This is a genomic window from Oscillatoria nigro-viridis PCC 7112, from assembly GCF_000317475.1.
Classification (GTDB): domain Bacteria; phylum Cyanobacteriota; class Cyanobacteriia; order Cyanobacteriales; family Microcoleaceae; genus Microcoleus; species Microcoleus nigroviridis.
In genome coordinates this window covers 4,493,410-4,954,782 of sequence record NC_019729.1, presented here as the reverse complement: position 1 = coordinate 4,954,782, position 461,373 = coordinate 4,493,410, and the positions used below count along the sequence as shown (strand labels likewise).

The 461,373-nt window shown below is 45.6% G+C and carries 398 protein-coding genes, 3 tRNA genes, 5 pseudogenes, 2 CRISPR repeat arrays and 1 riboswitch (2 of these 409 cut by a window edge); of the genes and pseudogenes, 193 read left to right on the top strand and 213 right to left on the bottom strand.

Annotated elements, in window-relative coordinates; all coding sequences use genetic code 11:
* The 4 genes from OSC7112_RS20790 to OSC7112_RS40015 all read left to right on the top strand — a co-directional run.
* Positions 1 to 327: the 3' portion of a FecCD family ABC transporter permease gene (locus OSC7112_RS20790; RefSeq protein WP_015177751.1), read on the top strand. Its footprint begins 672 nt before the window's first position; the window shows 327 of its 999 coding nt (coding positions 673-999); its start codon lies off the left edge, out of view; it ends in the stop codon at positions 325 to 327.
* 182 nt (positions 328 to 509) lie between these two features.
* A complete protein-coding gene (locus tag OSC7112_RS20785; protein ID WP_015177750.1) occupies positions 510 to 1,295 on the top strand; it encodes an ABC transporter ATP-binding protein in 786 nt (261 codons plus the stop codon).
* A 215-nt stretch (positions 1,296 to 1,510) separates the two neighbouring features.
* Entirely contained in the window at positions 1,511 to 2,416 is a 906-nt protein-coding gene (locus tag OSC7112_RS20780) for an ABC transporter substrate-binding protein (RefSeq protein ID WP_015177749.1), read from the top strand.
* 68 nt (positions 2,417 to 2,484) lie between these two features.
* On the top strand, positions 2,485 to 2,679 hold the full coding sequence (locus OSC7112_RS40015) for a hypothetical protein (protein WP_190274242.1): 195 nt from the start codon (positions 2,485 to 2,487) through the stop codon (positions 2,677 to 2,679).
* Between the two features lie 132 nt (positions 2,680 to 2,811).
* Here the strand turns inward: OSC7112_RS40015 and OSC7112_RS20775 are convergent, their stop codons facing one another.
* A complete protein-coding gene (locus tag OSC7112_RS20775) occupies positions 2,812 to 3,168 on the bottom strand; it encodes a hypothetical protein (RefSeq protein ID WP_015177748.1) in 357 nt (118 codons plus the stop codon).
* 325 nt (positions 3,169 to 3,493) lie between these two features.
* Between OSC7112_RS20775 and OSC7112_RS20770 the strand changes: the two genes are divergently transcribed.
* The 3 genes from OSC7112_RS20770 to OSC7112_RS20760 all read left to right on the top strand — a co-directional run bounded on the left by OSC7112_RS20770 (position 3,494) and on the right by OSC7112_RS20760 (position 5,862).
* Positions 3,494 to 4,222: a response regulator gene (locus tag OSC7112_RS20770; protein WP_015177747.1), complete on the top strand. Its 729-nt coding sequence runs from the start codon at positions 3,494 to 3,496 to the stop codon at positions 4,220 to 4,222.
* Between the two features lie 9 nt (positions 4,223 to 4,231).
* Complete coding sequence (locus tag OSC7112_RS20765; protein WP_015177746.1) at positions 4,232 to 4,840, top strand: adenylate/guanylate cyclase domain-containing protein; 609 nt, start codon at positions 4,232 to 4,234, stop codon at positions 4,838 to 4,840.
* 86 nt (positions 4,841 to 4,926) lie between these two features.
* Positions 4,927 to 5,862, top strand: coding sequence for a spermidine synthase (locus OSC7112_RS20760; protein ID WP_015177745.1), 936 nt, complete (start codon positions 4,927 to 4,929; stop codon positions 5,860 to 5,862).
* 211 nt (positions 5,863 to 6,073) lie between these two features.
* Here OSC7112_RS20760 and ccmS read toward each other — a convergent pair whose 3' ends face one another.
* From ccmS to OSC7112_RS20735, 5 genes are all read right to left on the bottom strand, one after another.
* The gene (gene ccmS, locus OSC7112_RS20755; RefSeq protein WP_015177744.1) at positions 6,074 to 6,505 is read right to left on the bottom strand and encodes a beta-carboxysome assembly chaperone CcmS; all 432 of its coding nucleotides are present in this window, start codon (positions 6,503 to 6,505) and stop codon (positions 6,074 to 6,076) included.
* 273 nt (positions 6,506 to 6,778) lie between these two features.
* Complete coding sequence (locus tag OSC7112_RS20750; protein WP_015177743.1) at positions 6,779 to 8,560, bottom strand: ABC transporter ATP-binding protein; 1,782 nt, start codon at positions 8,558 to 8,560, stop codon at positions 6,779 to 6,781.
* Between the two features lie 228 nt (positions 8,561 to 8,788).
* The gene (locus OSC7112_RS20745) at positions 8,789 to 10,303 is read right to left on the bottom strand and encodes an RtcB family protein (protein ID WP_015177742.1); all 1,515 of its coding nucleotides are present in this window, start codon (positions 10,301 to 10,303) and stop codon (positions 8,789 to 8,791) included.
* 519 nt (positions 10,304 to 10,822) lie between these two features.
* Positions 10,823 to 12,658, bottom strand: a complete 1,836-nt coding sequence (locus OSC7112_RS20740) for an APC family permease (RefSeq protein ID WP_015177741.1) — start codon at positions 12,656 to 12,658, stop codon at positions 10,823 to 10,825.
* A gap of 67 nt (positions 12,659 to 12,725) precedes the next feature.
* Positions 12,726 to 13,565: a prephenate/arogenate dehydrogenase gene (locus OSC7112_RS20735; RefSeq protein WP_015177740.1), complete on the bottom strand. Its 840-nt coding sequence runs from the start codon at positions 13,563 to 13,565 to the stop codon at positions 12,726 to 12,728.
* A 38-nt stretch (positions 13,566 to 13,603) separates the two neighbouring features.
* Here OSC7112_RS20735 and OSC7112_RS20730 point away from each other — a divergent pair, with 38 nt between their 5' ends.
* From OSC7112_RS20730 to OSC7112_RS20690, 9 genes are all read left to right on the top strand, one after another.
* Positions 13,604 to 15,166: a pentapeptide repeat-containing protein gene (locus tag OSC7112_RS20730; RefSeq protein WP_015177739.1), complete on the top strand. Its 1,563-nt coding sequence runs from the start codon at positions 13,604 to 13,606 to the stop codon at positions 15,164 to 15,166.
* A gap of 282 nt (positions 15,167 to 15,448) precedes the next feature.
* Complete coding sequence (locus tag OSC7112_RS20725; protein ID WP_015177738.1) at positions 15,449 to 17,011, top strand: pentapeptide repeat-containing protein; 1,563 nt, start codon at positions 15,449 to 15,451, stop codon at positions 17,009 to 17,011.
* Positions 17,012 to 17,089: 78 nt separating this feature from the next.
* On the top strand, positions 17,090 to 18,652 hold the full coding sequence (locus tag OSC7112_RS20720) for a pentapeptide repeat-containing protein (protein ID WP_015177737.1): 1,563 nt from the start codon (positions 17,090 to 17,092) through the stop codon (positions 18,650 to 18,652).
* Positions 18,653 to 19,169: 517 nt separating this feature from the next.
* Entirely contained in the window at positions 19,170 to 20,678 is a 1,509-nt protein-coding gene (locus OSC7112_RS20715; protein WP_015177736.1) for a helicase C-terminal domain-containing protein, read from the top strand.
* A gap of 65 nt (positions 20,679 to 20,743) precedes the next feature.
* Positions 20,744 to 20,956, top strand: a complete 213-nt coding sequence (locus OSC7112_RS20710) for a DUF2839 domain-containing protein (RefSeq protein ID WP_015177735.1) — start codon at positions 20,744 to 20,746, stop codon at positions 20,954 to 20,956.
* 125 nt (positions 20,957 to 21,081) lie between these two features.
* Positions 21,082 to 21,153: transfer RNA gene (locus OSC7112_RS20705), tRNA-Val, on the top strand.
* Positions 21,154 to 21,280: 127 nt separating this feature from the next.
* A complete protein-coding gene (locus OSC7112_RS20700; RefSeq protein WP_015177734.1) occupies positions 21,281 to 22,081 on the top strand; it encodes a TIGR04255 family protein in 801 nt (266 codons plus the stop codon).
* A gap of 4 nt (positions 22,082 to 22,085) precedes the next feature.
* Complete coding sequence (locus tag OSC7112_RS20695) at positions 22,086 to 22,490, top strand: hypothetical protein (protein WP_015177733.1); 405 nt, start codon at positions 22,086 to 22,088, stop codon at positions 22,488 to 22,490.
* 6 nt (positions 22,491 to 22,496) lie between these two features.
* Complete coding sequence (locus OSC7112_RS20690) at positions 22,497 to 23,090, top strand: hypothetical protein (protein WP_015177732.1); 594 nt, start codon at positions 22,497 to 22,499, stop codon at positions 23,088 to 23,090.
* A gap of 57 nt (positions 23,091 to 23,147) precedes the next feature.
* On the opposite strand, the gene OSC7112_RS20685 is transcribed toward OSC7112_RS20690, so the two are convergent.
* The 3 genes from OSC7112_RS20685 to OSC7112_RS40010 all read right to left on the bottom strand — a co-directional run bounded on the left by OSC7112_RS20685 (position 23,148) and on the right by OSC7112_RS40010 (position 24,048).
* Positions 23,148 to 23,354, bottom strand: coding sequence for a type II toxin-antitoxin system HicB family antitoxin (locus OSC7112_RS20685; protein WP_015177731.1), 207 nt, complete (start codon positions 23,352 to 23,354; stop codon positions 23,148 to 23,150).
* A 53-nt stretch (positions 23,355 to 23,407) separates the two neighbouring features.
* Positions 23,408 to 23,788 carry a hypothetical protein gene (locus OSC7112_RS20680; protein ID WP_041622657.1) on the bottom strand — a complete coding sequence of 127 codons (381 nt, stop codon included), beginning with the start codon at positions 23,786 to 23,788 and terminating at the stop codon, positions 23,408 to 23,410.
* Between the two features lie 119 nt (positions 23,789 to 23,907).
* Positions 23,908 to 24,048 carry a hypothetical protein gene (locus OSC7112_RS40010; RefSeq protein WP_190274241.1) on the bottom strand — a complete coding sequence of 47 codons (141 nt, stop codon included), beginning with the start codon at positions 24,046 to 24,048 and terminating at the stop codon, positions 23,908 to 23,910.
* A gap of 45 nt (positions 24,049 to 24,093) precedes the next feature.
* Between OSC7112_RS40010 and OSC7112_RS20675 the strand changes: the two genes are divergently transcribed.
* Together OSC7112_RS20675 and OSC7112_RS20670 are read left to right on the top strand one after the other, a co-directional pair.
* A complete protein-coding gene (locus tag OSC7112_RS20675) occupies positions 24,094 to 25,035 on the top strand; it encodes a nucleotidyltransferase domain-containing protein (protein WP_015177730.1) in 942 nt (313 codons plus the stop codon).
* Between the two features lie 122 nt (positions 25,036 to 25,157).
* Positions 25,158 to 25,919, top strand: a complete 762-nt coding sequence (locus OSC7112_RS20670) for a nucleotidyltransferase domain-containing protein (RefSeq protein ID WP_015177729.1) — start codon at positions 25,158 to 25,160, stop codon at positions 25,917 to 25,919.
* 183 nt (positions 25,920 to 26,102) lie between these two features.
* Here the strand turns inward: OSC7112_RS20670 and OSC7112_RS20665 are convergent, their stop codons facing one another.
* The 3 genes from OSC7112_RS20665 to cobJ form a co-directional block, all read right to left on the bottom strand.
* On the bottom strand, positions 26,103 to 26,888 hold the full coding sequence (locus OSC7112_RS20665; RefSeq protein WP_015177728.1) for a DUF8692 domain-containing protein: 786 nt from the start codon (positions 26,886 to 26,888) through the stop codon (positions 26,103 to 26,105).
* 402 nt (positions 26,889 to 27,290) lie between these two features.
* Complete coding sequence (locus tag OSC7112_RS20660; RefSeq protein ID WP_015177727.1) at positions 27,291 to 28,502, bottom strand: RNA-guided endonuclease InsQ/TnpB family protein; 1,212 nt, start codon at positions 28,500 to 28,502, stop codon at positions 27,291 to 27,293.
* Between the two features lie 321 nt (positions 28,503 to 28,823).
* Positions 28,824 to 30,620 (bottom strand): precorrin-3B C(17)-methyltransferase, encoded by a 1,797-nt coding sequence (cobJ, locus tag OSC7112_RS20655; protein WP_015177726.1) that lies wholly within the window; start codon positions 30,618 to 30,620, stop codon positions 28,824 to 28,826.
* Positions 30,621 to 30,838: 218 nt separating this feature from the next.
* On the opposite strand from cobJ, the gene bchH reads away from it, so the two are divergent.
* Positions 30,839 to 34,723, top strand: a complete 3,885-nt coding sequence (gene bchH / locus OSC7112_RS20650) for a magnesium chelatase subunit H (RefSeq protein ID WP_015177725.1) — start codon at positions 30,839 to 30,841, stop codon at positions 34,721 to 34,723.
* Between the two features lie 223 nt (positions 34,724 to 34,946).
* A complete protein-coding gene (locus tag OSC7112_RS20645) occupies positions 34,947 to 35,465 on the top strand; it encodes a hypothetical protein (RefSeq protein WP_041622656.1) in 519 nt (172 codons plus the stop codon).
* Positions 35,466 to 35,541: 76 nt separating this feature from the next.
* Here the strand turns inward: OSC7112_RS20645 and OSC7112_RS20640 are convergent, their stop codons facing one another.
* The gene (locus OSC7112_RS20640; protein ID WP_015177723.1) at positions 35,542 to 36,198 is read right to left on the bottom strand and encodes a COP23 domain-containing protein; all 657 of its coding nucleotides are present in this window, start codon (positions 36,196 to 36,198) and stop codon (positions 35,542 to 35,544) included.
* A gap of 529 nt (positions 36,199 to 36,727) precedes the next feature.
* Here OSC7112_RS20640 and OSC7112_RS20635 point away from each other — a divergent pair.
* From OSC7112_RS20635 to OSC7112_RS20625, 3 genes are all read left to right on the top strand, one after another.
* Positions 36,728 to 38,413 carry a potassium channel family protein gene (locus OSC7112_RS20635; protein ID WP_015177722.1) on the top strand — a complete coding sequence of 562 codons (1,686 nt, stop codon included), beginning with the start codon at positions 36,728 to 36,730 and terminating at the stop codon, positions 38,411 to 38,413.
* A gap of 169 nt (positions 38,414 to 38,582) precedes the next feature.
* Positions 38,583 to 40,442: an N-acetylmuramoyl-L-alanine amidase family protein gene (locus OSC7112_RS20630; protein WP_015177721.1), complete on the top strand. Its 1,860-nt coding sequence runs from the start codon at positions 38,583 to 38,585 to the stop codon at positions 40,440 to 40,442.
* Positions 40,443 to 40,523: 81 nt separating this feature from the next.
* Complete coding sequence (locus OSC7112_RS20625) at positions 40,524 to 40,919, top strand: SH3 domain-containing protein (RefSeq protein ID WP_015177720.1); 396 nt, start codon at positions 40,524 to 40,526, stop codon at positions 40,917 to 40,919.
* 316 nt (positions 40,920 to 41,235) lie between these two features.
* Here OSC7112_RS20625 and OSC7112_RS20620 read toward each other — a convergent pair whose 3' ends face one another.
* The gene (locus OSC7112_RS20620; RefSeq protein WP_015177718.1) at positions 41,236 to 41,796 is read right to left on the bottom strand and encodes a Uma2 family endonuclease; all 561 of its coding nucleotides are present in this window, start codon (positions 41,794 to 41,796) and stop codon (positions 41,236 to 41,238) included.
* A gap of 78 nt (positions 41,797 to 41,874) precedes the next feature.
* Positions 41,875 to 42,852: a metallophosphoesterase gene (locus tag OSC7112_RS20615; RefSeq protein WP_015177717.1), complete on the bottom strand. Its 978-nt coding sequence runs from the start codon at positions 42,850 to 42,852 to the stop codon at positions 41,875 to 41,877.
* A gap of 64 nt (positions 42,853 to 42,916) precedes the next feature.
* On the opposite strand from OSC7112_RS20615, the gene OSC7112_RS20610 reads away from it, so the two are divergent.
* Complete coding sequence (locus OSC7112_RS20610; RefSeq protein WP_015177716.1) at positions 42,917 to 44,134, top strand: CapA family protein; 1,218 nt, start codon at positions 42,917 to 42,919, stop codon at positions 44,132 to 44,134.
* A gap of 121 nt (positions 44,135 to 44,255) precedes the next feature.
* Here the strand turns inward: OSC7112_RS20610 and OSC7112_RS40005 are convergent, their stop codons facing one another.
* Positions 44,256 to 45,035: a calcium-binding protein gene (locus OSC7112_RS40005; protein ID WP_015177715.1), complete on the bottom strand. Its 780-nt coding sequence runs from the start codon at positions 45,033 to 45,035 to the stop codon at positions 44,256 to 44,258.
* Between the two features lie 122 nt (positions 45,036 to 45,157).
* Positions 45,158 to 45,313 (bottom strand): hypothetical protein, encoded by a 156-nt coding sequence (locus OSC7112_RS41165; protein WP_263053626.1) that lies wholly within the window; start codon positions 45,311 to 45,313, stop codon positions 45,158 to 45,160.
* A 65-nt stretch (positions 45,314 to 45,378) separates the two neighbouring features.
* Between OSC7112_RS41165 and OSC7112_RS40000 the strand changes: the two genes are divergently transcribed.
* Positions 45,379 to 45,684 (top strand): hypothetical protein, encoded by a 306-nt coding sequence (locus tag OSC7112_RS40000; protein ID WP_041622655.1) that lies wholly within the window; start codon positions 45,379 to 45,381, stop codon positions 45,682 to 45,684.
* 123 nt (positions 45,685 to 45,807) lie between these two features.
* On the opposite strand, the gene OSC7112_RS20595 is transcribed toward OSC7112_RS40000, so the two are convergent.
* Positions 45,808 to 46,131 carry a hypothetical protein gene (locus OSC7112_RS20595; RefSeq protein ID WP_015177714.1) on the bottom strand — a complete coding sequence of 108 codons (324 nt, stop codon included), beginning with the start codon at positions 46,129 to 46,131 and terminating at the stop codon, positions 45,808 to 45,810.
* A gap of 4 nt (positions 46,132 to 46,135) precedes the next feature.
* On the opposite strand from OSC7112_RS20595, the gene OSC7112_RS20590 reads away from it, so the two are divergent.
* Positions 46,136 to 46,756 (top strand): prepilin-type N-terminal cleavage/methylation domain-containing protein, encoded by a 621-nt coding sequence (locus OSC7112_RS20590; protein ID WP_015177713.1) that lies wholly within the window; start codon positions 46,136 to 46,138, stop codon positions 46,754 to 46,756.
* Between the two features lie 456 nt (positions 46,757 to 47,212).
* Here the strand turns inward: OSC7112_RS20590 and OSC7112_RS20585 are convergent, their stop codons facing one another.
* Both OSC7112_RS20585 and OSC7112_RS20580 read right to left on the bottom strand, forming a co-directional pair.
* Positions 47,213 to 49,138, bottom strand: coding sequence for a peptidoglycan D,D-transpeptidase FtsI family protein (locus OSC7112_RS20585; protein WP_015177712.1), 1,926 nt, complete (start codon positions 49,136 to 49,138; stop codon positions 47,213 to 47,215).
* 294 nt (positions 49,139 to 49,432) lie between these two features.
* Positions 49,433 to 50,008: a hypothetical protein gene (locus tag OSC7112_RS20580; RefSeq protein WP_015177711.1), complete on the bottom strand. Its 576-nt coding sequence runs from the start codon at positions 50,006 to 50,008 to the stop codon at positions 49,433 to 49,435.
* 337 nt (positions 50,009 to 50,345) lie between these two features.
* Between OSC7112_RS20580 and OSC7112_RS20575 the strand changes: the two genes are divergently transcribed.
* From OSC7112_RS20575 to glgB, 3 genes are all read left to right on the top strand, one after another.
* Positions 50,346 to 50,576, top strand: coding sequence for a hypothetical protein (locus tag OSC7112_RS20575; protein WP_015177710.1), 231 nt, complete (start codon positions 50,346 to 50,348; stop codon positions 50,574 to 50,576).
* Positions 50,577 to 50,789: 213 nt separating this feature from the next.
* Positions 50,790 to 51,068: a hypothetical protein gene (locus tag OSC7112_RS41160; RefSeq protein WP_223300655.1), complete on the top strand. Its 279-nt coding sequence runs from the start codon at positions 50,790 to 50,792 to the stop codon at positions 51,066 to 51,068.
* A gap of 713 nt (positions 51,069 to 51,781) precedes the next feature.
* Positions 51,782 to 54,076, top strand: a complete 2,295-nt coding sequence (gene glgB / locus OSC7112_RS20565) for a 1,4-alpha-glucan branching enzyme (protein WP_015177709.1) — start codon at positions 51,782 to 51,784, stop codon at positions 54,074 to 54,076.
* A 468-nt stretch (positions 54,077 to 54,544) separates the two neighbouring features.
* On the opposite strand, the gene OSC7112_RS20560 is transcribed toward glgB, so the two are convergent.
* Together OSC7112_RS20560 and hpsJ-B are read right to left on the bottom strand one after the other, a co-directional pair.
* Positions 54,545 to 55,462, bottom strand: coding sequence for a glycosyltransferase family 2 protein (locus OSC7112_RS20560; protein ID WP_015177708.1), 918 nt, complete (start codon positions 55,460 to 55,462; stop codon positions 54,545 to 54,547).
* Between the two features lie 86 nt (positions 55,463 to 55,548).
* Complete coding sequence (hpsJ-B, locus tag OSC7112_RS20555) at positions 55,549 to 56,379, bottom strand: hormogonium polysaccharide biosynthesis protein HpsJ (RefSeq protein ID WP_015177707.1); 831 nt, start codon at positions 56,377 to 56,379, stop codon at positions 55,549 to 55,551.
* A gap of 796 nt (positions 56,380 to 57,175) precedes the next feature.
* On the opposite strand from hpsJ-B, the gene rfaE2 reads away from it, so the two are divergent.
* The 9 genes from rfaE2 (at position 57,176) to OSC7112_RS20505 (ending at position 67,227) form a co-directional block, all read left to right on the top strand.
* Positions 57,176 to 57,670: a D-glycero-beta-D-manno-heptose 1-phosphate adenylyltransferase gene (rfaE2, locus tag OSC7112_RS20545; protein WP_041623319.1), complete on the top strand. Its 495-nt coding sequence runs from the start codon at positions 57,176 to 57,178 to the stop codon at positions 57,668 to 57,670.
* A gap of 142 nt (positions 57,671 to 57,812) precedes the next feature.
* Complete coding sequence (locus OSC7112_RS20540) at positions 57,813 to 58,682, top strand: STAS domain-containing protein (RefSeq protein WP_015177705.1); 870 nt, start codon at positions 57,813 to 57,815, stop codon at positions 58,680 to 58,682.
* Between the two features lie 55 nt (positions 58,683 to 58,737).
* Positions 58,738 to 59,142, top strand: coding sequence for an STAS domain-containing protein (locus OSC7112_RS20535; RefSeq protein WP_015177704.1), 405 nt, complete (start codon positions 58,738 to 58,740; stop codon positions 59,140 to 59,142).
* A 372-nt stretch (positions 59,143 to 59,514) separates the two neighbouring features.
* Complete coding sequence (locus OSC7112_RS20530; protein ID WP_041622653.1) at positions 59,515 to 60,156, top strand: IS607 family transposase; 642 nt, start codon at positions 59,515 to 59,517, stop codon at positions 60,154 to 60,156.
* Complete coding sequence (locus OSC7112_RS41865) at positions 60,086 to 61,195, top strand: RNA-guided endonuclease InsQ/TnpB family protein (protein ID WP_263053537.1); 1,110 nt, start codon at positions 60,086 to 60,088, stop codon at positions 61,193 to 61,195. Before OSC7112_RS20530 ends, OSC7112_RS41865 begins: the two co-directional genes overlap by 71 nt.
* Before the next feature lie 228 nt (positions 61,196 to 61,423).
* Positions 61,424 to 61,822 carry an anti-sigma regulatory factor gene (locus OSC7112_RS20520; RefSeq protein ID WP_015177703.1) on the top strand — a complete coding sequence of 133 codons (399 nt, stop codon included), beginning with the start codon at positions 61,424 to 61,426 and terminating at the stop codon, positions 61,820 to 61,822.
* 607 nt (positions 61,823 to 62,429) lie between these two features.
* Positions 62,430 to 63,449 carry an ATP-binding SpoIIE family protein phosphatase gene (locus OSC7112_RS20515; RefSeq protein WP_015177702.1) on the top strand — a complete coding sequence of 340 codons (1,020 nt, stop codon included), beginning with the start codon at positions 62,430 to 62,432 and terminating at the stop codon, positions 63,447 to 63,449.
* On the top strand, positions 63,446 to 65,029 hold the full coding sequence (locus OSC7112_RS20510; protein WP_015177701.1) for an ATP-binding protein: 1,584 nt from the start codon (positions 63,446 to 63,448) through the stop codon (positions 65,027 to 65,029). The genes OSC7112_RS20515 and OSC7112_RS20510 overlap by 4 nt, the downstream gene beginning before the upstream one ends.
* Positions 65,030 to 65,754: 725 nt before the next feature.
* Positions 65,755 to 67,227, top strand: coding sequence for an MBOAT family O-acyltransferase (locus tag OSC7112_RS20505; protein ID WP_015177700.1), 1,473 nt, complete (start codon positions 65,755 to 65,757; stop codon positions 67,225 to 67,227).
* Positions 67,228 to 67,643: 416 nt separating this feature from the next.
* Here OSC7112_RS20505 and OSC7112_RS20500 read toward each other — a convergent pair whose 3' ends face one another.
* Positions 67,644 to 68,468: a sulfurtransferase gene (locus OSC7112_RS20500; protein ID WP_015177699.1), complete on the bottom strand. Its 825-nt coding sequence runs from the start codon at positions 68,466 to 68,468 to the stop codon at positions 67,644 to 67,646.
* Between the two features lie 25 nt (positions 68,469 to 68,493).
* Positions 68,494 to 69,504, bottom strand: coding sequence for a hypothetical protein (locus OSC7112_RS39995; RefSeq protein WP_015177698.1), 1,011 nt, complete (start codon positions 69,502 to 69,504; stop codon positions 68,494 to 68,496).
* A gap of 478 nt (positions 69,505 to 69,982) precedes the next feature.
* Between OSC7112_RS39995 and glmU the strand changes: the two genes are divergently transcribed.
* Positions 69,983 to 71,371, top strand: coding sequence for a bifunctional UDP-N-acetylglucosamine diphosphorylase/glucosamine-1-phosphate N-acetyltransferase GlmU (gene glmU, locus OSC7112_RS20490; protein WP_015177697.1), 1,389 nt, complete (start codon positions 69,983 to 69,985; stop codon positions 71,369 to 71,371).
* Positions 71,372 to 71,551: 180 nt separating this feature from the next.
* On the opposite strand, the gene OSC7112_RS20485 is transcribed toward glmU, so the two are convergent.
* Entirely contained in the window at positions 71,552 to 72,295 is a 744-nt protein-coding gene (locus OSC7112_RS20485; RefSeq protein ID WP_015177696.1) for a hypothetical protein, read from the bottom strand.
* Positions 72,296 to 73,079: 784 nt separating this feature from the next.
* Between OSC7112_RS20485 and OSC7112_RS39990 the strand changes: the two genes are divergently transcribed.
* Positions 73,080 to 73,253 carry a hypothetical protein gene (locus OSC7112_RS39990; protein ID WP_015177695.1) on the top strand — a complete coding sequence of 58 codons (174 nt, stop codon included), beginning with the start codon at positions 73,080 to 73,082 and terminating at the stop codon, positions 73,251 to 73,253.
* A 472-nt stretch (positions 73,254 to 73,725) separates the two neighbouring features.
* On the opposite strand, the gene OSC7112_RS20475 is transcribed toward OSC7112_RS39990, so the two are convergent.
* Positions 73,726 to 74,661 (bottom strand): isoaspartyl peptidase/L-asparaginase, encoded by a 936-nt coding sequence (locus OSC7112_RS20475; protein WP_015177694.1) that lies wholly within the window; start codon positions 74,659 to 74,661, stop codon positions 73,726 to 73,728.
* A 72-nt stretch (positions 74,662 to 74,733) separates the two neighbouring features.
* Entirely contained in the window at positions 74,734 to 74,889 is a 156-nt protein-coding gene (locus OSC7112_RS35990; RefSeq protein ID WP_006631540.1) for a DUF2256 domain-containing protein, read from the bottom strand.
* A gap of 162 nt (positions 74,890 to 75,051) precedes the next feature.
* Between OSC7112_RS35990 and OSC7112_RS20470 the strand changes: the two genes are divergently transcribed.
* The 3 genes from OSC7112_RS20470 (at position 75,052) to OSC7112_RS20460 (ending at position 78,189) form a co-directional block, all read left to right on the top strand.
* Positions 75,052 to 75,840 (top strand): RNA methyltransferase, encoded by a 789-nt coding sequence (locus OSC7112_RS20470; protein ID WP_015177693.1) that lies wholly within the window; start codon positions 75,052 to 75,054, stop codon positions 75,838 to 75,840.
* Positions 75,841 to 76,102: 262 nt separating this feature from the next.
* Positions 76,103 to 77,728: a serine hydrolase gene (locus OSC7112_RS20465; protein ID WP_015177692.1), complete on the top strand. Its 1,626-nt coding sequence runs from the start codon at positions 76,103 to 76,105 to the stop codon at positions 77,726 to 77,728.
* Between the two features lie 65 nt (positions 77,729 to 77,793).
* Positions 77,794 to 78,189: a hypothetical protein gene (locus OSC7112_RS20460; RefSeq protein WP_015177691.1), complete on the top strand. Its 396-nt coding sequence runs from the start codon at positions 77,794 to 77,796 to the stop codon at positions 78,187 to 78,189.
* A 133-nt stretch (positions 78,190 to 78,322) separates the two neighbouring features.
* Positions 78,323 to 81,340: a CRISPR direct-repeat array (repeat unit 37 nt; unit sequence GTTTCAATCCCTGATAGGGGTTTAGGTTGATTCCGGC).
* A 137-nt stretch (positions 81,341 to 81,477) separates the two neighbouring features.
* Here OSC7112_RS20460 and OSC7112_RS41860 read toward each other — a convergent pair.
* The 5 genes from OSC7112_RS41860 to OSC7112_RS20430 form a co-directional block, all read right to left on the bottom strand.
* Positions 81,478 to 81,606, bottom strand: coding sequence for a hypothetical protein (locus tag OSC7112_RS41860; RefSeq protein WP_263053536.1), 129 nt, complete (start codon positions 81,604 to 81,606; stop codon positions 81,478 to 81,480).
* Between the two features lie 144 nt (positions 81,607 to 81,750).
* A complete protein-coding gene (gene obgE / locus OSC7112_RS20450; protein WP_015177690.1) occupies positions 81,751 to 82,791 on the bottom strand; it encodes a GTPase ObgE in 1,041 nt (346 codons plus the stop codon).
* A gap of 547 nt (positions 82,792 to 83,338) precedes the next feature.
* The gene (locus OSC7112_RS20445; RefSeq protein ID WP_015177689.1) at positions 83,339 to 84,232 is read right to left on the bottom strand and encodes a Mo-dependent nitrogenase C-terminal domain-containing protein; all 894 of its coding nucleotides are present in this window, start codon (positions 84,230 to 84,232) and stop codon (positions 83,339 to 83,341) included.
* A gap of 416 nt (positions 84,233 to 84,648) precedes the next feature.
* A complete protein-coding gene (locus tag OSC7112_RS20440) occupies positions 84,649 to 85,722 on the bottom strand; it encodes a class I SAM-dependent methyltransferase (RefSeq protein ID WP_015177688.1) in 1,074 nt (357 codons plus the stop codon).
* 712 nt (positions 85,723 to 86,434) lie between these two features.
* The gene (locus OSC7112_RS20430; protein WP_263053625.1) at positions 86,435 to 86,746 is read right to left on the bottom strand and encodes a 30S ribosomal protein PSRP-3; all 312 of its coding nucleotides are present in this window, start codon (positions 86,744 to 86,746) and stop codon (positions 86,435 to 86,437) included.
* A gap of 176 nt (positions 86,747 to 86,922) precedes the next feature.
* Between OSC7112_RS20430 and OSC7112_RS20425 the strand changes: the two genes are divergently transcribed.
* Together OSC7112_RS20425 and OSC7112_RS20420 are read left to right on the top strand one after the other, a co-directional pair.
* Positions 86,923 to 87,723: a TIGR01548 family HAD-type hydrolase gene (locus tag OSC7112_RS20425; RefSeq protein WP_015177685.1), complete on the top strand. Its 801-nt coding sequence runs from the start codon at positions 86,923 to 86,925 to the stop codon at positions 87,721 to 87,723.
* A 359-nt stretch (positions 87,724 to 88,082) separates the two neighbouring features.
* On the top strand, positions 88,083 to 88,319 hold the full coding sequence (locus OSC7112_RS20420) for a hypothetical protein (protein WP_015177684.1): 237 nt from the start codon (positions 88,083 to 88,085) through the stop codon (positions 88,317 to 88,319).
* A 306-nt stretch (positions 88,320 to 88,625) separates the two neighbouring features.
* On the opposite strand, the gene OSC7112_RS20415 is transcribed toward OSC7112_RS20420, so the two are convergent.
* A complete protein-coding gene (locus OSC7112_RS20415) occupies positions 88,626 to 89,444 on the bottom strand; it encodes a tetratricopeptide repeat protein (protein WP_015177683.1) in 819 nt (272 codons plus the stop codon).
* 228 nt (positions 89,445 to 89,672) lie between these two features.
* On the opposite strand from OSC7112_RS20415, the gene OSC7112_RS20410 reads away from it, so the two are divergent.
* The gene (locus OSC7112_RS20410; protein WP_015177682.1) at positions 89,673 to 90,419 is read left to right on the top strand and encodes a cobalt-precorrin-6A reductase; all 747 of its coding nucleotides are present in this window, start codon (positions 89,673 to 89,675) and stop codon (positions 90,417 to 90,419) included.
* A gap of 709 nt (positions 90,420 to 91,128) precedes the next feature.
* Here OSC7112_RS20410 and OSC7112_RS20405 read toward each other — a convergent pair.
* The 7 genes from OSC7112_RS20405 to OSC7112_RS39985 form a co-directional block, all read right to left on the bottom strand.
* Positions 91,129 to 91,767, bottom strand: coding sequence for a Uma2 family endonuclease (locus tag OSC7112_RS20405; protein ID WP_015177681.1), 639 nt, complete (start codon positions 91,765 to 91,767; stop codon positions 91,129 to 91,131).
* A gap of 111 nt (positions 91,768 to 91,878) precedes the next feature.
* On the bottom strand, positions 91,879 to 92,487 hold the full coding sequence (locus tag OSC7112_RS20400) for a GspH/FimT family pseudopilin (protein WP_015177680.1): 609 nt from the start codon (positions 92,485 to 92,487) through the stop codon (positions 91,879 to 91,881).
* A 58-nt stretch (positions 92,488 to 92,545) separates the two neighbouring features.
* A complete protein-coding gene (gene hpsC / locus OSC7112_RS20395) occupies positions 92,546 to 93,586 on the bottom strand; it encodes a hormogonium polysaccharide secretion pseudopilin HpsC (RefSeq protein ID WP_015177679.1) in 1,041 nt (346 codons plus the stop codon).
* Between the two features lie 64 nt (positions 93,587 to 93,650).
* The gene (gene hpsB, locus OSC7112_RS20390; protein ID WP_015177678.1) at positions 93,651 to 94,307 is read right to left on the bottom strand and encodes a hormogonium polysaccharide secretion pseudopilin HpsB; all 657 of its coding nucleotides are present in this window, start codon (positions 94,305 to 94,307) and stop codon (positions 93,651 to 93,653) included.
* 55 nt (positions 94,308 to 94,362) lie between these two features.
* Positions 94,363 to 99,594: a hormogonium polysaccharide biosynthesis protein HpsA gene (gene hpsA, locus OSC7112_RS20385; RefSeq protein WP_015177677.1), complete on the bottom strand. Its 5,232-nt coding sequence runs from the start codon at positions 99,592 to 99,594 to the stop codon at positions 94,363 to 94,365.
* On the bottom strand, positions 99,587 to 99,811 hold the full coding sequence (locus OSC7112_RS20380) for a hypothetical protein (protein WP_041622650.1): 225 nt from the start codon (positions 99,809 to 99,811) through the stop codon (positions 99,587 to 99,589). Before OSC7112_RS20380 ends, hpsA begins: the two co-directional genes overlap by 8 nt.
* A 33-nt stretch (positions 99,812 to 99,844) precedes the next feature.
* Positions 99,845 to 100,021: a hypothetical protein gene (locus tag OSC7112_RS39985; protein WP_190274240.1), complete on the bottom strand. Its 177-nt coding sequence runs from the start codon at positions 100,019 to 100,021 to the stop codon at positions 99,845 to 99,847.
* A gap of 596 nt (positions 100,022 to 100,617) precedes the next feature.
* Here OSC7112_RS39985 and OSC7112_RS20375 point away from each other — a divergent pair.
* Positions 100,618 to 101,382 (top strand): sulfotransferase domain-containing protein, encoded by a 765-nt coding sequence (locus OSC7112_RS20375; protein WP_041622649.1) that lies wholly within the window; start codon positions 100,618 to 100,620, stop codon positions 101,380 to 101,382.
* 577 nt (positions 101,383 to 101,959) lie between these two features.
* Here OSC7112_RS20375 and OSC7112_RS20370 read toward each other — a convergent pair.
* From OSC7112_RS20370 to OSC7112_RS20345, 6 genes are all read right to left on the bottom strand, one after another.
* Positions 101,960 to 102,367, bottom strand: a complete 408-nt coding sequence (locus OSC7112_RS20370; protein WP_015177675.1) for a hypothetical protein — start codon at positions 102,365 to 102,367, stop codon at positions 101,960 to 101,962.
* Complete coding sequence (locus OSC7112_RS39980) at positions 102,357 to 102,572, bottom strand: hypothetical protein (RefSeq protein WP_015177674.1); 216 nt, start codon at positions 102,570 to 102,572, stop codon at positions 102,357 to 102,359. The genes OSC7112_RS20370 and OSC7112_RS39980 overlap by 11 nt, the downstream gene beginning before the upstream one ends.
* A 52-nt stretch (positions 102,573 to 102,624) precedes the next feature.
* Entirely contained in the window at positions 102,625 to 102,771 is a 147-nt protein-coding gene (locus OSC7112_RS39975; protein WP_015177673.1) for a hypothetical protein, read from the bottom strand.
* Entirely contained in the window at positions 102,771 to 102,986 is a 216-nt protein-coding gene (locus OSC7112_RS20360) for a plasmid partition protein ParG (RefSeq protein ID WP_015177672.1), read from the bottom strand. The genes OSC7112_RS39975 and OSC7112_RS20360 overlap by 1 nt, the downstream gene beginning before the upstream one ends.
* Positions 102,987 to 103,762: 776 nt before the next feature.
* Positions 103,763 to 104,890 (bottom strand): RNA-guided endonuclease InsQ/TnpB family protein, encoded by a 1,128-nt coding sequence (locus OSC7112_RS20350; RefSeq protein WP_041622580.1) that lies wholly within the window; start codon positions 104,888 to 104,890, stop codon positions 103,763 to 103,765.
* Positions 104,890 to 105,531, bottom strand: a complete 642-nt coding sequence (locus OSC7112_RS20345) for an IS607 family transposase (protein WP_015177359.1) — start codon at positions 105,529 to 105,531, stop codon at positions 104,890 to 104,892. Before OSC7112_RS20345 ends, OSC7112_RS20350 begins: the two co-directional genes overlap by 1 nt.
* Before the next feature lie 71 nt (positions 105,532 to 105,602).
* Here OSC7112_RS20345 and aroF point away from each other — a divergent pair, with 71 nt between their 5' ends.
* Together aroF and OSC7112_RS20335 are read left to right on the top strand one after the other, a co-directional pair.
* Positions 105,603 to 106,439 (top strand): 3-deoxy-7-phosphoheptulonate synthase, encoded by an 837-nt coding sequence (gene aroF, locus OSC7112_RS20340; protein WP_041622646.1) that lies wholly within the window; start codon positions 105,603 to 105,605, stop codon positions 106,437 to 106,439.
* Between the two features lie 147 nt (positions 106,440 to 106,586).
* Entirely contained in the window at positions 106,587 to 106,787 is a 201-nt protein-coding gene (locus tag OSC7112_RS20335) for a heavy-metal-associated domain-containing protein (protein WP_015177671.1), read from the top strand.
* A 2-nt stretch (positions 106,788 to 106,789) separates the two neighbouring features.
* Here OSC7112_RS20335 and OSC7112_RS20330 read toward each other — a convergent pair whose 3' ends face one another.
* Positions 106,790 to 107,197, bottom strand: a complete 408-nt coding sequence (locus OSC7112_RS20330; RefSeq protein ID WP_041623315.1) for an ArsR/SmtB family transcription factor — start codon at positions 107,195 to 107,197, stop codon at positions 106,790 to 106,792.
* Between the two features lie 148 nt (positions 107,198 to 107,345).
* Between OSC7112_RS20330 and OSC7112_RS35985 the strand changes: the two genes are divergently transcribed.
* Complete coding sequence (locus OSC7112_RS35985) at positions 107,346 to 107,513, top strand: metallothionein (RefSeq protein WP_015177669.1); 168 nt, start codon at positions 107,346 to 107,348, stop codon at positions 107,511 to 107,513.
* Positions 107,514 to 107,802: 289 nt separating this feature from the next.
* Positions 107,803 to 108,063 (top strand): DUF7219 family protein, encoded by a 261-nt coding sequence (locus tag OSC7112_RS20325; RefSeq protein WP_006631574.1) that lies wholly within the window; start codon positions 107,803 to 107,805, stop codon positions 108,061 to 108,063.
* Between the two features lie 116 nt (positions 108,064 to 108,179).
* Here OSC7112_RS20325 and OSC7112_RS20320 read toward each other — a convergent pair whose 3' ends face one another.
* Positions 108,180 to 109,280 carry a metal ABC transporter solute-binding protein, Zn/Mn family gene (locus OSC7112_RS20320; protein WP_015177668.1) on the bottom strand — a complete coding sequence of 367 codons (1,101 nt, stop codon included), beginning with the start codon at positions 109,278 to 109,280 and terminating at the stop codon, positions 108,180 to 108,182.
* A 66-nt stretch (positions 109,281 to 109,346) separates the two neighbouring features.
* Between OSC7112_RS20320 and OSC7112_RS20315 the strand changes: the two genes are divergently transcribed.
* A complete protein-coding gene (locus OSC7112_RS20315; RefSeq protein WP_015177667.1) occupies positions 109,347 to 110,066 on the top strand; it encodes a metal ABC transporter ATP-binding protein in 720 nt (239 codons plus the stop codon).
* Between the two features lie 288 nt (positions 110,067 to 110,354).
* Positions 110,355 to 111,191 (top strand): metal ABC transporter permease, encoded by an 837-nt coding sequence (locus OSC7112_RS20310; RefSeq protein WP_015177666.1) that lies wholly within the window; start codon positions 110,355 to 110,357, stop codon positions 111,189 to 111,191.
* A gap of 304 nt (positions 111,192 to 111,495) precedes the next feature.
* On the opposite strand, the gene OSC7112_RS20305 is transcribed toward OSC7112_RS20310, so the two are convergent.
* The 5 genes from OSC7112_RS20305 to OSC7112_RS20285 all read right to left on the bottom strand — a co-directional run bounded on the left by OSC7112_RS20305 (position 111,496) and on the right by OSC7112_RS20285 (position 116,642).
* Positions 111,496 to 112,176, bottom strand: coding sequence for a CADD family putative folate metabolism protein (locus OSC7112_RS20305; protein WP_015177665.1), 681 nt, complete (start codon positions 112,174 to 112,176; stop codon positions 111,496 to 111,498).
* A 156-nt stretch (positions 112,177 to 112,332) separates the two neighbouring features.
* Positions 112,333 to 113,388: a WD40 repeat domain-containing protein gene (locus tag OSC7112_RS20300; protein WP_015177664.1), complete on the bottom strand. Its 1,056-nt coding sequence runs from the start codon at positions 113,386 to 113,388 to the stop codon at positions 112,333 to 112,335.
* A 391-nt stretch (positions 113,389 to 113,779) separates the two neighbouring features.
* Entirely contained in the window at positions 113,780 to 114,751 is a 972-nt protein-coding gene (locus tag OSC7112_RS20295) for a CobW family GTP-binding protein (protein ID WP_015177663.1), read from the bottom strand.
* Positions 114,752 to 114,932: 181 nt separating this feature from the next.
* Positions 114,933 to 115,967, bottom strand: coding sequence for a cobalamin biosynthesis protein CobW (gene cobW, locus OSC7112_RS20290; RefSeq protein ID WP_015177662.1), 1,035 nt, complete (start codon positions 115,965 to 115,967; stop codon positions 114,933 to 114,935).
* Positions 115,968 to 116,231: 264 nt separating this feature from the next.
* Complete coding sequence (locus tag OSC7112_RS20285) at positions 116,232 to 116,642, bottom strand: DUF1636 family protein (protein WP_317623912.1); 411 nt, start codon at positions 116,640 to 116,642, stop codon at positions 116,232 to 116,234.
* Between the two features lie 22 nt (positions 116,643 to 116,664).
* A riboswitch (cobalamin riboswitch) is annotated at positions 116,665 to 116,811 on the bottom strand.
* A 331-nt stretch (positions 116,812 to 117,142) separates the two neighbouring features.
* Between OSC7112_RS20285 and OSC7112_RS20280 the strand changes: the two genes are divergently transcribed.
* Both OSC7112_RS20280 and OSC7112_RS20275 read left to right on the top strand, forming a co-directional pair.
* Positions 117,143 to 119,191, top strand: coding sequence for a serine/threonine protein kinase (locus OSC7112_RS20280; RefSeq protein WP_015177660.1), 2,049 nt, complete (start codon positions 117,143 to 117,145; stop codon positions 119,189 to 119,191).
* An 84-nt stretch (positions 119,192 to 119,275) separates the two neighbouring features.
* Positions 119,276 to 120,550: a serine/threonine protein kinase gene (locus tag OSC7112_RS20275; RefSeq protein ID WP_015177659.1), complete on the top strand. Its 1,275-nt coding sequence runs from the start codon at positions 119,276 to 119,278 to the stop codon at positions 120,548 to 120,550.
* On the opposite strand, the gene OSC7112_RS20270 is transcribed toward OSC7112_RS20275, so the two are convergent.
* From OSC7112_RS20270 to cynS, 3 genes are all read right to left on the bottom strand, one after another.
* On the bottom strand, positions 120,542 to 121,132 hold the full coding sequence (locus tag OSC7112_RS20270; RefSeq protein ID WP_015177658.1) for a type IV pilin-like G/H family protein: 591 nt from the start codon (positions 121,130 to 121,132) through the stop codon (positions 120,542 to 120,544). The genes OSC7112_RS20275 and OSC7112_RS20270 overlap by 9 nt on opposite strands.
* Before the next feature lie 55 nt (positions 121,133 to 121,187).
* Entirely contained in the window at positions 121,188 to 122,570 is a 1,383-nt protein-coding gene (gene clpX / locus OSC7112_RS20265; RefSeq protein WP_015177657.1) for an ATP-dependent protease ATP-binding subunit ClpX, read from the bottom strand.
* Between the two features lie 359 nt (positions 122,571 to 122,929).
* Entirely contained in the window at positions 122,930 to 123,373 is a 444-nt protein-coding gene (gene cynS, locus OSC7112_RS20260; protein ID WP_015177656.1) for a cyanase, read from the bottom strand.
* Positions 123,374 to 123,819: 446 nt separating this feature from the next.
* Here cynS and OSC7112_RS20255 point away from each other — a divergent pair, with 446 nt between their 5' ends.
* From OSC7112_RS20255 to OSC7112_RS20240, 4 genes are all read left to right on the top strand, one after another.
* Entirely contained in the window at positions 123,820 to 124,164 is a 345-nt protein-coding gene (locus tag OSC7112_RS20255) for a slr1659 superfamily regulator (RefSeq protein WP_015177655.1), read from the top strand.
* A gap of 147 nt (positions 124,165 to 124,311) precedes the next feature.
* Positions 124,312 to 126,450 carry a PAS domain-containing sensor histidine kinase gene (locus OSC7112_RS20250; RefSeq protein ID WP_015177654.1) on the top strand — a complete coding sequence of 713 codons (2,139 nt, stop codon included), beginning with the start codon at positions 124,312 to 124,314 and terminating at the stop codon, positions 126,448 to 126,450.
* Between the two features lie 544 nt (positions 126,451 to 126,994).
* Positions 126,995 to 127,270: a hypothetical protein gene (locus OSC7112_RS20245; RefSeq protein ID WP_015177653.1), complete on the top strand. Its 276-nt coding sequence runs from the start codon at positions 126,995 to 126,997 to the stop codon at positions 127,268 to 127,270.
* A 129-nt stretch (positions 127,271 to 127,399) separates the two neighbouring features.
* Entirely contained in the window at positions 127,400 to 129,985 is a 2,586-nt protein-coding gene (locus OSC7112_RS20240; protein WP_015177652.1) for a PAS domain S-box protein, read from the top strand.
* Between the two features lie 93 nt (positions 129,986 to 130,078).
* On the opposite strand, the gene OSC7112_RS20235 is transcribed toward OSC7112_RS20240, so the two are convergent.
* The 4 genes from OSC7112_RS20235 to OSC7112_RS20220 all read right to left on the bottom strand — a co-directional run bounded on the left by OSC7112_RS20235 (position 130,079) and on the right by OSC7112_RS20220 (position 133,778).
* Positions 130,079 to 130,540, bottom strand: coding sequence for a VOC family protein (locus OSC7112_RS20235; RefSeq protein ID WP_015177651.1), 462 nt, complete (start codon positions 130,538 to 130,540; stop codon positions 130,079 to 130,081).
* A gap of 488 nt (positions 130,541 to 131,028) precedes the next feature.
* Complete coding sequence (locus OSC7112_RS20230; RefSeq protein ID WP_015177649.1) at positions 131,029 to 131,514, bottom strand: glutathione peroxidase; 486 nt, start codon at positions 131,512 to 131,514, stop codon at positions 131,029 to 131,031.
* Between the two features lie 288 nt (positions 131,515 to 131,802).
* Entirely contained in the window at positions 131,803 to 132,696 is an 894-nt protein-coding gene (locus tag OSC7112_RS20225) for a YsnF/AvaK domain-containing protein (protein WP_015177648.1), read from the bottom strand.
* A 221-nt stretch (positions 132,697 to 132,917) separates the two neighbouring features.
* Positions 132,918 to 133,778 carry a DUF2382 domain-containing protein gene (locus tag OSC7112_RS20220; RefSeq protein ID WP_015177647.1) on the bottom strand — a complete coding sequence of 287 codons (861 nt, stop codon included), beginning with the start codon at positions 133,776 to 133,778 and terminating at the stop codon, positions 132,918 to 132,920.
* Between the two features lie 646 nt (positions 133,779 to 134,424).
* On the opposite strand from OSC7112_RS20220, the pseudogene OSC7112_RS37200 reads away from it, so the two are divergent.
* Together OSC7112_RS37200 and OSC7112_RS20205 are read left to right on the top strand one after the other, a co-directional pair.
* A pseudogene (locus tag OSC7112_RS37200) lies at positions 134,425 to 134,649 on the top strand (IS4/Tn5 family transposase DNA-binding protein); the annotation flags it as partial.
* 392 nt (positions 134,650 to 135,041) lie between these two features.
* A complete protein-coding gene (locus tag OSC7112_RS20205; protein ID WP_150111567.1) occupies positions 135,042 to 135,224 on the top strand; it encodes a hypothetical protein in 183 nt (60 codons plus the stop codon).
* A 69-nt stretch (positions 135,225 to 135,293) separates the two neighbouring features.
* Here OSC7112_RS20205 and OSC7112_RS20200 read toward each other — a convergent pair whose 3' ends face one another.
* Positions 135,294 to 136,427, bottom strand: a complete 1,134-nt coding sequence (locus OSC7112_RS20200) for a succinylglutamate desuccinylase/aspartoacylase family protein (protein ID WP_015177645.1) — start codon at positions 136,425 to 136,427, stop codon at positions 135,294 to 135,296.
* A 231-nt stretch (positions 136,428 to 136,658) separates the two neighbouring features.
* Here OSC7112_RS20200 and OSC7112_RS20195 point away from each other — a divergent pair, with 231 nt between their 5' ends.
* From OSC7112_RS20195 to OSC7112_RS20160, 8 genes are all read left to right on the top strand, one after another.
* Positions 136,659 to 139,397, top strand: a complete 2,739-nt coding sequence (locus OSC7112_RS20195; protein ID WP_015177644.1) for a DEAD/DEAH box helicase — start codon at positions 136,659 to 136,661, stop codon at positions 139,395 to 139,397.
* Positions 139,398 to 139,743: 346 nt separating this feature from the next.
* Positions 139,744 to 142,512 carry a family 10 glycosylhydrolase gene (locus tag OSC7112_RS20190; RefSeq protein WP_015177643.1) on the top strand — a complete coding sequence of 923 codons (2,769 nt, stop codon included), beginning with the start codon at positions 139,744 to 139,746 and terminating at the stop codon, positions 142,510 to 142,512.
* 797 nt (positions 142,513 to 143,309) lie between these two features.
* Positions 143,310 to 147,257, top strand: a complete 3,948-nt coding sequence (locus OSC7112_RS20185; protein WP_015177642.1) for a PAS domain S-box protein — start codon at positions 143,310 to 143,312, stop codon at positions 147,255 to 147,257.
* A gap of 7 nt (positions 147,258 to 147,264) precedes the next feature.
* Positions 147,265 to 148,689, top strand: coding sequence for a hybrid sensor histidine kinase/response regulator (locus OSC7112_RS20180; protein ID WP_015177641.1), 1,425 nt, complete (start codon positions 147,265 to 147,267; stop codon positions 148,687 to 148,689).
* A 218-nt stretch (positions 148,690 to 148,907) separates the two neighbouring features.
* Complete coding sequence (locus tag OSC7112_RS20175; RefSeq protein ID WP_015177640.1) at positions 148,908 to 149,300, top strand: response regulator; 393 nt, start codon at positions 148,908 to 148,910, stop codon at positions 149,298 to 149,300.
* Positions 149,297 to 151,867, top strand: coding sequence for a response regulator (locus OSC7112_RS20170; RefSeq protein ID WP_015177639.1), 2,571 nt, complete (start codon positions 149,297 to 149,299; stop codon positions 151,865 to 151,867). The genes OSC7112_RS20175 and OSC7112_RS20170 overlap by 4 nt, the downstream gene beginning before the upstream one ends.
* Positions 151,842 to 153,500, top strand: coding sequence for an adenylate/guanylate cyclase domain-containing protein (locus OSC7112_RS20165; protein WP_015177638.1), 1,659 nt, complete (start codon positions 151,842 to 151,844; stop codon positions 153,498 to 153,500). Before OSC7112_RS20170 ends, OSC7112_RS20165 begins: the two co-directional genes overlap by 26 nt.
* Positions 153,501 to 153,567: 67 nt before the next feature.
* Positions 153,568 to 154,083 (top strand): DUF1499 domain-containing protein, encoded by a 516-nt coding sequence (locus OSC7112_RS20160; RefSeq protein WP_015177637.1) that lies wholly within the window; start codon positions 153,568 to 153,570, stop codon positions 154,081 to 154,083.
* A 256-nt stretch (positions 154,084 to 154,339) separates the two neighbouring features.
* Here the strand turns inward: OSC7112_RS20160 and OSC7112_RS20155 are convergent, their stop codons facing one another.
* From OSC7112_RS20155 to ltrA, 3 genes are all read right to left on the bottom strand, one after another.
* A complete protein-coding gene (locus OSC7112_RS20155; RefSeq protein WP_015177636.1) occupies positions 154,340 to 157,087 on the bottom strand; it encodes a phosphodiester glycosidase family protein in 2,748 nt (915 codons plus the stop codon).
* Positions 157,088 to 157,200: 113 nt separating this feature from the next.
* Complete coding sequence (locus tag OSC7112_RS20150) at positions 157,201 to 162,693, bottom strand: trifunctional serine/threonine-protein kinase/ATP-binding protein/sensor histidine kinase (protein WP_015177635.1); 5,493 nt, start codon at positions 162,691 to 162,693, stop codon at positions 157,201 to 157,203.
* 491 nt (positions 162,694 to 163,184) lie between these two features.
* Entirely contained in the window at positions 163,185 to 164,843 is a 1,659-nt protein-coding gene (gene ltrA / locus OSC7112_RS20145) for a group II intron reverse transcriptase/maturase (RefSeq protein ID WP_015177634.1), read from the bottom strand.
* Positions 164,844 to 166,166: 1,323 nt separating this feature from the next.
* Here ltrA and OSC7112_RS20140 point away from each other — a divergent pair.
* Both OSC7112_RS20140 and OSC7112_RS20135 read left to right on the top strand, forming a co-directional pair.
* Positions 166,167 to 166,697, top strand: coding sequence for a peptidoglycan-binding domain-containing protein (locus OSC7112_RS20140; RefSeq protein WP_015177632.1), 531 nt, complete (start codon positions 166,167 to 166,169; stop codon positions 166,695 to 166,697).
* Between the two features lie 232 nt (positions 166,698 to 166,929).
* Positions 166,930 to 168,051: a patatin-like phospholipase family protein gene (locus OSC7112_RS20135; RefSeq protein WP_015177631.1), complete on the top strand. Its 1,122-nt coding sequence runs from the start codon at positions 166,930 to 166,932 to the stop codon at positions 168,049 to 168,051.
* 50 nt (positions 168,052 to 168,101) lie between these two features.
* On the opposite strand, the gene OSC7112_RS39970 is transcribed toward OSC7112_RS20135, so the two are convergent.
* Positions 168,102 to 168,248, bottom strand: a complete 147-nt coding sequence (locus OSC7112_RS39970) for a hypothetical protein (RefSeq protein WP_190274239.1) — start codon at positions 168,246 to 168,248, stop codon at positions 168,102 to 168,104.
* A 203-nt stretch (positions 168,249 to 168,451) separates the two neighbouring features.
* Positions 168,452 to 170,842, bottom strand: a complete 2,391-nt coding sequence (locus tag OSC7112_RS20125) for a S8 family serine peptidase (RefSeq protein WP_015177630.1) — start codon at positions 170,840 to 170,842, stop codon at positions 168,452 to 168,454.
* A gap of 170 nt (positions 170,843 to 171,012) precedes the next feature.
* On the opposite strand from OSC7112_RS20125, the gene OSC7112_RS39965 reads away from it, so the two are divergent.
* Positions 171,013 to 171,162: a hypothetical protein gene (locus OSC7112_RS39965; protein ID WP_190274238.1), complete on the top strand. Its 150-nt coding sequence runs from the start codon at positions 171,013 to 171,015 to the stop codon at positions 171,160 to 171,162.
* A 170-nt stretch (positions 171,163 to 171,332) separates the two neighbouring features.
* Here the strand turns inward: OSC7112_RS39965 and OSC7112_RS20120 are convergent, their stop codons facing one another.
* Positions 171,333 to 173,039: a pentapeptide repeat-containing protein gene (locus OSC7112_RS20120; RefSeq protein WP_015177629.1), complete on the bottom strand. Its 1,707-nt coding sequence runs from the start codon at positions 173,037 to 173,039 to the stop codon at positions 171,333 to 171,335.
* A gap of 439 nt (positions 173,040 to 173,478) precedes the next feature.
* Positions 173,479 to 173,895 (bottom strand): hypothetical protein, encoded by a 417-nt coding sequence (locus tag OSC7112_RS20115; RefSeq protein ID WP_015177628.1) that lies wholly within the window; start codon positions 173,893 to 173,895, stop codon positions 173,479 to 173,481.
* 50 nt (positions 173,896 to 173,945) lie between these two features.
* Between OSC7112_RS20115 and OSC7112_RS39960 the strand changes: the two genes are divergently transcribed.
* The 3 genes from OSC7112_RS39960 to OSC7112_RS20105 are packed head-to-tail and all read left to right on the top strand — an operon-like array spanning position 173,946 to position 176,138.
* A complete protein-coding gene (locus OSC7112_RS39960) occupies positions 173,946 to 174,101 on the top strand; it encodes a hypothetical protein (RefSeq protein ID WP_190274237.1) in 156 nt (51 codons plus the stop codon).
* Between the two features lie 49 nt (positions 174,102 to 174,150).
* A complete protein-coding gene (locus OSC7112_RS20110) occupies positions 174,151 to 175,920 on the top strand; it encodes a S8 family peptidase (protein ID WP_015177627.1) in 1,770 nt (589 codons plus the stop codon).
* Entirely contained in the window at positions 175,917 to 176,138 is a 222-nt protein-coding gene (locus tag OSC7112_RS20105; RefSeq protein WP_015177626.1) for a hypothetical protein, read from the top strand. Before OSC7112_RS20110 ends, OSC7112_RS20105 begins: the two co-directional genes overlap by 4 nt.
* Positions 176,139 to 176,850: 712 nt before the next feature.
* Here OSC7112_RS20105 and OSC7112_RS20095 read toward each other — a convergent pair.
* Together OSC7112_RS20095 and OSC7112_RS20090 are read right to left on the bottom strand one after the other, a co-directional pair.
* Positions 176,851 to 177,639, bottom strand: coding sequence for an SDR family oxidoreductase (locus OSC7112_RS20095; protein WP_015177625.1), 789 nt, complete (start codon positions 177,637 to 177,639; stop codon positions 176,851 to 176,853).
* 313 nt (positions 177,640 to 177,952) lie between these two features.
* The gene (locus tag OSC7112_RS20090; RefSeq protein WP_041622641.1) at positions 177,953 to 178,879 is read right to left on the bottom strand and encodes a nuclear transport factor 2 family protein; all 927 of its coding nucleotides are present in this window, start codon (positions 178,877 to 178,879) and stop codon (positions 177,953 to 177,955) included.
* 3 nt (positions 178,880 to 178,882) lie between these two features.
* Between OSC7112_RS20090 and OSC7112_RS39955 the strand changes: the two genes are divergently transcribed.
* Together OSC7112_RS39955 and murG are read left to right on the top strand one after the other, a co-directional pair.
* A complete protein-coding gene (locus OSC7112_RS39955; RefSeq protein ID WP_190274236.1) occupies positions 178,883 to 179,020 on the top strand; it encodes a hypothetical protein in 138 nt (45 codons plus the stop codon).
* A gap of 44 nt (positions 179,021 to 179,064) precedes the next feature.
* Positions 179,065 to 180,156, top strand: coding sequence for an undecaprenyldiphospho-muramoylpentapeptide beta-N-acetylglucosaminyltransferase (gene murG, locus OSC7112_RS20085; RefSeq protein WP_015177623.1), 1,092 nt, complete (start codon positions 179,065 to 179,067; stop codon positions 180,154 to 180,156).
* A 38-nt stretch (positions 180,157 to 180,194) separates the two neighbouring features.
* Here the strand turns inward: murG and OSC7112_RS20080 are convergent, their stop codons facing one another.
* From OSC7112_RS20080 to OSC7112_RS20045, 9 genes and pseudogenes are all read right to left on the bottom strand, one after another.
* Positions 180,195 to 180,608: a hypothetical protein gene (locus OSC7112_RS20080; protein WP_015177622.1), complete on the bottom strand. Its 414-nt coding sequence runs from the start codon at positions 180,606 to 180,608 to the stop codon at positions 180,195 to 180,197.
* Positions 180,592 to 181,041 carry a Panacea domain-containing protein gene (locus OSC7112_RS20075; protein WP_015177621.1) on the bottom strand — a complete coding sequence of 150 codons (450 nt, stop codon included), beginning with the start codon at positions 181,039 to 181,041 and terminating at the stop codon, positions 180,592 to 180,594. Before OSC7112_RS20075 ends, OSC7112_RS20080 begins: the two co-directional genes overlap by 17 nt.
* Positions 181,042 to 181,190: 149 nt before the next feature.
* Positions 181,191 to 181,787 (bottom strand): urease accessory protein UreG, encoded by a 597-nt coding sequence (gene ureG / locus OSC7112_RS20070; protein ID WP_015177620.1) that lies wholly within the window; start codon positions 181,785 to 181,787, stop codon positions 181,191 to 181,193.
* Between the two features lie 162 nt (positions 181,788 to 181,949).
* Positions 181,950 to 182,150, bottom strand: coding sequence for a hypothetical protein (locus OSC7112_RS42430; RefSeq protein ID WP_041622640.1), 201 nt, complete (start codon positions 182,148 to 182,150; stop codon positions 181,950 to 181,952).
* A pseudogene (locus OSC7112_RS42590) lies at positions 182,147 to 182,245 on the bottom strand (urease accessory protein UreF); the annotation flags it as partial. The pseudogene OSC7112_RS42590 and the gene OSC7112_RS42430, both read right to left, overlap by 4 nt.
* Before the next feature lie 98 nt (positions 182,246 to 182,343).
* Positions 182,344 to 183,057: an urease accessory protein UreF gene (locus tag OSC7112_RS20060; protein WP_015177619.1), complete on the bottom strand. Its 714-nt coding sequence runs from the start codon at positions 183,055 to 183,057 to the stop codon at positions 182,344 to 182,346.
* Positions 183,058 to 183,207: 150 nt separating this feature from the next.
* Positions 183,208 to 183,645, bottom strand: a complete 438-nt coding sequence (gene ureE / locus OSC7112_RS20055) for an urease accessory protein UreE (protein WP_015177618.1) — start codon at positions 183,643 to 183,645, stop codon at positions 183,208 to 183,210.
* A 418-nt stretch (positions 183,646 to 184,063) separates the two neighbouring features.
* Entirely contained in the window at positions 184,064 to 184,555 is a 492-nt protein-coding gene (locus OSC7112_RS20050; RefSeq protein ID WP_015177617.1) for a DUF4168 domain-containing protein, read from the bottom strand.
* Between the two features lie 570 nt (positions 184,556 to 185,125).
* A complete protein-coding gene (locus tag OSC7112_RS20045; protein WP_015177616.1) occupies positions 185,126 to 185,383 on the bottom strand; it encodes a hypothetical protein in 258 nt (85 codons plus the stop codon).
* A 235-nt stretch (positions 185,384 to 185,618) separates the two neighbouring features.
* Here OSC7112_RS20045 and OSC7112_RS20035 point away from each other — a divergent pair, with 235 nt between their 5' ends.
* Entirely contained in the window at positions 185,619 to 186,140 is a 522-nt protein-coding gene (locus tag OSC7112_RS20035; protein ID WP_317623911.1) for a DoxX family protein, read from the top strand.
* Positions 186,137 to 186,652, top strand: a complete 516-nt coding sequence (locus tag OSC7112_RS20030) for a DUF4385 domain-containing protein (protein WP_015177614.1) — start codon at positions 186,137 to 186,139, stop codon at positions 186,650 to 186,652. The genes OSC7112_RS20035 and OSC7112_RS20030 overlap by 4 nt, the downstream gene beginning before the upstream one ends.
* 101 nt (positions 186,653 to 186,753) lie before the next feature.
* Here the strand turns inward: OSC7112_RS20030 and OSC7112_RS20025 are convergent, their stop codons facing one another.
* The 5 genes from OSC7112_RS20025 to OSC7112_RS20010 form a co-directional block, all read right to left on the bottom strand.
* A complete protein-coding gene (locus tag OSC7112_RS20025; RefSeq protein ID WP_041622638.1) occupies positions 186,754 to 187,221 on the bottom strand; it encodes a regulatory protein RecX in 468 nt (155 codons plus the stop codon).
* 90 nt (positions 187,222 to 187,311) lie between these two features.
* Complete coding sequence (locus OSC7112_RS20020) at positions 187,312 to 187,722, bottom strand: AbrB/MazE/SpoVT family DNA-binding domain-containing protein (RefSeq protein ID WP_015177612.1); 411 nt, start codon at positions 187,720 to 187,722, stop codon at positions 187,312 to 187,314.
* Between the two features lie 1,559 nt (positions 187,723 to 189,281).
* Positions 189,282 to 189,434 (bottom strand): hypothetical protein, encoded by a 153-nt coding sequence (locus tag OSC7112_RS39950; protein WP_015177611.1) that lies wholly within the window; start codon positions 189,432 to 189,434, stop codon positions 189,282 to 189,284.
* Positions 189,435 to 189,455: 21 nt separating this feature from the next.
* Positions 189,456 to 191,156 (bottom strand): CHAT domain-containing protein, encoded by a 1,701-nt coding sequence (locus OSC7112_RS20015; protein WP_015177610.1) that lies wholly within the window; start codon positions 191,154 to 191,156, stop codon positions 189,456 to 189,458.
* Between the two features lie 4 nt (positions 191,157 to 191,160).
* Complete coding sequence (locus tag OSC7112_RS20010; protein ID WP_015177609.1) at positions 191,161 to 191,415, bottom strand: hypothetical protein; 255 nt, start codon at positions 191,413 to 191,415, stop codon at positions 191,161 to 191,163.
* A gap of 1,416 nt (positions 191,416 to 192,831) precedes the next feature.
* Between OSC7112_RS20010 and OSC7112_RS20005 the strand changes: the two genes are divergently transcribed.
* Positions 192,832 to 198,192, top strand: coding sequence for a cadherin-like domain-containing protein (locus OSC7112_RS20005; protein ID WP_015177608.1), 5,361 nt, complete (start codon positions 192,832 to 192,834; stop codon positions 198,190 to 198,192).
* A 997-nt stretch (positions 198,193 to 199,189) separates the two neighbouring features.
* A protein-coding gene (locus OSC7112_RS19995; protein ID WP_150111564.1) for an ISKra4-like element ISOni2 family transposase occupies positions 199,190 to 200,256 on the top strand; the annotation gives its coding sequence in 2 pieces (ribosomal slippage) (positions 199,190 to 199,358 and positions 199,358 to 200,256; 1,068 coding nt in all).
* Here the strand turns inward: OSC7112_RS19995 and OSC7112_RS19990 are convergent.
* From OSC7112_RS19990 to OSC7112_RS19980, 3 genes are all read right to left on the bottom strand, one after another.
* Positions 200,241 to 200,711 (bottom strand): Uma2 family endonuclease, encoded by a 471-nt coding sequence (locus OSC7112_RS19990; RefSeq protein WP_051041530.1) that lies wholly within the window; start codon positions 200,709 to 200,711, stop codon positions 200,241 to 200,243. The genes OSC7112_RS19995 and OSC7112_RS19990 overlap by 16 nt on opposite strands.
* A 171-nt stretch (positions 200,712 to 200,882) precedes the next feature.
* Positions 200,883 to 201,542 (bottom strand): response regulator, encoded by a 660-nt coding sequence (locus OSC7112_RS19985; RefSeq protein WP_015177605.1) that lies wholly within the window; start codon positions 201,540 to 201,542, stop codon positions 200,883 to 200,885.
* 117 nt (positions 201,543 to 201,659) lie between these two features.
* A complete protein-coding gene (locus OSC7112_RS19980) occupies positions 201,660 to 202,862 on the bottom strand; it encodes a sensor histidine kinase (RefSeq protein WP_015177604.1) in 1,203 nt (400 codons plus the stop codon).
* A 358-nt stretch (positions 202,863 to 203,220) separates the two neighbouring features.
* Here OSC7112_RS19980 and OSC7112_RS38405 point away from each other — a divergent pair, with 358 nt between their 5' ends.
* On the top strand, positions 203,221 to 204,585 hold the full coding sequence (locus tag OSC7112_RS38405; protein ID WP_015177603.1) for a calcium-binding protein: 1,365 nt from the start codon (positions 203,221 to 203,223) through the stop codon (positions 204,583 to 204,585).
* Positions 204,586 to 205,252: 667 nt separating this feature from the next.
* Here OSC7112_RS38405 and OSC7112_RS19970 read toward each other — a convergent pair.
* From OSC7112_RS19970 to OSC7112_RS19960, 3 genes are all read right to left on the bottom strand, one after another.
* Positions 205,253 to 206,866 carry a family 10 glycosylhydrolase gene (locus tag OSC7112_RS19970; RefSeq protein WP_015177602.1) on the bottom strand — a complete coding sequence of 538 codons (1,614 nt, stop codon included), beginning with the start codon at positions 206,864 to 206,866 and terminating at the stop codon, positions 205,253 to 205,255.
* 316 nt (positions 206,867 to 207,182) lie between these two features.
* On the bottom strand, positions 207,183 to 207,464 hold the full coding sequence (locus tag OSC7112_RS19965; RefSeq protein WP_006634284.1) for a type II toxin-antitoxin system RelE/ParE family toxin: 282 nt from the start codon (positions 207,462 to 207,464) through the stop codon (positions 207,183 to 207,185).
* Positions 207,454 to 207,696, bottom strand: a complete 243-nt coding sequence (locus tag OSC7112_RS19960; protein ID WP_015177601.1) for a CopG family ribbon-helix-helix protein — start codon at positions 207,694 to 207,696, stop codon at positions 207,454 to 207,456. The genes OSC7112_RS19965 and OSC7112_RS19960 overlap by 11 nt, the downstream gene beginning before the upstream one ends.
* Positions 207,697 to 207,827: 131 nt before the next feature.
* Here OSC7112_RS19960 and OSC7112_RS19955 point away from each other — a divergent pair, with 131 nt between their 5' ends.
* Positions 207,828 to 209,891 carry an Eco57I restriction-modification methylase domain-containing protein gene (locus OSC7112_RS19955; RefSeq protein ID WP_015177600.1) on the top strand — a complete coding sequence of 688 codons (2,064 nt, stop codon included), beginning with the start codon at positions 207,828 to 207,830 and terminating at the stop codon, positions 209,889 to 209,891.
* Positions 209,892 to 210,025: 134 nt separating this feature from the next.
* Positions 210,026 to 211,390, top strand: coding sequence for an MFS transporter (locus OSC7112_RS19950; RefSeq protein WP_015177599.1), 1,365 nt, complete (start codon positions 210,026 to 210,028; stop codon positions 211,388 to 211,390).
* A gap of 208 nt (positions 211,391 to 211,598) precedes the next feature.
* Here the strand turns inward: OSC7112_RS19950 and OSC7112_RS19945 are convergent, their stop codons facing one another.
* Positions 211,599 to 212,954: a Tle-like phospholipase domain-containing protein gene (locus tag OSC7112_RS19945; protein WP_015177598.1), complete on the bottom strand. Its 1,356-nt coding sequence runs from the start codon at positions 212,952 to 212,954 to the stop codon at positions 211,599 to 211,601.
* A gap of 216 nt (positions 212,955 to 213,170) precedes the next feature.
* The gene (locus OSC7112_RS19940; RefSeq protein WP_015177597.1) at positions 213,171 to 214,532 is read right to left on the bottom strand and encodes an alpha/beta hydrolase family protein; all 1,362 of its coding nucleotides are present in this window, start codon (positions 214,530 to 214,532) and stop codon (positions 213,171 to 213,173) included.
* Between the two features lie 136 nt (positions 214,533 to 214,668).
* Here OSC7112_RS19940 and OSC7112_RS19935 point away from each other — a divergent pair, with 136 nt between their 5' ends.
* The 4 genes and pseudogenes from OSC7112_RS19935 to OSC7112_RS42585 all read left to right on the top strand — a co-directional run bounded on the left by OSC7112_RS19935 (position 214,669) and on the right by OSC7112_RS42585 (position 217,453).
* Positions 214,669 to 214,878, top strand: coding sequence for a DUF8624 family small hydrophobic protein (locus OSC7112_RS19935; protein ID WP_015177596.1), 210 nt, complete (start codon positions 214,669 to 214,671; stop codon positions 214,876 to 214,878).
* A complete protein-coding gene (locus tag OSC7112_RS19930; RefSeq protein WP_015177595.1) occupies positions 214,878 to 215,414 on the top strand; it encodes a GNAT family N-acetyltransferase in 537 nt (178 codons plus the stop codon). The genes OSC7112_RS19935 and OSC7112_RS19930 overlap by 1 nt, the downstream gene beginning before the upstream one ends.
* A gap of 337 nt (positions 215,415 to 215,751) precedes the next feature.
* A complete protein-coding gene (locus tag OSC7112_RS19925; protein WP_015177594.1) occupies positions 215,752 to 216,498 on the top strand; it encodes a HEAT repeat domain-containing protein in 747 nt (248 codons plus the stop codon).
* A 41-nt stretch (positions 216,499 to 216,539) separates the two neighbouring features.
* Positions 216,540 to 217,453, top strand: a pseudogene (locus OSC7112_RS42585) (Rpn family recombination-promoting nuclease/putative transposase).
* 111 nt (positions 217,454 to 217,564) lie between these two features.
* Here OSC7112_RS42585 and OSC7112_RS19915 read toward each other — a convergent pair.
* The 8 genes from OSC7112_RS19915 to OSC7112_RS19885 all read right to left on the bottom strand — a co-directional run bounded on the left by OSC7112_RS19915 (position 217,565) and on the right by OSC7112_RS19885 (position 222,527).
* Positions 217,565 to 218,338, bottom strand: coding sequence for a class II aldolase/adducin family protein (locus OSC7112_RS19915; RefSeq protein ID WP_015177593.1), 774 nt, complete (start codon positions 218,336 to 218,338; stop codon positions 217,565 to 217,567).
* A gap of 60 nt (positions 218,339 to 218,398) precedes the next feature.
* A complete protein-coding gene (locus OSC7112_RS19910) occupies positions 218,399 to 219,136 on the bottom strand; it encodes a VOC family protein (RefSeq protein WP_015177592.1) in 738 nt (245 codons plus the stop codon).
* Positions 219,137 to 219,245: 109 nt separating this feature from the next.
* The gene (locus OSC7112_RS19905) at positions 219,246 to 220,529 is read right to left on the bottom strand and encodes a BaiN/RdsA family NAD(P)/FAD-dependent oxidoreductase (RefSeq protein ID WP_015177591.1); all 1,284 of its coding nucleotides are present in this window, start codon (positions 220,527 to 220,529) and stop codon (positions 219,246 to 219,248) included.
* A gap of 12 nt (positions 220,530 to 220,541) precedes the next feature.
* Positions 220,542 to 220,700: a rubredoxin gene (gene rd, locus OSC7112_RS19900; RefSeq protein WP_015177590.1), complete on the bottom strand. Its 159-nt coding sequence runs from the start codon at positions 220,698 to 220,700 to the stop codon at positions 220,542 to 220,544.
* Between the two features lie 224 nt (positions 220,701 to 220,924).
* Positions 220,925 to 221,692, bottom strand: coding sequence for a ChaB family protein (locus tag OSC7112_RS19895; protein ID WP_015177589.1), 768 nt, complete (start codon positions 221,690 to 221,692; stop codon positions 220,925 to 220,927).
* Positions 221,689 to 221,817: a hypothetical protein gene (locus tag OSC7112_RS41850; protein WP_263053535.1), complete on the bottom strand. Its 129-nt coding sequence runs from the start codon at positions 221,815 to 221,817 to the stop codon at positions 221,689 to 221,691. The genes OSC7112_RS19895 and OSC7112_RS41850 overlap by 4 nt, the downstream gene beginning before the upstream one ends.
* A gap of 48 nt (positions 221,818 to 221,865) precedes the next feature.
* Positions 221,866 to 222,237 carry a DUF5615 family PIN-like protein gene (locus OSC7112_RS19890; protein ID WP_015177588.1) on the bottom strand — a complete coding sequence of 124 codons (372 nt, stop codon included), beginning with the start codon at positions 222,235 to 222,237 and terminating at the stop codon, positions 221,866 to 221,868.
* A complete protein-coding gene (locus tag OSC7112_RS19885; RefSeq protein WP_015177587.1) occupies positions 222,234 to 222,527 on the bottom strand; it encodes a DUF433 domain-containing protein in 294 nt (97 codons plus the stop codon). The genes OSC7112_RS19890 and OSC7112_RS19885 overlap by 4 nt, the downstream gene beginning before the upstream one ends.
* Before the next feature lie 79 nt (positions 222,528 to 222,606).
* Here OSC7112_RS19885 and OSC7112_RS19880 point away from each other — a divergent pair, with 79 nt between their 5' ends.
* The 5 genes from OSC7112_RS19880 to OSC7112_RS37185 all read left to right on the top strand — a co-directional run bounded on the left by OSC7112_RS19880 (position 222,607) and on the right by OSC7112_RS37185 (position 227,068).
* Positions 222,607 to 223,296, top strand: a complete 690-nt coding sequence (locus OSC7112_RS19880; protein ID WP_015177586.1) for a polysaccharide deacetylase family protein — start codon at positions 222,607 to 222,609, stop codon at positions 223,294 to 223,296.
* Positions 223,297 to 223,300: 4 nt separating this feature from the next.
* Positions 223,301 to 224,287 carry a DUF6263 family protein gene (locus OSC7112_RS19875; protein ID WP_015177585.1) on the top strand — a complete coding sequence of 329 codons (987 nt, stop codon included), beginning with the start codon at positions 223,301 to 223,303 and terminating at the stop codon, positions 224,285 to 224,287.
* 266 nt (positions 224,288 to 224,553) lie between these two features.
* Entirely contained in the window at positions 224,554 to 226,035 is a 1,482-nt protein-coding gene (locus tag OSC7112_RS19870) for an S-layer homology domain-containing protein (protein WP_015177584.1), read from the top strand.
* Between the two features lie 161 nt (positions 226,036 to 226,196).
* Positions 226,197 to 226,556, top strand: a complete 360-nt coding sequence (locus OSC7112_RS41145) for an IS630 transposase-related protein (RefSeq protein ID WP_041622479.1) — start codon at positions 226,197 to 226,199, stop codon at positions 226,554 to 226,556.
* Complete coding sequence (locus tag OSC7112_RS37185) at positions 226,457 to 227,068, top strand: transposase (RefSeq protein ID WP_223300650.1); 612 nt, start codon at positions 226,457 to 226,459, stop codon at positions 227,066 to 227,068. Before OSC7112_RS41145 ends, OSC7112_RS37185 begins: the two co-directional genes overlap by 100 nt.
* Before the next feature lie 245 nt (positions 227,069 to 227,313).
* On the opposite strand, the gene OSC7112_RS19855 is transcribed toward OSC7112_RS37185, so the two are convergent.
* The 4 genes from OSC7112_RS19855 to OSC7112_RS19840 all read right to left on the bottom strand — a co-directional run bounded on the left by OSC7112_RS19855 (position 227,314) and on the right by OSC7112_RS19840 (position 232,473).
* Positions 227,314 to 229,005 carry an IS1634 family transposase gene (locus tag OSC7112_RS19855; RefSeq protein ID WP_150111640.1) on the bottom strand — a complete coding sequence of 564 codons (1,692 nt, stop codon included), beginning with the start codon at positions 229,003 to 229,005 and terminating at the stop codon, positions 227,314 to 227,316.
* 452 nt (positions 229,006 to 229,457) lie between these two features.
* On the bottom strand, positions 229,458 to 230,708 hold the full coding sequence (locus OSC7112_RS19850) for a sulfotransferase family protein (RefSeq protein ID WP_015177583.1): 1,251 nt from the start codon (positions 230,706 to 230,708) through the stop codon (positions 229,458 to 229,460).
* Positions 230,705 to 231,556: a hypothetical protein gene (locus OSC7112_RS19845; protein WP_015177582.1), complete on the bottom strand. Its 852-nt coding sequence runs from the start codon at positions 231,554 to 231,556 to the stop codon at positions 230,705 to 230,707. The genes OSC7112_RS19850 and OSC7112_RS19845 overlap by 4 nt, the downstream gene beginning before the upstream one ends.
* A 254-nt stretch (positions 231,557 to 231,810) precedes the next feature.
* Entirely contained in the window at positions 231,811 to 232,473 is a 663-nt protein-coding gene (locus OSC7112_RS19840; protein WP_015177581.1) for a hypothetical protein, read from the bottom strand.
* 204 nt (positions 232,474 to 232,677) lie between these two features.
* Between OSC7112_RS19840 and OSC7112_RS19835 the strand changes: the two genes are divergently transcribed.
* Both OSC7112_RS19835 and OSC7112_RS19830 read left to right on the top strand, forming a co-directional pair.
* Complete coding sequence (locus tag OSC7112_RS19835) at positions 232,678 to 233,352, top strand: acetoacetate decarboxylase family protein (protein WP_015177580.1); 675 nt, start codon at positions 232,678 to 232,680, stop codon at positions 233,350 to 233,352.
* A 37-nt stretch (positions 233,353 to 233,389) separates the two neighbouring features.
* A complete protein-coding gene (locus OSC7112_RS19830) occupies positions 233,390 to 233,821 on the top strand; it encodes a VOC family protein (RefSeq protein WP_015177579.1) in 432 nt (143 codons plus the stop codon).
* Between the two features lie 444 nt (positions 233,822 to 234,265).
* Here the strand turns inward: OSC7112_RS19830 and OSC7112_RS19825 are convergent, their stop codons facing one another.
* Complete coding sequence (locus OSC7112_RS19825) at positions 234,266 to 234,742, bottom strand: orange carotenoid protein N-terminal domain-containing protein (RefSeq protein ID WP_015177578.1); 477 nt, start codon at positions 234,740 to 234,742, stop codon at positions 234,266 to 234,268.
* 288 nt (positions 234,743 to 235,030) lie between these two features.
* On the opposite strand from OSC7112_RS19825, the gene OSC7112_RS19820 reads away from it, so the two are divergent.
* A complete protein-coding gene (locus tag OSC7112_RS19820; protein WP_015177577.1) occupies positions 235,031 to 235,618 on the top strand; it encodes a Uma2 family endonuclease in 588 nt (195 codons plus the stop codon).
* A gap of 86 nt (positions 235,619 to 235,704) precedes the next feature.
* Here OSC7112_RS19820 and OSC7112_RS19815 read toward each other — a convergent pair whose 3' ends face one another.
* From OSC7112_RS19815 to OSC7112_RS19800, 4 genes are all read right to left on the bottom strand, one after another.
* Positions 235,705 to 238,833, bottom strand: a complete 3,129-nt coding sequence (locus OSC7112_RS19815; RefSeq protein ID WP_015177576.1) for a hypothetical protein — start codon at positions 238,831 to 238,833, stop codon at positions 235,705 to 235,707.
* A gap of 455 nt (positions 238,834 to 239,288) precedes the next feature.
* Positions 239,289 to 239,507: a hypothetical protein gene (locus OSC7112_RS19810; RefSeq protein ID WP_015177575.1), complete on the bottom strand. Its 219-nt coding sequence runs from the start codon at positions 239,505 to 239,507 to the stop codon at positions 239,289 to 239,291.
* A gap of 84 nt (positions 239,508 to 239,591) precedes the next feature.
* Positions 239,592 to 240,536: a hypothetical protein gene (locus OSC7112_RS19805; protein WP_015177574.1), complete on the bottom strand. Its 945-nt coding sequence runs from the start codon at positions 240,534 to 240,536 to the stop codon at positions 239,592 to 239,594.
* A gap of 52 nt (positions 240,537 to 240,588) precedes the next feature.
* Positions 240,589 to 240,903: a hypothetical protein gene (locus tag OSC7112_RS19800; RefSeq protein ID WP_015177573.1), complete on the bottom strand. Its 315-nt coding sequence runs from the start codon at positions 240,901 to 240,903 to the stop codon at positions 240,589 to 240,591.
* Between the two features lie 85 nt (positions 240,904 to 240,988).
* On the opposite strand from OSC7112_RS19800, the gene proS reads away from it, so the two are divergent.
* From proS to OSC7112_RS19785, 3 genes are all read left to right on the top strand, one after another.
* A complete protein-coding gene (proS, locus tag OSC7112_RS19795) occupies positions 240,989 to 242,794 on the top strand; it encodes a proline--tRNA ligase (RefSeq protein WP_015177572.1) in 1,806 nt (601 codons plus the stop codon).
* A 356-nt stretch (positions 242,795 to 243,150) separates the two neighbouring features.
* Entirely contained in the window at positions 243,151 to 246,123 is a 2,973-nt protein-coding gene (locus OSC7112_RS19790; RefSeq protein ID WP_015177571.1) for an adenylate/guanylate cyclase domain-containing protein, read from the top strand.
* Positions 246,124 to 246,269: 146 nt separating this feature from the next.
* Entirely contained in the window at positions 246,270 to 248,339 is a 2,070-nt protein-coding gene (locus OSC7112_RS19785) for an adenylate/guanylate cyclase domain-containing protein (RefSeq protein ID WP_015177570.1), read from the top strand.
* Positions 248,340 to 248,417: 78 nt separating this feature from the next.
* Here the strand turns inward: OSC7112_RS19785 and rpmB are convergent, their stop codons facing one another.
* The 6 genes from rpmB to rppA all read right to left on the bottom strand — a co-directional run bounded on the left by rpmB (position 248,418) and on the right by rppA (position 253,906).
* Complete coding sequence (gene rpmB, locus OSC7112_RS19780; protein ID WP_015177569.1) at positions 248,418 to 248,654, bottom strand: 50S ribosomal protein L28; 237 nt, start codon at positions 248,652 to 248,654, stop codon at positions 248,418 to 248,420.
* 172 nt (positions 248,655 to 248,826) lie between these two features.
* Positions 248,827 to 250,815: a molecular chaperone HtpG gene (gene htpG / locus OSC7112_RS19775; protein WP_015177568.1), complete on the bottom strand. Its 1,989-nt coding sequence runs from the start codon at positions 250,813 to 250,815 to the stop codon at positions 248,827 to 248,829.
* A gap of 388 nt (positions 250,816 to 251,203) precedes the next feature.
* Positions 251,204 to 252,535, bottom strand: coding sequence for a two-component system sensor histidine kinase RppB (gene rppB, locus OSC7112_RS19770; RefSeq protein WP_015177567.1), 1,332 nt, complete (start codon positions 252,533 to 252,535; stop codon positions 251,204 to 251,206).
* 20 nt (positions 252,536 to 252,555) lie between these two features.
* Positions 252,556 to 252,903: a type II toxin-antitoxin system PemK/MazF family toxin gene (locus OSC7112_RS19765; protein ID WP_015177566.1), complete on the bottom strand. Its 348-nt coding sequence runs from the start codon at positions 252,901 to 252,903 to the stop codon at positions 252,556 to 252,558.
* Complete coding sequence (locus OSC7112_RS19760) at positions 252,900 to 253,130, bottom strand: hypothetical protein (RefSeq protein ID WP_223300653.1); 231 nt, start codon at positions 253,128 to 253,130, stop codon at positions 252,900 to 252,902. Before OSC7112_RS19760 ends, OSC7112_RS19765 begins: the two co-directional genes overlap by 4 nt.
* Positions 253,131 to 253,216: 86 nt before the next feature.
* On the bottom strand, positions 253,217 to 253,906 hold the full coding sequence (gene rppA / locus OSC7112_RS19755) for a two-component system response regulator RppA (protein ID WP_015177564.1): 690 nt from the start codon (positions 253,904 to 253,906) through the stop codon (positions 253,217 to 253,219).
* A 369-nt stretch (positions 253,907 to 254,275) separates the two neighbouring features.
* Here rppA and OSC7112_RS19750 point away from each other — a divergent pair, with 369 nt between their 5' ends.
* The 3 genes from OSC7112_RS19750 to OSC7112_RS19740 all read left to right on the top strand — a co-directional run bounded on the left by OSC7112_RS19750 (position 254,276) and on the right by OSC7112_RS19740 (position 257,690).
* A complete protein-coding gene (locus OSC7112_RS19750) occupies positions 254,276 to 255,280 on the top strand; it encodes a multicopper oxidase domain-containing protein (RefSeq protein WP_015177563.1) in 1,005 nt (334 codons plus the stop codon).
* Between the two features lie 160 nt (positions 255,281 to 255,440).
* Positions 255,441 to 256,658: a ComEA family DNA-binding protein gene (locus OSC7112_RS19745; protein ID WP_015177562.1), complete on the top strand. Its 1,218-nt coding sequence runs from the start codon at positions 255,441 to 255,443 to the stop codon at positions 256,656 to 256,658.
* 87 nt (positions 256,659 to 256,745) lie between these two features.
* Entirely contained in the window at positions 256,746 to 257,690 is a 945-nt protein-coding gene (locus OSC7112_RS19740) for an FTR1 family iron permease (protein ID WP_041622636.1), read from the top strand.
* Positions 257,691 to 257,863: 173 nt separating this feature from the next.
* On the opposite strand, the gene OSC7112_RS19735 is transcribed toward OSC7112_RS19740, so the two are convergent.
* Positions 257,864 to 258,334, bottom strand: a complete 471-nt coding sequence (locus OSC7112_RS19735) for a DUF2808 domain-containing protein (protein ID WP_015177560.1) — start codon at positions 258,332 to 258,334, stop codon at positions 257,864 to 257,866.
* Positions 258,335 to 258,562: 228 nt separating this feature from the next.
* Positions 258,563 to 259,042, bottom strand: coding sequence for a hypothetical protein (locus OSC7112_RS19730; RefSeq protein WP_015177559.1), 480 nt, complete (start codon positions 259,040 to 259,042; stop codon positions 258,563 to 258,565).
* Positions 259,043 to 259,464: 422 nt separating this feature from the next.
* Here OSC7112_RS19730 and OSC7112_RS19725 point away from each other — a divergent pair, with 422 nt between their 5' ends.
* Together OSC7112_RS19725 and OSC7112_RS19720 are read left to right on the top strand one after the other, a co-directional pair.
* On the top strand, positions 259,465 to 261,372 hold the full coding sequence (locus tag OSC7112_RS19725; protein ID WP_015177558.1) for a sensor histidine kinase: 1,908 nt from the start codon (positions 259,465 to 259,467) through the stop codon (positions 261,370 to 261,372).
* Between the two features lie 125 nt (positions 261,373 to 261,497).
* A complete protein-coding gene (locus tag OSC7112_RS19720) occupies positions 261,498 to 262,253 on the top strand; it encodes a COG4705 family protein (protein ID WP_041622634.1) in 756 nt (251 codons plus the stop codon).
* 198 nt (positions 262,254 to 262,451) lie between these two features.
* Here OSC7112_RS19720 and OSC7112_RS19715 read toward each other — a convergent pair whose 3' ends face one another.
* The 4 genes from OSC7112_RS19715 to OSC7112_RS19700 all read right to left on the bottom strand — a co-directional run bounded on the left by OSC7112_RS19715 (position 262,452) and on the right by OSC7112_RS19700 (position 267,903).
* Positions 262,452 to 263,135: a phosphatase PAP2 family protein gene (locus tag OSC7112_RS19715; RefSeq protein WP_015177556.1), complete on the bottom strand. Its 684-nt coding sequence runs from the start codon at positions 263,133 to 263,135 to the stop codon at positions 262,452 to 262,454.
* A gap of 129 nt (positions 263,136 to 263,264) precedes the next feature.
* The gene (locus OSC7112_RS19710; RefSeq protein ID WP_015177555.1) at positions 263,265 to 263,858 is read right to left on the bottom strand and encodes a sensor histidine kinase; all 594 of its coding nucleotides are present in this window, start codon (positions 263,856 to 263,858) and stop codon (positions 263,265 to 263,267) included.
* An 85-nt stretch (positions 263,859 to 263,943) separates the two neighbouring features.
* Entirely contained in the window at positions 263,944 to 264,621 is a 678-nt protein-coding gene (locus OSC7112_RS19705; protein ID WP_015177554.1) for a response regulator transcription factor, read from the bottom strand.
* 162 nt (positions 264,622 to 264,783) lie between these two features.
* A complete protein-coding gene (locus tag OSC7112_RS19700; protein WP_015177553.1) occupies positions 264,784 to 267,903 on the bottom strand; it encodes an efflux RND transporter permease subunit in 3,120 nt (1,039 codons plus the stop codon).
* Between the two features lie 473 nt (positions 267,904 to 268,376).
* Here OSC7112_RS19700 and OSC7112_RS19695 point away from each other — a divergent pair, with 473 nt between their 5' ends.
* Both OSC7112_RS19695 and OSC7112_RS19690 read left to right on the top strand, forming a co-directional pair.
* Positions 268,377 to 268,520: a hypothetical protein gene (locus OSC7112_RS19695; RefSeq protein ID WP_015177552.1), complete on the top strand. Its 144-nt coding sequence runs from the start codon at positions 268,377 to 268,379 to the stop codon at positions 268,518 to 268,520.
* A 346-nt stretch (positions 268,521 to 268,866) separates the two neighbouring features.
* A pseudogene (locus tag OSC7112_RS19690) lies at positions 268,867 to 269,199 on the top strand (MerR family DNA-binding protein); the annotation flags it as partial.
* Between the two features lie 6 nt (positions 269,200 to 269,205).
* Here OSC7112_RS19690 and OSC7112_RS19685 read toward each other — a convergent pair.
* The gene (locus OSC7112_RS19685; protein WP_015177551.1) at positions 269,206 to 272,331 is read right to left on the bottom strand and encodes an efflux RND transporter permease subunit; all 3,126 of its coding nucleotides are present in this window, start codon (positions 272,329 to 272,331) and stop codon (positions 269,206 to 269,208) included.
* Positions 272,332 to 272,537: 206 nt separating this feature from the next.
* Between OSC7112_RS19685 and OSC7112_RS19680 the strand changes: the two genes are divergently transcribed.
* Genes OSC7112_RS19680 through OSC7112_RS19670 form a run of 3 tightly spaced genes read left to right on the top strand, consistent with a single transcriptional unit; the run spans position 272,538 to position 274,101 of the window.
* Positions 272,538 to 273,275: a TIGR04255 family protein gene (locus OSC7112_RS19680; RefSeq protein ID WP_041623300.1), complete on the top strand. Its 738-nt coding sequence runs from the start codon at positions 272,538 to 272,540 to the stop codon at positions 273,273 to 273,275.
* Positions 273,275 to 273,568: a hypothetical protein gene (locus tag OSC7112_RS19675; protein WP_015177549.1), complete on the top strand. Its 294-nt coding sequence runs from the start codon at positions 273,275 to 273,277 to the stop codon at positions 273,566 to 273,568. The genes OSC7112_RS19680 and OSC7112_RS19675 overlap by 1 nt, the downstream gene beginning before the upstream one ends.
* Positions 273,565 to 274,101, top strand: coding sequence for a hypothetical protein (locus tag OSC7112_RS19670; protein WP_015177548.1), 537 nt, complete (start codon positions 273,565 to 273,567; stop codon positions 274,099 to 274,101). Before OSC7112_RS19675 ends, OSC7112_RS19670 begins: the two co-directional genes overlap by 4 nt.
* Before the next feature lie 42 nt (positions 274,102 to 274,143).
* On the opposite strand, the gene OSC7112_RS19665 is transcribed toward OSC7112_RS19670, so the two are convergent.
* The 3 genes from OSC7112_RS19665 to OSC7112_RS19655 form a co-directional block, all read right to left on the bottom strand.
* Positions 274,144 to 276,099, bottom strand: coding sequence for an efflux RND transporter periplasmic adaptor subunit (locus tag OSC7112_RS19665; RefSeq protein WP_223300652.1), 1,956 nt, complete (start codon positions 276,097 to 276,099; stop codon positions 274,144 to 274,146).
* Positions 276,100 to 276,292: 193 nt separating this feature from the next.
* Entirely contained in the window at positions 276,293 to 276,475 is a 183-nt protein-coding gene (locus tag OSC7112_RS19660; RefSeq protein WP_223300651.1) for a hypothetical protein, read from the bottom strand.
* A gap of 481 nt (positions 276,476 to 276,956) precedes the next feature.
* Positions 276,957 to 277,688: a DUF305 domain-containing protein gene (locus OSC7112_RS19655; RefSeq protein ID WP_015177545.1), complete on the bottom strand. Its 732-nt coding sequence runs from the start codon at positions 277,686 to 277,688 to the stop codon at positions 276,957 to 276,959.
* 318 nt (positions 277,689 to 278,006) lie between these two features.
* Between OSC7112_RS19655 and OSC7112_RS19650 the strand changes: the two genes are divergently transcribed.
* The 4 genes from OSC7112_RS19650 (at position 278,007) to gloA (ending at position 281,835) form a co-directional block, all read left to right on the top strand.
* Entirely contained in the window at positions 278,007 to 278,207 is a 201-nt protein-coding gene (locus OSC7112_RS19650; protein ID WP_015177544.1) for a heavy-metal-associated domain-containing protein, read from the top strand.
* A 301-nt stretch (positions 278,208 to 278,508) separates the two neighbouring features.
* Positions 278,509 to 280,764: a heavy metal translocating P-type ATPase gene (locus OSC7112_RS19645; protein ID WP_015177543.1), complete on the top strand. Its 2,256-nt coding sequence runs from the start codon at positions 278,509 to 278,511 to the stop codon at positions 280,762 to 280,764.
* A 19-nt stretch (positions 280,765 to 280,783) separates the two neighbouring features.
* Complete coding sequence (locus tag OSC7112_RS19640; protein WP_015177542.1) at positions 280,784 to 281,296, top strand: cupredoxin domain-containing protein; 513 nt, start codon at positions 280,784 to 280,786, stop codon at positions 281,294 to 281,296.
* Between the two features lie 110 nt (positions 281,297 to 281,406).
* Entirely contained in the window at positions 281,407 to 281,835 is a 429-nt protein-coding gene (gloA, locus tag OSC7112_RS19635) for a lactoylglutathione lyase (RefSeq protein WP_015177541.1), read from the top strand.
* Between the two features lie 94 nt (positions 281,836 to 281,929).
* Here gloA and OSC7112_RS19630 read toward each other — a convergent pair whose 3' ends face one another.
* The 3 genes from OSC7112_RS19630 to OSC7112_RS19615 all read right to left on the bottom strand — a co-directional run bounded on the left by OSC7112_RS19630 (position 281,930) and on the right by OSC7112_RS19615 (position 286,389).
* The gene (locus OSC7112_RS19630; protein ID WP_015177540.1) at positions 281,930 to 283,702 is read right to left on the bottom strand and encodes a hypothetical protein; all 1,773 of its coding nucleotides are present in this window, start codon (positions 283,700 to 283,702) and stop codon (positions 281,930 to 281,932) included.
* A 276-nt stretch (positions 283,703 to 283,978) separates the two neighbouring features.
* Positions 283,979 to 284,968 (bottom strand): SGNH/GDSL hydrolase family protein, encoded by a 990-nt coding sequence (locus OSC7112_RS19620; protein ID WP_015177539.1) that lies wholly within the window; start codon positions 284,966 to 284,968, stop codon positions 283,979 to 283,981.
* A 5-nt stretch (positions 284,969 to 284,973) separates the two neighbouring features.
* Positions 284,974 to 286,389, bottom strand: coding sequence for an MBOAT family O-acyltransferase (locus OSC7112_RS19615; RefSeq protein WP_015177538.1), 1,416 nt, complete (start codon positions 286,387 to 286,389; stop codon positions 284,974 to 284,976).
* Between the two features lie 275 nt (positions 286,390 to 286,664).
* Between OSC7112_RS19615 and OSC7112_RS19610 the strand changes: the two genes are divergently transcribed.
* Positions 286,665 to 289,616, top strand: a complete 2,952-nt coding sequence (locus OSC7112_RS19610; protein WP_015177536.1) for an ATP-dependent Clp protease ATP-binding subunit — start codon at positions 286,665 to 286,667, stop codon at positions 289,614 to 289,616.
* 319 nt (positions 289,617 to 289,935) lie between these two features.
* Here the strand turns inward: OSC7112_RS19610 and OSC7112_RS19605 are convergent, their stop codons facing one another.
* Together OSC7112_RS19605 and OSC7112_RS39945 are read right to left on the bottom strand one after the other, a co-directional pair.
* Positions 289,936 to 290,166 carry a photosystem II protein, Psb35-related gene (locus OSC7112_RS19605; RefSeq protein WP_015177535.1) on the bottom strand — a complete coding sequence of 77 codons (231 nt, stop codon included), beginning with the start codon at positions 290,164 to 290,166 and terminating at the stop codon, positions 289,936 to 289,938.
* A 65-nt stretch (positions 290,167 to 290,231) separates the two neighbouring features.
* A complete protein-coding gene (locus OSC7112_RS39945) occupies positions 290,232 to 290,405 on the bottom strand; it encodes a hypothetical protein (protein WP_190274235.1) in 174 nt (57 codons plus the stop codon).
* A 452-nt stretch (positions 290,406 to 290,857) separates the two neighbouring features.
* Between OSC7112_RS39945 and treS the strand changes: the two genes are divergently transcribed.
* The gene (gene treS, locus OSC7112_RS19595) at positions 290,858 to 294,238 is read left to right on the top strand and encodes a maltose alpha-D-glucosyltransferase (RefSeq protein WP_041622631.1); all 3,381 of its coding nucleotides are present in this window, start codon (positions 290,858 to 290,860) and stop codon (positions 294,236 to 294,238) included.
* Between the two features lie 204 nt (positions 294,239 to 294,442).
* Here treS and OSC7112_RS19590 read toward each other — a convergent pair whose 3' ends face one another.
* On the bottom strand, positions 294,443 to 294,763 hold the full coding sequence (locus OSC7112_RS19590; protein ID WP_015177532.1) for a 2Fe-2S iron-sulfur cluster-binding protein: 321 nt from the start codon (positions 294,761 to 294,763) through the stop codon (positions 294,443 to 294,445).
* A gap of 174 nt (positions 294,764 to 294,937) precedes the next feature.
* A complete protein-coding gene (locus OSC7112_RS19585; protein WP_015177531.1) occupies positions 294,938 to 295,585 on the bottom strand; it encodes an RNA polymerase sigma factor in 648 nt (215 codons plus the stop codon).
* Positions 295,586 to 296,257: 672 nt separating this feature from the next.
* Between OSC7112_RS19585 and OSC7112_RS19580 the strand changes: the two genes are divergently transcribed.
* Positions 296,258 to 297,949, top strand: a complete 1,692-nt coding sequence (locus OSC7112_RS19580) for an IS1634 family transposase (protein ID WP_150111640.1) — start codon at positions 296,258 to 296,260, stop codon at positions 297,947 to 297,949.
* A 457-nt stretch (positions 297,950 to 298,406) separates the two neighbouring features.
* On the opposite strand, the gene OSC7112_RS19575 is transcribed toward OSC7112_RS19580, so the two are convergent.
* Both OSC7112_RS19575 and OSC7112_RS19570 read right to left on the bottom strand, forming a co-directional pair.
* Positions 298,407 to 302,093 carry an oxoprolinase family protein gene (locus OSC7112_RS19575; RefSeq protein ID WP_015177529.1) on the bottom strand — a complete coding sequence of 1,229 codons (3,687 nt, stop codon included), beginning with the start codon at positions 302,091 to 302,093 and terminating at the stop codon, positions 298,407 to 298,409.
* 186 nt (positions 302,094 to 302,279) lie between these two features.
* A complete protein-coding gene (locus OSC7112_RS19570; protein WP_015177528.1) occupies positions 302,280 to 303,149 on the bottom strand; it encodes a M20/M25/M40 family metallo-hydrolase in 870 nt (289 codons plus the stop codon).
* 47 nt (positions 303,150 to 303,196) lie between these two features.
* On the opposite strand from OSC7112_RS19570, the gene OSC7112_RS19565 reads away from it, so the two are divergent.
* From OSC7112_RS19565 to OSC7112_RS19550, 4 genes are read left to right on the top strand one after another with little or no spacing between them, the layout of a single operon-like run.
* Positions 303,197 to 304,369 (top strand): AAA family ATPase, encoded by a 1,173-nt coding sequence (locus tag OSC7112_RS19565; RefSeq protein WP_015177527.1) that lies wholly within the window; start codon positions 303,197 to 303,199, stop codon positions 304,367 to 304,369.
* Between the two features lies 1 nt (position 304,370).
* Positions 304,371 to 305,042 carry a hypothetical protein gene (locus OSC7112_RS19560; protein ID WP_015177526.1) on the top strand — a complete coding sequence of 224 codons (672 nt, stop codon included), beginning with the start codon at positions 304,371 to 304,373 and terminating at the stop codon, positions 305,040 to 305,042.
* A 51-nt stretch (positions 305,043 to 305,093) separates the two neighbouring features.
* Positions 305,094 to 305,393 carry a hypothetical protein gene (locus tag OSC7112_RS19555; protein WP_015177525.1) on the top strand — a complete coding sequence of 100 codons (300 nt, stop codon included), beginning with the start codon at positions 305,094 to 305,096 and terminating at the stop codon, positions 305,391 to 305,393.
* Positions 305,390 to 305,809: a type II toxin-antitoxin system VapC family toxin gene (locus OSC7112_RS19550; RefSeq protein WP_015177524.1), complete on the top strand. Its 420-nt coding sequence runs from the start codon at positions 305,390 to 305,392 to the stop codon at positions 305,807 to 305,809. The genes OSC7112_RS19555 and OSC7112_RS19550 overlap by 4 nt, the downstream gene beginning before the upstream one ends.
* Before the next feature lie 13 nt (positions 305,810 to 305,822).
* Here OSC7112_RS19550 and OSC7112_RS19545 read toward each other — a convergent pair whose 3' ends face one another.
* Positions 305,823 to 306,896, bottom strand: coding sequence for a DMT family transporter (locus tag OSC7112_RS19545; protein ID WP_015177523.1), 1,074 nt, complete (start codon positions 306,894 to 306,896; stop codon positions 305,823 to 305,825).
* A 274-nt stretch (positions 306,897 to 307,170) separates the two neighbouring features.
* On the opposite strand from OSC7112_RS19545, the gene sppA (OSC7112_RS19540) reads away from it, so the two are divergent.
* The 3 genes from sppA (OSC7112_RS19540) (at position 307,171) to OSC7112_RS38395 (ending at position 309,036) form a co-directional block, all read left to right on the top strand.
* Positions 307,171 to 307,989, top strand: coding sequence for a signal peptide peptidase SppA (gene sppA / locus OSC7112_RS19540; RefSeq protein ID WP_015177522.1), 819 nt, complete (start codon positions 307,171 to 307,173; stop codon positions 307,987 to 307,989).
* Positions 307,990 to 308,127: 138 nt separating this feature from the next.
* A complete protein-coding gene (gene aroH / locus OSC7112_RS19535; RefSeq protein ID WP_015177521.1) occupies positions 308,128 to 308,535 on the top strand; it encodes a chorismate mutase in 408 nt (135 codons plus the stop codon).
* 321 nt (positions 308,536 to 308,856) lie between these two features.
* Entirely contained in the window at positions 308,857 to 309,036 is a 180-nt protein-coding gene (locus OSC7112_RS38395) for a hypothetical protein (RefSeq protein ID WP_150111563.1), read from the top strand.
* 17 nt (positions 309,037 to 309,053) lie between these two features.
* Positions 309,054 to 310,120: a CRISPR direct-repeat array (repeat unit 36 nt; unit sequence GTCTCCTTTACCACTTCCCCGAGAGGGGATTGAAAC).
* Between the two features lie 364 nt (positions 310,121 to 310,484).
* On the opposite strand, the gene crtR is transcribed toward OSC7112_RS38395, so the two are convergent.
* Positions 310,485 to 311,375 (bottom strand): beta-carotene hydroxylase, encoded by an 891-nt coding sequence (crtR, locus tag OSC7112_RS19530; protein WP_015177520.1) that lies wholly within the window; start codon positions 311,373 to 311,375, stop codon positions 310,485 to 310,487.
* 432 nt (positions 311,376 to 311,807) lie between these two features.
* On the opposite strand from crtR, the gene pyk reads away from it, so the two are divergent.
* Together pyk and OSC7112_RS19520 are read left to right on the top strand one after the other, a co-directional pair.
* Positions 311,808 to 313,595, top strand: a complete 1,788-nt coding sequence (gene pyk, locus OSC7112_RS19525; protein WP_015177519.1) for a pyruvate kinase — start codon at positions 311,808 to 311,810, stop codon at positions 313,593 to 313,595.
* Between the two features lie 94 nt (positions 313,596 to 313,689).
* Positions 313,690 to 313,761, top strand: a tRNA-Thr gene (locus OSC7112_RS19520).
* A 462-nt stretch (positions 313,762 to 314,223) separates the two neighbouring features.
* Here the strand turns inward: OSC7112_RS19520 and OSC7112_RS19510 are convergent.
* From OSC7112_RS19510 to OSC7112_RS19485, 6 genes are all read right to left on the bottom strand, one after another.
* Positions 314,224 to 315,282 (bottom strand): potassium channel family protein, encoded by a 1,059-nt coding sequence (locus tag OSC7112_RS19510; protein ID WP_015177518.1) that lies wholly within the window; start codon positions 315,280 to 315,282, stop codon positions 314,224 to 314,226.
* Between the two features lie 420 nt (positions 315,283 to 315,702).
* Positions 315,703 to 318,516 carry an AAA-like domain-containing protein gene (locus OSC7112_RS19505; RefSeq protein ID WP_041622629.1) on the bottom strand — a complete coding sequence of 938 codons (2,814 nt, stop codon included), beginning with the start codon at positions 318,514 to 318,516 and terminating at the stop codon, positions 315,703 to 315,705.
* A 19-nt stretch (positions 318,517 to 318,535) separates the two neighbouring features.
* On the bottom strand, positions 318,536 to 319,051 hold the full coding sequence (locus OSC7112_RS19500) for a type IV pilin-like G/H family protein (protein WP_015177516.1): 516 nt from the start codon (positions 319,049 to 319,051) through the stop codon (positions 318,536 to 318,538).
* Positions 319,052 to 319,158: 107 nt separating this feature from the next.
* Positions 319,159 to 319,680 (bottom strand): type IV pilin-like G/H family protein, encoded by a 522-nt coding sequence (locus OSC7112_RS19495; protein ID WP_015177515.1) that lies wholly within the window; start codon positions 319,678 to 319,680, stop codon positions 319,159 to 319,161.
* A gap of 116 nt (positions 319,681 to 319,796) precedes the next feature.
* Complete coding sequence (locus OSC7112_RS19490; RefSeq protein WP_015177514.1) at positions 319,797 to 320,357, bottom strand: paraslipin; 561 nt, start codon at positions 320,355 to 320,357, stop codon at positions 319,797 to 319,799.
* A 127-nt stretch (positions 320,358 to 320,484) separates the two neighbouring features.
* A complete protein-coding gene (locus tag OSC7112_RS19485) occupies positions 320,485 to 321,030 on the bottom strand; it encodes an NfeD family protein (protein WP_015177513.1) in 546 nt (181 codons plus the stop codon).
* A gap of 175 nt (positions 321,031 to 321,205) precedes the next feature.
* Here OSC7112_RS19485 and OSC7112_RS19480 point away from each other — a divergent pair, with 175 nt between their 5' ends.
* On the top strand, positions 321,206 to 322,981 hold the full coding sequence (locus tag OSC7112_RS19480) for an AAA-like domain-containing protein (protein WP_015177512.1): 1,776 nt from the start codon (positions 321,206 to 321,208) through the stop codon (positions 322,979 to 322,981).
* Between the two features lie 513 nt (positions 322,982 to 323,494).
* Complete coding sequence (locus tag OSC7112_RS19475) at positions 323,495 to 324,598, top strand: iron-containing redox enzyme family protein (RefSeq protein WP_015177510.1); 1,104 nt, start codon at positions 323,495 to 323,497, stop codon at positions 324,596 to 324,598.
* A gap of 208 nt (positions 324,599 to 324,806) precedes the next feature.
* On the opposite strand, the gene OSC7112_RS19470 is transcribed toward OSC7112_RS19475, so the two are convergent.
* Positions 324,807 to 325,526, bottom strand: a complete 720-nt coding sequence (locus OSC7112_RS19470) for a methyltransferase (RefSeq protein ID WP_015177509.1) — start codon at positions 325,524 to 325,526, stop codon at positions 324,807 to 324,809.
* 260 nt (positions 325,527 to 325,786) lie between these two features.
* Here OSC7112_RS19470 and OSC7112_RS19465 point away from each other — a divergent pair, with 260 nt between their 5' ends.
* Positions 325,787 to 326,419 (top strand): hypothetical protein, encoded by a 633-nt coding sequence (locus OSC7112_RS19465; protein WP_015177508.1) that lies wholly within the window; start codon positions 325,787 to 325,789, stop codon positions 326,417 to 326,419.
* Positions 326,420 to 326,474: 55 nt separating this feature from the next.
* Entirely contained in the window at positions 326,475 to 326,642 is a 168-nt protein-coding gene (locus OSC7112_RS39940) for a hypothetical protein (RefSeq protein ID WP_015177507.1), read from the top strand.
* 3 nt (positions 326,643 to 326,645) lie between these two features.
* Here OSC7112_RS39940 and OSC7112_RS35965 read toward each other — a convergent pair.
* Positions 326,646 to 326,837 (bottom strand): annotated as a pseudogene (locus OSC7112_RS35965) (ChaB family protein); the annotation flags it as partial.
* A gap of 251 nt (positions 326,838 to 327,088) precedes the next feature.
* Entirely contained in the window at positions 327,089 to 327,568 is a 480-nt protein-coding gene (locus OSC7112_RS19460) for a YqhA family protein (protein WP_015177506.1), read from the bottom strand.
* Positions 327,569 to 328,429: 861 nt separating this feature from the next.
* Here OSC7112_RS19460 and OSC7112_RS19455 point away from each other — a divergent pair.
* From OSC7112_RS19455 to OSC7112_RS19440, 4 genes are all read left to right on the top strand, one after another.
* Complete coding sequence (locus tag OSC7112_RS19455) at positions 328,430 to 329,416, top strand: hypothetical protein (RefSeq protein ID WP_051041529.1); 987 nt, start codon at positions 328,430 to 328,432, stop codon at positions 329,414 to 329,416.
* 38 nt (positions 329,417 to 329,454) lie between these two features.
* The gene (locus OSC7112_RS41140) at positions 329,455 to 329,814 is read left to right on the top strand and encodes an IS630 transposase-related protein (RefSeq protein ID WP_041622479.1); all 360 of its coding nucleotides are present in this window, start codon (positions 329,455 to 329,457) and stop codon (positions 329,812 to 329,814) included.
* Entirely contained in the window at positions 329,715 to 330,326 is a 612-nt protein-coding gene (locus OSC7112_RS37180) for a transposase (protein WP_223300650.1), read from the top strand. The genes OSC7112_RS41140 and OSC7112_RS37180 overlap by 100 nt, the downstream gene beginning before the upstream one ends.
* Before the next feature lie 195 nt (positions 330,327 to 330,521).
* Positions 330,522 to 331,280: a DUF4142 domain-containing protein gene (locus OSC7112_RS19440; protein ID WP_015177505.1), complete on the top strand. Its 759-nt coding sequence runs from the start codon at positions 330,522 to 330,524 to the stop codon at positions 331,278 to 331,280.
* A 463-nt stretch (positions 331,281 to 331,743) separates the two neighbouring features.
* On the opposite strand, the gene OSC7112_RS19435 is transcribed toward OSC7112_RS19440, so the two are convergent.
* A complete protein-coding gene (locus OSC7112_RS19435; protein WP_015177504.1) occupies positions 331,744 to 332,112 on the bottom strand; it encodes a Lin0512 family protein in 369 nt (122 codons plus the stop codon).
* A gap of 285 nt (positions 332,113 to 332,397) precedes the next feature.
* On the opposite strand from OSC7112_RS19435, the gene OSC7112_RS19430 reads away from it, so the two are divergent.
* Complete coding sequence (locus OSC7112_RS19430; RefSeq protein WP_015177503.1) at positions 332,398 to 333,312, top strand: branched-chain amino acid transaminase; 915 nt, start codon at positions 332,398 to 332,400, stop codon at positions 333,310 to 333,312.
* A 178-nt stretch (positions 333,313 to 333,490) separates the two neighbouring features.
* Positions 333,491 to 333,775 carry a tetratricopeptide repeat protein gene (locus OSC7112_RS19425; protein ID WP_015177502.1) on the top strand — a complete coding sequence of 95 codons (285 nt, stop codon included), beginning with the start codon at positions 333,491 to 333,493 and terminating at the stop codon, positions 333,773 to 333,775.
* Positions 333,776 to 333,797: 22 nt separating this feature from the next.
* Here the strand turns inward: OSC7112_RS19425 and fghA are convergent, their stop codons facing one another.
* Positions 333,798 to 334,652, bottom strand: coding sequence for an S-formylglutathione hydrolase (gene fghA / locus OSC7112_RS19420; RefSeq protein WP_015177501.1), 855 nt, complete (start codon positions 334,650 to 334,652; stop codon positions 333,798 to 333,800).
* A 197-nt stretch (positions 334,653 to 334,849) separates the two neighbouring features.
* Positions 334,850 to 335,959 (bottom strand): S-(hydroxymethyl)glutathione dehydrogenase/class III alcohol dehydrogenase, encoded by a 1,110-nt coding sequence (locus OSC7112_RS19415; protein ID WP_015177500.1) that lies wholly within the window; start codon positions 335,957 to 335,959, stop codon positions 334,850 to 334,852.
* A gap of 78 nt (positions 335,960 to 336,037) precedes the next feature.
* Here OSC7112_RS19415 and OSC7112_RS19410 point away from each other — a divergent pair, with 78 nt between their 5' ends.
* The 4 genes from OSC7112_RS19410 (at position 336,038) to OSC7112_RS41845 (ending at position 340,407) form a co-directional block, all read left to right on the top strand.
* A complete protein-coding gene (locus tag OSC7112_RS19410; protein WP_015177499.1) occupies positions 336,038 to 336,721 on the top strand; it encodes an SDR family oxidoreductase in 684 nt (227 codons plus the stop codon).
* A 146-nt stretch (positions 336,722 to 336,867) separates the two neighbouring features.
* A complete protein-coding gene (gene fni, locus OSC7112_RS19405) occupies positions 336,868 to 337,917 on the top strand; it encodes a type 2 isopentenyl-diphosphate Delta-isomerase (protein WP_015177498.1) in 1,050 nt (349 codons plus the stop codon).
* 269 nt (positions 337,918 to 338,186) lie between these two features.
* The gene (gene sppA, locus OSC7112_RS19400) at positions 338,187 to 340,007 is read left to right on the top strand and encodes a signal peptide peptidase SppA (protein ID WP_015177497.1); all 1,821 of its coding nucleotides are present in this window, start codon (positions 338,187 to 338,189) and stop codon (positions 340,005 to 340,007) included.
* A gap of 265 nt (positions 340,008 to 340,272) precedes the next feature.
* Positions 340,273 to 340,407: a hypothetical protein gene (locus tag OSC7112_RS41845; RefSeq protein ID WP_263053534.1), complete on the top strand. Its 135-nt coding sequence runs from the start codon at positions 340,273 to 340,275 to the stop codon at positions 340,405 to 340,407.
* 94 nt (positions 340,408 to 340,501) lie between these two features.
* Here the strand turns inward: OSC7112_RS41845 and OSC7112_RS19395 are convergent, their stop codons facing one another.
* Positions 340,502 to 340,771 carry a GlsB/YeaQ/YmgE family stress response membrane protein gene (locus OSC7112_RS19395; protein ID WP_015177496.1) on the bottom strand — a complete coding sequence of 90 codons (270 nt, stop codon included), beginning with the start codon at positions 340,769 to 340,771 and terminating at the stop codon, positions 340,502 to 340,504.
* Between the two features lie 299 nt (positions 340,772 to 341,070).
* On the opposite strand from OSC7112_RS19395, the gene OSC7112_RS19390 reads away from it, so the two are divergent.
* The gene (locus OSC7112_RS19390) at positions 341,071 to 342,258 is read left to right on the top strand and encodes a tetratricopeptide repeat protein (RefSeq protein WP_015177495.1); all 1,188 of its coding nucleotides are present in this window, start codon (positions 341,071 to 341,073) and stop codon (positions 342,256 to 342,258) included.
* Between the two features lie 134 nt (positions 342,259 to 342,392).
* Here OSC7112_RS19390 and OSC7112_RS19385 read toward each other — a convergent pair whose 3' ends face one another.
* On the bottom strand, positions 342,393 to 343,103 hold the full coding sequence (locus tag OSC7112_RS19385; RefSeq protein WP_015177494.1) for a carbonic anhydrase: 711 nt from the start codon (positions 343,101 to 343,103) through the stop codon (positions 342,393 to 342,395).
* 234 nt (positions 343,104 to 343,337) lie between these two features.
* On the opposite strand from OSC7112_RS19385, the gene OSC7112_RS19380 reads away from it, so the two are divergent.
* A complete protein-coding gene (locus OSC7112_RS19380) occupies positions 343,338 to 344,153 on the top strand; it encodes an MOSC domain-containing protein (RefSeq protein WP_015177493.1) in 816 nt (271 codons plus the stop codon).
* Between the two features lie 7 nt (positions 344,154 to 344,160).
* Here OSC7112_RS19380 and ylqF read toward each other — a convergent pair whose 3' ends face one another.
* Together ylqF and OSC7112_RS19370 are read right to left on the bottom strand one after the other, a co-directional pair.
* The gene (gene ylqF / locus OSC7112_RS19375; RefSeq protein ID WP_015177492.1) at positions 344,161 to 345,027 is read right to left on the bottom strand and encodes a ribosome biogenesis GTPase YlqF; all 867 of its coding nucleotides are present in this window, start codon (positions 345,025 to 345,027) and stop codon (positions 344,161 to 344,163) included.
* Between the two features lie 298 nt (positions 345,028 to 345,325).
* Positions 345,326 to 345,739, bottom strand: coding sequence for a universal stress protein (locus OSC7112_RS19370; protein ID WP_015177491.1), 414 nt, complete (start codon positions 345,737 to 345,739; stop codon positions 345,326 to 345,328).
* Between the two features lie 183 nt (positions 345,740 to 345,922).
* Between OSC7112_RS19370 and OSC7112_RS19365 the strand changes: the two genes are divergently transcribed.
* Entirely contained in the window at positions 345,923 to 347,122 is a 1,200-nt protein-coding gene (locus OSC7112_RS19365) for a phosphoglycerate kinase (RefSeq protein ID WP_015177490.1), read from the top strand.
* Between the two features lie 76 nt (positions 347,123 to 347,198).
* On the opposite strand, the gene OSC7112_RS19360 is transcribed toward OSC7112_RS19365, so the two are convergent.
* Positions 347,199 to 348,602, bottom strand: coding sequence for an RNA-guided endonuclease InsQ/TnpB family protein (locus tag OSC7112_RS19360; RefSeq protein ID WP_015175270.1), 1,404 nt, complete (start codon positions 348,600 to 348,602; stop codon positions 347,199 to 347,201).
* Between the two features lie 45 nt (positions 348,603 to 348,647).
* Here OSC7112_RS19360 and tnpA point away from each other — a divergent pair, with 45 nt between their 5' ends.
* Together tnpA and OSC7112_RS19350 are read left to right on the top strand one after the other, a co-directional pair.
* The gene (tnpA, locus tag OSC7112_RS19355; protein ID WP_015175269.1) at positions 348,648 to 349,061 is read left to right on the top strand and encodes an IS200/IS605 family transposase; all 414 of its coding nucleotides are present in this window, start codon (positions 348,648 to 348,650) and stop codon (positions 349,059 to 349,061) included.
* A gap of 286 nt (positions 349,062 to 349,347) precedes the next feature.
* On the top strand, positions 349,348 to 350,064 hold the full coding sequence (locus OSC7112_RS19350) for a pentapeptide repeat-containing protein (protein WP_015177489.1): 717 nt from the start codon (positions 349,348 to 349,350) through the stop codon (positions 350,062 to 350,064).
* 208 nt (positions 350,065 to 350,272) lie between these two features.
* Here OSC7112_RS19350 and OSC7112_RS19345 read toward each other — a convergent pair whose 3' ends face one another.
* From OSC7112_RS19345 to OSC7112_RS19330, 4 genes are all read right to left on the bottom strand, one after another.
* Complete coding sequence (locus tag OSC7112_RS19345; protein ID WP_015177488.1) at positions 350,273 to 350,938, bottom strand: response regulator; 666 nt, start codon at positions 350,936 to 350,938, stop codon at positions 350,273 to 350,275.
* Between the two features lie 322 nt (positions 350,939 to 351,260).
* Positions 351,261 to 352,595: an EAL domain-containing response regulator gene (locus tag OSC7112_RS19340; RefSeq protein ID WP_015177487.1), complete on the bottom strand. Its 1,335-nt coding sequence runs from the start codon at positions 352,593 to 352,595 to the stop codon at positions 351,261 to 351,263.
* A gap of 575 nt (positions 352,596 to 353,170) precedes the next feature.
* Entirely contained in the window at positions 353,171 to 353,440 is a 270-nt protein-coding gene (locus tag OSC7112_RS19335; protein WP_015177486.1) for a hypothetical protein, read from the bottom strand.
* Positions 353,441 to 353,663: 223 nt separating this feature from the next.
* Positions 353,664 to 355,568, bottom strand: a complete 1,905-nt coding sequence (locus OSC7112_RS19330; protein ID WP_015177485.1) for a serine/threonine-protein kinase — start codon at positions 355,566 to 355,568, stop codon at positions 353,664 to 353,666.
* Between the two features lie 304 nt (positions 355,569 to 355,872).
* Between OSC7112_RS19330 and OSC7112_RS19325 the strand changes: the two genes are divergently transcribed.
* From OSC7112_RS19325 to OSC7112_RS19315, 3 genes are all read left to right on the top strand, one after another.
* Positions 355,873 to 357,426: a phenylacetate--CoA ligase family protein gene (locus tag OSC7112_RS19325; protein WP_015177484.1), complete on the top strand. Its 1,554-nt coding sequence runs from the start codon at positions 355,873 to 355,875 to the stop codon at positions 357,424 to 357,426.
* 85 nt (positions 357,427 to 357,511) lie between these two features.
* Entirely contained in the window at positions 357,512 to 357,928 is a 417-nt protein-coding gene (locus OSC7112_RS19320) for a XisH family protein (protein WP_015177483.1), read from the top strand.
* The gene (locus OSC7112_RS19315; RefSeq protein WP_015177482.1) at positions 357,916 to 358,251 is read left to right on the top strand and encodes a XisI protein; all 336 of its coding nucleotides are present in this window, start codon (positions 357,916 to 357,918) and stop codon (positions 358,249 to 358,251) included. The genes OSC7112_RS19320 and OSC7112_RS19315 overlap by 13 nt, the downstream gene beginning before the upstream one ends.
* Positions 358,252 to 358,292: 41 nt before the next feature.
* Here the strand turns inward: OSC7112_RS19315 and OSC7112_RS19310 are convergent, their stop codons facing one another.
* Positions 358,293 to 359,024, bottom strand: coding sequence for a Uma2 family endonuclease (locus OSC7112_RS19310; RefSeq protein WP_015177481.1), 732 nt, complete (start codon positions 359,022 to 359,024; stop codon positions 358,293 to 358,295).
* A gap of 289 nt (positions 359,025 to 359,313) precedes the next feature.
* Positions 359,314 to 360,402: a ParB N-terminal domain-containing protein gene (locus tag OSC7112_RS19305; protein WP_015177480.1), complete on the bottom strand. Its 1,089-nt coding sequence runs from the start codon at positions 360,400 to 360,402 to the stop codon at positions 359,314 to 359,316.
* A 169-nt stretch (positions 360,403 to 360,571) separates the two neighbouring features.
* On the opposite strand from OSC7112_RS19305, the gene OSC7112_RS19300 reads away from it, so the two are divergent.
* Positions 360,572 to 360,808, top strand: coding sequence for a hypothetical protein (locus tag OSC7112_RS19300; protein ID WP_041622628.1), 237 nt, complete (start codon positions 360,572 to 360,574; stop codon positions 360,806 to 360,808).
* A 44-nt stretch (positions 360,809 to 360,852) separates the two neighbouring features.
* On the opposite strand, the gene OSC7112_RS19295 is transcribed toward OSC7112_RS19300, so the two are convergent.
* The 4 genes from OSC7112_RS19295 to OSC7112_RS19280 form a co-directional block, all read right to left on the bottom strand.
* Complete coding sequence (locus OSC7112_RS19295; RefSeq protein ID WP_015177479.1) at positions 360,853 to 361,782, bottom strand: ParB N-terminal domain-containing protein; 930 nt, start codon at positions 361,780 to 361,782, stop codon at positions 360,853 to 360,855.
* On the bottom strand, positions 361,782 to 363,284 hold the full coding sequence (locus OSC7112_RS19290) for an AAA family ATPase (RefSeq protein WP_015177478.1): 1,503 nt from the start codon (positions 363,282 to 363,284) through the stop codon (positions 361,782 to 361,784). The genes OSC7112_RS19295 and OSC7112_RS19290 overlap by 1 nt, the downstream gene beginning before the upstream one ends.
* Positions 363,285 to 363,466: 182 nt before the next feature.
* Positions 363,467 to 364,519, bottom strand: coding sequence for a fatty acid desaturase (locus OSC7112_RS19285; protein ID WP_015177477.1), 1,053 nt, complete (start codon positions 364,517 to 364,519; stop codon positions 363,467 to 363,469).
* A gap of 244 nt (positions 364,520 to 364,763) precedes the next feature.
* Entirely contained in the window at positions 364,764 to 365,027 is a 264-nt protein-coding gene (locus OSC7112_RS19280) for a hypothetical protein (protein WP_223300649.1), read from the bottom strand.
* A 138-nt stretch (positions 365,028 to 365,165) separates the two neighbouring features.
* On the opposite strand from OSC7112_RS19280, the gene thrC reads away from it, so the two are divergent.
* The 4 genes from thrC to OSC7112_RS19260 all read left to right on the top strand — a co-directional run bounded on the left by thrC (position 365,166) and on the right by OSC7112_RS19260 (position 370,874).
* Positions 365,166 to 366,290, top strand: coding sequence for a threonine synthase (thrC, locus tag OSC7112_RS19275; protein WP_015177475.1), 1,125 nt, complete (start codon positions 365,166 to 365,168; stop codon positions 366,288 to 366,290).
* 645 nt (positions 366,291 to 366,935) lie between these two features.
* Complete coding sequence (gene purU / locus OSC7112_RS19270; protein ID WP_015177474.1) at positions 366,936 to 367,790, top strand: formyltetrahydrofolate deformylase; 855 nt, start codon at positions 366,936 to 366,938, stop codon at positions 367,788 to 367,790.
* A 612-nt stretch (positions 367,791 to 368,402) separates the two neighbouring features.
* Positions 368,403 to 369,038: a TetR/AcrR family transcriptional regulator gene (locus tag OSC7112_RS19265; protein ID WP_015177473.1), complete on the top strand. Its 636-nt coding sequence runs from the start codon at positions 368,403 to 368,405 to the stop codon at positions 369,036 to 369,038.
* 111 nt (positions 369,039 to 369,149) lie between these two features.
* A complete protein-coding gene (locus tag OSC7112_RS19260; RefSeq protein ID WP_015177472.1) occupies positions 369,150 to 370,874 on the top strand; it encodes a DHA2 family efflux MFS transporter permease subunit in 1,725 nt (574 codons plus the stop codon).
* Positions 370,875 to 371,074: 200 nt separating this feature from the next.
* Here the strand turns inward: OSC7112_RS19260 and OSC7112_RS19255 are convergent, their stop codons facing one another.
* Both OSC7112_RS19255 and OSC7112_RS19250 read right to left on the bottom strand, forming a co-directional pair.
* Positions 371,075 to 372,061, bottom strand: a complete 987-nt coding sequence (locus OSC7112_RS19255) for a mechanosensitive ion channel family protein (protein ID WP_015177471.1) — start codon at positions 372,059 to 372,061, stop codon at positions 371,075 to 371,077.
* Between the two features lie 415 nt (positions 372,062 to 372,476).
* Positions 372,477 to 373,109, bottom strand: coding sequence for a hypothetical protein (locus OSC7112_RS19250; protein ID WP_015177470.1), 633 nt, complete (start codon positions 373,107 to 373,109; stop codon positions 372,477 to 372,479).
* Positions 373,110 to 373,257: 148 nt separating this feature from the next.
* Between OSC7112_RS19250 and OSC7112_RS19245 the strand changes: the two genes are divergently transcribed.
* Entirely contained in the window at positions 373,258 to 374,283 is a 1,026-nt protein-coding gene (locus OSC7112_RS19245) for a YihY/virulence factor BrkB family protein (RefSeq protein ID WP_015177469.1), read from the top strand.
* A gap of 231 nt (positions 374,284 to 374,514) precedes the next feature.
* Positions 374,515 to 375,177, top strand: coding sequence for a hypothetical protein (locus OSC7112_RS19235; protein ID WP_015177467.1), 663 nt, complete (start codon positions 374,515 to 374,517; stop codon positions 375,175 to 375,177).
* Positions 375,178 to 375,268: 91 nt separating this feature from the next.
* Here the strand turns inward: OSC7112_RS19235 and OSC7112_RS19230 are convergent, their stop codons facing one another.
* The 4 genes from OSC7112_RS19230 to OSC7112_RS19220 form a co-directional block, all read right to left on the bottom strand.
* Positions 375,269 to 375,754 carry an MAE_28990/MAE_18760 family HEPN-like nuclease gene (locus tag OSC7112_RS19230; protein WP_223300648.1) on the bottom strand — a complete coding sequence of 162 codons (486 nt, stop codon included), beginning with the start codon at positions 375,752 to 375,754 and terminating at the stop codon, positions 375,269 to 375,271.
* A gap of 6 nt (positions 375,755 to 375,760) precedes the next feature.
* Positions 375,761 to 375,961, bottom strand: coding sequence for an MAE_28990/MAE_18760 family HEPN-like nuclease (locus OSC7112_RS41135; protein ID WP_223300647.1), 201 nt, complete (start codon positions 375,959 to 375,961; stop codon positions 375,761 to 375,763).
* 112 nt (positions 375,962 to 376,073) lie between these two features.
* Complete coding sequence (locus OSC7112_RS19225) at positions 376,074 to 376,607, bottom strand: DUF262 domain-containing protein (protein WP_015177466.1); 534 nt, start codon at positions 376,605 to 376,607, stop codon at positions 376,074 to 376,076.
* A gap of 228 nt (positions 376,608 to 376,835) precedes the next feature.
* Positions 376,836 to 377,069, bottom strand: coding sequence for a hypothetical protein (locus OSC7112_RS19220; RefSeq protein WP_015177465.1), 234 nt, complete (start codon positions 377,067 to 377,069; stop codon positions 376,836 to 376,838).
* A 205-nt stretch (positions 377,070 to 377,274) separates the two neighbouring features.
* Between OSC7112_RS19220 and OSC7112_RS35960 the strand changes: the two genes are divergently transcribed.
* Positions 377,275 to 377,451: a ribbon-helix-helix domain-containing protein gene (locus OSC7112_RS35960; RefSeq protein ID WP_071883997.1), complete on the top strand. Its 177-nt coding sequence runs from the start codon at positions 377,275 to 377,277 to the stop codon at positions 377,449 to 377,451.
* 53 nt (positions 377,452 to 377,504) lie between these two features.
* Positions 377,505 to 377,681: a ribbon-helix-helix domain-containing protein gene (locus OSC7112_RS19215; RefSeq protein ID WP_071884035.1), complete on the top strand. Its 177-nt coding sequence runs from the start codon at positions 377,505 to 377,507 to the stop codon at positions 377,679 to 377,681.
* 117 nt (positions 377,682 to 377,798) lie between these two features.
* Here OSC7112_RS19215 and clpB read toward each other — a convergent pair whose 3' ends face one another.
* Complete coding sequence (gene clpB, locus OSC7112_RS19210) at positions 377,799 to 380,414, bottom strand: ATP-dependent chaperone ClpB (protein ID WP_015177462.1); 2,616 nt, start codon at positions 380,412 to 380,414, stop codon at positions 377,799 to 377,801.
* A gap of 410 nt (positions 380,415 to 380,824) precedes the next feature.
* On the opposite strand from clpB, the gene OSC7112_RS19205 reads away from it, so the two are divergent.
* Entirely contained in the window at positions 380,825 to 381,517 is a 693-nt protein-coding gene (locus OSC7112_RS19205; RefSeq protein WP_015177461.1) for a DUF2259 domain-containing protein, read from the top strand.
* A gap of 568 nt (positions 381,518 to 382,085) precedes the next feature.
* Here OSC7112_RS19205 and OSC7112_RS19200 read toward each other — a convergent pair.
* The 5 genes from OSC7112_RS19200 to polA all read right to left on the bottom strand — a co-directional run bounded on the left by OSC7112_RS19200 (position 382,086) and on the right by polA (position 390,242).
* Complete coding sequence (locus tag OSC7112_RS19200) at positions 382,086 to 383,801, bottom strand: sensor histidine kinase (protein WP_015177460.1); 1,716 nt, start codon at positions 383,799 to 383,801, stop codon at positions 382,086 to 382,088.
* A 259-nt stretch (positions 383,802 to 384,060) separates the two neighbouring features.
* The gene (locus OSC7112_RS19195; RefSeq protein WP_015177459.1) at positions 384,061 to 384,582 is read right to left on the bottom strand and encodes a hypothetical protein; all 522 of its coding nucleotides are present in this window, start codon (positions 384,580 to 384,582) and stop codon (positions 384,061 to 384,063) included.
* Between the two features lie 236 nt (positions 384,583 to 384,818).
* Positions 384,819 to 386,048: an RNA-guided endonuclease InsQ/TnpB family protein gene (locus OSC7112_RS19190; protein ID WP_015177458.1), complete on the bottom strand. Its 1,230-nt coding sequence runs from the start codon at positions 386,046 to 386,048 to the stop codon at positions 384,819 to 384,821.
* A gap of 553 nt (positions 386,049 to 386,601) precedes the next feature.
* Positions 386,602 to 387,174 (bottom strand): thermonuclease family protein, encoded by a 573-nt coding sequence (locus tag OSC7112_RS19185; protein WP_015177457.1) that lies wholly within the window; start codon positions 387,172 to 387,174, stop codon positions 386,602 to 386,604.
* A gap of 11 nt (positions 387,175 to 387,185) precedes the next feature.
* Entirely contained in the window at positions 387,186 to 390,242 is a 3,057-nt protein-coding gene (gene polA / locus OSC7112_RS19180) for a DNA polymerase I (RefSeq protein WP_015177456.1), read from the bottom strand.
* A gap of 158 nt (positions 390,243 to 390,400) precedes the next feature.
* On the opposite strand from polA, the gene OSC7112_RS19175 reads away from it, so the two are divergent.
* The 3 genes from OSC7112_RS19175 to OSC7112_RS19165 all read left to right on the top strand — a co-directional run bounded on the left by OSC7112_RS19175 (position 390,401) and on the right by OSC7112_RS19165 (position 392,396).
* Positions 390,401 to 390,667: an SPOR domain-containing protein gene (locus tag OSC7112_RS19175; protein WP_015177455.1), complete on the top strand. Its 267-nt coding sequence runs from the start codon at positions 390,401 to 390,403 to the stop codon at positions 390,665 to 390,667.
* Positions 390,668 to 390,853: 186 nt separating this feature from the next.
* Complete coding sequence (locus OSC7112_RS19170) at positions 390,854 to 391,120, top strand: hypothetical protein (protein ID WP_015177454.1); 267 nt, start codon at positions 390,854 to 390,856, stop codon at positions 391,118 to 391,120.
* A gap of 616 nt (positions 391,121 to 391,736) precedes the next feature.
* A complete protein-coding gene (locus OSC7112_RS19165; protein ID WP_015177453.1) occupies positions 391,737 to 392,396 on the top strand; it encodes a response regulator transcription factor in 660 nt (219 codons plus the stop codon).
* Between the two features lie 23 nt (positions 392,397 to 392,419).
* On the opposite strand, the gene OSC7112_RS19160 is transcribed toward OSC7112_RS19165, so the two are convergent.
* Positions 392,420 to 394,297 carry a sensor histidine kinase gene (locus OSC7112_RS19160; protein WP_041622624.1) on the bottom strand — a complete coding sequence of 626 codons (1,878 nt, stop codon included), beginning with the start codon at positions 394,295 to 394,297 and terminating at the stop codon, positions 392,420 to 392,422.
* A gap of 479 nt (positions 394,298 to 394,776) precedes the next feature.
* Between OSC7112_RS19160 and OSC7112_RS41840 the strand changes: the two genes are divergently transcribed.
* Both OSC7112_RS41840 and OSC7112_RS19150 read left to right on the top strand, forming a co-directional pair.
* Positions 394,777 to 394,902 (top strand): hypothetical protein, encoded by a 126-nt coding sequence (locus tag OSC7112_RS41840; RefSeq protein WP_263053533.1) that lies wholly within the window; start codon positions 394,777 to 394,779, stop codon positions 394,900 to 394,902.
* Positions 394,903 to 395,143: 241 nt separating this feature from the next.
* Positions 395,144 to 396,610, top strand: a complete 1,467-nt coding sequence (locus OSC7112_RS19150) for a J domain-containing protein (RefSeq protein WP_015177450.1) — start codon at positions 395,144 to 395,146, stop codon at positions 396,608 to 396,610.
* A gap of 47 nt (positions 396,611 to 396,657) precedes the next feature.
* Here the strand turns inward: OSC7112_RS19150 and OSC7112_RS19145 are convergent, their stop codons facing one another.
* The 3 genes from OSC7112_RS19145 to OSC7112_RS19135 form a co-directional block, all read right to left on the bottom strand.
* A complete protein-coding gene (locus OSC7112_RS19145; protein WP_015177449.1) occupies positions 396,658 to 398,358 on the bottom strand; it encodes a putative bifunctional diguanylate cyclase/phosphodiesterase in 1,701 nt (566 codons plus the stop codon).
* Positions 398,358 to 400,730, bottom strand: a complete 2,373-nt coding sequence (locus OSC7112_RS19140; RefSeq protein ID WP_015177448.1) for a PAS domain S-box protein — start codon at positions 400,728 to 400,730, stop codon at positions 398,358 to 398,360. The genes OSC7112_RS19145 and OSC7112_RS19140 overlap by 1 nt, the downstream gene beginning before the upstream one ends.
* Before the next feature lie 686 nt (positions 400,731 to 401,416).
* Positions 401,417 to 402,613: a WD40 repeat domain-containing protein gene (locus OSC7112_RS19135; protein ID WP_015177447.1), complete on the bottom strand. Its 1,197-nt coding sequence runs from the start codon at positions 402,611 to 402,613 to the stop codon at positions 401,417 to 401,419.
* Positions 402,614 to 402,910: 297 nt separating this feature from the next.
* On the opposite strand from OSC7112_RS19135, the gene OSC7112_RS19130 reads away from it, so the two are divergent.
* Genes OSC7112_RS19130 through OSC7112_RS19120 form a run of 3 tightly spaced genes read left to right on the top strand, consistent with a single transcriptional unit; the run spans position 402,911 to position 404,400 of the window.
* The gene (locus OSC7112_RS19130) at positions 402,911 to 403,285 is read left to right on the top strand and encodes a DUF1257 domain-containing protein (RefSeq protein ID WP_015177446.1); all 375 of its coding nucleotides are present in this window, start codon (positions 402,911 to 402,913) and stop codon (positions 403,283 to 403,285) included.
* Between the two features lie 46 nt (positions 403,286 to 403,331).
* Complete coding sequence (locus OSC7112_RS19125; protein WP_015177445.1) at positions 403,332 to 404,192, top strand: DUF6920 family protein; 861 nt, start codon at positions 403,332 to 403,334, stop codon at positions 404,190 to 404,192.
* Positions 404,176 to 404,400 carry a hypothetical protein gene (locus tag OSC7112_RS19120; protein WP_015177444.1) on the top strand — a complete coding sequence of 75 codons (225 nt, stop codon included), beginning with the start codon at positions 404,176 to 404,178 and terminating at the stop codon, positions 404,398 to 404,400. The genes OSC7112_RS19125 and OSC7112_RS19120 overlap by 17 nt, the downstream gene beginning before the upstream one ends.
* Here the strand turns inward: OSC7112_RS19120 and OSC7112_RS19115 are convergent.
* From OSC7112_RS19115 to OSC7112_RS19105, 4 genes are read right to left on the bottom strand one after another with little or no spacing between them, the layout of a single operon-like run.
* Entirely contained in the window at positions 404,388 to 404,735 is a 348-nt protein-coding gene (locus OSC7112_RS19115) for a type II toxin-antitoxin system PemK/MazF family toxin (protein ID WP_015177443.1), read from the bottom strand. The two genes, OSC7112_RS19120 and OSC7112_RS19115, sit on opposite strands and share 13 nt — an antisense overlap.
* Entirely contained in the window at positions 404,735 to 404,941 is a 207-nt protein-coding gene (locus tag OSC7112_RS19110) for a hypothetical protein (RefSeq protein ID WP_015177442.1), read from the bottom strand. The genes OSC7112_RS19115 and OSC7112_RS19110 overlap by 1 nt, the downstream gene beginning before the upstream one ends.
* A 23-nt stretch (positions 404,942 to 404,964) precedes the next feature.
* Positions 404,965 to 405,120 carry a type II toxin-antitoxin system HicB family antitoxin gene (locus OSC7112_RS35955; RefSeq protein ID WP_015177441.1) on the bottom strand — a complete coding sequence of 52 codons (156 nt, stop codon included), beginning with the start codon at positions 405,118 to 405,120 and terminating at the stop codon, positions 404,965 to 404,967.
* A 53-nt stretch (positions 405,121 to 405,173) separates the two neighbouring features.
* Complete coding sequence (locus OSC7112_RS19105; RefSeq protein WP_015177440.1) at positions 405,174 to 405,686, bottom strand: helix-turn-helix domain-containing protein; 513 nt, start codon at positions 405,684 to 405,686, stop codon at positions 405,174 to 405,176.
* Positions 405,687 to 405,973: 287 nt separating this feature from the next.
* Here OSC7112_RS19105 and OSC7112_RS19100 point away from each other — a divergent pair, with 287 nt between their 5' ends.
* From OSC7112_RS19100 to OSC7112_RS19090, 3 genes are all read left to right on the top strand, one after another.
* Entirely contained in the window at positions 405,974 to 406,462 is a 489-nt protein-coding gene (locus OSC7112_RS19100) for a hypothetical protein (protein WP_015177439.1), read from the top strand.
* 64 nt (positions 406,463 to 406,526) lie between these two features.
* Entirely contained in the window at positions 406,527 to 406,826 is a 300-nt protein-coding gene (locus OSC7112_RS19095) for a hypothetical protein (RefSeq protein ID WP_015177438.1), read from the top strand.
* A gap of 232 nt (positions 406,827 to 407,058) precedes the next feature.
* Positions 407,059 to 407,940, top strand: a complete 882-nt coding sequence (locus tag OSC7112_RS19090) for a hypothetical protein (protein ID WP_015177437.1) — start codon at positions 407,059 to 407,061, stop codon at positions 407,938 to 407,940.
* A gap of 256 nt (positions 407,941 to 408,196) precedes the next feature.
* On the opposite strand, the gene OSC7112_RS19085 is transcribed toward OSC7112_RS19090, so the two are convergent.
* Together OSC7112_RS19085 and OSC7112_RS19080 are read right to left on the bottom strand one after the other, a co-directional pair.
* Positions 408,197 to 408,805, bottom strand: a complete 609-nt coding sequence (locus OSC7112_RS19085; protein ID WP_015177436.1) for a Uma2 family endonuclease — start codon at positions 408,803 to 408,805, stop codon at positions 408,197 to 408,199.
* A gap of 5 nt (positions 408,806 to 408,810) precedes the next feature.
* The gene (locus OSC7112_RS19080) at positions 408,811 to 409,083 is read right to left on the bottom strand and encodes a helix-turn-helix domain-containing protein (RefSeq protein ID WP_041622622.1); all 273 of its coding nucleotides are present in this window, start codon (positions 409,081 to 409,083) and stop codon (positions 408,811 to 408,813) included.
* A gap of 124 nt (positions 409,084 to 409,207) precedes the next feature.
* Here OSC7112_RS19080 and OSC7112_RS19075 point away from each other — a divergent pair, with 124 nt between their 5' ends.
* From OSC7112_RS19075 to OSC7112_RS19060, 5 genes are all read left to right on the top strand, one after another.
* Positions 409,208 to 409,453: a hypothetical protein gene (locus tag OSC7112_RS19075; RefSeq protein WP_015177434.1), complete on the top strand. Its 246-nt coding sequence runs from the start codon at positions 409,208 to 409,210 to the stop codon at positions 409,451 to 409,453.
* Entirely contained in the window at positions 409,435 to 409,632 is a 198-nt protein-coding gene (locus OSC7112_RS38385) for a hypothetical protein (RefSeq protein WP_150111561.1), read from the top strand. Before OSC7112_RS19075 ends, OSC7112_RS38385 begins: the two co-directional genes overlap by 19 nt.
* Before the next feature lie 41 nt (positions 409,633 to 409,673).
* The gene (locus tag OSC7112_RS19070) at positions 409,674 to 409,874 is read left to right on the top strand and encodes a hypothetical protein (protein WP_015177433.1); all 201 of its coding nucleotides are present in this window, start codon (positions 409,674 to 409,676) and stop codon (positions 409,872 to 409,874) included.
* A gap of 86 nt (positions 409,875 to 409,960) precedes the next feature.
* Complete coding sequence (locus tag OSC7112_RS19065) at positions 409,961 to 410,296, top strand: DUF433 domain-containing protein (RefSeq protein WP_015177432.1); 336 nt, start codon at positions 409,961 to 409,963, stop codon at positions 410,294 to 410,296.
* Positions 410,293 to 410,640 (top strand): DUF5615 family PIN-like protein, encoded by a 348-nt coding sequence (locus OSC7112_RS19060; protein ID WP_015177431.1) that lies wholly within the window; start codon positions 410,293 to 410,295, stop codon positions 410,638 to 410,640. Before OSC7112_RS19065 ends, OSC7112_RS19060 begins: the two co-directional genes overlap by 4 nt.
* Before the next feature lie 191 nt (positions 410,641 to 410,831).
* Here the strand turns inward: OSC7112_RS19060 and OSC7112_RS19055 are convergent, their stop codons facing one another.
* The 4 genes from OSC7112_RS19055 to OSC7112_RS19040 form a co-directional block, all read right to left on the bottom strand.
* A complete protein-coding gene (locus OSC7112_RS19055) occupies positions 410,832 to 412,040 on the bottom strand; it encodes a hypothetical protein (protein WP_015177430.1) in 1,209 nt (402 codons plus the stop codon).
* Positions 412,041 to 412,073: 33 nt separating this feature from the next.
* Positions 412,074 to 413,606, bottom strand: coding sequence for a threonine ammonia-lyase, biosynthetic (gene ilvA / locus OSC7112_RS19050; protein ID WP_263053624.1), 1,533 nt, complete (start codon positions 413,604 to 413,606; stop codon positions 412,074 to 412,076).
* A gap of 83 nt (positions 413,607 to 413,689) precedes the next feature.
* Positions 413,690 to 414,751 (bottom strand): MAE_28990/MAE_18760 family HEPN-like nuclease, encoded by a 1,062-nt coding sequence (locus OSC7112_RS19045; RefSeq protein WP_015177428.1) that lies wholly within the window; start codon positions 414,749 to 414,751, stop codon positions 413,690 to 413,692.
* A gap of 6 nt (positions 414,752 to 414,757) precedes the next feature.
* A complete protein-coding gene (locus OSC7112_RS19040; RefSeq protein WP_015177427.1) occupies positions 414,758 to 415,930 on the bottom strand; it encodes a DUF262 domain-containing protein in 1,173 nt (390 codons plus the stop codon).
* Positions 415,931 to 416,236: 306 nt separating this feature from the next.
* Between OSC7112_RS19040 and OSC7112_RS19035 the strand changes: the two genes are divergently transcribed.
* On the top strand, positions 416,237 to 416,791 hold the full coding sequence (locus OSC7112_RS19035; RefSeq protein ID WP_015177426.1) for a GNAT family N-acetyltransferase: 555 nt from the start codon (positions 416,237 to 416,239) through the stop codon (positions 416,789 to 416,791).
* Between the two features lie 91 nt (positions 416,792 to 416,882).
* Here OSC7112_RS19035 and OSC7112_RS19030 read toward each other — a convergent pair whose 3' ends face one another.
* The 6 genes from OSC7112_RS19030 to OSC7112_RS19005 form a co-directional block, all read right to left on the bottom strand.
* On the bottom strand, positions 416,883 to 417,452 hold the full coding sequence (locus OSC7112_RS19030) for an Alr1449 family protein (RefSeq protein ID WP_015177425.1): 570 nt from the start codon (positions 417,450 to 417,452) through the stop codon (positions 416,883 to 416,885).
* Positions 417,453 to 417,640: 188 nt separating this feature from the next.
* On the bottom strand, positions 417,641 to 418,498 hold the full coding sequence (locus tag OSC7112_RS19025) for an HIT family protein (protein ID WP_015177424.1): 858 nt from the start codon (positions 418,496 to 418,498) through the stop codon (positions 417,641 to 417,643).
* Between the two features lie 28 nt (positions 418,499 to 418,526).
* The gene (locus OSC7112_RS19020) at positions 418,527 to 419,132 is read right to left on the bottom strand and encodes a hypothetical protein (RefSeq protein WP_015177423.1); all 606 of its coding nucleotides are present in this window, start codon (positions 419,130 to 419,132) and stop codon (positions 418,527 to 418,529) included.
* Positions 419,133 to 419,247: 115 nt separating this feature from the next.
* A complete protein-coding gene (locus OSC7112_RS19015) occupies positions 419,248 to 420,879 on the bottom strand; it encodes an Hsp70 family protein (RefSeq protein ID WP_015177422.1) in 1,632 nt (543 codons plus the stop codon).
* A gap of 121 nt (positions 420,880 to 421,000) precedes the next feature.
* Positions 421,001 to 421,783: a nucleotide exchange factor GrpE gene (locus OSC7112_RS19010; protein ID WP_015177421.1), complete on the bottom strand. Its 783-nt coding sequence runs from the start codon at positions 421,781 to 421,783 to the stop codon at positions 421,001 to 421,003.
* A gap of 11 nt (positions 421,784 to 421,794) precedes the next feature.
* A complete protein-coding gene (locus tag OSC7112_RS19005; RefSeq protein ID WP_015177420.1) occupies positions 421,795 to 422,007 on the bottom strand; it encodes a DUF2997 domain-containing protein in 213 nt (70 codons plus the stop codon).
* An 82-nt stretch (positions 422,008 to 422,089) separates the two neighbouring features.
* Between OSC7112_RS19005 and OSC7112_RS19000 the strand changes: the two genes are divergently transcribed.
* Both OSC7112_RS19000 and OSC7112_RS18995 read left to right on the top strand, forming a co-directional pair.
* On the top strand, positions 422,090 to 423,112 hold the full coding sequence (locus tag OSC7112_RS19000) for a threonine aldolase family protein (RefSeq protein ID WP_015177419.1): 1,023 nt from the start codon (positions 422,090 to 422,092) through the stop codon (positions 423,110 to 423,112).
* Positions 423,113 to 423,219: 107 nt separating this feature from the next.
* Positions 423,220 to 423,507 (top strand): hypothetical protein, encoded by a 288-nt coding sequence (locus OSC7112_RS18995; protein ID WP_015177418.1) that lies wholly within the window; start codon positions 423,220 to 423,222, stop codon positions 423,505 to 423,507.
* A 317-nt stretch (positions 423,508 to 423,824) separates the two neighbouring features.
* On the opposite strand, the gene OSC7112_RS18985 is transcribed toward OSC7112_RS18995, so the two are convergent.
* Together OSC7112_RS18985 and OSC7112_RS18980 are read right to left on the bottom strand one after the other, a co-directional pair.
* Positions 423,825 to 424,223: a DUF4112 domain-containing protein gene (locus OSC7112_RS18985; protein WP_015177416.1), complete on the bottom strand. Its 399-nt coding sequence runs from the start codon at positions 424,221 to 424,223 to the stop codon at positions 423,825 to 423,827.
* A gap of 70 nt (positions 424,224 to 424,293) precedes the next feature.
* Positions 424,294 to 424,632 carry a winged helix-turn-helix transcriptional regulator gene (locus OSC7112_RS18980; RefSeq protein WP_015177415.1) on the bottom strand — a complete coding sequence of 113 codons (339 nt, stop codon included), beginning with the start codon at positions 424,630 to 424,632 and terminating at the stop codon, positions 424,294 to 424,296.
* Between the two features lie 222 nt (positions 424,633 to 424,854).
* Between OSC7112_RS18980 and OSC7112_RS18975 the strand changes: the two genes are divergently transcribed.
* The 4 genes from OSC7112_RS18975 to OSC7112_RS18960 all read left to right on the top strand — a co-directional run bounded on the left by OSC7112_RS18975 (position 424,855) and on the right by OSC7112_RS18960 (position 428,470).
* Entirely contained in the window at positions 424,855 to 425,553 is a 699-nt protein-coding gene (locus OSC7112_RS18975; protein WP_015177414.1) for a pirin family protein, read from the top strand.
* A gap of 147 nt (positions 425,554 to 425,700) precedes the next feature.
* A complete protein-coding gene (locus tag OSC7112_RS18970) occupies positions 425,701 to 425,907 on the top strand; it encodes a hypothetical protein (protein WP_015177413.1) in 207 nt (68 codons plus the stop codon).
* A 161-nt stretch (positions 425,908 to 426,068) separates the two neighbouring features.
* Positions 426,069 to 427,712 carry a WD40 domain-containing protein gene (locus OSC7112_RS18965; RefSeq protein ID WP_015177412.1) on the top strand — a complete coding sequence of 548 codons (1,644 nt, stop codon included), beginning with the start codon at positions 426,069 to 426,071 and terminating at the stop codon, positions 427,710 to 427,712.
* Positions 427,713 to 427,825: 113 nt separating this feature from the next.
* The gene (locus OSC7112_RS18960; RefSeq protein ID WP_015177411.1) at positions 427,826 to 428,470 is read left to right on the top strand and encodes a Uma2 family endonuclease; all 645 of its coding nucleotides are present in this window, start codon (positions 427,826 to 427,828) and stop codon (positions 428,468 to 428,470) included.
* Between the two features lie 73 nt (positions 428,471 to 428,543).
* Here the strand turns inward: OSC7112_RS18960 and OSC7112_RS18955 are convergent, their stop codons facing one another.
* Positions 428,544 to 428,741, bottom strand: a complete 198-nt coding sequence (locus tag OSC7112_RS18955; RefSeq protein WP_015177410.1) for a helix-turn-helix transcriptional regulator — start codon at positions 428,739 to 428,741, stop codon at positions 428,544 to 428,546.
* Between the two features lie 154 nt (positions 428,742 to 428,895).
* Here OSC7112_RS18955 and OSC7112_RS18950 point away from each other — a divergent pair, with 154 nt between their 5' ends.
* The 10 genes from OSC7112_RS18950 (at position 428,896) to OSC7112_RS18905 (ending at position 441,807) form a co-directional block, all read left to right on the top strand.
* Positions 428,896 to 429,123, top strand: a complete 228-nt coding sequence (locus OSC7112_RS18950; RefSeq protein WP_015177409.1) for a hypothetical protein — start codon at positions 428,896 to 428,898, stop codon at positions 429,121 to 429,123.
* A 373-nt stretch (positions 429,124 to 429,496) separates the two neighbouring features.
* Entirely contained in the window at positions 429,497 to 432,397 is a 2,901-nt protein-coding gene (locus OSC7112_RS42580) for an ATP-binding cassette domain-containing protein (RefSeq protein ID WP_015177408.1), read from the top strand.
* Between the two features lie 40 nt (positions 432,398 to 432,437).
* Positions 432,438 to 433,238, top strand: a complete 801-nt coding sequence (locus tag OSC7112_RS18940; RefSeq protein WP_015177407.1) for an ABC transporter permease — start codon at positions 432,438 to 432,440, stop codon at positions 433,236 to 433,238.
* Between the two features lie 116 nt (positions 433,239 to 433,354).
* Positions 433,355 to 434,257, top strand: coding sequence for an Rpn family recombination-promoting nuclease/putative transposase (locus tag OSC7112_RS18935; protein WP_015177406.1), 903 nt, complete (start codon positions 433,355 to 433,357; stop codon positions 434,255 to 434,257).
* Positions 434,258 to 434,301: 44 nt separating this feature from the next.
* Positions 434,302 to 436,311 carry a GldG family protein gene (locus OSC7112_RS18930; RefSeq protein WP_015177405.1) on the top strand — a complete coding sequence of 670 codons (2,010 nt, stop codon included), beginning with the start codon at positions 434,302 to 434,304 and terminating at the stop codon, positions 436,309 to 436,311.
* 133 nt (positions 436,312 to 436,444) lie between these two features.
* Positions 436,445 to 437,083: a DUF4340 domain-containing protein gene (locus tag OSC7112_RS18925; RefSeq protein ID WP_015177404.1), complete on the top strand. Its 639-nt coding sequence runs from the start codon at positions 436,445 to 436,447 to the stop codon at positions 437,081 to 437,083.
* Between the two features lie 257 nt (positions 437,084 to 437,340).
* Positions 437,341 to 438,471, top strand: coding sequence for an ABC transporter ATP-binding protein (locus tag OSC7112_RS18920; protein WP_015177403.1), 1,131 nt, complete (start codon positions 437,341 to 437,343; stop codon positions 438,469 to 438,471).
* 172 nt (positions 438,472 to 438,643) lie between these two features.
* Complete coding sequence (locus OSC7112_RS18915; RefSeq protein WP_015177402.1) at positions 438,644 to 439,774, top strand: ABC transporter substrate-binding protein; 1,131 nt, start codon at positions 438,644 to 438,646, stop codon at positions 439,772 to 439,774.
* Positions 439,775 to 439,916: 142 nt separating this feature from the next.
* On the top strand, positions 439,917 to 440,828 hold the full coding sequence (locus tag OSC7112_RS18910) for an ABC transporter permease (RefSeq protein WP_015177401.1): 912 nt from the start codon (positions 439,917 to 439,919) through the stop codon (positions 440,826 to 440,828).
* Positions 440,829 to 440,961: 133 nt separating this feature from the next.
* Positions 440,962 to 441,807, top strand: coding sequence for an ABC transporter permease (locus OSC7112_RS18905; RefSeq protein ID WP_015177400.1), 846 nt, complete (start codon positions 440,962 to 440,964; stop codon positions 441,805 to 441,807).
* A gap of 110 nt (positions 441,808 to 441,917) precedes the next feature.
* Here the strand turns inward: OSC7112_RS18905 and OSC7112_RS18900 are convergent, their stop codons facing one another.
* A complete protein-coding gene (locus tag OSC7112_RS18900; RefSeq protein WP_015177399.1) occupies positions 441,918 to 442,733 on the bottom strand; it encodes an acyl-CoA desaturase in 816 nt (271 codons plus the stop codon).
* Positions 442,734 to 443,093: 360 nt separating this feature from the next.
* On the bottom strand, positions 443,094 to 443,906 hold the full coding sequence (locus OSC7112_RS18895) for an acyl-CoA desaturase (RefSeq protein ID WP_015177398.1): 813 nt from the start codon (positions 443,904 to 443,906) through the stop codon (positions 443,094 to 443,096).
* Positions 443,907 to 443,986: 80 nt separating this feature from the next.
* Here OSC7112_RS18895 and OSC7112_RS18890 point away from each other — a divergent pair, with 80 nt between their 5' ends.
* Positions 443,987 to 445,219, top strand: a complete 1,233-nt coding sequence (locus OSC7112_RS18890; RefSeq protein ID WP_015177397.1) for a methionine gamma-lyase family protein — start codon at positions 443,987 to 443,989, stop codon at positions 445,217 to 445,219.
* A 210-nt stretch (positions 445,220 to 445,429) separates the two neighbouring features.
* On the opposite strand, the gene OSC7112_RS18885 is transcribed toward OSC7112_RS18890, so the two are convergent.
* On the bottom strand, positions 445,430 to 446,062 hold the full coding sequence (locus tag OSC7112_RS18885) for a Vat family streptogramin A O-acetyltransferase (protein ID WP_015177396.1): 633 nt from the start codon (positions 446,060 to 446,062) through the stop codon (positions 445,430 to 445,432).
* A 330-nt stretch (positions 446,063 to 446,392) separates the two neighbouring features.
* On the opposite strand from OSC7112_RS18885, the gene OSC7112_RS18880 reads away from it, so the two are divergent.
* Positions 446,393 to 446,854 carry a GNAT family N-acetyltransferase gene (locus OSC7112_RS18880; RefSeq protein ID WP_015177395.1) on the top strand — a complete coding sequence of 154 codons (462 nt, stop codon included), beginning with the start codon at positions 446,393 to 446,395 and terminating at the stop codon, positions 446,852 to 446,854.
* Positions 446,855 to 446,904: 50 nt separating this feature from the next.
* Positions 446,905 to 447,276 (top strand): DUF2237 family protein, encoded by a 372-nt coding sequence (locus OSC7112_RS18875; RefSeq protein WP_015177394.1) that lies wholly within the window; start codon positions 446,905 to 446,907, stop codon positions 447,274 to 447,276.
* Positions 447,277 to 447,395: 119 nt separating this feature from the next.
* Here OSC7112_RS18875 and OSC7112_RS18870 read toward each other — a convergent pair whose 3' ends face one another.
* From OSC7112_RS18870 to OSC7112_RS41120, 12 genes are all read right to left on the bottom strand, one after another.
* A complete protein-coding gene (locus OSC7112_RS18870; protein WP_015177393.1) occupies positions 447,396 to 448,211 on the bottom strand; it encodes a leucine-rich repeat domain-containing protein in 816 nt (271 codons plus the stop codon).
* 35 nt (positions 448,212 to 448,246) lie between these two features.
* Positions 448,247 to 449,035 (bottom strand): leucine-rich repeat domain-containing protein, encoded by a 789-nt coding sequence (locus tag OSC7112_RS18865; RefSeq protein ID WP_041622619.1) that lies wholly within the window; start codon positions 449,033 to 449,035, stop codon positions 448,247 to 448,249.
* Between the two features lie 210 nt (positions 449,036 to 449,245).
* Positions 449,246 to 450,280 carry a M28 family peptidase gene (locus OSC7112_RS18860; protein ID WP_015177391.1) on the bottom strand — a complete coding sequence of 345 codons (1,035 nt, stop codon included), beginning with the start codon at positions 450,278 to 450,280 and terminating at the stop codon, positions 449,246 to 449,248.
* A 98-nt stretch (positions 450,281 to 450,378) separates the two neighbouring features.
* Positions 450,379 to 451,581, bottom strand: coding sequence for a Coenzyme F420 hydrogenase/dehydrogenase, beta subunit C-terminal domain (locus tag OSC7112_RS18855; protein ID WP_015177390.1), 1,203 nt, complete (start codon positions 451,579 to 451,581; stop codon positions 450,379 to 450,381).
* A 185-nt stretch (positions 451,582 to 451,766) separates the two neighbouring features.
* Entirely contained in the window at positions 451,767 to 453,293 is a 1,527-nt protein-coding gene (locus tag OSC7112_RS18850) for a slipin family protein (protein ID WP_041623280.1), read from the bottom strand.
* A gap of 474 nt (positions 453,294 to 453,767) precedes the next feature.
* Positions 453,768 to 453,838: transfer RNA gene (locus OSC7112_RS18845), tRNA-Ile, on the bottom strand.
* 188 nt (positions 453,839 to 454,026) lie between these two features.
* Positions 454,027 to 455,091, bottom strand: coding sequence for a reverse transcriptase family protein (locus OSC7112_RS18840; RefSeq protein ID WP_015177388.1), 1,065 nt, complete (start codon positions 455,089 to 455,091; stop codon positions 454,027 to 454,029).
* 172 nt (positions 455,092 to 455,263) lie between these two features.
* A complete protein-coding gene (locus tag OSC7112_RS18835; protein ID WP_015177387.1) occupies positions 455,264 to 455,449 on the bottom strand; it encodes a hypothetical protein in 186 nt (61 codons plus the stop codon).
* 508 nt (positions 455,450 to 455,957) lie between these two features.
* Positions 455,958 to 457,442: a DEAD/DEAH box helicase gene (locus OSC7112_RS18820; protein WP_015177386.1), complete on the bottom strand. Its 1,485-nt coding sequence runs from the start codon at positions 457,440 to 457,442 to the stop codon at positions 455,958 to 455,960.
* A gap of 1,035 nt (positions 457,443 to 458,477) precedes the next feature.
* Positions 458,478 to 459,800 (bottom strand): 30S ribosomal protein S12 methylthiotransferase RimO, encoded by a 1,323-nt coding sequence (gene rimO, locus OSC7112_RS18815; protein ID WP_015177385.1) that lies wholly within the window; start codon positions 459,798 to 459,800, stop codon positions 458,478 to 458,480.
* A gap of 387 nt (positions 459,801 to 460,187) precedes the next feature.
* Positions 460,188 to 460,808, bottom strand: coding sequence for an RNA-guided endonuclease InsQ/TnpB family protein (locus tag OSC7112_RS41125; protein ID WP_263053623.1), 621 nt, complete (start codon positions 460,806 to 460,808; stop codon positions 460,188 to 460,190).
* A gap of 22 nt (positions 460,809 to 460,830) precedes the next feature.
* Positions 460,831 to 461,373 carry the 3' portion of an RNA-guided endonuclease InsQ/TnpB family protein gene (locus tag OSC7112_RS41120; protein ID WP_223300645.1) on the bottom strand. The gene runs 219 nt beyond the window's last position, so 543 of the gene's 762 nt are visible here — the last part of the coding sequence; the start codon falls outside the window, past its right edge; the stop codon is at positions 460,831 to 460,833.

The window sequence follows — 461,373 nt, the reverse complement described above, 5'->3', positions numbered from 1 at the left end:
GACGATTTAGCTGTTGGTTTGGGGGTTTCGCTGGTACGATCGCGCTTATTGATTGGTGGTGTTGCTACTTTGCTAGCTGCGAGTGCTGTCAGCATCGGCGGATTGATTGGTTTTGTGGGATTGGTTGTGCCTCACGGGGTGCGTTTGTTGGTTGGTAACGATTATCGGTTTGTATTGCCGCTGAGTGCGATCGGCGGTGCTTGGGTGTTGACTTTTGCTGATTTTTTGGCTCGTTTGGGTGCCGTAGAATTGCCTGTGGGTACGGTTACGGCTTTGTTGGGTTCTCCCCTGTTTGTCTGGCTGCTTTATCGGCGTTCTAGTTATTAGTCATCAGTCATCAGTCATTAGTTATTAGTCATTAGTTATTAGTCATCAGTCATCAGTCATGAGTCATTTAAGTTCTTCAGTCCTCGGAAGCGAGGACTTTAGCTTTGAGGCAGGGGTTTAAACCCCTGCCGGATCGTCGGTTTGACGTTTTACCAATTACCCATTACCATTACCAAAATATAATGTCTTTAGAAATTCAAAATTTAACTGGTGGTTACGGCGAAGTTGCGATCGCCCACAACATCACTTTATCTTTACAACCTGGTGAGTGGTTGAGTCTCATCGGTGCTAACGGTTCTGGTAAGTCTACTTTCTTGAAATTAGTTAGCCGCATCCTCACTCCGCAGCAAGGAAGTGTGTTGCTTGATGGCAAAGCAATTCATACTCAACCTGCTGCTGTTGTCGCTCAAAAATTAGCGATTTTGCCGCAGCAGCAAACAGTGCCAGAAGGTTTGACGGTAAGGCAATTAGTTAGTTTGGGGCGTTCTCCTCATCAGGGTTGGTGGCAGTGGGAATTGAGCAAGGAAGATGCGGAAAAGGTGGAGGTTGCGATCGGTCAAACTGGGATTGAGGAATTTCGCGATCGCCCCGTCGAACAACTCTCAGGAGGCGAACGCCAGCGCGCTTTCCTCGCCTTAGCTTTGGCTCAAAATCCGCAAGTTTTGCTATTAGATGAACCTACTACTTATTTAGATATTTGCTATCAGTTGCAATTGTTAGAGTTGCTTAATCAACTCAATCAAGAACACAACTTGACGATTATTACAGTGCTGCACGAAATTAATTTAGCTGCTAGGTACAGTTCGCGAATTGCTATGTTAAATAAAGGGGAACTTTTTTGTGTAGGAACTCCCGCACAAGTTTTAAATCCTGATAATTTAGCTCAGATTTTTGGAGTAGAAGCTATTATTTTAGAAACTTCTGTAGGCTTGCAGATTTGTGCGATCGCCCCTGTCTCCCAAATTTAGTATATTCATACTTCGTGTAATAATCCTGGACGCATGGGCCAGAAACCGGGTTTTTGAGGAAAATACGTCGTTGTAGCCCGCAGATTCCCTAAAAACCCGGTTTCTTTGGACAGCAGACTATTGATATTTAAATCGTTAAGCGCTAAAGTGCGATCGAACTTCCCGTCAATTCTATCTCAACCTGGTCTAAACTCGCTGTAACTCCAGCCTAAACTATGTACAAAACTTTGTTTTATCGTACCGCTATCCTGCTGCTGAGTTTAGCATTTGCCGCTTGCTCCGCCGCCACTTCACCCCAAATTCAGCAATCAACTCCTGCTGGTTCGCCAGTTAATCAACCACAAACAACTAACAGCGAATCAGTACAAAAAGTTGTAGCTTTAACACCTTTAACAGCCGATATTATCCATCAACTCGACCCAACCAAACTTGTAGGAATTCCCGGCAGCAAATTAGTCAGCAGCAACCCCAAGTTTACAGGAATTACCGCAGTCACTGGCGAACGAACCCCTCCCAATTTGGAAAAAATCATTGCATTGAAACCGAATTTAGTGGTAGGTGCGTCGGGATTTCACGACCAAACAATGCAAAAATTGCAACAGCTAGGAATTAAAACTTTACTCACTCAAGTTGATAGCTGGAAATCTTTAGAAGAGTTAACAACAAATTTAGCTAAATCCCTCAATACAAATCCCGAACCTCTATTAAAACGCTACCAAACATTTTTAGCAGACATCCCGAATCAAAGCCCCGCCACTTTAGTTTTGGTAAGCAGACAACCGATTTTATCGCCCAATCAAAGCAGTTGGGCTGGAGATTTGCTGGGTAAGTTTAACGTAAAAAATGTCGCAGCCCAATTGCAAGGAGATAGCCCCGTGCGAGGCTACGTAACGCTTTCAGCGGAAAAGGTTTTAGAGGCTAATCCCGAAGTAATCATTATAGTCGATCGGGGAGAAGGAATTTTAGACCAATTTAAATCTGATTCATTTTGGAATCAACTAACAGCCACAAAAAATAATCGAGTTTACGTTTTTGACTACTACGGATTGGTCAACCCAGGCAGTATCGAAAAAATTGAGGAAGCAACTGCTCAACTTAAACAAGTTCTCGCTAAAAAGTAGAAACCCGATTTTGAGAGATATAAAATCTCTAGAAACCCTGGAACAAATTGACTACAATTTCTTTAAAAGTGAGAAAGCTAAAGCCACTCAAAAAGCGCGCAGCGATCGGAAACCAGGTTTTTGAGACTGATATCAAATCCGTTGGCATCGTCCTGTATTCATCTCTCTCTTCCCTTTCTCTGTATCCTCTGTGTTCTCTGCGGTTTAATCATTCCGATACAACCGGAATGGATATGACTCCCAATGCTGTTCGATCGATCTGATATCTTGCACCATTGTCAGCAACAGACCCGACGGGCTGTTCCACAAAAGATAAATTTTCTCGCGGAACGGGCCGTCGGGGCTGTTTATAAAAGGCTAATTGAGAATATTGCAACATATGAGATCGATCGCCCTTACACCGGTAAAAGCGGCACACCGCGCAACTGGCGCAGGGAATTGATACAAACCGGGCAGTCGCAGCCAAACATCGCCACGGCGGCATCGCTTTCTTCTTCCGTAAAATCGAGCATCGCCGTCTGTTCGTCAGCAGGGCGCTGCCAACTGATTTTTGGTTGAGAATTAGCAGCGGTTTTGGCGGGGAGGCGCACGCAACTCAGACGCTGAGTGTGAGGCGATCGCACGCAGCGGGGCGAATCAGCCGATTGGCTTGGTGTTTCGCCAATTTGAGCGGGATTTGCGATCGCGCTTAAAGACATCACAGATCCAAACAGCGTCGGACTTACCAATAAAGTGAGGAGCAATCGATTCATTTGTCGTCCTTAAGAACTTCAACGTACACAGTAGCCGATTATCTGTTGCAATTCAACAAGGTTTTCGTCCGATATCAGTACGAGTTGCCGTTATTAAGGCTTAAAAGCCCAATATTTGCCGCCCAAACCTTCAACAATTATCCGCGTATTAGCAACCAGCATTTTCTGATAAGTATCACCATCGCTCCCGATTTTAAGATTTGTTGCAATTTGAGGAAATTTAGATTGCCAGTGATAGCAAATTCACCCAAGGCGGGTAAACTGATGTCAGCAAGGACAACTCGAAGCAGCGAACAAGTTTACCTCAAAAACCAGGTGGGGAGTGATGAGTACAGTTTTGGTGGTGGAGGATTCCCGCAGCCAGCGGGAGTGCATTTCACATCAGTTGAGATGCAGCGGATTAAATGTAATTCAGGCATCTGACGGTGTGGAAGCGCTGGATAAAATTGAGAAAAATTGCCCCGATTTAGTATTATTAGATGTCATAATGCCCCGTATGGACGGCTACGGCGTTTGCCGTTTAATTAAAGCTAATCCCGAAACTCGGAATATACCGATCGTATTTTTAACAGGGAAGGGACAGCAGTTAAGTTTATTTTCGAGGGCGATCGATCGCGCCGAGGCTTATGTTAGCAAACCTTGGCAGCCGAGGGAACTTTTGGCAACGATCAAAAAAGTTTTGCTCAATGCCAATATTAAGTTCGATCGAGCTTCAGCCGACGCTTGGACAGAATACGGAATTTTAAACTTAAGTACAGTCGAACTGTATCAAAGCCACGCCGATGCTTGGACAAAATACAGCGCCCAAATTATTAAATTGTACGATGCCAGCTTAGCAGCTTTCCAGCAAGCTTTGGCAATCGAACCGAGTCACTCGAATGCAAACCAGTATCGCAACCGAGTCCAGACAATCCGGGAAATTTTGATAAAAAAATTAGAGCAAACTAAACCTTGCAAAGTCTGCGATTATTATTACGGTAAGGATGGCATCACTTGTGCGGTGCATCCTGCGGGTCGCCCTCAAGAACTGTGTCGCGATTGGGAATTAAATTAAATAAATTCAATGAAAACAAATAACCGCGCCTACTTGGAAAAGTTGCTGCAAGAAAGAAACGAACATCCCGAAAGAATGGCTGAAATTGATGAAAAAATTAATGCCACTTTCCGCAAAGAGTACGCAATTTTAGTAATGGATATGTCGGGATTTTCGCGCACGACAGTCCGCTACGGAATCATTCATTTTTTGGCAATGATTCATCGGATGCACGGAGTTGTCAAACCGATAATTTCAGAATGCAGCGGTACTGTAGTTAAGGAGGAAGCCGATAATATTTTTGCAGTTTTTCCCGATGTAAAATCAGCGGTGGAAGCTGCGATCGACTCTTTGAAACAAACGGCGGCTGTCAACACGACACTGCCGCCGGAAATGGACATTCACCTCTGCATTGGTATTGGTTGCGGCGATGTTTTGATGCTGGAAGGAGAGGATATGTACGGATCGGAATTTAATCTAGCATCCAAGCTGGGAGAGGATTTGGCGGAACGGGGAGAGATTTTGCTCACCTCAGCAGCCTTTGAAAATTTGGAAGGTGACAAGCAAGATTGGCAAAGAGTGGATTTTTCGATTTCTGGTTTGGAGTTGGTGGCATATAAACGGATACTGTCTGCTTAATTTATGTATATCGGCGATTAAAATCGCATTTACACAAACTATCGTCCGCCTGCGCCGACTAACAAATAAGTGGGATTTGGTATTAAATGATTGACGATCGCCAAAATTGGCAACGTATGAATTTAGCTGCCCTTCAACAGCGGCTGGCTTGGCTGCAGCAACAGCCAGACAAAGTTATTTTTTGCAAAGAGTCTGGTGTTCACTATGTTGCAGTCACAAAAGAGCGATCGTACATTAAGCTATCTTTAGTAGAAAAAGTAAATCAGCACACAGATTTACTGCAATCTGTTTTCGATTTCAACAATCCTTTACATCTAGTGTCTGAATATACTCAGGCGATGATGTTGGGTTTAGTCTGGCAAAACCAACCTCAAAAAATCTACATAGCTGGATTTGGCGGCGGCAGAATTCCCTTAGTTTTGCACCACTATTTGCCGGAAACTGTTATAGAATGTGCGGATGTCGATCCGATCGCGATCGAAGCAGCTACACAGTGTTTTGGGGTAAGATTGGACGATCGGCTGACTGTAACAATTCAAGACGGCAGAGAGTATCTGGAACAGCAAAAACCAGATAATCAGTACGATATCATCATGACCGACGTATTTTTTGGCAACGGCTACTTTCCGCACAGGCTGGCCACCAAAGAATTTTATCAACTCTGCGAAAAACGCTTGTCAAGTGAGGGAGTTGTGCTGGTAAATCTGCTGCAAAGAGATGAGTTTTATGCGGAAAAAATCAAGACTTTTCAAAGCGTGTTTTCTCAGGTGTGCGTGTGTCCGTGGAAGGACATTAACAGCGTTTTGATTGGTACTAACAGCGCTATTTTAGAGAAAGACGAGATTGTTGCTAGGGCAAAATATTTGCAAGATGGCCATCAATTTTCATTTCCATTAACAGACAGATCGCGGGAAGTAAAATTAGGTACAGAATTGGCAGAAGCTGTAGCTAATTTAGACAAAGCTCAAATTTTGCATGACGATTCGCCTCCCGCTGGTTATTTTGATTGCTGGTTATTCTGATATTGATATTTAAAATAATATCAAATCCGGTAGCATGATAATTAATATTACCCACAGCCAGGACACAACAGTGCGGTTTCCCTAGACCAAAATCATCAATCTTCCTCAATCAGAGATACAACCATCGCCCGATTAATTGTAGGGAAACGGCACTACTGTCTCCTGACTGTAGGTAATATCAATTCCGATGCCACCGGATTTGATATAAGTCCTATTTCATACATTCAACCATCTGCTGTTCCAGCCTCGCCAACAATGTATCAACATCTGTTGCAGCTTCCTCAAAACAAACGGGAGGTTCAGGCTTAGGTTCAAACAAAATTAACTTGATTTGACCTTCGCCGATCGCCAAAATCGCCACTTCTGTCTCAGGTTTGTGAGCATTCAACACACCTACAACTTCCTGAATGTGACTTTTTACTTGACGGTTCAACTCCTCAACCGCCTCTTTCTTACAATACACAAAACGCGCAGTTTCTGCAATATCAATTGCCAAAATCTCCTCGCTTTCTTCTCCCCTTTCCAGAAATAGTCCCCAAGCCAAAGCAGCCAATTCATGTTGATTAGCTTTCACGAATTTATCTAATTTGCGACTCCAGCTATTTTCGTTGGGTTTGGACTCAGGGCTATCAAATAGAAACATTTTCTCTTCTTGTTTGTATAAACTAATATTTTACAGTCAGCAGTCAGTAGTCAGTTGGCCATATCATGTCTAGTTGATTCGCGATCGGATAAATTTCGCTCTCGTAGGGGCGGGTTTTACCAACAATCTACCTGTCAAACTAATTATCTCATAAACCCGCCCCGCCCAGATACTTATGATGCTATCAGACATGATATTCCCAATGCCCAATGCCCAATTCCCAATTCCCAATTCCCAATTCCCAATTCCCAATTACCCAAAACCGCTGCGTTTCTATCTTATACCAGATTGCACGCGCCAGAGCGCCGCATAAATTCCGTCCTGTTCGATCAGTTGTTCGTGCTGCCCCGATTCTACCACCAGCCCCTCTTCCATGACACAAATGCAATCGGCATTGCGGACAGTAGAAAGACGGTGGGCGATCGCAATTGTAGTGCGATTCTTGGTAATTCGTTCGAGCGATCGCTGAATTGCCGCCTCAGTCTCGTTATCCACCGCTGAAGTAGCTTCGTCAAGAATCAAAATCGGCGGATTCTTCAAAACAGCCCGTGCAATTGCAATTCGCTGCCGTTGCCCCCCCGACAATTTTTGACCGCGTTCCCCTACAATAGTGTTGTAACCGTCCGGCAATTGGGCTATAAACTCGTGAGCCTCCGCAATTTTAGCAGCATTTACTATCTCTCGAGTGCTTGCCTCAAAACTGCCGTAAGCAATATTTTCGGCCACCGTACCGTGAAACAAAAACACATCTTGACTCACCAATCCGATCGCTCTCCGCAAATCTTTTAAATTCAGGTTATTTAATTCTATACCGTCTAGATAAATATTGCCGTGCTGTACCTCGTACATCCTCAAGATTAGCTTCACCAGGGTACTCTTTCCCGAACCAGTAGCCCCAACAATCGCAGTAGTTTTTCCCGCCGGCAGAGTCAGGGAAAAATACTGCAAAATAGGTTTTCTTTGATTGTAAGAAAAGGTAACATTTTTAAATACCAACTCACCCTTAATCGAACTAACCGGCCGCCGAATATCACCCGTGTGAATTGCGATCGGAGTATCCAACAAATTCATCACCCGATTAGTAGAAGCCATGGCGCGCTGGTATTGATCCAGAGTATCTCCCAGGCGAGTCAGCGGCCACAGCAACCGCTGGGTCAAAAACACCAAAACGCTGTAAGTTCCCACAGACAACCGGCCCGCCACCACCTCCAAACCGCCCAGAAATAGTGTTGCAATAAACCCCAAGAAAATCACAACCCGAATCAGCGGAATAAAAGCAGCCGAAAGTACGATCGCCCGTCGGTTGCTTTCGCGGTAAGCTTGGCTTTGTGTTTCGATGCGCCCAATTTCATAATCTTCGGAAGTAAAACTTTTAATAGTAGTAATTCCCATCAAATTATTCGACAGTTGTCCGTTGAGAAAACTCACCTTTTCCCGCACATCAGCATAGAGAGGAGCGAGGCGATTTTGAAAGGCGACCGAGCCCCAAATAATAAAAGGTATCGGCAGCATTGACAGCCCAGCAACCAGAGGAGATGCAGCAAAAAAAGCCGCGCCAATCACAACAACCGTTGTCATTACCTGAATTATCTCATTAGCGCCGTCGTCCAAAAAACGTTCGAGTTGATTGATATCATCATTCAGAATAGAAATCAAACCGCCAGTGCTGCGTTCTTCAAAATAAGCTAATTCTAATTCCTGCAAATGGCTGTAAGCTTCCAGACGCAAATCGTGTTCGATATCCTGAGCCAAATTGCGCCACAAATAATCGTAGGCATATTCAAAAACAGATTCCAAAGTCCAAACAACCGCGCTCAAAAGAGTGATAATTGCCAGTTGCCAAAAGACATCTTTTATGCCCCACTGAGCGAGGATAGAATCTTGCTGTTTCACCACCACATCAACGGCCATACCGATTAATGCTGGCGGCGCTAAATCAAAGAATTTATTCAGCAGCGAACAGATACTTGCCAGCCAAGCTTTCAGGCGGTAGCGGCGGCCGTACTTCAGCAGCCGCTTTAGGGGATGGACAGGTTTTGATGGATTTGGTGACAATTGAGGATTGGGGGTAATTGGGCAATTTTTAGATTTTGTACTTGCTCTCACAGTTTGAGAAACGGGCAAGATGCCCGTTCCACAACTCAGAAATTGTCTTTGAGAACCGGCTTCGAGCCTGTTTCAAACGGGCAAGATGCCCGTTCCACAACTCAGAAATTGTCTTTGAGAACCGGCTTCGAGCCTGATTTAGACACCAGTTATTGAGAACGGAGAAATAGCCCCAGGCTACGCTTTAAATGTTAACACTGGCTTCAGTTTAGCGACTGCACCAACTATTTGCGCCTCAACCTGAACGTCAATTACTGGTTGAATTGGCTTGTAAGCGGCGGGTGCTTCTTCGATTCTGCGTTCTTCGCGCAAGGTAATGCAATCTACGCCGATTAATCCCAAAGTGGAGTCAGTTTTGTCAACACCTTTGCGACTCATATCGAAGCGCGATCGCGCCCTTCCTGCACCGTGAGAAGCCGATCGCAAAAATCGATCGTTTCCCTTACCAATTAGCAAATAAGACGGCGCGCCCATCGAACCGGGTACAATTACAGGCTGGCCCGTATGTGCCGGACAAGCGCCTTTGCGAGTCACCCAGCCGGCACCTTCAGCTAAGGTAATATTGTGAGGCAAATCGTATACTAAGGGAGCTTCGACATCGCCGAAAACTTGCCGCAAACGCAAGCGCAGAAGTTCAGCTAGCAGTAAGCGGTTGATAAAACCGTAATTAGCAGCGGTTGCTTCCGCTTGCAGGTAGCTGCTCACAAGTTCGGGATTTGCTGCGACAGACAGCGGAAAAAGCCTGGATTTAGGATGTTTCAGGGTTGTAGCCCAGGCTTCGCAAGCTCGATCGCGCCACATTCCGCCGATGTATTTGCCGACATTCCGCGAACCGGAGTGAATCATGAAAGCGATTTGTCCCGATCGAACTCCCCAAGTATAAGCCGTAGCCTTGTCCACCACTTCGTCAACCACTTGAATTTCGACAAAGTGATTGCCGCCGCCAATGGTACCTAAGCCGCCATCCCTGACTAAGCCGTCGTTTGGGACTAATTCTGCGGGGGCCCATTTGACATCGCCATTCATGGAACCGCCGAGGAAAGTGCGCTCGCACTCTGTCGCCAACTGCTCGAAATCCGAATTGGCAGTGCTGCCGGTTGCCTTGTCCCGCAAAGCATCCAGCCATCCGGGAATCCCGTGTTGGAACATCGCGCGAGCAGTTTTTGCAGTCATGCTGACATCGCGAGTACCGAAAAAATAATCGCCTTTGAGCAATTCTACAAATCGATCGCGCTGACTGAGGAATTGTTCGATCGACAAATCCGCAACGTGTAACCGCATCCCGCAGTTAATATCCGAACCGGTAGCCGCCGGAATCACCATTCCTGCTGTTTCTACAATAGAGCCGATCGCCACTCCCGCATCCCCCGGATGGAAATCTGGAGTAGCGCAAGCGCGGCAAACGCAGCCGCCTTGAGGGTGTCGAACATTCGCCAAATTTGCTAACTGTTTGAGCGCCTTTGCTTCCACAGGAAAATCCTCTGGGAGCAAAACTTCTGCTGTTGTGGCACTGGCATCTTGCCAGTGTTCATGCAAAGAACTATTGAGTTCTCTTGTGGCACTGGCATCTTGCCAGTGTTCATGCAGAGAACTATTGAGAGAAATAGAGTAGACTTTATTGTCGTAACTAACATCAAGACCTTGCCGAGACAAAGCTCGCAAAAGCCTGTTCAAGTTTTTTGGCTGCTGCATAAATAGTCTGATGCGGGTTGCATAGCAACCCCCAAAAGTTGAAGAGATTTTTTAGGGAACAAAAGACTTGGGTTCAGCAGCCGCAATCTTTTTTAAGATCAGTTGAAAGGCAACTTTTCTAACGACTAAATTTCTAACATATCATTTTTGATATGTCAATCCTTTCATTAAATTTTTAATAAATATATAGCGGTTCTTAAGAAAGTGAGGTAAGCTGTTCACCATTTAAATTTTCGAGGCTATCTAAGCCTGTAAAGGGTTTCAGCCTCTGAAGCACCCAGTTTAAATGCTAAAAAGCTTATGCTCTATGCCCTATGTCAGATCGTACCTCATGTTACGCTCGAAAGGCTATATATGACTTACCAAACGGTGTCAGAAACCGGGTTTCTGCCTAGCAAAATCGCATCCAAACCCAAGATTTTGCGAAGAAACCGGGTTTCTTGAGCCAGCGCGTCCGACCGCATTCCAGTCTTAATTGCGAAGAAGTAGGGGCAATCCCCCGTGGTTGCCCATCCCCCCTTAAAGAAAATATCTAACCGTTGTTACAACCCGACTTTTTTTAGCCCGCAAAGCCGCTTTCAAAAAGAAAGCAGTTTGATTGTGCAGCAGTCCCTCCCACCAATTTCGCGTTACAAAAGCCGGAATGATCAGCGTTAAATATACTCCCGGTCGCTGCTCTTCAAACAAAGTCAAAAAGTGTGTCAAAGGCGAACCAACAGAACGGTAAGGCGAGTCCAGAATTTCCAAAGGAATGTCTGACTGCAAATCTTTCCAAGCTAATTGTAATTTTTCTCGATCGGTCAAACCAATATCCACGTGAACTGCCACAACTTCATCAGCAATTAAACGAGCGTAATCGAGGGCCTCGAAAGTTCCCCGGTGCAACTGCCCGACTAACACCACTGCCGGATGTGTCACCGTCTTAACTCTAGGTCTGCGAAGATAAGACCTCGGTTCTATTCCCTGAATGCTCAACCGAGCCGCGACATACCGATAGTGTCGGTGAATAGCTAAAAATAGACTGACTACGATCGGAATAGTTACTACGACAACCCAAGCTCCCAAAAGGAATTTTGTAGCGAGAATTACAGCTAAAACTCCTGTTGTTGCCACTGCACCAATACCGTTCATCACAGCACTAACTTGCCAACCTTTACCTCGTTCCTTAAACCAGTGAATTACCATTCCCGATTGGGAGAGAGTAAAAGAAGTGAAAACTCCAACCGCATACAGGGGAAGCACCGCACTTGTATTGCCTCGAAAGATGATAATTAAAAGAGCAGCGCAGAAGCTGAGCAGATTAATGCCATTAGAATAAACCAGGCGATCGCCCAACAGCGACAACTGCCTGGGCAAAAAACCGTCCCGCGCCAAAAAATAACAAAGTCGCGGAAAATCAGCATAACTCGTATTCGCCGCCAACAGCAAAATTAACAGAGTCGCTGCCTGCAAATAGTAATAAAATATACCGACACCAAAAATCTGTTTTCCCAATACAGAAAGGAGCGTTTCATGTTCTGTAGGAATCACCTGATAAATATGAGCCAAGTAACTAATCCCCAAAAACATCGCTCCCAAAATTCCCCCCATATAGCTCAAAGTCAGGCGCGCATTTTTCCATTCAGGAGGCTTAAAAGCCAACACCCCGTCTGATATGGCTTCAACTCCTGTCAGGGCTGTACAGCCCGCCGCAAACGCCCGCGCCAGCAGAAATAATCCCAAAGGTTCCTTAGCTGGAATATTTTGTAAAGTCGGCATAACCTGACCTGTTGCCTGTTGGAATAAACCGCAGCCAATCAAAACAAAAATGCCAACGAGAAACGCATAGGTGGGAACCATAAATATATTGCCAGATTCCCGCAATCCCCTGAGATTGGCAAACATGATGAGGACAATAAAAAATAAGCACAGTTCAACTGTGTAGGGGTGCAGCGAGGGAACTGCAGAAGTCAAAGCCGCAACGCCAGCCGAAATACTGACTGTTACGGTGAGGATGTAATCAATCATCAGCGAAGCTGCCGCGATCAAACCAGGATAAATACCTAAATTTTCTCGCGCCACAAGGTAAGCGCCACCGCCTTTGGGGTACGCTTTAATTGTCTGTCGGTAAGACAGCGCCACGATCGCCAACAGTAAAATAATAATTCCAGAAATAGGCAGCGATAAACTCAAACTACTACTCCCCGCTAGTAACAGTACCAGCAGAGTTTCTTGAGTAGCGTAGGCAACAGACGAAAGTGCATCGGAAGCCAGAACAGCTAGTCCAGTAGCGTTGCTCAGCCGTTCGTGAACAGATGCGCTAGTCGGAAGAGATTCACCCAGTAAAAATCGCTTGACTCGAGAATAAGCGTACATGGAAACTCAATATATAGGCGTCCACAAATCATAATCTAGACGGGAACCGTTTTAAGTAATTTTTGGATCACAATTTGTAATTCTGTCTCGCTTGTTGAGTCAGCTTCAGCTTGTGTTCGATAGCTTGCCAATTTTCGTCTTCGATATCGCTGATGAACCCGTCGAGACAGTCGCGGTAAATAGAGAGCGATCGCAACAATTCCTCTCGATTGTACTTTGCCACCATCACTCCCAGCTCGGGATTGCCGCCCCCAACCCGGCTCGTATCCCGAAAACCCGAACTCGCCAAATTTTGGGCTAAATTAACAATATCCCGATCGCCCTCAAGATCGCAGGCCGCCACCAGCGTCGCGCTCGCCATGAGCGGCAAATGAGAAATCCAAGCCACAGCTCGATCGTGCTCGATCGGGCCACATCGGTAAACTTTAGCACCCAGCAACCGCGCAATTTCCTCAACCTTATCCACCGCACGCGGCGGCGTCTGGGCAGTCGGCGTCACCACGTAAGGCCGGCCCACAAACAAATCCGGCACCGCCGCCTCAATCCCGCTTTCAGCAGTCCCCGCCATCGGGTGTCCCCCCACAAAGTTCGGCCACAGAGGAGATACAGCCTGCACTATGGGTGTTTTTACGGAACCGACATCGGTTACAATAGTATCAGGGGAAAGATAGGGCACCAACTCTCGGACGATCGGCTCGATCGACAAGAGCGGCGTGCAAATAAAAACCACATCGGCTGCTGCCATTAGAGACAGGTTTATGCTGGCTTCATTGACAACACCGCGAGCTTGCGCCCGAGAGCAAGTCTGCTGCCGACTCGAAACCCCAAAAACATTAAACCCGCGCGATCGCAAATCCAGCCCGATCGAGCCGCCAATTAAACCCAGTCCTACAATACCGATATTCATAGCAATAAAATGGGGATATTTGATACGGTGCCGCCCCCATGACAGTCGAGGAACTCCTGAAAAAATATGCCGCCGGAGAAAGAAACTTTGCCGGAATCAACCTGACTGAGGCCAACCTCAGCGGCGTCAACTTGAGCGGAGCCAACCTCAAGGGTGCGAATCTGAGTGTAGCAAACCTGAGCGGAGCCAACCTCAGCAAAACCAACCTCACAGGTGCCAAACTCAACATCGCCAGACTCAGCGGCGCCCATCTAGGCGGCGCCGACCTCACCGACGCCGACCTCAACGTCGCCTACCTAGTCCGAGTTGACCTCAAAAAAGCCATACTCATAGGAGCGAAACTGATCAGAGCCGAGCTCATTCGAGCCGAACTAAGCGGCGCCAACCTCAGCGGCGCCAACCTCAGCGGCGCCACCCTCACCGAAGCCACCCTTCGAGGAGCCAATCTCGCTCAAGCCAACCTTCGAGGCGCTCACCTCAGCGGCGCGTGCTTGACAGAAGCCAACCTCGAACAAGCCAACCTGCAAGGAGCCGACCTCAGCCGAGCCGATCTCAGCGGCGCCGACTTGCGAGGCACAGAACTGAGACAAGCCAACCTCACTCAAGCCGTACTCAGCGGAGCCGACCTCAGCGGCGTCAATTTGCGCTGGGCCATCCTCAGCGGCTGCAATCTTCGCTGGGCCGACCTCAGCGAAGCCAAATTGAGCGGGGCCGACCTCAGCCGAGCCGACCTCTGCCACGCCAACTTGCTCAATGCCAGTTTAGTTCACGCCGACCTGTCAAATGCCTATCTCATCCGCGCCGACTGGATTGGAGCCGACTTAACCGGAGCCACCTTAACCGGAGCCAAACTCCACGCAGTTTCGCGGCTCGGCATCAAAACCGAAGGCATGACCTGCAAGTGGGTCGATCTCAGCCCCAACGGCGACCACAGCCAAATTTACTGGTTGAACTCGGGAGGAACCCACGAATTTTTTCACGAAACCTTGCCCACAGTTCGGATCGTGATTGACTCGCCCTTAGACCAAGGCGCTCATTTTGCACTAGCTGCAACTTATTACCAAATTGCCCAACAATACCCGAGTTTAAGTCAGCCTCCCACGATCGAAGTTAGCTCCAGGCGCACCGTACTCGCGTTTAAAATGGACAGCGACGATAAATTATTTGCCACCGCTTACGTTGCCATCATTCCTTTTAACGACGCTGCCACCACTCAAAAAAACCTAATAGCTTTGATGAAAATGATTCAATCCCACGATGCAGGCAAACTTAACGTCAAAGAATCTAAACACGTCCAGTTATGCAGCAAAGCTCTCAACCAAGCTATCAGCAAAGTAGACCAAATTAAAATTTCCAGTTCTTTTCCAAAAATCGGCGAAAGCATTAATTTCTTTCAAATTCCTACACAGATGCTCTTAATTAATTCCCGCGACCAAAGAGTCAGCGTATATCACCACCCCGCCTTCGGCAAGCGTTTGATTAAAAAATACGAGCCAAGTAACTCAACATCGGGTAAGTTAGCCGAAAGTACAAAATTAGCTCAAGCTAATATCACTAGCATTTTGGATTTTATAAAAGGCTTCCACAATATAGATGTTTAGGCATATTGCATCAAGTTACAAAAAATGCTGATCGGGACTTAGACAAATTTGGAGCTAAAATCAGGCTCTATCCCTCTCTGGCAAAGCGATTTAGCTCGATGGGGGTAAACGCGGTTCAAACCCAGTCACAGACAGAAAAATCATAAGTTTACCTTAAACTCTTCCTGTAACTAGATTTGAGCCTGTTTTCCCGCCTTATTTTGTCTAAGTCCCGTTATTCTAGTTTAAAGGTTGGCACAACAAAGCTTTGTTCTAGCTAACACATCAGGGAAATTGAAAAGCATGGATGCCGAAGAACTCATCACCAAATATGCAGCAGGAGAAAGAGACTTTCCTGCCATCCTCCTTTGCGAGGCAAATCTCAGCAGGATCGATCTCAGCGGGGCTAATTTCAGTGAGGCAATCTTGAGCCTCACCAACATGAGCGGCACCAATCTGTCAAACGCCAACATGAGAAAAGCCAAACTCAATGTTGCCAGACTCAGCGGTGCCAGTCTCAACAAAGCCAACCTCAGCGGCGCTATCCTCAACGTGGCTAACTTGATTCGAGCCGACCTCAGCGAAGCCCAACTCGTCGAAGCTACAATGATCAGATCCGAACTGATCCGAGCCAACCTCAGCAGTGCCAACTTGAGCGGTGCAAACCTCAGCGAAGCAGATTTGAGAGAGGCAAGCCTCAGAGAAGCCAATCTAGAGCAAGCCGACCTCAGCGGGGCTCACCTCAGAGGCGCTTCCCTAACAGCGGCCAACTTGGAACGGGCCAACTTGCACAGAGCCGACCTCAGCAGGGCAGACTTGCGAGGAGTCAACCTCTGCAATGCCGAACTCAGACAAGCTAATCTTTCTCAGGCCAACCTCAGCGGCGCTGACTTGCGAGGCGCTAATCTCCGCTGGGCTGACCTCAGCGGGGCGAACCTGACCGGCGCTGACCTCGACGAAGCGAGATTGAGCGGGGCAAACTTGTACGGGGCAAATTTGAGCAATGTCAATCTGTTGAACGCTACTCTGGTACACGCGGATTTGACTCAAGCGAATTTGATTCACGCTGATTGGGTGGGCGCCGATTTGACGGGGGCGGCCCTGACGGGGGCAAAAATTTACGCGGTGTCTAGGTTTGATGTGAAAGCAGATGACATTACCTGCGATTGGGTTGACCTCAGCCCTAACGGCGATCGCAGCCACATTCAGCGCTTTACCCCAGAAGAATCTCAAAGGTTTTTCAATGCTACACCGCCGACTGTTCAAATTATTGTCGATCGACCCCTCGACCCGGATGCTAACTTTGTCCTGGCAGCTACCTACCGCCAAATTGCCCGTCAATACCCTGCTTTGAACCATCCTCCCAGTATCGAAGTTAATTCCCGACGCACAATCATATCATTTAAAATTGAACAGGACGAGCAACTATTTCCCACCGCTTTCGTTGCGATTATTCCCTTTAGCGATGCAGCATTTACTCAAAAAAATTTGATTACTCTGATCAAGATGATTCAACCTCAAAGTGGTAATAACCTGGGCGTCAGAGTCTCAAATATGGTAGTGCAATTAAACGTAGCCCTGACCAAAACAATGAGAAAAATAGGGGAAATGAAAATTCAGCCGATTCGCCTCGATCGCGAACCGATGTCAAGTTTTTTCCAATCGCCTACCCAAACTGTACTGGCTAACTCCAGCGCCGAAACTTTGATGATTCACTATCACCCAGATTTTGGCAGAAACTTGACAAATTTGCCCGGAGTCAACAAAACGTCTATCAGTCCTGCAATTAAAGCCCAAAGATTTACCACCCCGCCGCTAAATACGGTCATTGAGTTTGTCAAAAGCTTTTATCAGCTCGGTGAGTAAATACTATAAATTAATCTGATATCATTTCTATTCATGCCCTATAAAAGTTAGCTAATTGCCATTTCATTAAAAAAAAAAATGGAAGCTGAAGAACTGCTCAAACGATTTGCACTCGTCAAGAGATACACAGAAGGCGACAGAGATTTCACAGGAATCGACCTGAATGAAGCTAATCTCAGCCGCATCAACCTCAGCCAATCAATTTTAAGGCGGGCTAGCTTATTTGTCACCAACCTCAGCGGCGCTAACTTGAGCGACGCTAACTTGAGCGAAGCTAACCTGAATGTGGCTAGGCTCAGCAGTACCAATCTCTCGCGGGCAATCTTAAACGGGGCTACTCTCAACGTAGCAAACTTAGTGAGAGCCGATTTAAGTGCAGCTCAATTAATCCGAGCATCCCTGATTAGAAGCGAATTAGTCCGCTGCGAACTCAGCAACGCTAACTTCAGCGGCGCAAACCTGACTGAAGCAGATTTAAGAGAGGTAAAACTGACGGAAGCTAACCTTTGCGGTGCTAATCTTTCCGGTGCAAATCTCAGAGGTGCTTCGGCTGCTTCAGCTAACTTTCAAGAAGCTAACTTGCACGGCGCGGATTTGACGAAAGCAGAACTTAGCGGCGTCAATTTGAGCAATGCCGATATGAGACAAGCTTCTTTGCAACAGGTGAATCTCAGCAGTGCCAATTTGAGCGGAGCTAACCTCAAATGGGCTGATTTGACGGGAGCTAACCTCAACGGCGCCGATCTGAGCTGTGCTAAATTGAGCGGAGCTAACCTTCACGGAGCAGATTTAAGAAATACTAATTTAGGAAGTGCTAGTTTCGTTCACGCTGATTTGACAGAAACAAATTTGATTAATGCAGATTGGGTGGGCGCTGATTTGAGGGGAGCAACTTTAACAGGAGCAAAACTGTATTTGGTTCCTCGATGCGGCATCATAGCAGATGATATTACTTGCCAGTGGGTTGACCTCAGCCCCGCAGGCGATCGCACTCAGATTCAACAATTTAATTCGCCGTCAGAATCGAGAAAATTTTTAAATCACACGCCTGGGTTAGTGCAAATTGTGGTTGACGCACTTTTAGACTACTCAGCAAACAGCACTTTAGCAACAGCTTACAGCGAAATAGCTCGGCATTACCGGGCAATGAATTTTCCTCCTAATATTGAAGTCGGCTACCGCCGGACAACTCTAACTTTTAGATTTGAGAGCGACGAGCATTTATTGCCAGCAGCTTTTTTAGCGATTCTTCCTTTTAAGGATGCTGTCCAAACTCAGAGAAATATTATGCTGATCGGCAAAAATATCGAAAATCAAAATTTGGAGGATCGACGAATATTGCAGTTGCGTAAAGCATTGAGTACAGCTACAAATAAGTTAAATGAGTTGATGAATTTAATCTCTAATATATCACGAGTGAGTCAGCCAACAAAGTTTTTTGAGTCACCTACCCAAACTATTTTAATTAGTTCGGGACAGGAGAGTTTGATGGTGAATTCTCACGGGAATTTTGGGAAGGGAGGTGCAACTAATCAGGAGACTAAATTCTGTTTGCCTCTCGGTCAAAAAGTAGTTGATTTTCTGGCCAGTTTTGATTATAAGGAATACCCTGAAAACCCCGTGACTTCAGTCCGGGAATGAAAGGGCGTTGCAGGATTTATCCTGCCTGTTCTCTTTACCTCAATCCTGAATCTAAAATCCAATCTTTTTAATTCAAAAAACTTTCTTAAAAAGTTGGACAAGACGGGACAATATGGTAGGCTAAGACAGTCAAGGTTAAACTCCTTTGTCCGAAGTGAAACAGTTAAGACACACTTTTAGGCATGAACTGGGGGACAAAGTGCGGCGAAAACACTCTAAACGGCCGAAACCGAAAATGTAGGTTTCAATCCAGCAAACATAAACTTGTCTACTGGGAATTGTTAAGTAGGGTAGGGCATACCCAAACTCTAGATAAATATTCTAGTACGCTTTTGGAGATAGATCCCAAGAGAGTGTTTCTGAATTGGACTCGTCAATTGGTGGTACTCCACGGTTGAAAAGTTTAAGTATTGCCGTGAGGACAGAACATTTTAAGGTCAGTCGCTGAATTAAGAATCCCCTCGGCTTCAGCCAGGGGAGTGTCAAGTTGAGTGAGAAATGTCAATTTTAAAACCGATTGATTGAGGTAGAAGTCCACAATTCATTGCTCCGCTTCCTGCGATCGAACTCCGAGCCGCACTGGCCCCACCATTTAACGATGGCGCGGCTCGTGGCGCGGGCTTTGCGCTTGGGGCGCAGCGCTCTGATCCAAACGGGGCTTCCCGCTGGAGCTTACCGACAGCGGTATCGAGTCAGCTATTTGATGCCGATTTTGATGTGGCCGGAACCTGTGATTTTAGTCGCGCCGAAAGCGCTGCTGGAACATTTGCAGGCGGTGGAAATTCCGCGCTTGCAAGAGTGGCTGCAAACTGATAAGTCGATCGAGATTTATTCGGATAAGGCCGCTGGACGAGGATTGATGCTAGCAGATCCCGAGTCTTGGCTGGCGGCTCGCTTGGCGGTGGATTCGCAACTTCACAGCAATATTCCGACAATTATCGACGGTGTGGATGACTTGGAAGTTTGGACGCGGCAGCAATTGACGGCGTGTTTGCAACCTGCTGACTGGAATGATTTAATGCAATCTCAGCCTTTGGAAGCCGATGCCATCCTCCAAGGGCGGGTAATGCTAACGCGGGCTTTCTTTCGGCATCCGGCGAAACCAGAGGAGTGCTATTTGCTGGAAACGGCAGAGCAAAAGATATTGGAGGGGCTCTTTGAAAGGATCGAGCCAAATTCGCTGATTCCGGCTGCTTGGAGCAATTTTTGGCAGCGGTGGGAAGCAAACGGAAAACTGCGGTGGGCGGAAATTAATCGGGAGGCTGGCTCATTTTCTTTGTACTGCGCGCCGGTGCAGGTGGCTGAGGTATTGGGCAAAATTTGGGAGGATCAGCCGGTGGTGTTGATTGGTGGGGCGGTTGATTTGGAACCGAAGGCTCCGATTTTCCGGCAAATGATGGGACTGCCAGAATTGACGAGCGTTAAGTTTTCGCCCGATCGACAAAGCGAATTAATTCAACTGTACATTCCCAACTGGCTGCCGCTGCCAAATACGCCGGAATTTCAGGGAGTTTTAATTGAAGAAATTCGGACTTTGCTGTTGATGAGCGCGTCGGTGGCGGGTTTAACGGTGCTGATTGTTGGTGATGTACCGCTGAAGGCAAGGCTGGCGGCAATTTTGGCTGCTGAGTTCGGTTCTCGGGTGCAGGTAGAAAAGACTGATGTGGGGGAGAATGCGATTTTGGTGACGGGGTGGGAGTTTTGGCGGGAACATCAGGGGGAATTGAGCGCGCCTCACTTGCTGGCGATCGCCACTTTGCCGCTACCTTCTTTGGAAAATCCTTTGGTGACGGCGCGTGTGGCTTACTATAAGGAGCGGCGCAAGGATTGGTTTCGGTTGTATTTGCTGCCGGCGGCGCTGAATGAGTTGCAGCGGGCGATCGCGCCGGTGCGAGAACGTCAAGGGGTGGTGGCGATTTTCGACAGCAGGGTGATTCACCGCAGTTACGGAAAGCAGGTTTTAGGGGCTTTGAGTCCTTTTGCGAGGATTGATTATTTGGATACGACTTGGCTGACCCAGGCTTGAGATGACCTGTTGACTTATAATTTGTTTAGGTATCCAGTTGAAATCTAATTTAGCAGACAAAGATTATGGGTGAAGCTAAGCGTCGCAAAGAGTCGATCGGCGACGAATACGGTAAAGAAGAGCGCATCGTTCCCTGGCTGCCAATCACAAAAACCCAAAGCGAAGATTTTGTGAAGTGGACAAGTCGCGGAAGCTGGATCGGGATTAGTCTTTTGGTGGCTTGGTGGGTGGTAGTGCGATTTGTCGGCCCAGCGGCAGGTTGGTGGCAGGTTAACTGATGCCTGACTCGACAAATGCCTCTATTCTGGGCATTGTGTCGAGTTTAACTCCGAAACCAGCGGCTGAATTTTTAGGAAAAATTTAGTTGCAAATTTGGACTTAGTATGGTATCTTAGTTATCTGCGGGCAATTAGCACAGTGGTAGCGCACTTCCTTCACACGGAAGGGGTCACAGGTTCAAATCCTGTATTGCCCATATTTTTAAGTTGTAAAATTTGATTGGGAAAAGGCGATGGCATCTATCCTGAATGTAATTCTGTTTGGAAGTAAGTTAAGCTAGAGTAATAGACGCTCTTCAAATTGGTAATGGATACTTTGAAAAAATGAAGCTCCCAAACTATGAAAGAGTAATTTATGAGGACAGCCCCCTAATTGAGGTTATTGCTCAACTTAGATTTCCCACTATCCTGAAAATTGCCAGCCAACAGCCTGTAGACTTTCAAGATAGTATAAGGTTTGAATACCCAATTTTTGAAACTTCTAGAAATTTGCAGATCCCGGTTGAGCTATCTAATCTTTTAACCCAATTCACCTCTAATTTTACCAGTGACTTGACTTCAATTGACTTGACTTATCAATTTAAGTCAGAAGACTTGAGTTGCCAGATATCTTTAGACAAAAACTCTATAACGCTTGCTACGACAAAGTATGAAAGATATGAAAATTTTATTTATAAATTTAAACGCGCTGTAGAACTTTTTGAACAAATATATAATCCCTCTTTTTATTCACGAACAGGACTAAGATATCGTGATTTAATTATTAGGTCAAAACTAAATCTCAAAGACAAAGAGTGGCATGAATTAATACCGCAACATATTGCTTCTGAACTGTATACACCAGAAGTAGCAGATTCAATTCAAAACTTTGTTAAAAATTTACAGCTAAAAACTGAATTCGGTCAAGTTAATTTTAATCATGGACTTGTTAACGTTAGGGACACAGAAAGAGGTATAGATGAAACAGCTTATTTATTAGATACTGATTTTTTTACTGAGGATAAAGTAGAAAGGAGTGAAAATGCCTGGAAAATACTCGATAACTACAACCATACAGCCAGAAATCTCTTCCGCTGGGGTATCACGGAAGAGTTGCACAGAGCAATGCGACCTCAACCAATATAATCTTATGCACGTAACAACTGGTGGTACTCAAAGCAAAAATATAATTGGACAAAGGTATGAAGTTTTACCCACTCCTGCTCAGACGCAGTATCGGCACACTTTAGCATCTGGTACTCCTAGCTTAAAAATCGAAGTTTCCATCGAATCACCTATTAGTGGTGAATGGTTTGGTCAATTCAATCAAAACACGATCGCTTGGGTTAAGTGCTTAACGCTACTCAATCTGCTTTTTACTAACACTCCAGAAGGATTGGAAGAAGCATCTGAAGTGCTTGAACGCATGGTGGAATATTATAGTGACTGTCGGTCTGATTTAGGACAAACTACCTTACCTCAAGAATTAGGATTACTTACTGGTAGCGTATTACCTAGCGAAGTCAGACCACCTTTAGTCCTAGATTTTGAGTAGCTAACCATGCGTAAACCTTGGATTTACAGAGCCTCGAATGACAAAGAGGCTCTTAGACAAGGGGAAATTCTGACTGGACTTATACAGATTAAACCTGTTCCAAGTGAATCTTCTCCAGACCTCGATAAAACTCAGTTTAAACCTATTGTTCATCCTTATGCAATTATTGTCACTCAAAACTGTGATTTAGATTGGGACTATAGCGCTAGGCAAAATCGAGATAAGCCTAATAAGTTATTAAATTCTGTACTTTGTTGTCAAGTACATACAGCTCAAGAAATTCGCTCCGACAAAACAGTCCAGCTCAATTCAGCCGATTGGAATTTAGTAAAATCTAATCGTTATCAACAGTACCATTTTTTGGAAAAAATACCTCTAGAACGTGAATCATGTCAGGAAGGCATACCAGAATTAACAGTGGATTTTAAAAAAATTTTTGCGATAGATGCTGATTTCTTATACCATCAAATAAATAATAATTTTGCTAAACGACGTGCTGTGCTTGAAAGTCCATATTTAGAAGACTTTTCACATCGTTATCATGACTTTCATGGGCGTGTAGCACTTCCTGCACAACATGAAAGTGAAAAGGGGGTATAAGGGGAAAATTAAGCGGGAGAAAAACGGACGGGAAATAAAAAGGAATTGGTGTTTAGCTTAAGCTTCAACATATTCGCAAATAGAGACAGGTTCGGGAATAGGAAAAGCATCCTCTTGTAGTCCTTCAAGATGAAATGCGATCGCCTCTTTAATTAAATTTCTCACCTCTTCTAAACTTTCAGCCACAGCTACACATCCCGGTAAATCTGGAACATACGCACCATAGCTAGTTTTACCTTTTTCAATTACCACAGCATAACGCATTAATCTTCCTCTTCTAGTTGAGTTTGCCGCAAAACACTTTTAAGCTTAATTAGCTAACAGTAGGGTGCGTCAGGGGAAATTCTTAGTTTGTTGTCGTCACATTCTGCCCTGACGCACCCTACAACTTGTTGAGCCTCGTCCCCGCACCAGATAGATATTCCCACGACCGGTTCCCAGTGAAATTCTAATTCTGGAGAGTTTCCTAGCTGAGCAAGTGCTCGGTAGAAAGTTGATTTTGGTATGTTAAAATACTCGTAAAATTCGCGTGGTTTCGGGATATTTAGCTTCTGGCCATTTGCGCTATAGATTTTGGTGATGGTGTAAATAAAGCCTGCCGCCGTCAATAAACGGTGCTCATATAATCTGATTGCATCTTCCAAGGAAATGCGATCGTATTGCTGTTGTTCGGGTAATTTGAAATGTGGTACGATCATCTTAATCAAAAAAATAATTTACTGATGGCGACCGTTGGTAGCGGTCGTTTTTTTAGGCTGCTTGAGAAGATTCTAACACTTAAGCCTTTCGCGACAACTTGCAGCACCTGAAATCAACACTAAGTTGCTGCGATCGCACAAGGCCAATTTTTTAAGACAAAAACTGGGCTTTCTGTCGTAATCGTAACTAATTTGCTAGATTTGATGTCACCTATGCCCAAACGAGCGATCGCCCAAAACTCCCCTTCTATACTACACATATGCTACATTAAGATTGTAGCTCGTGCCCCGCAGGAGGTTTCCTCATGGCAAATGCCAATCTTCCTCAAAATTTCAACTTAATCATCCCCGCAGGAACCCAAATTGTCACCAAAATCGAGGTCAAAAACCCCGCAGGCGCTCAATCTTGGAAACCGGGATTAGTAGGCGTCATCGTTCAATCGCCTACGGACAATTCCCACGCATATTTAGTTAAACTCCCAGACGGAACAGAAGTTAGTCTGCGGCGGCACGAACTCAGTATCCGCAAGCAGTTTCAGAGCGAAGGATTGCAGTCAGGAGGAGATTTTCTTGCAGAATACAACCTCTATGATTCTGTAATTTACCGCTGCATTCTTGGTTCGAGAGCCTACGGTCTTGATAACGAGCAATCCGATACAGACAGACGCGGGATTTACCTGCCACCGGCAATACTTCATTGGTCGCTTTACGGCATCCCAGAACAATTGGAAAACAAGGAAAATCAGGAATGCTATTGGGAACTGCAAAAGTTTCTGGTTTTGGCACTAAAAGCTAATCCAAATGTGCTAGAATGTTTGTACACGCCCTTAGTAGAAACACTTTCTCCTGTAGCAAAAGAATTGCTGGAAATTAAGGAAATCTTTCTTTCTCAATTGGTTTATCAAACTTACAATAGCTACGTTTTATCTCAATTTAAAAAGATGGAGCAAGACCTCCGCAATACCGGGGAAATTCGTTGGAAGCACGCGATGCACTTAATTCGCTTGCTGCTGTCAGGAATTACGGTGCTCAAGGAGGGGTTTGTGCCTGTTCGGGTGCAGGATTATCGATCGCAATTGCTATCTATCCGCAACCAAGAAATATCCTGGGATGAGGTGAATCGCTGGCGGTTGAGTTTGCACGGTGAGTTCGATCGCGCTTTTGCTGCAACTAAGCTGCCAGAACGTCCTAATTACGAGAAAGCGAATCTGTTTTTGATTGAAGCGCGTAGAGGTGCGATCGGCTAAAAGGGGCGGGTTTACGAGATCGTTAATTTGAGACATTTATAGTTGGTAAAACCCGCCCCTACAGGTATTTGCGATTGTTTAACCGGAATTTAAATTAGCATTGATAAAATGTTGTTGAAAAAATGACAGAATACATCTCGAATCTCGCCCAAATTATCTCAGTTCGACCTTACCCGCTGCTATTTGCGACTGTCAGCGGTTCGCACTTATACGGCTTTCCTTCCGCAGATTCTGACTTCGACTTGCGGGGAGTACACATTTTGCAGCTACCCAAAGTAATTGGACTGATTTCAGGAGAAGAAACCATCGAAGTTTCTGAAGTTCGGGATGGAATGCAACTCGATTTAGTAACTCACGACATCAAGAAATTTTTTGAGTTGCTGTTGAAGCGCAACGGCTACGTGCTAGAACAACTGTATTCGCCGCTCATAGTTTACACTACAAAGGAACACGAGGAATTAAAAAATATCGCCTCTAACTGCATTACCAAGCACCACAGCCACCACTATCTCGGTTTTGCTAAAACTCAATGGAAATTGTTTGAGAAAGAACACCCGCGTCGGGTTAAGCCGCTGCTGTACGTTTACCGGGTGTTGCTGGCTGGGATTCACTTGATGCAAACGGGGGAAGTCGAGGCGAACTTGGTGAAACTTAACGATAAATTCCAGTTGTCGTATATTCCCGATTTGATCGATCGCAAGCTGGCTGGGGAGGAAAAATCAGTGCTGGAAGATACAGATATTGAATTTTATCAGCAAGAGCGCGATCGGCTAATTAATATATTAGAAGATGCAAGTTTTACAAGTCATTTGCCGTCAAATCCTAATGCAAAGGTTGCTCTTAACGATTTTCTGGTAAAGGCGAGGATGTCATCTGTGAACTAAGCTGTTCCACGCCTAATTAGTCGTTTAGTGCAGCAAGCAGCCTACATATTAGTCCTTTGGTGCACCGCCGATCGCAGAACCTCCAGTCGAGGACGCATCAGTAGAAAAGAAACCGGGTTTTTTCTCCCGATCAAAGGCCATAATGCAGTATTTTCATGTCCCTTAAACCCGGTTTTAAGTGATTCACCTTAATAGATTTGTGTTGGCTGGTTCGCTAAGGTCAGATAGGCCGATATTTTGATGCTCGGTAACTTGTGTGTTTTTTCCTGGTATGTAAATATTCCAACTTACCCCGCCTAAATATGTCTTGATATATGACATCAAGGCGTGGATAAATACAACGATGCCCAGCATTTCTAATAACTCTTCAATGCTCGCTACTATCAGGTAGGGTACACTCTCCATTCCCATGGTAGAAAATAGGTATCCCCCTGGAATTTCCATCCCGATTGCTCCTGCAATATAAAGAGCGCAGGCTGCAACAAATAACTTTCTTGTGCTAACAGGAAGGTGGAACACAAACTTACTGTAGGATAAGAGAAATATCACTACCAGAAGACCAAACGGCACAATCCAAGTAAAATAAAGAAATCCCGATCCATTTAGCAGGCTTCGCGTCGGATCTATAAACTTTTCGTGCAATTGACCAGCTTCATCTAATGATAAATATAGAAATATGAATGATAAAATTTTCCAGTGATTCTTGTAGCGATCGCTATCCAAATTTTTCGCATAGGCGATCGCACCCAGCAAGAGAGAACTAAACAGCAATGCCAAAAATGAGTAGAAGGTGGGAAGGTTCCGCTCGGCATCAACGTTAAATACCTTTGCCAAGTACTCTCTCAACGGGTAATCTGGCAAGTAGTACAGACTTATCTGACTTAAGAAAGAGAGTACAGCTAGACAGGTAACCACTCGAAGCAAAAATTGGGTTACAGCCCCAGGAGCTAAAGGAATGTGGAATTTCATATTTTTCTAACCGTTCTCTTAAGCTTTGTTTAAGGGAATCTTATCAAAAGAAAAAACAAATTCGGTCTACCCAAAGACATAGAAGACTCCTGCGGGTGAGGGTGCTCTTTCTTGTAATCGTAAGATTATCGTAGGGTTAAGGAATTTAGCAGACCTCGATCGCCCTTAATTTTATTGTGGCTATATAAAAAATATTTGTTTTCTGAGATGTAAATTATAGAGATCCAAAAATGAAGCTGAAATCCTTAGTACGGTTGAATCGATATCTAAATTCGATCGATGTCTGCAAGAAAAACTCGGCTTCAGGAAGCCGATAACCCTCAGTACCGAGGATTTATGCAATCAAAGGCGATCGCATCTCAATCTCAGTAACCGCTATCAGATGAATTGACACTCTCCTGGCTAAAGCCGAGGAGATTCTTGATTCGCAGAATCGACTTGCCGATGCAGAATTACTTCAACATCGGTAGCGGTCAATTCTCCACAAGCGTTCGGATCTAAGATCCAAGTTCCGACGTGCCCCGCCGTACTCAATCCCCGACTCAGGATATTTTTAGCTGCGTTCCAGTCACGATCTAATACGCATCCACACCGACAAGCGTGGGTTCGCGTTGAGAGACTTTTCTTAACAATTGTTCCGCAACTAGAGCATTCTTGACTTGTTCCGTTAGCTGGCACAGCAATCGTAATTCTTCCGAATACTTTGCCAAAATATTCCAGCCAAATTCGGAACATATACCAAGAAGCGTCGTTAATCGATTTTGCCAGACAGTGATTCTTCACCATATTTTTAATCCTCAAATCTTCGTAGACTACACAGTCGTTAGACTGGATGACGCATCTTGCCAACTTCACGGCAAAATCTTTACGCTGTCTGCTTATTTTGAGGTGGCGCTTTCCTAGAATCGCTCTAGCTTTTTTTCTGTTTTGCGAACCCTTGACTCGTTTTGAAATTCGTTTTTGGGCTTTCTTCAACCTGCGTTCTCCCTTGCGGAGGAAACGCGGGTTATCAACTGCAACGCCATGAGAATCCGTGTAGAACTCTTTGAGTCCCACGTCTAATCCGATGGTCTTTCCGGTAACTTCAATTTCTTCAGAACGGTCAACTTGCACGCAAAGCTGCACGTAATATCCATCTGCTCGCCTTACCAAGCGTACTCGTTTGATTTGACTGCGCTGGTAGAAATGCAAGTCGCGGGTTCCTTTTAATTTAAGTTTGCCGATTCCTTTTTTATCGGTAAAAGTGATTGATTTCCGGTCATCTGCCAGACGCCAGCCCGTAGTTTTGTATTCGACGGAGCGGTTGTGTTTCTGGAATTGCGGGAATCCTTTTTTTCCTGGGACTTTCTTTTTACAGTTGTCGTAGAATCGGGAGATTGCCGACCACGCTCTTTCTGAGCTAGATTGTCGAGCCATGCTGTTCAATTCGTCGCAAAACGGAAATTCCTTAGCTAAAACAGCGCTATACTTGTTCAATGCGTATTTATCAACTTTTTCGTTGTCCATCCAAAACCGCAGTGCTTTGTTTCGGATGAACTGCACTGTTCTAATTGCTTCGTCTACAGCGTCAAATTGCTGTTTTTTCCCGTATGCCTTGAACTCAAAAACTAACATGACTTCGACCTCATCACGATAGTCTTATGCTACCAGAGTCGGCTTAATATCCCTCTAGTTGTTCACAAAGATTTACATGGTTTTACTTGACAGCGCCATCCTGAGAGTTCAGAAAATAGACTGGGAGGCTAAAGCCTCTTTGTCCCTTTCATCCCCGGACTAAAGTCGCGGGGTTTTCAGGGTATTATTTATAACAGCCCGATCGATCGATTCGCCGCCATTTGTTAACTTAGACTCCCCCCAGCGATCTCAAAATATCTCTTTGTCAAAGTCAATTAGCTTTGAGTCAATTGCTGATTTCCGAAGTTTTTGCTGCTTTACTTATTTTTCGTACCTGCGCGGCGTGTAAACCCAAACATCTCCATATTTGCGGGGAATAATCCGAGTTTGACTCGAACCGACAATCACTAAAGTTCTCATGTCTGCGTCTTGCGGCTGGAATTCGCCGAGGGTGCAAACCCGCACAGATTGACCGGGCCTGCCGAGGTTTCGTCCTAGTATGACGGGGGTTTTAGCATCGCGACTTTGCAACAAAATCTCGATCGCCCTGGAGAGTTGCCACATCCGCTGTTTCGAGATCGGATTGTAAAATGCGATCGCGAAATCTGCGATCGCAGCGGCCGAAATCCGCTGTTCTATGACCTCCCAGGGCTTGAGAATATCCGAAAGCGAAATCGCGCAAAAATCGTGTCCGAGGGGTGCTCCGATCGCAGCAGCGGCCGCCTGCATGGCTGAAATGCCCGGTGCTACCCGAATATCGATGCCTTGCCATTCGGGTTTGGCATCAAAGTCGATCGCCTCAAACACCGCTGCAGCCATCGCAAAAATACCCGGATCTCCCGACGAAACCACGGCGACAGATTTGCCTGATGCTGCTAAATCTAGGGCAAAACGGGCGCGATCGATCTCTTCGCGGTTGTCGGAATCGTGCCGCTTTTGCCCTTCCCGCAGGGTTCCGGCTAAGTCGAGATAAAATTTGTAACCCACCCAATCCGTGGCTTCGCGCAAAATTTCCTTAACCTCCGGGGACATCCAGGGCGCGCCTCCAGGGCCGGTACCGACGATCGCCAGTTTGCCGCGGCTAACTCCGATCGCGCTAGCATCTAGGGGTTCGGCTGCCAGGGCGATCGCGCAATTCAGTGCGTTTGGGCGATCGCGTTCGATTAACTGACTGTTTGCACCCGCTGCTGTCAGGGCAATTTGTGCGGCCTGATTTTCGATTAATTCAATTGAGTCTAATTCGACAAGTTCGGAGAGATTGAAAAAGCGGACGGGGACTTTGAAATATTGTGAAACTGCTTCAAGTGCCGGATTTCCCATCTCCTCTTTTAATGCAAAAAATCCCGCAACAGAAGCTGCTGCTAAACCTGCATTTTCCAAGACTTGCTGCACTAATGAAACCGCTATTTCCGGCTCAATATTCGATAGCTTTGCGAGTGCAACTGCCACAATTTGCGGATGGTAAACTAAACAATCGGGCGTTGGCGCAATTGCTTTTTCGGTGACGCGGATGGTCAATTTTGGGTCGGGGGCGATCCTCTGCGTTGGCGTAGCCCCCGTAGGGGCGGGCTTTGCTAACGGCAAATTGCTCTCGGAAAGCCAGCTTGCAGCCCCTTCTAGGCGTACTTTTTCCCCGGCGAGCAAATTTGAAATAAAAGTCTTCGCGTCCTCTGGATTCGCCAAAGAATAGCCTTGGGGAGGACTCAACAGCGCGGTGCGAAACCGGATATCTCCGGTTGTGGTAATTGCAGGCTGTACGCCTAGGGCTGCTGCAATCTCTCTGGCCAAATCATTAACGCCGTGCAAACCGCCCAGCAGCGGTACGACGGCGCTTCCGTCTTCTGCGACGGCTAAAACTGGGGGTTCGGCGCGTTTGTCTGACAGCAGCGGGGCGAGGGTACGGATGATAATTCCGGCGGCGCAGATGGCGATGATTGGGGTTTGTGTTGCGAATAATTCCCGCAATGTTTCGCCGAAGTTGCTAAAGTTGATGTCTGTGTCGTTGGTGCGATCGATTAAACCGTAAATCTGGGAACCGGGGAAATGTGCGGAGATTTTTTTGGCGATCGGCAGGCTGTTTTGACCTAAGATAACTATGGCGGGAGGAAGTCGAACCATTTTAGATTTTAGATTTTAGATTTTAGATTTTATGAGAGTTGCGACGGAAATTAGGAATTAATAATTGATAATTGGTAATGTAGGGGCGGGTTCGCCAAGGTCTGCAATACAACACCAGAAATCTACTAAACCCGCCCCACCCCCACCGAGGATGCTATCTAATATAATATAACCTAATTAAAACAGGCTACAATCAATAAATATTTCGAGGTCGGGCTGTGAAACGCATTGTCTTAATTGCAGGGTTTGAATCTTTTAATGCTGATTTGTACCGCAAAGCTGCCGAGTTGGCTGTTTCTGGCTGTCAGGGATTGGAAGTACGGGTTTTTAGCGATCGCGCCCTCGCAGATGAACCTGACGCTGTGGCAGCCGCCCTCTTGAATGCTGATGTGTTTTTTGGGAGTTTGCTGTTTGATTACGATGCGGTAATGTGGCTGCGGGAAAGGGTGCAACATATCCCTATTCGCCTGGTTTTTGAGTCGGCTTTGGAATTGATGAGTCTTACTCAAATTGGCGCTTTTAAAATTGGCGACAAACCGAAGGGAATGCCGAAGCCTGTTAAGTTTATTCTGGATAAGTTCAGCAACGGGCGAGAAGAAGATAAGCTGGCTGGTTATATCAGTTTTTTGAAGGTGGGGCCGAAGTTATTAAAGTATGTGCCGGTGCAAAAAGTGCAGGATTTGCGAAACTGGCTGATTATTTACGGTTACTGGAATGCGGGCGGTGCGGATAATGTTGTCTCGATGTTTTGGATTATTGCCGAAAAGTATTTGGGGCTGAAGGTTGCAGAAATTCCGCCGCCTGTGGAAACTCCCAATATGGGTTTATTGCATCCCGATTATAATGGTTATTTTGAATCGCCCCGGCAATATTTGGATTGGTATCTCGGTAATCAAAGTGCTAGGGGCGGGCAAGATGCCCGTTCCACAAAAGAGGCTAGACATCTGGATAGAAAGGGTTATAACAGGCAAGATGCCCGTTCCACAATTTTTGGAACCAATTGGTTCCAAAATTTCAATCAAGTAAAATCTCCTGTTGTGGGCATCTTGCTTTACCGCAAGCACGTTATCACCAAGCAGCCTTATATTCCTCAATTGATTCGCTATTTTGAAGATGCGGGAATTGTGCCTTTGCCGATTTTTATCAATGGGGTTGAAGGCCATGTGGCTGTGCGGGATTGGATGACGACTGCTGATGAAACTGCGCGCCGGAAACAAGGCAATATTGAAACTCTTTCGCTTTCTAAAGATGCTGTGGAAGTTGATGCGATTGTTTCTACTATTGGCTTTCCTTTGGTTGGCGGGCCTGCTGGTTCGATGGAGGGTGGAAGGCAGGTGGAAGTTGCTAAGGGGATTTTAACTGCTAAAAATGTACCTTATTTTGTGTCCGCACCTCTACTGATTCAGGATATCCATTCTTGGACTCGTCAGGGGATTGGAGGTTTGCAAAGTGTGGTATTGTATGCTTTGCCGGAGTTGGATGGCGCGATCGATCCTGTTCCCCTGGGCGGTTTGGTGGGTGAGGATATTTATCTGGTTCCCGATCGCGCGAAACGCCTGACAAGTAGAATTAACAATTGGGTGAAACTGCGCCAAACTCCGCCATCTGAAAGGAAAATTGCGATTATTCTCTACGGGTTTCCTCCCGGTTATGGTGCGGCGGGTACGGCGGCTTTATTAAATGTACCGAAATCGCTGCTAAATTTCCTGCACAAACTTCAAGCAGCAGGTTATACAGTTGGAGAAATTCCGGCTGACGGTGACGAGTTAATTCGCAGGGTGAAAGAGGCGGATGATGCTGCAACCGCAGATGGGGGCGGATTAACGCGGATGAACGCAGATAAGGAGGGAATTTACGGCAATACTGTTAATGTTAAAAAGCTGGAGAAATGGCTGGGCTATCTGTTAACAAGTCGTATTGAAAAACAGTGGAAATCTTTAACGGGTACTGGGATTAAGACAGACGGCGACGAGTTCCAAATTGGTGGCATTCAACTGGGCAATGTTTGGATAGGTTTGCAGCCGCCGCTGGGAATTTCGGGCGATCCGATGCGCTTAATGTTCGATCGCGATTTGACGCCTCACCCTCAATATGCTGCTTTTTACAAGTGGCTGCAAAATGATTTGCAAGCTGATGCTGTGGTTCACTTCGGAATGCACGGCACTGTGGAATGGTTGCCGGGATCTCCTCTAGGAAATACTGGCTATTCTTGGTCGGATATTTTGTTGGGAAGTTTGCCGAATCTTTATATCTATGCTGCCAACAATCCCTCGGAATCGATGTTGGCAAAACGTCGCGGCTACGGTGTTATAATTTCTCACAACGTGCCGCCCTACGGTCGCGCTGGTTTGTACAAGGAATTGATGGCTTTGCGGGATTTGATTGCGGAATATCGGGAAGATACTGCAAAGAATTATGTGCTGAAAGAGGCTATTTGCAAGAAGGTTTTAGATAGCGGTTTGGAGGCTGATTGTCCGTTTGAGGATGCTCGCAAGTTGGGGATTGCTTTTAGTTTTGAAAATGTGGGAATGTTCAGTGCTGATGCTTTTAACCGCTATCTTGTGAAGCTATACGAGTATTTGCAGGTGGTGGAATCTCGCTTGTTTTCTTCTGGTTTGCACGTTCTCGGGGAACCGCCTAATTCTGAGGAAATGACCTCTTATCTTGAGGCTTATTTTGGGGAGAGGTTATCACAGGAACAGGTGCGGGAACTGGTTTTTGAAGAAAATGAACCGCAGAGGCGCAGAGGGCGCAGAGAGGGAGAGGGAGAGGGGTTTGGTGAGGTTTTTGAGGAGGGCTTGCTAGTTAGGGATTTGTTGTTGCAAACGACGGATGAGTTGACTAATCTTTTGCGGGGTTTGAATGGGGAATATATTCTGCCGGCACCGGGCGGGGATTTGTTGCGGGATGGGGCTGGGGTGTTGCCAACTGGTCGGAATATTCATGCTTTAGACCCTTATCGGATGCCTTCTCCAGCGGCTTATGAAAGGGGCCGCGAAATTGCTCGGAAAATTATTGAGAAGCACGTTAAAGAACAGGGTAAATATCCTGAGACTGTGGCGGTGATGCTGTGGGGTTTGGATGCGATTAAAACGCGGGGTGAATCTATTGGAATTCTGCTAGAATTGGTGGGTGCTGAACCTCTAAAAGAAGGTACTGGACGAATTGTTCGCTATGAGTTAAAACCGTTAGCTGATGTCGGTCATCCCCGGATTGATGTGTTGGGAAATCTTTCGGGTATTTTCCGGGATAGCTTTGTGAATATTATTGAATTGTTGGATGATTTGTTTGTGCGGGCGGCGGAGGCTGATGAACCGGAGTCGGAGAATTTTATTCGCAAACACGCTTTAACTTTGCAGGCAAAAGGTGTGCAGAATTATTCGGCAAGGTTGTTTTCTAATCCGGCTGGGGATTTTGGTTCTTTGGTTAACGATAGGGTTGTTGATGGTAGTTGGGAATCGGGGGATGAGTTGGGGAAAACTTGGGAAAGTCGCAATGTTTTTAGTTACGGGAGGAAGGATAAGGGGGAAGCGAGGCCGGAGGTTTTGACTCAGTTGTTGCAAGGGTGCGATCGCATAATTCAAGAAATTGATTCTGTGGAATACGGTTTGACTGATATTCAAGAGTATTATGCGAATACTGGCGGTTTGAAGAAAGCCGCAGAAAAGCAGCGCGGCAAAAAGGTTAACACGAGTTTTGTAGAAAGTTTTTCTCAGGATACAACTCCGCGCAATTTAGAAGATTTGCTGCGCTTGGAATATCGAACTAAGTTGCTAAATCCTAAGTGGGCTAACGCGATGGCAAATCAAGGTTCGGGCGGCGCTTATGAAATTTCGCAGCGGATGACGGCGTTAATTGGTTGGGGCGGAACGGCTGATTTTACTGATAGTTGGGTGTACGATCAGGCGGCTGATACTTATGCTTTAGATGAAGAGATGGCGAAGAAGTTGCGGGAGGCTAATCCTGAAGCTTTTCGCAATATTGTCGGCAGAATGTTGGAGGCTAACGGGCGTGGTTTGTGGCAGCCGGATGCGGATAAGTTACAGCAGTTGCGAGAGTTGTATGAGTTGACAGATGAGAAGATTGAAGGGGTGACAGTGTAGTTTTTTTAGTCTAAATATTAACTGGTTCCTAGGCTATGCCTGGGAACCGATATCCAGAGGCTCTGCCTCGCCAGCTTCCATGAAAATTGGAGGCAGAGCCTCCGGATCTGCGTTACCAGGCAGATCCTGGTAACGAGTATAACGAGTAGAAAACCAGTAAAAGTACGGTAGATATCCCAGGAATGCTGTGAGAGTATATAACTGTTATGGTTGGAGTGCATTTATGAAGACGAAAAACCCAAAAGCGGTAACATTGGCTTCCCTCTTAGCGATGGCAACTTTGTCATCTATTTTGATGCCTGTTGCCACTGCGAAGAATTTTTCAAGTGAAGTCAAACCATTGCATCTGGAAAATCGATTGAGTCAGGCAGTTTTGCCAAAAATTAATGGATATTGGAACCTTCAGGTTCGTATTAATGGTTTTACACAACCAGGATTATCTAATGAAAGGGATTATTTAATTATTACCTCTCTTAATCAAAATGAAAGTAAGTTAACGGGAAATTTCATTGCTGCAAGTAGCAACGCCTGCAAACAGGCGCAAATATCTGGTACAGTTCAAAATAACCAAGTTAATTGGGTAATCAATTACACTGGCTCGTGCTGTAAAAATGCTCAAATGAGGTTTGAAGGTGTCCGCCGTTCTGCTGAGGTTATTGAAGGAAAATTAACCCCTGTTGGCACTCCATCTAACTGTAGTTTGTGGTTTGCAGATGTCACAGCAACCAAGAGACGAGACTAAAATTGGAGGCATAGCCTCCGGATCGGTGTTACCAGGCAGAGCCTGGTAACGAGTAGATAACGAGTAGAATTGGAGATTAAATACCTCGATCGCCCTGCGGTTTTGCTACAGGAACTGACGGTTTCTTGTTTGGAGAATTAAAAGCTCGATCGACCATATCTCCAAAGGGAACAAACTGCGGTGCAGATGATTGAGTTCCTGTTCTGAACGTTGTAACTGGCCCACCGCCGTCTTGGGCAAAATTAATCAATCTCGTTAAAGCATCACCGGGATTTTTAGCATTTCGCTTGTCTAGGGTGAACAGCAGATTTTGAGAGTTGCAGCGCCCCCGTCCGTTCACGTAACAAACTACGGGCAAGTTATTAACAATTCCTGTTGTTAACTGCAAGTTGCTTAATCTTCCGCCATTCTGGGCAACAGCTTTGGTCAATCTATTGGAAACAATTTGACAGCGCTGCCAAGGTGTATATTCGCGGCCGAACTCGGTAGATTTCCACAGAATCATCGGATCGGTCGTGACATTTCCGCGTCGCGCAATTGTAACAAAATTTCGACCGGAAGTAACGCACTGAAATGTTGTTCTAGTGCTATTCCAGTTGCTCGTTGGAGCTGCTTGCACTTGGCTTGCCAAGGCGACAGTACCGGCGAAAACTAAAGCGGATGCTAATAAGGGTGCAGTCAATTTCATAATAACTCCTGCCACTAAGGCAGCTAAATTTATGTAGGAAGTCATAGTTTTAGGGACAGGGCAGTATCTATTGGTGTCAATTTAAGGTTAAACCGGTAGTCCGCCAGGGAATGAATTCCCTGCCTCAAAGCGAAAGTCCTCTAAAGAGGACTGAGAAAAAGACTGTTAAACTCATTAGTCCTATGCAAGAGGACTTTCGCTATTAGGCAGGGGTTTTAACCCCTGCCGGACTAGGAGTTATACCTTAAGTTGTGACTAATAGGCAGTGTCGTGTCCCTACCTATTCAAATTCTGCAGGTTGGCTGTCGCACCCGGATATTTTTCAAATATTAAATCAGGTTAGTTGCACCTCACGTCTGTAGGTACATGGCAGTGTGGTGTGTTTATTTCAAAACTTGGGAACGCGGCTTTAGGGAAACTTGTGCCGCCGTGTCCTTGTTTCAAAACTTCCAGGCCACGGCGGCACAAGTTTCCTAGATAGTCTTTTTAGCTACATTCTGCAAAGCCAGGAGAGTCAACAATGGTAAGTAAAACTACAAGGACAGCTCCGAAATTGGCTGGCAAATAACTTTTTATGAAACCTCGAATCATTGTTGGCGGGTTGGGCCACACGGGACACAAGATTTTTTGTTTGTTGAGACAGCAAGGAGCGATTGTGGTTGGTATTAGCGATCGCCCAATTCGCGGCGAAACTTCTGATGTGGTTGTCGGCAATTTGCAAGCAGCTTCTACCTTGTTGGCGGCTGGCATTCAAAACGCTCACACTTTAGTAATTGCAGGAGACGATGATGCTGTAAATTTGGCAATTTTGATGCAAGCGAGGATTCTCAATCCTCAGATTCGCATCATCAACAGATTGTTCAATACTAGCTTGGGCGACAGAATTGACCACACTTTGCCCGATCACACTTCCATGAGCGTTTCATCATTGGCTGCTCCGGTTTTTGCGTTTGCGGCTCTCGGAAATCAGGCTATCGGACAGTTGCGTTTGTTCGATCGCACTTGGCCGATTCACGAAGAATATATCGATGAAACACATCCTTGGAAAAATCGAAAACTGAGCGATTTGTGGGAAGATCGATCGCGAATGTTGATTTATTATCTGCCGGCTGCTAACAAAACTGATTTAGTATCGGCGGTGCTTGCCGATCGGCAGTGTCAGCAGGGCGATCGGCTAATTGTTGCCACTCAGCCGACTATCCACAGCCCCCAAAAAACTTTAACTCAAAAACTGCTAAAAACATTAACTAGGCTGCACAGATTTCAGCAGCACAGCCAAGCAGCAGTAATTGTTGTACTGACGCTGCTGGCCATGATTGCCGTTGCTACTGCCACCTATATTTGTGTTGACGAGCATATCTCAATTGTCGATTCTCTGTATTTTTCAGTAGGGATGATTACCGGAGCCGGAGGCCATGAAAAAGTTGCCGAACAAGCTCCCGAAAGCATTAAACTATTTACAGTTGTCATGATGTTAGTTGGAGCCGGCATCATCGGTATCTGCTACGCACTGCTCAACGATTATGTATTGGGAACTCGCTTTACCGAATATTGGGATGTGGCGCGAGTTCCGCAGCGCAATCATTACATTATCTGCGGACTCGGAGGAATAGGTATCCAAATTGCTAAAGAACTGCACACTAACGGTTACGATATTGTGGCGATCGAGCAAGATCCAAACTGCCGATTTCTGAACACGGCTCGCTCAATGAAAATTCCGGTCATTCAGGGAAGTGCCAGTTTACCCGCAACTTTGGAAGCTGCTAATGTTAAGCAAGCTGCAGCACTTTTGGCGGTAACTAGCAGCGATATGTCTAATGTCGAAATTGCCTTGAGCGCTAAAGGATTGGCACCAAAACTATCAGTGATTGTCCGCAATCAAGACCCACATTTTGCTTTGATGGTGCAGCAAGTTTTTGAGTTTGAAGGAGTTTTGAACCCGACGGAATTGGCTGCTCCTGCTTTCGCGGCGGCGGCGATTGGAGGCCGAATTTTGGGCAACGGAATGACTGCTGACAGTCTGTGGGTTTGCTTGGCCACATTGATTACGCCAAACCATCCTTTCTGCGGCCACCGCATTCAAGATGCTGCTAAGTCTGCGGATTTTGTGCCTCTGTATGTGGAAACTAATTGTCAAACTCTCCACGGCTGGGATTTACTGAATTGCTGTTTGAGTACGGGGGATGTTTTGTATTTGACGATGCCGGCGAATCGGTTGGAGCAACTGTGGAGAACGACCTCGGAATTAATTAAAACTTAATGGTTTGACGCGGGAATTTATGTTGCCGATCGCTCAATTGCAACTACAAACCTGATAAAATGGGCTCGGTCTAGTAAATAAGACTTACGACTAATCCTCAGAAATCCGGTTTCTGAGGGCAAGTTCTAGTATAAATAATCAACAGACTCTCAATTAGTTGCGATTTAGAATGAGAAAATTTTTAGGATTAGTTGTGTTTGGGATGATCGTGGCGATCGCCTCTGTAGCTGTCGCCGCTCAACCTTTGTTTCTCGCTTATCCTCCCGCAAACCACAAAACTACAGCCGATCGCATCTTTTTAATCGGTACAGCGCCCGCACCGGGACAAGTATCGGTAAATGGCAACCAAATTTCGCGCACCGCAGCCGGCCATTTCGCCCCGACTTTTCCGCTGCAACTCGGCGAAAATGTCTTTACCTTGCGTTACGAAAATCAGGAAGTCAAAATTAAGGTGACGCGCGAGTCGAATCAGCCGGAAGCCCCTGTAGGATTGGCTTTTGCTAAAGATTCCCTGACGCCGAAAGTCGATGTGGCGAGTTTGCCGGGGGAATATATTTGCTTTGGGGCGATCGCACCTGCGAATGCTCAAGTTTCGGTAAAATTGGCGGGCATTACTATTCCTTTAAAAGCGCGATCGCAAGTCGAACTACCCGACAATAAATCTGTACTATTAGGTGAAAACTCCCCGATCAAAAAAGGCGGCAGCCAACAGTATCAAGGCTGCGGGAAGACGCCCCCCAACCCCCCCTTGCTAAGGGGGGGCAATGAGTCTAATGCCGCCTTAGCAAGGGGGGGTAATGAGTCTAACTCCTCCCTACCCAAAGGAGAAAAAATTGATTTAGGAGTGCCTGTATTTGAGCTAACAATGAACGATCGAACTATCAGCCAACAAGGTACTGGCAAAATTTCTATTCTTTCTCCGGCTGACTTAGAAATAGCCGAAGTAACAGCAGATCCTGGTGTCGCCAGAACCGGGGCGAGTACAGATTTTTCTCGAATGACACCGCTGCCGAAGGGAACGCGAGCAACAATTATCGGGCGCGAGGGAGAATGGCTCAGACTCGATTACGGTGCTTGGATTAAAGCCTCGGAAGTGCGAATTGTCCAGGATTCAGTGCCTGTGCGATCGATTATTCGCAGTGCCAGTTCGCGTCAAGTTTCCGGCTGGACAGAGGTGTTATTTCCCTTAGAAATACCCGTCCCAGTCACCGTGCAGGAAGGAGAACGCACTTTCACTTTAACCCTGTACAATACTACCGCTCAAACTGACATTATTCGCCTCTCTGATGACCCGGTAATTTCGCGTTTGGAATGGCAACAAATCGCGCCACTGCAAGTACAATACACTTTTAATCTCAAATCTGCCCAGCAGTGGGGCTATAAATTGAGATACGAGGGTACAACTTTAGTGCTGTCTTTAAAAAACCCGCCGGTGAATACAAGCATGATGCCTGTGTCGCAAGCAAAGCCGCTGTCGGGAATTAAGATTCTCATCGATCCTGGACACGGCGGGCCGGAGGATTCAGGTGCTGTGAGTCCAGTGGGAATTAGGGAAAAAACAGTAGCTTTAACAGTGTCGAAATTGGTGCAACAGGAATTGGTAAATCGAGGCGCGAATGTGGTAATGACGCGGGTAGAAGATGTCGATTTGGATTTGCCGCCGAGGGTGGAAATGATTCAAAAAGAAGAACCTGCGATCGCAATTTCAATTCACTACAATGCTTTGCCGGATAACGGCGACGCCATTAAGACTAAAGGCGTCGCCGCTTTCTGGTTTCACCCGCAAGCGCACAGTTTGGCAATGTTTTTGCACAATTATTTAGTTGCCAAGTTGAACCGTCCGAGCTATGGTGTATTCTGGAACAACTTAGCCATGACTCGTCCAGCAGTGGCTCCATCTGTTTTAATGGAATTGGGATTTCTGATCAATCCCGAAGAGTTTGAATGGATTTTGAATCCGACAGAACAGAAGAAATTAGCTGAGGCGATCGCCCAAGGTGTTACCGAATGGTTTGCCTCAGTCAAATAACAGTTAGTAGTAAGCACTGAAGCCCGTCTCAAAAAAATCATAGTCAGGACTTCAGTTCAGCCAATTCAAGGAAATGAAATAATGCTAATTTTTACTCAATCAAAAGCCTTTTTTATTGCAGCCGTCGTTGCAAGTTTTAGCTTCTCACTTTACAGCTTTCCTGTTTTCGGCAAGCAGCAAAGCCTTGCTCCCGCAAAAGCAGAAGCTTTAAAAAAGCAAACTCAATGCTCGTTTATTACAGGTGAAGGTGGCGCTGTTAACATTCGCAAAGGCCCAGGCAATAAATACCCGGTTGTTGCTAAATTGAAAAGGGGAGACGGAGTTAGGGCTGTCAGCAGACAAGGTAATTGGGTGAAAATTGCGGCTAGATTTTCTGGTAATCCTCCTAATGAAACTTTGACAATCCTTGACGGTTGGGTGAACAATCAATTTATTAATGGCTGTTCCGAAGACCAATTTGACAGGTGGCGAAAATAGGGAATTTCGTAGGGGCGGATTTTACAGACAATATATAACGAGTACAAACAATCTATATAAACCCGCCCCCACACCACCAATAACCTACATAAACCTTGATTTGTATCGCAGGATAAAAACATATATGGGGATTTACCGTTGGGTGGGGGCGGGTTTACTATATTGTCGATTATTAACAATTAGTGTCTGTGAAACCCGCCCCTACGATCGGCGGTTGAAACCGCAACTACACTTGCCTTGCGTCCGCGCAACGCGAGACTTTAAAGAAAAGGAGATTTAAAATCGGATGTGATGTAAAAAAGACGATCGCCCTGATTCATTGTTGCATTCTCAACCAGCTAAACACCTGTTCGGCGGTGATATTCAGGGGAATCATTTCGGGAACAGGAACGACATCGCTACCTTCGCAGAATTGCGGTTGTTGGTTGGGTAAAAACGCTAAAATCGATCGATCGTCTGGATCGATTAGCCACCCCAACTGACAATTATGTTGAAGACAGTGAAGAATTTTTCTAGTTACGCGATTTGAGCTTTGTTGTGGCGACAGGATTTCGATCGCCCAATACGGTGCAATTAGCACATCATCCAACGGTTCACCGCTCTCATCAAATTCAATTTGTTCCCACAATAGTACCGCAATATCTGGAACAATCGATCGACCGCCAAAGGTACACCGCAACTCTGGAAAAGCATAAGCTATCTTGGGAGTTTGCGTCACCTGATTAATTTCGTTGCAGGTTCTTAATTGCAATAGGCTGTGCTTTGTTTTCGGCATAGGTTTTTGGATAATCTCGCCCTCAATGTATTCGCTAGCCGGTTTAGTTTCTGGCAGTTTCAGAAATTGTTCAAGAGTAAGGCGCTCAGTTGCGATCGTCATAAATAAATTCCTCAATTCTACCTATCTTCAGTGTAATCCAAAAAATATCTATTTTGCATAAAATTTGTGTTACCTCGCCTAATTTTCCGGAACAATTTGCTGCTTAAATTCAAACAAATTAGGATTTTTGGGGTCATAAAAAGCCCGCAACCAATGCACGTTTGGAGAACCAAAAGTTTCAACTCTAGTAAAATTTTTCATTCTAGGTAATTGAGTCTCATCGGTAAAATGGGGTAAAGGTTTATCGATGCGGAAATAGTGAGTATCGCCGTGGACGAATACAACCTGCCCAGGGAAATTGCCTGTTTCTGTTTCCAGAGTTGCGATAAAATCGTTGTAGCCGCTTCTTCTTTTGTCCGTCGGATCGAATTCAAATCCCGGATTTGCCTGTGCAACTAACACAATTCCTTTGCTGTTGCTGCGTTTGGCTAAAGCAAAAGATTCTTCGATCCAGGCTAAGTTAGCCCAATTGCGATCGGCATATTCTGCATCTGCTTCGGGAGTGCGGCCAAAATTGTTGTTGCTTCCCGGCATATTAATCGCCAAAAACACAACTCCATGATAAATCCAGCGAACATTTTCGCGGAATTTAGCAAACTGCGGGTTTTCGCTTTGACGGGTGAGAGTTAAGGTGCGCTTTCCCAAACTTTGATTACCGTTGCTAAATATTTCCCGCAGTTTAGCGAGTCTTTCTACTGGATCGTAACTGCCGTTATTTGAACGGTGGCAATCCGTCCATTCATTATCGCCATAGGCAAGAATAAACGGCATCTCAAAATTGTCAAATAACTGCTTGCGGCTGACAAAAGTTGCATCATCGCAGACGCTAGAACCGTTTTTAATGTCGCCGTCGTGGACTACAAACGCTGCGGGCGATCGATTGATATCTGCAATCAAATTCGGAAATTTTGCTTCTTGTTCGGCACTGTAGGGCAAATCGCCAATCAAGGCAAATTCAAAAGGTCTATTGACCGAAGTTTGAGCGTAAGTTAAAACGCCAAAACCCGTAATTGCTACAAAAACAATAAAGGCAAGAATTAGATAGTTATTTTTCATTTTTTTTATCCGTAACTAAATTAGTTATGATACCATATAAGCCGACAAATCACTCTCAAAAATCATGAATTTTCGTCGGTTGCTCTCGGTAATTGCCATGCTTTCGATCGCAGGCTGCAATATCCAAACGCCACAAACCAACACACAGCCGACAGAAAGTCGTAGCTTGCGGGGCGGGACGCCATCGCCAATTGCAACCCCTGTTTCCGCCGAACCAAAGTCTGAGATCGAAGAAGCAAAACTAATTGCTGTCGGCGACATTATGATGCACAGTACCCAAACGCGATCGGGCTACGACGCAAAAAAGCAAACATACAATTTTGACAGTTTCTTCGCACCAGTTAAAAGTATCCTGTCAACAGGCGATTGGGTCATCGGAAATCTCGAAACACCTTTAGCGGGGGAAGATGCGGGCGGATATACGGGATATCCGCTATTTAACGCACCGGCTCAATTAGCGGATGCTGCTAAAAAAGCCGGATTTAATATATTGACAACCGCGAACAATCATGCTTTAGACCGGGGAGAAAAAGGGGTAATTAGGACGATCGCTAATCTGCGCGATCGTAAAATTGCTTCCACAGGAACAGCCGAATCGAAAGCTGCGAGCGATCGTACTTTAATCAGCACTAAAAACAACATTTCACTAGCCCTGCTAGCCTACACCTACGGCACAAACGGCATTCCCGTACCCAAAGGCAAAGATTACTTAGTTTCCCTAATTGACGAAAAAAAGATAATCAAAGATATTGCCAAAGCCCGCAAACAAGGAGCAGATATTATCGCAATTTCCCTGCATTTTGGCAACGAATATCAGCGACAGCCAAACACCCAACAAAAACAATTAGTGGAAAACCTATTAAAAGCCGGTGCAGATATCATTCTGGGCAGCCATCCCCACGTCGTCCAACCTTACAAAATTTTTAAATTCTCCGGCAAAAATGGGAAAACCCGCAAAGCTGTAGCAATTTATTCAATGGGAAACTTCATTTCCGGTCAGAATAAAAAATATACAGACCTAGGCGTAATTTTTCAAGTAAATATTCGCAAAATCTTTCCCGAAAAAACAACAGAAATTACAGAGGTAAAAACACATCCTACTTGGGTGCAAAGCTACAGCTTGAACAACAAATTAAACTACCGCGTTTTGCCCCTAGCAAAAACTGTCACCGATAAAAAAGATCCGCTATTAGCAACTTCAGAGTATCCGGTTCTCACAAGAGATTTGCAGGATATGAACAATCATCTTAATTCTTTAAATAAACCTCAAGATAAAAAGTAATCCCTCCCTTAAGCAGGGGGGAACTTGATAGCAATCTATCTAGGTTTTAGGTTTGAGGTTTTAGCTGAGATGCTTAGTCTATTCCACCTACCACCTACCACTTCTTTTTGAGAAGTGCCGCCTACACGTAAGTGAACAAACCTAGAGCGCTCTGAGTTAAAAATCTGTCCTGCAAAACGGCAATTAGTTCGTAATTTGAATTTTCTTCGCGGTAAATAGCAGTGCCAGAAATTCCCTGAATCGGAGAGCCATCTAAAATGTAGTCAGACGCACTTCCTTGCAGTTGAATTGTGTCTGCAAAGGGCAAATAATCAGTAATTAATGCGTAGTCAGCATCGCCGTCAACATTGTAGAAAGCCTGACCGGGCGCGCCGAGAACGAAGGTATCCAATCCTGTCCCGCCCACCAGCGTATCTGCATCAATTTCCGGCCCGTAACCGTAAGCAATTATTCGGTCATTTCCGCTACCGCCGTCTAAATAGTCGCTGCCATCGCGACCTACGCCACTATCAGTTAGGATGTCGTTTCCATCGCCGCCGTAAAGAGAATCATTTCCCGTCCCGCCGATGAGAAAATCATCTCCAAACTCGCCGTCTAATTTATCGTTTCCGCTACCTCCAATTAGGATGTCATCCGCATACCCGCCCCGCAGTTCGTCGTTACCGCTACCGCCATTTAATTGGTCGTATCCATAGCCGCCGTCTAGAAAGTCATCGCCATTTTCACCAAATAGTTGGTCGTCGCCAAAACCCCCATAGAGTGTATCGTCATCTTCGCCACCGTACAGAAAGTCGTTTCCGCCCAAGCCTACTAGAGAATCATCCCCTGCTAAGCCGTAGATGACATCATTTTCTGTAGTGCCTTTCAAGCTGTCTGCTTCTTCAGTTCCAGTGATAACCATTGTTTTAGTTCCTTAAATTGCTAGTCGCAAGCGCAAATCGTGCGAGCGAAATTTCCCTCAAAGTGGGATTGCACAATCTCAGAGGACGATCGCTCTCCCTTAATCACTTATATCTACTTTAACTATTTTAAAAATTTTCTACCAGTCGCTTGTTTGAGTGACACTAATTTTAGGGAACTCAACTGCTGAATTAGGCAATCTATCGCCCCTTCCACATCAGCAACCTGCTCAACATCGGGAATCTGTGGCGGCTGCACCATCACCACCGGAATTCCCAGTTCTCTAACCGCAACAACTTTAGCATAATTAGCATCGGCGTCGCTGTTTTTGCTAACAATTTTATATGGGATATTCTAATACTAATTGCCGCTCGTATTCCAATGTAAAAAGCCCCCTTGCTAATAACAATTTACCGTTAGGAACAGGAGTATTTAGTGCAGGAGGATCGATCGCCCGCATCAAAAACCAAATAGTCACTGATGTAGGGTGCGTCAGGGAAAACGATATTACCCGAAATCAGGGCAAGGCAGTGCCGTTTCCCTACAAATCGGGCGATCGTTACATCCGATCGCGCGATCGCCCGGAACTGCGCCAGATTCTGATGGATTTCTTCTGTATAATTCTCGCAGTTAGGACAAACTATTCTTGATGCTAAAACACCAGCGTAGAAAGTAAATTAGTCCCTCAATTTGATGACAAGTTTCCAGCTTGACTCCAAGCAAGTCTAATCGATAGTCTAAATGAAAATTCATCACTCTAACTGTATTGATTGCTATATTTTACGCCATAAACTCAGGAGAGTCTTTCCTTCTGCCTCCTGCCTCAAAACTGCAACTTCTAGCTTGGCTGCTTTCATTGAGATTTTCCCTACATACCTTCGGGATCTGATGCGATCGGGCGATCGACACAATTGCTGTAGGGAAACCGCACTACCCTTTCCTGACTGCTGTTTCCTTACCCGCAGTTTTTTTAAAGTCGCATAAATTTTCAGTAAATACCGATCTACACACTCCCCAAACCCAAAGTTAAAATATACCCAATAAAAAATAGCTCCTCCTAGCTGTTTTTTTGGCAAGCTAAATATCAGGGAGTGCATCTACGTGTCAATAAATAAAACGCTCAAAGGCAGAGCCACTACACCTGCCGCAGGTTTTACAATGATTGAGCTATTGATAATTATTTTAATCATAGGAATATTTTGTGCGATCGTCGCCCCCTCTTGGCTAATGTTTATCAACAACCACCGTTTAAAGGTATCAGTCGATCGAGCTTATTGGGCAATGGCACTTGCCCGCAGCAACGCCAAACGCGACAAAATTTCATGGCAAGCCAGCTTCAAACAAGTAGGAGAAAACGTACAAGTAGCAGTCCATCCAGCCGACATTCCCCCAGCCCAAATACCAGCCAGTCAATGGAAAAACCTAGAACCGCAAATTCAAATAGATACAGATGAAACAACAGTGCTCCAAGTAAATGAAAACAACGAGCAAAAAGAAAACGGCACAATCCGGCGAGTCATGTTCAACCACCGAGGTTGCCCCGTATCTCGAAGCGATCACGACTGCACGCTAACGAGTATCAGAGCAAAAGGAACCCTCACCCTATATCATCCCAATTTAAAAAACAGTCAACGCTGCATCATCATCTCTACTCTCCTAGGACATAAGCGCACCTCCAACAGACAATCAAAACCCAACGACAACAAAAGATATTGTTACTGACAGCGCGATCGATTATTTTGGGGTAGGGAAACGGCATTGCCGTGTCCTCCATCGCCTTGTTGTCGATGGGTTATATCATGTCCGATCGAGTGACCGCGATTAAAAGGGCGGGTTTTTGAGATTGTCAATTATGGGCCATTGGTAACAAGTTAAGCTAAGAAAGCATTTGTCAACCAGCAATTATGCTCAACATTTACTCGGATTTTGGGCATAAAACTGAGATTTGGGCGATCGTGCGATCGTGCCGAGGGTGATATTTATACTTACTCCCCCTCAAATCGTGAATTTTCCACTGCTAAAAAAGCAGTTTTTTTGAGTAATATGACTGATTGACAAATGCAATTAAGTCTTAACTTCTCACCAATGCACAAAGATTGAATTTTCTCGTGGAACGGGCCGGAAAGCCTGTTCATAAAAAGCTTATTGAGAATAGTGCCACATCTCAGATACAATCAACTACTTCTTACTCGGCGCAATCTTCTCAATAGAAATCAACGCCTCCATCACCGACTCCACAATCGGCGCCGCCACCGTACCCCCCGAACCGTCCTTCGGCTCATCAATCACCGCCAAAACCACATACCGAGGAGCCTCCACAGGCATGATCCCCACAAAGCTAGTAATAATCGCCTTGTCAGAATAACCCCCACCAGCATTAGCTTTTTGAGCCGTGCCCGTTTTTCCTGCAATCCGATACCCAGGAATTTGTGCAGCTTTCCCCGTACCACCATCAACCACAGTTTCCATCATTTCTAACACCTGCTTAGTAGTTTCCGGCGAAAAAACCTGCTTGGGAACCGGCCTCGGAAGCTTCCAATAAGCTTCACCGTTCCTATCAAAAAGTCCCCGCACAACGTGAGGAGTCACCAACTTGCCACCGTTAGCCAAAGCGCCGTTAAGCTGCACCAACTGTATCGGAGTAATCGAAAAACCTTGCCCAAAAGCCGTAGTAGCAACTTCCACCGGAGAGTTAATAAATTGCTCTCGATTTTTAAGCTGACTGGTTACTTCAAAAGGCAAATCTGTTCCCGCAGTTTGTCCGAGTCCGAGTTTTTCTAAAGCTTGATAGTAAAGAGAAGCTTTCATACTTCTCATTACGTGCACCATCCCGACATTGCTAGAATGTTTCAAAATCTCAGTAACAGTGGAAGGACCCCGCGCCCCTGCTTGTTTGTAATCGGAATTTTGGATAGTCCAGCCATCCATGTAAATCCGACCTTCGTCCTTAAACACAGTATTAGGTTTCACCGCACCCGCTTCCATAGCGATCGCCACATTAATCGCTTTAAAAGTCGAACCAGGCTCATAAACATCAGTTACAGCCCAATTTTTATAGCGCGACAAATCGAAATTAAAATATTGATTCGGGTCATAAGAAGGTTCCGCTACAACTGACAGCAATTCCCCGTTACGGGCATCCATCACAATCACCGTGCCCCGCTTCGCATCGTGTTGCTTCATTTTTTCCTTGAGGGCAATTCGGGCAGCCCGCTGCAAGCGACTGTCGATCGTCAATTGCAATTTCAAGTCATCAAGCTGCACAAATCCCGCCGTCAGCCGATCGGGAACCCAATTCCCATTGCTCGACCTGCTAAACTGAATCGACGGCATCGATCGTTCCAACAAATTCTGCTGGCTGTATTCCACCCCGGCTTGTCCCTTCCGTTCTCCGTCCACATAACCGAGGATATCCGCCGCCAACTCCTGCTGCGGGTAAAAACGCTGCTGCTGCCGCAGCAACTCCAAGCCATCGACCAGACTGTCTTTAATTTGCATCTGAGCGATGCGATCGGCAACCTCTTGAGGCAGAGACTCTGCAATTGTAATACCGCTTTCAGCAAGATTAAACCTGCGTATCAGTTCAGCTTCCGACGTAGTGCCCGGACTCCGTTCGATCGCCAGCATCGGAGCCAATTTAGCAGCAATTTCCGCCTTCGAGTGGTTAAACAACTTCGGGTGAGCGTAGAGCGTGTACACCTGTCTGTCGATCGCCAAAACATTCCCTGCGCGGTCAATTATCGGGCGTCTCGGTACAAACGGCTTGGTTTTGAGAGTTTGCTGCTGCTCGGCCTGTTTACGCAGCGCCGGAGCTCGCGTCACCTGCAAATAAAACAAATTCACAGCCAGCCCCAGCCCCCCCAGCATCAACACCGCCCAGACTGCCCACAAACGGAACTTGCTGCGCTTTAAACGCTCCCCCGGTCGCCCCCAAGATGCAGCCGTCTGTTGTGGCGATCGCCCGAAACTGCCCGAAGATCTAGGTTTGGCTGGTTTTTCCCACCCTGTACGCGCTGCGAAGCTATCGGGTAGGGAATCGCCCGCCTGTTTTGGGCGTTTGACATTCGGCGATCTGTAGCGGTCAAAACGGGGGTCGTAGCTCATGGCATTAAAAATTCAATAGCAAGTTAGAGCGTTTTAGAATTTATAATTTATAATTTATATTTTGAAAAATAAATTTTGCGACTGGGGAATGAGCAGTCCCTATCAGGGTGTGGATCGGACCTACAGTTGCATTCTGTTTTTTGAAGCGGTCTTAATTATTGTTAATCTGTAACTTTCGGTTAGAAGCAGAAAATCGATCGCGACTTGCAAAAAAGTCAAACAGGAAATTAGAGCCTCGGACACTCAGGCCCTCGGACACTCAGGCCCTCGGGCGCTCTACGCTTTGACCAAGGTTTAATAGCCCAGCGGTGTTTCCACACCGGCTCGATGCTCGAGAGCGGGCTCAGAATTTGGTGCCGCAACGGGCGATCGGGTTTCAGGGGCCGGCTGCAAGAAAATCGTATCCCCAGGATTCTGCGGAGCCAAACCGGTTTCGGGATTTTGGGCTTCTTTAGCAAGTTGGTGTTTCAAGACTTCGCTAGAAGCGCTCAATTGCTGTTCCCGGAGGCGCAGAGTTTCCAGTTTTTGATACTCCTGACTCCAGCGCTGCTCGCCGTAAACTGTCAAGCCGTAGAGACTCAGAGCACCGCCCAAAAGCATAACTGCTACCACTGAGGAGGCGCGCTGTGCCTGCAGGAGCGATCGCAACCACACTGGCTGCTGCTGGCGATCGGGCAGGACTTTGATAACCGATGCGGACGACCGAGCAATCGCCTGTTCGTCGGCTGGCGAGTAGTTGGGCAATACCGGCCCTGTCTTCGCCCGCCTAGCTCGCGCAATAGAAGTAACTTTGCTTTTGGCTGCGCCAGCAGCGGGCTTGCGGGTCGATCGGGAGCGGGGAGAATCCGGGGATCTGATAGCAGCGGTCATAGAGTTCACCAATACGTAAAGTGGGGTAGCTTCAGCTTGATTGAGGTTAAGAGTTTTTTGTCTCCCCGATCGCCAGTGGTGGCCATCTGCGTTCGATCGGTTATCCTTACCAAGGATACCTCACAAGCCAACCAACCCATCCTACCACTGGTCTCTTTGACTTCAGGATTTGCCAAAAAAAAGAAATCTTTGCTGGTTAGCGATAATCTATGTGAAATTTATTGATAAATGCAGTATTGTAATCAACGAGCGAATCGTTGAGCTATTCGTGCCAGCATTGTTTCTCAAGTAAACTATTCCCTTCCTTGCGATGGGTCTTCAATGTTAAGGAGTTTTTATGAACAAGGGATTAATTCGTTTGACTTTGGTAGTGGGCTTGGCAGCAGCCCTCGGCGCCTGCGGAGGTGAAGGTGGCGGCGGCGGTGGCGCTAGCCCGACTCCGGGCGGCACTACTACTACTCCTCCTGTTTCTGCTCCACCAGCAACTAAGGAAACTCCAAAGGCTACTCCAGGGGCTGAAAAGTCTCCTGCTGGTGGAACTACTACTCCATCTCCTAAAAAGCCCTAACTAGGGCTATCCCGGAGTATGTGCCCAACGAGCCTAGCCTGCGGGTGAAAAATGGTTTGCTCCTCGCATTTTTCAATCTCATCGGTCTAGGTCTCAAGTTGGGTGTTAGTGATTGTCTGATGCTTTTACTACTAAAGTTCAGTACGTCCCCTTACAGCAGCAAAGTCCGATGATTCGCTGCGTTACCAGAGCATTCCCTTTCAAGTAGAAAATTTGACTCCCGGCCTGCACGTTTTGAAACTCAACCCTGTGACAGGATGTTTGAGGAAATGGCCAGTGCTGCTGCCTCAACTCGAAGGTCAACCGGAGGCGATCGCAGACTCGACGCAAATTTTGCACTCGATCGAGTCTCGCTTGCCTTCCCCGCCGCTGTTCCCACAGACGAGAGGAAAGCAAGCTGAGGCTTGGATGCTCGAAGACTGGCTCGATGAAAGGAGTGGCATTGCTACTCGATTTGTTGACTACGAGTTTCGCACCGGTGCGGGCAAGTAAATCGACCCGTCTGTGTTGAGCCACTTTAGTGGTTCAATTGGCGCCTGGTCAGTTCGGTATTAAGCCTGCCTCGGCAAAACTCGCTTCAGTTGCGCCTGAGTGCTGCTTTAAACCTATTGCATCGTCGCTGGTAGGATGGTGCTAGTTGGGTAGGCGATGCCTTGAGCATGGCAGATATTGCTTGCTGCTGTCACCATGCTGAGTCCTTTAGCTTTGATTCCTCAATACCGAGTTAAGTATGCTTAGCTGTTTGAGAGTATTGCCCAAATTCACTAGCTTTGCGGGCAAACCCAGCCTCCGGGATGTGAAAGTCTACCGATCGGGCGATCCTCCCTGCCTGAACATTCCAGGTAAACTATTAACTGCTCCCCAACACTTACAGGGTTGACCCTCCGGCAGCGGCCAATCGACAATAGTTTGAAAAATTCAAGTATCACATATTAAATAATAAGTCAAGGATATTTGAGAAAAAATATAAATTTTTCAATTTGTTTTAATATTTCTATACTTAGATGTTAGCAGTAAAACCCCAGCTCGGCGGCCGGCAAGGCAACAGCCTGCTGTGTGCACAAGGGCGCGCGCTGGATCTGTAGCAGGCAAGATCGTGCTAATCAGTGGTAGGATCAGCGATCAAAAATGTATCGAAATGTAAAGTGCAGCGCCGCTCTAGGTTTTGAAAGCCATTTAGTTAAAAGATTGAGGTAAGTAGTTTTATGCCCGCGACCGTCCCCTTTGAACAGATTGACCGAATTGTTTGGAATCAGCACCACGATCCATTTGAAGTGCTAGGCCCTCACGCGATCGAAGAAAATGGCAAAAAAGTCTGGGCCGTCCGAGCTTATCTGCCGAATGCGGATGCGGTATCAGTAGTTTTGCCGGAGGCCAGGGCCGAATACGCGATGAAATCAGAGCATCACCCTCACTTTTTTGAATGTACGATCGACACCCCAGAACTAGCAAACTATCAATTGCGGGTCAAAGAAGGGGAACACGAGCGCTTCATCTACGATCCCTACGCCTTTCGATCGCCCAAACTCACAGAATTCGACCAGCACCTATTTTCAGAAGGCAATCACCACCGCATTTATGAAAAACTCGGGGCGCACCTCACCGAGGTAGGCGGCATCACAGGAGTATATTTTGCCGTTTGGGCTCCGAATGCCCGAAATGTGTCAGTTTTAGGAGATTTCAACTATTGGGACGGCCGCAAACATCAAATGCGGAAATCGCAAAACGGCATCTGGGAATTATTTATTCCGGGACTATCCGTGGGAACTTCCTACAAATACGAAGTGAAAAACCAAGACGGACATCCCTACGAAAAGTCCGATCCTTACGGTTTCCAGCAAGAAGTGCGGCCGAAAACAGCATCAATTGTCACCGACTTAGACACCTACACTTGGCACGACAGCGCTTGGATCGATAAGCGGCGGCACACGGACCCACTGACGCAGCCGATTTCCGTTTACGAATGCCACATCGGTTCTTGGCTGCACGCCGCTACTGACGAACCCGCCGTGCTACCAAATGGGGAAATAGAACCCCCCGTGCAGGTTTCGGAACTCAATCCCGGGGCGCGCTTTCTGACTTACCGGGAATTAGCCGATCGGCTGATACCCTACGTCAAAGATTTGGGATTCACTCACATCGAAATGCTGCCGATCGCCGAACATCCTTTCGACGGTTCTTGGGGCTATCAAGTAACCGGCTATTTCGCCCCAACTTCCCGCTACGGCAAACCTGAAGATTTCATGTATTTTGTTGACCAGTGCCACGCCAACGGCATTGGCGTACTGGTGGACTGGGTACCGGGACATTTCCCCAAAGACGGCCACGGCTTGGCTTTCTTTGACGGAACTCACTTGTACGAACACGCCGACTCCCGCAAGGGCGAACACAAAGAGTGGGGAACCCTAGTATTTAACTACGGCCGCAACGAAGTGCGGAATTTCCTAGTATCAAACGCTCTGTTCTGGTTTGACAAGTACCACATCGACGGGATTCGCGTAGATGCCGTAGCCTCGATGCTTTATTTGGATTACTGCCGCGAACCCGGAGAATGGCTGACCAACCAGTACGGGGGCCGGGAAAATATCGAGGCTGCTGATTTTCTGCGTCAGGCGAATCACGTCATTTTTAGCTATTTCCCAGGTGCGCTGTCGATCGCCGAAGAATCTACCTCTTGGCCGATGGTATCTTGGCCGACCTATGTAGGGGGTTTGGGCTTCAACCTGAAGTGGAACATGGGTTGGATGCACGATATGCTCGACTATTACCACATGGACCCGTGGTTCCGCCAGTTCCACCAGAACAACGTAACTTTCAGTATGTGGTACAACCACAGCGAGAATTTCATGCTGGCTTTGTCCCACGATGAGGTAGTCCACGGCAAAGCCCACATCATCGGGAAAATGCCAGGGGACGAATGGCAAAAGTTTGCAAACGTGCGGTGTTTGTTTACTTTTATGTTTGCTCATCCCGGAAAGAAAACGATCTTTATGGGGATGGAGTTCGGCCAGTGGCAAGAGTGGAACGTTTGGGGAGATTTGGAGTGGCGTTTGCTGCAATTCGAGCCGCATCAAAAGTTGAAGCTGTTTTTTAAGGATTTGAACAATCTGTACCGCAGCGAAACGGCACTTTACAGTCAAGATTTTGCTGAGGATGGGTTTGAGTGGATTGATTGCAGCGACAACCGGCACAGTGTCGTGGCCTTTGTGCGCCGAGAGAAGGATGGCGACGAGTTTGTGGTGACGGTGTGCAATTTTACGCCCCAGCCGCACTCTCACTATCGCGTAGGAGTGCCGGAACCCGGTTTCTATACGGAGTTGTTTAACAGCGACGCGCGGGAATACGGCGGTAGCAATATGGGGAATTTGGGGGGCAAGTGGACTGATGAGTGGTGGTTCCACAACAGTGCTTATTCGATCGACTTGTGTTTGCCACCTTTGGGGGTGTTGATTTTAAAGCTCGATCGGGCAAAAACAACAGCAAAATCTCAAGAGTTTTAAGTTGTGAGTCGTGAGACTTTTGAGTTAAGAAGAATCAAAACTTTATTAAACCTAAAAATTTGAGGGTATTCAGAAACCCGGTTTCTCTAAGAAATCGGGTTTTTTTTGTTTTGTTGTGGTGGTGAATATCTGGACTGGGTGACAAACCCGTCAAAAGACCTACTGATGGCGGAGCGTTGCATAATAGCGGGATGATTTTGATTTTTTTTTAGGTGCGATCGTGCTCCAAAAGGCGTGTATTTTCACAGCAGGCGGGACGCCTGACCCCTACTCCCCACAAGAATCATCCTCCAATTGTGCCAAGCCGAATTAATGATAATTAGGTGCAATAAACTACCATTTTTTCAGATGTGTATCATGGCTATGTTCTTGATTAGATGTATGTTCTGAAGGGGTTGTCATCTTCTTTTTTAAGTGGTATTAATTACCAATGCCAATTTTTAATACCCAACTTTTAATTATCAATTTTTAATTTCGAGTATCGGAAGCGCCAAGATTATAAGAAACTTTTGACGGCTCAACTGTTACTACTTCCGAAATAGATTGTTCTGCCACTGCCTCTAAAGTTGGCAGTGGTAGATGCTTCATTTCCCAAACTTTCAGCAAAATTAGATATTCATAAAAAGCTTGCAGCGTGCACCAAGCCAATCCCGCTTGACCGTCAAGAAATCCGCCGAGTAAAATATACATATAGAAAAAGCGCACCACAGGCCGCAAAGGCAAGCGCAAAGAAAAATCTTTCAAAGCGCGGCGCCTTTCCACCTCCGACGCGCCAAACAATAAATCCCACCAATTTACTTGACCCGCTTCTAATTGACGGAGAGTTTCAGCCGCCTCGTCAGTCGAGTAGCGGTTGTGCTTTTCAATCCAGCGCGAAAGACCTTTGCTGCAAGTATAGTGAGGGTAAGTTTCCTTCAAAAAGTGAGTAGGCCCGTTGCAGACTTCCCGTTCAGTGTGACCGTAGTCAGTAAACCACACTCGGTCTTTGCGAAAGAGACGCATTTGATAGCGGGGATATTGAGTGCTGCGGCGAATCCAGCGCTCCATAAATATTACTTTTTCAGCTACGTAATAGCCGATATATTCTTGACTTTCGATCGCCTTTAAGCATTCAGCAAACAGTGCAGGCGTCATCCGCTCGTCAGCTTCGAGGATGTAAACCCATTCGTACTTGCACGGGACTTCTTGGAGCATCCAAGTCCGCTGGCGTCCGTGAGTTTCAAAGCGGTGCTGCACTGTTTGCACGGCATAGTTCTGAACAATCTCAAGGGTGCGATCGGTGCTGAAAGAATCAACTACAATGATATCGTCACAAAGCAGTGCCGATTCAATGCAAGCGGCGATATCAATCTCTTCGTTGTAAGTCAGAATATAAATTGAGAACATTCCCAGCTTTCAGTAAGGGCAAACTATTGGGTAAACAAACTATTTTTCAGGGATGTCTCGACCAGCGCGATCCCTGCCAGCGCCGGTCAATTTTTGCGGCGGCCGAACCGCAGAATTCCCATACTTCTCAATCCCGTCCAACCAACAGTAATGTAGCCGATCGCTAACAGCAAACTGGTGATTCCCGTCTGCAAACTCGAATTTCTCGATCGAGTTCTTAACTCTTTCTCTTTTTGTTGCTTGCGGGTGCGAATCTCGTTGCGAGCTTGAGTGGGAAGTGCTTGAGCTTGCTGTTCCAGGAATTTGTCGAGGGCTTTCGGGTCATTTTTCGACTCCTGAAGCACAGCTTTCAATTCCTTGGGAACCTCTGGACTCTTGAGTGCTTGTTGCAGCTTCCCGTTGTCTTCCAGCAGCGCCCCTATCTGGGTGCGGCGCTGGCTTTTGAGCTGTTCTACCTGAGCTTTAAATTGAGGGCTTTTAAGTTGTGCCTCAAGTTGACCTTCCGCTTGTCCCGCTTCTGTCTCGACTTGAGCCAGAGCATCCTTGAGTTCCAAACGAGTATTGTTGAGGTGAACGGGAACCAGAGATAGGTAAACTAGACCTAACAAGCTGGAAATCAACAGCGCCCAGAAGCGCAAGTCCAGCCAAACCTTGCGTCGCTCAATAGAGACTCCACTGCTGCTGTCCACCCAAAAGCCAGTCATCAGGAGGGCGATACCGATCAAAGGAATAATGCCCTTGTCAACTATCTGAGTTGCAGCAGTCAACTGCCAGCCTCGATTCAGAAGGTCTGAAGTTTCTCCCGGCAGCGACAGAACAATGCAGTCAAGCAAAGCAGAGAGAATCAAGATAATCCCGACTACTTTGAGAGTTCGAGCAGCTACTGAAGAAAATTGACGGCTATTACTTGCTTTCATAATTCGTGTTAGATAATTCTACACCGTGAGATTCAAGGGGGTAGTTGAGTGGATTGTGTTGAACGAGTTAAGCTATTTTCCACCAAAATAGCTGCTTCGGGTACCGAACTCGACTTTCCTGTTGGTTTTCACAGGCTGCGGTTGCGACCCAAAAGGTCGAATTTCTGTACAGCTATCTAGAGTTGGACACAGGAGGCTGTGCGCTTCTGGGTTGGCTGTAAAGCTTGGTCAAGATTGCGCCCAGAAACTGCAGCAAGCAACTGCTGGCTTCTTCTATAGTCTGACGAATCCAGCGTAAAGATGAGCTCTGCACGCTTGGGTTCGGTGCTTTTAACTAGCTTTCGCTCGCGCGGCGGTGTCAGAAATAATAGACACAGGAGGAGCGCGTTTTGTTGGGTTTTACCCCCTAGGGCTCCCACTACCCGATCGCCTGCCCGAGGCGGTGGAACTAAATCCCTTGTCTTATAGTAATTGATATAAGAGAGGGCGGGAATAAATAATTGTTTTCCAACCTTTTTAGCCTCCAATTACCAACAGCAGGATACGGCCGTCACAGATAGACGAGTAGCTGTTTTTTTGTTGGCAATTATGTTTTTCAGCTCGGCTTCGCCGTCGGTAATTTTTACTTATCCATTCTTCGTTCAAGCTTACCAATTACTAATTAATAGTTACTCACAAGCAATAATTAATTAGTGGCAGATTGACTGATTGATTATTTAATAGCACAAGTGCAAAATATCACATTATTTGGTAGGATAATTTTGAGCGCTGTTCAAATTGGGTGGTAATGACTGCAATGATTTCTGATGTTTACAGGTTGAGAGAACTTGAAAGATCGATCGCATCCGATCCGGACAAGTGGCGTCCGATCGTGTTTACTAACGGGTGCTTCGATATCCTGCACTGCGGTCACGTCCGCTATTTGCAGGCGGCAAAAAATTTGGGGCGATCGCTTGTGGTGGGCTTGAATAGCGACGCCAGCGTGCAAGCTATCAAACCGCAGCAGCCGGGATTGCCACCCCGCCCGATCGTACCGGAAAATCAGCGAGCCGAAGTGTTAGCAGCCCTCAAACCGGTAGACGCCGTAGTAATTTTTTCCGAAATTACAGCAACTAAACTGATAAATATCCTGAAGCCTGATATATACGTTAAAGGAGGCGACTATCAAGTCGAAACTCTGCCGGAAGCACCGGCCGTTATCGCCGGAGGTGGCAAGATTTCCTTGATCGAAATAGAAGTTCCGAGTTCTACCAGTGCGATCGTCAAACGCATTTTACAATTCGGTACTTAACCCTCGATCGCAAACAGCAAACAGTGAGCTAAACTCAGAAGTTGCCCCATCAAAAAACACGCTTGGTGCGCGCGTGCGAAGCTATCCCGTAGAGAATCGCTCGTACAACTTCATCCCAATTGCTAAGCAGGAGATAATTTTAATGGAACTCACAAGCAATAACACGATCGCGGAAATCATACAAAGACACAAAGCAGAGTTACTAGCAGACTGGCTCAAAGAACTGCAAAATACCGGGCTGCGGCGGGACGACTTGATGAGAGCCAAAGAATTGCGCTCCGAGTGTCAAGAGTTCCTGCAATTGCTCCACATTGCAGTGGGGCACGGTAACTTTAGCGACATCCAGACACCCGAATGGGAAAATATGCGGGTGCTGCTAGCAGAAGTTTCGCGATCGCGCGTTCAGAGAGGCTTTACTCCCTCAGAGATAGCGAGTTTCATTTTATGCTTCAAAAAGCCATTGTTCGATCGGCTTTGTCACGAACTCACACAAAACCGCGACGCACTTGTCGAACAACTTTGGCTTTCCACCAGTTTATTAGACCAGCTTGGCCTTTGGGTGACAGAAATTTTTCTCAAAGCTCGCGAAGAAGTCATCGAACGCCAGCAGCAAGAAATGCTCGAATTGTCAACACCCGTCGTCAAACTTTGGCAAGGCATTCTCGCTTTACCCATGATCGGGACTCTCGACAGTGCCCGCACTCAAATAGTCATGGAAACTCTGTTGCAGGAAATCATGGAAACCGGCTCAGAATTTGCGATTTTAGACATTACAGGCGTGCCGACTGTTGACACTTTAGTTGCTCAACATTTATTAAAAACTGTAGCCGCCGCCCGTTTAATGGGTACTGAGTGCATCATCAGCGGCATTCGCCCGCAAATAGCTCAAACCATAGTTCACTTGGGAGTGGACTTGCAGGATATTCTCACCAAAGCTACTTTAGCAGATGCTTTTAAAGTTGCGTTGCAGCGCCAAGGTTTAACTATAAAAAATCTTAAAGAGGAAAGATAAACATATTGCAGTCAGACAGGAAAAGTCAAGTAAAACTTAACAAATAGGTGAATCTGTGGAACGAATACCGATTCTTCAAATGGGAGAATTTTTGCTAGTAACGATTCAAGTAGATATGCACGATCGCTTAGCAATGACGCTGCAAGATGACCTGACGAGCCGCATAGTCAAAACAGGCGTCAAAGGTGTTTTAATAGAAATTTCTTCCCTCGAAATTGTGGATTCTTTTATCGGTCGCATTATCAACAATATCGCTAGTATGTCGCGAATTTTAGATGCGGAGACAGTTGTGGTCGGGATGCAGCCAGCGGTTGCTATTACGCTCGTTGAGTTGGGGCTTTCCCTGACAGGAGTTCGCACAGCTTTAAGCGTTGAAAAGGGCATGATTTTGCTGCGAAAATCCTTGGGTTTGTCTCCTGACGAGCAAGCGGAAGCAGTCGATAAATTGTCCCATGACTGAGGCACAGGCAGTCAAGAAACCTGATTTGTTTGTAGATACATTGTTGACAAACTAAAGATTTCTTAGGAGAGGGCTTACGCACTCAAGGGGGTTATATCAATTCCGGTAACACTCCTGACGATCGGGAGTGGGGAGTCGTCCGTGGGGGAATGTGGAATTGCACGACCTTGACTCGATCATTCCGATGCAACCGGAAACGATATTAAATCAAGGGTTTGAGATTCCTGCACGATGTTTTATTTTGAGAGAAAATCGTAGTAAGTGCGTCCAGGACTATTAGGAGTAATCCCTAGGACGAGTTTTTCTTAGACATTTCCGTAAAAGCCTCGACAATCGCTCTAGGATGGAGTGATTCACACAGAAAAACTCAATATGTCCAAATATGTACCACCAAGAATCGCTGTTCAACGACTTGGAGTATGTTCAAAAACCCTTGAGCGGTGGGAAAAAGAAGGGAAAATCAAAGCCTACAGAACACCGTCAGGACAGCGACGGTACGACTGCGACTCAATTGTCGATATTCCATCTACTAAATCAACCATCCTCTACGCCAGAGTTAGCAGTCGAAGTCAAAAAGCCGACCTTCCACGACAGACTGACTTTCTTCTGTCTCGCTACCCCGGATGTGAAATCATCCAAGACATCGGGAGCGGCCTCAATTTCAAAAGGAAAGGTCTTATCGCCCTACTGGAACACATTTACACAGGCGACATCGGAATGGTTGTCATTGCCTCAAAAGATAGGCTGTGCCGATTCGGGTTCGATCTTATCTCATGGTTTGCGGAGCGGGGCGGGTGTAAAATTCTGGTTCTCAACAATAACTCACTTAGTCCAGAAAGAAAAAGGGTTCAAGACATACTCGCCATCATCCACGTCTTCAGTTGCCGACTCTACGGACTCAAAAAGTACAAAAAGCAAATCATTGAAGACTCTGACCTACCGAGTGTACCCAAAGGGGGAGACCAAGAAAATCTGGCTACTGAGGATTCACGCCAATCGAAAAGTCTACAATAACGCGATAGCTTACCTCAATCAACATCAAGGAAAATTTACCTACTACACAGTGGACAAAAAGACCAATCAGCCAGTATTAAAGACTTCAGGCAAGCAAGCATTTCGGAGTTTTTGTAAAACCTTGGACTACCAGATAATCCCTGAGTGGTGCAAAGAGCTAGGAATAGCTCACGGGTTAGATAACGCACTCTTTGAGGCTTACACAGCTTGGAAGAAAACCGACAAGCAGCCCGCTCAAACAGGTAAAAGAAAAAAGGCAAAAATCAATCCTTTAGTCGGATTGAAGTTAGCTCGATTCCGAGCGGTCCGCGACCAAAAACAGACAATTCAGTTCGCTCCTGGCGACTACAAGAATGGTCATCTAATGGCTAATGCTAGTAAAGTTTTAGAGAAGCCTCTTTGGACTGGACAAGATTTTTGCTTGACTAACTACAACAAAGCCGTAGAAGTTACCTACAACAAAGGGCGTTGGTTTGTAAATATGCCTGTAGAGATGGACGTTCCAGAACCAAAGAATGGTGGTAAGACCATCGCACTTGACCCCGGACTGCGCTGTTTCTTGACCGGGTTTGATGGCAATTATTTCACTGAATTCGGTAAATACGACTTTGGGAGAATCGCTAGGATATGTCAACATTTAGACAAAATGCAGTCAAAGCTTAGCCAATTAAAAGGTGGTGAGTTTTCCCGATTGCGTTACCGACTAAGACAGGCGATGGAAAAAGTTAGGACTAAAATCAAGAACTTGCGTTCGGAAATTCACAAGCAAGTGGGAAGCTACTTGGCACGCAATTACGATGTCATTTACTTGCCAACTTTTGAAACTTCTCAGATGGTGGCAAAAGCTACTCGCCAGCTCAATTCTAAGTCAGCGAGAGCAATGATGACTTGGGCATTCTATCAATTCTCCCAAACCTTAGAACATCTCTGTAATCGTTACGGTTCGAGATTGGTTAGGGTAACTGAAGAATACACTTCTAAAACTTGTACAAAATGCGGTCATATTCATAAAAAATTGGGCGGTTCTAAAGTCTTTTGATGCCCCAATTGTGGTTGTGAAATACCCCGTGACTTTAATGGTGCTTTGGGAATTTTTCTCAAAGCTTTGTGGGATACCACCATACTCTCAGACGTGTCTGATGAGTGTGCTATATTCAGATTTTCGCCGATTGTCGGGGATTGTCTGAATTAAAAGTATCAGAAACTAAGTTGATGAGTGTAAGTCCTATATTTTGGGGAGAAGTTCTATTTTGGTACAATAGCCGCCATGTCAAAACGTGAGACACTAGAAATCCGATCGTCATCCGATATAGTCCACGTCCGACAGCAAGTGCGAACTTGGGCTGTAGCAATGGGATTCGGTTTAGTAGACCAAACGAAAATCGTTACCGCAGCCAGCGAACTCGCCCGCAATACTGTAGAGTACGGCAAAGGGGGAACTGTAACTCTCGAAACGCTGCAATTAGGCACCCGCAAAGGGCTGAGGCTGATATTTGAAGACAAGGGCCCGGGAATTCCAGACATCGAATTGGCAATGACTGACGGTTATACTTCTAATCACGGTTTGGGTTTGGGGCTCAGTGGTTCCAAGCGGTTGATGCACGAATTTGAGATTGTTTCCAAAGTGGGTAAGGGGACTAAAATTGCGATCGTCCGCTGGCGGTGAGCAAGTATTGACACTCTCCGACCTGAAGGTACGGAGATTCTTGAGAAACTTTAACACTCTTAAAGGTGCTGTCAAGACACCTCTAGACGTTCAAAACAACTACCTTTCGGTGTTGCAATTACGCTTACTTTTTGTATGCTTTCGTTCGCACTTTTCAACACGCTTGCCAGTTCGGTACGCTCACTATCCTGCGTTGCTTGGCTGTGCCTTAGTCTTTCTCAGACGATGAACGCTGAGGGTGTCTTACTGCCGGGAATCTCACCGTACTAGGAATAGTTCATCACGTAGTTGATACGCCTACTTGTTCGGCATTGCTCAATTATTATAACACAGACTCGTAGCCTAAAGGCTACAAGTGCGTTTCATACCCTGCGGGAAAGACCGGGGTTCTCACGCGACGCGCTATAGGATTTGAGAGTTGAGATTTTAGATTAAAGCATTGGGAATGACTGATGACTATCGGGGTTTGGAGCTTGCGTATAGTTGCATTCTTTTTTAAATTGGTATAAAAAGCAACCACAAAAGCCAAGAAGTGATTCTGGGAATGCCAGCCCATACCCGGAGAGGGTTGGCGTGTGGAGGATTTCATGATGAGAGCTGATAAAAAATGATAGATGCCGTAGCCCTGCCCGTAACAGAAGAAAGTCAAGTGGGAGAAGCGCGCCGAATCGCAGTCGCCCTCGCGACCGCAGTTGGATTTAACGAGACCGATCGCGGTAAAGTGGCAATTGTTACCACCGAAGCAGCAAAAAACCTGGTCAAGCACGCCCGCGAAGGAGAACTTTTGCTGCGAACATTCAAAACAGCGGCAGGATATAGCATTGAAATAGTAGCGCTCGATAGGGGGCAGGGAATGGCAAATGTCGCGCTGTGTATGCGGGACGGTTTTTCTACAGCGGGAAGCCCTGGAACTGGACTGGGGGCAATTAAACGCCTCTCTACTTTTTTTGATATTCATTCTGTACCGAAACTGGGGACAGCCTTATTAGCGCGGCTGGAACCGACCCAAAATAGCCGGGAAGCATCCCAAAACAGCAATTACTTAGAATTAGGGGTTATCCACTTACCGAAAGCAGGAGAGCAAATTTGCGGGGATTCCTGGGCTGCGGAAAATCACCTTGACAAAAACCTGATTTTAGTTGCAGACGGGCTCGGCTACGGGGATTTGGCGGAGGAAGCGTCTGGCGAAGCAGTGCGGGTATTTGAGGAAAACGCCAAACTCGGGCCGAAAGCAATTTTAGAGAAGGCGCACGCTGCTTTAAAAAATACCAGAGGAGCGGCTGCGGCGATCGCCCAAATCGATCGTACCCAACAAACAGTTTGTTTTGCCGGAATTGGCAACATCAGCGGTGTAGTTGTCACAGATAACCAAAGCCGCAGCATGGTTTCCTACAACGGCACAGTTGGACATATGATGCGAAAAGTAGCAGAATTTGTCTATCCTTGGTCGCAGCAGTCCCTACTCATCATGCACTCCGACGGTTTGGCGGCGCAGTGGAATTTAAACCGCTATCCGGGTTTAGCCTCCAGACATCCTGCTTTAATCGCAGCCGTGCTCTACCGGGACTTCAAACGCACTCGCGATGACATGACAGTTATAGTAGCCAAGGTAAGAGAAGCAGCGTGAGTTACCCAATCCTGACGACGGAAGTCCGTTTTGAACAAGACATCGTACAAGTACGCCAAAGAGCTCGCCAAATTGCCGCATGGCTGGGATTCGATTCCCAAGTACAAACCCGCATCGCCACAGCAGTTTCCGAAATTGCCCGCAATGCTTTCAAATATGCAGGCGGCGGCAAAGTAGAATTCATTGTGGAAGGGGAATCGCCCCAAATTTTTCGGACTCGGATTTCCGACACGGGGCCGGGAATTGCTGATTTAGCGACTGTGTTAAGCCCCAATTTTCGATCGCAAACAGGCGCGGGACTCGGTTTAGCAGCAGCTAAACGGTTGATGGACGAAGTGCAAATCGACTCTCGGCCCGATCGCGGAACGGCTGTACAATTAATTAAACAGTTTTCCAAACATATGCCGGCGCTGAGTGCGATCGAACTAAATCAATTAGTTGACAAACTAGCGCGCCAAATTCCCGAAGATCCCTATGCTGAAATTCAGCAGCAAAATCAAGAATTACTGCGTACTTTAGACGAACTCCGCCAGCGTCAAGAAGAACTCGTACAATTAAATCAACAACTAGAAGATACCAATCGCGGAGTCCTGGCACTTTACGCTGAATTGAACGATAAGGCCGAATCTCTCCGGCGAGAGGGCGAACTCAAAACCAGCTTTCTCTCCAATATGAGCCACGAGTTTCGCACTCCGCTAACGGCAATTATGAGCCTTTCGGAAATATTGTTAAATCGCCTCGACGGAGAACTTTCATCCGAACAGGAAAAGCAAGTAAATTACATTTACAAAGCCGCCGAGTCTCTCGCAGAACTTGTCAACGACTCATTAGATTTAGCAAAAGTGGAAGCCGGAAAACTAACTGTTCGTTTGGCTGATTTTGAAGTCGAAGATTTGTTCAGCGCCCTGCGAGGAATGATGCGCCCCCTGCTTCCACCAAACTCTGCCGTTTCTCTAATTTTTGAAGATCCTCTCGAACTTCCAATCCTCACAACCGACGAGGGAAAAGTTTCTCAGATTTTGCGAAATCTGGTTTCTAATGCCCTCAAATTTACCGAAGCAGGTGAAGTTAGAGTTGCTGCGGAAATAGGAGATGAGGGAACAGTTACTTTTTCAGTAGCAGATACGGGCATCGGCATTCCCCCAGCCGACCAAAGGCGGATTTTTGAAGAATTTGTCCAAATAGAAAATCCCTTGCAGAAGGGCGTCAAAGGCACGGGATTGGGATTGTCTCTGTGCAAAAAACTGGCGGAATTTCTAGGGGGAAGCATTGAAATCACAAGTTCGCCCGGAGTGGGTTCGACTTTTTTTGTCACGCTGCCGATTCTGTATCCTGGAGAGGAAGAAAACCCTTTGGATATGTCCGCTGCTAAGGGAGATGAAATACCGCTGGCAAGCGCAAATTCTCGTAGCTTGCGGGGTTCCGGGCGATCGCCAGCGGCGGATTCAGCAGCAAAAGTTTTGATTGGGGAGGATGAAGATAGTTTTTCGGTATTTGCTGAAAAACTTGCTGGCAGAAAGTCATTGTACTGCGATATAAACCCCCACCGTGCTGCAAATTTGCGATCGGCGGCTCTTTGAGCAACCGATCGCAATTTTTATCGACATTACGATACCCGATCTGACCGAATTTGAGGTTTTTCAAGGGTTGAAATGCGATCGAACTACTTGTCAAATACCTGCTATCGTGATGAATTCAAAACATTTTGGGTTACATCACTTTTTTGCTGTGCGGGATGCTAAGGCTGCACGATAAAAAATATTATTCCGATGCGAAGGGAAACGATATCAGGAATTGTAGCTTTTGAGGAATGAAGTCCGATGCTGCGAACATAACCCTCTTCTGTAACTTTCGGTAGAGATTATTATCCTAATCCTATTCTAATTAAAGTAGGGTGCGTCGCCGCCAGAATTCTGATTATTTACGACTATCAATGAGCGACGCACCCTACCGCTATACTCTCGCCCGAAGTGACAAAAGAGAGATAATTATATTTTTTTCCACAGAATTTTATATTCTTCGTAAGAGAGCTAATTTAGAGCAGGCAAGATTTATTTGATTTGCAACAGAATTTAACCTTTGTGCTGTAAAATATAGCAGTTCTCAGTGGCCGACTATATAGTAGGGACTTACCGAGAGCCTGTTTTCGTGTAGGCGATCGGCTAAAATCCCTGATAAATCTCGTTCTTAGCAAAGTCTCGATTAATAAAAACAATGCAACAGCAGGCCCGCAACCCCAACCCATACAACATAAGCCCTTCCCAAATCTAAAATCTAAAATCTCAAATCTAAAATCTAAAATGGTATGACTTTCATCTCCCTTCAATATGCCCTGTTTCTGTTAGTTTTGTTCGCAGCTTACTGGTTGGTTCCGCTGCAGTGGTGGCGGCTGTTCATCATGTTGGCGGGTAGTTTAATATTTTACGCTTCGCTGCAAATTTGGTACATTCCTCTGCTGTTAGTCGGTGCTTTGTTTAATTATTACTTGGCGATGGCGATTGGGGAACCTCTGGATTGGCGGATTGCTAATGAATCTTGGAACCGCCGCCGTTTGTTGCTGCTGTGGATAGGCATCTGCCTGAATGTGTTGCTGCTTCTGGGCTTTAAGTATGTGCCTTTTTTATTGAGTTCGATCGGCACTTTGTTCAATTGGCATTTAGCTATCGACGGTGCTGGCTGGGTGAAAAGTCACGTCATCGCACCCCTGGGATTGAGTTTCTTTTGCTTTGAGTGCATTGCTTATTTGATTGACGTGTACCGAGGCGCGCCTGCTGCTACTTCGCTGCTGCACTTTGCTGCTTACAAGTTGTTTTTCGCGAAACTGATTTCCGGCCCGATTACTCGGTATCACAACTTGATCTATCAACTGAAAACCCAGCAATTTCCGACGCCCGATCGCATTTCTGAGGGACTTTGGACGATCGCCTTCGGTGCAGTAAAAAAAGGTCTTTTCGCAGATAACTTGGGAATTTATGTCGATTTAAGTTTTACCAACTTGCAGCGGGCGGGTAGCGAGGATTTGTGGCTGGCTATTTTTGCTTACGGGCTGCAACTTTATCTCGATTTTAGCGGCTATGTTGATATGGCGCGCGGTACTGCTTTGCTGCTGGGTTGGTATTTGCCGCCAAATTTTGATTTTCCTTATTTTAGTGCCAGCATAGCTGATTTTTGGCGACGCTGGCACATGACTTTAGGCGATTGGCTACGCAATTATTTGTATTTTCCTTTGGGGGGTTCGCGAGTCGGTTTGTGGCGCACTTGTCTCAATTTGTCGATCGTCATGTTAATTGCGGGAATTTGGCACGGGGCAGCTTGGGGATTTATTGTGTGGGGGGGTTTACACGGTTTAGCTTTGGCGGTTCACAGGCTGACTGATGTGCTGTTTAAGCGGTGGCGGATCGAGTTTTTGTGGGAAAATCCGATCGGTATTGCGATCGGTTGGCTGTTGACTCAGGCGATGGTTTTTGGTAGTTGGATATTTTTCCGCCTTCCCGATTTAAAGGATTCTGGATGGGCGATTTCGCATTTGTGGGGACACACTGCTGACGTGCAGTTTGCTGAGAAAGTTTATGTAGAAGCTTTGGGTTTGGAAAGAGTGCATTTAACTTGGATGTTGGTGGCTTTGGCTGCAGCGATGCTGGGGAATTATGCGTTGAGTCGGGGTTTGAAATTGGAGTTAAATTGGCCGCTGAAATTGGTGTTAGTGCCGCTTTGTTTGTATGCGGTTTGGGTGTTGGCTCCCGAAGGGGGTTTGCCTTATATTTATTTTGATTTTTAGGGTATTATTTAATTCGCCGTAAGGTGCACAGCGCGCACCTTACAACTACATTGATGTGCGCCGAAACTGACATCTTGCACCATTGTCCATTAGCCTTTTCTTGAGAAGGGTGCAAGATGCCAGTCGAAATGATTACCCGCTACCTATTGGTGTCAACTTAAGCTTTTAGTCCGCCCGTCCTCCCGCTGACCCAACAGTCCGCCAGGGAATAAATTCCCTGTCTCATAGCTAAAGTCCTCTCAAAGAGGACTGAAGAACTCATTAGTCCTCAAAGCGAGGACTTTCGCTTTGAGGCTCTTGTTTCAACGGCCGCCGGACTGAGGGTTTAACGTTAAGTTGACAGGAATGCCGGCTACCATACAACTTACAGTCAACAGTCAACAGTCAACAGTCCACAATCATCTCGCTCCTGCACCCTACAACTGATAAGAACACCAGTCACTCCAGCTACCGACATAAAGTTTAGCATCGGGAATTCCGGCGATTTCTAAAGACAGTAAATTAACGCAAGCCGTCACCCCGGAACCGCAATAAACAATAATTTCTTCAGCTTTTTCTAATTCTGTCCACCGCTGTTTTTGTTCGGATGCCGATCGCACTTTTCCAGTTTCATCCGTCACCCCTTGCCAAGGATAGTTAACCGCACCCGGAATGTGACCTGCAATGGGGTCGATCGGCTCCCGCAAACCTTCATATCTCTCGCTTTCTCGCGAATCAACCAAAACTTGTCCCGGCAAGTCTTTACGCTCTTTTACCGCCTCAATATCTACCGCCAAATCCTGCTGCAAGCGAGCAATAAATTTACCCTCGCGGGGGTCTGGCAAAATACTTGTTACCGGATAGCCCGCCGCTTTCCATGCGCTGAAACCGCCGTCTAACACAGCCACTTTGCTGTGTCCCATATATCGCAGCAGCCACCACAAACGAGCTGCAAAGGCCAGCCGCGAATCGTCATAGGCGACGACTAAAGTTTCAGGTGAATTAATGCCGATCGCGCTCAATTTATCAGCTAATTCTTCAATATTTGGCAGCGGATGTCTACCGCCGTGTTTGCCGACTGAACTGGCGAGATCGCGGTTTAAATCTAAATAGGAAGCTCCCGGAATGTGACTTTCTTGATATTGTTTTTGTCCCAATTCCGGGTCGGCCAGGGAAAAACGACAGTCAATGATTACAACTTGCGGATTGTCGGTATGGGTGGCCAACCATTCAGGAGAAACGATTAAAGTGTTGTCAGTCATAATTCTTCAAATCTATAGTTTAACATTATCTAGAAGGAGATTTTTTCTCTGGTTCTTCTTTTTTGTCGGAAGGAGATTTCTTAGAAGTTGCTTTCTCAGAAGCTCTATTTTCAGAATTGGATTTTTTAGGAGTTGCTTTTTCCGAAGTTTCTTTGGGCGAATTGGATTTTTTAGGAGTTGATTTTTCCGAAGGTAATTTTTCGGCTGGTGCGGGAGTTGGAGTTGGCAGAGGGGGAGTTACTGCGGCTTCTTGAGCGTAAAGCAGATATTTCTGATACTCGATTACTTTTGCTTGAGCTAGTTGATGGTTGGGGCTAGACACTGGTACTCTTCTCATTAATGAGACGGCTTCTTGCCAACGATCGGTAACTATCGTCCAATCTTCCTTGGTTTTTGCCACTCGCCCCAATTCTGCTGCTTTGAGCGCGCTGTTAACGGCTTCTCGAAAAGTATCTGGAGCAGTATCCGGTGGAGTTGCTAAATTTGCTGTTTCATCGGTATTATTCCCCGCATTTGCTGTCGGCTGGTTCAAAATTTTACCGACAAACGCCACCACCGCGATCGCCAACATACCCGTTACTAGCCCGACTACAATGAAAGTCGATCGCAGTCGGTTCTCAAATGCAGCAAGTTCCGGCGGTTTTTCCTGCTCAAAATTGTTCTCCATGCGATCGTCCATATTAGCAACAGCAGTATTTGGTACAGCTTCTCCTGCAAAGCTCTGTTGTTCAAAATTGCTGTTTTCCAAACTAAACTCTTGACTCCAAGCAGCAGCAATCTGACCGCTTTCTCGGCCCTCAACCTTCACTTTGCGAATCGAATCCGGCTGCAAATTCGTCAGCTCGGTGCGAACAAAATCAACTAAGGTATTTTCTATGGGTACCTGCTCGGCCTCAAGAATTACATCCAAACAGTCGCCGTCGAGATTTGCCGAGGCCGTGATGCCTTCAGATTGCAACTGGCTGTTTAGCCAAGATGCGATCGCAGTGGCGAGATTTCCCTGCTTGGCAAGTTCCTGAAAATTAAGCTCTGTCATAGCTGGACACCTGATAATGCAGAAGGTAGAAGGCAGAAGGAATGAACAAGTCAGAAATAGTTTTTTAAAGTTGAAAACAACCTAACTGAAATTCAACAAATAGTATAATGTATCGTGGCAAATCCCAGCCCTAAGATGCAAATTATCACTCTCGCTCCCCCTCCGAGCCCTTGGGAAAAGACTCGCAGTCCTTACTCCCAAACGAACTCAGGTTTGTAATGAGGAATGCAAGTTTTTTCGACCGGCCGCCAAATACTGCTGCTGCAACCAGGTTTTTGATACCGGGCGCGCCAGTCGAGATGTTGCAAGCATCGCGCCTACAACCAGCATCCGTCTGGAAAAAACCTCGATCGCGCGGATGCGAGATGAGAAAGTTTAGATGAAAAATTTGTGCGATCGCAGTGCCATCGGCGGACAGCGAGTGATATCATCATTTAGTCAATATTCAAGTTTTTATAGCAAATAACTCGATCTCACAATGGTAGCAATAGCAATTTTAGCGGCTGGACGCGGCACGCGCATGAAATCTGACTTGCCTAAAGTTCTACACGAATTGGGCGGTCGATCGCTAGTGGAGCGAGTCCTCCAAAGTTGTCAAGAAATTCAAATTACCAGGCGGCTTGTCATCGTCGGTTATCGAGGCGAACTCGTTAAAGAATCCCTGATTCGAGGTCAAGAAAAATCAGGGAAAAATCCTCAATCTCCTCCCCTAGAATTTGTCGAACAAACCGAACAATTGGGGACAGGTCATGCCATCCAACAATTGCTGCCTCACTTAGAGGGATTTAAAGGAGACTTGCTCGTCTTAAATGGGGATGTACCTTTGCTGAGGGCAGAAACTATCAAACAATTGATTGCCATTCACCAACAGCACCAAAACTCTGCTACTTTATTGACAGCTAATTTGCCTAATCCCCAAGGCTACGGGCGAGTATTTACCGACAGTCAAAACTTAGTCGAGCAAATTGTCGAAGACCGGGACTGCACACAAGCTCAAAAGCAAAATCACCGCATTAATGCAGGTGTTTACTGCTTTCACTGGCCGGATTTAGAGAAAATTTTGCCAGAATTGAAGGCAGATAATGACCAAAAAGAATATTATCTAACTGATACGGTAAATTTCCTCAGTCCGGTGATGGCGGTGGATGTGGAAGATTATCAAGAAATATTGGGAATTAACGATCGCAAACATTTAGCTACAGCTTGCGATATTTTGCAAACGCGGATCAAGGACAAGTGGATGACGGCGGGAGTGACGCTGCTAGATCCCAACAGCATCACCATCGACGATACCGTAGAGTTGCAGCCGGATGTGGTAATTGAACCGCAAACTCACTTGCGGGGAAACACTTCGATCGCCTCTGGGAGTCGCATCGGCCCCGGCAGTTTGATCGAAAACAGTCAGATTGCGGAAAATGTGACTGTGCTTTATTCGGTGGTTTCTGACAGTATGGTTGCTGAAAATTCGCGAATTGGCCCTTACGCACACTTGCGGGGACACGCAGAAGTTGGGGCGAACTGCCGCATCGGCAATTTTGTAGAATTGAAAAATACTCAACTAGGCGATCGAACTAATGTTGCTCACTTGTCTTATTTAGGCGACGCGACTTTGGGAGAAAAAGTCAACATCGGTGCTGGGACAATTACAGCGAATTATGACGGAAAAAACAAGCACAAAACTCAAATAGGCGATCGGAGTAAAACGGGTTCTAACAGCGTGCTGGTTGCACCGATAACTTTGGGGGAAAATGTTACTGTAGCGGCGGGTTCTGTGGTGACAGAAGATGTGCCGAATGACGGTTTAGTAATTGCCCGTTCCCGGCAAGTTGTCAAACCAGGTTGGAAGTTGAAAGAACCTAAAAAATGAACGATTGTTCGCTTTTTAGATGATGAGTTTCCACCCGCGAGTTTCGCACTTGATACCAAAGAAACCGGGTTTTTATAACGGAAGCGATGGCACTCTAGAAGAGATTTTGGTGAAAAACCCGGTTTCTGCGTAAGTCCGCAACCTTGAGAAATCGGGTTAATCGCGATCGGCTATTTTTGGTTATTTTTGCTGGTGCAGATAGTTGTTAATCGCTTTGGCGATTTTTGCTTGCTGGTATGGGTTCATCGTGCGGGGTAGGGAGATGCGAGAACCTCCACAAGCTAACAGTCTGACTTCGTACCAAATGTCATTACCCCGATCTTCTGTGCGATCGACTTCCACGCCATAAATCTCGCACAGAGAGTATTGAATTACTGTACTTGCCAACAAACCCCGCTGTTTAACAGTCAAGGTGTTTAAAGTTTCATCGAAGCTGTAGGTTTCATTATTTCTCAAGACGATCGCTGCGATTCCTGTGAGCAAAAATATGCCTCCTGTCCATCCCAACCAGCGCTCATCTTGGCTTAAGCGCAGCAATCGATTTTTTGCATTTTTAACAAAAAAATTGATGTCAGAAGCAACAGCATCTTGGGTTCCCCAATTAGGGGAGTTAGCAGTGAAAGGAACATTGCCAACAGAAGTCAAAAGTACAACTCTGGTTTTATAGCCGCATCTTTCAACTTTAGCTCCCCGCAAAGAAGCAAGCTCAATTTCTTTGATATTCGACCCCAGTAAATTCGATCGCACAATCTGGCACTTTCCTTGTTTTGCCTGCAATCGCTGGCAGCTCAGACTTGCTGCATGATAGTCAAAAGTCAGCGATATCAGTCCAAATATCATGAATAAACAACTAGGGAACCAAAAATCAAATATACTTTGAGTCTGAATGATTAATTCACTTGCTGTTTGCTTGATTATTTTCATTTATCTCACCTTTTTATTCCAAAAATGAGGCTACAGATCGACTTCCTGACCCGGATGAGCCGAATTATTAACTTATATATTATTTGAAGTCGTCCTTTGCCATGACCCCTTTTATTTTGTTAATAGATTAGCACTAAAATGTCTGGCCGACAATCAAGGTCGCGAGTTTACCAGTGGCTGAGTTTAAGATAGCTTTCCGTTATTTAAAGTAGATGAATCTTAAAAATATATTAATTATGTTATGGGAATGAAACGTTAGCTTCGCCCTCCGTAGGAATGCAATCACCCAGGTGAGTATAGGTTTACATTTTGTTACACTATCGGGTTTATGTGCGCCTACCTAATTATCGTTAAGCTAATCGGCATTTAAATTACATGGTCAGTCGATTTGAGATTTGAGATTTGAGATTTGAGATTTACCCCACAGATAAATCTGGAAGCTTGAACTAGGGTCGAAAATTTTGATCTTTCCACGACAGGAGTACGTGGCACGGTATCCGTTTTTGGGCTGGGTCAAATAAACTTTCACTCTTGTGGGGAGTAGTGGTTGGGCCCGAAAGCCCGCCCTCAACACAAAATTTAAATGCACAACAGCTTAGTTATGGATTTGGGCGATTCCCTAGGGGAAAGCTAGAGTTCACGGATTTGCAGGGCAAATACATGGGAGCATCTCCATGAAAGCAGCCCTCCGCTAGAAATTGGAGTTTTGAGGAAAGAGTCAGAAGGAAAGAGTCAGAATGAAGGAACCAGAAGCAGTGTTTTTACAAATATGAGATGCTCCCCAATGCAACTGCCCGAAGAAAGAAATCGTGCATTGAAACAGAAGCGTCTGGCAGAACAAAAACAGAAAATTGTTAGTGGCACAGAGCAAATTGCTCAGGGAAAAGTAACTAATGGTGAATCAAGTGTTCCTAAATTGCCTGAAAAAAATCGCTCAATTTCTGAGTCTAAGGAATGAGGAAATGGCATTGCAGTTTCCCTAGCCCAAAAGAATCAATCTTTTTCGATGAAAGATGTAAGCATTGCCAGAGTAATTCTAGGAAAACGGCACGGCGCCGTGTCCTGATTGTGGGTAATAAGCTGTCGCGCATTTAAATTGTATATTCAGGGCGGGCGGGACACCCCACAAAACTTTAATTTTTTTTTGACAGACAATTTAAATGCCGCAACAGCTTATCCTGTCCGGTCGATGCCCTCCGCTTCGCTTCGCCCGAAATCAGGTGGCGGCGGATAAACCTGCCAATATCTGCCAACAATCTCCAATCTCAAAAAACCGCCCGGCCGGGATATTACGGTCAATCGATCGGACGAGATATAATATCAATTATGATGCGATTAAATTTGATATAAAACTAACGCGGAGCGAGATACCCGACTTTTTGAACAAGTCGGGTATCTCGCTCCGCAGACTGACAATTTCTAGATCCTTTTTAAGCAATAAAAATTAACGTTCCCTTGCTCATTTCCAAAGTATCGCCCATTTCCATACCGTTGTGAAAAGCACCCAAAATCACCTCGCTAGTTTTGCCGAAAGCGATCGCCCCGCTAGCATCAATTCCAATTGCGCCAAAATCCCGTTGACGTTCGTCAGCTTCAGTAAAAGAACGCTCAAAAGCAGCTTTCAAACTCAAACCATCCGTTACCCGAATCACAATTCGCGCTGCCAAACACTCGTCCATAATGTGCTCGCCAATCCCGGTACAGCTTACCGCCGCACTTTGGGCCGCGTAATTTCCCGCCGGCATCGCCGAGTCGCTAACCCGCCCGATGCGCTCAAAACCCTTGCCACCAGTCGAAGTCCCAGCAGCCAAGCGTCCGTGCACATCCAAAGCTACGACTCCGATCGTACCCATACCGGCCGGTTCGGCAACCACGTCAGCCATTGCTTTGCTAAAATTGCCTTGGCGTTCCTGCATCCACTCGTGCAAGCGCAAATCCGTCATCGGATCGTAAATCGGCAATTGAAGTTCTCGCAGCAATTCCGCCGAACCAAAATCAGAGAGAACTCGATCGTCCGAATGCTGCAAAAATTGAGCAAGTTCGATCGGATGTTGAACGCGAGAAACATTAATCGCCCCGCTGAAACGCTGCATCAAACCGTCCATCAGCGAAGCACTCATCCGAATTTGACCGTCCGACTGCACTACAGAACCAGTACCGGCATTGAATCGCGGGTCATCTTCCAATAATTGGCAGCCCCGCACCACTGCATCTACGGCACTTGCGCCGTCTTTCAGCAGCGGATAAACTTCCTCCAAAACATCGTAAAGCGATTTCCGCACCGCCTCAATTCCGCCTTTACTGTGTAGAGAACTGCCGGCACCGCCGTGAATAACTAGCTTTGGTTGCACTTGTTGCGATGCCATAATTTATAACCTAATAACCTAAAATTTTTCCTTTGCAATCTTAGCTTTGTTCGAGCAACTTGCCCTAAATTCTTAATCTTGAGCCGCCAAACGGCGGCGGCGACAACGTTCGGAACAGTATTTTACCTCATCCCAGCAGTCCGCCCATTTTTTGCGCCAAGTAAAAGGTCGATCGCACACCGGGCACATTTTTGTCGGCAAATCAGATTTCGATCGTTGCTTAGCCATGCTAATTTGGAAAGTACATTACTAACTCACATTTTGTACCATTTTTATGAACAGGCTTTTCGGCCTGTTCCACAAGATTCAATTTGTTGTCGAACAGGCCGAAAAGCCTGTTGCTGAGGAAACGAAACCAACCAATTTCAGCTAAAAATCTCCCCAAATTAAATGCTCGAAACGGCCGGCGCCAACATCCGAATAGTCTTAGTCGAACCTGCAGGCCCATTGAATGTCGGTTCTGTTGCCCGCGTCATGAAAAATATGGGTTTGCACCAATTAGTTTTGGTAAATCCCCAATGCGATCATTTAGGGGAAGAAGCCCGACTGATGGCTGTTCGCGCCGCCGACATATTGGAAACGGCTAAAGTAGTCGAGAGTTTGCCCGCTGCTTTGGTTGGGTGCGTCAGAGCGATCGCAACTACAGGAGATGATAGTCGATCGTTGCCAACACAACTAGAAGAACCCGCAGAGGCTTTGCCTTGGCTCCTAGAAGCCCCCAGCGCCCTCATTTTCGGCCGAGAAGACTGCGGCTTGACCAATGCCGAATTAAACCGCGCTCAACGCCTGATCCGCATTCCCACCAGCGATGCCTACACTTCCCTAAATCTCGCGCAAGCCGTCGCTATCTGCTGTTACGAACTATACAAGTCAGTTGTCAGTTGTCAGTTGTCAGTTGTCAGCGGCCAGAAGGAATCGGCTCCCTTGGAACATTTAGAGGGATATTACCGGCAACTAGAAACGCTGTTACTCAAAATAGGATATTTGCAGCAGCACACAGCAGCAAGCCGGATGGAAAAATTTCGGCGTTTGTACAACAGGGCCTATCCGACAGTGGATGAAGTCGCCATGCTGCGGGGCGTCCTCCGCCAAACAGAATGGGCAATCAAAACTTACCCGCGAGAGACAAATTCTGATACTCTGGATGGGGCGTTACCGGAAAATCAAACGGATAGCTAGCAGAAATGCTGATAATTGGGGATGTGAGATTGAGGATTTTTTTCACAGAGAACTTTCCTGCACCCACTTGTCACTTTCGTAACAGGGTTTCTTGACTAAAAACCTAAGCTTTGCGATAATTTGCGAGCAATAAACCCGGTTGCTGATACCATGCAGCGTCTGGGGTAAATCTAAAATCTAAAATCTAAAATCTAAAATTGATTGGCTGGCAAGCTGAAAAATCTTAAACTTGAACTTTACATTAGTGATGAAGGAGTAAGACGTGGCAGAGCGGTTTCCCAAAGGATCGATATTATCGGTGATATCCTCGTCGATATCCTCTCCCAACTCCGGCTCAAAGCAGCCTAAGTCCGGCAAAGCAAGTCAGTCTGGCAACTCGGGCCGCCGCCGTCCTCCCCAACCGCAAAACGGCAATTCAGAAATTCGATCGCCCGAACCTGCGACTTTGCCACTGCAACAGGGTCGCGGCAGCAGAATTGGAGCCAATTCTCCCACATCTTCGGAAGAATTTACTACACAAGACTTTTTATCCGATCCCCGATCGGCAATTAACCCCAGAAAACCCAGAACCAGCAAAACTCCGCAGTCGAAGACTCGCCAACCGCGCAAAAAAGGTCTCGCTGCTGTCGATATGTTCGAGTTTCCGGACCCGACTCTGGAGCGGGAAAATGTGAGTTCGATCGCCAGCAATCCCAACAGCCAGCTCCCAACTGCCACTCCCCCTGCAACCCGTGGAAGTCGTCCCAGTTCCCCCCCAGTTCGCATTCCAGACACGGTAATCCCCCCAGATGCCAAAAAACCCCCCGTGCCTCAACCGCGCCCGCAAGCGAGTCAGAGACCGGGCAAACGACCGGCACCTCGAAGCGTGCCGCCGTTGGTGTACGCTACTCGCTTGCTGATTTTGGGAGTTGGGATGGCGGTGATTTGCGGTACGCTGCTGTCGGTGGTAAATGCCGTCAGTCGAGCATCCACTGTAGCGCCAGAAGAACAAACCACCGCAGGGCAGAAAAACCCAGCCGATAGCGCATCTGCGGCATCCGCAACCCCAGAAGTGCTGCAACTCAATCAAGAATTAGGAGCTTTGAAAACGCAAGTTCAGGTTTTAGCAACAGAAAATCCTAGTTTGACAGCCGGAATATTTCTAGTCGATTTAGATACTGGAAGCTACCTAAATTTTAATGGCGATACTGCTTTTGCTTCAGCTAGCACAATTAAAGTGCCAATTTTAGTAGCTTTTTTCCAAGCAGTAGATGAGGGCAAAGTGCAGTTAGATCAGATGCTGACGCTGAAGCCCGAACACATTGTCGGCGGTTCTGGGGAGATGCAAGACGACTCTCCGGGTAAGAAGTATTCGGCTTTGGAAGTTGCCCAAAAGATGATTGTTGTCAGCGACAATACGGCAACAAATATGATGATTGAGTTGTTGGGAGGTGCTGAGGTTTTGAATCAGCATTTTGCAAATTGGGGTTTGAGTACCACAGTTCTGCGTAATAAGTTGCCCGATTTGGAGGGAACTAATACTACCAGTCCGAAGGATTTGATTAATATCATAGCCCAGGTCGATCGGGGTAATTTGGTATCGGTGAAATCGCGCGATCGCATTTTGCAAATCATGCGCCAAACTAGAAATGATTCTTTGCTGCCGAAAGGTTTAGGCGAAGGTTCAGTTATTGCTCACAAAACCGGCAACATTAATACAATGCTTGCGGATGCGGGGATGGTGGATTTGCCGAACGGTAAGCGTTATTTGGTGGCGGTGATGGTGAAGCATCCGCCGGAAACCGAGAAGCCAGCTCAAGCATTGATTCGGGAGATTTCTCGAATGAGTTACCGCTATTTGAACGGTGGGGAAACCCCAGCCGATTCACAAGTGAAAATTAAAAATTGAAAATTCAACCGGGTTTTTTCGGGCAAGTGTTGTAGACTTTATCAAACTATAAATCAGTTTGTATTATGAAACTATACATTCGACTTGCTTGTCTGGTAGCGCTCTCAACTTTAGCTGTGGGAGTCTCCCCCGCCTCGAGCAATCCTGCTCCTGAATATCAGACCGACGGCGTGACAGTGATTAACAATAATATCCAACTCAATCGGGCAAAAAACTTAGCCCGTCAAGCAGCAGAAGTTGCCAACGGGGGTTTAGGCAACTATCGAGCTGAAGCTTCTATGCACGGTACTTCTAAGGAATCGCCGTTTGTTGACAATGGCGATGGAACTTGGACTTTTACTTTTAAGGGTTACAAGCCTGGTTCGTCTGTCTATACTGTAGAAACTGTTGTTACGGTTTCCCAAGATGGCAGAATCAGAGTTGATTACAACGGGCGAATTCGCAACTCAAACCCACTTTAACAATACTTCCGACTTACTCACCTGTGCTCAGAAATCGGGTTTTTCACGAAATACTTTGTTACAGCCCCAGAAACCGTAAAAAACCCGGTTTCTTGGTGTTGATGCGTCCAGGACTTCCTGAATACTTCCGAAAGTTTCAATCCCTGATAGGAATTTACGTTGATTCCGGCGCTCGCTGGCGGGCTTCATTGTCAATCGCAAGGAGTTTCAATCCCTGATAGGGATTTAGGTTAATTTCGGCGATTTAGGAATGCTACGGGAATCACTGATATACAGGTTTCAATCCCTGATAGGGATTTAGGTTGATTTCGGCGAAGCCTGTTCTGATGAGACTTCATCAGCAATTACTGGTTTCAATCCCTGATAGGGGTTTAGGTTGATTTCGGCAAACGTATTTGCAACTCTGGCAAAACTACGGACAAGTTTCAATCCCTGATAGGGGTTTAGGTTGATTCCGGCGATTAGCAAGGAAGTTGAATTGTATTTGTCGATGTGTGGTTTCAATCCCTGATAGGGGTTTAGGTTGATTCCGGCCCCTAATCCCTTCGATAGAACTGAGAATCCACCTGTTTCAATCCCTGATAGGGGTTTAGGTTGATTCCGGCTGAAAACCGAAAGGGCGGGGAATAACCCCAAACAGGATAAGTTTCAATCCCTGATAGGGGTTTAGGTTGATTCCGGCGTGGATTGAGAGAAGCTGGAAGGTTAACAATTTTCGTTTCAATCCCTGATAGGGGTTTAGGTTGATTCCGGCAGACAGTACGGCAATAAGCTCAACGCACTCAAGAAAGTTTCAATCCCTGATAGGGGTTTAGGTTGATTCCGGCGATCGCCCGCTGACGAACAAATCGAAGTTGTGGAGTTTCAATCCCTGATAGGGGTTTAGGTTGATTCCGGCCTGCTTCCCGTGGGGTAAATCGAATTGCGGGCGATCGGTAGTTTCAATCCCTGATAGGGGTTTAGGTTGATTCCGGCTAACAGGTTCCGGCGGCGTTTCCTTTTTAAGTTCTTCTGTTTCAATCCCTGATAGGGGTTTAGGTTGATTCCGGCTCGACTTGTTGAAAATAACGGAAACCGAGATATAGAGTTTCAATCCCTGATAGGGGTTTAGGTTGATTCCGGCTAATCGGATTTGTTCACTCTCTAAAAATCATCTTGTTTCAATCCCTGATAGGGGTTTAGGTTGATTCCGGCTAATAAGATCGGTCGCTATTTGTTCCGGCTGCTGATGTTTCAATCCCTGATAGGGGTTTAGGTTGATTCCGGCGTTCCTTTAAGATTGGAAGCCGGAAAGCTTGGCTTGTTTCAATCCCTGATAGGGGTTTAGGTTGATTCCGGCACTAGCAGACCGACTAGTACACCGACGATTAGCGTTTCAATCCCTGATAGGGGTTTAGGTTGATTCCGGCTTGTGGTGGCGGTGGTATTCAAGGAGTTACTTGTAGTATTGGGTTTCAATCCCTGATAGGGGTTTAGGTTGATTCCGGCAGTCCAAATCATCCGTCAATCAATCGATTTGTGTTTCAATCCCTGATAGGGGTTTAGGTTGATTCCGGCAACAATCACGATTCTTTGATATATCGTACATAAGTTTCAATCCCTGATAGGGGTTTAGGTTGATTCCGGCACAGGAGAGTCAAGATTCCTGGGGCAGAAAACTAGTTTCAATCCCTGATAGGGGTTTAGGTTGATTCCGGCACAGGAGAGTCAAGCCACAAGGAGACAAAGTAAGTTTCAATCCCTGATAGGGGTTTAGGTTGATTCCGGCAAGGGTGCAAGGTACTTTGACAAAGCTAATCAGAGTTTCAATCCCTGATAGGGGTTTAGGTTGATTCCGGCTAGGGGAGAGATTATTCTCGCTCCCATAAATCCGAACGTTTCAATCCCTGATAGGGGTTTAGGTTGATTCCGGCACAACTTTTTGTCAAATGTGCGATCGTTTTTGTAAGTTTCAATCCCTGATAGGGGTTTAGGTTGATTCCGGCTATTTGGTCTGATAAATTGCGGAATGACCAACTAATATTTAAAGTTTCAATCCCTGATAGGGGTTTAGGTTGATTCCGGCTTAGCCCCGATGGGGTTCATGGTTACTCTGAGAGTTTTAGTTTCAATCCCTGATAGGGGTTTAGGTTGATTCCGGCGATAAATTGCGGAATGACCAACTAATATTTAAAGTTTCAATCCCTGATAGGGGTTTAGGTTGATTCCGGCAAGCAACCAGAATCCCAGGCGAACAATAAAGGTGAAGTTTCAATCCCTGATAGGGGTTTAGGTTGATTCCGGCTCATCTACATCGTCCAATTGTTCGTAGCTAATCGGTTTCAATCCCTGATAGGGGTTTAGGTTGATTCCGGCCAGGGTGAGAGGCGTAGATTCCCCGGACACCAAAGAGTTTCAATCCCTGATAGGGGTTTAGGTTGATTCCGGCACAATGTCCCGCCTAATAAGGCAGCCATCGTGAGTTTCAATCCCTGATAGGGGTTTAGGTTGATTCCGGCCTGATTTGCTCGGTAAATTGCTTTTAAAGATTTCTCGTTTCAATCCCTGATAGGGGTTTAGGTTGATTCCGGCTCTCGCAAATGTACAATCACACGAGAAAGGCGTTTCAATCCCTGATAGGGGTTTAGGTTGATTCCGGCGGAACCGCCCGACGATGACGAGGAAAGGGAGTTGTTTCAATCCCTGATAGGGGTTTAGGTTGATTCCGGCTGAGAGGAGCAATGTAAAATGCCTAGCGCCCCCTTGTTTCAATCCCTGATAGGGGTTTAGGTTGATTCCGGCGAATCCAACCGCGCTCGCGGTATCCGAAAGCGAACCGGTCAAAGTTTCAATCCCTGATAGGGGTTTAGGTTGATTCCGGCATAAAAATTATTCACTTGCAGCAGCCGCATTAGCTCTGTTTCAATCCCTGATAGGGGTTTAGGTTGATTCCGGCTTGATGCTGCTGTTAATTTGATGTTGCGCGATTTTAGGTTTCAATCCCTGATAGGGGTTTAGGTTGATTCCGGCAAAGAAAGGAGCCATAAGCGCCCAAGGCTGTTCCAGTTTCAATCCCTGATAGGGGTTTAGGTTGATTCCGGCTCACGCTAGCTCTCGTTCTCAGCGTCACGCTCCGTTTCAATCCCTGATAGGGGTTTAGGTTGATTCCGGCCGCCCGTGCCAGAAGCATTACAGTATGTAGTTTTCAAGGTACAGTTCCGTCAAGCATCCAAAAAATATCATTTCAGCCACCGCCCTGTCAAGAGACAAAATTTTCAACAACCATCAAAGCTATACACAGCAATTATTTCAGCGTTTCCGTGAATCGATTTTTTCAGCGTTGAGGCTCAAACCCTTGCCACACAAGCCATACAGCCGAAAGATTTGACCGAGAATTTCAAAGGTGGTATCCGCCACGCGATCGATCCGTGGAATCAATCCCAAATCTCAAATCGAAAATCCTCAAGAAAGAGCATTTATCCGTGGGGTCAATCTAAAATCTAAAATCTCAAATCTAAAATCGATTGACCTCCTCAAAAAAACACCTACCGATTCACGGAAATTGCAGGAACCGGAAAGCGATTAAACACTCGCGACTGCTAACTGTTCCGCCGCCTCTTTTTCGTTCATCTCGTCGAGTTTTTGCCAAACTTGCTGCATCAATTCATCCAATCCAAGTCTACTAACGGCGGAAATCAACAAAACAGGAGCGCCACTAATTTCTTTAAGTCGGCTGATTAAATTAGCGATTTCTTCGCTTTCGAGATCGATCGCATCTACCTTATTAAAAGCCAAAATCTGCGGTTTATCGGCTAAACCACGCCTGTAAGCCTTTAATTCTTCCTGAATTGTGACGTAATTGGCGATCGGATCTTCATCGGTAATATCGATCAGATGCAGCAGCAACCGAGTTCGTTCAATGTGCCGCAAAAACTCGTAACCCAAACCCGCGCCTTCGTGCGCCCCTTCAATCAATCCCGGAATATCAGCAAAAACAGTACCGTCGCCGGTCGGTTTTCTGACTACGCCCAAATTCGGGACTAAAGTTGTAAACGGATAATCTGCTATCTTGGGGCGCGCCGCAGACAAAGCTGAAATTAAGGTGGATTTGCCAGCATTAGGCATCCCGAGAATTCCGACTTCAGCTAATAGCTTCAATTCCAAACGCAAAAATTTGTGTTCTCCTTCTTTTCCCGGCATCGCATAATCTGGAGCGCGGTTGGAATTAGTCAGAAAACACTTGTTTCCCAAACCGCCTTTGCCGCCTTTTGCCACGCAAAAAGTCTGTCCGGGCGTTACTAAATCTGCTAAGATTGCCTGAGTTTCCGCGTCGTAAACTACTGTACCGCAGGGAACTTCGATCGTGCGATCGTCCCCGGAAGCCCCCGTCATATTCTTCGGCGCGCCGCGCTTCCCGTCTTCGGCTTTAAAAATCCGGTTGTACTGAAAATCCAGCAGCGTTTGCAGGCTTTCCACCGCTACCATAAACACAGAACCGCCCCGCCCGCCGGTGCCACCGCTGGGCCCGCCCGCCGGTACATACTTTTCTCTGCGAAAAGCTACCATACCGTCGCCGCCTTTGCCGGCTGCGACTTGAATATCTGCTCGATCGATAAATTGCATATTTTAGTCAGTAGTCAATTGTCAGTTGTCATCGATCAATTGTCAGTTGTCATCGGTCAATTGTCAGTAGTTATTATGATACCCGATCCAAGTACCATATTTCTCTTTTTCTTTAGTCCGAGTCGGCGGACGACAGCCAAGTTTAGTCGCGATTTACACTGGTCGTAAAATTATAATTATACCAATTTTTAAAAGTAGTGGAGAGCGATAGATTGTACGCGAGCATTTTTAGAGAAACGGCACTGCCGTCTCCGGCTCCTCAATCTGCGATTTTTAATAATTTGTATCAGCTTGAGGATAGTACCAAAACTTTTTTTGAAGTAGTATTATCAAAGCAGATTTGATATTAGCAATACTTACCCACAAAAACTGAATAAACCGGGTTTTTCTACTGGCTTTTTCTACTAGCGGGGATGGGTGTAACGATGTTTTGTCCTAGAAAAACCCGGTTTTTGCATTGGGGACTAATTAGTAGTCATTGGTTAATAGTTACAGTCATGAATCCCAGATTTCACAAGAATGAAAACTGACTAATGACTGCTGACTGCTAACAATAGGACGATACATCTTCCTTACATTCATCTGCCAAATAGCAGAGAGCTCGAAAGCGCATCCCGACTAACTGTTCGTAAAGCGGGTTAATCTGGCACATCGCCGGAATGTGGACGATTTTGTGACCAAATAACACGACATCTCGCTCAAACGGACACTGGGGCGGAATAATTTTACAGACAAAGTGTGCCAATTTTGGGTCGTGAATTTCCCAGCCGTCAAGCCAGTCTTTGACGGGTTGCAGGACATTTTTGTGGTGAGGTTTAGGTAGCCGAGATGAAAGCGGTGTTCCGGCGGCGGGGACGACATTCGCATCAAAGACTATTTGGCTGCTGGGCCCCTGCGGATTGCACTTGCTGTCTTCGATGGTGTGTCGCAGAGCTTCGATCGCGTCTACATTGTGTCCCAAGGCTGTGCAAAACTTAGAGATTACCTCGTCTTCGCTGAGCGAGTAGGTACCGTCTGCCAAAGCTACCATGACTGCTGTCCTCAAAAAATCCTCGCCTTTGGCGGTGTCTTTTCCTAACACAGCGGCTAATTCCTCTGGGGCAATAGGTTCAAAACCCTCTTCAAAAGATACCGGGTGTAGTTCATCCTGAGTTAGATTTGCAATCATTTTTTGCTCGTCTTCGTCAAAGTTGCCGTCGGCCCAAGCAATTGTCAGCAATCCCCGCAGCCAAGCAGTAATCTCTTCATTGGTGCAGGAAGATTTAGCGTTACTCATTAGCATTTCCACTTGGATGTACCAGTCAATTTGTTCGTTTACAGCGGATTCAATATTCCCCTCCCAATAATTTTTACTGGTTTTGTGGTCGATGGATGATCTATTTGTGGAAGGTTTGTGCCCGAAGATTGCCCCAAACGCTTGTAGTGGACGTGTTAAAAGCATATTTGTTTCTCAGCAGCATCGCTGACTAGCGAGCTAATCTATTGGCTACTCCTATTCCCTAAAAAGTCATCTATCGGGAGGAATAGGTTTGTTGAATTCATCTTAATTCTAGTTGCACTCACGGAGATGGCGATCGAATTTTATGCAAGGTCGATTGCCATTAGCCACCCTATTTTTCGCAAGAAATAAAGGGTTGGCAAGCGTCGGATCTAATCAGACACTGGGTTTGTCACCCAGGGGCGATCGAACTTCGCTGTCTTTACATTTTAATATATATTTTTGTAAATCTTTGTGTCCAGGCTGGACAATATTAACAGCAAGCCGGATTTAAGCTGTTGAAATAAAAATATCTGAGGAAACTGTTATGCCTGTTAACAGTTGTGATTGCTGTGTCCGCCTAGAAATGACAAAAATTTTTAACTTCGGCGGCACAAAATCCAGCGCAATTCCATTGGCGGGCGTGCGTTTGCCATCGGGAAGACATCTCGACCGGTGGCCCAACTGGAAAACCAGGGCGTCGGCGGCCAGGCTCCTTCCGGCAGGTGGTGGCGTTCGTATTCAAACACCAATTCGTCTGATATTTGGACTAAGGGCAACCCTTCCATTGCGGTGGCGAGTTCTTGGGGCGTAAATAAAGTAGACCAGGAGAGTTGGGCAACTTGTCGCACCAGGGCATCTGGCTGGTAGTCGCCGACGGTTAAAAACGTGCTGAACAGCAACAGACCTCCGGGAGACAGGGAATCGCACATTTTAGCGAGGAAAAGCCGTACTTGATCGCTGTCTCGAAAATGTGAGATGACTTCGGCGGCAACTGCCAACTGGTAGCGGGCCGGTTTCATCCGCATTAAGGGGTCGAGCACGTCGCCTTCAGTCACTGTGACGGGAAGGTTTTCGGCTGTTACTGCCGCTTTCAATTGTTCTGCAAAAGCGGGAGTTAGTTCGATCGCATCCACAGAATAGCCCAATCTCGCCAGGGGCAAGGTATTGCGGCCGGTACCGGCCCCCACGTCCAATATCCGCACTCGATCGGGCGTGCCCAATTTAGCAGCCGTTGTCATCAATTTTGCATCTGGATGAGAACCGAAAAGCGGAGGTTCTCTGGTGTCTACCCAGCTTTTGTACTGTTCTCCAACTGTTGAGGTAGTAACAATCACTTTGCAAGCTAAACCGGTTTGCGGCGGCTGCACTGATTCGTATTGCAGGATCAGCATCGATGCTGTGGAGGTGCGGTAGCCTTGTTCTAACTTGGTGGCTAAAAGCTTGCTGAGCTCGTCTCTGCGGTCTTCTGGCAGGGGTCTGTCGAGAGTGCTAAATAGCTTTTCTATGGACTTGAGATAGTGGCTTAGCATTCCCGGTATGCAGGGAAAGACTAATTCTCCGCGAGCGTTTATGCGAGTATTAATTTTGTAGAGGATAGCTTGCTGGAGAATGTCGGGATTTACTACCAGCGGTAGCTTTTCGGTCTGGTCGATCGTACTTTCGGCGCCCATAAATTCCGCGAAGAGGTGATTAGCTGTTAGCTGTTAGCTGTTAGTTATTTGTTATTTGTTATTTGTTATAGCAATCCTCGCATCATTTGCATAATTATTGTAGGGGCAATCCCACGCCCGGTTGCCCGATAGATAGGGGGTAGGCACGGGGGCACTACCCCTACAAATTTATCTGAATCATTTAGGATTGCTATATTTGTTATAACTCACATCTTGCACCCTTTTCAAGAACAGGCTTTTCGGCCTGTTCCACACCGAGTAGATTTTCTGCTTGTGGAACGGGCCGAAAAGCCCGTTCAAAAGGCTTATTGACAAGGGTATATTTCAGTTATAACTTACATCTTGCATCCTTTTCAATAACAGGCTTTTCGGCCTGTTCCACAAAGAGGGAATTTTCTCGCTTCACAGGCCGAAAAGCCTGTTCGTAAAAAGCTATAAGCAGCGCGTCAAACCACTTTTCGCGTAAGTATTAATTATCAAAAAAATGCCGATTTTAGAGCTTTATTTTCAATAAATCTCAAATCGACCGAGCCCAAAACGCGAGTAGGTTCCCAAATCGGAGTTACTATCGAGATAATCTGTAGCGCATTCATATTGTACGTTTCACGGCGAGGTGGAAAAAGCGTCAAATCCTCTCGCCTTCTCCCCTCTCTCTCCTTCCCCTCGTCAGCCATAACAGGCAATGTATGTGGGTAGCAAATTAAAGCTGGGCTTAGTTGCTGCCGGTAAAAGTAACTTGGGGGAATTTTGACTGAGCTTCAGTCATCGGGCGCCGTCTGCCTTCCTCTTGCCAGTAGTTGATTACTTCTGTGGCTTGGTTGAGGATTTCGACGCGATCGTTGTCAGCAATCCAGTGTTTGGCTTCGAGTTCGTTTTTGAGGTCTTCCCACGCATCTTTGCGGGGCCAGAAAAAGTAGGATGTCAGCGGGCTAGTTCCTTTGCCGACAACTTGGTCAACGGCGAGGGCAACATTCTCTTCTAGCCAGAGAACTTTTAAGATGAACTTGGACAAGCAAACCTCCAGGGTTCCGATCGAACTTGTTAAAAATTTCTACAATCGCTAAGCGTAGCACACTTGTTCGATAATTGGTCATAGGCCATGAAAAGTTTTGTGGCGCGGCTGCTTTTAGCGCTACTCAGGGGCTGGGAACAGATAAAATTTGGGTTCTCACCCGCCCTAGGTACAAGGATGGTTAAGTTGTGAACAGAGTTATTGTAGTTTTTGACATTGACGGTGTGGTGCGGGATGTTTCGGGTTCTTACCGGCGGGCGATCGCCGATGCGGTGGAACATTTCACGGCGGGTGCTTTTCGTCCGAATTCTCTCGATATCGACTCTCTGAAGTCGGAGGGAGTGTGGAATAATGACTGGCAGGCGTCTTTCGAGTTAGTTTGCCGTTATTTTGAGGGGATTGGGCGATCGAGAAACCAACTCGCTCTCAACTATGACGAATTAGTGGCTTTTTTCCAAAGTCGCTATCGCGGGCCCGATGAGAAAAATTGGACTGGTTACATTTGTACCGAACCGCTGTTGTTAAGTCCGGCTTACCTGGAAAATTTAACGGTTGGGGGGATTGTTTGGGGCTTTTTTAGCGGGGCGATGCGGGATGAAGCTGCTTATGTTTTGTCAGGGAAACTGAGTTTAAATTCCCCGGTGTTGGTGGCGATGGAAGATGCACCGGGAAAACCCGATCCGGCTGGACTTTTCGCGGCAATTGAACAGTTGGAAAACCTGCACGGTTTAGAAAAAAATTTGCCCGTGATTTATGCGGGAGATACTGTTGCGGATATTTACACGGTTGGGAAGGCGCGGGAAGTGCAACCAAATCGGGTTTGGCTGGGGGCGGGAATTTTGCCGCCTCATGTTTTGGATGATGCTGTGCGCTGCGAGGCTTATGCTGCGGTGCTGGAAAATGCGGGTGCAGCAGCGGTTTTCAGGAATGTCGAGGAGTTGACGGCTGCGCGGATTTGGGAATTAGTTCTGTTGACGGTTGACTGTTGACGGTTGACGGTTGACGGTTGACGGTTGACTGATCACAATCTAAAATCTAAAATCTAAAATCGATTGACTGTTGACGGGCGGGTCAAAACAATGAAAATTGCGCTCCTGATTTGTTGGCAGCTTGATTCGACTTTGTGCCTGACGATGAAGCGCGGATTTGATATCATTCCGGCAGCAGGTTGGAATTGATATTATTGACCAACAAATGTAATTTTGTTAAATAATTTTGCACCTTATTCTATTGACAAGTAAATGTAGTTTTGTTACATTTATTTGTCAATTTTTGCATCTTTGAGTTGACAATATCTGCTGCGGCGGCTTAGTACAGAGTAGAGGTCAAGTTCTAGGAGAATGCAACTATGTTAGTTTCGCGATCGAGTGATAAACAACCTACGCCGGAAGAAACTCGGCAACTAGAAAAGCTCCAAGTCCAAATCGAGCGAGCTGTTGCTGACGGCAAGATATCTAAGCAAGAAATGGAAGACATCAATAGAGCGATTTGGGCTGACGGAAAAGTTACTGTTGAAGAACTGGAAATGTACAGAATGTTGGTGACAGATAGGATTGTTTCTGGAGATGTGGAATACGAGTTTTGAGAATAAAGAAGTTTTGGCAACGAGCGGTGTACTGGTGAATATTGAGGAAAGAAGAAACAGGTAAGAAGAGTTAGAATTGTTCTTCAATAGTTTATTTCTTGCTATAGCAATCCTTGCAGGAGTCGTAAACTTTTTACTCCACCCCAACCCTCCCCTTATCAAGAGGAGGGAGTAAGAAATTCACAAATGATGCGAGGATTGCTATATATCTTCGGGTGACATTTGGCAATTATTTGGAGCATCCCTTTTAGGAACTATACCCGACAATCATGGGGATGCTCGCAATTTTTCATTGGTGTTGTGAGATTATTTCAAATGCAAAAATTTGTCTAATGCACTGACTGCAAGTGGCGGCCAGCGGCGGTTGTGGGCAACCCAATCGAGGTCTTTGTAGCGGGAGTCGAGGCCGATGGCTGCTACCCAATTGCTCTCAGCTTCGCCGCGCTTTCCTGCTTCCCAAAGACAGGCGCTGAGGGCGGCTCTCATGTCGGCAAATTGAGGGTATCTGCGGACGATGTTTTTCATGTTGCGAATTGCTTCTTTGGTTTGCCCGTTTTGATAAAGTGCGAGGGCGTGGTTGGCGCGGGCAAAGGCGTATTCGGGGGCTAGTTCAAAGGCTTTGCTGTAGTCGGCAATTGCTTGTTCCCATTGTCCTAAACCTGCTTCGGCGTTGCCTCGGTTGTTGTAGGCGGCTGGATCTTGGGAGTCTAATTCTAGTACGTGATTGTAGTCGGCGATCGCCTCTGACCAGCGTCCTAAACCTTCTAAGGCGGTGCCGCGGTTTAGGTATGGATCGGGGGCGTCGGGAGCTAGTTCGATCGCTCTTTCGTAGTCGGAAATAGCTGCTTGCAGTTTGTTTTGGCTGACTCTAGAATTGCCTCGGTTGCTCCAAGCGGCTGCTTGTGAGGGAAATTTGTCAATGATTTGAGTCCAAAAAGTTTCAGCGGCGGGGAATTGGCCTTCATTTGTAGCTTCAAAAGCTTTTTGAACGAGTTCTTCCAATTCCTGTTGAGGATCGGCGATATCTGTTGGTTGTACTTGTGCGGCAACGGGCGCGATATTTCCCAACCAAACTAACCCGGTTACAATTAATACTGTAAAAAATGTGAAAAGTGAGCGAATCATCGTTGTTGGTCGTTTAAACTTTACTAAGCATATTATTAACCGAATTTGCCGGGGTTGCTTGGATAAGTTATACCAATTTTTTATGAGGTTGCATAGAATCCGATCCCCCCTAGCCCCCCTTGATAAGGGGGGGACAAGATTCTTCTCAAAGTCCCCCAACAATCAGGGGGATTTAGGGGGATCGAGATATGTGCAACTTCACATTAAATTGGTATTAGGACTAATTTTATGAAAAAACGGTTGCTAATTTTGGGGGGGACGGGGGATGCTGCTGAACTGGCGGCAAGAGCGTCTCAAATCGCTGAAATTGAGGTGGTATCTTCGCTAGCAGGGCGCACTCAACAGCCTTTTACCCCAAAAACGGGTACGGTGCGAATTGGGGGGTTTGGTGGGGCGGCTGGGCTGGCAGCTTTTTTGGTCGATCGCCCGATCGACTTGTTGATTGATGCTACTCATCCGTTTGCGGCTCGGATTTCTGCTAATGCTGCTGTTGCTGCTGCGGAATGCAATGTGCCCTATTTGATGCTGGTGCGTCCCGCTTGGGAGAGGGTGGAGGGCGATCGCTGGATTGAAGTTGCGGGCCACTCGGAGGCTGCAAGGGCTTTATTAGGGCAGTCTCGGCGGGTGTTTCTGACGATTGGCAGGCAGGAATTGGCTGCTTTTGCGGGTTTGGATGCTATTTGGTTTTTGATGCGGGCGATCGATCCTCCGGCACTAAATACTCCTATTCCTAACGGTAAGTTGTTATTAGCAAGGGGGCCTTTTTCTTTGGAAGAGGAGCGCCAATTACTATTAGAATATCAGATCGATACTATTGTTAGCAAAAACAGCGGCGGCGGTGCTACTTATGCGAAAATTGTGGCGGCTAGGGAACTGGGAATTCCGGTGGTGATGGTGCAGCGGCCGCCGATTGCCGATGTTGAGCAGGTTGCTGATGTTGAAGGGGCGATCGCTTGGTTAGTTAAGCAGTTATGAGTCAATAGGGTTCAGTTAAGCTCGATCCCCCCTAGCCCCCTTTAAAAAGGGGGGGACAAGAACTTACTCTTGCGTCCCCCTTCTTAAGGGGGATTTAGGGGGATCTCCGAGGAATAAGTAGGGGCGGGTTAACCAACAATATCTGCCAACAATCTCCAATCTCAAAAACCCGCCCTTTTAATCGTTCGATCGGACATAACATGATATTATATCCGATCGATTACCCCTAAGCTGTCGCGCATTTAAATTGTATATTCAGGGCGGGCTCATAGGCCCACCCCACAAGACGGGGAATTGTTTTTTAACAGACAATTTAAATGTAGAACAGCTTTATATCATGTCCGGTCGATCGACCATAATATCCGGTCGGGGCGGGTTTATTGGATTTGGGATTTGTGTTGAATATCAGGGTGAACCCGCCCCTACAAGAATCACGATCGATTGACCAAGAATTTCAAAGGTGGTACCCGCCACGCGATCGATCCGTGGAATCAATCCAAAATCGAAAATCGAAAATCCTCAAGAAAGAGCATTTATCTCGCGCAAGTCAATCTAAAATCTAAAATCGAAAATCTAAAATCGATTGACGGGACAGGATCTAATACGGTAGGGGCGGTTTCACGAACAATATCTGCCAATAATTGACACTCTCCAAAACCCGCCCTTTTAATCGCTTTGGTTTCCCTACAGCAATTTTGTCATCGCCCCGCTAAATTTGCGCTTTTACCCAAGATCGAAAGGCTTTCATGGCGACGTTTCTGCCGGCTGTTTTGCTTTGTTCTAAATACTGGGGGATGAGCTCGGTGATGGGGAAGTTGGGAAACTGGAGACTGCGATCGCCCTGTATGTATTTTCCATCTTGCAGTACGCTGATTTGCAGGTGGCGGCCGTTGTAGCGCCACAATTCGGGAACTCCTAATGCCTCGTAGTTGTTGAACTGAGTGCGGGAGGTGAGGTCGATTTCTATGGCTAAATCGGGAGGTGGGTCTGTTTCTAAGTCGATGCGGCTTTTGCCTCTGACTGCGGCTTCGTTTTGAATGTAGAAACAGGTATCTGGTTCTACTCCTTGAGCCATTTTTTGATTTTTGAATGTGGTGGAACCTAGAGACCAAAATTCTCGGTCTAATTCTTCAAGGAGAATTTTTACTAAGTCGCCAATATTTTCTTTGCCAATTTCGTGTTCGGGTAGGGGAACCATGATTTCTAATGTTCCTTTGCTGTAGGAAAGTCTGGATGCGCGACTTTCTCCCAATTCTGTTAGTAGGGTTTCAAACATTGGCCAGGTGATGTCTTTTAGTAATAGTTGATTTCCTGGCTGGATGATTATTTGTTTTAGTTCTAGCTGCATATTTTGACTGTTTTAATAGGATTTGAAATATAAAATAACTTATGTTAATATACTTTAGCAATTCTGCATTTATGCGGAATTGATGCTATGGATTAAAAAATATCTAGGGGGCTACTTGCAACCCTTTCCTGTTGAGGTATCGAATGTCCCTTCATCTGTTCTCATTCCTCCTAGAATAGTGTCCACAATTACACACTGTTTTGTACCGCCGCGAGATGGAGCAACGGTGACATAAAATGGAGTTATACCTGTGGTGAGATTGCCTTGGTAATCAAAAACGATCGAGTTTGGAGGCGTGGTAGGAGCAGCAGGTGTATTAACGGTAAGCGCAATGGTTTGGGGTTTAATTTCGCCTCCGGCATTTAACTGCTGGGTAATATTATTGATCGTAACTGTTGGCGGATCAATAGCGGGACTAGCATTAGGATTATAACTGAATGTAACTGTGACATCGCGCTTAGTTCGTTTTGCTTCGCTTTGTGCAAGGCGTAATGATTGGAGAACCCGATCGTTGACAGTGCGAACTCTTTGTCTGTTGATGAATGCCTCCCAGCTTGGAGCGGCGATCGAGCTGAATATACCTATGATTAACGCTATCACGAGCACTTCTAGAAGGGTGAATCCTCCATCATCTTTTCTGGATGCAGTTTTGTTGAAATTATGGCTGGGCTTGGCAGCCGAGTTATGCAAAAGTTTTAATAATATGGGTGGGGTTTTCATGGTATTCTCCTATTGTTTATCGGCGGGCGGCGATTCGGAAATGTGTTTCAGAAATCCGTTATTTTCCTAACCCACCTAAACCTTGTACTTGCACGGTTGCTGTTGGGAAATATGCCGATTTCGTGGCCTCATAATCAGCATCAGTTTGAATGCGGCGCAGGCTGTTTCCTCTGAGCGTCACTCTGGCTATGTTTTTAGATGTATCAACACAAGCGTAAAAGCTGTGGTTTGAGCTGTCCGTTATTAGTAAATTGTTTGCATTGAATGTTGCTGGTGGTGGTGGTGGTGTTACGGAAAGAAGAGTTTGACACTGAGTTCCGGTTGGTATTGGAACATTAGTGCTACTGTAGTGGATGTAATTAACCAATACTTGAGGATCGGGAAAATTGGCTCCCATCGTCACATTTACTGTGGGCTTATTAAAGTCAAAGTCTTTATTAAAGGCTTCACTGCCTTTTTGAGCATCACTTAAATCTGCCGCATCGTAATAAGGTTTTGTAGCATCTATTGTGTAGGGGTTTCTAACTGGCTCCCTAATTTCATAGCGAGCAATACGAGTAGGACAATTGCCTCCTGAAGGCTGACACCAAATAGAGTTAGGAGCAGTATCTCTAATCTGGTAGTAGGCCACTAATGATAGTACATAAGTGTCGTTGCACTCACTACCGTTAGGTGGGCAAGCGCTTGGTGTTTTTGCAGTAACAGCCGAATTAATAGGAACAGCATTTTTAATTAGCTGTCGCTTCCAGAATACTAAAATTGGAGTACCTGTGGTATTTGTAGGAGCCGGAGGAAGTTGAGTCGCGGGGTTAATAGCAGTGATTCCTGCCTGATCGTAAATATAAATAGCTTGACTCAAATCTTGGGCGATGAAATCAACGGCTGCCTGAAGGTCTTGCTCGGTATTTGACTTGACTTGTTCCCTCCTGTCGGTATTGAGCATATCGACTACAAAACCGAGCATCGGCGTAATGATTAAAAACGCCATAATTGCTCCGACTAATAGCTCGACAAGAGTCATCCCCTTTTCTGTTTGAGCTGGCCCTGAGCGGTTTCGCTGGTACTGAGTTTTTAGAAGCAACCTGAGTAAAGTTTTCATTTTGACTGTTTCCTTTGTCCAATGGGGGGAGCGATTTTAAATTTAATAACGGGGACTTTGATTATTACTGACATGGGCCGTCATTAATGCGAGTACACAAACTGTTGTAAGCACCTTCTCTATCGCTAGCACCTATTTCTGTTCTCATTTCTACCAAAGGCGCTCGGAGATTTCCCAGCCCTGCGCTAGTAACTCCTTGCTGTACTTGTCGGTTTTGATCGGCTTGAATTTTCTGAGTTGTTAGTGCACCCACGCCACTAGCAAAAGAACTTGCCCTGTAAACCCGAACAATTAAGCTGTAACCTGTTTTTGCCGGATTTGTAGCGGGTAAGTTGTTAAAGTAGTAACCCTGAACTACAAAGTCTTGATTGCTGCCAGCGGTGCAGATTTGATCTCCATCTTTGTCTATGCAGTAAAGAGCGTTGATGTTGCCGGGAGCGGGGTTTTCCTCTAATTTGGCGGTTGTGGACGTTGCAGGAAACCCGTTAGCACCTTGTTTAAGCGCCTCAGACCTGAGCGCCTCAATATAGGTTTGGGCGGCTTGAGTAGCCATTTCTATCCGTTTGGCTTGTACGCGAGTTGCTACTGAGAAAGCCATCACGGGGGCGATCGCAATCATCAGCACCGAAACTACAATCATCGCTACCAATGACTCGATAATCGTGTAGCCGGCTTCTTGAGACTTCTGTAAACTACTGTGTGGCTGTTGGCGTTTTATCATAGTAAGCACTCCGCATTTGGAACTCAGGAATGTGAGGGTTTAAAGGTCAGGGAAGTTAAAGACAGCCTGCTGGTTTAGCGCCGTCATTGACAGCATATATTCCAGATGGCTTGCGATCTATATCATTCAATTTTTCAGCGCACATTAAAGTTTTTACCCAATCATCATTCCGGCTGACTTCTCTGAAGTATTCGTCAGGTTTTTTCTGAGAAGCAGGGAGAGTGAATTTTTGGGCAAACAAGTCAGGCGGCTGTGAAAGCAAACCTACATCAAATCCCCATTCCCTCGTGGGTGGTACGAAATAGCCGATCGTACCAACCCCGGTTTCTATTTTGTAAGGGAAAGACGGGTAGGTTGTGTCGTAGTCGAATAGCTTGGCCTTGAATAAAGAACCACCAGCAGGATCGTTAATAACAGATAGGTAGGGAGCAGTTGCGTAAGAACTGCGCTTGAATTGGATAAACGAACCTGCGATCGAGTGAGTTAAGCCTTTCCAATTTTCCATAAAGCGCGGTAAGTTTTGCATACCACCATTGGTGTCGCCCAGGGTGGAAGAGATAGCCCGAGAAGGAACGTCATTGGAGGCGACTATGAGGTTAAACTCCGTCGTTCGTGCTTTTTGTACCCATCGCGTTACGTCGTTGGCGTTTTGGGCGTTGGTTAGGGGAGGACTTGCAATATTTGTTGCCTGAATCTGCAAAGTCGGTCTTAGCTGTGGCTGCTCAACTGTATTAGGAAATCCGCCACTAACTGTTGGTAATTTGGCGTAAAACAGGGGGTTGGTAATACCATCGTCCCTTCCTCCCGTTGGAGTGGCTGGAGTGGTGGTTGTCGCATACCAAAGAGAATTTGCTACCGCTGTAGGCGTCGTACCAGAGGCTGTAGTTATGGGAGTTCCGCCGTCCACAGGGACAGAAGATGATGGCGCACCACCATAGAAAGCTACTGCAGTACCATTAATTCCCAGTGCCACAGGGATAGTGCCATTAAAAACCAGCCTATTTTTTTTGTTAGTACCTGAGATGTTTCGCACAAAAGCTACGCGACGGGGATATCGTCTATCTGCTGGATCGATCGCTGGTTTAGCTGTTGTACCTGACAAAAGTTGCCCGACAGGTGTAGTTGCTGGGACAATGCTTGCTTTTTCTCTTTGATCAATAGGAGTAGATGGATCAAATTCCCCAAGAGTACCAGTATCAATGCCAACCACCCAGTCATCAGGCCCGCAAGCTGAAACAGGCAACTTCCGGCAGATTTCCATTACATATTCTGGAAAATTAGTCCGTCGCTGAACTGGCGTAACGAAATTGTTGAAGTATGAACTGTTAGGAGCAGCACCTGTGGTAGTGCTGTAGTTTGTGTCTGTTGGTGTAACGCTAGTCCCCGCGCTTTGCCCGAACTTTTCTTGGTTGAGAATGTCAAAAGCAGCACCGCTACTCAAACCGTTAGTGACGTAGTTGTTAGCACCGAAACCGTTAATCCTGCGAGCTGCTTTAGCCGTTACCTCCGTCTCTTTAACGCCCGTATCGTTCGTAGTCCCATTTCCATTGAGGTCAAAGCCGAAGTCAGCTTCATTAGCTGCATCAATAGTTGTATCAACAGGAGGAATGCCATCGCCATCGAAGTCATAGCCTACGATCGTGGTACCTGCATTATTTCTCAGGTCAAAATCTCCGTGATTGCGGACACCGTACCGGAAGCCATCCTGTAAATTACCTGACACTGGCTCAGAGAGTAGGGTAATCGCATCGGAGAGCACTGTTGCCGCTCGCCAATTATCGCTGCCAGCGCATTTGCCAGGGTATCGGGGATCGCCGAGGCGACAAGCAAAATTGGGATCTAGGTTGGCAGCCGGGCGGCCGTAGAAATCGCTGGGAGTCCAACTAAAAGCCCCTGTAAATTCCCTCTTTGTGTGTTTGTTAAATTCGCCTTGGATGTACACCGGCAGGTTAGAAGTCAACAGCAGACCTTTCTCTTTCAGTACGTCTGTCACCGTGCTTACAGTTGTCGGGCGGCCCAAGCTAGATCCGTTAATCAGCATAATTCCGTGGGGGCGGCGACTGGGGTCTAGCCGAGAATCTGTTGAGCTGCTTAGCTGGCTGCGGGTTGTATCAATGCCAGTGCCCAGACTATTCGGAGTACGATCGCTGCGATCGGGTGCTGCATCATCACGGCTGGCGTAAATTAGGCCACTGTAAGGCAGCATATACTCTGGGTTAAGGGTGTTGATGACGGGCACTCGCTTGTAGGCGATCGAATTTTTGTTCCTGAGCTTATTGATATCTAATTGCGTGACCCGGATTTCGAGGGGTTGCCTCTCGGCTAGGGGATTGTCGTATTGTCCGGTTAGCTTTGCGCTCTGAGTGGAAGCCATCAAGCCGCTACCGCCGGAAGATGCCAAAGGACTGCTGAGGCTATAAGTCTCGTCCACTGCTGTAGCTGGGTCGTCCTTGTCGATCGCCTTAACTTCCCTAGGATTGAGAAAAGCAACTTCTCGAATTGTCCCGTGATCCAGATAGGTAGTAGAAATGTCCGCAGTCGGATTAGCCAAAATTTTAAAAGAGCAAAGAGTAGAGTCGATCGCAGCTTTTTCCGACAAGCTGCGTTCCCCGTCAGCCTTCTGCAAAGCCTTCCTTAAGTTCTCGTTAACAAACCGACCATCGGGGAAAACGAGACTGGCTTGGTAGTTCAAGCGTTGCTCTGGTGTTCCTGCAGCCAGCGGCAGCAGAGTCGATGCGTCAGTCAGGAGAGCTGTTGTCAGAGTTACACCCGGTGGTCTGGTGGCAGGAGGGCCGTACACGATGCCGTTGTTGGATTTACCATTGGTGTCGCTTCCCAATGGCAAGCCTGGACGGTTGAGACTGGAATCAAATGTAGTTGTACCTTTGCGGTATCGGTAGCTCGGATCGTAATAGCTGCTGACACAAGCCAGCGGGGTATCAGCTAATTTAGCACTTTGATCGCTTGTGTTGTCGGCGTAGTGATAGATCGCACTTGCGCGCATCCGCAAGTCGCCCTTAGCATACTGGCGAGTATTGGGATCAATAGTGCCGGTCAATACTGGTGCCGGAATTCGGGGCAAATCGTTCCAAATAGCAGCCGTCAAATCAGTCCAACCGACAGCACCAGCAGCAGGATTATTGTTATAAACCTCAGAATTCGGGCCCGGTGACATCGGCATAGAGTCGGGCCAAACAACAGGGAACTTTTCTACAGCAGTAGTTGCCGGGTTGTCGTAGAACTCCGATACTGCATTCGCAGCAGGGTTGAAGACTTTGGGAGGTGGCAGAAAAGAGTTAGTGCGCTCGTAAACACCCGCACCCGTAATTACCCGCAATCCGCCAATGCCATCAACTGCTGTTTGAGGTGCTTGGGCTGCACTCTTTTCCCAGAAGCCGTCCCTCTCTGCTCCCCCTACATCAGCGAACTGCTTGACTTGGGGTTCTCGGTAGCGTTGGCCCCCATCCAGCCAATTAACTCCCGTTAATGTGTCTCTTCCTTCCTCACCTTCACCCACAAATTTGGGAGTGTCCAAATCGGTTCTCCACCTCAGTGCTGGTAGATTGTTCCCTACTACTATGCGATCGCCTAACTCTGATTCTTTATTATCTTCCTCTACCTTTTCGGGGCTGTTGGCTTTGAGCCTGACACTTGTTGTATCGAGTTTAGTGTTGGTGTCCAAAGGCATAACCCAGGCATCCACCGGTCGCAGTTCCTCTCCTGTTCCGCCGAAGGGAGATGTAGTCACCACTTTTGTTGTAGGGTTAACAAAGCCAGCCAATGCGTCTCCAGTGGCCGGCACTTCTGCAAAAGGCACTTTCCGTGTCCGCAATCTAAAGTAAGATTCCAGGTTCTCTCGGCGAATCTCCTCTTGACGATCGGCGCTGGGAGCAGTGGGGTCGGTTTCTTCTTGAACTTGTGTGGCAATGGCATTTTTAACTTCCTGCGGATCGGAAGCAGGGGCATTTTTTTCCTGTTCGGAAACTAACAGACCGATGCGATCGGAATAAGCCTTGTTATTGTACATGACCCCCAAAGCACCATCTTTGTAGGCTACAGATTGGTCGGCGCCCCCTTTAATTGCTTTTGTGGTGACTGGATCGGTAGCCTCTTTCCCAAATAGATGAACTGCTATGTCTTTGCCAGTGTTGCCACTACTTCCCGACCAGCCGTTAACCACATTACCACTAACGACTATTTTACTATTTTCTAGGTCGTAGAAACACGATTCTCTGCTGCTAACGAGATAGAACGCCACCGGCCCGTCGCCCGTGGTGGTAACCATAAAATTACTGTTAGTAAATATCCGTCCGTTTAGACGCAGCGCCGGGCCGGGAGATACTTCTAAATCATCTTCATAAACCACCGCATTATTTTGTAGTGGAATGCGTTTTTGGTCTTGTTGGTACTCCAAAGCTGAGAAACTTGGAGATCCTTTAAATATTTCGTATTTGTCTGGTGTAGCTACTCCCGTAATATTAGTGATCGGCACGTTCACTGTGTAGACAAAGAAGCTTTTTTTGAGTACGCCCTCTGCTTTGTACCAGTCCGAACTGCCTACTAAACTAGCGCTAGTACCTGCTGCGGCCTTGCAGATGGCGTTGGTAGAACCTTGGGATACCGACATAGGAGGGGTTCTGGCTTCTAAACTCTTTCTAGAGCGATTAAACTCTCCTGTGTTCAGATCGCGAGGTGGGCTGCGAAAAAATACCCCGTATAGAGTGTAGGTATCAAATTTCCCATTGTTGTCAGTATCTACAGGGAACCTCCAAGCGGTATTTATCCTCTCGCTTTGATTGATGTTAGTTATATCTGCAGGGGGAGGATTAGGAACTCCATTATTATCAAGATCAAACTTGATCTGTAGAACATCCTCATCTCCAAATTTAAAGCGATCTGAATCCAGCGCTTGGTAAACGCTCAAGTCTGATGGTGTATCAAGTGTTCCGCTTCCTTGAGGGGATAAGGCATACTGAATTTTTGCTTTCGCCCGATCGAGCGCGGGAGTCGCGGCCGCCAGCACCTGCTGGTTCACGCGCACGTTGCGCGCCGTATTCGCCCGATCGAACGATCGCAGCGTAATCGCCACAGTCAGCAAAATCACTACCAGCAACACCATCGTCACCGTCGGCAGCACAAACCCCGCCACCGGCAGTCTCGCCCTCCGGCCCATAGCCATCAGGGTTTGCAGCATTGCTCTCATCAGCCGCTTCGCCCCGGATCTGGTAACACCAGCAATCCGCCGCAGCAGGGATACGATAACTTTGGATAATTTGCTCTTAAACATTGACGCCTTCCTGAATAATTTCAGAGATGGTATTGCTGGTAGTTACTGCTCGACAGTACAATCCCATCTTTACATTGTTCCCATTTTTGGCAACTTGCATATCAGCCTCTTGCACAAACTTAAATCTGTACTTTGGCTGAAAAATAAAACCCACAAACCCGCCACCAAAATCGCCGCCGATAATAATATATTTCTCAGCGAAATATTTGGCCTGCAAGGATGAGAGTTCCCTAACTCTACTCTAATCGAGTTAAATTGAAATGTCAGCGGTCAGAGCGAGAGTTAATTCGATCGCCCAAAAACAGCAATCGCGATCGTATACCGTGTATTTCCCAGCCCGCCCAAGCAGGCATTGTTTGTCTAGGCTCGGTTTCAACCACCGGCATCTAGAATGTAGAGTAGGCGATCCAGTGGTTAAGCCTGTCAATCGATTTTAGATTTTAGATTTTAGATTTTAGATTTTAGATTAAAGAATTGAAGGATTGACCCCACGGATAAATTGGGGGCTTGTATCCTGGATGCTTGATTGTCAAAGTGCGAGATCAACTCTTGCACCATTGTCAATCAGCCTTTTAGGGGCGGGCTCTCCGGCCCACCCCCTACTCCCCACAAGAAAATTGAACTTTTGTAAAACAGGCCGGACAGCCTGTTCTTCAAAATAGTGCAAGATGTCAGCGCGATCGACTTTTCGTTTTGCGCCCCAGCCCGCCGGGGTTTAAACCCCGGCGGACTATCGGTACAAATGCCAAATCCGAAACACTGTCAGTACAAGTGCAAAAAATCAACCTACCACTTTTCATTTTGCGCCCAACCCGTCGGGGGTTAAAAACCCCCGTCTCATAGTTAAAGTCCTCGCTATGAGGACTAATCAAATATTAAGATATTAGATAAATAAATACATCTTCAGTCCTTTTCAAAGGACTTGCGCTATGAGACGGGGGTTTAAACCCCCGGCGGACTATCGGTACAAAGGCCAAATCCGAAACACTGTCAGTACAAGTGAAAAAAATCAACCTACAACCCATGAAACAAACTCCCAAACCCCCAGACTTCATCATCATCGGCGCCCAAAAAGGCGGCACAACATCTCTGTACAATTACTTAATCCAACATCCCCAAATCGCCCCCGCCGCCCAAAAAGAAATCCATTACTTCGACTTCAACTTCGACAAAAGCCCAGACTGGTACTGTTCCCAATTTCCCCAGCCCCAAACAGGCGAAAATCTAGTAACCGGAGAAGCCAGCCCCTACTACATCTGTCACCCCCAAGTTCCGCAACGAATCCACGATTTATTTCCCAAAGTTAAAATAATCGCCCTCCTGAGAAACCCAGTAGAACGCGCAATCTCCCACTATTATTACTATATAAAAATAGGCTACGAATCCCTATCATTAGAAAGTGCGATCGCCTCCGAACCCAAAAGACTCAAAGGCGAAATAGAAAAACTCCAAGCCGACCCAAACTACTACAGTTACGAACACCAACACCACAGTTATCTAACCCGCGGCATTTACGCCGATCAACTCCCAGCGTGGATGAAACTTTTTCCCAAATCACAACTTTTAATCCTCAAAAGCGAAGACTTGTATACCAATACCTTCGGCACATACAACAGCGTCTTAGAATTTCTAGAATTGCCGCCGCACCAACTACAAACCTACGAAAAATACAACGCCACCGAATATCCGCCCATCAGCGATACAGTATACGAGCAATTGAGAGCATATTTTCGATCGCACAACCAAAGACTGGCCGAATTGTGCGATCGAGACTTCGGCTGGGACTAATCATTTTGGGAATTGTCGGGGCGGGTTTTACCAACAATATCTAACAAATACAAACCCTCTAAATAAACCCGCCCCTGGGACTAATCATTTTGGGAATTGTCGGGGCGAGTTTTACCAACAATATCTAACAAATACAAACCATCTAAATAAACCCGCCCCCACCCCACCAATAACCTACATGAACCTTGATTTCCTCGCAAAACGAGGTCGATTTACCGTTGGGTGGGGGCGGGTTTACGAGATTGTGGATTATTGACGATGATTGTTTGTGAAACCCGCCCCTACAAATCTTTTTCTCAAAATAGAAACCCAACATTTTCGCTACAATTTTCCTTAACTGAACCGTATTGGTTTATAGCCAAGACCATATCCCCTTGCATCCCCCTTAAGAAGAATCTTTGGGCACGGCACCGTCTCCTCCAACCCCATCGGGCGATCGAATATCCGTAGTGTGCAAAAGTTAAAGATTTTTGAGCCACGTAGTTGCCAAGAGAGCGCTCTTTCATAGATATTAAGTAAGAGCGCTTAAGCGCAACTACGTACCTTTTTTGTGCCAGTTGCGCTCAGGACTAAAATATTAAGCAGCGGCCGTAGCATTTGCTTCCAAAGGCTCGATTTCCTCCGGCGTAGCGTGACGGCGCGGATCGTTAAAGCTGCGTGCCGCTAGCCAGTTAGGATTTTGCGCCGCCTCGCAACCAATCACATAAAGCGAAGATTCGTTAAAAGCAGCCCAGAGAGCATCACAAGCCTGTTTATCCATCAGTGAATCGGCGATCGGGCGATCGTGAATCAAAGCAAATAAATCAAACTCATTTCGTTGTGGATTCCACTGATATTGCAAAGTAGGAGCATAACCCATTTCGATCAATTTTGCGATCGCGCGATCGGGCGTATATCCGTCCAAATGCACCCGATTGAGATAGATAGACACTTGGACATACTCATCTCTGGCAGGTAGCAGTCGGTAATTCGAGTTAGTCATCATTATTGGTCTCCGTGCAGTAGTAATAAGAGCGGCCTGCAATATCGGGGCGTTTTTCAGCCTTCATTTTTTGCTGAGCACATCGTCGCTTAGCATAAAGGTCTTTTTCAATTTCAGTCTCGCCGGGGGCATAAAAAGGACGGTGAGGAAGCAGTTCGGCTTCTAAATCCTCCCAAGATTTCTCTGGGTTATCTGAATCTCTCAGCATTTGTCCCTCGCGGTTTGTTCGAGGATGCCGTTTATTCGATATAGTCGATCGGTCATTCGATTTTAGATTTTGGATTTTGGATTTTGGATTGACTTGCGCGAGATAAATTCGGGGGATGCAAGGATTTTCGATTTTCGATTTGGGATTGATTCCACGGATCGATCGCGTGGCGGGTACCACCTTTGAAATTCTTGGTCATCAGTCTGTTTCCTCAGTTTTGGCGATCGTCTTGACCCGCTGGGGCTTTGGCTCTAAAACGGGTTCGTTTTCCTGTAACCAAGTTTCGATGTACTCCAACAGAACCTCATTCATGCTGAGGCTACGCATGGCGCAAGATGCTTTGAACTTGGCTCTTGTCTCTTCAGGTAGATAGATTTTTACGGACACAGTTTTACTTGCAGTCAAAGTTTCCATATCGCTATATCGATTTGTCTATGTGTCTAGCCTGACACACAGGCGCGCGATCGGATAGGGCTACTTGTCGATATAAGGACTTATGGACTTGTCCCTATATCGATAGAATAACAGACATAGCCAAAAAACGACAACCACGCCGAGTTAAACGCCATTGCCGTTTCCATACATTTTGCAAAAAAATGCTTGACATTCCTACCACTCTGTGCTAGGTTATCGAATAGTATTGTGTTTAATCCACAAATCGCAGCACTTCACCTATGTTCACAGCGAAGTTCACAGCCAACAGCTATTTTTATTTTTGGTGCAGCCAAGTTCGCCCGGAGTGAATTGGTAATTCACTGTGAACATCCAGGCGAACCGCAGATTAACACCTGCGGTTTTGTTTTTTCTACTTCTTTTCCCAACAACCAATCGAGCACAAGCGAAAACACCGATGACATTATTCAGTAACTGGCACAACAGCTTTTATTTTTGGCCCAACAAGAGTTCTGGGTAAATTGTCGCGCTGTCTTTTCGCACCAACCCGGAACTCCTAAAAGTTCCGGGTTTTTTGTTTTCAACCACCCACTTAAATTTCCCGGAGAATTCCCTCATGTTAGAAGCCAAACTCGCAACCAAATCTCATCCGCTCTATAAAACTTACCCAAAGCTACCCATTGCTCGAAAGTTTTGGACTTTAGTGTTTACTTCCTGTTTCAGCGTAGTCTCAGAATGACTTCTAAGGGTTTGCCTACTCCACAGGCAATCTCGGTAGAGCTTACCGTTTGACTTACTTAATCTGAGCGAATCGGAATGTGAATTCCTTCAAACCATCGCTCAATGTTTTTAGCTGCGTTCAAGTCTCTGTCCTCTGTATGACCGCAATCAGGACATACATAGACTCGATTCTTTAATGGCATTTTGTGGCGGTGATTCCTACAATTTGAACAGATTTGAGAACTAGGAAAGAAGCGGTCAACTAAAATCAACTGACTAGAAAATTTCTCAGTTTTATATTCAAGTTGTCGCTTAAATTCGTACATTCCACAATCGGCAATCGCACCCGCCAATTTGTGATTTTTCAAAAATGCTTTGACGTTCAAATTCTCAATTTTAATCACGCTGTGGTTTTTAGCGAGATGATTGGTGAGTTTATGAATAGCATCTTTGCGGATGAATGAAATTCTAGAATGCAGTTTTGCCAGCTTTCTAACTGCCTTAGTTCTGTTCTTTGAGCCTTTAACTTTGCGACTAACAGAGCGCTGCAATCGCTTCATTTTCTTACTCATTTTGCGGTAAGCTTTGGGGTTAGCAAAAACCTTTCCGTCACTGGTGACAGCTAATTCCTTAATACCAATATCAACACCAATAGAGGGGCGATTTAGAGGTATTGGTGGCTGTTCAATCTCATACTTGATGGCTATGAACCATTTGTCGGCAGTGCGACTAATTACGCAATTATGAGTAGCCGTAATGGGGAGAGGTTCGTGCAATCGCACCCAACCAATTTTAGGGAGTTTAACTCGCTTACCATCATTGCTGATACCAGGTTTTGCTTTAGTGCCTTGCTCAAGATAAAAACTGTCTTTAGACTTGCCTTTCTTCTTGAATCTAGGCTGTTTAGAGACTTTTTTGAAGCATCTATCCCATGCCGTCCTTACCTCTGCCAGAGCCTGTTGTGGACTTGCTTTGGAGCTTTGATAATACCAGGGATTAGCTGGTTTAATCTCAGCGACTAGACGTTTGTGCAAGTCAATAGCAGAGGGAATTTTGATTGTTTTATCAGCCTCTCTAAGTTGTAAAGCTTCCTGAATAATAGCATTGCCAAAATTGTAAGCGTGTCTGGCTACTCCACAGTGTTGACGGAATAGAGTCACCTGTCTATTGTTAGGTTTTAATTCCGTCTTGAAACTGAGTAGCATTATTTTACGTCCTCCACTGCTTTAGCTATACCATCAATCAGTTTTTTGTTTTTGTGACTTCTAGCGCCATAAAGTCTAGCGCTAAAAACCTGAATTAATTCAATCATATCTTGAACTAATTCCTGTTCAAAACTCAATTCATCCGGCGATTTATTGACTATTACTACCTCGCATTCAAATTCCTCACACATTGCGAAAACTAACTCGGAACCAAACCTTAGAAGCCTGTCTTTGTGAGTAACAACAAGTCTGCCAACCTCACCGGACATGATTCGTTTGAGTAGTTTTGTCAGTCCTTTTTTCTTGTAATTAAGTCCAGAGCCTAAGTCTTGAATTGTTTCAAATTGCCAGCCATTGGCAGCGCTAAACGATTCCAAAACAGCAGCTTGACGCTTTAAATCTTCTTTTTGGTCATGACTAGAAACTCTGGCATAGTTGATAGTGATTCGATCGTCTGCCTGGTTTAAGTCTCTGGGAGTAATTCGCTTGATATCGGTAAGGTAGAAGCGTCTCTGTCCCGTGGGAGAGCGCTCAAACTTAATCTTGCCTGCATCAGTCCAGCGTCTCAGCGTCTTTGTCGAAATACCAAGCTCCTTAGCCGCTTCCCCGATTGAGAGTGTCACGTCTGATTGAGTCTCCAAAGTTGCTTACCTCTAATACTACAACTCAATAGTTACCCAATCCGGGAAGAATGTCAATACCTGTCTAAGAAATCTATTTCAGCGCCTCACCCGAACACCAGACAATTGTCCAACTCTCAGAAACAGTCTCAGTCGGCGGCCAAGAATTACTAATCATCGGCGGCCCCTGTACCGTCGAAAGTTCCGCACAAATGGAAACAGTCGCCCGCCAACTATCCGCCACATCCGTGCAAGCTTTGCGGGGCGGAGTCTACAAACCCCGCACATCTCCCTATGCTTTCCAAGGCATGGGCATTGAGGGACTCGAAATTTTAGCCGATGTCAGCCGGCGTTACGGTTTGCCCGTCGTGACAGAGGTAATGTCGATCGCCCAAATCGAGCCAGTTGTCACCTATGCTGATATGCTGCAACTAGGCAGTCGGAATATGCAAAACTTCGAGTTGCTAAAGGCGATCGGTCAAGCCGGAAAACCAGTCCTGCTAAAACGCGGCTTGTCAGCCACAATCGAAGAATTTGTGATGGCCGCCGAATACATTCTCAGTCACGGAAATCCTCATGTAGTTCTGTGCGAAAGAGGCATCCGCAGCTTCGACAATTACACCCGAAACGTATTAGATTTAGGTGCAGTCGCAGCGCTAAAACAGTTAACTCATTTGCCAGTAATAGTAGACCCTTCTCACGCCGTAGGCAAGCGAGAATTAGTCGCACCACTAGCCAAAGCAGCGGTTGCTTGCGGTGCAGACGGATTAATTATTGAATGTCACCCGCAACCGGAAAAATCCGTTTCTGACGCGCGGCAAGCTCTTTCTTTACCAGATATGGTTGATTTAGTTGCGAGTTTGCGGCCTGTAGCCGCCGCCGTTGGGCGGTGCATACCAGATACTAAGTCATTAGTCATCAGTCATTAGTCATCAGTTATTAATTATTAGTCTGCGCCGGAAGAGTTACTTTTTGTAGCGTCAGAATTTATTCTGGCGCACTTTTGCTTGGAAAGCGAAATTAGATTAAAATAAAAGCACAATCAATACTGTCATCTACAATATTTGGCTTTTATTATGGCACTGGTACTTAAAGTTCCGTCGATCGTCTGTTCTGGCTGCGGTGATACAATTACCAAAGCCATCCAAACTGTTGAATCCGATGCTTCTGTCAATGTGGATATAACGGCTAAGACTGTTACGGTGGAAGCCAAAGCTTCTGATGAGTCAATCAAACAAGCTGTGGTCGCTACGGGCCACACCATCCAAGGAGAATAATATTAGGTTTCGTCTAAGTGTTCGGCGACTGCTTGGTAAAGTTCAAAAACGTGGCGATCGAGTAAACTATAAAAAACTTGTCTCCCAACCTTGCGGTAACTTACCAAACGCATCGCCCGCAATGCCCGCAACTGGTGCGATACTGCTGACTCGCTCATACTCAACGCCGCAGCCAAGTCACAAACGCACAGTTCTTGTTTTGCCAAAACCGACAGCAGCCGCAGGCGATTCGCATCTCCCAAAAGACTGAAAAACTCAGCCATCCGCTGCGCTTTTGCGGTGTTGAGAACCTGTGTTTGGATGTCCCCGGCCCGCAAGCTGTCAACTAGGTGCGGTCGATCGCACATTGGTGTATCGTTTTGTTCGTGAGGCTGAGTTATCGCTCCATTAACAGCAGAGTTGGGTGACATCTTTTCCCGGCTAGTTTTAATTCTCATTTTCATTTTAGTGCGATCGGCAAACCTTTTGTAACAAAACTTTTACATTTCCTTGACTTATACATGAATATATGTTCAGATTTTAGTAAAGACAAACAACCCCACCAGGAGAATCTCAAGTATGACTACCGCCACCCAAACCAAATGTGCCTGTCCTTCATGTTCGTGCGTTGTCAACGTCAGCGAAGCCATTGAAAAAGACGGCAAACAATACTGTTCCAGTGCTTGCGCTGACGGCCACCCCAACGGCCAAGGCTGCGGTCACACCGGCTGCGAGTGCCACAAATAAATATTTGGCTTCAGAAAAGGTTAATCAACAACTGCCAAATATATCTAAAGGGAGATGCGAACCGCGCATTTCCCATTTTTTTTGCTTTTAGGTTAAAGAAAAGTTAAAATAAAGCTAACTTAAGGTTAAGACTGCATTAATAGACTAAATACAGAGCGAAAAAGCACAATTGCTACTTACGCAATACAATAGAAGCAAGTTAGCGCCGCGATAGTGAGTACAAATAGTGCTATTAACAGCAGAGACCGAACCAAAAGTTGAAAACCAAAAGTTAAATTAGGAGGGGGCAATGAAAGAGCGGGAAGATTTTTTACATCCTCGCAATCGCTACTACGGTGATTTCACGCCAGAAAACTTGGCGTTTAATGCCAATTTGCAGGAGTTTGCTCAAAAAATAACTTATATTTGCTCGCTAGAAACAGGGGGGAAAATTAGCGCTGAGAAAGCCTATAAAGATATTAAGATGCTTTGGAAAGACTTAAAATCCTCTAAGAAGCAATTGGGAATTGGCCAAAAACCCCCCAGTACCGAGGAGCAAAATTCACCTTAAGGCCATCGCAGCAAACGCAGCGTTTCCAATCGAAAACCCCTGCGATTGCGAGCGCTGTGTTTTGCTGCGTACCCAGCAAATGTAAGGTGCTTGTTAGTAGGCGAACTTTAGAAAGTCTAGGGTTTGGGATTTGGTGCAGTTTCTCCTGCAAACGAAGTACAATTGCCGCCGAGGCCAGAAATAATCGCGCAAGTATTAGTTTTCAGCATTCCCTGATATGTATCAGCACCGGTGCCGGGGCCGCCCAACTCGTCGCTGTAAAGCTTTTTGTCCGAAATTTCGACATTTGCCTCCCTCGCCACAGTCTCCATCAACTTCGGATTAGTTGTAGTTTCGGCAAAAATTGTCGGCACTCCTGCAGTCTTAATTTCTGAGGACAATTCGGCAATTCTTGCGGCGGTGGGCTGTTCCTCTGTCGTCACGCCCTGCAAAGCTCCAGCCATCTCCAAACCGTAAGCATCGGCATAGTAACTCAGAGCATCGTGAGTTGTTACTAACTTCCGTTTTTGGGCTGGAATAGTCGCAATTTGAGCTTTGATCCAAGTATCTATTTTTTGCAACTCATCTGTTAAGCTTGCTGCATTTTTTGTATAAAGTTGAGCATTGGCGGGGGAAACTTTTATCAATTCATCCCGAATTGTTTCTACCATACGGATGCCATTTTGAGGGTTATGCCAAACGTGAGGGTCAGGGACTTTTTCGCCTTCTGCATGGGGTTGGTTTTCCCCTTTCTCTTCGCCGTGCTCGTGCTCGTCTTTGCCCATCAGCGGTTTGGGAACGGCGAGTTCGTGTACGGCGATTTTGGGTGCGGAATTACTGCTAGATTCAATTAACTTAATGATGCTGGGTTCGTGGTTGTAGCCGCCGTATAAAATCAGATTTGCTGTTTCAATCGCTTTGCGGTCTTCCGGCTTGGTTTGGTAGGCGTGGGGGTCGTCTCCCGGCTTAATTAGACAGGTGGTGTCGATCGAACTTTGAGCGATTTCTTTAGTTATGTCGCAGATAACGCCAGTCGTGGCGACGACTTTGGGCAAGTTGGCGGCCCGACTGGCTTGAGTTTGAGTGGCGGCGGGACTCTCTGGCGCCCGATTGCTGGCGTTCTGTCCTCCACTGCAGCCAACCAGCCCGCAGCCAATTGCCAAAACAGCCGCACCGCACAATCTGCCAGTTTTTCCAGCCCAGTTCTTTAACATTTTCACCTTTGGAACGATAATCATTATTGCTTTTTCGAGTTATCCTATTGTAGTAGGTACGAACAAGAATCGTTCTCAAAAGTTTGAATTATGTTAGAAGTGCAAGACTTAGCTGTCAATTATCGAGGAATCTCGGCCCTCAACAGCGTGAATTTCCATTTAGAATCGGGGCAATTAACCGGTGTGTTCGGCCCCAACGGCGCGGGGAAAAGCACGATGGTGAAAGCGATGCTGGGATTGATCCCGGGCTGTCGGGGTTTGGTCAAATATCAGGGACGGCTGCTGAAGGAACAGTTGTCGCGGGTGGCTTACGTGCCGCAGCGATCGCAAATTGACTGGGATTATCCGATTACGGTGTGGAATGCGGTAATGATGGCGCGAACCGTCCAGACTGGTTGGTTTCGCAGTCCCTCGAAGCAGTCGCAAGAATTGGTGAAAGCTGCTTTGCTGCGGGTGGGAATGTGGGATTTGCGCGATCGGCAAATTGGCGAACTGTCTGGCGGACAGCAGCAGCGGATTTTCTTAGCAAGGTCGATCGCCCAACAAGCCGATTTATTCTTCTTCGACGAACCTTTTAACGCGATCGACAAAGCAACAGAAGAGATTATTTTCAATATTTTTGCCGAACTAAAAGCCCAAAATAAAACATTGCTAGTAATCAGCCACGATTTAGGCGAAACTTTAAAACAGTACGACAATTTATTGTTGCTCAACAAGCAGTTAATTGCGACTGGTTCCTGCCGAGAAGTTCTCACCGCAGCCAATATTCAAAAAGCCTATGGATACGATTTAAGTTTAGTTTCAGCGTAAGCCAAAAAAGATTTATCTTTAAAATTGATAGTGGCACGGGCGTCCCGCCTGTGCAGTTGAAGGTGGCACGGGCGTCCCGCCTGTGCAGTTGAAGGTGGCACGGGCGTCCCGCCTGTGCAGTTGAAGGTGGCACGGGCGTCCCGCCTGTGCAGTTGAAGGTGGCACGGGCGTCCCGCCTGTGCAGTTGAAGGTGGCACGGGCGTCCCGCCTGTGCAGTTGAAGGTGGCACGGGCGTCCCGCCTGTGAAATTGATAGTAGTTTAAAAAATCCCCTTATTAATGTAATTCAATGTTAAACCTACTAATTGAGCCGCTAAAATTCGAGTTCATGCGAAATGCGATCGGCGTCGGCGTTTTGCTAGGAATTCTCTGCGCCGTTGTTGGCTCCTACTTAATTGTACAACAAATGGGAATGATGGTTGACATGATTGCCCATTCAGTATTAGCAGGATTGCCTGTGGCTTTTTATTTAGGTTTCAATATTTCGATCGGCGCGTTTATATCGGGAATTATCAGCGCCGTGATTATGGCGTGGATTCAATCACAATCGCGCCTCAAAATTGATGCCGTCATGGCATTAATTCTAGCTACATTTTTAGCAATTAGCATCACCTTGATTAGCCTGTTACGGACAACCAAATTAGACTTAGACGGGTTTTTGTTTGGGAATATCTTGTCAGTTGCACCTGCTGACGTGCAGCAGACTTTTGTCATTACTTTGATAATTTTGGCGATGGTTAAAATGTTTTATAAAGAACTGCTATTTTATACTTTTGACCCGCTGGGGGCGCAAGCATCCGGTTTGCCTGTAAACTGGATTTATTTCGGAATGATTTCGGCGATTACGTTGACGATTGTGGCGAGTTTGCAAACTGTGGGAGCGCTGTTAGTAATTTCTCTATTAATCGGGCCGGGAATAACGGCGTATTTGTTGGTAAAAGAGCTACATTTAATGATGGGATTAGGAGCCATTTTTGGGATGACAGCTAGCGTGAGTGGTATGTATCTCAGCTATTATTTAAATATGCCATCGGGTGCGGCAATTGTATTAGTTGTTTTTGGGTTATTTTTAGTAGCTTTGCTGTTCAGTCCCACTCAAGGGATTTTGACAAGAAAGAGAGGATAACACTCTTGGATGCACACACTCTACTTGTTGTGGGTTTTTTACGCTTGCTTAGGCAAAAAGTTCCCCGTAGCGAGACAGCATTGCCCAAGGAGCGTCAACTTAAGGTACAAGCCATAGTCCGGCAGGGGTTTCAGTCCGGCAGGGGTTGAAACCCCTGCCTCAAAGCGAAAGTCCTCGCTATGAGGACTGATGAGTTTTTCAGTCCTCATAGCGAGGACTTTCGCTATTAGCCAGGGACTTCAGTCTCTGGCGGGCTTTCGGATTAAGCTGAAACTCCTTTTATGCGTTCGTTTTTTACGCTTACTTACTTAGCTTGACAATAAGCTTCGTAAACACCGTCAAGCAGTAAATTGAGAGCAAAAGTTGCTTTCTCAGCAGCTAACAGCGCTTCTTGTTTTGCTTCTTCAGTTTGGCAAAGATCTAACAGCGCTTCGCAGGTGGCTTGCGAGTGGAACTCGTCGGCTTTTTCGTGCACTTTAAAGAAAGACAAAGCAGCTTCTGAATGGATGCCGTAAAATTCCTTCAAACCAGCAATTTTGGTTGTAGAAACTTCGGGGATTTGCGCTTCGTAAGCGTAAAGGGCGGCTAAACCTTTGACGGGGGATTCGCTGCGCGCTAAGTCTTTGAGAATGCGAACGGATTCGCTGGTTTTTTCTAAGTGTTCGCGATCGATAACTGCATTTCTGTCTAAACCCAAACCTTCGGCAAAGCGCAGCCACAGTTCGGGGTGATTGGCAGCGCCTCTCTCTTCTTCTATCAGGTTTTCGAGGAGCATTTGACGAATTTTGATGTCGTCACAGGCGGCGTGCGTAGCGCTGACATAGGTGGGGAAGTTGTGGACTTGCAGATAGTATTCTTTGGCGTACTCTTGCAGCATTGCCAGATCGAGTTTACCTTCGTTCCACATTTGGTAGAACGGGTGTTTCAGCAGGTGGTTTTGGTCGAGAATAGTGTTGAGTTGTTCGAGAAATTGCTGTTGGGTCATAATTGTCGATCGCCTTTGAGGATAGTACAGCCACTAAAATGGTATTGTAATTTAGCATTTTGTCAAGACCAAGTTTTCAATTGTTTATGTTTTCGTCAAACAGGCGCGCCCGTTATGCGAACTTAGCGCCCCCCGAAATCTTTGCCGCCCGTAGATTTATGACCAAACCAGAAATTCGCCTCCACAGCCGCCAGCGGCGAGAAACTGGCCTTCGGGATGCCATGCGAGACAGGAAAAACCGCCCTCTGCACCTTTGAGAATTTGCAGCAATTGTTCTGCTTCGTACCACAAACAAACTTGACCGTCTGCGGCGGCAGAAGCTAATAAAAATGTGCTAGGTTGAAAGGCGATCGCATTTACCACATTTTCATGTACTTCTAACGCCCAAGAATCCCAACCGACTCTTTCATCAGCGTCTCTTTCCCACACTGAAATGCCTTCCGAACTCGCCGCAGCTAACAACGGCGCACCCAAAGAATTAGTTTTATCCGACCAAGCTAACTGCCGAACTTTCCCCGGAAAACCCTGCATTACCCACGGTTCAAAATTGCCCCATTCATTAACAATGAGAGTATTGTCCATATTGCCGCAAGCTAAATATTCCCCTTGTGGCGACCAAGCAATTGCACCAGTTGCAGAAGGTACTGATAAAATTTCCGGGTCTTCGTCCCAGTCTTCCCCATGCCAAACTTTGACGCCTTTATAGCCGCTAACTGCCAGATATTGAACCATCGGATGCCATGCTAAATCGAGGATAGATGATGAGTCGAAATTCAGCGTTACTTCAACAACATTATCCTCAACATTCCAGACTTGAACGTAGCGGCCCATACTGAAAGCTAACTGGTTGCAGTTGGGACTCCAAGCTAACTTATCCACCCAGACGCGCTGGTTGTCCAAATCAGCAATTAATTCCCCAGAATTAACGCGCCAAATTCGCACTTTTCCATCTTGTCCGCCAGCAGCTAGGAATTGACTGTCGCGGGAAAAAGACAAGCAATCGGCTGATTTACCCGTAGCACTTTGTAGCGTTTGCAAGGACAATTCATTAACTACCCCTACTTTCGCCAGCATCACTTCGCCCGCAGCAGAACAGACTCCTAAAGTTGTGCCGTCCGGCGACCAAGTAACAGCAGTTACGTAGTCAGACAGCATTTCTTTAGCGTGAAATTGCAGAGTTAGTTCACTTTTATTTGTCTTTTCGTTACCCATATTTATTGAATCTGAGATGTTGTACTCTTCTTAAGAACGGGCAAGATGCCCGTTCCACAAGAGATGAATTTTCTTTGTGTGGAACAGGCATCTTGCCTGTTCCGTTCCACAAGAGATGAATTTTCTTTGTGTGGAACAGGCATCTTGCCTGTTCCGTTCCACAAGAGATGAATTTTATTCTTGTGGAACAGGCATCTTGCCTGTTCCGTTCCACAAGAGATGAATTTTATTCTTGTGGAACAGGCATCTTGCCTGTTCCGTTTCAATGAATTTTCTTTGTGTGGAACAGGCATCTTGCCTGTTCCGTTCCACAAGAGATGAATTTTATTCTTGTGGAACAGGCATCTTGCCTGTTCCTAAAAAACTTATTAAAAATGCTTCAAGATGTCAGTTAAACCAGGCATTTACGGAAATCCTCTCGCAATTGATTTTCGTTTAAATTGCGACCGATAAATACAAGCTCGTTTTTCGGAGTTTCTGTAGCTTTCCAAGATCGATCCTGCCTGCCATCAAACACCATGTGTACTCCTTGAAAAACAAATCGCTTGTTGTCTCCGGCGACATTCAAAATGCCTTTTGTACGAAAGATATTCGGCCCTTGAGTTCGCAACAATTCCTCAATCCAATCGCTAAATTTGTTGCCGTCAATAGCACCGGATTCTACTATTGCTACCGAAGTAACAGTTTCGTCGTGTTCGTGATCGTGCTCGCCCAAAAAGTCGGGCTCGATTTCTAATGCCCGGTTCAAATCAAATGCTTTGACGCCCAACAAAGCATCCATTTGTAATTCAGCGTTGCGGGTGCGGTGAATTTTTGCCATTGCATTCATGGCGCGAATTCGCTTTTCTAATTCTGCCAATTCTTCCTCAGTCACTAAATCAGTTTTGTTGAGCAAAACTACATCGGCAAATGCAATTTGTTCTTGAGCTTCGTCTGCGTCCCAGTGCTGCCAGATGTGCTTGGCATCGACTACGGTGACAACTGCGTCTAGCAGCAATTTTTCCCGCATATCTTCGTCTACAAAAAAGGTTTGAATTACGGGTGCGGGGTCGGCTAAACCTGTTGTTTCGATGACTATGTGGTCGAATTTGTCTCGCCGCTTCATCAAGTTGCCGATAATCCGAATTAAATCGCCTCGGACTGTACAGCAAATGCAGCCGTTGTTCATCTCGAAAATTTCTTCGTCGGCATCAATTATCAGTTGGTTGTCGATGCCTACTTCGCCGAATTCGTTGACGATGACTGCAACTTTTTTGCCGTGTTCCTGTGTTAAAATGCGGTTCAGTAGCGTAGTTTTGCCTGCGCCGAGATAACCCGTGAGAACGGTAACAGGAACTGATTCGATCGCCCCAGCAGTCACCATACTTGACCTCGATTATTGTACAATGATAACCATTATCGCTATTTTATACCAAACTTGCTGGCAGCGGTCACAATATTAAATAATGTTAATAAATTGTTCGTGAGAGCTTGGAGGAGCGAGTTTGCCAATAATATTTGCTGCAATTCAAAATATCGATAAACCCGCCCCTCTCAGATGACAATTAATTGTTAATCATAGCTGCAATTTGCTCTCGTTCTAGCTCTCGACCGATCAGCACTAATTTGGTTTGGCGGAGTTCGGAAGGTTGCCAAGGACGATCGTAAAAATATTCTATGCGCGAACCCACACCTTGCAACACCATCCTCATCGGTTTCTTGGGAACCGCCACAAACCCTTTAATCCGATAAATTTCCTCCTGCTGCATCAAGGATTGCAGTTTTTTGACCAAAGCTTCAGGTTCAAATTCGCGATCGGCAATAAAGTAAGTCGAGTTAATATCATCATCGTGCTCGTGTTCCTCCTCAGTGTCGTGGTGACTCGGGCGAGACTCCAAATCATCCTCAACCGCAGCATTAAATCCCATGAGCACATCGGGGTTAATTTCGCCACCTTTGCAAGGCACTATTTTCACACTCGGACGCAACTCTTGCTGCAACCAGCTTTGGACTTTCTGGTGAGTTTCCGCATCTACGCGATCGACCTTCGTTAAAAGTACCATATCGGCACAGGCTAACTGGTCTTCAAACAATTCCTCGATCGGAGTTTCGTGATCTAAACTAGAATCAGCCTGCCGCTGTGCCGTCAAAGCATCGATATCGCCCACAAAAGTACCGCTAGCAACAGCTTCGCAATCGACAACCGCAACAACACCGTCTACAGTAGCACCGGTGCGAATTTCCGGCCAGCGAAAAGCTTGAATCAAAGGTTTAGGAAGTGCCAGGCCAGAAGTCTCAATTAAGATACAATCAACTTGTTCTCTGCGCTTCAACAATTCCTGCATAGTCGGCAAGAATTCCTCTTGAACAGTGCAGCAAAGACAACCATTTGTTAGTTCTACAATATTGCTGCTAACATTTTCTTCTTCGTCGCAAACTTGGCAATCGCGCAGCAGTTCTCCATCAATTCCAATTTCGCCAAATTCGTTAACCAGAACAGCAATGCGGCGGCCTTGATTATTTTGCAATAAGTGGCGAATTAAGGTAGTTTTGCCGCTACCGAGAAAACCAGTGATGACAGTAACAGGAATTTTGTGCATTGATAATTTAGTTGTTGTAGTGTGATTGAATATCTTTCAATTTTTGGTCAGGCAATTGCGGACATAAAACTCGTTAAACCGACAGTCCGGCAGGGGTTTAAACCCCTGCCTCAAAGCGAAAGTCCTCTTGCATAGGACTAATGAGTTTAAAATTTTTATTCTCAGTCCTCTTTAGAGGACTTTCGCTATTAGCCAGGGACTTAAGTCCCTGGCGGATTGGTGGCTTTAGTTATTGCCGATGGGCCAAGCCTGGAAGGAAAGAGCTTAACTTCCCAGCGGTGGAATCTTTGCTAAAACGCCTTTTTTTAGAGCTTGAGGACGCTCAGACCAAGGCAACAAACCGTCCGGTTTAGCATAGTATTGACCCGCGCATTCGAGTACAGCCTCGACGCTTTCCGACTCATTTGCTGGTAAATCGCCAAACAGATAAGTGTACTTTCCAACAGCAGCAAAAGACACCGCACAAGAGTGACTGCAAGCACTCATGCACTCAACCTCTTGAATCTCAAATTGATCGGAAAACTCCCAATTTTTAGCGAGTTGCGACAAATTTTCCATGAATTGTTGACCGCCGCTTTTGCCTTCGCGCTTGCCGTTTTTCCAAACACTAGCGCAAGCAGTGCAAACAAATAGACTGTGCTTGGTGCGTACAGCCGTGTTAATTCCATCCATCATCCGTACCTCGCAGATGCGTTCAAAAGTGAGTTAGATATCGGCGGGCATTCTGACTTTAGAAACCACAAGGGTTTCATTACAGTTGCGGGACAGCGCCGGACTTGCACCGAACTTTCCCCGTTTCCTCTAACGGCTGCTCCCCGCTAGAACCGATCGCGAAATCACATCATACCGCACTTGCCGCCTTTTTGGAAAAAAGTTATGTTGGTAATGTCGATTCATCAAAAAAAAATAACTCTTTGTGGAACAGGCATCTTGCCTGTTGCTGACAGGATAGAAACCCATCCCAAAAAACATAACTCTTTGTGGAACAGGCATCTTGCCTGTTCCTGACAGGATATAACCCCACAAAAAAAATAACTCTTTGTGGAACAGGCATCTTGCCTGTTGCTGACAGGATAGAAACCCATCCCAAAAAACATAACTTTTTGTGGAACAGGCAAGATGCCTGTTAATGACGGGCTAGAATCCCCTCCCACAATAAAATTACTACAAACTATATGAACGCATTCTCCGATTTTTCCACTCAGGGCTATCAGATTGAAAAAGAACTCGGACACAACAGTCTCGGCGGCCGAGTTACATACTTAGCGAAAAATACAAATACTCAAAAATTAGTTGTAATTAAGCAATTTCAATTTGCCCAATTAGGTGCTAGCTGGGCAGAATACGAAGCTTACGAACAAGAAATTAAAGTTTTGCAAAAACTGGATTTCCCGGGCATTCCCCGCTATCTCGATTCTTTTCAAACTGACAGCGGTTTCTGCATGGTGCAGGAATACAAAAATGCCGAATCTGCTGTCGCGCGGACTTTTTCGCCGCCGGATATCAAGCAAATTGCGATCGCAACTTTAGAGATTTTAGTTGACCTGCAAGCTCAGAAACCGCCGATAATTCACCGCGACATTAAGCCAGAAAACTTGTTAATAGATGACGAACTCAATGTTTATTTAGTAGACTTCGGTTTTGCTAGGCTAGGAGGTGGAAATATCGCGGCTAGCAGCGTCGTCAAAGGCACGATGGGATTCATGCCACCGGAACAAATGTTCAACCGAAAATTAACAAAAGCATCCGACCTTTACGGCTTGGGGATAACGCTGATTTGCTTGTTAACTGGTACGAAATCTGCGGATGTCGGTAATTTAGTTGATGCCAATTATGGCATTCATTTTCGGCATTTAGTACCGCCGTTGCAGCAGGGTTGGATGAACTGGCTGGACAGGATGGTAGCGCCGAGAATTCAAGATAGATATCAGTCGGCGGCTGATGCTTTAGCTGCACTAGAATCTTTGGATGTCAGCAGCTTGCCGAAAGTAAGAATGGAGCGCGAGTGCATTCAATTCACCGCCACAGAATATGGAAAAATCTTAACAGGGACGATTGCCATTAGCAACCCAATTCCCGATACAATACTTTGTGGCAGGTGGGAAGTCGCGCCGCATCCGAACGATCCGCCCCACACGCCCTACGACCACTCTTGGATCTCCTTTGAACCGCAGGCATTTGAAAGCAATAATATCGAGTGCAAAATCGCAGTCGATACGAGCAAATTGCTGGCAAGTCAAACTTACAACCGCCAAATCATCTTGCGCGCAAATTCTGAACCCGAAACTCATACAAGAGAATTGCAAGTCACCACATCTGCCCTGCCCGTACCGCAAATAACTAATGGTTTGTCCGCACGCAGGCTGACTTTTATGTGCTGTTTTATTTTGGCAAGTTTTACGTGCTGTTTTATCTTACCAGACTTAATACTTCACTTGTATGCGACTGGTAATTTCGGCGATATCGAGTCTAGTAGCTTTTTTACTTCTTGGGGTACTACTATCATACTTGCGAGCTTTTTTACAAGTGGATTTTTGGGATTTTCAGTCGCTGAAATAGCGATAGCAGCTAGATCGAAAAAACACGATTTTAATTGGTTTAGAGCCTTGTGGGGAGGGATAATAGGAGTGATTTTGTCTGTTACGCTCGCCTTCTTAAGAAGTATTGCTTTCGATATCGCGAAGGACACAATCGGTTATCAATTAATGTTTTTTGTGTTTGCTGGGACTGCGAGCTTTCCGATCGCAGTAACTTTACTTGGAGCTTTTATACTAGGAAGTATTATGAATGTTACGCTCGCAGGAATGAGTATGGTAATTTTACTATTTTTATTGTATTTTTATTGGGGAGTATTCGGAGTTTTATTAAGCATAATATTCATCTGGATTATAGCTTGGGCAACCCTGATTTATAAGGTAGTTAATTATATATTTAACACTCTGATTGACGAGCAGATAGCCAGAAAAACTCTTGAAGAAGATGCTGCAAAAATAGCTTTTCTTACTGCCGGGTTTTGTACGAGCTTGGGAATAGCATTTCAACTGTTTTTAAAATGGGGGACTCAATTAGAATGGGTTGAACCAGTCGAAATACTACTTGTAGGAGGAACGATACTGGCATCTTTAGCCGTTACTGCAATTCCGCTAATTGACCTGATTGTTTTTAAACCAAAAAGAATTATTGCCAAGTATCGCAAATCTCAACCCAATTTAATCAAACCGTAAAAACTTGTTCGTAGTAAGGACGGAAGTCCTTACTACAAGCTTTTTCAGGACTTCCGTCCTTACTACAAACCTTACAACTTACCTATGAATGCTTTTCCTGACTTTTCCAACTACGGCTATCAAATAACTCGCGAACTCGGACACAATCGCGCAGGCGGCCGCGTTACCTATCTCGCTACCGAAATTAATACAAAACGTTCGGTTGTTGTCAAACAATTTCAATTTGCCCGCACCGGCGCTAATTGGTCAGAATATCAAGCTTACGAAAAAGAAATTCAAATTTTGCGAGAACTCGACCATCCCAGCATTCCCCGCTATTTAGATTCCTTCCAAACCGCCTCGGGTTTCTGCATGGTGCAAGAATACAAAAATGCTCCTTCTTTGGCAAATTCTGGCCGCTGGAATCCCGAACAAATCAAGCAAATTGCTATCTCGGTTTTAGAAATCCTCAAATACCTGCAAAACCGCGTTCCGCCAGTCATCCACAGAGATTTAAAACCGGAAAATATCTTGGTGGACGATCGCCTGAATGTCAGCCTTGTCGATTTCGGATTTGCTAGAATCGGCGGGGGAGAAGTGGCCGCCAGCAGCGTTGTTAAAGGCACTTTGGGCTTTATGCCGCCAGAACAAATGTTCAACCGCCAGCTAACTGTTGCATCGGATTTATACAGTCTAGGCGCAACGCTAATTTGCTTGCTAATCGGCATCAATTCTACTGAAATTGGCAGCTTGATGGACGATACCGGGCGGATTAATTTTAAACATCGGTTGCCACAGCTAACTCCAGAATTTCTTGACTGGCTGCAAAAAATGGTGGAACCTAATTTCAAACACCGCTATCCTTCCGCAGATGCGGCATTAAATGCTTTGATTCCCCTGGAAGTAGTTCAGCAGCATAACAACTTAAAACTGGTATTGATATCAGTCGGAGTATTAACAGCAATTTCTGCTATTTTTATTCCGCTTTTTTGGAAATCTCCCGAACCTCAAACAGTAGTAGATATCAAACGAGTAATCAACTCAGCAAATTTGAAACCTAAGACTCAAGTAATGTTAACTGACGAATTAGAATCAACGAAACTTAGGGATGTTTGGTCTTTGAAGCAAAACAAAAAAGTCTATTTTGCTGTAAGTGCTGCTAACTTGCCAGAAGGAGAATATAGAAGTTATTGTAAGGTTGTCAACCCTCAAAGAGTATTAGCAGCCCAAAGTCAATCTTATTTAAAAACGACGGGCGATCGATTAAATACTTGGTGTTGGTACAATTTTAAACAAGATGACAAGCCGGGAAATTGGAAGTTTGAATTTTACTTGGACGGTGAAAGAGTGGCGCAAAATAGTTTCAAGGTCTTACCTTAAGATAGTTGTTCCGGGCTGGCAGTGAATTTCTTGCCCGTCAAAAGTTGGCGGATTCCAAGTTTCTGCATAACTTGCATTAATTCGATCGCTCTCGCAAATTGCCGCAATAGTTGTTATCATATTGCTACCCTTTTCTTTAAAAGCAAATACTGCGCCAGTGTAGGATTTTCCGATACTCATATCATTAGGTTTGCCGATCGCGATCGCGCTTTCAAATTGTGCTGGTTGGCGGTGATTGTGCAAAGTTTGAACCGGGCCCATTGATGAGACAATCGTGTAATTATTGTCATCGGTGTGTTCTTTAAGTCCTATAGCCAGTTGGGTAATGTTATCGCTAAATTTACCGTACTCTGCATAGTAAGCTTGCTGCGCTCTATTGATGCTATTAATATATTGTATGGCTTCTGAGGATTGCGGATCTCTGGAGATAAAAAATTGATTGAGTTTAAAATCGTAAAATGACGCCATGATGCCAGCCAAAACCGCGCTGTAAATTGCAATCCTCGGCAGCAAACTGGATACTGGCAATCTCGATTTTTTACTGGCTTTAGCTACATTGACTGACATTTTTTTAACTGTCATAAAGTAAATTTGCCAAGCTTGCAGGGTGCGCCACAAGCACCCTACAGATTACAAATTATGCAGTTTCGTGCTGTTTGTGCCATGCGGGATGCCACAGCAATTCAGCAGTCGATCGCTTCTCGACCATTTCAGGAGTAATCTTACAGTGAGCCACATCCTTGCGAGAAGGCAACTCGTACATCACATCTAGCATTAACTCCTCTAAAATGCTGCGGAGAGCTCTCGCGCCGGTTTTGCGGCGGTAGGCCTCCTGGGCGATCGCCCGTAGCGCTTCCGGCTGAAATTCCAACTCCACGCTGTCCATCTTCAACAGCTTTTGATACTGCTTCACCAGCGCATTCCGGGGCTCAGTCAATATCTGCATCAAAGCTGCTTCATCCAGCGGCGAAATCACCGTCACCACCGGTATCCGCCCGACAAACTCAGGAATCAAACCAAACTTGACTAAATCCTCCGGCTGTACCTGCTGCAAAATATCAGCGGCCCGCTTGTCTTTCGCCGGCAAAGTCGAGTTGCTGTCGCTTTCTGTTGGCTGAATAAAGCCCAAGGATTTTTTACCCAAACGCTGTTCAACTATTTTTTCCAAACCGACAAAAGCACCGCCACAAATAAATAGAATTTTGCTAGTGTCAACTTGAATAAAATCTTGGTAAGGATGTTTGCGGCCGCCTTGCGGGGGAACATTAACCACTGTTCCTTCCAACATTTTTAGCAGCGCTTGCTGCACTCCTTCTCCCGATACATCTCTAGTGATCGAAGTGTTTTCGCTTTTGCGAGCAATCTTGTCAATTTCATCAATATAAATAATGCCCCGCTGCGCCGATTCCACATCAAAATCGGACATTTGCAACAGCCGCAGCAAGATATTTTCTACATCGTCCCCGACATATCCAGCTTCTGTCAGCGTCGTCGCATCCGCTACAGCAAAAGGGACTTCGAGCATTTGCGCCAAACTTTGCGCTAACAAAGTTTTACCGCAACCTGTGGGGCCCACTAGCATGATGTTGGATTTTTGCAGTTCTACATCGCTGTCGGGGGAAGACTTGTCGCTATCTTTAGCTTGATCGACGCTCAAGCGCTTGTAGTGGTTGTAAACTGCTACAGAAAGGACTTTTTTTGCTGAGTGCTGGCCGATGACGTGGTTGTCTAAATGCTGCTTGATTTCTGTCGGTTTTGGAATTTGACCTAAAACAATTTTCGATTTATTCGATCGACCCTGGCGCCGCGTTCCTTGTCCCTGAGACTCTCGCACCTCTGATTGGGGAATCTGTTGACCAATTGTTTTGCTGGAGTCAAAGAACTCCTCCTCTAAAATTTCATTGCACAGTTCCACGCATTCATCGCAAATGTAGACGCCGGGCCCAGCTATTAACTTGCGGACGTACTCTTGCGACTTGCCGCAAAAGGAGCATCTGAGATGGGAGTCATATTTTGACATATTTGCCTCTTAATTTACGGTTGCGGTTGCTTGTTTCGACTGGGGAAGTTGCCGCGCGATCGACCTTAGCTTTGCCCTAGAAAGGTTTCCCGATCGGACACCCAAGCCAGTCAGTCGATTTGAGATTTTAGATTTTAGATTTTAGATTTACTCCACAGATGAGTTTTGGAGCTGAACTAGGGTCTAAAATTTGGGGAGCTGCACGACTTAAGTCGGGGGCTTGTCTCCGTTTTTTGGCGGATTCCAGCTTCGCGATCTCTATTTCTAAGTTAACACTTTTGAGGCTTTAGTCATTAGTCATGAGTGATTCGAGCCAATTTGAATTTTTAATTTTCACTTAAAAGTAAAGCCGCCCGGGCTTACCATTTTTTGTATTCCAAAAATTTTCCCGACATAATTATTTTCACTCGATCGCCTTTTGGGTCTGCTTCTTTCTCGACATCCAAAGTAAAGTCGATCGCGCTCATAATCCCGTCACCAAATTTTTCGTGAATCACTGCTTTGAGTGGCATCCCGTAAACCTGCATAATTTCATAAAAACGATACATCAGGGGGTCAACCGGCACCGACTCCTCCAAAGAACCTTTTAACGGAGGTTCACAGAGAACCGCACCCGTCTCGCTATCTAGTCCCAAAGCCGAGACAATTTTCTCGGCTTCATCTTCTGATGCAGTAGCTTGACGGTAAATAACCGCGGCAATCCAAACTTCGTCGCGCCCCAAAACTTTTTCTAAATCTGCAAAACTAATTCCCTTAGCTTTTTTAGCCGCCAAAAGCTTTTCTGTAATTCCTGAAATTGCCATTAAATATTCTCCCCTTCATTTCAGTGTCAGATGTGCAATATCTCTCACATTTTGGTGATTTTGTCAATACTGACTTGAGAAAAACAATCGAATTGATAGCTCGGAACTTCAGCAAAAGCTGGTCTCGTCAAGCCCCACAACTCATACAATTTGAGATTTGAGATTTGAGATGTTAGATTGGCAATGACTGATGACTACAAGGGTTGAGAGCTAGTCAACAGTTGCATTCTTTTTTCCAACTGGTATCACAACTGATAAATCCTCAAATAACTCCTAACTGCCCTGCGGGAATGGTACAGTTGGCAGTATATGTAATAAAAGTTACACGCGCAAAGACCTTCGGCATTCGGCAAACGGCTGAGTCTCGATCGTGCTAGCCTGAAGCTCAATCCTCGCTCGCGCAGCCAAAGCCCCTTTACCACTCAAAACCGGCAACTGACAAAAGTATGGAGATTCAGACCAAAGATTACACGGTCCAGTACGATCGCGCTACGCAAACAGTCACCTGTAGCGGCTCGTTCCGACTCAGCCAGGTGGAAGAATACGCGCCGATCGTCGATCTGCTCAACGAAGTGGCTGACTCCTGCCCAAACACGGTTACTCTAGACTTGCGAAAGCTAGAATTTTTAAATAGTTCTGGAATTAATATTTTCTCAAAATTTGCGATCGAAGTGCGCCAGCAAAAAAATATTCAAATGGCCATCAAAGGTTCTAAACAGATCCCCTGGCAGATCAAATCCCTGAAAAACTTGCAGCGGCTGATGCCTTCCTTGCACTTAGAATTGGAATAGTAGCGAAAAAGGTAAACAGGAATCCCCGGCTAAGTCCGGGAACCAGGATGAGGGTGGCTGAAGTTAATCGGAATAAGTCATAGTTAAACTAGCACAAAACCCTAAAAAACTTCAGAACAGACTAAAAATTACCAATTTTCAATTGCTATGCAGGAAGAACCATCGACAGAACAGCTACTTTTCGACGTTCAGCGGCTGAGTGCGGAACTTGAAAACTTGAAGCGCGAAAAGGTTGACCTAGAACTTTTGCTGGAGACTACCACCGAACATTCAGATACGATGGAAGCTCACTTGCTCAGCAAAGCTCAGTTGGCGCTGCGTTCAAGCGAAGAGCAGTTTCGGGCGATCGCCTCGGCAACTCCCGTGCCGATATTAGTTTCTCGCCTCTGTGACGGCTTAATTATGTATGCGAACGCTCAATTGGCTTCTCTCCTGAACATACCCCTAGAAAAATTGATCGGCTGCACCACTCCAGACTTTTACTTCAACCCCGCCGATCGCCCAAAGGTACTTGAGGCACTTGCTAAAGAGGGATACCTCCAAAACTACGAACTCCACTGCAAAAAATCAGACGGCACCGCTTTCTGGGCGATGATCTCGGTTCAGTCGCTGGTGTTTAACGGGCAGCAGACGGCATTGTGCGCCTTGTACGACCTCACCCAGCGCAAGGAAGCAGAACAAACCCTCCAAGAGAGCGAAAAGCGTCTCCGCCGCCAGAGTTTGGCTTTGTTGCAGCTAGGTCGCCAGAGGACTCTCAACAGCGGTGCGCTGAATGTGGGAATTCGCGAAATTACCGAGGCGGCAGCCCGCACTTTGGATGTGGAAAAAGTCAGCGTCTGGCTTTACAACCACGGAAGATTTGGAAATCGCTACCCGAACGAGCCCCAGCTAAATTTTACGGAGAGAGTGCTCGCCCACAACCAAACAGAGCCACTCGATACAGAGGCCGCTGCCCCAGAGCAACACGAGGGGGTTAATCATTCTAAGTTTAAAATCCCCAACCTCAAATTAGTCTGTCTCGACTTGTACGATCGCACCCAGGAGAATCATTTGAGCCGGGAGTCCATATCGGCAAGCGATTTAAATTTATCAAATTTAGATGTCGAAGGCGACGCGCGGGGCGAAAATTTGCGATCGGAGAATGGTTTAGAACCTACGACCAAGACTCAAAAATCTCTACAAACAAATTTGTCTCGCTCATCTTCCCTAGCCGAACCTTCCGGTGTGCTGCCAAATGCCAGCAAGCCCAATTCATCCATATTAAATGTAGCAATTAGGCTCGGCGGGCAGATCGTGGGCATCCTCTCTCTCGAACATATCGGCGCGCCCCGCCAGTGGGCTCTGGAGGAGCGCACCTTCGCCGATTCTTTGGCAAATTTGGTAGCGCTGGCGATCGAAGGATTTGAGCGCCAGCGGGCCCAGGAAGCACTCTCCAAAGCCAAAGCGCAGCTAGAAATGACCGTCGATCAGCGCACCGCTCAACTCACCGCCGCCAATAAACTGCTCCGCATCGAAATTGCCGAGCGCAAAAGAGCCGAAATAGCCTTGCAAGAAGCCTTACACAAAGCTGAAGCAGCTTCGAGAGCTAAAAGCACTTTTTTAGCCAATATGAGCCACGAGCTGCGGACGCCGCTCAACGCGATTATCGGTTACAGCGAAATGCTACAAGAAGAAGCACGGGAATCGGGACTCGAAGACATCATTCCCGATACCCAAAAAATTTATAACGCCGGCAAGCACTTGCTAACTTTAATTAACGATATTCTAGACCTTTCTAAGATAGAAGCCGGTCGGATGGAGCTTTATTTAGAAAAATTTGACCTCAGTAATTTAATAGAAGAAGTCGTTGCAACTTTGCACCCTTTGGTCGAAAAAAATCACAATGAATTGCAAGTTTCTTGCTCAGAAAATTTGGGAGTGATGTATGCAGATTTGACTAAAGTCCGGCAAATTCTGTTCAATTTGCTCTCTAATGCCCTGAAGTTTACCGAAGGTGGAACGGTGCTGTTGAGCGCGACTCGCGAACCAGCAGGCGACAGCGATTGGGTTTATTTGCAGGTATCTGATACGGGGATTGGAATGTCGGCAGAACAGCAGCAGGGTTTGTTTGAACCTTTTATTCAAGGGGACGCTTCGACTACTCGCAAGTACGGCGGCACAGGTTTAGGATTGGCCATTAGCCGCTTGTTTTGCCAGATGATGGGCGGCGATATCACTGTTGAGAGTCAGTTGGATGTTGGCTCTACTTTTACTGTTCATTTAAAGGCAAAAGTTGATATTAGTTAGAAGCAAGTTGGGCAACTAGCAATGTAGGGGATTTAAGGGATTTAACGGGTGGGGGTTTTGCCAGGAATCCTGTACGGGATTTAACGGATTTAACGGATGCCAAAAGATGGAATAATTTCCCAATTCCTAATTCCCCCATTACCGATTACCCATTACCAATTACCCATTACCTTTTTAATTGTGACACCGATCGCGATCGACCTCTGTTGTCGATCACACAGTAGCATTTTTTTTCAGCCTAGAATACCTATATTATTCCAAGATTGTCCTGCCGGCACGATCGGGCGCCTCGCTGCATTTACAAATCCCACCTCAACCTAAATAAGCGGGTGGGGGGTTGCTTCCAGAAAGGCAATTTGGTAAAAGTAATGCTATGGTCGCGAACCAGTAGAAGGCAAAAGTTAAAAGGAATTCAGGAATTCTCAAAAGTCTCTGGACGCAGAAACACAATTCTGCTTTTTGCCTTCATACTGCTGCTACTGCCGAGATAGCATTGCTGCTGAAAGCAATGCACAATTTCTCTGAATCAAAGGAGTGCATCTACATGATTAAACCTTGCAGTCAACCGCTAAAAATAAATCCTTTTACCTGTTATCGCGATCCGGCTACAGGCAGGTGGACTACTGTAGTTACAAGTGTTCCAAACACTTGCGAAACAGACTCTAGTTTAACAGCAGAAGCCGAAGGCGAAAACGAAGGTAAAGCAGAAACGATCCTTTCTGCTGCGCCTGCTGTCTCGCTGCCGAAAAAAGTCCTTTCTTTCTCCGTGCCTCAGTTTAAACACCGTGCCAAAAAATCTGCTGTTAGTGTCAGCAGGTAGCTATCGCAGGGGTCTAATCTAGTTTCCACGGTTAGTCCCCGACGATCGCCCAATAAAAAAACGAACTTATCCATAGCCTAAACTGCCAAAAAGCGATATACTGGCAGCAAACTTTCTCCTTCAATATCCGTGAAGTATTTGCTCGATGGCTGCCTCCACTTTGTATGGACAGACCGACCAATTCGCCAGCGGGGAACAGTAATCATTGCTATTCCCATGATTTTGCTGTTTGGTTCGCTCGTAGCAATTGCAGCCCTCCGGGATAGTGCCCTACAGATAAGAAAGCGAGCAGATACTAATAAGGCAATACTTCAGGAAACTAACCGCTTGATAACCCTGGTGGTAGATGCGGAAACGAGCGTTAGGGGTTATGGGTTGACAAAGCGCCGCGAATTTCTCTCACCCTACTTAGAAGCCAAGAAGAGTTTGCCTCCGCTGCTGGCTAAACTCCAAGTATTGGTTCAAGAAAGCAAACTGCAACCTCAGGGATTTGAAGAAATTAAAAAAAGTACCGAACAGCAAATAAATTTATTGCAAAACACTTTGAATAAGCTGGACAGTTCGGGAACAAGGATGCAGTCGCCGGAAATAATTCAGGTGTTTGCTCGAGGCAAATTAAACATGGATAAGCTGCGCGCAAAAATTAATGCCTTTTCTGATGCCGTCGAAGCCTACCAGAAAAGTGTAGATCGGCAAGTAGGGCAGTTGGTAGATTTCATTAATTTTGTGCAATTTGCGGGTTTGCTTTCCGGCTGTTTGGGTGCAGGGGCTTCCTGGTATTTATTTGATAGTTTAGAGAAGGAATTGAGGAAGCGGGAAGCTGGCTTGGAAGAAAGTAAAAGCCGGATTCAAGCTGTGGTAGACAATGCGGCTGACGGTATTATTACTTTGGACGCACGGGGAAATATTGAGTCTTTTAATAGGGCAGCAGAAAAGATTTTTGGCGAGAAAGCCGATCGAATAATTGGCTCTAACTTGCGGGGGCTGATCGCTCAACCGCAGCCGCACAGCAGCGTGGGGGATTATTCGGTCGAATATTTTGTGTTACATCCAGATACTACCCTGAAGACTTACCAGCAAGAAACAGTTGGACTTCGACAGGACGGAACGAAGTTTCCGATGGAGTTAGCTGTCAGCGAAATGCGTCTGGCAAATCAACACTTGTTTATTGCGATTTGCCGCGATGCCAGAGGACGAAAACAAGCCGAGGAAACTCTGCGAAAGCAAGCACAAATTCTGGATTTGGCCAACGATACGATCGCGGTACTAGACTTGAATGGGGCAATTTCTTATTGGAATTTGGGGGCGAAGTGGCTCTACGGGTGGCGGAAGTCGCAAGCAATAGGAAAAAATATTCACCAGCTTTTACAAACAGAATGGATCCAACCTTTTGAGGTAATTCAAAAAGTATTTTTAGAGAAGGGTTCTTGGCAAGGAGAACTGGTGCGAACTAAGAAAGACGGCACAAAAATAACGGTGGCAAGCCGGTGGACTTTGCAGTACGACGATCGAGATCGGCCAGTCGCTATTTTGGAAATCAGCAACGATATTAGCGATCGCAAACGCTCAGAAATTGCTTTAGCCCAAAGCGCGCAGCGGTTTCGCGCTACTTTTGAGCAGGCGGCAGTCGGCATGGTTCAAGCGACTGTGGAAGGCAAATTTCTGTTAGTCAATCAAAAACTTTGCGAAATTTTGGGCTACAGCCGGCAAGAATTGCTGGAGAAAAGATTTCAGGAGATTACTTGGCATGGAGATTTGGCAAGCGAACTGGAACTTTTGCGCCAATTGTTAGCAGCAGAAATTGAAAATTTCTCTCTGGAAAAGCGCTACATCCGCAAAGACGGAGAGTTGGTGTGGGCAAACTTGACGGTTTCGCTGCTGCGAGAACAAGATGGCAGTCAATTTCTGATGAGTGTGGTTGAAGATATTAGGGATCGCAAACAAGCAGAGGAATCGCTGCGGTTGCGCGCTGAAGAATTGAGGTGGACAGCCCAAAATCTGGCTCAAACGACGAATGTTTTAAGAAAGCGGAATCAAGAATTAGACCAGTTTGCTTATGTAGTTTCTCACGATTTGAAAGCGCCGCTCAGGGCGATCGCCAATCTCAGCAGTTGGATAGAAGAAGACCTCAGCGAGTCGATGACAGAGGATACTCTGCACCAAATGAACCTGCTGCGCGGCAGAGTTCACAGGATGGAAGCTTTGATTGAAGGACTGCTGCAATATTCCCGCGTCGGACGGATTCAAGTGCCTTCAGAAATGGTAAAAGTTGAGAATTTATTAGCCGAAATTATTGATTCGTTGGCGCCGCCGTATGGATTTGAGGTGAAAGTTGAACCGGGAATGCCAACTTTTGTGACAGAAAGATTGCTGTTGCAGCAGGTTTTTTCTAATTTAATTAGCAACGCAATTAAGCACAACCGATCTGAATCGGGTCATTTAAAAATCTCGGTTAAAGAGTTAGATGATTTTTACGAGTTTTCTGTAGAGGATGACGGGCCGGGGATTGCTCCTCAATATCACGATAAAGTTTTTGTAATTTTTCAGACCTTGGAAGCTCGCGATAAAGTTGAAAATACTGGGATTGGTTTGTCGCTGGTGAAAAAAATTGTCGAAGGTCAAGGGGGCAGTATTTCCCTAGAATCTGCCGAAGGTGAGGGAGCAACTTTTCGGTTTACTTGGCCGAAGCAATCTATTAGCCAAGACGGAAAATAAAACAACTCTCAAGGTAGGATGTTTGCGGAACACCGCGATCGAAAGAGTAAATGTAGGGTGCAGGCAGACTACCGAGAACCCGATAGCGACTGTTTAAACTGCATCACAACGGATTTCGATGATAAATCCATCAGGATCGTAAAAGTAAATGCCGCGCCCTGTAGCGCGAGTGACGGGGCCGCTATCGATCGCAATTTGATTTGACTTTAGCACTTCCAGAGCGCGATCGAACAAATCCGGATCGATATCGAAGGCTAAGTGGTTGGCGCGGGTAAAAGCTTTCTCCGGGTCTGGGTTTGGCGGTTCTAAGTCGGGCTGCCAAAATAAGTCAATAACAGTACCGTCTGGGGTAACGAAATTAGCGACTTTACCAGCGGCCACCATTTCTGTTAAACTTGCGGGAATTTCTGCACCTGTTAGTTCGTGCAGCCCGAGAATTGTACCGTAGAAGTGACGGGAAGCTTTCATATCCCGCACGTTTAAAGCGATATGGTGAACGCGGCGCAAATTCCCCGGCGCGAGGGCAATTTTGACGTTGTTTTCGGTAGTTTGCATGATTGTCAATTCCGAATGTTAAAATTGAAAGCAGTTTGATTGATTCAGATCGTCTGCTGTAAAATAAGCATTTTCAGTGGGCAATCAGGGCTAGAACCCTCCGATTTCTAGGAGGACTTCAGACCTCACTACAAAGACTTTAATTCGGGTCGTGCGATCGCATCTCATATCGATTAGTATTATTTTTCTTTAGGAAACGATGCCATACCTACAAATAGCATGACCAGACCACCTGCCAGAATTGCTAAGGCAAGTAAACCTACCACTAAATCTAATCCCGATGTATTTTCCATTAAATTAAACCGTTCTCCAATTAAATACAATCATCGGTATTCGTTCAGGGTTGAGTGCTTGCCAACAATGGGGAAGATAGAAAAAAAATAGCTTTCAACTTATTGAAAAAAAAGCTGATTAATTTCTTCCCTCTTCCCTAAACATCCATCCGTTAAATCCGTTAAGTCCTGTACACTGCTTAGTTGCCGAACTTCTTATTTTGCCAATTCTCGCTCGATAGCAGCAATCAGTTCGGGCGAATCGGGGCCAACACTGCTGCGGAATCTAGCAACCACTTCACCCTGTTTGCTAACTAAGAATTTCTCAAAATTCCACGAAACCTCACCCTTGGGATCGACTGCATTCGTAAGTTTAGCGTACAGCGGGTGCTGCTGAGTACCTTTAGCGCGTACTTTGTCAAATAATTCAAAGGTGACGCCGTATTTTGTAGTACAGAAATTGACGATTTCTGGATTACTTCCGGGTTCTTGAGCTCCGAAGTCGTTGCAGGGAAATCCTAAAACCCGGAGTCCAGCCGCGCTGTACTTCTGGCTCAATTCTTCGAGTCCTTTGTATTGAGGCGTATAGCCACATTTGGAAGCTACATTAACTATCAAGAGTACCTTGCCAGCGTACTCTCCTAGCTGCTTGTCTTCGCCTGCGATCGTTGTTACTTTAATGTCGGAGATTGTGCTGGGCATTTTCAAATACTTTTAAATTTGACCACCACAATTTTACCGCAAGTCGGTACAATTTTGTCTAGAGGTCGATCGCTAAAAATTTAAATATCCCGGTCGGGGCGGGCTTACGGATCTCGCGCTTGTATTATAGATATTGGTGAACCCGCCCCTACCAAAATTACGGTTAATTCCGAACCCGATCTTAGTAGATGGCGGTGAACTTCCTCCCCAGCACGACTCGCCACAGTCCACTCTTAGATTTAAGTTTCTCGCTAATAGCTAAAATCTGCACCGAAAAGGACGAATATTTTAACTCTCAGGGTGGTGTTCCGTCATCCATTTTTGGTAAGTATCCTCAAGTTGCTTGTCTTCCAGAACGAGTTCGAGGCGGACTTTAACGCAACCGTGGCGGGGTTGAGAGGCGATCGAATTTAAGATTTTGCTAGCTTTCTGCACAGAGGTAAATTCAGCCTTAACTGTCGGTTCTTGGCGATCGGTCTTAATCTCCGTCAAATCTATACCGGTGATGTTTCCCTCGCCTAAATCTATTTCTGCCAACACCTTGGGATCGTCGCCGACTTGTTCGACAATCAGCTTTTCCCACTGGATGGGTACTTGTACCATCCGAGTTTCAATTTCTTTACGCACTATGACTTCGCCGACTTTGCGCTTGCTGCGATCGATCACCAATCGTTCTTCTAACAGGCGAATTACTTCTCGATCGACAATATCGAAGTTTTCCTCATCCCGATCTATCTCCAAATTTGCATCTGTGCGATCGGCATCTGTTAGATTTGACATAACTGTTGAGGGATTTGTTAACTCACTGTTGCTAAATTCACTATGCGGTTCAGAGGCATTTTCTAAATACGTATCCCAGTCATTTTCCGAAACTACCGGCAGCATATCGACTTGAGACGAATTAATAGTTACAAACAGCACTTTTTGGTGATAATCGACTTTTTTTAGCAGCTTAACACTTAATAAAAAAATGCGGGTGTTTTCGCTGCCTAGCCCGGCCACGACAAAGTTTAACTGACCGTTAGCATCAAAATAGACATCTTTAACTTTGCCTACTAAGTGACCTTGGTTGTCTTTGACGGTAAAACTTTTTAGCTTAGTTCTGACTTTTTCAGGCACCCGGTTGAGACGGGTTATTGATTTGGCAGTTGCTATCTTTTCTGCTGATGCTTGACCGTTCATTTTTTAAACTTTCCTGCTTGGGGACTTTTATTATGAATTGGTAAGGGGAAATTGGTAAAGGCGGGGAAAGTGCATAAAGGTTGCCAAAACCAGACAAGTTTTGTACCCCCGCCGCCGCTCACATAGGAATTGCGCGATCGCCACAAATCAAATCAAACCTGGGCAGTGACAGAATTATGTCATTAAGGCGCAATTCCTACGCAATACCTGTTGCGGTTGGTTTAGATCTTTGGATTTTTATTATCTACAACCGCAGTTCCATCAGTCTTAACGTCTAATTCTTCACGACGCAAGGTTTCTTCGCCCTCAACCGTGCTGCGAACAACTTCTTTTCTGACGTTGACTTCTTCCCGGACGAAAGCTTCCTTGTGAATGTCGGCCGTTTCTTCGTAGACTTCTATGCGTGCAACTTCCCCTGATTGGAAGTCAGCGTCACCGACTGAAACTACTCGACCCGCTTCTACCGGGGTTACTCGATCGATTACGACTCGTTCTTTTTCAATGGGTACTGAAGCTCGCGCTGTTTCAGTTTCCACGCGCTTGCCAACTGCTACTTCACCTGTTTTTGCGCGCTGTTTGTTGGCAATCAAGCGTTCTTCATAAAGCTTGAGATTTTGGTGCTGCTGTTCGTTGGTGTCGTAGAGGGGGCGGTCCATATCGTAGCTGTAGCTGCTGCGATCGTAGCTAGCAGGAGTTGCAGTGCTGACAGCGGCAGTTTCTTGATTGCGGTAAACGCCTCTTACCTGTTCTTCGCGATCGTAATCTACTGATTCTAATTCATTGTAAGCCGGCAATTGTTCTGCTTGAGCTTTGCTGCGAAGGCCTGTTGCGTAGACGCGACGGGCTCCGTAGTCGAAGCGAGCTGAGCCGATTGGCAACAATACTTTTTTGCCAAAAATCCAAATACCGGTATCAATTACCAGATAGCGGAAACGACCAGTGTCATCAACCAAAGCATCATAAACCGTGCCTACTTTTTCATCAGAGTCGCCCGCATAAACATCAAATCCCTTGATGTCGTCTCCAGCAAATATTTCTTCCTGATAGTTAGGATAAAAGTCTGCTAATTTTTGAAGTGCCATGTGTTTTTTCCTCTTTGCTCTACTTAAATTAATAGTAGAAATTAATTCGTTCAGTTCCCTCTCCCTAAAGTCAGAAGTGTATAATTTAGGGTGTTTAATACTATAGGAATACTACGGCATCTCTTCTTTTGTGCTAGCGCGCTCAGCTATTTTAAAGATTGTAAAACTCTACAATCGTCAATCTTATAACAAGTATTAAAACTCAAAGCCAACCGTAGGGACAAGGCATTGCTGTGTCCTACTCCCCCTGCGGGATACTCCTTTTCCTTTGCGGTGTGCCTACTGTTAATAATTGTTAACTAGGGGGTGAAAAATCAACATTCCATAGTAATATCCCAATATCAAAGCCCGTCATCTTGCAGAACAAAGCAGGGCTGTTTCATTCTCAGGGAAATCATCGTTTTGTAGGAGTAGCGCCAAGAATGCCTACCCCCTCCACGGACGAGGGAATCGGTGTTTCAAATATCGGAGCTCTTCACGAGGGTTTGCCCCTAGGTCGAATGAAACCGCCCTTGCTAAGCTATGCTCGATCAACATTTTTCTTAACAAGAAAGTTGACAAAAATCAACATCTGTGCAGTTGAACGCTGCGGCGATCGCCCAGAAATCAGGTTAAAACGATCGATCGATAGGTAAGGCAAGAATTAGAAAAAACTCAATTGCCAGATGTAAGAAGAACAAAGAGATTTATGAAAATTGTCTCTAACTTGAGCGAGCAACAAACCTCCAGTGTAGCTCAAGCTAGTGGTACATGGACAGAAACTAAAGCTACTAATGATTTCTGGGATTCACCATACATAAAACCAGCTCAGCTTAGGAGAGGACACGTAGATGCGACGCTTTCAAAAATCAAAAATCATCAAATTATCTGAGCAATACAACATACAACCGAATTAAATTACACTACGCATAAAACCATCAAAGGAGTCGGATATCTTGATAGTAAATATGCTCAGGGATTGAAATTGCATTCTAATTTGGCAGCAACAACACAGGGGCTACCATTAGGAATTATCGACCAATAGGTGTGGGCACAAGTGAGATGCTCCCAGAAAGATGTTTATAAAGCATAAGCTGTTCTACATTTAAATTGTCTGTTAAAAAACAATTCCCCGTCTTGTGGGGTGTCCCGCCCGCCCTGAATCTACAATTTAAATGCGCGACAGCTTAGTGCTAAGGGGGGGAGTAGAAGTTTTTGTAATCCCAAATCCCGAATCGAGCGGCTTGTTTGTATGTGATGATAACGGGATATTCCCCGCGAAATTTGCAGGATCGAGACCCGTTTTTGGCTGTGTTGCAAAATGATGAGGTTCCTGTGCGCGATCGCACTTCTGCGATTCCTAAACCGGTAGCCACAGTTATCGATCGCGCTTTAATTGACAATCCTGAAATTTATTATAAAAGTGCAGCCGAATTTAAACAAGCCCTATTCAATAGTATATCGTAATTTATGGTTCGACTACCAAGAGGTTTTCAGAAACCAGGTTTCTTGAAGAAACCCGGTTTCTCGGTATTTTCAATCTGCCATCACCGACAACACATACTCTCCTTGATTTACTGACTGATTGGTCGAAACATCAAAAATGAAAACATCCGACTCAGCACAAACATCAACCAAACTGGGAAATTCCCCATTCTTATTAAAGCTGAGAATTTGATAAAGCCGATCGCCCTTTTTGACATAACTCCCCAATTGCACTCGATTTTGAATCATCCCCCCCGCCGGCGCGTAGTATTTGATCGCGGAATTCTTGGGGGTAAAAATAACTTGATGCGCCGCAGTTTCCGGCAGAGGAAATCCATCGATTTTCAATAAACCCTTACTGGCTAAGTAATTTTTGATGCCCCGCAAGCCATTCGCCACCGACTGGGGATTCATTTCCATCCCCGAACCTAATTCTAAAGTCCAAGCTTCTATGTCAAATTCGATCGCACTTCCCAACTGGGCCAAAACCTTCTCCAGCGCCAGCCAAGGCTTGAGAAACGCCTCGTCAAAAGCATCGCCGTCGTACTCGTCCATCAAGATTGCGCGATCGAGCAAAAAAGCTTTCGCACTATCCTCGCGGGAACTAAAACAGTAAAGGTAATCTAAACTTTGATTCGTAGAACTGTGCAAATCGAGCACGTAGTCAGCATCCAAACACAAAGATTGTAGCTGATATCGGTAAAGTTCGCTGTAGGGGCGGCAACTAGGAGCGTTAATTTTTGCCAACTCTTTCGCAAAACTCAAAGCAATCGCTTTTCTGTAATTAACTTTGACAGTATCGGCATCGAGATGGAGGTGAGACTTAGCAAAACCCAGAATATCTTCACCTTGCTTTTCAAAATCCCAGAAAATCCGGTTCCAATTTACCCCATCATAAAGATTGTAGCGACCAGGGGAAAAATGGTGCGATCGCTGACTGACACCCACAGGATTGCAAACCGGAACCAGCCAAATTTCCCCGATTAACTGGCTGCTGTCTAAAGACATTAAAAACTCAATTAATTGGTAAATCACCGCATTACCGCTAATCTCAGCGCCGTGGAGGTTAGATTGGAGATAAGCTTTTTTGCCGGGAATCGCACCTTGGAACTGATAGACTTGCAGTGAAAGCCGATCGCCCGAAGCAAGCTGCACCACAGGAATAGTCGAAATAACAGGAATCATAGATAAGGAAACTTGGGGAATGGGGAATGGGAATGGGAATGGGGAATTGGGCATGGGGCAGGGGTCAAACAGGTAACTGGTAATTGGTAATTGTTACTAATGACTAATGACTAATGACTAATGACTTCATAGCCGATTTGCTGACGAAGGTCTAAAATCAATACAGTCCTCTGCTGACTTGCTTTTAGCAAGATTTCAGCATACTTACCCTCAAACCTGATAATAATCCTTGTGCCAGACACTGCCCAGAACCGCCCAGAGCTGGATCTGAAGACCATATTTCCATTCGAGCTAGATAACTTTCAGAGAGAGGCGATCGCCGCCCTCGATGCAGGTAAATCGGTTGTCGTGTGCGCTCCCACAGGCTCTGGGAAAACGTTAATCGGGGAATACGCCATCCATCAAGCACTTTCCAGGGGGCGGCGCGTCTTCTACACCACTCCCCTCAAAGCTCTCTCCAACCAAAAGCTGCGCGACTTCCGCAGTCAATTTGGAGACGACAACGTAGGTTTGCTCACCGGCGACATCTCCGTCAATAGAGATGCGCCGATTTTGGTGATGACTACCGAAATATTTCGGAATATGCTCTACGGTACGCCGATCGGAGAAGTCGGTACTTCCCTCACCGGAGTCGAAACCGTGGTACTCGACGAGTGTCACTACATGAACGATCGCCAGCGCGGTACCGTCTGGGAAGAATCCATCATCTACTGTTCGAGCGAAATTCAACTCCTCGCCCTCTCAGCAACCGTTGCCAATAGCGAGCAACTCACAGACTGGATTAACAAAGTCCACGGGCCCACAGAGCTCGTCTACTCAGACTTTCGGCCAGTACCGCTGCAATTCCACTTCGCCAACCAAAAAGGGATATTTCCCCTGCTAGACGAGACCGGCAAAAGAGCGAATGTCCGGTTAGTCCCCAAAAAGAAGCAGCAAAAAGTAGAAAGAGGCAGCATCCCCACTCCGAGTTTGACCGATGTTTTGGCCCGGTTGGACGATCGAGATATGCTACCAGCAATTTACTTCATCTTCAGCCGTCGCGGGTGCGACCAAGCAGTCGCAGAAGTCGGCAATTTCTCCCTGGTTAACGAAGCCGAAACAGCCGAACTCAAACGCATCATTGACGATTTTTTACAGCGAAACCCAGAAGCAGAACGCTTCGGTCAAAAAGAAGCACTTTTAAAAGGCATCGCCGCCCACCACGCAGGCATTTTGCCCGCTTGGAAAGGTTTAGTAGAAGAACTCTTTGGCAGAGGTTTGATTAAAGTCGTATTTGCCACCGAAACCCTAGCAGCCGGCATTAATATGCCCGCCCGCACCACAGTCATTTCCACCCTGTCCAAGCGCACCGACAAGGGACACCGACTGCTAAACGCTTCAGAATTCCTGCAAATGGCCGGTCGGGCGGGTCGGCGGGGCATGGACAAGCTGGGGCACGTGGTCGCAGTTCAGACGCGCTTTGAAGGCGCAAAAGAAGCATCTTATTTGGCAACAGCCAAAGCCGACCCCCTCGCCAGTCAGTTTACGCCCAGCTACGGCATGGTGCTGAATTTGCTGCAAACTCACACTCTCGACGAAGCTCAAGAGTTGGTAGAGCGGAGTTTCGGTCAATACCTGTCTACCTTGTACTTGCAGCCGCAGCAAGCAGAATTAGACCGGCTGCAAACAGAATTGGCGGTGCTCGAAGAGTCCCTGGCGGGGGGAGGAAATGTCTCTACCCTGGAAAAAGAACTCGCCCATTACGAAAAATTGCAGGCAAGACTCAAAGAAGAGAAACGTTTGCTGAAAACTTTATTGCAGCAAGCTGAAGAAGCCAGATTTAAGGAAATGTCCGTAGCTGTGGCTTTTGCAGTGCTCGGCACGGTTCTGAGTCTCAAAGGCAAGCACGTTCCGACAGCCAAAAGATCGCACACAACTCCCGTACCCGCCGTACTGGTTGCCAAAACCCCAGGTTCCGGCCAAGCACCAAATTTGGTGTGCTTGGGCAAAGATAACCGCTGGTATGTCGTCGCCATTAGCGATGTCGCTACCCTGCACGCCGAATTACCCCGCTTGAGCGTTGCAGATACCTTGAACCCGCCGCCGGAAATGCCCCTGAGACTAGGCCAGTGCCGCTTGGGAACTGAAGAAACTGCTTCAATTGCTGGATCGATCCCACAATTGCCGACACCGGAACCGAGCCCAGAGGCGATCGAGCAACAGCACAAAATCGCAGCCCTAGAAGCTAAGCTAGAAATTCACCCGGTTCTAGAATGGGGCAATCCCGGTACTTTGCTCAAACGCCAGCGCCGCCGGGAAGAATTGAAAAAAGAAATCCGCAAAAGCGAACAAGAGTTAGAAAAGCAGCGAGCTCGCTACTGGGAGCAATTTCTCAACTTAATCGACATCTTGCTGAATTTTGGCTGCTTGGAAAGAGTAGTTTCGGCACATGGAAACCGAGATGACTCCTCCGACAGGTTGGTGCCGACAATCTTGGGTCAAGCTTGCGCCGCCATTCGCGGCGATAACGAACTGTGGCTGGGTTTGTCCCTGATGTCTGCCGAGTTTGACGAACTCGACCCCCACCACCTCGCTGCTGCTTGCGCGGCCTTAGTTACAGAAGTTTCCAGGCCCGACAGTTGGACTCACTACTCGCTGTCGCCAGAAGTTTTGGCACCTTTGGACAATCTGCAAAAAGGGCTGCGCCGCCGGTTGTTTCAAGTGCAGTACCGTCACGAAGCTGCAATCCCGATTTGGCTGGAACGGGAATTAGTGACTTTGGTCGAACAGTGGGCTCTGGGTGTTGAATGGCTGGAACTGATTAGCCATACGAGTTTGGATGAAGGGGATGTGGTGCGGATTTTGCGCCGGACTTTGGATTTCTTGTCTCAGATTCCTCATGTTCCTCATGTTTCCGATTCTTTGCGGAGGAATGCTTGTCGGGCGATGCAGTTAATCGATAGATTCCCGGTGAATGAAGCTGCAACTTAGAAAAGAGTTGACAGTTGGCTGTTGGCTGTTGACAGTTGGCTGTTGACAGTTGACTGTTGGCTGTTGACTGTTGGCTGTTGACTGTTGGCTGTCCGGCATCTAAATTGTATTTTTGGTTTTTCAACGCAAATGCACCCAGGTTTTAATCTAAAATCGTTTCCGGTGGCCTCGGTATTGTTCAAATGCCCAAACAGTCAAACAGTCAACAGTCATGAGGAATAGACCATGATTTAAATCTAAAATCCCCAATCTAAAATCTAAAATCTAAAATCTAAAATCGATCGATCGCTCTTAATTGTTATTGAATTTTTCTTGAGCGGTGCGCTGGGTAATTCTCATATTTATCATGCAACAAATCAAAAAGCCCGATCAACTGCCTGATGCCTGCTCCCAGGTTCAAAAAATTCGCTTTTTCACTTTCTTGCAAAGAGTCTTAATTGGAACTCTAGCGAGTACATTACTCAATCTCTTCATCCTATTTCCCTCTCCGAGTTTCGCAGAAGTAGTTCTGGGCGTTGTTCGCAGTTCCGAGAATTCTCCCGACTGGGTAAAGATTACCACGCGCCTCTGGGAAAGCGGCATTGCTTACAAACCGATCAATCTCGAACAAATCAAAAATACGGCGGATTTAGCAGGCGTTAACGTGCTGTTTTTGCCCAACATTGAAACTTTGAGTCCGGCACAAATTAAAGTTTTAGAAGCTTGGGCTTCCCAGGGCGGCCGCTTGATTGCTTCGGGTCCCGTCGGCCGCAGTTCCCCGGCCTTGGTGCGCCAATCTTTGCGATCGCTCCTCGGGGCCTATTGGGCTTTTCCGTTAACCCAACCGGCGACCCCGCAACCGCGCAGCCGCTGTCGGGATCTGGCTTGCACTACTTCTAGCAGTTGGGTGCCAGCAGAACAAAAAAATGCCTCAGTCCAAGGCGGTGTCTTGATTCCGGCTGATGCGAACAGTCAAACTATTGCTACTTGGAAAGATAGTTCCGGTTCCTCCGCCGCCATCGCCACCGATCGCGCTACCTATCTCGGCTGGCGCTGGGGTAGCGACGGTTCGGGAAATGTAGATAAGGCTTGGCTGCAAGCCTCGATCGCCCGCTGGGGAGGCACAATCGCTTCTGGGCCCTCCGCGCCTCCCACTAATGCCGCGACCCCACTGCCAACTCCCCCCTCAAGAGTCACTATAAACAGCCCTAGTTTGCCGCGTACTACCCCGCTGAGCCGACTTTCTCCCTCGGGTGCGCTGCCCGATCCAGTACCTGCAACTTTTACAGACCCTTCCGATCAATCGGCGCCGGCGGGTTTGGACGTGCAGGCAAATTCCAATAAGCCGATCGTCAGCATTGAAGCGTACTTGATGCGCCAAGAACTCACCAACCTCCTCGGCCGGTTTGAAAGCGCCCTGACAGCATCTAATTCAGCCAATACCGCCATCAATCTCAATGCTGCTACCTCCCCTCAACTGGTGGCGGCAGAACAGGGCGGAGGCGGCCCGGCAACCAGCCGCCCCCCTGTTCTACAAGCGATTAGGGTACGGGCGATCGCCCAAGCGCGGCAGGTTTTGCAAACTTTCGACCAACTCCTGCAACAGCAAAACTACGCGGAGGCGAGATCGCAGTGGGTGGAAGCGCGGCAGTTGCTGTGGGAAAATTACCCGAAGGAAGGACAGCGGGTTGGGGCGGAAATTCGGGCGGTTTGGCTCGATCGCGGGACGATCGTCGCAGCGCGATCCGAACAAGGTTTGGCTGCAGTGTTCGATCGGCTCGCCGCCGCCGGTATCAACACCGTTTTCTTTGAAACTTTGAATGCCGGATATACGATTTATCCCAGTCAAGTTGCACCGCAACAAAATCCCCTGACTGTTGGCTGGGACCCGCTGGCATCTGCGGTTAAATTAGCTCACGAGCGAGGCATAGAACTGCACGCTTGGGTTTGGGTTTTTGCCACAGGAAATAAGCGCCACAATACTTTAATTGGCAAGCCTAGTTCTTATCCAGGGCCGGTGCTTTCCGCCCATCCTGATTGGGCAAATATTGACAATAAAGGGCGCACGCAAAATCCTAACGACGGTAAGTTTTATCTCGATCCGGCGAACCCGGAAGCGCGGAATTATTTGCTGCGGATTGTCAGCGAAATTGCCAATAACTACAAAGTTGATGGAGTGCAATTAGACTATATTCGCTATCCTTTTCAAGATGACAATGCGAATTTTACTTACGGTTACGGTATTGCGGGGAGGCAGCAATTTAAGCAGTTGACTGGTGCAGATCCGGTGAATATTTCGCCGAGATCGGGCAGTTTGTGGCGGCAGTGGGTTGAGTTTAAAACCAATCAAATTAATACTTTTGTAGCTGAAGTTTCTCAGCTTTTGCGGCAGAATTATCCGCGCACAATTCTGTCGGTGGCGGTGTTTCCGCACCCGGAAAGTCAGCGGATTTACAAAATTCAGCAAAATTGGGAAGTTTGGGCTCGTCAAGGCATTGTAGATTTGATTGTGCCGATGACTTATGCTTTGGATACGAACCGACTTCAGCGCATCACCGAACCGTTGGTAAAGGAACAAACGATCGGTTCGGCTTTGATTTCTCCCTCGGTTAAGTTGTTGACTCTCCCGGAAGTTGTGGCGATCGACCAAATTCAAGCTTTGCGCGATTTGCCGACTGGGGGCTATGCTATTTTTGCGGTGGAAAGTATCAGCAGCGGGATGCAGGGGTTTTTTAACCGCACTCAAGCCCCGCCGGTGCGTTCCACTTCTGCTGCGGAGCCGATTCCTTACCGACAGCCGTTTGCGGCGGCGGCTTCGCGGTATACTGCTCTCAAGCAGGAATGGAGTTTTTTGTTGGCTAACAATCAGTTGCGGGTGTCGGAATCTGAACTGAAAGTTTTGCAAAGTCGATCGGATGAATTGGCGCAAGCTTTGAGCAAGTTGGCGGCAAATCCTTCTACGGAAAGTTTAGCAACTGCTAAAAGATTGTTGGGGAGTTTTCAATCTCAATTTCAATCTTCGATGCGCTTGCATTCTGCCGAAAATAGCTATCAGGTGCAAACTTGGCAAAATCGTTTGGAGAGTTTGGATATGCTTTTACGTTACGGCGAAAGGATGGAGTTGAATCGCAGGTAAATGCAGGTTTTTGGGGTGTGTGCTGCTGTGGATAGTGCGATCGTGCTAACATTTGGGCGATCGTACTCTCATTAAAAAAACTTACGCACGTACTAAGATTTTCTGTCGTGGCGAACCTAGGGAAGCAATCTCAAACCCTTGATTTAACGCCCTTGAGTGCGTAAGCCCCGATTAAGTTAGTTCGCGATGCCAGGGGTAATCCTCACCTTGGTTTTTTCACAGCAATACTTCGTTCGAGCCCGCAGATGAGCGTAAAAAACCCGGTGCTCGAGCGAAGCCGAAACCCGCTGTCTTCGGTCGGAGTGCGATCGCGAACTGTAAGTTTGTAAGTAGGTCATCGCAAAACAACCATAGTATCTTATCAGGGAGGGTTTAGTTAAGATCCGCGATCGAAGCGAGTAGATGAGTCCTCTCACCCGCCCGAACCATGTAATGTTTATTTGCACTCACATCTTGCACCATTCTCAAGAACGGGCTCTCCGGCCCGTTCCACAAAAGATAATTTTTCTCGCTTCACAGGCATCTTGCGAACGGCATCTTGCCCGTTCCACAAAAGATAATTTTTCTCGCTTCACAGGCCGAAAAGCCTGTTCCTAAAAGGCTAATTGAGAATAGTGCAAGATATAAGTTTGCACCTACTTAGTGAGGACGGAAGTCCTCAAAACTCTTAAAGGTCCAGTTCAAACAATTTGACGATGAGTGATTAACCGGATTTTATATTCCTCGCTCGTCTCTCGCTCCAAGATTTTAACATCTCCTAATTTCAACTGCCCATTTAAATTACTTTTAGGATGAATATGTTTCCTAAACCCCTCAATCGTTTGGCTACAAAAATTATCGGCAAAGTTCCATTACAAACGGTGCTCGTGGTTCCTTTTTTAGTGCAAATTGTCGGCACGGTAGGAGTTGTAGGTTGGCTATCTTTCCAAAACGGTCAGCGGGCAGTCAACGATGTTGCCGCTCAGTTGCGGGGAGAAATTAGCGATCGCATCAAAGACCGCATGGAACATTATATGTCAATTCCCCACATTGTCAATCACCTGAACCTTCAAGCGATCAAATTGGGACAGTTGAACCTAGAAGACAAGCAAAAACTCGAACATCATTTCCTCGAGCAAATTCAATATTTTGATTCTATCAGCATCATTTACACAGGCAAAGAAAATGGAGAACATTCGGGAGCAATCCGCACTAAAGATGGGACTTTGATATCGGCTGCTGACAGCTCTACTGGCAATAAATTAGCTCGATATACTGCGGACTCTCAGGGAAACCGCGTTCAATTAGTGCAAATTTCACCCAATATTTACGACCCGCGAACTCGCCCTTGGTACATCGCTGCCGCTGCGAAAAAAAAACCTATTTGGACTCCAATTTATACAGATTTTTTGACTAGAGAACTGGCAATTACTGCTGCTTTGCCTATCTACGACGACGCTGGCAAATTGTTAGGAGTAGCTGGCAGCGATTTGCTGTTTTCCCGCATCAAAGAATTTCTCGTTAGCCTGAAAATTGGCAAATCAGGACAAACTTTTGTCATGGAGCGATCGGGGATGTTAATTGCTACTTCAACGGCGAGTCCAGAATTCGTGGTGGAAGGTAAAGAAATAAGGCGCATTAAAGCTTCAGAAAGCGAGAATCCGGTAATTCGCCAAACTGCACAGCATTTAGATAAATCCTACGATAGCTTAGCTAAAATCACTAATTCTCAACAACTTACTTTTGATGTTGATGGCAAGCGAAATTTTATTCAGGTAGCTCCTTTTAAAGACGATCGAGGGTTGGATTGGCTGATTGTAGTAGTTGTGCCAGAGTCTGACTTTATGGAGCAAATTAACCTCAACACCCGCACGACTTTTTTACTGTCGCTTGCAGCATTGATGGGGGCGACAATTCTGGGCATTCTTACTGCTAAATGGGTAGTTCAGCCGATTTTAAGATTGAATGCGGCGGCGAAAGCTTTGGCGCGGAATGAATGGGATACAAAGCTCACTCTGAATCGCGAAGATGAACTCGGAGAACTTGCCACTGCTTTTAACAGCATGGCCGAGCAATTGCAGCATTCATTTAATTCTCTGTCGGAAAGCGAAAGCCGAGTAAAACAATTTTTTAATGCAGTACCGCTAGGGATTTTTATTGCAGAACCGAACGGTCAACCTCACTACATTAATCCTACCGGAGAGCAACTTTTATCTCAAGGAATTGTACCAGCAGATTCCGAAACTTTACGTCAAGCCTACCGAGTTTATTTAGCTGGCACTCAGGAAATTTACCCGGCGGAACGCGACCCAATTTTAAATGCTTTGCAGGGTAAAAGTGTAACTGTTGATGACATTGAAATCTCTGCGACTGACAAAACTATCCCCCTGCAAGTTTGGGGAACTCCTATTTATGACGCTCAAGGAAATATTATCTACGCGATGTGCGCTTTTCAAGATATTACAGAACGCAAACAAGCGGAAAAGGTATTAAAGGAATACAACGACAATTTAGCAGTGCAAGTTGCAGAACGTACCGCCGATCTTGCCAAGGCAAAAGAAAAGTTTTCTAAAGCTTTTCGTTTAAGTCCTAATGCGATTACCCTGACTAGAATTAGCGATGGTCGCCACATAGAAGCCAATGAGAGCTTTTGTCGGATGATGGGGTACAGTCACGAAGAAATTATTGGAAAAACAGCGGTGCAGCTCAATTTTTGGGCGAGTTTGGGAGAGCGCGATCGCATGATTCAAATGTTAAAAAATAAGACGGCAATTCACAATTATGAGCTGAGGTTTCGCAATAAAAATGGTACAGAAAGAACGGCACTGCTGTCTATAGAAACCATCGATATTGAGGGAGAAGCTTGTTTTTTGTCGATTTCTAGCGATATTACCGAGCGGCAAAAAGCAGAAACTGCCCTGCGGGAAGCAGAAGAAAAGTACCGCAACATTTATGAAAATGCTTTGAATGGAATTTTTCAAACTGCTATTGACGGGAAATACATCAGCGCTAACCCCGCTTTAGCTAACATCTACGGTTACGACTCGCCTGCAGATTTAATAGCAGCACAGCCGAATTTCAATAACCAGCTTTACGTGAAACCCAACCGCCGCGACGAATTTGCAGCGCTGATGAACGAGTACGGGATACTATCAAACTTTGAATCGGAAATTTACCGCAAAGATGGCAGCATAATCTGGATTTCTGAAAATTGTCGCGCTGTCTGCGATGAAGCAGGAAATCTACTTTACTACGAAGGTTTTATTAAAGACATTACTGATAACAAACAAGCGGAAATCAAAATGCAGCAGGCGAAAGAAGCGGCCGAAGCAGCAAACAAAGCGAAGAGTACCTTTCTAGCGAATATGAGCCACGAATTGCGATCGCCCCTGAACGCGATCATCGGCTTTGCTCAAGTCATGATCCGCAGTAAAACTCTGTCTCCTGAAAATCAAGAAGATGTTGCAATTATCCTGCGGAGTGGCGAACATTTACTGGCTTTAATTAACCAAGTTTTAGACTTGTCAAAAATCGAAGCCGGACGCACGACGATTAATGAAAAAAACTTCGATTTGTACCAACTCATCGACGATTTAGAAGATATGTTTGCTCTCAAAGCTGAGCAAAAAGGTTTGCAATTAATCTTCGATAGAGACGCAGAAGTTCCCCATTACATTTGTACGGATGAAGTTAAATTGCGGCAAGTCTTAATTAATTTGCTCAATAATGCAATTAAATTTACTTCTGAAGGGGGAGTGTCGATGCAAGTCAAAGGAGGAAGGCGGAATATACATAATAAAAACAGCACTGACCAATTGCCCGGCCGCTACTGGCTGCATTTTGAAGTTCAAGATACTGGTACAGGCATTGCTGCTGAGGAAATCCATCAGTTGTTTGAAGCATTCGTGCAGACGAAAACAGGTAAAGATTCTCAAGAAGGAACTGGTTTAGGTTTAGCTATTAGCCGCCAGTTCGTGCAATTAATGGGAGGTGAAATTACGGTTAGCAGCGAGATCGGCAAGGGTGCAGTATTTCAGTTTGACATCCAAGTTAATCTGGTTGAAGCTACTGATATTGAAAGCAAAAAAACTCAACGTCGAGTTGTTGCCCTCGAACCGAATCAGCCGAGTTATCGCTTGCTAATTGTGGACGACAAACCTTTGAACCGCCAACTGTTAGTAAAACTTCTCAGTCCACTCGGATTTGAGTTGAGAGAAGCGAATAACGGTAAAGAAGCGGTTGATATTTTTATGGAGTGGGAACCGCATCTGATTTGGATGGACATGAGAATGCCCGTCATGGACGGCTACGAGGCAACGAAACAGATTAAAACTACAACTGGCGGGCAAGCAACGGCGATTGTGGCCCTAACGGCTAGCGTTTTGGAGGAAGAACGGGCGGTGATTCTTTCGGCGGGTTGCGATGATTTTATGCGGAAACCGTTCCGCGAGGAGGATATCTTTGTGGCAATGGGAAAGCATTTAGGAGTACGCTATATTTATGAATATCCAACCGCAGTAAGTGCCGCAGGTGTAGAGGATTCAAGTCAGGAGGTGCTGACACCGGAGGCTTTCGCCTCTGTTTCTCCCGACTGGATAGCCGAATTTAAGCAAAGTATTTTGAGTGTGGACATGGAGGCGATCGCCAGTTCGATCGCACAAATCGGCACTGTCAATCCCTCTCTTGCGGGCAAGCTTCAAGATTGCATTAATAATTTTGAATATGACAGAATTTTGAACATAATCGATCTCAGCGAGAAACAGTAAATACCCGATGACTTCAACTTTACCTAAAACCAATCGAGCTAATATTTTAGTAGTGGACGATACGCCAGAAAACCTGCGGTTGCTGGCCGGAATTTTGAGCGAAAAAGGCTATCAAGTTCGCCCGGTTCCCAACGGCAAGCTAGCATTGTCTGCTGCTCAAAAAATACCCCCGGATCTAGTGCTGCTGGATATTATGATGCCGGAAATGGACGGCTATCAAGTTTGCCAGCAACTCAAAGCTTCTGAAATTACAAAAGACATTCCTGTTATTTTTATTAGTGCAATCAATGACGTGCTGGATAAAGTTAAAGCTTTTGCAGTTGGCGGAGTTGATTTTATTACTAAACCGTTTCAGGTTGAAGAAGTTTTAGCACGGATAGAAACTCATTTAAAAATTTGTTCACTGCAACAAACTTTGCAAGAAAAAAATCAAGATTTAGCAACGGCGATCCACCAACTGCAAGCCACCCAAGAGCATTTGATTCAATCGGAAAAAATGGCAGCCCTGGGACAACTGATTGCCGGCATTGCCCACGAAATCAATACTCCCCTGGGCATTATAGGTTCTTCTATTAATAATATAGCTAATTTTTCAGACGATTTTTTAGAGAAATTTCCTCAAATTTATCAAGAACTTTCTGACGAAAGCAAAGCTTATTTTTTAGCTTTACTGTACAGAGCAACCCATCAAAAAGTTTTATTCACTAGCAGAGAAAAACGCAAATTCAAGCAGCAGTTGACGGGAGATTTGATGGCAGAATCTGTTGAAAATTCCGAGGAAATTGCGGATACTTTAGTTGACATGGAAATCTACGATAAAATAGAAGAGTTCTTGCCGCTTTTCAAATCGCCGGATTGGGAAGTAGTTTTAAATAGTGCTTACCAGTTTGCGAGCTTTAAAAAAAGTATTAGCCTGATCCAAAGAGCAACAGCGAAGTCTGGGAAAGTAGTATTTGCCTTAAAAACCTACGCTCATTTTGATAGCAAACCAGAAAAAGTCCAGGCGAACTTGCACGATGGCATTGAAACGGTGTTAACCCTTTATCAAAATCAACTGAAACACGGTATAGAAGTAGTGAAAAATTATGGAGATTTACCCGAAATTATGTGCTATCCCGATGACTTAAATCAAGTTTGGACGAATCTCGTTCATAATGCCCTGCAAGCAATGGATTATAAAGGTATTTTGACGATTGAAACTCGGCAGCAAGAGGCAAATATTTTTCTCAAGTTTACTGATAACGGTAAAGGTATTCCCTCAGAAGTTATTCCCAAAATTTTTCAGCCCTTTTTTACGACTAAATCTGCGGGCGAAGGTAGCGGTTTGGGATTGGATATTGTCAGAAAAATTGTGGAAAAACACGAAGGTACAATTGCTGTAGATTCTGTACCGGGGCAGACAACTTTTACAGTCTCGCTACCAATTTATTAAACAAAACTTACCTGCCGGGGGCTGATTCCCGGTGACACTCGTTGCTGTCTCGCTGACAAATACAAGATTTATTACAATAAACCGGGTCGATCTGTTGATCTTCGGAAGTCCTATTAAAATAAGATAGGGGACAGATATCCTGCATCCTTGCCCGAAATCAATAATGCAAAAGCCAGTCATGTCAGTAAACCTACTAAAATTTAAGCAGAGAGGAAAAGATGAATAAGCCTATAATTCTTTGCGTTGATGATGAACCCGATATCTTGAATACTCTCAAGATGCAGCTAAAGAAGGAATTTAAAAATGATTACTTTTATGAATTAGCTGAAAGTGGTGATGAAGCTTTAGATTTACTGGAGGACTTTCAAGAAAAAGCTCAGGTGATTGTGGTTGTTTCTGATTGGCTGATGCCGGGAATTAAAGGTGACGAACTTTTAATTAAAGTTCACCAAAAGTATCCTACAATTATTAAAGTGATGTTGACTGGACAAGCGGATGCAGCGGCTGTTCAGCGGGCAGTAGAAGAAGCAGATTTATACTGTTGTTTGTACAAACCCTGGCAAAGCAAAGACTTAATAGAGACTATAAAATCTGGGCTGGCTAAGTTATGAAAAAACCTGTGATTGTTTGTATTGATGATGAACCTGATGTTTTGAATAGTTTAAAGATTGAACTGAAAAAGGCGATCGGCGATCGGTGTATAATTGAAACCGCTGAAGGGGGGGCTGATGCTTTAGAGTTGCTGGCAGATTTGCAGGCAGATGAATACGAGATTGCTTTGGTGCTTTCCGATTATATCATGCCGGATATTAAAGGGGATGAACTGCTCAGAAAAATTCACGAAAGCTCGCCGGAGACGCTTACGATTATGCTAACGGGGCAAGCAGATTTGGAAGCCCTGAGTAATGCTATTAAGTATGCTAAATTGTACCGTTATATTCCTAAACCTTGGCAAAATGAAGACTTAAAATTAACGGTAGTAGAAGCTGTTCACAGTTATTTGCAAGATCAAAAGTTAACAGATGAAATTCATAAGCGCCAAGAAGTAAACGAGGAGTTAAAGCTAGTAAATGAGGCGCTGTCTGCGAGTGAAAGCCGCCTGAGCCAATTTTTAGAAGCTTTGCCAGTGGGGGTATCTGTTTATCATCCCGACGGCTCGATCGCCTATTTCAACCAGGCTGCGCGGGATTTGCTGGGTGCAGACACTATCCCGGAAAGCACTGCGGAACAATTAGCTGCTACTTATCAACTTTATGTTGCCAATACTGATGAGCTGTACCCGCCGGATAATCTGCCAATTTTGCGCGCACTGAAAGGAGAATCTGTCAAGGTTGACGATGTAGAAATCCGTCAAGATGGCAAAAGAATTGCGATCGAGATCAATACCACGCCGATTTTTGACGCTAGCGGAAATATTGTTTATGCGATCGCAGCTTTTCAAGATATTAGCGATCGCAAACAAGCCGAAAAAATACTAGCAGATTACCACCACACCTTAGAAGCCCAAATTGACGAACGCACAGAACAACTGCAACAAGCCGCATTAGCTGCTGAAGCAGCAAACAAAGCTAAAAGCACGTTTATTGCCAATATGAGCCACGAGTTACGCACCCCTCTCAATTCTATACTCGGCTTTGCACAAATCATGGAACCCAGCCCGGATCTTACTGTCGAAAACCGAGAAAATATGAGAATTATTCGCCGTAGTGGCGAACACTTGCTGACCTTGATCAATGAAGTCTTAGATTTGTCAAAAATCGAAGCGGGGCGGATGACACTCAACCCGAAAAACTTCGACCTCTACCGCTTGCTTGACGATTTGCAAGATATGTTTCAACTGCGGGTACATAATGAAGAATTGCAGTTGCATTTCCAGCGCGATGCTGACGTTCCTCAGTACGTGCGAACCGATGATATTAAACTGCGGCAAGTGCTGATTAATCTTCTGAGTAATGCGATTAAGTTTACCCAAACAGGCGAAATCATCTTAAGAGTTATAAAGTTAGAAAAATCGGGATTTCTGGATTTATTGGATAGTCCTAAAGCTTGCTTCGATACCACAAGAAGTATTCGGGATTTTTCGAGAACTAGCAGTGATTTTGCAAAGGTTGAATGCAGCGATGAGGCTGAGGATTCAACTGTGCCGGATTTTTTCCTTCTCTTTGAAATTGAAGATACAGGAGTTGGCATTGCTTCCGAAGAATTGGGCAATATTTTTAAGGCTTTTGTGCAAACAGCTTCCGGTCAAAAAATTCAGAAAGGCACGGGTTTAGGATTGAAGATCAGCCGTCAATTTGTCCGCCTGATGGGAGGAGAAATTGTCGTAGAAAGTCAACTGGAACTCGGCACCACTTTTAAATTTGAAATTCCTGTCGGTGCGGTTTATGCTGCCGATATTCCAGATCCGCAACTTAACCGCGAAGTTAGTGGGTTGGAACCCAATCAACCGTGCTATCGGATTTTAATTGTGGACGATCGCGAAGACAACCGCCAACTTTTAGTCAAAATGCTTTCTCCTTTAGGTTTCGGGGTGGAACAAGCCACCAACGGCCAGGAAGCCATAGAATTATGGGAAAATTGGCATCCGCACTTAATTTTGATGGATGTGCGAATGCCGGTGATGGACGGCTACGAAGCTACTAAACAAATTAAGGCCAGAATAAAGCAGAGAGAGCAAGAGCAGCAAGAAAAAGAGGAAATGAATCTGGACGAGCCCGAATCCCCGATTCCGAAGATTATTGCTTTGACAGCTAGTACAATTGAAGGGAGACAAGCGTTTGCTTTATTGGTCGGCTGCGACGATTTTATTAGCAAACCTTTCCGCAAAACAGATATATTTGATACCATCAACAAACATTTGGGGGTGAAGTATCTCTACTCTAACTCAACGGACTTTATCTCAATAGGCGATCGAAATAATTTATCTAGCTCGCTCCCTAATGCTGCGCTTGCTTATTTACCTACACTTCCCGCAGAATGGATAGACAACATGAAGCAGGTAATCCGCAGTGCTGATTTTGACTTAATTGTCAGGACAATCGACGAAATAAGGGATCCTCATCCTGAATTGGCGGAAATCCTCCAGGGTCATCTGGATAATTTTGATTACCAGAAAATTCTCAATTTAATTGCCGAGGCGGAGGAATCAGATAATGCAGATGAAGGCGGAACAAACTGAAAACTATCAAGCAGATATTTTAGTAGTTGACGATACGCCAGATAATCTGCGTTTGTTGATTAGAATTTTGCAAAAAAATGGCTATAAAGTTCGACCTGTTACTAATGGTTTTTCGGCGTTAGATGCTATTCAATCTAGCGCACCAGATTTGATTTTACTCGATATTATGATGCCGGATATTGACGGCTACGAACTATGTAAAAAATTAAAAGCACAATCGCAATTTAAGGAAATTCCCATCATTTTTCTCAGCGCGCTAGAAGAAGGAATAAATAAAGCCAAAGCTTTTGAAGTTGGTGGAGCGGATTATATCACCAAACCTTTTCAAGTGAAAGAAGTGTTGGCGCGAGTGAGCAATCAACTTACTGTGCGTTTATTGCAAATGCAATTGCAAGAAAAAAATCAAAAATTGACCGCTCAAAATATCCAGTTGCACCAAGAAATTGCTGAACGCCACCAGGTGGAAATGGAAACAAGATTGCTGCTGCAGGCCACTCAAGCTATTAGCAAATCTGAGGATTTTGAGTCGGCTATAGATGTGATTTTAGGTTTAATTTGCAAAACTATTGAATGGAATCTGGGCGAAGCTTGGATTCCTTGCAGTGATGGCTTTTTAAAATGCGCTACAGGCAGGTACGTCAGTGACTTGAGTTTTGCCCAATTCCGACAAACAAGTTGGCAGTTAATTTTTGCTCCCGGTGTGGGACTCCCAGGTAGGATTGGGCAGTCGCAGCAGTCTGAATGGATCGAGGATGTTTCTACTGCACCGGAACAAGTTTTTTCACGAGCGGAAATTGCGCGGAGTGTGGGATTGAAAGCGGCTTTTGGGGTGCCAATTTTGGCGGACAACCAAGTGTTAGCTATTTTGATTTTTTATCGCGAAAAAGTTCTGAAATGTCAGCCGCGCTTGTTGGAATTAGTGAGCGCCGTTGCTACGCAGCTCGGTTCGTTGATTCAGCGAAAACAAGCTGAAGCAGCGCTGAAAGTGCAGCAAGGGCAAACAGAGAAATTGCTGCTGAATATTTTACCGAAACCTATTGCGGATCGCTTGCAAAAAGAGCAAAAGTTGATAGCGGATCATTTTGATGAGGTGAGCGTCTTGTTTGCTGATTTGGTTGGTTTTACAGAGTTTTCGGCTCACAAAAGTCCGACGCAGTTGGTAGAAATTTTGAACGGGATTTTCTCGGAGTTCGATAGGTTGTCTGAATTGCACGGGTTGGAAAAGATTAAGACGATTGGGGATGCTTACATGGTGGTTGGGGGTTTGCCGACGCCGCGGGAGGATCACTCGGAGGCGATCGCACTTTTAGCTTTGGAGATGCAGGCAGCTTTGAGGAGGTTTAATGCCAAAATGGGAGAAAATTTTCAATTGAGGCTCGGAATTCACAGCGGTTCGGTGGTGGCTGGAATTATTGGGATTAGTAAATTTAGCTATGATTTGTGGGGGGATACTGTTAATGTTGCTTCACGCATGGAGTCGAACGGATTGCCTGGTAAAATTCAAGTGACGGCGGCGACTTACGAGCGTTTGAAAGAGCAGTTTGTTTTGGAAGAACGGGGTCATATCCCGATTAAAGGTAAAGGAAGAATGCTGACTTACTGGTTAATTGAAGAACAAAAGAAATCTTTTTAAAATTTTGAGGTAATTTCAATTAATATGAAAGGTAGACCGCATTTATAGTTTCAGGAGGGCTAATCCTTTGCGAACAGTTGAAACAAAATCGCCGACAGCATGGAAAAGAGTCCTGGTTATTTTAATATCACTGCTAGCAGTAGCGGTACTGTCGATCGCTACTTTTATCGCTATACCTGGAGAAAAAACCATGTTTGCTGGAACCAGACCTGCCAATATCGGGATTCAGTCAGGAAAACTCGCAGCGTGCCCGAGTTCCCCCAACTGCGTCAGCAGCTTCAGTCAAGATGCCGAACACAAAATTGAGCCTTTGGCCTACACTTCGTCCCAGAGTGAAGCGATGGTAAAGCTCAAAGGGGCGATCGAGTCCTATGGAAAAACTAAAATTATCACGGCAACTGATAATTACCTCTATGCGGAGTTCACCAGCGCTTTGATGGGGTTTGTTGATGACGTTGAATTTTTGGTAGATGATAGCGCAAAAGTCATCCACGTGCGATCGGCTTCGCGTCTGGGACAGTCGGATTTGGGAGTTAACCGCAGTCGCATAGAAGCTATCAGAACTCAATTCAATCAACTCTGAACTTAAAATTTCTAGCTTTCCTGAAGCCCCTCTCCTGCCCAACCCCCCCTTGCTAAGGCAGGGCTGTTTCATTCTCTTGTAGGGGCAGCCCCCCTCGCTTTTCCCAATCCCACCAAATGCCTAACAAATCCTGGATGGGCCGGGTCGGCATTCAGGGCACGACGCGTACAAAAGGCTGGTTTTCCTGAGAATGAAACCGCCCTGCTTGCTAAGGGGGGGATAAGAGTTTTTTGAGTTTGTTCCGTAGTGGTACGGTTTATGGTTGAATGAAAATACCGATCGCATTATGAACGCTCGCAGCAGTTGACGGAGGTCGATCGAGCAAACTACCTCCCAAATACAAACTCGTCGAACTTCCGCCATCCAAATTTAAAGCCTCCACAGCACCCATTTGCTGCAATATCTGCGCGAGTTCTGCGAAATTTGGCCCCGCCCCGCCCGCGCGATTGTGCACCGCTACAATCAGCAAATTCCCCGCAGCAGTTCGCCCGATCGCACTTCTAATTGCTGTCTGTCGAACATAGGCATCGCTAAACCCTTCCGCCTTCGCATCCAAAACCACTCGACTGTTTTGTACCAAGACCGGCCCGCCGCCGAGAATGTATGGAAAACGGTTGAAATCAGCAGGAAAAGTGTTAGTTTCCAGACGCAATAAAGTGCCGGGTGTGAATTGAGGGGCGATCGACAAATCCGAACGCAAAGCCAAAACATAACCGTTAGCTGGAATGGGAAAAGTTGTTGTTCCCGCCGCACCTCCGGGGGATTGGCTGACAACTAGATCGCCCGCAACAGTCACAACTATTTCATTGCCAGACAGCGGAGTATAAGTTGTTCCCCAATCAGAATTGTAGCGACCGATTCCCGATTGCACGTAGGCACTATTGAGATGAGAAACAGGCAAAAATTGATTTGCCGGAGTTATCAAAGTTTCTTGCAAAGTCAAACGATCGATCGCAAATTCGCCCCGATCGTTCCAGGCGATCGCCCCCCGATTCAAAATCGGGCCGGAAAGCCATTTATTGTCCCGCCGAATAGCGCCTAAAGCTAAGCGATTAATTCGATTGAAAAAACCTGCATTAATCGCCGCAGCGGCACCAGACACTTCTGCTGTTTGCAATAAAGGTGCAGTGCCTCGATCGGCAGGCGGATTGCTGAGAATTGGTCGAATTTTTATACCGGATTGACGCGGATTAACTTCTAACCAAACTACCGGAAAACGAGCAGTTCCTAAATTCTGATACTGCTGCCGCCACTGCACACCGGGAGCCCAAACAATGTTTTTTTCTACTAACGAATCTGGCCGAATGTCGATCGCTAATCGATTGGGATTTCCCAAGCTGAAAACTTGCGGCCGCCAACCTAAAGGAATCCTTACTTTGACTTTGGTTTGAGCGCCGTCAGGTTCGACTTTTAGTGATAGCAATTGTTGGCTGGTTGAAAAAGTCTGCTGAATTATGGCGGGTGCGACTTGGGCATCGATCGCGATCGACCATTCTTGACCGGCGATCGGCTGTAATGGCGTTATTTGCAGCGGGAGAGCCGGTTTCGTCGGGTCGTCTGGTGTTTCGAGGTTTGGCGCTGTGCGGAGGTTTGGCAGTGGGATAGCGGGCTTTGTGGGGTCGTCCGGGGGGTTGGGTGTCGGCGTCGGCGACGGGATTGGTTTATTGACAAAGTTAACTTGCCAAGGGGCGGGGCGATCGAGATCTACAACAATGCGATCGCCAGATTCTATTTCTGCTTGCCGAATTCCAGTAACACTTGCAGTTTGAGAAGTAATTTTTAGAATATTCCCATCAGCAGATATCTCCCAGCCCGCAAGTCGAGCAAAATCGGTAACATCTAAGTAACGATACGGGCCTGTTGCCCGCGCTGCTAAGCTTTGAACACCGGTTAAAGATACCGAAAACCACTGCACCGGTTGTTTGGTACTGTCGGCGCTGCTAAGCAAATCCACTCCCGCACTTTGCATCAATCCAACGTCAGCAATCCAAGTTCGGAAATCTGCAGAAGTGCTGTTTGCCGGCTGCTGAGTCCAACTTAGGGGAAGAAGGCGACCGTTTAGAGACACTTGGCTGCCTTGTCTAACTCTCGAAGATGGCGGTAAAGATTGAGCCAAAAGCCTATATTCCGACAGGGAATGAATTCCCTGTCTCATAGCTGAAGTCCTCTCAAGAGGACTATATGTCAATATTTCAGTCGGTTTTAACCGACTTTCGCTATCAGCCAGGGAATTCATTCCCTGGCGGGCTCTCGAAGCATGAATCAAATGCTGAGTCCAACTTAGGGGGAGAATGCGGTCGTTTAGAGACACTTGGCCGCCTTGTCTAATTATCGAAGAAGGCGGTAGGGATTGAGCCAAAAGCCTATATTCCGACAGGGGTTGAATTCCCTGTCTCATAGTTAAAGTTTTCTCAAGAGAACTATCGGTCAATATTTCAGTCGGTTTTAACCGACTTTCGCTATCAGCCAGGGAATTCATTCCCTGGCGGGTTCTCGAAGCATGAATCAAATGCTGAGTCCAACTTAGGGGGAGAATGCGGTCGTTTAGAGACACTTGGCCGCCTTGTCTAATTATCGAAGAAGGCGGTACAGATTGAGCCAAAAGCCTATATTCCGACAGGGGTTGAATTCCCTGTCTCATAGTTAAAGTTTTCTCAAGAGAACTATCGGTCAATATTTCAGTCGGTTTTAACTGAGATGTTGCACCATTCTCAATAAGTCTTTTATGAACAGGCAAGATGCCTGTTCCACAAAGAGTGAATTTTCTCACTTCACAGGCATCTTGCCCGTTCTTGACAATGGTGCAAGATATCAGTTTTAACCGACTTTCGCTATCAGCCAGGGAATTCATTCCCTGGCTGGAGCTCGAAGCATCAATCAGCTCAGCCCTCTCCCCCTGTTGTGCTCTTCCGGGTTGATTCCAGAGCAAAGACGGGGCGATCGCCAGTACGGGTAAAATCGAGACTGACAATATTAGACGCCAATAGAAAAAATTACGTTTCACAGCTTACAACTCACAATTTCATTCCTAAACGTATGGGATATAGAAACCGGGAATATCCCTATGTTTCTTATTACTAAACGGCGCTAATTGCGCTAAAGCCTAGCACGAACTGCTCACGCCGGAATAGAAATCACAAACTCCGAACCATGCCCCAAAGAGGAATTCACGGCTAACGTACCTCCATGTTTTTCCACAACAATTTGGCGGGCAATAGACAATCCCAATCCGGTTCCTTGACCCACAGCCTTGGTCGTGAATAAGTGGTTAAAGATGTTTTCCTTGACTTCGTTCGACATCCCCACTCCATTATCCTTAATCCGAATCACAACCTGATTGTTGGATTCGCTCAGAGCAGTTTGAAGCGTGATTTGATTGGGTAGGGCTTTAATTTCCTTAAAACTGCGCCCCTTATTTGACTCCTCCAGAGCGTCAATGGCATTAGCCAGTACATTCATAAATACCTGGTTTAACTGTCCGGGAAAGCATTTGACTGGGGGTAAGTTACCATACTCTCTCACAACTTCAATGGCAGGGCGGAACTCGCTGGCTTTTAAACGGTGCTTGAGAATTAGCAGAGTGCTTTCGAGTCCGTCGTGAATATTGAAAGAAACAGGTCGATCGCTATCTGCCCTGGAAAACGTTCTCAAACTCGTACTGATATTGCGGATGCGCTCGACTCCCTCCTGCATCGAGCCAATTAATTTGGGCAAATCTTCTCGCAAATACTCCAAGTCTATATCCTCAATTTCTGATTCTATTTCCACTCCGGGATTGGGAAATTTTTCTTGATACAAATCGATCAAATTGAATAAATCCCCCACGTATTCTTGAGCCGGTTGCAAGTTGCCGGCGATAAAGCCTACGGGATTGTTAATTTCGTGGGCTACCCCTGCGACTAAATTTCCCAGAGCAGACATCTTCTCACCCTGCACCAATTGCAGTTGCATCTGTTTGAGATCCTGGATAGACTGCTCCAGTTTTTGGGCATATTCCTGGGATTGTTGATAAAGCTTTTGAGATTGCTGATACAAGCCCGCGTTTTCCAGCGAGATAGCAGCTTGCGAGCAGAGGATGTTGAGGAGGGCGACGCGATCGCCAGTGAATGCCCCCGTCGTCAGATTATTTTCCAAATACAGAATTGCCATCATTTTGCCTTGATGGGTAATCGGAGTACATAGGATGCTCTTAGGTTGGTGCTGCTTGATATAGGGGTCAGCAGCAAATATTAATTCAGTCTTGACATCATCGAAAACTAGGGTTTTCTGGGTGCGTTTGACGTAATTAATGACAGTCTGGGGAATTGATTCGCTCTCCTCGATCCCAATAGTTTCTTGCAAAAGACAGCCTTGGCGATCGCTACAGTGGATGGCGATTGTCCAGTTGTCCTCTTCTTTCAAAATCAATACTCCTGTTTGAGCGCCTGCATTCTGAATCGCTACTTCCATCAGGGTAGTGAGCAATTGTTCCAGCTTAATTTCGCTAGACAAAGCTTGATAAGCTTTGATAACAGTTGGTAAATCTATTACTGTGGTACTCGTACTGCCAGCAATTGTTTGGCGATGACTAGAAATCAATGAAGTCTCATTGGAGGTAGTACCTTCCTCCAACGAACCAGCTTTCTCCTGTTTGAAGATAGGAGCCAGAAGTTCGGGATAGCGTTGTTCTAGAGCGTCGATTTTTGCTTTCGCTCCCCAACGAGCATAAGCATAGTAAGCATCTATTAGATATACCTGGGCAACTTTTTCTTTCCCCCATACCAAGTAGAATTTAGCAGCCAATTCATTCGCCAGAGCTGCTTCGTTGAGATAATCGTTTTCTTTAGCAAGAAAAATGGCGCGATCGTAACTCTCCATCGCCTGCACATTTTCACCCAGCACTCGGAACAGTTCGGCTTCCACTAGGTAACATTTGTGAGAGAAATTCATGGGGGCGTGATGTGCCCATTTATGAAGGGTTTCCTGGTTGTTTTTCACTTTTTGCAGATGTTCTTGTTTCTCTTCCGATGAACCCAGCTCGGTACAAACTCCCAGCCGTGCTAGAGAGTCATAAAAGTAGAACATCGGCACATTGAGCATACCCGTCACCGCGTCTAAATACTGTTCGGCTTGCCGAGCATTTTCTAAAGCTTGCTCGGTTTCTCCAAACAGGTAACACACAAGCAGTTTATGGAAGTACAAATAGTGGAGTCCGTTGCGATCGTTTGCTTGGATGTGAAATGGGAGCATTGTTTGTTCATTGTAGGCATCTCCCACAAATTGACAGGGATTTTCCGATCGCCCCAGCAGATTTAATAAAGCCTGATGAACGATTTGAGTATAATTTAACGCTGCTTCTTGTTTAAATTGAACCAACGCCTTGCAGTAGGTCGCTACCTCCTCTTCGAGTCCGGCAATTTCCCGACCGATTAAATATGAATATTGAGAGATTTCTTTGGCTGAATATCCTAATTCTAGCTCTCCCGTTTCCAGCCCTATCGCGTAACCCTCTTTTAAAATAGGGATGGTTTCTTTAACATGATGTTTGCCATGTATGATGTGAACGCCGACTGTATAATATACTTTTGTTTTGAGGTAATTAGCATTAAATAAATCAACAATATTTAACGCCAATTGCCCAAATTCAAACCCTGTTTCAATGTCTTGAAGTACACCGCTTAATACCAATCCATACAACCCGTAAGCAAAAGCAGATAAGGGAGCATTCCCATAACTAACCGACAAATGAACCATTTCCACAATAACCAGTGGCAGGAGAAGTGGAGCCGTGATGTAGGCTGGAGAAACTAAAGCTGATAAAATTCGCAAGGCTGCTTGCTTTTGGAGATTTTCCATTTCTGGCAAATCAATAAAGTCCGCAATTTTTTTGCCAGCAAAAAGTGACGCGGTTTGTTCTAGTCCCTGCTGAATATCTGCCGGAGTTGGATTTTCGGGAAAGCAGATTCCCAAGAGTTTGAGAACTGCTAACCCCATTTCAACGGCTTGTTTGGGTTTGACTTGCGCCGTACAAGCAGAAAGCTCTATTTCATACACTTTCACCTTATCCAGCAGCGTTCTGGCATTGTGCAGGACTAAATCAGCTAATTCCTCCATGTCCTGAAAATCATAGCTCAGGTATGCAGTTTCTGCCGCTAATACGTGCAGTTCCAGGGCTGTTTCATAGTGAGTGTGCCAGCTATCGGGAGCTAGGATTTGCCTGCCAAAACTTAAATATTTGCGTGCCGCAACATAAGCAGTAGCAGTCTTCGCCTTGCGTCCCGCGATTAAATTCAACTCAGCCAGTTGGTAACGCTCTGTTGGCTCGGTAATTAAATCAACACCATAATTCAACTGGTTGACTATATTAAAAATTTTCTCTTCCCTTTCTGTTGTTGGAGTATTAATCAACAAAAGTTGACCAATATTGAGGTGAGTGGATTGTTTCTGGGATTCGGGAATCAAAACGTAAGCTGCTTGCTGTACGCGATCGTGCATAAATTTGTAATAACAGGAGTCTGCATTCTGAAACCACGAGTCAGAAGTATTGCTTTCTGTTTCTGAATTCTGATTGCCGAATTCAAACTCCTCTGAAGTAAAAAATTTATAAATTTCCGTTAGTGGGAGAATCAACCCTGCTTGCAAAGCCGGCCACAAGTTGGCGGCCGTATCCGAAGAAGATTTTTCACAAACTACCGCCAGCGTTGCTATATCGAATTCGTTACCAATGCAGGCAGCTAACTTTAAAACTTCTTGCGTCTGGATTGGCAACTTTTGCAATTGAATCGCCATGAACTCGACAACATCATCCGTTAGTGCTAAGGTTCGCACTCTCGCGATATCGCACTGCCAATACCGAGCCTCAAAATTAAACGTAATTAGCCCATCTTCATGCAAAGATTTGAGAAATTGCGTGCTGAAAAATGGATTGCCTTGGGTTTTTTGATCTACCAGTTCTGTTAATGGCATAGCCAAGGCTTTAGAACAAGCTAAGGTATCGGCAATCAAACTATTCAAATTGACGCAATCGAGCGGCGCGAGGGTAATGGTGTTTACAGTAGCTCCCGTTTGTTGGATTTCGGATAATGTCACCACCAAAGGGTTTACGGGACTGACTTCGTTATCTCGATACGCTCCTATTAAAAAGAGATACCGCCGATCGCGATCGCTCGTCAGAAGTTGAATCAAGTTCAATGAGGCTGAGTCGGCCCATTGCAAGTCGTCTAAGAAAATGACGAGGGGATGTTCTTTGGTTGTGAAGAGTTGAATGAAGTTCTCGAGTAACCGATTGAAGCGATTTTGGGCAGCACTGCCCGAAAGTTCTGGTGCCGGGGGTTGCTCTCCGATAATCCGTTCTAGTTCGGGAATTACCTCAACAATTACCTGAGCATTCTCGCCCAACGCTGCCAGGATTTGAGTCTTCCACTGCTCAACTTTAGCATCTGTTTCGCTCAACAATTGACCCATTAAATCGCGAAAAGCTTGTACAAAAGCTGAGAAGGGTTGGCTGCGTCCAAATTGGTCGAATTTGCCTTTGATGAAGTAGCCTCTAGCTGCGACAATCGGTTTGTGAACTTCGTTGACGACGGCGGTTTTGCCAATACCTGAGAAGCCAGCCACCAGCATCATTTCCGCGCTTCCGGCACTCACGCGATCGAAGGCTGCCAGTAGGGAGAATACTTCGTTCTCTCTACCATATAATTTTTCGGGAATGATGAAGCGATCGCACAAATCTCGCTGCCCTAGTTTAAAAGAGGCGATTTCTCCAGTTTTTTGCCACTGGTACAAACAAGTTTCCAAATCAAACTTGAGTCCGATCGCACTTTGATACCTATCTTCAGCATTCTTCGCCATCAGTTTGCTAACAATTTCAGACAGCACCAATGGAACGCTTTTGTTGAGGTGATGGACTGGAATAGGCTGCTGGGCAAGGTGACAGTGTACTAACTCTATCGGATCTTCGCTTTGGAAAGGCAACTGTCTCGTCAGCAGTTCGTAGAATGTAACTCCCAGAGAGTAGAAATCCGTGCGGTAGTCAATGCCTCGGTTCATTCGCCCAGTTTGTTCGGGAGATATGTAAGGTAAAGTGCCTTCTAGAAGGTTGGGATTTTGAATTTCTTGGGTTTCGCGCGGCAACAGGGAAGCGATGCTGAAGTCAATCAGCTTCACTTCTTTGCTGACAGGGTTAATTAAAATGTTGGCGGGTTTGAGGTCTTTATGGATGACGTGGTGGCGGTAAAGTCCGTCGAGCGAGTTGGCAATTTGAATTGCAATGGGAAGAAACTCGTTAACGGGCAACCCTTCCAGGGGTTCGTTGCTGGCGAACACCAAACTAGCGAGGTAGCTACTTAAGGAAATTCCGCCAAAGTCTTCCATTACCAGAGCATAGTGGTTGTGGTAAGTCTCCAGGCTGTATGCCTTGACAGTACCGGGGAGCTCTAAGTTTTTAGTAATGACAAACTGATTGCGGAAGTGCACCAGTTCGTGGAAGCGGGGAAAGTCATTTCGCAGCACTTTGATCGCTACGGGCTGCCGATCTGAAGACCGACGGCCACGATAAACTAGAGTTCGATTGCCTGCGTATATTTGCTCGTTAATCTGATATCCTCGAAAAATATTTGTTATGCTAGCCATATCTACGTATTCCTACTGCTTCTGTCAAGCCTGAAGCTTTTTAGAGTTACTATCTACTATTTTCGCTCTCTCGGCCGTGCTATTGATTAACTTTACTTAGTTTAATCTACTTTGCAGCTAAAATTATCAAAACGTCATTTAAAAAACAAGACTTAATATTTTAGGTAAGAGATATTGATACTGGAGTTGAGACCAAGTAGAAAATGAAGGAGGCTAACTCTGATTAAATGAAAGCAGTTCATTGAAGTGTAATTTAATCAGCCAATTAATAGGAGAAAAATATGGTTAAAAGTCTTAACCTAGCTCAGTCAATTAACGATGGTATCAGTTCCGTTTCGGGATTAAATTGCTGTCGTGTCTAATCATGCTCTGCTCTAGTTTGTGTACTCTGAACACCGAGCGACCAATTAGTCGGGTAAGGTTCGAGGGTCGCCCCTTTCCCCTCCCCTAAGAACCGGACATGAGACTTTCGCACTCATCCGGCTCAAGCCTTATTTCAAGCGAGATTTAACTTGGGTTTTATGTACCTGCTTGTGACACGGTTTGTGTAGGTGCTGAAGGTTTTCCACGTCGTCTGTTCCACCTCCAGCAACAGGCACTATATGATGGGTTTCGATTTCTTCCCCCTTGAATAAGGGTTCGCCACATTCTGGGCACTTCCAGTCTTGGTTATCTGCTATCGTATAAAGCTTAGAGCCTTTATTGAAGCGAGTTTTTCCAAGCTTCTGGTGGCGTTTGTCCCAATATTCCTTTAGCGAGGGGTCATCGGGGCTGGCGTCACCCTTAACCTTTATATGGCGTTCGATGGGAGTAGATGCAATTGAGTATAGGGCAAGTTCTTTGTCTTTACCCCTTCGGTCGCTTGTAGTACAAGCGAACACCCAGTTGTTGCCTTTAATGGTTTTGAAGTAACGCTTCCGAACCCATCTCTTGTTTTTGTTGGGGTGTCTACGCTTTGCCCAACGCCAAAGGTATTGCCACAATCTATAGGAGATGTAGCCGAAGGTTTCCTTGCTCACTACCCCTTTGTAGTAGTTGGCAAAACCTCTGAGAATTGGATTGAGCTTTTTGATTAAGACTTCCTGTTCTACACCATTTAAGTTTCTAACTTCTTCTCCCAACCGCTTGCAGAAGATTAACACCTTCTTTTTGGACGGCTTAATTAGGAGTTTTCCATCGTAGTGCCGGGAGTTGAACCCCAGGAAATCAAACCCATCTTCCAATGACGTGATTACCGTCTTCTCAGCGCTTAACTCAAGACCTCGTTCTGATATCCATGCTTGTATCAGGGTTTGAGCAGTTTCAAGACTGTGTTTGTCTTTAGCCGTGACAATAAAGTCATCAGCATATCGAACCACGCCAAGTTTCGGGTTGGTGGCTTTTATAAAGGTTTCTAAGCCATGCAAACCGATATTGGCAAGTAGCGGCGAAATCACGCCGCCCTGTGGTGTGCCTTGTTCCGTGGGGTGTAATTTCCCTTGGAACACAAACCCTGCTTTTAACCATCCTTGGATGAGTTCTCTCTTGGGAAAGTTGCCCATCAGGTTCAGGATGGATTCATGGGCGATGTTGTCGAAGAATCCCTTGATGTCAGCCTCTAGAACCCATTTGTGTCCGCCTGCTTTGTTGAACCCTACTTTGTTAAAGCATTGCTCAATGGCATCTTGACAACTTCTTCCCGGTCGGAATCCGTATGAGTGTTGCTCGAATACGGCTTCCCATTCAGGCTCTAGTGAATTCTTTACTATTGCCTGTTCGATTCTGTCACGCACGGTCGGGATTCCGAGCGGTCGTTTCTTTCCGTTGGGCTTTGGTATCTCCACCCTTAGAGTTGGTTTGGGGTTGCCCCCATTCCAATCGTTTACCAGAATCACCCGCTGCTCTGGAGTATTGATTACTTCTTTATCAATGCCTGCCGTTGCTTTACCTTGATTGGTCTGGGTGATACGTCGAACTGACAGCAGCAAGTTTGCGTAGCTTCGTAACATCAACTTCTGCAAGCTCCGTAGCTTACGGAAGTCACCAAGTTTTCTCGCACGAAAGATTCTCTGGCGCAGGTTTCTAACTAGCTTGATAACTTTTATCCAGTTGATTTGGTTCCAGTTTTCAAGTCGTTTCTTTAGTCCGTTTGTTGTCAATAATGACACCATCTAACTTGTCCTTGGATTCGATTCCTTTAACTGAGTTTCTTTCGTATAAGACCCAAAAGAAGTCTGCTTTCCTTTCGGTCAGAAGTGATATTTCAACCCCTATCTGGTTCATTACAAACCAGCATTCGCTTTTTCTTCTATCCTTTACCCAACAGAGTGTTCCGTCTTTGTTACCTCAGACCTACTAGGAGTAATCGACCTCTCGTAGACTCTGTAGGGTTTATCCTGTTGTATCGCTTAGTTTTCTAACTTCCGTTAGGTGCTATCTTTTCTGCGGTGGAGATGCGTGTTCACACGATTTATGAAACACCGAATCATAAATCCTATCCACTTACCTTTTTGGTTAGAGCCTGTCAGCCTTATTTGGCTCTTTGTAGGATGACGCAGTTTTAGTGATAGTTCACTTACGTTCACCATTGGAAATTTCCCTCTTGCTCCTCACCAGCTTAGGCTGCTAGTTTCGGCTACGTTCGTGGTCTGCACTCCGACTTTTTCGTTACCTACTCAGTCGTGACCAGACTCTAGCGAGTCTCTTTACGTGAGGGTAGTGGGTGTGAATCCACTAGGAGAGTGGTTCTCCTTACTAAACGACCAGTTCAGGTCGCGCCGGTCTGTCCTACCCGATCTGAGGGGGTTCCGCTGCTCGTCTAGCCTACAAAAGGGTTCGACTTCCCCTTGACTCTCAGTTCGTTTTTCTTCGTTCCCTCGGTGAGATTGTTCGCCCCTTTAGGTGTAGCCAATTTAACTACTGGATTCCCTAGACTCTTAGCGCTGTCCGCCCAAGACTCGGCGGGAATAATCTCCAGTAAAGTCTGGGTTGGTAGTCTGAGCCCCGCTTCCTAATAAGTTACTTTTTTAGGCTCAGTTTCACCATTGGAGCTTCCCATTAACGCCAGTGTCACCTCACAATAGATATCTGATTGCCTCCAGTTAAGAGCTTCACCCTCCAAGAATCGAGCTTGGTCAGTGTGAGCAGATAGGGAGTCATACCTGAGTCTGGCAGAAGGGACTTGCACCCTTATCAGACCGAGAGTTCAGCCTTGTGGCTGGAAGGGTTATGTACGGACTTTCACCCCCGATTCACTCTTCAACGAATCGCACTAGACGTTTAGGCATAACTTGTCTTCGTTGCACTCTTAACATTCTTTTAGTATATCATTCCGGCGCTGGCGGAAGAGATATTAACAGTTAACACTGGGACTAACTCAAATGAGTGACACTCAAATGAGTGACACTCGAAAAAGTGACTGTCAATCCACAAATTCCACCAGTTATACCTGAAATATCACAGACCAAAACTTAAATGTTGATAGGAACCACATTATGTACACCGAAGAAAGAAGCTTGAACAATGAAACTATGGCTCTCGTCGCCGATACTACTGCTCAATCAACTATTGCACTTGCTGAAACCACTGGAGTAAACAAACCGACTTTACAAATCGGTTCAACAGGTCAAGCTGTCAAGGAACTACAACAGCTTCTATATCATTGGGCATATTATTTCGGGCCGATTGACGGTATTTTCGGCGTCCAAGTTCAAAACGCAGTCAAAGGCTATCAACACCGCGTCTTCTTACAAGAAGATGGGATTGTCGGCCCTCTCACTTGGGAAGCACTATACTCTGGTGCACCTGTGAATATGCCGGTAGTCATGAAGGGCAGTTCTGGTAATGCTGTTAAAATTGTTCAGAATGTCTTGAAAATCAATGGATACTATTTCGGCTCCATTGACGGATTATTCGGGCCGATGACAGATGTAGCAGTGCGACAATTGCAAATTAGCATGGCTTTACCGCAAGATGGAATTGTCGGCTACAGAACTTGGCACGCCCTCAGCAAGTTACCGCACTAATGACGGGTTGGATTAATATCAATTCCGGTTGCAATAGCAAAATAATTGTTGACTGTTGACTGTTGACTCGGAGTCGAAAAACTGAATGATTTACTGTTGATTGTTGACTCAATTTTATGATTCCGATGCAACCGGAAACCAGATGATGACCTTGGGTGTTGATATTTTGATGCTGTAGAAGTTTGTTTCATTTATGTTTGCCATTTAAGCAATATCTAAAGGAGTACGTGTGATGGGTACTAAATTCAAGAGAAGAATTCTCTCAATTGATGGTGGGGGTATTCGGGGTATTATTCCTGCGATCGTTCTCAACTACATTGAAGAGCGCACAGGAAAACGCATAGCAACAATGTTTGATTTTATTGCCGGTACTTCAACCGGAGGAATTTTAGCACTGGGTTTAACTAAACGGAATGGCTCGACTACGTTGCCCCTGAGCGAAGTCGAAGGGGTCACCAACCACCCAGACTCTAGCATCAATCATCAGCCCAAGTATACATCTGCCGAACTTTTAAATTTCTATCGCAAAGATGGAAAAAAGATTTTTAGTGAGTACATACCAGGTTCTTTTGATGATTTGCTACAACCCAAGCACAACCCACAAGGTAGGCAAGAAGTTTTAAAGGATATTCTAGGTGAAGCTAAGGTTGAAGACGCATTACGAGAAATTTTCATCACGAGCTACGATCTCGAACTGAGAGAACCAATTTTTTTTACAAGCAATCCGCAAGCAGAGGAAACCGAGAGTCTTAATAGCCGCAAAATATGTAAGGGATTCAAAATGGTTGAGGCAGCAATGGCAACTTCTGCTGCACCGACATTCTTTCCACCCTACCAACTCCCAACGGTACATCATACCGCAGAGGGATATTACGCTTTGATAGACGGCGGAATTTTTGCAAATAATCCTTCCTCACTTGCAATGATGGAGGCGATGATTTCTTACAATAGAAATACTGGTGAAGAACTACACCGTAAGGATACCCTTGTTGTTTCTTTGGGGACTGGCTCACTAACTAAGAAATACAAGTATAAAGACGTAAAAAATTGGGGACAAATCAAATGGGTACTTCCCTTACTTAACGTTGTTCTAGATGGTCAAAGCGAATCTGTTGCGTATCAGCTCGATCAGCTCATGGTGACTGAAGGAGAGAACAGAAACTACTACCGTTTTCAAGTTCCATTGAGTAGCGAGAACGATCGCGATCACATGGACAATGCAAGTCCCAGTAATATTGAGTACCTAGAGGGCCTCGGTAACAGACTGATTGAAGAGCGTCAGCAAAGTTTGGATAAGTTGTGTAAGCTTTTGAAGGAGGACACTGAACTATATTCTAATTTACCGCACAGTTAAATTGATATACGGTTGGAAGATTTTTAATGGGGGTAAGACTTTGTGTGTATTCATTCCCACAAAACAGCAACGCTTCCCCGATTACCGAACAACGATCGCACTCCGAAGCCGTTTTCTCCCACCTGAGCAAATGTTCCCGAAAATTCGGGAGTTGTGCCAATGTTGCGATCGCTTGCAGTTTCCGACGAGCAAGTCAATGCCTTAGCCGGCTGCAGGCTGCACAGCCAAGATTGGCAAACAAAAACAATACCCCAGTTTCTCCAACAGTCCTCGACGCCAAGCCTCTGCACAAGCCCGTGAAATGTAGCGGCAATCCCCCGTGGTTGCCGCGTCTGCGGTGATGTTGCGTCCAGGATTGTCCGAGAAACCGGGGTTCAAGAAATTTCCCAACAGTTCTTAATTATGTCTCGCGAACTTCCGAGGTAATTCCTTCAGCTTTTGCTGTTGCCGTCAAAAATTCCAAAATTTGGTCAGGAGTTAAGTTTGGATTAGCCTGAAGCATTAGAGCAACTACACCTGCAACATAGGGAGCAGCCATAGACGTTCCGTTCAATATGCCATAACCATCTACGTTTCTCGGCGTAATCGGAACTGTAGATAAGACTTCATAGCCCGGAGCAACCACAAAATTTGTTGTTATCGAACCAGCAGGATTGGAAAAAATTGTTACCTGTTTACCTGGAGTTGTGACTGCTCCGACAGCTACTCCCAAATTGTCGAAAGCATAAAATGCTGGAAAAGTCGGTTCGCTTGGGTTGAGTTTATCCCTGTCATTTCCCGCTGACATTACCACAAAAACCCCGGCTCCCTTGGCATCTTCTAGGGCTTTCCGTACTTCGTTATTGAGGAACTCTAGTCCGCCCAAACTCATGTTAATCACATCTGCGCCATTGTTTACCGCATAGCGGATGCCGTCAACGAGATTTGAAACAGATACATCTCCAAAACTTCCGACCCTAACCGGCATAATCTGAGCCTCATAAGCCACCCCACTCATTTCCAGCCCATTCATTTCCAGCGTGTTATTGAGAGGAGTGATGTCAATTCCATTTCTTTGGGCCCCTATGATTCCTGCTACATGAGTTCCGTGAAACCCACGCTGATCGTTTGACTCTGGGGAGGGATTGGCATCGCCATCCACAAAATCCCACCCATTTACATCATCACTAACTCCATTGAGATCGTCATCAATACCATTCCCCGGAATTTCATTAGGATTCCGCCAGATATTGCTCGTTAAATCGGGATGACTCAAGTCAACGCCACTATCAAGTACCGCAACCACAACACCTTTACCCGTGTATCCTGCTTTCCAGGCTGGGGCAACATTTAGCAGATTTAAGTCCCCTATATTATTGAACTTAGCTGCACTGGTGAGCGGGTCAGCAGCATCCAACTGCTGTTTATCAGTGGCAGCCGCAACGGCCGCTGCTGCATCCACCAGCCCGTAGCCGAACAAATTGTTGAAATTATCTGTTGTCGGTGCAGCTAAGATGCTGAGGTTGTAGCGCGTGTTGCCTGCAAAAGAATTGACTCCGAGATAATAAGTACCTGCTGACAAACCTCTAAAGAAAATTTCCTCTGGATTGTTGCCTTGCTGTTGAGGAACGCCAAGAATTTCACCAAAATCAACCTTATTGTTGTTATTAACATCCTGAAACAGCACTAAATCTGCATCTGTACTTGGATATATTCCCCGCAAGTTGACTTGAAGGTTGCTGGGCTGTGGGAGATCAAATTTGTAGAGTTTCGCAGGTTGTTTTTCCTCAACAAAGTCGTCCAACGAGCCCTGGATTCTGGTGCTGAATGTGCCAATAGGAATAGCTTGGTTCAGCTCGAACTGAATTGGCTGGACATTGATATCCAGGTTGTAGTCTGTGTTAGCTCCCCGAACAGCTTGTTGAACGAAGACAAAGTATCTGCTGGGTACAGAAAAGCGACTTTCAATGACTTCTGACTGAGTTCCAGGATTGCGGGAGGCAGAGACAGAGACGATTTCCTCTGGACTCAGTTGACCATCGAGATTAGCATCCCTCACCAAGAATAAATTAGCGTCCCCATTCAAACCGCTGAGTTGCAATTGAATACTGCTCGGTGTGTTAGTAGTAGTAAAAGTGTAAATATCTCGTAAGTCGTCTTCACCTACGAAGTCCTTGAGCGACTGAATTGGATTTTTCAGGACATCGAGATTTATTGGTCTGTTAAGGTTGTCATCTAAGACGAAATCGGCAGGGGCAAAACGAGCCCGGAGTTCTGCTGGCGAAACGTTGGCTACCTGTCCCAAGATCCTGTTATTAGCTTTAATCTTAATTAAAGTTCCCCCTGCCCAGGGTTCTAGATTTAGGTCAGCTTCGCTGAGGTTGTCAGTTAATCCAATCCCGTCAAATCTAGGGTCGAAGTCAGCGATCCAATCTACTGCTGCTGCATTTAGATCTGTTCGGAGTACAAACGTATCATTGCCACTACCACCAACTAGCGTGTCTCCATCCAAGTCGCCAGCCAAAATGTCATCGCCCTCATCACCTCTAAGTAGGTCGCTGCCTTGACCTGCCCGCAACAAGTCATTTCCTTGACCTCCGATGAGGGCATCGTTACCGACATACCCGAACAGCCAATCATCACCGCCACCGCCATCTATCAATTCTGGAGAGACCGAACCAATCACAATATCATTACCTTCTAAAGCCCGCAGTCCTCTGGTGAAGGGATTTAAAAGTCCTGGGGTTAGCCTGAAGTAATCAGAATTGGGAGTTAGATCGAAAAAGTTACCGTCATTGCTGGAAATATTCACAACAAGATGCTCCTGGTCAGATTAACAAATATATTTTAATAATGAAAAAAAAACGATCGTGAAATTGCAACGTTTTTTAACAATACAGGACTTACGCAACTGGCACCCTAAAATTTAATTTTAGGGTGGGTCAGATAAATTGCTGGAACGGTTATTGAGGGTTTCGATATTTGAGGCACCTTACTAATTATGACAATCGCGTTACTCCTGCAATAGTCAAAGAAGATTATGTTCCTTTTCCTGGCTCGATCGAGCTGGCGATCGCCAGCCTGGTGATTTCGGGACTAGGGAATATGTTGTCAATACAACAGAATGTATAGGAGCTAACACAAAAGCGTTGCTTAATCAAGGTATGATAAAAATAAGTGAAAAATCCCGAAGCTTTGTGTGTAAAGGTTTATATGAGTTGCATATTTAGCCTTTCATACCGTAAATCAGCAACTCCCAGAAACAGCGCGAACATCTCCCAGTACCGATCGCACATATCGATTTATTCCGATAAAAGGGCGATCGCATACCGCACCGCTTCCCCCATCATCGAACCGCGAACGCGATCGGACGCCGTTTTCTCCCACGCGAGCAACTGTTCCCGAAACACCGGGTCTTGCTTGGCCCGCTGCACGATCGCCTGACTGATGACTTTCTTTTGAATCTGCTCTGTCGGGATACCTTGCTGCTTCAAATAATCCAACAGCCGCTGCACGCTTTCGGCGAATTTATCCGGCGTCTGAGACATCAAAATAAACGAAATTTGGCGCACCATCCGCTGGTATATTTCCTGTTTTCTGAGCAATATTTCCTTGTGAATTGGCTCCGCAGGCTCCACACTGTTACTAGGAACAGCCAAGTCGAGCAAACTCAAAATTTCAGCATCCTTGGCTAAAACCTTTTCCAACATATCTGGATAAAGCTCCAAAATGCGATCGCCCAAAATCTTGCCGTTCACCAAACGGTTCGCGCTCAGCCGCAGTAAATTTTGTTCTCCGGCAGACTCAAAAAATTGAACGTTGAATTTGAGTTCCCGGCTTTCCAACTCCACCCGACGCAGCGTAAAAACCAAAGCCTCCCAATTAGGAGATTCATCAAAAAACACCTTGACAATAGAACAGTCCTCTTGATGCTGCCGCCCCAATTCCCCCGACTCAAAATCGCGATCGACCGGAAAGCGATTTGCCGCAAATTTCGCAGTATAATCAAACTCAGTAAAAACATAGCTGCAGTCAACTCTCGACAGATCGACATCTTGAACTTGCCAATTTTGAATGCAGCAACCCGTAAGCTGCGCCCCCTCCAAATTCGTCCGAATCAAACGGCACTCAATCAAACAAGCTGCTCTTAAATCCGCCTCACCCAACATCGCATCCATCAAATAAGCGCCACTCAAATCAGCTTTCCGCAAATCAGCACTTCGCAAATTAGCTTCGCTCAAATCAGCTCGCAGTAAATACACTCCTTGGAGGTTAGCTCGCAGCAAAAGTGCCTTCTGAAAACTCGCTTTCAATAAATAAGAACCCGCCAGATTAGCTCGACTCAAATCAGCGTTATCCAGTACCGCCTCAGTTAAATCCGCCCCCGCCAGCACAGCTCGGTGCAAGTCAGCGCCCGCCAGATTTGCCGATCGCATTTGAGCGCCATTCAAGTCAGCTTCAATCAAATTTACACCGAGTAAAATTGCCGATCGCAAATTCGCTTCCACCAAATGCGCTTCCCGCAAATTAGCACCCGTTAAATTAGCACCAACAAGACTGGCGCGGTTGAGATTCGCCTCCATCAATTCCGCCGCCATCAACTTCGCGCCGTCGAGTTTAGCGCCAGCCAAATTAATTTGGTCAGATTTAACTCTTTGAAGATTAGCACCGCCCAAATCCGCTTCGGGGAACGCGGCCCAATTGAGCTCTGCGGCTTCCAAACAAGCAAGGCGCAAATCCGCTTTAGCAAGATTTGCCCCGCTCAAATTTGCCCCGCTCAGATTCGCCCCAGCCAGCCCCGCACTGCGGAGATCCGCGCGCCGCAAACAAGCCCCTATCAACTTGGCATTGCTCAAAAAAGACCAGCTCAAATTAGCACCGGTCAAGTTAGCACCAGTGAGGTCTATTTCTCGCAGGTTAACACCGCTTAAACTAGCGCCGCTGAGGTCAATGTGACCAAAGTTGCGCTCTCCCTGTTGATAGCGCTGTAAAAATTCTTGTGTTTGCATTCCGCAGATTGGGGGGCTGGCAATTGAGCTATTTTAGGACGCGCTGGTCAATCGATTTGAGATTTGAGATTTTAGATTTGAAGCATTGACCCCACAGATAAATTCGGCGGCTCCTTTATCGGATACAGGTTTTTTATTTCTGGGTCCTGAGTCTGCTTTCGGAATGAATCCGGGGGCTTGTATCCTGGATGCTTGATTGTCAATAACTTTAACTGTAAGGTACGCACGGAACACGAGCGGGCTAGGCACGGGGACACAACCTCTACTACTTACTGCAAGAACTCATGTCCTCCGGGCGATCCGCGGGTACTTTACCCCTATAGATAGCAGCTCAAAGGATTTGTTGCATAAGTTCTATTCCTACTACCAGTTTTACAGACTTTTGTAACTTCAAGTAGCCGAGTTCATATCTGATACGCTGCCCAGCCGGAGAGTGTTTTTACCTAAAGCGCTGCAATTCTTGCTGCAAGTGTTTTCCCCATTTAGTCGCTAGAGAAATTTCTGTAAAAGGAACCTGCACCGCAGCAGCATCTTTCAACAAAAATTCGAGGGCGATCGGACTTCCAGAACTCGGCGGCGACTCTAAATCAACTGCCTGAGAGTTGACTAACAACCGCAGCGACTGCACGTCTTTTAAAGAAAAAGTTTGCAAATTCACAGGCCCGCTGCGAGTAGGTTTTCCCCAAGTTAAACTGTCTTCTTGCTGACCGAGTACAGCATAAATATCGTACTTGGCTACTGCGAATTGTTCTGCCCAGACGCGATAGGCTTCCAGCTTTTGATACTCGTTCCATCCAGCCCAAGCTAGAGAAATAAAAATTGCCAGCAGCGGCAGCCACATTAAACCTCTTTCCATGCAATAACCTTGTTGAAAATACTCGCTTGTTCTGTTTCTCATCTTCTCTAATGATACAATTCATTGAACTACTAAAACTTGCTCTGCAATTTAAACTAGGAATTAGAGCAATTTTCGATCGCTCAACAGCCACCGCCGAAAACTACCAAACCCCCGCGTGCGAGATCCCCACAAGTCGCAGCAAGGAAAACTGGCGCTGGCGGTGAAAATTGGGTTATTGTGGTGAACAAGCCTTCCCTAAACGGACGATCGGCCATGAAAAAGTTTTTCCTTCTGTGCTTATTTTTAATCGGGCTCGGCTGGGCGATTTCTAATTTCCCAGGACTTGCTACTCAAGGCACTTACGACTCGATTGTGCTTGATTTCCGCGAAGATTTGGGTGCTGCTGAGATTGCAAAAGAAGTAAATGCGATCGCCCAACAGTACCAAGTCGCACCGCAACTCAACAGCGAATTCTCAGCGGGCGACAATGTATATGTAGTTAAGGGCGATCGCACTTTGCTAAACGCCCTGAGAAAATCAAATTTGGCTAAAGATACCGAATACATTGAACCCAACTACGTCTACAGCGCTTTCGAGATTCCCAACGACCCCATGTATACCAAGCAGTGGAATCTCCGCAGCATCAATGTAGAATCTGCCTGGAACGAAACCAAAGGCAGCGGCACAACAGTAGCGATAATTGACACGGGCATTAGTCCCGTCGCTGACTTAAAAGAAACCAAATTTGTACCGGGCTACGACTTTGTAAACGATCGCGCCGAAGCCTACGATGACAACGGCCACGGTACTCACGTCGCAGGTACTGTCGCCCAATCAACTAACAACAATTATGGCGTCGCAGGCATCGCCTACGAAGCAGCTTTAATGCCGCTAAAAGTGTTAGGCGGCAGCGGTGGCGGCACGGTTTCCGACATCGCCGAAGCGATTAAATTTGCTGCTGACAACGGCGCAGATGTCATCAACATGAGTCTCGGCGGCGGTGGCGAAAGTCAGTTAATGGAAGAGGCGATCGACTACGCCCACTCCAAAGGCGTTGTCATCATCGCAGCCGCCGGCAACTCCGGCGAGAGTTCCGCTTCCTATCCCGCCCGCTATCCCCACGTCATCGGCGTTTCCGCCCTCGGCCCCGACGACGAAAAAGCCCCTTACTCCAATTTCGGCGCGGGAGTTGACATTTCAGCCCCCGGCGGTTCTGAAATGGGCAAAATCCTGCAAAGTACGATCGACCCGGAAACCGGCGCCGAAGTATTTGAAGGCTACCAAGGCACTAGCATGGCTTCTCCCCACGTTGCAGCCGTTGCAGCCCTTGTCAAGGCTTCCGGCATCACAGAACCAGACGCGATTCGCAGCGTACTTTTGCAGTCCTCGCGAAATGTCGCTGAAGATCCGTTAAACCATTTTGGTTCGGGACACCTCGACGCAGCCGCAGCAGTTCAGCTAGCCCAGCGCGGACAAATCAACTTCCGCGATTTCTTCCGCTGGCTGCGCGATAACGGCTATCTCAACCCCCGCTTTTGGATTGACGGCGGTGCAGTCGCCCTGTTGCCTAAAATTGCCATGGTGCTCGGTTCTTACCTGCTGGCTTTCTTTTTGCGGAATTATTTTCCGTTCCAGTGGACTTGGGGCTTTTCCGGCGGCTTGATGGCTGGTAGTTCTGGGTTCTTTTTCCTGCGGAACTTGTTTGTATTTGACTTGCCGCAGTGGCCGATGCGGGTGATGGGCAGTTCTATTCCCGAACTCGGCGGTGCAATTAATGGCAGCAGTATGCTGAATCCCTTTTTTGCTAGCGTTTTGATTCCTGGGATTTTGATTGCTTTGCTGTTGGGACATCAACAGTGGAAGTGGATCGCGATCGCCATTTCGATCGGTTTTGCCAGCAGTTTAGCGGTGAATGCTTTTGTGTCTCCCGCAGTCTGGGGATTGGGCACTGGTGTGCTAGCACAAACATTTTTGATTGTCAATGCTTTTCTGTGTTTCGGACTGGCACGTTTAGCGATTAAAACAGAGGTGCGATCGGCATGAGTATTACTGTCAAAGGTGAAATTGAACGCAAAGGATTAGGCCCGGGCACTTGGGCTTTGGTTGGCGAAGATGGGGAAACTTACGAACTTAAGGATGCTCCTTCTGACTTGAAAAAAGCTGGTTTGAAAGTCAGTGTTAAAGGTGAAGTCCGCAAGGATGTGATGACTTTTGCTATGATCGGCCCGGTGCTTGAGGTGCAGTCTTTTGAGGCGATTTAGCCTAATTGGTTAATCCAGCTTTCGAGAAAAAAAACCCCGGCCAAAATTGGCTGGGGTTTATTAATCAGGGTGCATCTTTATTTACTTTCCAGTGGCTAGCACGATGTTCGGGACAAAGTTGATTTTTGACCGCAGATGTACGCAGATTAACGCGGATAATTCTTGATTTATTGAAATTTTGTGGTTTTGGCTGCAATACGAAAAAAAAACCCGGCCAAAATTGGTCGGGAGTTAATTAATCAGGGTGCATCTACTAATTTAGTCTCCGGTTGGAGGTGTACCTGTTCCGGAAAGTTTGGGAAATTTTGGGAAAATTTGCGGTTTGGGGTGCGATCGCCAAAAAAAACCCCCAAACCAGAATTGGCGGGGAGTTAATTAATCAGGGTGCATCTACCAATTAAGCTTCCTGAGAATTCGAGCGCCATCCGGACAACCTCAAACTTTATTCAGCATCACCGTCGATACCGCAAAAAAAACCCCACCAAAATTGGTCGGGAGTTATTTAATCAGGGTGCATCTACTAATTTAGTCTCCCGTCTCACAGCACCTCTTTCAGGACACTTTGGCAGAATTTTGGAGAATGTGTGGCGAGGGCGGGCGATCGCCAAAAAAAACCCGGCCAAAATTGGTCGGGAGTTATTTAATCAGGGTGCATCTACCAATTAAGCTTCCTGAGAATTCGAGCGCCATCCGGACACTTACCACTAAAAACTCACAACTCTTTTCGGTGGACCAGAGTTGCACTAGCTTGGTCTGTCGGAACTAGCAAGACTTCGCTAATATTGACGTGGGGCGATCGCGTCGCGCAAAAATACACGACATCGGCCACATCGTCCGCAGTCAGAGGTGTCAATCCTTTATAGACATTTTTTGCTTTTTCTGAATCGCCGTGAAACCGGACATTGCTAAATTCTGTTTCCACCAAACCAGGCTCTATCTCTGTCACCCGCACTGCTGTTCCCAAAAGGTCTTGTTTCAACCCTTCAGAAATAGCTCTCACTGCTGCTTTGGAAGCGCAATAAACATTGCCTTTCGGATAAGTTTGGCGGCCGGCTATTGAGCCGATATTCACTACGTGGCCGCGGCCTCGGCTTACCATTCCCGGCACGATCGAGCGAGTCATGTACAGCAAGCCTTTAACATTGGTATCAATCATTTCTTCCCAATCTTGAAAGCTGCCTTCGTGCAGTTTGTCTAAACCGCGGCTCAATCCCGCATTGTTAATTAGAATATCGATGTTTTTCCAGGCATCGGGAAGCGCAGCTATCGCCGATTCAACTTGCGGGCGATCGCGCACGTCCAATTCTAGCAAATAAATCTCGTTCGCCGACGCGATGGATTTTGTTTCTACAAGTTCGTTTGCCAGTCGATCGAGTTTTTCAAGGCGGCGGGCTGCTAAAATTAGTTTGGCTCCACCTTTGGCGAATATCTTGGCACAGCCCGCTCCGATACCGCTACTCGCACCTGTAATGAAAACAATTTGATTTTGGATAGAAATCATACCATTTTAGATTTTAGATTTTAGATTTTAGATTGAGGAATTGGGAATAACTAATGAGATAAAGGTTGGGATATTTCATACTGTCCCTTCAACATAATTCTTGTAGTGACGAGTTTAGGGAATTCAGTCATTTCTCTTTAATATTTTCTTGAACCCGCCACTACTAAAATTACCCAAATAATACCATCCCCTAAAAAATGCAACTGTAGACCCGCGCTCCAAACATTTAATTCATAAGTTATTCCCCATCTAAAATCTAAAATCTAAAATCTAAAATCTAAAATGGTATAACCCATAACACCTATTTTATTACTTACTTGACAACCCGCAATCGCACACTAACTGTTGCAATTCCACCTTGTCGCATCAAAACTGCTGAAACCCACCGATTTTCGGGCGTAGCCGGAGCTTTACCTACTTTAAAAATTCCCCCGGAATTTAGCAACTCCAGCTCGACTTCTGAAGGATTAAAAAAGGTTTTTTCGGTAATGGGTTCCTCCAAAACAGTCCCTATTAAAATATCATCGCCGATCGGCTCTCGAACAATGGCATCAAAATGGTACTCTTGGCCCACCTTAACTTGCTCCGGAAAATTCACTTGAATTGTGGGAGGATTTTGGCCGGAACTAAGCTGAGTTTGTTCGGCTAAAATCTCTTGCTTAACTATTTTTTCACCTTCAAAGCGCTGCTGAGAACGGATGGTAGCTTTGAGATTTAATTCTCTGCCATCCTTTTTTTGAGTGCCTGCAATTGTAGTTACGGTTTCTGCGACGATCGCGCTACCTTCGGTTTTCCAAGATTTGATCTCGGTGCGGTAATTTAAACTCGGATATCGATCCCAGAGTTGGGTGAGGGCTTTTGCCATGCTTTGGCTGTTTAAGCCGTCAGAATGAGTGAAATTCGGGCTGTAAAATGCCATCACTGCTTTGACATCGCGCCGGTTGGCCGCTGCGTCAATTTCTGTTAGCACTTTTGTGAGTGGGGCAGGCGCATTTGCAGGGGTTTGGGCGATCGTTTGGGGAGTCGCCGCGATCGCACCGATCGCTTTTGCCGCACCTTGATGCAGCACGCCAGCACTTACCACTGTTAAACATAACAACATTTGAGCGATCGACTGCCCGCAGTTAAAGCCAAAAACGATCGCCCGTTGGCGCAGCCCCCGAATAGGATCGGCTTTTTCGTCCCGACGGCTGGAAAAATACTGAGATGCACTTGGCATTAAATTCAAAAAATTACGCATTAGATGATAATTTGGTTATTTGTCAGGATTCGCGGCGCGGGCAAGTGTTCGCCTGCAACGAAAACTGACAACGGAAGGACGGACACGGCACAATCTAATTTTAGATTGCTGATTGAAAATTGGCTGAAACTGCCGGAATAATAAGCATAATAATCTAAAACCTCAAATATAAAATCGCTCGACCTGTGGAAGTTCTAAAAGAAACAAATACCTTGACAAAAGCCCCCCTCCGGTTGTTGGTTGCAGCTAGCGGCACCGGAGGACATTTATTTCCCGCGATCGCCACCGCTAGTCAGTTGAACGACTGTCAGATCGAATGGCTGGGAGTCCCAGACCGCATGGAAACCGAGTTAGTTTCATCCCTTTACCCCCTCCACACGATCGCCGTTGAAGGCTTTCAGCAGCGATTTGGACTCGGTACAGTGCGAATTTTGAGCAGACTCGCCGGCTCGATCGTTCAGGTGCGGAAGTTGCTCAAAGCGGGAAATTTTCAGGGAGTTTTTACTACCGGCGGTTACATCGCAGCACCTGCAATTCTAGCGGCCCGTTCTTTGGGTTTGCCGGTGATTCTCCACGAATCTAATGCCATTCCCGGGAAGGTGACGCGGTGGTTTAGTCCTTTGTGCACTGCTGTGGCGATCGGATTTGAAGCTGCAGCCCAGCATTTACCCCGCGCCAAAACGGTGGTTGCCGGTACGCCCGTGCGATCGCAATTCCTGACTCGCCAACCTCTAAATTTGCCAATTCCTGACAGCGTACCTGTAATTTTAGTTATGGGCGGATCTCAAGGTGCTGTCTCCGTCAATCAGTTAGTGCGGCAGTGTGCTCCGGCTTGGTTTGATGCCGGTGCTTGGGTAGTTCACCTGACAGGAAATAATGACCCGGATGCCGAGAGTTTGAAACACGAACAATATTTGTCGATGCCATTTTACGACAATGTGGCGAGCTTGTTGCAGCGAGCAAATTTAGCAATTAGTCGATCGGGCGCCAGTGCCCTGACAGAATTAGCAGTGACGGGAGTACCTTCTATTTTAATTCCTTTTCCTCACGCGGCTGACGACCACCAAAGATTTAATGCGGAAGTATTTGCCGCATCCGGCGCCGCCGTGGTATTCCGTCAAAGCGAACTGACAGCAGAGGTATTGCAAAGCAAAGTGCTGTATTTGTTAAAAGATTCCGAATATTTGGCAAAAATGTCTCAAGCTGCTCTTCAATTAGCGGTGACAGACAGTACAGAACGTTTGGCAAATTTGGTCAGGGAATTGGTGGTGCGGTAGCGAAAATTGGACACCGCCACTAATTTAACGAGTTCTTTTTAATGAGGGTAAAGCGTAAAACCCCTGTCCAACCAAATAACATAAAACACAGCCCCATCCCGATAACCAACCATCGGAGCCTTCCCGAAAAACCGAAAAGCAATAAAATTTACATCATCCTTAAGATGGCTGGGAATAGGTGCTCTAATGGAACTTCGGGCTATCTTCTCGTAGCCCAATCCGTGACGGGTACAAGCATTAATCTCACTCCAGGTAAGCTGATTTAATTTGTAGAGCGTATCTGCAAAAGCAGCCTTTTCATCTTTTGTGCATTGAGAAAGAGAGTAATCTTTATTCATGTATCGCAAAGAAAATAGAGGTGACTGCTGCTCTGGCGGTACATCAACAGTTTCTCTAAGTGAGAGCCTTTTCCCTTTTTCTTGGCGTTGATTTGCCTTAAGATGCTTCTTCACAATTGAGTTGAGTCTTGAAGTATTCCTTCAGGGATTGATGAGTGATTTTACCGCTATTTTGAGCTGCAAATTTCCAGGGTTCTTCTTCCTGTGTCATTTTGCCTAACTTCCATGCAGCAAACTGTCCAAACACAGAATAAACTTCATCAAGCAGGCTCTTAGTTTCTTCGTCGTAAATCGAAAAGTCTATATCTTCAGGACATGGAATTGCACCAGCACCATACTTTTTATAGTAACGGTACAAGTCAGGAACAACCGGCCCGTGAGTCCATGCTTCTATCGCTTCAGGAAATAGCGGTTCATCGTACAAAGCTAAATGAAACCCTTGAGCATAGTAAACCAACTTCTGAAGCTTGAGATTAGATATCAGATCGCCAGCATCTTCACTTGCCTGAGCCAAAAAGTATTTGGCTGCATCATAACAACTCAGCATAACTTACTTGGTAGTCATTAAACGGCAAAACTAGAACGAGATTTTTTTGACACTCCCGCGACTCAAGCAGACTATATTTGTCTGGAGAGGTTTTCACGGTTAATTGCGAGCCGTGTCACTTTATTTACGTTATACCATGTTTTCTCCATCTATGCAATATTCAACTTAACAAAGTTAACTACCGATTCTAATCCTTCCTTTATCTTCAAGTTAGTAAAAACAAAAGGTTTTTCCCCCCGCATTTTTTTCGCGTCCCGTTCCATCACGCCCAAATCTGCTCCCACCAAAGGCGCGAGATCTATTTTATTAATCACTAATAAATCTGATTTAGTAATTCCTGGCCCGCCTTTGCGCGGAATTTTATCGCCCGCCGCGACATCGATTACGTAAATTGTTAAATCTACTAACTCCGGGCTAAACGTTGCGGCCAAATTATCGCCGCCGCTTTCGACAAATACTAAATCTAAATCCGTGAATTTGTGTTCTAACTCTTCTATCGCTACTAAGTTAATGGAAGCATCTTCGCGGATGGCTGTGTGGGGACAGCCTCCTGTTTCTACGCCCAAAATTCGATCGCTCTCTAAAGCTTGACTCCGAACCAAAAACTGTGCATCTTCCTGAGTATAGATATCATTAGTAACAACCGCAATCTGGTACTGCTGCCGCAGCGACTTGCACAAAGCATCAAGTAAAGCAGTTTTTCCCGAACCAACCGGCCCAGCAATTCCTATACGAAAAGCACCCATAGCGATTTTAGATTTTAGATTTTAGATTTTAGATTGTCTGATTTTTAACTGCGAAATAACCGAGTTGTAGTTGTAGGGTGCGTCAGACGGAGTTATGGAACGATTATCGAGGCTTTGGGGTTCTGACGCACCTTACTAATTAGATTTTGGATTGAGGGATTTTTAACTGCGAAACAATCGAGTGTACTGAGTTTCGTGCGCCATGCTAGCCAGTCCCAATCCCGAACTGCAACTGCCAAGGTCATCATCTTCTAATTGTAAAACTTCTCGCGCCGTATAGCGATTTTCGATTTTCGATTTTCGATTTTCGATTGTCTGATTTTGGATTTGGGATTGAGGGATTTGGGATTGTCTGATTTTCAACTCCTAAACAACCGAGTGTACTGAGTTTCGTGGGCCATGCTAGCCAGTCCCAATCCCCAACTGCAACTGCCAAGGTCATCATCTTCTAATTGTAAAACTTCTCGCGCCGTATAGCGATTTTCGATTTTCGATTTTCGATTTTCGATTGTCTGATTTTGGATTTGGGATTGAGGGATTTGGGATTGTCTGATTTTTAACTGCGAAACAATCGAGTGTACTGAGTTTCGTGCGCCATGCTAGCCAGTCCTAATCCCCAACTGCAACTGCCAAGGTCATCATCTTCTAATTGTAAAACTTCTCGCGCCGTGCAACTAATTTGCGATTGCAAATCTAACAGTAACTGTTGACCGGATGTTTGACCGAGGGGAATCAGTTTCACGCCCGCACTCGCCAAATTTGCAGCCCAACTGTACAAATATCCTAACACGGCCGCTTCCTCTTCAATCTGCCAGTTGGCGGCGGCAATGCCAAAGCCGATCGCAAAATTGCACTGATTGCTGCCAAATTCCACCAAATCTTTTACACTTGTTGTTAACCCAGAAGCAACTGGCGATTCCCTGCCGGATAGCTTCGCTTCACGCAAATCCAGCAGCAACCTGACCAAAGTCCGCCCCATTTGCCAACTTTGCAAGCGCAACTCTTCTGTTTCCTTAGCAGCAGTCGCCCAAGCATTCCAGTAATTCAAAGCCGTCAAATCCCCCATCTGTGCCGCCCTCAAAGCCCTTACCACCACAGCGGCTTCTACTCTAACAGCCCCGAATTGCAGCGAATTTTCTAACCAATTCCTCAAAGTAATCTCGCTGTCGATCGCACCGGTTTCTACCAGACTTTCGATTCCCTCAGAATAACTATAAGCTCCGACAGGTGCAAAAGCTAGCTGCAACAAAGATAAAAGTTGATTGTTCACTGTTGACTGTTGACTGTTGACTGTTGACTGTTGACTGTTGACTGTTGACTTCTTCTTTGTTGAATGACCGAAACCAATTTGGTCATAAGCCTCGGATTCATCGGTGTGAGTAAATCTAAAATCTAAAATCTAAAATCTAAAATCTAAAATCTAATGGCTGTGCCCGTAAGCCCCCGTTTCCGGCTGAAACGGCACAATTTCCTCTGTTACTTCCAAACCCATTTTTTCTAGCATTCCCTGCAAAACTGAGTCGGGAGAAAGTCTTAAATAATTATCGGCAATTTCTAAAGCTACGTGGCGGTTTCCTAAATGATAAGCCGCCCGCATCAGTAGCAGCGGACTTGATGCCCGCGCTGTCAGCACCAGTTCGGGTTTTGCACTTACCAGTACCAAACAACTACCGTCTTCTGACTGCAATAAATCTCGATCGCGCAGTACCGTACCTCTGGGCAAACTCAGGTGCAGCCTTTCCCCCGTCTCCGTCTCGAATCGGTGGCGGCTGCGAGTGCGATCGTCGGCTGTCATCGGTAAAGTAAAGCTGACAACAGCATCGGGATTTGCTGGTAAATGTTTTGTGAATGTTAGCATTTTTATATTCTATTCCTCAGAGCAATTCACTGCTCATCTAGTTTTTGAGGAATATTTTTTTATAGCCGAAGGAATAAGGAAGACTGAAGTTCCAATCTTCAGCTCATGTTTCAGAAATTAAAAACGTCTTAATCGCCTTGGCGATCGCTATATCTGATTGCGATTTACAGCCAGTTGAAAAATATTCATCTCTCTGACCGCTCCCGTTCTGGCTTTATTACCAAATTTATGTTATTTTGTCAAGCACTTTATTGCAGACGATCGCGCTTTTTTCTAAAATTTTTGCATATCGTCCAGTAACTTAAACAATTGAAATCTCCAATAATTCTTGTAGGGTAGGCATCCTGCCTGCCCAAGACTTGCTTTTCTGGAGAAGTCTAATAGAACGGGAGAGGAAGAAAGACTCAAACCCTCAAGCTTATTTATTGCCCGCTTGTTGCAGTCGCAGGAGCTCGGCTTGAATTTGCTGTTTGATTGCCGGATTCGCTTGCTGGAGCAAAGTGATCTGGTTGAAGCGACTAACTGTCAAACCATTGGTTTCGATAATTTTTTTAGCTTGATCGCAGTAATTTACCACTATACCGCGAACATTTCCAGACAGCCTGTTGATTTGGCTAGTTTCGTTGCACACCACCCGCGGCACCGAGCCTCCTGCTATTCCTTTAATTTCTTGAGAGGCTCCCAGCCGTTTGGGTTCTATAGCCAACACAGCGCGAGCGTAGCTAGTAATTTCCTCGCTGCTAATTTCTTGAGCTTGGGCTGCTGCTCCGAAAACGAGGTTTGGGGATTGTCTGTACAAACCGGGCGCCCATCCGCTAGCTAAAGCTGCGGCAGAAATGATGCCGAGCAACAGCGATTGTCGCAGCATCCGGTTAATGCCAAATTTAGAGGTGTTTAGTGAGGTGTTCATGGTCGTCGGTGATTGATTGCGTGTAGATAAAAATGACACAGCCCTTGGAGGCTCAATATTTTTGAATAATGTGGTGGCTAAAAAGTTCCTGCCTAGGAGTGACTATTTTGAATTCCAGCAGGATGCTTTGAGAGTTGCTACGACGATCGACTTTTTAGCAAATTCGATAATTTCATTCTAACATCTGTGGAAAGTTGACAAAAGTCAAACTTTAGATGGTAATTTTAATTACGGAGCGTTCCCGAATTGCCTCTCCCAATAATTCTCAAAGCGCAAATATTAAATAATCATAAAAGTTCTTGACAAATTACTCGCCTTAATTAGTCCAATCAAGGTACGCGCTAGCAAAGCTATCTTCCCGCAAGGGTTCCCGTTCCCCGTAGGGTAGGGTAGGGAAGCGGCTCGAAGGCTAGGTCAATCGATTGCGCGATTTGAGATTTTAGATTAAAGAATTGAAGCATTGACAAGGCCCTAAAACGGATACGCTGCCACGTACTCCTGTCGTGGAAAGATAAAAATTTTAGACTCTTGTTCAAGATCCCAGATTTATCTGTGGGGTAAATCTAAAATCTAAAATCTAAAATCTAAAATCGACTGACTTGCGCGAGATAAATTCTGGGGTTCCTTTATCGGATACAGGTTTTTTATTTCTGGACGGATGAATCCGGGGGCTTGTGTCCTGGATGCTTGATTGTCAAATTTAGCAGCAATCGCACTCATCAATTGCGGCGAAGATTTATTTAATGTTAAGCGGTGGTGCATTTGTCGATCGAGAAAATCCCCCACTGGTTTGGCTGCTGACGAAGCCAGAGCCGGAACAAAAATCATGTTTTACTACCCGAAGATAGAGACAGCAAAAGTGCACTAGACAGTAAAATCGTGTTATCAAAATGCACGCTAGCTGTTTTTGGCAGTCAACGCCCAGACCTTCGATTCCAGTTCTCGCTTCCTCCAGTTTGGGGCTGTGAAAACTTGTCTGGGAGTTACCCAGAAACCTGCTTTTTCTACGACATAAAATCGTTACAGCCACCAGCAAGAGCAGACAAACCCGGAAATCTGGAATTTGTGGAGCTCAATTTTCTTGTTATCTCGATCGCAGATAGCGAATTTTGGCAAGCATTATCGCAGCAAGTTAACAATTATTAATTACCGATTGCCCGTGAAAAGTCAAAAAGAAATTTGGCGAGTTATTCTCGCAGTAGCTATCAGTATTGTAGGCGTGCTGCACTTTGCAGTGCCCGCACCTTTTATCCGAATCGTGCCGCCCCAGCTTCCTTACCCGGAAGCCTTAGTTTATATCAGCGGTTTTTTCGAGATTTTGGGCGGAATTGGGCTGTTAGTTCCTCCTGTCAGCAGGGCGGCGGCGTGGGGATTAATTGCCTTGTTTATTGCCGTGTTTCCAGCTAATATCAATCAAGCCGTCAACAACATTCCGATAGAAGGGATTCCTCACAACCAATTACTGTATTGGTTCAGGCTGCCTTTTCAAGCTGTCTTGATTGCTTGGGCCTGGGTTTACACTCAACCAGACGAAGGTAAACCCCGGGCTTCTATAGTGCCAGATAGAACAGAAAACGCCCGATGAAGCAGTTCGACTACCATGCGGATTTTAAGAACATCGACTTTCGACAGCACCCGGAACTTTATCGGGTAGGGAAAGGAGAACAGGGAGTGCTGTTGGTTGAACCCTACAAAGGAGAAATTCTGCCTTTCTGGAGATTTAAGACTCCTGAAATTGCCAGGGAGTCCAGCAGCAAAATTTACTCCTTGTTTTTAGAGTATCTCGATCGCGAAGATTTTGTGGGAGCCGACATGGCCCGCAAGTTCTTGCAGATGGGGTATACTCGATCGCGTCGCTACGCCAACCACAAAAGCGGCCGAAAATACCAGCAAAACCCTCAGAAGCTGAAGTCTGTTGCAGAGCAAAGCGCCGCTCGAAAAGATATTTTGCCGCTACAAGCAGATCCGGTGAAAGCAGAATCCGCGGCCATTTTTCAAGAGAAATGGATGCTGGCCAAAATCAACGAGAAATATCTCGAGCTTTTAGCCAGACACCGGCAGATGTACGAATCTTATTTAGTCAACGCTGAGGATTGACATAAATTTACAAAAACTCAGGACTTACACTTTAGCCATGTCGGCAGCAGTGTAGTTGTGCTTGCCTATCTGGGCCGCACATATTTGCGTGGCCCTACTATTTACTCGTCATCTTCTTCTGTTTGCCACTGCCGCCAAATTTCAAAGGCATTAAAGCCCCTGTATTGCAGGTAATTCAAGACTTTGCCCTTGGTTTTCGGATCTGCTTTACCCCAAGTATCGATCTTGTATTTCCGCATGACTTTGGCTTTTAATTCGGCCAGTTTTTCTGCTTCGGAGTCCTGATTTTCGGCAGTTTCTTCTTCCCAGACTTGCTCGAACAAATCGTTGGTAATTCCTTTTTGCAGGCACTTGCGCTTGATGGCCGACTTCCCGTATTTGCCTGCGGCAGAGGCGATCGAGTTTGCCACCAAGCGAGTGTCGGACTGATAGCCGCGGTCTTGAATTTGCGCGATCGCCTCCAATATTTCCTCATTGCCAAAACCTTTCTCTTGCCCCTTTTTGCGAAGTTCAGAGGCACTGTAGTCTTTGCGGGACAAGAGAAAATAGAAATAGTCAAGACAGCTCATCAGTTCAATCGAAGGGTGGCGCGCAAATACTCGTGTAGCGAATGCCAAATCCAGTCGCCTTGCTATCGGCTGACTGCATCCCCATCGCCTCTATTCTTCTGTATCCTCCTCTTCATCATCCAATTCCACATCCGGTCTGTCCACATCGATCTGAATCAAGCGAATGTGCTTGTATCCGAGCTTAATTTCAAACTCGTCTCCCGGCTTTAATCCCATTTCTTGGGTATAATTTGCCCCGATCACGATCGAACCATTCTTGTGAACGCTAGCTCGATAACTCGCTTCTCGCCCGCGTCCGTCTGCTTTAGACTTCTCTAGCTCAATGCCCTTAGCAGCTAACACTGCATCGTAAAACTCAGCCAGATTAATCCGGGTTTCTCCACTTTTGCTGACAGTGAAGTAGCCGCAAAGCTTTGCAAGTTCTCTGCGCGGCAAATCACTGCCTTTGATTTTTTGAAGCAGACCTTTTCCTGTTAAGGGTGCTGTAGCTGTTTCTGCCATTGACCGTACCTCGCTTATTGGACTTTACTTATATCAATTACAACACATTAGATTAACTTTGTTTCACTGTCAATACTAAGAATTCTGAATATTAAGATTCTGGATAAATTTCTGCGGCCTCAAGACCGGGGGTGCAAGTAAGGATGCTCGAAGGGCGACAATAATTGCTCCTCGCGGCCCAAATCCTTGTGTAAGCCTCTCTTGCGATCGCGCGGGGAATTCTTGTCGCAAATTAAATGCTTTACTTTTTTACAGTAAAGTCTGTTCCCTGCATTCACCAATCCCCGATCGAGTCTATGGTCAAGGTAAAAACAAGACAGCCATGAATCGAAATACCTAGAGCGCGGCCGCTGTAAATTTGCCGAAAGCATTTACCGGCACGGGTTAACTTTTACCTCAACAAGGGAAGGCAGCACTTGTTCAAGGGTGCCCCTGCCAGCTACTTGCAAAACCAGTTTACAAAAAGAATCCAACTCAAGGCAAGCTCCAAACCCTTATGGAATAAGTCATTCCCAATTCTTCAATCTCAAATCTCAAATCTCAAATCTCAAAGGGTATAAACCCTATTATTGGGGCTGCAAATCCCCTCAAAACCCCAAATCCCAACGAGCAATCTTCTATTAAGGTGTTGGGCATATAACTTGCACAGAACGCAGTCTGGGGAGGGCAATCAGGTAAAAATTGAAGGGAATTTCACCTCTTCGTTGAACGGGTTTAAGCTAAAAGCCCACTCAATGGGCGCGGCGGCAGAAACATCGGGCAGCCACTAAGAGGGGAATAGTTTCGATCGGGCGAGATTGCTTGGCGACTCTTAACACTTCGCCAGGAATCAGTAGATTTCTAGGGGGAACTCGGGAAAATCTTCCTCCTCCGGCCCCAAGCCAGAGAATTTGAGGTTATTTCCACAGGGGAATTGAAAAAGACCGAGTTAAATGCACAACAGCTTAAATGTTTGATGCACTACAAATTAGCAGCGGTTCCCGACATCGAGTTTCGATGGAAATGTATTGGTTTCCACTCGTGGGCTGTAAACTGCCATACTCTCAAAATTTATGCACCAACTGGAGGGGCGCGTCAATCGATTTTAGATTTTAGATTTTAGATTTTAGATTGAAGCCTTGACCCCACGGATAAATACGTTCGGCTCTTTATCGGATACAGGTTTTTATTTCTGGACGGATGAATCCGGGGGCTTGTATCCTGGATGCTTGATTGTCAAACTCACAGCCGCTCCCATAATTAATTATTGTGAAATAGAGCAACCGCCTTGACGGTAAGGACGTTTTTAATTGTTACAACTCTTGCTTTTATTGTCTTGTGCCGAATAACGAATGCTCCGGCTGCCGAATGACTCGGCCCAAAAACGGATACCACCCCCCGACAACTGTCGTTTACCGATCAAAATTTTAGACCCTTGTTCAAGCTGCCAGATTCATCTGTGGAGTAAATCTAAAATATAAAATCTAAAATTAACTGACGAATACTGCATCAAGCAGTCTCGGACTTGCTCTCTCGACGAGAAACCCGGTTTCTTCCTCGATGCTTGGTTGCGCTGGTGCTTATTTGGGGTAGAAACCGGCTCGATCGAGGTAAGTCCGAGATTCGATCGAGCAGTATACTTTCGATCGCTTTGCCAGCGGCAGCCGATCGCGAATGACCAGCAAAAACCTCACCCAGTGTGGAGCCAGCCCAAGAGGGTCTAAATTGAGCATTGCAGTAGTGGGCGATCGCTTTTAGTGACGTTGTTGCAGGTAATTTTGCGACAGGGGAGTCCGTACCGCCGGCAGTAACTCTTCTGGTTTCGTTCCTCGCTGGTGCGAGTACCGCCACCCAAAAAAGCCAGCACTCAAAGCAACGGGCAATAAGCAAAGTATTAGGGCGACAGATTTTTTCAACCCCGGTTTTTTTAACGGTTTCTGAGTCGCTGCAGCGGCGCGAGTTGCTTGGATCGCCGAACACTCAGAATGAGGAATAGAGGACGGCGAAGCCGTCGGTGAGTTCGGTGAATTAGCAGCATCGGGTCGATCGTTCTGGTGAACCCAATCCCTGCGATCTTTTAATTGGTCGGGAAAGTATTCCCAGACTTCGCCGTCAGAACTGTCTGACTCATGCGATCGATTGGCTGGGATTGGGGGGTATGGGGCGATCGCCGAAACCGAAGACGGAGCCTTCCATTCTGTACCCCCCAGCGCCGGTTGCGTTCCCGACCCGATTATGTGCACCATAGAACCGGATGTGGCACTGTGGGCTGGGCCGCCGGTCAAATAGCCGTCAAAGTCCGGGTGCTGGTAGAGAATCGGCAAAGCCCAGTATAGCTGGTGAGAACCGTAGGCAGAAATTAGCCCAGCTCTTGCCCGGCTCAGGCTGAGATCGACTGGATAGCCTTGATTGAGATTGCGGTAAAACAACCGCGTCAGAGTTAGGGCTACATCGTCGGGGATGCTTTCTGCCATTGCTAGCACTGCCGGAATGCCCCGCTTCACTAGAGCTTCGGTTAAGTTCCGTTCCGCGCTGTCGTCCGCGAGGTCTGAGGGGTCGCCGTAGGCGCCGCGGCAGGAGTTGAACACGGCCATCTGAATACCGTTGTTAACGAGCAATCCAGCTAAGTCGTCGCCACTGAGGGTTTCGGTTAAGCCGGTGCGGCTGCTGACTAGGTAGAGTTCGCCACCTCTGGAACCTAAGTTGCTGTGGCCTGCGTAGTGCAGGACTTGGTAGTGTCCTTGTTCTAGGGCTTGGGTAAGTTGTTCTCGATCGGGCTGTTCGAGAATAGTCAGTTGAATTTCCGGGGAATGGGGGCTGTTTTTGAGAGGATTACCGGTGCGGTTTTGGAGTTCTTGTTGCAGGTGGAGCACTTCTCGCTTGAGCTGCAAGCTGTCTCGATCGCTCGGAGAGGCGATCGCCATTAAAATTTTTAGCGGCCCGCTACTTGGCAGTATCCGGGTTTGTTTGAATAAACTTGTACCTGGTTGGTAGCGAGAAAACACGACATCGGTGCCGGTTGCCAAAGGGCGATCGCCCGCGTGCAGAACTTCCCACGGCAGCCGCGGCAAGCGCCGGCCTTTGAGGCCGAGTCGCAGTTGCAGCACTTCTCGGCGGTGCTGGGCGATGCCTTGAGCGCAAGTCCAGCTATCGCGCAAGTTTCCTTGAAACAGCCCGCTGTATAATTGTTGCCCTAGGGCTACTAAATTCGGCGCACAGTTGTTTCCCGAACGGGAGAGGCCGCGACCGGCCAAACTGCTTCCGTGTACTGCTTTTCCCTGGAGCAAGCCCACCAGCGGGTCGTTCATCAGTTGAGCAGACAGTGCAAGCCATTCGTCGATCGGCCAGCGGACTTGTTGTTCGGCTAAGGGTACACCGGGTGCAACCCTTTCTGTCCGCACTAGATATTCGTCGTCCCCAACTGGGGTGACTGAGAGTTGAAATTCCTGGCTCACCGCTTTAGCGCCCTCCCGCCTTAATTCTGAATTTGCCTGCGTTTTTGCGGCTAGCAATAGCGATCGGCAAAATAATTTTTACTGTTCCAATCAAAGTTTCTGAATGCGCTTCCCCCGATCGGGCGATCGCTGGGGTGATATATATTTGTTCAAACACTTTGAGGATATAAAAGTTGTACTTTAATAACAGTTTATTAGTTTTGATTGCCCTGTGGCTCGGTGAAAGCCTAATTTTCTCCAATCTTGCTATCTTTAACATTTTGCACCTCTACCGCAGACCCCTTTAGATTCGTCCTGAACTTGAGTTTCTCATTGCTGAGTAAAGTTAAATTGGAGGCACTTTACCAGGCGGATCTCTAGTTCTTATTAAAATTACTTCGGCTCTCGCCAACCGGTTTCAGGGCAATATCGCAGGGAAAGTTGAGTATTTTATTTTTTTTTTCGATCCGTCGATCGGTCTTTACCGCTTATCCTCTACCACCAACCCCCCATGTGTAATCTTGATTTTGTGTCAATTAATTAATTGGTCAGCCCCGGGTTCTCATCCGTAAGCCCTGGGCCCTCATGCTTAAGACCTCAGTGGCGATCGGTAATCGATAGTCGATCGTCGATAATTGCTAATAAATTATTGCTAATTTACCGCTTTTATGATATAGAAAACTTTGAATTTAACTCTCTTAATCTAGTTAAAGTTAAGCAGTAAAAATAAACGTAAGCAGCCAAGAACTCTCAACAATACAACGGCAACCAAATTATTCCGGTACTCTCCAGAAACCATTATTTTGGGCATCTAGAGGATTACGCCTCATCAAGCCGGTTTCTCGGAGAATTATTGGATTTGGTAGCGAAGCCTCTACAAAGCAACAGGGTTTCGCAGCCTCGCCGCGGGTCGTGCCCGCTCAAAATGCCGATCGAGCTTGCAACTGTCACCAAAAACGACTCCTGCGTGCATACTACTTTTTAGCAAATTTGGCAATCTGTCTTGAGATAGATATATTTTTGCAGAACTCTTAGTATTAATCCGAAAAAAAACAAATTCTCAGTTCGCGAGGTTTCCTCGAATCGAGAGAAAATTGTGCAACTAAAAATTAGAACAAATATTTGCCTGGGCGAATTATCTAAATTTCTAATTACTCATCGGGAACTAAAATTAGGAGAGTGCTGTCGTTTAGGAAAGAGATTCAAATCCTAAGTCAGGGAAGGATTTGTCAAAGCTGGGAGTGTTACAAAACTTCAATACACCCAGCCTAGATCGGAAAAAAAGCAAGGGTAGAATTTGGGGGATACAGGTTTTGGGTAGTTATTTAGGAGTTGTCAGTTGCGAGTTAAATTGAGCTAATTCACTGTAGAAGTTACGTAGAGAATCTACAATCAGGGGCCCTGCGGCGCAGCTTACTGTAGAAATTACGGAGAACATCTCAAATGCTCGGCGCTTCGGCGCAGTAATTACAGTGTAGGTTGCATATCAATTAATTTTGGTACGCAATTGCCGAATATAAAACTCGCAACAGAGCGAAAAAAACCTTGCGGTTGAAGTGGCATCTATAAGAGTAAAGATGAGGAAACCAGCTCCTCTAGCAGGCGAAAGCATGAAGTTAAAAAAAATCTTCTGCAGCCTCCTGTTTGCTGATAAATTGATTCTAAGAATCTTACCATTTTTTGGGAAATATCAACAATGGAACCAGACGTAACAACGTTTTTAGAAGAAGAAGGACAGGGAACACTTTTTCTCGCTCAAAATGAAACACAAAATCCTGTGGGGGATTTAGGCAAAAACAGCCCTCCAAATTCCGCTCCGGACTTAGCCAAGGTAATTCAGGTAGCGCTCACCGAAAACACCGCCGACATTAACGCCTTATTTCCGGATCGGTCTAACGGTGCATCCAAAACAGGTGCTGCTGATAACAGCTCAATAGCTCAATTTAACGGCATACCCGAAGAAGGTGCGGGCAAGGATGATGGCAGCGGCATCGATCGCCGCCGAACCCTATTCGGTACTGATGACGATGACGTAATTGTCGCCACCGGCGATAACGAGGAGATATACGGCAAAAAAGGCAAGGACAAAATCAAAGGGAACCCTGGCAAAAAAAATAAAATCTACGGCGGTAAAGGTGACGACGATTGCGATGGCGGCGATGACGACGATGAAATAAAGGGCGATCGCGATAAAGACAAGGTTAAGGGTGGCAAAGGCAACGACACCATTAACGGCGGTAAAGACGAGGACAGCCTTTTTGGCGGTACTGGCAACGACATCTGCAAAGGCGATGACGGCGATGACTGGGTGCACGGCAACGAAGGAGATGATGACGTTGACGGCGGCGCCGGCAACGATAGCATCTACGGCGGCAAAGGTGACGACAAATGCGAGGGTGGCGAAGGCAACGATACCGTCAGGGGTGACACAGGCAAGGACAACGTTAGCGGCGGCGACGGCAACGATACCGTTAACGGCGGCAAAGATAACGATACCGTGATCGGCGGTGCCGGCAGCGACAACTGTGCAGGCGACGACGGCGACGACAGCGTTAGCGGCGGCATCGGCGACGATACCGTGATCGGCGGTGCCGGCAGCGACAACTGTGCAGGCGACGACGGCGACGACAGCGTTAGCGGCGGCACCGGCGACGATACCGTGATCGGCGGTGCCGGCAGCGACAACTGTGCAGGCGACGACGGCGACGACAGCGTTAGCGGCGGCATCGGCGACGATACCGTGATCGGCGGTGCCGGCAGCGACAACTGTGCAGGCGACGACGGCGACGACAGCGTTAGCGGCGGTGCCGGCGACGATACCGTGATGGGGGGTGGCGGCGACGATACCCTCGTTACTGGCGACGGCAATGATATGGCAGACGGCGGCCAGGGCGACGACAGCGTTGTTGGCGGCGGCGATGGCAACGATACGCTGATGGGCGGCGATGGCAACGATACGCTGATGGGCGGAACTGGCAACCATACCTGTATCGGCGGTGCTGGAAATGACGTTTATGTCGTGAGTAACAGTACCTCTGGGGCAACTGCAGTCATCGCTGACTTCGAAGACAAGCTGGACAAGTTTCTACTGTTTGGCGACTTGAACTTTAGCAGCTTGACTTTTATACAAGTCGGTGGCAATACCGAAATTCGGGTCAATAACTTCGCGCTGGCGCTATTGTTGAATGTCAACGCAACGCTTATCGATGCTGGGGACTTTTTGGGAGTTAATGGTCAAACTCCAACTCCAACTCCAACTCCAACTCCAACTCCAACTCCGAACCCGATTTTTAACCCTCCGCGAGCGGAAGTTAATAAGACCCTGACTGCTGGTTCCAGCGGCGGCGAGCAAACTATTACTCCTGAGTTATTGCGGTTTGTCGATGCCGAACAAGGTCCCAGCAACACAGTCTTTAAGCTAACCGACCTGCCCGATGCTAAAACCGGCCAACTATTCTTTAAGGGAGTCGCCGTAACACAAGTCGGTTTTACCTTCACTCAAGCAGACATTAACGCAGGCTCGTTAACTTTCAAAGCGGCAGTAGGTTTTATCGGTGCGCTTAGTTTTGGTTTTGAAGTTAGCAACGGCAAAAACGCTCTCACCAACCAGCGTTTTAGCTTGAATGTCGAGCGAAATGTCTTTAAGTTTGGTGGCACCACACAATCTCAAGTTATTGTCGGTTCTGCGACGCTGGATAACGACATCGAAGGCAGCGATGGTGACGATAACATTACAGGCGGTAAGCTCAAAGACAAAATCATCGGTGGCTTGGGCAAGGACACAATTAAAGGCGGCGATGGCGATAACGAGATCGACAGCGGCGATGACGATGACGATATCGAAGTCGGCCTAGGCAAAAACAAAATAAAAGCAGGCAAAGGCAACGACAAAATTAAAGCCGGCGATGGCGATAACGAGATCGACGGTGGCGATGATGATGACGAGATCGAAGTCGGTAAAGGCAAAAACAAAATAAAAGGAGGCTTGGGCAACGACACAATTAAAGGCGGCGATGATGATGACGAGATCGAAGGTGGTCTAGGAACCAATATTCTCAGTGGAGGTGCTGGAAAGGATCGCTTTATTTACCAGACTTCCCGCCAAGAGATTCAAACAGTTGCAGAAGCTGACTTGATTACTGACTTTAATGTCAATGACGATGTTTTAGAGCTTTCTACGGCAGCTTTTGGTAATCTCAGTGTTTCTAGCTTGACCCGACTGGAGATTACTGCTACTTCTGCTGTTGGGTCGATCGGCAGCGCTAACTTGCTCGACTTCAGCGCGGACATCACTGTTAACAGCATCACGTCTTTGCAAGCGCGGTTTTTAGCTTTGGGTGGCAACCTAGACGCGCCTACTTTCTGTCAGTTTACAGATGCCGCTACGGGCCGTTCCGTACTGGTATTTTCTGTTGGGGCGCGCTTTGAAATTGTCACCAGTTTCTCACTCAACATTCGCCTGCAAGTCAGTAACTTTGTCTTCACAGGCACGCCACTAAATGTTCCTGTCGGTACTGCCGGCCCTGACAATGTGGATTTCGGCACTTATCCGGCTGCAGTTAATTACGATGGTTTAGCAGGCGATGACAAGATTGTCGGCAGCAACTTTAACGATACCCTCAAGGGCGGCGACGGCAACGATACCATCACCGGCGGCCTCGGTTTGGATGTCATAAGCGGTGGCAGTGGTGCGGATCTGTTTGTTTACAGGACAACTAAAGAAGGCGGCGATAAAATTGCCGACTTTAAGTCTGGAACTGACAAATTCGAGTTTAGTGCCAGCGCTTTCGGGAATTTGACGACGACTAACTTTGACGGTGTTAGCGGTTCAACTCCGGACATTACTGGCAAAGAGTTAGTGATTTTCACTCAGGGCAGTTATGCCTCTTTGCAAGAGGCACAAGCTAAAGCCCTGGGCAATTCTACAACTGCTGGTTTCTTCGCCTTTACGAATGCGTCGAACGAAACGGTGTTGTATTTTGACTCGAACGGTACGGTGGCCGGTGGTTCTACCTTGATTGCGAATCTGGGTACGGCTGCTAGCAATCTGGGAACGGCGGACTTTGTATTTACAGGTACGATCGCATCTCCTGATAGTGGTACTACTACCAACTCAGGCAGCGTTGTTGATTTAACTGCTGCTGGGAACACTTATCCGAGCGACTTTAACAATTTCGGTTCAGGTGCTGGCGGTTACAACTTCACTACTCCTGTCTTGTTTACCGGAGATGCGAAGGCTAACAGCGTCACTGGTACTGAGTTTGCTGACATCCTCAGCGGCGGTTCGGGTGCAGATGTTCTGACTGGCGGTGCTGGTGCGGATCTGTTTGTTTACAAAGCAGCAGGTGAAGGCGGCGATACAATTACCGACTTTACTGTTGGGGCAGACAAATTCCAGTTTGTCAGCAGTGCTTTCGGGAATTTGACGACGACTAACTTTGACGGTGTTAGCGGTTCAACTCCGGACATTACAGGCAAAGAGTTAGTGATTTTCACTCAGGGCAGTTATGCCTCTTTGCAAGAGGCACAAGCTAAAGCCCTGGGCAATTCTACAACTGCTGGTTTCTTCGCCTTTACGAATGCGTCGAACGAGACTGTGTTGTATTTTGACTCGAACGGTACGGTGGCCGGTGGTTCTACCTTGATTGCGAATCTGGGTACGGCTGCTAGCAATCTGGGAACGGCGGACTTTGTATTTACAGGTACGATCGCCTCTTCTCCCACTGGTACTACTACCAACTCAGGCAGCGTTGCCGATTTAACTGCTGCTGGGAACACTTTCCCAAGCGACTTTAACAATTTCGGTTCAGGTGCTGGCGGTTACAACTTCACTACTCCTGTCTTGTTTACCGGAGATGCGAAGGCTAACAGCGTCACTGGTACTGAGTTTGCTGACATCCTCAGCGGCGGTTCGGGTGCAGATGTTCTGACTGGCGGTGCTGGTGCGGATCTGTTTGTTTACAAAGCAGCAGGTGAAGGCGGCGATACAATTACCGACTTTACTGTTGGGGCAGACAAATTCGAGTTTAGCGCGAGCGCTTTCGGGAATTTGACGACGACTAACTTTGACGGTGTTAGCGGTTCAACTCCGGACATTACTGGCAAAGAGTTAGTGATTTTCACTCAGGGCAGTTATGCTTCTTTGGAACAGGCACAAGCTACAGCCCTGGGCAATTCTACAACTGCTGGTTTCTTCGCCTTTACGAATGCGTCGAACGAGACTGTGTTGTATTTTGACTCGAACGGTACGGTGGCCGGTGGTTCTACCTTGATTGCGAATCTGGGTACGGCTGCTAGCAATCTGGGAACGGCGGACTTTGTATTTACAGGTACGATCGCCTCTTCTCCCACTGGTACTACTACCAACTCAGGCAGCGTTGCCGATTTAACTGCTGCTGGGAACACTTTCCCCGTCGCCTTTAACAATTTCGGTTCAGGTGCTGGCGGTTACAACTTCACTACTCCTGTCTTGTTTACCGGAGATGCGAGTGCTAACAGCGTCACTGGTACTGAGTTTGCTGACATCCTCAGCGGCGGTTCTGGTGCCGACATTTTCGACGGCGGTTTGGGTAACGACAGCATTTCCGGCGACGATGGTAATGACAGCCTCTTCGGCGGTGGCGGTAGCGATACTCTCAACGGCGGCATCGGGAATGACACTTTAATCGGTGGTGTGGGAACCAATGTTCTCAACGGCGGTGCTGGTTTGGATGTGTTTGTGTTCACCGGAACTACTGCTGACGGCGGGGATATAATTACCAATTACAGCATTGCTGATGATGTAATTAACCTCGACAAAACTGGTTTTGCAGCCTTTACGACCGGCTCTGGGCCTTTGGGTTCGAGTTTCTACGCTTACAGCAGCACAGTGTCTGATGTAACTGTGTTTGAAGCAACTTTAACCGGGCCGTCCATCATGGCTATCTACGACAGTTTGTCTGCGTCTACCAAGCTGTATTACGATAGCAACGGTTCTACGGTTGGTGGTAACAGTTTGTTTGCCACTGTCGATGTCAATTTGGGAGTTTCCGGTAATTCTGAATTGTTCTTGTTCTAAACGGCAAGAATCCTAATCGGGATATCGGTACGGTTAGGGACACAGCAATGCTGTGTCCCTACAATACAGAGGTAAGGACATAGTATTACTGTGTCCTTTTTTTTGGTAATTGTTAAACACTTTAGTTGCTATTTTTTGGGTAGGGGAACGGCAATGCCGTGTCCTCTTTTGCTTTGTTGTCGATGGTTGGAGTCGATCGCACTCGCGACGGCAATTTCACCATCCAATCCGGTTTATTTTACCCGTTATATCCATTCCGGTTGTATCGGAATGATTAAACCGCAGAGAACACAGAGGATACAGAGAAAGGGAAGAGAGAGATGAATACAGGACGATGCCAACGGATTTGATATTACCCAAAATCAGGACACTGCGCCGTGCCCTTGGACTACAATTAATCGGGCGGTGGTTAAGTTTGTATTCATTAATCCCTCTCCTGTGCAAGTACAAACGCCCCTTGATTTTTTGATAGTAAATTGTCCTAAATTTGATTTTATTCAGCAGCTTTTATAACCATTAAGCGCAACCGCTAATGATAATTATTCATTACTGGATTTGAGACTAAGACAGAATAAAGAAGTGCATTAATGTAAATTGAATGCAATCAAAAATAACAATCAAAAACATCAGATTAAGGAGAGTTTTTGTCGGGTTTATCGTAGGAGCCAACCCTTTTTAGACCACGGGATATCGAATTATACGTCGTCGTTTACGTCCAGAAATCCAACCAGGAGATTTACCTCGAAGTTTGGGAGGTTGATACAGGCGTTTTCAATTTGATACCAGAGGGGGCAACATTGCCTGAATTGCGATATTGAAAGCGGGAAATTCGATCGGTGAAATGCTCGCAGTTTCCGCAAGAATTACTTCGCTTTGATAGCAATTTTCAGTTGGTTCTCGAAAAACGTGCAGGGTGCATCTCACTTTGGCGAATATGTCACCAAAGGGTTAAAATGGAAAAGCTAGTAAAATTGCCCAAAAATATGAGGTAAAGAAAATGACACCCTCAGACCAAGAACAGCTAAAAGTCTACTTAAAAGCGGCAGCAGAAATTCTTTACAGAAATACAGCTCCAAGCGAGTTAGAAAGCTTTGATAGCATAGAAAAGTCTCTCCGTCAGAAAATGCTAGAAGAAGTGGGACCAGAACTAGGTAACTTTTTTTTTCAGCAGTATCAGGAATTCAAACAGGAAAACCCAGAAAAATAAAATCAATAGTCGGTTCGCTCGAAATTACCGACAATCAAGCGAAATATTTTGGATTGAAAGCGTATAGTCAATTCAGTCCAATGATGGAAAAATGCTGTCTTTTAATTAGTGCCAACGAATCTTATCAAATGGCAGAAAAAGATTTAGAGATTTTCACCGGAATCAAAGTCTCTCATAGTACATTACAAAGATTAGTCAAACGACAAGAATTTGAATTACCTACATCTAAACAAGGAGTTCAAGAAATTACATTAGATGGCGGGAAAGTCAGGCTACGCAACGACACCAAAGGCGAGGGTTGTTACTGGAAAGACTATAAAGCCATTTGTTTAGATAATGTTTATTCGGGAGCATCTTTTCAAAATAATCAAAATTTAATTGATTGGACTAATAGCCAAAAATTGCGACATCCTATGTATTGCCTAGGAGACGGTCATGCGGGAATTTGGAAAATATTTCAAGAAATAGGAGATACTGAACAAAGACAAGAAATCTTAGATTGGTATCATCTGAAAGAAAATCTTTACAAGGTAGGAGGTTCGCTAAAACGTTTGAAATTAGCAGAAAATATGTTGTGGCAAGGTAAAATAGATGAAGTTATCAATCTATTTAAAGAGATGAAAAAACAAGCATTTAAAACATTTTGTAATTATTTAGAGACTCATCGCTGCCGAATAGTCAACTACCAATACTATAAAGAAGAATCCATAAGTTCGATAGGTTCTGGAACAGTTGAATCAATCATTAAACGAATTGGGTTTAGGGTAAAAATATCAGGAGCGCAATGGAAGATTGAGAGCGTTCCCTCTATCCTTTCTCTTCGCTGTGCTTATCTCAACGGTCAACTTTCAATTTGATGTATTTGCCAAAGTGAGATGCACCCAACGTGCAGTTGTCGATCGCCCACATTTAGCACCCAATAATCGGCAATTCCCGATCGCCCGTAAGCTTTGGCTTTAATTTCGCGATCGAAAGTTAAGCTGCTGTCTGCCACTTCGATAATTAGATATACTTCTGAGGGAGTCGGATGGTGAGTCGCATAGTCAAAAGGATCGATTCTGACTACGGCGATATCCGGTTCGGGTTCGGAATTGTCATCAAGGGCGATCGGATCTTGAGTATAGACAGCAGCCTGGTTTTCGAGAAGTTCGCGCAACAGTGTCGCCCTGCGTCTAGTAGCAGAAGTATGGGCAGTTCCTTTCGCACTCATTTTGATAATATTTCCTAAAATTAATTCACCTCGCTCCTCTGGGTGAAAAAATCCCATCTCTCCCAGCATCTGATATTTTTTAACTGTCCATTTGCGGAGCATAAAAAGGGGCTTCTGTTATCAGCATAGTTTCACCAAAAATATCGCAATTACATCTAAGATAATTTGATTGTAGCTGAGGTAAAGTATGCAGCGGTAATCTGATCGGGATTGTGCAGCCTCTCTCTGCGATCTCTGCGCCCTCTGCGGTTAATAAAAAAAAAATAAAGTGATTCAGGTTTCGATCGCAGAATGGGCATAAATTGCCAACTGCGATCGATTTCGCAAGTTTAACCGATTCAGTAAATGAGTGACATGAGTCTTCACTGTTCCCTCAGAAATAAACAACTGCTGGGCAATATCTCGGTTGGCTAAACCTTTACCAATCAACCGCAATACCTCTTGTTCGCGCGGGGTTAATTGTGCCAGTGCAGGGAGTTTCGAGAGTTGAGTAGTAGGTGTTGGAGTCGTAGGTGCTGCACAAAATCCTGTTATTAGCTTATCCATTAAACCAGGAGCCAGTTGAGTATAACCCGATTGCACCAAACGAATTGCTTGTGCTAACTCTTCCGATGGCATATCTTTCAACAAATAGCCCTTGGCTCCGGCTCGCATCGCATCAACAATGTATCCATCGTCATCAAAAGTAGTTAAAACCAAGACACTCGTGTTGGGAAATGACTGACAGATCAGGCGAGTTGCTTCTCTACCATCCATCACGGGCATTTTTAAATCCATTAATACAACATCGGGTTGGAGAGCTTCGACTTGCTCTATGGCAGCTTTACCGTTGTGGGCAATTCCAATCACTTCTAAATCTGATTCTAGGCTTAACATAGCCTTGAGCCCTTGGCAGATAAGCTGCTGATCGTCAACTAACAACAGACGAATCATGGGATATTCCTAAAATGTATTATCCCATGATAGTTCTTAATTACACCGACAAAGAAAAAACGCCAAAAGAGGTTACGTTAATTTTACACTTTGTTACATGAAGTAATTTATTTTCGCCTACCTACTTAACGGCAGGCTAACATCGATTCTACACCCCGCTCCGGGTGATGTTTCCAGGTGAAACTCTCCGTTGAGAGAAGCAATTCGCTCTTGCATCCCTCGCAATCCAAACCCGCCAGTACCACTTTCTAATTGGAACCCCCGCCCGTTATCTTCAAGAGTCAAAAGCACTCGATCGCACGTTGTTTGCAATTGCAGGCGAACCTCGGTAGCTTGGGCGTATTTGCAAATGTTGGTCAACGCTTCTTGCACGATGCGATACAGCGTTTTGACAACTTGAGGTGGTAACACAACTTCCACGCAAATGCTGCTGGTAACAGTGACACCCGTAATCTGGCGAAAGTCTTCCATCAGCGAGGCAATCCCCTGTTCCAAGGGTTCTTCTGCCTCTGCGTCTGCTCTTAGCGCATTTACCGATTGTCGAACTTCTTTCATCGCCACCTTACCGAGTCGCTGGGCTTGTTCCAAAAACGGTTGTGCCTCTATGGGGTCATGTTGCCAGAGTTTCATGGCGGTTTGCAGTTGAATGTTGAGCGAAGTCAAGGCGTGACCCAGGGAATCGTGAATCTCTCTTGCAATGCGATTGCGTTCCTGAACCGCTGCTAAATCTTCTATTTGCAGGGCATATTCCCGTAGCTGTGCGTGGGCTTGCGATAGTTGTTCCTGGGTTCTGCGTTCTGCTAGTAAGGTACTGACCAACTGCGACACGAAAAATAGCCCCAATCCAAACATCAACAATTCTGCCGTCTGGTGCATCCAAATTTGCTGTTGCTCGACATTAGGCAACATTAGGGGTATCACTCTTTGAAGATACTGAACTTGATGAAACATATACATTACCAGCGACAGACCTGCCACAATCCATCGACCGGGGGATGCAAATAAAAAACAACTGCGAATTAAGACGATTAAATACAGGGTCGGTAGGATATGCAGATATCCCAAGGTAGTTCCGTAGAAGATCAGACCCATTTCGATCGCCGTATAGAGATAGCGAAACGAAGTTTTGCCCGCAGGTAAGATCCATCCCATCAAGCCCAGGGAGATCAGGATCAGAATGTGCTGTACGGGAAGACTTTGACGCTGCCACGCTTCGATGGCGGCCATCACTCCACAACTGCCTAACATGATCCATTCGGTGTACAGCAGAAAGCGAAATGGTTGAGGTTGGGTTTTTAGTAGGGATGCGATCGCAGTCATGGCAGGGGCCTCCAGTAGTTCTGGCTCTCAAATATTCCCCAAAAATACTGCAAGTCAGAGTGAATGTCGATAAAACTCGGCAATTTTCTAACTTTCGCTGATGCCACCCCTGGGAACTATGACTAAAGTTATAGCCGATCGGGATAGGAAGCGCGAACATCGGACTCGGCAGTGATGGGCGATCGCAACTTTTGGCAGATGAGGGGGCGATCGAGAATATCTATTTCGTTGATGTCAGATCGAGACGTTTTTCAGATGTGTTGAACCGAGTTGATTTCCTAAGATTGTGACATAGCAAACCAAAGCAAACTGTTTTGATTTGCCTCAATAATTCACTTAATATCTAGGAGCAACGAACATGGCTGTAATTAATGGAACCAACGGCAACGACAATCTTAACGGTACTGCTGCGAGCGATACCCTGCGGGGATTAGACGGAAACGATAATCTGTTTGGCGGTTTTTTTGGGGACGATCTTCTGGATGGTGGAAACGGAAACGATACAGCGACCTATCTGGGATTTGGCAATAACATAAATGCTTCCTTAGAGACGAACAAAGCAACTTTTTTTGGAGGTAGCGGGACTTTCATCGGTATTGAAAACTTAATTGGCGGTAACAATCAAGATGTCTTAACTGGCAACGGTTTTGACAATCTGATCGATGGTAGTTTTAGCAATGACGACATCTCGGGCCGGGCAGGGAACGATCGCCTAATTGGTGGAGCCGGATTCGATACTTTAAAGGGAGAACTAGGAAACGATAACCTGCGAGGTGGCAACGATACGGATCTGCTAGACGGTGGCGATGGGGCAGATTTCCTAGCTGGCGACAAGGGCAACGATACGATGATCGGTGGCAGCGGAGACGACGCATTTGAATGGGTGGATGGCGACGGCAGCGATCTGATTCAAGGCGACGGCGGTCGCGATAACTTGTTATTCAACGGTTCGATCGCGCAAGGGGATAATATTGATCTCACCCAATCGGGCTTGAACATTGTATTGCAGCGCACCAATCTCGTCCCCGTAACCTTAACAACCACAGGCATAGAGAGTTTCAATGCAATTAACGGTGGCGGTGGCGATGATGTGTTAAATGTCCGCAATCTAGGCGCGACAAGCGGTGTCGAATTTATCCAATTCACGGGGGGAGAAGGCAACGATCGCCTGAATACAACTAATGTATCAGCGAACATCAATGCTAGTGGTGGTAACGGAAATGATATTCTCGTAAGCAGTAACGGGAACGACGAGCTATTTGGTAATGGAGGAAGTGACGTTCTTTCCGGGGGTGACGGGAGCGATCGAATTACAGGTGCCGAAAGAGGAGGAGGCAAGGGTGAAATTGATGTGCTAATTGGCGGTGCAGGAGCAGATACTTTTGTGCTCGGAGAGATCGGGCAAATTAATTATGATGATGGCAACGGCTTGTTAGACAATGCTGCGGACATTTTCAATGGTAACATTGGCATTGATGGTCTGAGCGATTTTGCCCGCATCTTAGACTTTAGAATCGGTGAGGATGTCATTCAACTCGGTGGGTCGAGCAATAGCTACGTGCTCAGAACCGTCCCCAATTCCCTGCAAGGAGGGAGTGCAGCTCAAGATGTGGGAATTTTCAAGAACAATGGATTTGCACAGCCCCTTGAGTTGATCGGGCTCGTTCAAGATGCACCCTCTGGTCTAAATATCAACAATTCAGCGCAATTTAAATTCAGCTAGTTTTCAGGCGATCGCACTGCTTTAAGTTTGAATCGAGTACGGTGTTGTGTGGCACAAAAAACACACAACACCGTTTGGCGATCGACCCAAACATTGCCCGCAGTTTAATATTGGGGGAATACAAGAAACGCCAGCCGTTGTGGCTTGAGATTTAAGATATTGTCAGCTCGATCGGGCGCTATAAGATAGGTTGCGGTAATAGTTTCAGCCTAACTTGTTTTCATGCTGTCAGCTTAATGCGTTTTCTCGCAGTCCGGGGTTTAAACCCCTGCCTCATAGCTTAAGGAATGAGAATTAAATAACTTACAATGCGTGATGGTTCTTGTGGGATGGGCGTCCCGCCCGTCCAGAAAGGGCGGGCTATAAGCCCAACCCCTACTCCCCACTTTCAAGAGTGTAAATTATTTAATTCGCGATCCTTAGAATGCGTGATGGTTCTTGTGGGATGGGCGTCCCGCCCGTCCAGAAAGGGCGGGCTATAAGCCCAACCCTACTTCCCACTTTCAAGAGTGTAAATTATTTAATTCGCATCCTAAGTCGGTTAAAACCGACTGCAATTATTAGAATTATTATTTCAATGAATGTTATAAATTGATGATTTATGAATTAGTAAGGTACGCCATAAGCACCTTACTAACCCTGGGGTATTTCCGGCTAAGCTGACACGCTACAAGCTAGCGAAATTCACTTTTGTGACTTCACCTGCGGCAACATTAACTGTTTGTTGAATTTGACTTCCGTCAACTTTCAACTGATAAGAACCGGGTGAAAGCTCGATCGCCCCAAACCATCCTTTACCATCGGCGCGCAGTTGACGCACCTTGCCAGCAGCATCGATCGACTGCAATGTCAAGCTAGCACCGTCGCAAGTTTGAGCGCACCGCTGCAAATTTCCGGCGATCGCACCTGTAGTCGGTCGCGACTTCCAAGGCATATCGGGAACGGCTGCTGCTGTCGCCCACACAGGCTGAGTTTCATAGGTTTTGCCGGTCGCAGCATCAACGTATTGACTCGGCACAGAAAGCGCGGTGTAAAACAAATCGTTGCTTTGGGGAACGTATTTCCAAGGCTGGCGGGGCAAATCACCGCTACCGCCCGATCGCAGTTCCACATTCGTGTACACGTTGCTGCTAGCGTAGGAATAGAGAACCGTACCTGCGACGTGATTTCCTTTCGCAGAGGGCTGTTCGGCGCGACGAATCTGGCCTAGAGTGTCTTCGATGTAGTTGAGGTAATTGCCGGGGCCGATCGCAATTTGGCGGTTGTACTGGTGGTCTTTGGCGTACTCGATCCAGTGGTCATAAGCGAGTTTTTGCGATGGTTTGTACTCCCGCTGGTAAGTCATCGGCATCGCCATGTCTAAGATCCCTTCTTCCAGCCAAGCGCGCCAATCCTGCAATACTTCTTTGTAAGGCTGCGTTTGATACCATCCTGCCTCGTTTTTCGGGCCGTCTCCCCAGGCGATCGTGGCGGCGGTAATTTTAACGCGCGGTTTGATTGCAAGGCTTTCTACATACAGCTTCCGCACTAAATTTGTCACCTGATCGCGCCGCCACTGCATCCAGGCGGGATCGCTGGGTGCGGGTTTGCCCGATCGACCTGTTTGCTGATTGAAACGGGCGATCGCAGTCGGATTGTAGCCCCAAGTCGGTCCGCCGTAGCGCACGTAATCCAACTGTACGCCGTCCACATCGTAGCGCTTCAGCAAGTCCAAATAGACGGAAACAGTATAATCTACGGCGTCTGGATGGCCGGGATCGAGGAAACCGGGTGATTCCCCACCGTAAGTCAGCATCGCCCAATTGTTGATTCCCGGCGCATTGGGCCCGTGTTGTTGCCAAACGTGACCGGCGGGAAGTTTGGTGCCGGAAACCACCGGCAGCGTCACCATCCAAGCGTATACTTCAATGCCTGCGGCGTGGGCTTTGTCAATCAAATCTTGCAGGGGATCGAAACCGGGGGGAACGTTGGGATCGAGGGTGCGGGGTTCGATCGCGCTGGTGTAAAAAGCATCGCCACGGCGGCGGACTTGGGCGACGATGGCGTTGGCATTTGCCCGCTGCGCGTCTGCGATCAATTTTGTGACTTCTTGAGGGGTTTTGAAGCCGGGGTTGAAGGCGTCCACCCAGAATGCCCGAAATTCGGCGGTTTGGGTTTGCGGGGGCATAGTTGCGCTAGCGCGGGATGGGAAGTTGGAGAACCAACCAGGAGTCAGCAGAAAACTAATTGTTAAGCCGATCAGGAACAAGCTTGACAAAAAGAATGTTTTGGTCTTTCGCATGAGAAGTGTGTGAGAGAGCGTTTAACAGTCCTTTACGGACTTTTGGTTTGAGCGTCCGCTTGACATTTTCGCACAATGGTACATTAAGTGGGCAAATAAGTAAAATCGGTATTGTAAAACACACCCTTGCAGAAAAAGTCGATCGGGCCTCTTACACCCTTCTCGGTATAAAATTATCTTTTTCTTTCTTCTTCTTTTTTCTTCCTTCGTGACAAGATCACTTACGCGCGGCTTCGCCTAACGCACCTCGAAGCGGTTCAATAATACTAATCCTATTTTGGCGAAAATACACTAAAAGTGCGATCGGCAGCATCACCTAATTTTCTGGATACTTTCTTGAACTGTGAAGGATACGAAGAATTTCTACGTTTTCTTCTTTTACTCGATAGATGATGAGATAAGAGGTATTGGAAATGACAAGTTCTCTAGTAGCTTCTACGCGACCAACTCTACCCATAAAAGGAAATTCGGCGAGTTGACCTACAGCACTCTGAATCCTTAAAATTAATTGCCTTGCTGCCTCTGGATCGTCTTTGACAATATATGCGTGAGCCTGTTCTAGATTTCGCAAAGCTTGTCGCAGCCACTTAATTTTCATTGGTCAATTTGACAAAAACTGCTTTGACTTCATCATCGCTGGCAAAGTCTCCAGCTTCGGCCTCGGCAACGCCTTTATTAATCTCATCAAGCAGCCATTGATAGATGTCCAGGTAAGAAGCGATCGCTTCGTTCAAAACATAAGTTAAATCCCGATCCGTGACATTGGCGATCGCCTTCAGCGCCTCTTTTTTTTCGCTATCAAGGAGAAATGTAAAACTTTCTTGACTCATGGCTGCCCTTTGCTGTTATGGGAAGAGAGTAAACTGGTACTATGATAGCGTAGAGATTCCTATTTTGGCGAAAATAAACTGAACTCGCGATTCCCTACGGGATAGCTGCGCTTCACATACTTTTTGAACAAATGATAGCACCGCAATTTCAAACCCTAGCCCTTCCGGGTAACAGCTACTCAACTGCAAGCAATTTACTCGATCGAGTAGATGGCTGGCGCCAAGAAGCAACCCGAAAGTTGCAGCAAAGCCAGAGGGGAGAAAAGGGACAATTTTTAACACCTTCCTCAGTCGCAAGTTTGATGGCGGGAATGTTTGAATTTAACCGTCCCGATATATCGCTTTTAGATGCCGGTGCAGGAATTGGTTCCCTGTTAGCAGCCGTTGTTTGCGAACTTTGCCAGCGCCCAAACAAACCTCGCAGCCTGCACGTTACAGCTTATGAAATTGACCTTATTTTGATTGAATACCTCAAGCAAACTTTAGAATTGTGCAGTATTGAATGTCAGCATTTTGGGATATCTTTTACCTGTGAGGTTCGCGCAATTGATTTTATTCAAGACAGCGCCGATATGTTGCAGCCCAATCTATTTACACAGCCAGTAAAACGGGAATTTACCCATGCAATTATCAATCCTCCCTATGCCAAAATAGACGCGAAATCTCAAGCCCGAACCTTGCTGCGTTCTATAGGACTAGAAACCAGCAATCTCTACGCTGGCTTCACAGTTGCTGCCGCTCACCTGCTCAAACCCAACGGTGAATTAGTGTCGATTACTCCCCGCAGCTTTTGCAACGGTTTATACTTTCGAGATTTCCGCAAAGTATTCCTTCAAATGATGGCTTTACGCCAAGTACATATCTTTGAATCCCGACAGTTGCCATTTCGCGATGATGCGGTGCTGCAAGAAACTATTATTGTGCGCGCCACCAAACAAATAGAACAGCCAGATACTGTACTAATTACCTCAAGCAGCAGCGCGGGCGACGACCTGGTTTTGTCTCACCAACTGCCCTATACTGCCCTAATTAATCCCCAAGATTCCGAGCAATTTATTCGGATTTTACCGGATTCTGTCAGCCAGAAAGTAGTCGAGCAAATGGCTCAATTTACTTGCACTATAGAGGAATTAGGCTTAACAGTTTCCACCGGAAAAGTTGTAGATTTTCGTGTTCGCTGTGACTTGCGGCTAAAACCTGAGAACGGTACAGTTCCGCTGATTTATCCCGCACACTTCTCGGCTGGCGGTGTTGAATATCCCACAGCAACGAGAAAGCATCAAGCTTTAGCTGTCACGGAAAAAACTGCTGCACTCCTCGTACCTAACGAACATTATGTTTTGAGCAAGCGCTTCTCGTCAAAGGAAGAGAAAAAGCGAATTGTTGCTGTTGTCTGGGATGCCACTAAAATTAATAGTTCTAGCGTGGGTTTTGAGAACCATTTGAATTACTTTCACCAACAGGGACGCGGATTAGACCTCACCCTGGCGCGGGGATTGGCCGTTTATCTAAATTCTAGTTTGGTAGATGCGTTTTTTCGACTGTTCAACGGACACACTCAAGTTAATGCTACGGATTTACGCACTTTGAAGTATCCTAATGTAGAGCAATTACTTTTACTTGGTAGTGAAATTGGAGACATATTTCCTACACAGCGGGAGCTCGATCGACTTGTCGAGACACAACTACTTAACCCGACAAATCCGTTAGAAAATAGCCCAATGACAATCAAGAACCGTATTGATGAATCTCTAGAAATACTTGCAGCGCTGGGTTTTCCAAAAGGTCAGCTTAACGAACGTTCTGCCTTAACCCTTCTGGCTTTGCTTGACCTCAAGCCAAAGGATGCTTGGGAATCTGCGAAATCTCCACTTTTGGGAATCACGCCAATTATGGAATTTATGGAGCAGCAATATGGTAAAAAGTATGCGCCCAATACGCGGGAAACTGTGCGGCGCCAGACGGTGCATCTGTTTCTAGATGCAGGTTTAATTGTTGTTAATCCTGACAGTCCCGAACGTCCGGCGAATAGTCCAAAAACTGCATATCAGATAGAAGAAAGTGCTTTAGAACTGCTGCGAACTTATGACACTTCTGACTGGGACAAGAATGTTCGGGCTTACCTCCTTTATTTGAAAGGAGAAAATCTTTTGCAGGCTTATTCCAAAAATGAAAATATTTGTGAGTCTGAATGATGGTAAAATGCACTATTTATATGGCTGCCGCTGGCATCGGAATGACATATACTGTGATGCAAGCGGTTTAATTGACCGGAATTGTCGATCGCACTCAGTAAATCAAATAAGTAACTAGGTAAAATATCTCTGCAATGGAAAAAAAGCATAACGCTGGATTGTGGGTATCAGTATTGTACTTCGCTCAAGGTCTGCCTTACACCGTCGTTAATTTAATGTCGGTGATTTTTTTGAAAGGTATGGGAACCAGCAACGAAATCATCGGATTGACAAGTCTGTTGTCTTTTCCCTGGGTTTTAAAAGGTTTGTGGGGGCCAGTTGTTGATTTGTATTCCACCAAACGCAAATGGATTTTAACAACTGAAATCATTTGTGCTTTTCTGTTTGCTTTCCTAGCTTTTGGCGTATTAACGCCGGCACCGATTATTATATCGCTTGTTATCTTTACGGCGATCGCCTTTGTCTCAGCTACTCACGACATCGCCATTGACGGATTTTATTTAAACACTCTCAATAAAGACCAGCAAGCCTTGTTTGTCGGGGTTCGGAACACGGCTTATAGAGGTGCTGTCATTGCGGGTAGCGGTGTATTGGTGTTCTTAGCCGGGAAACTGGCCGAACAGCATTTAGTCACCGGAAATACAGGCGACATCAAAACATATCAAAACATTCCGCTGTCACTTTTCGGTTCGGATTTTAGCGTGTCTGCGCTTAACTACGGATGGGCGACAGCCTTTGGTATTTGTGCGATTATGTTTGTGCTGATATATCTCTTTCAGCGGTGGTATCTTCCCTATCCTCGAAATTACGATCTGGAATCCGACACCCCTCAACAAACAACCAGCTTTATCGAAGCATTTAAAACATATTTTCAGCAAGATAAAATAGGTTGGATTGTGGCTTACGTCTTGATTTTTCGCTTGGGAGATGCCTTGACGTTTAAAATGGCTCCTCCATTTTTAATGGATAAAGTTGAGAAAGGAGGATTAGCAGTTTCTACGTCGGATATGGGCTTATTATCCGGTACTTTAGGGGTAATGTTTCTCTTAATTGGAGGGTTGCTGGGCGGTTATTTGATTGCGAAACAAGGATTGAAAAAATGGATGTGGCCGACGGCTATTCTGCAAAATTCGACTAACGTGCTGTATTGGCTGTTGGCAATCAATCAGCCGGGGATTGAATGGGCTTATGCTGTAAACTCGATCGAGCAATTTACTTACGGACTTGGCGTAGCTGCCTATACAGTGTTCTTGATGCGGACTGTCCGCCCTGAATACGAAGCATCTCACTATGCAATTACAACTGCTTTTATGGCGGCAGGAGTGCTGATTCCGGGCGTTTTCAGCGGCTACTTGCAGGCGAATCTCGGCTATCAAAATTATTTTTTGATGAGCGCGCTGGCTGTGATTCCCGGTATGCTGACCATTTTCTTTCTGCCCCTAGAAGATGAGAAAAAATTAGCATCCATGCCCAGGCCTGGACTGGACGATTTCGATTAATATCAAGTCGGGTCGCTATAACTATAAGATTCGGACGGGTCGGGTTTACCAATGTCTGCACTACTTTTTCGAGATTTCGGTCAACCCGCCCCTGCAAGAATATGGATGTTTTTAATCACTAACTGGTATAAACTGTGCGTGCCTTCATAAGATAAAATAAGGACACAACATTGTTGTGTCCCTACCGAAGATCTGTATTGCCAGCCAACTAAATCGCAATAAAATCAGTGGCTGTTAGCGGACTACTTAAAATGCCAGGAATACTGGCAAGAACTTGGCCATTACGGGCAATTTCAATCGTCGTTGAAAAATCTCCTTCAGTAACTCTCACTTGGTTGAAGGTCAAACCTCCGCTCAAACCGATTAAATCTTGGCCCTTTTGAAAGTCTACAAGTGTATCTGTACCGCCAACCCCTAACACAAATATGTCGCGTCCAGCGCCACCGATTAAGAGATCTGAACCCGCCGCGCCAATGAGCGTATCGTCCCCGTCTCCACCGTTCAAATTGTCATCGCCTTTGCCACCTAATAACTGGTCGTTGCCGGCGCCACCGCTGATAATATCGTTGCCTTTGTTGCCGCTGAGAGTGTCGTTTCCCCCATTGCCAGTGATAATATCGTCGCCTGCAAAACCCGATGCTGTATTGTTGGCATTGTCGCCTACTAAATTATTAATTTGGGAGAGATCGAGAGCAGTTTTCATTGCCACAAGATTTCCTAAAGAGGAGCTTCCCGGAGCGGTTCTTAATTGTTCTACACTGCTGCGCGATTCCAGCGATGTTGCCAAGGCAGGCAGTGTAAAGTCTAAGCCAGCTAACAGTTCTAAATAATCTGAATCTGTGAAAGTGAAATCCGGGCGGTTCAACTGGTCTACAGAGATTTCGGCCTGAGTTAAGCCGGGAGGAGGAGCAGTTAACAAACCGCTTTGGGTGTGCTTGTCCAAGACAAGTAGCGGGTTGATAATCGGGTCAGTAAATGTTTGAAGAACTACTTTTCCCGGTAGAAAAGCTTCTCCTCCCAAACTCACAAAATCTCCGCTAACTATGTAGTGAGTTACATTTTTTCCGGCCCCGGCTTTCTGCTTGAATGTATTGACTGTACTCTGAGCGACTCCGGGAGAATTGAAGGTGACAACATCTCCGATCGCAGATGTGAATTCTGTTGCGGCTAGTTGCGTTATGGCGCCGCCCAAGCTGTGCCCGAGAAGGTCTGGTGGCAAGCGGCGCGGGTTTTTTGCTGTATCTTGACTGATTTGTGTCAGCCAATTTCCTAATGCTTGTTTGTTGGCTTCAAATTGGTTGAAACCGACGCCGCGCTTGTCTGCGTTGGCAAGATCGTCTGTGGGCGAGTCGGTGCCGCGAAATACCAAAACAGGCGGTTTGTCTGGGGTGGTGGAAATTAAGCCGATCGCGTGAAATCCAGTTCCGGGATCGTCAAAGGTGCGATCGATTTTGTAGCCAGCAGCGGTCAAACCCGTTTGAACTAAAGTTTGAGACTGGGGCTTGTCATCTATGTAAGCAAGTTGCTTGGCTATAGTTTCGTAAGCGGCGGGGGAGGAGGGCATATTTTTTTATTTCCTGTCGTTAGATTGGGAATTAGTGTTTAAGCTACTTAATTAATTTTACTGTAAACTCCGGTTGTTAACCATATTAATTGGTCATTTTTAGTGTTTTTTTAATGGCAAATTTAGGAAAAATTTTTTAATACAAAAAAACACTCTAGCTACAAAAACCACCCCGGTTTCGCGCCACCAAAACTACAATTTTTTATAGCCATCAAGCTATACAAAATCTACCCGCGTAATATCGCTGGCAACTACGCCTCTGAGAGTAGCAAGAATTTCCCCAGTAATCGGGATAGTAATTAAAGCTCCGTCACCACCTTGGGTTACTCTAATTTGAGGAAAAGTTAGACCCCGCGACAGTGTAATTAAATCTTGACTATCTTGAAAATCTACAATTACATCTGCTCCGCCACCGGGTTCCAATACAAAGCGATCGCGCCCCGCACCACCAATTAAAAAATCGTTGCCAAACTCGCCGGAAATCAAATCGTTTCCGTCGCCACCGTCCAAATAATCGTTATCTCTGCCGCCGTACAAGAAGTCGTCGCCAGCACCACCGATGATGCTGTCATTACCTCGATTGCCTCTGAGAGTATCGTTACCGCGATTGCCGATAACTGTATCCTCTCCAGGGCCGCCAGTAGCAGTATTGTTGCGATCGTCCCCTGATAAATAATTCGGCTGTAATGGAGCTAAGCCGAATTGCATTTGTCTGATTAACTGCACGAAAGAAAATTCTGGTGCTGTTCTCACACTCTCAGCACCGCCTCTGGTTCTGATGGCTACTGACACATTGGGCAGGGCCAAATTCATCGCAGCGATAAACTCGTTAAAATCTGAATCGTTGTTATAAGCAAATTCGGGACTGTTTAATTGTTCTACGGAAATTTGCCTCTGCAAAAAACCCACGGGCGGAGTAGTTAACAAATTTTCAGTTCGATGTTTCGCCAAAACAGTTAAGGGATTAATACTGGGGTCTGTAAAACTTTGGACAAATACTTTACCCGGAATAAATGCTTCGCCAAACAAGCTGACTATATCTCCGCTGACAATGTAGTGAGTGACATTTTTTTTGCCGACTCTGCCGAGATTTCTCCGAAAAGTGTTGAATGTACTCGCTGATACTCCCGGAGAGTTGAAAGTAAAGATATCCCCGGTCAGAGATGTGTATTCGGTTGCTACAATTTGAGCGACTGCTCCGCCCCAACTGTGTCCGATGACATCGGGCAATAATTTGTTGGGGTTTTTACCTGTATTTTGACCGATTTCTGCGAGCCAATTTTTGATATTATCTTTGTTTTTTTCAAATTCAGGTAAACCAATGTCCCGCGAGTCGGAAAAGATAGCGTCGCCGTCGATGAAATCTGTACCTTTAAATACCAGGGCTGGCGGGTTTTCGGGATTGGATGAACCGAACCCGATCGCATAAAAGTTGGTTTCTGGGTCGTCGAATATGCGATCGATATAGTAGCCGTTAGTATCGAGGAAACGCGAAACTTCATTTGCCGCGCTAGGCTTTTGATTCAAAAAAACAATTGATTTAGCCAGAGCTTCATAAACAGCAGGCGAGGCACTCATAATATTAGATTTTCTGTTTGTTGGTATTTGCGATCGCTCTATTCTCGAGCTAATTGTCCAATGGCAGCCATTATAGCTGACAAGATTTGTATGGTAGACTTGATAATATCAACTCAAGAATCAAGTTTTTGCGGTTATGGCTATCATTCGTCAATACATTGCTCCATTAATAGCGATATTAGTATTTTTCCTGGCTCTGGTAGCAGTCAGCGCTCGCATTTTTTTGCCGGCTGACATGGCTGCCCCGGCACCGATTGAGGAACCGATCCCCCAAAAGCAAGCGGCAGTAGTGAATCCAATTTTCTTGGGGCTAAATTATTCCGCTTTCGGTGTCCGCGCTCGCTGATGTCCGCTCAACTAATACCGGGCTACTGGCTGCGCTCGGGATCGGGAGTCGATCGGGCAAAACTGGTAAAGTTTATGCACCGGACATACCGAGAGCTTTACCCCGATGCCGAATTGGGACATTTGGCTCAAACTGTCGAGCAGTATTTTTCTAACCAGACGCCGGTTTGGTGGGTAGAGTGCCATAAAAACACCCAAGAAGAGGCAGAAATTTTGCCGGCGCTTCCCTCGCAGCACCTCAATCCCCAATCTCAAGCCCAAAATCTGACATCGGTTGTCGGATGTTTGTGGTTGGGAAATGCGATCGACCAAACCACCGGAGAACGCTATGCTCACATTTTTTTGCTGTACGTAGCACCGGAACATCGCCGTCTAGGAGTCGGTGCAGCTTTAGTTATTCATGCTGAAAATTGGGCGCGGGAAAGGGGCGATCGGCAAATTGGTTTGCAAGTATTTCTGAGCAATCAGCCTGCGGTGAATCTCTATCAAAAATTAGGCTATCAAAGTCATTCCGTCTCGATGCTCAAGTCTCTTTGAAATATAAATTCAACGGGTTTGGAATCAGGACTAAAGTCCTGATTCATCCAAATTATGAGGACTTCAGCCCTCACTACAAACTTAGGTGACAGCAGAGATATTCGTTTGTAGTAAGGATTTTAGTCCTGATTCATCCCAATTATGAGGACTTCAGCCCTCACTACAAACTTAGGTGACAGCAATTATGAGGACTGAAGTCCTCGCTACCAATTTAGGTGACAGCAGAGGTATTTGTTTGTAGTAAGGTACTGCGCGCGCACCCTATAATTATTGACTGCTGACTGCTGACTGCTGACTGAGTTGCTTAGGAGCATCCTCTGTGCGGTAAAGTTTTTTTATGAACAATAACGACTACTCCAACGCCCTTGATACTGATACGGAACTGGAAAGCCCTTTGGATCAATTTGACGAATCCGAACCCCCGCTGCCAGATCCCGAGGAAATGCTGCCTTTGCTGGAATCCCCGGAACCTCAGCACCGGATGATGGCGGCGCGGGCTTTTTGCGAACTGCAGGACGATCGAGCAATTTCGCATTTAATTAATTTATTGAGAGACGGTTGCCCCTTGGTGCGGGTAAGCGCGGCTTATGCGTTGGGGCGAAATCCGAGTCCGGATGCTGTGGAACCGCTGATTCTTCAGCTTAACCGCGACTGGAACGGTTACGTTCGCAAAGGCGTAGTTTGGGCCTTGGGAAATTGCAGGGATCAGCGCGCTTTGCCGTCTTTAATTGATGCTCTGAAAACTGATATTTCGGCGGTGCGTTTGTGGGCGGCGAGTTCTCTGGGTCAGATGGCAAAAGTTGGTTACTCTGTGGTGATTGCGGCGATTCCGCCGTTGATTGAAGCGCTGCGGGGAGATGCTGTGTCTGCTGTGCGAAGTAATTCCGCTTGGGCGATCGGGCAACTGGCGCGCGAATTGCCGAATAATATAGTGTACGCTGGGGCGATCGACGGTTTGATTGAAGCTTTAGAAGAAGATGAAGATATGGGCGTCAGGGAAGATGCTAAATCTTCACTTTTGCGAGTTGGCGACCCGCGCGGATTGCAGATAATTGAAGATTTAGAAATGGAAGGACTTTTGTGATATAAGTACCACAATTAAAGACCAATTACTAATTAGAAATTATGAATTTCATAAATCCTAAGACAGAATTTGGTTTCAAAAAAATCTTTGCTTCGCCCCAGAGCAAAGACATTTTGATTAGCTTCCTCAATGCGATGCTCTATGACGCGCAGCCAACCATTGAAGACTTAGAAATTATTGACCCTTACGCCGCGCCGAGCGTTACTGGATTAAAAGACACTTACCTGGATGTTAAAGCCAAAATTACAGGCAACAAAACTGTGATTATCGAAATGCAGGTAATAAATGTAGAAGCTTTTACTAAACGGGTAGTTTACAATGCCGCCAAAACCTACGCAACTCAACTCAAACCTAGGGAAGGAGACTCGAAATTAAATCCTCTGATTGCTTTAACAATTACAGATTTTATTTTGTTTGAAAATACCGAAAAATTTCTCACCCATTTTGTCTTTAAAGAACTAGAAGAAAACTTCGAGTATTATAACAGAGAGATCGAATTAGTGTTTGTCGAACTGCCCAAATTTAACCAAGAAATGGAACAAATCGAAAATCTAATTCAAAGCTGGATTTACTTTATCAAAAATGCTCCCTATTAGATGAAATTCCCGAAAAATTTGCATCAATTCCCGAAATTCAAACAGCTTTTTCCATCGCCAGCCGCAGTAATTTAACCCTTAAGGAATTAGAGGAATTGGAAAAGCGGGAAATGTTTTTTGAAGACCAACGCGGTGCTGTTATTAAAGGGATGCAAGAAGGTCGCCAAGAAGGCATAATTGAGGGGCAAACAGCTTTAATCCTCCGTCTACTCGCGCGGCGCACTGGCGAAATCTCACCAGAAACTAAAACTCGCATTCGGCAGTTATCTCTCGAACAATTACAGGATTTAGGAGAAATTTTGTTAGATTTTACCAGTCAAGAGGATTTGATAGCTTGGTTGGAATCGGCTTCAGCATGAATTTATAACTTTTGCACTCCTGATACTAAATCAGGCTTTAATACCCCCTTCATTCTTTATTCGCCGCAGGCGGACTGTGTTTGTGTAATAGCGGTTGAAACCGCCGAGTTTCTAATCTAATAAGTCGGGTTCCCGGCGCACTATCATGTCATAAAGCGGTTGAAAGCTAAACCATCCCATGCGGTGAGACCCTACTTGCTGCTGTGTCAAACGGGCACATTCTGGCTTGATGATAATTGGTTTTCCCGCTGCTTCGGCCATTAACTGCGCTTGACAAGAACGTTCCATTGCAATAAACCACCAAGCCGCTTCATCTACTGTTTGACCTACTGTTAACAGTCCGTGATTTTGTAAGATAATGGCTTTTTTCTCACCTAAAGTTTTGGCGATGCGTTTAGCTTCTTCGATTTCCAAAACAACTCCGGTGTAATCGTCAAATAAAGCTTGGTCTTCATAAAAAGAACAAGAATCTTGCGTCAGCGGGTCAAGCAGGCGGCCCAAACTCGACCAACTTTTGCCGTAGGGAGAATGAGCGTGGGCTGCTGCGATTACGTCGGGGCGGGCGCTGTGCACTTGGGAATGAATGGCAAATGCTGCTTCGTTTACGGGTTTATTTCCTTCAACTACTTCGCCTTTGTGGTTGACTAAAATTAGGTCGCTGACTCGAATTAAACTAAAGTGCATTCCAAAAGAATTAACCCAGAAATGGTCGAGGTGTTCGGGGTCGCGGACGGTGATGTGTCCGGCAATTCCTTCGCTGAATCCGAAGCGGGCAAATAATCGGAATGCGGCGGCTAAACGCTGTTTGCGGTGGCGGCGTTCTTCTTCAATTGAGTTGAATGTTGGGGGTTGAATTGTAACTTTGGGGATTTTTAATGCGACCATATATTTTATTTTGTAATGGAATGGGTAATTGCTAATTGTGGGGCAGTCATCTTGCCTGCCCTACTGACTGGCGACTTCACTAAGCCGCAAACCTGCGATGTTTTTGCAGTCAAAGGTGGCGTTGTTGCCGGGGCGACGTTCTATTAATTCGAGAATTTGTCCGGCGGGGTTTTGCAGAAACCACTGGGTTAATGAGCCGGAGTTTAGAGGATGCTCTGATAGGGGTTTAAAGTTTTTATTTTGCCATATTTTAGCAGCCTTCTGCACGTTTTCAACTCGAATCGCGACGTGGTGAACTGCTTCTAATCCTCTTGCTTGCTGGAAGCGGTCTGTTTTGTCGCCCGGTGCGTGGGGGGCATCTAATACTACTAACCCACCGGCTGGCATTAATAAGGTCATTAAATGCAGCCACAAGTCGGAGGGAACATTAATGTTTTCCGCACAAAAGTTGAGCGGGAATAAGTCTGGGCCTTCGACTGTTTTGGCACCGAAGGGGTAAAAAGATTCGGCGTAGTTTTCGAGTTCGGTGCGGCTGGGAAATGTGATGACAAAGTGGTCGATCGCAACTTGTTCGTCGTACAGGTGTGTTTCAAACGTCCAGGCTGTTAAAAATTCGGGAGTGATAAATTTGGGGTTGAGTTGCAGCAAGCCATTTTTTTCGATGAAAGGTGAGTCAAAATGGCTGTCAGTGTGGTTCGGGAATTTTAAGGTTTTCAGCTTAAAGTTTTTCATGTGTTTGACCCCGATGTTGAAGGAGGCAAAACTGCGAATTTCTTCTACAGGCTCAACAGCATTCACATTTTGTGCCTCTTAATTCAAAAATAACACAAAATTTAATACAGGCAAGCAGAAGGCCCGATCGCAAGTCCCAAACCTTTACACAGCAAATATTCCCCAATCTAAAATCTCAAATCTCAAATCTAAAATCGGATGGTTTGCCGATCGCGTTTCCGGCCAACCACGCCGTAGTCCAGGCACTTTGGAAGTTGAAACCGCCCGTCACGCCGTCGATATCCAAGATTTCGCCCGCAAAGAAAAGTCCGGGACAGCGGCGGCTTTCCATTGTCTTAAAATCGACTTCTTTGAGGTTGACACCGCCGCAGGTGACGAATTCTTCTTTAAATGCGCCTTTTCCGGCAATCTGATATTCCCCTTGAACGAGTTCTTGCAGGAGGCGATCGAGGGTTTTGTTAGATAAGTCAGCCCAGCGTTTTTGCTCGTCAATGCCGATCGAACTTGTCAAGCGTTCCCAGAGGCGGCGCGGCACCGGAAACGGACAGCTAGAAACAATCAAGCGGTGCGACAACTGCGACTTAACCGCTAGCAGTTGCTGCCGCAAAACTTCCGCATTGTACTGGGGAAGCCAATTAATCAGCACAGAAGTTTTATAATGGCGATCGTGCAAAAATCTCGCACCCCAAGCCGAAAGTTTGAGTACAGCAGGCCCGCTTAAACCCCAGTGAGTAATTAGCAAAGGCCCGCTTTGTTCTAATTTAGCTCCCGGCAATTTCACCTTAGCATTAGGAACAGAAATTCCCGCTAAATCTTTGATTCGGCTGTCGGAAATATTAAAAGTAAATAGAGAAGGAACGGGCAGTTCTACAGTATTACCTAACTCTTTTGCCCACTTATAACCCGACGGATTGCTGCCTGTAGCGAGCAGAATGCGATCGCACTTAAAACTCTCCCCCGACTTCAACTCAATTTCAAACCTAGGGGCGGTGTCCCCGTGTTCGCCCTCTGCGGTGTTGACCGTTAGTTTCTTTACTGAAACTACTGCATCGCCGGTGCGAATTTTCACGCCTGCATCCTCAGCAGCCCGGATCAAACAGTTAACAATTGTCCCCGAATCGTCTGTAATCGGAAACATTCGCCCGTCTTCTTCTGTTTTCAACTTCACACCGTGACTGGCAAACCATTCTACTGTATCGCGGGGTTGAAATCGAGTAAAAGCACCGCGCAGAGCTTTTCCACCTCTGGGGTAATTCTGCACTAAAACACCGGGGTCAAAACAAGCGTGAGTCACATTGCAGCGCCCGCCGCCAGAGATGCGAACTTTTGCCAGGAGTTGCCGGCCAGCTTCTAGTAAAGTGACGCGGGCCTGCGGGTAGGTTTTGGCACAGGTAATTGCACTAAAAAAACCCGCTGCACCGCCGCCGATGACTGTAATTTTGAGGATTCGATCGGACAAATTTTTTCTCGCTTATTCTGGTTCAAAATCGGATTTTACCGCCCCGCAAGTGGGACAAACCCAATCGTCGGGGATATCTTCAAAGGCAGTACCGGGAGCTATGCCTCCGTCGGGGTCGCCTACTTCTGGATCGTAGACGTAATTGCAAACTGTACAAACGTATTTTTGCATTTGCTTAACTCAATTTTCAATTGTAAGCCTATAGATTGTACTTGACAACGCAACCTAATGCAATACCACTTTCAAACAGTAATGAGACTTTCGATAATTCCCAAGTCTTTACGAATTAAGTTTTGCACCATCTTCAAATCTAAAATCTAAAATCGTCAAAGCCTCCAGAATCACAGTTCTAGAGGCTAGATGGTATTTTTTATTAGTTTGCTGCGATTGGAAGACTAGACTTTTGCTAAAGGCTTAGTCCAAACGCCATTTTCATCTTCTTCGTACTGCTGGTGAATAATGTTCCAAGCGGTGTGTTCGGCTTGTATCGAGTCATTGCTTTCGTCAAATGCGGCGTTGTAGGATTCCATAAAGGTTTTTTGAGCGGCTTCCGACAGGTGCGATCGCACTTCTGGAGACAAATCTGCCGGACTGTTGCAGCGACCTTTGACGGCGCGCGGCAGCGTCATCTCGCTAACTGAAATTTCTTCGCCACCTGCACTTTCTAGCAAGAGTTGAAATTCGCCCGATTTATCTGCGGGAACTTCTGCCATCACGAGAAATTCGCCTGCTTCAACGCGGGTTTGATAGATAGTTGCTTTGTCTTCGGGCATTCCCAAAGCGACCAAAGCGGAAACTAGACCCGCACCGGCCGAACCTGCGATCGCGCCGCTAGCTGCACCCAACAGTACCGCACCCAGCGGGCCCGCCGATACTACTGCACCGACAAAGGGAATAAACAGCACGCCGACGCCTGTTAGCAAACCCAAAAAAGAACCGAATAAGGAACCAAAAATTGCCCCGCTTCGCAGACCGCCTAAAATCACATCTTTTTTAGTAAGAAAGCCGGCAATTCTAGTTTTAGACTGAAAGTTTTTTCCCATGACTGAGATGTGGTCGCGGGAAACTCCGCGATCCAGCAACCGCCGAATTACGCCGTCTAATTGTTCTTCTTCCTTAAATACGGCTGAAACTGTGCGTTCGGCTAGGTATTCCTCTGTCATTGTTCCTCCTTGATGGTTTTTAGATTAATTGTGCTGGTTTTCAGTATATGAGGACACCGCAGGGCGATCGCATCGACCGCGAGATAGAGGTTGATGCGATCGGATATAGTTTGAGGATCTATCAAAAGAGTTAAGCAATTTTTTAAGGGCGATCGCTCATCTTTTACATACAGTTATTTATCTCTGATATAAGCCCCCAAATATTCGAGTTTATTTATCATTTCTTCTGCTGACTTAGCAGCCATTAAATTCAATATTCCTCGCATTTGCTCCCCCACAGAGTAACGCTGTTGCTGTGCAAGAATGATTCCTGCATGATTTCTATTTTTAGCTATAAATTGACTGTGCAAACTGCTGAAATCTCTCCTATTAAAGCTGTAAATGACTCGCCCTTGCTCAGTTGCCCAAATTAGCTGTTCTTCATCTACATAGCTGATTCTGTTAGCTTCTGAGGTAGTCAATACATCTATTCCAGAATTTCGCAGAGCCAATATCAGAGCTTGTTTCTGAATATCTTCATCGAGATACAAACGAATCTGACTCACGATACCTTACCTACCATATATTCTGCTTCCAAGCGCTCCCACTCAGCGTTTTCTGCTGCTATATCCGCGTCAATTTGGTCTTTGTTTGCATAATAGTAGGCTAATGCACCATAAATTTGTGCTAAAGTCAAGTGCGGTTTTTCATCAATGATTTGTTCTGGAGTCAGCCCAGCATTGAAATCAATAGCAATATTTTCTACGGTAATTCGAGTTTCGGCGATGCGGGGACGGCCGCCGCAAGTTCCTGGAGTGCGGACAATTAGCGTTCCTATATCAACGGCAGTTGTCATATTTACCTCGATTGAGTTAACTTTAGTTTATTGTAACGCAGCTTCATTTCTACCCGATCGCGCTAAACAACATTAACCAATGCCACTAGCACCCCTGTTTCCTGTCGTTCATCCCATCCTCAAATCTGCTTTTCCCAGATGTCTGTGGACGGGAGATATCAACAGCCGAGAAATTGCCCTCACATTTGACGACGGGCCGCACCGTCAGCACACACCTCAACTGTTAAAAATTTTAGATAAATACGGCATCAAAGCTAGTTTTTTCTGGCTGGGTTTTTGCGTGGACAGGCATCCAGAAACGGCTAAAGAAGTGTACGATCGCGGACACTGGATCGGTCTCCACGGCTATCAGCATATATCGTTTCCCAAACTCAAAACCCACGAACTAAAACAAAGTTTAGAAGACACGCAAAAAGCAATTGCCAAAGCTTGCGATTTAGATCCAAAATTAATCCTGGACGTGCGCCCGCCCAACGGCATTTTTACGCCGCGAACATTAGAGTTATTGCAACAGTGGGAATATCGCCCCGTAATGTGGAGTGTCGTCCCGGAAGATTGGGTGCGGCCGGGGGTTAGGAAAGTTATGAGTCGCGTCGTGCAGCAAACTGAAAACGGATCGATTATTGTACTGCACGATGGCTATTGCGGCGGCGAAGAGGTTGCAGCTTCTGCTGATAAAATAATTCCATTGCTTTTGTATAAAGGTTACAAATTCGTGACAGTCGATCGGCTTTGGGAACAGGCAAACATTCCGATAACACGAAATTAAGTTAATGAAAAAAACACTGTTGATTACATCTGTTTGTTTGGCGAGCGCCGGATGGGCTATCGAGCTTTCTCCTGCTTCCCTCAGTGCTGAAACTTCACTTTTAGTGCAGCAGCCAACCCGTGGCGTATCCGCGCCTGCCCCCAACTCGAAAACCCCGCAAGTGGAATTGCTAAATCCGGGAGTGGAACCCCGACAGCAACTGCGTTTAAAGCCAGCTATCGATGTCAAAGAAACAACTGTGATGACCGTAAAAATGGATATGGAAATATCCGCATCCGGCCGGTCTTCGCCTGGGGCTAAAATTCCAGTATCGGTGATGACTTTCGAGACCAAAGTCACTAAAATTGATCCCAACGGCGATATTCACTACGAGTTTGCTTATACTAACTCAGATATAGCCGGCGATACTGGAAATACCCAGCCCGCCGCCCTAGATGCCATGCGTTCTGCACTCAAAAACATCGTGGGAGTGAAAGGCTCTTTCATCATGGACAATCGCGGTTTTCATAAAGGAGGTGACATTATTTTGCCCGAAGGAGCTGACAACAACGTCAAACAAATGGTTCGACAAATGTCTAAATCTCTAGAGCAAATTGCCTCGCCGCTGCCTGCTGAAGCAGTCGGAAAAGGAGCAAAATGGCGCGTTTCTTCTTCCTCTGATTTCAGCGGCATTAATGTGAATGACATTTCTACCTATGAATTGGCTAGCTGGCAAGATGGAGTTGCCTCCCTGAATGTAAGTATAGAGCAGCAAGCAAACCCTCAAAATATTACCGATCCCCAACTGCCTCCGGGAACTACCTTAACCCTAAAATCTTTTGCTTCTCAGGGTCGGGGAGCAGCCACAATGCGCTTGGATAGATTAATGCCTTTTCGGTCTACTGCGTCTGTTAGTTCAAATAGCGAAATGAGTGCTAAAACTGCTGGCAGTTCTGAAGAATTAACAATCACAACAAAAATGGTGATGGAGATAACTTTCGAGTCGAAGTAAGCTTTATTATACCAACTCGAAAAATAAGGGGCATGGCATTGCCGTGTCCTTAGTTGTCGGTAAATTTTTAAGAACTGGTATTAAATCGGGTTAATATACCTGATATAGCAATCGTTGCAGGAGTCGTAAATTTTTTATTCCACCCCAACCCTCCCCTTAGTAAGGGGAGGGAGTAAGAAATTCACAAGTGACGCGAGCGTTGCTATATAAAGTATAAAGTTTCCGAAAGTTTCGATCGCCAATTTGTAAGTAGAGGAGTCTGTTATATGGTTCGATCGCACAGATGGCAAGCTATCATCGCTTTGGCGATAGCTTTAGGGATAATCATCGGGAATTTGGTGTTTCCGGGCCGGAATGTAGCGCCGGCATTTGCTCAAGCCAAATTTCAGGATGTTAAAGATCATTGGGCGCAAGCTTGCATAGAGGAGTTAGCACAGAAAAAAATCATCAGTGGCTACTACGAAGACGGCACTTTTCGCCCGAATCGTCCCGTCAGCCGCGCTGAGTTTGCGGCAATGGTTCGCATGGCTTTTCCCGATGCCAAAACTGTCCGCGCTCCGATCGACTTTGCAGATATTCCTACAAATTACTGGGGTTTTAAAGCAATTCGAGAAGCTTATCAGACGGGTTTTATGTCTGGATACAGTGGCAGTATCTTTAACCCCACTTTGAATATTACCCGCTGGCAGGCTTTGGTAGCTTTAACCAGCGGCTTGAAATATACACCTGCGGGGTCGGCGGCTGAGATTTTGGATGCGACTTTTGAAGATGCGCGGGATATTCCCGAACTGGCCAGAAGTGCGATCGCCGCCGCCGCAGAAAAACAACTTGTGGTGAATTATCCGGCTGTTAAACAGCTAGAACCTACTCGGAATGCTACTCGCGCCGAAGTAGCAAGTTTTTTCTGTCAGGCGATCGCCAAACCCGGTCAAACTGCCTTAGTTCCTGCCCAATATATCGCCCAAGTTCCGCCCAATATCGGCCCGCCGAGAACAACAGAAATCTCCGAAGCGGGGAAAGTTCGAGCGGAAGTTTCTTTCGTAAAAGAAGCAGAAAATGCTAAAAATCTCCGCATCAAAATTATCCGCGACGGTAAAACTTTATTGGAAGAACCAGTGCTGATTCCGACTCGTTCTCTAGTAGATAACCCCGATCGAAGAGCCAGCGAAGAAGTATCAGAAGGACGTTTTTTATCCCTGCTAATTCGCGATTTGGACGGCGACAAGGAACCGGAAGTGCTGGCAGATTTAGTGTCAATCAAAAGCGGCGTCCGCTGCTGCAATTATTCGTTTATTTACCGCTACGATTCCGACGCTAACAAATACACTCATATCAAGCATTTCTGGGGCAATGTGAGTTACGAAATTGTCGATTTTGGCAAAAATGATATCCCAGAGTTTAAGAGTCAGGACGGCAGATTTTCCGAGGCTTTTACAAATTATGCTGATTCTCGCTTTCCGCTGCAAATTTGGCAGTACCGCCAAGGTAAAATGCAAGATGTTAGCAAACAGTATCCGGTGGAAGTATACACGAATTCTGCTGAGCTTTGGCTGGAATCTAACAAGCGTCTGAGTGAAGATAGGGAGGTGAAAGGGGTGTTGGCGGCCTTCATGGCGAGCAAGTATGTCATGGGCCAGGAGGCGGAAGGTTGGCAGTTGTTGGACAGAGTTTATCAAGGGCGCGATCGCACTCAATTCTTTGGGAAGTTGCGGGAGTTTTTGGTAAGTACGGGTTATGCTAGTAAGTAGATTTGGAGGTTTTTACCCACATTCCGCACCCTCAACTGGCACACACGCAGTTGGGGTGCTCCGTCCGAGTCTCTCGTCCGAGATATAGTCATTTCAAATAAATGTGAGACAAATGCAAGATGATGTAAAATCAAGAAAAATTGTTAACTCGGAGCCGAAAAATGGCATACAGTCTAGATTTAAGAAAAAGAGTAGTGGATTATGTGGAAAATGGAGGGGGTATAACCAAAGCCGCCGCCCTGTTTAAAGTAGGAAGAGCAACAATATACAGATGGCTAGGGAGGGAAGACCTTCGAGCCACTAAGGTAGAACACCGTGAGCGAAAGATAGACTGGGAAATGCTCAGAAAAGATGTAGAAGAAAATCCCGAAGCAAGATTAATAGAAAGAGCAAGGAAATTCGGGGTGAGAGCGAGTGCCATATGCTATGCCTTAAAGAAAATGAAAATTACGATAAAAAAAAAGAATTTCGTTATAGAGAAAGGAATAGAGAAGAAAGAATACAATACTACCAAACACTGAGAACTTTAATTAAAGTTCATGGGAGTAAAAGCCTTGTATTTATTGATGAGTCAGGGTTTGAAGAGTTTCATGCTTGTGTTTATGCGTGGTCAAAAAAAGGGAGAAAAGTATATGGGGAGAGACAAGGAAAACGCGGAAAAAGAGAAAATTTAGTAGCAGGAAGAAGAAAAGGCAACAAGGACTTGATTGCACCTATGGTCTTTACAGGGAGCTTGAATGCAGAAAGTTTTGAAGGGTGGTTAGCTTTATATTTATTGCCATCTTTAACAATACCATCAATATTAATCATGGATAATGCACCGATTCATCGTAAGACAGCAATTAGGCTCCTGGTGGAGGAAGCAGGCCATCAGATACTTTTTTTACCAAAATACTCTCCTGACTTAAATGATATTGAGCATGATTTTAGTGCATTAAAGAGAGCTAAAATGTATGCGTCTCCTGGCACATCTCTTGATGAAGTTATTCGTGCTTATTGTGCAGAAAGAGTGTCTCATACTTATTTGAAATGACTATAATAATCAAAAATACCCGCGACCTGTTGGGTCACAATCGCATCGACCTGTTGGGGCAAGTTGAAAATTAACTGCTTTCGGGCAAATCCTAGATTCTCGATATCTAACAACACCTTCATCCGTCATAATTAACTATTAATCGACAGCAGATATTTCCAGCAGCCTGATAATTACACATCACTACTGAATCAAATATTTATGAAATTTCTGTCAGTTTTGCTCATCAAACAAACTGCTCGATCTCAGATTAATAAATAATAAGACTTACAGGAGAGCGGCAGCAAGTTCAATATAGCCATTCGCTCGGCTGTTAAATTAGAAATTTGTTGAATCCCTTGTAGGCTCACCAGATGAATTGATTGAAATATCTGGCAAATCCAACGGAGCGTCGGTCGATTAGTTTGTTTGCCCAACTGATTTTTCAATTGGGAATTAGTGCGTTGCAAACTGTGACGCAGTAACCTTTGACCTAAAGTATAGACTAACAAACACAAACCCATTACCAATGCCAAAGCTTCGATTCTTTCCGGCGACTTGAGAAATACACTGTCCGTAAAAAACAGCGGATCTTTCAAGAACCCAAACCCTCTTTCTGCTGACTGCTGTTCTTTGTATTTCACAATCATATCGTCAGGCTCTAATTGCTGAGTTTCCAGCACATTAGTGGCGAGAATAAACCTGCCACAGGCTTTGGTTTCTTTGGCGATCGCACCTGTATCTGGTTCCAGTTTTGCTTGAACTTTAAATCTCTGTTTCGAGCTGGATTTCTCGCGAGCATTTGGATCGTTAGTATTAGTCTTTACTGTAATTTCTTTGCTACTAACTTGGGTGATATTGTAAAATTTTAGTTGTTTGGATAAGCGATGAGCTGCGGCGGCAGCGTCGGCGGCACAAGCAAATTCAATTTTTGAGAGTTCTTGCAGTTTATTCTCAGCTTCAGCCTGGGCTTTTTTGAGTTTTTTTTCGAGTTTTTGTCGGTCTGAATCGCGTCGCAAACTGCTCTCTACTACTAGCCATCTTTGTTCAATTCCACCATAATTACTTTTGTGTTCTGACCAGCTATATCCACTCACAGAACTGGGGGTAAATTCTGCTTCATTTAACTGAGATACCAGTTGCTGCGCTTGCTTGATACTCAACGGTACGCGGGTTAACCATCTTAAATTGGTTAACATTTCTAAGTTAGGAGCTGAATATAATGCACTATCTGCAACCATTAAACTGTCAAGGTTTAACTGTTGTTTAAACTCCTGACAAATTGATGCGAATATGGCTCGATCTGATTCATTTCCCGAACCCACCCGTAAAAATAGCGGTACATCTCCATCGCTACTACAAATTAAATCTAAAATGAATTGTTTTAAGTCGGGTCTGCGATCGCGGGAGTAGCCGTAGGTAATCTTAATTGGCACGGCAGATGACACGGGTTTAGTTGACTCGCTATCTTCGCTATCTTCGCTATCTAGCGCCGTTTCTGGCTCGATAACAGATACAGATGGTAGCTCGGATTCGTATTTGCCATGCAGGTGAAAGGAAGTTGAATCTAAATGGGATGTCTCTGTATCGAGCTCAAATTTTTGAGCTGCTGAAGCGGCAATAGTTGTAAATATTTGGCTGCTGCCTGCTAAATATAGCTTGTCTAATACTCTACCTAAACGGTATTCATTCAGGTGTGATGCTTGAATACCTTCACCCATTAAATGTTCGAGCGCTTTGCCTTCAAAAAATTTAGGAAATAAGTATAATGGAGCGGAAACAAGCCCTAACCCATTGATAATCATTGCTTTGACTGCTAGACCTGGACTGACAATCTCACCCGGTTGTTCCCCTACTAACTCATTGATTTTTTGGACAATTTCTATTTCATCAACTAGACCTGCTATTAAACCAAGATGGTCGAGGTTAGAGACGGCGAGTTCAGTTGCTTGATGCACGGGTTTCATTCGATCGAGCGAATTGTTTGCTACTTGAGTTTAGACTATTTTTATCCTCCGCGTCGCACGGGGGATAATTGGTTTTTGTTGTTAATTTACACGCTCGTACATTTTCCAACTGAATCGATCGCTTGCTCGATCACCTGACACGGCAGGCGAGAGTATTTCTACTCATCTAGAGCCGACTGATCGACTCGGACGGGGCACCCCAACTGCGTGTGTGCCAGTTGAGGGTGCGGAATGTGGGTTTTTAACCGCAGATTTAAGCCGATTAACGCGGATAGTGTCTGTAGGGGCGGGTTTTACGAATAATATCTAATTCCTACTAACAATGTTACTAAACCCGCCCCCATACAACAGATAACCCACGTCAATTTTTACTTCGATACTAAGCCCAAAAATGTACATGATGATTTACCGCTTTGTGGGGGCGGGTTTATTTAAATCTTTAGTTACAGCCACCTATGGGTGAAACCAGTCCCTACAGAATTCAAATATTCGGCTAATTTCCGATTGTGCGGCTGAAAATACTCGCGCAATCGCTGGCTGACAGCATCATCCGCCGGCTGATAATCACCACCGTTGTACTTTTGATAATTCCGGAGTGGAAAATCTGGCAAATCTAAAAAGTCAAAAACTTGCGTGAGTGTCGCAGCCGGATGGGCATAAAATTCTTCACTCTGCAAAATCAAAAACTGTTCCCTGGGAAAAAGTTTCATCCACGGTTTGAGACTGCAAGCATAAAGACTCTTATAAATATAATGACAATCTTTCCAATGATTTCTATCTTCTAAACTGGTTTCGGTTGCACCAGCAAGCAATTGCAACTCGGAACCGATCGCCTTTTCAAAACTTCTGCGTTCAGTACCGCGCCTCACCAGCATTTGATAGTGCGAAAAAGCCCGATCCACCGGATTTCTCAAAATCACAATCAGCTTAACTTGGGGCAAACAACCGTGCAATCTTTCCGCAGCCAGCGGGTGAGTCAGATAAGTCGGAGTTGCTTCTCCTGTCAAAAAATGATGCCCGTCTATTGATGGCGGAAAATGCGATCGATACCAATCTATTCCCTTGTTGAAATGTTCGGAAAAAAAACAGATTTCTTTATGGGCCGCCGATAAAATCTGAGGGTGCGAAGTGAGATATTTGTAGAGAGAAGTTGTGCCGCAACGGGGAGAACCGACGATAATGAAGTCTGCCGATTCCCTACGGGATAGCTGCGCTTCACGCGATGAGGCCCAATTCCATTCTACTTGCGACAGTTGCGGGCGAGATGCGACTGTTTGCAAGCGGACTGCGGTTTGAAAAAGTGCGATCGACTCCTGAATTTTTCCCTGCTTGCTCAGCGCTACAGCCAAGTTAATATAGGCTAATGGAAAATTTGGCAAAATCTCGATAACTTCGCGGTAAAGAGCAACCAGGCTGTCAATCAGAGGAGAATCTTTAGGCAGCGGCGCGTACATTAACGGGAAGTACGCAGCGGTAAAATTTGGTTGCAGGAGAATGGCTTTTTGGTGACAGGCGACAGCTTCTGCAATTTGCCCGTTTTGTTGCAGCGCTTTGCCTAAATTGTGGTAAGCTGAGGGCGAATTGGGATTTTGGGCGATCGACTGTTCGTAAAGGGCGATCGACTCCTGCAATTTTCCCTCATCCTTTAAACTATCTCTAAAAGTATCTGTAAAAGTGCGATCCGCAAAACTCATGCTGGAATCCTGTAATAACCGCGCATCATCACCTTAACATCCAAGTGCTTCATTTCGGCAGTAGAAGCATCGTGAATCATATTTTCAGTCGGTGCAATATAAGCCTCGCCCGGTGCAATTCTCAGCTTCACCACCGGATATTCCCGATAGCGCTGCATAAACTCATTGGTTAACTCTCGCGTCCAAGGTTTTGCAATATCAGAATCAGGACATCCCAGCATTTCAAAAATATCCATCTCCGTCAAATTCACAAACAAAAAGTAACGGCTGTCCCGACCTAAATTCACGCAAATTCGATTAGTAGCCTCCTGCTTTTGCGCCAGCGGCAACCCGTCCCAATTATCAGTATGCAAACCGTTGCGGCAACCGCGTTTATTATCAATTGTTGCCGTACTCAATCCCGGCTGCCTGCCTCCCATACCGTTAATAATCGGCGGCGCATCCGAGAGACAAAAAGGCTGAAAATACTCAATTAATTTATCGAGTGCCTGTCGGCATTTTTCCTCGGATTTAAACTCAGCAACCTGTAGCGGAGTTGTTAGGGAAGCGATACCGGCAGCAGCAAACAAAGCTAAAACATCTGGCGGTAAACGCACAATTCCTACACCAGAATATTGCGGTGGGGGTTCATGAACCCAAAGCAGTGCAGACTCTGCCGGTGTTGGTTCCCTCCAAGGTTCTTTTGGCATAAAAGCCCCTTCGCAATACTGAATGCGATCGGGTACGCTGTCAAAAGCTAGCTGAGTGCCCGAACTCAGCCACAATCGAATTGGCAACTCTTTCTCTGTAGCTTCTGACTCCCGATTTTGGCAGCGATAAATTACTATACTTTGACGGAGACTGGACATTATTTAATATTTATTAATCGCAATTATCAAAAAAACCAGTTTGTAGTCTGGACTTGAGTTTTTTCTTCTGAGTTTCAGGACTTAGGTAAAAAGTAGCTGGACGTGGTACTTCTAGCGATAAGGTGCACTGTGCAAACCTGCAATACAGCAGATTCCAAGTTTATAAAGTACACCCGCCTATCGATTTCCGTAGGGAGACGGCACTGCCGTGTCCCTACCTCTGGTATGTACTTTTTATCCTTTAGCAATCTTGCCTAATGACTGCAATGGGTGCAGTGAGTGCAGTGACTGCACATAGATCCTACTTCAAACCCTTCAGCATGGGGAAACTGCCAGAGAGTTTGCGTTAAAGTTGCGGGGTCAATATCCGGCCGGGGAACTGAGGAAAAAGTCAAAACCCGGGCTTCATCATCTGTGCTTTCTACTAAAATTTCGCCCTCAGCAACTTTAATTGCATCTCGGTGCAAAATGCTGATGCCGAACATATCTGTCATCGCCAATTCGCACAGTTTACCTGCAATTTCATTGAGAAATTCTGAGTTGTTGACAACGGCTTCTGACCGTTTAATTGCTGCGGACACGGCTTCACTAACGCGGACAAATTCTAAAGGAAACCAAACCCAGTCGCCTGATGTTCGATCTTTTTCAACTTTCCACATATACGGAATAGCATCGCCGTATTCTGCTGTCGGTTTGACATAAGCATTGTTGCCGTCAAACTCTTCGACTAACCTTTCGTTATCCGCCAGGTCAAAGTGTTTGTGAAGCAAGCAAATACCTACCTGCTTTTGCAAACCGTGACTGCGGATAATAGCACCCAGTTCTGTCATGTTGTCCTGGGCTTGCTGTAGCAGGTCTCTCGCCGTGAAAAAATGCTCTAAACTATCGAAAACATCTGGTTTGTAAGATGTCAGCATACAGGTTTAGGTTTCCTTCTAAATATTCACTAGATAGACCATATTTAACTTTCTCTGGAATGTCAACTGTTTGGCTGATATCAACACATTAATCTTTTTTATATTTAAAACTAATAAGACTATGTGAAGAAATACAAAAAACTGTTGTTTTTTGATACGCTAAGGTAAAATAAATATAAAATCTCATAAATTTAATCACTGAAAATGGTATATCCACCTGCACCTTGGAACCTGCAAGGTTATGCTGTTCAGACTTTACAATTGGTAGATGTCGCACGAGTGTGCCCTTTGGTTCCCTCTGAGTTAGAAATTGTCTCTTTATTGCCAGGAAAAACCCTAGGTGGCATTTATATATCCTCCTACGGGTTGGGTTCGGTGATGGAGTACAATGAGTTAATTGTAGTTAGCGCGATCGCCAATTATGCAGGAAAATGGGGCGCTTGGATTTCCCACATCTACGTAGACAACCCTAACTCGGTAGCCGGCGGGCGGGAAATTTGGGGACTTCCTAAAGAATTAGCTACATTTAGTTGGGAAGGCAGCGATTCGGTAAAGGCAGCACCCCTAGGCTACCGCGTCACAGTTCGCCAAGAAAACCGTCAACTGTGCTGTCTTAATTACAGCAAGCAAAATTTAGCTTTACCGCTGCCTTTCAGCGGTAATGTTTTCAGCGCTGACCGCAGTAATTTGCTGTTGTTTAAAGGAGAAGTAAAATCTCGAATCGGTTTGATTAAAGGCGAATTAGAAATACCTGAAGAAAGTCACTTTGCCCATTTAAACTTAGGCCAGCCCTTGCTAACAGTTGCCGGCGAAGATATGCGTTTAATTGCAGGTGCGCCGCAAATAGTGGGGAACATATCTGCTGAATTCAGTTATTAGCGCTAAAATTGGCGAACATTATAGGAGGAAAATTCAAATGAGCGATATTGGTTTTACTCACATTGCACTTTCAGTTAGGGATGTAGATAAAAGTATCTCATTTTACGCGAAGTACGCTGACCTAAAAGTGGTTCACCGCCGTGTAGATCCAATTACATCATTAGATGTTGCTTGGATTTGTGATTTGATTCGACCGTTCGTTATTGTGCTAATTAAAGCACCATTAGTGGATGGCAAACTTTTACCAGATTCCCATCTTGGTGTCGCCTGCGAAAGTCGTGAAAAAGTCGATCGCCTTTGCAGTGAGGCTGAGTCAGAAGGGCTTTTATTGAACGGCCCTAATGACTCGGAACCTCCTGTCGGTTACTGGGCTTATATCCGAGACCCGGACGGTCATACGCTGGAAATTTCCTACGGTCAGGAAGTTAGCTCGCTGTTAGAAAACTTATTAGCGCAGCCAAAGTTATGAGGTCAATCGATTTTAGATTTTAGATTTTAGATTTTAGATTAAAGAATTGAAGCATTGACCCAGCCCACAAACGGATACCATGCCACGTACTCCTGTCGTGGAAAGATAAAAATTTTAGACTCTTGTTCAAGTTCCCAGATTTATCTGTGGGGTAAATCTAAAATCGAAAATCGAAAATCGAAAATCGACTGACCCGACGGATAAATACGTTCGGCTCTTTATCGGATACAGGTTTTTTATTTCTGGACGGATGAATCCGGGGGCTTCTATCCTGGATGCTTTCGGTCAGGCATTAAGTTTTATAGAGATGCTTTGCAACGCTTGTGAATGACCGTATTACGTTGAAATGCGTCCACGGCTGCTAGATTGAGCAACCCCAGCTAATTTAATCACAAATTAACCGGGGCTGCGGGCAATTAATTCGCTGAGTAATTACTAATCTTTTTAAATGCCAGCCCCCGGAGCGGCTTCAGCACCCATTTCTAAAATTGTACCGCGAAGGAAATCAATTTGCTGCTGGAAGTCCATGCCCTCAATCTTTCCTAATAAAGCTTTTCCTGCTTCGGGAAGTTGATAGTCCGGAGGGACAGGAATAATAGTTCCTTCGTCCATTCCTACTGCTAGGAAATACCAAAAAGCCAGCTTGGTTTCAGGACTCATCGAGCCGTACATCCGGCTGAGTTCAGTATTGGCTTTTGAGGCAATGTCGCGCATTACTTGTAGTTGTTCTGGGTGGGGCAGAGGCTTGACTTGCTCGAACAAACCCTGAGCGATGTCGGAACCCGAAGCACCGGGAGCCGCTGGCGTTATTGACTTGCCCATTTGGGTGTAAACAAACCACAGCAAACCTAATTGGTCGTCTACACTCAACTTCTTAATATCTGCTTTTCCTTGGTCGTAAGCACTGGTAGTAAAGGTCATTCAAGCCTCCAAAATAATATGTATTGCTCAGTTTTCTTATTTGTGAGAAAACTTTTGTTTGCTACTTAAGTTAAAGTACCTAATAAATAGTGATGCTAGAATCTTGCTTAAGACAGAGATGATCCCGGAGATAATTTCGGGGAGTAAATTCACCAAAATTGAGAAAATTTGCAACCAAAGGATGAGGCTAATTTGACAAGATTGTTGTTAGCGGAACTCACGATCGGCATTGTTTAGCCGATCGACGATCGCCTATAATCGCAACAGACCTGTATTGAGGTGGCTGTTATGTCGATCGCAACTGCAAAACGCTTCACCATAGCGGAATATCACCGCCTGACAGAACTGGGGTTCTTTAGTGAGGACGATCGAGTTGAGTTAATTAATGGAGAACTTGTGAAAATGGCTGCTAAAGGTACCGCTCACTCTGTTTGCGAGACACGCTTGGAACGCGAGTTATTTAAGCTGCTGGGAGAACGGGCGACACTGCGAGGACAACAACCGATTATTCTGCCTGATGACAGCGAACCAGAACCCGATCGCGCGATCGTGCAAAATCGCCCTGACGACTATCTATCCTCTCACCCCTGTCCAGGGGATATACTGTTGCTGATTGAGATTGCAGATTCTTCTTTGAGTTACGACAAACAGGTTAAGCTCCCTCTTTATGCTGAAGCCGGAATCTCTGATTATTGGATATTTAATTTATCACAAACTTGCTTGGAATGTTACAGCGAGCCGTATCAAAATGCCCCTGGCCAATTTGGTTATCGCAGGACGCTGATTTTTCTGCCCAACGAGTCTGTTAATTTGCCTTATTTTCACGACTTAGCACTCAATTTATCGAGAGTGTTTCCACCAACTATAGAATCTTGAGGGACTGTGATATTATTCCACAGAAAATAGGCTGGCAAACAGCCAGCCTAGAATCAGGAGAACTTTATTTCAAACTCGTTGAAAATCTAGCTAAACAAACCCGAAATTCCGCCCACTGCTATTGCTCCAGCCAAAGCCGAAACAACCACAGAAGTCAGAGCCGTACCGAACAGCCACCAAGCTGCGGCTGCTGCGGCTTCGCGGGCATCTTCTGCTTGCTGCTTGGCCTTGTTTTTGAGTTCTTTGATGCGTTTTTTGGCTTCTTTTTGGAGGCGTTCCGAACGCAATAAAACGCTGTCCCGGGCTCCTTCGATTTGGTCAACAATTCGGTGAGCGTCAGTCTCGGAAATATCGGGACGAGAACTCAGCAGGGCAACTAAAGTACCGCGATCGAACTCACCTAAACGCTCTTTAATCGCGTCAAATCCTGCCTGCGGGTCGTCAAACACTTTACGTAAGTCGCGCTTGATGCCTTCGTAGTTGAGCTCGGGTCGATCGAGCGAATTGAGGTAATCCCGAATTTTCCCGAAAATACCGTCAATTGTGGACTGAAACTTGTCCTGAACCATTTGAACTTGTTCGACAATTTGGTTGCGGACAGATTCAATTTGGTCGGCAATTCTGTTGGCTTCATCGAACGAGATGTCTTCCCGCTGCGACAGCAATGCTACCAGAGTCGATCGGTCGAAGTGCTTCAGGCGATCGCCCAAACTTTGCATCCCCATTCCCGGCTCGCTAAACAGCAACTGCAAATCGCGCTTGATGCCTTCAGGATTGAGTTCTTCCTTGTCCGTATTCCGCAAGTAATTTTCCAAACTTCCTTGGAAATCCCGGACTGTTTTTTGAGCGCGAGAAGCCAAGCGGCGGGGCGATTTCACGATGCTGCGAATCGAATCTTGCACGCGATCGATCGTCCGATTTATCTGTTCTTCGCTCAAATCTTCCCGCTGCGAAAGCAGCTTGACTAAAGTTTCGCGATCGACCTGAGAAAGTCTTTCCCGAAGTGCCAAAGTACCCTCTTTCGGATTTTCAAACAATTTGGTCAAATCCCGATTGATGCCTTCTGGATCGAGTTCTTCCAGGTTGGTATTCCGCAGGTACTCGCCAATTTTTGCAGTAACTTCCTCGTACTGCTTCTTAGCTTTATCCGCCACTATTTGCGGCGCGTGGATAATGTTGTCGCGCACAGATTCGATCCGGTCGATCGCCTGATTTATCTGTTCTTCGCTGAGGTCTTGGCGCTGTGACAGCAACTGCACCAGCGTATCGCGGTCGAATTGAGATAAGCGTTCTCTCAGCGCTTTAAATCCGGCTTCCGGGTCGCTTAACAGCGTTTGAAACTCGCGCTCGATCGCTTCAGGATTGAGTTCTTCCTTATTAGTATTGCGGAGATAGTCTTCTACCTTTTGTCGGACTTCTTGCGCTTTCGATTGCGCTTGCTCTTGCAATTCTCGAGCTCTAGAAATCACGCGATCGCGCGAACTTTCGAGCCGCCCGATTAACCGATCGGCTTCCTCTGGACTAAAATCTTCCCGCTGACCCAGCAACTGCACCAAAGTATCGCGGTTAAACTGCGACAGGCGATCGCGCAAAGCCTCAAAACCAGCATCCCGGTCTTCCAAAAGCGCTTGGAAATCCCGTTCAATACCTTCAGGATTCAATTCCTCCTTGCCGGTCGATCGCAAATAATTCTCAATCCGGCTCCGCAAATCTTGAGACTGTTCTTCACCAGCAGCATCTCGCACAATTTCCAAAACTTCTTGTCGGACACCTTCAAGCTGTTCGGCAATTTCCGTCACCTGTTCCGGAGCAAACCCCTCGCGGCGGCTCAGAATCCCTACAAAATAATCGGGATTCAAAATTTCTAACTGGCGCAACACAGCCGCAGGAGAGGCTTCCGGGTCGTAAATCACATCCCTAAATTCCTGCTTGATTGTCTCCCGGTTGAGATGCCAAGGTTGGGCATTCATCAAGTAGTTTTCCACATCAGCCTTAGCTGTATTGAAAGGCAGCGCTGGCACTTTGTCGCCCACTTGAGAAGCAAAAGATTTAGCTTTTTGAGTCCCTTGTGCTGTCAGTTGTTGTAACTGACCGGAGATTTTTTCAACATCCAAATCCGATAAATCCGTCCGCGCCAAAACAGTGCCCACAAGAGCTTCCACACCCAACTGCATCGCTCGCTTCATGCCGCTGCTGGATTCCGATTTGTTTTCCCTAGTTTCCAGAATTTGAGACAGCTTGGCGTTGAGTTCGTCAGACTTCAGCAAATCTGGAGCCGCAAACTTGAGAAAATCAACCAACTCTAAATTCGGGTCTTTCTGCTCTTGCTGCTTGCCGAAAGTTTGCTTCCAAACGCCTTCGAGTTGGTCGGCAATTTGATTTATTTCCTGTTGAGAAAAGTCTGTGCGACTCTTAACTAAATCCACAAAAGTCTGGCGGTTAATATTCTTCAGAACGTCGCTTCCCGCAAGAGATTTGATATCTGCATCGCCCAGCAACTTTTCAAATTGACCGCGAATTTCCTTAACATCTAGTTTCGGTAACTGCAAAGAACCCACATAATCTTGCAGTGTTTCGCGAATGCTATCCGGGTCTACCGCCGAACTCAATTCGCGGCGGACAGCGGCCACAGATGCCTCTACAGTATTGACCATTTGGTCGCTGGCCATCTTGCCGCCGATCGCAGCACCCGCAGTACCCATGACCCCTTGAACGCCTGAAAAAGCAGTTTTTATCAAGGAACCGATCGCGGAACCGACGGCGCTAGAACCGAGCCACACCAGCGTTAAAAAGTACGCCGACCAAATGACTACACCAATAATTGCCGCTCCGTCTACCGAGGCAATTGAAGTTAGTTTGACTGCCAGAAAACAAGCCAAAAATAAAGCCAGGTTAACGGTGACTAAAATCCAACCCCCGACTAAACCTTCAGTCTTGCGAACTTTAGTCCCCCAACTTTCAGATTCATCATCGTCATCGTCGGGTAAAGCCTCGTCCCAATTTGAGATTTTGGCGGCGATCGAGAAATTTGTTAACAGGAATTGGAAGCCGAAAGCCATAATGACTCCGGCGATTAAAGCCACGAAAAACTGCGGGCTTAAAAACATCAGCCCTCCGATATCGGGGTGGTCAAATGGCACATCTATTTCTACTGGCATTTGGGCAATATTGAATTTGGGACTGTACAGCGACATTAATAACTCGCTTTCAAACATAAATTACCTCCTACAGTTTTATGCCTAACTCGGCATAGCGAAACTTGACCCCAAATTTATTCATAGGGGATTTTGTAATCTTTAGATGGTGGTTTGTTTGGGTCAGGCTTAATCTTGCGGAAGCCCTTATTAGTTAAATTGGGATGAGTAGTAAATTAGTTCTTTAGTGCTCTCATCCTTACTGCTTATTATGGCTGTGGAAGCTAAAAAATAAATCCGTCTAAAGTCAGAAATCAGTCTTTCTGGGACTGATAGCAGCCGAGTCCGCCAAAAGTTTTAAGTTGGAGGCGGGGGCGATCCTTGCCAGTTCTAAATATTAGTAAATTGCGATGTGGCGCACCCTACATATCGTAGAGTGCGCTAGCGAGTTAGGATTCCGTTGGATTTTTAGGCTCAAAACGAGCGAGTAATTCCGAGGGATTGAGCTGCATACTCAGTCGCTCGATTTCAATAAATTATAGTTTAATCAAAGGCTCAATTATTTGGGCTAATTCTTCATCAATTTCGCCAAATCTTACTTGTAATATACTCTCAATAATCTGGCGTTTACTTTGCTGAATACCTTGCTCGATACCTTGCTGAATACTTTGCTCGATACCTCGCTGAATACCTTGCTCGATACCTCGCTGAGTTAATTGTTCAAGCCGTTGTAAATAGAGCGGTAACAGTTCCATAATGAACTCCAGATTTTCTCGATATATAATAAATAGTAAAGTGAGATTTAGCGCCCTCTACATATCGTAGAGCGCGCTGCTGAGTTAGGATTCTGGTTGGTTTTTCGACGCATCGAAACGAGCTAGTAATTCAGAACGATCGAGCTGCATAATCATTCGCGTGATTTCGATGGCTTCTCGTTGCATCAAAGGCTGGATTATTTGGGTTAATTCTCCATCAATCTCGCCAAATTTTACTTGTAGCAGACTCTCAACCATCAGGCGTTGAGCACGCTGCATACCTTGCTGCATACCTTGCTGCATACCTTGCTGGATACCGCGCTGAGTTGCATCTTCCAACCGTTGCAAGTAGAGGGGTGACAGTTCCATAATTAACTCCCGATCTTCTCGATCTATGTCTTGGCGGACTTCTAAAATAGTTCGCAAGTTATACAACAATTCTAACGCACTCACCCGAAACACATTATCTGAGGGTAATTCTCTCAATTCGGCAATAGCTTGCTTCTGCACGTTTCCCTTCCCCAAAACTCTCAGCCACAGCGTTTCTGGAGTGCGGGGCAGTTGGTGAATGACAACGATCGCTGCTTTCAGAGATGGGCCCAGAAAATAAACTCCATTTACCCAATTTTCCGGTTCGGGAAGGGCTCGAAATCCAGCTAGCATCGTATCGGAAACAGTCGGCGACAGTATCCAGAGTTGGGGCAAGTCTGCCTCTGCAATCCGGGTATTTTCTCTAGCTGCGGCGCGTTCAAATTCGCCGTGGATATCGAAGAGTTTGCCCAGACAACTGCGAATTTCTCCGATCTGGACTGGACTGCGGAAGGGTTCAAATACAGCGGGTTGTGCTGCTATTTGACCCAGAATGCCGAGGGCTGTTGGTTCGACTTCCGGTTCCGGTTTCGGGGCAAATAAAACGTCAACCTGCCTCACTTCTCCAGCAACATCTCGGCTGGTTTCTACATTACCGAGAGGGGTTAATAGTTCTTTCAAATACTGTTTAGCAAATTGGTCGTGGATGAATCTGGTCATGATAATTTTTAGCTATCAACTGTTTAAAAACCTCGCCATCAACTGTCAACTGTCAACTGTCAACTGTCAACTGTTTGCAGCATTTACCCTCACAGTTGCGAATGCTGCGAATACAGCCGTACTCCTCGAAACGTTGACTGTGTTTGCGAACAGTAGGATAGGCCAGTAAATATAAGGGAATTCCGATTAGTTTGTAAAGCAATCGACCAGCAGCATGAACAATATCCCAAATTTCGCTTGAATTAGGTTCTCGAACAAATTCTCCTATTTCATCTTTTAAGGCAAGCCACTGAGATTGCACTGTAGGAGAGTGACAATTATCAAATACTGCCATACCTTTTTCGTAGTTTTGCCAAATTTTATTCATATATTTAATCAAATCCGCCTCACGTCTGATAATATCAGAAGTTAATCAGAGATTACAATCATCCGGTATTTTAAGGAAATCAGCCATGCGACTCTCTCAAATGCTTTTTGTCACCCTGCGCGAAGACCCGGCAGAAGCAGAAATTCCCAGCCACAAACTATTACTCCGTGCGGGATACATCCGGCGCATCGGTAGCGGTATTTACGCTTATCTCCCATTAATGTGGCGAGTTCTCAAAAAAGTATCTCAAATTGTGCGCGAAGAAATGGACGCTACCGGCGCTCAAGAATGCCTCCTCCCGCAATTGCAACCGGCCGATTTGTGGCGGGAATCCGGCCGCTGGGATACCTATACTCAAGCTGAAGGTATTATGTTTGCCATGACAGACAGGCAGCAGCGAGAATTGGGACTGGGCCCAACTCACGAAGAAGTAATTACTACAATTGCTAAAGATATGATTCGTTCCTATCGGCAATTGCCTTTACATCTTTATCAAATCCAAACTAAGTTTCGCGATGAAATTCGCCCGCGTTTTGGGTTGATGCGCGGCCGCGAATTCATTATGAAAGATGGCTATTCTTTCCACACTAACGAAGAAAGTCTGAAAAAAACTTATCAGGATATGGCTCAAGCTTACAGCAATATGCTGCGCCGGTCGGGCTTGCAATTCCGAGCAGTAGATGCTGATTCGGGAGCAATTGGCGGCTCTGGTTCTCAAGAGTTTATGGTGTTGGCCGAAGCGGGAGAAGATGAAGTTCTTTATACTGAAGACGGTCAGTATGCAGCTAATGTGGAAAAGGCTGTCTCCATGCCTGCTGATGTGGAACCGTCGCCCTTTGCAACGTTTGAAAAGCGGGAAACGCCGGGAACTGAAACAATTGATAAACTTTGCAAATTTTTGAAATGTTCTCCGACGCAAGTTGTCAAAAATGTGCTTTACCAAGCTGTTTACGACAATGGCATGACTGTTTTGGTATTGGTAAGCATTCGCGGCGACCAAGATGTGAATCAGGTAAAGTTGCTGAATGAGTTGACGAAATTAGCGGGCAATTATCAAGCTAAAACTGTTTTATTTTTGACTGTTCCCGATGCGGAAGCTCAGCGGAAATGGGCGGCTAAATCTTTACCTCTCGGTTATATGGCTCCCGATGTTGCTGATGATTATATCGCTGGGAGCAAGGAGGTAAACTCTAAGTTTTTGCGTTTAGTCGATCGCACCGCAGTTGACCTGACAAACTTTGTCACCGGTTCAAACGAATCAGGATACCACGTTGTCGGGGCTAATTGGGATCGAGAATTTCCGCTACCAGCATTGGTTGTAGGTGTCAGAACAGCCAAAAAGGGCGATCGGGCAGTGCACAACCCCGAACAAACCTTGCAAAGCGCCAGAGGCATCGAAGTCGGCCACATCTTCCAATTAGGAACCAAATACTCCCAAGCAATGGGCGCCACCTACACCAGCGAACAAGGCGAAGAAATGCCCTTTGTGATGGGCTGCTACGGCGTCGGCGTGTCGCGGCTAGCTCAATCGGCCGTAGAACAATCCTACGACAAAGACGGGATAATTTGGCCAGTGGCGATCGCCCCGTATCACGCCATCATTAGCATCCCCAATATTTCCGACGCCCAACAAGTAGAAGTCGCCGAAAAACTCTATGCAGAACTCAACCAATCTGGCATTGAAACTCTACTAGATGACCGCGACGAACGAGCCGGAGTTAAATTCAAAGATGCTGATTTAATCGGCATTCCCTATCGCATTGTTCCGGGTCGTTCGCTGAAAGCAGGCAAAGTTGAAGTTGTGGAAAGAGCCACTCACAAATCCCAGGAAATTCTCATTGATGAAGTAAATTCAACTTTGAAACAGTGGATTGAAGCGGCCATCAACTAAGACTTTTTAATTGGTAAGGTGCGCGCTGCACCTACATTTAGGCTCGCAATGTGCGCGGTGTACGCCCTAAATTAGCTCCCATCTTGGGAGCATCTCACTTTTCCAGCCAAGCTAGAAATAGGAGTTGGGAGGCAGGAGACAGGATGCAGAATGCAGGAGAAAAGAGTCAGAAAGAAGGAGCCAGAAGAAGTGTTTTTACAAAGATGAGATGCTCTTCCCTCTTCCCTCTTCCCTCTTCCCTCTTCCCTCTTCCTGACATCCATTACATCCATTACATCCGTCGAGCGAATCCGTTGCCGAACTTCCTTCTTCCTTATTCCTTGAGATGTGAAATTCCCTAAAACTTAAAACTCGGTATGAATCTGAATCTAAATCAGTTTCTGCGATTCCCTCAATCCCGAATTGGGCGGTACTTAGCCCAAGTAGCTGTCGTTGGTGTCGCTTACGCCGTGGGGGCGAGGCTAGCAATTTCAATTCAAGGTGTTAGTCCCTTTGCTGCCTCGGTGTGGCCACCCGCAGGAATTGCACAAGCTGGATTGTTATTGTATGGGAGTAAAGTCTGGCCTGCTATAGTTTTGGGGACATTTTTGCTCAATTTGGTTAACCCAAGTGAACAGATATTCGAGGTTTGGCTGGGAGGAAACGCTGGGGCGATTCTGCAAGCTGTTTTTGCCGTAAAGGCCCTGGGCTGGCTGGGGTTTCGTCCGTCTCTGGCTCGCTTGAAAGATGTAGTTAATTTAATATTGTTTGGCGGTCTTATTTCTACTCAAATCAGTTGCACTATTGGCGCGTTTTCTATATATTTAGCCGGAAAAGTAGATTGGGCAGGATATTGGTCGCTTCGGTGGAATTGGTGCTTGGGAGACACAATGGGAATTTTAATTTTCACTCCCTTAATTCTAATATTTATACGCCCTAAAGTAACCGCCGAGCGTTTAAAAATACAAACAGATAGCAAAAAAAAATATTTAATTGTTCGGGGAGTATGGTTGATCTTATTAATTGGGGCTAGCTGGCTGGTATTTGAGTCGAAACATGAAGCTTCTATTGCTCGTTATCCCCTGGAGTATTGGCCATTTCCTTTGATAATTTGGGCGGCGCTCGAATTAGGTCAGCGAGCCACTGTGCTCGCATCGTTTGTTGTCTCAATCATCGCAATTTTGGGCAGTTCTCATGGAGGGGGGCCCTTCACAGCCAAAGCCGACAATATTAATCAGGCTATCTTATTTTTACAAGCTTTTTTGGCTGTAGTTACAATTACCTCGCTGTTATTGGCAGCGACAGTAGCTGAACGGACAGCAGCGGAGTGTTCTTTACGACAGAGCGAAATTAAATATCGAGAATTGGTGGAAAATGCTAACAGCATTATTCTGAAATTGAACGCAGACGGCTATATTACTTTCTTTAACGAATTCGCTGAAAAATTCTTTGGTTACAAGGAGGAAGAAATTTTGGGAAAAAATGCCTTGGGAACCATTATTCCACCGACGGACATTGATGGAAATAACTTAGAGTTGGTTTATGGTCAAATTTTACAAAATCCCGATCGCTTTACCAGCTATGAAAATGAAAATATCCGGCGCAGTGGCGATCGCGTTTGGGTATCTTGGGCAAATAAACCGCTGGTTGATGCAGCGGGCAAACTTTTGGGCATCCTCTGCATCGGGACAGATATCACCGATCGCCGAAAAGCTGAAATAGCGTTGCAAAAGCTCAATGAAAAGCTGGAAATCCGAGTTGAAGAGCGGACAAATGCCCTGAAACAAAGCGAACTTCAGCTACAGAAACAGAAATCGGCATTAATTGATTTAGCCAAAAATAAAGCGCTGAATCAAGGCGACTTAACAAAGGCGCTTCAAGAAATAACTGAAACTGCTAGCCGTACTCTGGAAGTTGCGCGATCGAGTGTCTGGCTGTACGATCGCACTAAATCCAAGATCGAGTGCCTGGATTTGTTCGATCGCACTCTCAACCAGCACTCACACGGTTTGGAATTAGCTGCAGCAGATTATCCTGTCTATTTTCAAGCACTGCGAGAAGAACGCGCAATTGCTGCATTTGACGCACAAAAAGATTTTAGAACTAGAGAATTTGCGGAATCTTACCTAATTCCCTTCGGCATCACTTCCATGCTAGATACGCCGATTCAAATAGGCGGTGAAACAGCAGGAGTTATTTGTTTGGAACACGTAGGAACTCCCCGTTCTTGGACTATTGAAGAACAAAGTTTTGCTGTTTCTCTAGCAGATTCTGTAACTTTCGCAGTGGAAGCGCGACAACGCCAGCGGGCTGAAGAAGCGCTGCGGCAAGCTGAAGAAAAATACCGCAGCATCTTTGAAAATGCGATAGTCGGCATTTTTCAAACTACCCCAGATGGGGAATATCTCAGCGCCAATCCTGCATTGCTTCGCATTTACGGTTACAGTTCGGGCGAGGAATTTGTCGGCACATTAACTGATATTAGCCAACAACTTTATGTTGACCCCGATCGCCGCGCCGAAGTTGTCCGCTTAATAGAAGAACAAGGCAAAGTATCGGATTTTGAATCTCAAATTTACCGCCGAGATGGCAGCATAATTTGGATTTCAGAAAATACTTATACCGTGCGCGATTCCTACGGAAATTTGCTTTATTACGAAGGTACTGTTCAAGATATCACAACTCGCAAACAAGCTGAGGCAGCTTTGCGCTTAGAACAAGAAAAATCAGACCGTCTCCTACTCAACGTTTTACCGCAACCGATCGCCGACAGATTAAAACAAGACCAAAGCATCATTGCCGATACTTTTGCCGAAGTAACAGTATTGTTTGCAGATATAGTCGGTTTTACGCAAATTAGTTCCCAAATTTCTCCGCCCGAATTAGTGTCGTTGCTTAACGATATTTTTTCCACATTCGATCGCCTAGCAGAAAAGCACGGATTGGAAAAAATTAAGACCATTGGCGACGCCTACATGGTAGTAGGAGGCCTGCCCATGCCCCGCAGCGATCATGCAGAGGCGATCGCCCAAATGGCTCTCGATATGCAGCAGGCAATTACTGAATTCAGCGATACCCACGATCGAGATTTTAGCATCAGAATTGGCATTAACACCGGCCCGGTTGTCGCCGGAGTAATCGGTATTAAAAAATTTATTTACGATTTATGGGGAGACACCGTTAACACCGCTTCCCGCATGGAATCCCACGGCTTGCCGGGGTGCATTCAAGTCACGTCTGCAATTTATGATATATTGCACGATAAGTATGTATTTGAAAGTCGCGGCGCGATCGAAGTTAAAGGCAAAGGCGAGATGAACACTTATTTCCTTACAGGCATCAAGTTATAGCAGTAAGGAAAAAGACCCTTCAGCTTCGCTCAGCATAAAAAGAAGGAAGAAGCAAGAAAGAAGAAGCAATATAAGAACTCATGTTTCAGCAATTAAGAACATCCTAATATTCGGTCGCGGTTACTATAGTTAGTTAAAAATACAAAATGAGCCCACACAACAATCGGTTTCTGCGATCGCCTCAATTTAGCAGCAATTGGCAATACTTAGCAAAAGTAGCTGCCATTGCTTTTGCTTACGCTTTGGGAGCAAAAATAGCAGTTTCAATCCCCGGCGTCAATAAATTAGCTACCTGCGTCTGGCCGCCCGCAGGAATTGCACAAGCTGCAATTTTATTATTTGGTCGGCGTGTTTGGCCGGGAATAGCTTTAGGCGTATTTTTGTACGAGACTATTAACCTTAAGGTATCTTTAACACTTGCAGCAATTAGTGCCTTTTGCGCTTGTTTACAAGCTTTGTGTGCATTTACTTTGCTGCAGAAACTAAAGTTTCGCCTGTCACTCGATCGGCTGATCGATGTAGTCTATTTAATTTTTGGCGGTGCTGTAGTTGCCACTCAAATCAACTGCACTCTCGGCACGCTGCGCCTCTGTGTAACGGCTTTAGTTGACTGGAGCGAATATTGGCAAATTCGCTGGAATTGGTATCTAGGAGATACATTAGGAGTTTTAATTTTTACTCCCCTGCTGTTGATTCTATACAACCACAAACCAGCGCCAAGCACTTCACAAATTCCAGGTTCTAAAAATATTGTCAATCGCATTAGTGCCGGAATATGCCTGCTGTTATTAGTAACAGTCAGTTGGCTAGTCTACAACTCAAAAAGTGAAAGTAATCTCTCCGGTTATCCCCTCGAATACTTGCCATTTCCATTGGTAATTTGGGCAACCATTCAATTCGGGCAGGGCGGGGCGGTTGTATCATCTTTCATTGTATCCTGTATCGCCATTTGGGGCGGTTCTCAGGGAGGTGGCCCCTTTATTGCCAAAGCGGAAAATATCAATCAGGCAATCTTATTTTTGCAGGCTTTTATGAGCGTCATTGTAATTACATCGCTGCTGTTGGCCGCCACTGTAGCCGAACGCGCCTCAGCAGAGGATTCGCTGCGGCAAAGCGAAATTAAGTATCGGGAATTGGTGGAAAATGCTAACAGCATTATTTTAAAACTAGATAGGGAAGGAAATATTACTTTTTTTAACGAATTTGCACAGAAGTTTTTTGGTTACGATGAAAAAGAGATAATTGGCAAAAACGCCGTGGGAACAATTATTCCAGAGATAGATACAAAAGGAAATGACTTAGGAGCAAAATTGAGAGATATTTTGCAAAACCCAGAACAATACACGCGAAATGAAAATGAAAGTATCTTACGCAGTGGCGAGCTGGTTTGGGTATCCTGGGCAAATAAACCGCTGTTTGACGCGGCAGGAAAGTTCGCAGGAATGCTGGGAATCGGTACGGATATCACAGAGCGCAAGCGAGCTGAAATGGCGCTTCACAAGCTGAATGAAGAGTTAGAATTTAGAGTGAAAGAACGAACTAATGCTCTGAATGATACTTTAAGTGCACTGCGAGTTCAACAGGAACAATCAGAACGCTTGTTGTTGAATATTTTGCCTGAAGAAATAGCCAATCGGTTGAAGCGAGGGGACAGTACGATCGCAGATACTTTTGCTGAAGTTACTGTCTTGTTTGCGGACATAGTAGGCTTTACTCAACTCAGTTCGCGAGTTTCTCCAACGCAATTAGTAGCCTTGCTGAATGACATCTTTTCGACATTTGACAACCTAGCAGAAAGGCACGGTTTGGAAAAAATTAAGACGATTGGCGACGCTTACATGGTAGTTGGAGGGCTGCCAATTCCTCGCCCGGATCACGCAGAAGCGATCGCAGAAATGGCCCTCGATATGCAGGAGGCAATTACTGAGTTCAGCAATCTCCACAATCAAGATTTCAGCATCAGAATCGGCATCAATACTGGCCCGGTTGTTGCCGGAGTTATTGGAATTAAAAAATTTATTTACGATTTATGGGGAGACACCGTTAACACAGCTTCCCGCATGGAATCTCACGGCAAGCCGGGGAGTATTCAGGTAACAGAAACAACTTATCAGCAATTGCGAGAAAAGTATTTTTTTGAAAACCGCGGCGCGATCGAAGTTAAAGGCAAAGGCGAGATGACTACTTATTTACTGAAATGCCGAAAGTTGCTCTAGTAAGGGTTTTTCTCTAAAAGTAAGGGCGATCGCACTCTCAAGTGTGCGATCGCCCTCATTTTAATTTAGCCAAGTTTTTTAAAGCTTGTACAGGTTAATTCCAGCTTCCTTCGCCATGATTTCCAAACCCTTGTTTTGCAAGGTTTTAATCGCCTTTGTAGAAAGGTGCAATCTTACCCAGCGCTTCTCCTGCGGCCACCAAACCCGCTTCCACTGCAAATTGGCGTCTTGCAATTTGTGAGTGCGGTGGTGCGAGTGAGAAACTGCAAAACCGTTATTTGCCTTCTTTCCCGTTAGCTGACATTTCCGTGACATACTTCCCTCCAGATTACCGTTTTTTGCGTGCAGCCTTTTATTATATAGCAACAGCGCAGAACCCCCCTAGCCCCCCTTGTTAAAGGGGGGACAAAAAACACCCGATCGCCCGCTCAGCAATAGAAATAGACTCTTACTCCCCCCCTTGCTAAGGGGGGGTTGGGGGGGGTAATTACATTGCACGTTCAGTCAATTTTGTCAAGACTTGATTCGATCGCTCGACAAAATCCTTCATCCCTTCAGCATCGAAACCCTTCTGGGCCATCAAAGCCAAGTCGTAAACGTGGTGACAAATCATACTCGCCAACTCAGCCGACGGAGACTCGCCGCCGCCTTGAATAATCGCACCCTGACTCAAACTAGCCAGATTTTGAATCAGCGGGTGAGACGTATTCACCAGCAAAACGTGTTCTTCGGGGAATTCCGCCGCTTGCTGCTGCAAAAGCGCCGTCATGTCGCGCATCCGGCGCAAAGCTTCCGGCAAAAGTACGATCGCAGGTGGCGTCGCCTCCGCAGAGTCTGACTTCAAAGCTTCTGTGCGAATGTTCACTTTCGGCTTGTTGAGAGCTTTTTGGAACATTTCTTTAACTTGTTCGCTGCGAGTTTTATTCGTCGCCGGATCGACAATTTCCGCTTCTTTCTCTTTGTCAATTAGCGTTTCGTCGATGTCGGAATCAACCCGCGAGAATTTGACATCTGAGTATTCTCTTTCCAAAAAGCTGATAAAGTGCGTGTCGATGAAAGAATCCATAAACAGCACTTCTAAACCTTGGCTTTTGTGCATAGCAACGTAAGTTGCTTGAGACGCCGGATCGGTACAATAAAACACGCGATTTTCGTGGCGTTTTTGATTGCGTTCCAAATACTCTTTTAGAGTCGTGTAAGGCTGCGTGGAAGTAGACTTTTCCGACTTCGGAGTGACATCTTGCCACAAATCTCCTTCCTCTGTTTGCACCTGAACTTCCGGCGTTGCAGTTTCTGGCTTGTCGGCTGCTGGTTCGTAAGTGCTGCGGTAGATTAAAATATCTTCGACTTGCTTTTTGAACTTGTCATCGTTGAGAGTTCCAAACTTGACAAAAGTGCCAATATCTTGCCAGCAGCGGATGTATTCGTCACGGTCGTCGCGGTAGAGTTCTTTCAGGCGATCGCCCACTTTTTTGGCAATATAATCAGCGATTCTCCGCACAGTCCTATTGCTTTGCAAAGAACTGCGAGAAACGTTCAGCGGAATGTCGGTACTGTCAATGACTCCCCGCAGCGGCATCAAGAATTTCGGGATAATTTCTTCGCAGTGGTCGCTGACAAATACCTGGTTGCAGAATAGCTTAATATTGCCTTGGGTAACATCGACATCCGGCCGCAGTTTGGGAAAGTAAAGAATCCCGTTGACAATAAAAGGATAATCTGTATTCAGGTGTACCCACAGCAGCGGCTCGTCTTGGAACGGGTAAAGGTAGCGGTACAGTTCCAAGTAATCTTCTTTTTGCAAATTGCTGGCTGATTCCCGCCAAATTGCTTTGTGCTTGTTGAGTTCTTCTCCTTCAAATTTGATGGGAACGGGCATGAAATCGCAGTAAGTTTTGATTAACTGCTTAATGCGACTGGGTTCTAGATATTCTTGTTCTTCGTCTTGGAGGGTAAGAGTAATAGTAGTGCCGCGTTCCGTGCGGGAAGAGTCTGATAGTTCAAAAGCGGGAGAACCGTCGCAAGACCAGTGTACTGCTTGGGAACCTTCTTGGTAAGAAAGAGTATCAATCTCTACTTTCTTCGCCACCATGAAAGAAGAGTAGAAACCTAAGCCGAAGTGACCGATAATTGCGTCGTCGCCACTGCCTTGGTATTTTTGAATAAATTCTTCTGCGCTGGAGAAAGCGACTTGGTTGATGTATTTTTTTACCTCGTCGGCGGTCATGCCGATGCCGTTATCGGAAATTGAGAGGGTTTTGTTTTCTTTGTCGATCGCTATGTTGATTTGCGGTTCGCCCACCTCGCCGCTGTATTCGCCGGAACGGGAAACCATTTTGAGTTTGGCAATGGCATCGACGCCGTTAGAAATTAGTTCCCGCAAGAAGACTTCGTGGTCAGTATATAGCGACTTCTTGATAATCGGGAAAATATTTTCGGTATGGATTGAGATTGTTCCCTGTTCTAAAACTGTCATAATTTTTCGCTAGGTATTTATCGGGAATGAACCGTGATTAGTCATTGGTCATTGGTCATCGGTCATTAGCTATTAATTGTTAGCCGAGCTTAATTTTCCGGTTATACGTTGTTAGCTGCTAACTACTAACTACTGACTACTAACTACTGACTGCTGACTACTGACTGCTGACTACTGACTATTTAATGATTTTCGGCGATCGTACTCTCTTCTGCAAAAGGGATTACCACAAAAAGATGATTCGGTTTTCCCCACATCTTGCACAATTCTCAATCAGTCTTTCACGGGTGGGCATCCTGCCCCACAACAAGAATCACTCTTCGCTTCACAGGCCGGAAAGCCTGTTCTCGAGCATGGTGCAAGATGTCAGTTGCCCTCACATAGTAGCTCACAAAGGCAACTGCAGGAGAAAGGTGCTGCCGGAACCCAATTCGCTGCGGGCGCTGAGGCTGCCGCGGTGTGCCCGGGCGATGGTTTGGGCGATCGCCAATCCCAGTCCCGAACCGCCGGTATTGCGCGATCGATCGCTGTTGACTCGGTAGAATCGATCGAATATTCGCTCTAAATCTGCCACCGCGATCCCAATACCGGTATCTTGAACCTGAACGATCGCCTCCTGGTGGCTGGAATCTAAAATAACTGTTACTTTGCCGCCCGCCGGAGTGTATTGAATGGCATTAACAATTAAATTAGCAACTAAGCGATAAAGTTGGTCGGAATTGCCGACAACATTTAATTGCTGCTGCACCCGCACGGACGATGTTAGGGCTACCTTAGAAGCGATCGCCATTGCTGCCAATTCCTCGACTAAATCGCTAACAAGGTCATTCAAACAACACAATTGAGGGCGATCGCGTATCGCTTGATTATCCATGCGAGCCAGCAGCAGCAAATCAGCCACTAACTGAGTCAGTCGTCGGTTTTGGCGATCGATCGTCCGCAAAATTTCCCGCGCCTCTTTTTCATCCAATTGAGGCGTCAACAGCGCTGATTCTACTGTCGCCTGCGAAGCCGCTAAAGGCGTCCGCAATTCGTGGGCTGCATCCGCTGTAAACTGTTGGATTTGTCGGTAGGAAGAATAAATCGGTTTCATTGCCAGTCCAGCCAATAACCAACTAGAAAAGCCTATCAAAATCAATGCTGTAGGCAATCCTAATTTCAAAATCCATTTCACTGTATTGAGATAATTATTGAAGTCTTGCAGGCTCCGACCAACTTGAAAATATCCCCAATCTTGCTGTGTTTTGGTGTGGAGCGCTACAGAAATTTGGTGATAAACATTACCTTTGGTGTCAGTGATTGTTTGCCAGTATTGGGAGTTAAATTCTGCTGGCAATTCTTCGGGATAAGCGCCTGCAGTAGCAATTAATTTGCCCGAATCATCAAATAAACGAATATAGTAATAGCCTTGGTTGATAGCGCTTAAAATATGGCGGCTTGGCAACTGTTTTTTAATGCCTTTAACTCCAATGAGGCAGAGGTTGGGCAAAAGTTCGTTTACTATTGGCTCCAAGCGTCCGGGCTGCTGCAATTTGAGTTCTAGGCTGTCGTGCAGCGTCCCCGCTACCGATTCTAATTCCCGGTCTATGGCTACCCAGTGAGCGTGGGCGATCGCCTTATATACGCCAAATCCCAGCAAGCTTAAAATCAAACCCATTACTGCTGCATAGGAAATGGCTAATTGCCAGCGAGTTTGGTTAAATAGTTTATTTTGATTCACATTGAGTCGAGCGCTCTTTTTTAAGGTAAATATCCCAAGGTAAATAATACATTATTTTCTAATTGTACCAAGATATCTGAATTAACTTCACCAATTTTATTTCGCAAACGTGTTTTATCCAAAACTCGCATTTGATGGCACAATGCAACGGAATCTTGAGTCAATCCTCCCTCACCGCTGGGAATGAAAACAGATGAAGGGAGAGAGGCACGGCGCAGATTAGTTGTTAGAGGAATACTGATAACAGTAGTCGTGTATCTCGCAATAGTATCGTTCTGGAAAATAATTATGGGACGTACACCTGCCTGTTCGGAACCTTGCGTAGGATCGAGGGCTGCAATCCAGATTTCACCCCGTCTGACTGTCATTGCAAATCCTCATGTTTTAGGAGTTCTGCATATTCGCTCATTCCGAGTTCCGCAAGTTGTCGGTCTTCTTCGGCAAATTCGCTGTAGAGTGCAGCTAAGTTAGTTTCATCGATTGCTGGAATAGTCACTAATTTGGCACGAAATTTCAGGAAAGCAATAAATTCAAATACTTGTTTGAGTTGTTCTATATCGAGCTTTTCTAACTCTTGTTGGATTAAATCTTTCATGGCAGTCATTTTTCCGATCGAGTTTTCTATATTATAGCCACATACTGGAAACGAGGTATATTCCCCCCGCCGTTGCCCCTACAGCTTTAATTTCTCATGCGGTATCCGACGCCGTGTACGGTTTCAATTAAATTCGTGCCGCCAACCGACTCAAGTTTGCGGCGCAGCAAGCGCACTTGAGCTGCTACCACATTGCTAAAGGTATCTGCACTAGCCTCCCATAGCTGATTCCGAATTTTGTCAGTGGTGATAATTTGGTTCGGATGTTTCATAAAATATTCTAACAGTTGAAATTCTTTATTTGTCAGCGAAATTATCTGGTTTTTGCCGTTGCGATCGAGATGACAAGCAGTGCGATTTCCGCAGTCGAGAACCAGATTCCCTACTTGTAGCTGTTGGGGCTGAATTTGGGGCGATCGCCTTTGCAAAGCCCGCAATCTTGCTAACAGTTCCGCCATCCCGAACGGTTTAACTAAATAATCGTCAGCCCCAGCATCTAGTCCCGCAACTTTATCTTCCATTCGGTCTTTTGCTGTCAGCATCAATACGGGCAGTGCGCTATGTTTAGCACGCAATCTCCGCAGCAGTTCCAATCCTGACAATCCTGGTAGCAACCAGTCAAAAATAGCCAGGTTATATTGCATCCAGTGACTGTCTAAATATTCCCAAGCTTCACTGCCATCCAAAGCCCAATCAACAATATATTTTTCCTGCTTTAAAGTGCGATCGATCGCTTTCCCTAAATCAGGCTCATCTTCAACTAGCAAAACTCTCATAACTCTAATTTATAGCGGTAAATCCTTATACATTGTTAGCGATCCAGCATCTACCCCACACCTAAGATCGCATACTGAGATGAAATCAGCATGAAATTTTATGACGGAAACTAATTGGATCGCAAGCCCCCGGATTCATTCCAACGCGCAAGCTGACGGGAATAAATCTAAAATCTAAAATCTAAAATCGCAAGCCCCCGGATTCATTCCAACGCGCAGGCTGACGGGAATAAATCTAAAATCTAAAATCTAAAATCTAAAATCGATTGACTTGCCAGAACAAGATAACAGTTGACAATCATTGACAACAAGCTGGTAATGTCTTATAATCAACCACGAGTAAATTTTTGAGAATTTTTTTCAATAAGTATGACAGATTTATCCGATCGTCCCGCCATTAAAAAGGCTGGGCGCTGGAGTCGCCGCCAACTGCTACAGCTAGGAATAGCTGGGGCTGGGGTAGCGGGGGGCGCGATCGCACTTCAAAACTTGACTCGCAAACCGACATCAGTCGCGAGAATACCGCCCATGCCCGCAGATGCACTCACCGTCAGCAATATCAACCCGATGCAAATTGCGCGGGATTTTGATTACGGCACCGTGACGCGCGAAAACGGGCGCACGGTTCGGGAATTTCGCCTGGAAGCTAATACTTCGATCGTCCAACTTAACAGCGCCGTCACTTTCAACACCTGGAACGTGAACAATCGCGTGCCGGGGCCGACATTGAGGGCAACAGAGGGCGATCGCATCCGCGTCATCTTTTCTAACAAAGGTGGACATTCTCACTCGCTGCACTTTCACGGCATTCACCCCACAGAAATGGATGGCGTTAAACCAGTGAGAAACGGTTCGGTATTTATTTATGAATTCGATGCCAATCCTTACGGAGTGCATCTATATCACTGCCATATTGCTCCCGTAACACGCCACATCGGTAAAGGACTATATGGAATGTTCATTATCGATCCGCCAAAACCCCGTCCTCCCGCCGATGAAATCATGTTAGTCATGGGGGGATATGACGTAAATGAGGACGAAAAAAACGAATTATACGCTTTTAATGGGTTGCCCAATTATTACATGAATAACCCCATACCTATTTACAAAAATCAGTTAATTCGACTCTACGTACTCAACCTAATTGAGTACGAAGCAGCAGTAACATTCCACTTGCACGCAAACTTTTTTGACGTATATCGCACGGGAATGACTTTAACTCCCAGTGAAAGAACCGATGTAATCACAATGGGAGTAGCTGAAAGACATATTTTAGAATTTACTTACGGCTACGCTGGAAAATATATGTTTCATCCCCATCAAGATGCGATCGCCGAAGCTGGCTGCATGGGGGTATTTGAAGTCATCACTTAAACCGCATCCTGCTACCAGGGTGGGCCGATTCAAATAAAGTATGAAATTATTTGACAAGCTCGATCGCAAATAGGTAGAATGAATAGCTCGCAGATAATTGAGAAAATTTCTTAATAACTTGTGAGTCCAAATCCCCATAACGTAAAAATTAGCAACTGCCATGTTATCAACATTTCGTTTATTACCCACATCTTGGACCCTTCTGAAGAACAGGCAAGATGCCTGTGAAGCGAAGAATGACTTTTCTTGTGGGGTGGGCGTCCCCAAGAACAGGCAAGATGCCAGTTCCACAAACAATGACTTTTCTTGTGGGGTGGGCGTCTCGCCCGCCCGTAGCAGGGTTGTTGCAAATGTTGCAAGATATCGTTTATTACCGACCGCCACGGCTACAGCCATCCTCGTTGCTCTGACCGGTTGCGTTTCCCCCACAGCCAGCAACACCGACAGCACATCCTCACCCGCTGCTACAGCCAGTCCCGCATCCACAAGCGGTCACAGCATGAACCACGGCGGCAAAGGCAGCATCAACATCAATACTGCCATTCTTTCAGAGTTAGATAAACTCGAAGCCAAGTTAGGAATCCCGGCACTTTCTAACAAAATTCAAGCCAGCCGCCCTTACGGCAAAGTCGAAGAATTGGTTTCAAAAAATGTCATTACTCAAGCCCAATTAGACCAAATCAAAGACTTGGTAACTATTGAAAACGTGGTGCTGACAGGGGAACCAAAAGATGTAGACTTCATGACTAAACTCGGCTTGATGAAAGGGCATCTTTTCGTAGCCCAAGAACTCTTGGATCAAGGCAAACCCGACCAAGCAGAACCGCACATCGGGCATCCAGTCGAAGAAATTTATGCCGATGTGGAAGATCAGCTAAACGAGCGTAAAATTCCTGAATTTAAGGCTACTTTAATTAAATTGCAGGATTTAGTTAAAGCAGGTGCAAAAGATCCGGCTCAAGTGAAGGCGGAATTTGACACATCAATGCAAGCAGTTGACGGAGCAATTGCCGCTCTTCCCGAAGCGCAGCGCAAAGATCCGAAATTCGTGCTGCAAGTGATTAACGGCTTGCTGGATACAGCTAATTCCGAATATGGAGCCGCAGTTGCTAACGGCAAGATTGCCGCAATTATTGAATATCAAGATTCGCGAGGTTTTGTCATGTACGCGGAAATGCTGTACAAAGATATAGCCGAGCAAGTGGCTAAAACCAGCCCCGACATTGACAAAGCAATTGTTGCCAACATGACGGAACTGAAGACAACTTGGCCAACTGCGATCGCACCCCCCGCCCCCGTAAAAACAACCGAAGAAGTCACCAAGCTAGTTAAAACCATCGAAAGCGACAGCCAAAAAGTTCTCAAACCAGCCTCCTAAAAAATCAATTCTCATCAAGAGCGGTAATTGGTAAATAATCTGCCAATTACCTCGAAGGTTAACCACTCCCATTCTCCCCATAAAAAAATGAATTTTGGCGAAGCATTGCCCACGTTTGTAATTACCCTCCGCGAAGGAGTCGAAGCCGCATTAGTTGTCGGAATTGTTCTAGCTTGCCTCAAAAAATCAGGACAAAGTTATTTAAGTCCTTGGGTTTTCGGCGGTGTTGGCGTTGGACTGATTGCCAGCGCTTTGATAGGTGTACTGTTCGGCTGGATTATTCAAATTTTGTCCGCATCGAATCAGCCTTTTGCACCGATTATGGAGTCCCTGCTAGAAGCAATCTTTGGGCTTGTGGCGATCGCAATGCTGAGCTGGATGCTGATTTGGATGACCAAACAAGCGCGATTTATGAAAGCCGAAGTTGAAGGCGCTGTGAGTGCCGCCTTAACCAAAAATTCTCATGCCGGCTGGGGCGTATTTAGTTTAGTTGTGATTGCCGTTTTACGCGAAGGATTTGAAACCGTTTTGTTTGTGGTTGCCAAGTTTCAACAAGGGATTATTCCAGCCCTCGGTGCTTTGGCGGGCATTCTCTCAGCCACCGCACTTGGTGTCCTGCTGTTTAAATGGGGAGTCAAAATTAATATCCGCCTGTTTTTCAAATATATGGGCATTTTATTGCTCTTTATTGTAGCGGGTTTAGTGGTATCTACTTTGGGGATTTTTGACAGCGCGATGAATATTTTATCGCAAACAAACCGCGAATCAGCAGCACTGTGTTTCTATTACGAAAGATTTACTAAAATCCACTCTTGCATTCTCGGGCCGATGGTCTGGAATACCTCGCAACTGCTTCCCGAAGAAAAGTTTCCCGGTTTGTTGTTGAGTGCGCTGTTTGGATACACGGACAAGCTGTATGTCGTGCAGGCGATCGCCTATTTGATGTTTTTAGGCACTGTCGGTGGCATCTACTTCCAAAGTCTGGCAGGTAGAGTTTTCTTCCCCTTCAAAAAAACACAGGTAATGAAATAGGAAATTAAGTGCGGTAAAATAGAAGGTGCATTTATCTAATCGAGTAGAACTGTAAAAATGGCTCCGATTAGCAGCAAGGATTTTTGTTAATTGCCAATGGTATATTTTAAATTGCAAGTTTAACTCATTTATTCAAGTTTCTTGCAATTTAAAATTACCCCCATCTGCTACATTTAGTATGTTTGAATTAAAACTGTTCCGAGTGGTATTTCTGCGTTTATTCCCACCATTTTACCAGAGATAGCGTACATCCAATTCCGACTGTAACCAGGAGTTTGAATGCCTCGCATATCAATTGATATAGTGGTATCAGGAGAAATAGGTTGGGAGAAAACCACTGTCGCTTTTCGATTATTCACAGAAACTTGAGACTCGATTTTTTGACCAGATGGATTTTTTACCTCAATTCCGCTACGCAGTTTCACATCCTCCGGCAACTCAATTGCAAGTGCCGAAAGAGCTTTTCCCTGAACGTGAACTTCAAAATGATGCGTAGCACCCTGAAAGCGAGCTTTATTGGGATGAGCGCCGCTGTGTGTGAGGTGAGGAACATTAGCATTTTGAATGGCTCCTCCTGCAACAGTAGCGGAGGCATTAGATGCCAGCAATAAAGTAAATGCAGCAGCGTAAATTAACTTTTTCATTGCGATTATCCCTGAAAAATTAACTAATTGTTTCTCTTCTTATTAGCTTGACTGTCAGGGATGAAATTAGTATGAAATTTGACGTACTTAAAATTAGTATTTAGGATAATAAACTGCCGATAATCAAACTTGAAATCAACCCGATAGATCAAATAAACCGGGTTGATGCTGTTCTAGATAGTTGACATAATGCACCGATAACTAAGACTGCATTAGGAAATCAGCTATCTATTGATTGAACGTAAAACGACCGTCAACTTTTTCTCCCTTAATATCCGCAGTAACTTTCACGGGATAACTTCCTGCTTCTTTGCCGGGAAACACCACAGCGTAATGTTTGCCCTCAGCATCATACTTGAGAGCTAGGGTTTGCTGCTTTCCATTCGCCAACTGCACTTGAGCCGTCACTTTGGCGTCAGGAACTGGTTCCTTTTTCTCCCCTTTTTGCAAATAAACATCTAAATGAGTTCCGGTAGCTTCTTTTTCCGGTACAAACTCTAAATAGTAAGCTCCCGACTTTACAACTTGCCCCCCTTGAGTTGCTGTTGCAGGAGCAGCCGCGGGAGGCGAAGACGCAGGTTGAGATGCGACAGGAGGAGATGGTGGAGTGCTATTTGGATTGCTTGCTTGCTCGCCTTTACTGCAAGCTCCCAAAAACAGCAATCCGACACTGCCTAGAACAATTAAATTTGACTTGAGCGTTTTCATTTAACTTAATGTTTGCCTAAAATTATTAGATAGTATAACACCCAAAAATGAAATTAGGATGAAATTTGCCCGCAGGCAGAAGTTTTTAATCTTTTCAAGTTCTTAATTTTTGGTTGCTGTGGTGAACAAAGCTACTGCGTGCGATCGCCGCTCCTTATTGTATGGTATTAGTAAGGTGTAAAGCTAATCTTTATACCATTTTTTTAAAAAATATGCTACAAGCTAAGTGTTGAGTAAAGTACCTCAAGTCAACAACCGATTGCTAATATTTATGAAATTATAGCTACTCTCAATTGAATCAGGTAATAATTTACAGATCAAAGTCTCGCTCTACCCGGTTTTCAGTGTAGAGCATCCGCTCTAGAAATGCTAGAGTATAATGTATCTTATTCAACTTGAATGTCAACCTTAATATTATTGTTATGCGAACAAAAAACCATCACCAAGCTGTACTTCACAAGCAATCCCGTCGAAAAACATCAAGGGATTTGGAACTTCCCTCCAATTGGTTCCAGCGACTGATCCGCCGCACCCCGATTCGGTGGAAAATTAGCTTGGGTTATGCACTGGTACTCAGTATTGCTGTTTTGGGAACGACTGCTGGACAGCTAGTTGGAAATTTATACACCAAAAAAGCTTGGGATAAGCTCAACCTAGAACAAGACGAGGCACAGCTTTTAAGCGAACTAAAAATTGCTGTATTGCAAACTCAATCTCAGCAACAAAAGCTAGTTATTCTGATCGGAAATTCCGCATCATTTAATCAGGAAAAGGATGAATACTTCGCTCACAACAAACGAGTCAATCAGCTTTTTTCCAAATTAAGAATTTTGGTAGAGCAGAATTTCAACAAAGACGACCCAGAAATAGTAAAGTTGAATCAATGTTTACAGACTTATGACGCGATTCAAACAGCCTACAGCCAACAACTAGATGGACTGCTGCAAGAAATCGATCCGAAACGCTTGTCGCCAGAAAAAGTTACAGCCTCGCAGCAGTTACTTTGGGAATTTACCAAAAGCCAGTCGGCAATACATTTTAACCAACTTTCAGAAGATTTAACTAAACTTGTTAAGCTTGCTTATCAAGGACAGGATCGAGCAGAAATTGGTATGGAGGACGCGCGGGAAGTTCTCAAAGAAGTAAGCATCGCCAGTCTTTTACTTTCGCTGATCGGTGCCACTATTTTTGCATTCTACATCAGTCGCATGATTTCTCAACCTATAGAAGCACTCACTCAAGTCGCTGAACAAGTAACTAAGGAATCCAATTTTAGCCTCCAAGCTTCTGTTACTACTGACGATGAAGTAGGAGAATTAACTATTTCTTTCAACAGTCTAATTGAATCGGTAAAAGAGCATATTGAAGCGCTAAAATTATCCCAGCAAAATTTGGAAAAGCGCGTGGAAGAAAGGACTGAAGAAATTTCACAAAAAAATCACGAGTTGCAGTCAGCTTACAATCAACTTGCAGATGCCTTGCACAATCTTCAGCAGACTCAAGCCCAGCTAATCCAAGCCGAGAAAATGTCGAGTTTGGGTCAAATGGTAGCAGGTATCGCTCACGAAATCAACAATCCGGTCAGTTTTATTTACAGCAATCTAGAACACGCTAGTAACTACGCTCAAGACTTACTGCGATTAGTGGAATTGTACCAGAAGCAGTACCCTAATCCCAGTGGCGCTATTCAAGCTGAAACTGAGGCAATTGAATTGGATTTTCTGGCTGATGATTTCTCTAAAGTTATACATTCAATGAAAAATGGTGCTGATAGAATTAGACAAATTGTTCTGTCTCTGCGTAACTTTTCTAGGTTGGATGAATCGCAGCTAAAACTGGCCAATATTCATGAAGGAATTGACAGTACGTTGGTAATTCTCAATCAGCGTTTGGAGCAAAGAATTGCAGTTATTAAAGAATATGGAGATTTGCCTTTAGTAAAGTGTTATCCTGCGCTCCTGAATCAGGTGTTTATGAATATAATCGAAAATGCGATCGCCGCCCTTGAGGAAGGAAAGATTAATAGTAAAAACTTAAGCTGTGGGACTCAGCAACCTACCATCTGGATTCATACCAAAATAATAGATAGCGAAATGGTTAGAATAGGAATTAGAGATAACGGTACTGGGATACCGCCAGAGTTAATAAATAAAGTATTTGACCCTTTTTTCACGACTAAAGATGTAGGAAAAGGAACGGGTTTAGGACTAACTGTTTGTTATCAAATGATTGAAAAGCACAAGGGTAATTTAGAGGTTTTTTCGGAACTGGGAGAGGGAGCAGAGTTTTTGATTACGCTGCCAATTAAACCATCTGACAGTTCGACATAAACATGATGAAAAGCAGCATCAAGCCGGAGTTTTACGATTTTTTTGACGTTTCGCTTAATCTTTCCAAGTTCTTGACATTTGTCCTCTAGAGTAAAACTGCCCAAGTACAATAACCGATCGCAATTATGAGCAAACTCCCACAAATCACTGCGTTCTTTTGGATAATGAAGATATGTGCAACCACTTTGGGAGAAACAGCAGGAGACCTTTTATCGATGACGTTAAACGTGGGCTATGCGGTTAGTTCCATGATATTGATGGGAGTGTTCTTAACGACTCTTGTGTCTCAATTGATATCGAAAAGCTATAACCCATTGCTTTATTGGACTGTCATCCTTTCAACCAGCACGGCTGGTACAACGATGTCAGATTACATGGATCGTACTTTAAAGCTTGGCTACACTACAGGGTCTGCGATTTTACTTACTATTCTCTTGGCTATTTTGGCCTTCTGGCGATTCAGTGTTGGATCTCTATCTGTTAATAACGTCAAAACCCCTAAAACTGAGCTGCTTTATTGGACTGCAATTCTATTTTCCAATACTTTGGGTACTGCCTTGGGCGATTTCCTAGCCGATACTTCTGGACTTGGATTTGCAGGAGGAGCTTTGCTAATTTCTAGTTTACTTGCTCTAGTATTGGCAGCGCATTACTTTACCCAAATTTCGGAAGTCTTGTTGTTTTGGATTGCGTTTGTCCTCACCAGACCATTTGGTGCAACACTGGGGGATGTTCTGACAAAACCACACGAAAAAGGTGGCCTCGATTTTGGTACTGGTGGCTCATCTATAGTCCTTCTATCAATACTTGGAGTTTGTATCCTGTTCACAACTCTAAAGCAGAGAAGACTAATCGCGCCTGAGCCTTCTAGCAATGAATGATCTAGTAAGTAAGCTCACCTAAAATAACATAATAGCCTGATACCAGACTTATTTATTATTTAATAAGTCTGGTATCTAACAGAAGAGTATTTAATCACTATATTTTTAGGTTGTTAACTTCATATAAACCCGCGTCGTTTCTGCTAGATGGTACGTCACAAACCAACTTAGTAGTCGCTAAATTTTAGCCAAGCAATACTAGACTTGTCTGGTTTGCAACTTCAGCATTGTGATGCACAGCATCAGCCAAATATAGCCGACTCCGTAGCCAGCAATTATATCTGTCGGCCAGTGTACTCCTATATATATCCGACTCAGGCCGATAGCAGCGATCGTAATAACAGCTAGAGTATATATAAATTTGGAATACTTGGGAAAGCGACTAGAAAGCAGGTAAGCTAGAAACCCATACATTACAAAACCTCCTAAAGCGTGACCGCTAGGAAAACTAAAAGATGTTTCAGAAATTAAACTCGGAAAAATATGGGGACGAGGTTTAGCAAAAAATAACTTCATGCCGTTATTGAGAATAAAAGCTCCCAAACAAGCAATGGCAAAAATTTTAGCTTCTGAACGGTGATTGCGCCACCAAAGAATTCCCAACGTGAGTGCCACAATAACTACTACTACACGGGCATCTGCAAGCTGAGTAATTGTCAGCATCACAGCATCTAGATTAGGAGTTGCATACCCGTGTACCCAGTATATCCAAGCTGTATCAAACCCAAAAGCTTGTTTTTCTAATACTTCTTCAAATAGCCAAGCTAAAAGAAAAATAATCGACAGGCAACTGGCAATTCCAACAACACCAATTGTCACGATTAGAGTCGTTATGTGAGGGTTGATATGGCGCAACCAAAACTGGTAACTCTTGCTTAACATAATTGACAAAACTCAATAAACTTAAAACAATCTACACTTTATAAAATACTTTGTCAATGGTTTGCAAACTCCACAAACAATCAAAAACATGATTAGTTTAACTAAAAAATTAAGGAATTAAGAAGCAAATTAATCCTGCGAATGCTCGGATACTTTAATAGATGGCAATCGGACGGTGAAGCAACTGCCAACTCCTACCTGACTGGTGAGGGTAATTGAGCCACCGTGATTTTGGGCAATGCTTTTGGCGATCGCCAATCCCAAACCCGAACCCCCTGCCCAATAGGAACGAGATTCATCCGCCCGCCAAAAGCGTTCAAAAACCAGTTTAATATGCTCTGCTGCTATCCCCGCACCCGTATCGCGCACGCTAACAATTAAATAAGAACTGACAGAGTTAGCTGTAACTTCAATTGTTCCTCCTGCGAGCGTGTAGTGGAGTGCGTTTTCAATCAAATTGGCGAACAGCCGTGTCAGTTGTCCCGCATTTCCTAGCAAGTACATATCCCCGTCAATCTCAGATTTGAAATCAATTTTTTTAGCACAGGCTTCAGGTTCTGCATTAGTAGCGGCTCCTTGCCCTAAAGCAGTCAGTCTGTCTGTTAGCTGTTGGGTGAGACTGCGCGCGAACAAAAGCCGCACCCCAGCGGCAAAAATGACTAAGATTGAGGTAAATACTGTCAGATAAGATAACAGCAAACGCCATCGAATTTTAGTAAACATAATTTGAAAAATATGCAACAGTCAGTAGAATATTAATGATTTGTTTGTGAAAGATTAGAAACCCGGTTTCTGAAATCTGAGATTTTCAGTTAGTGCCGCTGAGACGATAACCAATTCCATAAACTGTTTCGATGAAATTTTCTGAACTTCCGGCTGCTTTTAGCTTGCTCCGCAGATTTGTAACGTGAGTCTTGACAGTGCCTTCTCCAGAGGAGCGATCGAAATCCCACAGTTTATCTAAAATTGCTGCACGAGTCAAAACTTGAGTGGGGTTTCTCAAAAAGCATTCTAATATCATATATTCTTTGGGTGTTAAAGATAAAGGTTGATTGCCATAGGTGACGGTGCAGCTACTGGGATTGAGTTGCAAATCGCCGTGGCTTAAAATCAGCGGCTTGGTTTCAGGAATTCTGCGAGATAAAGCTCTGATTCGTGCTGATAATTCTTCTAATTCAAAGGGCTTAATTAAATAATCATCAGCCCCCGCATCGAGTCCAAGGACTTTATCTGAGGTTGTATCCCGTGCTGTCAGCATCAAAATCAGAGTGTTGGACTTAGCTGCACGCAGACGCTTGCACAGCGCAATTCCATCTAATTTTGGCAGCATCAAATCTAACAAAACTAGGTCATAATTAACTGATTGGATGTAATCCCAAGCTTCGATGCCGTCAGTCGCTATATCGACGGCATGATTTTGATGCCTTAAATCTTCTGCTAGAGGTTTGGCAATGCGATCGTCGTCTTCAACTAGCAAAATTTTCATAGGTTTGTGCCAAAACAGTCAATGTTTATTTCAGGTTGAAAGTGAGTTACCCCGTCGATCATTCGGCGGTTGAAACCCGGGCAACCACGGGGGGATTGCCCCTACTGCACAAACTTGCGTCCGCGCAACGCGAGACTAAGAGATAAAACTCGTGATTTAACATCAAGCATCAAAACTTGCATTAACTATCTTTGCTTCAATTAAAACACTCGTTTTAGCAACTAAAAACCTTCCAAACATAGAATACAAAGCTGGCAAAACTAACAGCGTTAATGCAGTAGAAGTAAACAATCCTCCCAGCACTACAACTGCTAGCGGTTGCAGAATTTCTTTACCTGCGCCGCTGCCAATTACTAAAGGAACCATGCCCAAGGCAGATGAAAGAGCCGTCATCAAAATCGCCACTAGCCGCTCCATAGAACCCTCAACGATGACTTTCTGTAAAGGCATACCATCTGCTAACTTGTTGTTATAGTTATCAACTAGCAGCAGTCCGTTGCGGGTAGCTACACCGAATAAGGTGATGAATCCCACCATTGAAGCGACTGAAATAATTCCACCGCCTAGCGCAACTGAAATCACGCCCCCGACTAATGCTAAGGGCAAGTTTATCATAATCATCGCGGTAGCTGGAATTGTTTTAACGGCGAAGTAAATCAGTACCGTGATGGCGACAAAGGCTAATAAGCCAGCCACCATTAATGTTTGAGTTGCCTGTTCTTGAGCCTGAAATTGCCCTCCGTACTGAATGTAATATCCAGAGGGCAATTGCACTTTTTGTTTTACCTGGCTGCGAATATCAGCGATGACAGAACCTAAGTCTCGCCCTTGGACGTTAGCAGAAACGACAATTAGTCTGGATACATTCTCGCGGTTGAGGGTGTTGGGGCCGGTGCCGCAGTCAACTTTGGCAACTTGTGCGAGGGGAATTTTCTGTCCGCTGGGAGTATCAACTAACAAGTTGCGGATAATATCTAAATTGTGCCGATCGCCCTCATTGAACCACACAACTAAGTCAAACACTTGCTGTTGCTCTAAAACTTGAGAAACGACTCGCCCGTTGAGAGCAGTTTCAATAATTTCTGCTAAGTCGCCTACCGCCAAACCGTAACGACCAGCCGCAGTGCGATCGAATTTTATTTGTACCTGTTTGATGGGTACTTGCGCTTCTAGTTGCAAGTCTACAACAGCGGGAATTTCTGTCATAGTGGCTTCTACTTGTTTGCCGATAGCCCTTAATTGTTCCAAGTCGGGACCGAATATTTTAACAGCGATCGCACTTCTGACTCCTGACAGCACCTCATCCATCCGATGCGAGATAAACCCGCCAATATTAGCCGCGACACCCGGTATTTTTGCATATTCCTTTCGCAGCTTTTCAATAGTAGCTTCCCGCTTTTTCACCCCCTGTGAGCTCATCTCTACATCCATTTCTCCAAAATTCACACCGCCGACATCGCTATCGCCTGGAGCACGTCCCGAACGCAAAGCTAAAGCTTCAAAATTCTTGTCATTTTTCAAAGCATCCTGAATCGCAAAACCTACCTGATTTGTAGCATTTAAAGACTCGCCCGGATAGAGAGAAGTAGCAACGATCAAACTGCGTTCCTGAAACTCCGGCAGAAAAACTCGCCCCAAACTAGGTAAAATCACCATCGAAGCTACAAAGCCCACAACAGCTATTACCAAAACAATCTGAGGAAAGCGGATAGAAAACATTAAAGCTGGGCGATATAATTGGTGAGATTTGCGAGCAATCCAAGTTTCATCCGGGGGCAAACGGCGATTGACTAATAGCAAAGCACATAGTGCCGGAGTTAACGTTAGGGCTACCAATGTCGAAGCGATAATTGACAGCAAATAGGACACGCCCATCGGAGTAAAAATTCGACCTTCTACGCCAGAAAGTGCAAAAATTGGCGCAAAGATGACGGCAATAATTACTGTGGAAAATAACACGCTGACCCGCACTTCAACGGAGCCATTAAACACCACATCTAGTGGTGGAACAGGTGTTCCCGCCTGCTGGTTTTCCCGCAAGCGACGGTAGACATTTTCCATATCAACGATGGCATCGTCTACTACCGAACCAATCGCCACAGCAAGTCCTCCCAAGGTCATCGTGTTGATGCCTTGTCCTGTCCAATCTAAAATCATCATTCCCAGCAGCAAAGAGACTGGGAGGGCGCTGAGACTGATGATAACTGTGCGCCAGTTCATTAAAAATAAAATTAGTACGATCGACACAATGATGATGCCATCCCGGAGAGCATCTCTCACGTTTTCTATAGAAGCTTCAATAAAATTTTCCTGCCGAAAAGTGACAGTAACTTTGACATCTTTAGGCAGACTCGGTTTAATTTCCTCCATCGCCGCCTCAACCGCCTTCGTTACTGTTGGGGTATCAGCAGCAGGCTGTTTGTTGACTATGACTACAATCGCTTTCTTGCCATTTAAGATGCTGTCGCCGCGTTGGAGTGCTGCACCGATTTTCACGTCAGCTACTTGGCTCAGCAGCACTGGCGTGCCATTTCTGGCTGCGATCGCAGATTGTTTCAAATCCTCGATCGACTCAATTCGCCCGACTCCCCGAATTAACAATTCTTGGTCTGGGCTAATTAAAAATCCGCCCGGAGCATTGACATTTGCTTTTTTAACTGCTTCAGTAACTTGCTGTAATGAAACATTAAATTCTTTCAGTTTGTGAGGTTCTACTAAAACTTGATACTGGCGCTCTTCACCTCCAAATATCACAATTTGAGTGACACCTGGAACTGCTAAAAAGCGGTTTTTTACTTGCCAATCAACAATACGTCGCACTTCCATTAAAGGTGTCGTATCTGTAGTAAAAGCATATTTAATTGTGGCTCCCAGTGGAGAGCTGATGGGCGAAATTTGCGGCGTTTCTACCCCTTGAGGAAGTTGATTTTGCGCTTGCTGCAACCGTTCTGTTACTAACTGGCGAGCGCGGTAAATTTCAGTATCCCAACCAAAGATGACTTTGACGACGGAAATGCCTACAGCAGAAGAGGAGCGTACCGTCTCTACTCCGGGAGTGCCGTTAATCGCACTTTCTATGGGTCGAGTCACTAGAGATTCGACTTCTTCAGGAGCAAGTCCTGGTGCTTCAGTTTGAATTTCGACTTGGGGGGGAGCAAAGCTGGGAAAAACATCGAGCGGCATTTGTGTCAAAACTCGCAATCCCCAGAGGGTAATGAGGATGGAGGCGATGACAACTAGCCACCGTTGGGCGATCGACCATTTGACAATAGAATTAAGCATAAGCTGTCGCGCATTTAAATTGTATATTCAGGGCGGGCGGGGCGCCCAACCCTACTCCCCACAAGACTTGGACTTTTTTTTGACATACAATTTAAAGGCAGAAAAGCTTATAGCGGTTCTTGGGTAGACGAGGTACACAATTCAACTTAAAAAGCTTGACAACACAGGGTTTTAGCGTACTCCATCTTTCTGAGAAAGGCTATATCTTAGTTAAAGGGTCAGGCTGCTTTAGTTCCCCTTGAATACTTGGCTCTTCCGCGTTAAAATCGCCATTCAATTTAGGTTGACACGCAAAAATGAAATCAGGATGAAATCTTCAGACTTTCATACAGGTATTAGGAGCGCGACCTCGGAAATTAAATATTTTTATAATTCTTAATGTTTCCCCCCTTGACTCTATACCCGACTTGAGAGTTTATACTATTTATAGTTTCCCAAAGAAACTTTTCGAGCAAATTCACAGGTAAAAATTCATGATTAAAGCAACTAAGACAAAAAGATTCACTCTCGCAGCTTTGACGGCAGTTCTCCTGACAGCAGGTACTGCCGGTATTGTCTTTGCCGCCGGCCACTGCACTACTCCTACTCCTGACTGCCCGCAAGCGAATTGCGATTAATAATCCTTATTTTCCCCGGTGTGTGTAGATTATATCATGGATAGTTTGCAGGGGAGAAGCAAGAGAATATCCGACAGCAGCAGTAACTCAAAATTGAGTTACTGCTGCTTTTTTAGCCACTATAATTATGGGCAATATAGAATATTTTATCATGAAAAATGGGGTGACTATAACCAGCACAAAAAAGTGAAACTGGCTACCGCTATAATGATAGGGTTCAAACTTATCTAGAACTGCTATGACAAAATTTGAAACAGAATCCCTAGAAAAGCAGCTACTAAAAATTGGAGAACTACCCAAGCAAACTGGTGTTGCTGTAGCCACCCTGCGATAATATGAAAGCCTAGGGTTACTGGAACCTACCTTACGCAGCAGTAGCGGTTACCGTTACTACACAGCCGATGCTGCAAGACAAGTGCAATTTATCAAGAAAGCTCAAAGACTCAACTTTTCTATTCAAGAAATTCAGCAAATTTTGGCTTCTCGCCGTCAAGGAATAACAGCTTGTCCGCTAGTGCAAGACTTATTAAGTCGCAAAATTGATTTCCTTGAGGAGGAAATTCAGCGCATGAGTGCGTTCAAAGCTGAGTTGAAAGCTTATAAAAAAAATTGGACAAATCGAGCTTCCGACAATCCCGATAGCGATCAACTTTGCAGTTTGATTGAGGGAGTTCACTAGGGTTGATCAGTTCGCTATTTCAGCTTTAACTACCTTCCCGTCTTCAATAACTGGCTGAGGTTTTTGAGGTCGTAAAAAATGCCCAAATTGAGCATACAAAGCTGGCAAAACTAACAGAGTTAGTGCTGTAGAAGTAAATAACCCTCCTAAAACTACTACTGACAGCGGTTGCAAAATTTCCTTGCCCGCCCCGCCTTCAAAGACTAAAGGTGCTAAACCCAAAGCTGAAGTTAAAGCGGTCATCAAAATGGCGTTGAGCCGTTCCATCGAACCTTTAATAATTGCTTCCTTAAAAGGCAGTCCTTCAGCAAATTTAGTGTTGTAGTTGTCTACTAAAAGCAAGCCGTTACGGGTAGCAACGCCGAATAATGTGACAAAGCCAACCAGGGAAGCTACGGAAATTATACCGCCAGTCAAAGCTACCGCAATTACTCCTCCTACTAATCCGATCGGCAAATTAATCATAATCATAGCAGTTGAAGGAATTGACTTGACTGACAAGTACATCAATACTGTAATTACCAAAAAGGCGATCGCGCTAAATATCATAATATTTTGCGAAGCTCTTTGCTCGGCTTCAAATTGACCGCCGTACTGGATAAAATAGCCAAAAGGCAACTGCACCTCTCGTTTGACTTTAGCTTGAATTTCATTCACAACCGATCGCAAATCCCTACCTTTAGCATTCGCCGCCGCCACAATCAAGCGAGAAACATTCTCGCGGTTAATCGTATTGGGGCCCGTACCGTATTTGACAGTCGCAACTTGGGCGAGGGGAATCTTGTTGCCGCTTGGAGTATCAACCAACAAATTCTGAATAGTTTCTAAGTTATTTCTAGCTTCAGGCTGCAACCAAACAACTAAGTCAAAAGTTTGTTGCAATTCCAAAACTTGAGAAACAACTTTGCCGTTTAAAGCTGTCTCAATTATTTCAGAAAGCTCTCCGATTTTCAAACCGTATCTACCCGCAGCTTGGCGGTTAAACTTAATTTGAATTTGTTGCACTGGCACCTGGGGTTCGAGTTGCAAATCCACAATTCCTTCAACTGTTTTCATTTGCTCTTCAACTTTGGCACCGATGGTGCGAAGCCGATCCAAATCCGGGCCAAAGATTTTGACAGCAATCTGACTTCTGACACCGGATAAAACCTCATCCATCCGGTGAGAAATAAAACCGCCGATATTTGGTGCAACTCCCGGCAATTTACCAAACTCCTGCCGCAGCGATTCCAAAGTTTTCGGCCTGTTTTTCATGCCCTCCTCGCTTAAACCGATATCAATGTGAGCCAAATTAACTCCCGCAGCATCAGCATCACCCGGAGCTCTGCCCGATCGCACTTGCACGTATTCAAACCTCTTATCATTCTTAAGTGCATCTTCAATCGCAAAAGCCGCGCTATCTGTTGTCTCCAAAGACACCCCCGGATAAAGCAGAATAGTATTCACCAAAGTTTGCTCCTGAAACTCCGGCAAAAACACCCGTCCAAAGGATGGCAAAATAATTACGGCAGCCACCATACTAGCAGCAGCAAAAGCTAAAATAATCGCCGAATAACGCATTGAAGTTCTGATACAATAATGATAAATATGCTTGCAAAATCTCGGCAACCAAGGTTCTTTACCACTCATACGTTTGTTAGGCAATAAGATAGCGCAAAGGGCCGGAGATATTAACAGCGATTCCAGACTAGAAATCACCACAACTACCAGATAAGTAATCCCCATAGGCGTAAAAATTCGACCTTCTACACCGGGCAAAGTAAAAATAGGAGAAAATACCACAATGCCAATAACAGTCGCTCCAATTAACGAATCGCGCACCTCCTGACTGCCGTCAAAAATCACATCCATCACCGGGCGCGGATGAAGAGAAGACGTATTTTCTCTCAAGTTGCGGTAGGTATTTTCGGCATAGACGATCGCATCGTCGATCGCAGTGCCGATCGCCACCGACAAACCCCCCAAAGTCATCGTATTCAGCCCCAGCCCCAGCCAATACATCGCCAGCAGCCCGAACAGCCAAGTTAGGAAAAAATCGAGCAAAACAACCGTCAGAGTCCGCCAATTCATCAAAAACGGGATGAGAATCAGGGTGACGATGATGCTGCCTTCAACTAAAGCCGATCGCACATTCTCCACCGAAGAATTAATATACTCTTCCTGGCGGAAAGTCACAGTAACTTTAATATCTTTGGGCAGAGCTTCCTGCACCTGGGCCATTGCTGCCTCAACCGCTTTAGTTACCGTCGGAGTATCAGCAACTGGCTGTCTGTTTACCATCACAATCACAGCTTTTTTGCCGTTAAAACTGCCATCGCCCCGCTTGATTGCAGCACCAATCTTGACATCAGCTACATCAGCAATTCTGACCGGCGTTCCCTGGCGAGAGTCGATCGCCGATTGCTGCAAATCTTCCACAGACTCAATCCGCCCCACCCCCCGGATTAAAGTTTCTCGATCCGGCGTAATTAAATACCCCCCCGGCGCGTTAACATTCGCAGCCGCTGCCGCTTCAGCTACTTGCTGCAACGACACATTAAAAGCTTTCAACTTGGCAGGTTCTACTAATACTTGATACTGCCTTTCTTCGCCTCCGTAAGCCACCACTTGAGCAACGCCTGTCACTGCCAAAAGCCGATTTGTGACTTGCCAGTCAACAAGACGGCGCACTTCCATCAAAGGAGTAGTTTCTGATGTAAAAGCATAGGTAATAACAGTGCCGACAGGAGAAGTTGTCGGAGAAATTTGCGGTGTTTCTACCCCAGCCGGGAGTTTGCTTTCAGCTTGCTGCAACCGTTCTGTTATCAACTGGCGCGCTTGATAAATGTCAGTTCCCCAATCAAAGATTACCTTAACCGCAGAAAGGCCCACAGCCGAAGACGATCGCACTGCTGTCACCCCAGGAGTTCCGTTAATTGCACTTTCGATCGGTAGTGTTACTAAAGACTCGATTTCTTCCGGCGCGAGCCCCGGTGCTTCCGTCTGAATTTCCACCTGCGGGGGTGCAAAAGGAGGGAAGACATCAAGGGACATTTGGGGGATGATAGAAAATGTCCACAGACTAATAATAATGGTGGCGACAACGACTAGCCAGCGGCGGTTAATTACCCATCTGAGAATTGTGCTGAACATTTTATGATTTTATAGAGGTGATGAATACCAGCCACCGTTGGGCGATCGACGTTAAATAGCTATTCAATTTACGTTGACACCCAAAAATGAAATTAGGATGAAATCTTTTAACTTCCAACCTTGATTAATAAGTCATCTAAACTTTCAAATCTCAAATGATATAACCTGTGTTGCTATTTTTGACAATGCAGCTTACAATAGTTGCTATGCAAGCACCAAAACACTACTCGCACGCCCCAATCACCGAAGCCCTGATTGATATACAAGTTAAACTTCCACCTGAAGTTAAACTTGACAATTTGGCGCAGGTGTACTCCAGCATTCAGGCTGAGTATCCTCAGCGTGAAGAGGTGTTACTTTTTCAGGGACAAATGATGGCAGGTGCTAGTGTTGGGGCAACAGCCAGTCAATCTCCTATTGGCTATATAGCCTCCAGCGGCGACCAAAAACAAATTTTTCAACTGCGTTTAGATGCTTTCGCATTCAGTCGGCTTGCCCCTTACGACTGTTGGGAAAATTTTCGGGACGAAGCAAAGCGACTGTGGAATATCTATCAGTCGGTGACACATCCAGAAGCAATTGTTCGTTTAGCACTCAGGTATATTAACAGGCTAGATATTCCTTTACCGATTGGCGATCTCAAAGAGTATTTGAGGACATTTCCGGAAGTTTCCTCTGACTTGCCACAAGGATTAAGTGGCTACTTTATGCAGCTACAAATTCCGCAAGAAAAGTTGGAAACAATGCTGGTTATTAATCAAGCAATAGTTCCACCTCCCACACCTGATTTTGTTTCTATAATATTGGATTTAGATCTATTGATGGAAGGAGATATTCCTTCTAATGAAATAGAGCTTTTGCACATTTTAGAACAAATGCACGAACAAAAAAACATAGCTTTTGAAGCTTGTATTACAGAACGCACAAGGGAGTTGATTAACTGATGGCTACAATTACCCCCCTACGTCCAAATGGCGTTTCACCATCCTCAAAATTGCTGGTGGTAGAGCCAAAAGCCACACCTCAATTACAAAGTCCTGAAGGACGAAAAATCGCAGAACTAACTGATGAATTATTGCAGAATTTAACAGTTGTCAAACAATACTTACAAACTCTAGAAAGCATTGGCGAAATAGACTGGCAGCCAGTACCGCCAAAGCGTTCGGAACGAGTAATGATGCGTGCTCAGTTCAAAGGGCGTAAAAAACCTCTGCCGTATATTTTCGATGAAGAATGAGCGTAGAGCCTTTCTGGGTGCAGGTCAATGAATCCACTCTCAGGCAAGGTGATTACCTGCCTGGGTGTCTCGTACCAATACCAGTATTTGACCCAACAAATTTTGGCAAAAACAGTGAAATTCAAGACGTACAAATAGAAGTTAATGAACTCGATTTAATTGTTCTCACCCAAAGCTGCGATCTGGATAATAAAAAAGTAGCTCAGGTAGTGCTGTGTGCAATTTACCATATTTCAGAATTTGAGGAAAATAACGAAGCATTTAAGAAAAAAGGAAAATGGAATGAAGTTTTAAGAGGGAGAACAGAAGGTTTGCACCTGCTGGCATCACCAACGAACCCAGATAATAACAAAGAATCACTGGTTGTAAATTTTAGAGAGATCCAAACCTTGCCTTACGAATATGTGTTGAAACACGCTAGTAATTTAAACGATCGCTGGCGGTTAAAATCTCCTTACCTAGAACACTTTTCTCAGGCATTTGCACGTTTATTTATGCGAGTTGGTTTACCATCGGCTATTCCGCCTTTTTAAGTCATTTTATGTAGGTTATAATTGCTAGATTAAACAAAATTTTTAGTTCAAGCTCTTGGCTTCTGTCTCCTGACTTTTAACGCGATGGTTGTCATCCCGCAGTGACAATTCATGTACTGTACTCGCGTTTAATGTCGGTGCAGAGACAGAAAAATTATTGTTTCCAGAATCCGCTGCTATTGCTGGCAATTTGCGCCGATTTCCCCACAACACGCCGGCTGTGAAAGTCAGGGATGCGATCGCAACTCCTCCCCCTATTCCCGCCCACCATAAAGACACGGGTAAATTATTAAAATTAACCTCTGTTACCTTGGGAGTTGCGTCTTTCTTTGGCTCGTCTTTTGAGGTCTTGCTGCCGCCCCGCAAAGATTGTGCGTAAAGTTGAGGTGCTCGCTGCGTTACTATCAAATCTCCCTCGAATAAACCCCTCTTCACTTCAACTAAATCTCCGGCAGTTTGACCGAGTTCAATTTCAACAGCTTGATAAGCATTGCCATTTTGGAGGTAAACGGTTTTTTTACCGCTAACATCCACTACCGCCGCACTCGGAATTGCTAAAATATTTGTGGCAGTTTTGTCGGTTAAAATCTCCAACTCCGCAAACAGTCCTGGCTTTAATTTGCCGTTAATATTATCTAGTTCCGCTTTGACCGGCACAACCCGCGTTTCTCCTGCCACGGATGACCCAATTAAGACGATTTTTCCATTGAAAGTGCGATCGGGTAAATTAGCGACTTTTACCCTGACTTCCTGACCCTTTTTTACTTTATTCAGGTCTTTTTCGTAAATGTTGGCTGTGGCAAAAACGCGGCTGTCATTTAAGAGACTCATCAACGGTTTTTCAGCGTTTACTGACTCGCCTGGGGTGATTTCGCGATCGGCTACCGTCCCCGAAATCGGAGCAACTACGGTAACGAGTCCTCGATCGTTGGCAACAGTTCCTAATTGTTGCAGCCGCGCTTGATAGGCTGCGTCAGCCAAGCGAATGCGCGATTGAGCGACTTCGACGGCAGTTTTGCCGCGTTTGAGTTGGTTCTCGGCTTCTAGAACTTCCCGGCGGCTCTGAGCTCTGGTAAGTTGAGCTTTTGCTTCTGCTACTCTGCCTTGAGATTCCCGCAATTCCCGCATCGGCAGGTCTACTTCGGCTTGTTTAATTTCGGTTTGGGCTTTGATAACTTCAGGACGGCTTTTTGCCTTAGCAACAGCGGCTTTTGCTTCTGCGAAGTGGGCTTGCGATTCCAGCATTGTGCGTCGGGCGATCGCCCCAGATGCCGCTAATTCTTTGTCGCGATCGAACTGTTCTTTAGCCACCGTCAGTTCAGTTTCTGCCTGCGCTATTTCTGCTTGCGCTATTTCAACTTGACGCTGATAGTTTTCTTGAGCGGCTTGCACCACGGAACGCTTGTTTACTAATTCTTGTTCTCGCTGGTACTGCTTAGTTACCGCTGTCAATTGGGTTTGGGCTTGGGCGATTTCTGCTGCGGATATTTCAAGTTGGCGATCGTAATTTTCTCGTGCTAGTTTGAGATCGCCTTCCGCTTGCTGCAAATCTGCCTCAGCTTCGGCCTGTTTCGAGAGAGATTCAACCCGCAATTGTCCTAATTCTGAACTCGATAAAACCGCAAGCGGTTGACCTTTTGATACTTTGTCCCCAGGCTTAACCAACAACTCTACTACTTTGCCAGCAACAGGAGCCGTCACTTCTACTTTTTGGTTGGGTAAAGTTTCAATTTGTCCAGTAGTTTTAATGCCGATATCTAGTCGCTGGGGGGCAGCAGGGGAGACTTTAATTCCTAATCGTTTTGCTGTTTCGGCATCGACAGAAATAGCAGCAGGAGTTTGAGTTGTTTCGCCGCTTTGGTGAAATTCATTTCCGTGGCCAGCGTGGGCAAAAACAGCGGCAGGAGAACTTAGCAAAATTAGGCTGAACAAACTTCCCGAAAAGCTGCTAATAATTGCCGGAGATTGAGCATATTTGTGGAATATCATCGTTGGCATTGTCCTTGAAATCAGGTTGAGTGCCACAGGTTTAACGGTTGGTATTTTGCCAAGGTAAGTAAGTGATACCACTTAAGTAAAGTTATTTATTAGCATTTTCCAAGAAGCGACCGCTAAGCAATGACCGAGAGCTAGAAATGCTCTACTCAACCTAGTATTTCACGGTCAAATGAAATTAGGATGAAATTTCGCATCAGCAGCCCAGATGCCCACCAGCTTCTAAAATACGAAGATAAGTTGTGCCTAATGACAAGCGATTGTGCTGTAGATTTTTTTCCGATTTTTTTATCTCTGCTTGCGCTTCAATTTCCTGTGTCAATGCGCTCACTAACTCATCTATGGCGGCATCTGATTTATAAGTGGTATTTAATTCCAAGCTGTTCAAGATCATAAACTACCCCCTCTATCTATATAGCTTTTTGCTGACTTACCTACTACTTTAGAGGTAGGACTGAGCAAGTGTCTACAGTATTATTACGTAAGTTCTACTACTTTAGACGTAGGGCGGCTCAATTATCTACAGTATGTCTAGGTAATCTCAGGCAACTGAGGTGGAGTCAGACAAATGCTGACAGCCACAGTCGAGCTACATTACTTTGTCTACCAAGGTTGTCGCCACTTTTTCATTTGCTCAATTTCTTGCTTTGGTGAACCAAGTATTTTCGGAACTCTTGAGCTACTGTGATTAATGTCACTCATTTTCCGGATTTGGATCACATTTTGTTGAGGTGAGCTAAATTAATGGGGAGCATCTCATATGTGTAAAAACAGTTCTTCTGGCTCCTTCCTTCTGACTCTTTCCTCCTGCCTCCTGCCTCCAATTTCTAGCTTGGGTGCTTTCATTGAGATGCTCCCAATTACTGTTTGTACCAAGCTTGCCGCCACTGTTTCATTTGCTCAATTTCTTGCTTTTGCGAAGTCAGAATTTCTTGAGACAATTTCTTCATTTCCGGGCGTTTTGACTTCTTCAAAGCATCTTGGGCCATCACTAAAGCTCCTTCGTGGTGAGGAATCATCGCATTGATAAATCGCAAGTCAAATTTGTCGTCAGCGGCCCCTAAATCCATGCTCATCATCATGCTTTGCATTTGTTCGGGAGTCATTGCCATCATGTGACCCATTGGACCGTGATAAGCCATTGGCGTACTGCTGGCTTTGGGATACCAAGTTTTTCGCCACTCTTTCATTTGATTTATTTCGCGGTTTTGAGCAGCAATAATGTTATTTGCAAGCTTTTTCATTTCGGGGCGTTTAGATTTGTTAAGCACCTCTTTTGCCATGTTTACTGCACCTTGATGGTGTACTGTCATGCCATCAATAAATCGCAAATCGTAGTCGGCATCAGCCGGCCCTAAATCCATTGACATATTGTGATTCATGCCATGATTCATGCCAGGATTCATGCCACCCATGCCGCCGCCTTGTGCCACGTCTTGCTTGTTGTTTGCTTCGGTTGCAGCGGTAACATTTGGGGCTTGAGTTTCGCTGGAAGAGGCTTTTGAACAAGCTGCAACCACTCCACTGGTTAAAGCGGCTGTGGCGGTCAATATCAGCGCTGCAAAGCCTGTTTTTAATGAAATTGGTTTCATAGAGCTTATATCCTTGAAAAGGGCCATTTATCTTCAGACTTTCACATATAAATGAAATTAGGATGAAATTTTGGCGACGGAAGTGTAAAGAATTATTGCAGAATCCTCGATCGCACTCAAATTTAAGATTGACAGGACTCACTTGAACGTAATTAGGTAGGGTGCACAGTGCGCGCCTTACCCCTATGGGTAGCGTGTCAAACCACTTTTTTGAGAATTCCTGATTTATTTCGCAATTCCCCTTGACTCTCCTGCTGACTGGAGACTTTACAATGGAGTTAATTCACTGATTGAGCAGTTTCTGGTGAGGTTCAAACTATGACTTTACAGCTAAAAGTTCCTAAGATGGCTTGTTCCGCTTGTGCGACTACAATCGCAAAAGCAGTCCAAGCCATTGACTCAGCCTCCACGGTTGAGGCGGATATCAAGACAAAATGGGTCACAATTCAAACCGCTAAGTCAGAAAGTGAAGTTAGGAAAGCGATCGCATCGGCGGGCTATCCAGCAAGTCAATTTTAGATTTTAGATTTTAGATTTACTTGCAGCTTTGAATCTGGAAGATTTAACAAGAGTCTAAAATTTTTGATTCTCCACGACAGGAGTACGTCGCACGTTATCCGTTTTTAGGCGAGGTCAATCGATTTTAGATTTTAGATTTTAGATTTTAGATTGAAGCATTGACCCTACGGATAAATACGTTCGGCAAGTTTCATCGGATACAGGTTTTTTATTTCTGGACGGATGAATCCGGGGGCTTGTATCCTGGGTGCTTTCGGTCATTTGAAGACAGAAGGTAACTTTATAATTTAGGAGTACCCCTATGGACAATCTCACACTTAAATTGCGGGGCATGAGTTGTGCTTCTTGTGCTTCCTCTATCGAACAAGCAATCCAATCTGTTCCCGGCGTAATTGAGTGTCATGTCAATTTTGGAATGGAACAAGCAACCATCCAATACGACTCCAAGCAAACCAACTTAGAAACAATTCAATCGGCGGTTGATGATGCGGGATACCAAGCTTTGCCACTTCAAGAAATGGCCGCTGCAGAGGATGATTCCGAACCAGCCGATCGCAAATCTGAATCTCAAACCTTGCAGCGGAAACTCTGGATAGCAGGTATCATCAGCATCCTGCTCTTTGTGGGCGCTATTCCATCGATGACAGGCTTGCATCTGCCATTTATTCCCGCGTGGCTGCACAATTATTGGCTGCAATTAATCCTGACATCGCCCGTACAATTTTGGTGCGGAAGATCGTTTTATGTGGGAGCTTGGAAATCCCTAAAACGGCGGGTGGCGACAATGGATACCCTGATTGCTTTGGGTACGAGTGCTGCTTACTTTTATTCTGTATTTGTGACATTTTTTCCCGGTTTATTCACCGCCAAAGGTTTGACTACTGGCGTTTACTACGAAGTTGCCGCTAGCGTTATCGCCTTAATTTTGTTGGGGAAAAACCTAGAAAATCGGGCTAAGGGAAAGACTTCCGAAGCCATTCGCAAACTCATGGGTTTGCAAGCAAAAACTGCCCGGATAGTTCGCAACGGGGAAGAGTTGGAAGTGCCGATCGCCCAAGTGGAGATTGGCGACATCGTGCAGGTGCGGCCGGGCGAGCAAATCCCCGTAGACGGAGATGTTGTTGATGGCTCTTCCACAGTAGACGAAGCAATGGTTACGGGAGAAAGTTTGCCAGTTAAAAAGCAGCTTGGCGACGAAGTGATCGGAGCCACAATTAACAAAACTGGCAGTTTCAAGTTTCGGGCGACAAGAGTTGGCAAAGACACATTTTTAGCTCAAATTGTCAAGATGGTGCAGGACGCACAGGGGTCAAAAGCACCGATTCAAAAGTTAGCAGACCAAGTGACTGGTTGGTTTGTTCCCACAGTAATTGCCATCGCTTTAGCTACTTTCATTATCTGGTTTAACGCGACGGGAAACTTCACTATAGCCACAGTGACAATGGTGGAAGTGCTGATTATTGCCTGTCCCTGCGCTTTGGGTTTAGCGACTCCGACTGCTGTGATGGTCGGAACTGGTAAAGGTGCAGAAAATGGGATTTTAATTAAAGGAGCGGAGAGTTTAGAATTGGCTCACAAAATCCAAATTATCGTGTTAGATAAAACTGGAACTATCACAGAAGGCAAGCCGACTGTCACTGATTTTGTGACAGTTAGGGGAACGGCGGACAGCAATGAGTTAAAGTTGCTGCAATTGGCGGCGTCTGTAGAACGAAATTCGGAGCATCCTCTGGGGGAAGCTGTTGTGAGGTACGCTCACTCTCAAGAGGTTAATTTGACGGATGTTAAGAATTTTGAGGCGATCGCGGGAAGCGGCGTGCGCGGGGTTGTGGAGGGAAAGTCGATCGCCCTGGGAACGCTGAGGTGGATGCAGGAACTAGGCTGCGATACTGAATATCTGGAACTGCGCGGGAGAGCTTTGGAAGCTGCGAGCAAAACGGTTGTTTGGATGGCTGTAGAACGCAAAATAGAGGCAATTCTGGGCATTGCGGATGCTCTCAAACCATCGTCCGCGCAGGCGGTGAAAGCGCTTCAAAAACTCGGTTTGGAGGTGGCGATGCTGACGGGGGATAACCGCGCGACTGCGGAGTCGATCGCCCAATCCGCGGGCATTACTCGCATTTTTGCCGAAGTTAGACCCGACCAAAAAGCAGCTCAAATTCAAGCCCTGCAAGGGCAAGGAAAAATTGTCGCGATGGTGGGAGACGGGATTAACGATGCACCGGCTTTGGCCGCTTCAGACGTGGGAATTGCGATCGGCACCGGCACAGATGTGGCGATCGCAGCCAGCGACATTACCTTAATTTCAGGAGATTTGCAAGGTATAGTTACAGCAATTAAACTTTCCCGCGCCACCATACGGAACATCCGCGAAAATCTGTTTTTTGCCTTTATTTACAACATCGCTGGAATACCCATCGCAGCGGGTATTTTGTTCCCTATCTTTGGCTGGTTGCTAAATCCAATTATCGCAGGTGCAGCAATGGCTTTCAGTTCAGTATCTGTAGTTAGTAATGCTTTGCGATTGCGGAATTTTAACCCAAAATCTATTGCCTAAATTTGGAGGAATTATAAAAATGTTACACCATCGTCAAATTTGGGGAAGTCTCGCGAGTTTAGGACTTGTGATGGGAATGGCATCGGGAGTCCAAGCTTCCGAAATGTCCGTCCAGCATTCTACTTCAACGACTCAATTCCGCAGCATTGAACAGCCAATAGGTTTAAAAGTTGGCGTAACAATAGGTGGTTTGACATTAATAGGTTTGGAATTGTGGTGGTTTTTATTCAGTAAAGCTAAAGGGAAGCAAGCTGAATCTATTCAGGGGATACAAGAGTTGACTATTACTGTAGACGGGGGTTATGAGCCTGCCACTGTAGTTGTGGAAGCGGGTCAATTAGTCCGGCTAAATTTCTTGAGACGCGACCCCAATAGTTGTCTTGAAAAAGTGTTGTTACCAGATTTTAACATAGTGCGAGAATTACCTCTCAATCAGGTAACGGCTGTTGAATTTACCCCTGACAAACCTGGACGATACCTATTTACGTGCGGCATGAATATGTTTCGGGGTGTGGTGGAAGTACAAAGCTAAATCAAATAGACAGTTATCAACCTGCGGCAACTGCGACGGTTGAGGGGCGAGTTTTTTCCGCAGGAAATAGCTAAAATAGATGAAAGCTTAAAAAATTTGGAGTGAGCTAAATGCAACTACTACACACGATGCTCCGAGTCGGCAACCTGGAAGAGTCCCTCAAATTTTACACGGAGGTTCTGGGCATGAAATTGCTGCGAAAAAAGGACTATCCAGACGGTAAATTTACTCTGGCTTTTGTGGGCTACGGTGATGAATCAGACACTACAGTTTTGGAATTAACATACAACTGGGGGGTTACAGAGTACAATTTGGGAGATGCTTACGGTCATATTGCGATCGGCGTTGACGACATTTACGCTACTTGCGAAGAAATTAAAGCCCGCGGCGGTAAAGTTAGTCGGGAACCCGGCCCGATGAAGCACGGTTCAACTGTCATCGCTTTTGTGCAAGACCCAGATGGATATAAAGTTGAATTAATTCAACTGGCCAATCAAGGTAGCAACACCCAGAAAGTAGCAGCAACAACCGCATCCTAACTTTCTTAAGAGGGGGAAGGGGAAGGAAAAACTATCTTCCCTCTTCCGTTTGCCTTTTGACAACAGTCGTACCCACAACTGTCAACTGAAACTTTTAATTCGATCGCACCGACGGTACAAACTGCTGCAAATATATTTTTTGCCACAATATAGAAAAACTGCTCCCTATTTGGCTTAAGCTATCAAATTGAGGAATTAATTTAGATTCTCGGCGCTGGTATAAAGCAGCGAGCGCCGAAAAGAATACAGCTAATACTAACAAAAATACCACCATCACACTAAATACAATAGTCCAATAAACTAGAAATTCGCTTGTGTAGCTGACACCGAATATCCAGTTAATCACTAAATCCGATAAATACAAAAACAGTCCTCCTGAAAATCCCACCGCGAACAATAGCCACGTCCACCTAAACATATCTGTTGCCGTCTTGCTATTTTTGGACGCAGAAAGTTCTAACTCTCTAATTTGGCTGTTAATATTTGATGTGACTTCATACAACGTATACTGCAAAGAATCTCTGATATAATTGAGTTCATTGTCGAGGTTGATGCACTGCACGGAGGTACTTTTATCCAAGCTCAGGTTTTGGATTTTTTTGCGGTGGGCCGCCAGTTTATTGTCTAGAGTGTAATCCCATTTTTCCAGCCGATCTACCGTCAAATACAAAAGTTCTTTATTAGCATCTAACAAGCTCTGGCAATTTATGATTGACTTAACTAACTTGCTGAGATTGTTGATATACTCCTCTAGAGTATGTTGGTATTCCCTTTGTTTCGCTGACAATAAACTTGCGAGTTCGACATCCCGATTGCCGCACAGCGCCAAAGCCTCACAATACAAGTCGTCAATTTCCATTTGACCGAAATACAGTGACGCTTTGTACTCCTCGATTTCGGGAATAGTCAGGGATTCTAAAGGCTGATATTTTACATTAAATTTATATACTAGCGCTCTCAGAATCAGCGCCAATTTTCGGTCAAGCTTGTCTTTGTAGGGTGCTAAAATAATGGCAGCTAAATTTTTGACTTTCGCTTCGGGGTGATGCAGGAACTCAAAAATTTTGGCAAGTATTTTAGAGAATTCCAAGTCATTAAAATTATTTTCCGCAACTCCCAAAAAGTTTGTTACCGCTGCATCGTTTTCGGCATTCAATTTGTAGTGGCCCCTAAGTGCGATCGCAGCAAATACTCGATCGATCCAAAACAGATATTCGTCGCAATCCATTGGCAGACCCGGCAGCAGCCAGCTAGGGCCGTACACCCAAAAATCGAGACAATTCTCATATTCCTTACTGCTGTCATTTCTACTGTCGCCCACAGCAAATTTGTTGATTGCTAACAGTTTAATTTGCTCTTCTACAGCCAGCCGCTCAATTTCCCCTGCATTGATTGTGACATTGACAGCACCTTCCTTGCCTTGTTGTTGCCCTGCTTCATCCAACCAAAGTGACTTAATACTAACAGCCGCAGACCACCGCATTAAAGGAGTCGATCCCCCTCGCGCTTCCTGTTCTAACGCCGCCAGCAGATTTTTGCTAAAATCACTTGCTCTAGCTTCTCTCTCACTTGATATCAGCTCATCTCGCACCTTCCCCAATGCCTGAATTGCCAAAGCGCGAAACAGCAAATTCGGATGCGGTTTTCTGACGGATTCCGGTATATTTTCTCTGAAGATTCCGCTGTTGGGTACGCCCAAAACTTCAGCAAAAGGCTCGATGCCGCACTGTTGCAGGAATTTTTCAACTAGGTTTATTCTTTGCCAAGGTTGAGTATATTTAGTGAGAAGGAAGATTAGCGCTGTGCCGCTGCACCCCATTGACTCAGGGATGTTAGTGCGATCGAGTTTCCACAGATTGCTCGTCATAATTTGTCGCGATGACAATTACTATATTTTGACGCTGTTGTTTGATGATCGATTCAACTTTACATCTACTGCTGCTTTTTGTCAATATTAGTCCGGGACGCATAGGGAATTAGAAACCCGGTTTCACGAGTAAATTTATCATAACTCAAGCCTAGATTTTCCCTATAAACCTGGTTGAGCAAAGCCAATGTGCGTCCCGAACTAAATATATTATTTTGCAATAATTGGTCAAAGATCCAAATTTTAGGTTTGGCCGCGAAACCCAACCTACTAGAGTCATTTCTTTGTCAGATCTTTTAATATTTTGTCCTCCGCCATTTTATCAACGATTAAGTCGCTGACAATCTGAGCTCCGTGGGAGGTAAAGTGCAAGCCATCATTATTTTTTACATAGCCTCGCTTACCAGATTTATTAGCAACTACTGGAACAAATTTTCCTGCTTGTGCAAAGGTCTCCCAAGTAGAAATAAATTCTATTTTAGATGAAGATTTGCTGGCATTTTTATAAATATCGTTCATGATGGGAAAAGCTTTGAGATACAAAGATTTGTTAGGCATTGATTGACCGACCCAATACACTTTTCTCGCGGATGACGAATTCAGTAAATTGGCGTATTTTTCAACTCTTTCTCGATAAGCTTTTTGCCATTCTTTGGTCATAACAGCCCAGGGTTTTCCTTGATAATCAATGATATTTTGACGGTCATTTGTTCCAAACAAAACTATCACTACATCCGGCTGGTAATTATTAATAATTTGGCGAGTTCGGGCATACCAATCATAATAATCTATCCGATTTAATCCGGTCGAGACCTTGTAGTCAATTTTCGTATCGGCGATATTGTATTTTTTCTTAAGAGTGTACTGGAGTTGAATTCCTAAGTCGAACATTACGGAATCTCCAATAAATAAAAATCGGCGATAAGGTCTGGTCAGTTTGGGTTTAGCTGGGGTTGGTTTTTTAGCTGGAGTGGGTTTTTTAGCATTAGCAGGCTTTGGGGGTTGAACGGCCGCTTTTGTTTCGGTTTTGACAGGAGGAAGTTCTGATTCTTTGGGGAGGCTATCGAAGTTAATATCTTTAATTTTGCTCCAAAAATCTTGTTCTGATTTTCGGAAACCGTCTATTTTTATCTGGCGCGCAGCTTGTTTAATTTCTGGACTGGCGAAAGGAGTTGAAGCAAAGCTTTTTAGAAATAATGATAAGTTTGAAAATATTAAAGTGAGAATTACAGAAGTAACAATCAGCAAAATTTCCCGGTCTTTCATATTTCTTAGAAATTAAAGTAAATAAAAGGCGGAACGGTACTCGGCCCCAACATCAAGATAGTATACACGAGCAGCGAAACTAAGACAACCCGAAAGAAAATGTTTTTTAATGACAATAGGGTTTGCAATAGTTGGGAGATGCGATCGCCCCACAAGTTGATCGCGCCAATAACTGCAATTACTAAATACAATTGCCAAAAGTTAAATTGAAAAGTTGCGACGGCAGGATGGACAATTCCTGCAAAAAAACTCACCGCAGTTTCCCAGTTGGGAGTGCCGAAAAATACCCAGCTACAAGTAACAAAACTAAATGTTAACAACCAACTGCAAAATTTAGCAAATCTGGGAAAGGCATAGTCTAATTTAAAGTGGATAGCTTGGGGGATATCTTTACATAAATGGTTGACAATTAATCCTAAACCGTGAATTGCTCCCCAGAAAATAAAGTTTAAACCTGCGCCGTGCCACAATCCACCGATCGCCATTGTCATCAGTAAATTTACGTACTTCCTCAACTTGCCGTATTTGTTACCACCCAAGGGAAAGTAAAGGTAATCCCTCAGCCACTCGGAAAGACTGATGTGCCACCTTTTCCAAAATTCTTGCAGGCTGAGCGATCGGTATGGCATATTAAAGTTGGCAATGGGTTTAAAACCCAGCAAACAGGAGATGCCGTTGGCTAAATCCGAGTAGCCGCTGAAATCTACGTAAATTAAACAGGAATAGGAAATTGCCGCGAGGATTAAATCGATGCTGCTGTACTGCTGGGGGACTTTGAATGGCAAGTCAGTGAAGTTAAACAAAAAGCTCGATAAAGTATATTTTTTGAAGAGTCCAGACAAAATCAGAACTATAACTTCTTCAATTTTATAGTCGTATTTTTCCGGTGAATTTAGCTGCGAGTAAAATTCGCGAGCTCGCGAGATTGGCCCGGAAGCAATTTGCGGAAAGTAGGTAATGTAGGCGGCATAGTCTACAAATTTCGGACAAGGGATTTTTTGCTGGTAGCAGTCGATCAAATGAGAAATTATTCTAAAAGTGTAGAAAGACACGCCGACGGGGGCGATTATTTGCAAAACTGGAAAGTTTGCTGGAATTTGTAGCTGGTTCAGTACCTCAAATAAAGAAGTTACAAAGAAGTTGCAATATTTAAAGATGCCGAGATAGCCAATGTTTAAAATTAGACCGGAGATTAAAGCAATTTTTTTATACTTACTGTTGCCGAGAACCCGGAGAATGATATAATTGTAGACGGTAGATAAAATCAGGAGCCAGAGAAAGTCAAAACTCCAAAAGGAATAAAATAATAAACTCGAAACTAACAAGACAATTTTATACAAAGCGACTTGGGGTTTCACAGAGACGATCGCGCTAAAAATTATTAGGAAAAATACTAAAAATTGGTAAGTGGGAAATAGCATAAATCTCAGTCGCTAAAAAATGTTTATTCTGGCAATATTTTTATAAGTACGGTCAGCGAACCTATCCCGAAGGGAATCGCCAGAGTCGGTCTGAACGCACCAAATTTCGGGGTGGATTGCGGACTGTAAGCTTTTGCAACAGGTCAATTAGGTCACAACTTTCGCCGTAGTTAACCGCACTCATAAATTCATAATCCTGTTTAAAGATTATGATGGTTGTGAGACGATGTATTAACGGATAACAACAGGAATCCCCTTGATTGCGAGGAACCAACGTGCAGCCAACAGACCCTAGCAAATTTACAGATCAAGCCTGGGAAGCCATTGTCAAATCCCAGGATGTAGCCCGCCGCTTTGCCAATCAGCAGCTAGAGGTTGAACATTTAGCCATCGCCCTTCTCGAACAGCAAGGGCAGGCCAACAGCATTCTCAGCAAAGCTGGAGTCGATGCCGCCCGCTTTGCCCAGCAGTTAGATGGTTTTGCCAAACGACAGCCCAGAGTTGCCAACGCTGACCAACTATACCTCGGCCGCGGCTTAGAAGTGATGTTAGATGTTGCCGAGGCCACCAGGGCGGCTTGGCAAGATAATTTTATCGCCGTTGAACATTTATTAATTGGTTTAGTAGAAGACGAACGAGTCGGTCGCAGGTTGCTGACAAAAGGCGATGGGCCGCCGGGCCGCCCCGGTTACGATCGCAAACCCCCAGCCGGTACGATCGATCGACCAAAACTCGAAGAAGCAATCAAATCTTTCCGCGCCACTGCTAAAGCCCAAGAAAAAAATTCCGAAACGGGGAAAGGCAGCCGCAGCAACGGTAAAGCCCAAGATCGAGATGGCGAAGTTAACTCCGACGCCCTCAGCAAGTACGGCCGCGATTTGACAGAAGCCGCCAAAGCCGGCAAACTCGACCCAGTAATCGGCCGCGACGAGGAAATCCGCCGCGTGGTACAAGTTCTTTCCCGCCGCCAAAAAAACAATCCAGTGTTAATTGGCGATCCCGGAGTCGGAAAAACTGCGATCGCCGAAGGTTTAGCCCAGCGAATTGTCAACGGCGACGTGCCCGAATCTTTGAAAAATCGCCAGCTATTTAGCCTCGACATGGGCAGTTTAATTGCTGGGGCAAAATTCCGGGGCGAATTTGAAGAACGGTTGCGGTCTGTTCTGCGGGAAGTTATCGATTCCGACGGGCAAATTGTCCTATTTATTGACGAATTGCACACCGTTGTCGGCACTGGCGGCGGCGGCAGTTCCGGTTCGGGAATGGATGCGGGAAATTTGTTAAAACCGATGTTGGCGAGAGGCGAATTGCGCTGCATCGGCGCAACAACTCTCGACGAATTCCGCAAGAATATTGAAAAAGATCCTGCCTTGGAACGCCGATTTCAACAAGTATTTGTCGGCGAACCCAGCGTTGAAGATACTGTTTCGATTTTGCGCGGCTTGAAAGACCGTTACGAACGCCACCACGGGGTAAAAATTACTGATTCGGCCCTGGTAGCTGCTGCAACTCTGTCTTTTCGCTATATTTCCGATCGCTTTTTGCCGGACAAGGCGATCGACCTGGTAGATGAAGCGGCCGCCCACTTGAAAATGGAGATTACCTCTAAACCTGTGGAATTGGAAGGAATCGACCGCCGGGTGATGCAGTTGGAAATGGAAAAATTGTCGATCGAAGGGGAAGGAAAAGGTGCTCTAGCCCCCGGGCTCGGCTTCCGCGTCGAACGCATCACATCTGAGATTGACATTTTAAAAGTTAAGCAGGAAAAATTGTCCTCTCAGTGGTTGGGCGAAAAGCAGTTGTTGGATGCAATCAATAAATTGAAAGCAGAAGAAGACCAATTGCGAGTCCAAATCGAACAAGCAGAAAGGGCTTACGATTTGAATAAGGCCGCACAGTTAAAGTACGGCAAGTTGGAAACGGCAGTGCGCGATCGGGAAGCGAAAGAAGCGGAACTTTTGAAACAGCAAGCTCAAGGTTCTTCCCTGCTGCGGGAAAAAGTTACTGAGGGCGATATTGCCGAAATTGTCGCTAAATGGACGGGCATTCCGGTTAACCGGTTGTTAGAATCAGAACGCCAAAAATTGCTGCAATTGGAAAAACACTTGCACCAAAAAGTCATCGGTCAAGAGGAAGCTGTTACAGCCGTGGCAGCGGCAATTCGGCGCGCTAGGGCGGGCATGAAAGATCCGGGGAGGCCGATCGGCTCTTTCTTGTTTATGGGCCCCACAGGCGTCGGAAAAACTGAGTTAGCGCGGGCGTTGGCGGAGTTTTTGTTTGACAGCGATGATGCGATCGTCCGCATCGATATGTCGGAATACATGGAGAAGCACAGCGTTTCCCGGTTGGTAGGGGCTCCTCCCGGATATGTCGGTTACGATGAAGGGGGACAACTTTCCGAAGCAGTGCGGAGACATCCTTATTCGGTAGTGCTGTTTGACGAAGTGGAAAAAGCGCACCCCGACGTATTTAACATTTTGCTGCAAGTGTTGGATGACGGCAGAATTACCGATTCTCAAGGTCGAGTGGTTGACTTTAGAAATACCGTAATTGTGATGACTAGCAATATCGGCAGCGACCACATTTTAGACGTGTTTACTAAGAAGGAAAAAACCGTCAAAAAACCTGCTAGTCGGAAGCAGGAAACGAAAGATTTGTCAAGTCAAAAGACAGATTATAAAGTGGCTGCCGACGGTACTGTTGAGGTGTCGGCCGAGCGAGTCGATTTTGATACTGTAACTAAGAGTGAAAACAAGACTGAAAATAAGAGCGAAAATGACAATCTCTTGACTCAAGAACGGGAGACAGACCAAGAGTACGAACAGATGTTAAAACGGGTGATGACAGCGCTGCGATCGCACTTTCGGCCCGAATTTCTCAATCGCGTTGACGAGACAATTTTGTTCCACACTTTGAGCAAAACCGAACTGCGGCAAATAGTCAGCATTCAAGTCAAGCGGATCGAGCGTTTGTTGGCAGAGCAAAAAATTACTTTGGAACTGTCCGATGCGGCGAAAAACCATATCACAGATGTCGGTTACGACCCGGTTTACGGCGCTCGTCCCTTGAAACGCGCCATCCAGCGGGAGTTGGAAAACCCGCTGGCCAACAAGATTCTGGAAAATGCGTTTGTTGAGGGCGATACAATTGCGATCGACTGCGAAAATAACACTTTGCAATTTCGCAAAAAAGATTCTCGCCCAGCGCTGACAGGTAACAGTTTGTAGTTGCGTTAGCAACAGGCAAGATGCCTGTTCCACAAATAATAAGTCTTCTTGTGGAACAGGCAGGATGCCTGTTATTGAAAATTAGCAACAGGCAAGATGCCTGTTATTGAAAATTAGGAACAGGCAAGATGCCTGTTCCACAAATAATAAGTCTTCTTGTGGAACAGGCATCTTGCCTGTTATTGAAAATTAGGAACAGGCAAGATGCCTGTTCCACAAATAATAAGTCTTCTTGTGGAACAGGCATCCTGCCTGTTATTGAAAATTAGGAACAGGCATCTTGCCTGTGATTGAAAATGGTGAAACCTGTTACTTGATATCAAGAATTCGAGATGGTGCGGCTGCCGTAAGCATCCAGGCTGTAGGCGGGAACGCGAACGCTGTAATCCATCTCTGTTGCTGTGATTGCTACAGCCAATTTTTCAAAAGATTCATCGTTCCAATTCCGCTCGTGGATGGGCTTTGACTGTTCCCCGAGGAAATATGCTTGAGTGCCAATTAATGCTGCTGCGACCCAACCGACGATTAAAAGAGAGATTACAATAGCCATATTTGCTTTTTCCTTAACTTTTGTTGCTTTATGTAAACTAATGTAACGAAAATTAGTAATAAACGTCAAGGTACTGTAATGTCGTGGCAACCGTCCGGCAGGTAGTAAATACCGCACCTTTGACGGAAGCGGGAGAGGGAGAGAAGCAAGGCTGTTTCATTTTCTTGTAGGGGCTGCCCCCCGTGGCTGCCCCAATCCCACCAAATGCCTAACAAATCGTGGATGGGTGGGGTCGGCATTCTTGGCACGACAAGAGTCAAAAGGCTCGTTTTCTTGAGAATGAAACAGCCCTGGGGAGAGAAGGGGAGCATCTCAATGAAAGCAGCCAAGCTAGAAATTGCAGTTGGGAGCCAGGAGTCAGGAGCCAGAATCAGTGTTTTTACAAATATGAGATGCTCTCGGAAGAAGGGGAGAGAACGAGAGTATGTAGGATGGGCACTACCGCCCATCGGTAGCTAGCACAGTACCCGGATTGTGAACTGTATCCGAAATAGCAAAATAGATTGTTGAGATTTTATAGTTAAGAAATTATAAGTTTTGCATTAATAAATTACGATTAAACGTCTGCCGCTGGCATGAGGAATTGCGGTCAAATTATGAGTTATGATTTATCGGTTTGGATGGGAACTAACAAATCCCAATTACCAAAGTTTAAGTACAAATTACCAATGACCAATTATCGCTACAAATCATGCCAAACTCAATGTTAAATGACGACCCCTTGTGGTTCAAAGACGCGATTATTTACGAAGTACCAGTTCGGGCTTTTGCCGACAGCAATGCAGACGGCATCGGCGACTTTAGAGGACTGACAGAAAAACTGGATTACCTGCAAAACTTGGGAGTAACAGCAATTTGGGTACTGCCATTTTTTCCCTCGCCGCTCCGAGACGACGGCTACGATACATCTCACTATACTACGGTCAACCCGATTTACGGCACATTAGAGGATTTTAAAGACCTTTTAGAAGCCGCGCACCAGCGGGGAATTCGAGTCATTATTGAGTTAATTGTCAACCACACTTCCGACCAGCACGCTTGGTTTCAGCGAGCGCGCCGCGCCCCGAAAGGCAGTAACGAAAGAGATTTTTATGTGTGGAGCGACACGCCGGAAAAATATCAAGATGCTCGGATTATTTTCCAAGATTTTGAAACCTCTAATTGGGCGTGGGATTCTGTAGCAAAAGCTTATTACTGGCACCGTTTTTATTCTCACCAACCAGATTTGAATTACGACAATCCGGCCGTCCGCCAAGCCATCTTAGATGTGGTAGATTTCTGGTTGGCACTGGGAGTAGACGGACTGCGGATGGATGCGGTGCCTTACCTGTACGAGCGCGAAGGTACTAACTGCGAAAACCTGCCAGAAACTCACCAATTCCTGAAGCAATTGCGGAAGCACGTAGATGAAAACTTCCCGAACCGGATGCTGCTGGCTGAGGCGAATCAGTGGCCGGAGGATGCAGTGGAATATTACGCTGCTGGGGATGAATGTCACATGAACTTTCATTTTCCGCTGATGCCGCGTTTATTTATGGCTTTGTACATGGAAGATAGCTTTCCAATTAGCGACATTCTCCAGCAAACTCCGCAGATTCCCAATAACTGTCAGTGGGCATTATTTTTGCGGAATCACGATGAATTGACGCTGGAAATGGTGAGTGATGAAGACCGAGATTATATGTATCGGGTTTACGCTCAAGACACTCAGGCGAGAATTAATTTGGGCATCCGCCGCCGCTTGGCTCCTTTGATGGGAAATAACCGCCGCCGCATCGAGTTGATGAATGCTTTGCTGCTGTCTCTTCCGGGTACGCCGGTGCTTTACTACGGCGATGAAATTGGCATGGGAGACAATATCTATTTGGGCGATCGCAACGGGGTGAGAACTCCGATGCAGTGGAGTGGCGATCGCAATGCCGGTTTCAGCCGCGCTAACCCGCAGCGGCTGTACGCACCCCCAATTGTTGACCCTGAATATCACTACGAATCTGTTAACGTGGACGCGCAGCGGGCGAATCCGAGTTCTCTGTGGTGGTGGATGAAACGCCTGATTGCAATTAGGCAGCGCTTCCAAGCATTCGGCCGCGGAACTTGCGAGTTTCTGTACCCGGAAAACCGCAAAGTTTTAGCTTTTGTACGCACTTATCAAGACGAACACATCCTCGTAGTGGCTAATTTGTCGCGCTTCGTCCAGACGGCAGAATTAGACCTTGCGCCCTTTAAAGGTGCTGTTCCGGTGGAGATTTTCGGCCGCACGGAGTTTCCTGCTGTGGGCGAGTCGCCTTACTTTTTGAGCTTGAGTCCTCACACGTTTTACTGGTTTACTCTGACTGTTAAACAAGAAGATTTTTCGTTGCAGGGTTATCATACAGACTTGCCTAGTTTGGCGGTCATAGGCAATTGGAAAACTGCTTTTGCTACAAGTCAGTTAAGCGATATGCTGCTGAATCTTTTGCCGGAATACTTGCGCCACAATCGCTGGTTTAGCGGTACAGACAGGACAATTCAATCTTTAGAAATAAGTGACGTTGTGCCTGTTGAATGTAAAGATAGTGCGGGGGAGGAATCTCAAGTTTACATTCTGTTTTTGCTGTTGAATTATACTGAAGGTATGCCGGAAACTTACGTTTTGCCTTTAGGGTGGGAAGAGATGAAAGGCGATGTGGACGATCGGGCGATCGCGCGCCTGCAATTCCCAGAAACCAACAAGGAAATTGGGGTACTATTTGATGCGGCTGGGGAAAAAGGTTTTCTGAGCGCACTGCTGGGGGCGATCGCCAAAGATCGCAGTTACAGAGGTGCGGCAGGTCAACTGGTAGGAATTGCCGACAGTTCATTCAACTCAGAACAAGATTTATCGCAGCTCGACCCTCACCTGTTCAAAAAAGAACAAAGCAATACATCCGCAGGTTACGGCGACCGCTTCGTCCTGAAAATATTGCGAAAAATCGAGGAAGGAATTAACCCCGAATTAGAAATCGGACGCTTTTTAACAGAGCGCAACTCGATCCAACACTACGCTCCAATTGCCGGAGCATTGCAATACCGCACACCAGCAAAACAAGTCCTGACAGTCGGAATCCTACAAAAATTAATCCCCGACAGCGTAGATGCTTGGTCTTATACATTAGACACACTGCGCGACTATTTCGAGCAAGTAATGACAGTAGAAGCAAAGCATTCCGGTGACAATTTATCTACGGACCCCGAAAATTATTTACCGAACGCTTTGACCGGACAAACGCAGAGGCCGCAAAACTCGCTAGTAGCCGATTTATCGCTAGAAATTCCGCCATTAGCTCGCGAACTCATCGGCTCTTACTTAGCATCAGCCGAACTTTTAGGTCAGCGGACAGCCGAACTTCATCTCGCTTTAGCTTCTGACACAGAAAATCCCGCTTTTGCCCCAGAAAACTTCACTTCCTTTTACCAGCGTTCCATTTATCAACACATGAGAAATCTGGCCGGAAGAACTTTGCTAGAGCTGAAAAAACGGCTGCCCAAACTGCAGCCAGACATACAAAAATCGGCCCAAAAGCTCCTCAACCGCGAAGACTTGCTCATGGAACGTTTCAAGTCTATTTTGAACTTGAGAATCACGGCCGATAGAATTCGCTGTCACGGAGACTTTCATTTCGGGCAAGTTCTTTATACAGGCAAAGACTTCGTAATTATTGATTTCGGAGGAGAACGGAATCGACCCTTAAGCGAGCGGCGGATGAAGAGGTCGCCCCTGCGAGATGTTGCGGGAATGCTGCAATCTTTGAGTTACGCTGTTACTTTGGCACTCCGCAATGAAGTAGAAAGTGGCATGATTCGCCCTGAAAATCTCCCAGAAATGGAGCAGTGGGCGAACGTTTGGCACCGCTGGGTCAGCCTCACTTTTGTTAAGAGGTATTTGGCAACAGCAGCCGATGCAGATTTCTTGCCCAAATCTATACAGGAACTACAAGTTTTGCTAGATGCTTACATTTTGGAAAAAGCGGTTTCCGAGCTGGCATACGAACTCAATTACCGCTTGGATTGGGTGGAAATTCCACTGAAGCGGATTCTACAATTGCTAAATTAATCAGGGCGGGTTGAGCTCTACTCGTTAGGGTGCGTGACTTTTTAGTTCGTCTATTAACAGCGAGATGCTGGAAAGTCACGCACCTTAGACCGTACCAAATCTACTTTGATAACGATTAGATAGGCGAATATAATTCGCTCTTTTACCAACAAATTCCGCGCCAAGCGAGGCCAAAAGAAAAGAGGGTAAAAAAAAGATTTCGTATTACTTAAAATAAAGAGCAGCTTGATATAAAACTTGTTCTTGATGGGTTAACAAAGTGCAGTCAGAAAGCGGGTAAGCCACACAAGTAACAGCGTAGCCAGCTTGCAATTCTGACGGCTTCAAAAACTTTTGTTCGCTTTGGTCGATTTCACCGCTCAGCAGTTTGGCAACGCAAGCAGAACACTCTCCTTGCTTGCATCCATTCGGCAAGCGGATGCCGGCATCTTCTGCCATATCTAAGATATACTGGTCGTCTGGTACGGAGATCGTGCGATCGAGCGCCAGAGCCTCATTCACCAACCGAACTTGATAAACAGCCATTTCCACCTCTTATATTTGGATTGCTGGTATTCAACCAAAATAGATGATTACAATTTACAGAAAAAATCAAAATGTAGGGTGCGGACGGAGCACATTCCGCTATAGGTGATAGCTAAAAAACCCAGTATTTTCAAAACACCGGGTTTTTAAGAAACCACAAACTCGATCGCTATACTAGACAAGTGCTTCTTGATAATCGAGATTTTCATCTAGATAAATCGCCCGAATATCCTCCGGCAAGTTTGATTCTAAACTTTGATATCCTTTTTGCAGCAAAGCCTTTACCTGAGCCGGCGAAATAGCTTCGCCTTCGGCTTGCAAATAAGCTGCAATTCGAGTTTCGCTCCAGCGGAAAGTCTGAGCCATCAACACCACTAGACGAGGCAGCGGCGCTAACAGTTCTAAGGCTTGTTTGACGTAACACCACAGGGGAGGCGGAGCCGATTGCAAAGAGTAGTGAATCGACTCAACAGGGGGCAGTTCAGCTTGATTTATGCAGACTGCGGTGACATTAATCAGCCAGTTTTGGAGACTGAGATTTCCGCCATCAGACTCTCGGATTTCGCGGCGCAAATCGAGGCCTCGCAGTTCGTGATAGATGTGCAGCCAAGTGTGAGCAAACAGGTAATCGCCTTGTACGGGCGATCGCACGGAATGGCGGATCAGGGAGTGTACAATTTGAGCGTAGCGGCAAAAAATCGCCGTGAAGAAGCGACCCTGATCGGGATGGTTTTGAAACAGAGTCAATAATTCCTGGTCGCTGTGATGGAACAGGGATTTGACCACAGGATGGTTGAGTTCGGAAAAATTAGGTGTTTGCACAATAGTTCTGGAAAGGTTTTAAGAATAAATGCGGGTGCAGCCCGATTCTACACGATTTGTCGATCGACATTCCAGAGTTGAGGATCATTTTCTAGCGGTGCGGTGTCCGCAGAGCGGTATTTCTACCATTTTGTCCCTCTTTCAAGATAATATATACTTTTCACTTCTGCGATCGAGCTTTTCACAAATCATAAAAGTTATCAAAAACTCTGGCTATATTACTTCCCATAACAAAGAATCTTCACCGGAACAATGCGTGTTGGTTCATAACAATAAATTAAGAGCGATCGCTTACTTAGGGATGAGAATTAAATAAAATCCACTTTTCATGACTGTTGTGGGAGGGCGTCCCGCCCTAACGGGGAGGGGCGGGACGCCCATCCCACAAGAAAAAAGGGAAATTATTTAATTGACGATCCTTATCTCCCACATTCCGCACCCTCAACTGGCACACACGCAGTTGGGGTGCCCCGTCCGAGTCGATCAGTCGGCTCTAGATGAGTAGAAATACTCTCGCCTGCCGTGTCAGGTGATCGAGCAAGCGATCGATTCAGTTGGAAAATGTACGAGCGTGTAAATTAACAACAAAAACCAATTATCCCCCGTGCGACGCGGAGGATAAAAATAGTCTAAACTCAAGTAGCAAACAATTCGCTCGATCGAATGAAACCCGTGCATCAAGCAACTGAACTCGCCGTCTCTAACCTCGACCATCTTGGTTTAATAGCAGGTCTAGTTGATGAAATAGAAATTGTCCAAAAAATCAATGAGTTAGTAGGGGAACAACCGGGTGAGATTGTCAGTCCAGGTCTAGCAGTCAAAGCAATGATTATCAATGGGTTAGGGCTTGTTTCCGCTCCATTATACTTATTTCCTAAATTTTTTGAAGGCAAAGCGCTCGAACATTTAATGGGTGAAGGTATTCAAGCATCACACCTGAATGAATACCGTTTAGGTAGAGTATTAGACAAGCTATATTTAGCAGGCAGCAGCCAAATATTTACAACTATTGCCGCTTCAGCAGCTCAAAAATTTGAGCTCGATACAGAGACATCCCATTTAGATTCAACTTCCTTTCACCTGCATGGCAAATACGAATCCGAGCTACCATCTGTATCTGTTATCGAGCCAGAAACGGCGCTAGATAGCGAAGATAGCGAAGATAGCGAGTCAACTAAACCCGTGTCATCTGCCGTGCCAATTAAGATTACCTACGGCTACTCCCGCGATCGCAGACCCGACTTAAAACAATTCATTTTAGATTTAATTTGTAGTAGCGATGGAGATGTACCGCTATTTTTACGGGTGGGTTCGGGAAATGAATCAGATCGAGCCATATTCGCATCAATTTGTCAGGAGTTTAAACAACAGTTAAACCTTGACAGTTTAATGGTTGCAGATAGTGCATTATATTCAGCTCCTAACTTAGAAATGTTAACCAATTTAAGATGGTTAACCCGCGTACCGTTGAGTATCAAGCAAGCGCAGCAACTGGTATCTCAGTTAAATGAAGCAGAATTTACCCCCAGTTCTGTGAGTGGATATAGCTGGTCAGAACACAAAAGTAATTATGGTGGAATTGAACAAAGATGGCTAGTAGTAGAGAGCAGTTTGCGACGCGATTCAGACCGACAAAAACTCGAAAAAAAACTCAAAAAAGCCCAGGCTGAAGCTGAGAATAAACTGCAAGAACTCTCAAAAATTGAATTTGCTTGTGCCGCCGACGCTGCCGCCGCAGCTCATCGCTTATCCAAACAACTAAAATTTTACAATATCACCCAAGTTAGTAGCAAAGAAATTACAGTAAAGACTAATACTAACGATCCAAATGCTCGCGAGAAATCCAGCTCGAAACAGAGATTTAAAGTTCAAGCAAAACTGGAACCAGATACAGGTGCGATCGCCAAAGAAACCAAAGCCTGTGGCAGGTTTATTCTCGCCACTAATGTGCTGGAAACTCAGCAATTAGAGCCTGACGATATGATTGTGAAATACAAAGAACAGCAGTCAGCAGAAAGAGGGTTTGGGTTCTTGAAAGATCCGCTGTTTTTTACGGACAGTGTATTTCTCAAGTCGCCGGAAAGAATCGAAGCTTTGGCATTGGTAATGGGTTTGTGTTTGTTAGTCTATACTTTAGGTCAAAGGTTACTGCGTCACAGTTTGCAACGCACTAATTCCCAATTGAAAAATCAGTTGGGCAAACAAACTAATCGACCGACGCTCCGTTGGATTTGCCAGATATTTCAATCAATTCATCTGGTGAGCCTACAAGGGATTCAACAAATTTCTAATTTAACAGCCGAGCGAATGGCTATATTGAACTTGCTGCCGCTCTCCTGTAAGTCTTATTATTTATTAATCTGAGATCGAGCAGTTTGTTTGATGAGCAAAACTGACAGAAATTTCATAAATATTTGATTCAGTAGTGATGTGTAATTATCAGGCTGCTGGAAATATCTGCTGTCGATTAATAGTTAATTATGACGGATGAAGGTGTTGTTAGATATCGAGAATCTAGGATTTGCCCGAAAGCAGTTAATTTTCAACTTGCCCCAACAGGTCGATGCGATTGTGACCCAACAGGTCGCGGGTATTTTTGATTATTATCTCGGACGAGAGACTCGGACGGAGCACCCCAACTGCGTGTGTGCCAGTTGAGGGTGCGGAATGTGGGTTATCTCGTTTCCAGTAGCATCAGAATGATACCGAGGAAACAGCGAGTGCCTAATTCCCTACTCAATTAATTGTAGGGACTTAAGCACTCGCGGTTTCCTGACTGTAGGTAATATTAATTCCGATCCTAGCGGAGTTGATATTACTACTATAAATAACCGTATCCTCCACCCCCCGGAGTCTCAATGACAAACACATCCCCCGACTGCATTTCCACACTCGCCGTACTCCCCAAATCCTCAACTTTTCCATCAACTCTTTCAACATAATTCCGCCCTACTTTCCCCACTTCACCCCCATTCAAACCGCAGGGAGAAATCACCCGCCGCCCCGATAAAATTCCCGCCGTCATTGCCTCCCGAAATCGTACTCGCCGCACAACTCCATTCCCCCCGCGATGATATCCATTCCCGCCGCTATTAGCCCGGATTGCAAAACTTTCTAACAACACCGGAAAGCGCCATTCTAATACTTCTGGGTCAGTTAAACGCGAATTAGTCATGTGAGTTTGCACCGCATCAGTACCGTCAAAATCTGCACCAGCACCCGAACCGCCGCAAATAGTTTCATAATATTGATAGCGCTGATTTCCAAATGTAAAATTATTCATAGTTCCCTGAGAAGCCGCCATCACTCCCAAAGCACAATACAAAGCATCCGTAATATTCTGCGATGTTTCCACATTTCCGGCAACTACCGCCGCTGGATAGCGAGGATTCAGCATACAGCCTTCGGGATTGATGATTTCGAGAGGTTTCAAACAGCCCGCATTTAGAGGAATATCGTCATCTACCAACGTGCGGAAAACATACAAAACAGCCGCTTTGCAGACGGCTGCGGGAGCATTAAAATTGTTAGTTTGTTGACCTGAAGTGCCAGTAAAATCTATTTTTGCACTGCGCGCAGATTTGTCAATTGTAATCGCTACCTTAATTTGTCCGCCACTATCCATCGGATAAGTAAACTCGCCATCTTGCAAAACATCAATTACCCTGCGTACCGACTCCTCAGCATTGTCTTGTACGAAGCCCATATAAGCTTGCACAGTCTTTAATCCATAATGCTCTACCATCTTGAGAAGTTCTTCTGCGCCGCGCTTGTTAGCAGCAATTTGTGCTTGCAAATCGGCTAGATTTTGAGCGGAATTGCGAACAGGAAAATTACCCGCTGTCAAAAGTTCTAGTAATTCTTTTTCTCGAAAATTGCCCTCGCTTACTAACAGGAAATTGTCAAGCAATATACCTTCTTCAGTTACTGTTGTACTGTTAGGAGGCATGGAACCGGGAGTAATGCCGCCGATGTCGGCGTGGTGTCCCCGCGAGGCAACATAAAACAAAGGAAGGGAGGAATCGCGATCGAATACTGGAGTAATAACGGTGATATCGGGTAAATGCGTGCCGCCGTTGTAGGGATTGTTAGAAACATAAACATCGCCCGGTTGAATCGCATTGCCTCGTGCTAAAATTAAAGCTTCAACGCTTTCGCTCATCGAGCCGAGATGTACGGGAATGTGCGGGGCGTTGGCAACTAATTGCCCGTTTTTGTCGAAAATTGCACAGGAAAAGTCGAGGCGTTCTTTGATGTTGACTGAGGAACTTGTGTTTTGCAATGTGACGCCCATTTGTTCGGCGATCGCCCGAAACAAATTATTAAAAATTTCCAGCAAAACTGGATCGGATGTAACCGCAGATAAACGCGGATGAACGCGGATACTATCTGCGTCCATCTGCGTGCATCGGCGGTTCAAAATTAGATCGTTATTTTCGGTTATTTCCGCTTCCCAGCCCGGTTCTATGATATTAGTTCCCGTTGCCTCAACAATCATAGCAGGGCCGCTAATGCAGTCGTGCGATCGCAAATCATCTCTCTGATAAACAGGCGTTGCCCGCCACCCGCCAGCAACATACATTTGCACGGTTGAAATTGGTTGCACGGGCAAGATGCCCGTGCCACAAGAGGGGGAAATTGTGGAGGCTTCCGGCACATCCATTCTTTCTACAACTTCCACCGAAACCGCTTCCACAATCAGCGGTTTTTCTGGCATAATAAAACTGTAACGCTGTCGGTGGGCTGCTTCAAATTCAGCCTGCATTACCTCAATCTTGTCAGCAAAATTTACCGCCAAAACCGAGTCACTTCCCTGATATTTTAAGCGCAACTTCTTAACAACTAAAACCTCTGACTTATCCTCTGTGTTATCTGCGCCTCTGCGGTTCAATTCCCTCTTTCCATCTGCCTCCAATTCGGTTAAAATATAATGCAAATCAGGTAATAATGCTGCATTTAATTGTTGCTCGATCGCCCTTTCGCGAATAGCCCGCACATCAGCCAAACCCATACCGTAAGCCGACAACACGCCCGCATAAGGGTGAATAAATACCCGTTTCATCCCCAAAGCATCGGCGATCGCACAAGCGTGTTGGCCGCCCGCACCGCCGAAACAGCACAATGTATACTCCGAAACATCGTAACCGCGCTGAAGCGAGATTTTTTTGACAGCATTTGCCATCTTTTCCACCGCGATCGCCAAAAAACCCTCCGCCACCTGTTCCGCCGTCCTCTCGCCCCCAATTTCCCCCGCTAATTGCCCAAATTTTTGCTTTACTACGTCAGGGGCGATCGGCAAATCTCCATTCAATCCAAATACTTTCGGGAAAAAATCCGGTTGAATTTTCCCCAACATCACATTGCAATCAGTCACAGTCAAAGGGCCGCCTTTGCGATAGCAAGCGGGCCCAGGATTGGCCCCCGCAGACTCCGGCCCGACGCGGTAGCGAGCCCCGTCAAAAAAGACAATTGAACCGCCGCCGGCTGCGACAGTGTGAATTGCCATCACGGGCGATCGCAATCTCACCCCAGCAATTTCCGTCTCAAATTCGCGTTCGTATTCGCCGTTAAAATGGGCAACATCTGTGGAAGTTCCGCCCATATCAAAGGTAATAATTTTATCAAAACCTGCCTTTTTGCTCGTTTGAACCGCACCGACAATTCCCCCAGCAGGCCCGGATAAAATACTGTTTTTTCCTTGAAATTGTGTCGCTTCCACTAAGCCGCCGTTGGACTGCATAAACATTAATTTGGGTGGCGGGCACGGGGAGGGCGGGCACGGGGGCACCGCCCCTACAGGAGATAATTGACTGGTTACTTGTTCGACATAACGCCGTAAAATCGGAGATAAATAAGCATCGACAACCGCAGTATCTCCCCGCGAAACCAGTTTCATCAGCGGGCTAACTTCGTGAGATACTGAAATTTGAGTAAAACCAATTTCTCGGGCTATTTTAGCAACTTGTTTTTCGTGTTCCGAGTAGCGGTAGCCGTGCATGAAGACGATCGCACAACTGCGAATTCCCTCATCGTATGCTTGCTGCAAACACGGGATAAACTCGGGATTGACAGCAGTTAACTCCTCACCTTGAGCGCTGTAGCGTTCCGCAACTTCAATAACTCGATCGTACAGCATTTGGGGCAAAACAATGTGACGCGCGAAAATATTCGGGCGGTTCTGATAACCAATTCTCAGCGCATCGCCGAAACCTTTAGTAATTAACAGAATTGTGCGATCGCCCTTTCGTTCCAGCAAAGCATTTGTCGCCACCGTCGTCCCCATTTTAATCGCTTCAATTTGTGCAGCGGGTATCGGAAAATCTGCGCCAATTCCTAAAATATCGCGGATTCCTTGAACTGCCGCGTCGGTGTAGCGTTCCGGGTTTTCCGACAGCAGCTTGTGAATGACTAATTTACCGTCGGGGTTCTTGGCGACAATATCAGTAAAAGTGCCACCGCGATCGATCCAAAATTGCCAGCGAGTGCGATCGTCAAAAACAGCATTCATATCTTTTTCCTGAGTTTTATTGTTTGACTGATTCAGAATTATTAAACAAAAATATCGGCAAGTCAATTCATAAATTTCATAAAATTCAGAACCTCAGACTCATAAAAATCATATCTATTTCTCTCTCATCTTCTCTTTCCTTCCTTCGCGCCCTTCGCGCCTTCGCGGTTCGTTAAAATAAAACTGCTATATATATCGAATAGCCTCAACCAATCCCTGACAAACACCCGCCAGAAAATCCAAATCCAAAGTTTCAATCCGATCGCTTTCTCGATGATAGTGCGGATTTCGCATATTAGCAGTATCAGTCACCATAATAGCCGGATCACCATTATCCCAAAAAGGAACATGATCGCTGCGGCGAGTATCCGGTACAATTAAACCTCGATTCGGCACCGGCAGCCACTCGCAGGGCTGACCCGATTTGCGAATTTTGCCACTCAAATTAATCAAATCGGGAACCGTCCGCAAAGTGCCAATTAAAGCAATAAAATTGCCACTATTTGGATAAAAATATTTCAACCCAGCGGGATAGCTTTGAGAATTAGAATTATGGTTGCAATAACCCAACATTTCCAAAGAAATCATTAACCGGATTGACTTTTGCTGTTGCTTGTATTTAGCTGCATGATGACTGCTGCCCAAACAGCCGTATTCTTCCATATCGAAGGCGACTAATTGCACTGGATATTTGAGCGGCGCAGATGCGATATCCCTTGCGAGTTCCAGCAAAACAGCAACACCTGTAGCATTATCATCGGCCCCAGGCGTTCCGGGTACAGTATCGTAATGAGCACCAATTACGATCGGCTTTTCTTGCTTCTTTTCTTGCTTTCCCCCCTTAGCAAGGGGGGGACTGAGGGGGGGTAAATCCAAGATAAAATTGTGATGAATTCGCCCGCGAACCGAAAAATCGTCAATTTTTACAGTTCCCCACTGTGCCCACTGTTCGCGGATGTATTGCTGAGCATAAAAATGCCCTTCGGATGCGAGGTATGGGTTGCGATCGCGTACAATTTGAATCAGATGGCTGTGCAGGCGTTCTTTGAGATTCATGCGATCGGAGATACAATGAGTACATTAAGATTATATGGGATTGAATTATGATTGGAGAAGTCAGAATCGAAAATTATAAGTCCATTCAAAAGCTGAAGCTAGAATTAGGACGAGTAACTGTATTGATCGGTGAAAATGGTTGCGGAAAGAGCAATATCCTAGAGGCGATCGCCCTTGCTTCTGCTGCGGCCGATGACAAGCTGGATAACGAGTTTTTAGCTTCTCGGGGCATCAGAGTGACAGAACCTCAATTTATGCGATCGGCTTTTGAAATTGACAATTTGATTAAAGATATCAAAATTGACTTAAAAGGGAATGAGGTACAACCATTCAGTTGTATTTTACAAAATGATAATTCTCCCTATTCTCAGTGGGTTAGGAAAAACTTTTTGGGCGATCTTGAAACATTTCTCAAAACTGCTGTTAAGAGTGTGAGTGACAAATACGGTGGCGACGAAAAAATCCGCTCTATTTTATTAGGAGAAGAAACAAATTTTTCACAACAAGAACTATCAAAATTTGCAAAAGAGTTGCAATCATTTTCGCTGATAATTTCTCTCAATAATTTTATAATTTATTCTCCTGAAAACCAAGCCTTAAGAACTTTTGAAAAAGAAGGTCAAATTCAACCATTAGGCATTAAGGGTGAAGGTCTATTTAAACTTATTAACTTTTTGAATTCAGATAAAAATCAAGACAAGCTTGATGAAATCAAACAAAAGCTGCGCTTAATAGATTGGTTTAAAGATTTTGAAGTTCCTCAAAATTTAGCAGCAATGCAAACTTCTATCCAAATCCAAGATAGGTACTTAGATAAGGATTTAAGTTATTTCGACCAAAGAAGCTCGAATGAAGGCTTTTTATTGTTACTGTTTTACTTTACCTTGTTTATCAGCGATATCACTCCCAAATTTTTTGCAATTGATAACATTGATGCTTCTCTTAACCCCAGATTGTGCCGCCGATTAATGCAAGAATTAGTCGAACTAGCCAAGAAACATGATAAACAAGTCATCTTTACAACCCACAACCCGGCAGTTTTGGACGGTTTGGATTTAGAGGATGACGAACAGCGACTGCTTGTGATTTCTCGCAACCAATTAGGTTATACTAAAGCCAGACGCATTCTGGGCCCCAAACCTCTAGAGGGCCAAGAACCAGTAGAATTATCAGAGGCATTTTTGAGGGGCTATATCGGCGGACTTCCTAAAAATTTTTAATATGATTAGTTTTGGATTGGTTACAGAGGGACTTACTGACCAGATTGTTATTGAGAATATTTTAGCTGGATATTTCAATAGTCCAGATTTAGATATCAGACAACTTCAACCAGAAAGAGATAAAGACAATGAGAATAAATCCACATACGGCGGCTGGACTCTAGTTTTTAATTATTGTAAGTCAAGAGATTTTCAAGAAGCCTTGCAATTTATTGACTATATCATTATCCAAATCGATACGGATGTTTCAGAAGATTATAATATCCCCAAGCAAGATGAAAACGGTGAGTTTACTCCCCAGCAGTTAATTGCAAAAGTTATTGAAAAGTTTAGAAGTGCGATAGGCGATAATTTTTACAGCAAATATCAACAAAAAATTATATTTGCCATCTCCGTACATTCTATAGAGTGTTGGTTGCTTCCACTGTATTATACCGACAAAAAGAAAAAATCTCAATTTAAGAACTGTCTCGATACTTTAAATCCGCAAGTTTATAAAAAACACAAGTTTAGGATCGATGCTAAAAATCCTGAATATTATCGAATAATTTCAAAACCCTATCGCAAGCATAAAGTTTTGATGAACCATTACCCAGAAAATCCCAGTTTAAACTTTTTTATAGAAGAGATTAAAAGCAGAGATATTAAGATTGGTGGTGAAGAGGATTGGTAATGCAGCAGGTTGTTATGTCCTATAATAGAAACATAGTTATCGGAGATTACCATGCAAGCATACAAACTTAGAGGTAAAATCGATGCAACTGGCAACTTGGTAGTTTTGGAATCCGTGGATATGCCGCCGGGAGATGTAGAAATCATCGTCTTGCAGCTACCTGATACGGTTAAACAAGTCAGCGCGTCAGAAAATGCGATCGCACCTGAAGCAGCTAAAAAAAAGTTTAAAACTAACGTGAAGGCATTTCAAGGTTTATTCGATCGAGATGCTGTACCGGAACCGCTGGATTTTGAAGATCCAGACAAACAAGCAAAATGGGAATATTTAAAGGAAAAACATAACTTGTGAAAATCCTGATAGACACCAATATAATAGTAGATGTTGCGCTTGAGCGAGAACCTTTCTCTGCTGAGAGCGATCGCATTTTAACCTTAGCTGAAGAAGCACAAATTCAAGGCTATATTTCAGCCTCTACTTTTAGCTATCTTTACTATATTATCCGCAGAGACAGAGGCCGCGATTGGACGCTGGATTTTTGGCGGCAGTTAGCCACATTTTGTCAAGTCGCAACAGTAGATAACTCAGTTATTTCAATGGCATTAACTTGCAACTTCAAGGATTTTGAAGATGCGATTCAGTACAGCACTGCTGTAATCAATCGAATTGATGCCATTGTCACCCGCAACCCGCGAGATTTTCCGGTTATTACTCCTAGGATTGTAACTCCAAATCAGTTAATTCAAGAATTAACCAATTCTCCCTAAATTTCTCAAAGCGCTAAACTTCTGATTCCAGTTCGCTAACCCGCAACTGCACGGGTAATTCTACAGAATTCAAATCAGACGACTCTAACAATCCTGCTGTTTCAACTTCTGCACTCGCTTCACCGTGCCGCACTTTTCGCAATTTATCACCCAAAGTATCCCGCTGGTTGATCAAATAAATACTCACCAAAGTCAGCCCAACTCCCATCGATTGCAGCGGATTGAGGACTTCGCCCAACAACAAGTTGCCGAACACCAAAGCAAATACAGGCGTAAGAAAGGTAAGAGAACTCAAACTTGTTAGACTGCCACTGGAAGCAAAATAAAAGAATAAACCGTAGGCGATCGCACTTCCGAACACGGTAGAATAACCTAACGCCATCCAGCCGGAAAAATCGATATTCACAAACTGCTCAGACTCAGTTGCAGCCGAAATTGCCAACAGCGGCAAACCGCCCAAAATCATGTGCCAACCAGTCGCCACCACCGGGTCAACATAACGGCAAACCCAGCGCACCAAAACCGTACCCACAGCCATCGACAAAGCAGCCAACAGCATCAACCATTCTCCACCCTGAAACAACTGTTCGATACCCGCAGAAACCGGCGCGTTTTCAGGATGCAAAAGCCCCAAAATCCAGCCATCGGGCAACCCGATCAAACTGATGCCCGCAACGCCAATAACTAATCCCAACCAGCCCCAAAAACCTATTTTTTCTTGAAACAGCCACAAACACAAAATCGCCACAGCTAGCGGTTGAGAATCAATCATCACCGAACCCAAGCCCGCACCGGTTCTCGCCAAACCTTCGGCTAAAAAGCCTTGAAACAAAGTAGCGTCAACCAAAGCAAACAGCGAAATCCACAGCCAAGCTTTCCAACCCTGCGGCTGCGGTTTTCCCATGAATGCCGCCGCCAGCAGCACTAACACGCCCGCAGGTACTAAACGCACGAATGCCACAAACAGCGGCGTTGTGTGCGGCATCACCCCCTTCATCGCTACCATCGCGGTTCCCCAGAGGAAAAACGGCGCAATTAGCAACAGCGGGGCAAAAGGCAGTTTAGAATCGGTAAGTTTTAGCTGCATGGCGGAGACTCCAAATAATTGATGAGAGTGGCTCTCAGGAGAATGATGTAGATTTGTTAAGCAATTTTTACAATTATATATTATTGATGTTGGGTTAAGTGCGATCGCATAAATCTCGGCCATGAGGAACAGGCTTTCGGGCCCGTTCCACAAAATCAAGGTGGAACAGCCCCGAAAGCCTGTTGCGAACACAGGCACAACATCTACCCCGATGAATAAGGCACACTATAAGAAGTTAGCTACAAAAATCCGTAACATTGCCTGTACACAGCCCATGATTTGGCCATTCAAGCCCCGCTACCGCAAACAAATCGCCCGTATCGAAATCACCGGAGCCATTGCCGGAGAAACCCGCAAACGAGTCCTAGAAGCTCTCAAAACCGTTGAAGAACGCAAATTTCCCGCCCTGCTGCTGCGGATAGACAGCCCCGGCGGCACTGTCGGCGATTCCCAGGAAATTTACAGCGCACTCAAGCGTTTGCGCGAAAAAGTCAAAATTGTCGCCAGTTTCGGCAATATTTCAGCTTCTGGCGGAGTTTACATCGGCATGGGAGCCGAGCATATCGTTGCTAATCCCGGTACAATTACCGGCAGCATTGGCGTGATTATCCGGGGCAACAATCTAGAACGGCTGTTAGAAAAAGTAGGTGTTTCTTTTCAGGTGATTAAATCGGGGCCGTATAAAGATATCTTGGCATTCGATCGAGAATTGACCGATCCCGAACAGCAAATTCTGCAAGACTTGATCGACACCAGCTACCAGCAATTCGTGGAAACCGTTGCCGCAGCCCGTTCATTGGCTGTTGAAAAAGTCAAAAGTTTTGCCGACGGTCGGGTTTTTACCGGTCAGCAAGCCTTAGAATTGGGTTTGGTCGATCGACTGGGAACAGAAGAGGACGCTCGCCGCCTTGCCGCCGAACTCGCAGGCCTCGACCCGGACAAAACCGAGTCTTGCACGCTAGAAAAACAAAAACCTTTCCTAAATCGCGTCTTGGGGAGTAGTCTGGATATATCCGGGCTTTGGGCTTACAATAATTTGCTGGAATTCGAGCTTTCTACTAGCGGTTTGCCGCTGTGGATGTATCGCCCGTGATTAAATAGTCAGTTGGCAGTGGGCAGTAGTCAGTTGGCAGTGGTAATTGGTAATTAATAATTGGTAATTGCAACTAGCAACTGACAACTAGCAACTGACAACTAACAACTGACAACTGACAACTGACAACTGACTAAAATGGAGGAAATTTGCGTGGAGTGGCAAGTGCGGGGGATTCGTGGGGCAACTACTGCTAGCGAGAATTCGGTGGCAGCAATTCGAGAAGCGGTGAGAGAATTGTTAGATGAATTAGAAGCAAAAAATGATATAAATCCCGAATTAATTATTAGTGCTACGTTTTCTGCTACTCGTGATTTAGATGCTGTGTTTCCGGCTGCGATCGCCCGCGAACGTCCTCACTGGTGTAATGTTGCTTTGCTCGACGTACAGCAAATGCACGTTGAGGGTGCTTTGGAACGCTGCATCCGGTTTTTAATTCTCGTTAACTGGCCGGCACATACTGAAATTTATCATCCTTATTTGCGGGGAGCTCAAAATTTGCGCCCCGATAGGAATTTAGCGGTGGCGGTGGCTGGGGAAAAGTAGACTTGGCGATTGTGAAAGTCGATCGCCCCCCGAAAACTCAAAAAGTCAAACATTCCTAGACTCACGGGCCCCCAGAAACCGGGTTTTTTCCTCAGAAGATGCCATGCAGCCGACGAAAACCGCAAAAACCCGGTTTCTTTGATTTTGTCGATCGCCCCGACAACTCAAAAAGGGATCTCGTCCGATTTGACTCTCATTCTTGTTGACAAGTTGCAGGTTAAGGTGTATTGTGAGTTTGCGAGTTGCAAAGCTCGATCGCTCCAGAACGTTGAAAATTGCATAGTTTTATTTTGGATCTGCGGCTAGTTTCAGTGTCGCAGAATGTCAATCGACGCACCTCGGGCGATCGGCAAAACCCTGATTTTATCGTTGAGGTGCGTCGATTGCTCTCATACCAAGGGTTACGGCTTGCAAGCAACTGAGCTTATTGCAGGTTTTACGGTCTTATTGACAGGTAAAAAATGGTGCGTCGATTTGAGGCTTGAAACCCTTTCTGGGTAAGGCTCCCTGGCCGAAGAGTCTCCTTTACCACTTCCCCGAGAGGGAATTGAAACATCATTGTGCTGGTTCCAGTGGAGCTAACTCCACCAGAGTCTCCTTTACCACTTCCCCGAGAGGGGATTGAAACCTTCTTTTTGACAAATTTCGCAGAAGGTAGAGTTGTGTCTCCTTTACCACTTCCCCGAGAGGGGATTGAAACTGTTTAAAAATATCCCCTCTCAAACAGATGTCAAGAGTCTCCTTTACCACTTCCCCGAGAGGGGATTGAAACACCGACATTGTGCCGGCATCGAAGTCTCCTTGAATGTCTCCTTTACCACTTCCCCGAGAGGGGATTGAAACACCAATCACCGTTAAAGGTTGTGAAATTTGCCAAAAGTGTCTCCTTTACCACTTCCCCGAGAGGGGATTGAAACGCTTACAGTAATAAGCTCGGCACGAAAATCCTCTGTTTGTCTCCTTTACCACTTCCCCGAGAGGGGATTGAAACCTGATTTTTCCCGACTTTTTTTTGAACCTCCTCCTTTTGTAAATGTCTCCTTTACCACTTCCCCGAGAGGGGATTGAAACAAAGTGTTTCCGACCCTGTAGTTCATGCCCTTCGTCTCCTTTACCACTTCCCCGAGAGGGGATTGAAACGCAACGTGATAGTCGCGATATTCATTTGACTCCTTGAATGTCTCCTTTACCACTTCCCCGAGAGGGGATTGAAACAAAACCTTTCCCTTCTTTTTGCCCTTCTGACGGAGTCTCCTTTACCACTTCCCCGAGAGGGGATTGAAACATTTCACTATCTCCTGGCTTCCAAACCAGAGCGTTGGAGTCTCCTTTACCACTTCCCCGAGAGGGGATTGAAACACAAATCTCCCGAAGCTTTTGTGTTAATGCTAATACAAAAATAATGTCTCCTTTACCACTTCCCCGAGAGGGGATTGAAACGTTAGCTGTCGCTAACCGTAACCTCTATCGTAACTTCGGTCTCCTTTACCACTTCCCCGAGAGGGGATTGAAACTCCTTTTTCCAAGGCATCTTGACGTATGGTGTTGAGTCTCCTTTACCACTTCCCCGAGAGGGGATTGATATCAAATCCCCTGGCATCGGAATTAATCTTACCCACAGTCATGAGGCGGCAGTACCTTTCGTCGTGTCAACTTAAGGTAAAACCGATAGTCCGTCAGGGGTTGAAACCCCTGCCTCAAAGTGAAAGTCCTCTCAAAGAGGACTAATGAGTTCTTCAGTCGTCTTTGAGAGGACTTTAGCTATAAGCCCCGTGGAATTCATTCCCAGGCGGACTGCCGGGTGGGAGAACCAGCGGACTAAAAGCTTAAGTTGACACCACCAAAGGCACTACCGTTTCCCTACTCAAACCGTTACCCCCAATTGCCTTTGCCTTCTTCCTTCTGCCACACAAAAAAACCCCGGTCTCTCAAAGAAACCGGGTTTTTTGTCAATCAGACGCTTTCTTGTGATGCAGCCTAATCCCTAAAAAAATGTCATATATAAAACTCCAAAAGTCCTTTTTCCCTTCCAATATTCCCAAAGTTTGAGGAGAACCTTTCTCATCTAACAGTGGCTTCACAGCCTCATAAGCAGGCTTGTAATTGTACCAAGGAATCGAAGGCCACAAGTGATGAATCAGATGATAATTCTGCCCCAAAATCAAGATATTTAGAATAGGGCTAGGATATACTCTGGCATTTTTCCAACGATCGCGCTCGTGAAACGGACGGTGCGGCAAATAATCAAAAAATAACCCCAAGGCCAACCCCACCACCAAAGCAGGAGAAAACCAAAAATTCATCACGTAACCTAGTTTGTCGTATAGAATGGCAATATACACCACCGCTACGACAAACAAACGGCTGAAAAACCATTCCCAAAGTTCATTTTTCCGCCACAGTTTGCGCTTAAAAAAGAATATCTCGTGGTAAAAAAACCTCGCAGCAATCAACCACAAAGGCCCGCCCGTCGAAACATAATGGTCTGGATCGTTATCGGGATCGTTAACGTGGGCGTGATGCTGGATATGTACCCGCGTAAACACCGGAAATGCAAAACCCAACATCAGCGCGCTACCGTGTCCCAAAATAGCATTGATCGTGCGATCGCGGTGGGCCGCATTGTGAGACGCATCGTGAATCACAGTTCCCGCCATGTGCAAAGCCAACACGTTCAATAAAAAACAGCACCATTGGGGCCATTCCCAATACCAGAAACCCAAGTAAGAAACCACGATAATCACTACTGCACTCAAAAACAGCAGTAGTGTCGGATTCAAGTCACCGGGAGGACTCAGAAACTCTTTCGGCACTGTCAGCGGCCGTCCTGCCTCCGACATCTTTGTTAAGACTCCTTAATATTTCACTCTTGCGTAGTATAAGATACAAGCCGGACAATAGTAAAGTTTTATGAAAGAACAAAGTCCGATCGCCAGAAACTAACCTCTGCACAAGCAGGAAAGTATTCCTGTTGTACAAGGATACCAGTGCTAGATTAGCCAAAAGAGCTGAGCAGACCAAATAAAATCAATGGGTATGTCTGTATTTATGTCAAGCCTGAGAGCGGAAAAATTTGCAAAACAGGGCGCTACCCAAGAAAAGATTACCGATCGGTAAAAAGTCAGATATTCTATATATTGTTCAATACTTGCTTTTTTGACGACTATCAAAATTTTTAAGACTTGAGACTAGCGTCATTGCTTGTAGTGCAAAGATGAAACGTTAGCCGAAATTTAAACAAGAAATCCACCTGCCTCCCCAGAACACCGCTGATGCAATTGCCAAAAGCCCTACGCCGGACTAAAATCGTCGCCACCATTGGCCCAGCAACTTCGGACCCACAAGTGCTGCGCCAGCTCATAGAAGCCGGTGCCACAACTTTGCGACTCAACTTTTCCCACGGAACAGAAGAAGACCACCAGCGCAGCATTCGCTTAATCCGGCAAACATCCTTTGAACTCAACCAGCCGGTTGCCATCCTCCAAGACCTCCAAGGGCCGAAAATTCGTTTAGGGCGCTTTGAGACAGGATCTATAGTTGTCAAAAACGGCGATCCTTTCATTCTCACCAGCCGCCCGGTTCCCGGCACCGAACTCATTTCTTCCGTCACCTACGACCCCCTAGCAGAGGAAGTTCCAGAGGGATCGATGATTCTGCTAGACGACGGGAAAGTGGAAATGCTGGTGGAAAAAGTAGACCGCGCGGCGCGGGAATTGTACTGCCGCGTCGTCGTCGGCGGGCCGCTTTCCAACAACAAAGGCGTGAATTTTCCGGGAGTTTACCTGTCAATTAAAGCGCTGACTGATAAAGACCGCAAAGATTTAATGTTCGGCCTCGACCAAGGTGTCGATTGGGTGGCCCTGAGCTTTGTGCGGAATCCCCAAGATGTGCTCGAAATTAAAGAGCTCATTGCCAGTGCGGGCAAGCAAGTACCGGTGATTGCCAAGATCGAAAAGCACGAGGCGATCGAACAAATGGAGGAAATTCTCACCCTTTGCAACGGCGTGATGGTCGCCCGCGGGGATTTGGGAGTGGAACTGCCCGCCGAAGACGTGCCGATTTTGCAAAAGCGCCTGATTGCTACCTCCAACCGCCTGGGTATTCCGGTAATTACCGCTACCCAGATGCTCGACAGCATGGTCAACAATCCCCGTCCCACCCGCGCCGAGATTTCCGACGTAGCCAACGCGATTCTGGACGGAACTGATGCAGTGATGCTATCGAATGAAACTGCTGTCGGCAAGTTCCCCGTCGAAGCGGTGGCGACAATGGCGAGAATTGCGGTGCGGATGGAGAAAGAAGGAATTAAACGGAATATTAGGAATGTAGAAGATATTGGTCGATCGATCCCCAACGGCATCAGCCAAGCAGTCAGCCAAATCTCCGAACAATTGAACGCCGCTGCCATCATGACGCTGACCAAAACCGGCGCCACAGCCCGAAATGTCTCGAAGTTCCGACCCAAAACTCCGATTTTGGCAGTTACTCCTCACGTAGACGTAGCCCGACAACTGCAATTAGTATGGGGAGTCAAACCCTTGCTGGTGCTGGATTTGCCCTCCACCGGCCAGACATTTCACTCTGCCATGACAGTCGCTCAGGAAAAAGAGTTAGTCTGCGACGGAGATTTAGTGGTGATGACCGCCGGTACTCTGCAAGGGGTTGCCGGATCGACGGATTTGATCAAAGTTGAAGTAGTGACAGCAGTTTTAGGCAAAGGCACCGGTGTCGGTTTGGGATCGGTGAGTGGCCTGGCCAGGGTTGCTCGCACTGCAGCAGATGTAGGCAATTTCCACCCTGGAGAAATTTTGGTAGTGGAACACACAAGCGTCGCTTTTGTGGAGATGATTCGGAAAGCCGCAGGTGTGGTGACGGAGGAGGACAGTTTGACTTCTCACGCCGCGATTATCGGTTTGCGCTTGGGCGTGCCGGTGATGGTGGGCGTAAAGAATGCCACGCGCGTAATTCGGGACGGAACTATGCTGACGCTGGATATGCAGCGGGGTTTAGTTTATTCCGGGGCCAGAGGCGGCTCAACTGACACGGAAGTGACCGTTTAACTGTTGGTGAGCTAGGAGTTGTGGAATTTTGAATTAAATTCTACAACTCGTTGCTTTTTTCGCTTAGGTTGTGCTATAATCCAAAATTGTCTGTGCCGATGTAGCTCAGGGGTAGAGTATTCGATTCGTAATCGAACGGTCGTGGGTTCAAATCCCACCATCGGCTTTGGGTTTCAGCGATTTTTGTCTATGACTTGTATATGATTGTTGCAAATCTGTAGCAAAACGCAGTTAAACTGCTCAAAAATGCTCTGGGCAAAGTAGCCGAGAGCATTTTTATTTGCCCTAAATCCTTGTGTGGTGGAGATGGTGAATTTTTTAAATTCATATCGTTTCCGGTTGCATCGGTATTGTTCAAATGTTCAAACAGTCAGTTGTCATATCAATTCCGGTTGTATTGGAATGATGAAACCGCAGAGGACACAGAGGATACAGAGAAAGGGAAGAGAGAGATGAATAATTCCGATGCCAAGGGATTTGATCTCATATCGTTTCCGGTTGCATTGGAATAATAAAATCGAGTCAACATTTAACACTCAACAATTCAGTTTTTCGACCCACAGTCAACAGTCAACAGTCAACAGTCAACAGTCAAGAGGAGTGCAACCGGAATTGATATGACATCGTATTAGTTCGGGGGCCGGGGGAGGCGAAAACTCAGGGGACTGAGGATTTGATTGAGAGTTCGCAGTTGTTCCGCAGTACCCAAACAAATCAGCATATCTCCTCCTTCGATCGCAGTTTCTCCGGTAGGCCCCACAATCAAAGTCCCGCCAGCGCGCCGCACTGCTAAAACCAATGCCCCCGATTGCGATCGCAACTTGGCATTTCTCAAAGTTTGCCCGACGTAGACACAAGTATTGGGATCGACCAAAAATTCTTCCATGTAAAAAGAACTCTCGGTGCCGGTCAAAACACCGTCTACAAAATCCATAACTTGAGGCCGCAAAGCAGCCGCCGCCATGCGCTTTCCGCCGGTAATGTAGGGGGATACGACGGCATCGGCGCCGCCCCGCTGCAACTTCTTTACGGCTTCTTCTGTGGTGGCGCGGGCGATCGCCCGTACCTTCGGATTCAGAGTTTTCGCCGACAGCACAGTGTATAAATTCTCGGCATCCGAAGGCAAAGCTGCTACTATGCAAATTGCGCGATCGATCCCGACATTCAGCAACGTTTCGTCCAGAGTCGCGTCTCCTTGGACAGCCGTGTACCCCAGCGCCAAAGCTGCCTCAACCGACGGCACCGCCGAATCAATCACCACAAAAGGGATATTTTCTGCCTGAAATTCCAAAGCAATCTGACGCCCAGTGCGCCCAAAACCGCAGAGAATGTAATGCCCGATTAAAGAATCTACCAAACGCCGCTGCTGCCTAATTCTTGCTCCTTCTTGAAAATATCCTTGAATCAGCGCTTCTGTAAAGCGGTTGACGATGAAACCTATCACAATAACGCCCATCAAAATCAGGCATATGGTAAACATTCGCCCGCGTTGACCGAGGGGGTGAAGTTCACCGTAGCCGACAGTTGCTAGGGTAAATACTGTCATGTAAGCGGCATCGAGCAAAGGCCATTTTTCCACCTGCCAATACCAGAGAGTACCCGTGCATACAATGCCCCCAAGGGCTAGGACTCCGCCCATTAAGTCTTTTTGCAGGCGCTGGTACTTTTTCTCTAAAGTTGAATACACCGATTGGGCTGACCTATTACCTATTAGCTGCTACCAATTTTAATATCATGTCCGGTCGATTACCCTGATTCCTGTAGGGGTTCCCCTCACCAAATATACCTGCCAACAATCTCCAATCTCACAAACGGGCCCCGGCAATTGTATTATGGGCGATCGATCGGACATAATATAACCATATCAGCCCTAGACGCAGGGGGCGTCAAAAAGCCAGTTTCTGTCTAGATACTTTGCTGCCAAACTCAACATTTTGACAATCAAGCATCCAGGATACAAGCCGCCGGATTCATCCGTGGGGAAATAGAAAACCTGTATCCGATAAAGGAGCCCCCGAATTTATCCGTGGGGTCAATGCTTCAATCTAAAATCTAATCAATGCTTCAATCTAAAATCTAAAATCTAAAATCTAAAATCGATTGACTCTTAACCCGGTTTTTTTTGCGTGAGTTCCGACCCAGTTCCAATCCCGTCGCAGAGGTGGCGATTGTTTGGATTGGCGATCGGATTTGTCTGAAAATAATTGCGGGCTCCATTGCAACCCTGCACCAGCAAATCGTCAAGATTAAGATTCCACAGCATCACCGTACCGTCAGCACTAGCACTAGCGATCGCCTTGCCGTCTGGACTAAAACTCGCACTCCTAACAGCATCCTTGTTACCTTTTAAAGTTTTGAGCAATGTACCGTCAACGTTCCACAGCCTCACCATTTTGTCTGTGCTTGCAGATAGCAACATTTGACTGTCGGGACTAAAGCTGATATTTGTCAATCCACTTGTATGCTTGAAAATACTTAGCGGTGTGCCGTCTTGGCTCCAAATTCTCGCAGTTCCCCCAGCACTTGCAGCCGCCAGCATTGCTCCGTCAGGACTGAAAGTTACAGTCATAATTTTATCACTTTCCATCTGTAAAGTTCGGAGCAATTTGATATCGGTGCTTGCTTCGATTGACTGCTGTTTTTGCATTTTTTCCACAACCTTTGTCAAACTCCAAAGTTTAACAGTGCCATCAGTGCCAGCCGCAGCAATTATCTGACCGTCAGGGCTAAAACTCGTGCTGGTTATCCAACCTCGCTCCACTTTTAAACTTAACAATTCCTCACCGTTTATTTTCCAGAGTTTAACTGTTCCATCGGTACCTGCTGAAGCAATAATTTTACTATCTGGACTCAAAGAGACGGTTGTTATTTTACAGTTCTGTCCTTTTAAATCATGAATTAATTGACCATTCTTCTGCCAAATTTTGACAGTTTTGTCGTCGCTGGCAGAGACAATGAGCTGACCGCTAGGACTGAAGATGGCATTTCTAATTTTAGCCGTATGACCAGTTAATGTTGCTTGCAAAGTTCCCTTAGTTTGCCACAGTTTGATAGAATTATCATCGGTAGCCGTCACAATTGTTTGACTGTCGGGACTGAAACTCGCGAAAGCCAAGGTACTGGCTTGAGTCTGCAAGCGGCGGCGTTCCCGAAAGCTGTAAACAGCCTGTTCGAGGGCGATCGCCGCTCGCATCTGAATATCTGAACTAACTCCTAGCGATCCTTTCATTTCTTTAACAGCTCTAATGCTTTCTAGCAAAGCTTCTTCTTTTTTATCTGCGGCAAATAGCGTTTCTGATAACAAAGTGAGAGTGAGAATTTTGTTGTTTCTTTCTTCGATTGACGGTTTTACCCAAAAAGCTACTATCAGAATTGATATTAATATGACTGCGGCTCCTGTAACTGTTTGCACTCTCAGTTGTTGCTCGCGCCACAGTTTAACTGCAATCGCTTTTTTCTGCTTTTGTGCTTCGCTTAGTTCCTCTAGTAACTTTTTTTCGCGGCGCAGTTGTTCAATTTCAGTTTGAGTTTGTTTTTCGCGATCGCGCAATTTGGCAAATTCCGCTTCTTGACTCGCACCTAAAAATTGATAATCTTGGGTGCTCAAGCTTTTATTTGCCGCCCACTGTTGGGCATCTTCCAGTGCTTGACCGCGCAACAAGCGAGATTCGTCTTGACAATTTGTAGCTATCCATGCTGTTAGGGATTCAGCATAGGGGCGCAAGTCGCCGAGTGCTTTTTCTACCCAGTTGTGGCTGAATATAGCTGCGTAAATGCGGTTGGATACGGTTAATTTTCCGGCTCGTTTTACTACTAATCCGCTCAGCCGCAATTCTGTTTGTTCGGGAGTATCATCAGCGCAAATTCCTCCTGCCAGGGCGGGCACGGGGGCACAGCCCCTACAATCGGGGGGTTCTGAAAGTGGCAATATTTTTTGATATAGCCCTAATAACCTACTGGCGCGGTGCTGACTTCTGAGAAGGCGATCGCGAATTGTTTTGATGTGTACCGGTTCATCGGATGATTCCCAATTATCAATAATATCAGCTTGCACTATCTCGCTAATTAATAATTGATTAGTAGTAAAAAATTCAGTTTTGCTTTCATCCGTTGATTCTGATATAATAGAAGCCGACGCTAAGCTTTTTACATGGTGCAAAATCAGCTTGCAAAGCTTTTGAGTCAGAAATGGCTGCCCTCCCGTCCAGTCCAAAATCTCTTTTAGAACCTCTTGAGGATTGTCTACTTTTCCCTCAAATCCCTTTGCTAAAGGCAGAGCTTCTTGTAACTTAAAACCGTGCAATTCAATAGCTAACCCGATATTAAAGGGCGTGCGAGTTGCATCGCTAATTAAATCCGATGGCGTAGCTACTCCCAGCAAAGCAAATGTAAGGCGCTGGTATTCTGAATTGTGAGCGCGTTTATTGTAGCAACATCTAATTAATGCAAAGAAATCGTCTAGCGGTTCTTGGAAACTCAGAACGCTATCAATTTCATCAATAAAAATGACCAGGTTTTGAGAAATTTTGACCAGCAGCAATTCTTCAATTAACTCTCCTAAACGCTGCACCGGCGACATCAACTCTCTCTCCCGCCACCAAGCCATAAACTCAACTGGGTTAAACAGGTTGAAACTGCACAATAGTTTGTAAGCGACGCCGCCGTACCACTTATCCAGAGAGACTTGCTGGTTGCCAATGTCCGAAAGGTCGATCGTAGCACAGGCAATGCCATCAGCCGAGAGTTTTTGTACAGTTCGCACCAGCAAACTGGATTTGCCCATTTGTCGGGAATTGAGCACGTAACAAAACTCTCCGGCTTTGAGGGCTTGATAAAGTTCTGAGTCAGCTTGTCGCACTACATAAGTAGGTGAATTTTGCGGGAGACTGCCGCCGATTTGATATTGGTAATCCACTGTCATTATATTGCGTATAGTTAGATTATCTGGTAACTGGTGTTGTGCCTTTACCGCAGGCAATTTTACCATTTTCATAGGTGGGTTCCACTGGTTCAATTGTACCGGGAGAATCAGCTTGGCAGAATATGGACGTTGTAGTTATTTCCTCTTTAGCAGCATGGGGCTCAAAGTTTTTAGCAGGAACTAGAAAGACACCGCCGACATAACTTTTTAAGTCTTTTTTCTTGGATAGTCCATAATTAAATACTGCTTTCTTAGTGGCACGAATTGAATACTTGAAATTTGTTGTCTCGGTTTTAATCCCAATTCCCAAAGCATCAACAGAAGTAGCAAAAGCATTTTTTTCTATAAATAGAGCTTGCTGTGCGCGGTTCATTGAGCTAACATACAGTTTTGCTTCGGGAATCCTGCAGCTATGGCTAGTATTAAGAAATGATGGCAGAGCGATCGCGCCAATTACTCCCATGCCCATTAAAAGCAATAAGCATCCGCAACCGTTAGGTAAAATGCTAGCTGATTTAGAATCTTGTTGACTCATAGTTTTTTATCCTCCCTGTTAGTAGTAAAGACTTTAGTCAGACAAATCTCAACTGAATGCCGATTTGATATTAGTAACCGACTGTCATTATCTTGCGCATAGTTAGATTATTTAGTCACTTGTCTTGTGCCTTTACCACAAGCAATTTTACCATTTTCATAGGTGGGTTCCGCTGGTTTAATTGTACCGGGAGAATCAGCTTGGCAGAATATGGATATTGTTGTTATTATTCCCTCTTTAGCAGCATTGGGTTCAATTTTTTTAACAGGAACTAGAAAGACACCGCCGACAGAACTCTTAAGTTGTGGTTGCTTAGAGACTCCATAATTAAAAGCAGTTTGCTTTGTGGCGCGAACTGAATACTTGTAATTTGTTGTCTCCGTTTTGATCCCAAGTTCCAAAGCATTAACAGAACTCGAAAAAAGTCTTTTTTTGGCAAAATATGCTTGCTGAGCTTTGTTCATTGAGCTAACATACTGTTGTGCTTCCGACTGCTGGCTTCTATTGGTATTATTTAGATAAAATGGCAGAGCTATCCCATTCAATACTCCAATACCGGTTATAAGTAATAAGCATCCACAACCGCGACAAGCTGCATTGCGAACTATTGATTCTTGATTGTTAGTCATGGTGTTGTCTCCTTAAATGGTATATACAATGCGAATTATAGTCGGCGAGGCAGAGCCTCTGGATCTGCGTTACCAGGCTCTGCCTGGTAACGATAAAAAGGAGGAAATACTAATCTCTAAGCTCGCAGCTTTTGTACTTCTTTCCGGTCAATGGATGTGGGCTGAATCACTTTACTGCCGATCGCAAAATCGCGCAATTCCACTCTCGTAAACTTCACACCCCAAGGATCTGTCGTTGTATCCAACTCTTCCACTAAAGCATTATTAATCTCATGTCGAGCCGTGTAGAGTTCCTCAACAGATAATTTAGCAAGGTGAGTGCGAATTGAAAGAATCAGCATATTTAACATCGCTTCCTTGAGATTCTGCACTTTGTAGGAAGCTTTTTCTAAGTCAATGATTCGCCAGTACACAATAAAATCAACGGTGACGGCCACCCGATCGCGCGTCGTGCATTCTTGCGGTGACAGCCTTAAAATTTGCTCTCGCAGAGTTTGTTTATAGGCGACTTGCTCGACAAAGGGAATCAAAAAGGTTATACCCGGTTCTAGTTTTTTTCGATCGTACTTTCCGAAAATTTCAACTAAAGCCTCATCTCCTTGACGGACGATTTTAACGCTGTTGACTAAGGATACTCCGGTGATTGCAAACAACACGGTCAAAAAATACTGATACATAGTGAATTTCCTGGTAAATAGTTGACAGTTGACAGTTGACAGTTGATAGTGATTTCTTAGTCTCTTAGAGAGGGACTTTGTTTGGCAAGAAGCGATTTCAATCGCCTAGTCATAAAAGAACTCAGATTTAGCTGTTGATGTGAATTAATCTGTCAGGTACAACAATCAGCGTGTTTCCTTCGCGGCGCAAAACGTAAACTTTTTGTCTGGGTGCGATCGCCCCTTGGGAATCTTCATTGCGGGCTTTCCACGAAGCCCCTTCATAAATCACCATTCCGGTTTCTCCTGGGAAAATTTCGGAGATTGTTCTCGCTTCCGTTGCTTCGGGAATGACAAACTTTTTGCGAACAATGAAAATCGGTCGAATCCAGATGCTCAGCGCGAGGGCTATCCCCATCCAGTAGAAAATTTGCCAGTCAAAATCTTCATACATTATGTTCGCCCAACTAAACTGAAATGCTACAGATCCTCTCCACAAAATAAAGGATTCAATTAAAGCAGAAGCTCCCATCATTAGCAAGTAAAACCTGTATTTTTGGGGCTGAGTTTTGATAATTAATACCTCCATCGCACTAAGCACAACTCCGATTAGCAACCACAACATCGGGGGGGTGAAGGCGAAACCTGGTTGATTAGTGGCTGACGCCAGCGACCAAATTAGGATAGAATACACAATGCTTTTACCTCGTTGTGATGGGATTCAACCTTGTTATTTCTAATCTAATCAGGTGGCTATTTGAGTTGGCGACTGAGTTATTTGAAAATTCATCGACTTTTCATCGACTTTTCATCGACTTTAGGGGCGGTTGGCATTTATGATGGTTTCAGTGTCTTGATTGTTATAAGCAATGCCACGATCGCTAAGGGTGCGCGAAGAGTGCATTCGCGCAGTTAAATCCTGTCTCCTGAGAAATGGCTTTCCCAGTCAGAAAATCTTGGCTGAGGATTTAGGGATGGCCCAATCTACTGTCAGCCATTTTCTGAATGGCAAACCTGTGGATTATGCCAATTTCATCGAAATTTGTCGCGGATTGGGGCAGGAATGGCGCGATATAGCCGATTTTGAGGCGAATTCAGATCCAGAGGAGGTAGTGCTGGTGAGGGCAAAAGTGGCGATCGTCTTCGAGGACTCCGCCAACGCCCTCACGACCTCACACAACACCCTTTCCCAGCAGTTACACCAAGCTTTGAGTGACCGAGGCCACGAAGTCTTTTTTATTAACAACAGCAGCGACTCAAGCTCATATTTAAAGGGTTGCGATTATTTGCTGTTGCTGATTTCCGAAGAATCTGCCGCTAGCGAAATGATATTGGAACAAGTGCAGCTAGCCAAAGAATCCCACAATTTAACGGCTCACAAACCCGCAATTTTACCGATTTTAGTTGAAGTCAATACACCGCTTTCCTTTGATTTACTCAGCTATTTAGCAGGAATTCAGCCCTGGCTGTGGCGCGGTGTTGGCGACTCATTTAAGTTATTATCACAAATTTTAACCATTATCAAAGAAGGTCGCACATTGTTAACTGCCGACCATGAATTGGCTGTAGAATGGAAAGCAATTACTAGCACAAAACAGGCAATAATTCAACCCCTGCCCGCAGCGCCGCCAGAATTGCCGGGAGGACAAGTTGAAATCACTTCTTGTTTTTATATCGATCGCCCTCCGATCGAATCCCGCTGTTACGAGACGATCGCCCAACCGGGAGCGCTGATCCGCATAAAAGCACCCAGACAAATGGGCAAAACTTCTTTGATGGCGAGGATTTTGTATCATGCAGAACAGCAAGGTTCTCGCACGGTAGCGCTGAGTTTTCAGCTAGCGAATCGGAAAATATTCGCTAATTCAGATACATTCTTGCAGTGGTTTTGTGCTAGCATCGGTCAAGAGTTAGGAATGCTAGAGCAGTTGCCAAAGTGTTGGGAATTAGCCGATTTGATTGGCAGCAATCAGTGCTGTAAGGCTTATTTTGAACAGTATTTGCTGTCAGAATCCTCAAAACCTCTGACGTTAGGGTTGGATGAGAGCGATCGCCTGTTTGAATCGCCGGAAATTGCCGACGACTTTTTTGGGTTATTGCGAGCTTTGCACGAAGAAGCAAAACGGCGAGATATTTGGAAAAAATTGCGTTTGATTGTGGTGCATTCGACGGAAGTTTATATCCCGCTGGATGTGAATAAATCGCCGTTTAATGTGGGGTTGCCGATTGATTTGCCTGAGTTTTATTCGCCGCAAGTGCAAGATTTGGCTAAGCGGCACGGATTGAATTGGAGTGGGAATGAAGTTGCAGAATTGATGGGGTTGGTGGGCGGAAATCCTTATTTAGTGCGGCTAGGAATGTATCATATTGCGCGTCAAGATGTGACTTTAGATCGGTTAGTGAAAGAATCGGCAACAGAAGCGGGAATTTACAGCGATCATTTGCGGCGGCATTTATGGAATTTAGAGAAATATTCGGAATTAATGGAGGCGATGAGAGAGGTTGTGAGTGTTTCCCAGCCAGTGAGATTGAGGTCAGAATTGGGGTTTAAGTTAAATAGTATGGGGTTGGTGAAATTGGATGGAAATCATTGCATTCCGAGATGTCGGTTGTATCAGGAGTATTTTGGCGATCGGCTAGGTTGATAGTAGCCATAGGTTGTACCAGTCTCAAGAACGGGCAAGATGCCGGTTCCACAAGAAAATTGAGTTTTTCAAGAACGGGCAAGATGCTTGTTCCACAAGAAAATTGAGTTTTCAAGAACGGGCAAGATGCCTGTTGCACAAGAAAATTGAGTTTTTCAAGAACGGGCTCTCCGGCCCGTTCCACAAGAAAATTGAGTTTTTGAAGAATGAGCAAGATGCCTCTTGCACAAGAAAATTGAGTTTTTGTGGAACGGGCCGGAGAGCCCGTTGCTAAACAGGTGATTGAGAAGGAAGCCTGATATAAGTTAATACAAATTTCCATAAATGTTGTTACCTTTACTCACAAGTTGAAAGGGTATGAGACGCTAGCGGTCAAATCTCTATCAATGGAAGGGTGTAGGCGGTTGACTGATTCGCTATATTGAAAGTAATTAGCCAGAATCCTCAGCAATCTGCAACGGTTGGCTGTTTGGGCAGGCAGCACAATAATCAAAGTCATAATAAGTTGATTCCATGCAAAACACGGCAGATTTACTCCCCAAAATAGACTCGCCGAGTCTTCCCAAAAAGCAACTCGTACTCCCTAATTACGAAGCAGCCGATCGGCAATTTGTCAATTTGCTAGAAGTCGAGGATTTAGACAAGACGGTGGCGGCAAAACCGTTACTTGTCAGCGATTTGGAAAGCGCGATCGCCTACGCAATTCAAGCAGCTTACCAACAGGAACCAAAAGGCGATGAGGCCGCTCACCGCTTCTTGCAGCGCGTGCTTTACCGCATCAACCGCCTCAACTTGTTTTGGTACGACGATTTGCGCCGCTACAACAACGAGCGATCGCACTATTTGCGTTCCGTGCGCGATCGCATTGAGGAACCTTGGCAGCAGTGGGAAATCGCACAAATCAACGTTGCAGCGCTGCAAAAATTGCCCGATGTCAAGCAAGCCCTGCGCGATCGCGCCGCCGCCGATGTCGATCCTCCGCTAACCGAGCTCGATCGCTATTTGCGGGAACAGATGACAGCAGCCGGATACAGACACCTGCTGGCGATCGCATCTTTCGACGGTTTAGTGGAAGCCAGTCGCCTTTCTCGCATCCTCGGCGGTGCCGGCAACGAAATTCAGTCCACCCTTACCCGAGTGCTGATCGAAGAATACGGCGGCGGTCGCCTCCCCCGCAAGCACTCGACCTTTTTTGCCCAAATGCTGGCAGAATTCGATATGAGTACGGAACCGGAAGCGTACTTCGATTTAGTGCCTTGGCAAGTGCTCGCAGGCATCAATCACAACTTCCTGCTGACGGAACGCAAGCGCCATTTTCTGCGCTACAACGGCGGACTTACTTATTTTGAGGTGGCGGGGCCCGTGGCTTACCGCAATTATCTAGCCGCCGCCCAGCGTTTGGGCCTCTCGCAGGCTGCGATGGGTTATTGGGAACTGCACATCAAAGAAGACGAACGTCACGGCCGCTGGATGTTGGATGAAGTGGCGATCCCGCTGGTTGATAGATACCCGCAGGAGGCGTGGGAACTGGTGTTGGGGTACGATCAGGAGAAGTCGATCGGCGATCGGGCTGCGGCTGCTGTAGTGCGATCGATCCAAGCCACAGAACACAATTAACACGTAGATGGGGATTTGCCGTTGGGTGGGGCGGGTTTATCAGATTATCAATTTTAGACCGAGATTGTTGCTGAACCCGCCCCTACAAATAGATGGGGATTTGCCGTTGAGTAGGGGCGGGTTCACAGACAATAATTGCCGCTCAACCCAAAATCTAATAAACCCGCCCCCACCGATAAAACAACCTCCGATCGATCCGTGCTGTATTTTAAAATGCTGTCATTAACTGAATTAGCTCGATCGACAAATCTCTTTGCGACTTTTCCTGTTTCTTAAACAAAACTCCAGCCAGCAGATAGATATTTTCCGAATAAAAAGCCATTCCCTGTTTTCGCAGAGTGGCGATCGCGCTTTTGACTTTTGGTTCGGAACTATAATAGCCAAAACTTAAAGGTGCAATCTCAAAATTCGCAACCGAGTACCCTCGATCCAAGGCATAATCGACCAAACCCACCGGATTAGAATAGCTAGAAACCATCAGCAAAACTTCGTCACTGCCCAAAGATAAAAGTTTTTTAGCAATTGTAGAACCATCACTCCCGCCGTGCAACAGCGGCTGGTAAATCTGATCGTCCACCGCCGGCAAGTAAGGCGGATTTGAGATTACACAATCCGCCGACTCGTATAAAGGCGAATCAAAAAAAGAGCTATTGTTGACGGTGTATTGTTCGCTCACTTCATATTCCTTAATTTGAGACTGAGCAATTTTCCAAGCTACATTATTTAGCTCAAATCCCTGTATTTTACCCTCAAAATCACTTCTCAGCAAAGACTTAATAACAGGACTTCCCTCTCCTGAACCAAACTCTACGATAAGTCGAGAATTGTCGCTGGAATTTAACACTAAAGTTTCCAAGCAGTGCGCGTAAAAATCCGATTCTTCCGGGCAGTGGAATACCTGTTTCAGAGGATGGGATGAAGTGAGCATAAATTCGGTCGGTAACAAAGTTGACTGTTTTTAACTTATCGGACAAGTAATAGTGCAGCAATCTGTCGCAAGAGCTATTTATAAATTTTACTAATCTATCTCTTCCGCTTTTACATAATATATATTGCGATTCAATAACTATTACTGCCGATAGATTGTCACCTTAACAAAATTAACCCGTTTGGCAGATAGCAATTATATCAATTACTGTTGAGATAGGTACATGAGTCCACTAATTATTAATTTTAATCTTGTCAAACATGACCTTTTTTAATTATTCAGTTCCGCCTCTGCGCCGCAAACAGATTAACATTGCCGTTCAAGATTTAGAAGGGCTTTGGCACGTTCAGTTTCCCCTTGGCAAAGATCGATTTTATTCAAAATTTTATACTTGTCTCGATCGAACTTGCTTGCTGTGGAGCTTGCTGTTAATACCCATCTTCGGCACAGCACAATTTTTTTCGGTGAGTTGGATGCTGCAAGCAGGTTTGTGGTCAACGCTCAGCCTCCTAGGTACAGCAGCTATGGTAAGCTGGACATACTATTGGGTTAAAATAGAACGCCTGACTTGGGTGCTTTACGGTTGGGTAATACTGATGTTATTAGCATTGCTGCTGACCGATTTAGCAATTTTTCTCAGTTGGGGAAAAGTGTTGGCTAATCTCTGTCCCCTGTGGTTGGGAATGAGCGGAATAGGGTATTTTGGGACTGGATTTGCAGTGCGATCGCGCGCGCTTTTAGCTACCAGTTTATTTCACGTGTTGGGAATTTTTATTTTGCCTTACACTGGCGGTTGGTATTTCCTATTTACGGGAACCGTAATGGTATTTAGCTTGCTCGTTTTAGCGGAATTGCAATGGGATATGCGCCAGCCGATTAACACCCTGCCTTAACTTCTGTACCACCGCGATTCCAACAGCTATCAACGTAAAGCATTAACCACAAGTGATGAGTACATTGGTCGTGACTGATGAGATCGTACCCGCTAGAATAACGTCACTGCAATTGGTTGGTAGTGAGGACTCTTGGTTCTCATCAAAAATTGAGGAAGGAAGCCCTCACTACATCGCGGATACGGGTTATGTTAGCGGACACGAGATTATTACTAATGGCTGATAACTAATTGCCACCAGACTGTACAGATTTGCGGGTTTGGTTAGTATCGTCGCCCTTGTGATGCCACGTGCCACCTTCGCCTTTAACATATTCAGATTTTACACTGTTCCAAGCAACGCTACTAGCACCATCTGCGCTCATTCCATCTTCGCTAGCGCTCTTAAAAGCAGCCTGAAAAATTTGTTTCGCCCCTTGGGGGAGTTCTTGTGGTTCCGAAGGTAAGGTGTCAAATTATTGTTCTGGCATAATGACCTCTAATTATTAAACCTAAATTGAATGTTGTATACGATAAGCAACTACTTTCCTCTCTCTAAAAGCAAGTTTTAAACCGCCTTTTTATCATTCCGAAGACAGATGTAATATTAAATTTGTTGAGAAAAATAAGGCAACTAGATTGCCGTTGCTGGCTCAGCCGGATTTGGCTAATTTCCCTCCTCAAACCGCCATTAATCTGACTTTGCCTTTTTCACCTGCGAACTTAGAAAATACGTCAGCGCAGCGATTACTAAAGAGACACCAGTTCCCAAGGGAAGGATGTTCGTCCCGCCGTTCCACCGAACTACCTCAGAGAGAAACAATACACTCAACACTACTACAATGACGCTGGTGAGTTTAGTTTTCAGGTCATCGATGGTGTGAATTTCCAGCCAGTGTGGTACTTTGACGCGCTCGTCTATAAACAGCTCGTAAAGCCCGAGGGCCGTAATGTAAAATACTGTGGCGAGGAGAAACAAATCTACAACTTCGATGCTAGACAGAATCAGTTGTTTGGAGTTTTCGCTGGAAACCGGTATTGTAGCTGCGTGACCGATGGTAATGATGGTTTCCAGGGCACCGTAGATCAAAAGCGTCACAGACGTTGCAAAAGAACCGAATACAGCGATTAACATTAGATAGCGACTTCTGGCAAGAACTCGATGCAGCATAGTTGATGTCCGTTTGGAAAATGTGTTAGAGAACAAGCGCTCTCTGGCATACCTTTGGTTTTACTATATCAGAGTTTGCCCGATCGCACTCACAAGCAATTCTCACGAGTGCGCCACCCCTGGTTAATTTAATCTCGCGCGGGCCCGACTCGGATAGCCCTCAGTGCGCCTTGCTGTTTAACGCAAGTCAAAGCGCCGTCAAAAGCCTTGCTATTAGGCAGTTGCAGGTGCTATGGCGACTCTGAGCGATCGCGCTTTTTGAGATAATTTAGTTTCCTGGGAAAGTTTGAACGGTATGCTACCAGGGGCGAAATTGCCAGCAGCAAGTTAAGGAAAAATAGCCCTCAAAAAAAAATTAAACTAACTCATCTGGCGGAGCGCTAAGGCAAAAATGACGGCGATCAAATCAAGAATTTCTGCCTCAAAGCACCAGCAGCCGGGGAAAATTTATAGGAAGAACAGCGCGCTTGCCTCAGAAATCCGGTTGATATGTATATGTCTCGTTACTCAACCCAAAATTGTTCAGAGAAACCCGCCTTCTCTCCCCCGTACACAAATTTTGATTTAGCTAGTCGGCCGCCGAATTAAATATCATCTACCACCTGAAATAAAAAGCCATTTTGTCAAATCTTCCTAAAGATGAATGGCGAACTTGAAGCATACGTAATAGCTTATAAACTGTTAACGCGGCGGTGTAATTAATCAGGGAAAAATCATCGAGGTAACGGGACTAAATTTGCTCCCTTACCTTCATTATCCCGCAGCGAATGTTAGAAAATTTGCACGTTACGCTGTCAAGTTGACCCTGCGGTTTTGGCATCAGAAGCGATCGCATGACTCTACGCAAAAGCAAGCATTACCATGAAATCTTCTAAGTTCTTGAAAATTGTTTTAGCAAGCACTTGTACTTTAGGTTTAGCTACGGTTTCCTTAGCAGTGCCTGCTTCTGCCCAGTCGGGAGCCGGCGGTGCTGGAGGCGGTGCTGGCAGTGGCACAAGCGGTACTGGCACAAGCGGTACTGGCACAAGCGGTACGGGTACAAGCGGTACGAGTGGCAGTGGAACAAGCGGTACAAGCGGTTTGACTGGCACGGATACAACGGGTACAAGCGGTACGGGTACAAGCGGTACGGGTACAAGCGGTACAAGCGGTACGACAGGTACGGATACAACGGGTACAAGCGGTACGGGTACAAGCGGTACGACAGGTACGGATACAACGGGTACAAGCGGTACGGGTACAAGCGGTACGACAGGTACGGATACAACGGGTACGACGGGCACGGGTACAACCGATACAACGGGTACGACGGGCACGGGTACAACCGATACAACGGGTACGACGGGTACGGGTACAACCGGTACGACAGGTACGGATACAACGGGTACGAGTGGCAGTGGCACAAGCGGTACAAGCGGTACGACGGGCACGGGTACAACCGATACAACGGGCACGGGTACAACCGATACAACGGGCACGGGTACAACCGATACAACGGGTACGACGGACACGGGTACAACAGGTACAACGGGCACGACGGACACGGGTACAACAGGTACAACAGGTACAACGGGTACGAGTGGCACGGGTACAACCGATACAACGGGTACGAGTGGCACGGGTACAACCGGTACAACGGGTACAACGGGTACGAGTGGCACGGGTACAACCGGTACAACGGGTACAACGGGTACGAGTGGCACGGGTACAACCGGTACAACGGGTACGAGTGGCACGGGTACAACCGGTACAACGGGCACAACCGGTACAACGGGCACAACGGGTACCACATCGACGCCTGCTGATACTATAGTCATTTCAAATAAATGTGAGACAAATGCAAGATGATGTAAAATCAAGAAAAATTGTTAACTCGGAGCCGAAAAATGGCATACAGTCTAGATTTAAGAAAAAGAGTAGTGGATTATGTGGAAAATGGAGGGGGTATAACCAAAGCCGCCGCCCTGTTTAAAGTAGGAAGAGCAACAATATACAGATGGCTAGGGAGGGAAGACCTTCGAGCCACTAAGGTAGAACACCGTGAGCGAAAGATAGACTGGGAAATGCTCAGAAAAGATGTAGAAGAAAATCCCGAAGCAAGATTAATAGAAAGAGCAAGGAAATTCGGGGTGAGAGCGAGTGCCATATGCTATGCCTTAAAGAAAATGAAAATTACGATAAAAAAAAAGAATTTCGTTATAGAGAAAGGAATAGAGAAGAAAGAATACAATACTACCAAACACTGAGAACTTTAATTAAAGTTCATGGGAGTAAAAGCCTTGTATTTATTGATGAGTCAGGGTTTGAAGAGTTTCATGCTTGTGTTTATGCGTGGTCAAAAAAAGGGAGAAAAGTATATGGGGAGAGACAAGGAAAACGCGGAAAAAGAGAAAATTTAGTAGCAGGAAGAAGAAAAGGCAACAAGGACTTGATTGCACCTATGGTCTTTACAGGGAGCTTGAATGCAGAAAGTTTTGAAGGGTGGTTAGCTTTATATTTATTGCCATCTTTAACAATACCATCAATATTAATCATGGATAATGCACCGATTCATCGTAAGACAGCAATTAGGCTCCTGGTGGAGGAAGCAGGCCATCAGATACTTTTTTTACCAAAATACTCTCCTGACTTAAATGATATTGAGCATGATTTTAGTGCATTAAAGAGAGCTAAAATGTATGCGTCTCCTGGCACATCTCTTGATGAAGTTATTCGTGCTTATTGTGCAGAAAGAGTGTCTCATACTTATTTGAAATGACTATAATTCTGGAGTTTTGAGTGTTCGGCGCGATAGCCACAATAATTTAGGGTGGCTGGGTGCCTTGGGCGCGTTTGGTTTGATCAACTTGTTTCGGAAAGGCAGTACACCCTCCCATCGGTAGTTTCGGGCGATTCCCTACGGGATAGTTTCGCTTCACGTACTTTTGAAAACAACTTAGAGGCTTAGAAATTCATGACTTCACTCAATCGCAAAAGTTTGTTCAAAAAATTGGTAACAGTTGCCGGAATTGCCGGCATTTCTTCCTTGATAGCTGTGCCGGGATTTGCAGAATTAAACCGCCAGACTCACGGCTTCAACCAGTCGGGCGATCGGGTTTTCGATCTTGCCGATAACGACTTAAACGATCCTAATTCTCCGGAACCTCCTGTTACAGATCCAAACAACAACAACAATCCGGGCCGTTCTCCCAACAATCCAAATACCCCCACCAATAACAATCCCGGCCGTTCTCCCAACACTCCCACAAGTGGCGAAACTGCCCCTAATTCTCTCAGCAGCAGAGACAAAAACTTTGTCCTCCAAGCAGCTCAAACTGGTATGCTGGAAGTGCAGCTCGGCAAGTTAGCCGTGGAGCGGGGTTCTAGCGCTCGTGTGAAAGAGTACGGGCAAGAAATGGTTAATGAACACACCCAAGCCAATCAAGAACTGATGCAGTTAGCAATGCAAAAAGGCGTAGAACTGCCAACCGAGATGAGCAGCCAGAATAAAGCTTTGACCGATCGACTTTCGGGACTATCGGGTACAAGTTTTGACAAGGCTTACAAGCAGGCAATGATCGAGAGCCACAATCAGGCTATTGCTTTGTTTCAGGCTCAATCTCAACAAGGACAAGATTCCGAGTTGAAGGGTTGGGCAACCAAGCTTTTGCCCAACCTTCAGGCGCACTTGCAAATGGTTAACCAAATGTTGGCAGATACCAGTCAGCCGTAATATGAGGTAGAGGAAATAGAGTGCGATCGCCTAAAACGCGATCGCACTCTACCTTTTCCGATCCGAGAAAGAACCGCAATAAATTGTTTTAAATGCTATAACTTTTGAGAAAAATGGAATATTTTCTCCGCAACTTGTTAGGCAGCAATATTACAGTGACGTGGCTGTTATTAATCGTAGGGTTTTGCTGGATTGCTTACATACCCTGCCGCCTGAGAAATTAAAAATTATCAATTAAAACTTCAAAATTAAGTAGGTAGGCGCAAATAAACCTTAGCGTGCAACAGACCTATTGTAGGGTGCCTCAGAGCCTCAGATTTTCTAAGGTATTTCATGGGATATCTCCGGGGCATCCTACAACTTAGTCTAAATAAATCATTTTTTAACATACAGGCGTTCGATCGCCCGCTCGCGGAAACCAGCAAGTGCGATCGGGCGATTTGTTCAAACAACAAAAAATTAGTTAATCCTGAGTTTCCACAAAAACACTCACAGCCGCCACAGCGATGAGCATTTCATCATTTTTATCATTCAGAGAGGCGATCGCCCTTCCTGGCACAATCATGCCTCCTTGCTCCACAATCAGAGTTTTGCTGCCAAAAGGCAGCACCGCCAACACCTCCTGTTCCCGCACTTGTTCCGGGTAAGGAACAGCCACCTTAACCTCAACAATCATCTGATTGGGGTCAGTCAAACCCGCCACTTCCCAGACGCCTAGGAGAGCATTATTGGCGATCGCATTCCGTACAGCCCTTGCACAGGCTACAGTCGGTTCCTGCCCGTGCTGGTCTATACCCATCCCCATTTCAATGATGAAACATTTACGTGCCATAGTTGCCCCTTGGTTGATTTTTGTTTGTAGTAGATCGCACTTTTATCCAAAACAATTATCTACCAAAATGAACGCATTTTATATTATTTTATCGCTTGCTCGACTCCCACAACAATCATCTCATTTAATAAAAAAAGCTAACTTTAGACAACCTTCAAACTTATATCTAATCAGTCATTGTAAATCTAAAATCTAAAATCTAAAATCTAAAATGGTATAACTTATGGTAATATAACAAAATTCAGCTTTCCTAGCGGACTGCAAAACTCATCGCCAGCTTGAATCATGGATAGTTTTTTGCCAATTGCCTACTTTCAAAACCAATTTCTCCCATTTACCGACGCCAAAATTTCCATAGCCACCCACGCACTGCACTACGGAACCGGAGTTTTAGGCGGGTTGCGGGGAATTCCCGACCCCCAAAATGCCGATCGAATATTGCTATTTAGATTAGACCGCCACTGTCAAAGATTAAGTCAAAGTGCCAGCTTCCTCCACTGCGATTTGCCGGCCAGCAAAATCCAACAAATAATTATTGATTTTGTCCAGAAAAACCGACCCACAAAATCATTTTATATCCGCCCTTTCGTCTACACATCCAGTTTAGGAATTGCCCCCAGACTGCACAACGTAGAAACCGACTTTTTTGTCTACGGATTAGAACTTTCAGACTATTTGCCCAAAGAAGGAGTCAACTGTAGAATTAGCTCTTGGTACCGCCAAGAAGACCGCAGTTTGCCCTTAAGAGGTAAAATTAGCGGCGCTTACATCACCTCAGCATTAGCCAAAACAGAAGCAGTAGAATCGGGCTTCGACGAAGCTATTATGATGAATACTCAAGGAAAAGTCAGCGAAGCTTCAGGAATGAACATATTTGTCGCCAGAAACGGTAAATTAGTTACTCCCGGTTTCGAGCAAGATATCCTCGAAGGAATTACCAGAGACAGCGTAATCACAATCGCCAAAGACTTAGGAATTGAAGTCATAGAAAGACCCGTTGATAGATCGGAACTGTTGATTGCAGACGAGATTTTCCTCTGCGGAACCGCCGCCAAAATTACGCCAATTAAGCGAGTAGAAAACTATCACTTGCCCAAAAACCGACCCATCACCGAAAAGATTTTGGACAAACTGACGGAGATTATCGAAAATCGCGACAGCAATTATAAAGAATGGGTATTTCCGATTAATCTTAATTAACCGAAAATACCTGTGCTCGTAGAAGCGAGTTCACTCGTTACCAGGCTCTGCCTCCACATTTCATGGCAGCCATTCGAGGCAGAGCCTCTGAATATCGGTTCCCAGGCAGAGCCTAAGAACCAGTTGTTGTGGAGCAGGCATCTTGCCTGCTTCCTGCTAGGAATAATTAACAAATGCGATGGAAGCTCGAGAATTTTACGAACAAGGATTCGACCTCGGTCGCAGGGGGCTGTACGAGGAAGCAGTTGCAGCTTTTACTCAAGCAATAAATCTCGATCCTGACTTTGTAGAAGCTTACATGATTCGTGCTACTGCTCGAAGTGGAACAGGAGATTTACAGGGGGGAATTGAAGATTTTGAGACAGCTATGGATATCTACAGAGCTAGAGGACAATCGCAAATAGCTGATATGCTTTTAGTCCCCTGGAGTGCGCTGCACAATGAAATTAGGTTTAAGGACTAAAGTCCTTACTACAAACTAAAGTTCACTCACACAAAGCAGCCGCGTGATGTTGAATGTGCTCCTCCATAAAACTAGCTATAAAATAATAGCTGTGATCGTAACCTTCCTGCATCCTTAAAGTTAGCGGTTGTCCCGCTTTTGCACAAGCCTCCGCGAACACTTCCGGCAGCAACTGCCCGTCAGTAAGAAACGAATCAGCCGTGCCGCAGTCAATCAGAATCGGACGGTTGTATTGCGCCTCAAGCACCAATTCGCTAGCATCCCAAGCCCTCCAAATCTCTTTATCGCTGCCGAGGTAGTTTGCAAAAGCTTGTTGTCCCCAAGGGCAGCGCATTGGCGCGGCAATAGGCGCAAATGCTGAAACTGAAAGATAGCGAGATCCATTTTTCAAAGCGCAAATTAAAGCCCCGTGTCCGCCCATCGAATGACCGAAAATTCCCTGTTTTTCTGGTATCGCTGGAAAATTTTCGGCGATTAAATTTGGCAATTCATCAACCACATAACTGTACATTCGATAGTGAGCATTCCAAGGTGCGGTTGTCGCATCCACATAAAAACCCGCACCACTTCCTAAATCCCAATCGTCATCTTCGCCGGGGATACCAGTATTGCGCGGGCTAGTGTCGGGGGCAACCAATATTAACCCGTATTTTGCCGCAAATTGTTGCGCCCCCGCTTTTGCCATAAAGTTCTCTTCTGTGCAGGTTAAACCTGATAGAAAATACAAAACTGGTACGGGTTGAGATAAAGCTTGCGGGGGCTGATAAACCGCAAATTTCATCTCGCTGTTGCAAGCGGAGGATTGATGGCTGTAAAAGCCGAGTTTGCCACCGAAACTTTTCTGTTCTTTGTGCAGTTTTAGGGATTCTGATATCATATTAATTCTATTTCATTTGTGAATTAATTTTTTTTATTAACCGCAGAGGGCGCAGAGGACGCAGAGGCAGAGAGAAGAGAGAAGTTATGTAGGGTGCAGCCGTGTATCTTACGGCTATAGGTAGCGCGTAAAACCACTTTTTCCGTAAGTCCTATCTTCTTTCTTCCCTCTTCCCTCTGCGTTCTTCTTTCAAAAACTCAAAATGTCAACACTGTGCGAATTACTTCGCCTTTGTGCATTAAATCAAAAGCTTCGTTAATTTTGTCGATCGGCATTACCTGAGTTACCAGACTGTCAATATCAATTTTACCGTCCATGTACCAATCAACAATCTTAGGAACATCAGTTCTCCCTTTTGCGCCGCCAAAAGCCGTCCCTTTCCAAACCCTACCAGTTACTAGCTGAAACGGGCGGGTGCTAATTTCTTGACCGGCTCCCGCTACCCCGACAATTACGCTCACACCCCAACCTTTGTGGCAACATTCTAAAGCTTGGCGCATCACATTAATGTTGCCGATACATTCAAAACTGTAATCTGCTCCGCCTTTGGTTAAATCTACTAAATAAGGCACTAAATCGCCTTCCACTTCGCGGGGATTGACAAAGTGAGTCATGCCGAATTTTTCCGCCATCTCTCGCTTGTCGGGATTCAAGTCTACGCCGACAATCATGTTAGCTCCGACCATGCGAGCCGCTTGAATTACATTCAAACCCACGCCGCCCAAACCGAAAACTACCACATTAGAACCAGGTTCTACTTTCGCCGTATTGATGACAGCGCCGATGCCAGTTGTGACGCCGCAGCCGATCAAACAAACTTTATCAAAAGGAGCATCTTCGCGAATTTTTGCTACTGCAATTTCCGGCAATACTGTATAATTAGCAAAGGTAGAAGTTCCCATGTAATGGTAAAGTTTCTGCCCGTCTAGAGAAAACCTACTCGTGCCGTCGGGCATCACTCCCTGGCCTTGAGTCACGCGAATTGCTTGACAGAGATTAGTTTTGCGGCTCAAACAATATTCGCAGTTGCGACATTCGGGAATGTAGAGAGGAATTACTCGATCGCCCACTTTGACGCTCGTTACTCCCGGCCCAACTTCTGCGACAATTCCGGCTCCCTCGTGGCCTAAAATAGCCGGAAATAAACCTTCAGGATCGGCACCGGAAAGAGTATAAGCATCTGTGTGACAAACACCCGTGGCTTTAATTTCCACCAACACCTCTCCAGCGCGCGGTCCATCCAGATCCACCGTTTCAATGCTCAAAGGTTGGCCGGCACTGCGAGCAACTGCTGCTTTTACTTTCATGCTTTCTCCCTGCTATCGATTTGCCAATTGACCCGTCAATATGTATTGTATTACTTAATGTCAAAATTCAACAAATCTATGACAAAATTAATTGTAATTACCGGAATCAGTCGCGGTCTCGGTCTTGCCATGACCGAAAAGTTTATTGAATTGGGACATACAGTGTTGGGATGCGCCCGTTCTTCCGCAGCGGTGGAAAAACTCAACCAAAAATATAGTACGCCGCACCATTTTACTTGTGTGGATGTCACCAACGACGATCGAGTAAAAGCTTGGGCAACAGAAATTCTGGCAAAAAATGAGCCGCCTGATTTGCTAATTAATAATGCAGGTGTAGCTAATCATCTCGCGCCTCTTTGGAATGTCAGCAATGAAGAATTTTCCCAGGTGATTGATGTTAATATTAAAGGTACGGCTAATGCAATCCGCCACTTTGTCCCGGCAATGATTGCTCGAAAAAGCGGCATAATTGTCAACTTGAGTTCTGGTTGGGGAAGGTCAACTTCGCCGGAAGTCGCGCCCTATTGCGCTTCCAAGTGGGCAATAGAAGGACTTACGCGATCGCTCGCTCAAGAATTGCCCCGAGGTATGGCAGCAGTTCCTTTGAATCCGGGGATAATTCACACAGATATGCTGGACATTTGTTTCGGCGAAGATGCGGCAAATTACCCGTCAGTCAAAGCCTGGGTGCAAAAAGCAGTTCCTTTTTTACTCAAGTTGAAACCTTCAGATAACGGAATGCCGCTGACTGTTCCTGGATAATACAGCAACCCTTACAGGATTTGCGAACATCTCTCTTTTCTTCTCCTCTGCGCCCTCTGCGCTCTCTGCGGTTCATTAAAAAAAATTCAAAAATGAAATAAAATTGCTATATTCCCAAATCACAACTCTTTCCCCAAATAGCCACTGTGAACTCGCCGCTAACCTCCCCCTCGCAAACCGAAACTCGCAAAGCAGACCACCTGCGGATTTGCCTCGAAGAAGACGTACAATTTCGCGAAACCACCAGCGGCCTCGAACGCTACCGTTTTGAACACTGCTGTTTGCCAGAACTCGATCGCACAGAAATCGATTTAACATCCACATTTCTCGGCAAAAAACTAGCCGTTCCCCTGCTAATTTCCTCGATGACCGGCGGCACACAATTAGCCCAGACAATCAATTATCGCCTCGCCGATGTCGCTCGAGAATACAAACTGGCAATGGGAGTCGGTTCCCAGCGAATCGTTGTAGAAAAACCTCAACTGGCGGCTACATTTGCCGTCCGCCGCCGCGCTCCCGATATTCTGTTATTTGCCAATATCGGAGCTGTTCAATTAAACTACAATTACGGTTTGGAAGAGTGCCAAAAAATTATCGATATTTTAGAAGCAGATGCCCTAATTTTGCACCTCAATCCTCTGCAAGAGTGCGTTCAAACCGAAGGCGATACTAACTTTAAAGGACTGCTCGATAAAATTGCCAAATTGTGCGATCGATTACCAGTACCAGTTATTGCTAAAGAAGTCGGCAACGGTATTTCAGGAAAGATGGCAAAGAAATTGCTCGCCGCGGGGGTAGGTGCGATCGACATTGCCGGGGCCGGAGGCACTTCTTGGGCGAAAATAGAAGGAGAGCGAGCTAAAGATGGCAAGCAGCGCAGGTTGGGCGCAACCTTTGCCGACTGGGGCATACCGACAGCCGAGTGCATAGTCAGCACCCGCGCCGTAGCGCCGGATGTTCCTCTGATTGCCTCTGGAGGCTTGCAGAATGGATTGGATGCAGCGAAAGCCCTTGCCCTCGGCGCGGATATTGCGGGACTGGCGCGGCCGTTTCTACAAGCTGCAGCGGAATCGGAATCAGCGGCCGCCCTCCTAGCTGAGGCTTTAATTGCAGAAATCGCCACCGTGATGTTCTGTACGGGCTGCGCTAATTTGGATGAGTTAAAACAATCTGGGGTTTTGGAAAGGTTAAGATAAAAGTGAGTCAGCAGTCAAAAGTCATTAGTCAGCAGTCAAAAGTCATTAGCTAATAACTACGACAGGGGATAATTGCTTAGTCCTAGTTGCAGGAATTACCCATAATATTGTTTCCGCTGGCATCGGAATAATATTTTTCCGAGTGCAGTGCCAGCGGGACGCTCACCTCGGTATCATTCCACTCTCACCGGATGCGATCTAACTAATGACTAATGACTATTGACTATTGACTCATGACTATTGACTAATAACTAATTACCAATTATCTAATGAAAGATTTCCTAAAATATACCTGTGCAAGTTTACTGGGAACCTTCCTAGGACTGCTGCTGCTGGGCAGCATCGGATTGGGGGGACTGGTACTGCTAATTGCTCTGGCGGCATCGTCGTCTAAAGATTCAGGCCCGCAAGTTAAAGATAAGTCTGTATTGGTATTAGACCTTTCTTTAAATATCACCGACAGCAAACCGATCCGTAGCACTAGCGCGGCGATTGAAGAAGTGCTTTCGGAAGATTCCGGCGATACAGTGACGCTGCGGACTGTTTTAGACACGATCGAATATGCTAAAAAAGACCCGAAAATCGTTGGCATTTATCTCGAAGGCAGCTCGGATTCGGGCCGCAGCGGGTTTGCCAATCTCAAAGAAGTTCGATCGGCCTTGCAGCGTTTCCGAGATGCCAAAAAACCCATTTTTGCTTACCAGATGGACTGGAACGAGCGAGATTATTACCTCGGTTCCGTTGCTAATACAATTGCCGTCAATCCTTACGGCGCTTTGGAAATCAACGGTTTTAGCAGTCAGGGAATGTTTTTCACGGGTGCTTTGGAAAAATACGGCGTCGGAGTGCAAGTGACTCGCGTCGGCAAATACAAGTCAGCCGTTGAGCCGTTTTTGCTCACAAAAATGAGTCCCGAAAATCGCCAGCAAACTCAAAAGTTGCTCGGAGATATGTGGGGAGAATACCTGAAAACTGTCGCTCCGAGCCGCAAAGTGACTGTTGGGCAACTGCAAGCGCTTGCAGATAATGGCGGAACTTTGATGGCTGACGAAGCTCTCAAAAACAAGTTAGTTGATAAGGTTGTATACTTTGACGAAATATCGACCGAACTCAAAAAACTCACAGGAACCGATCGCGAAAACAAATCTTTCAAGCAAATTAGTTTGAAAAACTACGCGAGAATTGCTGAGAATAAAAACTCAACTCGCGCTGACAATAAAAACCAAATTGCTATACTTTACGCCGAGGGAGAAATTGTAGACGGCGAAGGGGGCCCGACTGAAGTAGGAGGCGATCGCATCGCTCAAGAAATGCGGAAAATTCGAGAAGATAACGACGTAAAAGCAGTGGTTTTGCGCGTCAACAGTCCCGGAGGCAGCGCGACGGCGGCCGAAGTCATTGGGCGCGAAGTGATGCTGACGGGCAAAAAGAAACCAGTTATCGTTTCGATGGGCAATTTAGCAGCTTCCGGCGGCTATTGGATTTCGATGGGTTCCAACCGCATTTTTGCCGAGCCCAATACGATTACCGGTTCGATCGGTGTTTTTGGAATGCTGTTTAACGCCGAAAAGTTGGCTGCTAACAACGGCCTGACTTGGGACGTTGTGAAAACCGCCCGCTTTGCGGATACTAACACGGTTTCCCGCCCGAAAAATCCTCAAGAACTGGCGAATATTCAGAGGATAGTCGATCGCATTTACGATCGATTTATTACTAAAGTCGCCAACTCCCGCAAACTGCCGAAAAACAAGGTACAAGAAATTGCTCAAGGCAGGGTGTGGTCTGGTACGGCCGCGAAAGAGTTGGGTTTAGTCGATGAAATAGGCGGTCTTGAAGATGCTGTCAGAGAGGCTGCTAAGCAAGCTAAACTCGGCGACGATTGGAAGTTGGAAGAATATCCAAAACGCCGCACTTTGGAGGAGCGAATTTTGGAAAAAATTTCCGGCGTTCACGTTTTGAAACCAGCCGCCAAACTCGACCCGCTAACGGCAGAATTTAAGAAAATGCAGGATGAATTGGCTGTAATCAAGTCGATGAACGACCCGCAGGGGGTTTATGTTCGCTTGCCTTTCAATTTGCGGATTGATTAATTAATTAATTGATACCAAATCCGGGATTTTTATATTATGTCCGGTCGATTACCCCTAATACGGTAGGGGCGGGTTCACGAAAAATATCTGCCAACAATCTCCAAGCTCAAAAACCCGCCCTTTGAATCTCGCTCGGACATGATATTACTCCTTTATTCTTCAGTCCCACTCTGCTCGCACTGAGATGTTGCACCATTCTCAATAACCCTTTTGCGGGCGGGATCTCCTGCCCAACCTCTACTCCCCACAAGAAAACTCCGTCTTTGTGGAACAGGCCGGAAAGCCTGTGCGAGCGAGAATGGTGCAAGATGTAAGTTCTGACGAAAGTTTTGCTCTTGAACCGTTGCCAGCGCTGAGTCCGATCGGGGTTTTTCACGCGGATTTGGTAAAAGTAGGCTGACGCATCCTACAAACAACTGAAAAACCCGGTTTCTTTCAGAAACCGGGTTTATGAATACCCTAAAAGTCGATCGACTGGGAATTGGCAATATTTGTTATGCAGCACGCTGAGTTAACAATCCCCAGATGAAAAGTAGAACGATCGCGCCTACGACTGCAAAAGCTATGCTGGGTAAAGTCAATGCTCCGAACGAAGCTCCCCCGCTCGTCCCCAAGAAGACTTGACCTAGATAACCTCCCACTAGCGCGCCCAAAATTCCTAAACCTGTTGTTGCCAGAAAACCGCCGCCTTGAGTTCCCGGATAAATGGCTTTGGCGATCGCACCGGCAATCAGTCCTAAAACGATCCAAGCAATAATTCCCATTTCCCTTTCTCCTGAATATTTAAACTTTTCTTGTGCCTTGTCTTATGTTCTTAGAATAACAACCCCTATCGGGCCCTCACCTCTACCGTAGGGAGGAACCGAAAGAGGTAGGATTTCTCATGAATCGTCGGAGTTTGAGGCTTTTTAATATCTCAAAAGAGTTAACCCACTTTTTCTAAGGAAGAAAGGTACTTACGCTCCAACCAAAAGGGAAATAGGAGAATCTTTTCTGGGACTTTTTGTGTTTTACTGGTAAAAAAATTACAATAATTTTGTGAAACGAGGAAAGTTGGCGCCCGATGAATCTGACTCTGTGCACGATCGTGAAGAATGAAGAGGCAACACTGTCGCGGACTTTGGACAGCGTTAAGGGTGTTGTTGACGAAATTGTGGTGGTGGATACGGGCTCGGGCGATCGCACCCGTGAAATTGCCCGAGAATCCGGGGCGAGGGTTTATGACTTTGAATGGTGCGACGACTTCGCAGCGGCGCGCAACGAGTGTCTGAAGCACGCCCAGGGCGACTGGATTTTGGTGTTGGATGCCGATGAGGTTTTGGTACCGCAGATTGTACCTCAGATTAAGCAGGCAATTGCGAGCGATCGGCTGCTGCTAATCAATCTCATCCGCCAAGAAATCGGTGCCTCTCAATCTCCCTATTCCCTAGTGTCGCGCTTGTTTCGCAATCGCCCCGACATCCGCTTTTCTCGCCCTTACCATGCCATGGTAGACGACAGCGTGGCTGAGATTTTGCACAGGGAACCAAATTGGAAAATAGCTTCTCTCCCCGATGTGGCGATTTGGCACTCTGGTTATCAAAAAGATGCGATCGCCGCAAAAAGTAAATTCCAAAAAGCTCAAGCAGCAATGGAACGCTATATCGCTTATTATCCAAACGATGCTTATGCTTGTAGCAAATTAGGTGCGCTGTATGTAGAAAGCGGGCAAATCGGGCGGGGCATTAATTTATTAACCAAAGGCTTGACTGCCGAGACCATAGATGATTCTATTGTTTACGAACTCAACTATCATTTGGGAATTGCTTATCGCCAGCAGCAGCAGTTTGCCAAAGCAAAAGAACACTATCAAGCAGCAATTAACACAAATGTGTTCCCGCCCCTCAAGTTGGGCGCTTACAATAATTTGGGCAATTTGCTCAAAGAGGAAGGAGATTTGAAAGCTGCTGAAAAAGCTTACAAAGCAGCTTTAAAAATTGACCCCAATTTTGCAGCAGGTCACTACAATTTGGGACTGACGCTGAAGGCAGCCGGAAATTTAGCAGATGCGATCGCCTATTACCGACAAGCGATAAAAATCGATCCCGAACACGCCGAAGCTCATCAAAACTTGGCAGTAGCCTTGCTGAAAATTGGCAAAATGCCAGAGAGTTTAGCAGAATTCAAAAGAGCGATCGCCCTTCACGAACAGCGCCGCCCTTTTGAAGCAGAACGCCTGCGCCGGGGACTGCAAGAAATGGGTTTAATGTAACTGAAATTATGGCTTTTACGGGCGGGATCTCCTGCCCAACCCCTACTCCCCACCATCAAATTCTCGGATTGTGGAACAGCCCGGAAAACCTTTTCATTAAAAATATTCCAAGATATGAGATGCAACCAGCAAAATCAAGCAATTATATCTACTTTGCCGCTATCCAAATCGTAGCGGCCCCCAACAACTTTAAGCTTGCCCGCTTTCACTGCTGCTGCTAAAAGAGGCGACGAGGATTGTAACTTATTTACATTCATTTTCACGTTAGCTCTGACTGCGTTATCCCAGGCATCGCCTTTTTGACCTTTGGTCGAATCAACTGCCGGTTTAATCGCCGCCACCAAAGTGCTAATGTGACCGGGCACAGCTTTGCCATCTAAAGCTGCTTTGACAGCACCGCAGCGTTCGTGACCCAGAATTACTAATAGCGGCACGCCTAATTCTAAGGTGGCATATTCTATATTTCCGAGTACCACATCGTCGAGAAAATTTCCAGCTACTCGAATATCAAATAAGTCCCCTAATCCTTGGTCGAAAATAATTTCGGGAGCAACCCTCGAATCAGAACAAGCCAGGATGGTTGCAAACGGATGTTGACCCTTTGCTACTTCTACAATTCGCGATCGAGCTTGGTCGGGAAATGTCCGTTTTTGCTCAATGTAGCGTTGATTCCCCTCGATCAATTTCTGGAGAGCACCCTCGGGAGTAATGTCAGAAATTTCCTCTGCATTTGCGGGTTGGACTTGCAAAAGCACAGGTGCAAAGCTTGCCGCCACCATCCCTGCACCAGCCCTCAAGATTAAATTCCGTCGCGAAATCATACCTGTTCTTTCGCTTTTAGTCATTGCTTGCAACTCGGTTCAATTGTTTGTATTTGTTAGCATAATATATACCCCAAGCTCAGCCAGACTTCTTTAATTTTTCTTTACACGCAGCTCCGGCACAATGTAAACTTCAAAAAAGTTGCCCATTTTTATTTCATTCATATTTTATTTAGTAAAGTCAACTGCCGTCATCCTTCTGCAGGCAGGGGATGCTAGAATGTATCTAAAACGAGAATTATTTATCAATGGCTCGAAATGTCATACGTCGCCAGCATTCATATCTATCCGGTCAAGTCCCTTGACGGCATAGCAGTCAGTCAAGCAACTATTCTAGCCAGCGGAGCTCTAGAAGGCGATCGCTCTTTTGCAATCTGCGATGCAGCAGGAGAATTGGTTAACACTAAGCACAACAGCGGAGTCTGTTTTCTACGCTTATCCTTTGACATACAAAAGAGAATTGCCGGGCTAAAAATTCAAGGCACCGAACAAGAATTTTTTTTTCATGTAGATAGAGAACGCTTGGGAATAGAATATTGGTTGAGCAACTACTTCGGTTTTCCCGTCAAGTTAATTGAAAACTTGCTGACAGGCTTTCCCGACAATACCGCTGCACCAGGGCCAAGCATTATCAGTACCGAAACAATTGCCGAAGTTGCATCTTGGTTTCCGAGAGTTTGCGTTAACGAGATGCGCCATCGCTTGCGAGCTAATATTGAAATAGGAGATGTCCCGGCTTTTTGGGAAGACCAACTTTTCTCACAATCCGATGAAATTGTGAGGTTGAAAATAGGGACAGTAATATTTGAAGCTATTAATCCCGGTGAGCCATGTATCCTATCTACGCGAAGTTATGGGGCGAAAGCAGGCGACCCAAATTTTAAAAATATACTAACAGCCAAGCAGAAGGAAATCATGCCTGACTTGGTTAAAAAAGGGCATTTAAATCACTTGAGTCGGCTGATAGTTAACACGCGAATCGCATCGCAAGCAGCAGAAAAAATATTACATATAGGAGACGAAGTTCAAATTATCACCGTCAGCAAATCCCTATTTAATACCATTTCTGATTAGTTGTAGGTTACGAGTCTGCTCGATCCGGCGGCAACTCCAAAGTAAGTTGACCCAAAACACCAGTTCTAAAATCGTTTAACATCTGTCGCGCTGTTCGTTCGACATCTCCTTTATACCTGTCTTTTGCTACCTCGTGCAAATAATCTTCACCATTACTAGAGGCTGCATCTAATTTATACCTGGATTTGAAACCAGATAGTGATATCAACGTGTCATCAGCCGCTTCCAGCCCTTGAAGCAAATCTACCATAGCCGCGGCTACTACCTGATTGTCGTAAGCTGCTTCACCAATATCTTCGCAAATAGCTAATTTTAGGGCATTTTCTTGATTGTTAATTCGGGTTGGGATCACTCCGGGGGCATCTAATAATTCAATTTCGTCAGAAATGCGAATCCATCGGAGCGATTTAGTTACCCCAGCTCTGCGCGCACTATCCACAACTCTCCGCCCTAACAGCCGATTAATTAAAGCAGATTTTCCCACATTGGGAAATCCCATTACCACTGCCCGGACTGGACGGGGCAGCATACCTCGATCGAACCTTCTTTTATTTAGCTGCACCCCAGCATTCTGCACCGCATCCGCCACAGCGTCTACTCCTTGACCGTGCTCGGCATTAGTAAAATACGCAGTTTCCCCCTGGGTCTCAAACCATGTTTCCCACGCCTCGCGCGCGCGAGGCGTAATCATATCGATGCGGTTGATGACCAATACTCGCGCCTTGCCGCCGACCCAACTCGGCATTTGGGGGTGATAAGTAGCCAATGGAATGCGGGCATCTCGGACTTCGAGCACCACATCTACCCGTTTTAGCTGTTCTTTTAATGCCCGTTCAGCTTTGGCAATGTGACCGGGATACCATTGAATTTTCATAATAAGAAGGAAAAAGGAAGAAGGAAGAAGGAAGAAGGAAGAAGGATAAGTGTCAGGAAAGAGAGAATCACAAAGGAAGGAACTAGGGAGGCAATCAGGAAGTAAGGAATCAAGAAGTAAGGAGGTTAGAGGTTCGAGGTTCGAGGGAAAAGGGAAAAGGGAAAATGAAAAAGTAAGCTGTTAGGTATCTAACTTAAACTGCTGAGATTAAGTAAAAAGAAAGAGTTTTCTTTCTGGCTTCTTCCTTATTCCCTCGAACCTCTTCCTTCTTCCTTCTTCCTTCTTCCTTCTTCCTTTCTTAAGGCACAATCAAAACTGCACAAGGAGACAGATTGATCACCCGATTGGTAACGCTGTCAGACGCCCCATCATCGGTTAAACCCATCCCCCGACAGCCCATCACAATCAAATCGGCCCCAATTTCGTCAGCCACATCGCAAATCGTGAAAGCAGGTTTGCCTTCCCGTTCGATGATTTCAGCTTCAATTCCCTGCTGGGAAAACATCGATTGGGCCTCAGAAAGAAGTTTGGCGACTGCTTCGGGGGAAGTCATCACCTCTCGCGCGGGAGCGTCGCCCTCCTCGGCTGGAGGCTCGACTACCGAGAGAATAACTAAGCGAGAGCCGTAGGTTTTCACGATATTGACCACCTTTTCGGCAGCTTCGCGGGCTTCTCGGCTTTGATCTACAGGAAATAAGACAGTCTTGAACATACTGCGCATCTCCGGGACGCGGACTCCGATAAAATGTTTACGTTGAGCCAATCAGTGCCGTTTGTTTCATCTTCCGTTTTTTGTACGGACGCGGTTGAATGCGTCCGAGGCCCAAGTGCAAGTGACCAGTGCCGCCATTTCAACGGAATTCGACCAAAACACACATATTAGGAGGTTAATCCTGTGACAAAAAAAACTGTAGCAAATTTATCGGCATCGGACTTATCGGGCAAACGGGTATTGGTGCGGGCGGACTTTAACGTGCCGCTCGACAACGGTAATATCACCGATGATACTCGCATCCGGGCTGCTCTGCCGACAATTCAAGATTTAGCGTCCAAGGGCGCTAAGGTGATTTTGTGCAGCCACTTCGGCCGTCCCAAGGGTGTGACGGAGAAGTTGCGCTTGACGCCGGTTGCTGTGCGCCTCTCGGAATTGTTGGGCAAAGAGGTTAAAAAGACTGACGACTGCATCGGTGATGAAGTCGCTGCTACAGTTGCCGCGATGCAAGATGGCGATGTGCTGTTGCTAGAAAATGTCCGCTTCTATCCAGAGGAGGAGGCAAACGACCCAGAATTTGCTAAGAAGTTAGCTTCTGTGGCCGATTTGTATGTCAATGATGCTTTTGGTACGGCTCACCGGGCTCACGCTTCTACTGAGGGCGTTACTAAGTATCTGAGTCCTTCTGTGGCTGGGTTTTTGATGGAGAAGGAACTGCAATATCTCGGCAGTGCGATCGACAATCCCCAGCGGCCTTTAGCTGCTATAATCGGCGGTTCTAAGGTTTCCAGCAAGATTGGAGTCATTGAAAAACTGCTCGAAAAGTGCGACAAACTGCTGTTGGGCGGCGGCATGGTTTTCACGTTCTACAAAGCTCGCGGCTTGAACGTGGGCAAGTCTTTGGTGGAAGATGACAAGCTGGAACTGGCTAAGTCTTTGGAAGCTAAGGCGAAGGAACGGGGAGTTGCTTTTCTGTTACCTACTGATGTGGTAGTTGCTGACAAGTTTGCTGCTGATGCTAACACTCAAACTGTCCCTGTTGAAAGCATCCCTGACGGTTGGATGGGTTTGGATATCGGCCCGGATTCAGTAAAAACTTTCCAAGAAGCTTTGGCCGATTGCAAAACGGTAATCTGGAACGGGCCGATGGGCGTGTTTGAGATGGAGAAGTTTGCTGTAGGAACTGAAGGGATCGCTCGTTCTTTGGCTGGACTTACTAAAACTGGTACTACCACAATTATCGGTGGTGGTGACTCGGTTGCTGCTGTGGAACAGTTGAATTTAGGCGAACAAATGAGCCACATTTCTACTGGTGGCGGTGCTAGTTTGGAGCTGCTAGAAGGTAAGGAATTGCCTGGTGTTGCTGCTTTAGATGAAGCTTAATTAAGTTAAATAGGGCGGGCAAAGCCCGCCTTGCTGGAAGCTGGTGTGACATACTCCCACATCAAACTGAGTACAGTTATGATGTGGGCTTCTTAGCAGCCCGATGAAGGGTGTGCAAGATTTCCTTTACGGTACTGTCATCCATAGTTCCCACCACAGAAAGATTCCCGCTACGGCGTTTTATACTTGGGAAAATGTCCAACCCAAGTCTCTTTAGATTTATCGCAGCATTAATATCGCGATCAACCATCAGAGAGTTTTGCTCATCCCAATAATTCCGTATCCCACAATCGGTAAAAATGATTTCATTCCGATAGCACAGAACCATTGAAGTATAAGCAGGTTTTTGCGAAACGACGACTGATCCAGCTTTTTCGGCTATGTATTCCAGCGTCTTGAAAAATTGACCGAACGCAGCATCCAACCAAGATTTATTCAATCCTGATTTTGCTGATTGACCGTTCGGAAGGTAATTACCCTCATCGTCTTGCTTAACTTTATTCCGCTTTGTTAAGCCCTTTAAGTTCAAATCTTCGTGAAAGAAAAACTTAGCTCCAGACTTGACAAGTTTGTGAGCCGTTTTGTAATGGAAGTCTTGGCGAGAACGCGCTATTTTTTGGTGTTGTCTCGCTTCTTTTTTGGCTAATTTTCGTCGAGATTTAGAGCCACGTTTTTGCTTATTCCGCTTCCTTGAAATGCGGTCTAACTTAGATTGGTTTTTACGAAGTGGTTTTAACGAAGGCAACTTTTCGCCCGATGATGATGCCAGGTAGACATCTTCATGCAGTACCGCATCCAACCCGATCGAGTTGTTCCAGTTTGGGGTAATTTTATCAGGAATAAACTGCGGTACTGAAGCGTCTTCAAGCATTATTTGGATGAACCAACCGTCAGCCTTCCTAGTTACGCTGATTTGCTTGACGCTAAACCCATCAGGGATTAGACGGTGCATCCGAACTTTTATGATGCCTAGCTTTGGCAGTCGGATATAAAGCCAATTCTTACGAACCAACTTAATCCAGTCGCTGTTAGCTGTAGAAAAAGTCATCGTCCGGTAGTCTGCCTCAGTCTTGAAGCGGGGTTTACCCGATCTTCCGCCCTTACTATCCCCTATGACAAACCGCTCGAAAGCTTTGTCTACTCGCTTAGAGACATCTTGCAGTACGGTTGAATCTACCTGCTTAAAATCCAAAAGTTCGCCACTATGAAAAACTTTTACTAGGTCTTTCTTAATGACGGGCAATTGTTGTTTTTGGGAGTAGTAGTTGGGCTTCGCACGGGGCGCAGAGATGCTAGCAATCAATGGACAAGCATTTATAGCAGTGCGGTTCATCTCCCACCAATCAAATCGATCACCTAACTGTCGATTATACCAATAGCGACAGATTCTCAGCCAATGGTTGAGGGTTAACTTTTGATTAGTGTCGGGATAGAACTGGTACTGGTAGGTCGCTTTCATTGCATCGTAGCCGATACGCATTAATTAGTGTTAATTTATCAGAGAATGTTGTTTGGTGTCAAGTCTATGAGTACAGATTTTATCCATAAAGCCAGAGGAGTTTCCGATCTCAAGTGTCATTTAGTGTTGACAACCAAGTATCGGCGGAAAGTTCTGACCGATCAAATGTTGTCTAGGCTTGAGGAAATTTTCAAGAACTTAATGGAAAAATGGGAAGGAAGATTGGTAGAATTTAATGGTGAGCGTGACCACGTACATTTGCTGCTTCAATATACACCGCAAACTGAACCAAGTAAGCTTATCAACAATCTTAAGACTGTATCTAGTCGCTATTTGCGGAAAGAGTTTGTAGATGAAGTTGAAAAAGTTTACTGGAAAGATGTTTTTTGGACAAATGGATATTTTATTGCTTCATGTGGTGGCGTGACGGTTGAGCAATTAAAGAAGTATATTGAGGGGCAAGATAGACCTGTAGAATAAGATTTGTTCGTCTCGTCATCCATCTGTCCACCGCTCAAAGCTGCGCCTTGAGATTGTGGACAGATGGAATCCTCGTCTCACGCGCCTTTCATCCCACACCAACCTTGATCGGTATGGTGTGGGGATTCCCGTCTGTCTAGCTAAATCCTTGGCTGCGAATCAGTTTTTTGAAGATTTACCGCAGAGGGCGCAGAGAACGCAGAGCAAGAGAAAAGAGAGAAGGATATGGGTTTAAAGTCTACAGTTTGCTAGTATAATTTGTTTGAAGTAGCAGTGAGGTTTGTTTGTGAAACTTAAACTCTTGGCAACTGTAACGGCAAGTTTAGCTTTGTTTGGGCTGGCAGCTCCCGTTAAAGCTCAAAATCCAGATCATGTTAGGCAATTGCTGGAAACTAAAGAGTGCGAAGGCTGTGACTTGAGAAATGCTGATTTGTTCAAGGCTAGCTTGTACAGAGCTAATTTAAGAGGAGCGGATTTAAGCGGAGCAAATCTCTATGAAGCTAATTTGCTAGAAGCGGATTTAAATGATGCTAATTTGGCAAATGCTAACTTAGTTAATGCCGAGATGTACGGTGCTGAATTAAATGGTGCTAATCTGCGAAATGCGGATTTGTCTAATGCTTTTTTGGGGCGAGCGAATCTGACGAGTGCTGATTTGCGCGGTGCTAAACTTTTTAAGGCAAATCTGGGGGAAGCTTATCTGCTGCAAGCTAATTTGTCGAATGCCGATTTGAGGCGTTCGCTGCTGTTTAGAGTTAATTTGAATCGTGCGAATTTAAGCGGAGCTGATATGTCTTTCGCGGATGTGCGCGATACTAATTTGCAGAATGCTATTTTGTCAAATACTCGGCTTCCTCGGGCTCAATTGACCGGGACAAATATTGATGCGGCGAATAACGTGCGGCAGGCTGATTTGGAACGTGCCAACTTGCGAGGTACGAATTTGGGGCCAGGGGTTTGCGCGATCGCTAATTTTCCTTATTGTGTTTTTAATGTCGAATAATCTGCTGGCTGAGTGCGTCAGCCTCCATTTTTTTGGCAGCTACGGCAGTTTTTGATTCCGCGCAAAAACTGATAGAAGCCCGCGACTTAAGTAGTGGAAAGGTCAAAATTTTAGACTAAAGTTTTAGCTCCCAGATGAATCTTCTGTAGAGTAAATCTAAAATCTAAAATCCACTGGCTGGCTGGCGCACCCTAAGTTGAGATACGAGCTAAGTTTGAGGTGGTTTGTATCCTCTTTCTAGGGCAAATCTCACAAGCTGGGCACGATTTTCTAACTGTAATTTGCTGAAAATGCTGCCTAAATGAGCTTGCACAGTCCGGGGGCTAATAAACAGCCGATCGCTAATTTGTTTGTTAGTATAACCCTGGATAACCTCCCAAAAAACTCTTTCCTCGGCTGGTGTTAAAGGCAAAGGTGCAGGTGCTGGCAATACTGCCACAAATTGTGGTTCCACGGCCCTACCGCTAGAAGTTTGAAGCAGTCGGACAATCTCGGCGTGAATGCGGTGAGAGCGCTCTAACTGCGCCTTTACCTTAGCTAAAATTTCTTCAGACTGAAAAGGTTTTACCAGATAATCGTCACCGCCGATCGAATGACCTTCAACTTTTGACTCCAACTCGCCTTGACCCGACAAAAATATAAAGGGGACTAATTGTCCCAAACGGGTAGTTCGCAAACGGCGACAAAACTCAAACCCGTCCATTTCCGGCATCATGACATCTGAAATTACCAAATCTGGGGGGGCATTTTCAAAAATCGAGAGCGCCTCAACCCCTGAAGTAGCGCATTGCACCCGATATCCTTGGCTTTCCAGGTACATTGCTAAGACTGTTTGACAGTCTGCTTCGTCGTCAACCACTAATATTCTTTCCATGACAGGCTTGCACCAATTCCAGTTGGACAGTTCTTGAAACTGTCAGTCCCAAAGTAGGAACTTAATTGAGTTTACCTGCTGTCACTTGATAAAAGCTCGCAATTTCAAGACCCCACACTTTCTCAAATAGTCCAATTAGGATCGCCTCGCGCATAAAAGGGGAAGCAGTAGAGCAATATGGGGAACAATATCCGTCTTTGATTCGCCTATCATCAAAAGCTACCAGTTTTTACGAGGAAGCGTCAACTTTTATGCAAAAAATAGAAGGTAAAAGAAATAATTTTATCGTATTATACAGAAATATTGGTGACACTCAAACTATTCATAGACCCGACATTGAAAGGTTTTTAGATTTTTCTGGTTCGGACACAGGTACAAAAGGGACAACGCGACCAGGTGCTGCTGGGGGCGGCGCGAACAAACTCGGGGCGGCAACCAACATACTTTCAATTATCGCTGCTGGTTCGGGGCGACTGAACAGATACCCCTGCATGATATCGCACTGATGTTGTTTCAAAAAATCTAGTTCTGCTTCTGTTTCCACTCCCTCAGCAATGACAGTCATGTTCAAACTGTGACCCAGTAAAATTACTGCTGTAGTAATAGCAGCATTTTGAGTATCTTCGTTGGCATTGCGGACGAAAATTCGATCGATCTTTAAACTGTCAAAAGCAAATTGCTTGAGATATCCTAAAGTAGCGTAACCGGTGCCGAAGTCGTCAATAGCAATCCGAATTCCTAGAGCTTTTAGTTGGTTTAAAGTAGCGCCTGCTACTGTCGCATTTTCCACCAAAGCGCTTTCGGTCATTTCTAATTCTAAATTAGCAGGCTCCAAGCCTGTAGTTTCCAATATTTGAACGATTCGCGCCTTGAGTTCCGGGTCGGACAACTGCCGGGCCGACAAGTTTACTGATATTGTAAAAGGCGAAAACCCCGCCGCCAGCCAACTAGCGGCTTGAGCGCAAGCTGAAAGCAGTACCCACTCGCCAATCTGAATAATTAAACCTGTTTCTTCTGCTAATGGAATAAATTCGCAGGGAGAAATTATACCTCGATCGGGATTTTGCCACCGCACTAAAGCCTCGGCGCCGATAACTTTGCCGGTAGCAATATTCACTTGCGGCTGATAGTATACCTGAAACTCACCTTGTGCCAAAGCGTGGCGCAGCAAAGCTTCGAGAGCAAACTTTTCAGGAGAGAGGGTTGTAACCTTGGTGGAGTCGTTAACTAAATCTTTGAGTCTGGCTTCTGCTTGGTGAAGCGCGACTGTCAGCGGTTGAGTAATAGTTTGCCGTTTCAAGACGCGAGAAGCAATGGAGCCCAGCAATTCAGCCTTGGTAAACGGCTTTGTCAAGTAATCGTCTGCCCCCAATTCCATCCCGCGACGAAAATCGGTTTTTTCACTTTGAGCCGTGAGGAAAATAAATGGAATTGTAGCAGCTAGGGAGTTTTGCCGCAGCGTCCGCAACACGTCATAACCGTCGAGTTCCGGCATCTGCACGTCGCACAAAATTAAATCTGGTATCTCCGAAAGTGCCATCTGCACCCCAGCTCGACCGTTTTCGGCCGCAATGACCCGGTAGCTGTGAGATTCCAGGAGTTGCAGAAGAGTTTCCCGGATTAATTCGTCGTCTTCAATCACCAAAATTTTGAGCATGATAATTAGATAACAGATGGCACTATATATCTGAACCTGACTAACTCTAGCATACTCAAACTAGCCAATTAATAATTGGGCCAATTAGCCAATAAATGATTAGCCAAATGGCTGAATACTTTCCCTCGGTTCTTAAGTCACAATCAAAGAACTGCCCAAATTGGGAAGATTTCGATCTTTTTCAAGAGCAAAAAACTGCTGCGCCCGACTCGTTTGATAAACTTTTATTACAAAAGCCTCTATATTTCTCATAAAAAAAATTAGCCAACAGTTTCAGTGCGCCGATGGCGGAAATTACTCAGGCTATGACTTATATGATGTCGGGTTAATTGTTCATAATTAGTCCGTGTTTGTACTGACAACTAGAGTTTTCTATCAATGGATGAATCAGGACGCTGGGTTCTGATTCATCCAAAAAAGGATACTTGCTTTCAGACAACAGCCGTGGAGAGATAAAAATTTTAGATTAAGGTTCAATCTACCAGATTTATCTGTGAAGTAAATCTCAAATCTCAAATGGACTAACGGAGAACTTAATTATGGTTCTCTAACCGGAAATCCTACGATGCGCTGCCTTAATTCACAGGCTTAGTGGAATTCGCGCAAAACTTTTCATCTACAATTGCAGAAGTGATACTGACAGCGTGCATTGATGATGACGGAATTATCAGGTCTTGCGGAACAACCACGGTCTTTTTACAAACAAGCTCGCTACTGCCTACAGAGGCAAAGTTCCAAGCATAAAATTCGGGAGTGCTGACTGTCGCATTGGCCGGATGTAAACCTAGTGCAGTCACTAATACTAATCCAAAAGTCACTAAAGCTACGATCGCGAATCTCAGCATATTCTTTGTTTGAACAGGAAAACTTACCCGATCGGTATTACCTTATTATTGCCTGGGTGGATAGAGAGCGTCAATCGATTGCGCGATTTTAGATTTGAGATTTTAGATTTTAGAGGCGACCCCACGGATAAATACGTTCGGCTCTTTATCGGAGACAGGTTTTTTATTTCTGGACGGATGAATCCGGGGGCTTGTATCCTGGATGCTCGATCGTCAATAGCAGTTATTCCGCAGTCAGGTTCAACTCGTAAGCGATCGGCTCAGATGCTTGAGAAACTACCACGAATTCATAATAACCAGCATCATCCAGCAATCCAGACCAACTAAGTCCCTCTGCATCTTCCAGCAAAGCTCGCGCGCCCTTTGTCCGCCCCGGAGTATAAATTGACAGTAGAGTAGATTTGCGCGGTGCTTGCAAATTCACGCGCAAAGTTTGATTTTGAGCGAACCTGGCAATGTAAGCTTTCCCTTCTCCTGGTTTGAGATTGCCTGTGAGGCTTTTGCTCTTCGATAGGCGGTCAAATTCAACGCTTTCGACATTTGCTCCAGCTTGTAAGGCTTCGAGTTCGTCGGCGGTAATTGCTTGCCAAATTTGTCCGATCGGCAAACCGATGAGATTGCGATCGCGCGGCTGTTCTGGAAACCAATAAAAGAACTTAGCATCAGCCAAATCGTACAGAGCCCGACTGCTCAAATTCAGCTTGTTAACCTCAGTTTTCCAGCGATCGATATCACTGGTGTCGTAACTGCCCAACCGCGCTCTAGCGTCGCTGCTGAGATTTTCCAGCTTGTCGAGCAACTCGTCGCCGATTTTCTGCCACCTTTCGCGCCACTGGCGATCTTCCTCGCCTTCTTTTAACAATCGTCCCCCCAATTCCGGGTATTTGGCATAGAAAGTCTCGTCCACAAGGTTGACGTAACCGTTATAAAATCGATCGGCAATTTTGAGCTTGACAAAGCGATCTTGCAAAGCATCTTCTTGCTCCTGCTTCGGGCTTGAAGGCTGGGGAACTTTCTGCACTTTTGATTGCAGATTTAACAAAGAATTGCCCGCAAACCAGCCAACTCCCCCCATACTTAAGAGCACCGCCACCACGAACAAAACCATTTTCCAAGCAGGCATCTTTTGCTGATTGCCAATAGCAGCAATTCGCACCGGAGTTCCCGGCAGTTTTGGCACGGGGGCGGGCACTGGTATAGGCGAGAAATCCGGCGGCTGCGTCATCCCAAAATCCGGGGCTGGCGGCAAAGGCGGCTGTAAAGGCGGATTGCCGGAGAGAGCGAGCATTACTTCGCGAGCCGAGGAGTAACGCTGGCTCGGCTGCTGAGCAAGCATTTTATCCAGCACCAGGGACAAATTCGGAGACAGAGAACATTCCGCCCGCCAGTTCCAATTCAGCGTCTGGCCCTCGAGCAATTGATGCGGTTCCTTCCCCGTCAGCAACACCAAAACCGTGGCCGCCAGAGCGTACAAATCGCTGTGGGGAGAGACGATTCCCATCTGCATCTGTTCGACGGGAGCATAGCCGAGCTTGCCGATGCGAGTCGCGGGGGCGGGAGTGCCGTTAGCCTCAGCAAACAGAGACTCTACGGTGGCGGCGACTTGTTTGACTCCGCCAAAGTCGATCAGCACGGGCATCCCGTCAGAACTCCGCAGAATCAGGTTGTCCGGGGAGATGTCGCGGTGAATCACTCCCAAAGAGTGAATGTATTCGAGCACGGGCAAAATCTGCTGCAGCAGTTGATTGATTTCTGCTTCTATAAACCGCAAACCCTGACGCTTGCGGGCGTCTAGCAGGAAGCGGTAAGTTTGACCGGGTACGTAGTCTTGGACGAGAAATAGGTAGCCTCGATCGCTGATACTGACGCGGAAGAGTTCGCGAAAGCGCGGGATTTGATTGTGTTGCAGCTTGTAGAGAACTCCTGCTTCCCGCTCGAACAGTTCCTCGGATTTTTGTAAAGCGTAACTTCCGTGTACTTGGGGTGCAAATTCTTTTAAAACGCAGGGTTCGTTAAATCGGTGGGCATCTTCAGCGAGGTAGGTGCGCCCGAAGCCTCCGTGTCCCAATTCGCGGACGATGCGGTAGTGATTGTGGAGAGTTATGCCGGGGTAGATGGGATTGTTCATTGGAACTTGCTGCGTCGGATTTTCACGCTTGACTGAGACTACGAGTTTTGGGCGATCGCTGAATTAATCTTGCCATAGTGTGTCAGTGTTTATTAGTCGATCGGCAGCTTGGCTATCCCGTGTGGTTATTGTGAAAACAGCGGTTTCGTGCTATGGAAGTTTATCTACTGCGCCATATTTTCGATCGACCTCAAAATGTGTTCAAATTTTTAGTGTCCAGCCCAATGTGCGATCGGGTCGCGCCGCGCTACTAATTGAATCTTGAGCGATCGAGGTGCAAAATACGCATTTTAAGGAGCAAATCATGCAGCCAGAACAGCGTCAGCGAGCAATTGGGGTGTTTGAAGAGTTTTTGAGGGCGCCGCTTGAGGAACGATTGCAACACCAGCAGAATCGAGTTGCCGAAGCGGGGGCGATTCCCTACGGGATAGCTGCGCTTCACGCGCTTTTTCAAAAAGTCGCGGCCACAGTACCAGCTTACCAGACTTTCCTAGCTGAACATAACATCAATCCCGCCTCAATTCAAACCTTTGAAGACTTCCAAAAATTGCCGCTAATTACCAAAGAGAATTATTTACGCTGTCACCCGCTACCTCAGTTGTGCTACCAGGGCAAATTAGAAACTTGCGATTTCATTGCTGTTTCATCGGGATCGACAGGAAAGCCGACATTTTGGCCGCGTTTTATCAGCGACGAGTTGCAAATAGCAGCTCGTTTTGAACAAATATTTCACGACAGTTTTTACGCCGACAATCGTTCAACTTTAGCTGTGATTTGCTTTGCCTTGGGAACTTGGGTAGGCGGAATGTACACGGCAAATTGCTGCCGCTATCTAGCGAGTAAGGGCTATCCAGTTACAGTTGTGACGCCTGGGAATAATAAGACTGAAATATTTCGAGTTGTGCAGGAACTTGGGGAGCATTTTGAGCAAGTAGTTTTGTTGGGATATCCGCCGTTTATCAAGGACGTGATTGATAGCGGAATTGCTGGGGGTGTGGAATGGCAAAAATATCGAATTAAGATGGTGTTTGCGGGGGAAGTGTTTAGCGAAGAATGGCGGAGTTTGGTGAGCGATCGCACTAATTCTGACAATCTATATTACAACTCTGCGAGCCTTTACGGTACTGCAGATGCGGGCGTTTTGGGCAACGAAACACCGCTGAGCATTTGCATCCGCCGCTTTTTAGCAAACAATCCCGAAGCTTCCCGCAATTTATTCGGGGAATCGCGGTTGCCAACGCTGGTGCAGTACGATCCGAAAAGCCGCTTTTTTGAAGTGAATAATGACGGCACGCTATTATTTTCTGGCGACAATGGCATCCCGCTAATACGCTATCACATCTCGGATAACGGCGGTTTAATTTCTTACGAAGCCATGCTCAATTTTTTGGCTGAATGGGGATTTAACCCTGTGGCACGTTTGCAGCAAGCAGCAGGTATGAAAGTTTCTGATTTCCCCAGAGGAATTCGCTGCTTGCCATTTGTCTATGTATTTGGGCGATCGCACTTTACCGTTTCCTACTTCGGTGCTAACATTTACCCGGAAAATGTCACCGTAGGTTTAGAAGTTCCCACCATACGGGAATGGGTGACGGGAAAATTTGTACTGCAAGTCAAGGAAGATGCGGATCAAAATCGTTGTTTATCGGTGGTTGTGGAATTAGCAGCGGGGGTGGAGGGCGACGAGGAGATGAAGCAGGCGATCGCATCTTCAATTCTCGCGCAATTGCGGCGGCTAAACAGCGAATTTGCTAATTACGTGCCGCCAGAATATCAGTTACCTGTGGTGACATTAACTGCGACGGGCGATGCGGAGTATTTTCCGATTGGGGTGAAGCACCGATACACGCGGCAATAAGTAGTTTGAATTGATGAGCTATCAGTTTTCAAAAGTCTTGTGTTATTCTATAATTAGGGTGACATTTGATGGTTCAGCTTAGAATATGCCAGCAAAAGACATCTACCACAATACTGTCAGAACAGCTCTAGAAAAAGACGGGTGGACGATAACAAACGATCCGCTAACCCTAGAAATTGGCGATCGTTCACTCTTCGTCGATTTGGGTGCAGAAAAAATACTGGCTGCCGAAAAGCAAGGTCGCAAAATTGCTGTAGAAGTAAAAAGTTTTTTAAGTATTTCACCCGTTCATGACTTAGAAGAAGCTGTTGGACAGTATATTGTCTATGAAGATATTCTAGAGCTTTCGGAACCAGAACGTAATATCTATCTAGCTGTTCGGGAAGAAGTTTATCTAGATATTTTCTCGGAGCCACTGGGGCAACTTTTGTTACGAAAAAAAAGACTAAAACTAATTGTTTTTGATTCATCAAGGGAGATAATTATCAGATGGATAGACTAGATGAATATCGCCAAATTGTTCGCACTGTTTTAGATAGTTATGCCAGGATTCCTAACTGTTACGGACAAGTTAAAAACAGCGTTATTGTTGATAGCGAACAAAACAATTTTTTATTGATGCACGAAGGCTGGCAAGGGCCTCAAAGAATTCACGGGTGTATCGTCCATGTGGAAATTATCGACGGCAAAATCTGGATTCAACAAGATGGTATAGAAACGGGAATTACCGCAGAACTTGTAGAATTAGGAGTGCCTAAAGACAAGATAGTTTTAGGGTTTCATCCGTATCACGTTCGGCAGCATACGGGATATGCGATCGCCTAAACCAGCTTACAATACAGGAAACTTGAATGAAAGGACGATCGCTAAATTGTATCGGGGTCAATATTTAATTCTCGCAATTTCGCGGCCAGGCGATCGGCTCGTTGAGCCTCTTGCTCTGCCCGTTGAGTCTCGCATTCTGCAACCTCTTCAGGAGTAGGGACAAGCTCTCCTTCTGCTGTAAAGAAACGCAATTTTCCGCCACAAATTCCGAGACTCAAATCGAGCTGCTGACTCCGCAGATGGCCGAATTCGTTGGGTGCGATTGCTTCATATTCCCCGTCAACTAAATGAAACCCAGCTAATTCTAAAGTTTCTGGGTCAAACCAAAAGTAGTCGTGAGTGCGAAAAGTATCTTGATAGAGTTGTTTCTTAAAGTTTTTGTCTGTATCCGCTGTTTTGGGAGACAGGATTTCTACGATAATATTGGGGTACTTTCCCTCTTCATCCCAAACTACCCAGCTTTTCCGAGTTTTTCGTTCTGTTCCGAGTACAACAAAAAAGTCTGGGCCTCGGAAGTCTTTCGATTTGAGTTGCTTGGGACTGTAATAAATGGTGAGGTTCCCAGCAGCATAGAAATTGTTTCTATCTCGCCACAGCCATTCTAGACAGTTGAGGAGTAGGATTATTTGTCGGAGATGCAGTTCTGTTTCCACGGGAGGTTCGTCACTGTATAAATCGCCGGGCGGAAAAATAACATTTTCCGGTATCTCTTGTTCTGGTATCTCTTGTTCTAGTATCTCTTGGGTAGTAGCTAATTCTGCGGTTGCGGACATGGCTGCTGGGTGAGGAGTAAGAGGTTGTGTGTCTATTTTAGCAAGCTTTTCATATCTCTGCCGAGGACTATTCTGAAAGCCCGATCGCGCTTTGTGCGGAAACACGCGATCGAATACCGAACAATATGAAATCTGTTAGTATCGGAATTATTCAGATATCTCCGATCTTCATCTGCGTGAATCTGCGTCAATCCCTTCTCATCTGCGCTTGCTGAAATTCTCTTTTTTTCACCGCAGATGAGGGCAGATAAACACAGATTAACGCATTTAACTATTAGCAATTATCGTTTTATTGGTCGTCAGTTTGTCTGAGAGCCACGATAATTTCCGGCCGTTTCATGCGCGCGTAGCCCCGGACTTTCCTGTCTTTGCCGATCGCCTTCAACCGTCTCAGCGAGAGACTTTCGTAGTCTGCCTCTGGGGACGGAAACGGCAACTCCAACTGCAACTGCGGTAGCTGAGGTTTCTGCTGTGGTTTCGACTGCTTCTTGGGCTGCGTTTTTGACGGCCTTTTAGGTTGTGCCTCGGGCTGTATTTCTGAGTGCGTCGCTGCGCCTCCGAGTTGGCGACGGAGCGTTTCAATTTGATTTTTCAGGTCATTTTCTACGTCTTCAATCGCGTCGGAAACAAACAGATTAATTGTTTGGACTGTGCGTTCTAGTTTTCTTGACAGCAACTTTTCCAGTTCATCCAACTGTCTCAAAGCGGCTTCAAGATTCACCTCAGAAATAACAGCAGATGTCGGCGGACGGTTGCTGCTCGATTGTTCAATTTTTTTCGCCATTTTATCTACCTTTTCCTGAAATGCTTTTTCCACTTGTTCCAGCAAATGCTTAATCTGTTCTATTTGGTTGCGCTCAAAGTTCTGCTCAGTTAGAGCTTTTACGTGCTTTTTTAGCAGATCTTCATTTTTTTTAACTGATTGTTCTATTTGTTTTGTTAGACTATCTACCTTTTTTTGAAATGATAGCTCAAATTGTTGCAGTAGAGTCTCAATTTGTGCTGTTTTATGAGTCGGTTGCGAAGCTAAATGTTCCATTTCTGCTTGAGCAACAGCTACCTCCTCGTCGGTCATTTCAAATACCCACGCCCACATTTGCTCGATGCCGAGTTCTTTAGCAACAATACACCAATCTGAGCCGCAGACAACTTCATATTCTTCTTCGTTGCTGTAAGCTTCAGTGCGACGTACAATTAATGGAATCAAGTTGCTGCCTTGCTCGATCAGACTTCTCCTGATATCTTCGCGGCGTTCGCGGGGAATTTCGCCCCGCTGAGGCTCTGGTACTGCAATTTGGGAAGTGTAAATCTGACTGTGACTAATGGGCTTAATCCGCAAATATTCAACTATTCGGTTTTGATCGGACGATCGATCCATCTTGTTACAAGTCCCCTTTTGTCATTAAAATCTGGTGTTTGGGTATTTATGTATGTTTGCACTTTACAGCCTGCGTTTTAACGGATGCAGGACTAACCCAAGAACTCTAATTGTATTGTAAGGTGCGAGACAAACACCTTACCCAGACTGTGGTAAGTTAAAGGGCTTCTTGGCCTCAGTCTTCCAAGTCTGCGATCGAACTCGGTTATCTGGGGGAGATATCGCGTTGCTGCTGTACCTGTGCGGCTGGCTGTGCGGTGACAGCCCGGGCGATGGCGTCGGGCCGGAAGCCCGTGCTACGGCAAAAGTTACTGCAATTCCTAAAAAAAGCGACTGTGATGAGTTTAACTGGCTGTGGGACACCAACGATCCACTGCTTTACTCATCTTTACTTATTTTGGAGTAGAGACTCACTGAGTCAAAGTTGCCAGTGGCGACAGGAATTGCGAGTTATGAGTATTTGTGCCACTTATCAATTATTTTAATCATTGTTTTGTCGGCTAACCCTTTAACACGTTCCACCACATTTGCAAATGAGACAAACGGCCGCACATCTCGCTCTTTGAGTATTATTTGGATTATTGGAAGCTTCAAGCCAGCATCTTTCAAATTAGCCGACAGTTGATTTTTATCTAAAGTATTGAGTGCTTCCAACAGCGACATTGATTCGGAAGCTAAGTTTTCAACTTCGGGTATCCTCTCTACCACCGCTTGTTTTTCGGGTAGCGACTCTGATTTCAACTCATTAATTCTGTTTGCTATCCCAGCTTCAACTAACAGAGGTACTTGTTGTAAGAGTCGGTTTTCAAGCTCTTGTATACTCTGGGCTAAAACTTTTTGTTCGCGGGCGTACTCGGCTTTTAGTTCATTAATTTGATTTGCAAACTGGGCTTCAATATTTGTTAGTCGCTGTTCTAAACTAGATGGCTCTTGGGGAGTTTCATTTTCACATAAATTATGGACTTCGACCAAAGAAACAGGGTTTTTTATTAAATCTGCGGGCTGCGACGAAGTATTTTCGTAGAAAAACCCTGTTTCTGGGTTCTCAACTAAATTCTCAGTGATTGCGGTTTTTCTGAGAATTTCAAGTTGCTCCAGTAGAATTTTTTCATTTTCTTCTTCCAGGATGAATGCTCCGATTGTCTCGCCTTTGAGAGGTTCTATTTCCTTTGCTCTCGCCGCCGCGTAGTATTCAAAATCTCCGTCTACTATCTCGTAAGCATCCATACCTTTGCGGCGGACAATTATCGGATTAATCAATCCTCCTGAATCTAAAATCAGTCTCGCTAATTTCTCCAACTCAGGCTCTGCAAAATTGGAACGGGGAACTGCGGACGTAATTCTTTTCACTGCAACCAGTGACGGAAATAATTTTTTCATTAGTTTTTACCTATTTTTTCCAAAACTTCGATTGCTAGCATTTCAAATTCTTGGGAGGCGATGGAATCAGGCTTAAAGTCCAGCACTGAAATCGGATCGGCGATTTCCATATTTCCCACGATTTGAAATTGTTCTGCACACTTTGCCAAATCGTCTCTCTCGTAAATTACGCTGTCCATGATTTCAAGGCCGTAGCGTTTGGGAATTGTCTCCCTCCGCTTAGGCAAACTATACTGTACAAATTTAGCATTAGCTGAGATTTTGCAAGGGAGGACGCCTAAAATTGCGATCGGCTGTTTGCCGATTTGTTTTTTGAATCCGTTAACTTTTTTGATAAAATCCTTGACATTAATCAGTCCTTGATTGGCAAAAGGTTTTAAGTCCGAAGGAATAATTAAATAATCTGCCGTAATCAGGGCAATTCTGGCGTAAAGATTCAAAGATGGCGGCGTATCGAGCAGTACAATATCATATTTATCCTGTACTTCTGCTAGTTTGTGAATTACAATCATGCGGCTGTAATCTAGTTGATTGAGTTCCGTTTCATATTGCATTAAATCAATGTGGGAAGGAATCACATCAATTGCGGGATGGCAAAAACTTGATTTGCGTGCTACTTCGCCTATCGAGTAACCATCTTCTGACTCCAAAACGTGACGAATGTTGCAATCTTTCAAATCATCTTGTTCTTCATCCTCAAATTTTACTAGACCAGTCGCAAAGGTTGTATTTGCCTGACTGTCTAAGTCGATTACCAAGACTCTTTTACCTTGCTTGCTCAGCGCTGCGGCTAAATTGACTACGGTTGTAGTTTTGCCAACGCCGCCTTTATTGTGGTAAACTGCAATGATTTTCATAGTATTTTGCCTTTTTTGGGGAACGATTACATCGGATTTAACTTGAGGCTTAACTGGATAATTTTCAGGTATTTGTTCCGGTTCTGAAATTTGACTTGGCTCCGGTTCTGCAGGGACGGGATTGTTTTTTTGTAAGGGTACTGTACTAATTAACTCAGGAGTTACCAAATTATTTTGATGTTCTTTAAGTTGAAGATTATGTGGAATTTTTATATATTTTAAATTATCTCTGCCAATTAAACCTCGAATTTCATCAATTCTAGTTTCCACGTCTTGTCCAGCACACTTAAATACTAGCTGAATTTCTGAGGCGACTCTTTGGTAGATTCTAATTTCTTTAGCATTGGTAATCAATCCGTAGCGAATACTTAAACTTGTTAAGTAACGCTTCAGTCTCCTGACGTGGCGGTCTAAATTTTCCTTGGGATGTTTCGCCTCAATTATCACACTCATCGGCGAGTCTGCATCGAGAACTAGGGGAATAACTTGGGTGCCAAATGAGAGGAAGTCTAGACGAATATTCCCAAAAGTGACTTCTTGATGCCAAGTGTCGGGGGTATAGCCTAGTTTTGGTAGCAGATAGCTGACAATAAGTTTGCTTTCTACTTCGCTTTCGTTACGACAGTTATTGGGATTGAAAGTCATTCGATTTTAGATTTTAGATTTTAGATTTTAGATGGGGAATGACTGATTTAATAATGGTACGAATTGTGATGTTCACAGTAGGGCGCGCATTCCGCACCTTACAAAAGCTACGGATTGTAATATCGAAAAACCCGGTTTTGTTTGACAAACCGGGTTTTTCTGGCATTTATCGCGTTTAAAACTTACTTGGTTTTAGCGTTAAATTCCTGCAATGTTTGATAGCCACCAGCGGGATTGTACAAGTGACAGTTGTCGGCAATCCGCTTCATTAAAGACCAAGAAAATTCTGTTTCGTAGAGATGATCTTGCCAATTTTCCTTTAAGCTGCTGTGGGCGAGGCGCAAATTGTACCAGGGAATAGCAGTTGAAAGGTGGTGGGGAACGTGCACGTTAATGTCGTGGCACAGAAACTCTACCCAGCGGGGATAATCGCAGTGAACTGTTCCTGATAGTTGCGCTTGGGCTTCGTTCCATTCTTCGGGTTCTTTAAATGAAATGTCTGGTGCTGTGTGGTGGACGATCGTAAAAGTGCTCATCCAGAAATGGTAAACCATCCAAGGCACAAACCAAAATTTGACAAATCCCCAAATGCCTGTGGTTGCAATTAAAAGCGGAAATCCGATCGCAGCACCGATTAAAACGACAAAAACTGAAAACCGCACTTGTTCTTGTTTCTGTTTACCGTTGAAGCGCCACCACATAAAGTGTACTTTTGCCCAGTGGGCGATCGAGCCAATCCACCACATCCGACCGAATATTAAACTATAAGCTATTTGTAAAGCCTTGGGCGCGCCAGTGTAGTCTGCTGCTGTCATCGGGTGCCAAGCATTATCCTCACCAATTTTATTGGTGTGCTTGTGGTGGTAATTGTGTCCGTGCCGCCATGCGTGAAACGGATAAATTAACGGCAGAAATGCAATATGTCCGACTAAATCGTTTACCCAGCGGCGGTTAGCAAATGACCGGTGCCCGCAGTCGTGGCCGATCACAAAAAAACCGGTTAATCCGGTTCCTGTGAAAATCCACATTAGAGGTAGTAGAAACCAAGGAGAGACTGCTATGCCCCAGTAACCGACAGCAACTAAAAGAACGTTGACGATTACTTTTGTCCAAGCTTTGCGGGGGTTTTTGACGAATACTTCCCGCGGCAGGGTTTTGAGAATATCTTTGAGGCGCAGGTTGGAAGTGTCACTTGCGGATGTCAAATTTAGTGGTTTTTCGATCGATGCTGTCATAAATAGATTTCGATTCTCCGTATGCCATGAGCATGGCTTAACAAATTAGCGCAATAAAATGTCAGCTCGTTGCCAGCTTGTGGCAGACGAGTTGAGCAGTAGGCAAGCGCGTTTTAGCAAATGCTAGCGATAGCTATCCGCAGTTAGGAATTTCTAGCACTTTTGGCAAAAAATACTGCGGGTAGCAAAACCTTTGTTTTTATAACACAGGGGCAGCACAGTTAGCATTAGCGGCTGTTGTCTGCTAATTGCTGTTGCTACCAGAAATCGGGTCGAGAGCCGCCAAGCCAGCGATCGACCGTTGCTGTTTGAGGCTTTGCACTTCCAGCAGCAAGGATTCGATTTCCGCTTGCAAGTGCAGGAACTTAACTTGCTGGTCGGCTTGGTAGGGGCACTTCACCGAATCTACTTTGCGGGCAAAACTGGTCGATAGGGTAGAAGAACTAGCCATTTCGGGGTGGCTCGCGGTGACTTGAGGCCGGGAAAGAGTGGATGAATTATTTGACATTAGTAATTGGGTAGACATATCTACACATTCACACCATTAAGTTACTTTAACCTGAACCGATCGTATTAAACATCAAATTAACCGATCGAGCTAAAATTAGTGTAAATTCCTTAGCCATTGCCTCAAACCATTGACATCGTGACCCTGATCCTACCTGCTACTGACTCTGCTGCTAACTCCGCTGCCCGCGCCGCCGAGCCGAAACGCTACGGCTGGCCCGGCTTGATCGAAGCTTATCGCCCCTACCTGCCGGTGACGGAAACCACGCCGGTAGTGACCCTCCAAGAGGGCAATACTCCCTTGATTCCAGCACCTGCGATCGCCTCTGTTATCGGTCGAGACGTGCGCGTCTTGGTAAAATACGACGGCCTCAACCCCACTGGTAGTTTCAAAGACCGGGGGATGACAATGGCGATTTCCAAGGCGAAGGAAGCTGGTGCCGAAGCTGTAATTTGCGCCAGTACCGGCAATACTTCGGCCGCCGCCGCCGCCTACGCCCGACGCGGGGGGATGCGAGCTTTCGTGTTGATTCCCGAAGGTTACGTGGCTTTGGGCAAGTTGGCGCAAGCTTTGCTTTACGGTGCGGAAGTAATTTCGATTGGGGGAAATTTCGATCGAGCCCTAGAAATTGTCCGCGAAATGGCTGTCAATTATCCGGTGACATTGGTCAACTCCGTCAATCCTTACCGCTTGGAAGGCCAAAAAACCGGTGCTTTTGAAGTCGTTGACGCCTTGGGCGACGCCCCCGACTGGCTGTGCATTCCCGTGGGAAATGCGGGAAACATCACAGCATACTGGATGGGTTTTTGTCAATACCACCAAGCCAAAAAATGTTCGCGCTTGCCGCAGATGATGGGATTTCAAGCCGCCGGGGCTGCACCGCTGGTAACGGGCTCACCGGTATCGCACCCAGAAACCCTGGCGACGGCGATTCGGATCGGCAACCCCGCTAGCTGGAAACAGGCGATCGCAGCTTCCGAAGCCAGCCGAGGCAGTTTTGCAGCAGTCACCGACGCCGAAATTCTCGACGCTTACCGTTTGTTAGCATCGCAGGAAGGGATTTTCTGCGAACCGGCGAGTGCAGCTTCGGTGGCCGGCTTGCTGAAGGTAAAAGACCAAGTTCCGACGGGGGCGACGGTGGTTTGCGTGCTAACTGGTAACGGTTTGAAAGACCCGGATACGGCAATTAATCACAGCAACAATCAATTTAAAAGCGGCATTGCTCCGAGTTTGGATGCAGTAGCTGGGGCGATGGGATTTTAAGAAGTTAGTTGACAGTTGTCAGTTGTCAGTTGTCAGTTGTGTTCTTTGTGTCCTCTGTGGTTCATTTAAACTAAGATATTGCACCGGCGGTCAACAACCTGTAGGGGCGGGTTCACCAACAATATCTAACAAGTACCAACAATCTGAATAAACCCGCCCCCACCCAACAGTAAATCGCAATCTATAGCGGTTCTCAGATAAATGAGGTATACAGAAACCTTGTACTGTCAAGCTTTCTAGGTCAAAATTCGTACCTCACCTTTTTGAGAAAGGCTATACCTCTTTTAAGATATCAGGGGCTGCTTCCCCAATAGCTTTCAAGGATACCAAAAGACTAAAAAGCCCGCCCCCACCCCGCGCGAAAGTCATCGAGTGATATTGTTGCAAGATATCAGTTTAAATTCACATCTTGCACCAATATAAGAAACAGGCTTTCCGGCCTGTTCCACTTTTAGTTAAAATCTCTTGTGTGGTGGGCCGAAAAATCCGTGCCTAAACGCGACATCCTACATTTCCCCCTGAGATATCCATGCACCCCAAAAATCCGGATGAGATAACAATTTACGATCGGAGTTAGTATCAATAAACTCCTGTGATATCACTTTTTTATCAATAAACTGAGCGAGACAATTTTGTGATTATATTATGACTAGCCCTACTGCAACCCTGTTAATTGCCTGCCCCGATCGCAAAGGACTCGTCGCCTTACTTGCCAATTTTATCGCCTCCCACAACGGCAATATCATCCACGCGGATCACCATACAGATTTTACCGCTGGATTATTTCTGAGCCGGCTAGAATGGCAATTAGACGGTTTTGACTTAACAACTGAAGAAATAACACCTGCTTTTAGTGAAATTGCCAAGGATTTACAAGCCAATTGGCAATTGCATTTATCTCATAAAATTCCACGCATCGCAATCTGGGTAAGCCGTCAAGATCACTGTTTATTAGACTTGATTTGGCGACAGCGAGCGCAAGAAATGAGAGGTGAAATTCCGCTGATAATCAGCAACCATGAAAATTTAAAGCCCATTGCCGCACAATACGGTATCGACTTTGAGTATATTCCCATTACTAAAGACAATAAAGCTATTCAAGAAGCACAACAGTTAGAACTTCTTAAAAAATATAATATTGATTTAGTAGTTTTGGCTAAATATATGCAAATTTTGAGTCAAGACTTTATCAGAAAATTTCCCAATGTGATTAATATTCACCATTCATTTTTGCCCGCGTTTGTGGGGGCAAATCCCTACGAAAGGGCTTATGAAAGAGGGGTAAAAATTATCGGTGCAACAGCCCACTACGTTACACCCGATTTAGATGCTGGGCCGATTATCGAACAAGACGTTGTGCGCGTGAGTCACCGCGATGAAGTGTCCGATCTGGTTCGCAAAGGTAAAGATTTAGAAAGAGTTGTGTTAGCAAGAGCGGTGCGATATCATTTACAAAATCGTGTTTTAGTTTACGGCAATCGGACTGTGGTTTTTGCTTGAAAATTAGGCATCATATCAATCCTGGTTTGTTAATCCTGCGATCGCTCGGTGATTAATATAAATTCCGGTTGCACGATCGCAGTGCAGCGAACCCCAAAGTTTTCTCGGCGTTGCTGAATACAGGTATGAATTCACGATTTCCCAATGGCTATAGGCCTGCTTGAGGGTGAGTTTTGTAACATCCAGCGAAAAGGTGATTCATACCGCGAATCAGCAATGCCAAATTCTTAACGCGATCGCACACCTCGGCACGCACAGAATTACTGAATAGGGCGAATGAGTGAATTTTGGCTCATCTTTTTTGAGCTGCGAGTTTCGCTCCTAGGCTACAGGTAAGGCTTTTGACGGAATTGTCACCCCGTCAACCTGTGCAGTGAACAATCGCAAGCATGGTTTCGGAACTGAGGGGGTGGAGTAGCAACACTCCCTCAACTCTACCCTACAAACCGGGTTTCTTGCTGCGAACTCTAGTTTCCTGGCGCCAAGATTTTTCCTAGTTTCCCGCTAGATCAGCGTCAATCCCACCCTCCTGTCTCAAAAATCCGTCTTTCTGCTCAAGTTACAGCCCTTTGGCGATCTAGAATATGTAAGTTAGTGCTTACATTAATTGAGATGAGTAGAACGAATCGAAGTGCAGCAGAAACCCGCGATCGCCTGTTGAAAGCCGCGATCGAAGTTTTCTCTACAGAAGGCTACGTTGGAGCGACAACTCGTGAAATTGCTCGTGTTGCAGATGTGAGTGAAGTTACTTTATTTCGCCGCTTTCAGAGCAAAGAGCAAGTGTTGAGTGCGGTTGCCCACCACATCACAGCATTGCGGACGGAGGCGTTGGCGCATCAAGACGAATGGACTTATGACCTGCGCCGCGATCTCCTGCATTATGCAAAGCTCCACGACGAGATGCTGGAGGAGTACGAAGCTCTATTTCGGATGTTTATTGGTGAAGCTCACCGGCATCCGACAGAAGCGCTGGAGGTGCTTCAGCAATCATTTTTACCGCTGCGTGAAAAACTAATTTCCTATCTACAAACCTGTGTTGAACGCGGCAGTATTCGTCCGAATGTTGACCTGCCACTAGCAGTGGATCAATTAACTGGAATGCTGCTGTCTGGTATGATCCGCCGCCATGTTTCTCAAGTAAACCGGGGCTACAGCCGTAAACGATACATCGAAGGGTGTGTGGATTTATGGGTGCGGGGAGTTAGCACAGCAGCGTCTTCTGTAAGCCGTACTTCGTCTTCAGAATAAAGGTTTCTGACAATTTTCCTATGAATTTGGCATTTTCCGATTGAAGCACCCTAAGCCGTTGCGGTGGTGCGAAGCACCTGCCCTTGGCGATCGCAGAAGTAGAGACTAAAAATGAAACGCCCTCTAATACAGAGTCATGCAACTGAACCAGATTCGATTGATATTCAGGCTTTTACCGATAAGGAAGAGTCAGAGGCTCAAGACCAGCAAAACGCTCAACAAAACGCTCAACAAAAGCGAGAAAAACCATTAAAAAAATTGAAACAATCTGCCTACGATGCAGCCGGGTACGTGCAGGGACCGCTCAAGTGGGCGATCGCCCTGACGGCTGCTCTGGGAGCCATTCTAGAAGTGATTGATACCAGCATTGTGAATGTTGCTTTAACAGATATGCAGGCGACATTAGGCGCAACCGTGACCGAAATTGCTTGGGTCGTAACGGGTTACGCGATCGCCAACGTTGTGATGATTCCGCTCTCTGCTTGGTTGGGGGACTTCTTCGGCAAGAAAACCTACTTTGTCTTTTCCACGATCGGGTTCACAGCCGCATCGATGTTATGCGGTTTATCCATCAACCTGCCGGTGCTGGTGGTAGCTCGAATTCTTCAAGGCTTCTGCGGGGGCGGATTGTTGGCAAAAGCGCAAGCGATTCTGTTTGAAACTTTTCCCCCTGCAGAACAGGGGTTAGCGCAGGCGGTGTTTGGAGTTGGGGTGATTGCAGGCCCGGCTGTTGGTCCCACGCTAGGCGGCTATCTGACCGATACATTAGGCTGGCGCTGGATTTTCTTTATCAATTTGCCCGTCGGCATTGTGGCTGTCATCATGGCGATCGTGTTTCTCCGACCAGACTCGAAGCAACACGGACGGAGCCAGCAGAAAGTAGACTGGACAGGAATTGTACTGCTGTGTATTGCGGTAGGTAGTTTGCAAGCATTTTTGGAAGAAGGGGAAAAAGAAAACTGGTTTGAATCCGGTTTCATTACGTTCCTGGCCTTTGTGGCGGTGATGGGGCTGTTTCTGTTCATCTGGCGAGAACTCAGCACAAAAGCACCAGCAGTTGACTTGCGGGTTCTGCGGCATAAATCCCTGGCAGCCGGTAGCCTTTACTCTGGTATTTTGGGCATGGGCTTGTACGGAGCCTTGTTTGCTGTACCGCTGTTTGCTCAAGGCGTGCTGCGCTTTTCGGCAACGCAAACCGGATTTCTACTCGCTCCTGGAGCTTTAGCGTCCGCCATCGTAATGGTTTTACTGGGGAAAATTTCGACTAAGGTGGATGCCCGCATTTTAATTGCCCTGGGAGCAGGTGGAACGGCAGCCGTCATGTTCGATCTGGCAAAAATCACGCCCCAAACCGGAACTGATGATTTGTTTTGGCCCTTAATCTGGCGCGGTGCAACTACGGTTTTGATGTTCCTGCCCCTGAGTTTGGCAACATTGGGTTCCATCCCCAAAGAAGATGTATCGGCTGGATCTGGCTTCTATAACTTGACTCGTCAGCTCGGCGGTAGTATTGGCATTGCCATTCTGACCTCATTACTGGCTCAACGAGAAGCTTTTCATCGAGCCATTTTGTTGGCAAAGTTAACGCCTTACGATCCAGAAACAACGGAGCGGCTCAGTGCACTCACTGGTGTGTTTCAGAGTCGCGGTTCTGATGCCGCAACTGCCCAACAACAAGCCCTCGCCGCGCTCTCCCAATTAGTCAATACGCAGGCAGCCGTTCTATCCTACGCAGACATTTTTCGCTTTGTCGGCATAGTCTTTCTCTGCTCGCTGCCATTGCTGCTGTTTCTCGGCAAGGGAGGCGCTGGAGCCAAAGCACCTGCTGCTCACTAATTGCTTGATTTTAATTCTGTAGGGATTGCTCCACAGCCTGCGGTTGAATAGACTTTGAGATCGCTTGCCTCAAACAACCAATTTGTGCCGTTGCTGATTCGCGGTATGAATCACCTTTTCGCTTGATGTTACAAAACTCACCCTACGAGTGCCTATAGCCATTGGGAAATCTTGAATTCATACCTGTATTCAGCAACGCCTTAAGATTTTCCGTTGTCGTCTTGTGGCGATCGCCCTTGAGCCACTGTTCCCACAGATCCGCCAATAGGGCGAGGTTTCGGAACTTTACTTTTGCCTGCGGGCCATCCTTCGCGCTGCAGGGAGCGATCGCCGTCGGTTTCTTCGGTTTGGTCGTGAAACAAAATTTGCCGCGTGGGATAAGGCAAATCGATGCCGTTTTCCACAAGCTTTTTTTTAATAGCACAAATTACCTTGTCGCGCGATCGCATATCGTCAATTCGGCGCGGCGGAGCAATCCACCACCGAACCCGGATATTGACGGTACTTTCTGCTAGCTCAACCACCAGCGCATCCGGTGCAGGATCTTTCAACACCTCATTTATGCTGTACAATACTTCCAGCATTAACTGCTTGGCGCGGTCAATATCGTCGCCGTAACCAATACTAAAATCGTATTCCGTGCGGCGTTTATCGAAAGCAGTATTCACTGTCACCGAATTCGTAAACAATTCGGCATTGGGAATGACAATCCGGCGACCATCATAGGTTCGGATTGTTGTAGCGCGGGTCTCAATATTTTCTACCGTTCCCTCAAAGTTTTTAAACACAATTTGGTCATCGATTCGGAACGGTTCAGTTAACAGAATTAGGATACCGGCTAAGAAGTTTTGCAAGATATCGCGAAAGGCAAAACCGATCGCCACCCCGCTAATTCCAAGCAATTGAATCAAATCCCCAGCTTTAAATGTGGGAATTACAATCGAAAGAGCAACAAACAGACCAACTAGAACGATCGTACCCTGCGCCAACCGTCCTAACACCAGCCCCAAATTTCGTGCTTGGTGGTGGTTGCGAGTAAGCTGCCTGACCGTTCTCTTAATTGCCCTGCCAAAAAATAAAAAGATTGCAAAGACAATTAACGCCAGCACAATATTGGGCAACAGGATAATCAAGCCGTCGATCATGCTCTGAATCTTTACCCAGACTGCGGATATCTCTGCCTTCATGAAGTTTCCTCGCGTATCAGTCGTTGTCGATATTACTAAAATTTAGCTGGGTTAAGTTCTATCTAAAGACTGTAGGTTGGTACGACGCGAGGAAGATTTGGTGGCCGTCCTCAAAATTTTGAATGCAGATTATAGGTTGAGATATAGTACAGTTACATCGATTAGTAATATCAAATCCGGTAGCATCGGAATTATTCCTCTCTGTATTCTCTCCCTCTGCGTTCTGGAGCGCCCTCTGCGGTTAAATCATTCCGATGCAACCGGAAACGATATAAAACATCCCTAGATGCCGAATAATCAAGAAGCAGATGAATTAATGCCACCTAATTGCAGGAAAAACAAAAACAAGGAATCGCTGACTAAATCCCACCTGCAAGGGGACTTGCCATGCCGATAATTCCTGAATTTTTAGCTCCTAATTCCCAAAGGGCGGTAAATCGAGTAACTGATTTTTAGAAGGTGGAAGTTGGGCGGTATTTTTGCCTGGGGCAGAAGTTTGGCGGATTTCCAGAGCAGTTTCGCCGGGATTTGCAGTGCGAGTAGGTACTATTTCTAAAGAATATACTGTCTCGGTTTTTGCAGGGGCAGGATTTTGGGCTTTCGTGAGCAAGTCAACGGCATCTCCGAGGGCGCTAGTTAAATTTTTGCTAGTTTCGGCGTGACGGGCTTCTTCTTGTTTGAGGGCTTGAGTGAGTTGTTTAACTTGTTCGATCGCCCGATCGCGCTCTTGGAGAACTTCTGCTAATTTAGCTTTAAGTTCGCCTACAGTTTGCAGTTGTTCCACTTCCTGCTGACGGGCAACTCCAGCATCGTCGCCTTCGGGTACAAGGGGGGAAAAATTTTGTAATTGCTCTATTTGTGCTTCCAGAGAAGCAATGGTTTGCTGAGTTAATTTGGCATCATTCCGCCGCTGCTCGGCTTCGGTATTGTAGAGTTGGCGCCACTGAGCGGCACTTTCACCTGCCTCATCGCGATCGCGCGAAACTTCTGTTAACTGCTGTTGCAGCCGCTTGATTTCATCTAACCACTGTCTGACATCCTGAGCCATATTGATTTTAGATTTTAGATTTTAGATTTTAGATTGGGGAATTGGGAATTGGGAATTGGGAATTGGGAATTGGCAATTGCGAGTTGATAATGGCTTAATTAATTAATGAATTGTGTTACCTCATCTTTCGCCCCGTTTCCTGTGCGCTATGAACATTTTTTACTGGTTGCGCTACCTGATTTTAGCTTTGTTTAAGGCATTTTTGAGGCTGCTTCGAGCTCTCAAACGGAAATTTGGGGGTTTTTGGCTGTTTTGTCGGTGTTTGACTTGGGGAACGCTCAAGGAAGTCGGCGCGAAGGCAGGAGAACAGCGCTTGCCGGGGCTGTCTGCGGAAATGGCCTACAATTCTATGCTGGCGCTGTTTCCGGGGCTGTTGGCTATCTTATCTGCGATCGCTCTGTTTGAACCTTTGCAGTCAACACTTTATCAAATCGCCCGTCTTTTGGGCGAAGTTATACCCGATAACGTTCGGAATTTGATTGGTGGCTTAATCAAAGAAATTCTGTTAACTCGCAGTAAAGGGCTGTTTTCGGTGAGCTTTCTTGGGGCGATTTGGGTATTTTCTGGAGTAATGAGCGCGACGATGGCTGCACTCGATCGCATCCATGAAATCCCCAGCGCTCGAACTCGACCATTTTGGAAAGCAAAACTCATTTCTCTGGCGCTGAGTATCGGCACAATTATACTATTAATTCTAGCATCGGGAGTAGTATTTGTCAGCGACTTAATTGTGCAAGCTATTGCCCGCCATAGTTGCCTGCTGGAGTCCGTCGCCAATTGCGATTTAAAAGATGTTGAAAATTGCTTGCTGCTCGCCGACAATTGCCCTTTGGAGTCGCAACTCTTAGGTGCTTGGCGGCTGTGGCGGTGGCCGATTTCTTTGGGAATTGTATCACTTGCCTTTGCCTTTATTTACCGCTACGGGCCGAGCCGCCGTCAACCAGATATTCCTATTTTGTCTGGAGCCGTTTTTGCTGCTATTTTGTGGGCGTTGCTTTCAGCTTTATTTCGGTTTTATGTTTGGCATTGGGGCAATTTCAGTTGGACTTACGGCACGATCGGAACTTTTATTGTGTTGCTGCTGTGGCTCGATTTTTCTTCTTTGGTGATGCTGATAGGAGCTCAGTTAAATGTGACAGTTGGAAAGGCAATGAAACAATCCAAATTAAAATGATTTGTTATTTGTTAATTCTTATTTGTTATTTGCCGGATGCTGGCTTACCGACGGAGTAAAGTGCTGAGGATACCCGCAACAAAAGACAGCAAAATCAGTATCCAAATGACACCACCGGGAATGAAGGTCAAGATCCCAACGCCTCTAAGAATCCAAACTAGGAGGGTGAGGCCCAGGATAGTCAAAAAGATGCGGGTAGATAGTCGCATTTGAAATCTAGGAGAATTAGTCATGTTGAATCTTAAAATTTTGTCTGGATCAATGATAGCTGTTTTGCTGGCGATCGGCAGTTACCTCACCTTAATTTCAGATCCCGGTTCCGCTGTTGCGCCTGGGGCTACAAATAAGTTGGGAGAAGCGGCAAATGTTGCTCAAAAAACACCTTCTGCAAGTTTAACAATTTCCGATCGCACAATTGGAGCGGCGAAGGTGGGGATGACTTTCGGACAATTGAAAAAGGCTCTGGGTTCCACGGCGCAGTTTAAAGTAGAGTCTCCTTTTATGGTAGACTTTGATGCTGTGGCTGTCAGCCAGTCGCGAAAAGTGCAATATCGGATTATTTACGCTGCGGGTACAAAGCTGAAAGATACGGATGTCATTGAACTTTTGATGACTGACAATTCTAATTATAAAACAGTTCAGGGCGTCGGGCCGGGAATGACTCTCAAAAAAGCCGAGGCCATTTACGGCAAAGCTACTTTATCTTATAACGTGGATAATGAAATGAGAGAAGGGGTTGTATTTGCCAAGCAACCCACTAGAAAAATTATGTTTGTTCCCAAGGCTGATGGGAAGCAGTTTGCGGGGGTTTACGGGGCCGGTCAAGGGGGATTTTATCAGACTAATAAATATCAGCCGAATGCTGTGATTCGCTCTGTTATGGTGCGGAAGTAGCCTTCACATGATTCCCAGAAACCGGGTTTCTTCCGAGATATCTCGCCACCCAACCTAAATCATCCGAGAAACCCGGTTTCTTAGGCTAAAATTAAGGAGTACCTGTAGTTATGTCCAAATACTCTTGATTGTCAAGATAAATTTTAATATTGTGCAGTATTTGACGTAGGTACTCTATGACTTCCTTCTTAATCTCTAAAAGTTCATCAATAGTCTGATCTCGCCCCACTTCCTCAAAAGACTTAACTCCGTGGGCTAAGTCGTTCCTGTTGCGTTTAATAACTACAAGGTTTTGCCCGTTCTTTGTCTTAGCAAAGTCTGTTTGATATGAAAAACCGTATTTTTCTGCTATTTCTTTAATCAACCTAGCATCCACATTCCCTGAAAATAGTTCTTCGCGTTCAAATGTAGCTGTGATGATATCTGTAGAGATTTGATTGATTGTTAAATGAATTTTCTGAGGAGAACGGTTTTTCAGATTTTGGAGGACAATCACTTTGATTTTGGGTTTTAGTCGGTCAAAGGAGATTCCTTTATTTTTGAACTCCTGGAATATGGCTTCAATCGCATTTCGCATAGTGGGTTAAACTAAGTTATACAGTAACAAAAAACCATTGGCTCTCAGAGTTTTTGCTAACTCAGGATCGAGACTTTGTATTTTGTATGTGCCAGCAGGATCGAATACAGCTAACTTCGTTGTCTGTTTTTCCAAGCTCTCCAGAAAAATGAAGTAATCATCCACATCTTTAGCGCGTGTATTAAAGTCGAAGAGTACAGTTTCCATGATTATCCTAGCCGTCGATCGCAGACATATTCAATACACACAACAATTTTTTGATTTCTCACACTAATACCCAGAGATTTTTGGCTCTATTTCAAATGTATTTACTTTGCTATTAAAATGATTGTAGCCGCTCAAATAAATCTCTTCGGAATTCCTCATTTGCAGTTTTGCTTAGTTGGATTACCCGAAGTGTAGTTCGATTGAAATGCCTCTGACGAGGCATGAGTAAATCACTAAACTTAAATCCATTCAAATGCTCTAATTTTTTCAGTCCACTTAAGGTTAATTCGTTGTTGACAAATCTGGTTAGAGTACGAATGCGTTCTGCACCGTCTACGATCTCTAAACGTGATTCATCATTTTCATCATCACCGAGATCGGCAACGAATAGATAAGGTATTGGTAGCCCCAAAATTACAGATTCGATAAACTTTGATTGCCTTGCTTCATCCCAAGTCATTTCACGTTGGTAGTCAGGAATAAACAACTTATTAGTATCATCGTCAATTCCTTCCATATATTTTTGAACGAGTATTTCGACGGGATACTGTTTGGTGTCGTAATTAATTTGCTGCCGATTATCGCGAATTTCCATTTCAGCAGCATTTCTGTCTTGAAGCGTAATTTGTTCTAGTTGCGATCGCATATTTTTAAGTAACGAGAAAGTGGTGTGGATATAATAATTTTACCACAGCCCAAGGTTGATAAAGTCCTGTGCGGAGAATTTTAGTTTTGAGGCCACTCCAGTGTAAATTCTGATTTGGCTAAGATGGTACGGCTTCACGCACTTATCAAAAAAAGTACGCGCGTGCGAAGCTATCCCGTAGGGAATCGCAAATGTTTAGTTAACTGAAACCGCCCCGAAAATTACCATTTATAACGCGCTGCTGACATAATTGGAAGGGCGGCAGGTCGCGGATAAACGGTGACTGTCCCCACTGCGATCGAACACAACCTCAAACTTGAAGTGAGGTATAGTTTGTCGCAAAAACTGAAAATGCCCGTCTGCGTCAGAACAACTGCGGAAGCGGGCGACAATCATCCATTGCTCAGAGGGTAACAAACGGGCGATCGCCCAACAGTACAAGCGGTCTTTGTATGTCAACATAGAACTCGTCTCCATTGATATTTTTGGAGCCAGAGCCAGCCCGGAACCTTGGACAGTAAGGGGCTGGCTTTTGACTGTTTAAGGCCTGAGCCTTATATACACTAATAGCATAATTTGATGTCAATGACATCAAATGACGCAAAAAGCTATCAAAGGGTGTTGGAGTGTAAGATTGAAGACAATTGAAGTAAAACCATGCCGGCCAATGCCTTCACGTATGCGAGTCACAGTTACACTGCCAGAAGACGTTCATCAAGCCTTGTCCGAATGGGCCGAAGAGGAAGATAGAACGCTCGCAAACCTGCTTTCCCATGTGGCAGCTAAGGCAGTCAGAGAACGCCAAGAGCAGAAAAAAGATAAATCAGAAAGCGATCGCCCTTAAGCGATGACCACGGCGTAAGATGGACTGTGCTGAAATGTTTTGCAATGCAACAAATGGCTTCACGGGGACGAGTTACCGCATACTTGCCAGAAGAGATTCAAAAAGCTCTCGAAGAATGGGCAGAAGAAGACAGCAGATCCGTTAGCAGTTTGGCAACGTACCTGCTGACTAAATCTGTTAGAGAGCGCCAAGAGCAGAAAAAAGATAAATCAGAAAGCGATCGCTCTTAAGAACGATCGCCCGCAATCCCATCCGCGTCCATCCGCGTCCATCCGCCTACATCTGCGGTAAAAAAAATAACCACCGCGTCAAAAAAATAAGGTGGGCCGCAGCCCACCCTACTCAAACTATTTCGCAGTCACCAACCCCGCCGGCAGCCGCTTAAACGCCAACCTTTCATTCTCGATATCCACAAAAATGGTATCGCCGTCAGCAAAATCTCCCCGCAAAATACCCTTCGCCATTTGCGTTTCCAACTCGCGTTGAATTCCCCGCTTCAAAGGCCGCGCACCGTAAACCGGATCGTAACCAATTTCTGCTAAAAAGTCGATCGCAGATTCCGACAATTTCAGAGACATTTTGCGATCGGCTAACCGTTTTTCCAAGCGCTTAACTTGCAACAGCACAATCTGCCGCAGTTCCGTCTTACTCAAACCGTGGAAGATAATCATTTCATCAATCCGGTTCAGGAATTCCGGGCGGAAAGTTCCCCGCATCGCTTCCATCACCCGACTCCGCATTAGTTCGTTATCTCCCGCCACATCTAAGATGTATTGAGAGCCGACATTCGATGTCATAATAATCACAGAATTCTTAAAGTCTACTGTGTGACCTTGAGCATCGGTAACGCGGCCGTCATCCAAAATTTGCAGCATGATATTGAATACATCCGGGTGCGCTTTCTCGATTTCATCAAATAGAATCACTGAGTAAGGACGGCGGCGCACGGCCTCAGTTAATTGTCCGCCTTCATCGTAGCCGACGTATCCCGGAGGCGCACCAATTAACCGCGAAACCGCGTGTTTCTCCATGTATTCCGACATATCAATTCGGACGATCGCTTCTTCGGTGTCGAACAGATAAGCCGCTAATGCTTTCGCCAACTCAGTTTTACCAACACCCGTGGGGCCGAGGAAGATAAAACTCGCCACCGGACGATTTGGATCGGCTAAACCCGCGCGCGATCGCTGAATTGCATCTGCAACCGCCGTCACCGCTTCATCCTGTCCAATTACCCGCTTGTGCAGTTCATCTTCCAAGTGCAGAAGTTTCTGCATTTCCGATTCAACCAACTTGCTGATCGGAATTCCCGTCCACTTGGAAATAATCTCGGCAATGTCACCTTCTGTAACTTCTTCCCGCAGCAAAGTTTTACCTGTGGTTTGAGTTGCTGACAGTTGAGATTCAGCTTGTTGCAGTTGTTTTTGCAATTCGGTTAACTTGCTATATTTCAACTCAGCAGCGCGGTTCAGGTCATATTTTAATTCAGCTTGTTGAATTTCAATATTGACCTTATCAATCTGTTCTTTAATCTTTTGAATGCTGCCGATGACACCTTTTTCCGATTGCCACTGAGCATTCAAAGCGCTTTGCTGTTCCTTAAGATTGGCTAAGTCTTTTTCCAGTCTTTCCAAACGTTCGATCGAAGCAACGTTACTTTCTTTTTGCAGCGACAGTCTTTCCATTTCTAGCTGCAAAATCCTGCGGTCGATTTCGTCTAGTTCTTCCGGCTTGGAGGTAATCTCCATTTTGAGTTTAGCCGCTGCTTCGTCCACTAAGTCAATGGCTTTGTCTGGAAGGAAGCGATCGCTAATATATCGAGTAGACAAAGTAGCCGCCGCCACTAGGGCGCTGTCGGAAATTTTTACCCCGTGGTGAACTTCGTACCGTTCTTTCAAGCCCCGCAAAATCGAGACAGTATCTTCAACTGTCGGTTGGTCAACATAAACTTGTTGAAAACGGCGTTCTAGTGCCGCATCTTTTTCGAGGTACTTGCGGTATTCGTCGAGAGTTGTAGCGCCGATACAGCGCAATTCTCCCCTCGCTAACATGGGTTTGAGCAAGTTGCCGGCATCCATCGAGCCTTGAGTGGCACCGGCACCGACAACGGTGTGAATTTCATCGATAAATAAGATGACTTTGCCGTTGCTGTCGGTAACTTCTTTGAGCACTGCTTTCAAGCGTTCTTCAAATTCTCCCCGGAATTTTGCACCGGCAATTAACGCGCCCATATCTAAGCTAATTAATTGTCGGTCTTTGAGAGATTGCGGCACATCTCCGGTGATAATTCGCTGGGCGAGTCCTTCGGCGATCGCAGTTTTTCCTACTCCCGGTTCCCCAATCAGTACGGGGTTGTTTTTGGTGCGGCGGCTCAAAATTTGAATCGTGCGGCGGATTTCGTCATCCCGTCCGATTACCGGATCGAGTTTGCCTTGACGCGCGGCTTCTGTCAAATCTCGGCCGTATTTTTCCAGCGCTTCGTATTTGCCTTCTGGATTTTGATCGGTCACTTTGTTCTTCCCCCGGACTTGGGTAATGATATCTTTGAGCTTGGCTTCATCTAGTTTAAATTCTTGTAGTAGATTTTTGCCAAAACGATCGTCCTTAACGTAACCTAGTATCAAATGCTCGATCGAAATAAATTCATCGCCGTAGTCTTTGCGATAAGTTTCGGCGCGGTCTAGCAGGGTGTCGAGAGAACGACCGAGATAAACGTTGCCGCCGCTTCCAGTAATTTTCGGCTGGCGACTGATAAACTCATCAGTGCGATCGCGCAATTTTGGTACAGACACGCCTGCTTTGTTAAATAAGCTGCTAGCAAGTCCAGATTCTTGTTCCAGCAAAGCTTTCATCAAATGTTCGCTTTCTAGCTGCTGCTGCTGACCTGCTTTGACGATTTCGGGGGTGCGGGCGAGGGCTTCCCAAGCTTTTTCAGTAAATTGGTTCGGATTATTCGGTTGCATAAATTTTAATTCCCTGCATTAAAAATGATCGCTGCTGTAGAGGCAATTGCTCGATCGCCCGTACAATTGTCATTGTAGGGAGTTGCGGAGGGGGGGCGGATCGGTGTTCCCCTATCTTGAGATAGGTATTTCCGTCCTGTGTAGCAGTATCTCGCAAGGAAAAGCAAACTCTCGCCCCTAAAAGTTGGACTCTTGGATAAGACCAAATCTCACATTAAAAATGCTTTCTAGTGCCACTTGAAAAAACGGCACATTCTTAAACAGTCTCCTGCTGCGGAAAATGGAGAAAAACTCATGTAAATAGGAGAGAGGACTTGAGAAGCGTCACAGTCCTATAGCTAAACCCGAAGCGTTATTGTTTTACTCATCAATAACAGCCGCTATAACTCTCACACCTGGAAAATATATTTATGAAAATTTTACCTTTAATTTCGTTAGGTATTATAGCAAGTGCCGCGATCGCAGTAGCCCCTGAAGCTTTGGCAAATACCTGGCGTGCCGCACACCGGATGTCGGGTTTTTCCGCCGACAGCAATTACTACTTGTATCTAGAAAGTTCCAGAGATACAGGAGCGGGAATTCCCAAAGCAGAATTGCAAATTGTCCAAGTTGCTGCAAATTCCTGCATCAAAAATGGGTGTATCGAAACTAAATATGGCGAGCCAGACTCCAATAAAAGCACTAAAATGGCAGAAGATGACTTGCTTAAAAAAAGTTGGAATAACAGGCAAACTTTGAAGTTAACTCCTCCTCACGCTGGAACTAAACTGAACATTATTTCTCGTACTCCCGGAGCCAATGGAAGCGAGACAGTTGCCGTCAAACTCAATACAGGAAAGCCTTTACAAATTCGCCTGGAACAGCGGCAAAAAAATGCTTCTGCTGGCAAAGAAAGCGCGGCAATGCGTCTTGTAATTAATCATAACGGTCGGCAGCGTGTCCTCGGAACGCTGAACAATTTTCAAGATTGGGTGTTCTCTTATTCAATCCGAGAAGTTCGTTTGTCTCCGAACGGGCGCAATGTCGTTGTCCTGCTGGACAAGACAGAACGCACTTTTGAAGGAGTTTTGAAAACTACTTTTGTACAAGGCTTTGTTCTTTAGACTTGCTATATTCCCAGGTTTTGACCTGGGAATTATCAGGACTTACGCAGAACCCCTATATGTAAGGTGCACACGGCGCACCTACAGATAGAGTCTGTGCGTTAGTCCGGATCTGGTTGTTAATTATTCTTTATTTTGATAATTGATATATCAATACATTTTTAAATTTCCCTCTTCCTTCCTCCCTCTTTCTTTTTCCTTGAATATCTGCCTCCTGACTATTGACGAATGCTCAATAATTAATCCGTCTATCCGTGTCAAAATCCATATCTTGCCTCACCGAAAGCATCCAGGATACCAGCCCCCGGATCGATCCGTCCAGAAATAAAAAACCTGTATCCGATGAAACTTGCCGAACGTATTTATCTCGCGCAAGTCAGTCGATTTTAGATTTTAGATTTTAGATTTTAGATTTACCCCACAGATAAATCTGGGATCTTGAACCTTAGTCTAAAATTTTTATCTTTCCACGACTTAAGTACGTGGCAGCGTATCCGTTTTTGGGCTGGGTCAATGCTTCAATTCTTTAATCTCAAATCTCAAATCTAAAATCTAAAATCGATTGACTTCATGCCTGCATCACCACCCGTTCCGGGAGACTGACAATAAAAGTTGAACCTTTACCGTCTTCACTTTCGACGCTAATTTCGCCGCCGAGAATTTGACACAAACGCTGGCTAATTGTCAATCCCAAACCCGTCCCTCCGTACTTGCGGGTAGTCGAAGCATCAGCTTGGGTAAAAGGTTTAAATATCTGCTCTAATTGCTCGTTTGTCATGCCGATGCCGGTGTCGCTGACTCGAAACATTAAAACTTGAGAAGTGTAGTTTGAACCCGACTGAAAATCATTATTTTTATTAAGTTTCGCCGGTCTTGATTTTTCAATTTTCATTCTTTCGACGCCGATAGTAATGACGCCTTTTTCGGTAAATTTGGCAGCATTGCTGAGCAAATTGAGGAGAATTTGCCGCACTTTCGGTTGATCTGCGTACATTGTGCCGAGTTCGCCTTTGGTTTTCAGTGCTAAAGAATTGCCTTTTTTTTCTACTAGCGGTTGAGCCGTAGTCATCACTTCTTCAATCATCGTTGCCACGTCGAAGTTTTCCAAATAAAGGGTGACGTGACCTGCTTCTATTTTGGAAATGTCGAGGATGTCGCTAATCATATCTAACAGGTGTTTGCCTGCGGTTTGAATTTTTTCTAAGTCCGGGAGAAAGTCTTCTGAACCCGAATCTTGAGCATCTTCTTGCAGCATTTCGCTGTAGTTAATGATGGCGTTGAGGGGGGTGCGTAGTTCGTGGCTCATGTTGGCGAGAAATGCACTTTTCGAGCGGTTGGCAGCTTCGGCGGCTACTTTTGCTTCGTGCAATTCTTCTGTGTATTCGGCTACTCTTTGGATTAGTTCGTTGAGGGAAAGTGCTAGCATTCCCACTTCGTCGGAAGTAGTGACTGGTACTTGCAGGTCAAAGTTAGATTCTTCTGTCACTCGCTGAGCGATGAGGGTGGTGGCTTCTAAGGAGCGAGCGATCGCCCCGCTGGTGTATGCTGCTAGAATTGCTGCGATCGCCGCTGATATCAAGAGAGAGCAAACGAGAATCAGAGTTCCGAGTTTTTCTGCTTTGTCGTAGGTACTCAATGCCTCGTCTGCTTTCTCGCTAAAGCTGCCGGCCAGTTTGGCTGAATCGTGCGAAAACTGTTCGAGTTTCAAAGCGGTTTTGCCAACCGCAAAATTGTTCAAGTTCCGCTCGAAAGCCTTCTGCTGCCTCGGATTTAAACCAGATAATTTCGCAGTCGCCAACAACTTTTGTACTTCTTGAAAGTATGATTCTACAGTTTTGCCGTTGACTTGAACGAACTGTTGAAGGATTTCGTAGTCTTTGGCCACCTCGGGATTCTTCGTCGGTGGAAAGGTTTGCAGTTGTTCGAGGATGCCGCTCATCTGAGCAACGCGAGTCAGGAATTCCGAGCGTTCGCGATCGAAAATTTGCGGTTTTGCCGTCAGACTCGCCAGCTTTTGCTGCTGAATTCTGACTTCCTGCACGGTGTTATTGAGGTTAGTCAGGATTTCCCCTTTATCTCTATCCAGGGCCAGTTTTTCCCGCACCTGCTGTTTGTAATAAAATTCTACTCCCCGTCCCGCCACAGCACCCACAATGGCAATACAAATGACCAAGGCGTATCCGCAGCCGATTTTCTGCCTGATACCCAAGCGACTGAACAGATTTCTCAAATCTGTTTGAGGGGGGTTATGGGGTTGATTTTTCGAGGCTAAGGTTGAAGACATGGGCAATATACTCGTCACCCTGAGAGGCACTATCTATATTCTAATTGATGCCTGCGTGAGGGTAAATAGAGTTTTTCATGCCCAACCAAATTTCGGCACTTTCGGGTCTGTGCAGGGTTCCACTGATTTCTCTGCTTGACAGTTTGGCTAATTTGTGAATAACTAATTAAAATTTACGAGTTATAAGTTGCAAGTTATGAGTTAGATTGGTTATTCACAACTTAACTCTACTCACAACTCACAACTTGTAAGTTCTCCTCTACTGGCAAAGTCGAAATTGTGCTATCTCAGCAGGAATTTTTGAAGCATTAGGTACATTTGCAGAGGCAGGAACGAAGATTCCCATGCCGAAATTGCAACCCTCTGCCTTCTTGCATTCCCCAGGCTTAGCACTGATTTGATATTCCCCTTGGGATGGGGGAGTAAAAGAGATTGACGCCAGTTCACCTGTTTTTTGACTCACAGCGATTTCCTGGCCGCTTGCATCCTTGAGAGATAAGTTTAAATCCTGGCAATTTCCGTCGCAAGTGGCAACAAAAACATACTCCACATTAGGATGCAGCGTGGCTCTAAAAGGAGATGAAACTTGTTTGCGAACTTGGCCCAGCAACGGCACAAATACTAATTTTTGACCGTTGCCTTTCCGCTGCTCAACTTCTGTTTTCAAGCGACAAACAACCGTTTTTTGGTCGTCGGTCAGTTCTTGAGCAATCGCATTTCCTACAATTGCAGTACCGAGGATCAGGGCAATGCCGGAAATAACCAGATGTTTGAAATTCATTGATGTCCCTTAAAGTTAATTTTGGGTGATTGCAATAGACCGCTTTTGTCAGCAGTCTATTAGTTTATCTGGAGCCTATCACATTTGTTGACTTTTCCTAAAAAACAGGTCGGAGAAAAGTGCAATCGAACTCATGTCTGGTTTTAGATGAATCTGGCGTCAGCTATCGCCGAAACTCCACAGATTGCGGACGGTAGGAGCCAAACCTCGTCCTGATTGTATTGTAGTGACAACTCCTACACCAAATGAGTACAGTATGGTGTAGGCTTCTCAGTGACTCCTGCTATTGCATAGGACATTAACTGAGCTTTAAGAACGGGTTGCCCCACCGCTCTATTTTTGATATTAACTGCGGCATTATGGTCACGGTCTAGACTGCACCCACAGTGAGGACAGTCATGCCAACGAATATGCAGCTTTTTTGGTACTTTCTCGCCGCAATTAGAACAATCTTGTGAAGTATTATGGGCACTTACTGGGACAACCAACAAACCCGCGTTTTCGGCTTTGTTTGTCAGTATCGACAGAAAACTTGACCACCCAGCGTCCAACACAGATTTAGCCAACCTTGTACGAGCTAGACCTTTTATGTTTAAATCCTCGTGTGCGATTACGTCATATTTTGACAGCAGCCAATTAGCTGTCTTGAAGTGGAAATCTTTTCTTTTATCTGTAACCTTCTTGTGTTGTCTGCCCAGTTGCTTAATAGCTTTAAGCCTGTTATTGCTCCCCTTTTTGCGACGTGACACTCGCTTTTGAATAGTTCGTAAGCGTTTTTGCTCTTTACGATAATACTGGGGAATAGCAACTGTTTCGCCTTCAGATGTTGTCAAAAACTCCTTCAGTCCTACGTCAATACCTGTTATTGAACGAGGATTAAAGTCTGGCTTTATCTCTGGAACCGTCTTGTCTTCTAGGAAGAGCGTAAGGTAATAACCATCAGCTTTCTTGGTGACAGATGCGGTTTTGATTTTGAACCCATCAGGGATAGGGCGGTGCAAGACAACTTTAACTTTCCCAAACATCGGCAAGTTAATCAAGTTGCCATGCAAGCATCCCTCTTTCATTTGCGGATAAGTAAAGGTGCGATAGCGACTGCGAGCTTTGTATCGAGGTTTACCGCTGCGTTTTCCGCTGCTATCACCTTTTAGGAAACGGTCAAATGTTGTCTTAACTCGCTTAACTACATCCTGAAGGACTTGCGAATATATTTCGCTATACCAAAGATGTGTTTTCTTGAGTTGAGGTAACGTTTTCTTTTGCGAGTAATAATCGGGATTTTCTCGCAGTTCAGGTAGGTAACAGACGAGATGGCAGGCGTTAACAGGAGAGCGATTTTGTTCGTACCAATTAAATCTATCAGCCAACAGGTAATTGTACTGGGCGCATAGCATGGATAGCCATCTGTCTAGTTCAATGACCTGCTGTTTTGTTGGACGTAGTTTGTACTGGTAAGCCGTTCTCATTGAGTGACAAATATTGGATAGCAGTCGGTACGCATCAATTAGTGTTAATGTACCAGAATGCGTTATTTACTGTCAAGTACAAAGGACAAAATAGACCCATTGAATAAAGAGTTTGTTTGTCTCGTCATCCACCCGCCCACTGTTCAAAACATAGTTTTGAACAGTGGGCGGTGGAATCCACAGCGAAACGCGACTTTCATCCCACACTAATCGAAGCGACAAGCGTGTGGGGATTCCCGTCTGGCTAGCTAAATTAGGGCGATCGGCATCGGTATCTAGAAACCCGCTTTCTGGGCCGATGGGGAGCAGCTAAACCTAAAATTTATAGTATAGACGGGGTTTAACAAAACCTGAGTAAGTCCAAGACTGTAAATATCTGATACAGGTTCCCATATTCCACGCCAACAACATAATCTTGTCCCTGTCAATCTACAAATCGGTTGAAACTTGTGGCTATACTCGACTAACAAAACTCCGAAGGCAAGAGTTAGCTCGTACTCCTACCATTTTCCTTCTTTTTACCCGATCGCGAAGTCGAAGGGCCTTCTTCCCCTCATTTATCGCTCTTCCGAAATTGCCAAGCTGGCACAAACTTGGAATCTCCCCAAACGCCGCGGCGATTTTTCTTAGCTTCGGCTTCGGCTTGTTCCAGAACACTTGCACTCGGACAATTTTTCAAGTAAGGACGGTAAACCATTGCTAATCCTTCGCGGATCAAAACTTCTTGGGCAAATGTGCCGTTTGGCAACCGAACTTCGCTAACTTTGCGGCCGTAGCGGTCAGTATCGGTGACGGTCAAAACAACGCGACCGCCCCCTTGTTTGACTAGCTGCTGCATTCTTTGGTGCGCTAGATTTCCCCACTTAAATTGATTTTTTAGTGCTGCTGCTTTGCTATTTTTTTCAGCATTTGTGTGCGCGATTTCCGGTGCATCTACACAGGCAAAACGCACTTTGATATCTTTCCCGGCGGCATCGCTAGCAACAAGGGTATCGCCGTCGCTGACTCGCTTGACAGCATAGTTGTTGGGCGCTAATTTTTGCGGACACCCGAATAGTAGCAATAGCATAGCAACTGCACTTAAGGTTTTTATTGTTGGGAAAATCCCGATTTTAGGTTTGCTCATATTTCTCTGTTTTATTTAGTTTCCATCCAATTTTGCCCAGCGTGGATGTCAACTATCAGCGGTACGCTAAGTGGCAGAGCATTTTCCATCGCAGTTCTAATTTTCGGTTGCAATTCTCCCCATTCATCGGGAGGCACTTCAAAGATTAATTCGTCGTGAACTTGCAGCAGCAGCCGCGCCTGATAGTTTTGCAAAATTTTGTGTACCTCAATCATGGCAAGTTTAATGATATCAGCACTAGAGCCTTGAATGGGAGCGTTGGCTGCCGCCCGCAAAGATTGGGCGTCATCTCTGCTGAGAGATTTAAGTCGATCGGAGTGAATGTCTTGGGGATTGCGACCTTTTAAGTCCCGGAGGCTTTCGCTCTCGAAGTTCAAGTAGCGACGGCGGCCGAGTATTGTGGTAACGTATCCGAGGGCGATCGCCTCTTTTTTTACTTTCTCCAAATATTCAAATACTTTACTGTAACGCTGGTTAAATCGTTCAATAAACTTTTTACCGTCTGCTGAAGTTTTGCCCATCGATCGCCCAAACTTGATCGCCCCCATACCGTAAATTACCCCAAAATTAATCGTTTTGCCAAACCTGCGCTCGTCTGGAGTTATTTCTTCCTTTTCAAACAACAGTTGAGCCGTCACGGTATGCACATCTCGGTTATTTTGATAAGCTTCAATTAACACAGGTTCCTGACTCAAATGAGCCAAAATTCGCAGTTCAATTTGAGAATAGTCAGCCGACACCATCAGCCAACCTTCTTCCGGCAAAAAAGCCTTGCGAATTTGCCGCGAAAACTCGGTACGGATGGGAATATTTTGTAAATTTGGATTAGAAGAAGAAAGCCTTCCCGTACCCGTTGCAGTTTGGTTGAAATCTGTATGCACTCGCCCGGTATCCGCACGCACTAACTGCGGCAAAGCATCCACATAAGTTGATTTCAACTTGGATAATGTTCGGTGTTCTAATAAATCGTCTACAATCGGGTGGTCTCCTTGCAATTTATCCAATACAGCCGCGTCTGTAGAGTATCCCGTCTTAGTTTTGCGAGACTTTTTCTGAAACTCATCGGGGATTTTTTCTAACAAGATTTCGCTGAGTTGTTTTGGGGAACCTAAATTAAACTTTCTCCCCGCTGCTTGATAAGTTTTTTCTTCTATTTCTTTTAAGCTCTTTTCTAGCTGCTGCGACAGTTGTTGCAGGTAAGCTGAATCAATGCGAATTCCGCAGTATTCCATTTCTGCTAAAACTGGTTCTAGGGGCTGTTCTACTTCCAGCAGCAACCCCTCCAAAGTTTTTTCGGGAAAGCTAGTTTTATCAGCTTCCTTCAATTCTGCTCTAAGTTTACCTACTAACTGAAATGTAGTGTAAACATCCATGCCGCAGTAGTCGGCTACCGCCAGAATACTGATGTCAGCAATTGTTTTGTTTTTCGGTACTAATTCATTGTAACTTTTGGCGACAATGCCTAAGTATTTCCTTGACAATTCGCTGAGGCTGTGGCTATTTTCTGGATCGAGTACGTAACTGGCTAGCATGGTGTCGAAGACGACTCCGGCTAGTTTGATTCCCTGACAGCGCAGGATCGATCGATCGAACTTAGCATTTTGCAGCGCCTTGGGATAATTCTCGCTTTCCAAAATCGGACGCAAAGCATTTAAAACTGTGGCTTTGTCTAAGTTTTTGCCCGTTTTGTGTCCGGTTGGGATATAAGCTACATCTTGTTCACCAGTTCCCCAACAGCAGCCAATTCCGACTAATTCGGCGTCTCGCGGCTCGATGGCGGTAGTTTCGGTATCCCACGCCACGGGTGAGGCTTTGTCGGTGTATGTTTGCAGGAGTTGGACTAATTCGTTTAACTGTTCGGTTGTTTGAATTATTCGGGGTTTAATTGGCAGTTTATTTTGCTGCTGGGCGGCTAGGGTTTCTTCGGGACTAAAAAACCACAAGTCATCGTCTTCGTCTTCTGAACTTTTAGAAGTTTGAGGTGACTTATCTATTGTGGGGTGGGCATCTTGCCCGCCCTTTGCCACAGGCAAGATGCCTGTGCCACTGTCGGTTGAATTGATTGTGGGGCGGGCATCTTGCCCGCCCTTTGCCACAGGCAAGATGCCTGTTCCACTGTCTGTCAATGGCTCTTCTGTGCCACCAAAACGCTTTTGAATTTGTTTTACTTTCCCTAAAAATGTCTTAAATTCCAATTTTTCCAGCATGGGAATCAAGGCTGATTCGTCAAAACCTATAAGCTGGCAATCTTCTAAGTTGATTTCTAATGGCACGTCTTGGACAATTGTCGCCATGCGTTGAGAATGATAAGCAGCTTCTTTGCCTTCTTCTAGCTTTTTCTTAGTTGCTCCTTTAATCTCGTCGATGGCTGCATAAATGCCGTCGAGGGAATTGTAAGCTTCCAGCAATTGCAGGGCGGTTTTGTCGCCGATGCCTTTGACTCCGGGGATGTTATCGGATTTGTCGCCACACAAAGCTTTGTAATCTATTACTTGTTCGGGCAAAATACCGAGTTTGGCTTTGACTTCTTCCGGGCCGTATTCTTGGGATTTGCCTTTGCCCGATCGCCTGAGCTCATCGGTACTCAAATACAATACGCTGATTTGTTTTTCGGTTTCTACTAATTGAAACAAATCTCGATCGCCCGTGAGGATTTTGACCTGATAACCGGCCGCGCTGGCTTTGTTTGCCAAAGTTCCCAAAACATCGTCCGCCTCGTAGCCCGGAGCAGTTATGGCAGGTAAATTCAAATAGCTGAGCAATTCTTGCAGGTTTTTGATATCTGGGATAAAATCTTCGGGAGTTTCCGCACGACCGGCTTTGTAAGTTTCGTCGGCTTCGTGGCGAAAAGTGGGCGTGGCGAGGTCAAAGGCGATCGCCATGTACTGGGGGTCGTGGGCGGCCATGACTTCCAGCAGCGACTTGAGAAAGCCAAAACAGACGCTGGTGGGAATGCCCGTCGTAGTTCGCAAGCCTCCGTCTCGACTTTTGGCAAAGGCGAAGTAGGAGCGGAAGGCCAGAGAGTGACCGTCAACTAGGATGAAGGTGGGAGCTTGATTTTCCGACACAGACACAGATCCCGATCGCGCGAAAGTATTTTCTCATTGTAGCTATAGCAGAAGACGGACTTGCGTAAACACGCAATATTATTTGCGCTTACTCCCCTATCAACCGGAAGACTTGAATGACAGAATCAAACTATCAACTTTACAAACAGGTCTGAATCATGAAGAAGGTAATGGTTGCGCTGATCTCTCTAGCTACCCTTGGGCTTGGCATTGCTGTTCCCCTCCAAGCCAATGCTCAGCCTACGAAGCCAACAACAAAAGTTGCGCTTCAATCCCAACGTCACCATGAATACCGCGTCCAGTATCACCGCGCCAATCAAAAAAAATGGATCAATGCTGGAACTTTCCGAACTCGTGTATCTGCTAACAAACAGGTTCAAAAACTAGAGCATAAAGGTTATAAAGCCAGAATTGTAACTCTGTAGTCTTACACAATAGAGGGAGAAAATATGCCATTAATAATTTGCCGCTTTGTCCAGAGTGGAGGTCGAGTTTTCTTCTTCTGAGACGGACTTGCGTAAACACGCAATATTATTTGCGCTTACTCCCCTATCTACCGAAAGACTTGAATGACAGAATCAAACTATCAACTTTACAAACAGGTCTGAATCATGAATAAGGTAATGGTTGCGCTGATCTCTCTAGCTACCCTTGGGCTAGGCATTGCTGTTCCCCTCCAAGCCAATGCTCAGCCTATGAAGCCAACAACAAAAGTTGCGCTTGAATCCCAACGTCACCATGAATACCGCGTCCAGTATCACCGCGCCAATCAAGAAAAATGGATAAATGCTGGAACTTTCCGAGATCGTGTAGCTGCTAACAAAGAGGTTCAAAAACTAGAGCATAAAGGTTATAAAGCCAAAATTGTAACTCTGTAGGCTTACACAATAGAGGAGGGAGAGAAAAGGCGAGTAGCACTCGCCTTTCCCCTCCCTCACGATTATCATTATCAGTAACACCTCGCGTTATACAGCCAGTCTAAATAGTCGCGAAAACGAGTCTGCTGAAGAAATGATAAAATAGTTATCAAAAAACTGGGTTGAAAACCCCGTCCTAAAAGGACGGCTTCAATTTCTTAAATCCATTCCTAAAAATTAGGGAATTCCTGGTATTTGTGGTATACTAGAATAGTCAAGGTTAAACTCCTTCGCCATCGTGAAACAGGGACTCAGACACACTTTTAGGCGTAAACCGGGGGACAAAGAGCGGCGAAAACTCTTAAAACAGCTAGAGGCTTAATAAAGTCTCACAACCAGAAAAACAAACAATTTACTTTTGTTAGGTAGGGTAGGGCATACCCAAACTCTAGGTCAATATCCTAGTACGCTTTTGGAGATAGACCCTCTGGGGCGGGTGCGAATCAGACTCGTTAATTGGTAGGATTTCTACGGTTAAAAGGTTTGAGTATTGCCGTAAGGACGCAACACTTAAAGGTCAGTCGCTGAATTAAGAATCCCCATCCTTTAGGTTGGCGAGTGTCAAGGCGGTCAAACTATGAGTTCTCAAACACAACGCTTTCTGGTCATTGAGGATCACCCTGAAGTCGGTCAAAATAATTGTGAATTTTTGAGGATGATAGAGCCTCAGTGTTCCTGCATTATTCAGGAAACCCCTGAAGAGGGGATTGAGCAACTCAAGCAAGAGAACATAGATTTAGTAGTAGTTGACTTACAATTTGGGACTTTGACAGGCGAGGAGTCAGCCAAGCCTGGTTTAGCGCTACTAAACCACATTTTTGAGCATCACCCTCTGTTAAATGTTCTCGTCTATACCAGCGAACCAAGCTATTTAAGGCAAGTCCTCAAGCAAATATTTGAACATCAAGGGGGATTTGCTGTCGTTAATAAAATGGAAAGACGGAATGCTTTTCTAGAAGGAGGTCGTAGTGCTTTAGCCGGACAGTGTAAGATTCCTCGTAATTTAATGAACGAAATGCCCTTGACTGATAAGGATAGAACGGTACTGGACTTGTTATGCAACCAAGCCCTTACGGATCAGGCAATTGCAGATCGGATGCACATATCCCTCAAAACAGCTCAGAACTACGTCCAGAGTCTCAAAGCAAAACTGAATGTCGATCAGCTTGACGGTCAACTTACTAATACCCGAATCGCAGTTTGCATGGAGGCAATTAAACGTAGGTTGATCGGATAGTTATACCCTTCTTTGTTATCATGTTATGGGGTGTCAATCGTCCATTCTAGTGTTACCCGCATCCCACCTTCTTCTAATTGAACCCTTTGCCAAGCCCCATTTGGGATCTCAGCGGCAATAGTTTTCATCAGTTTAGTGCCATATCCACCACTACGACGTTTCTTGTGAGGAATATCTAATAAGATAGGGGTGAGGCTAGTTCCATTATTCTCGATCGCTAATCGGCACTGATGATCTTTTTGAGTAAGCGAGACTGAAACTTGCGTTGCCGATCCGTTTGGAGGTTGGGCATGACGAATCACATTAGCGATCGCTTCTCGAAAAAAGCGAAATATATCCTCTCTCGAATCAATCCAAGCACTATCAGATTTGGGTTCTCGCAGGGGTTGTAGATGCTCTTTGACACTCAAGGTTAATTCTCTTGAGTTAATCAGTTTTTGGAGCCATTGGTGTATCCCCCGATCGAGTCCATCTTGCAATTCTGGTGTAATCTCTAGCTTTTCTGCAATTGTCCGTGTGCTGCTGAGCTGATTGCGAAGCGCAAGCCCAACTGCTTCTAATCGATCTAAGATTGAGTTCATCAGGGGAGATGGATGACTGAGGGCTAGAAGTTCAATACTATCCATAGCCAATTTGAGTTCTTGAAGTGGGCCATCATGAATGTCTGTTGCAACTCGATGGAGGAGTTTCCGCGATTGCAACAGAATAGCTTGTCGCTCAGCTAATTTCTGCTGTTGTTGGATAGACTGCCTGATAATTGAATAAATGGCTACACCTGAACCTGTTCCTACCCAACCTAAAATTGGGATGGATAATGGAATAATTAACCCTCGATAGAACAAGATAAAACTTAAACCTACATAGCTTCCTACCAAGATCGTAAGAAACCCGCCAACCAGCCTATAAACAGGTATAAGTTTATGCTTTTTGCCTTGGCTAAGTATATATAGGCCGATCGAGTCAAGACCCAAAGTTGTGATGATGTAGTCATACCAATTCGGGATTCTTGTCAGAAATGAATGGGTCATCAAACTAGCTATTTGATTAGCTTCTACTTCTGCAACAGACATCTCCCCAAAAGGAGATAGTTCTCGATAGGTTTCAGATCCTTTCCCTTCGGGAAGATCGATTAATACAAGTTTATCATGGAGCTTCTGAAGAGATTGGCGGTCAAAAGAAGGATGACAGTGTTCTCTCTCTAGCTGAGAGGAAGGACATTGAAAATCAAGCTCAATACTAGGAAATCTATCACCCGAACCCCAGAAGTTTATTTGAAAAGATACAAGAGTTTGTAAATTGGTGATATTTTGAAAACCTCTGATATTTCCTGAGTTCATATAGAATTTTTCTAATGCCATCGTTGCCACAGATTTAACCTTATGATGTATATTAATATCTGGATCGTCTTCATAGCTAAAATTGGAAAATAGCTCGGCTTTTCGAGCTGGGCTGTCTAAGCTTTGTGGATGTGCTGCATATCTGAAGTAACTTACTATCTGCTCTGGGCGAATAGAAGGATTGATACTTTCATTGTCGAAAGGAAGTAAATTATTATAATTATTTAGCACGGAATTTTCGGATGGCAAGTTGCTTGAACGAGCCACCAAAACAATCTGGTTTGAATATTTACTAATCAACTCTTGAAAGGGATGTTCTAACTGAGGAGCTGTATCAACATCAATGTACTGGCTCATTTGATCTGGCAAATTTATGACTACAAGCTTTGCACCACTGTTGATTAAGGTTTTCACTAAATTTGCATAGAAAATATTCAGTTTATATAAGTTATGAAAGTTATATCCTAAAATTGCAGGCTGCTTGATTTTAAGCAGGAGAATTTCCTCGGGCAGACGCCTTGGTTTATGCAGTCTTATTAGACTATCCTGAATGTCCAGCTCCATTTTATTGAGAATAGGTAAGTTGCTAGATACTGCACAGTAAAATAAGCTCCAAACAGTTATTAAGCAAAGACCTATTGCTGGACGATATCTGACAGTGTTCATTCTATCTTTCCATTATTTATTTGTTCTGTGCAGCCGATAGAAAATTGTTTGCTTGGGTCGGATTCGGTTTAAAGTTACACACAAATCTTGTGAACACTTTCTAAACCGCCAATGAGCCAATTTTGTACTAATCGTTCCATTAGAGATAGCACCATTCAAATGAAACCCGTATATAGATCTGACATGATTGCCCTCAATTTCTAGTTTCAGTTTAACCGAGCCTCCTTGTCCAATACCATCAGTAATTCGTCCAGCACCAATCCAGACTTGGGTTGCTGTGGCAGGGGTATTTAACAGACTCAATAAAAGTAAGGTTTGGCATACAATACGAGATGCAAAAGGAAGCATGAGCCATTTATTCTTAGTTCAATAGTACAATGCTGACATTTGCCTTTGAGGGCGATTTTTCTTCTCCAGTATATAGCACTTCAGAGTTGGGTGAGGTACAGCTAAATAGCTGTAAAGCTTATAGAACCTATTTGGGCTTTCTGACGATCGGCTAAGATCGGAAAAAAAATGTCGTACTCCGGCAGCTTAACCGATCGAGAGTGGGAACTCATCGAGCCATTATGACCCCGAAACAAGAAAACCAGACCGCCTACTCAGTCAAAGAGAGAAATCTTGGATGTTATCTTCTATGACTCGCAAGCGGTAAACGCACGGGTGGTCAGAAACCGAGTTTTTTGCATCATACTTCGTTACAGCTTGCAGAAACGGTAAAAAACCCGGTTTCTGAAGGTTGTGATGCGTAAGTCCAAATCTCAAATCTCAAATCTCAAATCGGCTTACTGTGCAGCTTGGCTGAGAATAGTACAAGATGTTAAGTACGATTCCCTACGGGATAGCTTCGCTTCACGCGAATTTACAAACACCTGCCCCAAGCCTATGGCTGACATTAATCGATGCTACGAAATCCTCGAAATTGAGCCGGGAAGTTCCCTAGAAGAAATTAAGCGCGCTTACAGGGATTTAGCGTTTGTGTGGCATCCCGATCGCTTTGCCCACAACGATCGCCTGCAACAAAAAGCTCAACAGCGATTAACAGAAATTAATGAAGCTTACCAGCAGTTGGTGTTGTTTCTGAGTCAGCCTGAATCATCGAGGTCGATCGAAAAACAGTTTCAGCAGCCACCGCCGCCTGCGCCGGAAAAACCGCTGAGAAGGCGTTCTGGAAAATCAGCCGCCAGCCCTGGTTCCCAGCGCCGTCAAACCCGCCCAAAAGCCGCCTCCAAAAAATTTCTCACTCAAAAAAACTCTTCCAGCAAGAAACGATTTACCACTCAAAATCGCCAAGCGTGGCGGGGCACAAAGCAACCTGGGCGAAGCGTTGCGAGGGAAGCACGGCCATCTCAAAACTATCGAAAGCTTACCTCGAAAAGGAAAACAGAATTTTCAACTCAATACTCAAAACCGCGAAGCGCGCCGAGGGAAGTGCGGCCATCTCAACACTATTCCAGCTTCCCTGGGTGGCCGCTGGCAATCGCCGTGGCGAGTTACGCTTTGACGGGTTGGATTTTGACGGTATCAGTCGCCCCGCTGTGGATGTGGGCTTTAATCTGCGGTGCAGATTGGCTGTGGGCCGCGATTTTGCTGGCGGAGGGTTCGGCAACGCCTAGAGTGTGGCTGGCGGCGTTAGTTTTGGCTGGGGCGGTAGGGGGATCGATCGCCGGTTTTCAGGCGGGAGGAATGGTAACAGGGGCTGCTTGGGGCGCAGTTGGTGCTGGTTTGGGGGCGATCGCCAGTTCCGACGCAGAGTCTCGGGCTGTGGCTGCTGTGTTGGCTGTAGGGGGAGTGGTGACAGTGGTGGGATTGCTGGCGGGAACGGGTTCTGGGAATTGGGTTAAGGCGTTGGTGGCGGCCGTGTGTTGGGCGATTGTCGGCTTGACGTGCGGGCTGGCGACGGAAGTAGGCGTGAATTCTGGCGGCCCCGTCGGGCTCTCTGGTGCGATCGGGCTGGGGATCGGGGCGTGGGCGGGGGCTTTTGCTGGGGCGGGTTCGGGGGCGATCGTCCAAGCCTTGGCTATCGCCGGGTCTAAGACTGTTTATGGGGCTTGGGCTGCGATCGGGATTATTGCTGGAGTTGTGGCGCGGATGGTAGCTGCAGAAAGGTTGAGCCACAACTCCAGCGGGCTTTATACGTTTATCCTGTTGGTGGCTACTTCCGGTTTTGGGCTGTGGCTGGGAAGTTGGTTGGGCGATCGTATCTTTTAAATTAGTCATCAGTCATCAGTCATCAGTCATCAGTCAACAGTCAACAGTCAACAGTCAACTATTCCGGAGGATTGCAACCGGAATCGATCTAAATTCCAGCACTTATCGCTTTTCAGCAGCGCTTCAAACTCAGCCCTTGGCAAAGCCTGACTGAAAAGATAGCCTTGAATTTCGTCGCATTCGTGCTCGCACAAAAAATCAAGTTCCTGCTTATTTTCTACCCCCTCAGCCACCACCGTCATGTTCATGCAGTGTGCCATTTGAATAATCGCTATTGTAATCGCTGCATTTTGGCGATCGTCTGCAATATCGCGAATAAAACTCTTGTCAATTTTGATCGCATCAAACGGAAAGCGTTTCGGATAACTCAAAGAAGAATATCCAGTCCCAAAATCATCAATTGCTATCCTAATCCCCATATCTCTCCACACCATCAAAGCTTTAGCTGCTGCAATTTCGTCTTGCAAAACCAGACTTTCCGTCAGTTCTAATTCCAAACACTTGGGATCGAGATCGGTTTCTGTTAATATCTCCCTGACTCTTTCCGTGAAATTTTTGCGCTCAAATTGACGGGCTGACACATTAACTGCCACTCGCAGGGGCGATAAACCTGCTCTTTGCCATGTTTTATTTTGCCTGCAAGCAGTCTCTAATACCCATTCACCCAACGGTGCAATCAAGCCCATTTCTTCAGCCATTGGAATAAATTCTCCGGGAGAAACTCGCCCCCGTTCTGGATGATTCCAGCGCACCAAAGCTTCAGCCCCAATGATTTTACCTGTTTTTATTTCTATTTGCGGCTGATAGTATATTTCAAACTCTGAGCTTTTTAAAGCCTGGCGCAAGCAAGTTTCTTGAAGAAGTGTATTGATAAAAAAATTAGCATTCTTTGCTGTATAAAAATGATAAGTATTGCCGCCTTTCTGCTGAGATTGATACATTGCTATATAAGCATTTTTCAGCATTTCATCTCCGTCGGTGCCGTCCCCGGGATACAAGCAGATCCCCATACTAGCAGTGACATAGACTTCGCAATCTTTGACAATCATACCTTGGGATACAATATCTAAAATGTTTTGAGCAATCTTAGCCACATCCTGTTTGTCTGCAACTGGTTTGAGAATCAGCGCGAATTCTGCCGCTTCCAAACGAGCAACAATATTAATGTTTTCCATGCAGTTAGTTAGTCGCTGGGCGATGGTGCAAAGCACTGAGTCGCCGATATCGTGTCCCCAGGTACTGTTAATGCGGTTGATTTTATCTAAGCTAAGCGTGACAACTGGAACGACTCCTGACAATTCTTTTTGACCATCTAATACTAGACTTAACTTTTCTCGCAAAAATGAACGATTCGGCAGGTTGGTCAAGCTGTCATACTGATGTCGGTAAAATGCCAGTTGAATAGTTGTGTGCAAGTTTTTTTCTTCAAATGGCTTGACAATATAGCCGAACGGTTTTGTACTATTGACTCGCCGCAAAGTAGTTTCATCTGCATAAGCTGTCAGATAAACTACCGGAATTTGAAAGCGCAAGCGAATTTCTTCGGCTGCTGCAATGCCGTCGATTTCTCCTTGCAGGTTAACATCCATTAAAACTAAATCCGGGCGCAACTTGGCTGCCGATTCAATCGCTTCTTCTCCCGAATAGACCATGCCAGTTATTCTATATCCTAGAGATATTAAACAGTCGGAAATGTCTTCCGCAATGATACTCTCGTCTTCAACTATCAGAATTTTTTTGTTGGACACTAAATTTTCTCCTCAGAGTGCAATTTTGGTTGAGAAAAGGTTATTCTAAAAGTCGTGCCAGCAGTTTCTAAGAGTTCTATTCCCCCTCGAAGTTGCTTGACTAAAGACCCTACCAGTCGCAAACCCAAGGTTCGGGCTTTGCGATAATCTAAATCTTGAGGAAAACCAATTCCGCTGTCGCTCACGGTTAGCACGCAAACTCTGTTATTATCTAAAGTGAAATCTATGTTAATTTTACCTTTCACTTGCCCTTTAAAAGCATATTTGAGGGCATTTGTCACAAGCTCGTTGATAATTAACCCGCAAGGAACTGCCGTATCAATATTGAGAGAACACGGCGCAATATTTGTTTGCAACTTGACGCCTTCTGCATGATTTTCATAAGCTTGGAATAAATTGTGGGCTAGATTTTGGATGTATTCAGCAAAGTCAATGTTTGACAAGTCTTTGGATTGATACAATTGTTCGTGAACCAGGGCCATCGATCTGACTCGGTTTTGACTTTCTTTTAACATTTCACTAACGCGGCTGTCTTGGATGTAGCGGGACTGAAGTTTGAGCAAACTGGAAATAACTTGGAGGTTGTTTTTGACGCGGTGGTGAATTTCTTTGAGGAGAACTTCTTTTTCTGCGAGGGATGCTTTGATGCCATCTTCGTCGCGCTTGCGATCTGTAATATCCCGCACTACTGCTTGAATTACTTTTCGTCCGTTAATTTCCATTGCATTTAACAGCACTTCAGCAGGAAATTCTGAACCGTCGAGTCGTTTGTGTACCCAGTCAAAGCGACAGCTACCTGTTTGCATTGCTGTCGATATTCTCTGTATTGCTAGACTGGATGAGTCTTGTCCGCTAGGCTGAAATTGTGGGGAAAAGTCGCTCATTTTCTTGCCGTAAAAATCTTTGGTGTTGCTACAGCCAAATATTTTTAAGGTAGCGGGGTTGCAGTCAAAAAACTCCTTTTCGTCAAGCAACATTACTGCGTCGCTGGTGGCTTCATAAAGGCTGCGAAATTTGTGTTCTGATTCTTGCAGCGAGCAGATCAATTGGTTTTTGAGAGCTTCTGCACGCTTGCGGTCGGTAATGTCTATTCCTACAGAAACTGCTGCGGTTCCCTGATGATATTTCTGAGCTACTATCAAATAGTTGCGGACGAAACCGTTAATTTCTATTTCTATTTCTTGGCAGGTTTGCTGAGATGAAGTATCAAAAAAAATTCGGATCAGTTCTCCGAAAGTCGAGCCTTTGTCGAGAAAGTTGATTTCTTGACCGACAAAGCTTTCAGGAGACAGGTTGAATGAGGTTGCTAAGTGCTGGTTGACTCCGATATACCGCAAATCTGAACCGATCCAAGAAATCAGTCCGGGTACGGCATCCAAAACGGCGCGAAGTTGGTCTGTAGCTTCTTGGAGTGCTTCTTCCGATCGCTTGCGATCGCTAATATCTGTCGCCGTTCCGCACAAGCCTAAAATAGCGCCGTTTTCAGCTTGGTTGACGATGCTGTTGACGCGCAGGTGAACGGGAGTACCGTCTTTGCGAATGTGTACTGTTTCGTAAGGAGAATTAGCGGTGTGTGGCTGAATTCTGGTTCTTGCTAAAAGTTGGGCAAATATTTCTCTTGGTCTGCTTTCTCGATCGGGAACTAAAAAATCGGTGAAGCTGCGTCCGATCATTTCTGGCGGTTCGTAACCGTAGATGCGTTTGGCGGCGGAATTGACAAAAGTCAAGAGGCCTTCAATATCGATCGACCAAATCAATTCTTGGGAGGTTTCTACGAGGTTGCGGTACTTTTTTTCGCTTTCAGCAAGTGCTGCATTGAAGACTGCCGTCTGCTGCTGCAGTCTCTCTTCTAATTCTTGATTTGCTGTTTCCAGAGTTGCGATCGACTGGTCGCGCTCGGTAATTTCAGTAGAAACACCAACTGCGCCGACAACTTCGCCGTTTCCATCTCGCAGGGCTGCCGATCGAATTTCGTGAATAAAATGCTTCTCTCGGACGTTCCAAGTGCGATCGTTTCCTGCTATTACCTCAGCAATATTTTCTAAGACATCTGGCTGGCTGCTGTAAACTTCAAAAATCGATCGCCCGACAGTTGCACCTGGTTTGAGTCCCAAATTTTCTAATCCTTTCCCTGCTGCAAGAGTTAACTTGCCGTCTCTGTCGGTTGCCCACAGGAAAACGGGGGCACAACTGACGGCGGCCTGAAGGGTTTCGTTGGCAAGTTTTAGCCGATCGATTTCTGCGTGAAGCAGATCCTGGGTGGTGTTTAATTCTACCGTTAGTCGATCGGCTTTTTGCTGCCAACTGGCAGCAGTATCGCACATTTCTGCGAGATTGCGGGAACGACAGATGGATTGGTTGCAGTGTGACATGGTTACTCTAGGGCGCACTTTATATTTAACCCCAGCCTATCTTTTAAGCATAAACTTTTTAAGTCAAATATTACAATTAGCATGAATACCCATCCGACCGCGATGCGATATTTTCAAGTTACTTTAAAGGATTCAGAAATTGCGGCTCGCTCAGGCTTTCGGGCGACAGTTCACAATTTGATAATAAGCTGAATAAGGCCTACCAGTCGGTATTTTTACGGTCACTATTTGTAGTATTGCAAAAACAAGTTCCGCAATCTTCGGCTTGTACAAGAACTGGGATTGTAAGTTTATTATATTTGTTTGCGTAGATTCACGCACCGAGGAAGAGGGAATCGGGACATATTAAACAGTCCTGGACGCACTCTTAAAATATCATGTCCGGTCAATTACCAGTCATAAAAGGTGTTTGTAGTTAGGAAGTCCGTCCGATCGAGTTTTATGAGAATAGTCCTGAACGCAGGCTTGCCTTGCTAAACCGGGTTTATACGAAAAAAGCTCGGGTTGAGCGATCCAAAATATAATAATATCCTTTCCGCAGGCATCGGAATAATTTTTTTTGCAGTGGGGCGATCGCTAGACTTCAATTAATACCCGTAAATAAAAATACAACAGTAGACCCTGCTGCCAACCCATAGCCGAGCAGTCATTCCCAATTCTTCAATTTAAAATCTAAAATCTAAAATCTAAAATGGTATAACTCCCCAAATTTTGACAGTTTTGTCTATACTGCCGCTGATAATAGTTTCACCATCGCTGCTAAAAGTAAGACAAGTAATAGAGTTTTGATGTCCGCTGAGAGTGTGAATATGTTCGCCGGTACTGGCATTCCAAAATTTGATATTACCATCGGCACTAGCACTGACAACAGTGAGTCCGTCGGGACTAAAGGCGATCGCATTTATCGAGTTAAAATGCCCTGCCAAAGTGATTGAACTATCTGGATTCGATAGCTGCCGCAGTTGAATGTTTCTGTCCCAGCCGCCAGCCGCCAAAGTCTGCCCGTCTGGGCCCAAAGCCAGACAATTCGCGCAACCTTTAATTGTTTGGGAGCATTCTCTGCTGCGGAGGTTCCACAGTTTAATTGTACCGTCAGAACTGCTGCTAGCGAGAGTTTGTGCGATCGGGCTAAAAGCAAGACTAACAATTCCTGCTTTATGAGCTCCCCAAGTTAAAAGATTGCCAAAAGTACAGATTAACTTTCCCGTCTCTAAATTCCAAATTTTGATAGTAGTATCGGCCGAACCGCTGGCGATAACTTGACTGTCGGGACTGATGACAATTGCGCTAATTTCCGCTTCATGTCCGAGGGAAGTATGCCGCAATTCTCCTCCCTGCCAAATTTCGATCGCACGGTGTTTGGGAGTATTTCTGCTCCTTACAAAAACTTCGCTTTCTTTGCAAAGGACAAAAGTTTCTTGAGCGCGGGGATACTTGTCAACAGTATAGAGTATTTCTCCTGTATCTACATCGCAAATTCTAATTATTTTCCCGTGCAAACTCGCCGTGCGAGATCCTCCGGGACTAATCGCCAGATTTGTGCCTGTTTTGACAGTGCGGATACAGTCAAAAAGCTTGTAAGGCACGAAGTCTTTTAAAGCTTGACGCACTAGAGGTTCTGTCCTCGATCGCAAAATTAAATAAGCAACTCGCTGCACTTCTGCTGCGGGATCAAGCAGCGCCTCAATTGCTAAATTTAAACCAGCACCTCCGTATTTAGGAGCATCTTTAACAGCGGCAATCCGCGACTCGATACTAGGACTGTTGAAGCGCTGCTTGACTCCGGCGATGCCTCCCAAAACAGCGGCGGCGATCGGGATTTGACTTTGACCGCCGAGGACGGCATCATATTCTCTGGGTTGGTTAGAATTGTCGGACATCATACGATTTTAGATTTTAGATTTTGGATTTTAGATTTTGGATTTTGGATTTTAGATTTTGGATTTTAGATTGAAGAATTGGATGAGTAAAAAAAGCGAACTCACGCACTGATAAATCGGGGCAATTGTTATCGGATACCCTGTTTTAAATTTCTGCACAGATGAATCCGGCGGCTTGTAACCTGGCTGCTTTCGCTGACGCTCAAACCTGGTTTAATATCGCAACTTCTAACTTATTGACTGTTGCAGTTTATAGTATTATAATCAAATCAGCGTTTCACACAAAAATCCGAAAGTGATATGTCACACTTCACAACGATCAAGGTTCAAATCAAGAACGGCGAACTGCTGCATCAAGTGTTGGAAGAGTTGGGTTATCAAGTAGAGTGCAATGTGCAGGTACGGGGTTATCGGGGTGACAAAACTAATGCGGAGTACGTGATTCGGCAATCCAACGGTTACGATTTGGGTTTTCGCCGCAGCGGAGAGGATTACGAATTGGTGGCGGATTTTTGGGGCGCTCGAATTAACCAGCAGGAATTTGTCAATTTAATTAGTCAAAAATACGCGCGCAAAAGTTTGATGGCGGCGGTGCAGTCAGAGGGTTTTCATGTAGAAGAAGAGGAAACTTTGGCAGATGGAACGGTGAGAGTTGTAGTGGGTCGATGGGTTTAAGACTCGCCCTGGATTAACTCGTTTTTAGCTATCAAGAGGAATCACCGTGTGGCGATCGCCGATCGTACTAATCATCCTGGCGCTGGTAGTTGGCATTGTTGGGGCGATCGCCCTGGGAGCATACCGCTGGCATCTGGGTACCAAGGAACTGCGAGCCAATCTGGAAGCTGCGCGCTTGCCGATTAAACCTCTGACATTTGATGCGCGGGAAATCGCCGATTTACCCCAGCCCGTGCAGCGCTACTTTCGCGCGGCGATCGAGGATGGACAACCGCTAATTGCAGCAGCGCGGGTTTCCCACGAAGGCACGTTTAACATGAGCGAAACCGCAGAAAAATGGAGCGCCTTCACCTCAACTCAACTGGTAATTACTCAGCGCCCTGGCTTTGACTGGGACGGGCGAATTGCCATGATGCCCGGTATCAATGCGTTCGTTCATGATGCCTACATTTCTGGCGAAGGCATCCTCCATGCAGCGCTGCTGGGCCTGGTGACTCTGGCGGATATCCGCGGCACTCCAGAAGCGGCACTTGGGGAACTGATGCGCTTTTTCGCGGAGGCGGCTTGGTATCCGACGAGACTGCTGCCGAGTCAAGGTGTTCGCTGGGAGGCGATCGACAATTCTTCGGCCAGAGCAACGCTACAGGATGGCGACACCCCTGTTTCCCTGGATTTCCGCTTTGATGAAGCAGGGCTAATCGCCAGTATTCGCGCCGAAGCCCGCGCCCGTACAGTTAACGGGGGGCTGGTGTTTGCGCCCTGGATTGGCCGCTTCTGGGACTACAAATTGCGAGACGGTATGCGGATTCCGCTCTCCGGTGAGGTGGCGTGGCAACTGCCTGATGGCTCGCTATTGCCCTACTGGCGCGGCCGCATCACGAATATTGCCTATGAGTTTGCACGATGATTCTAGTTTGTGTTGTGAAGTTGCTTTGCGATTGTTAGATGAGTACGATCGCGCCGATCGCCAGTGGATAGATACTCTACGAGTTAAGATAGATGCTGCTGTTGCCATGTCCGAACATACTCCACCGATTGATGGCGAAACTTTTATTGCAGGGATTTGCGATCGTTTCCGGCAAGCACGCGAGAGTAAACAAGGCTATACTAATTGAAATGCTTGTATGATAGTTGCATTCAATTCCTGCATTTGCTGACTTCCTAACTCGCCCAATCGTCTCAGTATTAATCTCTGTTCAAGACTGACAATCCGAGTCACTCTTACTTTAGAAGATACTTTTAATCCCGTGCTGGGAAATTCGGAATCTGAAGCATTTAAAGCAAATTCATCTAAACTTAGGGTAGTGACATTTTGCGAAGAAATGAAGCAGATCGTAATTTCATCTATGGTTGAAATTGCCCACAGCACTAAAGCCGGACGTAACTTTTTCTGACTCAAATCTGTAAAGGGAAATTCAGCTAAAACAATATCTCCTTTTTTTAGCTTCACTAAATTGGCTCTCCATCTTCAAGGGTGTAAATATCAGGTTCGTCGTCCAGGAATTGAAATGCTCCTCCGCTTTGGGCTAACTGGGTTATTTCGACAGTAGAAGGATAGGGGATGTTATTAAATAGTTTTGCTTTTATTAGCAATTGCTCGTCTTCTGAGAGTGTCTGGATGATTTGTACTAAGGATTCAATGAGTTTTGTGTTCATCGCTGAAAAGAGCTGGGGATATTTTATTTTACTTCAACAAGGCAACCTTCGATCGCTTCATAGAGGTTTTGCAGCAATTCCTCAAAAGTTTCTCCCTCAGTTGCACAGCCAGGAATAGCAGGAACTTCTGCCCAATATCCGCCTTCTTCTGCTTCGTGAATAATAATTTTGATTTTCAATTGATTCTCCTAATTTCTTTTCAAAACTTACCTTTTCATTACTGTAGGAGACTTTACTCCTCCAAGTTCACCTGTTTAACCTGTTCTAAAGGTATATCTAGCGCTTCTGCAATTTGTTCGTCGCTCAAGCCAAACTGCCGTAATTTATCTATTGTTTCAATCTTAGTTTGATTTATGGTTTCCTCCTGCAAGTCGCGATTTTCCGGCTGAGTTTCATCTGGGGTAGAAGTAGAGGGATTAGGGCAATTATTGACGTAGCTAATTCTGTTATTTTGAAAATTATTATTTTTGCCCAGATTTATATTCTGATTTATCTGTCTTTCTATAACGGATTCAAGATTACTTTTCTTAACGGGTTCGCTAAACACCTCAGATAACATTTGCAAAAGCTCGTGACTAGCCTTTTTAACGTGCTGGGAACTATAACCATAAGTTTCTGCAACATCAGTATACTTTTTACGATTCAGTATTCCCGTGATAATTTTGCGCTGCAAGTTGTTTAGATGTTTGCCTGTCGTGGCGCAGACAGCTTCATCGACAAATTGCAATATCTGAGGACTGTCCATAGGTTGGATGGTGAGATAATTTTAGTTACTATAGCAAACTTTTTCCAACTTTTTGCAACTTTTGGGGCAGCGCATCCGAATTTTAGGAAGTTCCCACTTTTTCCAACTTTTTTTATGGACAATTTTTGGGTGATCGGTATAGTATGGATGAGTCTGCCATCAGCATCCTACTAGAGTTTTTGCAAATCACCTTAAACCATTTTCTAGCTAAGCCTTCACGCTGCTTGTTACTTCGTCAGCAACCATGATTTTACTGTACCACAAATTAACTCTCGAAAAGTTCGGAAATGCAGTTGGCGGCGATGTATGGATATTTAAGGCCTGATAAAAATTCGTTAGAAGGAAGCAACTCTGTGAAATCTAAGTGGACTGTTTATATCGGTATTTTGCTCTCTGTCTTGGCTATTATAGTAGCTGTCACCACTCCCGAAGTTCGTTATGGTTTGGGACTTGAGACTAATCCATCTCCTAAAAATGCTGAAATCAAAGAGGTTCTTGCTCCTAAAGATGCTGAAATCAAAGAGGTTCCTGTCATCGTTAGAACTGAATCTTCAGCACCTCTTGCAGGTGTTAACGTTGAATTCACATCTCAGAGAGGAATAGCCGCGACAGCAGTTACTGAGTCAAATGGCTACGTCATGGTGAAAATACCTAGCACAAGAGATTTACAAATCACGCTGAGGAAAGAGGGATTTGAAACAATTAGTGAGATAGTAGATCTAAAAGGAGGTTCAGTCGTAACAAAGACATATATATTAAAAAAAAAAACAAGCTGATTTAGGAAATTGCAAAGCAGACAGTTGCACAGGACGTGCTCCAAAAAATCTTTGCGATCAAGATATGAGTATTTACACTACCGAACTCGTTAGTTTTCCAGAGTTAGGGGAAAAGTTCAAGAATCTGAATCTTGAGATAAAATACTCCGCTAAATGTCATGCTCGTTGGGTCAAACTGCCAACCGTGCCTGGTGCAACTATTTACTTTGAGGGCAAAGATAAAAAACGATTCCAGCCTCTGCGTATGCAAGATGATTATCCAGAACCTCAAGTTACGGGTATGTTGTCTGCAGACATAACAGATATTCGAGCTTGCGTAAGTCGTCCAGGAAAAGAGCCTCTATGCACAGGTTTGGTCAAATAAAGATGGTCGATCGCCCTTAGTTTTTTTAAAGAGCGATCGACTGCTTCTATGTTTGTGAAGCCTATCTAATTAAACCCTTTGCTAGCTTAGATTTTACGCTACTTGTTGCCCCGTCAGCAGCCATAACTTTCCTGTATAACAAATTAATTATCGGAATGTTCGGAAATGCAGTTTGCACCGATGTATGGATATTTAAGGCACGATCAAAAATTAGTTATAAGGAAATAACTCTATGAACTCTAGGTGGACTGTTTATATTGGTATTTTGCTCTCAACTTTAGCTATTATAGTAGCTGTCACCACTCCCAAAGTTCGTCAAATTTTCGGATTTGAAACTAATCAGTCTTCTAAAGATGCTGAAATCAAAGAGGTTCCTGTCATCGTTAGAACTGAATCTTCAGCACCTCTTGCAGGTGTTAACGTTGAATTCACATCTCAGAGAGGAATAGCCGCGACAGCAGTTACTGAGTCAAATGGCTACGTCATGGTGAAAATACCTAGCACAAGAGATTTACAAATCACGCTGAGGAAAGAGGGATTTGAAACAATTAGTGAGATAGTAGATCTAAAAGGAGGTTCAGTCGTAGCAAAGGCATATATATTAAAGAGTACCTCAAAGAGTACCTCATTCTCAACACCGCCAATATCTGCTGATAAACCAACTCCAGTCCCTGTTGGTGCTACTCCTACGGGACTTTCACCCACTCAAATCTCTGCAAAGGAGCCGAAGCCACCAAAAGTCGAGTGTAAAAATTTTGGTGGGACCTTAGCCAATGAGGGTGAATACACAGATATAATTCCTGTTGCAAATAAAGCTGCAAAACCAGTATCAAGATTCTATATTACTAGAAACAGTCCTCGGTCGATTGTGTGTGAAATTCAGAAAAATTTTGGTGAGCTTCCTTTAGCATATGCCTTACCTGAAAATTCGGAATTGGATAGCATAGTAGCTAAAATATACGTTGACGGAAAGTTACGAAAGAATATTGATTTAAATCGTGGTGAAGCATTGAGAGAAAACATAGACATCACAAATGCTTCCACATACAAAGTGGAATTTACTGTGACAGATAAGTCCGACAAAAGTGACTATATTTATGTTCTTCAAAAGTAGCATACTTATCTAACCAGAAGCTAAAAGTAAACAGTTTGTAACTACAAAGGCGATCGCCCTAACCAGAAAACCCAAGTGTGATCGCCCGCAACTACCAAATCGTTTCAACATTAGGAATATCATACCGCCGCGCGATCGCATCTTAGTTGCGATCGCGCGGCAATTGCTCGATCGCCTGGATGATGCAACTATCAGTCAAACAACCGGACTCACTATTGAGGATGTGCGTTGCGATCTGCTCGAAATTAGAGCCAAGTTATCCACCTGCTTTCAGCCACCCAAAAACCTGCTCCACTGTCAAATCTAATGTTAAAAAACTTGGCACGGGCAACCGATCTTGTCCCGTTAACTCAACTGGTTCTCGTCCGGGAATAAATGCTAAAATAAACCGTTCCTCTGGATCGACTAACCATCCGAGCTGAGTCCCGTATTTCAAACAGTGTAAAATATTACTAATCACCTTAGTTGCTTTCTGGTCTGGAGATAAAATTTCTACTGTCCAGTCGGGATGAATTTCAAAAGAATTCGGAACTTCGCCATCCGCTTCAAAAGTGATTCTATCCCAAGCAAATACTGTAGCATCAGGTACAATAGAACGCCCGCCAAAAGTACACCGCAATTCAGGAAAAGCAAGAGCAATTCGTTCTGTTTCCCCAACTAGATTAACAGCGTTGCAAAACTTGAGTTGCAAACGAGAATGTTTGCCTTGAGGCATAATCTTTTGGTGAATGCGTCCGTTAATAAATTCACTCGCAGGTTGAGTTTCCGGTAGTTTGAGGAAAGCTTCGAGAGTGAGAGAAATGGGAAGTGCTGCTGTCATCGCTTTGAATTCGGTGTCATTGCCACTCTGCCATAATTTTATCATTAACTCTATTCTGTGTTTTTAGACCGATCGACCTCACCCTCACTCTCATCCTCCAAAATCTCACCCAAATAGCGCCGCACAAACTCCCGCGCTGCATCTATATCGAGCAACTTTAACGCCGCAACCATCTTCACAAGCGTCTCTCCAGTTGGATCTATCAACTCATTAAACCAACGATAGACAACAGAACTTCGCACACCCATTGCGCTCGCCAATTTGTTTTGGCTAATCCCATAGGTGTCCAGCACATCTCTCAAAACTCGACCAGTTTTTCCCATGCACCTCATGATGCCAAGGGAAGCCCCAACTGTCAATCACTACATATGTGTAGTGATTGCGATCTGATTGTACTAACTACACAATATGTAGTGATTAGTTGATTTTGAAGATGAGGACTTTCCAATGGCTAAAGACTTTCTAACCGAACCACCCAACGACACCCAACAAGAGGCAGAGCCCACGGACGATCGAGAAAACCGGGAACCCGTGCGTATCATGGTTGTTGGCTCCCGCCAAGGCATAACCGCCGTAGTAAATTGGCTGGTGCGACTAGGTTTTGCCCAAATGGCAGACTGGAGCGACTTGCAGCGTGCACCGAATACCGCCCAGTGGATGCGCGTGCTGACAAAATGGTTGCAGAAGAATTGAAGCAACTGACAAGTAGGGCGATCGCATTTCATCAACCTGATGTTTCGGAATCGTGCGATCGCCCGCAACTACCAAATCGTTTCAACATTAGGAATATCATACGGCCGCGCGATCGCATCTTAGTTGCGATCGCGCCACTCTTTGTAAAACTCCCCTGGAAGTTGCAATTACTACGTTAACCTACTACCGTTAACATAGACGCATCGTAGGAAAACAACCGATGACACTAACAGAATTACTCCCTACCATTAGACAACTGTCTGCGATCGAGAAACGAGAGTTAATCCGCATTCTAGTGGAGGAAGAGGATATCAGTGATGAACGGGCGTGGCAGGCTCAATTTGAAGCTACAACAGACGCTCAGTGGGATAGTCTAGCTGAGATAGTACGCCAGGAAATCGCTGCTGATATAATACTTTAAGTTCTAAGTATTAGGCTTAAGAGCGATCGCCCGTCAAGTTCGATCGACCTTCTGATACAATTAAGACAGCGAACGTTGAGGTTGCCATGACATTAGTAGTTGTAGCTGAACCTGCACCCATAGAAACTAATGCTGACGGTGTGGTGCGAGTGGGTAAAACTCGCGTGACTTTAGATACCGTCATTGCAGTCTTTAAGCAGGGAAGTACAGCAGAGGAAATAGTTTATCGTTATCCGTCACTCCGGTTGGCTGATGTGTATGCCACCATAGGTTTTTACCTCAATCACCAGCAGGAAGTCGAAACGTATCTGCAGCTTCGACAGCAACAGGCACAAGAGATTCGCAAGACGAATGAAGCAAGATTTGACCCGCAGGGATTGCGCGACAGATTAATGGCCCGCAAACAAGAGCGATCGGCATGAAATTCCTAGCTGATGAAAACTTTGACAATACAATTGTTAGAGGTTTGATGCGTCGCAAACCAGATATTGATATTGTTCGCGTCCAAGATGTGGGCTTATCCGGTGAAGATGACCCAATAGTGCTGGAATGGGCCGCCCAAGAAAATCGAATTTTGCTGACTCATGATGTGGCTACGATTACGCGCTATGCCTATGAACGTATGGCCGCAGGTAAGCCAATGTCAGGAGTTGTTGAAGTTACCTTCGATGCACCAATTGGTAGGGTAATTGATGATGTTCTGATACTTTTGGAGTGCAGCCTTGAGGGAGAATTGGCAGGACAAATTCAGTATCTCCCTTTATGATGAGTTGTAACGGTTTACTCTCCTCGCCTGGACGATGCAACTATCAGTCAAACAACGGGACTCAGTATTGAGGATGTGCGGAATTTGCGATCGCAATGAGATTTCTTTGCCAACAATAGACATCTCCAATAATTACTGTGGAACAGGCATCTTGCCTGTTCAAGACTATGTTTTTTGGAGATGTCTAATAATCACAACTGCAAAGTCCCAGACACCTTGGCATTTTTAACACTTGAAATCCGAATCAAAGACCCTGATTTTACAGCAATCTTAGGTTTCCATTCATAAACCCCATCGCTAGCCGCGCGGTTGGCTATGCTTTCAACCAACTTATTCTCTTGATACAGCTCAATCTTGACCTCATCCTGAATATTGTCTCTCCACAAAATCAAATAAGGTTTATTTGCTTCCACCTGCACTTTTCCTGCTGGTTGAGCCACCAATATTTTTGGTGAAGCTGTCTGAGATTTTCTATTCCTAAACCCTAAATAGTGCGGCAGTTCGCGAGTGGCAATATTATTTGCTTGAGGCAACATAATCTCCCCGATTTTAGGATTGAATAGATAAGTTGAGAGTCCGCCGTCGATCGTCACGATATCTCCTTTGACTCCGAATTCTCGCATTAACTTAGCTGCTGCATCTAAAGTCGCTTCATTAACTGTGATAATTGCCAGCAATTCATTACCCTTGCGACCATCTTTATCCAGCGTACCGATGACGTGATACCTATTTGCGGGATTTTTAGATATTAGTTTAGCTGGATGGTGTTTGTATTCGTAAGTAACAACTGCATTTTGGACTGCTTTTTGATTCAATGGCTTTCCTGTGTGCGGTTCGTAATTTGTGATATATGCTTCTCGATCGTTCCAGACCAAAGCTTTCAATCGAACATTTTTATACTGCCCATCTTTGGGTTTCTTGACGGGGCCGTAGATGCCGTTACCGCCAGTAATAACTTGACCGTTAAATTTGATAGGAAAAGATAGCTGCGTGCTGCGTTCGTATTGTTCAAAAAAAGAACAGTTTATGACGGAAAAAACATCGTTAGCGTAAAGCTTTTTGTATTCACCTGTAACTTCCGAGAATAACTTGCTCTTAAAGAAAGGACTGTAATATTTGTTTTCTCCCTGATAATACAATCCTTTATTGAAAGCCATCCGATCGACCTCTCCAATTAGCTGGTCTATTTGCATTTTTTCGACGTTAATAACTTGCAAATAAGCCAGATTTCCGTTGGGTAGTTGTTTTTTGTACAACTCTGCACCATCTCTGGTATCCACAGGTTGAAAATAACTGACTGGGCTGGGAAGTTGTTCGATCGCAAAATGTGCAACTGCTGCCACAATAGCAACAGCAAAAATCATCAAAAAAAACGGCAAGATTTTTTTGAGTGCGTTCATAAATATTAATTTGTTTCTAGACCACAAACCAAACTATCTTAAAAATAGCTTATACGCCGGATTCTGACTCTCATCCCCATACTGATAGCCCAGCGTATCCAAAAAAGCCTGCCATTCCTGCATCTCATCGGGCGGTACTTGAATTCCCACCACAATTCGCCCGTAATCTGCGCCGTTATTTCGATAGTGAAAAACGCTGATATTCCAGTTAGGGCTCATCGAACCGACAAACTGCATCAACGCACCGGGACGTTCGGGAAATTCAAAGCGATAAAACAATTCATGATTTGCCAGCATCGAACGCCCGCCCACCATATGCCGCACGTGCAGTTTCGTTAATTCATCATCAGTTAAATCCAAAGTCTTGAAGCCGCAATCTTCAAAACTTGCGGCTATCTTCACCGCATCGGCACGGTTTTGAATTTGTACACCGATAAAAATATGTGCCTCTTTCTCATCCGCAATTCGATAGCTAAATTCAGTTAAATTGCGTTTGCCCAGACATTCGCAAAACCTGCGGAGACTTCCCGGTTGTTCGGGAATTGTGACTGCAAAAATGGCTTCGCGGCGTTCGCCAAACTCGGCTCTTTCTGCTACAAAACGCAGCCGATCGAAATTCATGTTCGCGCCGCAAGCAACAGCAATTAATGTTTGTCCAGCGATTTGTTCCCGTTCCACGTAAGCTTTCGCACCTGCGATCGCCAAAGCGCCAGCAGGTTCTAAGATCGATCGCGTATCTTCAAAAACATCCTTAATCGCGGCGCAAACATCATCCGTATGCACCAAAATAATCTCATCCACATACTCCTGACACAGCCGAAAAGTTTCCTCCCCCACTTCCCGCACAGCAACGCCGTCAGCAAATAAACCCACCTGCGACAAACGCACCCGTTTACCCGCTTTCAGCGATTGATTCATTGCATCGGAATCCACCGGTTCGACGCCAATAATCTTTATTTCCGGCCGCAACCGCTTGACATAGGCCCCAATTCCCGAAATCAATCCGCCGCCGCCAATTGCCACAAAAATCGCGTGAATTGGTTTTTGATGTTGCCGCAGAATTTCCATGCCGATCGTACCCTGTCCCGCAATTACGTGCGGGTCATCAAAAGGGTGAATAAAAGTTAAACCTTTTTGGGCCTCTAATTGGCGCGCAAAGGCGTAGGCATCGTCGTAGGTATCCCCGTGCAAAACTACCTCTCCGCCCCGGGATATCACCGCATTTACCTTCACCTGCGGCGTCGTTACGGGCATGACGATAATCGCGCGAGTTCCCAGGTGGCGGGCGGCGAGGGCGACTCCTTGGGCGTGGTTCCCAGCGGAAGCTGCAATGACACCTTGTGCTAGCAAATCCGGCGACAGTTGCGCCATTTTGTTGTACGCACCCCGCAGTTTGAAGGAAAACACCGACTGCATATCCTCTCGCTTTAGCAAAAGTTTATTGTTGAGCCGTGCTGATAGATTCGGGGCGGATTCTAGGGCTGTTTCTTGAGCAACATCGTAGACGCGGGCGGTGAGGATTTGTACTAGGTAATCGCAAAGCATGGGGTTAGCAGGTTGGTTGATGCCGGATGGTGGGATAATTGTACGGCACTTGTGTTAGTATTTTGCGGGGAATTGGCGATCGCAGTTCGCAGTTAACGAAAGATTCAGTCAACTGGGTTTGATTTAGTTACATAAATAGTCAATCCTATTCTGGCATCCCGATCGAACTTTAACCCTACTTCTGCTTCCGAGGTTATTTCCACATGATTGTGGGAAATATCATTAAGCTGAATGCTCTCAATTTTAGCAGAGTAGCAGTACGACAATTCATCATTAACTAAAACAAGAAAAACACCTTCTCCTACAGTTAATGTAACTTCCTTAACTTTGGCTACCCCTGCTTGTGGCTTTTTGAACCATTCTGTAATTTTGCCAATTTCGCTTACCAGCCCTCGATCGATTTGGCGTAAAATTATATTGTAGGTCACTAAATCGGCAAGAGATTTACATAAAGCCTCAACAAAATCAGCTAAATCCAACAGTTCTTGAATTCCTAATATCTCGTCTGCAGAGCCGTGTGCTGCTTTATTTCGATAGTCAACCAGTTGTTTTAGTTCTCCTTCAGCAGAGTTTTGACTGCCGCGAACTTCCTCGACAAAATATTTAACTTCTTTGTGGTTAATTATCCATTTCCATGCCTCATCAATTCCCGCATTTTTCAAAACTGTTTCTAGCACTTCCTTCCGTAAATTTTGCTCGTGCAATAGAAAGGCTTCAGGAAGTAGCTCGTATTTTCCAGCATCAGTAATCCCGCAGGATAATCCTTGCACTACTTGCTCAACTGAAAGGTGTTGAAACCTATTTTTTTTGAGGTCAATCAATAAACGTCCTATACCCTCTCGATGGGTATTCTGAATTTTTTCTCCTAAGTCTGAATAGCGTGGCACCAAATCCGGCATCAGTCGCAGCCAATCCGAAATTAAATCCTCAACAAAGCGCTCGTAAATAGCATACAATCTGGTTACTACGGCACAGCGATCGTAAATTCGCCATTCTGGTTTGCTAGAGATTACTTCTATTAATGCGGCAAATTCAGGATTTTCTTTCAACTGTTTTATATCTGAACTGTCTTGAAATACGATTTTTCTAAGTCGATCGTTAATCTTTATCATCGAACGGACAGTAGAAATTTTAAGACAGACTGTCTTGAGAAGCTCGTCAAACATCGCAAGTTACTCTCCGATAACTTGCAAAAGCATTTCGTCAAATATCCTGATTCGATCCTGAATCTCTGCCTTGGTTTTTCCACCTCCTGTGAGAAGACTAGATTCAGGTTTTTTAAAGAGGTTCTTTGTCTCTTCAATAATTCGGTTTTTTAGAGCAATTAATCTTTTTTCATATTGCAAGTGCCTGCTTAAACCAACCATAATTGCATCATAATATGCTTTCAAACTTTTGTTTGACCAAGTTTGAGTTTTCTGGTCAAATGGTTTGAATAAATGCTCTCCGTAAATTAGGTGAGCTATTGTGATAGTTTTGAGAAAAATAGATTCCAAGTACTTGATTTCTTCTTCATCAAAATTTAAACTTCTCATCATGTACAAATCTAAAAATCCTTCCATTCCCCGCTGGAACTTATCGACATTTCTGAGAGCAAAAAAACGCAGAACTAACTCAGCATCTTCCATTTTTTTATAAAGGGTATTTTGCTCTAATTTGGGGCTGTTATCGTCTGTCGGAATTCCCCAAGCCTCAGCAAATATAGGATGGCGCGATAATTTTAGTAACAGTTCATTGAACTTTCCATAATACAAACAGTTTCGCACTTCCTGCTGACTTAAATCTACGCCTCCAGTGTTAAGGCGCTCGAAGGTTTTTTGTTTTAAGAATAGAGCCTCTTCAGGATCGGAAGTTGATTCGGCAATAATTACGGTAGATGATATAGAACGACGGTCGATACCCGCTCTAATTTTTTGAGGAAGTTGATTATAGGTACGTCCATTTAATTCAGGCCAGAGTTCAAGCCCTGTTAATGAAAGCTTGTTTTCATAAAAATCCTGAATCGCAGTAATTCTTTGTTGACCATCCATAACCTCATATGAATAGTATTCTTTTTCGTATAAAATTATTGACGGAACGGGAATATTGATCAGAAATGATTCGATTAATTGGGATTGCATCTTGGGAGTCCAACGCGATCTTCTTTGGTAAAATGGTCGCACTTCCATATAACCCGGATTCTTTAATGCCTGGACAAAGCTCGGAAGCTTTTCACGGTTGATTTCAGTAAGAATTCTATTCTCTCTTAACTCGTACTTATCGTTTATTTCACTATCGGATATTTTAGTGCGAGTTTTTGTTGGCGAACTCTCCCACATTTTTTCTTCAAATGGTGCGATCTGCATTTCCGTAGTCTCCCTAAGCACAACTTGTTAATAATTATAGCATTGTCAGTATGAGCCGATCCACTCAAATCGAGCAAACTGGCGATCGCAAATTATCCCTGCAGAAGATCGATCGCCCTTACCCGATCGCAAAATCCGATTTTATGGCAAAATTAGCCTAGACTGAAATATGAAAGCTAGCGATCGGGCAAGCTGTAGCGAATGTTGCCCTCGTGAGTCCTGACTTCGTTTTTGCCGTTTACCCCGGTTATAAAACCCGGTGTGTGAGCGTATTAGTCCGTAATCCTTGATTTAGTATGTAAATTCATGAACGTACAAATTACAGATTTGCGTGCGGTTGACGAGCCAAAAATTCAACAGGTAGCTAAATTAATAGTTGAAGGTTTTAAAGAGCATTGGCCCGATGCTTGGCCCGATCTAAAATCTGCTTTGCAAGAAGTGCAAGAATCTTTGGCAGCCGATCGCATCAGTCGAATTGCAGTCGCCGACAGCAATCAAGTTTTGGGATGGATTGGCGGGATTAAACAGTATGACGGTAATGTTTGGGAACTGCACCCGCTGGTAGTGAAAACAGAATTTCGCGGACAAGGAATTGGTCGATCGCTCGTAGCAGATTTAGCAGCAGAAGCTAAAAACCGGGGAGGGATCGTGCTGTGGGTGGGCACCGACGACGAAGACAATCAAACCACTCTTTCAGGCATCAATCTTTATCCTAACGTTTGGGAACACGTCGCCAAAATTAGAAATTTGCGCGGTCATCCCTACGAATTTTATCAAAAAATGGGTTTTGCGATCGTGGGAGTGATGCCCGACGCGAACGGAATTGGCAAGCCAGATATTTTCATGGCAAAGCGGTTGTAAAGTTTAATGTTGGTTCTAAATTTACTGACTGTTGGCTTGCCAATCCAACACTTAGCAAAATTAGTGGTTGAACGTTTCCCAGAAAATCGGTCTAGTCTGGACGTGCGAACCCCGTTCGAGGGTCGCTAATAAACAAACCCAGAACTAACGAATCCATCACCGTATCCCAGACAGGAGTCAAACGTTCAGCATCGTCAACCCAATAGTCAAAAGTAATCAAACACTGAACATTAGAACCCAGTCCGATACAGATTCGCGAATAAGCTTCCCGCTGTTCTGGAGGGTCGATAAACTTAAATTCAGTCCAAACAACGCGGGCAGTTTGCCGCTTCAATTGGATAATTTCCCCAAAAGCGATCGGATTTCGCGTATCATCTTCAACCACCTTCTGTAATAGCGGCACCAGCGGAAAATCTGCCCAGTTATTAGGTGGTAGCAAATTAAACGAAACCTCCAAACGACAATCATCATCCGGCGGCTTTTTATCCGTAAATCGGAACGAGTTAGTATCCGGTTCAAAATGCCAATCTTCCGGGACATCAAAGCGGACTGCACCTCTTCCTGCTACAAAAATTCGAGTTCCAGGCTTTGACTTCCAATTGTGGTTTTCTTTAAGCTCTAGGGTTTCCTTGAGCCATTCTTGCTTTTTGCGCTTAGACATAAACAGAACACCAAATTGTTGCTAATGTGTAGTTTTAGACCTTGCAAACACATTTTAACTCTATTTTGCTCGCCGTTTGCTCAAATATAACAATCCTTACAAAAATTATGAATTCCTCTCTTCTCTATTCCTCTGTGTTCTCTGCGCCTCTGCGGTAAAAAATAATTCCTTTCACAATTGGCTAACTTTTATTTTTCACTCTTGGGAATCACATACCTAATTCCGCCTTTATTCCCCGCCGCATCCCTCTTGTAACGGGGGATAACATGAATAGCCGCGTGACTGCGACTTTGACCGGCCTGTTTATTAATATTGAGACCCACATTAAACCCGTCCGGCTGAAATTCTTTACTTAACATCTCTTGTACCTTATTAGCCATAAACCAGCAAGCCGATTGCTCTCGAAACGGCAGTTCAAAATAATTGGCAACGTGACGCTTGGGGATAATTAAAACATGACCTTTGCTGGCGGGATAACCGTCAAACATCGCATAAGCTGTTGCTGATTCAGTTAGCAAAATTAGGTTTTTATACGGATTGCAGAATATGCAGTTATTAGTTGAATTTCTTTGATGGTTGTAATGCACGTATTTGTAAATTTCGCAATACTCATCTAGGTGAACTGGCTTAAATGGCAGTTTGACAATGCACTGATATGTAGGTTTTTTGTGGACATAATGTTCTCGAAAGCCTTCTTTTTTGATATCCCTTCTCACCGCAAAATACGCATTCCCTCCCGGTTTCAACAGGTGCGACACTTCCATCAAAACATTAGCTTGTTCTTCAGGAAACAAAACATTCAAAACATAAAAGCAAATGATGGTGTCGAATTTATCTTCGGGGAATTGCGGGAAATAATAAGGGTCGTAGCCCGCAATATTCAAGCCTTTTTGCTGCAACAATCTAACATCGCTGCCGAAACCGCACCCAAAATCTAAGACTTTCCCTTGCAGCAAGTTTTTATCCAATAAAAATCTTGCCGGAAATGACAGGGAAATTCTTTCAATTGCCGTCAGGTGGCTGAATTTATTTTGTTGTTTTTTCATGGCATAAATTTGATGGCAATCGTTGTTTTTAGTCTTTGCGTAAAGGTTTTGTTAAAATTCCGAGAATTTTGTCAACTTCGTTAATATAATAATCGTTCAAGTCAATAAAAGCTGTTTGATTTACCAATTTGAGAAACTTCCAAGCATTGCCCGTGGTAACACCTCCGTAAATCGCCTCAATTTCATCATTTTGCTGTTGATTGAATCGCTGGGCTCCCAACATTTCAGCAATACACTGTCCTAATCCGTTTTTGATGTTTTCATTTTTGGCTTCTACTAAGGTGACAACTGGCGTTCGGATTTCGTACAAATCGCTGGATGCGGTGAGGATATAATCGCAGTACCCGTTAAGTCCACTTTCGGGATCTGCATTAAATTCAGTGCCGGAGAAAAAGCCGATTTGGAAGTTTAAAATGCGCCGTGCTTCTAATAATACGGGAGCAATAATTAACTCCGAGCGAGCTTTTTCAGTATTGATAGCATTAGCGAGAGGGATATATTCTGCTAGGGTTGTTTTGAGATATTCGCTAGGTGCAATTGATTCTACATCTGCAAACAAAACTGTTTTTTCATTAACAGTGAGGTTAAATGCTGCACGCACTTTTGTAATCGTAGTAAAATCGCTGTATGCCATTTTTAAAATCCTTCTTTATTCTTTAGTCCCCTTCTGCTGGGACAAAAGTTTGTGTAGTGGCGATTTCAATCGTCGAGTCTGATCTTAGTGAAAAAACTTACTCAAAATTTTATCACTATTGCAGTTTGGCGATCGCCCCTTTTTCCACCAACACCTTACCAGTCACCAAATCCCGCACCGTCGCCAACAAAACCCGCCTCTCATCCACCTCAAAACTCACCGAAACCCTGTCAATGCCCAATACCCCGGGCGGATTCAAATGCGCTACGCAAACCTGCTGGTGGTGGCTTTCCAGAGAGCGAAAATCCGTCTGTTTGTTGAGCCAACTGCTCGTCATTTGCCCTTTTTCGTTAAAAATAACCTCCGCTTGCGATACCTCCGCAACTTCCCCAATATCTAACCGAATTTCCCTTTGCCCTTCAATTGCCACTTGCAGCGTCAACTCTTCGGAACTTTGACAGGGATACTTCATTTCCTTGCTAAATATCGGCGAATAAGCATAAGCTTTAGCGTAAGGTTCCCAGAGGCGAATTGCATAGCTGTGGCGCAAATAATCCTCAACACTCGCTAATTGTGTCAGCGCTAAAGCACCGTGCGCCACAGCTTCAAACGGCTTATCTGTTTGGACTTTTTGCCGCCCAAAATACGACACCACTAAATTAGATACAGCCGGAATTATAGAAGTTCCTCCTACCAGCAAAACCTGTTCTATATCTCCTTTGCCGATACCTTTTCCCATTGCAATGCTCAGCACTTCATCTAAAGCTTGTCGCAACTGTTCTAACAACTGCCGAGATTCCAGAATTTTCTCAAGTTTCTCTCGGTTTAGCTGCAAGTCGTAAGACATAAAATTTTCATCGTCAAACCAACTTTCCTTCGCTTCATTAACTTGAGAAAGTTGAATTTTTAATTTTTCCGCTATTTCTAATAAATTTTGCCAGCCCACTGGGCCGACTTCTGCCCGCGACGAACCAATTTGCCGCAAATAATCTTCGACAATCCAGATGTCAATATCTTCGCCGCCTACATAAGCATCGGATTTTGCCAACACTTCGGCACGCACCCCCCCCAGCCCCCCCTTGTCAAGGGGGGGAGCGAGATTTCTCCCCCCCTTGGTAAGGGGAGGTAAGGGGGGGGTTACAGCAGTACGGACTAAACTTAAATCTAAAGTTCCGCCGCCAAAATCAACTACTAAAACTAGAGATCCGGGGCGTTTTACTGCATATCCCAGGGCGGCGGCTGTGGATTCATCTATTACCTGAACTTCCGCAACTCCCAAATTTTCTCCTAAGTCGCGAAACCAATCTAGATATCGCTCAAATGCTCCGACTGGGACTGTGAAAATTACTTTTTCTGGCTGTATATTTTGTAAATATAATTGTTTCCAAATAGTTTTGATAAACTGTTCTGCTACTGATTCTGCTGTGTAGGTTTCGCCGTCGATATTGCGGGGTGGCGGCTGAAAGTCGGCAGCTAAATTGCGTTTAAAAGCTTTGAAAAAACGGTCGGGCTGGGATTGCCCCAAACGCTGCGATCGCACTTTTTCTCCCAATATCAACTCTCCGGCATTTTTCACAAAAACTAAAGTCGGCACTACAGATATTTCTCGAACATCTCCGCTCAAATTCTTCGTTTTAAAAATGCGGGACATCTCGCCCAATCTCAAAGTTTCTGGTGTTTGCGTATCCGGGTTGAGAATGCAGACAACCGTGTTGCTGGTGCCGAAGTCAATGGCAACTGTAGTCATGGTGATTTTAGATTTTAGATTTTAGATTTTATTTTTCATGCGGCCCAGAGTGGTGCAGCTAACTTTACTTTATATGACTTACGAATCTACTCTATTTTTAGGGTCGCATTGCGCCCCTTACTTAATTTTTTATGCCGCCTGGAAGGGTGCGGCTAACTTTAGCAGGAACAAGAATTCGCTCTCCCTCCCGATAGCCGACAAACCGAATATAAACTAATTCTCCTTCGGTTATATCCTCAACATCCGGCTGGTGCAACTGCGGATTGTAAGTCACTTGTTCCCAAGTTGAACCAATAGTTTCAAAAGCCCAACTTGACAAGAGATTTTCTAAGGGAGTAAACAAAGCTGAGAGATTTTTGGCTGGCATATCCGGCTTGGCTTCTGCCATTTTGCGGGCGGCGGGATAGTTAGTCAACAAAGTTTGTAACTGTTCAAAGGTAGCGCGGCGAAAATCGGCAGTTAGTTGAGCTTTTTGCTGCTGCAGTTCTTCTCGCAGCCGGAAACACTGTTGCCTCAATTCTTCTATTTCGCTGGCATTAGTTGTGATTGTAGCCGATATAGGCAGCGCGCTCAAAGTGCGATCGAACTCTTGAAAATTCAAATTCAGCACTGTTGCCAGCCGCCTCAGTTGGTCTAGCGTGAGTTTTCCCACGTCTCCCTGCCGCACTAAGCGCACCCCAAAGCGACTTAAGCCTGCTTTTTCGCCTAAGTCTTGCCAATCGAGAATGTCTAGCTGATTCATGCGTTCCCGCAGAATTGTATCGTACTTAAACTCGATCGCATCTCCCGCCTCAGATGCAGCATAAACGTAGACTAAAATTAGAAAAATGCCCCCGACAGCCAGCGCGAAGCTGAAGGCAGGCACTGTTGTTACATCAACTGTTGCACCCAGGAGATCAAACATCTTTAACTCTTCTAAACTTGTTTTAAAGTCTGCGTTTGTTCAACGATCAAATTTTCTTCCCCTTCGTAGTATTCTGGCAGCAAGTCTTGAGATTCTACTTTTCCGAGGGCTTTTTCAATTCCGGCGGTGGTTTCGGTGCAACTCGAACCGGTGGCGTTGAGGACGGTTTCGGTAATTTTGCCGTCTTTGCCGATGCGGTATTCTATTTGGCGGTACTCTGCCATAAGTCTGCCTCTTGGTTTAATGCTTGAGTGTTGACTGTTGAGTGTTGAGTTATATTATAGATTCTATTTACCAATTATTCTAATGAATTTTTGTAGCGACAATGCAACCGGGGTTTCGCCGGAGATTATGGCGGCGATTGCAGCAGCTAATTGCGGTGCTGTGATGTCTTACGGAGATGATGAATATACACAGCGTTTGCAAGTTAAATTTTCGGATTTGTTCGAGACATCGGTGACTGTTTTCCCTGTAGCAACTGGTTCGGCTGCTAATTCTCTAGCCCTTGCGGTTGTCACTCCTCCTTACGGGGCTGTTTACTGTCACGCCGAATCTCATATTAATCTGGATGAATGCGGCGCGCCGGAGTTTTTTACAGGCGGTGCAAAGTTAGTGACATTAACAGGAAATCACGGTAAAATAGAGCCAGAGACTTTAGGAAAAATACTCGATCGCGCTGGTGCAGGTGTCGTCCATCACGTACAGCCCGCAGCCCTCAGCATCACTCAAGCAACGGAAGCCGGAACTGTCTACAATCCAGCGGAAATTTCCCACATTTCGGAAGTGGTTCGCGCTCATAATTTGCACCTGCACATGGATGGAGCCCGCTTTGCCAATGCTGTCGCCAGTCTTGGCTGTTCTCCTGCGGATGTTACCTGGCGCGCTGGTGTGGATATTCTATCCTTTGGAGCGACAAAAAACGGCGCGATGGGTGCAGAAGCTGTGGTTTTTTTTGATCGAGAATTAGCAAAGACTTTCCCTTTTTACCGCAAGCGCAGCGGGCATCTTTTCTCGAAAATGCGGTTCTTGTCGGCGCAGTTGGAAGCGTATATAACGAATGATTTGTGGCTAAAAAATGCGGCTCATGCAAATAATATGGCAGCCAAATTAGCCGCAGGTTTGGCGGGAGTTGAGGGAGCGAAGTTTTGCCATCGGGTTGAAGCAAACGAGATTTTCATGCAGATTCCAGAATCGGTAATTGCAGCGGTTTTAGCTGAGGGTTTTCAGTTTTATCGGTGGGATGAATGTACTGTTAGACTGGTAACGGCTTTTAATACTAAAGAAGAAGATGTTATTGCTTTGGTGGAAGCTGTTAAACGCCATCAGTAATTATTTCGTAGGGGCGGGTTTTACCAATAATACCGGCCAGCTACGAACAATCTAAGAAACCCGCCCCCACCTAACAAATAATCCACATCAACCTTGATTTATATTAAATGCCAAAAATAGGCGCGGGGATTTCTCGTTTGGTGGGGGCGGGTTTGAGAGACTGTTGGTTATTTACAATTATTGTTGGTGAAACCCGCCCCTACATTTTAAATGCCAAAATAGGCGCGGCGATTTCTCGTTTGGTGGGGGCGGGTTTGAGAGACTGTTGGTTATTTACAATTATTGTTGGTGAAACCCGCCCCTACATTTTAAATGCCAAAAATAGGCGCGGAGATTTCTCGTTTGCTGGGGGCGGGTTTGAGAGACTGTTGGTTATTTACAATTATTGTTGGTGAAACCCGCCCCTACATTTTAAATGCCAAAAATAGGTGCGGAGATTTCTCGTTTGGTGGGGGCGGGTTTGAGAGACTGTGTGTTATTTACAATTATTGTTGGTGAAACCCGCCCCTACATTTTAAATGCCAAAAATAGGCGCGGGGATTTCTCGTTTGGTGGGGGCGGGTTTGAGAGACTGTGTGTTATTTACAATTATTGTTGGTGAAACCCGCCCCTACATTTTAAATGCCAAAAATAGGCGCGGGGATTTCTCGTTTGGTGGGGGCGGGCTTGAGAGATTGTTGGTTATTTACAATTATTGTTGGTGAAACCCGCCCTAGATTTTAATAGGTTCAGGAATAGGTTCTGCAACTGCGGCTAGTTCGGGTTCAACTGCTTCGAGGTGTGCTTCTAAAAGCGCCAGATTTCTCATGTTGGATTTATAAAAGGCATCGAAGATATCTCCGACTAAAGGTACTGATCCCACAACTGCTTCTAGACCGATATTGTAAATCATTTTCCCTAGAGTCTTTTGGGGGATGTTGAATCGAGTTGCTAAATAAATTAGGTAGGCGGAAAATGCGGTATCTACGATATCCCCAGCACCCGGAACTAAACCGATAATGGGGTCTAAACCAATGCGAAATTTAGTGCCGGGGATGCCAATGGCGGTATCCATCAGGCGGCTGAGTTTGCGGATGCGGTTGAGGGTGGCGAGACGCTCTATGTTGTTCATATTATGATTCTTGAACTAGCTTGAAAATTTGAAATCTGTCGGAAGACGGAAAAAACCATCTAGAAACCGCTCATTTTCCATCTTCGCTAATATGCTGAATTCCCCATTCGTGCATGGCATTAATAATCGGTTTGAGACTTTCGCCCAAAGGGGTTAGCGAATATTCAACTTTTGGCGGCACTTGCAGGTAAATTTCCCGGTGCACGATCCCGTCTGATTCCATTTCCCGCAGTTGCTGCGTCAGCATCTTCTGAGTAATGCCGTTGACAGCTCGTTGCAGCTCGTTAAAGCGCTTCACTCCTGGAAACAACTCCCGCAGAATCAAGACTTTCCAGCGCCCGCCAATCACCTCTAGAGTGCGTTCTACAGGGCAATTTGCCCGATCGACCTTTACTTCTTGGACTTGCATAGTATATTTTTGGTAACTACCCTACTTTTAAGTGCGTACTTCCCATAATAGCTTGACTGGGTTTAAAGTAGAAATATCTCAGAAACACCCAATAAATTTCACTGATACCAGTTCCCCAAAAAAATGGAACTGTAGGCTTGTACTCTAAACCACGAGCTTCATCAGTCCTTCCCAATCTAAAATCGCAAATCTAAAATCTAAAATCGGATGAGGATTCAAAGAATGATTACCGTCAGAAAAAGTGAAGCAAGAGGACACGCTAATCACGGTTGGCTAGACAGTTACCACACATTTTCTTTTGCCGGCTATTACGATCCAAATTATATGAATTTTCGCTCTTTGCGGGTAATTAATGAGGATTTCGTTAGCCCCGGCAGAGGTTTCGGCACTCACGGCCACAGCGACATGGAAATCATTACTTATGTATTAGAAGGAGCATTAGAACACAAGGACAGTTTGGGTACCGGTGCAGTGATTAAACCCGGTGAAGTGCAGCGGATGACTGCGGGTACAGGTATCCAGCACAGCGAGTTCAATAACTCGCAAACAGACCCGGTTCATTTGCTGCAAATCTGGCTGTTACCCGATACAAAAGGCTTGCAGCCGAGTTACGAGCAGCGGGAGTTTCCAGTGGAAGAAAGGCGCGGAAAACTGCGGTTAGTGGCGGCGCGAGATGCGAGAGATGGTGCTGTAAAAGTGCATCAAGATGTGGATTTGTATGCGACTGTTTTGGATAAAGAATCGCGGGTTTCTCATGCTTTGCAGCCGAATCGCCATGCTTGGGTACAAGTTGCTCGCGGCTCGGTTTTGCTCAACGGTTTGACTTTGAAAAATGGCGACGCTGCGGCGGTTAGCGGTGAGTCTGAATTGGTGATTGAAGCTACGGAAGATGCTGAATTTTTGCTGTTTGATTTGGCATAAAATTGGGCATCCTACATACTAAGTAAGGTGCCAAATCCGCACCTTACTTAGGGTGGGTTACTACTTAGGAAATAAGTAAATAGGAGGAAGAAACTAACTTTTATTTTTGGTATTTCTGGTAAGGGTAATTGTTTAGGATAAATTTTTATGGAACACCAGCCGATCGCCAGAAAGCATCTTATTTGGATCCCGATCACTGGTTTAGCAGTCGGCGCGATCGCGGGCGCACCCCTCGGCTGGATGGCTAATGGGTATTATTCCGAGCAGCGTTTGGCTCAAATTCTGATTTGCCGAGAAAAAAATAGAGATCGGCCAGTCGCGATTGTTGAGGCTAGGTGCGGTTCCCGATTCTAAATTTTTCTGCTAGCCAGAGGGCTGTGTCAGATATTTTTAGGCTTGTGCGAATGTCGAAAGTTCGATCGCGCAGGCGTTTTCGCGTTGTCAACGGTCAATATGCCACAAACCGGATAACTTTTCCGTCAGTTGATATTTGGGTATGTTAAATTGACACAATAATGAATTACAGCAGAACAATTCCGGCTATTTTGAGTGCTGCGATCGCCCTGAGTTCGATCGCCCTCATCCCACTCACATCACCTCAAATTGCCCTCGCATTAACCGCCGACAAAGTTAAAACCGTTGCCCAACAAATTACTGTTCGCATCCAGGGGCCAAAAGGCGGTTCGGGAGTAATTTTAGAGAAGCGGGGCAGCACATACTATATTCTCACAAACTGGCACGTTGTCGATAAAGCCGGCGATTACGAGGTTGTAACTCCCGACGGCCAAGCTCACTCTGTATCATACAGCCTCGTGCGGCGAATGCCCGGTGCGGATTTGGCGATCGTGCCCTTCAGCAGCACTCAAAGCTACCCCCTGGCTCAATTAGCCAATTCCGCAGCAACTAAGGGAAACAAGGCTTATGTGGCCGGCTGGCCGATATCCGGCGGTTCTCTGAGACAGCCGATTTTCCTCGCTACGGAAGGTCAGCTTACCGGCCGCCAAACTGCTTGGAACGGCTATACTTTGGTATACAACAACTTAGTGAGAGCGGGCATGAGCGGCGGCCCAGTGCTCGACGATGCAGGGCGAGTTGTCGCAATTAACGGCATTGTCAGGTTAGAGGACAATTCCGATAAAATCGTGGCGGCGGGAATAGAAATCAATACTTTCATGAAATGGCGATCGACTATTTCGCTGCCAGTAGTTCCCCAATCTCCTACTGCCGGAAACCCGAAAACTCCGGCGAATAATGCGCCCCGCACGCCCGCAAGTGCGATCGCCTTTGCTGCCACAAATACCCTCAAAGGGCCTTCGGAAGTTGTCAGTTCCCTTGCCCTTGCTTCAACTTATTTTACCACAGGAAATAGCAACGGCACAATCTCTGTTTGGAATTTTCCCAGCGGGCAATTAAAAACTACCCTGCAAGGACACACGGAAGCCGTAAACGCACTGGCTGCGAGTGCGGATGGCAAGGTGTTAGCTAGCGGCAGCGACGACAAAACTGTGAAACTTTGGAATTTAGAAACGGGCGCGGTTGTACGCACTTTAAGCGGGCATTCCAATGCAGTTTCGAGCGTTGCCGTCAGTCCCGACGGTCAATTTGTAGCCAGCGGCAGTTGGGACAAAACGATTAAGATTTGGAACCCGAAAACGGGGGAGTTGCTGCGGACTTTGACCGGGCACTCTGGGTTGGTGAATGCTGTTGCAATTAGTCCCGATAGCAAAACTTTAGTTAGCGGCAGCAAAGACGGTTCAATTAGGTTGTGGAATTTAGCTAGCGGTCAAGCAATTCGCACGATTAGCGGCAAAAACTTGTCTGTTTTGTCGCTAGCTTTTACTCCCGACGGCAAAAGTTTAGCGGCGGGAAACAGCAATGGCACTGTTGGGTTGTGGAATGCCGGAAACGGGCAGTTAATTCGGCGTTTAAGCGGGCATACCGACGGGGTTTGGTCGGTGGCATTCAGTCGGGATGGCACTACGCTGGTTACTGGGAGTTGGGATAAGAGTGTGAGACTTTGGGATGTGCGATCGGGCGATTTGAGAGGTACTTTGAGCGGTCATTCTGGCTATGTTAGTGCTGTGGCGATTAGCAGCGATGGGAAGACTATTGTTAGTGCGGGTTGGTTGGGGGAAATTAAGATTTGGAAACGGAGTTGAGATTTTTTTGATTTAACCGCAGAGGGCGCAGAGGGCGCAGAGGAAGAGTAGAGAGAACAGGGTTTGCATTTGATTGAGTGGTGTTATACGATCGAGATATTTGGGATAAAAAAATGAGTGGACTAAAGACTAAATTGCCAACTGATATCTGGGTAGCAGCAACCTGGGAAGAGTTCATCGCAATGGCAGATGACCCAGCTTACAGTAAAGCCAAATGCTATTACCGCAACGGACAAATGAGAATTGAAACTATGTCGGTAGGGCCAGATCGTGCACAGGATAATGCGATCATTAGCTTTGCTGTTAACTTATTCTGCACCATAAAAGGTACTTCTATGAAAGGACTTACTAACTGTAGTTACCGGACAACAAAAGTCAGAGAGTGTCAGCCAGACCTATCTTACTACATTGGAGAAAGAGCGCAATTAGCACCTAAAGGAACTTCGATCGCAAGTCTTGACGTTACTCCACCGCCAGATTTAGTCATAGAAGTTGCTGACTCTACTTTGGCTGATGATATCGGTGAAAAACGGTTGCTTTACGAAGAATTAAAAGTCGCTGAATATTGGGTAGTAGACGTGCAGAAATCTCAAATTATTGCCTTTGCTATTATTGCTGATAATGGCAGTCGGCGGATTGTGCGATCGGAAGTTTTGCCGGGATTAACTATTGCTTTGTTGGAAGACGCTTGGCGGCGGAGTCGCACTGAAGATCGAGCACAGGTAGGGGCTTGGTTGTTGGCTCAATTTCAGCAGTAATCCAAATAGAAAGCGATCGCCCTCTCTGCAAAAAAGCGCGATTGTCCAACCTACTAGATCTTAACTCCCGAAGCTACACGACTAAATCTTCGATCGTGAATTTCAATAAGTCGCACAGGGCTTTCATCTGTGCTGGGTAAAGCTTGGGGACGTGTCTGTCGGTTTCCCAGTTGATGACTGTCGATTCCACCACATTACACGCTCTTGCCACTTGTATTCGAGTCAAACCTAGACTTTCACGTCTTTCTCTTAGCTTTTGCCCCAGCGTCATTATCTGTCCCGTACTTAGTTCAGTTGATTATATTTATTCAGTTGACTATATGTAGTTCGTGTCTTACTCTATAGACAGACACAAAGTCTAACAAAGGTCAAAAGCCAGTCCGCGCCCTAGACAAGCATTGAACTGGCTTTGGCTCCAAAACTCAATGGAGACAAATTTAATTATGCCCTACAAACAGCGCCTTAACAGGTGGTTGGTTGTTCGCCTGCTTCCGAATATGCAGCGAATCACTGTTGCCCATTTTTTCAAACATTCCGATGCTGACGGCTATCTGCGGATTATCCGTCAGTTAATCCCCAAGGCTGAATTTGTGATTGTTTTTAATGCCGAGCTCAATCTCGAAACAGCCCCTAGTAGTAGCGAAGGCAGCTAAGCTGTCGATCTAAATTGTATTTTTGGGCGGGATGCCCACCCCACAAGAAAATACACTTTTTGTGGAACAGGCATCCTGCCTGTTTTTCAGAATGGTGCAAGATGTGAAAATTATCAAACTCGCAAAAACAGACGCCCTCCCATCGTCCCGCACTCTACTACTAGCGGCCCGCTTCTAAGTCCGATCGACACTTATGATAGATTTGGTTATTGCCAGACTACACTGGAAGACAAAATCAAATTAAAAATTTCGCCATAAATTCGATCGACAGCCCGATCGGGCGGGACTCTCAACTTCGTGGAACAGGCGTCCCGCCTGTGGTTGGCAAAGTAAATCTAAAATCTAAAACCTAAAATCGCGTGACTTCTGAAAAATGATTGAAGTAGAACACTTAAGCAAAACTTACGGTTCGACCGCAGCGATCGCGGACGTGTCTTTTTCGGTCGAATCAGGAGAAATTCTGGGGTTTTTGGGACCAAACGGCGCGGGCAAAACCACAACGATGCGGATTTTGTCGGGATATTTGCCGGCATCCAGCGGTACGGCCCGCATCGCCGGCCTCGACGTTCACGAAAACTCGATGGCAGTCAGACAGCGCATCGGCTATCTGCCGGAAAACCCGCCGCTTTATCCAGAAATGACTGTGGAAGGGTTTCTGTTTTTTGTGGCCAGGATCAAGCAAGTACCAGCAGGCGATCGCGCGCGACGAGTTACCTCCGCGATCGAACGCTGCGGCCTGGTTGATAAACGCAAAGTTTTAATCCGCAAGCTTTCTAAAGGATTTCGGCAGCGCGTCGGTATCGCCCAGGCGATCGTCCACGACCCCCCGGTCATTATCTTAGACGAACCAACCGTCGGTCTCGACCCCCGACAAATCATCGAAGTCCGCAATTTAATCAAAAGCCTTGGCGGCCAGCACACAATCATCCTTTCCACGCACATTCTGCCGGAAGTCAGCATGACTTGCAACCGCGTCACCATCATCAATCGCGGAAAAATCGCCGCTGCTGGTACTCCCGAAAATTTGATGGGAGAGTTGGCCGCCGGAGAGGGCTACGAACTCGAAGTTGAAGGCGAGGGGGATTTGGTAAACAGTCTGCTTTTGCCTTCTTTGGAAAATGTGCCGGGAGTTCGATCGGTCGAATTGATTCCCAGCCAGCAATTTTTAGTGAGTCGCTACCGGCTGCGGGCTTTGTGCGAACCGGACATAGAACCGGGACGAGAAATTGCCGCAGCTATTATCACCTCTGGATTCGGACTTTGCGAAATGCGTCGCAATCGGGCTAGTTTGGAAGATGTGTTTTTAAGGCTGACAGCGGCTGAAAAGAAACCGGAAGAAAATCTGGTTCACAGCGAACCGGAGGTAGATCGAAATCTGCAAGCAGCGGCAGAAACTCAAGACTCGATCGCGGATTCTCATCAATCCGAATCGCAACCGATTGTCGAAAATCTGCAAGTTTCAGATAGGCAAGAGTCTCTCTATGATTCTCATTCAGCATCAGAACCAGTTGCAGAAACCGTAGAGTTGAGAGAACCTCCTCAACCAGCATCAGAACCAGTTACAGAAACCGTAGAGTTGAGAGAACCTCCTCAACCAGCATCAGAACCAGTTACAGAAACCGTAGAGTTGAGAGAACCTCCTCAACCAGCATCAGAACCAGTTACAGAAACCGTAGAGTTGAGAGAACCTCCTCAACCAGCATCAGAACCAGTTACAGAAACCGTAGAGTTGAGAGAACCTCCTCAACCAGCATCAGAACCAGTTCCAGAAACCGTAGAGTTGAGAGAACCTCCTCAACCAGCATCAGAACCAGTTGCAGAAACCGTAGAGTTGAGAGAACCTCCTCAACCAGCATCAGAACCAGTTCCAGAAACCGTACAGCCGATAAAAGGGAAGCATCTCAGTTTGGGTGTCACAGGAACCAGATCATCTTACTCGCTACAGATATCTGAACAAGCAAGCAGGATGCTCACTTTTGTAAAAAATGTTTTTTACAAAAGTGAGATACTCCCGATCGAACCTTCTCCACCAGAATCCGAACCAGTTGTCGAAACCGTAGAGTCGATCGAGCATCCTCAACCACAACCGATAGTCGAAAATCTGCAAGTTGCAGAAACCGTAGAGTCGATCGAACTTTCTCAACCAGAACCGGTTGTCGAAACTCTGCCCGTTGTTGAAACCGTCGAGTCGATCGAACATTCTCAACCCGAACCGGTTGTCGAAACTCTGCCCGTTGTAAAAACCGTCGAGTCGATCGAACATCCTCAACCAGAACCGGTTGTCGAAAATCTACTTATTGTCGAAACAGTAGAGTCGAACGAGCATCCTCAACCAGAACCGATTGTCGAAAATCTGCAAGTTGTAGAAACCGTAGAGTCGATCGAACCTTCTCAACCAGAACCGGTTGTCGAAAATCTACTTATTGTCGAAACACCAGAGTCGATCGAACATCCTGAACCAGAACCCCAACCAGTTGCAGAAACACCAGAGGAAATAAGCGATTTAGAACCAGAAATGCAACCAGTGGCAGATTTTCTGGAACTTGTAGAAAAACAAGAGTCGATCGAGCATCCTCAACCAGAACCGATTGTTGAAAATTTCCTCATTCCAGAAACAGTAGAGTCGGGCCAACGTTCTCAGCCAGAACCTGTTGTCGAAAATCTGCTCATTGTAGAAACCGTCGAGTCGATCGAACATCCTCAACCAGAACCGATAGTCGAAAATCTGCTGATTGTAGAAACAGTAGAGTCGATCGAACATTCTCAACCAGAACCGGTTGTCGAAACTCTGCCCGTTGTTGAAACAGTGGAGTCGATCGAACATTCTCAACCAGAACCGGTTGTCGAAACTCTGCCCGTTGTTGAAACCGTCGAGTCGCTAGAGCATCCTCAACCAGAACCCGAACCGATTTTAGATGCACCAAAGTCGCTAGAGCATCCTCAACCAGAACCCGAACCGATTTTAGATGCACCAAAGTCGATCGAACATTCTCAACCAGAACCGATTGTCGAAACTCTGCCCGTTGTTGAAACAGTAGAGTCGCTAGACCATTCTGCACCAGAACCCGAACCGATTTTAGATGCACCAAAGTCGATCGACCATTCTCAGTCAGAATCCGAACCAGTTGTAAAAAATCGGCAAGTTAAAAAAAAGCCACAACCGAGTAGCGATTCTCTACCAGAACAGCCACCTGTTACCAAAAAGCGACAAATAGAAAGAAAAAAACAGGATAGCGACGGCAGCGAAACACCACCTCCAAGCGACTCAGAATGAAGCAATTACCAAGGCCCAATTACACATTCTCAATTCCTAAATGTTAGTAATGATTAGTAATATTCTCGCAATTTACCGCAAAGAACTACAAAGCTATTTTGCCTCGCCATTAGCCTATGCCATCGCAGCAGTCTTTTGGCTAATCACCGGCTACTTTTTAATAGCCATCCTCCTCGCCCCCGACGGGTTAATTCCCCAAATCGGCCAGCGAGACCAAATGGGAATTACCGAACCTCCGATCGACGTTGCTTACGAATTCCTGCAACTCTTCCTGCGAATCATGGGTTCCCTTTCCTTATTCGTACTACCCGCACTCTCAATGGGACTTTACGCAGAAGAACGCAAACGTGGAACCTTAGAACTATTAGCCACATCGCCCTTAACAAACTGGGCAGTTGCTACCGGCAAACTCCTCGGCGTTTTAACATTTTATACCACAATGTTGCTGCCCCTGCTGTTCTGCGAGGCGATCGTCCTCAGTTCCTCAAGCCCACCCGTACCCCCCGGAGTTCTTCTGCTAGGACACGGCGGCTTAATCTTACTAGCTGCAGGAGTATTGTCCCTCGGAATGTTTATTTCCTCCCTCACCGACAGCACAATTTTATCCGCCATCCTCACCTTCGCTCTAGTATTATTTCTCTGGGTGATCGATGCAGCCGCCGTCGGTATCGGTGGCCCCTTCGGAACAGCATTAGGACATTTGTCGCTCCTAACAAATTACACCAATCTTGTCAAGGGAGTTTTCGATACCAGCAGTTTAATTATGTTTGCCAGTTACATCATTTTAGGAGTATTTCTGACCGCCCAATCCATCGATGCTTTGCGATATCAGCGTTCTTAAAAAAAATTAGGGAAGGCAGAGACAGAGCAGGTTATTTTTGCCGAAGTAAAGACAAGTAAAGAGCAAAGGAAAGGTTGTTTTTTCCCTGTGAATCATTCTCCAAAACACCTCAAACAATGAGTTTTATCAATCCCAAAATCGACTTTGCGTTCAAAAAAATATTCGGTTCCAGCGACAGCAAAGACATCCTGATTAATTTTTTAAACGCCATCCTTTATGAAGCACAGCCGGTGATCGAAGACTTAGAAATAATCGACTCCCAACCAGAACCTCAAACTCTCCCAACCCAAGACACACACCTAGATGTCAAAGCCACAATTAACGGCGGCAGAATCGCCCTCGTTGAAATTCAACTGATCAACGTGCCTTCCTTCGGGAACAGAGTTTTGTACAACGCTGCCAAAAGCTACAGCCAGCAATTAACAGGAAAAGAACGCTACGAAAGACTAAAAACAGTAATTTCCTTAAAAATTGCTGATTTTGAAATGTTTGAAAATCAGCCGGAATTTATGTCGCGGTTTGTTTTCCAAGAAAAAGAGCAACAGTTTGAGTGTCCAGATACTGAAATAGAATTAGTATTTATCGAACTCCCAAAATTTAGCAAGGAATTAGCCCAATTAGAAACGGTGGCGGACAAATGGATTTACTTTCTCGAAAATACCAGCAATCTGGAGACAGTACCAGAAACACTCAGTACAGTTCCCGAACTTCAGAAAGCTTTGAACATTGCCAACGAGGAGAACTTCACTCAGGAAGAATTAAATGAATTGCAGAAGCAAGAACTGTGGATTCAAGACCAGCAGATTGCCATAGATGTAGCAAGAGAACAGGTGACAAAAACTGCTCAACTCTCATTAATATTGCGTCAGCTAGTGCGGCGTTTAGGCACAATACAACCAGAAACCGAAAACTGCATCCGTCAATTAGGTATACAGGAATTAGAAGAACTTGGAGATGCCGTGCTCGATTTCAACAAGCCGTCAGATTTAACAGCATGGTTGCAGGCTAAAGCGATATAGAATAACATCCTAGACTCGGAAAATTTTCCCTCAAGATTTACCTTATGAAAATTAGAAAAAAAAATTGGAAATACGTTTTTTTGCTGGGCCCCCTCCTCATCGCAGCGGGGGTAACAGCAGCATTTGTATCTGGAGTATGGGACCCCCTGACAGTCGGTTTAGTTATTGCCGGAGCAGTGACGATCGCACTTTGGCTGCTATATTTGAGTTACGAACAAAGCTTTTGGGGGCGGCGTTCCACTCAAGCCAGCACCAACGCCCTGATTGCGACCCTCGCCGTCTTTGTGATTCTCGGAGTAATTAACTTCATAGCCGTTCGCTATCCCGTCCGCATCGACTTAACCGAAAGCCAACAATTTACCCTCGCCCCCCAGACTCAACAAATACTGCGAAACCTGCAACAAACAGTCAAAGTTTGGGTATTTGACCCCATCCAAAACCCCCAAATTAAAGAATTGCTGCAAAGCTACAAACGCGAGGGAGGCGAAAAATTCCAATTCGAGTTTGTTGACCCGCAGACCCAACCGGGAAAAGCGCGGGAATTTAGCATTACCAGCATCGGAGAAGTTTACCTGCAATCCGGCGACAAAAAACAGGTACTGCAAAAAGGCGGCACTGCTTTTGGTAGCGACCCGAATCAAGGTCTTTCAGAGATAAAACTTACCAATGGCTTAGAAGAAATCCTGAGCACTCGCGTTGCTACAGTTTACTTTTTGCAAGGTCAAGGAGCCCGCCCGCTAAAGGAAGGTCAAGGCGGAATTCAGCAAGCTGAAAAAGCTTTGAAAGATAAATACTACAACGCCCAAACACTCAATTTGACCGAACGCAAAGAAGTGCCAGAAGATGCAGATGCTTTAATTATTCCTGGGTTGGAAAAACCGTTTTCCGATACAGAAATTAAAGCACTAAAAGCTTATCTCGATCGCGGCGGCAGTTTATTTTTAATGGTAGACCCGGCAACTAATACGGGATTGGACAAATTTCTGCAAGAATGGGGCGTAAAACTAGACGCCCGTTTGGCCATCGATGCTTCGGGAACTGGTCAAAGATTTGGGCTGGGCCCTACGGTTCCCACAGTCAGGCGCTACGGCGAACATCCGATTACTCAAAGTTTTGGCAACGGTATTTCATTTTATCCGTTTGCGCGTGCTTTGGAAACCTCGCCAGTAGAAGGGATAGAGGAAAAACCGCTGATTTGGACGAGTCAGGAAAGTTGGGCGGAAAGCGATTTGACGACTAAGAAATTGGAGTTCGATCAGAAGACCGATAAACAAGGCCCGCTATTATTAGGTGTAGCTTTAGTTCGTCGATCGTCCACTGACAGCACTCCCTTAAAGTCCTCACCTTCACCAACGCCAACTTCGCCCTCGCCTTCACCCCAAGCATCACCGACAGATTCACCATCACCGACAACATCGCCATCGCCGACAACATCACCATCGCCGACAACTTCACCATCACCGACAACTTCACCGACAACATCGCCATCGCCGACAACATCACCATCGCCGACAACATCACCATCACCGACAACTTCACCGACAACATCGCCATCACCGACAACATCACCATCGCCGACAACATCACCATCACCGACAACATCGCCATCACCGACAACATCGCCATCACCGACAACATCACCAACAGCTTCCCCAATCAGCTATTCGGTGATTGTCTCGCAAGAAGCAACGCCTCCAGCATTACCGACGGCTTCGCCAACACCGACAGCATCTCCCACAGCATCTCCCAGTCCAACGGCAACTCCTTCTGCGCCTTCAACTCCTAGAAAAACATCCCGAATGGTAGTAATTGGCACATCTCAATTTATGACTAACGGTTGGTTTGACCAACAACTCAATAGCGACGTGTTTCTCAATTCAGTCAGTTGGTTGAGTAAACCAGACCAGCAAAGCTTTTCTATCAGTCCGAAAAAAGCTACCAACCGCCGCATTAACATGACGGCCATCCAAGTAGGATTGCTGGTTTTAGCTTGGCTAATTTGGCCTTTACTCGGACTGGGAATTGGCGGCGCTATCTGGTGGAAGAGAAGATAAGTTAGTTGACTGTTGACTGTTGTCAGTTGACAGTTGACTGTTGACAGTTGACTGTTGACTGTTGTCAGTTGTTATTAATAACAGACTCCCCAATGGCCAATGCCCAATTCCCTATGCCCAATTCTCAGTTACTATGAAATTGCAGAAAAATACATTAGTATTGATAGCCGTCGCGCTAAGCATGACTGGGTTGGTTGCTTTGTTCGAGATGGAAGTGTCTCCGAAACAGGAAGCCGCTAAGGAAGAAAAACAGAAAATTTTTGCTTTTAAGTCCGATCGCGTACAATTCTTTACAGTCAAAACTCCCGAAAAAATATTGACTTTTGAGCGAGTTTATGCTAGAAAAGGAGGCAAGTCCAGTTGGGAAATGAAATTGCCAGTGCAAGCACACGCAAGTCAGGCATCGGTGGATTTTTTGCTAGACAGGCTGGCAACAGGAAAGAGCGATCGCACGATTAATATTACTGCTGCTCAACTGCCCGAATTCGGTCTCGACCAACCCCAAGCTACAGTCACAGTAAAACTGGACAACCAGGAAACTCACCGCCTAGTATTAGGCAAAACAGACTTTAGCGGCCGCTTCTTGTACGCTCAAGCCAATCCGCCGGAAGCGCCCCCTCAAAGTTCCGCCCAAAATTTGCCCGTGCTGCTAGTGCCTTTTGACTTTAAAAATGCCGTCCAGCGACCTTTGTCAGAGTGGAAAAAAGCAGAAGAACCCAAAACAGAGAAACCGCAAAAACCCTCTCCGACGCCAAGTCCTGAGAATAAATAGATGACCGGTCGAACAGAGATGTTGCACCATTCTCAATCAGGCTTTTATGAACAGGCTGTCGGGCCCCTGAAGCGAGAAAATTCACTCTTCGCTTCAGGGGCCCGAAAGCCTGTTGCTGACAATGGCGCACTCTGGGATAGAATTTAAAGAACAAATCCCAAAACCTGTTACATCCAACATTCCTCACCTAAAATACAGAAAAGTCTAAACTTAAACTGTATTTAAGTGGCGTGCATTACCCCCAGGAAAGGGCGAATATGTTTCAGACAGCACTCAACCAAGGTACGACAGCAACGGATACAGCGCTTGACGTTGAACTCCGCAAGGTCTTTAAGGTATTTAACGGCGAAACCGCAGTCCGCGGAGTAGACCTCAACATCCGCCAAGGAGAATTTTTTAGCATCCTCGGGCCTAGCGGCTGCGGCAAGACTACGACGCTGCGCTTAATCGCTGGGTTCGAGACTCCCTCGGCGGGCGAATTGATGATTCGGGGCCAGTCGATGACCAACACTCCAGCTTACCGCCGTCCGGTAAATACTGTGTTTCAAAGCTATGCTTTGTTCGGACACATGAATGTCTGGGACAATATCGCTTTTGGATTGCGGATAAAAAAGCTGGGGAAAGCGGAAATTGAAGAACGGGTACGGGAAGTTTTGCAATTGGTGAAAATGGAATCTTTCGCCAACAGGTTTCCCGGTCAAATGTCGGGCGGCCAGCAGCAGCGAGTGGCTTTGGCGAGAGCTCTGGTAAATCGACCGGCGGTTCTGCTGTTGGATGAGCCCCTGGGTGCTCTGGATTTGAAGTTGCGGAAGCAGATGCAGTTGGAACTGTCGAATTTGCATCAAGAATTGGGTTTGACTTTTGTGATGGTGACTCACGACCAAGAAGAGGCGATGAGTCTGTCTGACAGGATTGCGGTGATGCACGAGGGCAGGATTGAGCAAATTGGCTCTCCTGAAGAAATTTATGAGTGCCCGCAGACGGCTTTTGTGGCGGATTTTATTGGGGATACGAATTTGTTTGCGGGTACGGTAGAATCGATCGACCGATCGACTATCACAGTTCGCACATCAGCCAATCTGAAAATAGTCGTTCAGCAGTCGGATATGTGGAGTGGTGTCACAGGCGACTCTGTGGTGGTCAGCGTTCGGCCGGAAAAAGTATATTTGAATCTCTACCAGCCGGAAGTGTCGGTCAACTGTTTTGAAGGGCGGCTCAAAAATACTATGTACATGGGCACGCACGTTCATTACGTCGTTGAGTTGGCGTCGGGCGATAAAATTACTGTACGCCAGCCAAATACTGGCGGTTCTTTCCCCGATCCGCACACGCCGATTTACGCTTATTGGGGAACTACTGATTGTCTCGCTTTGACCGATCGGAATTAGTCAGTTCGCAGTTGGTAGTTGGTATCAGTCATTAGTCATTAGTCATTGGTTATTTGTTGGTCGTTGGTTCTCCTAACAAATAACATAGGACAATTCCCAATTACCAATTCCCCAATCTTCAATCTCCAAATCTAAAATCTAAAATCTAAAATCTAAAATCTAAAATCGAACTGTGCCTCCGACTAACTTACCAATTTCCAGGATTTTTCCGGCTAATTCTACACGCCGTCAGTTCCTAAAAAATTCGGCGGCGACAATTTCCGGGTTAGCTGTTTCGAGTTGCGGCTGGCGGCTTGCAGACGTACAATCTGCTCCTCCCGTCAAAGGTGATGCCGACCAACTTTTCATCTATACTTGGGCAGGCTATACCGATAACGCTTTGCTCGATCGCTTTGCCGAAAAAACCGGCATTCGCGTGGTTGCAGATGTATTTGACTCCAATGAGGCGATGCTGGCTAGAGTTCAAGCTGGCGGTGGCCGGGCCTACAGCATCATTTACCCGTCTGACTACATGGTGATTCAGATGACGGAACTGGGGCTGTTGAGCCCATTAGACCACTCGATTTTGGGCGGACTCGATCGGCTCAAAAAACAGTTTCAAAACCCTGTTTATGACCCAGGAAACCGCTACAGCGTGCCTGTGAGTTGGGGAACCACAGGCTTAATTTACAACAGCGAACAACTCAAAGAAGAGCCAGAAGATTGGGACTATTTGTGGCAGCATAAACAGGAGTTAGCAAAGCGAATGACGCTGGCAAATGATGTTCGAGAAGTGATGGGTGCTGCGCTGCGGATGTTGGGCTATTCTCTCAATTCTACGAACCAAGAGCAAGTGAAACAAGCTTACGAAAAGTTGGTTGAACTCAAACCGGCGATCGCATCTTTTACCACTGATGCTTGGCGGCCGCAAATGCTGACGGGGGATTTGAAGGTAGCTATGTGTTATTCTTCTGATGCTAATGAGGTAATTCCAGATAATGACAAATTGCGCTATGTTGTGCCAAAAAGCGGTTCTTCTCTGTGGACTGACACTTTAGTAATTCCTAAAGGTGCTCCCAATCCAGAAGCAGCTTATAAGTGGATTAACTTTATGCTGCAAGCCGATGTCGCTGCTTCTTTAGTAGAACGGCTCAGTTTCTCAACTCCTTCGGAAGATGCTTTTAGTTTGCTGACGCCGGAAGTCCGCGAAAATGAAATTCTTTTCCCTTCTGAGGCTACTTTGAAAAATTGCGAAGGTGTTGCTCCGGTCGGAAAATTTATAGACGTGTACGATCGCTATTGGACTAAATTAACCAGCGGCTAATCTTATTTATTGCCAGAAATTTCATGTACATTTCGATTTACCGTGGGGTGGGGGCGGGTTTATGAGATTGTTTATTTTAGGCGATGATTGTAGGTGAAACCCGCCCCTACAAATCACAACTCAAAACTCAAAACAATTATTTATGGCTGTTTCAACTAGAACTCCCCCTCCTATTCCTCCCAATTCTCCATTGAAGGCTGAAACGGTTTCCCCGTGGTCTGCTTGGGCCGGGCCACTAACATTGCTGGGCCCTTCTGGATTGTTGCTGCTTTTATTATTAGTCATACCAACCCTGGTGATTTTTCAGCTTAGTTTGGTGCCGAATATTAAGCCAGGAGATTTGGTGAATCCTTCGGGAATCGGCAATTACCTGCGAGTGTTTGAGCCGCTGAATTTGCAGGTGATGGGTCGATCGCTCTTTTTCGCAACGGGGACTACTATTCTGTGTTTGCTGCTGGGATTTCCCGTGGCTTACTGGATCGCCCTCAATGTCTCGAAAAAGTGGCGGAATTTAACTTTGTTAGGCTTTGTGTTGCCGCTGTGGACTTCTTCTCTGTTGCGATCGTATGCTTGGATTACAATTCTGCGTCCTACGGGGGTTCTCAACTCGCTGCTGGCACTTGTAGGCATTCCTCCTCTGGAATTGCTCAATCAAAGTTCCGCAGTTTTAATCGGCATGGCTTACAGTTATTTGCCTTATATCGTGACCATTCTCTACGCTTCTTTGGAAAAGTTAGACCGCAGGTTGCTAGAAGCATCTCAGGATTTGGGCGCCAATCCAGTGGAAACTTTCTGGAAAGTGACAGTACCTCAGACGATGCCGGGAATTGCTGCGGGTTCTTTGCTAGTATTTATTAGCTGTTTGGGCGATTTTGTCGATCCGGAGTTGCTCGGTGGAGCTTCGAGCATGACGGCGGCTCGTTTGATTTACAATCAGTTTTTGGGGGCGACTCAAAATTGGGGGCTGGGTTCGGCTCTGAGTATGGTATTAATCTTTGCAGTGAGTATCGGAATTGCCCTTTTGCTCAAATATGGCGATCGTAATGCAATTTAAAGAAGTCATTAGTCAGTAGTTATTAGTCATTAGTTATTAGTTACTGGTTATTGGTAGCTAATCACAAATAACAACTGACAACCACCGATTACCAATTACTAATTACTAATTACCGATTACCAATTACCGAGAAATGGAAAATACCGCCGAAAATCCACAGGAGGAAATACAAGCCGATATGTACTTAAAACCTAAATTTAAGGTTTCTTGGCAGATAATATTTGCCGTTTTGATGTTTTTTTATATGTACCTGCCTATCCTGGTACTCACATTTTACAGCTTTAACAAATCGCGTTTTAGCGCAGGTTGGGAAGGATTTACTTTAGATTGGTACGTTAAATTATTTAGCGATACGCGGATTTTAGTTGCCCTGAGAAACAGTTTAACAGTGGCTGTTTGTGCAGTTGCAATCTCGGCTGTACTAGGCACTTTGATGGCAGTTGGTTTAGCCCGCTACCGCTTTCCTGGCAAGAGTTTATATCAGGGAATCTCCTACTTGCCGATTATTATTCCAGATATTGCTACCGCAGTTGCTACTCTGGTATTTTTAGCGGCGCTGGCTATTCCTCTGAGTTTGTGGACAATTGTCGCCGCTCACATTGTGTTTTGTCTGGCTTACATCGCCCTAGCTGTTTCTACTAGATTGGCAGATTTAAACCCGTATTTAGAAGAGGCTGCCTTGGATTTGGGTGCAACGCCTGTTGAGGCTTTTATTCAGGTTTTGCTCCCTCAATTAATACCCGGAATTGTTTCGGGTTGTCTGCTGTCTTTTGTCCTCAGCATGGACGATTTTTTGATTGCCAGTTTTACCGCAGGTAGCGGGACTACAACTCTGCCGATGGAAATTTTTAGCCGGATTCGGACTGGGGTAAAACCGGATATTAATGCTTTGAGCGTGCTGTTGATAGTAGCTTCGGGAGGATTGGCGTTTTTAGCGGAATATTTGCGCGGTCGAGGCGAACAAAAACGGACTCATTAGGCAGTTGGCAGTGGGCAGTTGACAGTGGGCAGTTGGTTATTGGTGAGTTGTTACCAATGCCCTGTTTGGCCAATGCCCTGTTTGGCCAATGCCCTGTTTGGCCCATGCTGCTACTTGGCTGGTAATTTCACCTTAGTAGCCAAACCTAGTGCTTCCAAAACTTGAATTGTCATCCAAGTGAAGTCAATTTCCCACCATTCCATTCCGTGACGCGCAGAGTATTGAAAAGCGTGGTGGTTGTTGTGCCAGCCTTCGCCGTAAGTCAAGACAGCCACCCACCAACAGTTAGTAGAACTATCTTCGGTTTCGTAAGTGCGGTAGCCAAATTTGTGAGTGGCGCTGTTAACAAACCAGGTGCAGTGATATACCAAAACTAAGCGTACAAAAATTACCCACACTACAAACGGCCAGCCTGCTGCTAAGTAAAGCAAGACACCAAAGACGATTTGCATCGGGAGAAAGTAGTTTTGCAAAAATTGGTAAAATGGATCGCTCGAAATGTCTTTTGTACAGCGGGAAATTTCAGCGTGAGCTGGACCTTTATATAGCATCCAGCCGATATGACTCCACCAAAAACCCTTTTGGGCATTGTGAGGGTCGAGGGCGCTTTCGTCAGAGTGGGTGTGGTGCAATCGGTGCAGCCCAACCCAATCAATTATTCCTCCTTGACAGGCAAGGGCTCCGCAAAATGCTAGAAAATATTCTACAAATTTTGGTGTCTGAAAACTGCGGTGGGTGAGCAGGCGATGCCATCCGAGAGTTATTCCCAAACCGCCGGTTATCCAGTGCATGAATACTGTTAAACCCACTGCTGTCCAGTTGAAGTTACTTGGTAGCAGGGCGAACAAAGCGCCGATATGAAGTCCTGCTAAACTAATAACGTGCTTCCAATTGTATTGGAGTTTTTCTTGCGTTGCAATTGTCATTCTTTTTTTGATTTCTGATGAGATGCCAACCGGGATTCACGCATAATAGTTTGGATTGAGCAGTGAACTTTTTTGCTGCACACTTGCCCAAACTAATAAATAATGAATGATAGATTTTGGATTAGGATTGAAAAAAAAATTACCGTTTTGTCTTGACAATAAAAACTTTTGCTGCTAAACAAAATTTTTTCTTCCCAAATCTATTATAACTGATTATTTTTTTGGTTGGGTCGATCGCACCAGAGGATGCGAGCTTACTTCAACCCAACCTGTACCCGATCGCAAAAACAGGGTTAGGCATTGGTCACCAGCCATTAGTCCAGAACTGATGAGCGACAACCAATGACTAATTGCCGATCGCTATTTTTCTGCTAATTTCACTTTGGTTGCCAAACCCAGGGATTGCAGCAATTGAATTGTCATCCAGGTGAAGTCGATTTCCCACCATTGAAGACCGTGGCGAGCCGAGTATTGAAAGGCGTGGTGGTTGTTGTGCCAGCCTTCGCCGTAGGTGAGCAGAGCCACCCACCAACAGTTGGTAGATCGATCGCCCGACTCGTAGGTGCGGTAGCCGAATTTGTGGGTAGCGCTGTTAACCAGCCAAGTGCAGTGGAACACCACCACGATCCGCATAAACACGCCCCAAACCACGAAAGACCAGCCGCCTAATAAATAAAGCAACACACCGAAGACAACTTGGATGGGGATAAAATATGCTTGGAGAAACTTGTATACTGGGTCGTCGCCGATGTCTTTAGTAAAGCGGGGGATTTCTACTCTGATCGGGAGATCCGAGAGCATCCAACCCATGTGGCTCCACCAGAAGCCTTGATTGGAATCGTGGGGATCGGTTTCGGTGTCGGAATGTATGTGGTGTAACCGGTGCATTCCTACCCAGTCGATCGGGCCACCTTCACAGGAAAGGGTACCGCAAATAACTAGAAAATACTCTAGCCATTTCGGTGTTTGAAAACTGCGGTGGGTGACGAGGCGGTGAAATCCGAGAGTAATTCCTAAACCACCTGTTACCCAATGCAGGAAGACTGCTAGCCCTACCGCAGACCAGCTAAAATTACCCGGCAGCAAAGCAAATAAAGCACCGATGTGCAGAAAGGCCATAAAGCCTATGACAGGCCAATCAGGAGAAGTTTTTTTGGAAGTTGCAATCGTCATGAATATATTGTGTTTACAAACTAGGGGCCGCATCTACGCCATAATGAACAGCGCGCACGCAAAGGGTGAGCGAGGTATAGATGAATAGCGTTTCACGGCTACAGGAAGCAGAACAGGCACTCTTTCAGATTTTTTCTGGTATTGACACTACAGTCAAGCAAAATCTTCAACGAGTCTTAAAAGCTTTTCGCAGCCACCGGGTTGGAGTCCACCATTTTGCAGGGGTTACGGGTTACGGCCACGATGATTTGGGTCGGGAGACTTTGGACAGGGTGTTTGCCGAAGTGGTAGGGGCCCAAGCCGCGGCTGTCCGGGTACAGTTTGTTTCGGGTACTCACGCGATCGCCTGTGCTCTTTTTGGCATCCTGCGTCCTGGTGACGAAATGTTGGCAGTGGCTGGTTCTCCCTACGATACTTTAGAAGAAGTGATCGGCTTGCGGGGGCAAGGTCAAGGTTCACTGATTGAGTTTGGTATTAGTTACCGTGAGTTGCCTCTAACTCGCGAAGGAAGTGTGGACTGGCAGGCATTGAGCTCTACTATTTCAGAAAAAACTCGCCTGGTTTTTATCCAGCGCTCTTGCGGCTATTCTTGGCGGTCGAGTTTGTCTATTTCTGAGATTGAAAAAATCGTCGCCATAGTCAAACATCAGAATCCTAACACAATTTGCTTTGTTGATAATTGTTACGGGGAGTTTGTTGATGATTGCGAACCTACTGCTGTAGGTGCGGATCTGATGGCTGGTTCTTTAATCAAAAATCCGGGGGGTACAATCGTCCCTGCTGGAGGCTACGTCGCCGGCAGGGCGGATCTGGTGGAGGCGGCAACTTGTCGCTTGACGGCGCCGGGAATCGGCAGCAGCGGCGGCGCAACTTTTGATTTGAATCGGTTGCTGTTTCAGGGTTTGTTTATGGCTCCCGGTTGTGTGGGGGAGGCGATGAAGGGAAATCATTTGACGGCTTATGTTTTTTATAAGTTGGGTTATCGGGTGAATCCAATTCCTTTGGCTAGAAGACGAGATGTGATTCAGGCGATCGAATTCGGTTCTGCTGATAAGTTAATTGCTTTTTGTCGGGCTGTTCAGCAAAATTCCCCCGTCGGTTCCTATTTAGATCCGGTGCCGGCTCCGATGCACGGCTATGAAAGTCAGTTAGTGATGGCGGGGGGTACTTTTATTGATGGGAGTACGTCGGAGTTTTCGGCTGACGGGCCTCTGCGTCCGCCTTACGTGGCTTTTTGTCAGGGGGGAACTCATTGGACTCATGTATCGATCGCCCTGAAGGATGCGATCGAGGCTGTGGGCCCGGCTAAGTAAGTTGTAGGGGCGGTGCGGTACGGGGGCTCCCTGGGTTTGCACGGTGATTTTTGGGGATTTTTTGACCGCAGATGCAGGCAGATTGACGCGCTATGAACGCAGATTAGAAGATCTCTCCGGGCTCGGCTGCTGGGAGTTGGCTCGCCTTCGATCGCGCCGGAACCCGTACACAGGATCGGAATTAAAATTCATATCGCTGTATTTGCGAGTTTACTCGGCATTTTTGAGTGCTTGAATATCGCCTTGCATAATTATGCTGACATGGCGCGAAATCTTGTCGATTTCCCAATCCCACCACCGAATTTCTAATAGTTGTGCAACTTCACCATCGCTAAAACGCTGTTTGATTGGATGGGCGGGGTTTCCGCCCACAACGGTGTAAGCGGGAATGTCTTTTACTACAACGGATTTGGCGGCAATGACGGCACCGTCGCCGATTTTGACTCCAGGCATAATCAGGGATTCATAGCCGAGCCAAACATCATTGCCAATGACGGTATCGCCTTTACTTGGCAGTTCCATTACTAAATTCATGGCTGTTTCCCAACCATTACCAAAAACCGGAAAAGGATAAGTTGAAATGCCGTCTAGTTTGTGATTTGCACCGTTCATAATGAATTTGACATTGGTGGCGATCGCACAAAATTTGCCAATAATTAATCGATCGTTTCCGTAGTTATAAAGTACATTTCTTTCAAAGTTTTCTGGCTCTATTGGATCGTCATAATAGGAGTAATCGCCGACGATAATGTTGGGGGATTTAATAAAGTTTTTGATGAAGCATACGCGCCTTTGGTCGGCCATCGGATAGGGTCGGTTTGGATCTGGCCCAATTTCTGTCATAAGTTTCAAGCCTTATTCGTTAAGCTGCTGGATTGATGTATAGCGGTTCTCAGATAAATGAGGTATACAGAAACCTTGTATTGTCAAGATTTCCAGGTCAAAATTCGTACCTCACCTTTTTGAGAAAGGCTATACTGTTAATTTGAGTTAGGTTTGCTTCTGCTTGATTAACATAAACTAATAAAGTTTGTCAAGGGGTAGAGAATAATTTTTTGGTCGATCGCCCTGCAAGAAATGAGACACAATGGTAAAAGCCAACATCCATCCGCGTTCCGAAGCGGTTAAAAATCCCAAATTCATATTAAAGAAGCGATCGCAGTGAGATAATTTATGAGAGTACGAACCTACGAAATCGGTGATACCCAACAAATTGTAAAACTGTTTTACGACACCATACACGAAGTAAACATCCGCGATTACACACAAGCACAAGTAGATGCTTGGGCTCCAGCCGATATGGATATCGAAAGTTGGACTAAAAGTTTAAGCAGTAAATTTACTTTCGTAGCAGAAGAGGGCGATCGAATTGCAGGTTTTGGGGAATTAGAAGCAAGCGGCCATATCGATTGCTTTTTCTGTCATCAACATTTTCAAAGGCAAGGAGTCGGCAGGCTAATTTTAAAACAAATTGAGTCAAAAGCCCAAGACTTAGGAATTAACAAGTTATTTGCCGAAGCCAGCATTACAGCTCGACCTTTTTTTGAAAGCCAAGGGTTTATTGTGATTAGAAAACAAGAAGTAGAATGCAGAGGACAAAAATTCATCAACTTTGCCATGGAAAAAAATATATAAACAACGATTTGTGTAAAATTAGATCGAAGAGTTCTAACTCAGGAGTTGCGATGGTGACGGAAGCTACAAATGTTTTGGGCGGAAAATTAGAGACTTGCTGCACGTCGCCCATGACGGGGTATTATCGAGACGGCAAATGCAATACAGGCGGTGGCGACTTTGGGGTTCACACTGTTTGCGCTCAACTGACAGAAGAGTTTTTGCAATTCACTAAATCGAAGGGAAATGATTTGAGCACTCCGGTTCCCGAATTTAACTTTCCCGGTTTGAAGTCTGGGGATTGCTGGTGCTTGTGTGCGTCTCGGTGGAAGGAAGCAATGGATGCAGGAGTTGCGCCACCTGTGGTTTTGGCTGCGACTCACGCCTTGACTTTGGAATACGTTTCTTTGGATGAATTGAAGCAGCACGCTGCTGATTTGTAGGAGGATGTTGGTGTGCGATCGCTTTTAGTCAATAAGGGCGATCGGGTTTTTCTGATGAATAGCAAATTTATCCTTCGTCACTGAAATATTTAAGTGCGATCGCGCGTCACTGTAAAGTTTTATGGTTGAGTTGGTGCTTCCCACTTACAGATAGACTCTGGTTTGAGAGGGCAAGTTTTGGGGGCGATCGGATTTCCGCTGAGTTGTAACCAAGTCAGGTTAGTTAAGGATTGCAATGGTTTGATGTCATTGATTTGATTGTTTTGCAGATCGATTGCAGCCAGTTTAGTCAAAGATAGCAATGGTTGGATGTCGCTGATTTTATTATTGTTGAGGTCTAACCAAGTCAGTTTAGTCAAGGATGCTAGCGGTTTGATTTCACTAATTTGATTGTTGCTGATGTCTAACCAAGTCAGGTTAGTCAAAGATGCCAGCGGTTTGATGTCGCCCAGAAGATTGTTGTTGAGTTGGAGAGTAGTCAGGTTAGTCAAGGATGCTAGGGGTTTGATGTCGCCCAGAAGATTGTTGCCGACGGAGAGTGTAATCAGGTTAGGCAAAGATGCTAGCGGTTTGAGGTCACTGATTTGATTGTTACTAATGTGGAGTGTAATCAGGTTAGTCAAGGATTGTAACGGTTTAATCTCGCTGATTTGAGCGTCAATGAGGAAGAGTGCGGTGAAACTCGAAAGTTTCCGATTAGCTGCATCGCACTCATTAGTCTCAGCCTGCTGTAACAGTACCTCAACAGTATGCTTAGCTTCTGAACTTAAAGAATCTTTTTCCCGACACCAATCAGCAAATGTTTTGTTTCCCGATCGCACTTCTGCTGCTGCTTTCCCCGACACTCCATTTCCAGATAATGCTAGAAGCACACAACCAGTAAGTGCGATCGACTTTGGTAAATTCATGTATTTCTGTGCAACTATAAGTGTCATAATCTTGTACCTCTAATTTCCTAAACGGTAAAGTTTTATGGTTTAGCTAGTGGTTCCCACTTACAGATAGACTCGGGTTTGAGGGGGCAAGTTTTGGGGGCGATCGGATTTCCGCTGAGGGGAATCTCAGTCAGGTTAGTCAAAGATTCGAGCGGTTTGATGTCGCTGATTTGATTGTTATCGAGTGAGAGCAAAGTCAGGTTAGTCAAGGATTCTAGCGGTTTGATGTTGCTGATAGAATTGTCGCCAAGGTAGAGCCAATTCAGGTTAGTCAAGGATTCTAGCGGTTTGATGTCGCTGATTTGATTGTTGTCGAGGACGAGCACAGTCAGGTTAGTCAAAGATTCGAGCGGTTTGATGTCGCTGATTTGATTGTTGGCGAGGCTGAGCAAAGTCAGGTTAGTCAAGGATTCTAGCGGTTTGATGTCGCTGATTTGATTGTTGTCGAGGACGAGCAAAGTCAGGCTAGTCAAGGATTGTAGCGGTTTGATGTCGCTGATTTGATTGTTGTCGAGGTAGAGCAAAGTCAGGTTAGTCAAGGATTCTAGCGGTTTGATGTCGCTGATTTGATTGTTGTCGAGGACGAGTCCCGGGAGACTCAAAAGTGTCTGATTAGCCGCCTCGCACTCAGTAGTCCCTGCTTCCTTCAACAGCACCTCAACAGTATGTTTAGCTTCAGGACTCAAAGAATCTTTTTCGCGACACCATTGAGCAAATGTTTTGTTTCCCGATCGCACTTCTGCTGCTGCTTTCCCCGACACTCCATTTCCAGATAATGCTAGGATCGCACAACAAGTAAGTGCGACCGACGTTGGTAAATTCATGTGTTTCTGTGCAACTATGAGTGTGATAATCTTCTCTAATTTTCTCAACCTTATACAACAAAGACACTGCCTTACTGTGTCCGTGCAAAACATCTATTACAAACTCTTTTACTCACCTCATTCAGGCAAATTATACTCATTTTTATGTGGTCAATTTGCATGATATTCTGTTCCCAGCGAGCATATTTCTCTGCTGTGTTCTCTACGCAACTAATTAATATCAACTCGCACCAAGTCTGCCACAACTTTCTCCAATCCAGCTATCACCTTCGCCGTCCGTTCCCAATCAACCTTATCGGGTGTATCTTGCGCCGTGTGATAGTAAGGATAGCGATAGGGAGCAGTATCTGTCACCATCAGCCCTGGATAACCATGTTGCCAAAAAGACCATTGATCAGACCAACCAACACCAGGAATGCCACCCGGAATTGCTGCACCTTCCGAGGGAAATTCAGCATGGCCGCGGAAAGATGCGATCGCCTCTCTAACCAGTTTACTTGAGGATGTATTGCCAATAAATCCGATAAAATTTCCCGATGTAGGATAAAAAAGGTTTAACGGTGGTGGATATTTCTGACTGTTTTTGGCATCTGAGTAATAACCAATTGTTTCTAAACTGAGCATCGAAACAATTTTTTCATTACGCTCTCTGCATCTTTTCGCATAAACCAAACTCCCCATATCAGCAGTCCAGAAAAAAGGCGGTTCCTCATTCACAAACTCAACAAAACGCACAGTCTTTTCAGGCTTTTTATCCGCAAACATTCTCGCTAAAGCCAGCACTCCCGCCGCCCCAGTTGCATTATCATTTGCCCCTGGACTCCCCACCACAGAATCATAATGTGCCCCAATTACAACTATTTCATCTGCCTTTTTTCCCCCGGTCATCTCTACTTCTATGTTATAATAAAATTTCTCATCAATTTTATATCCTTGTCGTTCAACTTTATAGCCAGCATTTTGAAATGATGCTTCGAGAAAGTCAGCAGCTTCTCCAAGTTTTTGATATTGTATAAAGTTGCGCTCTCCGATTTCACCAGCGAGCTTTTCCACATCGCGCTGTAAAGCATCTCGGAGCGAGATTTCCTGTGCTGTTAAAGGGGGAATTGTCCCGCTGTAGCTTTTTCCGGGCATTGCAATCATACTCAACCATATCCCGCTAATTAGAGTAATTAAGATCGTACTAAGGATAACCAGTCTAGTTAACGTTCCGCGATTCCATAATCCGATTTTTCCCAAGTGCATTTGTTTTCTATCTTTTGCTATCCTTGAGTAGCAGGGTGCGTCAGTTAGCGTTATTTTTTCAATAATCCAACAGCTTTTGACTGACGCACCCTACAAGTTTACACATCTGGCAACTTATACTGCCCCACAATCCGCTTAGCATACTCCGGCACATGAGCCTCTAATTTCTCCGGATAATTCCGCTTCACGTACAGATAATTGCGAGTGAAATGAGAATCAATGGAAAAACGGGCATATTCCAAACCCTTCGGCCCAATTCTCTCAATAAACACTCCCATTAACTTCGCCGCCCACATCGGCAATGTCACTCCTTTTTCATAAGCCGGGATGCTTTGCTGAACGGCTTCTTTTCGGTTTCCCTTAGACATCACCGGCTGAGTATTTAACTGATCCGTTACCAAATCTAACATTTCTTGCCCGGTGTCATTTCGCACCACAATCCACTGCCACCCAAAAGGTGCGCCCATGTAGCCCACAACTAAATCTGCTAAAGAATTCACATAATCAAAACAGCTCAAACAAGAAGGAGCAAAAACATCTTTCAATTCCTTAGTGTTCAAGCCAAAAAACGGCACTTTTTCTTCCGAACCATCTTCGTGTTTGAAGTGAACCTTAAAGTCTTGCATAAACTCATAAGATACAACTGTTTCGGGAGAACGGCTAGTCGTATCTAGGAATTTCTGCAAGCCTGCACGGCTGACATTATCTACACAGGGAGTTCCTAAAACGTAGAGCTTTTCTAAACCGAGTTTTTTCTCGACTGTTCGCAAAGCTTGAATTTGACAGCCGACACCAATTACTAACAGCCGCTTCATCCCAGATTTTTCGATTTGTTCTAATACTGAAAGATTGGGAGAGAGAGTTGGTTTGTTGACTTTGGCTGCGAGAATTTCTTCTCGATTTGTAGCAATAATCGGCATCGGTTGAAAGCGGTCTTCTTTGGTGTTTTGGACGCAGACAACGCCTTCTACAATTCCTTTTTCGAGCATTTCAATGGCAATTGTGCTGACGATTCCCGTCCACTGAGCACCCTCGATCGGCTCTTTTTTGCGAGCCGCCATCATATTTTGACTGACTCCGAAATACCAATCGTCTGGATTGTTGAGATTGCGCGATCGCCCGTGAATCTCTGCTTCTAATTCTGCGATATGCTGTGTTAAGAAAGCACAAGATTCCTTGACATAATGGATGTAATATGTATCGCACAAACCGCACTCGCTGCAAAGTTCTTTAGCGGGGCGGCGGCTACCCGGTTTGAGGGCTTTGGATTTTTGGTGCTTAGCAGAATCTGTTGCGGTCATCTAAATTACTTATTTTATGCAGATATGGCATTTACGAGAATATCATATCAAATCCGGTAGCACGGGAATTAATATTACCCACAATTAGGAGACGGCAGTGCCCTTGGACTACAATTAATTGGGGTAGGGACACGGAACTGCCATCTCCTCCGTTTATATCATAAGGAGTGTTACCGGAATTGATATCACTCTCGATTCATCCGAATCAAATCCGTCAAAATATTATCCAAACTCCCATTAACTTGAATCCGGTCAATCTTCTCAGCAATCCGTTCCAAAACCTCCAATTCCTTCAAGCGCAATGCCACCGGATTATCCTCCATCACTTTCGCAGTATTCAACATACTCCGAGTAGCTGCCGTCTCCTCCCTGCGCCTCACTACATTTGCTTGAGCCGATTTTTCCGCCTCCACAACCTTGCTCAAAATAGTCTTAATTTCACCAGGTAAAATAATATCTTTGACACCTACTGAATCGACTTCAATGCCATAATCTGCGGTTTTGGCGCGGATGTATTCAGATATACTGCGATCGATCGCACCTTTGCTCTCCAACAACCCATCCAAAGTCTGTTCTCCCACCGCACCGCGCAAAGCAAACTGCAATTCCTTGTACAAAAATCCCGTAATATCCGACAAACCATTTTTTGCCATCAGCGGATCTCGGATGCGATAACCAGCAGTCAAATTCAAGCGCAGAGGCACTTTGTCTTTTGAGAGAATATCTTGACCAGATACCTCGATATTTTGCAATCGCAAATCAATCGCTTCCGTTTGAAAAGAGCGTCCAAACTTCCACCAAGCATGAGTTCCTGGTGGTAATTGCGATTGAAACTCTTGGTTAATATATAATAGTCCAATGTGCTGTGCCGGAACTTCACAAAGATGCAAATACTTGGCACTGAGCAATAGAGCTTCTGGAGTGCCAGCCACCAACTCAGCTACTAAGCTATGCTCTAAACTAAAATCAGTATTGATGTCAATTATTTCCACTTCAACACCTTGCCAAAATAGCTTGCGGCTTGTCGGTGGCAAAAAATCAACAACTTTTCCTCGATCTCGCACAATTCCAATTTGATGACCGAGTAATTGCACAAGTTCACAATAGGCTGCTACAAAATCGGGATGTTTTTCAATTAGTACATTTTCTTGTGGGAATTCAGGATTGGGATTATCTCGGCCCAAAGTACGAACTGTGACATCTTTATCCACAGACCAAAAAGCATATTCTCCCGATTCTAGAGGGCGCACAAAATTATTTTGTACGTACAGTAAGCCTAGTTCAGACTCGGAGACTTGGAACTTTTTCAGTCCTTGCAAAGAGGTCGATCGCACTTTTTGGACAAACTCAGCAGGCAATTCTAAATTCTCGTCTAGATTGAAAATATGACATTCTACTTCAATAAAACCTCGCCAAAATGCCCGCAATTGATTCGGTAAAACACCGATCCAAGTTTGACCCAAACGAACTAAAGCTGTTTGATTGAATGCTGTTCTGACAATCGAGAGATGTTCTTGTAGTTCGGTTCCGTGGTTTCTCAGCAATAGTTCTAAGTTGTCAATCTTAGCTTCTGGCTGGTTGAGGTCATAGCTTTTTAGGTTCCAATGGCTACCGAAATAAGTGTATGTACCGGGGAGCAAAATTTTCTTAAAGTCGCTGCGGTGATATAAGATTCCGATTTGGTTAGGTTGGATGTAAAAGGTTTTCCACATAGAAATTTTTAGAGATAATTTGGCCAGGCGAAACCAGCGAAAAAGATTTAATTTAAACATCGATCGCCTTCTTGGTATCAATTTGTAACACATATACTACAATATTTTTTTAACTCTGTCAAGTGCAAGTGCTTACAGTTCAGATGCGGGCATTCAGAGCCTCCAAAACTGGATTAAGATTGTCGCTACTTCTCCTAAACCACCTTTCAGCAATCTCGAAAAAGATAGCAATTCTCAAATATGCCGATCGCCCAACCCATCCAAAATCCCCGCAGGAACATCGGATGCAAGCAAAGTGAAGGGACACACTCAAGTCAGGGAGAGATACAGTTGCGCGAGCTTCTTAACTGCTATAAACACTTGCACGACAGAGTAATTAACACAAAAGAAGTTTTATGGGATTGAGGTTTTTCCCAATACCCTTAAATTGTCGCCTTGTCCCAAACAAGGTGCCCGTACCCAGGGCCAGGGTGTTGGAAAGTGTAGGAATCGAACCTACTACAAATCGGCGATACACCGATCGCTCTACCAGCGAGCTAACTTTCGGGGTGAACTTTAGAGGGTGAAATAGTTAAAAGCACTGGGCGGTATACGCTGTTAACAAAGGTTAGCGCACCGGTCGGGCATACAGAACCCGAACCACAGCTTTGTGACTTTTTTACTATTCGATTTCCAGCATAGCACAAGGAAAAATCCGTCAGCTAAAATTTTATATAATTTAGTAATTGCGGTATTATTTGCCTTCATATTTCTGCTTGATTCGAGCGACACGCAATTGCAATTCTGCACCTTTGCTGGGATCAACCATTGACACGTAATTTGCAAAGCCAGCAATCGAGGCTATTAAATTAGTTGAATTTCCCCATTTTTTACCTGACAATCCTTCTTGCTCTATTTGATAGAGAGTCGCACGAAAAGCTTTTAAAGTTTTTTTAGATATATTTAATTGCGTGTTGACAACAATACCTGTTACTTCCTGCTGCACCGATCTCCCCATAATTTTAGTTTTATCGCGATTGATGCTGAAACCCTCAGCAGCAATAATCAATTTAATTTCTTTCATCAAATTAGATATTCGGCGCGCTGCTTCCCCACAGCCAGAAAATGTTAAATCGTCAGCGTACCGCGTATAGCAAAACCCAAGATTTTTAGCCACGATCGCGATCCGGCTGTCCAGATGACGGCAAATTAGATTTGAAATAGCAGGACTTGCAGGCGAGCCTTGAGGTAAATGACGGTCTCCTGAAGCTGTATAATTAATTTGTCCTTCTTTTTCTATTTCCTTTATTTCAAAAGCGGTACAAATCAATCCGAAAATATTCGCCGCAGTTTCCGAATAACCCAACCCGCTAAATAATCCTTTGACACGCTTGTATGAAATTGACTGGAAAAAGTTCTGCAAATCTATTTTTACTAGGATATCTGCACCGACATGAGGTTTAGCGTTGGTGACTGTCGAGCGCTTTTTACAAAATCCATGTGCTGCACTGTGAACTTCTAATTTTTCTAAAATATTATCTAAAATCCACCTTTGAGCCGACTTAAGGTTTGGTCCAGGTGCCACAATACTTCTTTCCTCTCCTGTTTTTTTCGAGATTTTGAAGCGGGTGTAATGCGTAATTGTGGATGCCGGACTGTTTAATGTCAAAAAGCGCAGTTTTCCCCGGCTAATTCCCATTGCCAAAGCGATTTCTTCAGCGGTGTTGCATTCGGCTAAACCGTGCAATTGTAAATTTTTTGGATGCCCCTCAGCAGATACAGATGTGACGTGCAATTTATATGTAGCTTTACTTGCCATAATTGCTTACTATTCAATCAATCTATAGCATACATACTACAATATTTTTTTAACTCTGCAAGTGCAAGTGTTTACAGTTCAGATGCGGGCAAAAGCCGCTCCAAGACTAGATTAAGATTGTCACAACTTCTGCAAAACCACCCGTAGGTAATCTCGAAAAAGATAGTAACGCTCAAATATGCCGATCGCCCAACCAATCCAGAATCCCCGCAGGAAAACGAAATTTAGCAAAGCGAAGGAACACACTCAAATCAGGGAGAGATACAGTTGCGCGAGCTCCTTGACTGCTAACAAACACTTGCATCACAGAGTTGTAAAATAACGGAATCGAACCGTCTTGGGATTTCTCCCGTGCCATTTTTAGGTGTCTACCTACCCGTACCCAGGGCCAGGGTTTTTAAAGTACAGGAATTGAACCTGTTACCAATCGATTAATAGTCGATCGCTCTACCAATTGAGCTAACTTTGTGGGGGTTGACACAGGAATCGAACCTGCTACCTATCGGAAAGCCGATCGAGCTACCATTGCTCTAATCAACATAGTTAAAATTACTTAGCGGTATACACTCAAACCAAAGGTAGGCGCACCAGTCGGGTATATAGAACCAGAACTATAGCTTTGTAACTTTCTCACTATCCCGGTTTCAAGATAGCATATCGATCTTTCAAACGGGCGATCGCACGTCTTGCATCTTTAAGTACCCACTTCTTAGTCTGCGGAGGCAGACTTTGTTTGACAAGGAGCGGTTTCAACCGCCCAGCGATCTCGGATTTGGGATCGCACCCATAAAAAAAAGTAGAGGTGCGATCGATCGCATCTCTACTACAAAAATTCTAAATAAGGTGCACAATGTGCACCCTACCAATTAGCTGTTCTGGGGAACAGGAGCACTCGGTGCTCCAGAAAAAGTCGGCGCTACAGAATTACTTGGCGCAGGAGTCTTAGCCCGTTTTTTGATCAAGATTGGCTTGACGCTGTTTTCTCCACCAATCGGGGGATCTTCTTGTTGAGCGTAATCCGCGCCCATCCAAGCAGGACGGCTTTGGTCGAAAGCCATTTGCAAAGCAGCAGCGGCGATCGCGTGGGAGTCGTACTCCTCGGATAACTGAGACACCAGAGGCAAGAAAGATGCCATCCGTTCGCCAGCCAAAGCTTCGCGAACTTTACCTTGCATCTTTTCCAACTGACGTGCTTCAATTTGCGCCCGTGTCGGAATGTTTCGCACCGTCAAACTCGATCGCACGTGGCGTTCAATCAAGCGCAGTTTGCGGCGATCGACCGGTTGAATCAGCGTAATCGCCGTTCCTTCGCGACCAGCCCGGCCCGTGCGTCCGATCCGGTGAACGTAGCTTTCCACACTGTCGGGCAAATCGTAGTTAATCACGTGAGTCAAGTGATCCACGTCCAAACCCCGCGCCGCAATATCAGTCGCCACTACCCAGCGCACCTGACATTGGCGGAACCGATGCAACAAACGTTCCCGCTGTGCCTGATTCAAATTACCGTGATACTCGTCAACGCTGTGACCTGCTGCTTGCAGTTGGCTGGTGAGTTCTGCCGCCGACTGCCGAGTCCGCACAAAAATCAGTGCAGATTCCGGGTCTTCCATTTCTAGGATTGGCTGTAGGGCTCTTGCCTTCGACCAGCCGCGGGGAACCATGTACACGCCTTGGCTGATGCGCTTCGGCGTTGCTTTTGGCTGTTCTACGGTGACGTTGACTGGGTTGCGTAAATGCCGCGCCACCAACTTCCGAATGGAAGGTTCCATCGTCGCCGAGAAAAATGCCGTTTGACGTTCTTGTGGTGCAGCATCCAAGATTTTTTCCACATCTTGGATAAAGCCCATGCTCAGCATTTCGTCTGCTTCATCCAAAACGAGCCACTTTACCTTGTCTAGTTTCAGGCTGCCGCGGCTGAGCATATCCAATATGCGTCCGGGTGTACCGACAACGACGTGAACGCCGCGCTTCAAACGCTGCATTTGACGATCGATCGATTGACCGCCGTACACCGTCAGAACTTGCAGAGAGCGACCAATTTTTACCGGGCCGTCGCCGCTAATGCCGCTCAAATCCCGGATGGCGTCAGTTACTTGCATCGCCAATTCGCGAGTCGGCGTCAGCACCAGTGCTTGCACCGCAGTTACATCTAAATCAATCCGCTCCAAGATGGGCAACGAGAATGCTGCCGTTTTGCCTGTCCCTGTTTGGGCTTGACCCACAACGTCGCGACCTGCTAACAGGTGCGGAATTGCTTGTACTTGGATGGGAGTAGGTTCTGTAAAGCCTAGTGTTTCCAGATGGAGAACGAGTTCTTCCGAAAGACCTAAGCCTTCAAACAATAAATTCATTAATGCTCCTAATAACGAGTCTTAGCCTTCTAAGTTGCCCAACTCGGATGCGGATTTCTGCTCGGCGGCAGGAACTCATAAGAGTTCTTTATGGTGCTGCGCCTGCGCGCACCTTCTTAAATAGCAATCGAGTATAGGGCAGCTCCGTCGATGGTGACTAAATTTACCAATTCGACAGCCGTCTTTGATTTTGTGACATCGCCGATACCAACCGCCAGGGGTCGGGTTATAGGCTTCCAACATTCTTCAAACAGGACATTGGACTTCCTTTGAGGTAATTGCAAGCTTTCCCTCTAGGGCATTTTATAGTGAGGATCATGACCAGCCCCACTTCACTACTGATAGTAGTAACAGGTTGTTTGGTTCAGGCGCTATCCCGCAATCCGTCGCCTGCGGGATTGAGCAGGGGATGGGGCGACCGTCAGTCGATTTTAGATTTTAGATTTTAGATTTTAGATTGACTCCACTGATGAATCAGAGAGCTTTAACTTTCCTCTAAAATTTTTATCTCTCCACGACTTAAGCCGGAGGCTTGTATTCCTTTTTGGGCTACCGTTACCGCCTATCCATCTCAACACTCTTTCGGGATACCGTTGTGGTGTAGGGCGGACGGCGAAGCAATCTCAAATTATCCCCGCTTATTTCTGGCTTGTTATCATCATAACTCTTTACATTCAGAAACAAAACATTAAATTCGTTAAAATTTTCCGATCGTTCTGTAGAGATTACCGCACTCCTAGGGGGAGCGTCGATTGCCAGAGAGAGGCTAAAAAAGTTTAGAACCCCTTTGCTACATATCTTTGCACAATATTGTACAAAAAGTTACTTTTACTGCACAATCCGCTAATCATTTTTGGCTGGTGTCCGGTTTTGGTTCGCCACACCGCCGATCGCGACAGTTCCAGCAACACTCAGACTTGACCCCGCCCAGCAGTAGATACAGTGCCACGTCAACTCATGAGGGTCGATCCCACCATTTTAGACCACAGATCGAACTCCCAGATGAGTCTGTGCAGTCCATCTAAAATCTACAATCTACAATCTAAAATCGACTTGACCGTAGAGGTCGTAGACATCTGCACCAGTAATTTTCACAGGTACGATCGATCCCAGCCGCGCTTCTCCTGTCACATAGACGAGTCCATCTACTTCTGGGGAAAACCGAGCGGATCTACCAATCAACTCGCCTGTCTCTGGTTGTTCTTGTTCTATCAGGACATCAACTACCTGACCGACAGACTCTTGATTCTTCTTCAATGATATAGGTTGTTGTGCCGCCATTACCGCATTGCGCCGCATTTCCATTATTTCTGCAGGTATTTGCTGAGGCAAGCTAAAGGCTGGGGTTCCTTCTTCTGGCGAAAATACAAAAACTCCTACGTGATCGAATTCGTGGCGCTTGACAAATTCCAGCAAGTGTGCTGCGTGTTCGTCGGTTTCGCCGGGGAAGCCGACTATAAAAGTTGTCCGCATCACGGCGCCGGGAAGTGCTGCCTTGAGCCGATCGACTATAGCATCATTGATCCCGGCTTGAAAAGGTCGGTTCATCGCCCGCAGAATTTCGGGATGGGAATGTTGCAGGGGTAAATCCAAATACGGCAAAACGTTGGGCGTTTCGCGGATGGCTGCGACAACTTGGGGAGTCAAACCTGTAGGATAGGCGTAGTGCATCCGAATCCAAGGTACATCTACTTCACCCAAAGCCCGAAGCAGTTCGGCTAGTTTCGGTTCGCCATAAATATCTTTGCCGTAGTTGGTGGTAATTTGAGAAATTAAGATAATTTCCTTTACCCCTTCGGAGGCTAATTGCTTAGCTTCGGCGACGATAGATTCGATCGTCCGCGATCGTTGATTTCCGCGCAAGTGCGGGATAATGCAAAATGCACAGCGGTAGTCGCAGCCTTCTGCTATTCGCAGATAAGCCACACCTTCGGATGTCGTGCGGTAGCGGGGAGTAGTTTCGTCAGCGATGTAAGTAGGTTCTGAAGAGACGAGGGAAACTCGATCGCCCTTTTCCACCTGCTGCATAACATCGACTATTTTGTGATAGTCGCCAGTGCCGACAATTGCGACTGCTTCGGGCAATTCGTCCAGCAATTCCTGCTGAAAATGCTGTGCCATGCAGCCGGTGATGACTACTTTTTTATTAGCTTCTGCCAATTCTACCAAGGTGCGGACTGACTCTTCTCGCGCCGCTTGGATAAAACTGCAAGTATTGACTACAACATAATCGGCTAATTCTTCATTAGAATCGACTTGATAGCCCGCTTGAGCCAGCAAGCCGATCATGTGTTCGGTATCGATGCGATTTTTTTCGCAGCCGAGGTGACTAAATGCGATCGTTGGCTTCGTTGCCATGCAGTAATAGTTAGTGTTGCGCTATTTTTAAGAACGTTTTATGATATCACACAATTAAAAAAATTGCAATGTGTATGTGGAAGTTCTGGACTGTTGTGGTGTCCGCAGTTGTTGTGCGATATTTGTGCGATCGTGGGCGAGATGAGATTTTTTAGGCTTTGTGCGATCGTACTTTCCCGCTTTTTCGCTGCCAGATTTTGACCCAATTGTCAGGTTTTGGTGTCGTCGGAAGGCTTCGACAATCTTACGCCCTTTGCATAATTTCGACTTGCTAGTTCGGCAAGCCAGCAAGAAAAATCTTCTCTGCTGTTAAGCTCAATTCTGGAAAAGCCAGCGACTCAACAGTCTCGCTTCCCGTGACATACTCCCACATCAAACTGAGTACAGTTATGATGTGGGCTTCTTAGCAGCCCGATGAAGGGTGTGCAAGATTTCCTTTACGGTACTGTCATCCATAGTTCCCACCACAGAAAGATTCCCGCTACGGCGTTTTATACTTGGGAAAATGTCCAACCCAAGTCTCTTTAGATTTATCGCAGCATTAATATCGCGATCAACCATCAGAGAGTTTTGCTCATCCCAATAATTCCGTATCCCACAATCGGTAAAAATGATTTCATTCCGATAGCACAGAACCATTGAAGTATAAGCAGGTTTTTGCGAAACGACGACTGATCCAGCTTTTTCGGCTATGTATTCCAGCGTCTTGAAAAATTGACCGAACGCAGCATCCAACCAAGATTTATTCAATCCTGATTTTGCTGATTGACCGTTCGGAAGGTAATTACCCTCATCGTCTTGCTTAACTTTATTCCGCTTTGTTAAGCCCTTTAAGTTCAAATCTTCGTGAAAGAAAAACTTAGCTCCAGACTTGACAAGTTTGTGAGCCGTTTTGTAATGGAAGTCTTGGCGAGAACGCGCTATTTTTTGGTGTTGTCTCGCTTCTTTTTTGGCTAATTTTCGTCGAGATTTAGAGCCACGTTTTTGCTTATTCCGCTTCCTTGAAATGCGGTCTAACTTAGATTGGTTTTTACGTAAGTGGTTTTAACGAAGGCAACTTTTCGCCCGATGATGATGCCAGGTAGACATCTTCATGCAGTACCGCATCCAACCCGATCGAGTTGTTCCAGTTTGGGGTAATTTTATCAGGAATAAACTGCGGTACTGAAGCGTCTTCAAGCATTATTTGGATGAACCAACCGTCAGCCTTCCTAGTTACGCTGATTTGCTTGACGCTAAACCCATCAGGGATTAGACGGTGCATCCGAACTTTTATGATGCCTAGCTTTGGCAGTCGGATATAAAGCCAATTCTTACGAACCAACTTAATCCAGTCGCTGTTAGCTGTAGAAAAAGTCATCGTCCGGTAGTCTGCCTCAGTCTTGAAGCGGGGTTTACCCGATCTTCCGCCCTTACTATCCCCTATGACAAACCGCTCGAAAGCTTTGTCTACTCGCTTAGAGACATCTTGCAGTACGGTTGAATCTACCTGCTTAAAATCCAAAAGTTCGCCACTATGAAAAACTTTTACTAGGTCTTTCTTAATGACGGGCAATTGTTGTTTTTGGGAGTA

Bases quoted from the DNA above. Each gene is read 5' to 3' on its own strand.
- glmU (WP_015177697.1), top strand. From the start codon at position 69,983: ATGGTAGCAATAGCAATTTTAGCGGCTGGACGCGGCACGCGCATGAAA.
- OSC7112_RS20415 (WP_015177683.1), bottom strand. From the start codon at position 89,444: ATGATTCGCTCACTTTTCACATTTTTTACAGTATTAATTGTAACCGGG.
- OSC7112_RS19990 (WP_051041530.1), bottom strand. From the start codon at position 200,711: ATGCTCCGCAAATGGACAGTTAAAAAATATCAGATGCTGGGAGAGATG.
- OSC7112_RS20640 (WP_015177723.1), bottom strand. From the start codon at position 36,198: ATGACTTCCTACATAAATTTAGCTGCCTTAGTGGCAGGAGTTATTATG.
- OSC7112_RS20400 (WP_015177680.1), bottom strand. From the start codon at position 92,487: ATGAAAACCCCACCCATATTATTAAAACTTTTGCATAACTCGGCTGCC.
- OSC7112_RS19955 (WP_015177600.1), top strand. From the start codon at position 207,828: ATGATAGCACCGCAATTTCAAACCCTAGCCCTTCCGGGTAACAGCTAC.
- OSC7112_RS19040 (WP_015177427.1), bottom strand. From the start codon at position 415,930: ATGCAGATCGCACCATTTGAAGAAAAAATGTGGGAGAGTTCGCCAACA.
- OSC7112_RS19500 (WP_015177516.1), bottom strand. From the start codon at position 319,051: ATGAGTCAACAAGATTCTAAATCAGCTAGCATTTTACCTAACGGTTGC.
- OSC7112_RS20500 (WP_015177699.1), bottom strand. From the start codon at position 68,468: ATGACTGACAACACTTTAATCGTTTCTCCTGAATGGTTGGCCACCCAT.
- OSC7112_RS20120 (WP_015177629.1), bottom strand. From the start codon at position 173,039: ATGCAAACACAAGAATTTTTACAGCGCTATCAACAGGGAGAGCGCAAC.
- OSC7112_RS35985 (WP_015177669.1), top strand. From the start codon at position 107,346: ATGACTACCGCCACCCAAACCAAATGTGCCTGTCCTTCATGTTCGTGC.
- OSC7112_RS20770 (WP_015177747.1), top strand. From the start codon at position 3,494: ATGAGTACAGTTTTGGTGGTGGAGGATTCCCGCAGCCAGCGGGAGTGC.
- OSC7112_RS20350 (WP_041622580.1), bottom strand. From the start codon at position 104,890: ATGCTACTCAGTTTCAAGACGGAATTAAAACCTAACAATAGACAGGTG.
- OSC7112_RS19495 (WP_015177515.1), bottom strand. From the start codon at position 319,680: ATGACTAACAATCAAGAATCAATAGTTCGCAATGCAGCTTGTCGCGGT.
- OSC7112_RS20045 (WP_015177616.1), bottom strand. From the start codon at position 185,383: ATGATTTTTGTTCCGGCTCTGGCTTCGTCAGCAGCCAAACCAGTGGGG.
- rppA (WP_015177564.1), bottom strand. From the start codon at position 253,906: ATGAGAGTTTTGCTAGTTGAAGATGAGCCTGATTTAGGGAAAGCGATC.
- cynS (WP_015177656.1), bottom strand. From the start codon at position 123,373: ATGGCAATTTCAGGAATTACAGAAAAGCTTTTGGCGGCTAAAAAAGCT.
- OSC7112_RS19025 (WP_015177424.1), bottom strand. From the start codon at position 418,498: ATGAAAAAACAACAAAATAAATTCAGCCACCTGACGGCAATTGAAAGA.
- OSC7112_RS19345 (WP_015177488.1), bottom strand. From the start codon at position 350,938: ATGGAAAGAATATTAGTGGTTGACGACGAAGCAGACTGTCAAACAGTC.
- OSC7112_RS20710 (WP_015177735.1), top strand. From the start codon at position 20,744: ATGGGTGAAGCTAAGCGTCGCAAAGAGTCGATCGGCGACGAATACGGT.
- hpsC (WP_015177679.1), bottom strand. From the start codon at position 93,586: ATGAAAACTTTACTCAGGTTGCTTCTAAAAACTCAGTACCAGCGAAAC.
- rpmB (WP_015177569.1), bottom strand. From the start codon at position 248,654: ATGTCACGGAAATGTCAGCTAACGGGAAAGAAGGCAAATAACGGTTTT.
- OSC7112_RS19705 (WP_015177554.1), bottom strand. From the start codon at position 264,621: ATGAAAATTTTGCTAGTTGAAGACGACGATCGCATTGCCAAACCTCTA.
- OSC7112_RS19675 (WP_015177549.1), top strand. From the start codon at position 273,275: ATGGCTACAATTACCCCCCTACGTCCAAATGGCGTTTCACCATCCTCA.
- OSC7112_RS19195 (WP_015177459.1), bottom strand. From the start codon at position 384,582: ATGAATTTCAAACATCTGGTTATTTCCGGCATTGCCCTGATCCTCGGT.
- OSC7112_RS20675 (WP_015177730.1), top strand. From the start codon at position 24,094: ATGGCAAATGCCAATCTTCCTCAAAATTTCAACTTAATCATCCCCGCA.
- OSC7112_RS19815 (WP_015177576.1), bottom strand. From the start codon at position 238,833: ATGTTTGAAAGCGAGTTATTAATGTCGCTGTACAGTCCCAAATTCAAT.
- OSC7112_RS19745 (WP_015177562.1), top strand. From the start codon at position 255,441: ATGTTATCAACATTTCGTTTATTACCCACATCTTGGACCCTTCTGAAG.
- OSC7112_RS19370 (WP_015177491.1), bottom strand. From the start codon at position 345,739: ATGTTCAAGACTGTCTTATTTCCTGTAGATCAAAGCCGAGAAGCCCGC.
- OSC7112_RS18970 (WP_015177413.1), top strand. From the start codon at position 425,701: ATGGAACACCAGCCGATCGCCAGAAAGCATCTTATTTGGATCCCGATC.
- OSC7112_RS20050 (WP_015177617.1), bottom strand. From the start codon at position 184,555: ATGAACACCTCACTAAACACCTCTAAATTTGGCATTAACCGGATGCTG.
- OSC7112_RS20175 (WP_015177640.1), top strand. From the start codon at position 148,908: ATGAATAAGCCTATAATTCTTTGCGTTGATGATGAACCCGATATCTTG.
- OSC7112_RS18940 (WP_015177407.1), top strand. From the start codon at position 432,438: ATGTTAGTAATGATTAGTAATATTCTCGCAATTTACCGCAAAGAACTA.
- OSC7112_RS20475 (WP_015177694.1), bottom strand. From the start codon at position 74,661: ATGGCATCGCAACAAGTGCAACCAAAGCTAGTTATTCACGGCGGTGCC.
- OSC7112_RS18925 (WP_015177404.1), top strand. From the start codon at position 436,445: ATGAAATTGCAGAAAAATACATTAGTATTGATAGCCGTCGCGCTAAGC.
- rfaE2 (WP_041623319.1), top strand. From the start codon at position 57,176: ATGATTTCTGATGTTTACAGGTTGAGAGAACTTGAAAGATCGATCGCA.
- OSC7112_RS19295 (WP_015177479.1), bottom strand. From the start codon at position 361,782: ATGAAAAAATTATTTCCGTCACTGGTTGCAGTGAAAAGAATTACGTCC.
- OSC7112_RS20335 (WP_015177671.1), top strand. From the start codon at position 106,587: ATGGCACTGGTACTTAAAGTTCCGTCGATCGTCTGTTCTGGCTGCGGT.
- OSC7112_RS19810 (WP_015177575.1), bottom strand. From the start codon at position 239,507: ATGGAACTGTTACCGCTCTATTTACAACGGCTTGAACAATTAACTCAG.
- OSC7112_RS19790 (WP_015177571.1), top strand. From the start codon at position 243,151: ATGAATCTGAATCTAAATCAGTTTCTGCGATTCCCTCAATCCCGAATT.
- OSC7112_RS18950 (WP_015177409.1), top strand. From the start codon at position 428,896: ATGGAGACAAATTTAATTATGCCCTACAAACAGCGCCTTAACAGGTGG.
- OSC7112_RS39990 (WP_015177695.1), top strand. From the start codon at position 73,080: ATGCAACTGCCCGAAGAAAGAAATCGTGCATTGAAACAGAAGCGTCTG.
- OSC7112_RS20680 (WP_041622657.1), bottom strand. From the start codon at position 23,788: ATGATCGTACCACATTTCAAATTACCCGAACAACAGCAATACGATCGC.
- OSC7112_RS20150 (WP_015177635.1), bottom strand. From the start codon at position 162,693: ATGGCTAGCATAACAAATATTTTTCGAGGATATCAGATTAACGAGCAA.
- OSC7112_RS19735 (WP_015177560.1), bottom strand. From the start codon at position 258,334: ATGAAAAAGTTAATTTACGCTGCTGCATTTACTTTATTGCTGGCATCT.
- OSC7112_RS18840 (WP_015177388.1), bottom strand. From the start codon at position 455,091: ATGGCAAGTAAAGCTACATATAAATTGCACGTCACATCTGTATCTGCT.
- OSC7112_RS19490 (WP_015177514.1), bottom strand. From the start codon at position 320,357: ATGTATCAGTATTTTTTGACCGTGTTGTTTGCAATCACCGGAGTATCC.
- cobJ (WP_015177726.1), bottom strand. From the start codon at position 30,620: ATGGTTCGACTTCCTCCCGCCATAGTTATCTTAGGTCAAAACAGCCTG.
- OSC7112_RS20745 (WP_015177742.1), bottom strand. From the start codon at position 10,303: ATGCAGCAGCCAAAAAACTTGAACAGGCTTTTGCGAGCTTTGTCTCGG.
- OSC7112_RS20300 (WP_015177664.1), bottom strand. From the start codon at position 113,388: ATGGGTAACGAAAAGACAAATAAAAGTGAACTAACTCTGCAATTTCAC.
- OSC7112_RS19565 (WP_015177527.1), top strand. From the start codon at position 303,197: ATGATTGGAGAAGTCAGAATCGAAAATTATAAGTCCATTCAAAAGCTG.
- OSC7112_RS20580 (WP_015177711.1), bottom strand. From the start codon at position 50,008: ATGACCGCTGCTATCAGATCCCCGGATTCTCCCCGCTCCCGATCGACC.
- OSC7112_RS20250 (WP_015177654.1), top strand. From the start codon at position 124,312: ATGCAGGAAGAACCATCGACAGAACAGCTACTTTTCGACGTTCAGCGG.
- OSC7112_RS19140 (WP_015177448.1), bottom strand. From the start codon at position 400,730: ATGTCACACTGCAACCAATCCATCTGTCGTTCCCGCAATCTCGCAGAA.
- OSC7112_RS19160 (WP_041622624.1), bottom strand. From the start codon at position 394,297: ATGGAGCTGGACATTCAGGATAGTCTAATAAGACTGCATAAACCAAGG.
- OSC7112_RS19845 (WP_015177582.1), bottom strand. From the start codon at position 231,556: ATGTCCAGTCTCCGTCAAAGTATAGTAATTTATCGCTGCCAAAATCGG.
- OSC7112_RS20470 (WP_015177693.1), top strand. From the start codon at position 75,052: ATGCTCGAAACGGCCGGCGCCAACATCCGAATAGTCTTAGTCGAACCT.
- OSC7112_RS20235 (WP_015177651.1), bottom strand. From the start codon at position 130,540: ATGCAAACTACCGAAAACAACGTCAAAATTGCCCTCGCGCCGGGGAAT.
- OSC7112_RS20560 (WP_015177708.1), bottom strand. From the start codon at position 55,462: ATGTTCTCAATTTATATTCTGACTTACAACGAAGAGATTGATATCGCC.
- OSC7112_RS19325 (WP_015177484.1), top strand. From the start codon at position 355,873: ATGCAGCCAGAACAGCGTCAGCGAGCAATTGGGGTGTTTGAAGAGTTT.
- OSC7112_RS19085 (WP_015177436.1), bottom strand. From the start codon at position 408,805: ATGATAAAATTATGGCAGAGTGGCAATGACACCGAATTCAAAGCGATG.
- OSC7112_RS20330 (WP_041623315.1), bottom strand. From the start codon at position 107,197: ATGTCACCCAACTCTGCTGTTAATGGAGCGATAACTCAGCCTCACGAA.
- proS (WP_015177572.1), top strand. From the start codon at position 240,989: ATGCGACTCTCTCAAATGCTTTTTGTCACCCTGCGCGAAGACCCGGCA.
- OSC7112_RS19685 (WP_015177551.1), bottom strand. From the start codon at position 272,331: ATGTTCAGCACAATTCTCAGATGGGTAATTAACCGCCGCTGGCTAGTC.
- OSC7112_RS19970 (WP_015177602.1), bottom strand. From the start codon at position 206,866: ATGCGAAAGACCAAAACATTCTTTTTGTCAAGCTTGTTCCTGATCGGC.
- OSC7112_RS19205 (WP_015177461.1), top strand. From the start codon at position 380,825: ATGAAAATTTTACCTTTAATTTCGTTAGGTATTATAGCAAGTGCCGCG.
- OSC7112_RS20530 (WP_041622653.1), top strand. From the start codon at position 59,515: ATGTCCAAATATGTACCACCAAGAATCGCTGTTCAACGACTTGGAGTA.
- OSC7112_RS19150 (WP_015177450.1), top strand. From the start codon at position 395,144: ATGCGTAAGTCCAAATCTCAAATCTCAAATCTCAAATCGGCTTACTGT.
- OSC7112_RS20445 (WP_015177689.1), bottom strand. From the start codon at position 84,232: ATGCTTTTAACACGTCCACTACAAGCGTTTGGGGCAATCTTCGGGCAC.
- OSC7112_RS41840 (WP_263053533.1), top strand. From the start codon at position 394,777: ATGCTGACATTTGCCTTTGAGGGCGATTTTTCTTCTCCAGTATATAGC.
- OSC7112_RS20760 (WP_015177745.1), top strand. From the start codon at position 4,927: ATGATTGACGATCGCCAAAATTGGCAACGTATGAATTTAGCTGCCCTT.
- OSC7112_RS39960 (WP_190274237.1), top strand. From the start codon at position 173,946: ATGATACAATTCATTGAACTACTAAAACTTGCTCTGCAATTTAAACTA.
- OSC7112_RS20515 (WP_015177702.1), top strand. From the start codon at position 62,430: ATGATAGATGCCGTAGCCCTGCCCGTAACAGAAGAAAGTCAAGTGGGA.
- OSC7112_RS20295 (WP_015177663.1), bottom strand. From the start codon at position 114,751: ATGGTGACTGCTGGGGCGATCGAATCAGTTCCTGTTACCGTTCTCACG.
- OSC7112_RS20420 (WP_015177684.1), top strand. From the start codon at position 88,083: ATGTTAGTTTCGCGATCGAGTGATAAACAACCTACGCCGGAAGAAACT.
- OSC7112_RS19390 (WP_015177495.1), top strand. From the start codon at position 341,071: ATGAATCTGACTCTGTGCACGATCGTGAAGAATGAAGAGGCAACACTG.
- OSC7112_RS20520 (WP_015177703.1), top strand. From the start codon at position 61,424: ATGTCAAAACGTGAGACACTAGAAATCCGATCGTCATCCGATATAGTC.
- OSC7112_RS19175 (WP_015177455.1), top strand. From the start codon at position 390,401: ATGAAGAAGGTAATGGTTGCGCTGATCTCTCTAGCTACCCTTGGGCTT.
- treS (WP_041622631.1), top strand. From the start codon at position 290,858: ATGCCAAACTCAATGTTAAATGACGACCCCTTGTGGTTCAAAGACGCG.
- OSC7112_RS19470 (WP_015177509.1), bottom strand. From the start codon at position 325,526: ATGCTCACTTCATCCCATCCTCTGAAACAGGTATTCCACTGCCCGGAA.
- OSC7112_RS20620 (WP_015177718.1), bottom strand. From the start codon at position 41,796: ATGACGATCGCAACTGAGCGCCTTACTCTTGAACAATTTCTGAAACTG.
- OSC7112_RS19010 (WP_015177421.1), bottom strand. From the start codon at position 421,783: ATGTTTGATCTCCTGGGTGCAACAGTTGATGTAACAACAGTGCCTGCC.
- OSC7112_RS19570 (WP_015177528.1), bottom strand. From the start codon at position 303,149: ATGAATCTCAAAGAACGCCTGCACAGCCATCTGATTCAAATTGTACGC.
- OSC7112_RS19945 (WP_015177598.1), bottom strand. From the start codon at position 212,954: ATGCCCTCCTCCCCCGCCGCTTACGAAACTATAGCCAAGCAACTTGCT.
- OSC7112_RS19630 (WP_015177540.1), bottom strand. From the start codon at position 283,702: ATGACGAGCAATCTGTGGAAACTCGATCGCACTAACATCCCTGAGTCA.
- OSC7112_RS20765 (WP_015177746.1), top strand. From the start codon at position 4,232: ATGAAAACAAATAACCGCGCCTACTTGGAAAAGTTGCTGCAAGAAAGA.
- OSC7112_RS19710 (WP_015177555.1), bottom strand. From the start codon at position 263,858: ATGTTTACTAAAATTCGATGGCGTTTGCTGTTATCTTATCTGACAGTA.
- OSC7112_RS35990 (WP_006631540.1), bottom strand. From the start codon at position 74,889: ATGGCTAAGCAACGATCGAAATCTGATTTGCCGACAAAAATGTGCCCG.
- OSC7112_RS19440 (WP_015177505.1), top strand. From the start codon at position 330,522: ATGACTTCACTCAATCGCAAAAGTTTGTTCAAAAAATTGGTAACAGTT.
- OSC7112_RS19800 (WP_015177573.1), bottom strand. From the start codon at position 240,903: ATGAATAAAATTTGGCAAAACTACGAAAAAGGTATGGCAGTATTTGAT.
- ltrA (WP_015177634.1), bottom strand. From the start codon at position 164,843: ATGGTGTCATTATTGACAACAAACGGACTAAAGAAACGACTTGAAAAC.
- rimO (WP_015177385.1), bottom strand. From the start codon at position 459,800: ATGGCAACGAAGCCAACGATCGCATTTAGTCACCTCGGCTGCGAAAAA.
- OSC7112_RS18965 (WP_015177412.1), top strand. From the start codon at position 426,069: ATGAATTACAGCAGAACAATTCCGGCTATTTTGAGTGCTGCGATCGCC.
- OSC7112_RS19020 (WP_015177423.1), bottom strand. From the start codon at position 419,132: ATGGCATACAGCGATTTTACTACGATTACAAAAGTGCGTGCAGCATTT.
- OSC7112_RS20095 (WP_015177625.1), bottom strand. From the start codon at position 177,639: ATGATTTCTATCCAAAATCAAATTGTTTTCATTACAGGTGCGAGTAGC.
- OSC7112_RS19695 (WP_015177552.1), top strand. From the start codon at position 268,377: ATGATTAAAGCAACTAAGACAAAAAGATTCACTCTCGCAGCTTTGACG.
- OSC7112_RS20285 (WP_317623912.1), bottom strand. From the start codon at position 116,642: ATGATGGATGGAATTAACACGGCTGTACGCACCAAGCACAGTCTATTT.
- OSC7112_RS20075 (WP_015177621.1), bottom strand. From the start codon at position 181,041: ATGCTGAGTTGTTATGATGCAGCCAAATACTTTTTGGCTCAGGCAAGT.
- OSC7112_RS19725 (WP_015177558.1), top strand. From the start codon at position 259,465: ATGCGAACAAAAAACCATCACCAAGCTGTACTTCACAAGCAATCCCGT.
- clpX (WP_015177657.1), bottom strand. From the start codon at position 122,570: ATGTCAAAATATGACTCCCATCTCAGATGCTCCTTTTGCGGCAAGTCG.
- hpsA (WP_015177677.1), bottom strand. From the start codon at position 99,594: ATGTTTAAGAGCAAATTATCCAAAGTTATCGTATCCCTGCTGCGGCGG.
- OSC7112_RS19730 (WP_015177559.1), bottom strand. From the start codon at position 259,042: ATGAAAACGCTCAAGTCAAATTTAATTGTTCTAGGCAGTGTCGGATTG.
- OSC7112_RS38405 (WP_015177603.1), top strand. From the start codon at position 203,221: ATGGCTGTAATTAATGGAACCAACGGCAACGACAATCTTAACGGTACT.
- OSC7112_RS18955 (WP_015177410.1), bottom strand. From the start codon at position 428,741: ATGACGCTGGGGCAAAAGCTAAGAGAAAGACGTGAAAGTCTAGGTTTG.
- OSC7112_RS20645 (WP_041622656.1), top strand. From the start codon at position 34,947: ATGAAGACGAAAAACCCAAAAGCGGTAACATTGGCTTCCCTCTTAGCG.
- OSC7112_RS40005 (WP_015177715.1), bottom strand. From the start codon at position 45,035: ATGGTTATCACTGGAACTGAAGAAGCAGACAGCTTGAAAGGCACTACA.
- OSC7112_RS37185 (WP_223300650.1), top strand. From the start codon at position 226,457: ATGCTATGCCTTAAAGAAAATGAAAATTACGATAAAAAAAAAGAATTT.
- clpB (WP_015177462.1), bottom strand. From the start codon at position 380,414: ATGCAACCGAATAATCCGAACCAATTTACTGAAAAAGCTTGGGAAGCC.
- OSC7112_RS19820 (WP_015177577.1), top strand. From the start codon at position 235,031: ATGTCGATCGCAACTGCAAAACGCTTCACCATAGCGGAATATCACCGC.
- OSC7112_RS19135 (WP_015177447.1), bottom strand. From the start codon at position 402,613: ATGATGTCCGACAATTCTAACCAACCCAGAGAATATGATGCCGTCCTC.
- OSC7112_RS19985 (WP_015177605.1), bottom strand. From the start codon at position 201,542: ATGATTCGTCTGTTGTTAGTTGACGATCAGCAGCTTATCTGCCAAGGG.
- OSC7112_RS39955 (WP_190274236.1), top strand. From the start codon at position 178,883: ATGATAATTTGGTTATTTGTCAGGATTCGCGGCGCGGGCAAGTGTTCG.
- OSC7112_RS19230 (WP_223300648.1), bottom strand. From the start codon at position 375,754: ATGCGAAATGCGATTGAAGCCATATTCCAGGAGTTCAAAAATAAAGGA.
- OSC7112_RS19200 (WP_015177460.1), bottom strand. From the start codon at position 383,801: ATGTCTTCAACCTTAGCCTCGAAAAATCAACCCCATAACCCCCCTCAA.
- OSC7112_RS19670 (WP_015177548.1), top strand. From the start codon at position 273,565: ATGAGCGTAGAGCCTTTCTGGGTGCAGGTCAATGAATCCACTCTCAGG.
- OSC7112_RS19825 (WP_015177578.1), bottom strand. From the start codon at position 234,742: ATGACCTTTACTACCAGTGCTTACGACCAAGGAAAAGCAGATATTAAG.
- tnpA (WP_015175269.1), top strand. From the start codon at position 348,648: ATGAGTACAGATTTTATCCATAAAGCCAGAGGAGTTTCCGATCTCAAG.
- OSC7112_RS20090 (WP_041622641.1), bottom strand. From the start codon at position 178,879: ATGCGTAATTTTTTGAATTTAATGCCAAGTGCATCTCAGTATTTTTCC.
- sppA (WP_015177522.1), top strand. From the start codon at position 307,171: ATGATTTGGCCATTCAAGCCCCGCTACCGCAAACAAATCGCCCGTATC.
- OSC7112_RS19330 (WP_015177485.1), bottom strand. From the start codon at position 355,568: ATGAACAATCCCATCTACCCCGGCATAACTCTCCACAATCACTACCGC.
- OSC7112_RS20105 (WP_015177626.1), top strand. From the start codon at position 175,917: ATGAGTATTACTGTCAAAGGTGAAATTGAACGCAAAGGATTAGGCCCG.
- OSC7112_RS19840 (WP_015177581.1), bottom strand. From the start codon at position 232,473: ATGCTGACATCTTACAAACCAGATGTTTTCGATAGTTTAGAGCATTTT.
- OSC7112_RS18875 (WP_015177394.1), top strand. From the start codon at position 446,905: ATGGTGACGGAAGCTACAAATGTTTTGGGCGGAAAATTAGAGACTTGC.
- OSC7112_RS19060 (WP_015177431.1), top strand. From the start codon at position 410,293: ATGAAATTCCTAGCTGATGAAAACTTTGACAATACAATTGTTAGAGGT.
- OSC7112_RS20595 (WP_015177714.1), bottom strand. From the start codon at position 46,131: ATGCACTCCCTGATATTTAGCTTGCCAAAAAAACAGCTAGGAGGAGCT.
- OSC7112_RS19285 (WP_015177477.1), bottom strand. From the start codon at position 364,519: ATGACAGCATCGATCGAAAAACCACTAAATTTGACATCCGCAAGTGAC.
- ureG (WP_015177620.1), bottom strand. From the start codon at position 181,787: ATGGGTGCTTTTCGTATAGGAATTGCTGGGCCGGTTGGTTCGGGAAAA.
- OSC7112_RS18895 (WP_015177398.1), bottom strand. From the start codon at position 443,906: ATGACGATTGCAACTTCCAAAAAAACTTCTCCTGATTGGCCTGTCATA.
- OSC7112_RS19960 (WP_015177601.1), bottom strand. From the start codon at position 207,696: ATGAGTCAAGAAAGTTTTACATTTCTCCTTGATAGCGAAAAAAAAGAG.
- OSC7112_RS19835 (WP_015177580.1), top strand. From the start codon at position 232,678: ATGGTATATCCACCTGCACCTTGGAACCTGCAAGGTTATGCTGTTCAG.
- ureE (WP_015177618.1), bottom strand. From the start codon at position 183,645: ATGCTAACATTCACAAAACATTTACCAGCAAATCCCGATGCTGTTGTC.
- OSC7112_RS19740 (WP_041622636.1), top strand. From the start codon at position 256,746: ATGAATTTTGGCGAAGCATTGCCCACGTTTGTAATTACCCTCCGCGAA.
- OSC7112_RS20575 (WP_015177710.1), top strand. From the start codon at position 50,346: ATGAACAAGGGATTAATTCGTTTGACTTTGGTAGTGGGCTTGGCAGCA.
- OSC7112_RS18985 (WP_015177416.1), bottom strand. From the start codon at position 424,223: ATGAACAACATAGAGCGTCTCGCCACCCTCAACCGCATCCGCAAACTC.
- OSC7112_RS38395 (WP_150111563.1), top strand. From the start codon at position 308,857: ATGTCAATCGACGCACCTCGGGCGATCGGCAAAACCCTGATTTTATCG.
- OSC7112_RS19250 (WP_015177470.1), bottom strand. From the start codon at position 373,109: ATGGCTCAGGATGTCAGACAGTGGTTAGATGAAATCAAGCGGCTGCAA.
- OSC7112_RS19015 (WP_015177422.1), bottom strand. From the start codon at position 420,879: ATGACTACAGTTGCCATTGACTTCGGCACCAGCAACACGGTTGTCTGC.
- htpG (WP_015177568.1), bottom strand. From the start codon at position 250,815: ATGACAGTTTTAGAACAGGGAACAATCTCAATCCATACCGAAAATATT.
- OSC7112_RS19315 (WP_015177482.1), top strand. From the start codon at position 357,916: ATGGATAGACTAGATGAATATCGCCAAATTGTTCGCACTGTTTTAGAT.
- OSC7112_RS18850 (WP_041623280.1), bottom strand. From the start codon at position 453,293: ATGTGGAAAACCTTTTACATCCAACCTAACCAAATCGGAATCTTATAT.
- OSC7112_RS19680 (WP_041623300.1), top strand. From the start codon at position 272,538: ATGCAAGCACCAAAACACTACTCGCACGCCCCAATCACCGAAGCCCTG.
- OSC7112_RS20735 (WP_015177740.1), bottom strand. From the start codon at position 13,565: ATGAATATCGGTATTGTAGGACTGGGTTTAATTGGCGGCTCGATCGGG.
- OSC7112_RS18880 (WP_015177395.1), top strand. From the start codon at position 446,393: ATGAGAGTACGAACCTACGAAATCGGTGATACCCAACAAATTGTAAAA.
- OSC7112_RS19830 (WP_015177579.1), top strand. From the start codon at position 233,390: ATGAGCGATATTGGTTTTACTCACATTGCACTTTCAGTTAGGGATGTA.
- OSC7112_RS19505 (WP_041622629.1), bottom strand. From the start codon at position 318,516: ATGACAGTGGATTACCAATATCAAATCGGCGGCAGTCTCCCGCAAAAT.
- OSC7112_RS39945 (WP_190274235.1), bottom strand. From the start codon at position 290,405: ATGCCGACCCCACCCATCCACGATTTGTTAGGCATTTGGTGGGATTGG.
- OSC7112_RS20275 (WP_015177659.1), top strand. From the start codon at position 119,276: ATGAATGCTTTTCCTGACTTTTCCAACTACGGCTATCAAATAACTCGC.
- OSC7112_RS19100 (WP_015177439.1), top strand. From the start codon at position 405,974: ATGCAGTTGGCGGCGATGTATGGATATTTAAGGCCTGATAAAAATTCG.
- OSC7112_RS20610 (WP_015177716.1), top strand. From the start codon at position 42,917: ATGAATTTTCGTCGGTTGCTCTCGGTAATTGCCATGCTTTCGATCGCA.
- OSC7112_RS20325 (WP_006631574.1), top strand. From the start codon at position 107,803: ATGAAAGAGCGGGAAGATTTTTTACATCCTCGCAATCGCTACTACGGT.
- OSC7112_RS20220 (WP_015177647.1), bottom strand. From the start codon at position 133,778: ATGGCACTTCAAAAATTAGCAGACTTTTATCCTAACTATCAGGAAGAA.
- purU (WP_015177474.1), top strand. From the start codon at position 366,936: ATGACTAGCCCTACTGCAACCCTGTTAATTGCCTGCCCCGATCGCAAA.
- OSC7112_RS19480 (WP_015177512.1), top strand. From the start codon at position 321,206: ATGCCACGATCGCTAAGGGTGCGCGAAGAGTGCATTCGCGCAGTTAAA.
- OSC7112_RS19715 (WP_015177556.1), bottom strand. From the start codon at position 263,135: ATGTTAAGCAAGAGTTACCAGTTTTGGTTGCGCCATATCAACCCTCAC.
- OSC7112_RS18870 (WP_015177393.1), bottom strand. From the start codon at position 448,211: ATGACACTTATAGTTGCACAGAAATACATGAATTTACCAAAGTCGATC.
- OSC7112_RS19340 (WP_015177487.1), bottom strand. From the start codon at position 352,595: ATGCTCAAAATTTTGGTGATTGAAGACGACGAATTAATCCGGGAAACT.
- OSC7112_RS19265 (WP_015177473.1), top strand. From the start codon at position 368,403: ATGAGTAGAACGAATCGAAGTGCAGCAGAAACCCGCGATCGCCTGTTG.
- OSC7112_RS39980 (WP_015177674.1), bottom strand. From the start codon at position 102,572: ATGCTGAGAGATTCAGATAACCCAGAGAAATCTTGGGAGGATTTAGAA.
- OSC7112_RS19895 (WP_015177589.1), bottom strand. From the start codon at position 221,692: ATGACAGAGGAATACCTAGCCGAACGCACAGTTTCAGCCGTATTTAAG.
- OSC7112_RS19030 (WP_015177425.1), bottom strand. From the start codon at position 417,452: ATGTCTAAGCGCAAAAAGCAAGAATGGCTCAAGGAAACCCTAGAGCTT.
- OSC7112_RS18920 (WP_015177403.1), top strand. From the start codon at position 437,341: ATGTTTCAGACAGCACTCAACCAAGGTACGACAGCAACGGATACAGCG.
- OSC7112_RS18980 (WP_015177415.1), bottom strand. From the start codon at position 424,632: ATGCAAGTCCAAGAAGTAAAGGTCGATCGGGCAAATTGCCCTGTAGAA.
- ylqF (WP_015177492.1), bottom strand. From the start codon at position 345,027: ATGAAAATTCAATGGTATCCCGGTCACATTGCCAAAGCTGAACGGGCA.
- OSC7112_RS19665 (WP_223300652.1), bottom strand. From the start codon at position 276,099: ATGCCAACGATGATATTCCACAAATATGCTCAATCTCCGGCAATTATT.
- OSC7112_RS20440 (WP_015177688.1), bottom strand. From the start codon at position 85,722: ATGGGCGCCGAAAGTACGATCGACCAGACCGAAAAGCTACCGCTGGTA.
- cobW (WP_015177662.1), bottom strand. From the start codon at position 115,967: ATGCACAAAATTCCTGTTACTGTCATCACTGGTTTTCTCGGTAGCGGC.
- OSC7112_RS20410 (WP_015177682.1), top strand. From the start codon at position 89,673: ATGAAAAAACGGTTGCTAATTTTGGGGGGGACGGGGGATGCTGCTGAA.
- OSC7112_RS19700 (WP_015177553.1), bottom strand. From the start codon at position 267,903: ATGCTTAATTCTATTGTCAAATGGTCGATCGCCCAACGGTGGCTAGTT.
- OSC7112_RS19950 (WP_015177599.1), top strand. From the start codon at position 210,026: ATGGAAAAAAAGCATAACGCTGGATTGTGGGTATCAGTATTGTACTTC.
- OSC7112_RS18905 (WP_015177400.1), top strand. From the start codon at position 440,962: ATGGAAAATACCGCCGAAAATCCACAGGAGGAAATACAAGCCGATATG.
- OSC7112_RS39950 (WP_015177611.1), bottom strand. From the start codon at position 189,434: ATGCTCAATTTAGACCCTCTTGGGCTGGCTCCACACTGGGTGAGGTTT.
- OSC7112_RS19110 (WP_015177442.1), bottom strand. From the start codon at position 404,941: ATGAACACAAAACTCATTGAATCCTTAGTACAAATCATCCAGACACTC.
- gloA (WP_015177541.1), top strand. From the start codon at position 281,407: ATGCAACTACTACACACGATGCTCCGAGTCGGCAACCTGGAAGAGTCC.
- OSC7112_RS19760 (WP_223300653.1), bottom strand. From the start codon at position 253,130: ATGAAAGATTTAATCCAACAAGAGTTAGAAAAGCTCGATATAGAACAA.
- OSC7112_RS20615 (WP_015177717.1), bottom strand. From the start codon at position 42,852: ATGAAAAATAACTATCTAATTCTTGCCTTTATTGTTTTTGTAGCAATT.
- OSC7112_RS20180 (WP_015177641.1), top strand. From the start codon at position 147,265: ATGACTTCAACTTTACCTAAAACCAATCGAGCTAATATTTTAGTAGTG.
- OSC7112_RS18865 (WP_041622619.1), bottom strand. From the start codon at position 449,035: ATGAATTTACCAACGTCGGTCGCACTTACTTGTTGTGCGATCCTAGCA.
- OSC7112_RS19720 (WP_041622634.1), top strand. From the start codon at position 261,498: ATGAGCAAACTCCCACAAATCACTGCGTTCTTTTGGATAATGAAGATA.
- aroH (WP_015177521.1), top strand. From the start codon at position 308,128: ATGGAGGAAATTTGCGTGGAGTGGCAAGTGCGGGGGATTCGTGGGGCA.
- OSC7112_RS19615 (WP_015177538.1), bottom strand. From the start codon at position 286,389: ATGCTATTTCCCACTTACCAATTTTTAGTATTTTTCCTAATAATTTTT.
- OSC7112_RS37180 (WP_223300650.1), top strand. From the start codon at position 329,715: ATGCTATGCCTTAAAGAAAATGAAAATTACGATAAAAAAAAAGAATTT.
- OSC7112_RS18995 (WP_015177418.1), top strand. From the start codon at position 423,220: ATGCCAAAAATAGGCGCGGGGATTTCTCGTTTGGTGGGGGCGGGTTTG.
- OSC7112_RS19455 (WP_051041529.1), top strand. From the start codon at position 328,430: ATGAAATCTTCTAAGTTCTTGAAAATTGTTTTAGCAAGCACTTGTACT.
- OSC7112_RS19005 (WP_015177420.1), bottom strand. From the start codon at position 422,007: ATGGCAGAGTACCGCCAAATAGAATACCGCATCGGCAAAGACGGCAAA.
- OSC7112_RS20690 (WP_015177732.1), top strand. From the start codon at position 22,497: ATGCGTAAACCTTGGATTTACAGAGCCTCGAATGACAAAGAGGCTCTT.
- OSC7112_RS20775 (WP_015177748.1), bottom strand. From the start codon at position 3,168: ATGAATCGATTGCTCCTCACTTTATTGGTAAGTCCGACGCTGTTTGGA.
- OSC7112_RS20625 (WP_015177720.1), top strand. From the start codon at position 40,524: ATGCTAATTTTTACTCAATCAAAAGCCTTTTTTATTGCAGCCGTCGTT.
- OSC7112_RS19310 (WP_015177481.1), bottom strand. From the start codon at position 359,024: ATGTCCGCAACCGCAGAATTAGCTACTACCCAAGAGATACTAGAACAA.
- OSC7112_RS38385 (WP_150111561.1), top strand. From the start codon at position 409,435: ATGGTTGCAGAAGAATTGAAGCAACTGACAAGTAGGGCGATCGCATTT.
- hpsB (WP_015177678.1), bottom strand. From the start codon at position 94,307: ATGATAAAACGCCAACAGCCACACAGTAGTTTACAGAAGTCTCAAGAA.
- OSC7112_RS19305 (WP_015177480.1), bottom strand. From the start codon at position 360,402: ATGGATCGATCGTCCGATCAAAACCGAATAGTTGAATATTTGCGGATT.
- OSC7112_RS19750 (WP_015177563.1), top strand. From the start codon at position 254,276: ATGACAGATTTATCCGATCGTCCCGCCATTAAAAAGGCTGGGCGCTGG.
- OSC7112_RS19075 (WP_015177434.1), top strand. From the start codon at position 409,208: ATGGCTAAAGACTTTCTAACCGAACCACCCAACGACACCCAACAAGAG.
- OSC7112_RS19360 (WP_015175270.1), bottom strand. From the start codon at position 348,602: ATGCGTATCGGCTACGATGCAATGAAAGCGACCTACCAGTACCAGTTC.
- OSC7112_RS19255 (WP_015177471.1), bottom strand. From the start codon at position 372,061: ATGAAGGCAGAGATATCCGCAGTCTGGGTAAAGATTCAGAGCATGATC.
- OSC7112_RS18860 (WP_015177391.1), bottom strand. From the start codon at position 450,280: ATGCACTTGGGAAAAATCGGATTATGGAATCGCGGAACGTTAACTAGA.
- OSC7112_RS19885 (WP_015177587.1), bottom strand. From the start codon at position 222,527: ATGACAACTGCCGTTGATATAGGAACGCTAATTGTCCGCACTCCAGGA.
- OSC7112_RS18890 (WP_015177397.1), top strand. From the start codon at position 443,987: ATGAATAGCGTTTCACGGCTACAGGAAGCAGAACAGGCACTCTTTCAG.
- OSC7112_RS19335 (WP_015177486.1), bottom strand. From the start codon at position 353,440: ATGCTGAGATTCGCGATCGTAGCTTTAGTGACTTTTGGATTAGTATTA.
- OSC7112_RS19465 (WP_015177508.1), top strand. From the start codon at position 325,787: ATGACCTTTTTTAATTATTCAGTTCCGCCTCTGCGCCGCAAACAGATT.
- OSC7112_RS19215 (WP_071884035.1), top strand. From the start codon at position 377,505: ATGGCTTCACGGGGACGAGTTACCGCATACTTGCCAGAAGAGATTCAA.
- fghA (WP_015177501.1), bottom strand. From the start codon at position 334,652: ATGATATCAGAATCCCTAAAACTGCACAAAGAACAGAAAAGTTTCGGT.
- OSC7112_RS20030 (WP_015177614.1), top strand. From the start codon at position 186,137: ATGAAGCAGTTCGACTACCATGCGGATTTTAAGAACATCGACTTTCGA.
- OSC7112_RS19045 (WP_015177428.1), bottom strand. From the start codon at position 414,751: ATGTTTGACGAGCTTCTCAAGACAGTCTGTCTTAAAATTTCTACTGTC.
- rd (WP_015177590.1), bottom strand. From the start codon at position 220,700: ATGCAAAAATACGTTTGTACAGTTTGCAATTACGTCTACGATCCAGAA.
- OSC7112_RS20115 (WP_015177628.1), bottom strand. From the start codon at position 173,895: ATGGAAAGAGGTTTAATGTGGCTGCCGCTGCTGGCAATTTTTATTTCT.
- OSC7112_RS19280 (WP_223300649.1), bottom strand. From the start codon at position 365,027: ATGTCAAATAATTCATCCACTCTTTCCCGGCCTCAAGTCACCGCGAGC.
- OSC7112_RS19765 (WP_015177566.1), bottom strand. From the start codon at position 252,903: ATGACAGTCAGACGGGGTGAAATCTGGATTGCAGCCCTCGATCCTACG.
- OSC7112_RS19380 (WP_015177493.1), top strand. From the start codon at position 343,338: ATGTCATACGTCGCCAGCATTCATATCTATCCGGTCAAGTCCCTTGAC.
- OSC7112_RS20720 (WP_015177737.1), top strand. From the start codon at position 17,090: ATGGAAGCTGAAGAACTGCTCAAACGATTTGCACTCGTCAAGAGATAC.
- OSC7112_RS19095 (WP_015177438.1), top strand. From the start codon at position 406,527: ATGAGTATTTACACTACCGAACTCGTTAGTTTTCCAGAGTTAGGGGAA.
- OSC7112_RS19410 (WP_015177499.1), top strand. From the start codon at position 336,038: ATGACAAAATTAATTGTAATTACCGGAATCAGTCGCGGTCTCGGTCTT.
- OSC7112_RS20685 (WP_015177731.1), bottom strand. From the start codon at position 23,354: ATGCGTTATGCTGTGGTAATTGAAAAAGGTAAAACTAGCTATGGTGCG.
- glgB (WP_015177709.1), top strand. From the start codon at position 51,782: ATGCCCGCGACCGTCCCCTTTGAACAGATTGACCGAATTGTTTGGAAT.
- OSC7112_RS19090 (WP_015177437.1), top strand. From the start codon at position 407,059: ATGAACTCTAGGTGGACTGTTTATATTGGTATTTTGCTCTCAACTTTA.
- OSC7112_RS20670 (WP_015177729.1), top strand. From the start codon at position 25,158: ATGACAGAATACATCTCGAATCTCGCCCAAATTATCTCAGTTCGACCT.
- OSC7112_RS19870 (WP_015177584.1), top strand. From the start codon at position 224,554: ATGGTTCGATCGCACAGATGGCAAGCTATCATCGCTTTGGCGATAGCT.
- OSC7112_RS18975 (WP_015177414.1), top strand. From the start codon at position 424,855: ATGATTACCGTCAGAAAAAGTGAAGCAAGAGGACACGCTAATCACGGT.
- OSC7112_RS39975 (WP_015177673.1), bottom strand. From the start codon at position 102,771: ATGACCAAGAATTTCAAAGGTGGTACCCGCCACGCGATCGATCCGTGG.
- OSC7112_RS19880 (WP_015177586.1), top strand. From the start codon at position 222,607: ATGCCACTAGCACCCCTGTTTCCTGTCGTTCATCCCATCCTCAAATCT.
- OSC7112_RS19475 (WP_015177510.1), top strand. From the start codon at position 323,495: ATGCAAAACACGGCAGATTTACTCCCCAAAATAGACTCGCCGAGTCTT.
- OSC7112_RS19290 (WP_015177478.1), bottom strand. From the start codon at position 363,284: ATGACTTTCAATCCCAATAACTGTCGTAACGAAAGCGAAGTAGAAAGC.
- OSC7112_RS19130 (WP_015177446.1), top strand. From the start codon at position 402,911: ATGTCACACTTCACAACGATCAAGGTTCAAATCAAGAACGGCGAACTG.
- OSC7112_RS20485 (WP_015177696.1), bottom strand. From the start codon at position 72,295: ATGAAAATAATCAAGCAAACAGCAAGTGAATTAATCATTCAGACTCAA.
- OSC7112_RS20170 (WP_015177639.1), top strand. From the start codon at position 149,297: ATGAAAAAACCTGTGATTGTTTGTATTGATGATGAACCTGATGTTTTG.
- OSC7112_RS19260 (WP_015177472.1), top strand. From the start codon at position 369,150: ATGAAACGCCCTCTAATACAGAGTCATGCAACTGAACCAGATTCGATT.
- OSC7112_RS19105 (WP_015177440.1), bottom strand. From the start codon at position 405,686: ATGGACAGTCCTCAGATATTGCAATTTGTCGATGAAGCTGTCTGCGCC.
- OSC7112_RS19000 (WP_015177419.1), top strand. From the start codon at position 422,090: ATGAATTTTTGTAGCGACAATGCAACCGGGGTTTCGCCGGAGATTATG.
- OSC7112_RS19245 (WP_015177469.1), top strand. From the start codon at position 373,258: ATGAACATTTTTTACTGGTTGCGCTACCTGATTTTAGCTTTGTTTAAG.
- OSC7112_RS20370 (WP_015177675.1), bottom strand. From the start codon at position 102,367: ATGATGACTAACTCGAATTACCGACTGCTACCTGCCAGAGATGAGTAT.
- OSC7112_RS20460 (WP_015177691.1), top strand. From the start codon at position 77,794: ATGAAACTATACATTCGACTTGCTTGTCTGGTAGCGCTCTCAACTTTA.
- hpsJ-B (WP_015177707.1), bottom strand. From the start codon at position 56,379: ATGAAAGCAAGTAATAGCCGTCAATTTTCTTCAGTAGCTGCTCGAACT.
- OSC7112_RS20360 (WP_015177672.1), bottom strand. From the start codon at position 102,986: ATGGAAACTTTGACTGCAAGTAAAACTGTGTCCGTAAAAATCTATCTA.
- OSC7112_RS20010 (WP_015177609.1), bottom strand. From the start codon at position 191,415: ATGTTAAAGATAGCAAGATTGGAGAAAATTAGGCTTTCACCGAGCCAC.
- OSC7112_RS19435 (WP_015177504.1), bottom strand. From the start codon at position 332,112: ATGGCACGTAAATGTTTCATCATTGAAATGGGGATGGGTATAGACCAG.
- OSC7112_RS19235 (WP_015177467.1), top strand. From the start codon at position 374,515: ATGTTGAATCTTAAAATTTTGTCTGGATCAATGATAGCTGTTTTGCTG.
- OSC7112_RS18930 (WP_015177405.1), top strand. From the start codon at position 434,302: ATGAAAATTAGAAAAAAAAATTGGAAATACGTTTTTTTGCTGGGCCCC.
- OSC7112_RS20020 (WP_015177612.1), bottom strand. From the start codon at position 187,722: ATGGCAGAAACAGCTACAGCACCCTTAACAGGAAAAGGTCTGCTTCAA.
- OSC7112_RS19915 (WP_015177593.1), bottom strand. From the start codon at position 218,338: ATGGTCGCATTAAAAATCCCCAAAGTTACAATTCAACCCCCAACATTC.
- OSC7112_RS20695 (WP_015177733.1), top strand. From the start codon at position 22,086: ATGCACGTAACAACTGGTGGTACTCAAAGCAAAAATATAATTGGACAA.
- OSC7112_RS20200 (WP_015177645.1), bottom strand. From the start codon at position 136,427: ATGATTCCTGTTATTTCGACTATTCCTGTGGTGCAGCTTGCTTCGGGC.
- OSC7112_RS20540 (WP_015177705.1), top strand. From the start codon at position 57,813: ATGGAACTCACAAGCAATAACACGATCGCGGAAATCATACAAAGACAC.
- OSC7112_RS19980 (WP_015177604.1), bottom strand. From the start codon at position 202,862: ATGACTGCGATCGCATCCCTACTAAAAACCCAACCTCAACCATTTCGC.
- OSC7112_RS20665 (WP_015177728.1), bottom strand. From the start codon at position 26,888: ATGAAATTCCACATTCCTTTAGCTCCTGGGGCTGTAACCCAATTTTTG.
- OSC7112_RS19545 (WP_015177523.1), bottom strand. From the start codon at position 306,896: ATGCAGCTAAAACTTACCGATTCTAAACTGCCTTTTGCCCCGCTGTTG.
- OSC7112_RS20730 (WP_015177739.1), top strand. From the start codon at position 13,604: ATGACAGTCGAGGAACTCCTGAAAAAATATGCCGCCGGAGAAAGAAAC.
- OSC7112_RS19170 (WP_015177454.1), top strand. From the start codon at position 390,854: ATGAATAAGGTAATGGTTGCGCTGATCTCTCTAGCTACCCTTGGGCTA.
- OSC7112_RS19070 (WP_015177433.1), top strand. From the start codon at position 409,674: ATGACACTAACAGAATTACTCCCTACCATTAGACAACTGTCTGCGATC.
- OSC7112_RS41140 (WP_041622479.1), top strand. From the start codon at position 329,455: ATGGCATACAGTCTAGATTTAAGAAAAAGAGTAGTGGATTATGTGGAA.
- OSC7112_RS19875 (WP_015177585.1), top strand. From the start codon at position 223,301: ATGAAAAAAACACTGTTGATTACATCTGTTTGTTTGGCGAGCGCCGGA.
- OSC7112_RS20660 (WP_015177727.1), bottom strand. From the start codon at position 28,502: ATGTTAGTTTTTGAGTTCAAGGCATACGGGAAAAAACAGCAATTTGAC.
- OSC7112_RS20585 (WP_015177712.1), bottom strand. From the start codon at position 49,138: ATGAGCTACGACCCCCGTTTTGACCGCTACAGATCGCCGAATGTCAAA.
- OSC7112_RS20245 (WP_015177653.1), top strand. From the start codon at position 126,995: ATGATTAAACCTTGCAGTCAACCGCTAAAAATAAATCCTTTTACCTGT.
- OSC7112_RS20505 (WP_015177700.1), top strand. From the start codon at position 65,755: ATGACTTTCATCTCCCTTCAATATGCCCTGTTTCTGTTAGTTTTGTTC.
- OSC7112_RS41135 (WP_223300647.1), bottom strand. From the start codon at position 375,961: ATGGAAACTGTACTCTTCGACTTTAATACACGCGCTAAAGATGTGGAT.
- OSC7112_RS19425 (WP_015177502.1), top strand. From the start codon at position 333,491: ATGGAAGCTCGAGAATTTTACGAACAAGGATTCGACCTCGGTCGCAGG.
- OSC7112_RS18855 (WP_015177390.1), bottom strand. From the start codon at position 451,581: ATGACCGCAACAGATTCTGCTAAGCACCAAAAATCCAAAGCCCTCAAA.
- OSC7112_RS39995 (WP_015177698.1), bottom strand. From the start codon at position 69,504: ATGACAGAGCTTAATTTTCAGGAACTTGCCAAGCAGGGAAATCTCGCC.
- OSC7112_RS19965 (WP_006634284.1), bottom strand. From the start codon at position 207,464: ATGAAAATTAAGTGGCTGCGACAAGCTTTGCGAAATCTAGAACAGGCT.
- OSC7112_RS18820 (WP_015177386.1), bottom strand. From the start codon at position 457,442: ATGAATTTATTGTTTGAAGGCTTAGGTCTTTCGGAAGAACTCGTTCTC.
- OSC7112_RS20405 (WP_015177681.1), bottom strand. From the start codon at position 91,767: ATGCAGCTAGAACTAAAACAAATAATCATCCAGCCAGGAAATCAACTA.
- OSC7112_RS19850 (WP_015177583.1), bottom strand. From the start codon at position 230,708: ATGAGTTTTGCGGATCGCACTTTTACAGATACTTTTAGAGATAGTTTA.
- OSC7112_RS19785 (WP_015177570.1), top strand. From the start codon at position 246,270: ATGAGCCCACACAACAATCGGTTTCTGCGATCGCCTCAATTTAGCAGC.
- crtR (WP_015177520.1), bottom strand. From the start codon at position 311,375: ATGTCGGAGGCAGGACGGCCGCTGACAGTGCCGAAAGAGTTTCTGAGT.
- OSC7112_RS20225 (WP_015177648.1), bottom strand. From the start codon at position 132,696: ATGAACGGTCAAGCATCAGCAGAAAAGATAGCAACTGCCAAATCAATA.
- OSC7112_RS19065 (WP_015177432.1), top strand. From the start codon at position 409,961: ATGACATTAGTAGTTGTAGCTGAACCTGCACCCATAGAAACTAATGCT.
- OSC7112_RS19640 (WP_015177542.1), top strand. From the start codon at position 280,784: ATGTTACACCATCGTCAAATTTGGGGAAGTCTCGCGAGTTTAGGACTT.
- OSC7112_RS40000 (WP_041622655.1), top strand. From the start codon at position 45,379: ATGGGATATTCTAATACTAATTGCCGCTCGTATTCCAATGTAAAAAGC.
- OSC7112_RS20700 (WP_015177734.1), top strand. From the start codon at position 21,281: ATGAAGCTCCCAAACTATGAAAGAGTAATTTATGAGGACAGCCCCCTA.
- ccmS (WP_015177744.1), bottom strand. From the start codon at position 6,505: ATGTTTCTATTTGATAGCCCTGAGTCCAAACCCAACGAAAATAGCTGG.
- OSC7112_RS19575 (WP_015177529.1), bottom strand. From the start codon at position 302,093: ATGAATGCTGTTTTTGACGATCGCACTCGCTGGCAATTTTGGATCGAT.
- OSC7112_RS19460 (WP_015177506.1), bottom strand. From the start codon at position 327,568: ATGCTGCATCGAGTTCTTGCCAGAAGTCGCTATCTAATGTTAATCGCT.
- OSC7112_RS20635 (WP_015177722.1), top strand. From the start codon at position 36,728: ATGAAACCTCGAATCATTGTTGGCGGGTTGGGCCACACGGGACACAAG.
- OSC7112_RS19655 (WP_015177545.1), bottom strand. From the start codon at position 277,688: ATGAAACCAATTTCATTAAAAACAGGCTTTGCAGCGCTGATATTGACC.
- OSC7112_RS19620 (WP_015177539.1), bottom strand. From the start codon at position 284,968: ATGAAAGACCGGGAAATTTTGCTGATTGTTACTTCTGTAATTCTCACT.
- OSC7112_RS20135 (WP_015177631.1), top strand. From the start codon at position 166,930: ATGGGTACTAAATTCAAGAGAAGAATTCTCTCAATTGATGGTGGGGGT.
- OSC7112_RS20310 (WP_015177666.1), top strand. From the start codon at position 110,355: ATGTTAAACCTACTAATTGAGCCGCTAAAATTCGAGTTCATGCGAAAT.
- OSC7112_RS18960 (WP_015177411.1), top strand. From the start codon at position 427,826: ATGAGTGGACTAAAGACTAAATTGCCAACTGATATCTGGGTAGCAGCA.
- OSC7112_RS19555 (WP_015177525.1), top strand. From the start codon at position 305,094: ATGCAAGCATACAAACTTAGAGGTAAAATCGATGCAACTGGCAACTTG.
- OSC7112_RS19650 (WP_015177544.1), top strand. From the start codon at position 278,007: ATGACTTTACAGCTAAAAGTTCCTAAGATGGCTTGTTCCGCTTGTGCG.
- OSC7112_RS20725 (WP_015177738.1), top strand. From the start codon at position 15,449: ATGGATGCCGAAGAACTCATCACCAAATATGCAGCAGGAGAAAGAGAC.
- obgE (WP_015177690.1), bottom strand. From the start codon at position 82,791: ATGCAATTTATCGATCGAGCAGATATTCAAGTCGCAGCCGGCAAAGGC.
- OSC7112_RS20025 (WP_041622638.1), bottom strand. From the start codon at position 187,221: ATGAGCTGTCTTGACTATTTCTATTTTCTCTTGTCCCGCAAAGACTAC.
- OSC7112_RS35960 (WP_071883997.1), top strand. From the start codon at position 377,275: ATGCCTTCACGTATGCGAGTCACAGTTACACTGCCAGAAGACGTTCAT.
- OSC7112_RS20270 (WP_015177658.1), bottom strand. From the start codon at position 121,132: ATGACAGTTAAAAAAATGTCAGTCAATGTAGCTAAAGCCAGTAAAAAA.
- OSC7112_RS19590 (WP_015177532.1), bottom strand. From the start codon at position 294,763: ATGGCTGTTTATCAAGTTCGGTTGGTGAATGAGGCTCTGGCGCTCGAT.
- OSC7112_RS18935 (WP_015177406.1), top strand. From the start codon at position 433,355: ATGAGTTTTATCAATCCCAAAATCGACTTTGCGTTCAAAAAAATATTC.
- OSC7112_RS20165 (WP_015177638.1), top strand. From the start codon at position 151,842: ATGCAGATGAAGGCGGAACAAACTGAAAACTATCAAGCAGATATTTTA.
- OSC7112_RS19190 (WP_015177458.1), bottom strand. From the start codon at position 386,048: ATGAGAACGGCTTACCAGTACAAACTACGTCCAACAAAACAGCAGGTC.
- OSC7112_RS19220 (WP_015177465.1), bottom strand. From the start codon at position 377,069: ATGTTGACATACAAAGACCGCTTGTACTGTTGGGCGATCGCCCGTTTG.
- OSC7112_RS19120 (WP_015177444.1), top strand. From the start codon at position 404,176: ATGAGTTTGCACGATGATTCTAGTTTGTGTTGTGAAGTTGCTTTGCGA.
- OSC7112_RS19035 (WP_015177426.1), top strand. From the start codon at position 416,237: ATGAACGTACAAATTACAGATTTGCGTGCGGTTGACGAGCCAAAAATT.
- OSC7112_RS20230 (WP_015177649.1), bottom strand. From the start codon at position 131,514: ATGCCCAGCACAATCTCCGACATTAAAGTAACAACGATCGCAGGCGAA.
- OSC7112_RS41145 (WP_041622479.1), top strand. From the start codon at position 226,197: ATGGCATACAGTCTAGATTTAAGAAAAAGAGTAGTGGATTATGTGGAA.
- OSC7112_RS19935 (WP_015177596.1), top strand. From the start codon at position 214,669: ATGGCTATCATTCGTCAATACATTGCTCCATTAATAGCGATATTAGTA.
- OSC7112_RS20280 (WP_015177660.1), top strand. From the start codon at position 117,143: ATGAACGCATTCTCCGATTTTTCCACTCAGGGCTATCAGATTGAAAAA.
- OSC7112_RS20005 (WP_015177608.1), top strand. From the start codon at position 192,832: ATGGAACCAGACGTAACAACGTTTTTAGAAGAAGAAGGACAGGGAACA.
- OSC7112_RS19560 (WP_015177526.1), top strand. From the start codon at position 304,371: ATGATTAGTTTTGGATTGGTTACAGAGGGACTTACTGACCAGATTGTT.
- OSC7112_RS20320 (WP_015177668.1), bottom strand. From the start codon at position 109,280: ATGATTATCGTTCCAAAGGTGAAAATGTTAAAGAACTGGGCTGGAAAA.
- OSC7112_RS18910 (WP_015177401.1), top strand. From the start codon at position 439,917: ATGGCTGTTTCAACTAGAACTCCCCCTCCTATTCCTCCCAATTCTCCA.
- OSC7112_RS19185 (WP_015177457.1), bottom strand. From the start codon at position 387,174: ATGAGCAAACCTAAAATCGGGATTTTCCCAACAATAAAAACCTTAAGT.
- OSC7112_RS20740 (WP_015177741.1), bottom strand. From the start codon at position 12,658: ATGTACGCTTATTCTCGAGTCAAGCGATTTTTACTGGGTGAATCTCTT.
- OSC7112_RS19395 (WP_015177496.1), bottom strand. From the start codon at position 340,771: ATGGGAATTATTGCTTGGATCGTTTTAGGACTGATTGCCGGTGCGATC.
- OSC7112_RS20630 (WP_015177721.1), top strand. From the start codon at position 38,583: ATGAGAAAATTTTTAGGATTAGTTGTGTTTGGGATGATCGTGGCGATC.
- OSC7112_RS20780 (WP_015177749.1), top strand. From the start codon at position 1,511: ATGTACAAAACTTTGTTTTATCGTACCGCTATCCTGCTGCTGAGTTTA.
- OSC7112_RS20185 (WP_015177642.1), top strand. From the start codon at position 143,310: ATGTTTCCTAAACCCCTCAATCGTTTGGCTACAAAAATTATCGGCAAA.
- OSC7112_RS20140 (WP_015177632.1), top strand. From the start codon at position 166,167: ATGTACACCGAAGAAAGAAGCTTGAACAATGAAACTATGGCTCTCGTC.
- OSC7112_RS19080 (WP_041622622.1), bottom strand. From the start codon at position 409,083: ATGGGAAAAACTGGTCGAGTTTTGAGAGATGTGCTGGACACCTATGGG.
- OSC7112_RS20110 (WP_015177627.1), top strand. From the start codon at position 174,151: ATGAAAAAGTTTTTCCTTCTGTGCTTATTTTTAATCGGGCTCGGCTGG.
- OSC7112_RS18885 (WP_015177396.1), bottom strand. From the start codon at position 446,062: ATGACAGAAATTGGGCCAGATCCAAACCGACCCTATCCGATGGCCGAC.
- OSC7112_RS19225 (WP_015177466.1), bottom strand. From the start codon at position 376,607: ATGCGATCGCAACTAGAACAAATTACGCTTCAAGACAGAAATGCTGCT.
- sppA (WP_015177497.1), top strand. From the start codon at position 338,187: ATGAAAGATTTCCTAAAATATACCTGTGCAAGTTTACTGGGAACCTTC.
- OSC7112_RS19930 (WP_015177595.1), top strand. From the start codon at position 214,878: ATGTCCGCTCAACTAATACCGGGCTACTGGCTGCGCTCGGGATCGGGA.
- OSC7112_RS18900 (WP_015177399.1), bottom strand. From the start codon at position 442,733: ATGACAATTGCAACGCAAGAAAAACTCCAATACAATTGGAAGCACGTT.
- OSC7112_RS20315 (WP_015177667.1), top strand. From the start codon at position 109,347: ATGTTAGAAGTGCAAGACTTAGCTGTCAATTATCGAGGAATCTCGGCC.
- OSC7112_RS19925 (WP_015177594.1), top strand. From the start codon at position 215,752: ATGAACAATAACGACTACTCCAACGCCCTTGATACTGATACGGAACTG.
- OSC7112_RS42580 (WP_015177408.1), top strand. From the start codon at position 429,497: ATGATTGAAGTAGAACACTTAAGCAAAACTTACGGTTCGACCGCAGCG.
- OSC7112_RS19320 (WP_015177483.1), top strand. From the start codon at position 357,512: ATGCCAGCAAAAGACATCTACCACAATACTGTCAGAACAGCTCTAGAA.
- OSC7112_RS19805 (WP_015177574.1), bottom strand. From the start codon at position 240,536: ATGACCAGATTCATCCACGACCAATTTGCTAAACAGTATTTGAAAGAA.
- OSC7112_RS18835 (WP_015177387.1), bottom strand. From the start codon at position 455,449: ATGGCACGGGAGAAATCCCAAGACGGTTCGATTCCGTTATTTTACAAC.
- OSC7112_RS20255 (WP_015177655.1), top strand. From the start codon at position 123,820: ATGGAGATTCAGACCAAAGATTACACGGTCCAGTACGATCGCGCTACG.
- OSC7112_RS19940 (WP_015177597.1), bottom strand. From the start codon at position 214,532: ATGAGTGCCTCGCCTGCTGTTTATGAAGCTCTGGCTAAATCAATTGTT.
- OSC7112_RS19645 (WP_015177543.1), top strand. From the start codon at position 278,509: ATGGACAATCTCACACTTAAATTGCGGGGCATGAGTTGTGCTTCTTGT.
- OSC7112_RS20305 (WP_015177665.1), bottom strand. From the start codon at position 112,176: ATGACCCAACAGCAATTTCTCGAACAACTCAACACTATTCTCGACCAA.
- OSC7112_RS19165 (WP_015177453.1), top strand. From the start codon at position 391,737: ATGAGTTCTCAAACACAACGCTTTCTGGTCATTGAGGATCACCCTGAA.
- OSC7112_RS19605 (WP_015177535.1), bottom strand. From the start codon at position 290,166: ATGGCTATTGTAATCTCTCTTTTAATCGTCGGTTGGGTCGCAGCAGCA.
- OSC7112_RS20190 (WP_015177643.1), top strand. From the start codon at position 139,744: ATGCAACAAATCAAAAAGCCCGATCAACTGCCTGATGCCTGCTCCCAG.
- OSC7112_RS19415 (WP_015177500.1), bottom strand. From the start codon at position 335,959: ATGAAAGTAAAAGCAGCAGTTGCTCGCAGTGCCGGCCAACCTTTGAGC.
- OSC7112_RS20785 (WP_015177750.1), top strand. From the start codon at position 510: ATGTCTTTAGAAATTCAAAATTTAACTGGTGGTTACGGCGAAGTTGCG.
- OSC7112_RS20375 (WP_041622649.1), top strand. From the start codon at position 100,618: ATGAAACAAACTCCCAAACCCCCAGACTTCATCATCATCGGCGCCCAA.
- OSC7112_RS19385 (WP_015177494.1), bottom strand. From the start codon at position 343,103: ATGACTAAAAGCGAAAGAACAGGTATGATTTCGCGACGGAATTTAATC.
- OSC7112_RS19055 (WP_015177430.1), bottom strand. From the start codon at position 412,040: ATGAACGCACTCAAAAAAATCTTGCCGTTTTTTTTGATGATTTTTGCT.
- pyk (WP_015177519.1), top strand. From the start codon at position 311,808: ATGCAATTGCCAAAAGCCCTACGCCGGACTAAAATCGTCGCCACCATT.
- OSC7112_RS39940 (WP_015177507.1), top strand. From the start codon at position 326,475: ATGAGTACATTGGTCGTGACTGATGAGATCGTACCCGCTAGAATAACG.
- OSC7112_RS19430 (WP_015177503.1), top strand. From the start codon at position 332,398: ATGGATAGTTTTTTGCCAATTGCCTACTTTCAAAACCAATTTCTCCCA.
- OSC7112_RS40010 (WP_190274241.1), bottom strand. From the start codon at position 24,048: ATGTGTAGTATAGAAGGGGAGTTTTGGGCGATCGCTCGTTTGGGCATA.